Genomic DNA, 458,566 nt, shown 5'->3' with positions numbered 1-458,566 from the left:
GCGGCCGGTGCGCAGGCGCTGCAAGTGTTCGACACCTGGGGCGGCGTGCTGTCGCCGGCCATGTACCGCGAGTTCTCGCTGCGCTACCTGCAGCGCATCGCCGAGGACCTGGAGCGCGGCGAAGGCAGCGAGCGCACGCCGCTGATCCTGTTCGGCAAGGGTACCGGCCTGCACCTGGAAGCGCTGTCGCAGACCGGCGCCGATGCACTGGGCCTGGACTGGACGCTGGACCTGGACGAGGCGATGCGCCGCACCGGTGGCCGCGTCGCGCTGCAGGGCAACCTCGACCCGACCACGCTGTACGCCTCGCCGGATGCGATCGCCGCAGCCGCAGCGCGGGTGCTCGACACCTACGCCGCCGGCAATGGCGGTTCGCGCGAGGGCCACGTGTTCAACCTCGGCCACGGCATGTCGCCGGACATGGACCCGGCCCACGTGCAGGTGCTGGTCGACGCGGTGCACGCGCACAGCCAGCGCTGAGCATTCGGCATACGGTTGCGGCGCGATGTTGATCGCGCCGTGACCCACAGTGCGCGATCATGGCATCCCCCACGCTGCACCGGCCGCACCCCATGTCCACATCGCCATCGACCTACAACCGCCACCGCCCCCTGCTGTGGCTGGTGTCCTTGGCGATCTTCATGCAGATGCTGGACTCGACCATCGTCAACACGGCATTGCCGGCGATGGCGGCCAGCCTGGGCGAAAGCCCGCTGCAGATGCAGTCGGTGGTGTTCAGCTACGCGCTGGCGGTGGCCACCTTCATTCCCGCCTCGGGCTGGATCGCTGACCGCTACGGCACCCGTCGCACCTTCCTGGTGGCGATCATTCTGTTCACCCTCGGCTCGCTGGCCTGCGCGCTGGCCCAGCACCTGCACCAGCTGGTCGGTGCGCGCGTGCTGCAGGGCATCGGCGGCGCAATGCTGTTGCCGGTCGGCCGGCTGGCAGTGATGCGATCAGTGCCGCGCGAGGATTTCCTGCGCGCGATGAGCTTCATCGCCATCCCGGCCCTGGTCGGCCCGCTGATCGGCCCCACGCTGGGCGGCTGGCTGGTGGAGATCGCCTCGTGGCACTGGGTGTTCCTGATCAACCTGCCGATCGGCGTGATCGGATTCATCGCCGCGATGAAGATCATGCCCGACCACTACGCCAGCCATCGCACCCGTTTCGACCTGCGTGGCTACATCATGCTGGCCTTCGCGATGGTGGTGCTGTCACTGGCGCTGGACGGCATCTCCGGACTGGGCACGCCACACGCGCTGGTGATGCTGATGACCGTTGCAGGGCTGGCGGCGCTGGTGGGTTACTGGCTGCACGCTGCCAATTCGACGGCGCCGTTGTTCTCGCTGGCGCTGTTCCGCGTACCCAGCTACCGCATCGGCATTCTCGGCAATCTTTTCTCGCGCATCGGCAGCAGCGCCATGCCGATGCTGATCCCGTTGCTGCTGCAGGTCGGCCTGGGCCTGGGCCCGATGAACGCCGGCCTGATGATGGTGCCGGTGGCAGCCGCCGGCATGGTCTCAAAGAAGCTGGCGGTGAAGCTGGTGGAGCGCTACGGCTACCGCCGCGTGCTGATGGTCAACACCGTGCTGGTGGGCCTGGCGATGGCCAGCTTCATCCTGATGACACCTGGCCAGCACCTGGCCTGGCGCCTGCTGCAGCTGGCGTTCTTCGGCGCGGTCAATTCGCTGCAGTTCACCGTGATGAACACCGTGACCCTGCGCGATCTGGACCGTGAGTTCGCCAGTTCCGGCAACAGCCTGCTGTCGATGGTGATGATGCTCGCCGCCGGCTTTGGTGCTGCTGCGGCCGGCAGCCTGCTGGCCGCGTTCGGCAACCACCTGGACAGCAACAGCGCCACCGCCGCGCTGCATGCCACGTTCCTGTGCGTGGGCGCGATCACCCTGACCTCGACGATGATCTTCTGGCAGCTGCCCGATACCAAGCCGGAGCCACGGCAGGTCGAACACGTTGCGGAGTGAGGGTGGTTCGGCAGGGCCTGCGGCCCTGCACCTGCAGAGGCTTCAAGCCAAGGCAACAGCCGAAGCAAAAGCTGGCGTCCTGCGGGATGGCGGGGTGGATCCGTTTGCGGGAGACGCCGTAAACCCATCCCTGGGGGCTTGGCCGCGGCATCCATGCCGCGGACACGCCCGCAACCGGACCCACCCCGCCTTCGACAGAATTCTGCGATCTGCAGTAGATCCACGCCATGCGTGGATGAATCTCTATCGAGATCGAATATGTCGAATTGAGATCGAAAAGCATCCACGCATGGCGTGGATCTACCTGATCGCGAAAATCTGTCAGAGGTGGGGCGGTGTGGGCTTGCAGGACCGTTGGCGCCATGGATGGCGCCATCGAGCCCCCATGGACGGGTTTACGGCGTGTCCTGCAAGCCCACACCGCCCCACCACCCACGGAATGCCTGCTTTTGCCGTTGCTGTTGCCTTGGCTTGAAGCCTCTGCAGGTGCAGGGCTGCAAGCCCTGCAACAAACCCTACCTGCCCATCGCCTTGGCGATCGCTTCCACCAGCAGCTCACCGGTCACCGGCTTGCGCAGGAAACCACCGATGCCGGCCGCTTCCACCTGCTGCTGAAGGTCTGGATCGGTCCGTGCCGTCACGGCGAGCAGTGGCAGCATGTAGCCCTGGTTGCGCAGGTGCTGGGCCAGCTCGAAGCCGCTCAGGCCCGGCAGGTCCAGATCCAGCAGGCCGACGTCGAAATCCCCTGCGCTGATCTCGCGCAGTGCCGCCAGCGCATGGCCCGCATGCACCACTTCATGGCCGCGCGCACTCAACAGCCCGCGCACCACATCAGCCACGGTTGCATCATCCTCGACCAGCAGCACGCGCAATGGCGGCATGTTGGCCGCATCCTCGCGGTGCACTTCGCCCTCGGACTCTGCATTGGCATCGACCACCAGCGGCAACGGCAGGGTCACGCCAAAACACGTGCCGCGGCCGAGCTGGCTCTCGACCTGGATACGCCCCTGCATCGCCTGCGCCAGTTCGCGGCAGATCGCCAGGCCCAGGCCGCTGCCGCCGTACTGCGCCGCGGTGCGGGCGCCATCGGCCTGCTCGAAGCGGCGGAACAGGCGCTGCTGCTGTTCCTGGCTGATGCCTGGCCCGGTGTCGCGCACTTCGAAATGCAACGCGCGCAGCTCGCCGTCGCTGCGCGCATGCAGGGTGATGGTTCCGCGGCTGGTGAACTTGACCGCGTTGGAGAGCAGGTTGAGCAGGATCTGCCTTACCCGCATCGCATCGCCGGTCGCCTGCAGGCCCGGCGGCAACTGGTTGTCGAGGGTGAAGCGCAGGCCCTTCTGCGCTGCCAGCGGTCCCATCAGCGCGGCCAGGTCCTGCAGCAGGCAGCTCAGCGCGAACGGCTTGGACTGCAGCTCCAGCCGTCCGGATTCGATCCGTGCCAGGTCCAGTGCATCGTTGACCAGCTGAAGCAGGTGTTCGCCGGCGTGCCGGATCGACTGCGTGTAACCGCGCTGCTGCGGGTCCAGCGGCGAGGCCAGCAGCAGTTCGCTCATGCCGAGCACACCGGTCATCGGCGTGCGGATTTCGTGGCCGAGATTGGCCAGGAAGCGGGTCTTGGCCGCCGAGGCCTGTTCGGCCAGTTCCTGTTTATGCAGTGCCAGCTGATAGGCATGGCGCCGCTGCAGGCGACGGCGATACAACCAGGCAAACCAACTGGTCAGCAGAAGCGCGATCGAGGCCAGCACCAGCAGCCCGGACAGGCTGCGCCACCACGGTGGCTGTACACGGAATTCCAGGCTCTGCACCCGGGACCAGACATGGTCGGCCGAGCGCGCCTGTACCTCCAGGCGGTAGCTGCCCGGCGGCAGGCGCGAGAACAGGCGCTCACCGGCCGGCCCCACTTCCACCCAATCGGGGTCGTAGCCGGCCAGGCGGTAGCGGTAGCTGTTGGAGGCCGAATCGGCGAATGACAACAGTCGCGCGACGATGCGCAGGTCACGGTCACCATCGGCAATCTGCAAGGGCGTGTCGTGGGTCAGGTCGAGTACCTGCTCGTTGCGGCGGACTTCGACCCGTTCGATCACCAACGGCGCCCGCCGCACCGACGGCCGCACCTGTTCCGGGTCGAACACCACCACGCCGGCCGGGGTACCGGCCACCAGATGGCCATCGCCGGACATCGTCAACGTGTGCTCGCGGAACTCCTGGCTGGGCAGGCCGTCGTGCACGCCGTACAGGCGCACGCTCTGCCCGTCGGCGCCAACCCGGACCAGGCCGCGCGCACTGGTGGCCCAGGCCACGCCCTGTGCATCGACCACCAGCCCGGAGGCGGAGATTGCCGGGTAGCCCTGCTCCGCGCCGACAACGGCCTGCCGTTCAAGCCGGCCCTGGCTCCAGCGGTAGCGCGACAGGCGGCCATCCTCCGACAGCCAGACCTGGCCATCGCGGCCCACGTGCAACGCATGGATCGCGGTCGCCGGCGCGCCCGGCACCGGCTGGAAGCGCTCGCTTTCCGGCAGCCACTGCAGCAGGCCACGGCTACTGGCCAGCCAGATGTGGTCCTGCGGCCCGCATTCCACATCCAGGTTGAGCTGGCCCTGCTGCAGGCCGCGCTGGCCGTTTTCCAACTGGCGGCGCAGGCGACCGTCGAGGTCACGCTGCTGCAGGCCTGCAGGCAACATCAACCACAGGCTGTCGCCGTCACAGGTCATCATCGACTCGATGACCCCTTCCATGGTCGCGTCGGCCCCGGCATCACGGCCCCAGCGACGTAGCTCACGTCGCTTCGGGTCATAGCGCAGCAACGCATCGGTCGAGCCGATCCAGACCTGGCCACGGCGATCCTCGCGTACCGAGGACAGCCAGTACATGCCATTGACCCAGGTGCGGTGCTGCTCGATCTTGCCGGTCCTGGGATCGAACCGGTCCAGCGCGCCGTGGCTGCCGACCGTCCAGATGCCGCCATTGCTGGAAGGGCTGGTGCCGAGCACGAAGGCATTGCGCAGCGAACCGGTGTCGTCCTCCAATCGCGACAGCACCGAGAACTGCCACCAGCGCGGCAGCAGATGCCACAGGCCGGCATTGGTACTGGCCAACCAGATGCCGCCTTCGCGGTCCTCGTAAGCGCCCGTCCAGTTCGGCCGCACCGGCCCGCGCGCAACGGCGCTGTACAGCGGAACGGTCTGGTACTGCCCATCCACGGCCCGACCAAGCCCGGTACGGGTATCCAACCAATGCCCGCCCTGTTCATCGCGCAGCATCATGCCGAGCACCTGCTCGCCCGGCGGCAGTTTCCAGGGCGGCGATTCAAAACGCCCGTCGGGGCGACGCACCGTGGCGCCGGCCATCGTACTGATCCACAGGCTGCCATCGGGTTCGCTGGTCAACCCATTGATCAGCAGGCTGGGAATGACGTCGGTGCCGACCCGCTCGAAGTCGGTGCCGGTCCAGCGCGCCACGCCATGCTTGGTGCCGACCCACAGGCTGCCATCGGCCAGCGTAGCCAGGTACGGCACCGAGGCGGCAGGCAGGCTGCGCGGATTGTTGGCCTCGGGCAGGAAACGCTGCAGGCGGTCCTGGCTGTCCAGCCGGTACAGCCCACCTTCGTGGGTCCCGAACCAGATCGCACCGTCCGGCGTGGTCGCCAGGCTCCAGACCGTGTTGGTCCCCATCAACGGCTGGCTGCTGCGGTCGTAGAAATGCAGCTGGCGGCGGTCGGCCGACATCCGTACCAGGCCCGCGTTCTCGGTCCCGATCCAGAGCTGGTTGCGCGCATCGACCAGGACCGTCCAGATGCGGTTGTCGCGCAGGCCATCCTCAGAACGCCAGATCCGGTAGTTGCGCCCGTCGTAACGGGCCAGGCCGTCGTTGGTGGCGATCCACAGGTAGCCATAGCGGTCTTCGGCCATGCGGTTGACGGTATTGGACGGCAGGCCGTCGAATACCGTCACCTGGCGCGGGCTCGGTGGCACCGGCTGCGCGGCAGCGGGTGACAGGCCGCACAGGAGGATCAGCAGCAGCATTGCCGCCCGCAGATACACCACCGATTGCCTCCTCACGCTGCCTGATGATTCCCGCGCCGCGGGCGTCGGCATGGTAAACCGAAAGTCGCGCCGTTCACGCCCCGCGTCGACGTTTTCAAGTTGTGGTCTGTCGTTTGGCGCGAGCCTGGATGATCGCTGCCACCAGCATGTCGCCGGTCACCGGCTTGCGCAGGAAACCATCGAAACCGGCAGCGAGCACCTGCGATTCGGCATACGCATCGGAGCGGGCGGTCACCGCCACCAGTGGCAGTTCGTAGCCCAGGGTGCGCAGCTGGCGGGCGATCGCAGTGCCGTCCAGCGCAGGCAGGTCGAGATCGAGCAGGCCGACATCGAAGCCGTCGGTAGCGATCTCCGACAAAGCCCCCAGGCCATGCAGCACATGCACCACCTCATGGCCGCGGCTGCGCAGCAGGCCGGCGATGACCTCGGCCACGGTGGCATCGTCCTCCACCAGCAGGATGCGCAGTGGCGCCAGCATCGGCAGTGCCGGCGCTTCGCCCGTGGCGGCTGCCTGCCGGGTCCAGGGCAGCGGCAACCGCACCCGGAAACGCGCGCCCTTGCCTGGCTGGCTGTCCACTTCGATGCGCCCGCCCATCGCCACGGCCAGCTCCTGGCAGATCGCCAGGCCCAGCCCGCTTCCACCATAGCGCGAGGCCGTGCGCGGCCCCTCCGCCTGTTCGAATCGGTGGAACAGCCGCTCCTGCTGCTCGGCATTGATACCCGGACCACTGTCGTGCACTTCGAAGCAGAGACCGCCGCCGTTCTCTTCCAGGTGCACGGCCAGGCCGACATGACCGCGCTCGGTGAACTTGATGGCATTGCCCAGCAGGTTGAGCAGGATCTGCCGCACGCGCATCTCGTCGCCACTGACGCTGATCGGGCCGGGCGGATCGTCGCCACGCTGGAAATCCAGCTTGCGCTGTTTCGCCATGGGCTGCATCAGCGCCTGCACCTGGTCGAGCAGTCCGGCCAGGTCGAACGGACGCAGATCCAGCTCCAGTCGACCGGCTTCGATGCGCGCGAGGTCCAGCGCATCGTTGACCAACCGCAGCAGATGGCTGCCGGCCTGCTGGATGGAGCCGGCATAGCTGCGCTGCACCGGGTCCAGCGGTGTGGCCAGCAGCAACTCGCTCATGCCAAGCACGCCGGTCATCGGCGTGCGCACTTCATGCCCCAGCGTGGCCAGGAACCGGCTCTTGGCCTGCGAGGCCTGTTCGGCCAGCTCCTGCTTGTGCACGGTCAGCTGCCATTGCTGGCGACGGCGCAGGCGCGCACGGATCGACCAGACCAGGACGAGCAGCAGCAGCGAACCGATCAGGATGTAGCCGAAGATCGCCATGCCGCTGCGCCACCAGGGTGGCAGCACCTTCACCTGCAGCTGCTGCGAAGGCGTCCATGCACCATTGGCGGTGGCCGCCTGCACTTCGATGACGTAGCTGCCGGTCGGCAGTCGCGACAGCGTGCGCTGGCCGTCGCCGCCCTGCTCCACCCAGTTCTGGTCATACCCGCGTACCCGGAAGCGGTAGCGGTTGCCCTGGGGATTGGCATACGACAACAACCGTGCATCGATCTGCAGGTCGCGATCATCCGGTCCCAGCAGCAGGGTGCCGGTATTCGGCAGCGGCTGCCAGCCGCGTGCATCGTCGCGGCGCACGCGCACCTCGGCAATCACCAGCGACGACCCGGGCAGCACCACGTCGTCGGCATTCACGTCGAATGCAACCAGGCCGGTCTGGGCAACGGCCAGAACGCGACCATCGGCATTCACCGCTGGCGGCCGGCTGGTGAACTCGGCATCGGACAGGCCATCGCGTTCATTGAACAACTGCAGGCGTCGTGCTTTCGGGTCCCAGCGCAGCAGGCCGCGCGGCGTGGTCGCCCACACCCGGCCATTGTCGGCCAATGCCAGGCCCCCCATGCTGACCGGCGGCACACCGGCGCTTCCATCAATGCGCTGGATCAGGCGCAGGCTCATGCCATCCCACTGGTAGCGCTCCAGCGCGCCCTGGCGGGCCAGCCACAACTGCTGCGGATCCACCCACACCAGGTCGTAGATCAGCCCGCGCGAGACCCCCGGCACCGCTTCGAAGCGACCGGCCTGCTCACGCCAGATGCCCATGTCGCCCATCACCCATGCCTTGCCATGGGCATCGAAGCGGATCTGCTCGATGGGTGAGTCGGCCGCCTTGCGGAAATCGTCGAGAGGATAGCTGCGCAGCACCCGGCCCTCCGCACTGCGCTGCTGCAGGCCCAGGTTCATCACCGAAAGCCAGACCGTGCCATCGGGTGCCTGCCGCATCAGGTCGATGCGCTGGCGCAGATCGGCGCCTCCACCGATGTGCCAGTCGTGCAGCGCGCGGGTAGCCGGGTCATACACGCTGATGCGGCCGGCACGCCCCAGCCACAGGCGCCCGTCCGACCGCGGCAGTACCGACCACACCGCACCGCTGCCGATCTCGCGGTCGCTGGCCAGCAGGCGCAACGTGCCATGTGCGTCCAGCTGATACACGCCGTGCGCCGAACCCACGTAGTAGTTCTGGCCATCACTGGCCGCGCCCAGCAGGTACTGGCTGTCCAGCGGCTTGCCATCGAGCTGGTTCCAGATCGAGAAGCGGCGCCAGTCTGGCGGGAGGTAGGCCAGTCCCTGGGTCAGCAGGGCGACCCACAATCCGCCTTCATGGTCCTGCAGCAGATCGAGCACACCGCTCTGTGCAGTGAGGAAACCACTGCCGCGGTCGCCGTCGAGCCGCCATAGCGCACTTGCGTCGCCACGCAGCAGGCCATCGGACGTGCCCGCCCAGTAGCCGCCCTGGCGATCGGCCAGCACCAGCGCCGAGCGCAGGCCGGCGCTGTCGCTCCAGCGCGGACGACTGACCCGGTCCTGCGCATCGATGCGATACAGGCCATCGTTCTGGCTGCCGACCCAGATCGAGCCATCCGGATCGCGGCTCATCCGCAGCACGCTCAATGCGCCCAGCGCGTGCGGTGCCACGGGCTCGAAGTCACGGCCATTCCAGCGTGCGACGCCGGCCTCGGTACCGATCCACAGGCGCCCGCGCGCATCGACCAGACTGCTGTAGATGGTGTTGCTGGGCAGGCCGTCGGCACGGGCCGGGTCGTGCTTGAAGAAGCGCAGGCTGCCGTCCTCCCCGAACCGGCAGATACCCTGGCTGCTGGTGCCGATCCACAACGCATCCCCGGCATAGGCCAGCGTCCAGAACTGGCCCAGGCACGGACCATTGACCGCATCGAAGGTCTTGAACCGCTCGCGGTCGGCATCCAGGCGGGCCACGCCCTTGCCATTGATGCCCACCCACACACGGTCCAGCGGATCGACCAGCAGGGTCTCGATCTCGTTGCCGGGCAACGAGCCGGGCTGTTCCGGGTCATGTTCCCAGACCCGCAGCGAGCTGCCGTCGTAGCGCACCAGACCGCCATCGGTTGCGGCCCAGACATGGCCCTGGCGGTCCTCGGCCAGCGCCAGCACCATGCGTGAAGGCATGCCTTCGGCGGCACCGAAGCGCCGCAGGCGTGGTGTTTCTGCCATGTCCAGGGCTGCAGCCGCCGTGGCAGACGCCAACAGCAGCAGCCCCGTTGCCGCGATGCCCAGGCACCACAGGCGCCAGCTGCTCGTCATCCTGAACCCCCTGTCCTGTCCCGATTGTCACACAGGGCCGGGGTCATGGCTGCAACAGCCTGTTGCCGGGGCAGGACCACCACGAACTGTTGCAGCCATGCACGCATCCTTGGCAGGGGCCTGTGCGTATGATCACAGCGTCCCCCTTCCGGAGCCCGCCATCGATGCGTCCCTGCCTGGCCCTGCTGCCGATGCTGCTCGCCACCGCTCCCGCCTGGGCGGATGCAGATACCTATCGCCTCGATCCGGTGCACACGCGTGTGCTGTTCAGCATCGACCACGCGGGCTACTCGCAGGCGATGGGCACGGTCTCCGGCAGTGAGGGCCGCCTGCAGTTCGATCCCGACAACTGGCGCGAGGCCACACTGGATGTCGAGGTCCCCGTGTCGCGATTGGACCTTGGCGATGCCAAATGGAACCAGGCCACGCTGGCCCGCAGCCTTCTGGATGGCGAGCGTTTCCCGAAGGCACATTTCGTCTCCAGCCGGGTCGAACCGATCGATGCCAGGCGCGCCCGCGTGATCGGCACCCTGACCCTGCGCGGGGTCAGCCAGGAGATCACGCTGGACGTGACCCTCAACGCCATCAAGCGCTACCCCCTCCCCCCGTTCCGACGCACCGCCGGTTTTTCCGCCAGCACCACGCTGAGCCGGCGCGCGTTCGGCATCACCGCCTGGCCGGGCGTCATCGGTGATGCAGTACAGCTGAGGATCGAGGCTGAAGCCACCCTCGACCGCAGCGACGCCCCGGGAACTCCCGCTCCCGTTCCACACTCCGACCCCAAGACGGCCCCCTAGAGGACCCTTCATGACCGCCAAGAACACCCCCGCCGCCTGGGGGAGTGTCAGCCAGATCCTGCATTGGTTGATCGCATTGCTGATCCTCGCCCTGGGCGTGGTCGGCCTGACCATGGGCGAACTGCCCAAGACCCCCAAGTATTTCTGGGTCTATACCGCGCACAAGTCGATCGGCATCACCGTGCTGGCGCTCGTGCTCTTCCGCCTCGGCTGGCGCCTGTATGCCGGTGCCCCCAAGCCGGTGCCGGGCGTGCCCAGCTGGCAGGAACGCATCGCCAGTGCCACCCACGTGCTGCTGTATGTGCTGATGTTCGCCATCCCGCTGTCGGGCTGGCTGTACGACTCGGCCAGCGGCCTGCGCCCGTTCCGCTGGTTCGGCCTGGTCGACGTGCCCAAGCTGAGCGGTCCCGACCCGCAGGTGGTCGCGGTATCGCATGCCATCCACGAGTACGGCTTCTGGCTGTTGATCGCGGTGGTGCTGGCCCATGCCGGCGCTGCCTTCTACCACCACCTGTTCCAGCGCGATGCGACCTTGTCCCGCATGTTGCCGCGCGGCTGGCTCGCCTCCCCTCAGAAGGACTGACCGATGAACCTGAAACTGACCACTCCGGCCGCCGTGGCCGCCGCCCTGGCCGGCATGCTGGCCACCACCCCGGTGTTCGCCGCCGACTACGCACAGGCGCCCGGCGCCGGCTCGATCCTGGTGTTCGCCACCAAGTACGACGGCGAAGTGTTCACCGGCAGCTTCCCGGGCTTTGCCACCAAGCTCAGTTTCGACCCGGCCAATCCGGCCGCCGGTTCGCTGGACGTGGTGATCCCGCTGGCCGGCGCCAAGAGCGGCAACAGCGACCGTGACTCGACCCTGCAGACCGCCGACTTCTTCAATGTTGGCAAGTTCGCAACCGCACGCTACACCGCCAAGGGCTTCCGCGCGGTGGGCAATGACCAGTTCGCCGCCGATGGCACACTGGAGCTGCGAGGCGTCAGCAAGCCGGTCACCCTCACCTTCACCTGGAAGCCGGGCACCCAGCCGGTGCTGACCGGCAAGGCCACGGTCAAGCGCCTGGACTTCGGCGTCGGCGGCGGCGACTGGGCCGACACCAAGACCATCCCGGACGAAACCGCGATCAGCACGATCGTGAAGTTCGACGCGAAATAAACCGCGTCTGGTAGTGCCGGCCGCTGGCCGGCATCACCGGGCATCGCGGGGTTGCCGGCCAGCGGCCGGCACTACCGAACGTCGGCCAGCCAGGCCTGGACCGTGGCCGCGTCGAACGGCCAGTCCAGCTCACGACCGCCAGTCTCGTCACGCAGCACCGGCACCCGCGCGCCGTAGCGCGCTTCCAGCGCAGGCTGGTCATCCAGGAACACCGATTCGAACTCCGGTGCCCGCGCCTTGGCCAGCTCGGCCAGGGCCATGTCGCACAGGTGGCAGTCATCGCGCTGGAACAGGGTCAACACCGGTTTTGCTCCCTCTGCCGAAATGCTGCGCCGCAGCCATGGAAGTGCGGCATGAACCGCTAGAATAGCGGTCTCCTCCGGCACCCGCAGTACGGCAACCATGGCTGTCAGCACGTTCGACGTTTTCAAGATCGGCATTGGCCCGAGCTCCTCGCACACCGTCGGGCCGATGAAGGCCGCCGAGCGATTCATCCATCGCTGGCTGCTTGACCCGGGCCGCCTGCACGAGGTCGCGCGCATCCGCGCCGATGTCTATGGCTCGCTGGCGCTGACCGGCCGCGGCCATGGCACCGACAAGGCGATCCTGCTGGGCCTGGAAGGCCAGCGGCCGAACCTGATCGATCCGGACATCATTCCGGCCACCCTGGAGCGCATCCGCAGCAGCAAGCGCATCCAGCTGATGGGCCAGCACGAGATCGCCTTCGACGAGAAGCGCGACCTCGGCATGAACAAGCGCCAGAAGCTGCCGTACCACACCAACGGCATGCGCTTCACCGCGTACAACGCGGAGGACGAGGTGATCGCCACCCGCGACTATTACTCGGTCGGTGGCGGCTTCGTGGTCAACCAAGATGATGCGGCCGATGACCGCATCGTGCCCGACGAGACCCCGCTGCCCTACCCGTTCAAGAGCGGCGACGAGCTGCTGGCGCAGACCGCGCGCAGCGGCCTGAGCATTGCCCAGCTGATGTTCGAGAACGAGAAGTGCTGGCGCAGCGAAGACGAGATCCGCGCCAACCTGCGCGAGATCTGGAGTGCGATGCAGTCGTGCGTGGCGCGCGGCATCCGCGAGGAAGGCGTGCTGCCGGGTGGCCTGAAGGTCGGCCGTCGTGCACCGGCGCTGTACCGCGAGCTGTCGTCGAAGCCGGAAGCAGCGATGCGCGATCCGCTGACCACGCTGGACTGGGTCAACCTGTACGCGCTGGCGGTGAACGAAGAGAACGCCGCCGGTGGTCGTGTGGTGACTGCGCCCACCAACGGCGCTGCCGGCGTGCTGCCGGCGGTGCTGCATTACTTCGACCGTTTCTGCCCCGGCGCCAACGAACAGCGCGTATTCGACTTCCTGCTGACCTCGGCAGCGATCGGCATCCTGTACAAGGAAAACGCCTCGATCTCCGGCGCCGAAGTGGGCTGCCAGGGCGAAGTGGGCGTGGCCTGCTCGATGGCGGCCGGTGGCCTGGTCGCAGCGCTGGGTGGCAACCCGAGCCAGATCGAGAATGCCGCGGAAATCGGCATGGAACACAACCTCGGCCTGACCTGTGATCCGATCGGCGGGCTGGTGCAGATCCCCTGCATCGAGCGCAATGCGATGGGCGCGGTGAAGGCGATCAATGCCTCGCGCATGGCGATGCGCGGCGACGGCAAGCACAAGGTGTCGCTGGACAAGGTGATCAAGACCATGCGCGATACCGGCCGCGACATGCAGGACAAGTACAAGGAAACCAGCCGTGGCGGCCTGGCGGTGAACGTCATCGAGTGTTGAGGTCGACCGGTCCCGGCGCGATGGCGCCGGGCCACAGGTAGAGTCGACCGTTGGTCGACTATCGCGCGCAGCGCGGGATTTTCGCTCGTTGTGGTGAAGGTAGTCGACTAACAGTCGACTCTACCCAGTCGACTCTACCTCGTCGCCCTTGCCGGGTCGGACGACACCGTCACTACGTTCCGGTTAGGCTCGGGGCTCCCCTATCCAGGACCGCCCCATGCGCGTGATCGCTGCCGCCCTGCTTGCCTGCCTTCCACTGCCTGCGCTGGCCGCGCCCACTTACGGGCCGCGGCTGGAGGGTTTCGACTACGGCTATCCGGTGAAGACCTTCGCGCTGGAATCGCAGCGGCAGCCGCTGGAAATGGCCTACCTCGACATCGCGCCGAAGAAGGCACCCATCGGCGTGGTGGTGCTGCTGCACGGCAAGAACTTCTGTGCCGCCACCTGGAAGGAATCGATCAAGCCACTGGTTGCCGCCGGCTACCGGGTGATCGCCCCGGACCAGGTGGGCTTCTGCAAATCCAGCAAGCCCGAGCGGTACCAGTATTCGTTCGCGCAGCTGGCCGCCAACACCCATGCCCTGCTGCAACAGCTGCAACTGGGTGATGTCCCGGTGCACCTGGTCGGTCATTCGATGGGCGGCATGCTGGCGGTGCGCTATGCGCTGATGTTCCCGCAGGACCTGCGCAGCCTGTCACTGGTCAACCCGATCGGGCTGGAAGACTGGAAGGCGCTGGGTGTTCCCTGGCGCAGCGTGGACACGTGGTACGCCGGCGAAATGAACATCAGCTATGACAGCATCCGCCGCTACCAGCTGGATGTGTACTACGACGGCAAATGGAAGCCGGCGTATGAACCGTGGGCACGGATGCAGTCGGGCATGTACGAAGGGCCCGGCAAGCAGGCCGTTGCATGGAGCCAGGCACTGGCCTCGGACATGGTGTTCAACCAGCCGGTGGTCTACGAACTCAAGAATGTTCAGGTGCCGACCACGCTGTTCATCGGCCAGAAGGACCGCACCGCGATCGGTCGCGACCTGGCGCCACCAGCGGTGAAGGCGACGCTGGGCAACTATCCGGTGCTCGGGAAGGCGGCAGCCGCGGCGATTCCCGGCGCGACGCTGATCGAGTTCGCCGAACTGGGCCATTCGCCGCAGGTGCAGGACCCGAAGCAGTTCAACGCGGCGTTGCTGAAGGCATTGAAGGCGCATTGAACGGCAGCCCTCCCCTGTAGAGTCGAGCCATGCTCGGCTTATCCAGCAAGAGGGATCTCGCCAGTAGCAGCCGAGCATGGGCTCGGCTCTACAGAAGCAGTGCGATCAGCCGACGATCCGCAGCACGTCATCCAGCAACGCGGCGGCAGTGACTTCCGCGCCCGCGCCCGGGCCCTGGATCAACAACGGCTGGCGGTGATAGCGATCGCTGTGGATGGCCACGCGGTTGTCGGTGCCCGCGCCCTGCGCCAACGGGTGATCGGCAGGCAACTCACGCAGGCCCACCTGCGCACCCTCGCCATCGACACGGCCAACGAAACGCAGCACGCGGCCATTGTCATGCGCCTGCTGCCAGCGCGCCTGCAACGGCGCATCCAGCTGCTCGAGCGCCGCCACCGCATCCTCCAGCGGCAGCGCTGCCAGCGCTTCAGGCACCAGTGAATCCACCTCTACCTGCGACGCATCCAGCGCCAACCCGCTGCTGCGGGCCAGAATCAGCAGCTTGCGACGCACGTCTTCACCGGAAAGGTCCAGGCGCGGATCCGGCTCGGTGTAGCCGGCAGCCAGCGCCTCGCGCACCGCCACCGAGAACGGCGACTGGCCGTCATAACGATGGAACAGCCACGCCAGCGAACCGGACAGCACGCCTTCGATGGCATGGATGTGATCGCCACCGGCTACCAGTGCACGCAGGCTGCTCAACAGCGGCAGGCCCGCGCCCACCGTCGCGCTGTCGCCATAGCGTGCGCCACTGTCGGCACAGCTTTCCGCAATGGCCTGCGCGCGGGCCAGCTGCGCACCACGCCCCAGCTTGTTGGCGGTCACCACATGCACGCCCCGCGCCAGCCACTGCACGTGGCGCGCGGCCACGTCTTCACTGGCGGTGGCGTCGACCACCACGTCGCCACGCTCCAGTCCTTCGGCACTCGCCCACGGTGGCGAACTCTGGCCATCGCGCGGTGCACGCCGTGCCAGTTCCAGCGGCAAGGCCAGGTCACGATCGATCTCCAGCGCAGTGCGTGAATTGGCCAGCCACTGCACGCTGGGCAGTTCCAGCCCACGCGCCCGCAATGCCTGGTAACGCTGTACGAAGGCCGAGCCGACCGTGCCGGTGCCCAGCAGCGCCAGGCGTCCCACGCCCAGAGCAGGAATTTCTGCGGCGAGCGCGCTCATGCATCCACCACCTGTTTGCGGCGCGCAGCCGCATCAATCACCGCTTCGGCACGCTGCAGCGCGGCGCCGAGATCGGCCAACAGGTCACGCTCGGCCTCGATGCCAACCGACAGGCGCAGCAGGCCTTCGCTGATGCCGGCCGCGGCACGCGCTTCGGCGGTCATCGCCGCATGGGTCATGGTGGCGGGATGCGCGATCAGGCTTTCGACGCCGCCCAGCGATTCGGCCAGCGTGAAACAGCGCAGGCCATCGACGAACGCGCGCACCGCCGCGTGCGGATCATCACCCGCGCAGTGCGCCAGTTCGAACGACAGCATCGCGCCGAAGCCACTCTGCTGGCGAGCAGCGATGGAGTGGCCCGGGTGATCAGCCAGACCCGGATAATAGACGCGGCCGACCGCCGGATGCTGGTCCAGCAGCGCAACGATCGACGTGGTGTTCTCCTGATGCACGCGCAGGCGCGCATCCAGCGTGCGCAGGCCGCGCAGGGTCAGGAAGGCATCGAACGGCGAACCCGTCAGGCCCAGCGCGTTGCCCCACCACACCAGCTGCTCATGCAGTGCCGGATCGCGCGCGACGACCGCACCGCCCACCACGTCGCTGTGGCCGTTGATGTACTTGGTGGTGGAATGCAGCACCAGATCCGCGCCGAATGACAGTGGTTGCTGCAGGGCCGGCGACAGGAAGGTGTTGTCGACCACAACCAGAGCACCTGCCTTGTGCGCGGCATCGATGACGAAGCGCAGGTCGGTGATGCGCAGCAGCGGATTGGACGGCGTTTCCACCAGCACCAGCTTCGGCTGGGTGGCCAGCGCCTGCGACAGCGCGCGCGGATCGGTCAGGTCGGCGGTGACCAGTTCGAAATGGCCCTTCTTCGCCAGCGCATTGAACAGACGCCAGCTGCCACCGTACGCGTCGTGCGGCACGACCAGGGTATCGCCCGGCTGAAGCAGCGCGTTCAGCACCAGGTTGATCGCGCCCATGCCGGTGGCGGTGATCACGCCGCCCGCACCGCCTTCCAGCTCGGCCAGCGCTTCACCCAACAGGTCGCGGGTCGGGTTGCCACTGCGCGTGTAGTCGTACTGGCGCTTGTTGCCGAAGCCTTCAAAACTGAAGTTCGACGACAGCACGATCGGCGGCGTGACCGCGCCATGCGCGGTGTCCCGATCGATGCCGGCACGGACGGCGGCAGTGGTGCGGCTACAGGACGGCTCGTTGGCGTGCAGGCTCATGCGGACTCTCCAGAGGTGCGGAAGGCGGTGGCGAGGATCGCGTCGATGCGATCGGTTTCTTTGAGGAAGGCGTCGTGGCCATAGGGCGAGCGCAGCACGCGCAGGCTTCCGCGCGGCCCCAGCCCCTCGACCAGGCCGACCAGGTCGGCCAGCGGCACCAGGCGGTCACCCTCCACCGCGACCACCACGGTCGGCGGCAGGATGGCGGCGGGGTCCACGCGGTGCAGGTCGATCGATTCGGACAGGCGCAGGTAGGCGGTCACCGGCGTGCGCGCGACGTAGTGCGCGCCGGCGGCGTCCAGATAGTCCTCGGCGGCGACCCGCACGCGGCCGTTGATCACTTCCGGCGCGGCGTCGAAGCGCTCGCCGAACTCTTCCGGGGTGCGGTAGCTGAGCATGGCGAACTGCCGGGCCAGCGCCAGGCCGTGGTCTTCGCCGCACTGCAGTTGGCCGAGGGCGACGGCGCGGCGCTGCAGTGCGCGCCAGGCCGCGGCATACGGGTGCGGACGATGCGCGCCGCTGGCCAGCACCAGCTGGCGCACCCGGGCTCGATGACGGATTGCGAACTGCTGGCCGACCAGCGCGCCATACGAGTAGCCGACGAAGGCCTTCAGCGTGCGGATACCCAGATGATCCAGCAGCAGTGCCAGCGCATCGGCCTGGTCAGCGGTATCGATCGGCACGTCCAACGCACCGTCGGCCCCGATGAAGTCGAACGCCAGTACGCGCAACTGCTGCGGATCCAGCGTGCGACCACTGCCGACCAGGTCTTCGGCCCAGCCCTTCTCGCTGAACTGTGCGTTGGACGCCACATGGCGATGGGCGGAAATGCCGCCGGCCAGCACCACCACCGGCGCATTGGCCGGGCCGACCCACTCATAGCGCAGGCGCACCGGGCTGGGGCCAGCGTGACGCATCGACAGCACCGCAGCGAACTCACCGCGCTCGGCATGCACGCGGTCTTCGACCGGCACGCTGACGGGGACAAAGGGTTCGGGGCGAACGGCGGTACTGGCAGCGAAGCTCATGGCGGGATCCGGTTGGGGAATCGGCCATCGAGCCTTCGCGGGGCTCGCGTTCGAGATGCACGTGCGGTGCATGGATCGAACCATCTTTCGGTGGACGCCACGGTCCCCGCAGGATTTGGCACCTACGCGAACGCTTTCGCATCCGCGGGCTGCCCCGGCTTCAAAGGGCCTGTCCCTCTGCCGGTCTCGATGGTGAGGCCACGATGCCAGCGCTTCCGGGCGCTGTCAATCCCTTCATGCGGATAAAGCGATGAATATTCTCGCGACAGGTATGCGAGGGGCGTCGCGGTCGCTCCGTTCAGGATCGGGTACAGTCCGGACGGTCCGTTTTCCTGAATCCGCTGATGCCACGCCTGCCCTTGACCTGCCTGCTCCTGCCGCTGCTGGCCAGCGCCTCTGCCGGCGCCAGCGACTGGCGCCAGGGCTGGGGGATGCTGCCGAAGGCGCCTGCCCCCGCCAGCGCCGACGCAAAGGCCCCCCTTCCGATGGCCCAGCTGCGCCTGCAGTCGATCGGCGAACAGTGGCAGGCCCGGATCGACAACACCCTGGCCGGGCCGTTGCAGATCGAACTGCGCGCCGCCCCTGGACACCCGGTCGACGGCTTGCCGGTGCAGTCACTGATACAGGGCGACAGCAGCCTGGTAGTCGGCCACCTCCCCGCGCCGGTCAACGGCCGGATGCTGGACCTGCGCCTGCAGTCGGTACCAGGCAACCCCGCCGCACAGGCCGAGGATGTGGCCTACCGCCTGCCCTTCGATGATGCACGCCCGCGCGTGGACCAGGCGCCGCAGGGCCGGTTCAGCCACGACGACGAGGAAAACCGCGACGCGGTCGACTTCGCACTGCCGGAGGGCACACTGGTGCTGGCCGCGCGCGAGGGCACGGTGATGCAGATCCAGGATGGCTTCCGAGGCAACGGCCAGGACCGCGAACGTGATGGTGCCCGCGCCAACTTCATCCGCGTGCTTCACAGCGACGGCAGCATGGCCCTGTACGGCCACCTGCAGGCCGGCGGCATGCGCGTGCGTCGCGGCCAGGCGGTGGGCGCCGGGCAGCCCATCGGCCTGTCCGGCAACAGCGGCTTCAGCAGCGCACCGCACCTGCACTTCGTGGTGCAGGTCAACCGCGGCATGGGCCTGCGTTCGGTGCCGGCACGCATCTTCGCCGAGCAGGGCCAGCTGCAGTTCGCCCGCCAGGGCGAGGCCGAGGGCGGCATCGGGCGCTGAACGGCCCCGGCCGGTATAATCGGGCGCTTATCTCTTTGAAAAGCGCCCCGGGCGGGCGCCACTGCCATGTCCGAAGTCGCCAACGAAGCGTCGCGTCGCCGCACCTTCGCCATCATTTCCCACCCTGACGCCGGCAAGACCACGCTGACCGAAAAGCTGCTGCTGTTCGGAGGCGCGATCCAGATGGCCGGTTCGGTCAAGGGCCGCAAGGCCGCCCGCCACGCCACCTCCGACTGGATGGCATTGGAAAAGGAACGCGGCATCTCCGTCACCTCTTCGGTGATGCAGTTCCCGTACGAAGACAAGATCGTCAACCTGCTCGACACCCCCGGCCACGCCGACTTCGGCGAGGACACCTACCGCGTGCTGACTGCGGTGGACTCGGCGCTGATGGTGATCGACGTGGCCAAGGGCGTGGAAGAGCGCACCATCAAGCTGATGGAAGTGTGCCGCCTGCGCGATACCCCGATCATGACCTTCATCAACAAGCTCGACCGCGAGGGCAAGGACCCGATCGAGCTGCTGGATGAAGTGGAAACCGTGCTGGGCATCCAGTGCGCGCCGGTCACCTGGCCGATCGGCATGGGCCAGCGCCTGAAGGGCGTGGTCCACCTGCTCACCGGCGAAGTGCACCTGTACGAGCCGGGCCGCAACTTCACCCGCCAGGACTCGACCATCTTCCCGTCCATCGATGCCCCCGGCCTGGCCGAGAAGATCGGTGCGCAGATGCTGGCCGACCTGCGCGACGAGCTGGAACTGGTGCAGGGCGCCAGCCATCCGTTCGACCTGGAGGCCTACCGCGCCGGCAAGCAGACCCCGGTGTTCTTCGGCTCGGGCGTGAACAACTTCGGCGTGCAGCCGCTGCTGGACTTCTTCGTCGAGCATGCGCCGTCGCCGCAGGCACGCTCCACCACCGGCCGCGAGATCGCCCCGGAAGAAAACAAGCTGACCGGCTTCGTGTTCAAGATCCAGGCCAACATGGACCCGCAGCACCGCGACCGCGTCGCGTTCATGCGCGTCTGCTCGGGCCGCTTCAGCGCCGGCATGAAGACCTTCCACGTGCGCACCGGCAAGGAAATGAAGCTGGCCAACGCACTGACCTTCATGGCCAGCGATCGTGAAATCGCCGCCGAAGCCTGGCCGGGCGATGTGATCGGCATCCACAACCACGGCACCATTTCCATCGGCGATACCTTTACCGAAGGCGAAGCGGTCACCTTCACCGGCATCCCCAACTTCGCCCCGGAACTGTTCCGCCGCGCGCGCCTGCGCGATCCGCTCAAGCTCAAGCAGCTGCAGAAGGGACTGGCCCAGCTGTCCGAAGAAGGCGCGACCCAGTTCTTCCGCCCTCTGACCAGCAACGACCTGATCCTGGGTGCGGTGGGTGTGCTGCAGTTCGACGTGGCGGCCTATCGCCTGAAGGACGAGTACGGCGTGGAAGCCACCTTCGAGCCGGTCAGCGTGACCACCGCGCGTTGGGTCCACTGCAGCAACGAGAAGAAGCTGGAAGAGTTCCGCGAGAAGAATGCGCTGAACCTGGCACTGGATGCAGCCGGCCACCTGGTCTACCTGGCACCGACCCGGGTCAACCTGCAGCTGGCGCAGGAACGCTCGCCGGACGTGCGTTTCTCGGCCACCCGCGAAGCGGCGCATACCGTTTCGGCGGGCTGATGCCACGGGGTCGGATCCCTTTCCGGCAGGAAAGGGCTCTGACCCCAGCCAACGCAAGGCAGGCATTCACCCACCATACGGTGACAGGCGTGCACGCATCGCCCATCGCGGCGATGATAAGGGGGTGCGGGTCCCCCTCCCCGCGAACAATGCCTACGCCATGTCCACGACGTCCATTGCTTCGATCCGTGAAGAAATCGCCAGCGCCCTGACCCATGGCCTGGGCGCGGTATTCGCCCTGGCCGCCAGCGCGGTGTTGATCACCCTGGCTGCGATCTACGGCGACGGCTGGCAGCTGGCCAGCGCGATCGTGTTCGGTATTGCGCTGTTGCTGCTGTACACCGCCTCCACGCTGTACCACGCCATCCAGCATCCGGTCGCCAAGGGCCGGTTGAAGGTGTTCGACCACTGCGCGATCTATGTGCTGATCGCGGGCACCTATACCCCGTTCACCCTGATCGGCCTGCGCGGTCCGTGGGGCTGGGGCCTGTTCACCGCGATCTGGGCGCTGGCGCTGGGCGGCGTGGTGTTCAAGCTGTTCTACACCGGCCGTTTCAAGGTGCTCTCAACGGTGATCTACATCGCCATGGGCTGGCTGGTGGTCGTGGCGATCAAGCCGATGTGGGCCTCGATCGATGGCGGCACCCTCACCTGGCTGTTCGCCGGCGGCCTGTCGTATACGCTGGGGACCTACTTCTACCACCGTGAATCGATCCCGTACTCGCATGCCATCTGGCACCTGTTCGTGATCGGCGGCAGCGTCTGCCACTTCGTCGCGGTCACCATGCAGGTGCTGTAAACGGCCGCTCGACGGCGGCGTGTGCACGCCATGCACATGGTCGCTTCGCGCCCTGTCCACGAACAGGGGGCAACCATGGCAGCGTGAATGCTGCCGCCTCCCCTGCCGCAAAGCGCACGTCCCGTTGGCGCCTCCGCCGCCCCGGCCCACGAGGCCGGCGCTGGCTCACGATCCTGGTCTTCCTGCTGGCGGCGATCCTGGTACTGCTCGCGTTGTGGGACTGGAACTGGTTCAAGGGACCGGTGGAGCGCGCGGTACAGGCACGCACCGGCCGAGTGCTGCGCATCGGGAACCTTGATGTCGACCTCGGCCGCACCAGCACGATCCGCGCCGATGCGATCACCTTCGCCAATGCCAGCTGGGCGAAACAACCTGAGATGGCCAGCGCAGACCGCGTCGAGATCGACGTGCGGGTCTGGCCCCTGCTGCGCGGCAGCGTGCAGCTGCCCGAGGTGCGCCTGACCCGGCCGGACGTGCTGCTGGAAACCGCCCCGCGCAAGGGCGAGCCGGGCAACTGGGACTTCCTCGGTGACAGCGCCGGCGGCACAAGCCCGCAGCTCAAACGCCTGCGCATCGACGATGGTCGGCTGCAGTTCATCGATGCACTGGGCCGCACCGACATCCGCGTGGGCGTGCGCAGCGGTCAGCCGAAACAGGCCGATGCCTCGCCGCCGCTGCTGGTGCAGGGCAAAGGCCACTGGCAGGGCAACCCGTTCACCCTGCGCGGTGGCACCGAATCTCCGCTGGAACTGACCGACAGCGACCACCCGTTCCGCATCCACCTCGACGGTCGCGCCGGCGCTACCCACGCGGTGGCCAGTGGCACGCTGACCAATCCGTTCCAGCTGCGGGTGTTCGACCTGCAGTTCGCACTCAGCGGGCAGGACCTGTCGGACCTGTACCCGCTGCTCGGCATTGCCATCCCGCCCTCACCGCCCTACGCCTTGGACGGACGGCTGAAGCGCGACCACAACGTCTGGCGCTACGACAGCTTCACCGGAAAGGTCGGTGACAGCGACCTCGCTGGCAACCTGCAGTTCGAGGTGGGACGCGACCGTCCACGGCTGACCGCGACACTGGAATCCAGGCGCCTGGACTTCGATGACCTGGCCGGCTTCGTGGGAGCGCCACCGAAGACCGGCGGCGGCGAAACCGCGAATGCGGAACAAAAGGCACAGGCCGCCCGCATCGCCGCCAGCAGCCGGGTATTGCCCGACACGCCCTACAATCTGGGCAAACTGCGTGCGATGGATGCCGACGTGCGCTGGAAGGCCCACCGTATCAACGCGCCCTCGTTGCCACTGGACGACATGGACGCGCACCTGCTGCTGGATGACGGCGTGCTGCGGCTGGACCCGCTGAACTTCGGCGTGGCCGGCGGCGATATCCGCAGCACGATCCGCATGGATGCACGCCAGGCGCAGATTCGCACTGCGTTGAGGGCCAGCGTACGCGGCGTGCAGCTGGGCCAGCTTTTCCCGGATGCGAAGCTGGCCGAGCAGGCCAAGGGCGGCATCGGCGGCGAAGTGGACCTGAGCGGGCGCGGCAACTCGATCGCCGCCATGCTCGGCAGCAGCAGCGGCAAGGTCGGGCTGGCGATGGGCCGTGGCCATGTCGGCAACCTGGTGATGGAACTGGCCGGGCTGGATATCACCGAATCACTGAAGTTCCTGGTGACCGGTGACAAGCAGATTCCGCTGCGCTGCGCCTTCGCCGACTTCGGTGTGCAGGACGGTCTGATGACCAGCCAGGCACTGGCGGTGGACACCACTGATACCATCCTCATCGGCGAAGGCACGGTCAGCCTGCGCGACGAGACCCTGGACCTGCTGCTGAAACCGCGCCCGAAGGACAAGAGCATCCTGGTACTGCGGTCACCGTTGCATATCAGCGGCACGTTCAAGGACCCGTCGTTCCGCCCTGACTTCAAGGCGTTGGGTATTCGTGGCGCGGTGGCCCTGGCACTGGGCAGCATTGCCCCGCCGGCAGCGCTGCTGGCTACGATTGAACTGGGGCCGGGCAAGGATGCCAACTGCGGTGGGCAGTATGCGAAGTAGGATTACAGCGTTGTTCGCGGCGCCTCTTTTTCCGCGCGTAAAGCCGGAGCAAGGCGACAGGCTGGACACGCCGTAAATACGTTCCTGTAGGCTTGGTCGGCGCATCCATGCGCATCACGGTCCTGCCTGCCGCCTTGCTCCGGCTCCCGACAGTTTCCTGCGCGCGCAGAACGAGAGCGAAGTTCAAAGTCAAAAGAAGGAGCGGAATCAAAAGCCAATGCCAACCAAGGTTGGCATCTACCAGGAGCGGGGGACCGGCACTGAAACGCACCGCGCTCGCGGGAACGTGTCCAGAGGCTGAGGGCCCTGCCCAGCCGCACCCTCCGCCTCCCAACGTATCAGGAAGGCGCTGCTTTGGCTTTGGCTTTGAGCTTCGAAAAGCGGGCCGGCGGGCCGCAGGCCCGCCAGCGACACCCTCACCCGGCGACGATGTACTGCTGCAGCTGATCCAGCTCGCGCCGCTGCGCATCGATCACCGACTTCACCAGGTCGCCAATGGAAATCACCCCCAGCACCTGCACGCCCTCCACCACCGGCAGGTGGCGGATGCGGTAGTCGGTCACCAGCTGCAGGCAATGCTCCACCTGTTCGCCCGGCGACACCGTCACCACCTGCGTCGTCATGATCTCGGCCACCGCCGTATCGCGCGAAGAACGATCACGCAACACGATCTTGCGCGCGTAATCGCGCTCCGAAAGGATCCCGACCAACCGCGGCCCGTCCATCACCAGGACCGCGCCAATGCCCTTTTCCGCCATCAACCGGATCGCATCGATCACCGCCGCATCCGGCGCGACCGCATGTACTTCAGGAGACTTGCCGTCCAACAGTTGCCGTACCGTGGTCATCTGCCTGCCCTCCGAGGGTGGGTTGCAGGGCCGAGTCTGCCACGGCGGATGCTAGCCACGCGTCAACCAGGTACAACGGCCGCTGCTTGGACTCTTCGTACAGGCGCCCCAGGTACTCACCGATCAGGCCCAGCGCAATCAACTGCACCCCGCCCAGGAACAGGATCACCGCCATCATCGTCGGCCAGCCCGCCACCCGGTCGCCGTACAGCGCGGCCTTGACGATCACCCACATGCCGAACACGAAGGCCACCGCCGCGGTTGCCAGCCCCAGGTAGGTCGCCGCGCGCAGGGGCACGGTCGAGAACCCGGTGATGCCTTCCAGGGCGAAGTTCCACAGCCGCCACAGGCTGAACTTGCTGGTGCCGGCCACGCGTGCGTGGCGGTGGTAGGGCACCGCCACGCGCTTGAAACCCACCCAGCTGAAAAGCCCCTTCATGAAACGATGGCGCTCACGCATCTCGCGCAGCGCACTCAGCGCGCGTGGTGACAGCAGGCGGAAATCCCCGGTGTCGGCCGGGATCGGCGTACGCGAAAGGCGCCCCATCACGCGGTAGAAGATCGCCGCCGTGGCACGCTTGATCCAGGCCTCGCCATCGCGCGCCAGGCGCGTGCCATAGACGTTGTCATGGCCCTCGCGCCAGCGCGCGACGAACTGCGGCACAAGCTCCGGCGGGTCCTGGCCATCGGCATCCAGGATCATCGCCGCCCCTTCGCGCACCAGATCCAGGCCAGCGGTCAGTGCGGCTTCCTTGCCGAAATTGCGCGACAGCTTCAGCGCGGAGACCCGCGCGTCGGATTGGGCCAGGCGGGCGATCACCTCCCAGGTCCCGTCATGGCTGCCGTCGTCCACGTACAGAATGTGGCCGTCGATGTCGGGCAGCGCGTCGAGCACCGCGCACAACCGCGGATGCAGCAACGGCAGTGCCAGGGCCTCGTTGTAGGCGGCGATGACGAAAGTGAGCCGTTCGCGGGTCATGCCCGGATTGTACGTTGCCGCCGGCCGTAGATCAGGCGGCGCGCGCTCACTCTTCCGAAAGGTACGCGGCCCCGCCCAGCTGCCGTGCCTGGCGCTGGATCCAGGCGGCGCGCCGCTGCACGTACGGCCCTGGCTTTGCGGCGTTGTAGCGCCGCGGTGCCGGCAGCACCGCCGCCAACCGCGCGCTATCGGCCGGGCTCAACCTGGCCGCGTCCTTGCCCCAGAACTTCTGCGCCGCCGCCTGAGCTCCGTACACGCCATCACCGAACTCGGCGATGTTGGCGTACATCTCCAGGATGCGCTCCTTTGGCCACAGCGCTTCGATCAGCACGGTGTACCAGACCTCCAGCCCCTTGCGGATCCAGCTGCGGCCCTGCCAGAGGAACAGGTTCTTGGCCACCTGCTGGCTGATCGTGCTGGCGCCACGCAGTCGCCCGCCCTTGGCATTGTGGTCGCGGGCCTTCTCGATGGCCTGCAGGTCGAAGCCGTTGTGGTCGGGGAAACGCTGGTCCTCGGCGGCCACCAGCGAAATCGGCAGGCTCGGCGCCATCTGGTCAAGGTCGCGCCACTGGTAATGCAGGCGATAGGACCAATCGGCCTCGCCCAGCGCCTCGCCATAGCGCCACAGCATCACCATGGACACGGGCGGGTCGATGAACCGCAGCACCAGGACCTGCAGGCAGCTGAAAGCAGCCAGCAGCACCGGCAGCCACAGCAGCCGTTTCCAGCGCCAGCGCCTGCGGCGTGGGCCTTCTACGACAGCTTCCACCTTGTGCTGCTCTCCCCCTGCCCCCATTACTGGTGCATCCTTCTTCTATCTGGTTGTCGGCGCATTATCCGGCAACTGCCCCCGTTTACGCGCGATGTGAGCCGATGACCGCCAACTCCGATTCCCTGATCCGCTTCCTGCTCCCCGACGCCGGCGTCCGCGGCGTCCACGTGCACCTGCAGGCCACCTGGCAGGAAATCCTGTCCCACGCCGAGTACCCGGATACCGCCGCCGAACTGCTCGGCGAGGCCTGCGTGGCCTCGGCGCTGTTCACCGGCCATACCAAGATCGATGGACGCCTGTCGATCCAGCTGCGCAGCAGCACTGCCCTGCGCACCCTGTTCGCCGAATGCACCGCCGCCGGCACCCTGCGCGGCATCGCCCAGCTCAGCGAAGGCGGCGACGCGCCGCGCGACCTGTCCAGCCTGGGCGATGACGCGATCCTCGCCATCACCATCGAGAACCCCGGCCTGGACCCGCGTGAACCCCAGCGCTACCAGAGCCTGGTCGGACTGACCGCACCGGAACTGGACGAGGCCTTCGAGGACTACTTCCGCCAGTCCGAGCAGCTGCCGACCCGCCTGCTGCTGGCGGCCGACCGCAATGGTGCCGCCGGCCTGCTGCTGCAGAAGCTGCCGGGCGACGAGGGCGACGAGGACGGCTGGGCGCGCGCCAGCGCCCTGTTCGAGACCCTGGGCAAGGCCGAACTGCTGGCCACCCCGGCCGAGCAGCTGCTGCACCGCCTGTTCCACGAAGAGAAGCCGGCGTTGATGGGCGAAAAGCCGCTGTCCTTTGCCTGCTCCTGTTCCCGCGAGCGGGTGGCGGCGATGCTGCAGTCGCTGGGTGAGGAAGAGGCCTGTGCAGCGGCTGCAGACACCGGCGCCGTCGAGGTCCGTTGCGAATTCTGCGGGCGTGAGTATCACTTTCCATTGACGGAGTTCGGCATACTGTTCCACGGCGCCCAGGGGGCTGTACCGGCGCCTGAACGGCTTCAATGAACGGCAGTCTTGTACCTGGGGAGGATCAAGGCTTGTTAAGAATTCATAAACACCCTAGGATCAATTTCCCGTCCCCACGGGAACTTCCGTTGTCCGTCCCTGTCTGAACTGGTCCGATGCGTACCTTCCTGCGTCTACCGCTGGCCATGATGATCGCCCTTGGCGCGATCACGGGCGTGCATGCGCAGAGCAAGGACACCCGCACCGTGCTGCCGGTATGGAACAAGGGCAGCGGCAAGGTCGAGGCCCTGCTGTACCTGGAGCCGACCGGTGAGCAGGCGGCCGGGGCGCGTTGGCATTTCGGCCGCAACTCGCTGGATGCGGCCTTTGGCCTGTCCTCCGGCGATTCGCTGGGCCTGCTCTGCAGCAGCAGCGGGACCAGCATGAGCGGTCTGGCCAGCCACTGCATGCTGGCCAGCCTCGGCGACGAGGACGACCTCAACAGCCGGCGTTTCACCGGCACCGCCGCATTGAACCGTGGCAGCAGCCGCCTCGGCATCACCGCCGGCACCGGCCGTGAAACCCTGCCGGCATGGCTGGCAGGCCCGAACAAGACCCCTTCGCTGCGCGCCGAGCAGAATGACCTGACCGTGTTCGCGCAGAAGAACATCGGCCGCGAAGGCTTCGTGTCCATCGCCGGCACCTACGCCAAGGCCCGCCTGGTACCGCTGGCCGACGCCTCGCCGGCCATTGCCGACCGCTGGGACAGCAAGAGCCTGAGCATCGGCGCCGGCTACGGCAATTTCACCGGCAGCATCATCGGCCGCGTCATCGACGTGCCCGGCAAGCCCGGCAAGTGGGAAGGCCTGGGTATCGGCCTGACCTGGCGCACGCCATGGTCCGGCCAGCTCACCGTGGGCGCCGAGAACGTGATCAGCCGCGGTAAGAATCCGTTCTCGCCACGCAACGAAAGCAACGACGACGGCACCGTGCCGTACGTGCGCTACGAGCAGGACCTGTAAGCTCCCTGCTGCCTCACCGCGACGTTTCCGCGCGCGCTCCCTTCGCCCATCCCCGTAATGACACCTCGCCGCCACCACGCGGCGATGCGCAAGCGCCTGTGCGCGGCCTGGTCCAGCACGGCTGCGCAAAGGCCTGCGCCATCAAGCCTGGCTGCCCCATGAAAAAAGCCACGCCCCTTTCGGGGCGTGGCCATGTCACACGTACATGTTACGCCGCGATCAGAAGCGCTGGGTGTACTTCATGTACAGGAAGCGACCGATGTCGAAGCCACCGTAGTAGGAGACGTTCGCGCTCGGCTGGCTGTACATGGTCGGGCCCACGCGGCCGAACACGTTGTTGGCACCCACGGCCACGGTCGCATTCCACGGTGCGTTCCAGCGCAGCTGGACGTCGTTGAACACGGTCGCGCCACGCTGGTTGGTCGCGCTGCCCACCGCCACGCCCTGGTTGTTCGGCGAAGCGTAGTTCGGCAGGTTGCACTCTTCCGGGAACGTCACGGCGCTCAGGCACGATTCCTTCATGCCGGAGAAGTAACGGACGGTCCAGCTGGCGCCGAAGTCACCCATTTCCCAACCCAGGTTCAGGTTCGAACGCACGCGGAAGGCGCCGCCCGCCCAGCCCACGCCGGTGCGGGGATTCGGGTGGGTGACCGGGTTCTTGGTGGTGACCAGGTCATCACGCGAGGTGTAGGTGCTGGTCCACTGCGCGCTGAAGTTGCCGAAACGATCGGTCGGCAGGCGGTAGCTGACATCCAGGTCGAAGCCTTCCACCTCGCGGTAACCGGCGTTGATGCCGGTGCGCTTGAGGTTGTTGACGATGCCGGTCACCGGGTCACGCGTGAACGCCGAGCAGCGTGCCGCGATGTCGTTGATGTAGCAGTCGTTGAGGATCAGGTTGGCCGTGTCCGAGATGATGGTGTTCTCGACGCGGATTTCCCACCAGTCCAGCGACATGTTGAAGTTCTGGATGAAACCCGGGCTCCAGACGAAGCCCAGGGTCTTGGACGTCGAGGTTTCCGGGGTCAGCTGGTCGTTGGAGCCGGAGACGAAGGCCAGCGGGGTCTGCGACGATGCAGCGGTGGTCGGGGTGAAGCCCTGCTGCTGCTGGCGGAAGTTGGCTGCATTTACGCCGGCCGGCAGTGCGGCGGCGCAACGGGCACGCACCGCAGGATTGGTGCGCGCCGCACCGTAGACCGAATCGCACGGATCGGTGAAGAAGTCGAACGACTGCGAACCGCCGCTGTACAGGTCGGCGATGGTCGGGGCACGGAAGCCTTCCGCCCAGGTACCGCGGATGAGCAGCGAGTCGATCGGCTTCCACTTGAAGCCGAACTTGCTGTTCAGCGTGGTGCCGAAGGTGTCGTAGTCCGAATGGCGGGTGGCCGCGTTGAGGCTCAGCTCGCGGGCGCCCGGCAGGTCGGCCAGGATCGGCACGTTGAACTCGGCATAGACTTCGTCAACCTTGTAGCCACCACCGGTGGGGAAGTTGGCCAGGCCGGAGGTGTTGCCCGACTGCACCAGCGCGTCCGGGCTGAAGCTGCCGGTTTCCTTGCGGTGCTCGACACCCACGGCGAAGCCCAGGTCGCCGGCAGGCAGGGTGAACAGGCTGCCGGCCAGGTTGGCGGTGATGACCTTGGTGGTGGTCTCGGCGGTGGAGTGCGCGGACGGGAACAGCAGGTTCTGCAGGGCGGTGTTGCCGGTCAATGCGCCGTTGGCACCGTTGCTCTGGATGCCGGCGTGCAGGAACGGGTTGTACGGCACGCACTGGTTCAGCCCGATCGGGTTGGCCACGGTACCGCACTGCGCCACGCCGCTGCTGTTGATGAAGGACGGACCCACCGCCGCACGCAGCGCGGTCAGGTTGAGGTCGCCGGTGCTGGTCTGGACCAGCTTGTTGTTGTTGTACAGGTAGCCGACATCCCAGTCGAACAGGCGGTCGGAGAACTCGAAGCTGCCTTCCAGGCCGCCGCTGAAGCGGAAGGTGGTCAGCTCGGCGCGGGTGTTGCGCGGCACTTCCGAAGTACGACGCCACCAGTTGGCGATGTCAGCACCCAGCGGATTGAACACACTGCTGGCCGAAATCGGCGAACCGAAGGCCAGTGCGCCGTACGGGTAGCCGGCGATCTGGCGGTTCGAATCGCGGAAGCTGTACAGCATGTTGGTGCGCAGGCGCACGTTGTCGGTCAGGTCGTAGATGCCATCGACGAACACTGCACGGCGTTCCTGCGGGGTACGCAGGTCGGTCTGCAGGTTGGTGTTGGTCTTGTCCTTGGTGGAGAAGCTGTTGACGTTCTGCGCGACGTAGTCGGCCTTGTTGTTCGCGTTGCCACCCTCACGCAGGATCACGCGCACTTCGCGGTTCGGGTTGGATGCGCTGGCGGCCGGATAGGTGACGCCCGGCAGGCCATCGGCCGGACGGCTGACGAAACCGCCGAACTCACCCACGGTGGTCCAACCGAAGTCAGGGTGGTTGGAGCTGCGCGGGAACGCACCGTACGGACGATCGGCCGCCCGCACCTTGTCTTCCTTGGCGTACTCGGCACCGATGGTCAGCGAACCGCGCTCACCCTTCACGCCCATGGTGAAGTCCATGGTGCGGGTGGCACCGTCGCCTTCACTGTACTGGCCGTAGTAGACGCTGCCGGTGGCGCCTTCGAAGTTGGTACGGGTGATGATGTTGATGACGCCGGCGATGGCATCGGAACCGTAGATCGACGAAGCGCCGTCCTTCAGCACTTCGATGCGCTCGATGGCCGAGACCGGCACGGTCGAGATGTCCTGCAGGCCACCGGTGGTGATGCCCAGGCGCTTGCCGTTGAGCAGCACCAGGGTGCGGGTGGCGCCCAGGTCACGCAGGCTGATGTAGGTGCCGCCGACGGCTTCGCCCGAGGACAGCGGCTGGGCACGGCTGATCGGCGGCGTACCCACGGCGCTGATGTTCTGCAGGATGTCAGCGACCGACGAGAAGCCCTGCTTCTCGATGTCAGCGCGGTTGAGGGTCAGGACCGGCTGGGCGGTTTCGACGTCGACGGTACGGATGCGCGAACCGGTGACTTCGATGCGGTCCAGGTTGGTGGCGGTCTGGGCAGACGCCACCCCGGTACCGGCAACGGATGCGGCGCTGGCGGCCAGCGCAACGCACACTGCATCGCGCAGCTTGTTGCTGTTCAACTTCATGGGCTCTCTCTCCATGGATCTTGGGTTGTGTGCTGAGTCCAACCGACGTGCCCCAAAAGGGAGGCACAAAAAACGGCTGGTGACCCGATAGTAGCCACACTTGATCTGGAATTAAAGAGTCGTTAAGAAAATGCCCAAATCGCGTGAAACCAGCCTCACCACGACATACGTTGGCGCATTGAGGTCGCCTGCAAGGCGCATTCGGCACTTGCAGGGCGCCATTCTCCCATTCAGCTGGGAATGAGCGTCTCGATCAGATGCTCGACATAGGCCTCGAAATCCTCGCGGGCCTGCTTGGGTTGCTGCAGCTGCAGCGACAGCTGCAGGAAGCCGACGTAGGCGGCATAGGCCAGGCGCGCGCGATGCCGTGCATCGGTGGAGCTGAGCCCGGCCTGGCGGAACGAAGCAACCAGGTAGTCGAGCCGGCGCTGCGAAACGCGGTCGATCACCGGGCGCACCATCGGGTGGTCCAGCGCCTTCAGCAGTTCGCTGTAGATGATGTGCGGCTGCACTTCGTGCGCGACCATCTGGAACAGCTGGCGCAGGCGCACGCGCGGATCCGGCACGTCCTCCAGGCTGCCGAACACCTGTTCCTGTTCGAACAGTTCCCAGCGTTCCAGCGCCGCCTGCAGCAGTGCATCACGCGAGGGGAAGTGCCAGTAGAAACTGCCCTTGGTCACACCCAGGCGCCGCGCCAACGGTTCCACCGCGACGGCACCCACACCTTGTTCAGCAATCAGATCGAGAGCGGCCTGGGCCCAGTCTTCGGCACTCAGGCGGCTGTTGCGGCCGGCGCGCGGTTCGCCGGCGGAAGCGTCAGGTTGATTCATGGGCTGATTTAACCATACGCCGGGGTTCGTTGCAGTACGCGGTTGCGGCCGAAACCGTCGCGACGCCCGCCTGGGCACCTGCCGCAGCGCACCATACCGTGCAGTATTGACTTCCCTCGCAAGCGATCCATACTAGAAAGTATGGTTACGTCCCCTACTCCCGCTGCGTTCCATGATCTTCGCCTGGAGGCCGCCCATGGCACACGCCTGGCCGCAACCGCCAGCGACCACGGCCGCCGTGGCCGCGTGTTGTTCGCGCATGGCTTCGGCCAGACCCGGCACGCATGGAACGCCACCGCGCGGGCCCTGTCTGCGGCGGGGCTGCAGACGCTGGCCTACGACGCCCGTGGCCACGGCGATTCGGACTGGAATTCTGCCGAACTGCCCTATCACGGCGAGCAGTTCGCTGATGACCTGATCGTGCTGGCCGGGGAACAGCCACGCCCGCCGGTGCTGGTCGCAGCCTCGATGGGCGGCCTGTTCGGCCTGCTGGCCGAATCGCGCTGGCCGGGCCTGTTCTCGGCGATGGTGCTGGTGGACATCACCCCGCGTTGGGATACCGCCGGTGTTGAACGCATCCTGGCCTTCATGACCGCCCATCCCGACGGCTTTGCCTCGCTCACCCAGGCCGCCGACGTGATCTCGGCCTACATGCCGCACCGTCCGCGCAAATCCGAGCAGTCGCTGCGCGCACTGCTGCGCGAGGACGGCCACGGCCGCTGGCGTTGGCACTGGGACCCGCGCCTGGTGGCTGAACTGGCGCGCGACAGCGAGCAGCACCAGGATGCGCTGGCCGAGGCCGCACGCCAGGTGAAGTGCCCGCTGCTGCTGGTCAGCGGCGGCCGAAGCGACCTGGTCACGCCACAGACCGTGGCCGAATTCCTGGCGTTGGCGCCGCACGCGCGTCATGTACAGCTGCCGCAGGCCACGCACATGGTCGCCGGCGATGACAACGACGCCTTTACCGCTACTGTGTTGGACTATCTGGACGTGTTGCCCGCAGCGGATGCTGCAGCTTCGTCCGCCACAAACGAGCACGTCACCGGAGCACGCTCATGAGCATCGTTCTTCCCTTCCTCGCCCTGCTGCTGGCAGGCGCGTTCGTCGCCTACCACCGCATGCGGCTGGTTACCTGGACGCTGATCAGCGTGGCCCTGCTGGTCGCCTGCTGGTTCATTCCCTACGTCAACCAGACCGCCACGATCGTGGCTGCCGCCGTATTGGCCGTCATCGCCGTGCCGCTGCTGCTGCCGTTCATCCGCAAGCCGCTGCTGACCGGCCCGATGATGAAGGTGTTCCGCAAGGTGCTGCCGCCGCTGTCGCAGACCGAGCGCATCGCGCTGGAAACCGGCTCGGTTGGCTTCGAGGGCGAACTGTTCACCGGTGATCCGGACTGGAACATCCTGCTCAATTACCCCAAGCCGCAGCTGACCGCCGAAGAACAGGCCTTCCTCGATGGCCCGGTCGAAGAGCTGTGCACGATGGTCAACGACTGGGAAATCACCCACGTCCACGCTGACCTGCCGCCGGAGCTGTGGGCCTTCATCAAGAAGAACAAGTTCTTCGGCATGATCATCCCGAAGGAATATGGCGGCCTGGGCTTCTCTGCGCTGGCCCACCACAAGGTGATCCAGAAGCTGGCCTCGGTGTCCTCGGTGGTCAGCTCCACCGTCGGTGTGCCCAACTCGCTGGGCCCGGGTGAACTGCTGGTGCATTACGGCACCCAGGAACAGAAGGACCAGTACCTGCCGCGCCTGGCCGATGGCCGCGAAGTGCCCTGCTTCGGCCTGACCGGTCCGTTCGCCGGCTCCGACGCCACCTCGATTCCGGACTACGGCATCGTCTGCAGGGGCGAGTGGAACGGCGAGCAGGTGCTCGGCGTCAAGCTGACCTTCGACAAGCGTTACATCACCCTGGCCCCGGTCGCTTCGCTGATCGGCCTGGCCTTCCGCATGTACGACCCGGATGGCCTGATCGGCGACACCCGCGACATCGGCATCACCCTGGGCCTGCTGCCGCGCGACACCGCCGGCGTTGAAATCGGCCGTCGCCACTTCCCGCTGAACTCGACGTTCCAGAACGGCCCGATCCGCGGCAAGGACGTGTTCATTCCGCTGACCCAGCTGATCGGTGGCGCGGCCATGGCCGGCAAGGGCTGGAACATGCTCAACGAGTGCCTGGCCGTGGGCCGCTCGATCACCCTGCCGTCCACCGCCAGTGGCGGAGCCAAGGCCGGTGCCGCCGTGACCGGCGCCTATGCACGCATCCGCAAGCAGTTCGGCCTGTCGGTCGGCCGCTTCGAAGGCGTGGAAGAAGCGCTGGCCCGCATCGGCGGCAAGGCGTACAAGATCAGCGCGCTGTCGCAGGCCACCGCTGCTGCAGTCGACCGTGGTGACGTGCCGTCGGTACCGTCGGCGATCGCCAAGTACCACTGCACCACCATGAGCCGCGAAGTGATCTCGGACATGATGGACGTGATCGGCGGCAAGGGCATCATCCTGGGGCCGCGCAACTTCGCCGGCCGCAGCTGGCAGGCCGCGCCAATCGCGATCACCGTGGAAGGCGCCAACATCATGACCCGCAGCCTGCTGATCTTCGGCCAGGGTGCGATCCTCTGCCACCCGTGGGTACTGAAGGAAATGAAGGCCGCGCAGGATCCGGATACCCGTGCCGGCCTGCAGGACTTCGACCGCAGCCTGTTCGGCCACATCCGCTTCGGCATCTCCAATGCCGTGCGCTCGTTCTGGTTCGGCCTGACCGGGGCACGCTTCGGTGCCGCCCCGGGTGACGCCTACACCCGCCGCTACTTCCGCAAGCTGGACCGTTACTCGGCCAACCTGGCGCTGATGGCCGACATCTCGATGATGACCCTCGGCGGCAAGCTGAAGTTCAAGGAATCGCTGTCCGGCCGCCTGGGCGACGTGCTGAGCCACGTCTACATGACCAGCGCCATGCTCAAGCGCTACCACGACGAGGGCGCACCGCAGGCCGACCAGCCGCTGCTGGCCTGGGCCTTCCATGACAGCGTGCACAAGATCGAGGAATCGCTGTCGGCGGCCCTGCGCAACTTCCCGATCCGTCCGATCGGCTGGCTGATGTGGGCGCTGATCTTCCCGCTGGGCCGTCGTGCCGAGGCCCCGGGCGACCGCCTGAGCCGCCGCGTCGCCGCCCTGCTGATGGCGCCGAACGAAGCCCGCGACCGCCTGGCCAGTGGCGTGTTCCTGACCCCGTGCGAGAACAACCCGGGTGGCCGCATCAACAGCTACCTGAGCAAGGCGATCATGGCCGAGCCGGTGGAGCGCAAGTTCCTGAAGGCGCTGAAGAGCAAGGGCATCGAGGCGCTGGACTTCAAGAGCCAGCTGGACGAAGCCGTGGCCGAGGGCGTGATCACCCAGGACGAGCGCAGCCTGCTGGAAGAGCTGCGCACGCTGACTCTGGATACGATCACCGTGGACGACTTCGACACCCACGAACTGCGCGCGGCCAGCTACTACGACCGCCAGCACAAGGATCCGCATTCGCAGGCCGCCTGATCGCCCGCGATACGCGTTGCCTTCGACGGCGGGCCTCGGCCCGCCGTCGCTCTATCCGACGACCGGAACACCGACCATGTCCACGCCTCTGCTCTCGCTCTACCACCGGCTGCAACGCTGGCCTGCCGGCACCTGGCTGTTCTCGCGCGCGGTCTGCTTCAAGGCGCCCTACTTCGCCAGCATCGCGCCGCGCATCACCCGCCTGGAACACGGCCGCTGCGAAGGCAGGCTGGCCGACCGCCGCAGGGTGCGCAACCACATCGGCACGGTGCACGCGATCGCGATGTGCAACCTGGCCGAACTGACCGCCGGGCTGATGGTCGACGCCTCGCTGCCGAAGGGCATGCGCTGGATTCCGAAGGGGATGCAGGTGCAGTACCTGGCCAAGGCACGGGGCATGCTGCAGGCGGTGGCATTGCCGGCCCAGCCGATCGTGGCCGCTGCCGAGGGCTATGCACTGCCGGTGACGGTGAGTGTGCGCGACCGCGCGGGGACGGAGGTGTTCAGCGCGGTCATCGACATGTGGATGTCGCCGGCGAAGTAGTGTTCCCGCGAACGGCGCAGCCCCTCGTGGGTGGGCAGTTGGTCGCGGAAAGCGCTGGTTTCCGGTGGGGGCCGGGGGCGGTGGATTCGAGGGGGACGCCGTGAACCCGTCCCTGGGGGCTTGGCCGCGGCATCCATGCCGCGGACACCCCCGCGAATCCACCGCCCCCAGCCTCTGACAGATCTCTGTGGCGTCCACCCACGCAAGAAAAAAAATAAGAACAAAAGCAAAAGCGGCCCTTCGGCCGCTTTTTTCATGCGCGCAGAACCCACGAGCGCAGCGACCCGCTGTTGCTCTTGATCTTCTTTTTCTTCTCCGTGGGCTGGCCGCACACGGAAACTGTCCGGGGTCGGGCGGATGGGCTGGGCAGGGGTGTCCGCGGCATGGATGCCGCGGCCAAGCCCCCAGGGACGGGTTTACGGCGTCCCCTGCCCAGCCCATCCGCCCGGCCAGATCCACGACCCGCATTCCGCGACCAACCCACGAGGGGCTGCGCCGTTGGCTGGAAACTACGCCAGCGCGCGAAACACCAGCGCCAGGATCGCCGGCACCGCCTGGATCATGAAAATGCGGCGGCTCACGCTGTAGGCGCCATAGCACCCTGCCACCACCACGCAGGCCAGCGAGAACGTCACCAGCACCGGCTGCCCGATCACCAGCCCCACCACGATGCCTGCTGCCAGGAAGCCGTTGTACAGGCCCTGGTTGGCCGCCAGCACCCGCGTGGTCTCCGCCTTCTCCGGCGTGTTGCGGAAGGTCTTCAGGCCCAGCGGGCGGGTCCACAGGAACATCTCCAGCACCAGGAAATAAACGTGCAGCAGGGCGACGAGCAAGGTCAGGGCGAGTGCGATCCAGTACATGCGCGGTTCCTTGGACAGGGAAGAAGAATCGGGTCAGATCCCTTTCCCCGTGGGAAAGGGATCTGACCCCGGAAAATCAGCGGTCGCGCGGCAGTTTCTTTTCTTCGCGCAGTACACCGAACGCGGCTGCGGTCATGCACGCGGCCACCAGCATGCCGCCGATGAACACCACGTGCGAGCCGAACAATGAGAGGCCCTTGTGCACCCAGGCAAAGCTCAGGTCCGCACCGCGGTAGACCACGGTGTCGATCGCTGCGCCGGCCTTGTAGCGCCACTGCCGGTCCACGCGCGTGTAGATGGTCTCGCGCGCCGGCTTGGCCAGTGCAAATTCGCTGGCGCGGGTCATCACCTGCACCACCGCGACCATCAACGGCATCGGCGAGGCTGCCAGCACCGAGAAGCCGATCAGGATCGCGAAACCGGGAATCAGCAGCGCCGGCGCGATGCCGTGGCGCGACAGCAGCCAGCGGGTCAGGCCCACCTGCATCAGCAGCGCCAGCGCGTTCACCGCCAGGTCGATGCGCGAGAAGAACGCGGTACTGGCCGCCGGGTCAGTGAACGCCGCACGCACGATCGCAGCCTGCTGGTTGTAGAGCAGCGTCCCCACGCCCACGCCGAACACCACCATGATCGCCAGCCAGCGCAGCAACGGCTCGCGCACGATCAGTTTCAGGCCATCCAGCACGCTGCCGCCCATCGGCTTCTCACCCGACACCAACTGCTGCTCCTGCTCGCGCAGCACCGCCCAGTGCCGCAGGCGCCAGATGCAGAACAAGCAGATCGCCAGGAAACTGGCCGACACCAGCATCAGGTTGGCGATGCCCACACGCTGCACCAGCGCACTGGTGATGACCGGACCAAGGAAGGCACCGACGGTGCCCGCCGCGCCGATGTAGCCGTAGTACGCCCGCGCCTGCGCGTTGGAGAACACGTCGGCCATGAAACTCCAGAACACCGCCACCGCGAACAGGTTGAAGACGGTGATCCAGAAGAAGAAAGCCATGCCGCGGCCAGGCACGCCGCTGTCGAACATCATGTAGAAGCCAAGCAGGGTCACGATGAAGAACCCATACACCGCCGGCAGGAACACCCGTCGCGGGAAGCGGCTGACCAGCCAGCCGTACACCGGCTGCAGCACCAGCATGATCACGAACACGCAGGAGAACAGGAACTGCAGGACGAAGTCCTTCAGCGCGACGCCGTGACCGGCGAACCAGGCAATCAGCACGGGCGGGAACACCGTTTCCAGGTCCGCCGAGGCGGCCATGGCTTCACGCACCGGACGCAACACGTAGTAGCCGCTGAGGAGGCAGAAGAAGTACAGGAACGACCACCACAGCGCCGGGGACTCGCGCAGTGCCGCCATCAGCCCCTGCAGCGGGCCTTTCCCTCGTACCGCGCTCACGCGGCGTCCCTCGCCAGATGACGGCGGTTGGACAGCGGCATGGCAGGCTCCGGGGCGGTGAAGCGCGTACGTTATCCAATGCACTGCAACATCGCCAGCAGGTAGCCGTTTGAAGGCCGCAACGCGGTGTCATGACCGGGTCCGGATGACACGTTCCGATACACGCTTTCGAGGCGTCAAAATCTCAACTTTTTCAACGAGATGCGCATTCATCTTCGCTTTGTTTGTGCACAGACGAAAAGCGGCGCTAGAATCGCCATCAGCAGTCGCGCACGGGTCCCACCGATGAAAAAGAACAGCCTGCGTCGTCCGATCCGTTCGGCGGCCACCGGTTTGCTGGGCATGTTGATGCCTGTTGCCTTGTCCACCACCGCGCAGACCCCGCCGCCGTTGCCGCCGATGCCGGCCAACATCGAGTCCGCTGCGGCCACCGCCGTTGCCCACACCCAGCCGGCGGCCTACCGTACCGGGCTGGTGCCGCAGGTGCAGGCGCCCGCCGCAGGCTTCAACGTCGCCAATATCGAATCGATGGCGCAGCAGCTCACCTATGGCGAGCGCGTGCCGGGCATGGCCGTGGCCATCGTGCAGGGCGGCCGCATCCTCAGCGCGCGCGGCTATGGCGTCACTGACGTCAACAATCCGCTGCCGGTCGACGCCCACACCGTGTTCCGCCTGGCTTCGCTGTCCAAGGCCTTCGCCGGCACCATGGCCGGACTGCTGGTCAACGACGGCACGCTGCGCTGGGACAGCAAGGTCACCGACTACGTGCCGGGCTTCCGCCTCAACTCGCCCGAAGCCACCGACCGCCTGACCGTGGCCGATGTGCTCAGCCACCGCGTCGGCCTGCCCTACAACGCCTACGACCGCGACATCGAAGGAAACGCCGAGTACTACGCGCTGACCCAGAAGCTGGCCAACACCAGCCTGAAGTGCCTGCCGGGCGACTGCTACGCCTACCAGAACGTGGCCTTCAGCCTGATCGGCGACGTCGTCTATGCCGCCTCCGGCAGCTTCTACGAGCAGTCGGTCGAGCGCCGCATCTTCAAGCCGCTGGGCATGAACGATGCCAGCCTCGGCCTGGCCGGCATCCAGGCCAGCTCGCGCTGGGCGCGCCCGCACGTGCGCAGCCGCAACGGCTGGGTGTCGCTGACACCGAAGCCGACCTACTACCGTGTTGCCCCGGCGGCTGGCGTCAACGCCAGCGCCAGCGACATGGCGCAGTGGCTGCTGGCGCACACCGGCCATCGCCCCGATGTGCTGCCGGCACCGCTGCTGGCCACCCTGCATTCGAGCCTGATCAACACCCCCGGCGAGATGCGTTCGGGCTGGCGCCGCGAGCGCCTGCACTCGGCCGGCTACGCGCTGGGCTGGCGCACCTTCGATTACGCCGGCCACGACGTGGTGTTCCATGCCGGTGCCGTAGAGGGCTACCGCGGCCTGGTCGCGCTGGTCCCCGAACGCGATCTCGGCATCGCCATCATGTGGAATGGCGAGAGCGGCCTGCCCAGCGGCCTGCTGCCGACCGTGCTCGATTCCGCGCTCGGCCTGCCGGCACAGCGCTGGCTGGATGTGGACACCGACTTCGGCAGCGACAACCTGATGGCCGAAGGCGCGAGCCCGGCGCAGCAGGACAAGCGCAAGGGCAAGGGCGCTTCGAGCAACCGCGCGGTGGCGTCGCCGCGCTGATCAGGCGGGCGCGACCGTGAGCATGAAGGGCGGCCTGCGGGCCGCCCTTTTTGTTGGCTGTTGTGGAATCGAGCCACGCTCGCCTCTACAAACGCAGCGCTAATGCGCGAAGTAGTGCATGCCGCCGTCCACCGGAATCACCGCACCGGTGATGTAACCGGCCAGCGGTGAGGCGAGGAATGCCACCAGCGGCGCCACTTCTTCCGGCTCACCGAAGCGTCCGATCGGGATGTTACTGGCGATGAACGCGCGTCGGCTTTCCTCGGTGGGATGCAGGCGGTCCAGGATCTGCGGGCTGTTGATCCGACCCGGCGCAATGGCATTCACCGTGATGCCCTGCCCGGCCACCTCCGACGACAGCCCCTTGCTCCACAGATGCAGCGCTGCCTTCGCCGCGGTGGCGGCATTCACCGAACGGGGCTCCATCGAACCGCTGAAGTTGATCACCCGCCCCCATCCCTGCGCCTGCATCGCCGGCAGCAGTGCCTGGGTCAGCCGTCGTGCGGCAGAGAAGTTCAGCGCCAATGCCTCCTCCCAGATCGTGTCGGCTGCATCGACGGTCGTTGGCCGCGAACCGCCAGCCGCGTTGACCAGGATGTCCACCCGCTGCAACGCCGCCAGCGACGCGTCAGCAATGCGTCGCACGTCCCCGGCGTCAGTGACATCGCCCAGCAGGATGATCGGCGCGGGTGCGCCCGCCGCTTCGATCCCTGCCGCCAGCGCCTGCAGCGGTGCCTGTCGCCGTGACGAGATGGCAACACGTACGCCCTGCGCGGCCAGTTGCCTGGCGACAGCGGCACCGATGCCACTGCCCGCCCCGGTGACCAGCGCTGTGCGTCCCTCAAGATTCAAATCCATCGTGTTCTCCTTTCAGCACGGCCGGTGGATCCGGCCCCTGCAGTGCATGCTGTTTGATCACCCGTGATTGATAAACTCCGCAAAAGTTTCAGCATTCAACACCCGGAGTGTCAGATGAACCTGCTGGAAAGCATGCAGGTGTACGTGCTGATCGTGGACAAGGGCAGCCTCAGCGCTGCGGCGGCAGCACTGGCCATCTCCCCGACGATGGCCGGCAAGCACCTGCGTGCGTTGGAGGCGCGGCTGGGCATGCAGTTGCTCAGTCGTACCACCCGGCGCCAGCACATGACGCCGTTCGGCGAGGACTACTACGCCCGCTGCCGGGAGATCCTGCGCCTGGTGGAGGAAACCGATGCTCAGGCCCAGTACCAGCACCTTGCACCCGCAGGCACGCTGCGCATCAGCGCGCCGGTGATCTTCGGCACGCATGCGCTGGTGCCGGCGTTGGCCGATTACATGGCGCGCTACCCCGACGTGCGTGTCGACGCGGTGCTGACCGACCGCGTGGTCGACCTCGCAGAGGAGGGTTTCGAAGCAGCCCTGCGCATCGGCACGCTGGCCGACAGCAGCGTGCTGGTGGCGCGTGCATTGGCACCATATCGCTTGATGATGTGCGCCTCGCCCGGATACCTCGCCCGGCACGGTACGCCCCCCGACCTGCTGGCGCTTGCCCGGCACCAATGCCTGTCCTTCGAACCCAGCGCGCTGGCGCAGTGGCTGCAGGCCGATGCTGGCGGGCTCGGCCATGTGCCCACAGGTCGGCTGCAGATCAACAACGGCGAAGCGCTGCGTACAGCGGCGCTGCATGGGCTGGGCATCGTGCTGCAATCGGCACTGCTTCTGGCCGCGGATGTCGAGGCTGGGCGGTTGGTGCAGCTGTTTCCCGAACACGGCCACGCGGGGCGGCCGATGCACGTGGTCTACGCCCACGACCGCTACCCCTCGACCCGCCTGCGCAGCTTCATCGATTTCCTGGTGGAGCGCTTTCCACCGGCGCCGCACCGCTAGCATCGACCGTCAGCAAGGCGGTCGAGCATGGCTCGACGCTACCAATGGCCCCATAAAAAAACCCCCTCCCCGCTGGGCAGCCAGGGAAGGGGTTTCAGGATGCGGCTATCGGGAAGTACTTAGATCAGCGGCGCCGGGGTTGCCGGCAGAGCGACCGGAGCGGCCTTCTTCTTGCGGGCGGCCGGCTTGCGCTTGGCAACCTTCTTCGCTGCCTTCTTCGGGGCAGCCTTCTTGGTGGCCTTCTTCGCGGTCTTCTTCACTGCCTTCTTGGCGGTCTTCTTGACGGCCTTCTTGGCAGTCGCCTTCTTCGCGACCTTCTTGGCCGGCTTGCGGGCCGTTGCCTTCTTGGCAGTCTTCTTGGTGGCCTTCTTGGCTACCTTCTTGACGGCCTTCTTCGCGGTCTTCTTGGCAGGAGACTTCTTGGCTACCTTCTTCGCCGCCTTCTTCACTGCCTTCTTCGCAGTGGCCTTCTTGGCGACCTTCTTCGCAGCCTTCTTCACTGCCTTCTTGGCGGTCGCCTTCTTCGCGACCTTCTTCACTGCCTTCTTGGCAGCGGCCTTCTTCGCGACCTTCTTCACCGCCTTCTTGGCGGCGGGCTTTTTCTTCGCAGCTTTCTTGGTTGCCATGGGATGGCTCCTCGTCAGTGATAGGGAGTTGAAACGCCCAGGTGGATCAAACCCGCGGATGCTGCGTGCGGGGACCGCCGGCGCGTCAAGCGCGCCGTTACGGATGCGGCAATGCCCGCCTCGATCGGCGGAGCGGGCATCGGAACGGGAGGTGCCTTGCATTTCTCCGGGGGAAGCGGGGCCATGTCCACCGTCATCTGGGTCGCGGTGGTCTTGAAGGGGCTGCTTCGCATCGGACGATTGATTCTGCGCACTCGGTTTGGCAGGCAAGGTCTGCTGAGGCGAAACCTAATCACGGTTTTTTTTACTGTCAACAACCCCCGCGAAAAATTTTCACATCCGCGCCATCCGCGGTGTTGCCTGCACGGTCGCGACGCTCCGCCCTCGACGACCAACAAAGCACCACGCACGCGCGTTGCCTGCAGCAACAACAACGCAAGCGTTGAACAAAAACCACTTGAAATAGGCACTCTGCGCAGATGCATGCATGTTGGCGGCCGCTGCATGCACGCAACGCCGGCACCGGCCGGCGCCGGCACCAGCGCCAGCACAACGGCACCGCAACGGGGGGCGAAAAGTTTTCACATCCGGACGCGTCGGCGCGGGGCGGAAACGCGGATTTGCGCAAAACTGCGCACGCCCCTCGGTACCGTTCGCGGGTCTGCTGATGCCGCGTCGAGGGCGCGCAGCAAACCCTGCGTCATGAGCCGACGTACTCGCCAAAACAAAAACGGCCACCCGAAGGTGGCCGTTGCAGAACCCGTAAACGACGACTCAGTGGTCGTCGTTCTCCAGGGCTTCGGCGTACGCGTCCGGGTCCAGCAGCTCGTTGACCTCTTCAGCGTTGGTCAGTTCGACCACGAACATCCAACCTTCGCCGTAGGCATCTTCGTTGATGGTTTCCGGCTTGTCGGACAGGGCCGAGTTGACCTCGACAACCTTGCCGCTGATCGGGCTGTAGACGTCCGAGGCGGCCTTCACCGACTCGACGACGGCGATCTGTTCGCCGGCCTTGGCGTCGGCGCCGACTTCCGGCAGTTCGACGTAGACCAGGTCACCCAGCAGGCCCTGGGCATGGTCGGAAATACCGACGGTGACGCGGCCATTGCCTTCGACACGGGCCCACTCATGGGACTTGAGGAACTTGAGGTCGCCGGGGATCTCGCTCATGGGACTGCTCCAGAGATATGCAGGGGTGGAAAAAACGGGGCTAGTGTAACCAACCGGCCGCCACTGCTGTCAGTGACGACCGGCATGTCCGGATCAGGCGTCGGCGAGCACGCCGGGCTGGGCCTGGCCTTCGCGCACGAACGGGAACTTGACCACGCGCACCGGCACCTGCCGGCCGCGGATGTCGACGGTGACCTCGCCGAGTTCACCGGCGGGCACGCGGGCAAAAGCGATGCCCTTGGCCAGGGTCGGCGAGAAGGTGCCGGACAGGATCTCGCCCTGGCCGCTGGCCGTGGTCACTGCCTGGCCGTGGCGCAGCACGCCCTTCTCGTCCATCACCAGGCCGATCATCTGGCGCGCGGTGCCTGCGTTCTTCTGCGCTTCCAGCACGTCGCGGCCGATGAAGTCGCGGCCTTCGTCCAGCGACACGGTCCAGTCCAGCGCCGCTTCGTACGGGCTGATCTCTTCGTCCATGTCCTGGCCATACAGGTTCATGCCGGCTTCCAGGCGCAACGTGTCGCGTGCGCCGAGACCGGCCGGCTTCACGCCCGCCGCCAGCAGGCGGTTCCAGAACGCGACCACCGCGTCCTGCGGCAGCAGGATTTCGAAGCCGTCTTCGCCGGTGTAACCGGTACGGGCGACGAACAGCTCGACGCCGTCGTCGGACTGCACCTGCAGGGCGGCGAAGCGGCCCAGCTTGGTCAGCGCCTCGCGCTCGGATTCGCGGGCCAGGCCGATCACGATCGCGCGCGCCTGCGGGCCCTGCACGGCCAGGATGGCCAGGTCCGGGCGCTGCTCGACGCTGACGCCGAACGGCGCGGCCTGCTCGCGCAGCCAGGCCAGGTCCTTTTCGCGGGTGGAGGCGTTGACCACCATGCGGAAGAAATCGTCGCCCAGGTAGTAGACGATCAGGTCGTCGATGACGCCGCCGTGCGGATTCAGCATGCACGAGTACAGCGCCTTGCCCGGCACCTTCAGCTTGTCGACCGAGTTGGCCAGCAGGCGGCGCAGGAACGGCCTGACCTGGTCACCGCGCAGGTCGACCACGGTCATGTGGCTGACGTCGAACACACCCGACTCGCGACGCACCAGGTGGTGCTCGTCCAGCTGCGAGCCGTAGTGGATGGGCATGTCCCAACCCCCGAAATCGACCATCTTGGCGCCAAGGGCGCGGTGGGTATCGTTGAGCAGCGTCTTCTGGGTCATGACCGGGTCCGGCAGCAGAGGAAACAAGAATCCCCATTATCCCAGATCGGTCGCCCGCAGGTCGCGCCGCAGCGCAGCGGGGGTGTTTGGCCGGCCTGCGGCCGGTGGGCGCCTTTTACAAGCCAGGCAACGGCAACAGCCAAAGCGTATCGGCTCTGCGAAGTCGACGGCTTGGCCGGAGCGGTATGGGCGATCGGGACACGCCGTGAACCCATCCCTGGGGGCGCTTTGCTTGCGAAGCACTGCTTCGCAAGCGCCCGAACGCGCAGCCGCCAGCGGCTGGGCCGGACCGCAGAGCGGGGTTTACGGCGCGTACCGCGAACCCAACCCGCCCGACCCAACACATGCCAGTCGACTATCAGTCGACTCTACCTGCGGCAGACTCGACCACCAGCGTGCTGCCCTGCACCGCTACCACCCGCACCATGGCACCGGCCTGCAGGTCCGGGCCGCTGACCTGCCAGTACGCGTCGTCGATGCTGACCCGGCCCTGCCCACCAACGATACCCTGCTGCAACGGCACCACCCGTCCGACCAGTTGTTCGGCGCGGCGGTTGAGCAACGGTGCATCGCTGGGTCGCGCCCTTGCCTTGCCCCAGCGCCGGTAGCACTGGATCGAGACAACGCTCAGCACGACGAAGGCAACGACCTGCCACAGCAATGGAATGCCGCTGAACACCGCAACCAGTACGAACACCGCCGCCGCGCCAATGCCGATCCACAGCATGAACGCCCCGGGCGCCAACGCCTCGGCGGCAAACAGCAGCAGCGCCAGCGCGCCCCAACCGACGACTTCCCAGCGCATGTCAGCCTCCGAGCGGCGGCGGCCGCTTGCCGGCGGCCTTGTTGTCCTGGCTGGCCAGCGCCTGCTTCGCCAGTTCGGCCACGCCGGCGATCGAACCGATCACGCCACTGGCCTCCATCGGCATCAGCACCAGCTTCTGGTTCGGCGAACTGGCCAGCTCCTTGAACGCTTCCACGTACTTCTGCGCAACAAAGTAGTTGATCGCCTGCACGTCGCCCTCGGCAATCGCCGCCGACACCACCTTGGTCGCCATCGCTTCGGCCTCGGCCAGGCGCTCGCGCGCCTCGGCATCGCGGAACGCGGCTTCGCGACGGCCTTCGGCCTCCAGCACGGTGGCCTGCTTTTCGCCATCGGCGCGCAGGATCTCCGACTGGCGGGAACCCTCTGCCTCTAGAATCTGCGCGCGCTTCTCGCGCTCGGCCTTCATCTGCCGCGCCATCGCATCCAGCAGGTCGCGCGGCGGCTGGATGTCGCGGATCTCGATGCGGTTGACCTTCACGCCCCACGGGTTGGTGGCATGGTCGACCACGCTCAGCAGCTGGGCATTGATCACCTCGCGCTGGCTGAGCGATTCATCCAGGTCCATCGAACCGATCACGGTACGGATGTTGGTCTGCACCAGGGCGATCATCGCCACTTCCAGGTTGGCCACCTCATAGGCCGCCTTGGCGGCATCCAGGACCTGGAAGAACACCACGCCGTCCACGCGCACGGCGGCGTTGTCCTTGGTGATCACTTCCTGGCTGGGTACATCCAGCACCTGCTCCATCATGTTCACCTTGCGCCCGACCCCGTACACGATCGGAATCAGGAAGTGCAGGCCGGGGGTCATGGTGTGCGTGTAGCGCCCGAAGCGCTCGACGGTCCACTCGTAGCCCTGGGGCACCATCCGTACCGCCTTGAACAGGATCACCACGGCCACGAAGGCCAGCACCACGGTAAAGAACATGGTCGGGAACATCTTGCTTTCCTTATCTATGACGTCCAGGCCCCAGCATAGCGCGTGAAGGCCGCATTCACAGCGGAGCTACCAGGGCATGCGCCCGCGCAGGATGTCGGCGAACATCACCCAGTCGCCCATGAACGAGTACAGCGGGTGCTGGAATGTCGCCGGGCGGTTCTTCTCGAAAAAGAAGTGACCGACCCAGGCGAAGCCGTAACCGCAGACCAGGGCGGCCAGCACGAGGATGGCTTGCCCGCGCAGGATTGCCGCCGCAACCAGCAGCAACACCCCGCAGCTGCCGATGAAGTGCAGCCGGCGCGATACCGGGTGGCGATGCTCGCTGAGGTAGAACGGATAGAACTCGCGGAAGCTGGCGAAGCGGGACATGCGCGTGCTCCGGGAACCAGGGGCGTCGCCATCATGCACCATCGCTGACCTTGTGGCGCCGAGCCATGCCCGGCTTGCGCGCGCCAGCGCGGTCGGAAGGAGGCGCAGCCACGCATGGCCCGGCGCTACCCTGATGAGGTGCGCGGCCCGAACATGATCACCGCCATGCCGCCCAGGCACAGCGCAGCGCCCAGCAGGTCCCAGCGGCTGGGGCGGATGCCGTCGACCAGCCACAACCAGAACAGCGCGGTGCCGATGTACACGCCACCGTAGGCCGCATAGACCCGCCCACTGGCGGTCGGGTGCAGGGTCAACAGCCACGCGAACAGGGCCAGGCTGGCCGCGGCCGGCAGCAGCAGCCAGACGCTGCCTCCCTTGCGCAGCCACAACCATGGCAGGTAACAGCCGACGATCTCGGCCAGCGCGGTCAGCAGGAACAGGCCAAGCGTCTTCACGCTTTTTCTGCTGCCTTGGCGTGCTGCCACAGCGCTTCCTGCGCATCCAGGCCCATCGCAGCCAGCGCCCCACCCTGCGCGTCGGCCTGCGCTTCCATCGCGCGGAAGCGGCGTTCGAACTTGTGGTTGGCCCCGCGCAGCGCCGCACCCAGGTCGATGTCGGCATGGCGGGCCAGGTTGGCGCAGACGAACAGCAGGTCGCCCAGTTCTTCCTGCAGCCGCACCTTGTTGCCGGCGATATCGCCGCGCTCGAACTCCTCGCGCAGTTCCTGCAGTTCCTCGGCCGCCTTGTCCAGCACCGGCAACGGGCCGGGCCAGTCGAAGCCGACCTTGGCCGCACGCGACTGCAGCTTCACCGCCCGCTGCCATTCCGGCAGCCCGCGCGAAATGCCGGCCAGCGCGGAGGTGTCCTGCTCGCCCTTGGCGGCACGCTCGGCACGCTTGATCGCATCCCAGTTGCGCGTCACGCCGTCGGCATCGTCGACGCTCACGTCGGCGAACACGTGCGGGTGACGGCGCTGCATCTTGTCGCTGATCGCGCGTGCGACCTCGGCGAAGGCAAAGGCCCCCTGCTCTTCGGCCATGCGCGCATGGAACACCACCTGCAGCAGCAGGTCGCCCAGCTCGTCACAGAGATCGTCGAGATCGCCACGGTCGATCGCATCGGCCACCTCGTAGGCTTCCTCGATGGTGTACGGCGCGATGGTTGCGAAGTTCTGCTCCAGATCCCACGGGCAGCCGCCCTGCGGGTCGCGCAGGCGCGCCATGATCGCCAGCAGGCGCTCCAGCTCGTGGGCGGCGGCGCCGCCGGTGGTGGGGGTGTCGTGCGCGCTCATGCGGCCTCCAGGGTCAGTCGGACAACCAGTCGCGCCACGGCAGGCTGGTATCACCAAGGGCAATGAAATCGCCGTTCAACAGGGTTTCGCGGCGGTTGTAGCGGAACGGCTTGCCGGTCGCGGCCGACAGTACCGCACCGCCGGCGGCGTGCAGTACGCACTGGCCGGCGGCGGTATCCCATTCGGAGGTCGGGCCCAGCCGCGGATAGACATCCAGGCCACCCTCGGCGATCCGGCAGAATTTCAGCGAAGAGCCCTGCGCGATGGTCTCGATGCGGCCCATGCGCGCCAGCAGCGCCTCGGTTTCCGCTGAGCGGTGCGAGCGGCTGGCGGCGACGCGCAGCGGGGCGGTGGCCGGCGTGCGGGTGCGCAGCACGGTATCGTGCAGGCCCTGCCGGCGATAGGCCAGCTCGCCACGCATGGCATGCCAGACGATGCCGGTGACCGGGGCCAGCACCACGCCGAACGCTGGTGCGCCCTGGTAGATCAGCGCGATGTTGACGCTGAACTCGCCATTGCGCTTGACGAACTCGCGGGTGCCGTCAAGCGGATCCACCAGCCAGTACGCGCCCCAGTGGCGGCGGTGCTCCCACGGCACCTGCGCCGATTCCTCCGACAGGATCGGCAGGTCCGGGGTCAGCTGGCGCAGGCCCAGTTCGATGACCTGGTTGGCGGCCAGGTCGGCGGCGGTGACCGGGCTGTCGTCGTCCTTGATCTGCACCTCGAAGCCATCGGCGTACACCTGCATGATGGCCTGTCCGGCTTCCTGGGCGATGGCGATGGCGGTCTCGCGCAGGTCCGTGGTCAGTTTGATCATCGCGTTCCCTGCAGCCACTGGCGAGCGATGAACAGCGCCGCCAGCGAGCGTCCCTCGGAGAAGTCCTCGCGCAGCATCAGCTGGTCCAGTTCGGCCAGCTTCCACGGCACCACCTCGAGTTCTTCCGGCTCGTCGCCGGCCAGCTTTTCCGGATACAGGTCGCGTGCCACCACCAGCCACGACTGGTGGCTCATGTAGGTGGGGGCCAGAGTCATCGCGCGCAGCACGTCGACCCGGCGTGCACCGTACCCGGCCTCTTCCTTCAGCTCGCGGTCGGCGGCCTGCCCGGGGGTTTCGCCGGCGTCGATCCGGCCCTTGACCAGGCCCAGTTCATAGCGATGCATGCCGGCGGCGTATTCACGCACCAGCAGCACCGTCTCGTCGTCGAGCATCGGCACCACCACCACCGCACCATGGCCACGGCTGACCAGGCGTTCGAAGCGGCGGCGTTCACCGTTGGAGAACTCCAGGTCCAGGTGCTGGCGCTGGAAGGGGCCGTTCTCCTCATCGGTGATCCGATGGATGATCGGCAAGCGCCGGCCGGCACGGTCATCGTTCATGCGGAATCTCCGCGGCGGCCGGCGCCAGCGCCGGGGCCGATAGAATGTGCAGGCAGCAACATGTTCATGAGCCCGAAATGCTAGCAGACCCACCCCCCTCCCCGCTGGCCCAGCACTGGCGGCAACGCGACCTGCAGGTGCTGTGGCACCCGTGCACGCAGATGCGTGAGCACCCGCATACCCTGCCGCTGGTGCCGATCGCCCGTGGTGAAGGCGCATGGCTGATCGATCACGACGGCAACCGCTATCTGGACGCCGTCAGCAGCTGGTGGACCAATCTGTTCGGCCATGCCGAGCCGCGCATCGGCGGCGCCATCGCGGCGCAGGCCGGGCAGCTGGAACAGGTGATGCTGGCTGGCTTCGGCCATGAGCCGGCGATCACCCTGGCCGAGCGCCTGCTGGCGCTGGCGCCACGCCAGCCCGGCCGCGAGCCGCTGGCCAAGGTGTTCTACGCCGACAACGGCTCGGCCGGCGTGGAAGTCGCGCTGAAGATGGCCTTCCAGTATTTCCAGAACCGCGGCGAGCCACGGCGCACGCGCTTCATCGCGCTGGAGAACGGCTACCATGGCGAGACCCTTGGAGCGCTGGCGATGGCGGACATTCCGCTGTACCGCCGCGTCTACGCGCCGCTGCTGGCCGAAGGCCTGTTCGCGCCCTCGCCCGATGCCTACCTGGCCGAGCCGGGCCAGAGTGCGGCTGATCGCGCACGCCAGGCCGCTGATGGCCTGGCCACCCTGTTTGACCAGCATCCCGGCGAGATCTGCGCAGTGATCCTGGAACCGCGCCTGCAGTGCGCCGGCGGCATGCGCATGCATGACCCGGTGTACCTGCAGCGGGTGCGCGAACTGTGTGATGCGCACGGCGCATTCATGATCGCCGACGAGATCGCCACCGGCTTCGGCCGCACCGGCACCCTGTTCGCCTGCGAGCAGGCCGGGGTGATGCCGGACCTGATGTGCCTGTCCAAGGGCCTGACCGGCGGCTTCCTGCCGCTTGCCGCGGTGCTGGCCACGCAGGCGCTGTACGACGCCTTCCTTGATGACTCGCGCGAGCGCGCCTTCCTGCATTCGCACAGTTACACCGGCAACCCGCTGGCCTGTGCGGCTGCGCTGGCGACGCTGGACATCTTCCGCGACGACGATGTGATCGCCCGCAACCGTGGCATCGCCTCGGTGATGGGCGCGCTGGCTGCGCCATTGAGCGACCATCCGCACGTGGCCGACGTCCGCCAGGCCGGCATGGTGGTGGCCTTCGAGCTGTCGCGGGATGGCAACAAGCGCACGCCGTTCGATCCGGCGCTGCGACTGGGCCTGCACGCCTACAAGGCTGCGCTGAAACGTGGCGTGGTGCTGCGTCCGCTGGGCGACGTGCTGTACTGGATGCCACCCTACTGCGTGGATGACGAACAACTGGAGCTGCTGGCACATACCACGCTGGCGGCGATTGACGAGGCGATTGCATGCGCGTGACCCGCTGCCCCATCGACCTGGCGCTGCACAGCGGCCAGACCGTGACCCTGCCGGAAGAGACGGCCAACCATCTGGTGCGGGTGATGCGCCTGCGCGAGGGTGATACCTGCGTGCTGTTCAACGGCGATGGCCACGACTACAGCGCCACGCTGACCGCCGCCGGCAAGCGCGAGGTGCAGGTGCGCATCGATGCGGTGCAGGCGGTGGACAACGAATCGCCGCTGGCGATCACTCTGCTGCAGGGCATTGCCCGAGGCGAGAAGATGGACCTGATCCTGCAGAAGGCCACCGAGCTGGGCGTGAGCGCCATCGTTCCGGTGAATGCCGAGCGCACCGAAGTGAAGCTGGATGCCGCGCGCGCGGAGAAGCGCGTAGCGCACTGGAACAACGTGGTGACCTCGGCCTGCGGCCAGTCCGGGCGCGCGCGCATTCCGCAGGTGGGCTCGCCGGTGTCATTGGCGCAGGCGGCGGCGACGCTGCCGGCCGATACGCTGCGGCTGACGCTGGACCCGCACGGTGCCCATCGCCTGTCGACGCTCGACGCGGCGCCGACGGGCGGCATCGTGATCGCGATCGGCCCGGAAGGCGGCTGGTCGCCGCGCGACCGGGATCAGCTGGCAGCGGCAGGATTCCAGGGCCTGCAGCTGGGGCCGCGCATCCTGCGCACGGAGACCGCCGGGCTGGCCGCGATCGCGGCATTGCAGGCGCGGTTGGGCGACCTGGGGTAAGGTTGATTGGTGGTAGTGCCGGCCGCTGGCCGGCATCCAAGGGATCATGAGGTTGCCGGCCAGCGGCCGGCACTACCGGGAACCTGACCGGCGGATTGCCGATCAGGCCGCCAGCGAATCCAGCGCGGCTTCCAGCGCATCCAGGTTCGGCAGCAGCGCGCTCTGCTCACCCAGCAGCACGCGCATGTGCACGATCTGCGGCAGGGTTTCCTCGGAAGCATCGGCCAGCAGGCCATCGCGCGGCACCGAGATCAACTGCGGGAAATTCTGCGTCAGCAGCGCGTAGTAGGGGCGCTGCGCGTTGCCGCTGAGGGCCTTCAGCACGACGACCTTGTTGTGGCCGCCTACGGCTTCCTCGCCCAGGCCGGAAAGGCGCGCGAACGACACCAGCGGCACCTGCCAGCCGTGCCAGCCGATTTCGCCGACCAGCCAGCGCGGGGCGTCGGAAACCGGCTGCACCGGCACCCGCGACATCATTTCGGCCACGGTGGCATTGGGCAGCAGCACGCGCTCGTTGCCGGCCTGGATCAGGACGCCGCGGATTTCGTCATTGCTGGCATAGCTCATGGTGCCTCTCCGTTATCGTCTTCCACGCCCCAGCGCGAGGCGATGGCCTGCGCCAGTTCCTGTGGCTCACCCGCCACCATGCCAGCGGCGACCACCGCCGTGGCTGCGGCAGGGTCATAGCAGCCCTCGCCGACCTGCCCGGCCACCCAGGCACCGGCGGCGGCCAGATCCAGCGCCGGACCCACATGCGCAAGGTCGGCGCCGCTGAGCAGGACCAGCGCAGTGTGGTCGGCCGGCAGCCCGGCGATCGAAATGCCTTGCGCGTCGCTGACGAAATGCAGGCCGTCGCTGGCGGCCTGCACGCCGATGTCATCGGCCAGCACGTGCACTTCACCGGGTGTTGCACGCTGGCCGGCTTCGGCCAGCTGCACCGGCAGCGGCGACACCCGCGTCATCTGCTTGACCAGGTTGCCGTAGCGGCCACCGTCCAGGCGCATGTGCACCAGCACCGGCACGCTCAGCGACGACGGCAGCGCACCGAGCAGGCGGCGCAGCGCATCCGGGCCGCCAATGCCGGCCAGCACCAGCAGCGAGCCGGCACGTGCGCCCGCAGGCGCCGCAGTGTCCAGGTCCACCAGGCTGAGGTGATCGGTATCGAAGGACGGCAGCGGGGCTTCCATCGCGGCGCTGTACCCGGTGGCTGCGGGTGCGTCTGCTACGTCCTCGACCAGTGACCACGCGGTGTGGTCGAAGGACACCGGCGGCGTTGCCGGTGTGGCAACCGGCTGCATCGGCGCTGCCTCCAGCGGCTCCGGCACCACCGGCTGCAGCGCGGCCAGTGCCTGCTCCAGCGCGATCGGTTCGTGCAGGTGCGCCGGTGGCGCATACAGGCTGTCCGCCGGTACCTCGTCGGCCCAGCTTAATGCCTGGTCCAGATGCGGCTGGAGCGCTTCTTCCCGTGGTGCCGGCGGCGGTGCCGGGTGACCCGGTTCCAGCTGCAGGGCGGGTTCGTCTTCCGCACCCGGCGGCAGCACCTGCTGGTGGCCGTGCAGCTTGGCGGCCAGATGGCGGCCCCAGCGCTGTGCCTCCCAGCCATCACGGCGCGCCGCCAGCTCGGCTTCGTCGAAGACCAGGGTCAGGCCTGGTGCGGACAGCACCGCTTCAAGCCGCTCCAGAGCATCCTCGATGGCCGCTTCCAGCGCGATCACCACGAACTGTGGACGCGCGTCCTGCAGCAGCTGCGGCTCCAGGCCGTTGGGGTCGTCTTCCAGCACCAGCTGCACATCGGCATGCGACAACGCCTCGCGCAGGCGCTCGCGCGCCGCGCCAGGACGGGCCAGCAGGGCGACGGCCGGGGCCGCCTGGGCTTCACTCACGGACACGGGCGATCCCCAGCAGGTCGTACACGTTACGCATCAGGTCCAGCTCCTGGTACGGCTTGCCCAGGTAGCGCTGCACGCCGATCTCGAAGGCGCGCTGGCGGTGCTTGTCGCCGCTGCGCGAGGTGATCATCACGATCGGCACGTCCTTGTAGCGCGGGTCGGCACGCATCGCGGTGGCCAGCTCGTAACCATCCATGCGCGGCATCTCGATGTCCAGCAGCATCAGGTCGGGCACGCGTTCTTCCAGGCGCTCCAGTGCTTCCACGCCGTCGCGGGCGACGCTGACCTCGAAGTTGTGGCGTTCGAGGATGCGCCCGGTCACCTTGCGCATGGTCAGCGAATCGTCCACCACCATCACCAGCGGCACCTGGCGCTCCTGGCGTGGCGCGTTGGCCAGCACCGGCAGCGTCGGGTTGGCGAGGAAGCGGCGCACCAGCGGCGCTACGTCCAGGATCACCACCACGCGGCCATCGCCGGTGATGGTTGCACCGTAGATGCCCGGCACCGAAGCGATCTGCAGGCCGACCGGCTTGACCACGATTTCGCGGTTGCCCAGCACCTGGTCGATCGCCACGGCGGCACGCAGGTCACCGGCACGGACCAGCAGCAGCGGTACCTGGTCCTGGCCATCGGCACGCGCCGGGGCCTGCCCGACCAGGCTGCCGAGGTCGTACAGCGGATAGTCCTCGCCGCTGTAGCGATAGCTGCTGTCGGCCGCTTCGAAACGCTCGCGCGACAGGCGGCCGATGCCACTGACCGATGCGACCGGCACCGCAAAGGTGGTTTCGCCGATCTGCACGAACACCGCCTGGGTGACCGCCAGCGTCTGCGGCAGGCGCAGGGTGAAGCGCACGCCCTGGCCCCGCACTGACTGGATATCGACCGAACCGCCCAGCTGGCGCACTTCGTTGCGCACCACGTCCATGCCCACGCCACGGCCGGCCAGCTGGCTGACCTGGTCAGCGGTGGTGAAACCAGAGGCGAAGATCAGGTTGTCCAGTTCCTGCTCGTTCGGCTGCGCATCGGCAGCCAGCAGGCCACGGTCGATGGCGCGGCGGCGGATCGCCTCGCGGTCCAGGCCGGCGCCGTCGTCGGCCACTTCCAGCACGATTTCCGAGCCTTCGCGGTGCAGGCGGATGGCGATCTCGCCCTCCTCCGGCTTGCCGGCGGCGCGGCGCTGTTCCGGCGCTTCCAGGCCATGGGCCACGGAGTTGCGCAGCATGTGTTCCAGCGGCGCGACCATGCGGTCGAGGACGTTGCGGTCCAGTTCGCCGTGGGTACCTTCCAGGGTCAGGTGGACCTGCTTGCCGGTATCCATGCCGGACTGGCGGACCACGCGGCGCAGGCGCGGCACCAGACCGTCGAACGGCACCATGCGCGCGCGCATCAGGCCATCCTGCAGTTCCGAGCTTACGCGCGACTGCTGCTGCAGCAGGGAGTCGTACTGGCGCGACAGATCGTCCAGGACGCCCTGCAGGCCGCCAAGGTCGGCGGCGGACTCGTTCAGCGCACGGCTGAGCTGCTGCAGGGTGGAGAAACGGTCCAGTTCCAGCGGATCGAACTTCTGGTCCGCCTGGTCCTGCTCGCGCTGGTAGCGGGCGACGATCTGCGCCTCGGTTTCCAGGTCGAGTCGGCGCAGCTGGTCGCGCAGTCGCGCATTGGTGCGCTCCAGTTCGGCCATGGCACCACGGAAGGCACCCAGCTGCTGTTCCAGACGCGAGCGATAGATCGCCACTTCACCGGCATGGTTGACCAGGCGGTCGAGCAGGTCGGCGCGCACCCGCACCTGCTCCTGCTGCGGACGCGCCAGCGGATCTTCGTCGGCCACGCCTTCGGCCGGCAGTGGTGCCGACAGCGGGGCATCGGCCGGCGTCGTCAGCGGGCCCACAGCCTGTGCCGGCACGGCCTCGGCCTCGCTGGCCGCACGCGCGGCCGCAGCGGCCGCCGCGATATCGGTGGTGGTCCGGACCTCGAAGGCCTCCACCAGATCCTGTGCAGGCGCCACCACGCGGTGGGCACCGGTCCGCGTCAGCAGCTGGTGCAGGCGGTCGAAGCCGCGCTCCAGCAGCTGCACGTCGCGGCGTTCGATCTCGGTGCGGCCGGCCGCCACGGCTTCCAGCAGGGATTCGATGCTGTGGCCAAGGTCGCCGATTGCATTGATGCCGGCCATGCGTGCGCCCCCCTTCAGGGTGTGCAGGTCACGCTGCAGGCCGGCCAGCACCTCGCGATCCTGCGGCGCATTGCGAAGCTCGCTGATCAGGCCATCGCAGTGGTCGAGCAGGTCCTTGCCTTCCTCGACGAAGATGTCGACCAGTTCGCGGTCGTACACGCTGAAGTCGAGCGCATCGGCGCCATCCGCGGTGTCTTCCAGGGTGGAGGCTTCATCGTGGAGCGGCGCCCGCTCTCCGGCGTCGGCCTCGGCAGGTTCGGCATCGGTGTTGGCCGTGCCCTGCCCCGGCGCTTCTTCCAGTTCGAAGAACCGCACCGGCTCGGCGGTGGCCTGCAGTGCTTCGGCAGCGCTCACCTCGTTCACCGTCGCCGGGGACGGCTGATCGGCGCTCTCTCCTTCGCCGACCGCCGCCTCCCCGCCGACGTCCGCATCCTCGGCAAAGGCTTCCGCCTCGCCCGGCGCGAGTTCGCTGGCCTGGAGGCCGAGCACGGGCCATTGCCCGTCGTCGTCCAGGGTCTGCTCTTCTTCGATCACGTGCAGGCCGGCCTCGAGCGCGGCTGCCAGCGTGACCGGTTCTGCAAAACCCGGCGCAGCCATTTCATCCTGCAGGCTCGACAGCCCGCTGTCGAGTGGCAGTGCAGCAGCGGCGTCAATGTCGCTGTCATCGCCACTGCCCGAATCAAAGGACAACGGCGTATTCAGGTCGATCGTGTCAACTTCCGCAGGCACCGGCCGCTCTTCCGCGTCGCGGTCATCCACCGGCAGCGCACTGGCGTCGAGGTAGGGCGACAGATCGTCGGCCATGGTCAGATCAGCGTCGTCGACCGTCGCGATCGTGGGCACGGCATCTGCTTCGGCCACTTCGACAACAGGCGCACTCTCGACCGGCTGGATCGATTCAATCGCGCCGGTGTCCGCCACGGCAGGTTCACCTTCGCCCGGCACCGACGGCCAGCCGGCGTCGAAGTAACGCGAAAGATCGTCGCTGGCGGTCAGCTCGCCCACGTCCAGGCCGCTGTCGGCCGCGATGTCCAGCGTCTGCGGGTCGGTTGCAGCTGGAACCGGTTCCAGCGCATCTTCGGCAAGCGGCTGCGGCTCGGCAATGAGATCGGGCGCCACATCGAAAGCGGACGCCATGCTGGTTTCGTCCAGCGAGTCCAGCCCGGCCAGCGGCGCTTCGGCTTCGGATGCCCGCCCGACATCGGGCGCCAGCTCGATGCCCTCTTCATCCTCGTCCTCCAGCCCGACCATCGGCCAGCGCGCTTCCGGCAGTTCACCGGCGAGCGCCTGCAGGCGCTGTACCAGCGCTTCCTGTGGCGTGATGCGCGGCTGCTCGGCCTGCAGCGCTTCCATGGTCGCGGTGATCGCCTGCGCGGTCGCATCCAGCGCAGCCACGCCCTCGTCGCCCGGCACCACGTCTGCAGCCAGCGCGCGCTTGATATAGGACTCGGCACCGCCGGTAACGGCAGTGATTTCCGGCACTTCGGTCATCGCGAAGGCGCCGTTCATGGTGTGCACCGCGCGCAGCAGCGCGTCGCTGACCGGCTGCGGCGCCTGCTGCGCCGAGCGCAGCCAGTCCTGCAGGGTCGCCTGATGGACTTCCACTTCGGCTTCCAGGATCTCGCGCAGCACGCTGTCGATGTTGGCCGGCGTGCCCAGTGCTTCGGGCGCCGGGTCCGCATCGGCTTCAGCCTGCACCGACGCCATTGCTTCGGCTTCGAGGATGCGGCTGATCTCGTCCTCGCCATCGGCTTCGACCACCGGTGCGGCGGGAGCGGCCGCAACCGGCAGCGGTACGTAATAGGTGTCCTCACCCGCGCCGACGCGATCGGCAATGGCCTGCATCGCCTGCAGGTCCACGCTGATCCGCTGGCCATGACGCAACGCGGCGTTCAGCTGCGGCAGCGCGGCATGCGCGTTGTCGACCATGGCCAGCACGGCTGGCGTCGCCGGGCGGCTGCCGTCGAGCACCCGGTTGAGCATGCCCTCGATCTTCCACGCGAATTCGCCCAGGGTGCGTGCACCGACCAGTCGGCCACTGCCCTTGAGCGTATGGAAGATGCGGCGGATGGGACGCAGACGGTCCATGTTGTCCGGCTGCATGCGCCATGCCGGCAGCAACGTTCCGAGGTTGGCCAGTTCGTCGTCGAACTCTTCCAGGAACACCTCGCGGATGTCCTCGTCGATGTTCTCGGCATCGTCGTCGAAGCCGGCCTCGAAGCCGGCGTCTGCATCTTCCGCGCTGCCCACGGCGACTGGCGCTTCCGCATCGGCCGGCGTCGGGGTCGCCTGCGGATTGAAGTCCGCGGCGGCAGCGCTCAGCTCGGCAAAGAACTGCGCGTCGGCTTCGCTGAAATCAATCGGTGCGATGGTGTCGATGTCGATCATCGACACCGCCGCTGCCGGCACATCGGCAAGCGGTGCGGGCGCTTCCACCGGCACATCCACAGGGGTGATGTCCGGCTCTGCGGCAGCCGGGCTCTCTTCCACCACCGCAGGGGCAGTGGCATCGACGCTCTCCAGCGACGGATGCAGCCCGGCAGCGTCCTCCAGCGACAATGCCTCCATCGCATGCAGCGACAACACGTCATCGGCATTGTCCAGCGCATCGGCATCGAAACGGAACACGACGTCGTCACTTGCAGAAACCGCGTCATGTTCGGCGGCCACCGGGTCGAACCCCGGTGCGGCATGCGCGCCGGTCTCGATGGACAGCGACGCGTCGGCGGCGTCCTCTACGTCCAGGCCGGTTGTCGCATCGGACTGCACTGGCAGAGCCGCCTCCGACAGCGTCCAATGGGCGGCGGCGCCCTGCCCTGCATCGAGCTGTTCGAAACTGACCGGATCGAAGCTGGCAAACGTCGGACTGCGCTCATCGTCCGCTGGAGCAAGCGGATCGGCCTCAGGATGGAACGGTGCGAGATCCCATTGTGGGACCTCGGGTGCAGGTGCACTGGAGGCGGCAAAGACCAGCGGTGCATCCGACTCGTCACGCAGCGACAGCGGTGCGGAGGCGACGGATCCCAGCCCACCGAACATCAAGCTGTTGTCCGCCGCTGCCGGCGACGGCGTGGCCGGTGGCGGATCGAAGGTGAAGTCCGGCAGCGGTACCGGCACCTCACCGGGTGCCGGCGCGGCCGACTGTACCGGGATCTCGATGTGCTCTGGCTGCAGTGCCTCGCCCTGCAGCACGACCGGCTCACGCTCGATCGACTGCGGCACGGACGCTGCCGGCTCAGCCGCATCGTGGTCCGGCAACGGCCAGTAGCGCAGCGCCTCAAGGCTGCTGCGGGTGATGTCGAGGATGTCCTCGCGACCCGGACGACGGTCGCGCAGGGCTTCCAGGTAGTACTCCAGGCTGGCCATGGCGTCGGCCAGCGTGTCCAGCTGGCGGCCACTCGGCACGCGCTGGCGACCGATCAGCTCGGCTTCGATGTACTGCTGCACACCGCGCAGGTAATCGGCGGCGGTACCCAGGTCGAGCATGCGCAGCGCACCTGACACATCGCCCAGCAGGCGCGGCACGTCGTGCAGCTCGGCATGGTTCCAGCTGGTTTCAATGAACGCGACGAAGTGCTCGCGCGCGGCGGCGAAGTTGGCGATGGCCTCGTGCGCCAGCACCTCTACCGTGCGCCGGTTCTCCACTGCACTCGGATCGTCCTGGCCACTGCCGCCGGCGCCCAGGTGGGCGACCTGGTCATCCAGCGACGCATCCACGTAGAGCAGCGCCCCGGCGATATCCAGCAGCAGGTTTTCGTCGATCTGCTGGCGGCCCTCGACCACGCCACGCAGGGCATCACGTTGCTGCACGACCACGCCGCGGGCCACGCCCAGGCCCATCATGCCCAGCGTATCGGCGACCGCACCGAGCTCGTTGGCCTGGGTCTGCAGTTGCTCCGGCGCACCGCCGGTACGCAGGTGCAGGTCCAGCGCATCCTTGATGCGCAGCAATTCTTCCTTCACTGCACTGCCCACGGTATCGAGCAGCTCGCGGTTGCGCCCGCTCAGGCTGCCACGGGCATGGTCCAGCTCGGCCTCGGTGGCGGTGACGCTGTCCGGTGCGAATGCCAGCAGCACGCTGTCATGCACGCCTTCTTCGCCACGTGCGGCACGGATCTCGTTGAGCAGCGGCATCAGCACGATCGGGATGTCACGGTGACCGTTCTGCAGGCGCTCCAGGTAATCGGGCAGCAGCACGCTGCCACGCATCAGGGTCGCGCAGGCTTCATCCCGATCGGCCACGCCACCGGCGCCGATGGCATTGGCCAGCTGTTCCAGCTCCTCGGCCACCATGGCCGGGGCGTACAGCTCGACCATGCGCAGGGTGCCCTGTACCTGGTGCAGGTAGCCGGCGCAGATGCGCATGCGGCTGGCGTCGGTCGGGTCTTCCGCGTAGTACTCGACTTCGTTGCGCACCTGGCGCAGGGTCTCGTCCAGCTCGGGCTTGACCCAGCCCAGCGCTGCGTGGCTCATCGCATCGCGCAGACTGCTCATGGACGCGCTCCGTTCGCCGCCGCGCGGAAGCCGCGCGAGTTCTGGCGTGGGGAATGGAAATGCTTCATCGACTGGTTCCTTGCTCGCCGCCCTGCCCGCGTCACGCCGGCAGCTTGAAGTCGGCGACCGAACGACGCAGGTCGGCCGCCAGCTGCGCGAGGTGGCCGATCGATTCGGCGGTCTGCCCGGCACCCTGCGAGGTCTGGCCGGTGATCTGCCGGATCACGCCCATGGTGCGGGTGATGTCCGAGGCCGCGGCCGACTGCTGCTGGGCGGCGATGGAGATGTTCTTGATGAGGGTGTTCAGTGCATTGGACACGCGCTCGATCTCGGTCAGCGCGGTGCCGGCATCCTCGGCCAGGCGTGCACCGGACACCACTTCGGCGGTGGTCTGTTCCATCGAGGTGACCGCTTCGTTGGTATCGGCCTGAATGGCCTGCACCAGGTTCTCGATGCGTCGGGTCGCGCCGGAGGTACGTTCTGCCAGGCGCTGCACTTCGTCGGCCACGACCGCGAAACCGCGGCCCGCTTCACCTGCCGAGGCCGCCTGGACCGCTGCGTTCAACGCCAGGATGTTGGTCTGTTCGGAAATGTCGTTGATCAGTTCCACGATCGAGCCGATTTCCTGCGACGACTCACCCAGGCGCTTGATGCGCTTGGAGGTTTCCTGGATCTGGTCACGGATCTGGTCCATGCCCTGGATGGTCTCGCGCACCACGCCGGCACCTTCGGCGGCGATCACCACCGAACGCTGTGCCACGTCGGCCGACTCGGCCGAGTTGCGCGACACCTGTTCGATGCTCGCCGCGATTTCGCCGATGCGGTCCGACGCCGAGGTGATCTGGTTGGCCTGGTGGCCCGCCGCCTCTGCCAGCTGCATGGCGGTGGCCTGGGTTTCCTGGGTGGACAGCGCGACCTTGGCCGAGGTGTCGTTGATGGTGGTCACCAGGTGGCGCAGCTCGTCGACGGCGTAATTGATTGCGTCGGCGATGGCGCCGGTCATGTCCTCGGTCACCGAGGCCTTCACCGTCAGGTCGCCCTCACCCAGCGAGGAGATTTCGTCCAGCAGCCGCATGATCGCCTGCTGGTTGCGGCTGTTGAATTCCACCTGGGTCTGGTAACGCAGTTCCTGCTCGCGCGAGCGGCTGCGCACGTTGGTGGAAACGAAGCCGATGATCGCGATCAGCGACAGCGCACCGGACACCACACCGATCCAGAAGTTCGGGAACAGGCGGGTGTCAGACACCGAGCCGAACGAGGAGAACGCGTCGAACAGCTTGCGGCTGTCATCCAGCATGTGGGCCGAACCCTGGCCCAGCGCGGTGGCGGCGGACTGCGCCGCGAACAGCTGGCGCGAGCTGGCCAGGATCGCGTCAGCGTCCTGCTTCATCGCTTCCCACTTCTGCTGCGACTGCTCCAGTGCGGCGACGGCGGCGGCACCGCGCACGGCGGTGATGCCCAGTTCCTCGTTGCCGTTGCGCAGGCCGTCGAGCACCTGCGAGAACACGGTGATGTCGCGTGCCAGTGCATCGCCGGACGTCGCTGCGGCGCTGCCACCGGCACGCATTTCGGTTACGCGGCGGGCCATCGAGCCAGCCACCACGACCTGCTGCAGTGCGCTGTACACCTGCGACGACGGCGCGCCGGAGGCGGACATCGCACGCACCAGCTCGTTCAGCTGGGCCTGCAGGCCCGGCACCGCGCCGGTGAAGTTGTTGGCATTGCCGGCCAGCGCCAGCACCGCCGGTTCGCTGGCGACCAGCTGCCCGGCCTGCTTGCCCAGCGGCGCCCAGGTCTCGCCCAGGGTGGCGATGGCACCGGACACGCCCGGCTCCTTGCCGTAGCGCCCCTGCAGTGTCGACACGTTCTGTTCGATCGCGTTGCGGGTCGCCTTGAAGGCGGTGAACGCCTGCGCGTTGCCGCCCACCGCGTCACGGCCCTGGTTGGCCAGCTGCTGCGACAGCACCTGCAGGTCGGCCGCCTTGGAACCGGCATCGGCCAGGCGACTGCCCTGCCAGGTGGCGACGCCGGTGTTGACGCCGAACAGGATCATCGATGCCAGCAGCAGGAACAGCCAGAGGTTGCTGCCGCCCAGCCGCAGCTTGCCGGTCTTGGTGGCGTCCGAAGCAGTACTCATCGTTCAACCTCGATCTTCAATGCAGGGGGCGATGCCCGGCCTCAGGCCGCGGCTTGCCGGAATTCAGGGGTACGCGACAGCAGCGAGAGGGAGAACACGCCCCAGTCGTGGCCGTCGGCGTGGAAGGCGCGATCGACGAAGTGGCCGTAGCGCCCTTCGGCCAGCGTGCCGGCCGCGATCTGCTGGTCCAGTTCAAAGCTGCGCTGGCCGAACAGTTCATCGATGGTCAGGGCGACGTCGCCGCCGGCCTGGCGCATGATCAGCACGCGCTGGCCTTCCTGCTGCACGGTACGCGTGCCTTCCAGGAAGTACTTCAGGTCGACCACCGGGAACAGGTTGCCGCGCAGATTGCCCACGCCCAGCAGCCACGGCTGCGCGCACGGCACCGGGGTCACCGGCGGCATCGGCACGATTTCCACCACTTCGCGGAAATCGGACACCAGCCGGCGCTGGCCGACGCGGTAACCCACGCCACGCCAGAGGTCCTGGGCGAACTGCCGCTCGGGCAGCTGCACCGCGTGGGCCAGGCTGCGCCGTTCGTAGGCTTCGAGAATGTCGAAGGGCGAGCGCATCAGGCCACCAGTTCGTTGATCCGCGCGATCAGTTCATCCTCGCGCGGCGGCTTGACGATGTAATCGGCCGCGCCCTGGCGCAGGCCCCATGCCTTGTCGGTTTCCATCGCCTTGGTGCTGACGATGATCACCGGGATGTGCTTGATCGCCGCATCACGGGCCATCGCGCGGGTGGCCTGGAAACCGCTCATGCCGGGCAGGACCACGTCCATCAGCACCAGCTGCGGCACCTGGTCGCGGACCAGCTGCAGTCCATCCTCGGCATTGTCCGCCTCCAGCACCTCGTGGCCGGCACGGCGCAGCCACTGGGTGAACACCGCGCGGTCGGTCGGTGAATCCTCGATCAGAACGATACGAGCCATTGTGCCTTTCCCCCCTGGTCAGGCGTTGACGTATGTGCGGATGGCACCCAGCAGTTCTTCACGCGTGAAAGGCTTCGTCAGGTACTGCTCCGAGCCGACGATGCGTCCCCGCGCCTTGTCGAACAGGCCATCCTTGGACGAGAGCATGATGACCGGGGTCGCCTTGAACAGCTGGTTGCCCTTGATCAGCGCACAGGTCTGGTACCCGTCCAGGCGCGGCATCATGATGTCGACGAAGATGATCTGCGGCTGCTGGTCTGCGATCTTCGCAAGCGCTTCGAAGCCGTCGGTGGCGGTGACCACCTCGCAGCCTTCGCGCTTGAGCAGCGTTTCCGCAGTCCTGCGGATGGTCTTCGAATCATCGATGACCATCACCCGGAGTCCTGCGAGTTCCCCGCCCGCAGTCGTGTTTTCAGTCATTGCCTATCCCCAAGCGCACGGCCCGATCTCTGGCGGGGGCCGCTACGAAAGCGTATCTATATCGCACTTTCCGCGCCCGCTTCAAGGCCGCCCCATGGCGCGGGGCATGGCACCCTCCTGAACGTGACGGGTTTCGCAATGCGTGCGCGACCGCCGGGCGGACGCTGCGTTGCAGGACGGCGGGGAGGCGCGCGAGCGGCGTTGCCGCTACCATCAACGCCTTGCCTGACAGGTGCGCCCATGCCGTTGAACGTCATCGTGGTGATGGATCCCATCGCCCACATCAAGATCGCCAAGGACACCACCTTCGCCATGCTGCTGGAAGCCCAGCGCCGCGGCCATGCCCTGCACTACGTGCGCCCGGGCGGCCTGGCCCTGGAGGGTGGTGTAGCGGTGGCCCAGACCGCGCCGCTGCAGGTGCGCGACGACCCGGCCGGCTGGTATGAGCTGGGCGCGTTCAGCCGCACCGAGTTCGGCCCCGGCCAGATCGTGCTGATGCGCAAGGACCCGCCGGTCGACGCCGAATACATCTACGACACCCAGGTGCTGGACGTGGCCGCAGCGGCTGGCGCCTGCGTGGTCAACAACCCGCAGGGCCTGCGCGACTACAACGAGAAGCTGGCCGCGCTGCTGTTCCCGCAGTGCTGTCCGCCGACCCTGGTCAGCCGCGACGCGAAGGTCTTGAAGGCCTTTGCGCTGGAGCACGGCCAGGCCGTGCTGAAGCCGCTGGACGGCATGGGCGGCCGCTCGATCTTCCGCAGCGGCCAGGGCGATCCGAATCTGAACGTGATCCTGGAAACCCTGACCGACGGCGGCCGCAAGCTGGCGCTGGCCCAGAAGTTCATTCCCGACATCACCGCCGGCGACAAGCGCATCCTGCTGGTCGATGGCGAACCGGTGGACTACTGCCTGGCGCGCATCCCGCAGGGCGATGAATTCCGCGGCAACCTGGCCGCCGGCGGCCGCGGCGAAGGCCGCCCGCTGAGCGAGCGCGACCGCTGGATCGCCGCCCAGGTCGGCCCGGAGATGAAGCGCCGCGGCATGCGCTTCGTCGGCCTGGACGTGATCGGCGATTACCTGACCGAGGTCAACGTGACCAGCCCGACCTGCGTGCGCGAACTGGACGCGCAGTACGGCCTGAACATCGCCGGCACCCTGTTCGACGCACTCGAGGCCGGCCTGCGCTGATGTCTGCCGCACCTGCCGTCCTGCCCCCGCCGCCGCGCGAAGCGCAACGGCTGGGGGCGACCATCGCGCTGTCGGTGCTGGTCCACGCCCTGCTGATCCTGGGCGTGGGCTTCGCCGTGAAGGGCGATGCGCCGCTGGTGCCGACACTGGAAGTCATCTTCAGCCAGACCCGCACCGCGCTGACCCCGAAGCAGGCCGATTTCCTGGCCGCGGCCAACCAGGAAGGCGGTGGCGAGCACGACCGCGCACAGCGTCCGCGCGACAACCAGGCCGGCATCGTGCCGCAGGCCCAGTCCGGAATCAGCCCGGTTCCACAGCAGCAGCAATCGGCCGCGCCGGTTCCGCCGCCACAGGCACGGGTGGTCAGCAGCCGCAATGGCGAAGAGGTGGTGGCGCAGGCGCAGTCCCGCCCCACGCCGGATCAGCCCGAACCGGATGCGCCCTTGAGCGCACGCGAACAGCGCGACGTGGAGATGGCGCGGCTGGCTGCCGAAGTACATCTGCGCTCGGCGCAGTACGCCAAGCGCCCGAACCGCAAGTTCGTGTCGGCCAGCACGCGTGAGTATGCCTATGCCAATTACCTGCGCGCCTGGGTCGACCGTGCCGAGAAGGTAGGCAACCTGAATTACCCGGATGAGGCGCGGCAGCGCCGCCTCGGTGGCCAGGTAGTGATCAGCGTGGGCGTGCGCCGCGATGGCAGCGTGGAGAGCAGCCGGATCCTGCGTTCGAGCGGGACGCCATTGCTGGATGAGGCCGCCCTGCGGGTGGTGCAGCTGGCCCAGCCGTTCCCGCCCTTGCCGAAGACCGAGGATGAGATCGACATCCTGCAGGTTACCCGTACGTGGGTGTTCCTGCCGGGCGGCACCCTGCACGACGACCGGTAGGGTTTTGTTGCCCGGGCCTGCGGCCCGGGACCCGCTGGAGGGCTAGAGCAACGGCAACAGCAACAGCGGCGGTTGGGCTGTGGGTTTGGCGGGGCGGTGTGGGCTTGCAGGACACGCCGTAAACCCGTCCCTGGGGGCTCGATGGCGCCTTGCTCGTGTGCGCTGTCCTGCGCACACGGCAAGACCGGGGTTGGGCGTCCTGCCCAACCCGCCCGAGGCGTGCCTCGGGCCCATGGCGCAACGGTCCTGCAAGCCCACACCGCCCCACCTCTGACAGATCGCGGCGCATCGCGTCCCGCTCCGCTGTTGGTAGGTGTCGACCTTGGTCGACACACATCCACGCTACGCGTGGATGCGAGCAAAGCGATCCGCTTTTGACTTTGATTTTCTTTTTTTATTTTCCGTGGCGGACGCACACGGAAACTGTCAGAGGCCGGGCGGGTGGGCTGCGCAGGGGCGTGAGCCGCATGGATGCGGCGACCGAGCTTACAGGGACGTACTTGCAGCGCCCCCTGCGCAGCCCACCCGCCCGGCCAAACCACGGCTTTTGATCTACGCGACCAATCCCGCCACGAGGGGCTCAGCCGTTGGCCTTCGCCTTCGCCTCGCGCGCGGCCTGCTGCTCGACCAGGGTCAGCGCCACATTGTCACGCAGGTACGCCGGCTCGACCTTCTCCGGTGCAATGGCTTCGCCGCGAGCGAACGCCGGCACCGCCAGTGCCAATACATCCGACGCTCGCGGCAGCGCCGTCGCATCAAAGCAGCGCAGGCCGGTGCCCAGCTGGGTCACCAGTGCCCCCTCGGCTGCGCCGAAACCGGTGCCGACACCGTAGGCCGACATCCCTTCCGGCAGCGCAACCGCAGCGGGTGCGCACACGCGCTCGGCATCGCGTGCCACCGGCAGGCCGTCTACACGCTCGAAGCGCGCGACGTACAACTCCCCCATCCGTGCGTCGATCGCCGACAGGATCTGCGTTTCGTCCGCCGGTGCCCGCAGCGCCAGCACCTGCAGCGTCGAGACCGGCAGCAACGGCCGATCCAGTGCCAGCGCAATGCCTTGCGCGATGGCGATCGCCAGGCGCACACCGGTGAACGCACCCGGGCCGCGGCTGAGCGCGATACCGTCCAGCTGGCGGCGGCTGATGCCTGCTTCGGACAGCAGCGCCTCGGCCCACGGCAGGCTCAGTTCGGCATGCCGGCGCGGGGCGATCTCGAAGCGTTCCAGCACCTGCCCATCGACATGCAGGGCAACGGAACAGGCTTCGGTGGCGGTTTCAAAGGCGAGCAGTTTCATCGGATCGGGTCAGAACAGGGGGAACGTGGCACCGGGCGCCGGCTCGGGGCCGGTCGCAACCGCCGCCGGAGCAGCCGCATCATCGGCCACGGGCGCCCATTGTGGCGTAAAGAAGGCCTGCACATCGGCCAGACTGCGGGTACGGCGGAATGGCGGCAGTGAATCGAGGAAGACCCGACCATAGCCACGGTTGAGCAGGCGCGGGTCGCACAATACCAACACACCACGGTCGCTCTCACTGCGGATCAGGCGACCGACGCCCTGTTTCAGCGCGATCACCGCCTGCGGCAGCTGCTCATCGCGGAACGGATTGCCGCCCTGGCTGCGGATCGCCTCCAGCCGTGCCTCGTACACCGGATCGTCCGGCGCCGCGAACGGCAGCTTGTCGATCATCACCACGCTCAGCGCCTCCCCCACCACGTCCACGCCCTCGCGGAAACTGGCCGAGCCCAGCAGCACGCCATTGCCCGACTCGCGGAAGCGCTGCAACAGCGTCGCGCGCGGCGCCTCGCCCTGCACGAACAACGGCCATGGCCCATCACGCAGTGCCTCGGCGGCCTCGCGCAATGCACGGTGCGAGGCAAACAACAGGAATGCCCTGCCCTGCGACGCCTGCAACACCGGCCGCAGGGTCTGGATCAACGCAGTACCAAAGCCCCGCGCAGCCGGATCAGGCAGGCCTTCGGGCAGGTAGCACAGCGCCTGCTCCGGCCAATTGAACGGGCTTGGCTGGACCAGCGTATGCGGGTCATCCAGGCCCAGGCGGATGGCGATGTGGTCGAAGCCACCGCCCACGGTCAGCGTCGCCGAGGTGAAGATCCATGCCGCGCGACTGCGTTCGCGATGCTCACGTAACGGGCCGGACACATCCATCGGCGTGCGCTGGCAGCGAAAACCACGTGGCGTGAGCTCGTACCAGAGCACATCAGCGGCAGTGGCGGTTTCCGCCGGGTCGGTATCGAAATCGAGGGCAGGTTCGTCATCGCCCAGCCAGCGGCTGAGCCGCGAGACCGCCTCGCGCGCCCGCGCATGGCAGGCATCCAGGCCCGCCCCGGCTTCGCGCAGCGGCTGCAGTGCCTGCTCCAGCGTCACCAACCCCGCCATCACCGTATCGAATCCATCGCGCACCTGCGGCATCGCCAACGCGCGCCATTGCGTGCCACGCGGCGGCAGTCCCTCCATCGCCGAACGCAGGGCCAGCAGCGCCTGCTGCAACTGGTCGACCGGTTCCTGCAGCGCCGACTGCGCGCCGCCGACGCCACGCGCTTCGGCCAGGCAGTCGCGGCCCAGTTCCTGCCACGGGCGCATGCCGAAACCTTCGCCGAAGAACTGCGCGGCCAATTCGGGCAGCTGGTGTGCCTCGTCGATGACGAAGGCCTGCGCCCCCGGCAGCAGTTCACCGAAACCGTCCTGCTTCAGGGCCAGATCGGCCAGCAGCAGGTGATGGTTGACCACCACCACATCGGCCGCCTGCGCACGCTGCCGCGCGCGCACCACGAAGCAGTCATCCCAGAACGGGCAGTCGGTACCCAGGCAGTTGTCGACAGTGGAAGTGACCATCGGCAGCAGCGGCGAATCATCGGCCAGGCCTTCCAGTTCGGCGATGTCACCGAACTCCGAACGACCGGACCAGGCCAGGATGCGCTGGAACTGCGCCGCCTGTTCGGGGCTGGAAAAACGCGGCTCGCCGCGCGCCTGCTGCAGGCGATAGCGGCACAGGTAGTTCGCGCGCCCCTTCAGCAACGCACTGCGCAGGCCGACACCAAGTGCCTGACGCACCCGTGGCAGATCGCGGTGGTAGAGCTGGTCCTGCAGCGCGCGGGTTCCGGTGGAAATGATGGTACGCAACCCGGACAGCAGCACCGGCACCAGATAGGCAAAGGTCTTGCCAGTGCCGGTACCGGCCTCGGCCAGCAGCAGGTCACGCTGCTGCAGCGCATCGGCGATGGCTTCGGTCAGGTGCAGCTGTGCCGGACGCGGGACGAAGGCATCCAGGTGCGAGGCGAGCGCGCCGCCGTCGCTGAGGGCTTCGCGGCTGGCATGGACAAGGTCGGACATCAGAGGGAAAGGATACCCGGCCGGGCGCTGCCCGGCACCCGTTTCAAGCCAGGGCAACAGCAACGGCAACAGCAACAGCAACAGCGTTGTTCATGGCTCTGGGTTGCTGCGTGCTGGGCGGGCCGGGAGGGGCAGGCAGGACACGCCGTAAACCCATCCATGGGGGCTCGATGGCGCCTTGCTCGTGTGCGCTGTCCTGCGCACACGGCAAGACCGGGGTTGGGCGTCCTGCCCAACCCGCCCGAGGCGTGCCTCGGGCCCATGGCGCCAACGGTCCTGCCTGCCCCTCCCGCCCCGCCCCGCCCCGCCTTCGACAGTTTCCCGGTGACGGATGGACGTGCTTCGTGGCGTTGCGCTTGCTCGACTGGATTCAGAAGCGGTGGGTCGAACGGAAACAAGAAGGGGTCGGATCCGTTTTCCTGCGGAAAACGGATCCAACCCACAACGAGTGCGCGCAGCGCGCGACCCGCTTTTGATTTTCTTTTTCTCTTCCGTGGCTGGCAGCACACGGAAACTGTCAGAGGTCGGGCGGGGCGGGTTCGCGGGGGTGTCCGCGGCATGGATGCCGCGGCCAAGCCCCCAGGGACGGGTTCACGGCGTCCCCCGCGAACCCACCCCGCCCTGCCAAGCGCGGCTTTTGCTTTACGCGGCCAAGCAGCCAGCCACGAGGGGCTGCGCCGTTGGCTGAAAACTCAGTACCGCTTGATCCCCGGCACCGTGCAGCCTTCAATCTGCGCATGCGCCGACACCGCATTTTGCTTCTCGCCCCGCGCCAGGCGCGACTGCTCGATCGTCGCCCAATGCCGGCGGCACAGCGGCCCTGTCTTCGAGCCCAGGTCGACCGCCTTGCGCGCAAACGCCTCCGCCTGCGCCCACTGACCCTGCAGCAGCGCCAGCTCGGCGCGCTCCTGCAGCACCGCCGGGTCACCAGCGACGATCTCCAGCGCATGGTCCAGGCTGCTGGCGGCACCGGCCAGATCGTTGGCCTGGCGTTGTGCCTGCGCGGTCACCCGCAGATCTTCCACCTGCGAGTCACGCAACGGCTGCACCGACAACTCCTTGTCATCGGGGCCAGCGGCTGCGTCAACTGCGGCCAGGCGCTGCGCCGGCGTGGTGGTATCGACCGGTTTGACCACCGGCGGCGCACTGCTCACGCAGGCGGCCAGGGCCAGGCTGAGGCCGGTCAGGGCCAGGGGCTGCAGCAGGGATCGCATGTTCATCGGCATCATCGGCTCGGGGGAGGAGTGGCGGCGGCGGGCGTCGCGGCAGGTTCGGCAGGCGCTTCCGGCTTGCGGTCCAGGCCGAACCAGCTGCGCCAGCCACCACCCTCGCCTTCGGTCTCGCCCTGCCCGTCCGGCGACACCGCCGGTGCACAGGGCGCATAGGCCGGTGCATAGCCGACCACGAACGGGAAGCGGCGCGCTCCCGGGCAGCCCTCGTCGGTCGTGTTGAGGCCGCTGGCGGCCACCGACTGCCAGTCCAGGCCCTTGTTGCTGACCCGCAGCGGCGCACTGGGAAGACGCTGGAAGATGCCCGACCAGACCCGCATCGCGCCGGTGGCACCGTACAGGCCGGCCTGCTCGTTCTGGTCGTTGCCGATCCAGATCACCGCCAGGTGATCCCCGGTGTAACCGGCATACCAGCTGTCACGACCATCGTTGGTGGTACCGGTCTTGCCGGCCGGCTGCAGGCGGCTGAGGCCATCGGCGTTGAGCCGCTGCGCGGTGCCGCTGGCAACCACCTGCTGCAGGCCGACACTGATCAGGTTGGCGGCAATCGAATCGCCTTCCTGGGCCGGTGCCGGGGTCTTGTCGTAACGCTTGAGCAGCTTGCCCTGCGGATCGAGCACGCCACGCACCGCATGCAATGGCTGGATTTCGCCACCGGACGCGAGGAACTGGTACAGCTGTGCCATCGCGTAAGGGCTCTGGTCGGTCGAACCGAGGATCACCGCCGGATTCGCTTCGGCCTTGATGCCGGCCAGCACGTGGATCAGCTGGGTCACACGCTCGGGGCCGACCTGCATGCCCACGCGCACCGTGGCCTGGTTGTAGGAATGCGCCAGCGCGTCGATCAGGCGCACAGTGCCGTGGCTGCGGTTGTCCGCGTTGCCCGGGCTCCAGTTGCGGCCACGGCCGAGCTGCACCGTCACCGGCGAATCGTCGACCCAGCTGGCCAGCGAGTAGCGGTCCGGCTGCGCCAGCGCCAGCAGGTACACGAACGGCTTCAACAGCGAGCCGACCGGGCGCTGTGCTTCGATCGCTCGATTGAACCCCACCTCGGACACTTCACGGCTGCCGATCACCGCCAGCACGTCACCGTTGTGCACGTCGGTCAGCACCATGCCGGCCTGCAGTTCGGGACGGCGCTTGCTTTCCAGCGACTTGATGGTGCGGGTCACCGCGCCTTCGGCATAGGCCTGCGCAGACGGCGACATGCCGGTCATCACGCTCAGGCCGGCGCCCTGCAGCGCCGATTCCGGATAGTCATGGCCGAGCTGGCGGCGAACCAGGTCCACATAGGCCGGGAAGCGGTTGGCCGCCACCAGGCCCGGCGTCTTGGGCACGCCCAGCGGCGCCTTCAGTGCACGCTGGTACTCGGCATCGTCGATCAGCGTCGCCTCATGCAGCTTGCCCAGCACGAAATTACGGCGATCCAGTGCGCGTTCCGGGTTGCGCCGCGGATCGTAGTAGGACGGGCCCTTGACCAGGCCGATCAGCAGCGCGATCTGCTCGGTTTCCAGCGATTGCAGGTCACGGCCGAACCAGAACTCGGCGCCGGAAGACATGCCGTGGATGGCCTGGCTGCCGCGCTGGCCCAGGTACACCTGGTTGAGATAGGCCTCGAAGATGGTGCGCTTGTCGTAGCGCGCCTCCATGATCAGCGCGTACAGCACTTCGTTGAATTTGCGGGTGACCGTCTGCTCCTTGCCGATCCCGAGCAGGCCGCTGCGGGCCAGCTGCTGGGTCAGCGTGGACGCCCCCTGGCGACTCTGGCCACCGGAACGGACCGTCACCCACACCGCGCGCGCGATGCCGGACAGATCGATGCCGTGGTGACGGTTGAAGTCCTTGTCCTCCACCGCCTGCAAGCCGGTCACCAGCAGGTCCGGCGCCTCGTCCATGCGGATCAGGCGGCGTTCTTCCTGCTTCTGCCCGTACAGGGTGGCAATACGCGCCGGGTCCAGGCGCGCAGCCTTCAGCGCCTTGCGGTTGTCGGCATCACGCAGCGACGCGACCGCACCGTCTGCCAGCGACAGTTCCAGCCGACGCGGTGCGACGCGGCCATCCACATCGTTGTAGCCACGGCTGGAAATGACAAAGCGCCCGCCGTTCACCGCATAGGTCGCCGGCTCCTTGCCCTGCCCGTCATCGCGGTAGGCGGATGCGGCGAGTTCGGTCTTCAGGGTCGCCGCGTCCATCGCCTTGCCGGGTGTGAGCACCAGCGGCCGCGCATATACCCGGGTCGGGATCTGCCAGCGCAGTTCACCGAAGCGCTGGGTCACCTGTTGGTTCAGGTACAGCGTATAAGGGATCAGGAAGCCCAATCCCAACGCGACCGCAGCCATGCTCCAGGTGATCAGGCGACGCCGCCACAGCGGGCTGTCGTCCTGCTGGTCGTCGTCGAAATCGTCGATGTCGTCGGAATCGTAGCGTCGGGGCACGGGCATGCAGGCGGGTAGGGTCTGGCGAGTCTAACGCAGGCGCCGCGGTGGCTGGCAGGCGATGGCCCGCGGTTTCACTGCAGTTCAAGCAGCGCGCGGCGCCCGCCACCCGGCCCACGCGCCCGCAAGCGCTGCCCAGCCCCCTTTCCAGCCGCCCCCCGCCAGGCAGACGTTGGCCAGGCGTGCGATCAACCGCGGCGCATCATGGGCGATCCAGCCTGCCGGCACATCCACGCGGCGATACAGCTGCAGTCGCGACCAGGCCATGCGCCAGGCGAGCGCGTGAAGTCCCTGGAAGCGCTCCGGCGCCACCACCACGCCGCGCTGCCCCAGCAGATCGGCCAGGGCCAGCAGGCGCCCGGCCGTGCGCTGGCGCGCCTGTGAATCGAACAGATCGAGATGGCGCAGGCGTTGCAGGAAACCGCGGCGACTGGCACCGATCTGGTTGTTGCCATGCTGCCGGTAGTCGATGGTCGGTTCGGCCAGCATGTCCAGCCCTCCTCGCAGTGATGCGTTGACCGCGAGCCATTCGTCGTGACTCCAGCCCGCAGGCACGGGCAGTGATCCGACCACAAGCTGGCGACGCAGCGCACAGGTTGCGCCGGTGACAAAATTACGTTGCAGGATCACGTCGGCAGCCAGCCCGTCGCGCTCCAGCCCCACTTCGGCCAGGTGCACTTTCAGCACCTCCATCAGGCGCTGGCCCAGCGGCGCGCCCTGCGCATCCACCAACCTCGCGTCGCTGTGCAGCAGCAACAGGGCCGGGTCTGCCTGGAAGCGTTGAACATAGCGGCGGACACGCCCCGCATGCCAGACATCATCCTGGTCGCACAGGAACAGGATGTCGGCCTGGCAACGCGTCAGTGCATCGGCGAAATTGCGCACATAGCCGAGATTGCGCGCGTGCTGGACGATCTCGACACGGATACCCAGCGCCTGTGCACGCGGCACGAAGGCCTGCAGCAGCTGCAGCGTCTGGTCGCTGGAACCGTCATCGCCGATCATGACTTCGTTCACCGGAAGATCCTGGTCGAGGATGCTGTCCAGCTGCGCCTGCAGGTAGCGCGCACCGTTGTAGGTGCACAGCGCGACGCCAATGCGCTCGGCAGGGGCCGATCGGGATGGCGCGTCAGGCATCGAACGTACTCGCGGAAACAAGGGCCGGGGGATGGTAGCAGAGCCCCCCCCAAGAGGATGGATATGGTGGCTGGCTAGCCGTGGCCGGGATACGCAGCGATCCGCTGCACGGCCTGGGCCGCGCTCATCGGTCGCCACGTGTCCGCGTCGGGCTGGAACGGCCGCGGATGTACGTCCAGCAGCGCCTGCAGCGGGCCATTGTCCGCAATCAGATCCTGCTGCAGGCGTGACACCGGACCACGCGCCCGCGGCAGCACCGCGGCCAGGCCCCGCAGTGCCGCGCCCGGCAACGGCAGCGCCAATGTCGGCTGTGCCAGGCTGGCGTGCACGCGGCGGAACATCGCGTGATAGGGCAGGCGCTCGCCACCGCCGATTTCCAGCACCCGTGCCGACGCTGCACCGGTGGCGATGCAGGCCACCACGGCGCGGGCGATATCGTCGGCATGCACCGGTTGGCGCAGGCCTCCCACCAGCGGAATCGGAAACAGGCGCAGACGCAGCGCACGCTGCACGATCGGGGTGATGCTGCGGTCGATGCCGGCCCCATAGATCAGGGTCGGCCGCAGGATTGTCCAGCCCATGCCAAGGCGCTCGGCCTGCGCGATCAGGCCCGCTTCGCCCCGCTGCAGCATCGCCACGACGTCCTGCTCGTCGGCCTGCTCGGAATTCTGCTTGCTCAGCACGCTCATCGAACTGGTGGCGATGACCTGCTGCGCGGGGGCCGCCGTCTGCCGCGACAACCACTGCGCCAATGCTTCAAGGGGGCCGAAGCTGGCAATCGCCTGCCAGTCCGGAGACGGCACGCTGTCCAGCGCAGCCGCCAGGTCCCCGCACAGCCACTGCACGCCGTCCTGTGCCGGTCGCGGTTGCCGGCTCACCGCCTGTACCCGCCCATGCGCCTGCACCAGGCGCGGCAGCAGGAACCGGCCGATCTGGCTGGTGGCTCCGGAAACAAGGACGGTCATCGGCACTCCGTGGGGATGTTGCGAGGGGTGGCTACTATAGCGGTCCCTCCGGCAACGGCGGGCTCAGGGCGACGACACCCCGATGTCGCGCAGGCGCTGCCGCAACTGCTGGTACTCGCTGCTGGAAGGGCCGACGCCAAGCTCGCCCGCCTGCTGGAGCGCACGTTCGGCAAAGGCGACATCTCCGTTGCCCAATCGTTCGCTGCCAATCGCAATCCAACGCTGCGCGAGGCGCTGGCGGGCCGCAGGCAGGCCGCCAGCGGTGGGAGACAACGTCTGCCAGGCCTGCAGGCAGGCACCTGCAGCCTGCACCCGGTTCTGCCGGAGGTTGTCGTCGAAACAACGGCGACTGGCAGGCAGCAGGCGCGCGGCCGCGGCCTTCACACGTGAATCGCGCGGTGCCAGCGCCTGTGCTTCGCGAAGGGCATCGAATGCGCTGTGCCCCGGCGGGCTGATCCATTGGCCTGCGCGCTCGGCGCGTTCGATCCGGCGCAGGTGATCGCGCAGCTCGCGTTCACGCTGCGCGTTGCTCACTGCGGGCTGCTGCAGTGCCTCCCGGGCCTGCCGTGCACGCTGCAGGCGCTGCACCAGTTGCTGTCGTGCCGCCTGCGAAGCGCCCAGTGCTTCGGCCAGCACGGCATCACGCTGCGCCGCCTCGAACTGGAAATCGTCGGCCTGGATCTGGCTTCGCGCCAGCACCGCCTGCAGCACCTGCTCGCGGCCCCGCTGGGCAGTGGGATCGTCCGGCGCCACCGCCAGCACGGCCAGGAACCCCTTTGCGGCACGTTCCAGCTGCTGTCGCTGAAGTGCGCGCTGTGCCTGCCGCAAGCGCTCGTCGACCGCCCGTGCCAGGGCCTCCTGGCTGGCGGGAAGATCGGCGTGGCCTGCATCGAACAGGCGCGCGCGCTGCAACGTCGCAGCGGCTTCAGCCAGTTCCCCGCGTCCGGCCAGCGCGCGCGCATGCTGCAGCAGATCGCTCAGTGCATCCTCGCGCCCCTCCAGAGCGGGCAGGTTGTCCGGCTGCAGTGCCAGGATGCGCTGGAACAGCGGCAACGCACTGCTGTCGCCATCGTCCAGCCGGCCGGCCGCGAACGCATTGCGGGCCTGGGCCAGCAACGCGCCGATACCGGCGCCGGCGCTACGCCGCGCCTGCAGTTGGCGGGCCACGGCGTCGGCGTCGCCCTGCGGCACCTGCAGCTCGCGGGCCAGCGCCAGTGACTGCGCGCTGCCCTCCAGATCGTCGCCCTGCAGCTTGTCGCGGGCCTGCTGCAATGCTGCCGCGGCGGTTCGTGCAAGGCCCTGGCGCGCCTGCGGCCGATCGCCATCCAGTGCCAGCACCGCCTGGTAGCGCTCCCGCGCACCACTGCCGTCGGCCGCACTCAGCCGGCCGGCGGCGAGCGCGCGATCGCCTTCGACCAGCAGCTGTTCGATCTGCGGCTCGTCCCAGAACCAGTCGGCCAGCGGCTTGCGCAGCAGCACCAGCAGCACGAACACCGCCAGCGCCGCGACCAGCGCCCATCGCCAGACCCGCCGCGCATGACGTGCCTGCAGCCACCACCAGCGGCCTTCGCGGCGGACGCGATCCAGCGCAGGGTGTTCAGCGCCATGCGGGCGATGCGGGGGCTCGCGTTCCATGCGTGCAGGGTAGCCGGGGCGGCGTGAAGCTCAGCCGAGGCGACGCGCCTCGCTCACGCCCGGCAGCGCGTCCAGCTTGCCCAGCAGGTTCGACAACTGGTCGTAGTCGCTGACCTTCAGCCTCAGGCGCAGATGGGCACGGCCACTGTTGCGCACGTTGTCACTGTGGATGTCGAGCACGTAGGCGTCTTCCTGGGCGATCAGGTTGGTGATGTCCTTCAGCAGCCAGCGGCGGTCGACCGCATTGACCACCACGTCCACCTCGTAGCCGCCCCCGGCCTGGCCCCATTCCACCGGCAGGATGCGCTGCGGGCTGGTGGCCGCCAGCCGGGCCAGCGCGGCACAGTCTGCCCGGTGCACGGTGACACCGCGGCTACGGGTGAGGTAGCCGACGATCGGTTCGCCGGCCACCGGCTGGCAGCAGCGCGCCAGCTGCACCAGCAGATTGCCCACGCCCTGCACCGTGAACTTGGACTTGCCCAGGTTCTCGCGGCGGGCGGTCGGGCGCGGAAGCGCCGGCGCAGGGGCCGGCTGGCTGGCCGCGCGCTCTGCTTCCAGCAGCGTACGGCTGACCTGGTTCGGGCCAGTGTCGCCCAGCGCCACCTGGATGTAGAGGTCGTCAACGCTGTCGGCATGGAACTTCTTCGCCGCCACCGCCAGATCCGAATGCTGCAGCCCCAGGCGCTTCAGCTCGCGCTCGAGCAGTTCGCGCCCGGCCTGCACGTTGCGCGCGCGGTCCAGCTTGTGGAACCAGCTGCGCACCTTTTCGCGCGAGCGGTTGCTGGCCAGGAAGCCCAGCGCGGGCATCAGCCAGTCGCGGCGGGGGTCGGCCTCCTTGCCGGTGAGGATCTCGACACGGTCGCCGCTGCGCAGGCGATAGGTCAGCGGCACGATGCGGCCATTGACCTTGGCGCCGCGGCAGCGGTGGCCCACCATCGTATGTACCTGGTAGGCGAAATCGAGCGGCGTGGCCCCCTGGGGCAGGTCCAGCACCTCGTCCTTCGGGCTGAGCGCATAGACCCGGTCCTCGGTCAGCTCGGCGTCGAGTGCCCCGGCCAGTTCGTTGCCCTGCCCGTCCTGCGCCTGCTCCAGCAGCTGGCGCATCCAGGTGATCTTGCGATCGAACGACTTTTCCGCGCCCTTGCCGCCTTCCTTGTACTTCCAGTGCGCGGCCACGCCCAGCTCGGCCTGGGAATGCATCTCGTGGGTGCGGATCTGCACTTCGATCGTGCGCCCTTCCGGGCCGACCACGGCGGTGTGCAGCGAACGGTAGTCGTTGGCCTTCGGGCGTGCGATGTAATCGTCGAACTCGCTCGGCACCGGGGCCCACAGCGCATGCACCACACCCAGCGCGGCGTAGCAGGCGGCGACGTCGTCGACCATCACCCGCACCGCGCGGATGTCGTACAGCTGGTCGAACGCCAGCCGCTTCTTCTGCATCTTCCGCCAGATGCTGTAGATGTGCTTGGGGCGGCCACTCACTTCGGCATGGATGCCCTGTGCGGCCAGCTCGCGCGACAGCTGCTTCTTCACGTTCTGCACGTAGCGCTCGCGCGCCACGCGGGTTTCGTCCACTTCGCGCGCGATGCGGCGGTAGGTTTCCGGCTCCAGGTGGCGGAACGCCAGGTCCTCCAGCTCCCACTTCAGCTGCCAGATGCCCAACCGGTTGGCCAGCGGCGCATGGATGTCGCGGGTCAGCTGCGCCAGCGCCCGGCGCTGCTCGTCGTCCAGCTTGTCGGCAGCGCGCATTCTCGCCAGCTGCCGGGCCAGCAGGATCGGCACCACGCGCAGGTCGCGGATGATCGCCAGCAGCAGGCGGCGCAGGCCCTCGCTGTTGCGCCCGGCCTCGCGGCCAGCATGCAGCGCCCAGACCGGATCGGCGGCGTCCTGGCCGTCGAGCAGGCCGATCACCGCCGCCTTGTGGTTGCCCAGCGGCAGCTGGTCCAGGCTGGCGCGCAGGCCGGGCAGGTCGAACAACAGCGCGGCAACCACCGCGCCTTCGTCGGCGGAGAGCATCGACAGTGCATCGAGGGTATCGCCCAGCACCGACCAGCTGGCGCGCATCTGGTGGTCGCACTCCGGTGCTTCCCAGTGTTCGCGCAGGGCCTGGCGCAGCGGAGCGGGCAGCACCGCGGCGGAGGGACGGTTCAACAAGGCATCCAGGCCGGGGACAGAAGCGCGGTTCACAGCATCGAGCAGGCAAGACAGAGGTTCCTACACTAGCGCCGGCGCCGTTCAGGGACAATCACCGCGGCCACCATCACCCGGCATGAAGACATGCCGCTACACTCGCCGGCAAACCCAGGAGAGTTCCGCCATGCCCTCGATCGCCCCACGTTTCCGTCCACGGCTGCTGGCCTGCGCCGCACTGCTGCTGTCCCTGTCGGCGCCTGCGCTGGCCCAGCGCGTGGTGGACGGTGACCTGCAGCAGCAGATGTCGCCGACCGAATTCAAGGCGGCCGGCCTGGACAAGCTGAGCGCGCAGGAACTGGCCACGCTCAACCGCTGGCTGCAGGGCAAGGTTGAAGCGGCGACGACCCAGGCTGTGGCAGCGGTACGCGAAGAAGCCCGCGAACAGGGCCGCCAGGAAGTGATCGTGAAGAACCGCGGGTTCTTCGATTTCGGCAGCAGCGAGCCGATCACCGGCGTGCTGCAGGGCGAGTTCCGTGGCTTCGGCAAGGGCCGCGTCTACGTGCTGGACAACGGCCAGGAATGGGAGCAGACCGACAGCACCAGCGTGGTCGGCGTGCGCAAGCAATCGCCCAATGTCAGCATCAAGCCCGGCGTGATGGGCGTGTGGTACATGAAGGTGGAAGGCGTGAACAGCCAGCCCAAGGTGCGCCGCTCCAAGTAGTGGATCCACGCCACGCGTGGATGACATTCCACCGTACCCCGCCGGTCATCGTCCGGCGGGGTCGGGTCGGGGGTTACGAGGCCTGGCGCAGTGCCGTCACCCGCTGCGCCAGCTTCTTCGCCGAAATGCCGGTACGTGCCCCCAGCTCCTGCGCGAACAGCGACACCCGCAGCTCTTCCAGGTCCCAGCGCAGCGCCTGCCATTGCGGGCGATCGCGCAGGCCCTGCTGCTCTGCCGTTTCCAGCGCTTCCAGGAACGGATGCAGTTCCAGCATGCGTGCCTGGTCACGTGGCGGATCACGCTTGGCGCGTTCGGTGCGCAGGATCATCGCCTTCAGGTAGCGCGGATACTGCGCCAGCGCGTCGGCCGGCGTATCGCGCAGGAAACCGGGGTGGATCAGCCCGGACAGCTGCGCTTCCATGTCGTCCAGGTTGCCGCGCGCCCAACCCATCAACGGTGCTTCCAGCATCGGCTTCAGTTCCGCCACCAGCGCCAGGATGGTTTCGGCCAGTTTCAGCCGCGACATGGCCTCGCCGAACAGGGCCTTGGCCGCATGCTCACGGCGCTGTTCGAAGGCCGCCGCATCGCGGATGTCTTCCAGGCCCTCCGCCAACACCGCGTTCATCGCCGCATCCACCAGGTCTCCGCGCAGACGCTCCTGCGACTCGATCGCCGCATACAACAGGCCGGTCTTGGCGCCCACCGGCAGCTGCTTGCGCGCCTGCTTGACCTTCTCGGCCAGGGCGATCTCCAGCAGCCGGCGCACGCCCAGCGGGTGAGCCTCCTGTGCCTGCTGCCGATCGGCGAAGATGCGCAGCGCCACGCTGTCACCCTCGTCCAGCAATGCCGGATAGGCCGGAACGCCGGCTTCACCGGGCACCTGCAACGGTATCGGCGTGGCCGGGAACGTGCGCAGGCCATCGGCCGCCATCTCGCGGCCAGCGCGTGCAGCGAAGGCATCGCCGGCACGACCGCCGAATTTCGCGCGCAGTGCGTCCAGATCACGCGAAGTGGCCAGCACCTTGCCCTGCTCGTCGCGCAGCCGCAGGTTCATGTGCAGGTGCGGCTCGATCGAACCGGGCTCGAAATCGAGCGCGGTCACGGTGGCACCGGTTGCACGTGACAGGAAACGCGCCAGTTCGCCGGTGATGGCATCGGCGCTGGGCTGCGGGAACGCCTCGTAGAACGCGCGGCCGAAGTCCGGCGCCGGCACGTAGTTGCGACGCATTGCCTTGGGCAGGCTGCGGATCAGTGCCGAGGCCTTGTCGGCGACGAAGCCCGGCGCCAGCCAGCCCAGCTGCACCGGGTCCAATGCATTGAGCAGGTGCAGCGGCACGTCCAGGGTCACGCCGTCATCGTCGGCACCCGGCTCGAAGCGGTAGTGCAGCGGCAACCGCGCCTGGCCCAGCGCCAGGTATTTCGGGTAGCGCTCCTGCTCACTGCCCTCGCCGGGCAGCAGGTCTGCGAGCGACCAATGCAGCGCCTTGCGCTGTTCCGGCGCCAGTCCCTTCCACCAGGTATCCAGCCCCGCCGCCGAATGGATCTGCGGCGGTACCCGGTCCAGGTACCAGCGCGCCTGCCAGTCCTCGTCGGCAACAATGCCGGCGCGGCGCAGCTTGGCTTCCTCCTCGCGGGCGACCTCCAGCACTTTCTGGTTGTCGGCCACGAAACTGGCGCGGGTGTTGATCTCGCCGGTCACCAATGCCTGGCGCACGAAGATGTCATGTGCCTCGCCCGGCTCGATGCGGCCGTAATGCACCGGCTTCTTCGGCGCCAGCACCAGGCCGAACAGGCTGATCTGCTCGGAGGCCAGCACCTGTCCCTGCGCGCGCGACCAGTGCGGATCGAAGTGCTTGCGCAGCAGCAGGTGCGGCAGCTCGGCAATCACCCAGTCCGGTTCGATCGCGGCCAGGGTCATGCCCCACACCTTCTGCGTATCCAGCAGGTTGGCCACCAGCAGCCACGGCGGCGGCCGCTTGGACAGCGCCGACCCCGGGAACGGCAGGAACCGGCGCTGGCGTGGTGCCTGGAAATCGCCCTTCTCGGTGCGGTGGCCGATCTGCGTCGGCAGGCCCGCCACCAGCGCCCGGTGCAGGGTCTGGTAGGCGGCGGCGCGCACGCGTTCGCTGAAACCGCCGCCAACCGGCGCCTGTTCCTTCTGCGCGCGCACGGCCACCGGCGCCGGTGCGGCCTCGGCCTTGCCTTCGCGGGCCAGGCGCGCGGCGCGGTGCAGCTGGCCCCGGGTGGCTTTCACCGCCGCCGCGTCGTCACGCGCCGGTGCCGGCGCACTGCTGCCGGCCAGCAACGGCGCCATCGACGCCTCGCTGGCCTCCTCCTTCCAGCCCAGTTCCTCGCACAGCAGCCGCAGCTGGCGATGCAGCTCGCGCCACTCGCGCATGCGCAGGAAGCCGAGGAAATGACGTCCGCACCAGTCGCGCAGCTTGGACTGGGTCAGGTCTTCATGGGCCTGCCGGTAGGCATCCCACAGGCGCAGCACGCCAACGAACTCGGAGCGGCCATCGGCGAACTGCGCGTGCGCGCTGTCGGCCGCACCACGCGCTTCGGGTGGGCGTTCGCGCGGGTCCTGGATGCCCAGGAACGAGGCGATCACCAGCATCGGCCGCAGGCAGCCTGCGGCCTGCGCGGCCACCAGCATGCGCGCAAGCTTCACGTCCACCGGCAGGCGTGCCATCTGCTTGCCGATGGTGGTCATGCGCCGCTCGGCGTCGATCGCGCCCAGTTCGGTCAGTTGCTGCCAGCCATCGGCCACCGCACGCTCGTCCGGCGCTTCCAGGAACGGGAAATCCTCGATGCGGCCCAGGCCCAGCTGCAGCATGCGCAGGATCACCCCGGCCAGGCTGGAGCGGCGGATTTCCGGATCGGTGAATTCGGGCCGCGCCTGGAAATCGGCTTCGGCGTACAGGCGGTAGCAGATACCTTCGGCGATACGTCCGCAGCGACCTTTGCGCTGGTTGGCGCTGGCCTGCGAGATCGGCTCGATGTGCAGGCGGTCCAGCTTGTTGCGCGGGCTGTAGCGCTTGACGCGGGCGAAGCCCGGATCGACCACGTAACGGATGCGCGGCACCGTCAGCGAAGTTTCCGCCACGTTGGTGGCCAGCACGATGCGCCGGTTCGGCCCGGGGTTGAACACCCGGTCCTGGTCCTGGTTGGACAGCCGCGCGTACAACGGCAGCACCTCGGTATTGCGGTACTTGCGCCGTTCCAGCGACTGGTGCGCATCGCGGATCTCGCGCTCGCCCGGCAGGAAGATCAGCACGTCGCCGCGCGCATCCAGGCGGGTGATCTCGTCGATGGCCGACACGATGGCGTCGTTGACGGTGCGGTCGCCCTGGTCTTCGCCCTCGCCTTCCAGCGCGCGGTAGCGCACTTCCACCGGATAGGTACGGCCTTCGACGCTGATCACCGGCGCATTGTCGAAATGCTGGGCGAAGCGTTCGGTGTCGATGGTGGCCGAGGTGACGATCAGCTTCAGGTCCGGCCGCTTGCGCAGCAGCTGCTTCAGGTAGCCCAGCAGGAAATCGATGTTGAGGCTGCGTTCGTGCGCCTCGTCGACGATGATCGTGTCGTAGTTCGACAGCCAGCGGTCACTGGCGATCTCCGCCAGCAGGATGCCGTCGGTCATGAACTTGATGCGGCTGTCTTCGCTGACCTTGTCATTGAAGCGCACCTGGTAGCCGACCAGCTGGCCCAGTTCACTCTGCAGTTCCTGTGCCACGCGGCTGGCCACCGCACGTGCGGCAATCCGTCGCGGCTGGGTGCAGCCGATCATGCCGGCCTGGCCACGGCCGGCGGCCAGGCACAGCTTCGGCAGCTGGGTGGTCTTGCCCGAGCCGGTTTCACCGGCGATCACCACCACCTGATGTTCGCGGATCAGCGCGATGATGGCGTCGGCTTCACGCGCAATCGGCAGCTGCGGGTCCAGAGTAATGGACGGCTGCTGTTGCGCCCGCACCTGCCGGCGCTGCACCGACGCCTGCAAGGCCTGCTCGAAGGTGGCGGCCAGCGCCGCATCCCGGGGCTTGGCCTGGCAACGCGAGAGCATTCCCAGCAAACGGCCCCGGTCGCGGCTCATGGCGCCGTCGATGGCGGCACGCTGTTGGCGCAGGCGGGGCGATGGATTTTTATCGATAGAGTTCATCAATCGGTTCGTTCAAAACTTTGAAAGCGACCAGTCATCACGACCGGTTTATTGTGAAGGCCAACGATTCCACAAGGAGGAACCCCATGGCGAAGACCAAGAGCACGACCAAGGCCAAGACCGGCAAGCAGAAGCTTGCAGCGGCGGCACCGTCGGCACCGAACATCGATATCGGGATCACCCAGGGCGACCGCAAGAAGATCGCTGACGGTCTGTCGCGCTTCCAGGCCGATGCGTTCACGCTCTACCTGAAGACGCACAACTTCCACTGGAACGTGACCGGGTCGATGTTCAACTCGCTGCACACCATGTTCGAGACGCAGTACACCGAGCAGTGGGCGGCACTGGACGACGTGGCCGAGCGCATCCGCGCGCTGGGCTTCAATGCCCCGGGCTCCTACCGGGAATTCGCTGCGCTGACCTCGATCGCCGAGGAACCGGGCCTGACCGACAGTGCGGACTGGCGTGAAATGGTACGCCAGTTGGTGGTCGCCAACGAAGCGGTCTGCCGTACGGCACGTGAAGTGCTGGAGGTGGCGGCCAAGGGGGATGACGCCCCGACCGAGGATCTGATGACCCAGCGCCTGCAGACCCACGAGAAGTACGCCTGGATGCTGCGCTCGCTCCTCCAGTAAGGGTTGGGGGTGTTCGGCAGGGCTGCGCCCTGCACCCGCAGAGGCAACGGCAACGTCAAAAGCTGGCTATCTGTGGGCTGGCGGGGTGGGTCCGGTGGCAGGGGACGCCGTAAACCCGTCCTTGGGGGCTTGGCCGCGGCATCCACGCCGCGGACACGCCTGCCACCGGCCCCACCCCGCCTTCGACAGTTTTCCGCGATCTGCTGGAACAGCGTCCGCTCTGGTAGGTGTCGACCTTGGTCGACACGAATGAATTCATTCGATATCTGACAGAGGTGTCGACCAAGGTCGACACCCACCAACGGCCGCGGGAAACTGTCGAAGGTGGGGCGGTGTCGGATTGCGGGGTGTCAGCCGCATGGATGCGGCTGCCAAGCCTACACGGACGTACTTGCGGCGTCCCCGCGCTCCGACACCACCCCGCCAACCCGCGAATCACCCCAGAGCCGGCTGTTGCCTTTGACGTTGCTCTGGCTTGTAGCAGGTGCAGGGCGCAGCCCTGCCGACTCCCCCGCCGGGGTAAACTAGCCGGATGGCTTCCCGTCCCGCGCACGACCTGCTCCAACGCGTCTTTGGTTATGACGATTTCCGTGGTCCGCAGCAGGACATCGTGGAGCATGTGGCTGCCGGTCATGATGCCCTGGTACTGATGCCCACCGGCGGTGGCAAGTCGCTGTGCTACCAGGTCCCGGCCCTGCTGCGTGACGGATGTGGCATCGTCATCTCGCCGCTGATCGCGCTGATGCAGGACCAGGTCGAAGCTCTGCGCCAGCTCGGCGTGCGTGCCGAGTACCTGAATTCAACCCTGGATGCCGAGACCGCCGGCCGCGTCGAGCGCGAACTGCTCGCGGGTGAGCTGGACATGCTCTATGTCGCTCCCGAGCGGCTGCTGACCGGCCGCTTCCTGTCGCTGCTGTCGCGCAGCCAGATCGCCCTGTTCGCCATCGACGAAGCCCACTGCGTGTCGCAGTGGGGCCACGACTTCCGCCCGGAATACCGCCAGCTGACCGTACTGCACGAGCGCTGGCCGCAGATTCCGCGGATCGCGCTCACCGCCACCGCCGACCCGCCGACCCAGCGCGAGATCGCCGAGCGCCTGGATCTGCAGGAAGCACGCCACTTCGTCAGCTCCTTCGACCGCCCCAACATCCGCTACACCGTGGTGCAGAAGGACAACGCGCGCAAGCAGCTGACCGATTTCCTGCGCGGCCACCGTGGCGAGGCCGGCATCGTCTACTGCATGTCGCGGCGCAAGGTCGAGGAGACCGCTGAATTCCTCTGCGGCCAGGGCTTCAACGCCCTGCCCTACCACGCCGGCCTGCCGCCGGAAGTGCGCGCGAACAACCAGCGCCGCTTCCTGCGCGAGGACGGCATCGTCATGTGCGCCACCATCGCCTTCGGCATGGGCATCGACAAGCCGGACGTGCGCTTTGTCGCGCATACCGACCTGCCCAAGTCGATGGAAGGCTACTACCAGGAAACCGGCCGCGCTGGTCGTGATGGCGAAGCTGCCGAGGCCTGGCTGTGCTACGGCCTGGGCGACGTGGTACTGCTCAAGCAGATGATCGAACAATCCGAGGCCGGCGAAGAACGCAAGCAGCTGGAGCGGGGCAAGCTCGATCACCTGCTGGGCTACTGCGAATCCATGCAGTGCCGCCGCCAAGTGCTGCTGGCCGGTTTCGGCGAGACCTATCCCCAGCCGTGCGGCAACTGCGACAACTGCCTGACGCCGCCGGCCTCGTGGGACGCGACCATTCCGGCGCAGAAGGCGCTGAGCTGTGTCTACCGCACTGGCCAGCGCTTCGGCGTCGGCCACCTGATCGACGTCCTGCGTGGCAGCGAGAACGAGAAGGTGAAGCAGCAGGGCCACGACAAGCTCAGCACCTACGCCATCGGCCGCGATCTGGATGCGCGCACCTGGCGCAGCGTGTTCCGCCAGCTGGTCGCCGCCAGCCTGCTGGAAGTGGACAGCGAGGGCCACGGTGGCCTGCGCTTGACCGATGCCAGCCGTGACGTGTTGACCGGCCGCCGCCAGATCAGCATGCGCCGCGATCCAGCCAGCAGCACCAGCGGACGCGAGCGCAGTGCGCAGCGCACCGGCTTGTCGGTACTGCCGCAGGACCTGGCCCTGTTCAACGCCCTGCGCGGCCTGCGTGCCGAACTGGCGCGCGAACAGAACGTGCCGGCCTTCGTGATCTTCCACGACAGCACCCTGCGCAACATCGCCGAGCAGCGCCCGACCAGCCTGGATGAACTGGCCCGGGTCGGCGGCATCGGCGGCACCAAGCTGAGCCGCTACGGCCCGCGCCTGGTCGAGATCGTGCGCGAAGAAGGCTGACGCCGGGCTCCCTGTAGCACCGAGCCCACGCTCGGCTGCCGTGGCCGCAGAAGCAGCAGAGCGCGGGTTCGGCTCTACATTGGTGCAGGTCCAACCTTGAACCGACCATTCAGCCGGAAGTGCATCCACGGCCGCTTGCGGCTAGATTAGCGCCATGTCCCTCGCCTCGACCCTGCTCCGTGTCGTGCTCATGCTCAGCCTGCTGCTCAACGGGCTGAACGCGGCCATGGCCAGCGGTCACGAGGAAATGGGCCGGATGGCCCACGCGGCAGCCGCCCTTGAAGGCGGCAATGCCGACTGCCACCACCACGCCGCCATGCACGCCGATCAGGCCCCGCAGGCCAAGGCCCCCGCCCACGACACCCACTGCCAGATCAAGGACTGCGTGCGCAGCTGCGCCCAGCACCCGCTGCTGGTGGTGCAGGCGTTGCCGTTCATGGCCGGCCCGGCGTTGTCGCTGGCACCACAGCCGATGCCGGCCACCGGCCGCCCGTCGCCGCCGCTGCCGCCGATCTCACGCCCTCCCATCGGCTGATTCCCCACGCACTGTGCGCCCTGCGCACCGGAGCCGGCGGCCTGCCGGCGTCTTTCCGTGTCTGGAGTCTCCACCATGAATACCCGCAATCCCCCCGGTCCGGGTGCTGTGCCCATGCCGTCGCGCCGCCTGTTCGTGCAGGGCCTGGCCGCCGGTGGCGTGGTCGCCGGCATCGCCGCTGTCGGCGTGCCGCAACGCGCGCTCGCCGCCGCCACTGCCACCCCACGGCTGGCCGGTGCCCCCGCCGTGCTCAGCGATACCCGCATCGAACTGGCCATCGGCGAATCGCTGGCCAATTTCACCGGCCGCACCCGCCCGGCGATCACCGTCAACGGCTCGTTGCCGGCCCCGGTCCTGCGCTGGCGCGAAGGCCAGACCGTGGACCTGTTCGTGCGCAACACGCTGGAACGCCACCCGACCTCCATCCACTGGCACGGCATCCTGCTGCCGGCCAACATGGACGGCGTGCCGGGCCTGAGCTTCAACGGCATCGGCCCCGGCGAGACCTACCACTACCACTTCCAGCTGAAGCAGTCGGGCACCTACTGGTACCACAGCCACTCGATGTTCCAGGAACAGGCCGGCCTGTACGGCGCGCTGATCATCGACCCGGCCGAACCGGCGCCGTACCACCACGACCGCGAGCACGTGATCATGCTGTCCGACTGGACCGACATGGACCCGGGCGCGCTGTTCCGGCGCATGAAGAAGCTGGCCGAGCACGACAACTACTACAAGCGCACCCTGCCCGACTTCCTGCGCGACGCGAAACGCGACGGTTGGTCCGCGGCGCTGTCCGACCGTGGCATGTGGGGCCGGATGCGGATGACGCCCACCGATATCTCCGATATCAACGCGCATACCTACACCTACCTGATGAACGGCACCGCCCCGGCCGGCAACTGGACCGGCCTGTTCCGCAGTGGCGAAAAGGTGCTGCTGCGCTTCATCAACGGCGGGTCGATGACCTACTTCGACGTGCGCATCCCCGGTTTGAAGATGACCGTGGTGGCCGCTGACGGCCAGTACATCCACCCGGTCAGCATCGACGAATTCCGCATCGCTCCCGCCGAAACCTACGACGTGCTGGTCGAACCCACCGGCCAGGATGCGTTCACCATTTTCTGCCAGGACATGGGTCGCACCGGCTACGCCGCCGGCACGCTGGCGGTACGCCACGGGCTGCAGGCACCGATTCCCGCGCGCGACCCACGCCCGTTGCTGACGATGAGCGACATGGGGCACGACATGGGCAGTGGTGGCCATGGTGGCCACGACATGGCCGCGATGAAGGGCACGGAAGGTAGCTGCGGCGCCAGCATGGGCCATGGTGCGCACGGCGGCGGTGCCGCCAGCAAGGTACCGAAGCATCCGGCCAGCGAGCGCAACAACCCGCTGGTGGACATGCAGAGCTCGGCTACCGAACCGAAGCTGGACGACCCCGGCATCGGCCTGCGCGACAACGGCCGCCAGGTGCTGACCTACGGCGCGATGCGCAGCCTGTTCGAAGACCCGGATGGCCGCGAGCCGAGCCGCGAGATCGAGCTGCACCTGACCGGCCACATGGAGAAGTTCTCCTGGTCGTTCGATGGCGTCCCGTTCGCCAGCGCCGAGCCGCTGCGGCTGAACTACGGCGAGCGCATGCGCATCGTGCTGGTCAACGACACCATGATGCAGCACCCGATCCACCTGCACGGCGTGTGGAGCGATCTGGAAGACGCGCAAGGTGAGTTCCAGGTCCGCAAGCACACCATCGACATGCCGCCGGGCACCCGCCGCAGCTATCGCGTGCGCGCCGATGCACTCGGCCGCTGGGCCTACCACTGCCATCTGCTGTACCACATGGAAGCGGGCATGATGCGCGAAGTGAGGATCGAAGAATGAGCCGCTCACTGCTTTCCCCCAGCCTGCTGGCCCTGGGCCTGGCCGCCGCGTTGCCGGTGTTCGCGCAGTCGCACGCCGGCCATGACATGGGCGCGATGAACGTGCCTGCGAAGAGCGCGAAGACCCCGGCCGAACCGGTCGATCATTCAAAGATGGATCATTCGGAGATGGACATGGGTGCGGCGGATCAGGCCGGCATGGACCACTCCACGATGGACCACTCGAAGATGGACCATGGCGCGATGCAGCCATCTGCGATGGACCATTCGCAGATGGACCACGGGGCGATGGGCCACGGCACGCCTGCACCCACCGAACCGCGCGAACCGATCCCGGTCCCGACCGATGCCGACCGCGCCGCCGCCTTCCCGCCGATCGCGCGTGGCGCGATGGAACACGCGCCGGAGATCAACAGCCTGCTGCTGATCGACCGGCTTGAGCATTGGGATGGCAAGAGCAGCAACGGCCAGGCATGGGAAGCCACCGGCTGGGTCGGCGGCAACATCAACCGCCTGTGGCTGCGCACCGATGGCGAACGCAGCCGCGGCCGCACCGAATCGTCGTCACTGGAAGCACTGTATGGCCGCAGCGTGTCGCCGTGGTGGGACGTGCTGGTCGGCGTGCGCCAGGACTTCCGCCCGTCCGACTCGCGCACATGGGCGGCCATCGGCATCCAGGGTCTGGCGCCGTACAAGTTCGAAAGCTCGGCCACGCTGTACATGGGCTCCGGCGGCCAGGTGTTGGCCAAGGCCGAGATCGAGTACGACGTGCTGTTGACCAACCGATTGATCCTGCAGCCGCTGCTGGAAGCTACCGTTGCGGCCAAGGACGAGCAGGAGTACGGCATCGGCCGTGGCCTGAACAAGGTAGAGGCCGGCCTGCGCCTGCGCTACGAGTTCAGCCGTCGCTTCGCGCCTTACATCGGCATCAGTCACGAACGCAGTTTTGGCGACACCGCCGACTATGCCGGTGACCACGCGCGCGACACGCGCTGGGTGGCCGGCGTGCGCATGTGGTTCTGAGCAGCGGATCGTGAGCAATGGCCAGCCCCGGCAGCCGCCGGGGCCGGCTACACTGCGCCACGTTCCAATGCAGGCACCGCCATGTCGTTGCAGATCCGCCGCGCCACCCTTGCTGATGTCGACGCGCTGTCGGCGATCGCCATCGCCACGTACAACGAAACCTGGGGCGATTCCTATCCGCCGCAGGAGCTGCACGATTTCCTGCAGGCGCACTACAGCAGCGAACCGCAGCGCATCGAACTGTCCGACCCACGCAGTGCCATCTGGCTGTTGCTGGACGGTGACGCCGTGGTCGGCTACCTGGCCGCCGGTGCCAACACCTTGCCGCACACGGATGCATGCGAAGGTGACATCGAACTGAAGCGGTTCTACATCCTGGCCGCACACCAGAACGGCGGACATGGTGCACGCATGATGGACGCGTTCATGGCGTGGCTGGACCAGCCGCAGCGCCGCACCCTGTGGGTGGGCGTGTGGGAAGAGAATTTCGGCGCACAGCGCTTCTACGCGCGCTATGGCTGCAGCAAGGTTGGCGAGTACGACTTCATCGTCGGTGACACGCGCGACCGCGAGTTCATCCTGCGGCGGCCGTGATCACGCGCCCCATGTAGAGTGAAGCTTGCTCGACTGTTAGCGCCAAACGTCGAGCATGGCTCGACGCTACAAACTAGAAATCGAACAACTCCGACAGGAAGCTGTCCTTCTTCTTTTTCTTGTAGCCGTGTCCCCGGTTGTCCTCGTAGCGCTGGCCGAGGTGGCGGGTATCACGGTGCATCACCGGTGGCGGCGCGGACGCCGGCTGAGCCTGCACGGGCGCTGGCGGAGGTACTGCAGCACCGGCGCCCGCACGTTCGATGATCTTGTCCAGCTCGCCACGATCCAGCCACACACCGCGGCAACTCGGGCAATAATCAATCTCGATGCCATGGCGTTCGGCCATCTGCAGCGTCTGGGTCTTGCACACGGGGCACAGCATCGGCATTGCTCCTGTCGGTCTGGTTTCGACTGTACCTGCACCGCGATGACTGTACCTGCACCGCGATGACTGTGCGGCAACGCATGACCGATGGCACAGGGACTTCCGGCGCGTGTCCACATGCATACCGCGTGGCACGCTGCGTCCTTGTTCCGCAGGGAATGCGTACATGACCGTGTCGTCCCGCCTGCCCACCACCGCACGCCTGTTGCTGGTGCTGCTGGGTGTCGGCCTTGGCCTGAACCTGCGCGATATCGCCACGGCCATCGGCACACCGATTCCCGCACTGCCCATCCCCTATGGCGGCAGCCTGTTGGACAACGCGCTGGCGGTAATGGTGGCACTGCTGCTGGCCGCGCTGCTGCGGCCCCGTGGCATGAGCCTGCTGGCCAGCCTCGGGCTGCGCACAAACGGCTGGAACGGTCCAATGTGGGTGTTGCTGGCCAGCCTGCCCTGCTGGCTCGGCTTGGCGCTGCTCGGCACGCCGAACACCGCGCTGACCGTGTTGGATGCCACGATGCTGGCGGTGCTGTTCCCGCTGGCCGAGGAAGTGCTCTTCCGCGGCCTGGGCTTCGTGCTGCTGGTGAAGATCGTGCGCGGCCCCTGGCCATGGCTTGCACTGCCGCAGGCGCTGTTGTTCGGCATGGTGCACTGGCTCGGCTTCGGCGGGTTCGACGGTGGCGGCATCGCGCTGTTCGTCGGCGCGGTGATCGCCGTGGGCGGCTTCATCTTCGCCTGGCTCGACCACCTTGACGGCAACACGCTCTGGTGCGGCCTGGTCCTGCATGTTTCGATGAACCTGGCCTGGAATGTGTTCAGCCTCGATGACGCCCTCGCATTGGGCTGGCAGGCCACCAGCCTGCGCATCGGCACCGCCCTGCTCGCGGTCGCGGTGCTGGCCTGGCACGTGCGGCTCCGGCGCCAGAGAGGCCTGTAACGCCCGCTTAGCTTGCCGTGCACGTCGGGATCACTACCGGCTTGCGCATACTTGCGCGCCTTTTCACCGTTGCTATCCGGAGTTGTCGCGTCATGTTGCTGTCCAAGCGCCACGTTGAACCCCGCGTCCTGCTTATCGAGGACGCCGAGGAAACCCGCGAACTGAGCCGGCTGGCGCTGGAAAGCCAGGCCTGCCACGTAGTGGGCGTGAGCTCTGCCGAAGCGGCGCTGGGCCTGCTGGCCGCCGGTGAGCGTTTCGACCTGCTGTTCACCGACGTGAATCTGGGCGCGATCAGTGGCATTGAAGCCGCCAACCGGGTCCGCGGCCTGTATCCCCAGCTGCCGATCCTGGTGACGTCGGGCATGGACCAGCACCAGGTGCTGCCGCAGCTGCGCGACGGCGTCCATTTCCTGCCCAAGCCGTACAACATGAGCGAGCTGCTCGACGCCATCCGGCTGTGCTTCCGGCACGCCGATGTGGGCGTGTTGACCGGGGCGGATGCACAGGCGGCCTGAGGCATTCATCAACCGCTGCTGTACGGTCCGGTACCCGGGAACACCTTCAGCAGTGCGCGGGTGATCATGTCCGGGTAGACGGTGAAGTGATCCTCGTCATCGATCACCATGTTCTCCACCTTCAACGATCGCCCGCTGCTGCGCAGCTGCTCGGCGAATTCGGCGTTGTGGCGCAGCATGTCGTTACGGGTGAAGTAGCGCGGTTCGGGCTTGACCGTTTCAAAGCTGCCCACCGACAGCACCACCGTGGTGGGCTGCGCCGGCGCCTTGGCTTCGGCCTGCATGCGCGGCACCCGATGGTCGTCGAACCACAGCGATGGGCTGGACAGGATGTAGGTGCGGAACATGTCCGGGCGCGTGGTCAGCACATAGGCGCCGAACAGGCCACCATAGGAATGACCCGCATAGGCACGCCGCGCCGGATCGGTGCGGTAGCGCGCATCGATCATCGGCAGTACCTGCCCAGCGAGGAAATCGCGGTAGTGCGCCGCGCCGCCGTAGCTGACGTCATCGCTGTAATCACGCGGATCGGTACGCACCGGGTCGCTGGGCGTGTAATCGCGCGAGCGGCTCTGCTTGGAGGTCAGGCCTTCCTGCGGCGGCAGCCCGACCAGGATGAAATCCTCGATGTTGACGCCCTTCTGCCCGACCATGTTGCGCACGCTGCGCACCAGCGGGAAGCTGTACAGCGCATCGGTCACGTACAGCACCGGATAGTGCTTTTCCGGATGCGCCGCATAGTCGGCCGGCAGCGCCACCCAGACCGGATAATCGCGGCCGACCGGGTCGTGCACGCGCAGCGCTTCGGTGTCCGGCAGCACCACACCCGGCGTGGCAGTCGGCGCACTGTCCTTCGCTTCACTCTGCACTGCGGGCGGCGCCACCGACATCGCACAGCCACTCACGGCCAGGCAGGCCGCCACACTCCATCCACGCACACGCTGCATCCATACGCTCCCGTTGCGGGCGGCGCACCCGATGGCGCCGCTGCCGCATCGTTGCATGGTGTGCAGGCGGGTACCAGTGCGGTCAGGGCGAGGCCGGCGGCGGCGCCGGGAACAGCGTGCGCAGCGCCTGCAACGCGGCCGGATGATAGACGGTGGCGTGGGTTTCCTCCGGCAGCGGCAGGTACTTCACCAGCGCAGATGGCGATGACTGCTGCAGCAGCGTTGCCAGCTGTGCGGCAGAGGCTGCCAGCTCCGGCTGCCCACTGCTGGCCAGGAACACGCGCGGCCGTGTGCGCGTCACCGCCGGCAGCTGTCTGGCCGCCCCGGCCAGCATTGCACCACGGTTCCACCACAGGCTGGGGTCCAGCGCGATGTAGCTGTTGAACAGCGTCGGCTCCTGCAGCAACGTCTCGACCACGAAAAGGCCGGCCAGCGACTCGCCGATCAGCGCGCGCTCGTCGGTGGTCGGGTAACGTTGGCGCACCTGCGGCATCAGTTCATCGCGCAGGAAGGTACGGTAGGCCGCCGAGCCGCCGATGCGCGGCGCGATCTTCTGGTCCTGCGGGTCCTTGCTGGGGCCGGTCATGTCGCGGCGGCGCTCGGTGTTCTCGATGCCAACCAGCAGGAACGGACGCATGCTGCCGTTGCCGCTGAGCACCTGCACCAGCCCGGCCACATGCAGGAAGTCCTCGCCGATGCCGCCGTCGGGCATGTAGAGCACCGGTAGCGGTGCCTTCGGGTCCAGCCCCCACGGCTGCGGGCGGTAGACGTTGATACGACGGGTCTCGCCCAGCGCCTTCGACTCGATGGTGAAGGTCTCGCCGATGACCAGCGGCGTGCCGGGGGCGGGCGACGCGGATTCGGCGGCCATCAGCGGCGCGGCGGAGACGACGGACAACAACAGCGACAGCACGATCAGACGCATGGGACGGCCCATCCTGGGAAAGATGCCGAGCATAGACCGCCGGAGGCACTGTCGTTCGCGGCACTTTGCCGATCTGCCGGAACTGAAGCACCATGGAGCCGGTGATGGTCATGCAACGGGCACCTTGGCTCACGGACTGGTCGCCGCCACGCTCATATCCACAAGGAGGTTCCCATGTTGAGTGTATTGATCGCCACCACCCTTGCCGCCGCCTCACCGCAGTCCAGCAGCACTCCGCCAGCATCCGCAGCGTATGCGGACTGCCTGCTCGCCCACCTCCAACCGGGATTGTCCGACCACGCGATCCCGCTGCTGCAGCAGGCCTGCGTCGCGAAGTATCCGGAGAGCTACGTCGCATATTCAGAACTGGAACGCCGGATCAGCGCGCAGCGCCGGGCTGACTTTGACGCGGCTCAAGCGGAAGCCGTGCGTTCCGCGAATGCGGCAGCGACGGCCGCACAGCAAGCTGCCGACGCGGCGGCCGCAAAAGCCAAGGGAATGCGGGCGAAGTAGAAGCCACGGACCAGGGCAACAAAAAAGGCACCGCATTACGGTGCCTTTCTGAATGACCTGGGTCATTGGATGCAATGGTGGGCCGTGAAGGATTCGAACCTTCGACCAAAAGATTAAAAGTCTTCTGCTCTACCGACTGAGCTAACGGCCCATTGCACTGCCCCAGCCTTTCGGCGGGGTGGGCATTCTACCCTACTTTGCCGGGCCGGGTGAAACCCTGATGCGTCGAGGTTGCCGGCCAGCGGCCGGCACTACCCGATCTGGTGAGCCCGCTTAAACCTTCTGGGCCTCACGCGCATCCCAGCTGTGATTCCTGCCCGGAGCCACGGATGCGCCTGCCCTTCTGCCTCATTGCCGCCCTGTTGCTGCCCTGTGCGGCACTGGCCGCCCCATCCCAGGTCGTCACCGACGACATCGGCCGCTTCTGGGCCACTTATGACGCTGTGCGCGCCGAGCCCGACGTTGAACGCCAGGTCGCACTGGTGCAGGAGCGCTACATCGATCCAGGCAGCCCCGGCCTGCATGCGCTGATGCAGGTCCGTAACTACACCGCCCGCGAATACGCCGAGGCCATGCGGGCCTGGCCGCGCTTCTGGGCTTCGGTGCGAGCGCTCACCGCCAACGCGCAGCAGGCCAGCGCCACACTGGAACGGGACCTGGCCGCCTTCCGCACGCTCTACCCTGCCCTGCGCCCGGCCACCATCACCTATGCCGTGGGCGTGCTGCGTACTGGCGGGACCACGCTGGGTGACAAGGTACTGATCGGTGCGGAGATGGCGCTGGGCGATGAACGCGTGGATGTGAGCGAGCTGCCGGAGCCGATGCGCAGCCGCCTGCGGATCTTCTACGACAGCCGTCCGGGGGCGAACAACGCGCAGAACAACCTGCACGAGTACGTGCATACCCAGCAGCGCGAAACTACCGGCAGCCTGGCGCAGTACGCGGTGCGCGAAGGCGTGGCGGAGTATGTGGCCGAACGGCTGAGCGGGCGTCGGCCAGCGTTGCCGCTGTACAGCTACGGGCCCGCGCACGAAGCGGAAATCCGCGCGCGTTTCGTCACTGAAATGGACGGCGGGGATCTGGACAACTGGCTGTACAACAGCGCCGGTAATCCGTTCGGGGTGGGTGATGTGGGGTACTACGCCGGCTACCGCATCGCGCAGGAGTACATGCGCCAGCAAGCCGACGAGAAAGCCGGTGTCGCGCGGATGATCGAGCTGGACTATGCCGATGCGGGGGCGGTGCGGGCGTTTATTGAAGCATCGGGGTGGTTGCGGCAGCGGTAGCGCCGGGCCGTGTCTGGCGGACAGTGCCAACCAAGGTTGGCACCCACCAGAGTCAGACCTGCCCGGCGAGTCAGCCAGTGCGAACCAACGGTTCGCACCCACCGAGGGAGCGATTCGCACCCACCATCTGGGAATTCACACCCATCAGGGAAGCCGGCCAGCGGCCGGCACTACCAGGGGCGGTCAGGCGTACAGCGTCGGGTCGGGCACGCCGGCTTCGGCGAAGCCCTGCGCGCGCAGGCGGCAGGCGTCACAGTGGCCGCAGGCGGCGCCGTTGGCGTCGGCGTTGTAACAGGACACGGTCAGGCCGAAGTCCACGCCCAGGCGCACGCCTTCGCTGACGATCTGGCCCTTGCTGAGGAACTGCAGCGGCGCGTGTACCTTGATGCCCGCACCTTCCACGCCCGACTTGGTGGCCAGGTTGGCCAGCGCTTGGAACGCGGCCACGAACTCGGGGCGGCAGTCCGGATAGCCGGAATAATCCACCGCGTTGACGCCGCAGAAAATGTCGTTGGCGCCGAGCACTTCGGCCCAGCCGAGGGCCAGCGACAGCATGATGGTGTTGCGCGCCGGTACGTAGGTGACCGGAATGCCGGCACCGCCGGCCTCGGGCACGTCGATGTCATCGGTGAGCGCCGAGCCACCGATGCTGCGCAGGTCCACGTCCACGGTCTTGTGCGCGACCACGCCCTGGGCCTTGGCCACGCGGGCGGCGGCATCCAGTTCGGAGGTATGGCGCTGGCCATAGCGCACGCTCAGGGCATGCACGGCAAAGCCCTGTTCCTGGGCCATGGCGATGACGGCGGCTGAATCCATGCCGCCGGAGAGAAGCACGACTGCCTTCTTCATGGGTAAAACATCCGGTTGGGAGGGGAAAGCCAGCACGCTGTCCCGCGCCGGAGCTACATCAGGGAACGCCGCGCGGGCTCATCGGCCCGGCTCGTCGTTCCACAGGATTTTATGCAACTGCATCTGGAAGCGCACCGGCAGGCGGTCTTCGACGATCCAGTCGGCCAGCTGCCGCGCGGTGATCTCGCCCTTGCTGGGCGAGAAGAACACGGTGCAGCGCTTCACCAGCTCGTGCTCGGCGACCAGGGCCTTGGCCCAGTCGTAGTCCTCGCGGCTGCAGATGACGAACTTGATCTGGTCGCGTGCGGTCAGCAGCGGCAGGTTTTCCCAGCGGTTGCGCGCCACTTCGGCAGACCCCGGGGTCTTGATGTCGACCACGCGCGATACACGCGGGTCCACCGCGCTGACGTCCAGCGCGCCGGAGGTTTCCAGCGAGACGTCCATGCCGGCGTCGCACAGCTTCTGCAGCAGCACCAGGCAGCGTTTCTGCGCCAGCGGCTCGCCGCCGGTCACGCAGACGTGGCGCACGCCCTGGGCCAGCACCTCGGCCACGATGTCGTCGATGTCCCACCAGGTGCCGCCGTGGAAGGCATAGGCCGTATCGCAGTACTGGCAGCGCAGCGGGCAGCCGGTCAGGCGCACGAACACGGTCGGCCAGCCGGCGGTATCGGCTTCGCCCTGCAGCGAGGTGAAGATCTCGGTGATCTTCAGGCGCGGCAGCGGCGACTGCACGATGTCGCTGGGGGTGGCGACGGCGTTGGACGGGGTAACGGCGGTCATGGCAAACAATTCTTCATGGGACGGGCGACCGATTTATCGGCGCCGGAAACGAAAGCAGCCGAGCATGGGCTCGGCTCTACAGGAGGCTACCGGAAATCAGCCCGGCGCCAGGGTACGCATTGTACGCCCGGTCAGCGGATCAACGGATCTGCTTGCCGAGGCGGATGGACTGCAGCCGATCCTGGGCGGTGCGCGCGGCGTCCGAGCCCGGGTACTGCGCCACGACGCTCTCCAGCGTCTGCTGGGCCTGGTCGACCTTGCCCTCGCCATACTGCGAGAGGCCAACCTTGAGCAGGCCGCCAGCGGCCTTGTCGTGGGTCGGATAGCGCGCGAGCAGTTCACGGAACTGGGTCTCGGCCATCGGGAAATTGCGGGTGGCGTAGTAGCTCTCGCCCAGCCAGTACAGCGCGTTCGGCGCGTAGACGCCGTTCGGGTACAGCTGCAGGAAGCTCAGGAACAGCTGCGCCGAATCATCGTACTTGCCGGCCTTCAGCGAATCGAAGGCGACGTTGTAGGAGGTGCGCTCGTCGCCGGTGGCGGCAAGGCTGCCGGCATCACCATGGACGGAAGGCGGCCGCTCGGAAGTGGCCGCCGCTGCGGGTTTTGCCGGGGCCGGTGCGGCCTTCGGCGCGCTCGCCGGAACGGGCGGCAGGGCCGGGGCGGCATTGCCCCCTTCCAACCGGTTCAGGCGGCTGTCCAGATCCAGGTACTGGTCCTGGGCGGACTGCTTGAGCTGGGCGTTGTCGTGCTGCAACTGCTCGATCGAGGCCTGCAGGCTGGTGACCTGCTGCCGCAGCTGGTTGATCTGGTTCAACAGGTCCTGGTTGGCACTGTTGTTGTACATCTGCTGCTCGAGCGCGCCGACACGGTCAGCCAGGCTCTGTCGCTGTGCATGCGCCGGTGCGGCAGCCACGAGGGCTGCCGCAACGACCAGCATCAGTTTGATGCCAATGCGCATGGATTACTGCGCGGTGTAGACGATTTCGACGCGACGGTTCTGCGACCAGCAGGACTCGTTCGACTCGGTGCAGACCGGACGCTCTTCACCGTAGGAAACGACGGTCAGCTGCGAAGCCGAGCCACCGTTGGCCTGCAGGGCCGAGTTGACGCCGTTGCCACGACGCTCACCCAGGGCCTGGTTGTACGCGCGCGAACCGCGCTCGTCGGTGTGACCCTGCAGGGTGATGCGCGAGGACGGACGGTCACGCAGGTACTTGGCGTGGCACGCCATGATGGCCTGGAATTCCGGCTTCACGTCTTCCTTGTCCAGGTCGAAGTAGACAACACGCTGGCGCAGGCAAGCGTCGGTATCCAGGTCGCCCGGGCCGTACAGGCCGGAGGTCGACGGACCGGTCGGGGTGGTGGTCGAGGTGCCGGTGTCGACCGGGGCTGCCGGCTCTTCCTTCACCTTCTTCGAGCAACCGGCCAGGACGGCCACAGACAGCAGGGAAACAAGCAGAACGCGGGTGGACTTGTTCATGGCGATACCTTTGTGGCTCCTAGGCCGATGAGGGGTTCAAGACAACGAAAATATTAACACTCTTTTAGCGCTGGGTACGGTATGGGGACCATGCCGGCTCGCGCACATCACCATCGGCCAGGACCAGGCGCTGGCGAACCCGCGCATCGGCCGAGACGGCATACAACACACCACGGCCACCTTCGCGGGCGGCGTACAACACCATGCTCGCGTTGGGCGCAAAGCTCGGCGATTCATCCAGCGAGCCCGGGGACAGCGTGCTCCAGCGCGGCGAACCCAGCGAGCTGTCCATCACCGCGATCTTGTAGCTGTTGCCCGAGCCCTGGGCGACGGCGATCTTCTTGCCGTCGTAGGACACCGAGGGCTTGGCATTGTAGTTGCCCTGGAAGGTCACGCGCTCGGCGCTGCCGCCGCCCGCGCCGACCTTGTAGACCTGCGGACGGCCGCCGCGGTCGGAGGTGAAGTACACCGCGCTGCCGTCCGGCGCCCAGGTCGGCTCGGTATCGATGGCGAAGTGGTTGGTCAGCTGGGTCAGCTGCTTGCTGCCCAGGTCCATCACGTAGATTTCCGGGTTGCCCGAACGCGACAGGGTCAGGGCCAGCTTGCGGCCGTCCGGCGAGAACGCCGGGGCGCTGTTGATGCCGCGGAAGCTGGTGACGAGCTCACGCGCGCCGGTACCGATGTTCTGGATGTAGATGGCCGAATTGCCACGCTCGAAGCTGACGTAAGCCAGCTTGCTGCCATCCGGGCTCCACGACGGCGACAGCAGCGGCTCGGCCGAACGCACGATGGTCTGCGGATTGAAGCCATCGGAGTCGGCCACCATCAGCGCGTAGCGCATGGCGTCGCCCTTGCCGCTGGCGGTCACGTAGGCGATGCGGGTCCAGAAGGCGCCGCGCACACCGGTGATCTTTTCGTAGATGGCGTCGGCCATCTGGTGGGCAACGTCGCGCATGGCGTTGCCACGGGCGGTCATCGCCAGGCCCAGCAGGCGTTCGCCCTTGGGTACGTCGAACAGTTCGTACTCGACGCGGTAGGCGCCGGCACCGGCGTCGAGCACGCGGCCGACCACGATGTAGTTCTGCTTCAGCGCGCGCCAGGTGGCGAACTGGATGTCGCCGCCGCGCACCGGCTTCTCGACGATCTGCGCTTCGGGCAGCGTACGGAACTGGCCCGAACGCTCCAGGTCGGCACGGACCACGCCGGCGACGTCGGTCTGCGGTGCAGCCGCCGACCCCTGGTAAGGCATCGGCACGATGGTGATCGGCAGCGCGGAAGCATTGCCGCCGATGATGTCGATATCCAGCCCCTTCTGCTGCGCGACGGCAGCAAAGGGCAGCAACAGGGCCGCAAACACGGCAAGCCAGCGAGGCATCTTTTTCATGGAGCGCTCAATAGGGGGAAACCGGAACGAGGGATAACAAAGCGGCAGTGAACCGCTTCGCAATCATGAACCAAGGGTACGTGAATTCCGGGTCAGTTCCAGCCCGTCCTCTCACGCACCGTTAACGTCGTGGCTAACATCGCGCCCGTCTGCCCCGTCACGCCGCCCTGCGGGGCGGTGTCCGACAGCAGCCCACAGCCTGCCCGGTCGAGACCTGGCCTGCCAGAGGCAAGCGCGACATCAGTGGACGCGGGCAGCGGAGAGCCACCCTGCCCTGCCCGCCTCAGCGATCCTGGGCGGTGAAGGTGAAGTTGAGCGTGCGTGCGAACACCGACTCGAAGCCGCGGTAGGGCAGCGGCTGCGCGTTGAGCACGGCGGCCTCGATCGAACGCTTGCCGGCCTCGTCGTACGGGCAGTTCGGGCTGACCTTGGCCTGCATCACCGTGCCACCCGGAATCTGGGTGATGGTGATCTGGCAGCGCTGGCCCAGCGGCACCGTATCCGGGCGCACCCACTGCGACAGCACCTTGGCCTGGATGGCGGCTGCGTACTTGGCCGAAAGGTCGTCGCTGTTGCCACCGCCACCGGCGGCCGGCTGCGAGGCACCACTGGAACCGGCAGCGGCACTGCCGGCGGCATTGCGCGCGGCGGCCACCTGGCGCAGCTTCTGCTCGGCCAGCTTGGCTTCCTTCTCGGCCTGCTCGCGGCGGGCACGGATCTCGGCGATCTTCTTCTGCTTCTCGGCCTCGGCCTTGTCAGCGGCCACGCGCTCCTGCTCGGCCTGCTTCTTCTTCTCGTCCGCTTCCTGCTGCTTGGCCAGGCGCAGCTTCTGCTCGGCTTCTTCCTGGCGCTTGCGTTCGGTCAGGTCGATCTGTTCCTGGCGGCGCTTGGCTTCCTGTTCCTGCTTGGCCTTCTCCTGGGAGATGGCCAGCGCACTCACCGCTTCCTGATCCTTGGTATCCGGCTGCGCGACACGCTCCTGCGCCTGTTGCTGCTGCGGCGTGGGGGCGTCCTGCGGGCGCGGTTCCGGGATCGGCTGCGGCGGCGGAATGGTGTCTTCCGGCACCGGGATGGGCTCGGCCACCGGCGGCGGCAGGTCTTCCAGCTTTTCCGACTGGCGCAGGGCCTGGCGCGCAGCGGAGGCCTCCGACGCGGACAGCGCCAGGCTGGCCTCGACCGACGGATCACCGGCGGCGGCGTCGGTGTTGCGCTCGGGCGACCAGAACCAGGCCACGATGAAGACCAGCGCGACCAGCAGGTGCACCAGCAACGCCAATGCCAGGGGCAGGCCCCAGCCGGGTTCGCGCTGATGCGGGGGTGGCAGGGCGTCAGCGTGCATCGGTGGCCAGGCCTACCTTGTCTACCTTGGCGCGCTTGATCACATCCATCGCGGCGATGACCTTTTCATAGGCCACGGCACGGTCGGCGGCGACGATCACGCGCACGCCCTTGTCCTGGGCGGCGATGCCGGCCAGGCGGCCTTCCAGTTCCTCGGCCGACACGGCGGTCGGTTCCTTGGCATCGGGTAGCTTCAGGCTGAGCTGGCCGTCCTGGCGCACCGAGACGATCACCGGGTCCTGCTTGCTCTCCAGCGCCTTGGCGTTGGACTGCGGCAGGTCGACGTCGAAGCTCAGGGTGAGCAGCGGCGCGGTGACCATGAAGATGATCAGCAGCACCAGCATGACGTCGATGTAGGGAACGACGTTGATTTCCGATTTCAGCTTGCGGCGCTTGCGGCGACCGATGGCAGCGGACATGGCTTGGACTCCCGGGTCAGGCGCTTACTCGTCGCCAGCGCTCTGGCGCTGCAGGATGGAACTGAACTCTTCGGCAAATGTCTCGAACCGCACCGACATGCGCTCAACGCGCGTGGTGAAGCGGTTGTAGGCCCACACCGCCGGGATCGCCACGAACAGGCCGATGGCGGTAGCGAACAGTGCCTCGGAGATGCCCGGCGCGACGGCGGCGATGCCGGCCTGCGCACCACTGCTGATCATGTCGTGCATGGTCACCATGATGCCGAACACGGTGCCGACCAGGCCCACGTACGGCGCGGTCGAACCGATGTTGGCCAGCAGTTCCAGGTTGCGCTCGAGCTGATCCACTTCGCGGGTGTAGGTGGTGCGCATCGCGCGCTGCGCGCCTTCCAGCTGTGCGCGGCCATCCAGGCGGCGCTTGTCACGCAGGCGGGTGTATTCGCGGAACCCTGCTTCGAAGATGGCTTCCAGGCCGGTCACGCTGCGGCTGCGGTCGGTGGCCGCGCTGTACAGCTTGCCCAGGTCCGCGCCGGACCAGAAGCGGTTCTCGAACTCGTCGGCTTCGCGGGTGGCCTGCTTGAACACGCGGGCCTTGCGGAAAATGATCACCCAGCTGACGAACGAGCCGACCAGCAGCAACAGCACGATGATCTTCACCGGCAGGCTGGCCTTGGCCATCAGTTCGAGGTAGTTGATGCCGCCGCCGGTGGTGGCCTGGGCAAGGGTCTGTGTCGCGGCGTTGCTGACGTCGGCCGGCAGTGCCTCGGTGACCGTGGCCTGCAGGGCCAGGAGCGTTGCGATCATCCGTTGTTCCTCAGTGTTCGGATTCGGGGTGGAGGTGGGGTTGCAGCACGGCAAGGACGGCCTCGTCCATGCCACGCGGGCGGAAACTGGCCGCGTCCAGTGCGGCGATGCGGACCTGGGCCGACAGCAGCAATTCGCCGTCGCGCAGGATCTGCTGGTCGAAGACCATGCTGGCCTTCTTCAGCTGGACCAAACGGGCGCTCACCTGCAGGGTGTCATCCAGCCGTGCCGGCCTGATGAAATCCATCTGCATCGAGCGCACCGCGAAGATCATCCCGTGCTCGGCGCGCATGCGCTCCTGGCCGTAGCCCAGCGCACGCATCCATTCGGTCCGGGCCCGTTCCATGAAGGCCACGTAGCGGGCGTGGTAGACCACGCCGCCAGCGTCGGTATCTTCCCAGTAAATGCGTGTCGGCCAACTGAATAGTGACTCAACCGACATCGGGAACCTCCGCGAACAGGTCCTGCGGCGGGTTCTTCGGCTTCAGACCCATGTGCCGGTAGGCCTTGTGGGTGGCCATGCGGCCACGCGCGGTACGCACCAGGAAGCCCTGCTGGATCAGGTACGGCTCGACCACGTCTTCCAGCGTGCCACGCTCTTCGGACAGCGCCGCGGCCAGCGATTCGATGCCGACCGGGCCACCATCGAAGTAGTCGACCATGGTCTTGAGCAGGCGCCGGTCAAGCTCGTCGAAGCCTTCCGGGTCGACCTTGAGCATCTTCATCGCGGCCTGGGCCACGGGCTCGTCGATGTGGCCACCGGCCTTGACCTGCGCATAGTCGCGCACGCGTCGCAGCAGGCGGTTGGCGATACGCGGGGTACCACGCGCGCGGCGCGCGATCTCCCCTGCCCCATCGGCGGTGCAGTCGATGCCGAGGATGCTGGCGGAGCGGCGCACGATACGGGTCAGTTCCTCGACGCTGTAGAACTCCAGGCGCTGGACGATGCCGAAGCGGTCGCGCAGCGGCGCGGTCAGCAGGCCGGCGCGGGTGGTGGCGCCGATCAGGGTGAACGGCGGCAGGTCGATCTTGATCGAGCGGGCGGCGGGGCCCTCGCCGATCATGATGTCGATCTGGAAATCTTCCATCGCCGGGTACAGCACTTCCTCGACCACCGGCGACAGGCGATGGATCTCGTCGATGAACAGCACGTCGTGCGGCTGCAGGTTGGTCAGCAGCGCAGCCAGGTCGCCGGCCTTTTCGATCACCGGGCCGGAGGTCACGCGCAGGGCCACGCCCAGTTCGTTGGCAATGACATGGCTGAGGGTGGTCTTGCCCAGGCCCGGCGGCCCGAAGATCAGTACGTGGTCGAGCGCGTCGCCACGCCCCTTGGCCGCCTGGATGTAGATTTCCATCTGCTCGCGCACCGGCACCTGGCCGAGGTAGTCGGCAAGGCGCTTGGGGCGGATGCTGGCGTCGGCGGCGTCATCCTCGCGGGTGGCGCCGGCGCCGATGATGCGGTCGTCGGTCATGTGCTGATTATGCGGCAAAAGTGCGGGTTTCGGCCGGGCTGCGCCCGGCACCCGCAGAGGCCGGAGCAACGTCAAAGGCCGAAGCAGAAGCGGGCATGCCGCGGGATGGCGGGGTGGGTCCGGTTGAGGGGGACGCCGTAAACCCATCCATGGGGGCTTGGTCGCGGCATCCATGCCGCTCACACCCCCGCAACCGGACCCACCCCGCCTTCGACAGTTTCCTGCGATCTGTCTGGATGGCGTGGCCTGTGCCTGCTCTTGTGGGTGTCGACCTTGGTCGACACGGTATGACCTGCTTTGGTGGGTGTCGACCTTGGTCGACACGGTAGATCCACGCCATGCGTGGACAGATCTCTGGAGGAATCGACGGCGGAGATTAAATCTCCACCTGCGCGCCGAGTTCGACCAGGCGGTTGCCCGGAATCCGGAAGAAGCCGGTCGCGGGCGCGGCATTCCGGTGCATCAGCGCGAACAGCTTGTCGCGCCAGATCGGCATGCCGCGGTTGGCGGTGGCCACAATGGTTTCGCGGCTGGCGAAGAAGGTGGTGTCCATCGGGTCGAAGTAGATGCCACCGTGGTCACACGAGCGCATCAGCGCCAGCGGCACGTCCGGGGTTTCCATGAAACCGAAGCGCACATAGACCCGGTAGAACTCGTCGCCCACCGACTCGATCTTCAGCCGCTGCCCTTCCATCGCATAGGGAATGGGCAGGGTTTCCACGTGCAGGAACACGTTGCGCTCGTGCAGCACCTTGTTGTGCTTGAGGTTGTGCATCAGCGCGTGCGGGGCCACGGTCGGGTCGGCGGTGAGGAACACCGCGGTGCCCGGTACGCGTACCGGCGGTGCCAGCATCAGGCCCGGCAGGAAGGTGTCCAGGCGGATGCCGTCCTTGCGGATCTCATCACGCAGCAGCTCGCGGCCACGCCGCCAGGTGCGCATCATGGTGAACAGGAAGATGCCCAGCACCACCGGGAACCAGGCGCCCTGCAGCAGCTTGGCGCCGTTGGCGATGACGAAGCCGAGGTCGATGATGAAGAACACCACGCACAGCGGCAGCAGCCAGCCACGCGACTTCGGCCACAGCGAACGTGCCACCACGGCCAGCAGCAGGGTGTCGATCAGCATCGTGGCCGACACCGAGATGCCGTAGGCCACGGCCAGGTTGGACGAACTGCGGAACGCCAGCACCAGGCCGAACACCATCACCGCGATGCCCCAGTTGATGCCCGGGATGTAGATCTGGCCGATGGTGTCGTGCGAGGTGTGCTTGATGCGCATGCGCGGGATGTAGCCCAGCTGCATGGCCTGGCGCGAGACCGAGAACGCGCCGGTGATGACCGACTGCGAGGCGATCACCGCCGCCATGGTGGCCAGGATGATCATCGGGTACAGCGCCCACGAGGGCACCGCCTCGAAGAACGGGTTCTTCAGGGCCTCGGGGTGGTTGAGCACCAGTGCGCCCTGCCCCAGGTAGTTCAGCACCAGGCACGGCAGCACGAAGAAGTACCAGGCGTGGCGGATCGGGCGCAGGCCGAAGTGGCCCATGTCCGCATACAGCGCTTCGCCGCCGGTCACCGCCAGCACCACTGCACCGAGAATGAAGATGCCGTGCCAGCCGTGCTCCATGAAGAAGCGGATGCCCCACCACGGGTTGAAGGCCTTCAGCACCTCGGGCGCATCGACAATGTTGTAGATGCCGATCGCCGCCAGCGATACGAACCAGATTGCCATGATCGGGCCGAACGCCTTGCCGATCTTCTCGGTACCGAAGCGTTGCGCGGCGAACACTGCCAGCAGCACCACCAGGGTGACCGGCACGATGAAGACATGCAGTCCGGGCGCGGCCACCTCCAGGCCTTCGACCGCACTGAGCACGGACATGGCCGGGGTGATCACGCCGTCGCCGAAGAACAGCGAGGCGCCGAAGATGCCGAGGATGCCCACCACATAAGCCGAGCGCGAACCATTGCGCAGCGTGCGCTGGGTCAACGCCATCAGCGCCATGATGCCACCCTCGCCATCATTGTCGGCGCGCATGATGATGGTGACGTACTTCAGCGTCACCACCAGGTTCAGCGCCCAGAACGCCAGCGACAGCACGCCCAGCACGGTATCGTGGTCGCTGTTGAGCCCGTAGTGCGGCGAGAACGCCTCCTTCAGGGTGTACAGCGGGCTGGTACCGATATCGCCGAAGACCACGCCGATCGCACCGATGACCAGCGCCAGTCCTCCAGCGGAGGGGGCGTGGCCATGGCCGCCGGGGGCGGCTGCGTGCGGGGTTTGACTGCTGGACATGGGACTCCTGGCGAAGCTCAGGCGGTTTGTTGAAGGAAAGGAAGGCGGATCAACGCAGCGCCGACTGCAGCGCCTTGCGGATCACGGTGGCCACTTCGTCGCCTTCATTGAAGGCGTCCCGGGCCATGCGCGCGGCTTCAGCCGGCTTGTAGCCCAGCTGCTGCAGCGCCACGGTGGCATCGGACAGCGGGTCGGCCGGGGCCGGGCCACTGCCGGTGGGCAGCGCGCCGCCGGCACCGAACTGGGCCGCGCGGTCACGCAGCTCCAGCACCATGCGCTCGGCGGTCTTCTTGCCGATGCCCGGAATGCGGGTCAGCGCGGTGATGTCACCGGCCTGGACCATGCGCGCGAACTCCTCGACGGTGACGCCGGACAGCACGGCCAGCGCGATCTTCGCGCCGATGCCGCTGACCTTCTGCACGTCGCGGAACAGGCGCCGCTCGCCCTCGCGCAGGAAGCCGTACAGCGAGACGCTGTCTTCCTTCTGCGAGTAGTGGGTATACAGGGTGACCTCGCGGCCGAGCTCGGGCAGGTCGTAGAAGGTGCTCATCGGCGCCTCCAGTTCGTAGCCCACTCCGTTCACGTCCACCACCAGCCACGGCGGCGCCTTGTAGGCAACGATGCCGCGCAGTCGACCGATCATTGCGTGCAGCTCCTCATTTGCGGCCCCATGCCTGGCGGGCACTGAGCCCCAGGCGGTTGGCCGTCGCCCTTACGTGGGCATGGGTGATCGCCACCGCCAACGCGTCGGCCGCGTCGGCCTGCAGCTTGATTTTCAGGTTGAGCATGAGCCCGACCATGTGTTGAACCTGTTGCTTTTCGGCGCCACCGCGCCCGACAACCGCCAGCTTGATCTCGCTGGCAGCATATTCGTGCACCGGCAGGTCGCGCAGCACCACCGCCGAGATCGCCGCGCCACGGGCCTGGCCCAGCTTCAATGCCGAATCGGGGTTGCGGGCCATGAACACGCGTTCGATGGCCACTTCCTGCGGCTCATACTCGCGGCACAGGTCGGCCAGGCCCAGCACCAGCAGCTTCATGCGCTGCGGGAAGTCGTCAGCGCCCAGCAGCACCAGCGGCTGGTGGTGCACGTAGCTGACGCGGCCGGTGGCATCGACATCAATGATGCCGACCCCGGTCCGCTGCGAACCGGGGTCGATGCCGAGGATGCGGGTCATGCTGCACTCCTGGCGGGGCGGAACGGAATGCGCTGGCAGGCGTATGGGCTCATGACTGTCCGCGGTGACCGTTCAACGGCCCGCGCCCAGGCCGTCGAAGACGGCTCAGGCGTAGGCGTCGGCGCCGAGTTCGGCGTTGGAATACACGTCCTGCACGTCGTCCAGGTCTTCCAGCATGTCCAGCAGCTTCTTGACCTGCAGGGCGACCTCGCCCTCGACCTTGATGTCGTTGTCGGCGCGGAAGGTGATCTCGGCGTGGTCGGCGACATGGCCAGCGGCGGCCATCGCGTCCTTGACTGCGCTGAACGCGTCAGGGCTGGTGACCACATCGATCGAGCCATCGTCCGGATAGACCACGATGTCATCAGCGCCGGCCTCGATGGCCGCCTCGGTGATGGCTTCCTCGTCGGCACCCGGGGCGAAGCTGAGCACGCCCAGGCGCTTGAACATGAAGGCCACCGAGCCTTCGGTGCCCATGTTGCCGCCGCACTTGCTGAACGCATGGCGGACATCGGCCACGGTGCGCACGCGGTTGTCGGTCAGGCAGTCGACGATCACGGCCACGCCACCCGGGGCGTAGCCTTCGTAGCGGATTTCCTCGTAGTCGACGCCTTCCAGTTCACCGGTGGCCTTCTTGATGGCGCGCTCGATCACGTCCTTGGACATGTTCACGGCCAGGCCCTTGTCCACCGCCACGCGCAGGCGCGGGTTGTTGTTGGGGTCGCCTCCACCGCCGCGCGCGGCAACGCCGATCTCGCGGATGATCTTGGTGAAAATCTTGCCGCGCTTCGCGTCGGACGCGTTCTTGCGGGCTTCGATGGAGGGGCCTCTACCCATGGGTGCTACCGTCTGGCTGCTTCAGGATCAAGGCGCGGATTCTACCTGATCGGGGGCGGCAACCGTGTCTAGGGCGGAGAGATGCCGTCGGGCATGGCCCGGCGAAGCGCGTGCGAACCAACGGTTCGCACCCACCAGGGCAGGACGGTTCGCACCCACCGAGCCAAGGCGGTCGCCCCTACCAGATTACGCGGCGGCGGCGTCGCGGCTGTGGTCAAACTGGCCGTGGCGCAGGAAATGCGCGGTCTGCCGCGCGGCATCCGGCGACACCACGAGGCCGCTGTGGCTGGTGCGCACCACGCAATGATCGGTCAGGCCCGGCAGGCGGGTTTCGGCCAGGGCCACGGTGCCATCGGAGGCGTCGTCCATCGCGCCCAGCAGGCTGCCCAGACCGTGCGGCACCGAACCGGCGATCAGCCCGACCTCGGCCTTGCCCTGCCAGTCCGGCAGTCCGTCCAGCAGCAGCTCGCTGCTGCGCCCCAGCGCCAGGCCCCAGCCATGATCGGACAACGAGCGCGCGGTACCACTGCCGCGCAGCGGTGAACCCAGGCAGACCACGCGCTGCACCGGCAGCTGCGGATTGCGCCGCAGCGCTTCCAGCGCCAGCAGCCCGCCCAGGCTGTGGCCGACCAAACTCAGCGGGCCGGCGTCGGCCAGCCGCTCCAGCAGCTGCGGTACGGCCACGTCCGGGCCACCGAACACCGAGGAATAACCAAACGCGTGCACCTGGAAGCCGCGCGCGCGCAGGCGCCAGGCCAGCGGTCCGACCCAGGCGCGGGCATTCCAGATGCCATGCAGCAGCAATACGGGGGGAGTCATGCAAACAGCCTGGCGGTCAGCGGGGCAGGAACGTACGGTGATTGAACACGCGCGCGCAGCAAGCGGCAGTGAACATCAGGCCGCGCGCGGTGCGCGGCGCAGGATGAATTCGAGATCGTTCGTGTCGCCCACCGGGAACAGGTATTCGCCGGCCTTCTCGAACCCGTAGCGGGCGTAGAAGCGCTGTGCGCCGAAGTTCTCCGACCACACGCCCAACCACAGGGTGCGCGGGCCCTCGTGTTCCAGCCAGGCCAGCGCGGTTTCCAGCAGGCGGCTGCCCCAGCCGCAGCTTTGCTGCGTCTTGACCAGGTACAGGCGCTTGAGTTCGCCGTCACCGGGCTTCACGTCCGGGTGCGGCAGGCCACAGGGGCCGGCGGCGGCATGGCCGACCGCCTCCCCGTCCAGCTCCAGCAGCCACACCGCGTAATCCGGGTGGGCCAGGATCACGCGCTGGCGCTCGACCGTGTAGGCCTCCTCAAGGAAGGCCTGCAGGTCCTGCGGCGGATACAGATGGCCGAAGGTTTCGGTGAACGTGCGGGCGGCCAGCGCCGACAGGGTCGGCGCGTCGTCCACGGTGGCGCGGCGGATCGAATACATGCAGCAAGTTGACGTCAGCGCGAAGGGGCGGTCAAGCCTTTTCCGACGATTCCGCTTCTTCGTCTTCCTCGTCCTCTTCCTCGTATTCCTCTTCGTCCTCGTCTTCTTCGCCTTCCTCGTCCTCGTCGTACTCTTCCTCTTCGTCGTCCTCGTAATCCTCGACGCCGAAGTCTTCTCCATCCCAACGGCCTTCGCCGTCGGCGACGAAGGTCAGGGCCATCGCGGCCGGGTTGGTACCGACGCGGACCAGCCAACCGCCGAACACGCGTGCACGCTCGGTGACCAGGTTGGCCTCGGAGCCTTCATTGCCCAGCTTTTCCCACTCCAGCGAAAACGCAAACTCGGTCATTGCCTGGATCTCCTGATCAGTTGGTCTTGGGGCGAACCTGGATGTGCACTTCGGCCAGCTGCGCGTCGACGATCGGCGACGGCGCGTCGGTCATCAGATCCTGTGCACCAGTGGTCTTCGGGAACGGGATGACGTCGCGGATCGACTCGGTGCCGGCCATCAGCGCGGCGATGCGGTCGATGCCGAAGGCGATGCCACCGTGCGGCGGCGCGCCGTAGTTCAGCGCGTCGAGCAGGAAGCCGAACTTGGCACGGGCTTCTTCGGCACCGATGCCCAGCAGCTCGAACACCGCGCTCTGCATGTCCGGACGGTGGATACGGATCGAACCGCCGCCGATCTCATTGCCGTTGAGCACCATGTCGTAGCCGCGCGAAACGGCGGTACGGGCATTGGCGCGCAGGTCGGCGATGTCGTCCACGGCCGGTGCGGTGAAGGGGTGATGCAGGGCGACGTAGCGCTGTTCTTCCTCGTCCCACTCGAACATCGGGAAGTCGGTGACCCACAGCGGCGCCCAGCCGTCGGCGACCAGGCCGAAGTCCTTGCCGGCCTTCAGGCGCAGCGCGCCCATGAAGTCGGAGACCTTGTTGTAGCCGCCGGCACCGAAGAACACGATGTCGCCGTTGCCGGCGCCGACGTGGGCGACCAGCGCGGCGAACGACGCTTCGCTGAAGAACTTCTGGATCGGCGAGCTGATTTCGCCGTTGTCGGCGATCTTGATGTAGGCCAGGCCCTTGGCGCCGTACTTGGCGGCATGCGCGGCGTATTCGTCGATCTGCTTGCGCGACAGCGACGCACCGCCCGGGATGCGCAGCGCAGCGACGCGGCCCTCGGCATCATTGGCCGGGCCGGTGAACACCGGGAACTCGCTGTCCTTGACCAGTTCGGCCACGTCCACCAGCTCCAGCGCGATGCGCAGGTCCGGCTTGTCCGAGCCGTAGCGGCGCATGGCCTCGGCCCAGGTCATGCGCGGGAAGCTGGCATCCAGCTGCACGTCCACCACTTCCTTGAAGATGGCGCGGATCATGTCCTCGACGAAATCCTGCACGTCGCGCTCGCGGACGAAGGCGAATTCCATGTCCAGCTGGGTGAACTCCAGCTGGCGATCGGCACGCAGGGCCTCGTCGCGGAAGCAGCGCGCGATCTGGTAGTAGCGGTCGAAGCCGGCCACCATCAGGATCTGCTTGAACAGCTGCGGGCTCTGCGGCAGTGCGTAGAACTCGCCCGGGTGCATGCGCGCCGGCACCAGGAAGTCGCGTGCGCCTTCCGGGGTGGCCTTGGTCAGGATCGGGGTTTCGATGTCCTGGAAGCCCTTTTCGTCCAGGTGGCGGCGCAGCGCCTGCACCAGCTTGATGCGGGTGCGCTGCATGCGCTGCATTTCCGGGCGGCGCAGGTCCAGGTAGCGGTACTTCAGGCGGGTTTCCTCGCCCGGGTTCTCGTGGGCGTGGAACGGCAGCGGCGCAGCCTTGTTCAGCACGGTGATGGCGGTGGCGATCACTTCCACCTTGCCGGTGCGCATCTTGTCGTTCACCGCGTGGCGGGCACGCACGACGCCTTCCACCTGCAGCACATCCTCGTAGCCCAGCGACGCGGCCACCGCGAACACTTCGGCATTGTCGACCTCCACCGTCACCTGCACGATGCCTTCATGATCGCGGAGATCGATGAAGCAGACGCCGCCCTGGTTACGGGCCACGTCGGTCCAGCCGGCGAGGGTGACAGTCTGGCCAATCAGGGTCTCGTCGACCAGGCCGCAGAAGTGGGTACGCATGGGGGGAAGCTCCGCTGGAGAACGCCGGCACCGGGTGGGGGCCGGAAAGCCTCGTATTCTGCGGCCGAGGCCCCGGCTGGGGCAAATCCGGCCAGTCACACCGGCTTGATCATCCCCCTCCCTATAGTCGGGCACCTGCCACCGTATGGGATGCCGCCATGAAACCGCTGTCCCTGGCCAGCCTGGCCGTGACCCTCAGCCTGGGTGCGCTGGGCACCCTTTCCCTGCCCGCTCCGTCCGCCTCTGCGCAGAACGGGGTGATCCGCTGCGAAAGCCAGAGCAACCGCGAACGGGTCTGCAACACCGGCTGGCGCGGCGCGCAGCTGGTCCGCCAGTTGTCTGGCAGCCCCTGCGAGGAAGGGCGCTCCTGGGGCAGCCGCAATGGCAGCATCTGGGTCACCAACGGTTGCCGCGCCGAGTTCGTCGAGGCCCGTGGTGGCTGGGGCGGCGGCAATGGCGGTGGCTGGGGAGGCAACAACGGTCGCCCCGGCGAGACCATCCGCTGCGAAAGCCAGAACAACCGCGAGCGCAGCTGCCAGGTCGGCTGGCGCAATGCCCGCTTGGTCCGCCAGTTGTCCGGCAGCCCTTGCGACGAGGGCCGTACCTGGGGTGTGCGCAACGGCGCGGTATGGGTCAGCAATGGCTGCCGCGCCGAATTCGCCGAGGCCCGCGGCTGGGGCGGTGGCGGTGGCGGCTGGGGCGGTGGCAACAGCAACTATTCCGTCACCTGCAGCAGCAACAACAACCGCTCGCAGACCTGCGACTGGGATGAGCGCCAGGGCCGGCCGGTGCTGCAGCAGCAGTTGTCGGGCAGCGTCTGCCAGGAAGGCCGCAGCTGGGGTTACTCGCGTGGCCAGGTGTGGGTGAGCAACGGCTGCCGGGCGCGCTTCGGCACGCGGTGAGTGCAGGGTCGGGGTCAGAGCCCTCCGCAGGAGGGATCCGCCCCCGGGATCACGGCGCGGGTGCTGTGTCGTCGCCCCACGGTGGCGGTGGCAGGTCGACCGGCTTGCTCAGGTCGAACTGCACGCGGAAGCGGCGGCCGTCCGGGCGCGTCAGTTCGTAGACGAACGTCTGGTCCGGATCGATCTCCATCGCCCAGGTGTTGTGCGTGGAAGCCAGCATGTCGGCACGGCGGAACATCGCCACCGAATCGGCATCGGCAGGGAACTGCTGGCGCTCGGCGGTACCAGGCGGCGTGCTGTCGCCACCGTACAGGGTGATCGCGTCGGGGCTGCCGTCTTCGTGGCGATGGTCGTGCTTCAGCCGCAGCCCGTTCGGCGTGCGGGTCAGCACCCAGGTCCGCGAGTGGTCACCACCGACATGGAACGGGATGCGCAGCTCGTGCGCCGGGTCGGCGCAGCCGCGCACATGCATGACCAGGCGCTGCCCGGCGAACGGATCCTTGGCGGTCGGTGCAGGCGTGTCCTCCACCACCTTGCCGACGTAGGCCTGGCCGCAATGTGCGGCGATGGCGGCCATGAACGCATCGGCCGGTGCGGTCGCCAGGTCATGGGCGACCGTATCGGAGCGCTGCGTGCACGCAGCGAGGCTGAGCAGGAGGGCGGCGGTAGTGGCAACGGCAATCGGTCTCATGCCCCAACCCTAACGGCCATGGACGATGGGCGCAAACCGCGCGCCAGTCCCGCTCAGCGCTCGGCAGACGGTGCTGCCGGCAGTGCTTCGGTCGCCGCCACCGGTGCGGCCTCGCCCTCGCCGGCCGGCTCCTGCTCCACCGGATCAACGTCAAACGGTGTACGGAACACCAGCGACGGCAACAGCGTGGTCAGCGCCGCGTACAGCAGCAGCGCACCGAACAGCACCGCCGGAATCTGGAAGCGCTCACGCATGATCGCCGCCAGCACCAGGGTGAAGATCAGCGTCGGTGCCAGCGCCAGCGAGACCCGCAGGCTGCTGCGGAAGCTCTCGCCGAACATCACCCGGCGCTGCAGCCAGACCACGCCGATGCGCAGCGGCAGCACCACCAGGGTGATCACGATGCCCAGCCCCAGCGCCTCGAAGCTCAGCGCTTCGGCGGGCACCTTGGTGCCGGCGTTGAAGAAGTAGAACGGCACGAAGAACGAGGCGAACAGGCGCAGCGCGTGCAGGTTCTCGTGCGAGGCCAGCAGCGGCATGCGCTGGTGCAGCAGGCGCGCGACCAGGCCGGCGATGAACGCGCCAACCAGGTAGTACACGCCCAGCAGGTAGGTGATGTAGGCCGCCACCATGCCGACCATCACCAGCAGCGAGAATTCCGAGCCCGGCGCGTGCGGTGCCACCCAGCGGCCCAGCGCGATGAACAGCAGCGGCAGGCCGATCATCATCGCCAGCAGTGCCAGGCTGGACAGCGCCATGTGGCCTGGGTCACCGGCCTGCAGCACGATGAACAACGCCGCCAGCGCCAGCAGTTCGCCGGCAATGGCCTTGCTGGTCACCCAGAACCGCTCGTCTTCGCTGAGGCCCAGCCGCGACAGCGAGTCCATGATGAAGCCCGTGGACGGCGTCAGCAGCGCCAGCGCCAGCAGCCCGGCGGCCTGCCACGGCAGCCCCGCATAACGCCAGGCCAGCCAGCCCACGCCGAACAGCGTGCCGGTACGGATCACCAGGTGCGCCAGCAGCGGCCACATGCCACGGCGCAGCGCCTGCAGGTCCACTTCCAGGCCGGCGAACAGGAACAGCGAGGAAATGCCCAGCGTGGCCAGCAGGCCGATCACCGCATCGTGGGCCTGGTCGCCCAGCCAGAGCATGCCGATGATGCCGAACAGCAGGCAGGTCAGCGGCGCGGGCAGGCTGAAACGCTGCAGCGCGCGCGGGATCACCAGCAGCGCGAAGATCAGCAGCAGGTAGATCAGTTCATGGCTCATGGGGGACTTCCGTGTGGTTCGAACGCGCGCAGGATGCGCGCGCCGAATCGATCCGGCAAGCCACGTTTGAATGACCCCGGTTACCTCATCCGATCAACCGGTCGGCAATCCGCCCCACCTGTGCCAGCACGCTAGCGCGTTGCTCGTAGCTGATCGCGCCCGCCTGCAGATAAGCCGTCAGCACCCACGGGGCGCCCCCGGCTACGGGCCACAGCACGGCGATGTCGTTGCGCGCGTCTTCACCATTGCTGCCGGTCTTGTCACCCACGCGCCAGCGCTTGCCCAGGCCCGCGCGCAGGCAGGCGTCGCCGGTTTCGTTGTCGATCAGCCAGTCGGCCAGCTGCTGCCGCGAAGCCGGTTGCAGTACCTCGCCCAACACCACGCGCTGCAGGGTCGCGGCCATCGCCGCCGGCGTGGTGGTGTCGCGCGGGTCGCCCTTGGCAAAGCTGTTCAGCTCCGGCTCCAGGCGGTCACTGCGGCTCACTGTGTCGCCGCTGGCGCGCAGGAACGCGGTCACTGCGGGCGGGCCACCGACCACGCCGAACAGCAGGTTGGCGGCGGTGTTGTCGCTGGTGATGATCGTGGCACGGCACAGGTCGCGCACGGTCATGTCCTTGCCGGCGTGGCGGCGGGTGACCGGTGCATGCGAGAGCAGATCGGCCTCGCCCACCGGCACGCGCCTGTCCAGCAATGCCGGCATGCGTTCGGCCTGGCTGAGCACGGTGGCCGCCAGCATGCTCTTGAAGGTGCTGCACATCGGGAAGCGCTCGTCCTGGCGATGACTGATGCGGCGACCGCTGGCAGTGTCCAGCAGGGTCACGCCGAGGCGTCCGGCGCAGGCCTTCTCCAGCGCGGCGAAATCACTGGCGGCGGTGATGGCGGCATCGGTGGGTGCGTTGGCGGTGGCCTTGCCCGCTGCACGTGCCAGCAGCGGCAAGGCAAGCGAGGAAGCCACGGCGGCACCACTGAACTGCAGGAATCGGCGACGGGCGAGCATGCGGGTTCTCCTGGGGGACCGCTCGATTATTGAAGCCTTGATCGGGGGCGACCAGCGCAAAAAATCTGCGAGAGACATTAGTTCAATTAATGTTTTACGCATTCAACCCCTTAATTTTCTGAAATGTTTCGTTGAAGCGTTAGGATCATCCATCACTCCAGCTCACGACTCGACGATGCTGCACCCTACCCTGCCACTGAACGCGCTGCGCGCCTTCGAGGCCGCCGCCCGCCACCAGAACTTCACCCGTGCCGCGCTGGAGCTGTGTGTCAGCCAGGCCGCACTGAGCCACCAGATCCGTGGACTGGAGGACCGGCTCGGCATCCGCCTGTTCCATCGCCTCCCGCGCGGCGTGGCGCTCACCGATGAAGGCGCGGCGCTGTATCCGGTGCTCAACGAATCGTTCGAGCGCATCTCCGCCAGCATCGCGCGTTACACCGGCGGACCTGCGCGTGAAGTGCTGACCCTGGGCGTGGTCGGCACCTTCGCCACCGGCTGGCTGCTGCCACGGCTGGCCGCATTCGAGGCAGCGCACCCGGACATCGAGCTGCGCCTGCAGACCCACAACAACCGCATCGACCTGGCCGGAGAAGGGCTGGACCTGGCGATCCGCTTTGGTGATGGCGACTGGCAGGGCCAGGCGTGCACGGCGATCCTCGACGCGCCGTTTGCACCGCTGTGCGCACCGGCGCTGGCGCGGCGCCTGAAACAGCCACGCGACCTGGGCACGCTGCCGCTGCTTCGTTCCTACCGCAGCGACGAATGGGCGCGCTGGCTGCAGGCGGCCGGGGTCAGCGGCGTGGAAGCGCGCGGGCCGGTATTCGATTCCTCGTTGACGGTCGCGATGGCGGCCGCCGGTGGCGCCGGTGTGGCCTTGCTGCCGCTGCGCATGTTCGAGCAGGAACTGGCCGAGGGTCGCCTGCTGCAGCCGTTCAGCACCACGCTGGAGCTGGGGCGCTACTGGCTGACGCGGCTGCGATCGCGTGCCGAACGTGAGCCGGCCAGGCGCTTCCGCGAATGGCTGCAGGCACAGGGCGGGTAGGCAGTGCCGGCGCTGGCCGGCAATCCCTTGATCGTTGTGGGCGCATCGCGCTGCCGGCCAGCGGCCGGCACCACCGGTCAGGACTCGAGCAGTTCCATCCAGGCGGCTTCGGCCTTTTCCAGCTGCGCGGCGGCGGTTTCGCGATCGCGGCCAAGCACGGCCATGCGCGTGGCATCGGCGTAGTTGGCCGGGTCGGCCAGCTGGCGGTCCAGCTCGGCCAGGGCACCTTCCAGCTCGGCCACCTTGGCTTCAGCGGCGGCCAGCTTGTGCGGGTTCACCGGCTTCTTCTGCACCACCTGCGCCACCGGGGCGGTCTTGACCACCACCGGCTCTTCCACCTGTTCCATGCGCGCTTTGGTGCCCTGCGCCTGCGGGCGGGTACGCAGCCACGCGGCGTAGGCATCCAGGTCGCCATCGAACGGCTCGACCACGCCATCGGCCACGCGCCAGTAGGTATCGCAGACCAGGCCGATCAGATGGCGGTCGTGCGAGACCATCACGATCGCGCCTTCGAAGGTGGCCAGTGCTTCGGCCAGCGCTTCGCGCATTTCCAGGTCAAGGTGGTTGGTCGGTTCGTCCAGCAGCAGCACGTTCGGCTGCTGCCAGGCGATCAGCGCCAGCGCCAGGCGTGCGCGCTCGCCACCGGAGAAGCCATCGACCGGCTCGAACGCGCGGTCACCCGGGAAGTTCCACTTGCCGAGGAAGTCGCGGAACGACTGGTTCGGTGCGTCCGGGGCGATCTCGCGGAAGTGCTCCATCGGCGACTGGCCTTCGTGCAGCGACTCCACCGTGTGCTGGGCGAAGTAGCCGATCTTCAGGTCCGGGTGCGCCATGCGCTCGCCGACGATCGGCGCCAGCTCGCCCACCAGGGTCTTCACCAGGGTGGTCTTGCCGGCACCGTTCGGGCCGAGCAGGCCAATGCGCTGGCCCGCTTCCAGACCGAAGCCGACGTTGTGCAGGATCACTGCGTCCTTGCCGTAGCCGGCCTCGACATGGTTCAGGCGGATCAGTGAGAACGGCAGCTTGGCCGGCGGCGCGAACTCGATGCGGAACTCGCGCTCGGCGCGCACTGCTTCGGTGCCGGCCAGCTTGGCCAGGCGCTTCATGCGGCTCTGTGCCTGCGCGGCCTTGCTGGCCTGTGCCTTGAAGCGGTCGATGAAGCTCTGCAGGTGGGCGCGCTCGGCCTGTTCCTTCTCGTGCGCGATCTGCTGCTGGCGCAGCTGTTCGGCGCGCTGGCGCTCGAAATCGGTATAACCGCCCGGGTAGAGCTTGGCGCCGCCGCCGTGCAGGTGCAGGGTGTGGGTGGCCACGTTGTCGAGGAACTCGCGGTCATGCGAGATCAACAGCAGGGTGCCGGGGTACTTCAGCAGCCACTGCTCCAGCCAGTACACCGCGTCCAGGTCCAGGTGGTTGGTCGGTTCGTCCAGGAGCAGCAGGTCGCTGGGCATCATCAGCGCGCGGGCCAGGTTCAGGCGTACGCGCCAGCCGCCGGAGAACGAGGACACCGCGCGGTGGTGGGTCTCGGCCGGGAAACCGAGGCCGTGCAGCAGCTTGCCGGCGCGCGCTTCGGCGTCGTAGGCCCCCATCTCGGCCATCTTCGTGTGCGCGTTGGCCACCGCCTCCCAATCTTCGCGCGCGGTTGCTTCAGCCTCTTCAGCCAGCACCGCAGCCACATCGGTATCCCCGCCCAGCACAAAGCTCAGCGCCGGGTCCGGCAGCGACGGGGTTTCCTGGGCCACGCTGGCGATACGGACCTTGCCGGGCAGGTCGACGTCACCCTTGTCGGCCTCCAGCTCGCCCTTCACCGCCGCGAACAGGCTGGACTTGCCAGCACCGTTGCGGCCGACCACGCCCACCCGGTAACCGGCGTGCAGGGTCAGGTCGACATTGGACAACAGCAGCCGCTCGCCGCGGCGCAAGGCGAAATTACGAAGGGAGATCATCGGGGGAGGGGTCCATATAACCGGATGGAATGTGCTGGTGAGCACTGTTCCTGCGACGTAATTCTAGCGTTAACGAATACTTGACGCGCCCCGGGATGCGCGGCGGCAGGCCAACTCTCTCCCTCGTCGGCCCCGCGCAGCCCCCGGGCCCCACCTCCCGCCGCTGCCCTCTGCCGCTAAATGGTTGCTGTTGCAACGTTTTTTCCTGTTGCAACCATTTGACAGGCACTGAATATCCCGTTAATTCCTGCCTTGCGCACCGCAACAACCGCCGTCCGCCTCACCCCCGTGATGTCGATTCCGGTGCCACCCCCGCCAACCGGAGCCCCATCCCGATGACCCGCAAGACCAGCCTGATCGCCGCCGCCGTCGCTGTCGCACTCGGTGGCTCTCCGTTCGTTGCCGCTGCCCAGCAGGCCGGCACCGCCGCCAACACCCTGGACACGGTGATCGTCACCGGCACCCGCGTGGCCGACCGCACCGTCGCCGAATCGCAGTCGCCGATCGACATCATCACCCCTGAAGTGCTGCAGTCCACCGGCACCAGTGAACTGGCCACCGCACTGTCGCGCGCCCTGCCCTCGCTGAACTTCCCGCGCCCGGCCTTGACCGACGGCACCAGTGGCGTGCGCCCGGCGCAGCTGCGCGGCCTGTCGCCGGACCAGGTGCTGGTGCTGGTCAACGGCAAGCGCCGCCACACCTCGGCGATGATCAACGTCAACGGCAGCATCGGCCGTGGCTCGTCGGCGGTGGACATCAATGCAATCCCGATCGCCGCCATCGAGCGTGTGGAAGTGCTGCGCGACGGTGCGTCGGCACAGTACGGCTCGGACGCCATTGCAGGCGTCATCAACATCGTGCTCAAGGGCAGCGGCCGTGGCGGCAGCCTGGCCGTGGACTACGGCCAGTACTCGGCCGGTGACGGCAACAAGTACCAGCTCTCCGGCGATACCGGCGTCGAGTTCGGCAACGGCCGTGGTCGCGTGCACGTGGCTGGCCAAATCAGCCAGCAGGACGAGAGCAACCGCGCCGGCCCGTACCGCGGCGCCACGCCGAACACCGGCAACTTCCCCAGCATCGGCCAGAAGACCTTCATCGTCGGCGACCCGCGCGTGGATGCCACCGCCGCGTCGGCCAACGCCAGCTTCGACTTCAGCGACCACGTGACCGGCTACGCCAGCGCGCTGCTCAGCAACCGCGACATCACCTCGTTCGCGTTCTACCGTTCGCGCAACCACAGCGGGCAGAGCGCGCTGCTGGCGCAGACCTACCCCGACGGCTTCGTGCCGGAGATCAACCAGTATTCGAAGGACCGCTCGCTGGTGGCCGGGGTCAAGGGCAACACCGACAACGGCTGGACCTGGGACCTGAGCCTGAACCACGGTGAGAACACCCTCGACTTCCACACCCGCAACAGCATCAACTACAGCCTCGGCGCAACCAGCCCGCGCTCGTTCTACGACGGCACGCTGAAATACCAGCAGGACATCTTCAATGCCGACCTGACCAAGTCGCTGGACTGGGGCCTGGCCTACCCGGTCACGCTGTCCTTCGGTGGTGAGTACCGCAAGGAAAAGTGGGACCAGAACCCGGGCGAACTGAACTCGTACACCGGCAGCGGCGCGCAGGGCTTCGCGGGCTTCACCCCGACCAATGAAGTGCATGCCGACCGCCACAACTACGCGGTCTATGCTGGCCTGGAAGCGGACCTGACCGAGAAGTTCTCGGCCGGCATCACCGGCCGCTACGAGGACTACTCGGACTTCGGCGACCGCTTCTCCGGCAAGCTGTCGGCGCGCTATGCATTCACCGACAAGGTCGCGCTGCGGGCCACCGCCTCCAGTGGCTTCCGTGCACCGTCGCTGGCGCAGCAGGGCTACCAGGCAGTCACCAGCCAGTTCCTCAATGGCGTATTCGTCGAGCGTGGCACCTTCCCGACCACCAGCGCGGCCGCGCAGGCGCTGGGTGCCTCGCCGTTGAAGGCCGAAACCTCCACCTCCTACAGCCTGGGCCTGGTGCTGCAGCCGGTCGACCGCCTGTATATCACCGTCGACGCCTACCAGATCGACATCGATGACCGCATCGCATTGTCGTCCAGCATCACCACCAACGCGGCCACCAGCGCGCTGCTGGGCACCCTGGGCCTGCCGCAGGTGACCGCGTTCTCCTACTTCACCAACGGCCTGGATACGCGCACCCGTGGCGTCGACTTCGTGTCCAGCTACACGGTGCCGTTCAACGCCAGCAGCCTGGAGCTGACCGCTGCGTACAGCTACAACGACACCGAAGTGCGCCGCGTTGGCGGCACCCCGGCGGTGTTCGGCACGCTGGGCCTGACCCAGTCGCTGATCGGCCGCGATGAGATCGGCCGCATCGAGGACAGCTACCCGCGCGACAAGGCGATCCTGAGCGGCACCTGGCGCTCGGACCACTGGGAACTGGGCCTGGCCGCCACCCGCTACGGCAAATTCACCGTGCGCAACTCGGCCACCGCGCTGCGTGACCAGACCTACGGCGACGCCTGGGTGGTGGATGCCTCGGCCAGCTACAAGCCCAGCAGCAACTGGACCCTGACCGTGGGCGCCGACAACCTGCTGGACAAGTACCCGGACCGCACCGAAGACCTGCAGAACTCGACCTTCGGCATGCTGCCCTACAGCAACTACTCGCCGTTCGGCTTCAACGGCGCGTATGTGTACGGGCGGATCAAGTACACCTGGTAAGGGGTAGAGCCGGCTGCTGGCCGGCGTACCCCGGGCCGCGTCTGCAGGAGCGCCCCTTCTTGTTGAAGGGGCGCGCCGATGGCGGGGGTAGAGGAGAAATGCGTGGACAAACCCGCCGGCCACGGCACGTGGACGGCGGGTTTGCCGTATCTGGCCGCTTCGGTGAAAATCGGGGTATCCCCCTGCTTTCTGCGAGTGCCGATGCACCATGACACCGACCTGATCAACATCGTTGCCGTTGGCCTGGGGCTCGCCTTCATCTTCGGCGCGCTGGCCAACAAGCTCCGCTTGTCTCCCCTGGTCGGTTACCTGGTTGCTGGCATCTGCGTAGGTCCGTTCACCCCCGGCTTCGTCGCCGACCAGGCGCTGGCCAACCAGCTGGCCGAACTGGGCGTGATGCTGCTGATGTTCGGTGTCGGCCTGCACTTCTCGCTGAAGGACCTGATGGCGGTCAAGGCGATCGCCATTCCCGGTGCCATCGGGCAGATCGCAGTGGCGACCCTGCTCGGCTGGGGCGTGGCCTCGCTGATGGGCTGGCCGGCCATCCATGGCGTCATCTTCGGTTTCTCGCTGGCCACCGCCAGCACCGTGGTGCTGCTGCGGGCGATGGAAGAACGCCGCCTGCTGGAGACGATGCGCGGCAAGATCGCGGTCGGCTGGCTGATCGTCGAAGACCTGGCCTGCGTGCTGGCACTGGTGATGATGCCGGTGATGGCCGGCGTGTTCGGCCCCGACGCGGCCAAGGAATCGCACTCGCTGGGCAGCGTGCTGGCCGACATCGGCTGGACCTTCGTGCAGCTGGGCCTGTTCGTGGCGGTGATGCTGGTGGTCGGGCGCCGGGTCATCCCGTGGATCCTGGAACGCATCGCCGGTACCGGTTCGCGTGAGCTGTTCACCCTGTCCGTGCTGGCGATCGCGCTGGGCGTGGCGTTCGGCTCGGCGATGCTGTTCGGCGTCTCGTTCGCGCTGGGCGCGTTCTTCGCCGGCATGCTGCTCAACGAATCAGAACTGAGCCACAAGGCCGCGCATGATTCGCTGCCGCTGCGCGATGCGTTCGCGGTGTTGTTCTTTGTGTCGGTCGGCATGCTGTTCGACCCCAACATCATCGTGCAGCACCCGTGGCAGGTGCTGGCCACGGTGCTGATCATCATGTTCGGCAAGTCGGCCGCCGCGTTCTTCATCGTGCGTGCGTTCGGCCACCCGACCAGCACCGCGCTGACCATCTCGGCCAGCCTGGCGCAGATCGGCGAGTTCGCCTTCATCATCGCTGGCCTCGGCGTGACGCTGCAGATCCTGCCGAAGGAAGGCCAGTCGCTGGTGCTGGCCGGGGCACTGGTGTCGATCATGCTCAACCCGCTGGTGTTCGGCCTGCTCGACCGTTGGCAGGCCAAGCAGGAGCAGTCTCCGCAGGTACCCGAACCGCCCGAAGCGATCGGCCCGTCGCGCGACCTGCATGACCACGCCATCGTGATCGGCTATGGCCGGGTCGGCAGCGAACTGGCGCAGGTGCTGCGCGACCGTGGCGTGCCGGTGCTGGTGATCGATGACAACAAGGAACACGTCGAGCAGGCGCACGCCAAGGGCCTGGCGGCGATCCGCGGCAGTGCCGCTGCCGACCGGGTGCTGGCCGAGGCCCATCCGGAACGCGCGAAGATCGCGGTGCTGGCGATTCCGCAGCCGCTGGAAGCCGGTGAGGCACTGGCCAAGCTGCGGGCGATCAACCCGGACCTGACCCTCCTGGCGCGTGCGCACAGCGACGCCGAGGTGAAGCATCTGCTGGAACACGGTGCGGATGGCACAGTGATGGCCGAACGTGAGCTGGCGTATTCGCTGGCGGAGATGGTGATGGCCACGCCGCCGTATCGCGGGTTGGGCCAGCACAGTATTCCGGTGGTGTGAGGGGTGTGCGTGCGGCAGGGCTTGCAGCCCTGCACCTGCTGGAGCAACTTCAACTGCAACGGCAAAAGCAGGCATTCCGTGGGATGGCGGGGTGGGTCCGGTGGCGGGAGACGCCGTAAACCCTTCCATGGGGGCTTGGCCGCGGCATCCATGCCGCGGACACTCCCGCCACCGGACCCACCCCGCCTTCGACAGATTCCTGCGATCTGCCGGAACGGCGTTCTGCTCTGGTAGGTGTCGACCTTGGTCGACACGGCGGCGCATGGGGTCAGATCCGTTTTCCACAGGAAAACGGATCTGACCCCGGAAACAAAAAAATCCCCGGTCGACCCGCATCGACCGGGGATCTGGATCGCCACGTTGCCACGCCTTGGAGAGGCAGTTCCACCGTAACCCATCGCGGCGCCGGTGGTGATCGCCTGTGGCGATGACGACCAAGCGTGTGGCTATCAGGCGCCGGCCAGGGCCTGCTCCAGGTCGGCACGCAGGTCGCCGATATGTTCGATGCCGATCGACAGCCGCACGGTGTCTTCACTGACGCCGGCCTTGGCCAGCTCCGCCGCATCCAACTGGCGGTGGGTGGTCGAGGCGGGATGGGTGGCCAGTGACTTCGCATCGCCCAGGTTGACCAGGCGGGTGAACAATTTCAGCGCGTCAAGGAAACGTGCGCCTGCCTCGCGCCCGCCCGGCAGGCCGAAGGTCAGCACGCCCGAGCCGTGCCCACCCAGATAGCGCTGCGCGGCGGCGTGCTCGGGATCGTCGGCCAGCCCGGCATAGCGCACCCACGCCACCTTAGCGTGCGACTTCAGGAACTGCGCGACGGCCAGTGCGTTGGCGTTGATGCGTTCCATGCGCAGGGCCAGGGTCTCGATGCCCTGCAGGATCAGGAACGCATTGAACGGCGACAGCGCCGCGCCGGTATTGCGCAGCGGCACCACCCGCGCGCGGCCGATGTAGGCCGCTGGCCCCAGGGCTTCGGTATAGACCACGCCGTGGTAGCTGGGGTCGGGCTGGTTGAGCCGCGCGAAGCGTTGGGGCTGTGCGGTCCAGTCGAAGCGGCCGGAATCGATGATCGCGCCGCCGAGGCTGGTGCCGTGGCCGCCCAGATACTTGGTCAGCGAATGCACCACGATGTCGGCGCCGTGCTCGAATGGGCGCAGCAGGAACGGCGTGGCCACAGTGTTGTCGACGATCAGCGGCACGCCAGCGGCATGCGCGACCTCCGCAATCGCAGCGATGTCGGTGACGTTGCCGCGCGGGTTGCCGATCGATTCGACGAACACCGCCTTGGTGCGCTCGTCGATCAGCGCGGCGAACGCAGAAGGATCGGCCGGGTCGGCGAAGCGCGCCTGGATGCCGTATTGCGGCAGGGTGTGCGCCAGCAGGTTGAGGCTGCCGCCGTACAGCGCGCTGGAGGCAACGATGTTGTCGCCGGCCTCTGCAATGGTCTGGATGGCATAGGTGATCGCGGCCTGCCCCGAGGCCAGCGCCAGCGCGCCGATGCCGCCTTCCAGCGCGGTCAGGCGCTGCTCCAGCACGTCGGTGGTGGGGTTCATGATGCGCGTATAGATATTGCCCGGTACCTTCAGGTCGAACAGGTCGGCACCGTGCTGGGTGTCATCGAAGGCATACGCCACCGTCTGGTAGATCGGCACCGCCACCGCGCGGGTAGTCGGGTCGGGACGGTAGCCGCCGTGCACGGCCAGGGTTTCCAGTTGCCACTGCGGGTCGCTCATTGCGCCAGGCTCCATCCGGGGAAACCGCCACCATAGGCCAGCCGTCGCCCGCCGCTGAAAGCTGCTGGCGATGACGTCCATACCGGGGGTTATCAGGTTGGCCGCGATTCAGGCAGCGGTCACGGGGCGTTGATAGGCTTCGCCGCCGGGCGCTCCTGCCCGGGCACGGAGGCCCCACGCGCATGCAGCCATCCCCCTGGACACCCACCGCCAACGGTACCCCGACCCAGGTCTTGTTGGTGGAGGACGACCGTCGCCTGGCCGAACTGGTCAGCGACTATCTCCACGAACATGGTTTCGCCGTGCAGCATGTGGCGCGCGGTGACCTTGCCGGCGCGGCCTGCCGCCAGCATGCGCCCGAGCTGGTGGTACTGGACCTGATGCTGCCCGGCCTCGGCGGCATCGACGTGTGCCGGCAGATCCGCAGCTTCTCCGACGTGCCGATCCTGATGCTGACCGCCTGCGAAGACGACATCGAGCAGGTGCTGGGCCTGGAATCGGGCGCCGATGACTATGTGCACAAACCGATCGAGCCGCGCCTGCTGCTCGCCCGCCTGCGCGCCCTGCTGCGCCGCCGCCATGGCAGCAGCAACACCGGCACACCCAGCCGTCTGATGCATGGCGAACTGCTGATCGACCGCATGCAGCGCGAAGTGCACCTGCACGGTCAGCCGGTCGAGCTGGGCACCACGGAATTCGAGATCCTGTGGCTGCTGGCCAGCCAGCCGGGGCAGATCCTGTCGCGCGACCAGATCCTGCAGGCGGTGCGCGGCATCGGCTTTGACGGCCTGGACCGCAGTGTCGATGTCAGCATCGGCAAGCTGCGCCGCAAGCTCGGCGATGATGCGCGCGAACCGCGGCGGATCAAGACCGTGTGGGGCCGTGGCTACCAGTTCAATCCGTCGGCCTGGACGGCATGAAGCGGCTGTTCCTGTGGTTGTGGTTTATCACGGGTGCCTGCTTCCTGGTGTCGGTGTTCTTCCTCAACCACATCCTGGACGGCATCTACACGCCCGTGCAGGATCGCATCTTCGTCCAGCAGGTGCGTGGTCAGGTGTACGCCCTGCGCAGTGGCCTGGCCGGCCTGGATGCCGACCAGCAGCGTGAGCGCCTGCAGCAGTGGCAACCACACTACGGCATCGCCCTGACCCTGCTCGACAAACCTCCCGCACTCGACGCGCAGGAACAGGTGGCCGTGAAGGCCGATGGTTTCATCGTGCGCGATCAATACCAGCAGGTCCTGCTGCCCATCGAGGGCAGCGATGGCCGCTGGCTGCACCTGCGCCTGCCTGGCGCGGTGCAGATGACGACGTACATGACCATCGCCGCCTACCTCAGCATCCTGCTGCTGGTGGGCGCCAGCCTGTACGCGTGGGTGCGCCTGCTCTGGCGCGACCTGGAAGCGCTGCGCCGGCATGCCGACCGCATCGGTTCGGGCGATCTGCAGGCACGTGCCCAGGTCTCCCCACGCTCGCAGATCCGGGTCATCGTCGACCACTCCAACCGCATGGCGGCACGCGTGGCCGAACTGGTGCAGCGCCAACGCGACCTGACCCATGCGATCTCGCACGAGCTGCGCACGCCGATCGCGCGCGTGGCCTTCGGCCTGGACCTGATGCAGGACAGCGATGACCGCGAACGCCGCGAACGGCTGGCGCGGGGCCTGCACGGCGATCTGGCCGAACTCAACCGGCTGGTCAGCGAACTGCTGGCTTACGAACGGCTGGAGCATCCCAGCGAGGGCGAGCCGATGCAGCGCATCGAAGCCAACGACTGGCTGCAGGCCTGCCTGGCCGATGCGCGCCGCGATGCCGAACGTGCCGGCGTGATACTGCGCGTGCAGCCCAGCGCGTTGCCACGGGTGGATGCCGAGCCGCGCCTGCTGCAGCTGGCACTCAGCAATCTGGTGGGCAATGCGCTGCGCCATGCGCGTTCGCAGGTGGAAGTCTCGCTGGTCGGTGTCAGCAGCCGCGCCTGCCTGCGTGTGGATGACGACGGTCCCGGCATTGCCGAAGCCGATCGCGAGAAGGTGATGCGCCCGTTCACCCGCCTGGATGACAGCCGCAGCCGCGATACGGGGGGCTTCGGCCTGGGCCTGGCCATCGTCAGCCGCATTGCCGTCCGCCACGGCGGCGAGCTTCGCATCAGCCGCGCCACGTTGGGCGGCGCGCGCATGGAAATGCACTGGCCGCTGGCTGCCAGCTGAACGCCCCTGGGCGCGATTACAGTTGATTACAACTCCCGCACAACTGCGGACGGATCGGTCGCCGGCGTATCGCCACGCTAGCGACCCTGCAGCACTCGCCGGATGCGCGTGCTGCCTTCCTCCCATTGTCGAGAGTTTCCATGTCCCAGCTTCGCCGTTCCCCCGCCCTGCTCTGCTTGGCCCTGTTGCCGCTGTTCGCCGCACCGATCGCCCACGCCAAGGATGACCACTGGACCTTCGAGGTCGCTGCCGGCGGTGGCGTGGCGCCGCGCTACAGCGGCAGCGAGGAGTATCGTGCGACACCGTCGTTGTCCTTTGATGTCACCTCGCCGGGTGGATGGTTTCTGGGCACCAGTGGCATTGGCTGGGGCACCTCCATCGGCGAGCACACCCGCGTGCGCGCGTATGTCGGCGCCAGCGGCATCCGCAAGGAAAAGGACTCGCTGCTCGGCGGTTCCGACTTTCTGCGCGGCATGGGTGATATCGATGCCCGTCCCCTGGTCGGCATCTCGGCTGGTTATACGCTGGGCGAAGCCGTGCTGAGCGGCTCCTGGCAGTTCACCCGCAAGGACGAGGACAAGGCCGAGAACGGCCTGGCCACCCAGCAGATCCATCTGAACCTGAGCATGCCGCTGTTCGACCTGGCCGGCGGCGTGGTCAGCGGCAGCGTGTCCACCGACTACGGCAACCGCGGCTACATGCAGACCTGGTACGGCGTCAGCCCGGAACAGGCGGCGCGCACCGGCTTTGCCGAGCACAAGCCAAAGGCCGGCCTGGTCAGTGCCGGTGTCGGCCTGAAGTGGAGCCACCGCGTGGGCCGCAACGGCAACTGGTACATCTCGGCCGAAGGCACGCGCCTGCTCGGTGATGCCGCCGACAGCCCGATCGTGCAGAAGGCGAACCAGTTCGGCTTGATGAGCGGCTATACGCACCGCTTCTGAGTGAGCGCCGGGCATGGCCCGGCCCACTTCGCAGGAAACGGGGCGCTGCGGCCAGGCAGCGCCCCGTGTGAATCACGCTTTGGCGAATACCAGGCGGCCGCCGTCGTTTCCGACTTCGATGGTATCGCCGTTGACGAAAGCACCCGACAGGATCTGCTGTGCCAGCGGATTCTCCAGCTGCGACTGGATTGCACGCTTCAACGGGCGCGCGCCATAGACCGGATCGAAGCCGACGTTGCCGAGCAGGTCGAACGCCGCATCGGAGACCGCCAGCTTCAACCCGCGCTCGGCCAGCCGCTTCTCAAGCCCACGCATCTGGATGCGCGCGATCTGCTTGATCTGCTGCTTGTCCAGCGGGTGGAACACCACGATGTCGTCCAGGCGGTTGATGAACTCCGGCCGGAAGTGCGCCTGCACCACGCCCATCACCGCCGCCTTCATCTGCGTGTAGGCCTCCGGACTGTCGTCGGTGCTCATGTCCTGGATCTGGTGCGAGCCCAGGTTCGAGGTCATCACGATGACGGTGTTGCGGAAGTCCACGGTACGGCCCTGTCCATCGGTCAGGCGGCCATCGTCCAGCACCTGCAGCAGGATGTTGAACACATCCGGATGCGCCTTCTCCACTTCGTCCAGCAGGATCAGCGAGTACGGACGGCGACGCACGGCCTCGGTCAGGTAGCCACCTTCCTCGTAGCCGACGTAGCCCGGAGGCGCGCCGATCAGGCGGGCCACGCTGTGCTTCTCCATGAATTCGCTCATGTCGATGCGGATCATCGCGTCGGCACTGTCGAACAGGAACTCGGCCAGCGACTTGCACAGCTCGGTCTTGCCGACGCCGGTCGGGCCGAGGAACAGGAACGAGCCGGCCGGGCGATTCGGATCGGACAGGCCCGCACGCGAACGGCGCACGGCATCGGAGACGACCTTGATCGCTTCTTCCTGGCCGACCACGCGGTTGTGCAGTACCTCTTCCATGCGCAACAGCTTGTCGCGCTCGCCTTCGAGCATCTTGTTGACCGGGATGCCGGTCCAGCGCGATACGACCTCGGCGATCTCCTCGTCGGTCACGCGGTCCTGCACCAGCTTGAAGTCCTTGTGCTCGGCCTCCTGGGCCGCGGCCAGCTGCTTTTCCAGCTGCGGCAGCAGCCCGTACTGGATCTCGCTCATCTTGGCGAAATCCTGGCGGCGCTGCGCGGCCTCCAGCTCCAGCTTGGCCTGCTCGACCTGTTCCTTGATCTTGGTCGCGCCCTGCAGCGCGGCCTTCTCCGACTTCCAGATTTCATTGAGGTCGGAGAACTCGCGCTCCAGCCCGTCGATGTCGTTTTCCAGGTCGGCCAGGCGCTGCCGCGAGGCTTCGTCCTTCTCCTTCTTCAGCATCTCGCGCTGGATCTTCAGCTGGATCACCCGGCGCTCAAGGCGGTCCAGCTCTTCCGGCTTGGAGTCGATCTCCATGCGCAGTCGCGAGGCGGCTTCGTCCATCAGGTCGATGGCCTTGTCCGGCAGCTGGCGGTCGGTGATGTAGCGGTTGGACAACGTCGCAGCCGCCACGATGGCCGGATCGGTGATCTCCACGCCGTGGTGCACCGCGTACTTTTCCTTCAGGCCGCGCAGGATCGCGATGGTGTCCTCCACCGACGGCTCGCCCACGAACACCTTCTGGAAACGACGCTCCAGCGCGGCATCCTTCTCGATGTACTTGCGGTATTCGTCCAGCGTGGTGGCGCCGATGCAGTGCAGCTCGCCGCGCGCCAGCGCTGGCTTCAGCATGTTGCCGGCATCCATCGCGCCATCGGCCTTGCCGGCGCCGACCATGGTGTGCAGTTCGTCGATGAACAGGATGATCTGGCCCTCATTCTTGGCCAGGTCGTTGAGCACGCCCTTCAGGCGCTCCTCGAATTCGCCGCGGAACTTGGCCCCGGCAATCAGCGCGCCCATGTCCAGCGACAGCACGCGCTTGCCGCGCAGGCCCTCGGGCACTTCGTCGTTGATGATGCGCTGGGCCAGCCCTTCCACGATCGCGGTCTTGCCCACGCCGGGCTCGCCGATCAGCACCGGATTATTCTTGGTCCGGCGCTGCAGCACCTGGATGGTGCGGCGGATTTCCTCGTCACGGCCGATCACCGGGTCGAGCTTGCCGCTCTCGGCACGCGCGGTCAGGTCGATGGTGTATTTCTCCAGCGCCTGGCGCTGTTCCTCGGCATTCTCCGACTGCACGTTCTCGCCGCCGCGCAGCTTGTCGATGGCCGCCTGCAGGCGGGTCTTGTCGGCACCGGCGGCGCGCAGCGCCATGCCCAGCGTGCCGCCGTCGTCCAGCGCCGCCAGCACGAACCACTCGCTGGCAATGAAGGCATCCCCGTGCTGCTGGGCCAGCTTGTCGGTCTGGTTCAGCAGGCGCCCCAGGTCGTTGCCCATCGAGACGTTGCCAGCCTGGCCGGACACCTTCGGCAGCGCATCCAGCGCCTCGGTCAGGCGCTCGCGCAGCACCGGCACGTTCACCCCGGCCTGGGCCAGCAGCGGACGCGTGCTGCCGCCCTGCTGGTCCAGCAGCGCGCTGAACAGGTGAACCGGTTCGATGATGCTGTTGTCGCGGCCCACGGCCAGCGACTGTGCGTCTGCCAGCGCCTGCTGGAAACGCGAGGTGAGCTTGTCCATCCGCATTGCGAATCCTCATCGGTCATCAGGGCCGGCCCGCGCCGGCGATGCTGGAAAGATGCGGTTGCGCCACCCGGTTTCAAGGGTGGCTGCGACTGCACCCCGAGGCCAGTCAGGCTTCGGCCAGCATGCCGGAACCGGTGTGGTCGGCGCGTTGATCCCGATCAGTTCTACGCGGTGAACGGGCTCAGCGGGTGATCGCGCTGCGGATCGCCCGCAGCTGCTGCTTGACCGCCCGCGCCTGGGCGGCATCCATCCGCAGCAGCGCCTTCTGCCCGATCGAGCGCGACTGCAGGGTGGGATCGACAAAGCGGTAGCGGCCGCGTTCATCGCGCTGCACCGCCGGGGGCTGCGCCAGTTCCGGGGTGTCCAGCAGGTGGTCGATCACCGCGACCAGGCGGTCGTTGAAGTACCCGTCGGGCCGGCCCAGGTCCACATAGGCCTGCTGGATCAGCGGATAGAAGCGCTTGTAGGCGGTAGCCGTTGCCGCCGGGTCCAGCGCGGTGAAGGCCTGCACGTAGGGCGCATAGCGCGCCGCGTTGCTGGCGGCGATGCGTTCGCCACCCTCGCCCGGCTCGACCTGCAGGTTGCCCGGCAGCGGCCGCGCGGCCAGCGCAGTCGGCGGCACGCTGGGCTTGTCCACGTTGTCGAGCTGGGTAACCAGGCGCTGGATCAGGTGATCACGCAGCAGCAGGGTCAATGGCCCCTCGCCCTGGAACAACTGGCTCAATGCACCCCAGGCGGCCGTATCGCTGTCAGCCAGCTTGGGCAGCGCCGGATCGGCGGCGGCCTCGGTATCCAGCGGATGCTTGATCGCGGGCGGTGCTGGCGCGGGTTCCGCGGCCGCCTGCGGTTGTGGCGGCGCGCCGGTACTGGCGGGGGTTGATTGCACCGGCACCGAAACACCGTCTGCCAGGCGCTTCAGCTGATCGCGGAACAGCCAACCTCCCGCGCCACCGATTACCACCACGCCCAACACCCAGGGCCATACCGCCTTTCCACTCTGCATGATGCAGCACCTCGTTTCACACGCATGGTGAAGGTGTGACCCCACCGATTGCAGCCGGTTCCCCGCCTGTTCCGCTGCCGTTCGGGTTGAGGCCTGCAGCAAGGCCGTGCTCACACTTGCTTTGCATGCAGCGCGCGAGGCTGTGAGCCTTGTTCTGTGGAGGCACTGCCATGCAGTACGCGCTGTATTACTGGACCGGCATCCAGGGCCGTGGCGAGTTCGTGCGGCTGGCGCTGGAGGATGCCGGTGCCGACTACATCGACATGGCGCGGGTGCACGGCGATGCGGTGATGCAGCCGTTTCTCGATGGCAGCAGTGAAGGTGCGCAGCCCTTCGCGCCGCCATTCCTGAAGGCGGGCCGCCAGGTCATTGCACAGGTCGCCGCGATCCTGGATTTCCTCGGCCCGACGCTGGACCTGGTGCCGCATGCGGCCTCGCGGCGGGTGCAGGCGCTGCAGTTGCAGCTGACCATCGCTGATCTGGTAGCCGAGGTGCACGACACCCACCATCCAATTGCTGCATCGAAGTACTACGAGCAGCAGAAGACCGAAGCCAAGGCACGGGCCGCCTCCCTGCGTGGCGAACGGCTGCCGAAGTTCCTCGGCTACTTCGAGCAGGTGCTGGCCGCCAATGGTGGCCGCCACGCACTGCGCGAGCATTCCTATGTGGATCTGTCGCTGTTCCAGCTGCTGAGCGGGCTGGACTACATGTTCCCGCGCCGCATGCAGGCGCTCGGCCCCACACTGCCCCTGCTGCGTGCGCTGCAGGAGCGGGTGGCAAAGCGGCCGAACATCGCCGCCTATCTGGCTTCGGAGCGGCGGTTGCCGTTCAACACCAACGGCATCTTCCGCCACTACCCGGAACTGGATGGAGAGCGGTAGTGCCGGCCGCTGGCCGGCAGCTGCACGATCCGACCGAAGCCCATGAGGATGCCGGCCAGCGGCCGGCACTACCGTTGGGTCAGTTGTTTTCACCCAGCGGCTGCACCGGCTGCTTCTGCAGCGAAAGCAACCCCAGCAGCAACGCCAGTGCCACGTAGGCACCAGCGAACTGCCAGCTGATGATGCGCGCCAGCCCGTCCAGCTCCCACGGCAGGTAGATGCCACCACGCGGATCCACCGAGTGGATCAGGCCGAACAGGGTCAGCACCGCAGCCACCAGCAGGAAGCCGCAGGCACGGCGCAGGCGGCCATCGACCATCGCCGCCACCGCCGAAATCCACAGCATCGAGGTGATGATGAAGCCGTTGCCGAGGGTGAAGATCACCGCCAGCTCGGGCAGGCCATGGCCGTCGAGCTTGGTCAGCAGCTGCGGCAGCTGGTCCGGCGCGATCCAGCCGGGTGCCTTGATCGCCAGCAGGTACGCCACCGACGGCAGGAAACCGAACACCATCGCACCGGTGTGGTGACGCGGCGTGGCCTGGAAGGCCTGGGTGGTGATGTCGATGGCCACGTACACGATGATCGGTGCCAGCACCGCCAGCGGCAGCCACTGCACCAGCCCGGAGATGATGCCGAGCATGCCGCCGATGCCGACGAACAGGCCGGTCAGCAGCGTGTAGCCGCTGCGCGCACCCATGTGCTTGTACGCCGGCTGGCCGATGTACGGCGTGGTCTGCGCCACGCCACCGCAGACGCCGGCCACCAGCGTGGCCACCGCTTCCACCAGCAGGATGTCGCGGGTGCGGTAGTCGTCGCCGGCTGCGCGCGCGCTTTCAGACACGTTGATGCCGCCGACCACCATCAGCAGACCGAACGGCAGCAGCAGCGGCAGGTAGGTCATCGCGGTGGGCAGGCCGTCGAGGAAGCCCAGTGTCGGCAGCGGCAGCACCACCTGCGGCGGCACCCACTCCGGTACATGGAAGCCGGGTGCGCCCAGCCCGGCCAGGCCGAGGCCGTAGTACAGCACGGTGCCGAACACGAAGGCCAGCAGCACGCCCGGGCCACGCACCGGCAGCTTTCCCTTGGCGATCAGCACGTACAGCAGCAAACCGAGCGTGGTGAAGCCGACCAGCGGCGAGCGCAGCGTTTCCAGCAGCGGCAGCAGACCCATCAGCACCAGCGCGATGCCGGCGATGGAACCCAGCAGCGCGGCACGCGGCAGCGCGCGGGTGACCGCTTCGCCGAAGAACGACAACACGAACTTGAGCACGCCCATGATGACCAGCGCGGCCATGCCCAGCTGCCAGGTGGCGATGCCCGCAGCGTGCGGGTCCATGCCCTGCTGCTTGAACGCGATGAAGGCCGGGCCGAGCACCAGCAGCGCCATGCCGATGCTGGTCGGTGCATCCAGGCCGAGCGGCATGGCGGTGACATCGTCGCGGCCGGTACGCGCGGCCAGCCGGCGCGCCATCAGGGTGTACAGCAGGTTGCCGACCAGCACGCCGAAGGCGGTGCCGGGGAACATGCGGCCGAACACCACGTCGGCAGGGAACTGGAAGATCCCGACCAGGGCCATGGCGATGAAGCCGAGGATGGAGAGGTTGTCGACGACCAGGCCGAAGAAGCCGTTGAAGTCGCCGGCGACGAACCAGCGACGCGGTGCGGCGGAAGCGGGAGCGGACATGGAAGGGGCGGTGGGGGTGGGGACCGCCGATGGTAGGCCCAGCGGGGCCAGCGCGCCAATTCCGTCGTGGAATGATGGGTTCCAGCCAACGGCGGGGCCCCTCGTGGCTGGGTTGGTCGCGGACGGCGGACCTCAGGGGGTGGGCCGGGCGGGTAGGCTGCGCAGGGGGCGCTGCAAGTACGTCCCTGTAAGCTCGGTCGCCGCATCCATGCGGCTCACGCCCCTGCGCAGCCTACCCGCCCGGCCCCTGACAGTTTCGTGCGCGTGCCAGCCACGGAAGAGAATCAAAAGATCAAAAGCAAAGGCAGGCGCTCGTTGTAGCGCCGAGCCCCTGCTCGGCCGCTGTACGCGAAGCCTCTGAGCCGAGCACGGTTCGGCTCTACAGAAGATCTTTCCGATCATTCTTTCGTTCATCCACGCATGGCGTGGATCTACCGTGTCGACCAAGGTCGACACCCATCAGGCACCGGCCATGCCATTCCGACAGATCGCAGAAATCTGTCGAAGGCGGGGTGGGTCCGGTTGCGGGGGTGTCCGCGGCACGGATGCCGCGGCCAAGCCCCCAGGGACGGGTTTACGGCGTCCCCCGCAACCGGACCCGCCCTGCCATCCCACGGAATGCCCGCTGTTGCTGTTGCTTCGGTTGTTGCTGTTGCTTCGGCTGTTGCATTGGCCTCTGCGGGTGCAGGGCGCAGCCCTGCATCGACCAACTCCCTACTTCTTCAGGAAGTTGTCCACCAGCAGATGCTTCACGTCGTCGAAGCGGCCGTTCAATACCGCCTTGGCTGCATACAGCGCGGTACCGGCCACCTGCTTGGCCTCGATCTGCGGCGGCATCACCAGCTCGGCGCGGCTGGTATGCACGTCCAGCAGCGCCGGGCCACGCTGCGACAGGAAATCCTGCACCGCTTCTTCCAGATCCTCGCTGCGCGTCACCGTGCGGCCGTGGAAGCCGATCACTTCGGCAAGGCGGCCAAAATCCGGGTTCTTCAGGTCGGTGTAGTTGTCCAGCAGGCCTTCCACCTTCTGCTCCAGCTCGACGAAGTTCAGCGAGCCATTGTTGAACACCACCACCTTGATCGGCAGGTTCTCCTGCACGGCCGTCAGCAGGTCGCCCAGCAGCATCGCCAGGCCGCCATCGCCGGACAGCGAAATCACCTGCCGGCCGGGGAACGCCTTCTGCAGGCCCAGTGCCTGCGGCATTGCATTGGCCATCGTGCCGTGCAGCAGGCTGGTCAGCGTGCGGCGGCGACCGTTGACGCGGATATGCCGCAGCACCCAGACCATCGGCGAGCCGCCGTCAGCGGTGAACAGCGCATCGTCGCTGGCATGCTTCGACAGCAGCGCGGTCAGATGCTGCGGGTGGATAAGCTCGCCCTCGCCCGGCTGTTCTTCCTGCTCGCGCTTCTTCAGCGCCTTGTCGCGACGTTCGATACATTCGTCCAGGAAACTGCTGTCCTCGCGCGGCGGCAACATCGGCAGCAAGGCATCCAGCGTCGGTGCAATGTCACCGACCACGCCGAGGTTCACCGGATGGCGGCGGCCGAGATGGCTGCCATCGCGGTCGACCTGGATGATCGTGGCCTTGTCCGGGTAGAACTGGCCCCAGGCGAAGTCGGCGCCGAGCAGCAGCAGCGTGTCGCACTCCATCAGCGTGTGGAAGCCGGATTCGATGCCGAAGATGCCGGTCATGCCCATGTTGTACGGGTTGTCCGGCTCGACGAAATCCTTGGCGCGCGAGGTGTGCGCGATCGGTGCCTGCAGGCGCCGGGCCAGTTCCAGCAGCTGTGCGTGCGCACCCTGGCAACCGGCGCCGGCGTAGATGCCGATGCGCTTGCCCTGCCCCAGCAACTCGGCGATGCGCTGCAGCTCAGCATCCGACGGGCGCAGCACCGGCTGGGTGTAATGCACCGAGAACGGCACATCGTGCTTCACTTCGGCCTGGCTGATATCGGCGGGCAGGATCACCACCGCCACGCCACGGCGGCTGATCGCGGCCTGGCAGGCCAGGGTGACCACGCGACGCGCCTGCTCGGCGCTGTGCACCTGCTCGCAGAACACCGAACAACTGGCGTACACCGCCTTGAAGTCCACTTCCTGCGGGAATTCCATGCCCAGCTCGCTGGTCACCACCTGGCTGGCGATCAGCACCATCGGCGCGCGGTTGCGGTTGCTCTCGAACACGCCATTGATGAAATGCAGGCTGCCGGGGCCGCAGGAGCCGGCGCAGGCGGTCAGTTCGCCGCTCACCAGCGAATCGGCGCCTGCGGCAAAGGCTGCTACTTCCTCATGCCGCACATGCACCCATGCGATCTCGCTGCCATGCATCGCATCGGTCACGTGGTTGAGCGTATCGCCCACGATGCCGTAGCAACGGCGGACACCGGCCTGCTGCAGGGCATCCACCACGATTTCGGCCACGCGCTTGCTCATCGGATACATCCTCGAACGGGGGGAACGTCCGAGGCTAGACCCGATGAAGTGATGCCTCCGCAAAAAAAAGGGGACGGAGGGAATCAAGTCGTATGTGCCACAAACGACTTAATTCCCTCCGTCCCCTTTTTCTTCAATCGTTGACGTTGATCCAGCCTTCCACCGCGCCCTGCTTCGGGTTGCGGTAGCGCAGCTTCACCCAGCCGTCCTGTTCATCCAGCAGTTCCACGCGGTCGCCCTGCACCAGGTAACGCTTGGTGCTGGACGCACCGGGTCGGTCGAACAGGAACAGGCGCGCGGGTACCACGGCGGCCTGCTGACCACGCAACGGCCCGTCCGGCGGTGCGCCCATGCCATTGGCAATCGCGCTCTCCAGCACACGGCCGGCCGGATCATACGTGCGCCAGACCGCCAACGGGCCCTGCTCGTCGGTCTGTTCCCACTGCAGCGCGGCGTTCAAGGTATCGCCCAGCATCAGCACGCTCTCAGAGCGGTACAGATGGAGCTTCGCGCCTGCAAACCGGTACTGGTCGGTGTACCACATCGGGCCACTGCGGCAACTGCTGGTCAAGGTTCGAGTGGCAGCATCCACGCTCAACCCCATCAGGTCACCGCAACTGTCCTTGCCGTGGGTGTCGGCCTGCAGCGCGCGGAAACCCACAGTGGCCGGATCGAACCGGTACACCGCCACCGCTTCGTTGACCATGCCTACCGGAGCGCGTGCGACCAGTTCCGGGTAGCCATCGAAATCGACATCTTCGAGCGACCATCGCGAATTGCCGTCGGCATCGGCCGCGCCGGCCAGCGTTTGGCGCTTGCCCGAGGGTGACAGCTGCACCGCGATGCTGCCGTCCTGCTGCGGATCGGCATGCGCCTGCACATGCGCGGCCACCTGGAAGCGCAGCGTTTCGCCGTCGTCCCCACCCGCCTGCGCCGTCGGTGCCAGTACGCCTGCCAATGCCAGGCCCAGCAGGCATTCCCTGTAGTTCATCATTGCTCCCTGCGGCACCGCGGCGGCACCTTCAACTCAGAACGATACCTCGACCGGCTGCCGCGACCACAGCACCGATTGATGCTTGGTCTGCTGCTTCCACGCCAGGCGGATCGCTTCGATGTCGGCGCGGCGCTGCGGGGTGTCCTCGTGCAGCACCACCAGCACCTTGGTGCGCAGGCGGTTGGGCGAGGCATCACCGCGGAACAGCCATTGGCCATAGGCATCGAACACGGTCAGGCCATCCGGGAAGCGCGGGGTCACTTCCTTGTCCAGGAAGGTGCGCCACTGCGCCTCGCTGATGGTATCGGCCTGCGGGCGGTTGCCGGCGCCCTGCTCCTCGCCCACGCCGAAGTACAGCTCGCTGCGCACCCAGCCGTGGCCGGCGGACGGGCGTGCGGCATCGCCCTTCAGTTCGGCGGTGGTGGCCGTGGCATAGGCGCTGGGCGCCTGCGAAGAGAGGCTGGCGCAACCACTGGTGGCCAGCAGCGCGGCGAAGACGAGGCCAAGGTGTTTCATCGGTACAGCTCCGGGGAAGGGGGACAAGGCGAGCCGGCAGCGTACAGCGCCACCGGCCCGGCGTGCTGATGCCAGCAGGGCATCAACTCATGCCGGACCGGCAGGGGCTTGCATCGGCACCGGTCATCACGCGAAGATAATATATCGCTTCATCCGGATGTATGTAAGTGAAACCACCTCCCCCTTCCCCGTCGTCGTTGTTGCTGGAGCCCCCATGTCCGTCCGCCTGCCCGCGTCGCCGCTCGGCCTCGCCATCGCCCTCGCGCTTTCCTCCGCCGCCGTCCCGGCGCTGGGCCAGGACGCCACCAACCTGGACACGGTGATCGTCACCGGCACCCGTGCCGCCGACCGCACCGTGCTCGAATCCACCTCGCCGGTGGATGTGCTCACCGCCGAGGACATCCGCAAGGCCGGCGTGGTCAACGGCGAGCTGGGCAGCGCGCTGCAGGCGCTGTTGCCGTCGTTCAACTTCCCGCGCCAGTCCAACTCCGGTGGCGCCGACCATGTGCGCGCCGCACAGTTGCGCGGCCTGTCGCCGGACCAGGTGCTGGTGCTGGTCAATGGCAAGCGCCGCCACCACACCGCGCTGGTCAACACCGACAGCAAGATCGGCAAGGGCACCACCCCGGTTGATTTCAATTCGATCCCGGTCAGCGCGATCAAGCGCATCGAAGTACTGCGTGATGGCGCTGGTGCGCTGTATGGCTCGGATGCGGTGGCCGGTGTGATCAACGTGATCCTCGACAACGGCGGCGACGGTGGCGAGATCGAGGCCAGCTACGGCGCCAACCACACCGACCTCAAGCCGATCGGGCGTACCCTTACCGACGGCCAGACCGGCAATATCAGCGCCAAGGTCGGCACCTCGCTGGGCGAGGATGGCGCCTTCCTGCGCGTCGGCCTGGAATACAAGCACCGCAACGGCACCAACCGCGCCGGCTTCGACCAGATTCCGCCGTGGGACCAGACGCCGGACAACCTGGCGCTGCAGGGCAAGCGCAACTATGTGCTGGGCGATGGCAAGAGCAAGGACATCAACCTGTGGCTGAACACCGAGATCCCGGTGGGCCAGACCTCGACGTTCTACGCGTTCGGCACCTTCAACCAGCGCGATACCGAAGGCGCGAACTACTTCCGCTACCCCGATGGCGATGCCAACTGGAAGGAGGTCTATCCGAACGGTTACCGGCCGATCTCCGAAGGCGAGAACCGCGACGTGCAGGCCGTAGCCGGCGTGCGTGGGCAGTGGGGCGAATGGAGCTACGACGGCAGCCTGGATTACGGCCAGAACGACTTCACCTACCGCCTGCGTGATTCGCTCAACGCCTCGCTGGGCCCGACCAGCCCGACCCGCTTCAAGACCGCCGACTACGAGTACGCACAGACCGTGGGCAACCTCGACCTGAGCCGCGTGTTCACCCAGAGCGAGAGCATCAGCCACACCCTGGGCCTGGGTGTGGAAGCGCGCCACGAGCGCTACCAGACCCGCCCCGGTGACCCGGCCAGCTACGCGGCCGGCCCGTTCACCGACCGCCCGACCGGTTCGCAGGCCGGTGGCGGCCTGACCCCGCAGGATGCAGCCACCCTGTCGCGTGATGTGGCCAGCGCCTACGCCAGCCTGTCGAGCCAGTTCGGCGAAAAGTTCTCCACCGATCTGGCCGCGCGCTACGAGCACAACGACGATTTCGGCGGTGAACTGACCGGCAAGCTCGGCCTGCGCTATGAATTCACCCCGGCGTTCGCGTTGCGTGGCGCCATCTCCAACAACTTCCGCGCGCCGTCGCTGGCGCAGATCGGCTACGAGTCCACCTCCACCGGCTACAACGCTGGCGGCCAGCTGGTGCAGGGCCGCCTGCTGTCGGTCAACAATCCGATCGCGCGTGGCCTGGGTGCGCAGAATCTGAAGCCGGAGAAATCGCTGAACACCTCGTTGGGCTTCACCAGCCGCATCGGCGAGCATTTCGACCTGTCACTGGACTTCTTCCAGATCGACATCGACGATCGCATCGCGCTGTCGGAGAGCATCACTGGCGATGCACTGACCGACTACGTGGCGGCCAACTACGGCGTCAGCGGCCTGCAGAGCGCCAGCTTCTTCGTCAACGCGGCCGATACCCGCACCCGCGGCGCCGAGCTGGTGAGCAACTGGCGCCAGTCACTGGGCGACGGCCAGCTGCTGCTGACCGGCACCTACGCCTATACCAAGACCACGCTGAAGAACGTGCTGGCTACGCCGGCGCAGCTGCAGGCGCTCAACCCGAACTATGTGCTGTTCGGCATCGAAGAGACCAATACGCTGACCGATGCCACGCCGCGTACCCGCGGCAGCTTCTCTGCCGCGTGGAGCAACGACCACTGGTCGCTGAGCACCCGTGTGAACCGCTACGGCAGCGCCACCCGCGTGTTCAACTTCGGTGACGGCTACATCCCGCGCCAGACCTACCAGGCCGAGTGGCAGCTGGATGCGGAGGTCGAATACCGCATCACTCCGCGCTGGAGCGTGGCCATCGGCGGCCAGAACCTGACCGACAACTACCCGGATCGATCCAACAGCGATATCCACTACTTCGGCAACCTGCCGTATGACGTGCTGTCGCCGATCGGCAGCAACGGCGCGTACTACTACGGCCGCGTCCGCTATACGTTCTGATCGCATTGGGTAGGTGCGGACCGTTGGTCCGCACGACACGGTAGTGCCGGCCGCTGGCCGGCAACTTCGTGATCCGGGTGCGGATCTGCTTTGGGTGGGTGCGAACCGTTGGCCCGCACGACACGGTAGTGCCGGCCGCTGGCCGGCAACTTCGTGATCCGGGTGCGGATCTGCTTGGGGCGGGTGCGGACCGTTGGCCCGCACTGTTTGAGCTGGATGCAGGCTGACCTGCCGTGCCGACCAACGGTCGGCACCCACCGAAGCAGGGCCGTAGCCTGCCCTCGACCCCGCGTACACGCCCACGCTGGCAAGCTGGGCGTCATGGCTGAACCGCTCCCCCTGCGTCCGCCACCGCCATTGCTGGACGACGCCTGCGCGTTGTTCCTCGATGTCGATGGCACCCTGATCGAATTCGCTGCACGCCCGGATGCCGTGCAGCTGCTGCCGGATGTGCGTGAAGCCATCGGCCGCATCAGCGACCGCCTGGAAGGTGCCGTGGCACTGGTCAGTGGTCGCCCGCTTGAACAGCTGGATCAACTGTTCGCCCCCCTGCAACTACCCGCCGCCGGCCTGCACGGCCATGAGCTGCGTGGCGAAGACGGTCGTGTGCTGCGCGACGAACACGACGACGACACCGCCGAATGGCTGCACGCGCTGCACCAGCAGGCGATGCACTTCGCCCATGGGCATCCTGGCGTGCTGGTGGAAGACAAGGGCGTCGGCCTGGCCTTGCACTGGCGCGGTGCGCCGCACGCCGCCAGCGATGTCCGCGCGTTCGCTGACCGCCACGTGCGTGGCCGCACCAGCTACCGCCTGCAGCCTGGCGACCATGTGGTCGAGTTCGTGCCTGTCGGCACCGACAAGGGCCGTGCCGTGCGCCGGATGATGCAGTACCTGCCCTTCCGCGGCCGCCTGCCGGTGTTCCTCGGTGATGACCTCACCGACGAATTCGGCTTCGATGCTGCCAACGGCCAGCATGGCTGGAGCGTGCTGGTGGGTGAACGTGAACCCAGTGCGGCCGTGTTCGCGCTGCCCGACATACGCAGCGTGCACGCCTGGCTGCGTGAGAATGCCTATTGACCCGGCCAACCCCCACGGCCGCAACCGAGATGTACCGCGTGATGACCCAACCCGATCTTGATCTGGGCGTGGTCGGCAACGGCAGCTTCGGCGCCCTGGTCGACAAACATGCCCGCGTTGTCTGGAGCTGCCTGCCCACCTTCGACGGCGACCCCACCTTCTGCGCCCTGCTCGGCCCCAACCAGCAGACCGGCGGCGACTTCGCCATCGAGCTGGAGGACTTCGCGAGCAGCGAGCAGGAATACCTCACCAACACTGCGATCCTGCGCACCGTGCTGCGTGACACGCAGGGCGGCGCATTGGAAATCCTCGATTTCGCCCCGCGCTGGCGCCAGAACGACCGCTTCTACCGGCCGGTCAGCCTGATCCGCCAGGTGCGTCCACTGGCCGGCAGCCCGCGCATCACCGTGCGTGCGCGCCCGCTGGCCGACTGGGGCGCACGCGTGCCAGAGTCGACCTGGGGCAGTAACCATGTGCGCTGGATCCTGCCCGAGCACGTGCTGCGGCTGACCACCGATGTGCCGGTGCGCTTCGTGCGCGACGGCCTGCCGTTCGTGCTCAACCATCCGATCCACCTGATCCTGGGCGTGGATGAATCGCTCAATCGGTCGATCAGCGGCTACGTGCAGGAAGCCTTCCAGCGCACCCGCGACTACTGGCGCGAGTGGGTGCGCTACCTGTCCATTCCACTGGAATGGCAGGACGCGGTCATCCGCAGTGCGATCACGTTGAAGCTGTGCCAGTACGAGGACAGCGGCGCGATCATCGCGGCGATGACCACTTCCATTCCGGAAGCACCCGGCAGCGCGCGCAACTGGGACTACCGCTACTGCTGGCTGCGCGACGCGGCCTTCGTGGTGCGGGCGCTGAACCGTCTCGGCGCAACGCGCACGATGGAACAGTTCCTCGGCTACATCTTCAACCTGGCCGCCACCGACGGCACGCTGCAGCCGCTGTATGGCATCGGCTTCGAGGCCAAGCTGGACGAAGATGAAGTGCCCAGCCTGTCCGGTTATCGCGGCATGGGCCCGGTACGGCGCGGCAACCTGGCCTGGGTGCAGCGCCAGCACGATGTCTACGGCAGCGTGGTACTGGCCTCCACGCAACTGTTCTTCGACCGGCGCCTGCAGGACCCGGGTGATGCACACACCTTCGCCCGCCTGGAACCCCTGGGCGAACAGGCCTTCGCCCTGCACGACGTACCCGATGCCGGCCTGTGGGAATTCCGCGGCCGCACCGAAGTGCACACCTACACCAGCGCGATGTGCTGGGCCGCCTGCGACCGCCTGTGCAAGATCGCCGTGCGCCTGAAGCGTGACGACCGCGCGCATTACTGGCGCGAGCGCGCCGACACCATCCACGCGCGCATCATGGCCGAATCCTGGAACGAGGAGCTGGGCCACTTCACCGATACCTTCGGCGGCCATCGGCTGGATGCCTCGCTGCTGCTGCTGGCCGATATCGGTTTCATCGACGCGCTGGACGCCCGCTTCATCGCCACCGTCGATGCCATCGGCCGCGACCTCAAGCATGGCAATTCGCTGTACCGCTATGTCGCGCCGGATGACTTCGGTGAGCCGGAGACCAGCTTCACCATCTGCACCTTCTGGTACATCGACGCGCTGGCCGCGATCGGGCGCATGGATGAAGCACGTGAGATGTTCGAGCTGCTGCTGAAGCAGCGCAATCACCTGGGCCTGCTGTCGGAGGATCTGGCCTTCGACAGCGGCGAGGCCTGGGGCAATTTCCCGCAGACCTATTCGCACGTCGGCCTGATCACCGCCGCAATGCGCCTGTCGCGGTCCTGGCAGGAGGCATCGTGAGTCGTCTGGTCGTGGTTTCAAACCGTGTGGCCGTGCCCGGCGAGAACCGCGCCGGCGGCCTGGCTGTCGGCCTGCTGGCTGCCCTGAAGGAACGCGGTGGCCTGTGGTTCGGCTGGAGCGGCAAGACGGTGAAGGAAGGCAGCGGCACGCTGCACCGGCAGAAAGACGGTGACATCGACTACGTCACCATGGACCTGAGCAAGCGTGAGGTCGATGGCTACTACAACGGCTTCGCCAACCGCACCTTGTGGCCGCTGCTGCACTTCCGCCTGGATCTGGTCGACTACGACCGCGGCACCCGCGAGACCTACCACAAGGTCAACGCGCTGTTCGCCGACAAGCTCGCGCCACTGCTGCGCGAGGACGACATCGTCTGGATCCACGACTACCACCTGATCCCCCTCGGTGCGCTGCTGCGCGAGCGCGGCATCGGTTGTCGCATAGGCTTCTTCCTGCATATCCCGATGCCGTCTGCCGACCTGCTGCAGGCGATGCCCGACCACCTGCGGCTGTTCTCCGCGCTGTACGCCTACGACCTGGTCGGCTTCCAGACCCAGCGCGACGCTGATCGCTTCCAGACCTACCTGCGCCTGTTCGGCGGCGGCCGCGTGCTCGACAACGGCGAGCTGGAAGCACCGGGCGGGCGCCGCTTCCGTGCCGCCGCCTTCCCGATCGGCATCGACACCGAGCTGATCGCACGCCAGGCCGGCACTGCGGCCACCAAGGCCGCCGTGAAGAACCTGCGCGCCAGCCTGCGCGATCGCCAGCTGGCGATCGGCGTGGATCGCCTGGACTATTCCAAGGGCCTGCCCGAACGCTTCCTTGGCTTCGAGCGCTATCTTGAGCGCCACCCCGACCAGCGCGGCTCGCTGACCTACCTGCAGATCGCCCCGGTCTCGCGCGGCGACGTCACCGAGTACCGGCAGCTGCGCAGCCAGCTGGAACAGATCGCCGGCCACATCAACGGTGGCCACGCCGAACCTGACTGGACGCCGCTGCGCTACGTGAACCAGAACTTCACCCATGCCACCCTCACCGGCTTCTACCGGGCGGCGGCGGTCGGCCTGGTCACGCCGTTGCGCGATGGCATGAACCTGGTGGCCAAGGAATACGTGGCGTCGCAGGACCCGGAAGATCCCGGCGTGCTGGTGTTGTCGCTGCTGGCCGGCGCTGCCGACGAACTCAAGCAGGCATTGCTGGTGAACCCGCACGATCTGGACGGCGTGGCCGACGCCATCGCCACGGCAGCAACGATGTCACTGAGCAGGCGCAAGGAACGCTGGCACGCGATGATGGATCACCTGCGCACCTACGACATCAACCACTGGCGCCGCAGCTATCTGGACGCGCTGGAAGGCTGAGGAAAAAAGGGGACGGAGGGGATCAAGGCAGTTGTGCACAAACGCCTTGATCCCCTCCGTCCCCTTTTTCATTCAATCCAGGAATCGCGCTGCCTGCTCCGGTGCGGGCAGATGACAGGCGTCGTGCCGCCCGAACCAGCGGTAGCGGTTGCGCGCCAGCGCGCGGTACGCGGCATCACGCCAGCCGCGCGGCACTGCCCGTAGTACGCCGGTCAGGCGCCAGGCGCCGCCCAGCCCCGTCAGTACGCGCAGGATCGCATCGGTATCGGTCCAGGCACCCTGTGCGTCCAGCAGCAGGAACGACATCGGGTCCTGCGGGTCCAGCCCGTGCGCGCGCAACATCGCGCTGCCCTGCTGCCCCTGCATCGCCGCAAAGCGGTAGCGCCCCGCGCGGTCGAAACGCAGCAGGAAGCGCACCCAGCGGTTGCACAGCGCGCATACGCCATCGAATACGATCACCGCGCTGCCCGCCTCGGCGGCGGCCTCACTGCGGTTCGAGCCAACCTTCATAGCGGATCAGGGCTCCCGCCCAGGGCAGCGTCACATCGACCAGGAAAGTGTAACGCTCGCCCTGCCAGGCTTCGCGGCAACGTACGCCACCAAACCAGCGCCTCGGCAGCGGCAGCAGCCCGAACGCCCAGACCCGGCGCACCGACCAGTCGATGCCACCCTCGCGGGCCTGCAGATCAAACTCGAAGCGCACCGCGCCCAACTGCTCGCGCAGGCAGCCCTCGTGCGCCCATAGCCGCGACACCATCGGCCAGCGGCCAAAACGCCGCGCCCACTGCTCGCCCTGCCCGTGTGCACTGAACGCCACTTCGGTCGGCAACGCTCCACCGTCCTTCGGCAGCCGCGCCAACACGGCCAGCAGCGGCACCAGCCAGTGCCGCCCCCTCACGATGCGCGCCTGCCCCACGTAGCGGCAGGGCAACGGCGCGGCATGCAGCGCCTGCACCGGCGCGGCCAGGGTGGCGAACGCCGGCCCCAGCACGCGCGCGAACAGCGGCAAGGTCAGGGCGCGATCCAGGCCAGCGTCGCCATGCGCCCGGTGCGACGGTCGCGCCGGTGCGAATACAGGTCCGGATCGGCCATGGTCGACACCGTGCCGCCATGGACCTGCGCCGGGTCCATGCCCGCCGCCTGCAACCGCTGCCGCGCCAGCGCGAACAGGTCCACCTTCCAATGGCCTGCGCGGGTGGCCACGAACGCCGCCTCGGCGGCCGGATCATGGCCGACGAAGGCGTGGTAGACCTCCTCGCCGATCTCGTAGTCGGCCGGTCCGGCGCCCGGGCCCAGCCACGCCCGCAGCTGCGCCGGCGGCGTCTGCATGGCGGCCACGGTGGCCTCCAGCATGCCGTCGGCCAGGCCACGCCAGCCTGCGTGGGCCGCGCCCACCTCACTGCCATCGGCGGCGGCGAACACCACCGGCAGGCAGTCGGCGGTCAGGATCGCCAGCACCACGCCCGGCACCGAGGTCACCGCGGCATCGGCCACCGGCTCAGCGGCACCCGGCACCGGCGGTGCATCGAAGCGCAGCACGGTGCTGCTGTGCACCTGGCGCAGCCAGTGCGGCGCCGACGGCAGCGCCAGCCCCTGCTGCAGCAGCCGGCGGTTGTGCTCGACGTTGGCCGGGGTATCACCCTCGGCCGCGTGCCGGTTGCCCAGGTTGAACTGCGCGAATGGCGCCGGCGAAATGCCCGCACCGTGCCGACGCGTGGTCAACGCATGGACGCCCGGCGGCGCCGGCCAGTCCGCCTGCAGCACGGGCAGCGCGGCGGCCATCACCAGCGGTCCCGCTCGCGCGCGGCGAAGGCCTCGCTGTCTTCGCGCAGCACCTTCATCAGGTGCAGCATGTCCTCCGGCACCGGCGCGGTGTTGCGCACCAGCTCACCGGTGATCGGGTGCGTGAACTCCAGGGTTTCGGCGTGCAGGGCCTGGCGCTTGAAGCCACGCAGCGCGGCCACCAGCTCATCGCTGGCCCCCTTGGGCAGCTTCAGCGCACCGCCGTACAGCGGGTCACCGATGATCGGATGGCGCACATGCGCCATGTGCACGCGGATCTGGTGGGTACGGCCGGTTTCCAGGCGGCACTCCAGCGCGGTGTGCGCACGGAAGCGCTCGCGCAGGCGGTAGTGGGTGATCGCTTCCTTGCCGTCCTCGCGCACCGCCATCTTCAGGCGGTCGCGCGGGTGGCGGTCGATCGGGGCATCGGCGGTACCGCCGGCCACCAGCGCACCCATCACGATGGCCAGGTACTGGCGGTGCACGTCGCGTGCGGCCAGTTGCTCGACCAGCGCGGTCTGCGCTTCCAGGGTCTTGGCCACCACCATCACGCCACTGGTGTCCTTGTCCAGGCGGTGCACGATGCCCGCGCGCGGCAGCACCGCCACCGACGGGTCGCGGAACAGCAGGGCGTTGACCAGGGTGCCGCTGTGGTTGCCCGCGCCCGGGTGCACCACCAGGCCGACCGGCTTGTTGATCACCAGCAGGTGCTCGTCCTCGAACAGCACGTCCAGCGGGATGTCCTCCGGCTGGGCGTCGGTCTGGGTTTCCAGCACCACGTTGAGGGTCACCACCTCGCCACCGCGCAGCGGATCGCGCGGGCGCACCTGGGCGCCGTCCAGCAGGACCTCCCCGGCCTTGATCCACTCGGTCAGGCGCGAACGCGAGTATTCGGGGAACAGTTCGGCCACCACGGCGTCGAAACGGCGGCCGGCAGCGGTGTCGGGGACGATGGCCTGGCGGGCCGATTCAGAGGGTTGTTCAGACATGGCAGGGGGCATTCTTTGAAATTTTGGGGTCCCGGCGGCCGGTTTCAGTCGCTGGACAGGACACTAGGCTATCATCGACCCTTCGTATTCCAGCCGCGTCCCGCCTTGACCTCATGATCCGACGCTCCTCCATGCTCTCCGCGCCCGTCCGCCTCACCGCCCTGCTGCTGGTGCTGGTCATCGCCGCCACCGGCTGCCACCGTGGCGCCAAGAAGGGCGATCGCCCCGATGAAGGGACGCCGGTCGAACAGTTGTACGAGAAGAGCCACAAGCTGATGCAGGGTGGCAACTGGAGCGGGGCTGAAACCAGCTTCCGCCGTCTCGTGGCCCAGTATCCGTACGGCCCGTATACCGAACAGGCGATGATCGAAACCGCCTACGCGCAGTACAAGGCCGGCAAGCACGATGACGCGGTGTCCAGCATCGACCGCTTCATCCGTACCTACCCGACCCATCGCAACATCGCGTACCTGTACTACCTGCGCGGCCTGGCCAACTCCAACCGCAGTACGGTTTTCCTGCGTCGCGTATGGTCGCTGGATGCCAGCCGCCGCGATCTGTCCACGCCGCACCAGGCGTATTCGGACTTCAACATCGTGGTCGACCGTTACCCGAACAGCCGCTACGCCGCCGATGCGCGCCAGCGCATGCTGGAGCTGCGTGACGTGTTCGCCCAGCATGAGCTGGACAACGCCCTGTACTACATGCGCCGCGGCGCCTGGGTCTCGGCCGCCGGCCGCGCCAACTACCTGCTGGAAACCTATCCGCAGAGCGCGTTCCAGTACGATGCCGTCGCCGTCCTGGCCGATTCCTACACCCACCTGGGCAACAAGACCCTGGCCGACGACGCCCGCCGCGTCCTGCAGCTGAACCAGCCGGACCACCCGTGGCTGGAAGGCAAGTGGCCGAAGTACCCGTGGATGATCCGCAAGCTGAACCCGTTCGCTGGCGAAAAGTCCGCCAGCACCGGCCAGCGCAACGCGCGACTGGAAAAGAAGTAAAAGAAGGCCCCGAAAGGGGCCTTTTCTTTGTCGGCAGATCCACGCCATGCGTGGAGGGTTCGTGCGCCCATGGACCACGACACTAGGAATTCTACGAATCCCCGGCGGATGCGACGCCGGTCCCAATCGGCGTAGGCGAGGCCCTCCACACTGCGGCGCAACGGCCATCCCGGCCGTGAAGGAGCGCCCATGACCCCACCACCCCGTCGTTTCCGCCCCCTCGCCCGCCTCCTCGCCACTGCCCTGCTGGCGCTGTCCTCGGGCCCCGTGGCGGCTGCCCCACCCGCACCGGGCGATCTGCTGTCTGCTGCCCCCTATCGCGCGTCGTGGGTGCCGTCCAAGGCCGCGCAGGCCTACAAGCTGCACTACCGCACCCCGGATCATCGCGGCCAGCTGGCCGAAGGCACCGGCCTGCTGTACCTGCCCGCCGGCGCGGCGCCTGCAGGCGGCTGGCCGGTGGTGTCCTGGGCACATGGCACCCAGGGCATCGCGGATCGCTGTGCGCCCTCGGTGTCCGGCCCCACCCATCCCGAACGCGACGGGCGCTTCCTGGACGTGTTCCTGGCCCAGGGCTATGCCGTCGCCGCCGCCGACTACCAGGGGCTGGGCAGCCCGGGGGAGCATGCCTACCTGCACGTGCGCACCGCCGCACGCAATGCCATCGACATGGTCAAGGCCAGCCGCCACTACCTGGGTGCCACGACGCTATCACCCCGCTGGGTCTCAATCGGCTATTCACAGGGAGGCGCAGCTGCATTGGCTGCAGGCCATCTGGCCGCCTCCCATGGCGGCCCATCCCTGCAGTACCGCGGCAGCTTCACCGCAGGAACGCCCACTGCGGTCGAGCTGACCGCGCTGGTGATGAAGCCCGACAACCGGGCCGCCAACCCTGGCGCGCTCAATGCGTATCACGCGTATCTGCTCGACGGTCTGCTGCAGGTTGCGCCGCAGATCGACCGCGTCCTCAGCGACACCGGCCGCGCTCGCGTGGCAGTGGCACGCGAGCAGTGCCTGGGCGAACTGGCCACCACGCTGGACGGCGCGGATACCGGCAGCATGTTCACCGCACCGCTGACCAGCGTGCCGGGCATCTGGGCCGTGTTGTACGACTATCTCGGCGTGCCGCGCCGCGGCTTCAGCCAACCGCTGATGCTGGGCCACGGCAGCGAGGACCGCGACGTCCCCTATCTGACCACCCTGCTGTATGCCGCAGGCCTGGCGCTGCGCGGCGAGCCGGTAGCGTTCCGGCGCTACCCGGTCGACCATCGCGGCACGCTGGACGCGGCGGCGGCGGATGGCCTGGCGTTTGTGCGTGCACGGCTTGAAGACGGCCACTTCAACGACGCTGCGGAAACCGCCGGCCTCGAACAGCTGCTCGACGACGCCCGGTAGATCCACGCCATGCGTGGATGCGCGGCATACGGGTTGCCGGCCAGCGGCCGGCACTACCGGAGGCAGTAGATCCACGCCATGCGTGGATGCGCGGGATACGGGTTGCCGGCCAGCGGCCGGCACTACCAAAGGCAGTAGATCCACGCCATGCGTGGATGCGCGGCATACGGCGTTGCCGGCCAGCGGCCGGCACTACCTGCCAACGGCTACCTCAACCCTTGTAGCCGTTGCTGATCGGGTAGCGACGCTCACGACCGAAAGCACGGCGCGACACCTTCGGGCCTGGCGCGGCCTGGTGGCGCTTCCACTCGCTGATGCGCACCAGGCGCAGCACGCGGTCGACCACGGCCGCGTCATAACCGGCGGCAACGATCTCCGTGCGCGACTGCTCCTGGTCGATGTAGCGGTACAGGATGCCGTCCAGCACGTCATAGGCCGGCAGCGAGTCCTGGTCCAGCTGGTTCTCGCGCAGTTCGGCCGACGGCGGGCGGCTGATCACCGCCGGCGGGATCACCGGCGCGCCGCCCACGGTATTGCGCCACTTGGACAGGCCGAACACCTCGGTCTTGTACAGGTCCTTCAACGGCGCATAGCCACCGCACATGTCGCCATAGATGGTGGCGTAGCCGACGGCGTACTCGCTCTTGTTGCCGGTGGTCAGCAGCAGGCCACCGAACTTGTTGGCCAGTGCCATCAGGATCACGCCACGGCTGCGCGACTGCAGGTTCTCCTCGGTCACGTCCGGCGCAGTACCTTCGAACATGGGCGCCAGCGATTCCATCAGGCCCTTGAACGCCGGCTCGATCGAGACCGCTTCCAGCTTCACGCCCAGTGCCTGGCACTGCTCGGCGGCCAGGTCGTTGGACATGCCGGCGGTGTACCGCGACGGCAGGCGCACAGCGGTAACGTTCTCGGCGCCGAGCGCGTCGACCGCCAGCGCCAGTACCAGCGCCGAATCGATGCCACCGGACAGGCCCAGCCAGACCTTCTTGAAACCGTTCTTGCGGCAGTAGTCCTGGATGCCACGCGTCACCGCGCGCCAGGCCAGCGCGTCCATGCTCTCGTCGCCATCGTCCATCCACACGTGCGGCATGAAGCGGCGCGTTTGGCCGTCGTACTCCACCACCAGCCACTGGTCGACGAAGGCGGCGGCGGCGGGGTGCACCGTGCCGTCACCATCGGCCACCACCGAGGCGCCATCAAACACCAGCGCATCCTGGCCACCGACCACATTGAGATAGGCAATCGCTGCCCCGCTCTCGCGGGTGCGTGCGGCCAGCACCGCATCGCGCTGGGCGTGCTTGCCGCGCTCGTACGGCGAGGCATTGGGTACCACCACCAGCTGCGCGCCGGCGCGCACGGTGTCGGCCAGCGGCTCGGCGAACCACAGGTCCTCGCAGATCAGCAAACCCACCGGAATGCCGTTGACCTCGAAGACGCAGCTGCCACCGTCCGGATCAACATCGAAGTAGCGGCGTTCGTCGAACACGGCGTAATTGGGCAGCTCACGCTTGCGGTAGGTCTGCTCGACCAGGCCATCGCGCAGCACGCTGGCGGCGTTGTAGACCACCGCGCCAGCCGCCTGCGGCCAGCCGACCACCGCGGTGATGCCGCGGCAGGCTGCGGCAATGCGCGTCATTGCCTGCTCGCACTCGTACAGGAAGCCGGGGCGCAGCAGCAGGTCTTCCGGCGGATAACCGCTCACCGCCAGCTCGGGGAACATCACCAGCTCGGCGCCGTACTCGTCGCGCGCCTGGCCGATCATCTCGATGATGCGCTCGGTGTTGCCGGCGACGTCGCCGACCGGGAAGTCGAACTGCGCCATCGCGATGCGGATCGAAGCCATGGGAATCCAGCCTGTGGTTGCAATGCCGCCATTGTAGCGCTGCGCCATGCGCGCGCCGGGCGCGCTCGCTGCGTGGACAGCCCCGGCTCAGTAGACCCACGCCATGCGTGGATGAGCTTGCCGGGATGGCCAAGGCGCCAGACGCAGAAAGGCCGCCCGGAGGCGGCCTTTCTGTTTTGCAGCAGCCGGTGGGAAGAGCAGTCGACTAACAGTCGACTCTACAATCCCCCGCCCAGCGGTCTTACTTGACCAGCTTGGCGATGGCAGCGCCCAGGTCGCCCGGCGAGCGGACGGTGACAACACCGGCCGCTTCCATGGCGGCGAACTTGCCTTCGGCAGTGCCCTTGCCGCCCGAGGCGATCGCACCGGCGTGGCCCATGCGCTTGCCGGCCGGAGCCGACGCACCGGCGATGAAACCGACGACCGGCTTCTTCACGTGGTTCTTGATGTACTCGGCGCCGGCTTCCTCGGCGTCGCCGCCGATTTCGCCAACCATGATGATGCCTTCGGTCTGCGGGTCTTCGTTGAACAGCTTCAGGCAGTCGACGAAGTTCAGGCCGTTGATCGGGTCACCGCCGATGCCGATGCAGGTGGACTGGCCCAGGCCGACTTCGGTGGTCTGCTTGACCGCTTCATAGGTCAAGGTGCCCGAACGCGACACGATGCCGATCTTGCCCGGCTGGTGGATGTGGCCCGGCATGATGCCGATCTTGCACTCACCCGGGGTGATGACGCCCGGGCAGTTCGGCCCGATCAGCACGGTGTCCGGATGCGAACGGGTCAGCACGTTCTTGACGCGCAGCATGTCCAGCACCGGGATGCCTTCGGTGATGCAGACGATGACCTTGATGCCGGCAGCAGCGGCTTCCAGGATCGCGTCAGCCGCGTACGGCGGCGGCACGTAGATGACCGAGGCGTTGGCGCCGGTGCTCTGCACGGCGTCGGCAACGGTGTTGAAGACCGGCAGGTCGATATGGGTGGTGCCACCCTTGCCCGGGGTCACGCCGCCGACAACCTGGGTGCCGTACTCGATCATCTGAGTAGCGTGGAAGGTGCCCTGCTGGCCGGTGAAGCCCTGCACGATCACCTTGGTGTTCTTGTTGATCAAAACAGACATTGGAATTCCTTGGTGTCGGTATCAGGCGGCGTTCTTGACAGCTTCAACGATCTTCTTGGCGCCATCGTTGATGTTGTCAGCCGGGATGATGGCCATGCCGCTGTCACGCAGCAGCTGCTTGCCTTCTTCCACGTTGGTGCCTTCCAGGCGCACCACGACCGGAACCTTGACGCCCACTTCCTTCACGGCGGCGATGATGCCTTCGGCAATCATGTCGCAGCGGACGATGCCGCCGAAGATGTTGACGAAGATGCCTTCGACCTTGTCCGAGGACAGGATCAGCTTGAAGGCTTCGATGACGCGCTGCTTGTTGGCACCGCCGCCCACGTCCAGGAAGTTCGCCGGCTCGCCGCCGTTGAGCTTGATGACGTCCATGGTGGCCATGGCCAGGCCGGCGCCGTTCACCATGCAGCCGATGTTGCCGTCCATGGTGACGTAGTTGATGTCCAGTTCCGAAGCGATCACTTCGGTCGGATCTTCCTGGGTCTTGTCGCGCATGGCGACCAGGGCCTTCTGGCGGAACGCGGCGTTGTCGTCGCTGTCGAACTTGCCGTCCAGCGCGTACAGGTTGCCGTCGTCCAGGATGGCCAGCGGGTTGATTTCAACCAGGGCCAGGTCCTTTTCGTTGAACAGGCGGTACAGGTTCACCATGATGCTGGCGAACTGGCCGGCCTGCTTGGCGGTCAGGCCCAGCTTGAAGCCGAAATCGCGGCCGTGGTAACCCTGCACGCCTTCGACGAAGTCGACGTTCAGCGAGTGGATCAGCTCCGGGGTTTCAGCGGCGACCTGCTCGATCTCCACGCCGCCTTCCGAAGAGGCGATGTAGGTGATGGTCTTGGTGCCACGGTCGACCAGCACCGACAGGTACAGTTCCTTGACGATCTCGCCGGCGGTGGTCACCAGCACCAGGTTGACCGGCAGTTCAACGCCAGCGGTCTGGTAGGTGGCCATCTTGGTGCCGAGCATCTTGGCCGCAGCGGCCTTCACGTCGTCGGTGGTCTTGCAGAACTTGACGCCGCCAGCCTTGCCGCGGCCGCCAGCGTGGATCTGCGCCTTGACCATCCAGGGGCCCTGGCCCAGGGAGTTGGCAGCGGCAACCGCTTCGTCCGGGGTCGCAGCGACCTTGCCGGCCGGGACCGGGATGCCGTACTCGGCAAGCAGTTGTTTTGACTGGTATTCGTGGAAATTCATGCGTCACCGTGGGAATAGGAACGACCGCACGCAATTCCTCAGGGCCCCGGCGGGGCGCCGGCATGGACCGCGGCGGGCCCACTATTGTGGCCGAGCCGGCGCCGGGGCGCAAAGAAGTCTGTACAAAACGCCAGACGCGGGCAGATTTCCACGGTCATTCAGGCAGTTGCACCCGGGCCGGGGCTGGCCACCGGTGTCCGCACCGGGCCAAATGCGCGATCCGGGCCACTTCGGCGGTGCCCGGCCGGGGGCCCTATACTGCCCTTCGCAAACGCGACGTGCCTGCCCGGCTTCAGGGGACGCCGGGCAGGCCCGCCGCAGAATCCAGACCCAGGCAGCCAGAAGGGGAGTTCCGGCGTGTCACCCAGTGCTTCATTGATTGACCGCATCGAATCGATTCCGCGGCGTGAACTGTATTTCTTCGCGCTGTACCGGGTGCTGATCGCTACGGTCATTGCCGCCCTGCTCTACAGCCCGTTGTCGGCCATGGTCGGCGAAGCCCACCACCCGCGGCTGGCCGATGTCGTTGCGGTCATCTACCTGGCCCTGTCGCTGCTGGCCCTGGTGGTCGGCCGCAACGAACGCTGGCTGCGCCCGATCGTGGTCAGTGGCGTGCTGGTGGATATCGTGGCTGCCACCCTGCTGTCGCACGCCCTGCCCGGCGCCAGTGCCGGCATCTCGATGTCGCTGCTGTTCAACATCGCCGCCGCCGCCACCCTGCTGCCGCTCAGCCTGGGGCTGGGCCTGGCGCTGGCCGCCAGCCTGGCCACCGGCGTCGAGTACACCTGGAAGCTGCTGGAAGGCGGCGACCCCACCCGCACCCTCGCCGAACTGGCGATGTTCGCCACCAGCTACCTGGCACTGGCCTTCATCAGCTACCAGGTGGGCAACCGCGCACGCCGCAACCAGCAGCTGGCCAACCAGCGCGGCGATGAAGTCGCCAACCTGTTCCAGATCAACGAACTGATCATCCGCCGCATGCGCACCGGCGTGCTGGTGGTGGACGCCGACAACCGCATCACCCTGGCCAACGAAGCCGCCTCGATGCTGCTGGGCGACAACGACGGCAACGGCGAAAGCGGGCGCCTGGACCTGGCCAGTGCCGCACCGGAACTGGCGCGCCGGCTGCAGCGCTGGCGCAATGGCTGGGCACAGGACGAACTGCCGCTGCAGCTCAACCCCGACCAGCCGGAAGTGCAGCCGCGCTTTGCCCGCCTGCTGGCCGGCAGCGACCTCGCTCTGGTGTTCCTGGACGATTCCAGCGTGGTCTCGCGCCGCGCCGAATCGCTCACCCTCTCCGCCATGGGCCGCTTCTCGGCCAGCCTGGCCCACGAGATCCGCAATCCGCTGGCGGCGATCAACTATGCCGTGCAGCTGCTGGAAGAAGGCACCGGCTTCAACGAAAGCGACCGCCGCCTGCTGCAGATCATCCGCCAGCAGTGCCAGCGCACCAACGGCATCGTCGAGAGCGTGCTGGGCTTGGCACGGCGCGAACGCGCCACGCCCGAGAACGTGGACCTGGTCGCCTTCGTGCGCCGCTTCGTGCTGGAGTACAAGCAGGGCCAGACCCTGGAGACCGACAGCATCGAACCGATCATCAGCGACACATCGGTGATGGCCCAGGTCGACGCCAAGCATCTCTACCAGGTGCTGACCGTGCTGGTGCACAACGCACTGAAGTACGGCCGCATCGGCCAGCAGCCTGCACGGGTGCGGCTGCGCGTGGCCCAGCACGAACGCAGCGCGGTGATCGACGTGATGGACCGTGGCCCGGGTATCCCGGAGAGCGTGGCCGCGCAGCTGTTCCGGCCCTTCTTCACCACGTCCGAGCATGGCACGGGACTGGGCCTGTACATCGCGCGCGAGCTGTGCAGGGCCAACCAGGCCCGCCTGGACTACATCGCGGTGCCGGCCGGTGGCTCCTGCTTCCGCCTGGTGCTGCCCGGTCCACATACGCTGCTGCCGAGCTGATCCCCATTCTGTGCGTCAAACATTTGTCGCTTCCACCCCCCTCGTTTATCTTTCACGCCCATGAATGAAACCCGCAGCGCCCTCGTCGTCGACGACGAACGCGACATCCGCGAACTGCTGGTGCTGACCCTCGGCCGCATGGGGCTGCGCATCAGTACCGCCGCCAACCTGGCCGAGGCACGTGAGCTGCTGGCCAGCAATCCGTACGATCTGTGCATCACCGACATGCGCCTGCCCGATGGCAACGGCATCGAACTGGTCAGCGAGATCGCCCAGCACTACCCGCGCACGCCGGTGGCGATGATCACCGCATTCGGCAGCATGGATCTCGCCGTGGAGGCGCTGAAGGCCGGTGCGTTCGATTTCGTCAGCAAGCCGGTGGACATCTCGGTGCTGCGCGGACTGGTCAAGCACGCGCTGGAACTCAACAACGCCGAGCGCCCCGCACCGGGCCCCAACGCCGAACAGGGCGGGCGCCTGCTTGGCCACTCGCAGGCCATGGATGTGCTGCGCACCACCATCGGCAAGGTCGCGCGCAGCCAGGCGCCGGTCTACATCCTCGGCGAGTCGGGCGTCGGCAAGGAGCTGGTCGCACGCACCATCCATGCCCAGGGCGCGCGCGCGGCCGGCCCGTTCGTGCCGGTCAACTGCGGCGCCATTCCCGGCGAGCTGATGGAGAGCGAATTCTTCGGCCACCGCAAGGGCAGTTTCAGCGGCGCACACGCTGACAAGCCTGGCCTGTTCCAGGCTGCGCACGGCGGCACTCTGTTCCTGGACGAAGTGGCTGAACTGCCGCTGCAGATGCAGGTGAAGCTGCTGCGCGCGATCCAGGAAAAGTCGGTGCGCGCGGTGGGCGCGGCCAACGAGGAGCCGGTGGATGTCCGTATCCTCTCGGCCACCCACAAGGACCTGGCCGAGCTGGTCGAGGACGGGCGCTTCCGCCACGACCTGTACTACCGCATCAACGTGATCGAACTGAAGGTGCCGCCACTGCGCGAACGCCGCCAGGACCTGCCCGAACTGGCCGCCGCCGTGCTGGCCCGCCTGGCCCGCAGCCACGGCCGCGCCACCCCGCTGCTGGCGCCGTCGGCGCTGGAAGCGCTGGCACAGTACGCGTTCCCGGGCAATGTGCGCGAGCTGGAGAACATCCTGGAACGTGCGCTGGCCCTGGCCGAGGAAGACTGCATCGGCGCCGACGACCTGCGCCTGCCGCAGCACGCGCCGCGTGCACCTGGCAGTGCGGCGCCCGCCGAAGCGGTGGCCGACCTGCAGCCGGGCAGTGCCGCCCTGCCCTCCTACATCGAGCAGCTCGAGCGCAGCGCCATCCAGCGTGCGCTGGAAGAGAACCGCTGGAACAAGACCCGTACCGCCGCGCAGCTGGGCATCACCTTCCGTGCGCTGCGCTACAAGCTGAAGAAGCTGGGGATGGAGTAAATCCGGAGTCGGATCCCTTTCCAAAGGAAAGGGCTCTGACCCGGCGCGTACCACCAACCTGGCAGTGCCGGCCGCTGGCCGGCAACCCCATGCATCGCGTCATCCACGCATGGCGTGGATCTACCTCAATCCTTGGTGACGCGGTTGATCTCGGCCAGGCTGGTGATGCCCGCCGCCGCCTTCTTCAATGCCGACTGGCGCAGGTCATTCACCCCGATCTGCTGCGCCGCCTCGGCAATCTGCAGCGCATTGCCACCGGCCAGCACGATGGTGGCGATCTCATCGGTCATCGGCATGACCTGGTAGACGCCGGTCCGGCCCTTGTAGCCCTCGGTGCATTCATCGCAGCCCACGGCCTCGTACAGCTCGATGCCCGCATCCAGCTGCGCCTGCGTGAAGCCTTCGGCCAGCAGCGCATGATCGGGCAGGCTGGACGGACGCTTGCAGTTGCCGCACAGGCGACGCGCCAGGCGCTGGGCGATCACCAGCGTCACCGAGCTGGTGATGTTGTAGGGCGCGATACCCATGTTCATCAGGCGCGCGATGGTCTGCGGCGCATCGTTGGTATGCAGCGTGGACAGCACCATGTGGCCGGTCTGCGCGGCCTTGATCGCGATCTCCGCCGTTTCCAGGTCGCGGATTTCGCCGACCATGATGATGTCCGGGTCCTGTCGCAGGAACGAGCGCAGCGCCGCGGCGAAGGTCATGCCGCGCTTGTTGTTCTGCTGTACCTGGTTGACGCCGGGCAGGCGGATTTCCACCGGGTCTTCGGCAGTGGAGATGTTGCGCGTCTCGTCGTTGAGGATACCCAGCGCGGTATACAGCGACACGGTCTTGCCCGATCCGGTCGGGCCGGTCACCAGCACCATGCCGTAGGGCTTGTGGATGGCATCCAGGAACAGCTTCTGCTGGTCCGGCTCGTAACCCAGCTTGTCGATGCCCAGCTTGGCCGCGCTGCCATCGAGGATACGCAGCACCACCTTCTCGCCGAACAGGGTCGGCAGCGTGCTGACGCGGAAGTCGATCTGCTTGGTCTTGGACAGGTTGAGCTTGATGCGGCCGTCCTGCGGGACGCGCTTCTCGGCGATGTCCAGCTGTGCCATCACCTTCAGGCGCGCGGCGATGCGCTGGTTCAGCTTCACCGGTGCGCGCGCGACCATCTTCAGCAGGCCGTCGATGCGCAGGCGCACGCGGTAATCGTCTTCGTAGGGCTCGAAGTGGATGTCCGATGCGCCCTTGCGGATCGCATCGACCAGCACCTTGTTGACGAACTTCACCACCGGGGTGTCGTCACCCTTGGCATCGATGCCGGACTCGCCGCCGGTGGCGCCGAGATCCTCGTCGCCGGCCGCCACGTCCAGGTTGCCCATGCCATCGTCATCGCCACCCAGGGCATCGCCGAGGGTGTCATGGCTGGCGTGCCACTGTTCCAGCGTGCGCCGGATCTGGTCCTCGTCGACCAGGATCGGCTCGACCACCAGGTTGGTGTGGAACTTGATCTCGTCCAGCGAGTGGGTCGGGTTGCTGGTGCCGACGAACAGCTTGCCACCGCGCTTGAACAGCGGCAGCACGTTGTGCTTGCGCAGCAGCTCCTCGCTGACCAGGCTCATCGCGTTCTGGCTGGCGTCGAAGGTGGACACGTCGAACAGGGGCATGCCGAACTCGACCGCGTTGGCGGCGGCCAGCTGAGAGGCATTGACCAGCTTGTTCTGCGCGAACCAGGTCGGCAGTGGCTGGCGCGCGGCGGCGGCCTTGGCCATGGCGTCGCGGGCGGTGGCCTCGTCCAGGGCCCCGTCCTGCACCAGGCGACGGGCCAGGCCGGTGATGCCGACAAGATTGGCGGTGGTGACAGCGTTCATATGAATCCTTGGCTCATGGGGTCATGCCATGCCGTGCGTCTTGCACGGACACCGCACGGGGCAGCAGAACCCGCCGCGACCCAATGGCCACCGGCATCGCCAATCCATGAGCAACACTGCCTTGCCCGGCACTCCCGTCCCGGCAGGCACGATCCTGACTCCCCCGGGGATGATAGCCCCGTCAAGGGGCAGCCAGCATCCCATCGGAGCGCTGAAGTGTGATCAGCAGCCGGTCGGGCGATAGCGCGCTTCGAACGCGCTGCCATCGCAGCTCCAGATGCCCTCGGCGGAGCGGCGCAGGATCAGGTCCTTGCCGTCCAGCGCGCTGTGTCCCTTGAGGGTGCAGCTGATGTGGCCGACACCGGAGTCGCTGAGTTCGGCTTCGACGTTGGAGCAGTGGGCGTTCTGGGCGCCACCGATGAACTCGGGGGTGACCTCACTAGCGGATCGTCCTTGATAGACAACCGTCTCCACCAGTGTTTTTCCGGGACTGATATCCGCCAGCGCGGCTGTCAGCTGGGTGCGGATGATGTACGGCTGGAACACCACCGTCGCGATGGCCGCCAGAACGGCGATGATGGCCACGACGATCATCAGCTCGATGAGCGTGAAGCCCTTCTGCGTGTTCATGACTCCCCCTGTTTGATCCAGCAATCCCCATTGCTGCGTGCTGACCGGGATTCGTACTCCAGTCAGCACAAGGCCCGCCGAAGCGGGCCTTGTGTCTACTCACGAGAGCTTAGGTCAAACCTAAACTACCAAGCCTCGTGGACCTGAAGGATTACTTGCAGCCCTTCGGAATGAACTTGGCGTCGACCTGCTTGGTTTCGCAGACAAAACCACCTGCGACCGCAGTATCACCAGTACCAGAAGCCTGGGTGTAGTTCAGTGCGATGGTGGAACCGGTACCGATACGGCCCGGATCACGGATGGTGCAGGTCATACCGCCCTGAGCTACTGCGATGGTCGAGCAGGAGCCAGTTTCGGCTGCCTGGAAGCCAGCGTTCTGAATGGACGGGGTACCGCCATCGCTGATGACCATCTCGAACTGGGTCTTGTGCGAGGCCAGGTCGGCCAGCGCAGCGGTGACCTTCGACTTCGAGGTGTAGTCCTGGTAGGCCGGCAGCGCGATGGCGGCCAGGATGGCGATGATCGCGACGACGATCATCAGTTCGATAAGGGTGAAGCCCTTCTGGTTCTTCATTGGTACATCCCCAAGATAGTGGTGGTTGAGTTCAGTGCACGGGATCGGACCAGGCTGTGCCGGTTGAGCGGGCCCCGTGCCCTGCGGGTGGATCAACGCAGGTTGCGTGCCAACCCCGGCACGCCTCCCCCTGGATTTCCCCGCGCCCATGATGGCAGCAATTTCGCGGATGGGAACCCCCCGCTTCCGAATCTGCGATGGACGCGGCAATGTGACGCAGTACGTCACCTTTGGTCGGCACCCGGCACGAAATCGCACGCTGGGCCGCCTGCCAACTGCCCATCCGCCCTTGAACCCGCTACCATCGATGGCTAGTTACCCGCCTGGGGATGGCGGGTCTTGGGGAGCCAAAATGTCTGTCAGTCGCAGTGCGATCAAGAAAGAGCCGGTGGCGCGCGCCACCATGGAGCTGCAGCCGTTTGTCTGGGAGGGGACCGACAAGCGGGGCGTGAAGATGAAGGGCGAGCAGCTGGCCAAGAACGCCAACCTGCTGCGCGCCGAGCTGCGCCGCCAGGGCATCAACCCGGGCCAGGTCAAGCCCAAGTCGAAGCCGCTGTTCGGCGCCGCCGGCAGCCCGGTCAAGCCCAAGGACATCGCCTTCTTCAGCCGGCAGATGGCCACGATGATGAAATCCGGCGTGCCGATCGTGTCGGCGCTGGACATCATCGCCAGCGGGCACAAGAACCCGCGGATGAAGAAGCTGGTCGACACCATCCGCACCGACATCGAGGGCGGTTCCTCGATGTACGAGGCGGTCAGCAAGCACCCGGTGCAGTTCGATGAGCTGTACCGCAACCTGGTGCGGGCCGGCGAAGGCGCCGGCGTGCTGGAAACCGTGCTGGACACGGTGGCCACCTACAAGGAGAACATCGAAGCGCTGAAGGGCAAGATCAAGAAAGCGCTGTTCTACCCGATCATGGTGGTGGTGGTGGCGATGCTGGTCAGCGGCATCATGCTGGTGTTCGTGGTCCCGCAGTTCGAGGACGTGTTCAAGAGCTTTGGTGCCGAGCTGCCCGCCTTCACCCAGATGGTGGTGAACCTGTCACGGTTCATGGTGTCGTGGTGGTGGCTGATGCTGCTCATCGCGATCGGTGCCGCAGTCGGCGCGATCATGGCCTACAAGCGCTCGCCGAAGATGCAGCATGCGATGGACCGGTTCGTGCTGAAGGTACCGGTGATCGGGCAGATCATGCATAACAGCGCCATCGCCCGCTTCTCGCGCACCACCGCGGTGACCTTCAAGGCCGGCGTACCGCTGGTGGAGGCGCTGGGCATCGTGGCCGGTGCTACCGGCAACACCGTGTACGAAGAGGCGGTGCTGCGCATGCGCGACGACGTTTCGGTCGGTTACCCGGTGAACATGTCGATGAAGCAGACCAACCTGTTCCCGCACATGGTCATCCAGATGACCGGCATCGGCGAAGAGGCTGGTGCGCTGGACGCCATGCTGTTCAAGGTGGCCGAGTACTATGAGCAGGAGGTCAACAATTCGGTGGATGCCCTGAGCAGCCTGCTGGAACCGATGATCATGGTGTTCATTGGTACCATTGTGGGCGGCATGGTGATTGCCATGTACCTTCCCATCTTCAAACTCGGCGCCGTCGTCGGATAACACATACATGGCTTTTCTCGACCAGCATCCTGGCCTCGGCTACCCCGCTGCGGCCGCCTTCGGACTGCTGCTGGGCAGTTTCCTGAACGTCGTCATCCTGCGCCTGCCCAAGCGGCTGGAGTGGCAGTGGAAGCGCGATGCGCGCGAAGTCCTGGAGGAACCGGACTTCTATGAGCCGCCCCCACCGGGGATCGTGGTCGAGCCGTCGCACTGCCCGCACTGCAAGCACAAGCTGAGCTGGTACGAGAACATCCCGCTGTTCAGCTGGATCATCCAGGGCGGCAAGTGCCGCCACTGCAAGGCACCGATCTCGCTGCAGTACCCGCTGGTGGAGGCGCTGACCTCACTGCTGGTGGTGGCCTGCGTCTGGCAGTTCGGCTTCGGCTGGCAGGGTTTCGGCGCCATCGTGCTGACCTGCTTCCTGATCGCGCTGTCCGGCATCGATCTGCGCACCCAGCTGCTGCCCGACCAGCTCACCCTGCCGCTGATGTGGCTGGGGCTGATAGGCAGCATCGACAACCTGTACATGCCGGCCAAGCCCGCCCTGGTGGGCGCGGCGGTGGGCTATCTGTCGCTGTGGACGGTCTGGTGGCTGTTCAAGCAGCTGACCGGCAAGGAGGGCATGGGCCACGGCGATTTCAAGCTGCTGGCAGCGCTGGGCGCCTGGTGCGGGCTGAAGGGCATCCTGCCGATCATCCTGCTGTCGTCGGTGCTGGGCGCCATCATCGGCTCGATCTGGCTGTACAGCCGGGGCCGTGACCGCGCCACGCCGATTCCGTTCGGCCCTTACCTGGCCATTGCCGGCTGGTTGTACTTCATGTGGGGTGCGCCGCTGGTGGAGCAGTACATGGTGATGAGCGGGCTGCGCTGAGGGGAGTCCCCATGAGCCGCTACGTGGTTGGCCTGACCGGTGGCATCGCCTCGGGCAAGAGTGAAGTGACCCGGCGCTTCGAAGCGCTGGGCATCGTGGTGGCCGACGCCGACCTGGCCGCCCGGGCCGTGGTGGCTGCCGACAGCCCGGCGCTGGCCCGCATTGCCGAGCGTTTCGGCGCCGACATGCTGCTGGCCGACGGCGGCCTGGACCGGGCCCGCCTGCGCGCCCACGTCTTTGCCGATCCGGCCGAGCGGACGGCGCTGGAAGCCATCACCCACCCGGCCATCCGCCTGTTGATGCAACAGCAGTGCGAGCAGGCTGAGAGCCCCTATGCGATTGCGGCCATTCCGCTGCTGACCGAGGTGGGCGGACGGAAGGCCTACCCTTGGCTGGACCGGGTATTGCTGGTGGATGCACCGGAAGCCGTGCAGCACGCTCGGCTGATGCAGCGCGACGGCATTGATGCCGCGCTGGCCGACCGGATGATTGCTGCGCAGGCCAGCCGTGCGCAGCGCTTGGCGCTGGCCGATGACGTGGTGGTCAATGATGGGCAGCCGGAGGACCTGCAGGTGCAGGTGGAACAGCTGCATGCGCGGTATCTGGGCTTGGCCGGGGCTTGAGGCCTGGTTGCCGGCCAGCGGCCGGCACTACCAAAGCGCATCCACGCGTGGCGTGGATCTACTGGCCGATTCGATTGCCGGCCAGCGGCCGGCACTACCGAAGCGCATCCATGCGTAGCGTGGATCTACTGGCCTATTCGATTGCCGGCCAGCGGCCGGCACTACCAAGGCGCATCCATGCGTGGCATGGATCTACTGGCCGATTCGATTGCCGGCCAGCGGCCGGCACTACCGAAGCACATCCATGCGTGGCGTGGATCTACTCCAGCTGCTGGCGGGCGTAGCGGGCCAGTTCGCGGGCGCCCAACAGCAGGCCGTCGACCACATCGGGATTGAGCTGCTGGCGGGCGCCGCCCTGCTCCCGCGCGATTTCGGCAGCGTGCAGCAGCTGGATCAGGGTATTCAGGCCGGCAAGCGTGCGGCTGAGACCAGCCATCGTGGCGGCCTGCGCCGGGCTGGCCCCCTGCACATCCAGCCGCTGGCCGTCGGCGGCGTCGCGGCCATCCATGCGCGCCAGAAGGGCAGGCAGCAGGTCCCTGGGGTCATCCAGCAGAACTTCGACCCGCTCGGCGACGTCGGCAGGCAGCAGGTGGGCGGCATCGCCGATCAGGGCGTGCAACTGGGGGAACAGCGCGCGGGTGGACATGATGAAGCTCCTCGCAGACGGCAGGCCACCTGCAGATGCAAGGTGGCGGACGGTGCGGGTTGGCGTACCGGACAACTCCCAGATGGATGGAAACTCCGGCGGATTCCCGGGAATCCCCACGCACCGCCCGCCATGAAGCGAGCACAGTGCATTGTCCGCGATGCCGCGCGAGGCATCGGAAGTTTTCCATCTGACAGTTGATTTCAGGACGCCAATCCCGGCCAAGGCACCTGCCCCGGCCAAGGCACCTGCCCCGGCCAGGTCATCAGGCCATCACCGCGCACGGCGATCTGTAAGGAAATTCCCAAGTGCGGCGCGGGCTTGCCAATGCGTGCGTTGGAACACGCGCAGGGCGCGGCAGCGATCACGGTGGTGTCGTGTCGGGCCTGTGATGCGATGTCCGCGTGCGGGGGATTCAGTGGCACAAGCGACACAGGGCGTGATGCAAGGTCGGCAGGGTCCGTGCCGACCAAGGTCGGCACCCACCAAAGCAGGGCTGCTTACAACGGCTTCGGCGAGAACGTCAGGGTGGCGATCACGCCACGCTCGCCACCGGGGCGCACGCTCACCTGCCAGCCGTACAGGTCGCACAGACGGCTGACGATCGACAGGCCGATGCCGCCGCCCTGCGAATGACCGGCGTGCGTGCCGCGGTAGCCACGCTGGAACAGCTTGGCCGCGTCTTCCTCGCTCAGGCCCGGGCCGCTGTCGGTCACCGACACCGAATTGGCGCCCACGAAGACGCGTACTTCGCCATCCTGCGAGTACTTCACCGCGTTGCCGATCAGGTTGCCCAGCGCCACCGACAGCGCCGCCTCGGGTGCATCGATCACCAGGTTGCGCTCGCCTTCCAGCAGCAGCTCCAGCGGCTTGCCCCCCAGCTGCGCGCGGTGCGCATCCAGCAGCTGCTCGGCCACGCGGGCCACGTTGCTGGTGCCCTGCCCGCGCTCGTTGCGCGACAGCAGCAGTAGTGCGCCGATCAGGTCGCTGCACTGCTGCTCGGCACGCTGGATACGCTGCAGGCGCTGCAGCACCTTCTCGTCCAGGCCGGGCCGGGTCAGCAGCAGCTCGGTGGCACCGCGGATCACTGCCAGCGGCGTGCGCAGTTCATGGCTGACGTCTGCATTGAACTCGCGATCGCGCTGCACCACTTCGGTCAGCCGCGAGGAATAGTCGTCCAGCGCCTGGGCCAGCTGCCCCACCTCGTCATCGGGAAAGCGCGGCGCCAAGGGCTCGGGCTCACTGGTACCGCCACGGTACGCACGCAGCCGCGCGGCCAGGTCCGACACCGGCTTCATCACCTTCGAGGCCGACCACCAGCCCAGCACCAGCGACAGCACGCTGAACACCAGCACCGACAACACCAGCGCGCGGTTGAGCTGCTTGCCGCCGCGCACGCTGTCGGTCATGTCATAGGCGAGGAAGAACCAGGCGTCGTCGGCCTTGCGTACCGCCAGCTTGTAGGCATACGGCTGCCCCTGCTCGTCGGTGCCACTGAGGTTGTAATTGCCGTTCTGCAGGTCGGCCCACTGCGGCCACGACTCGCGGGCCTTGTCGAATTTGTCAGCCGAGTAGGCGTACGCCCGGATCTGCTGCACGGGCACTGCCGGATTGCGCCCCGGATGCTCGTAGAAGCGCCGCGCATACTCTTCGATGTTGTGGTTGATCACGTCTTCCACCAACTGGTTTTCCACCCGCATGCGGGCCCAGTTGGTGGCGAACGCGAACAGTGTCGTCAGGCAGAAGCCCAACAACACGAACGAGACGATGATGCGGCTGCGCAGGCGCCGCCGGTATGGCGTGCGCCGGCGCTCCCCCTTGGCTGCCACGGAATCAGGCTTCCGGGGTGGCGATGCGGTATCCGATGCCATGGCGGGTCTGGATCAGCGGCACTTCAAACGGCTTGTCGACCACCGCACGCAGGCCATGGATATGCACGCGCAGCGAATCCGAATCGGGCAGTTCCTCGCCCCACACGCGGGTTTCCAGCTCCTGGCGGGTCACCACCGCCGGTGCCGCTTCCATCAGCGCCTGCAGGATCTTCAGCGCGGTCGGGTTGAGCTGCAGCAGCTTGCCCTGGCGGCGCACTTCCAGCGTATCCAGGTTGTATTCCAGGTCGCCGGTTTCCAGCACGCGGGTCTGCACGCCCTTGCCGCGGCGCGACAGGGCGTTCAGACGCACTTCCACTTCCTGCAGCGCGAACGGCTTGATCAGGTAGTCATCGGCACCGGAATCGAAGCCGGCCAGCTTGTTGTCCAGCGAATCGCGGGCCGTCAGCATCAGCACCGGGGTCTGCTTGCGCGCTTCATTGCGCAGTTTGCGGCAGACTTCGATGCCGTCCATGCCTGGCAGGTTGAGATCCAGCACGATCGCGTCGAACTCGTGCACCACGGCCAGATGCAGGCCGGTGACCCCGTCAGCCGCGAAGTCCACCGTATGCCCCCGGTCCTCCAGATAGTCGCCCAGGTTGGCCGCAATGTCGCTGTTGTCTTCGATTACCAGGATTCTCACTGTCACCTCTAATTGACTGTACTGCCGGCGCGCATGACCTGCCTCATGTCCTGCTGTGCCCGTTCCTTCTGCCGAGCACGCTCGGCAACGGTCATGCACTGCGTCGTGGTCCGGTTGGAACCGATGGGCTTTTCACGTTGGCATATTAGACGACTATCTTCACGCGCCTGTGTCAAAACCGTGTTCACGACCTGCTGATCGTTGAAGACCTGGGTTTGCACTGGTTCAGGCATGGAATCGCGTGCCGGGTACTGCTCCACCGCTGCGCGCATGCGTGCCAGGGCGTCGTTGACGCGGGTGCGCTCGTCCTGCTTGAGTTCCGAATAGGTTTCGCCGTCCTTGAGCTCCACCTCGATACGCGCGATCTGCTGCTGCAGCGGCTGGCCGGGCACGAACACGTCCTTGCCCCTGGATGCCGATGCGGTACTGACCAGGGCGAGTCCTGACAACAGGACGGCCGACATCAAAGCCTGTTTCATGGCAAACAAATCCTTGTCTGTGGCGAATCCCGACTCTATTCGCACCCCCTTCACGCCAGCAAGTGCCAATGGTCGGGGCAGCGGAAGCCCTACCGCGAGCTGGCAGGGTTGAAGTTGTTGAAGGTGCGCTGGTCGTTCAACAGCGCCTTGCCCTTTTCCTCGATCCGGCGGCGTTCGGCCACTGTCAGGCAGCGGCTTTTGGGCATGTTGCTGCCGGTACTGCGCGTGTGCTGGCAGATCTGCCGGCTGTCCTCGTGGGCGCGGGTGAGCAGGATATTGATCCGCTCCTGGTCGTTGAAGACCTCCCCCTGCACCTGCGGCGGCAGTTCCTGCACGCTCTGGTGGCCGCCCATCCGCGCGGTGATCCGGGCCAGCGCTTCGCGCACGGTGCTGCGGTCATCAGCGGAAATCTCGCTGTAATCGCCATCATCCAGGGCTTTTTCGACCTGGCGCACCTGCTCGGCCACCGGCGACTGCCGGTCCATCTGCACAACGGCTTTCTCCGGCTTGGCCGCAGCAGATCCGGCCAGGCCCAGCAACAACGCGATCATCGTGATGCGGTACATCGCCAGCCTCCGATCCATCCAGGAACGATGGGGGCCACTCTACGGCCGTCACGCCACCTCCACAAGGGACAGCGGGCAGGCATAAAAAAGACCCAGGCGGTGCCCCCGCCTGGGTCTGAAGTTGTATCCCGATACCGATCCTGCTGAGAGGCAGAGCTGCGGTTCGCTGAAGCCTACGCGTGGGCCGATTAAAGGCTTGTTAAAGCCGGCCTCATCCGCCCGTGAGAATCTCAAGCCGCTGAATACTCAGGGTTTTTTAAGCTTCTCGACGTGCTCGATGATGCGCGTGGCCACGTCCACCCCGCAGGCGGCCTCGATCCCTTCCAGCCCCGGCGTTGAATTGACCTCCAGCACCAGCGGGCCGCGCGCGGAGCGGATCAGGTCCACCCCGCACACCGACAGTCCCAGCGCCTTGGCCGACCGCACCGCCACCTGCTGCTCGGCACGGCTGGCCTTGGCCGCCACCGCCGTACCCCCGGCATGCAGGTTGGAGCGGAAGTCACCTTCCGGCGCCTGCCGCTGCATCGAGGCAACCACCTGGTCACCGACCACGAAGCAGCGCAGGTCGGCGCCCTTGGCCTCGCCGATGAATTCCTGCATCAGGAAATTGGCGTACAACCCGCGCAGGGCCTCGACAATGCCGCGCGAGGCGCTGGCCTTCTCGGTAAGGATCACGCCGCGCCCCTGGGTACCCTCATTGAGCTTCACCACATGCGGCGGTGGGCCCAGCATGGACAACAGGTCGACGGTGTCGTCGGGGTTGTCGCCGAACACAGTGACCGGCATGTCGATGCCCTTGGCCGCCAGCAGCTGGTGTGCGCGCAGCTTGTCGCGCGAACGCAGGATCGCGTCGGACGGATTCGGGGTGCGTGCACCCATCAGTTCGAACTGGCGCAGCACGGCCGTGCCATAGCGGGTGATCGAGGCACCGATGCGCGGGATGACCATGTCCACGCCGGTCATCGGCCGGCCCTTGTAATGCATCGAAAAGCCATCGGCGGCAATGCGCATGTAGCAGCGCAGCGGATCGAGGATGCGCACGGTGTGGCCGCGCGCGCGCGCCGCCTCGACCAGCCGGCGGGTGGAATACAGGGAACTGTTGCGGGACAGGATGGCGAGCTTCATCGCGGCAGGATCGGGCGGCAGGCGCGCAGCATAGCGCGGGCGTGTGGCGGGTGGATGATGCCCTGCGGCGTGGCTTGCTCAGGCGCAGGCGGCACACTGCGGTGGCAGGCCAGACCGCAAGGAAACCCGATGTCGATCACCGTATTCCCGCGCTTCTCCGAAGTGGATGTACTCGGCCACGTCACCAACACCGCCCTGCCCGTCTGGTTCGAGGAAGGCCGCCAGGAGATCTTCCGGCATTTCAGCCGCGAGGCCAGCATGCGCGACCTGGCACTGATCCTGCGCCGCTACGAGATCGACTTCCTGCAGCAGATACAGGCGGGACACGAAGTGCGCATCGAGACTCGGATCGAGAGCATTGGCCGCTCCTCGCTGTCGATCGTGCAGCAGGCGTTCCAGTTCGAGGCCCTGGTAGCCAGCGGGCGCTGCGTGATGGTTCATTTCGACTACACGGCCAACGCCTCGCGCGAGATCGATGCGGAGCAGCGCCAGGCGTTGTCGGGGCTGTTCACCGAGGAATATGCACAGTCGCTGCGGGAAACGAGCGCGCGCGCCGCCGAGGCCTGATCAGCGCGAGGGAAGGCGCAGCCTGAAGCGCCCATCACGGGCGCGCAGCGCCAACCCGGTTTCACGCCATTCCACAGGCAGCTCCAAGGCTGTGTGGCGCGTGGGGTATCGATGGACGGCATCGGACTCCCAGCGTTCCTCATAGGCTTCGCACTGCAGTGTGCCGTCATCGTCAGCATCGATCACATTGATCCAGGCCACGCTCCGGGCCTTGCCGAAGCCCCCCATCGCATGACGGGCAAAGGCTTGCCAACGACCCTGCCAGCAGACAAGCCACACGCCCTCGATGGGTCGCAGGTTTTCATCAAGCACACTGCCGGCCACCACCAGGCAGCGTCCCGACGGGCTCGCGATCACGGTCTCCAGATCACAGGCATGGCGACCACTGGAGGTCTCGTCAAGGTAAAGGGCATACGGGCAGATGCACGCGAACAGGGCCGGATGCGCAGTCACGCGCAGATCATCGGGAAGCAGCGGGACCGCGCGCAGCACCCGGGCATCAGGCAGGACGTGCCTCAGCTCCCGCGGCAATCCGGCGGCCAGCGCCGGATGTCCGTGCTCCAGCCATAGGCCTCGGCAGGAATGCAGCTGGGTCACGCCGCCGGACTGGCTGCGCAGCCACGACGCCGCCCCCGCCTCCCCATCGGTCTGCAGGCGCTCGCCCAGCTGCTGCCGGAACTGGCCGGGATCAGCCGCAAGCACCTGCACCGTCTTTTGGCGCTCGTCGTAGACGATCACTGCTTCGCATCGATCAACATACCCGCTGGCCAGGCGCAGCGCGCCTCCCGGCAGGTCCTGCCATTCACCACTGGCATCACGACTGCCTCCAGTGGATACGCCTTCGACGATGGCGCCATCGCGCAGCATCTGCGTGCTGTACGCCGGTCCGCCCATGCCCAGCTCGCCCCAATCCAACAGCACATCATGTGCGGGCGGCCGTTCGGCAAAGGGCTTCATCGATCGCGAGCGCAGTCGTGAACCGCCCACGGCATTGCCGACCAGATCGATTCGCTGCAGCGCGCCCCCCAACGCAAGGCACACGGCAAGGCCGGCAATCACTCCCAGAGGCGACCACCAGGCCACACAGACGGCGACCAGGGCCAGGAACGGCATCCACTGGGTGTAGCGCCGCAGGGCGGTTCGATCAAGGGACATGCGGATGAGAGAGGCGCCCCAGCGAACCGTCCACGTCTTCAATGCCGATCCGATCGATTGCGGCCGATGCCGGTTCAAGCATCCTGCGCTCCTGGAACTGCGCCAAATCGATTCTCTTCCTCGCTCCCGGGAAGCAGCATGACTGGAAAGAGGACGAACACCCCCAAGGGAATGAACGCGATCACGGTGTACCAGCCTGACTCGTCGATGTCGTGCAATCTCCTCACGGTCAGGGCCAGCATCGGAGGCAGGAAGACGAAGACAGCGCAGACGGTCATGACCCATCCCACCTTCCACAGGCTCTCGGACGTTTCCCAATCCAATGACAGGTACCCGACCAGCCAGTAACCGCGATCCATCACGCTGTAGCTCACCGCCATCACGAACCCGGCCAGCAGCGAATACGACCAGAACTCCCGCCGGTCGGATCGTCCGGAAAAATCAAAGCATCGCCTGATGGGCACAAGTGCAGCGATCATTCACGCTCCGGGCAACGGATGTTGGGCGTCAACAGCTGACGATCTTCTAGCATTGCGAAGCCAAGCATCAACTGAACCCCGCAGCTCGACCGGGCCCGGGAGGCCACAGCAGCCGCAGCTGCAGCAGCTGCAGCAGGGCAGTTCCCGTCCTGCAGGCTATGCGCAAGGATGCATTCGGACACGACCGATCCGGCCAAGGGATGTTTGCGAAGCGACGTCCAGCCCTGCCATTCACCGGGCATCTCGACCGGGATCCATGCGCGGAAAAGCGGGGTGCGGATATCGCGGAGCGTCTGCCTGATGCAGACCGCTGGAGACATGGAGCGGGCGATGGGAATCGAACCCACGTCAGTAGCTTGGGAAGCTACAGCTCTACCATTGAGCTACGCCCGCGTTGCGGTGGGAAGTCTATGCGCTGGGCCCCGTGTTGCGCAATGGTGCCCATCGCATCAGGCCGGGGTCACAGCCCTCTCGCTGCCGAGAGGGCCGACCCCGCCTGGTTTCTGCTTAGAAGGTGCCGCTGAAGTTGGCGAACAGCGTTGCGTCCTGGGCACGCTTCTGCCCGGCCGAAGCGCTCAGGCCGAAGTTGCTCTGCAGCCCGAACAGTTCGGTGCGGGCGCCCAGCACGACGGTCGCGTAGTCCTTGTCGAACTTCAGGCCCGGCACACGGTAGGTGCCCAGTTCCGGCAGGGTCTGCAGCCACGCGCTGCCCTGCTTGGTGTCTTCGAACTCATGGTCGTAGGTCAGCTGCGCGTACGGCTTGAGGGTGCCGCCATCGAAGCGGGCCTGCCAACCGATGCGACCAACGGTCGAATCAACGTTCTGGCGGTCGTAGCCCAGCGCGGTGGCCAGGGTGCCGGCCGCAGCGCTTTCGGTGTAACCATCGATCTTCACCTTCTGCCAGATCACCGAAGCGATCGGGCCGTGGCGGAAGCCGCCTTCGGTGCCGAACTCGTAACCGGCGTTCAGGGCGGCGGTCAGGTTGCTGCCGTCCGGCGAACCACCGTGCTCGCGGGTGGCCGGGCCGAGCTGGACCTTGCGGTTCACGTCATACGACAGCCAGGTGTAGCTGACCTGGCCGTTCACCCAGATGCGATCGCCGTACCAGCCGGCGAACAGACCGGCGGTGGTGTCCTTCTGGGTGAAATCGCCACGGCTGTTGCCGAAGTCGGCGTTGAGGCGGCCGAAGCCGGCGAAGCCGCCGACCACCATGCCGTCGCGCGCCCAGTCGATGCCGAACAGGCCGGCCGGCGCCAGGCCGTCGTACAGATCCGCGTGGTCGTAGCGCTGCAGGTCACCGCGGACGCCGCCCCACCAGGACAGGCCGTCGGCCGGACGACCGCCCAGGTGCATGCTGACCTGATCGGCACGCGAACGACCGATGGTCTGTGCCGAGTGGCTCAGCACCTGCTGCAGGCGCGGGGCTTCCAGCACCGAGACCGCATACTGGCCCAGCAGCTGGTGGCCCGCCGTGGTCGGATGCACGCCATCGGCGAACAGATAGGTGTTGGCCGCATCCGGGCTGACGTAGCTGGTCGGATTGCAGGTCAGGATGCTCTGGGTCGAATTGGCCGGATCGATCTTGCAGGCGGTGCTGGTGACGTTGGTGAAGCCGTACATGGCCGGATTGGCGGCGACTTCGCCCAGCACGGTGAAGGTATCGAGCGGGATGAACTCGATGCCGGCCTGCTTCAGGCCACCATAAAGAGCCTTGTTGTAGCCGGCTGACAGCGCGGTGGCGGTGGCCGCGTTCGGGCCGCGGAAGGCCGGAGTCAGGCCGACGTTCGGCAGGTTCGGCACCAGCACGTACTGCGCACCGGCCTGCTTCAGCGCACCCACCAGAGCGATCTGGTCGGTGACGGCGGCGCCGATGATGGCCTGTGCCTGCGCCGGTGCAGCTGCGGCGGCGAACAGGTCATTGGCGCCGCCCCACACCGTGTACAGGACATTGCCGTCAGCCTTGCCGCCGTTGGCGGCCAGATAACGGGCCGCCTGCGACTTCAGCGAGGGGATAGTCCCCATTGCGCTCGGCACGTCCACGCCAACGCGGGCACCACCGACCGCGTAATTGTCACCGTTCTGGCCGTTGCCATTGGCGGCGCCATTGAGGCCATAGTAGTTGGCGACCTGCTGCGACCACACCCAGCCCGGGTTGGTGGTGAACTGGCCGGTCACCGGACGCACATCGGCCGGCAGCAGCGGGCGGAAATAGCCGGCATCGGTCAGGCTGTCGCCGAAGAACACGGCCTTGGAATACGGGGATTCGCCTGCCATGGCCGGAAGCGCGGCCAGCGCGATCGCGGCCGCCATCAGGGTGCGGATCGGGCGTTTGCTGAGCAGCATGAAAAAACTCCTGTGGGGATATCGTTGAGGACCCGGCGGACGTACGCCGGCGCACGGTGAATGGTTTCACTGCGCCGCGTTTTGCTCACGCTGCGCCGCCGCATGGATTGTCGCCCGATCACCGGGAAACCTGCTGTGCCGGAGCTGGCGCCCCGTTCAATTTGCAAGTGTTCCGATCCCGGCGGGCTATCGGCGACAATGCACGGATGAACATCCAGCTCAATGGCGAACCCCGCGCCCTGCCCGCTTCGGCAACCCTCCACGACCTGCTCGAGGCCGAACAGTTGCTGCAGCGCCGGGTGGCGGTCGAGGTCAACGGCGAGATCGTCAGCCGCAGCCGCCACGGCGAGCACGTCCTGGCCGAAGGCGACGTGGTGGAGATCGTGCACGCGTTGGGCGGGGGCTGAGACCTCCGGGTGGTGCCGGCCGCTGGCCGGCAATCCGACGCTGTCAGGCACCCTACATGTGCCGGCCAGCGGCCGGCTCTACCCTCGCTCTCCTGCGGACAGCACCGCCTTGCGTGATCCCATCTTCAGGCGGATAGGCGATAATCACGCCATGAACGTTCATGTCTCCCCCGATTCGCTGGTGATCGCCGGCAAGACCTATGGCTCGCGGCTGCTGACCGGCACCGGCAAGTTCAAGGATCTGGAAGAAACCCGCCTGGCCACCGAGGCCGCGGGCGCCCAGATCGTCACCGTGGCGATCCGCCGCACCAACATCGGGCAGAACCCGGGCGAGCCGAACCTGCTCGACGTGCTGCCGCCGGAGCGCTACACCATCCTGCCCAACACCGCCGGCTGCTACACCGCCGAAGATGCCGTGCGCACCTGCCGCCTGGCCCGTGAGCTGCTGGACGGCCATAACCTGACCAAGCTGGAAGTGCTGGGCGACCAGAAGTCGCTGTACCCGGACGTGGTGCAGACCCTCAAGGCTGCCGAGCAGCTGGTCAAGGACGGCTTCGAAGTGATGGTCTACACCTCTGACGATCCGATCCTGGCCAAGCGCCTGGAAGAGATCGGCTGCGCTGCGGTGATGCCGCTGGCCGCGCCGATCGGTTCGGGCCTGGGCATCCAGAACAAGTACAACCTGCTGCAGATCATCGAAGACGCCAAGGTGCCGATCATCGTCGACGCCGGCGTCGGTACCGCGTCGGATGCCGCGATTGCGATGGAGCTGGGCTGCGACGGCGTGCTGATGAACACGGCCATTGCCGGTGCGCGCCACCCGGTGCTGATGGCCAGTGCCATGCGCAAAGCGGTCGAGGCCGGCCGCGAGGCCTTCCTGGCCGGGCGCATCCCGCGCAAGCGCTACGCCAGCGCCTCCTCCCCGGTGGATGGGCTGATCGGCTGATGACCAATCCTTTCGACAGCGCCGGTTCCAAGGCTCCGCCCAAGCCCTTCACCGTAAGCGAGGGCCGCCGCGAGGTGCGCAGCTTCGTGTTGCGCCAAGGCCGCTTCACCCCCGCCCAGCAGCGCGCGTTCGACGAACGCTGGCCGCGCTTCGGCCTCGACTACACCGGCCAGCCGCGTGACCTGGACGCCACCTTCGGCCGCCCGGCACACAAGGTGCTGGAAATCGGCTTCGGCAACGGTGCCGCGCTGCGCTTCGCCGCCCAGCACGACCCGTCACGCGATTACATCGGCATCGAAGTGCACGCCCCGGGCGTGGGCAGGCTGCTGAACGCGCTGGCCGACGACAACGCCGACCACGTGCGCCTGTACCACCACGACGCGGTTGAAGTGCTGCAGAACGAGATCGCCGATGGCGCGCTCGATGAAGTGCGCATCTACTTCCCGGACCCGTGGCACAAGAAGCGCCACAACAAGCGCCGCCTGCTGCAGCCGGCGTTCGCCGAACTGCTGGTGCGCAAGCTGCGCCCGGGCGGTCGCCTGCACTGTGCCACCGACTGGGAGGACTACGCCGAGCAGATGTGGGACGTGCTCGATGCCACCGCCGGCCTGGTCAACCGTGCCGGCCCGCGTGGCAGCGTGCCGCGCCCGGACTGGCGCCCGCAGACCCACTTCGAGACCCGCGGCCAGAAGCTCGGCCATGGCGTCTGGGACCTGCTGTACGACCGCACCTGACGATCGCCTGAGGACGCCGCGCCCCACATGGATACCGCGCTGACGCTGACCAACGACATGAAGCTCGTGCTCGGGCTGGTCGGCTTCACGATGGCGATGTTCCTGTTCGAGCGCATCCGCGCCGACGTGGTCGCGCTGGTGGTACTGGTGGTGCTCGGTGTCACCGGGCTGATCGCGCCGGAGGAAATCTTCGGCGGCTTCTCCGGTAACGCGGTGATGAGCATCATCGCCACCACCATCCTCGGTGCCGGCCTGGACCGCACCGGGGCGCTGAACCGGCTGGCCGCGTGGCTGCTGCGACGCGGTCATGGCGTCGAGCAGCGGCTGCTGATGATGACCACGGCCATTGCCGGCCTGAACTCGTCCTTCATGCAGAACCCGTCGGTGATGGCGCTGTACCTGCCGGTGGCTTCGCGACTGGCAGCGCGCACCGGGCTGACCCTGCAGCGCCTGCTGCTGCCGATTTCGGCGGCGATCGTGATGGGCGGTGCGCTGACCATGGTCGGCAATTCACCGCTCATCCTGCTGAACGATCTGCTGGCCTCGGCCAACAACAACCTGCCCTCGGGCCTGGCTACCATCGAGCCGCTGCGCATGTTCGCGCCGCTGCCGATCGGCGTGGCGCTGCTGATCGCCTCGCTGCTGTACTTCCGCTACTACGGCGACCGCAAGCTGATCGAGGAAGAGAACCTGGCCAACGACGGGGTCACCCCGGCGCGCACCGAAAGCTACTTCGCCAAGACCTATGGCATTGAAGGCGATGTGTTCGAGCTGGTGGTCAGTGCCGAAAGCCCGCTGGTCGGCATGACCCTGGGCGAGGCCGAGAACCTGCACGATGCCCCGCTGCTGCTGGCCCTGAAGACCGGCAACGACACCCGCCTGGCGCCGCCGGCGGAGATGCGCATCTGGGTGGGCAGCGTGCTCGGCGCAATGGGTCCGCGCGAGCAGATCAACGACTTCGCGCAGAACCAGTTCCTGCGCATGTCTTCGCGCCTGAAGCACCTGGGTGACCTGTTCAACCCGAGCCGCGCCGGTATTTCCGAGGCGGTGGTACCGCCGACCTCGAACGTGATCGGCAAGAGCGCGGCCGACCTGCGCCTGCGCAAGGAGCGCGGCATCAGCCTGCTGGCGATCAACCGCGACAAGCAGGTGATCCGCGAGGACGCGCGCGACGTGCAGTTGCGCGCCGGCGACATGCTGGTCTTCCACAGCATCTGGACCGACCTGGCACAGGCGGCCAAGAGCCGCGACTTCGTGGTGGTGACCGACTACCCGACCGGCGAACAACGCCCGCACAAGTTCAAGATCGCCATGGCGATCTTCGCGTTGACCATCCTGATCGCGCTGACCAGCAAGCTGCCGGTGGCACTGACGCTGATGACCGGCGTGGCCGGCATGCTGCTGACCGGCGTGCTGCGCATGGACGAGGCCTATGCCTCGATCAACTGGAAAACGGTGTTCATGATGGCCGGGCTGATCCCGCTCGGCTGGGCGATGGACTCCAGTGGTGCGGCGGCATGGGTGGCCGGCCATACCATCGACAAGCTGCCGACCGGCATCCCGGTGTGGGTGCTGGAGGTGGCGCTGGCGCTGCTGACCACGGCGTTCTCGCTGGTGATCAGCCATGTGGGCGCGACCATCGTGATGGTGCCGATCGCGGTGAACCTGGCACTGGCGGCGGGCGGCAACCCGACCGCGTTCGCGCTGATCGTGGCGCTGTCGGCGTCCAACAATCTGATGACCGCCTCCAACCCGGTGATCTCGATGATCACCGGGCCGGCCAACTACACCCCGCGCGAGATGTGGCGGGTCGGCGGACCGCTGTCGCTGATCTACACCTGCGTGGTGGTGCTGATGATCAACCTGATGTTCTGAGGGTTGGGGTTTGTTGGCAGGGCTGCGCCCTGCACCTGCAGAAGCCGAAGCAACAGCAACAGCGGGCATTCCGTGGGATGGCGGGGCACTGTGGGTTTGCGGGGACGCCGTAAACCCATCCATGGGGGCTTGGTCGCGGCATCCATGCCGCTCACACCCCGCAAACCCACAGTGCCCCGCCTTCGACAGGTTCACGCGGCTGGTGGTGGGTGCCGACCGTTGGTCGGCACGGATCTCGCTCTGGTAGGTGTCGACCTTGGTCGACACGGCTTTTGTAGAGTCGAGCCGTGCTCGACTGTTTCTGGCCTCAAGCCAGATAGACCTGCCCGTCGCGCACGTCCACCGGCACCGCACGCAGGCGGTCGCCCTTGCAGGGGCCGGCGATGCAGTCGCCGCTGTCCAGCGCGAACGAGGCGCCATGCGCGGCGCAGACCAGGTTGCCTTCACGGCTCTTCAGGAACTGGCCCGGGGCCCAGTCCAAGCGGCGGCCGGCGTGCGGGCAGATGTTCAGGAACGCGCGCACCTGCGCACCGTCGCGGTACAGCACCAGCGACTCGGCATCGCCATCAACCACTGCTTCGACCTCGGCAAACGCGCCATCGGCAATGGCATCAAGGGCGATCAGGGCGGCAGGGGCAGTCATGGCGAAGGCTCGGACAGTAAACCCGCATTGTCGCACGCCCACTCAGGTGACTGGCTGCGACATGAACACAAGTCATTGATCCGTAATAAGCACAGGCTATATTTAACGAGTTTTTCACTCAATGACAGTGGCGCGTCCCGATACTCTGGTTTCGCTGATCCCAGCCTATCGAGCCGCCATGTTCAATCGCGCATCCGCCTTCAACCAGTTCCGCACCCTGTTCGCGCCGCGCAAGCCGCGCCATCCGCTGGTGCGCGTTGCCGTGGGCCTGCTTGGCCTGGCGATCCTGGCCGCGATGGTGTTCATCGGCGTGTTCGTCGGTGCAGCGATGATCCTGGTCGGCCTGGCGTGGAAGCTGCTGGCCTCGCGCAAGCCGGGTGTTGCCCGTCCGGTCGACCCGACCGTGGTCGAAGGCGAGTACCGCGTGGTACGCAAGCCGGTGCTGCCGGCCTCGCGCTGATCCAGGTCTTCCGCGCCCGCTGACGGCGGGCGCCATGCGTTCTAGACTGCGGGCACGCCCTTCCTGGATGCCCGCATGTCCGATGTCTCCGATGTGATCCCTGCCGTAGCCCTGCCGCGTGTACCGGTGGTGGGCGGTGGCAGTTTCCCCGTGCACCGCATCTACTGCGTCGGCCGCAACTTCGCCGACCACGCCCGCGAAATGGGCGCGGCGGTGCCGGCGGCCGATGACCGTGGCCGCCCGATGTTCTTCAGCAAGCCGGCCGATGCGATCGTGGTCGGCCACGACGACGCCATCCCCTACCCGCCGGCGACCGCCAACCTGCACCACGAAGTGGAGCTGGTGGTGGCGATCGGCCGTGATGCGCCCGCAGGCGAACTGGCCGTGGCCGATGCCGAAGCACTGGTCTACGGCTACGCCGTCGGCCTGGACCTGACCCGCCGCGACCTGCAGGCTGCGGCCAAGGACAAGGGCCACCCGTGGGATGCCGCAAAGGGCTTCGACGCCTCCGCGCCGATCAGCGAAATCGTCCACGCCGAAGAGGTCGGCGACCTGGCCGCGCTCAACCTGTCGCTGGAGGTCAACGGCGAGGTGCGCCAGCAGGCGCTGCTGGACCAGATGATCTGGAACGTGCCGGAGATCCTGCACGAGCTGTCCAAGCTGTGGCAGCTGCGTGCCGGCGACCTGGTGTTCATGGGCACCCCGTCCGGCGTGGCTGCACTGAAGCCCGGCGACCGCTTCAGCGCGCGCCTGGAAAACGTGGCCGAGCGCCACGGCGTGATCGCCGGCTGACATTACCTGCGCTACCCTGCGCGCTGTCCACTTCCCCACCGGAGAAAAACAACAATGGGAATGCTCACCGAGTTCAAGGAATTCGCGATGCGCGGCAACGTCATCGACCTCGCCGTCGGCGTGGTGATCGGCGCGGCCTTCGGCAAGATCGTGACGGCGCTGGTCGAGAAGATCATCATGCCGCCGCTGGGCTACCTGATCGGCCGCGTGGACTTCTCCAGCCTGGCCTGGACCCTGTCGCCGGCCCACCTGGGTCCGGATGGCAAGGAGATTCCGGCCGTGGTGGTTGGCTACGGCGACTTCATCAATACCATCATCCAGTTCGTGATCGTGGCCTTCGCCATCTTCATCGTGGTCAAGGCGATCAACCGCCTGTCGCGCAAGCAGGAGGCTGCACCGGCCGCACCGGCCGAGGAAGTGGTGCTGCTGCGCGAGATCCGCGACAGCCTGAAGAAATAAGGCGGCAGAACGGTAGTGCCGGCCGCTGGCCGGCAACATCGGAACATGCGGAAGCCGGCCAGCGGCCGGCACTACCGCAGCTGCGCGAAAGCCCCGCTCCGGCGGGGCTTTCGCTTTGCCGGACATGGCGGAAAACAGCGTTCGCGCCAGCCATGACCTCCCGCCCATGCGCCGGGCTGAACGACTGTTAAGCTCCAAGGCTTGGTCCCTTCCCGGAGCTGTCCATGCGTCGCCGCGTCCTTGCCATCGCATCCTCCCTCGCCCTGCTGGCCGCCCCGGCCTTCGCGGCGCCGCATACCACCACCCTGCCCCCGGCGTCGCTGGCCACCGCCGCACAGCTGCGTGACCAGGCGCTGGCCGATGACACCGGCTGGAAGGTGGTCGAATCGCTCACCACCGAAATCGGCCCGCGCATCGCCGGCAGCGAGGCCGACGCCCGCGCCGTGGCCTGGGCCGAAGCCAAGTTCAAGGCACTGGGTTTCGACAAGGTGTGGAAGGAACCGGTGACCTTCCCGAAGTGGGAGCGCCGCAGTGAACACGCTGCCGTGACCGGCAGGAACCCGCAGCCGCTGCAGATCACTGCGCTGGGCGGCAGCCCGGGCGGCACGGTGGAAGCGGAGGTGGTGCGCTTCGCCGATCTGGCCGCCCTGCAGGCGGCACCGGCCGGTTCGCTGAAGGGCAAGATCGCCTTCGTCGATTACCAGATGCTGCCGTTCCGCGATGGCCGCGACTACGGCCGCGGCGGTGCAATCCGCAGCAAGGGACCGTCAGAAGCGATCCGCAAGGGCGCGGTGGGCTTCCTGATGCGCTCGGCCGGTACCGACTCCCACCGCGTGCCGCACACCGGCATCACCCGTTTCGATGATGGCCTGACCCCGGTGCCGTCGGCGGCACTGTCGGTGCCCGATGCCGACCAGCTGGCGCGCCTGCTGGCCCGTGGCAGCACCACGGTGAAGGTGGCACTGGATTGCGGCTGGGACGGCACCGCCACCTCGTACAACGTGATCGGCGAGATCACCGGCCGCAGCCTGCCGAAGGAAGTGGTGGTGATCGGTGGTCACCTGGATTCGTGGGACCTGGGCACCGGCGCCGTGGATGACGGCGCGGGCGTGGGCATCACGATGGCCGCCGGCCACCTGATCGGCCAGCTCAAGCAGGCACCGAAGCGCACCATCCGCGTGATCGCCTTCGCCAACGAGGAGCAGGGCCTCTACGGCGGCAAGGCCTATGCCGAGGCACACGCCAAGGACGTGGCCCTGCACCAGCTGGCCGCCGAGAGCGACTTCGGCGCAGGCCGCATCTACGCCTTCAATACCGGTTCACCGAATCCGGAAGGCTCACGTGAAGCGACGAAGCAGATTGCCGAAGTAATGAAGCCGCTGGGCATCGAGTACCAGGCCGACAAGGGTGGCCCGGGCCCGGACGTCGGCCCGCTGGCCGCCAAGGGCGGTGCATGGGCGTGGCTGGCGCAGGACGGCTCGGACTACTTCCACCTGCACCACACCGCCGACGACACGCTGGACAAGATCGACCCGAAGGCACTGGCGCAGAACGTGGCCGCGTATACGGTGTTCGCGTACCTGGCGGCGGAAGCCGATGGCAGTTTCGGCAGCGAAGCCAAGGCGACCACGCCTCCGAACGAGTGATGCGGTAGTGCCGGGCCATGCCCGGCGAGCGCAGCGGCAGGAGCGGTGCGAACCAAGGTTCGCACCCACCAAGGCGGGTCCTGAATCAGGAACCCGACAGGGTCAGAGCCCTCGCCTGCGGCGAGGGATCCGACCCCGATCATGCGAGCCCGGATACGGGATCACCCGCGTCGACTGGCCCACTGCGCCAGCAGCACGGCCGTGGCCGAGGCCACGTTCAGGCTCTCCACCGCGCCACTGCCGGGAATCGAGACCTGCAGGTCGCACTGTCCCGCCAAACCGCGGTCCATGCCCTCGCCTTCGGCGCCCATCACGTACACCAGCCGCTCCGGCAGCGACGCACGGAACACGTCGTCGCCACCCTCAACGAGGGTCGCCACCAGCCCAAAGCCGGCACTGCGCAGCTGCGCCATCGCCTCTGCAGTCTCCGGCAACTGCACCAGCGGCACCGACTCCGCCCCGCCTTCGGCCACGCGTGCGGCAGCACCGGACAGCGCCAGCGTGCTGCCGGCCGGCAGCAGCAGCGCCTTGACGCCGAAATGCGCGGCCGAGCGCAGGATCGCGCCGAAGTTGTGCGGGTTGCCGACACCATCCAGCCACAACGCCAGCACCGGGCCCTGCTCCAGATCGGCCAGCCACTGCGCCAGCGGCACGACCGGCGCACGCAGCACGTCGGCCACCAGGCCTTCGTGATGGGTCGTGGCAGCCAGCTTGTTGAGATCGCCTTCCTCCACCACGCGATAGCCCACGCGGTTGGCCACGCACCACTTCAGCACCGGCTGCATGCGCGGAATCAGCGCGTCCACCAGGTACAGCTTGCGCAGCGCCTGCGGGCGCTTGGCGAACAGCGCCTGTACGGCGTTCCAGCCATACAGGCGCAGTTCGTCGTTGCCGCGCCCCGGCGGCGGCGGGGTGCCGCCCTCACGCGGTGGCAGCGGGGTGGCCCGCGGCGGTCGCGACGACGGGCGGCGGGCATTCTTCCAGGGATCATTCACTACGGGACAACTCCAGCTTGCGTTGACGCCAGAAATCGGCGTTCTTGATGCCCAGGGCATCGGGGTCGAAGATTGGATCGAGGCCGAGCTTCTTCTGTCGTTCGTAATCACGCAGGGCGAGCATGGCCGGCTTCTGGATGATGAGGATGGCAATGATGTTCAGCCAGGCCATCAGGCCGACGCCGATGTCACCCAGCGCCCAGGCCAGGGTCGCATTATGGAACGCGCCGAACACCACCATGCCGATGATGCCCAGGCGCAGCACCAGCACGGTCAGCGGGCGCTTCCTGTTGTGGTTCACATAGCTGAGGTTGGTCTCGGCCATGTAGTAGTACGCCATGATGGTGGTGAAGGCGAAGAAGAAGATGGCGATGGACACGAACGCCGAACCCCAGCCCGGCAGCACGGCTTCTACGCCGGCCTGGGCGTAACCGGCGCCTTCGGGAATGCCGGCCAGGCCCTGGAAGATCGGCGGGGCGCCGGCACCTGCGGGCGAGTAGACGTTGTAGGTGCCGCTGGCCAGGATCAGGAAGGCGGTAGCGGTGCACACCATCATCGTGTCGAAGTAGATGGCGAAGGCCTGCACGTAGCCCTGCTTGGCCGGGTGCGAGACTTCCGAGGCGGCCGCTGCATGCGGGCCCGAACCCTGGCCGGCTTCGTTGGCGTAGATACCGCGCTTGATGCCCCACTCCACTGCCAGGCCCATCATCGCGCCGAACGCGGCGTGGGTGCCGAAGGCGCTGCTGAAGATGATGTTGAACATCTCCGGCACGCGGTCGTAGTTGATGATCATGATGACGATGGCCATCAGGATGAAGCCGGCGGCCATGAACGGCACCACCACTTCGGCGAAGTTGGCGATGCGCTTGACGCCGCCGAAGATCACCACGCCCAGCAGCAGCGCGACCACGATGCCGATGCCCAGCTTCAGCGCCTGCACCGACTCCATGCCGAAGGCCTGGCCATCGAGCGGACCGCACAGGGCAGTACCGCGGCAGGCGTTGATGATGCTGTCGGCGATCGCGTTGGCCTGCACGCCCGGCATCAGGAAGCCGGCGGCGATGATCGTGGCGATGGCGAAGGCCAGCGCGTACCACTTCAGGCCCATGGCCTTTTCGATGTAGTAGGCCGGGCCACCGCGGTAGCGGCCTTCAGCGTCCTTGGTCTTGTAGATCTGCGCCAGGGTGCATTCCACGTACGACGTGGACGCGCCGAGGAAGCCCATCACCCACATCCAGAAGATCGCACCGGGGCCGCCGAAGGCGATGGCGGTGGCCACGCCGGCGATGTTGCCGATGCCCATGCGGCCGGCCATCGACATGGCCAGGGCCTGGAACGAGGACACGCCGGCGTCGGATTTCTCACCCTTGACGGTGAGGCGGCACATCTCGAGGAAGCCGCGGATCTGCATGAAGCGCGTGCGCAGGCTGAAGAACAGGCCGGCGCCCAGGCACACGAAGATCAGTGCCTTGCTCCAGATGATGCTGTTGATGAAATGTACGGTTGCTTCCACGCGCGCTCTCTCCAGTCGGCGGGTTGTAAGGACGTCCCGTCGGCTGGAAGGGACCGGTCGATTCTCCCTGATCGAAGGCCGCTGCGGTAGCGCCGGATCAATGGGGGCTGCGGGATGGGTGGGTGGGATGGCTGCGCTGACGCCATGATGCCCGGTAGAGTCGACTGTTGGTCCACTGCCGTTGGCCCCGGTCGCAGAAGAGCCCGCGCTGCGCGCGATAGTCGACTGACAGTCGACTCTACCCCTCCCCTTCCCCGGCTGCTCAGGGCAGCTGGGTGCGCACCCGGGCGAAGCGGCGCAGGTCGTGCAGGACGCCGCGCTTGTAGACCGCACAGCGCTCCACGCCCTCTTCCTGGAAGCCGTTCTTCTCCAGCACCCGGGCCGAGCCGAGGTTGAAGTCGACCACGGTAGCCTGCAGCCTGAACAGGCGCAGTTCGTCCATCACCCACGGTGCGAACAGGCCGACCACGCGGGTCATCACGCCCTGGCCCCAGTAGGCCTGGCCCAGCCAGTAACCCAGTTCGGCGGTATGCCCACGCTCGGCCACGCCCTGCTGGGCACCGACGCTGCCGCAGGCCTGGCCGTCGATCTCGATGGCCAGGTTCAGGGTTCCGGGGGCCAGCACGCGGCCGGCGAGGAAGGCCTCGCCATCCTCGCGCGTGTACGGGTACGGAAAGCGATCACGCAGGCCCCGCGATACCTCGGCGTCGTTTGCATGGCGCAGCAGGGATTCCAGGTCTTCCGGGCGCCAGGGGCGCAGGCGGAAACCTTCTCCCTGTAGTGGCGGGGTCAGAGCCCTTTCCGTTCCGGAAAGGGATCCGACCCCTGGTCCGACCCCGCCGGCAGGCCGGTCAGGCATGCCCGCCCACCGAGGGCGATTCGGCTTCCTGCTTCTCCAGCTCGCGCTTCACCGCTTCCGGCGAGCGGGTGTACGGGGCCAGCCGCGCGTAGAACGCCGGCACCACGAACAGCGACAGGAACGTCGAAAGAGTCACGCCGAAGATGATCACGATGCCGATCGTGCCACGGCTGGCCGAGCCGGGGCCACCGGCCACCACCAGCGGAATCGCGCCGACCACGGTGGCGATCGAGGTCATCAGGATCGGGCGCAGGCGCACCATCGCCGATTCGATGATCGCCTCGCGCACGGTTCTTCCGTCGTCGCGCAGCTGGTTGGCGAATTCGACGATGAGGATGCCGTTCTTCGCTGCCAGGCCGACCAGCATGACGATGCCGATCTGGCTGAACAGGTTCACCGTACCGCCGCTCACCCATAACCCGACCAAGGCACCGAGCACGCCCAGCGGCACGGTCAGCATGATGGTGAGCGGGTGGATGAAGCTCTCGAACTGCGCGGCCAGCACCAGGTAAACCACCAGCAGGGCCATGGCGAAGGTCAGCAGCACCGCGCCACCCGCACTCTGGTACTCGCGCGATTCGCCCTTCCAGTTCACCTGCGCGTACTGCGGCAGTTCCTCGCGGGCCACGTTCTGCGCCCAGGCGATGGCCTCGCCCAGCGGATAGCCCGGTGCCAGGCCGGCGGTGATGGTGATCGAGCGCAGGCGGTTGAAGCGGTTCAGCGTGCCCGCCTCGGCCACTTCACTGAGCGTGACCAGGTTGGACAGCGGCACCAGTTCGCCGGAGGTGGCACGCACACGGATCGCGGCCAGGTCGGCCGGGCTGGCACGGCCATCGCGACCGGCCTGCACCAGCACGTCGTACTCTTCGCCGTTGTCGACGAAGGTGGTGACGCGGCGCGAGCCCATCATGGTTTCCAGTGCCGAACCGATCGCGGTGACCGGCACGCCGAGATCCGCCGCACGCTGGCGGTCGATGTTCACCCGCATCTGCGGCCGGGTTTCCTTGTAGTCCGAATCCGGGCCGACCAGGCCCGGATTGTCGGCCATGCGCAGCAGGATGCGGTCACGCCACTGCGCGATCTCCGCGTATTCCGGGCCGCCCAGCACGATCTGGAATGGCTGGCCGCCACTGCGCACCAGCCCGCCGCCCACCTGCGTACGCACGCGCACGCCGCGGATGGTGTCCAGTTCCTTCTGCAGTGCGTTGGCCACGTCCGGCGTGGCCTCGCTGCGCTGGCGCCACGGCTGCAGGAAGATGCTGACGCGGCCGGTGTGCATTTCCTCGCTGGCACCGAAGCCGCCGGGCACGCGGGGGTTGGCACGCACGATCGGCTTGTCCGGGCCGACGTGAGGGGCCAGCAGCGCTTCCACCTGCTGTACCTGCTGCACGGTGTAGTCGTAGCCGGCGCCTTCCGGGCCGTCGATCATGATCTGGAACGAACCGCGGTCTTCGGCCGGCGCCAGCTCCGACGGCAGCAGTTTCAGCAGGCCCCAGCTGGCGGCCAGCGCGGCCACCATCACCAGCAGGTAGATCCAGGTGCGGTCCACGTGATGGTCGAGCACGCGACCATAGCCGGAGGCCAGGCGCTCCAGGTTGCGGTTGACGAAGCCATGCAGGCCGCGCGGTGCCTGCCCGGTGTGCGGCTTGAGCAGTTTGGAGGCCATCATCGGCGTCAGCGTCAGCGCCACGAACGCGGACAACGCAACCGCTGCCGCCAGCGCCACCGCCAGTTCGCGGAACAGGCGGCCGGTATTGCCTTCCAGGAAACCGACCGGCAGGAACACCGCCACCAGCACGGCGGTGGTGGCGATCACCGCGAAGGCGACCTGCGTGGTACCGCGCTTGGAGGCCACCAGCGGGGGCTCGCCCAGGTCGATGCGGCGCTGCACGTTTTCCACCACCACGATCGCATCGTCCACCACCAGGCCGATGCACAGCACCAGGGCCAGCAGGGTCAGCAGGTTGATCGAGAAATCGAACGCATACAGCGCGATGAACGCCGCGACCAGGCAGACCGGCACCGTCACCGCCGGGATCAACGCGGCGCGGAAACTGCCGAGGAACAGCCAGATCACCGCCAGCACCAGGATCATCGCTTCCACCAGCGTGGCATAGACGCGGTCCACCGCCGCTTCGATGAAGGTGGTGTTGTCGAAGGCGACGAAGATCTGCGTGCCCTTGGGCAGGGTCAGCGCAACCCGCTCGGCTTCAGCGCGCGCGGTACGCGCCACGTCCAGCGAGTTGGCAGTGGAGGTCTTGACGATGCCCAGGCCGATGCCCGGCTCGCCGTTGCTGCGGTAGTACGCGCGATGCTCGGCCGAAGCCAGTTCAATCTTCGCCACGTCGCCCATGCGCACCACGTAACCGTCGCGGCCCTTGCCCAGCGGGATGGTCGCAAAGTCCTCCGGCTTGATGTAGTTGCGCTCCACGCGCAGGGTGAAGTCACGGTCGGTCGACTCGATGCGGCCGGCCGGCAATTCCACGTTCTCGTTGCGCAGTGCGGTTTCCACATCGCCAGTGGTCAGCCCGCGCGCGGCCAGCTGGTCACGGTCCAGCCAGATGCGCATCGCATAGCGCTGGCGGCCACCGATGCGGACCTGGGCCACGCCATCGAGGCTGGAGAAACGATCGACCACGTAGCGGTCGGCGTAGTCGCTCAGCTCCAGCGTGTCCATGGTCGAGGACACCATGTTGAACCAGATGATCGGGTCGGCATCGCTCTCGACCTTGGCGATTTCCGGCGGACGCGCTTCTTCGGGCATGCGGTCGGCGACGCGGCTGACCGCATCGCGCACGTCATTGGCCGCCGCTTCGATATCGCGGTTGGAGGTGAACTCGATGCTGACCTGCGAGCGGCCGTTGGTGCTGCGCGCATTGATCGTATCGATGCCTTCGATGCCGGCCAGCGCATCTTCCAGTACCTGGGTGATGCGGCTTTCGATGACCGCCGCCGAGGCGCCGGTGTAGTCCACCGACACCGACACGATCGGCGGATCGATGGCGGGCAGTTCGCGCAGGGTCAGGCGGGTGAAGGACATCACGCCCAGCACCAGCAGCAACAGGCTCATCACCACGGCGAACACCGGCCGCTGGATGGAGATGTCGGACAGCTTCATCCGCCGTGGCCCTCGGCCGCGACCGGCGCCGGTGCATCCGCCGGCTTGGCACCGCTGGCCGGGGCCGCATCCTTGGCCGCGACCTTCAGGCCCGGGCGCAGCTTGCCGGTGCCATCGACCACGATGCGCTGGCCGGCTTCCAGGCCCTGCTTGATCTCAACCACGCCGGCACGGCGCGCACCGGTCACCACGTCCACGCGCTCGACGCTGTCGTCGCTCTTGATGCGGTACACGAACGTGTCGCGGCCCACCTGCACCACCGCGATTTCCGGCACCACCAGCGCCGGGCGCTCGGGGCGGAACAGGCGCACGTCCAGCAGCATGCCCGGGCGCAGCGCGTGGTCGCTGTTGGCGAAATCGCCGCGCACGGTCACCGCACGGGTCGCCGGGTCGATGCGTGCGTCGATGGTACTGACCACGCCCTCGAAGGTGCGGCCCGGCCACGCCACGCTGGTGGCGCTGACCTTGTCACCGACGCCCAGTGCGGCCAGTTCCACTTCCGGCACCTGGAAATCGATGTGCATGTGCTCGATGTCGTCGAGCGTGGCGATGACCGTGGTCGGAGTCACCAGCGAGCCCGGGCTGACCTGGCGGATGCCGAGCACGCCGGCGAAAGGTGCGCGTACACGGCGATCACCGATGTCGGCCTGCATCTGCATCACGCGCGCCTCGGCGGCATCACGGATCGACTTCTGCGTATCCAGCGTGGCGCTGGACACCAGCCGCTGGGAGGCCAGCTCGCGCTGGCGCTTGTACAACTGGTCGGCCTCGTGGAAGGTGGCCTGCGCCTGCACCAGCGCCGCTTCCTGGGCCTGCCCGCGCAGCGTCACGATCGGTGCGCCGGCGGCGATGTGCTGGCCGCTTTCGAAATGCACCTTCTCGACGATTTCGCTGACCTTGGCGGTGACGCTGATCGACTCGCGCGCCTTGGCCGTGCCCAGCGCCTGCAGGGTGTCGTTCCACTGCATGGGCTGCACCACCTGCGCCGTGACCGGCACTGCTTCGCCCTGCCGACGCGCGGCGGCCTCCTGTTTGCCTGCGCACCCGGCCAACACGGCCAGGCTGAGGCCAAGGGCCAGGGTCGAAGCGATACGAGCCAACATGAATGGTCCTGATTGATCCACGGCCGCCGAGTGTAGGCAAGGCCCCGCAAAAGCGGTATGTGCCAAGCGTTTACCATCGTGGAACCGAAGCCGTGATAGCGCCTTGAACCCGTTCCGTGCAAGGCTGCCCTTGGCGGTGTCGGCGTGTGTCGGGTTGTATCCAACCGTGCACCACGGGCGTTGCCATCGTAGAGTCGAAGCTGCCCGACAGAGGGCGTCGGGCGGGGCCGGATCCTGGCGGGGATCCGGCCCCGGTTTTTTTTCACCCGGCGGATCAGTACCGGTAGTTCACCTTCATCCACAGGCTGCGCCCGGGCTCGTTGATGCGCACCGGGTCGGCCGGGAAGCCGAAGTCGGCACTGCCGGCCAGGTTCAGGTGCTCGCTGTAGGCGCGGTCGAACAGGTTGTCGACGCCCGCGCTGAGCTGCAGCTGCGAACTGAAACGGTACGCGGCGTTGAGCGCGAACGTGGCGAAACCTGCACTCGGCCCGAGGTCCTGTGCGACCACGTTGCCCTGGCCCTCGGCCACGCGGTGCTGGTGGGTCACCGCACGCAGCAGTGCCCCGGCACTCCAGCGCTGGCCTTCCCAGTTCGCGCTCAGGCGTGCTTCCAGTGGTGGCATCTGCGGCAGCGGACCCTGCTGGTCGCGGTTCTCGCCCCAGGCATAGGCCAGCGTGCCGCCCAGCTTCCACTGCCCGGCCAGGCTCACTTCCAGGCCCGCCTCGGCACCGGCGATGCGCGCGTCGACATTGCGGGCCTGGCTCATGCCCATCATGCCGCTGCCGTGGTACGTGAACAGGGTGTAGTCCTGGATCTGCCCGGCGTACGCCGAAACCCACGCCTGCACGCGCGGTCCCTTGTACTGCAGGCCGACGTCGAGCTGGGTGGTGCGTTCGGGCTGCACGCCGGTGAACGCGTTCACTGCGCCGGCCGGGCCGTGGTTGGGCGAGAACAGCTCCCAGTAGTCGGGCATGCGTTCGCTGTGGCCGAGCCCGGCGTACCAGGTCATGCCGTCGGCCAGGTCCTGCTCGTAACGCAGGAAGCCACTGCCGAGCCATTCCTTGCGACGCTGGCCCGCAGTCGGATTGGGCATGTCGCCCATCATTCCGCGGAGCGACTGCCGCTCGTCGTGCACGCTGGCGCGATCGATGCGCAGGCCGCTGATCCAACGCTGATCGGTGCCGGCGCCGAGGGTCAACTCGGTGAACACGCCGTAGCGGCGGAACCTGGCATCGGTCTCCCAGGCGGCCTGGCGGTAGGTGTCGCGGCCCATGCCCATGCGGCCACGATGGCGGCTGTCTTCGCCGTCCACACCCGCCACCAGTTGCACGTCCTGCCAGCGCCACTCGGAACTGACCCGGCCGCCCTGGGTACGGCGGTCCACGTTCGACGCCATCGGCATCGGCATCATGCTGTTGGGATTCGGCGTGCGCAGCGTGTAGTTGTCCATCACGTGGTCGGCTTCGTTGTAGTACACGTTGGCCTGCAACGTGTCCCACGCACCGGGCAGGTTTCGTTTTTCGAAGCGCGCGGCATAGCTGGTGCGTTCGAACGCGGCACCGTCCATGCCGCGCCCGGCGTAACGCGCGATGGCATCGCCGGCACCGGCGGAAATCTCCAGCAGCGTGTCGGCATCCGGCGTCCAGCCGATGGCCACGTCACCGTTCCACTTGCGCCACTTCGACGGCACCACGTCACCGTGGCCATCCTTGTAGTCATCGGCCTCGGACCGGTTGCCGCTGGCGCGTACATAGCCGGTCGGATTGCCCAGGGTCAGGTCCAGCACCTGGTCATTGCGGTTGCGCGAGCCGACCAGCGCACTGGCATCGGCACGCAGGCCGGGTTCATCGAAGCGCGGCGTGTCGCGCTCGAAGCGCACGGTACCGGCCGAGGCACCTGCGCCCCAGCGCACGCTCTGCGGGCCCTTGATGATGGTCAACCGGTCGAAGCTTTCCGGCGCGATGTAGGACAGCGGATTGTCCATGCGCGACGGGCAGGCACCGATCAGGTTGCCGTCGTTGCTGAGGATGTTCAGGCGCGAACCGAACATGCCGCGCAGCACCGGGTCGCCGTTGGTGCCGCCATTGCGGATGGCAGAGAATCCGGGAACGGTTTTCAGGTAATCGGCACCATCACTGGCCGGCACCGGCTGCCGCGGCAGGCGTGGGTCGGTCACCCAGTGCAGCGGCGAGGACGGTGCGGCGGCGGTGACCACCATCGTATCGAGGGTACGCGCCTCTTCGGCAGGCGCAGCGTAGGCCAGTGACGTGGTCACGGCCAGGCCAAGGGCAACCGGCAGGCGCGCGCAGGCGCCCGCGGGGCGGGAAGTCATTTTCATCGGAACAGCTCCAAGGTACGCACGCGCGCACGGCGCCCGGTCAGGCGTCGTGCGGCAGATTCACGGGGATATCAGCGGACGATGGAGACGCGCGGTGGCCCGCGTGCGGCATGTGCGGGCCAGTGCGGTGCGGGCAGCACCTGTTGCGACCACGGGAACACCAGGCGCGGCCGCCACAGCAGCGGCAACAGCAGCACCAGCACCGCCAGCCATGGCAGCAGGCGCATGGCCAGTACACAGTATTCGCAGGCTTCGCCATGCATGGCGTGGGGATCGGCCGCGGGGCGGGGCACTGCCGGCGCGGCGCCGTGCTGATCGTGCCCGGCCATGGCCATGTCGTGCATGTCATGGCCCATGGCGGCGTGGTCCATGCCCGCCATTGCGGTGTGGTCCATCGGCGACACCTGCAGCGCGCGGCTGACCAGCGGCGCAAGCACCATCAGCAGCGTCGCCAGGATGGCGAGCTGGAGCAGAAGACGCTGCGGGCGGGACAGGCGGGTCACCCCGCTAGTGTAGAGGCGGGTCCTGGGTTACCCGTGCGACGAACCGTCGCAGGAGGGGTTTATCGGCAGGGCTGCGCCCTGCACCCGCTGCGAGCTGGAGCAACAGCAACAGCAACAGCAACAGCCGAAGCAAAAGCGGGCTTCCTGTGGGTAGGCGGGGTGGGTCCGGTTGCGGGAGACGCCGTAAACCCCGCTCCGCGGTCCGGCCCAGCCGCTGGCGGCTGTGCGTTCGGGCGCTTGCGAAGCAGTGCTTCGCAAGCAAAGCGCCCTCACCCATGGGGGCTTGGCCGCGGCATCCATGCCGCGGACACTCCCGCAACCGGACCCACCCCGCCTTCGACAGATCTCTGCGATCTGCAGTAGATCCACGCCATGCGTGGATGAATCTCCATCGGAATCGAATATTTCGAACTGGAATCGAAGAGCATCCACGCATGGCGTGGATCTATCGTGTCGACCAAGGTCGACACCTACCAACAGCCATCGGGATCTGTCAGAGGTGGGGCGGTGTCGGAGTGCGGGGTGTCAGCCGCATGGATGCGGCTGCCAAGCTTACAGGGACGTACTTGCAGCGTCCCCGCACTCCGACACCGCCCCGCCAACCCACGGAATGCCGCTTCTGCTGTTGCTGTTGCCTTTGTCCGCAGCAGGTGCAGGGCTGCAAGCCCTGCTCGACCAACCCCTCACACCGTGATGGTCTGGGTCAGTGACTCCCACGTCGGGGGCACCGGCCACGCGGCGGCCTGGTTGCCATCCAGCACCCTGCGCAGATCGCGCGGATCAATCTGCGGTGCCAGCACGTGCACCAGCTCCAGCGCGTAATCGCGCAGCACCCGGTCGCGCGGCAACACCGCCCAGGCAATGCACTCGCTGATCGGCTCCGGCGCCGGCCACGAGCGCAGGTCTTCGTCGTTGGAACTGACCGCCATCTCGGCCAGCAGGCCTACGCCCAGACCGGTACGCACATAGGTCTTGATCAGGTCCGCATCGAGCGCGGTCAGCGCCAGGTCCGGCGCCAGGCCGTTTGCAGCGAAGGCGCGCTGCAACGAGGAATTCGGGCGGGTCGAGGATTCGTAGCTGATCAGCGGCTGCCGGGCCAACGCGGCCAGGTCCGGTGCGCGGCCGGCGCGGTCCAGCGGGTGCCCCTTGGGTACCACCACCAGGCGTCGCCAGCGGAACAGCGGCACCGCGATGCCATCGGTGGGCTCACTGCCGGCGGTGCTGATGATCGCGATATCCGCGTCACCCTGGTTCAAGCGGTCCAGTGCGTCGGTTTCACCGGCCTGCTGCAGGTGCACGCTCACCTGGGGATAGGCCTGCTTGATCGCTGCCACCGCCGGCGGCAGCACGAAGCGCGCCTGCGTGTGGGTGGTGGTCAGGATCAGCTGGCCCTGGCTCTCGCGGCGCTGGTTGGCCGCGTAGGTGCGGATGTTGTTGGCCTCGGCCAGCACCGCGCGGGCGCGGGCGATGACCTCGGTGCCGGCCGGGGTGACCGACTCCAGGCTGCGGCCCTTGCGCACGAACAACAGGAAGCCGAGCTCGTCTTCCAGCTGCTTGAGCTGCTTGGACAGGCCGGGCTGGGTGGCGTGCACGCGCGAGGCGGCCAGCGTGATGTTCAGCTCGGCGTCGGCGATGGCGACCAGGTAGCGCAGCTGGGTCAGCGTCATGGGAGGCGGGCGGCGTGGGGCGGAGGTCCACTCTAGGGTCAATTGCCGTCACCAGCTTATAACCAAAGGTTGTTTAAGAAAGGTATCTGGTCATTTCCGGGCGTCATATGCCGGCGCTACGGTCAGCCGGCAGCCGCTGGCCTGAACAGCCAGCCCTCCCCTTCTGCCCGCCGGCGTCCGGCGCGGCCCTGTTTCCGGAGCGCTTCCATGGCCCTGTACGACTCCATCCTCGACACCGTCGGTAATACCCCCATCGTCAAGCTGCAGCGCCTGGCGCCGCCGCAGGTCAGCGTCTACGCCAAGGTCGAGTCGTTCAACCCGGGCGGCTCGGTCAAGGACCGCCTGGCGCTGGCGATCATCCTCGACGCCGAAGCGCGTGGCCTGCTCAAGCCGGGCGACACCATCGTCGAAGCCACTTCTGGCAACACCGGCGTGGCGCTGGCGATGGTCGCCGCCGCGCGCGGCTACAAGTTCGTGGCGACCATGGTCGAGACCTTCTCGGTGGAGCGCCGCAAGCTGATGCGCGCCTATGGCGCCAAGGTGATCCTGACCCCGGCCGCCGAACGCGGCAGCGGCATGGTGCGCAAGGCGCGCGAACTGGCCGAGCAGCACGGCTGGTTCCTGGCCAGCCAGTTCGCCAACCCGGCCAATCCGGCGTATCACCGCAACACCACCGCCGCCGAGATCCTGCGCGACTTCGCCGGCAAGCGGCTGGACTACTTCGTCAGCGGCTGGGGCACGGGCGGCACGCTCACCGGCGTGGGCGAAGTGCTGAAGGTCGCGCGTCCGCAGACCCGCATCATCGCCACCGAGCCAGCCGGCGCCGCACTGCTGAAGGGCGATGACTGGAAGCCGCACAAGATCCAGGGCTGGACCCCGGACTTCGTGCCCGACGTGCTCAACCGTGATGTGGTGGATGAACTGCTGACGGTGGAAGATGACCGCGCGATCGCCACCGCGCGCCGACTGGCCGCCGAGGAAGGCATCTTCGTCGGCATCTCCGCCGGCGCTACCGTGGCCAGCGCACTGGACGTGGCCGCACGTGCCGAACCGGGTTCAGTGATTCTGGCGATGCTGCCGGACACCGGTGAACGCTACTTCTCCACGCCGCTGTTTGCCGACGTGAATGAGGGTTCCGACGACGACTGGTTGGCCGGCCTGCCGTGACACCCGGGGGTCAGAGCCTCTTGCATCCGGAAAAGGATCCGACCCCATCCTGTTACATGCCCGGGGGCGGATCCCTTTTCCGCAGGGAAAGGGCTCCGACCCCCTTCTGCTTCAGCCTGCATGAAGGCGTCGCCCGCCATCGTGCGTGAAGGCCGTCGGATCGCAGCGCGTGAGACGGTCATGACGCAGTATCGATGCCCTGTCCCCTACCGTGGGAACAGCCGGCGCAGATGCTGCGCGGATCACCTCACAGGCAGGAGACGGACGCATGAAGATCGAAGTTTGGCAGGGCGACATCACGACCCTGGCGGTGGATGCGATCGTCAACGCGGCCAATGAAACGCTGCTCGGTGGTGGCGGTGTCGACGGCGCGATCCATCGTGCGGCCGGGCCCGCGTTGCTGGCCGAATGCGCGCAGCTGCCGGAGCTGCGCCCGGGCGTACGTTGCCCGACCGGCGAAGTGCGCGCCACCAGTGCTTACGCTTTGCCTGCACGCTACGTACTGCACACGGTGGGCCCGGTCTGGCACGACGGCCAGCGCGATGAACCGGCGTTGCTCGCCAACTGCTACTGGAAGTCGCTGCAGCTGGCCGAATCGCTGGGCGTGCAGTCGATCGCATTCCCAGCCATCAGCTGCGGCGTATACGGCTATCCGCTGTACCAGGCCGCGCAGATCGCAGTGACCGAAACACTGGCCTGGCAGCGCAGCCACGCGCAACCGATGCGCATCGTGCTGGTGGCGTTCAATACCGCTACGGCCAAGGCCTACCAGCAGGCGTTGAGTGCCGCCGGGCAAAGCGCCGACAGCGAACCGCGCGGGTCGATGCTGCCGCCCTTGGGTGACGCGGGTTTTGCCGCCGCGCATTGAATCGCGACGCAGCGTGGAAAGGAAAAGGCCGGGCATTGCCCGGCCTTCTCAGTTGCACCGTTGATGTCATCCACGCGTGGCGTGGATCACGCTCAACGACTGGCAGCTTCCACCGCAGCGGCGTCATCGGCCACGGCGGCTGCAGCGTCGGCAGCGGCACGTGCAGCCGATGCGGCAGCACCCTCGGCGCTGGCTCCTTCCACCTGCACGCGCACCTCGACCATGCCTGCGCCATTGTTCAGGCTGGACACGTCGACGGTGTAATGACCGGCCGGCAGAGTCTCTTCCAGGCGCGAGTTGGTACCGTTGCCACCGTCGTCGTCGGTCAGCTCGACATCGCCACCGACCACGCGCAGCACGGTATCGACCTGGCTGGAAATCGCATCCAGGCGCACGTCGGCCGGCCGGTCCAGGGTCAGCAGGAAGCGGCGACGGCCTTCGTTGTCCAGCATGGTGTACACGCTGCCCGACTTCGGCAGGGCGGTGCCATCGCGCTCGACCAGATTCCCCGGCAGTTCGATGCGGGAGGCAGACAGGGTGAACATGCCATTGACACCGCTGCCGAGGCCACGCGCGGTCAGGGTGTACTTGCCCGGCTTCAGCGACAGGGTCAGCCGCGAGTTGGTGCTGTCGTTGCCATCGTCGTTTTCGGCTTCAACGCCCTGGCCCGACAGCTTCAGCACCGGATCGAAGACATCCGACACCAGGCGGATTTCGTACAGGCCGGCCTTGTCCACCTGCAGGGTGTAGTCCTGCGAATCACTGGCCAGCATGTCCACGATTTCGCCACTGCCCGCCAACGGCTTGCCGTCGTAAGGTTTCAGCTTCTCGGCTCGCAGGCGATACGGACCAAAGGCGGTCGGGCCATCGGCATTGACCGCCACCTGGTAGGTGCCGCCGCCATTGGCACGGAACGCCAGCGAGACGTCGCCTTCGCGTTCGTAACCGGTGTTGCTGGTGGAAACAAGACTGCCGTTGTTGAAAACGGCGATCGAGCCGCTGAGGGCACCAGTAAGTTTCAGGCCGACCAGATCCTTGTCTTCCAGCTTGATCTGGTAGAGCTGGTGATGGCTGCCATCATTGAAGTTGATGCCGCTGCGCGAGGTGATCTCGCCGGACACCGGCTTGTCGAAATCGAGCGACGCTGCCTTGCCTGCCTCTGCGCCGCCGCCGATACGGTTGCACCCGCCGGCGACCAGGACCGTGGCTACGGCCAGTGTGATTGCTGCCAAACGCATGTTGTTTCTCCTTGGCCTTCCATGTGGTTCCCGCGTACCGGCCGGGCACGCGGGGGCGGAAAAGATACCCGCAAAAGCAAACGCCGGCGTGATGCCGGCGCTGCCTTGTTCATCCAGCGATGGGACGGATCAGCCGTTCCACTTGCCCAGCGCAGCCAGGCCGTTGTCCTTGGCACGCTCGTACACGGTCTTCTGGGCGGCTGCGTAGTTGCCCTTCATGTCCTTGGCCCACAGCTTCAGCGCGGCCTGCTGCATGGCGCGGCCGTAGGAGAAGCTCAGCGGCCACGGCAGGTTGCCCAGCTGGTTCATCGCGTTCAGGTGCTCGGTGGACTGCTCGTCGCTCTGGCCACCGGACAGGAACACCACGCCCGGCAGGATGGCCGGCACGGTGCTCTTCAGGCACATCACGGTCGACTCGGCCACTTCCTCGACGTCGGCCTGCTCATCGCAGTTCTTGCCGGAGATGACCATGGACGCCTTCAGGATGGTGCCTTCCAGCAGCACGTTCTGCTGGTACAGCGCGTCGAACAGCGAACGCAGGGTGGCTTCGGTGACTTCGTAGCAGGTCTCGATGTCGTGGTCGCCGTCCATGATCACTTCCGGCTCGACCATCGGCACCAGGCCGCATTCCTGGCACAGGGCCGCATAACGGGCCAGCGCATGGGCGTTGGACTCGATGCAGGTGCCCGACGGAATGCTCTCGCCGATGTTGATGACCGCACGCCACTTGGCGAAGCGCGCACCCAGCTTGTAGTACTCCTGCAGGCGCTCGCGCAGGCCGTCCAGGCCTTCGGTGACCAGCTCGCCCGGGCAGCCGGCCAGCGGGTGCGCACCCTTGTCCACCTTGATGCCCGGAATCATGCCGTGGTCGGCCATGTACTTGGCGAACGGCACGCCGTCCCTGGTCGACTGGCGGATGGTTTCGTCGTACAGGATGGCGCCGGAAATGTGCTCGTTGAGCTTCGGCGTGGTCAGCAGCAGCTCGCGGTAGGCACGACGGTTCTCCTCGGTGTTCTCGATACCGACGCCGGCGAAACGCTTGGCGATGGTAGCGGTGGATTCGTCGATCGCGATGATGCCCTTGCCCGGGGCGACCATGGCCTGGGCGGTTTCGGCCAGCTGTTCGATGCTCATGTATTTCCTGTGGCGGGTGCGGGAAAAACGTAAGTATAGCCCCGCTGCCCGTTGCCCCGGTGTCGAGGCCAGGATGGAAACGATTCCAATGTCCGCGCAGGACAAGGGATGTCCTGCGGCATGGGGTCAGAGCCCCTTTGGGGATCTGACCCCGGGTCGGATCCGCGCAGCGGCTCCGACCCAAGGCCGACTGGGTTTACAGATCGCCCAGCCCAATGGCGCGGCCGTCTTCACCCACTTCCAGCAGGCGCAGGGTATTGGTGGCACCGTGGGTTTCCATGTGCTCGCCGCTGGTGAACACGACGCGGTCGCCGGCCTGCAGCAGTTCGGCTTCCACCAGCAGGCGGATGCTGCCGCGCGCGGCTTCGCGCGGGGTCAGGCCGCGGCTGTCGAAGTTGATCGGGAACACATCGCGCATCAGCGCCATCTGCCGGCGCGCGCCGTCATGGCGGGTCACCGCGAACACCGGCGCCTTGGCGCGGAAACGCGACAGGTAACGCGCGGTGCCACCGGACTCGGTCATTGCCACGATCGCGCGCACGCCCACGTGCTGGGACAGGAACATGGTGGCCATGGCAATGGCCTGGTCGGCACGCTGGAGGTTGCGCGGCGAAGCGTTGAAGTCGGTCTCGGTCTGGAACTGGCGCTCGGCCCCCAGGCAGATGCGCGCCATTGCTTCGACCGCCTTGACCGGCCAGGCACCTGCAGCGGTCTCGGCCGACAGCATCACCGCATCGGTGCCGTCGATGACCGAGTTGGCCACGTCCAGCACTTCGGCACGGGTCGGAATCGGGCTTTCCACCATCGACTGCAGCATCTGCGTGGCGGTGATCACCACCTTGTTCTGTGCCAGCGAGGCCTTGATGATCTTCTTCTGCAGGCCCGGCAGTTCGGCATCGCCGATCTCCACGCCAAGGTCGCCACGGGCGACCATCACCACGTCGCTGGCCTCGACGATTTCTTCCAGGTTCTCAATGGCCTCGGTGCGCTCGATCTTCGACACCAGTGCAGCATCACAGCCATGCGAGCGGGCGATGTCACGCGCATCGTTCATGTCCTGCGCGTTGCGGCAGAACGACACAGCGATGAAGTCGACACCGATCTTGGCGACGATGCCGATCAGTTCCTTGTCGCGCTCGGTCAGCGCGCCCAACGAGAGGCCGCCGCCCTGCTTGTTCAGGCCCTTGCGGTCGGACAGCACACCGTCGTTCAGTACGGTATTGATGATGCGTTCGCCCTGCACCTCCACCACCTGCAGCTGCATCAGGCCGTCGTCGAGCAACAGGACATCGCCCGGACCCACGTCCTGCGGCAGGCCGAGGTAGCTCACACCCACCTGGGTGGCATCACCCGGGCCGGCACTGGTGCTGGCGATCAGGTCGAAGCGGTTGCCCGCCTTCAGCTGCACCTTGCCTTCTGCGAAGCGCTCGATGCGGATCTTCGGGCCCGGCAGGTCGGCCAGGATGCCCACTTCCACGCCGACGCGGGCGGCGGCGGCACGCACTTCGGCGGCACGCTTGGCCTGGCCGGACGGGTCACCATGGCTGAAGTTGAGGCGCACCACGTTGACGCCGGCGCGGAAAAGATCCTCCAGCACGCCCGGCGGATCAGTGGCCGGACCGAGGGTGGCAAGGATCTTGGTGCGACGCTGACGCTCGAACATGGTGAATGGGCCTCTCCCGATAAAGAACGGAAATTAGCACATCCTTCACGCCGCATGTATACGGTTACAGCCTTGTGCTGCCTGACTTCGCGGGTCATGGAACGGACATCACCCGGACATACGCTGGCGCAGGGTGTTCTGTAGAGCCGGGCCATGCCCGGCTGCACCGTGGGCCGCAATCAGCGAGCGTGGGGCCAGCTCTCCAGGCGGGGCGGCTAGGCCAACAGCGTCGTCAGCTGTGCCGGCTCGCGAGCCAGCTGGCCCGCACCGGCTTCGGTCAGTTCGGCCTCACCGCCAAAGCCCCACAGTACACCCACGCTGCGCAGGCCGTGGTGGCGTGCGCCCTCGATGTCCATCCGGCGGTCGCCGATCATCCAGCACTGTGCGGGCTGCAGTTGCAGGCGGCGTAGTGCCTCCCCGACCAGCTCGGGCTTGTGGCTGCGCGAGCCGTCCAGGGTCGAACCGACGATCTCCTCGAACAGCCCGCCAAACGGCAGGTGCGCAAGGATGCGGCGCGCATGCGGCTCGTTCTTGGCGGTGACCACCGCCAGGCGGTGGCCTCGGCCATGCAGCGTGCGCAGGGTGTCTTCCACCTGCGGGTACACCGTGTGTTCGCGCCAGCCTTCGGCGTCGAAACGCTCGCGGTAATAGCCCACCGCCTGCTCCACCCGCGCTGGTTCAACGAACAGTGGCGTGAAGGTGGTACGCAGCGAAGGACCAATCCAGCCCAGCAGCGTCTCCTGCGGCGGCACCGGATGGTCCATCTTCTGCAGCGCATAGGCGATGCAGGCGGTGATGCCCACCTGCGAGTCGATCAGCGTGCCGTCCAGGTCGAAGAACAGGACATCCTTGCCGTGCCCGGCACTCATGCGCCGCGCGCGTCGAGTGCGGCGACCGCCGGCAGGGTCTTGCCTTCCAGGAACTCCAGGAACGCGCCGCCGCCGGTGGAGATGTAGCTGACCTGCTGGGCGATATCGAACTTGTCGACCGCCGCCAGGGTGTCGCCGCCACCGGCGATGGAGAACGCCCTGGAGCTGGCGATGGCGCGGGCCAGCGCTTCGGTGCCCTTGCTGAAGGCCTCGAACTCGAACACACCGACCGGGCCGTTCCAGACCACGGTGCCAGCCTTCTCGATCAGCTGCGCGTACTGCGCCGCGGTCTGCGGGCCGATGTCCAGGATCAGATCATCTTCGGCAACGGCGTCGACCGCCTTCACCTCGGCGACCGCGTCGGGCATGAACTGCTTGGCGGTCACCACGTCCACCGGCAGCGGGATGTCGGCGCCGCGCGCCTTGGCATCGGCCACGATCTTCTTCGCGGTGTCCAGCAGGTCCGGCTCGTACAGCGACTTGCCGACGTTGTAGCCGGCGGCAGCGATGAAGGTGTTGGCGATGCCACCACCGACGATCAGCTGGTCGACCTTGCCGACCAGGTTGGCCAGCAGTTCCAGCTTGGTGCTGACCTTGCTGCCGGCGACGATGGCCAGCAGCGGCTTGGCCGGTGCATCCAGCGCCTGCGCCAGCGCGTCCAGTTCGGCCATCAGCAGCGGGCCACCGGCAGCAACCGGGGCGAAGCGGATGACACCGTGGGTGGAGGCCTGCGCACGGTGCGCGGTGCCGAAGGCGTCCATCACGAACACATCGCACAGGGCGGCGTACTTCTTCGACAGGGCTTCATCGTCCTTGCCCTCGCCGACGTTCATGCGGCAGTTTTCCAGCAGCACCAGCTGGCCCGGCTGCACCTCGACGCCGTCGACCCAGTCGCGCACCAGCGGAACCTCGCGACCGAGCAGCTCGGACAGGCGCTGGGCCACCGGCGCCAGCGAATCGGCTTCGCTCCACACACCTTCCTTCGGGCGCCCCAGGTGCGAGGTGACCATCACCGCCGCGCCCTGCTCCAGCGCGCGCTTGAGCGTCGGCAGCGAAGCGGTGATGCGCTGTTCGGAAGTGATGCGGCCATTCTCGATCGGCACGTTCAGATCCTGGCGGATCAGCACGCGCTTGCCGGAGAGGTCGAGGTCGGTCATGCGGACGATGGACATGGGCAACTCTTTGGCTCGGGGACGGGATGCCGGGATGCGGCAGACGTCCATTGTATCGGGTGCGGGTGGTGGGAGGGTCGATGCCTGCGGCAGGCAGAGGCGCAACTGCAGCAGCAACAGCAACAGCACAGCCAGAGCCAAAGCGCTGGCGCTTCGTGGTGCCGTGAGTGGGCCGGGGCGGTGTGGGCTGGCAGGGGACGCCGTGAATCCGTCCGTGGAGGCTTGGCAGCCGCATCCATGCGGCTGACACCCCTGCCAACCCGCACCGCCCCGGCCTCGACAGGTTCATGAGGTAGAGCGGATGGCAAACGCAAGAGCAGTGTGTGGTGTCTGCTGAAGAAAGAAGGGGTGCGCGAAGCGCGCGACCCGCTTTTGCTTTTCTTTTTTTCTACGTGGGTGGACGCACACGGAAACTGTCCGTGGCCGGGCGGGTGGGTTGGCTGGGGGCGTGAGCCGCATGGATGCGGCGACCGAGCCTACAGGGACGTATTCACGGCGTCCCCCAGACAACCCACCCGCCCGGCCAAGCGCGGCTTTTGCTCGAAGAACGACCACCCACGAGGGGCTGCGCCGTTCGCTGGAACCTATTCCGAAGGCGCCGGCTTCTGCCGAAGCAGGCTGACCGCCAGGCCGCCAACAACCAACACACCCAGCCCCAGCAACGCCCACAGCAACCACGCCTTCCAATCGTGCTGCGGCTTCAGCGCCGCGTCACCGGCCAGCGGCTCCGGGCTGCCCTCCAGGCGCGCCAGCGTCGGCTGCCACGAAGGATCATTGCGCTGCCGCAGTTCCTCGATCAACACACCGATCGGCGCTTCCATGCGGCGCGCGGTCGCGCTGCCCACTGCCAATGCATACGGCGCTGCCCCCTGGCTGAGGAACACCAGTACTTCCGGCTGGTAGCCCAAGCGCAGGGTCGGCGCGGTCGCAGTTTCCGCCGGATTCGCCACCAGCTTCCAGTAGCGGTCACGATGCACGCCCCCCAGCGGCTGGGCCGCTGATTGCTGGCGCTGGCCCTGCGCGCCCTGCTGCAGTTGGTACGCAATCCATGGCGCACTGCGGCGCTGCCATTCCGCACTCTCGTCATCGCGGCTGAACAACGTCCACTGCACCAGGCTGTTGTCGGTGCTGGCCACATCCGCGCGCGCTACCGGGAAGCGGCCATCCATCTCGAAGGTGTACTCGCCCTTGCCCTTCGAGGTCGGTTCCAGCGACAACCACTCCCACGGCAATGTGGCCGGTGCCGGCGGCAACTCGGCCAGTACGCTGCGCAGCGTTGGCAACCGTGCATCGCCCTGCGCCAGCACGCGCAGATAGCGCGCCTCGCCGTCCACCTGCAGGCGGCGCTGCAGCAGGCGCTTGCCAGCACGCTGCAGGTCGACCAGCGGGATGTCACGCCCGATCGGACGCCAGTGCTGCAGGTCGTCGCTGGCATCCAGCTGCACCTGCGCCTGCAACGGCTGTCCGCTGTCAGCCCAGTCCAGCACCAGTGCCGCCAACGGTTGCTGGCCGAGCACGCTGGCATCGATCAGCCAACCACCCTGCCCGTTCGCTGCCGCACCGCCGCTCACGCGTGCTTCGACGCGACGGACACGGCCATCGGTATCGCGCTCGGTCAGCAACTGCAGATCGTTGCGCTGTGCTTCGGCCAGCGGCGGCAGCGCGAACCACGGCAGCTCACGCTGCACCGGCGGCTGTGCCAGCGGCTGGTCGGGCGCCAGCAGCGCCGATGGCAACGATTGGCCGGCGGCGTTGAACACCTGCAGGTCACCCAGGTCTGCGGCACCTGCACGGCGATAGATCGCCGGCTCCAGAACCACCCTGTACGCACCGGACTGTGCGCTGGACAGCGTCAGCGGCCACTGCTCGGCGTACTGCGTGCGGTAGTCGGCGGCCTGCACCGCGACGGCGGCCAGCATGCCGAACATCGCCGGCAGCAGCGCCCTGCTCCACTTCCTCATTGTTTTTCCTCCACGGACGGCGCCGCGCTGGGCGGTGCCGGTGCCAGATAACCCACGACCGTGCACAGCAGGCCGTAGGCGATGAACGATGCGATGCCCAGCAGGTTGCCCAGGTGCTGGCGATCGACGATGACCAGCTTGGCCAGCACCACGCCCATCAGCACGGCACCGACCATCCACAACACGCGCTGGCCACGGCGCGATCCCCACACCCAGGCAATCACGCCGAGCACGCTCCACAGCACGGTCAGGCTGGTCTGCGCGAGGCTGGAACGCATCATCGACGCACTCCACGACAGGCCACCCCACTGATGCACGCCATGCAGCACCACGCTGGTCAGCGCGACGAACGTTGCCAGTGACAGCAGCGGCATGCGGATTCCCGACAGGGTCTTCGGCGCCTGATCGCTGTACAGCCAGCGTGCAAGCAGCAACAGGCTCAGCCACTGTCCGAGATCGGCCGGATTCAATACCGGCAGCCAGAGCAGCGGCGCAGCATCGCCCGGCAGCAGCTGTCCGAACAGCCAGCCGATCGACAACAGGCCGAACAGCACACACTGCAGCGGCTGGCGCACGCGATCGAACGCTGCACCCAGCGGCCAGCGCAGCGCATTCCAGCGCCACAGCGACAGCGCCGCCATCAGCAGCCACGGCACCGTCACCAGCAATGTGGTCCAGCCCTGTGCCAACCCGGCCTCGCCACCGCCCCACAGGGCCAGCAGCGAAAGCAGAGACGGCCACAACAGCCACCACAGGAACTGCGCGATGCGCGCCACGCTGTCGCCCCCCTGGCGCAGGCAGAGCAGCGTGCGCACGCCCATCACCGCGAACACCGCCCAGGCCAGCGCACCGTAGCCGGCGAACGGCTGATGGTGCGCGTCGCTCTGCATCAGCGCCAGCGGGAAGCCCAGCGCCAGCATGGCCAGCGCGGTCACGCCCAGTGCGCGTGCCGGCTGACGGCGCTGCATTTCGGCGGCCAGCCAGGCAGTGACGGCGGCCAGCACCAGCAACGCGTCCACTTCGGTGCGGTACGGGAAGAAGCGGGTGATCTCATGCACCATGCCGCCCAGCCACCACAGCAGGCCCCACAGGTAGTAGACCAGGGCGATCTCACGGCGTGACCTGCGCTGGTAGCTCCAGGCCGACGCGAAGCCGGCCAGGGCCAGCAGCAGCGCCCCGATGGCAGTCGGATTGATCAGGAAGCGCAGGTCCTCATGCCAGTGATCGCCACCGGCCACGAAGGCGAACGCAGCGCCCATCTGCAGCAGCGCGCCGGACACCTGCGGCAGCCAGCGCTTCTGGCGCAGGCCCAACCAGGCCAGTCCGGCGCCTTCCAGCGCGAAGACCGCGCCGGTGGCCCGCGCCGACAAGGCCAGCGGCACCGCCAGCGTGGCAAAGCCCACCGCCAGCACCGCGTGCGACTGCGCCAGCACGGTGTACGACGCGCGCCTGATCAACGCCCACGCCAGCGCCGCGTAGATCGCGGCCAGGCCCAGTGCGCACAGCGCCAGCGTCATCGGCTGCTGGTACAGCATCCCCGCCTGCAACGAGAACGCGACCAACGGCGTACCGAACACCAGGCTGCCATCGACCAGGTCACGCTGCCCGGCGGGCTGCCGGCGTGCGTAGAGCAATGGGATCAGCAGGTAGAAGGCGAAGAACAGCAGCAGGAACGGCTCGGTGCTGCTGAACTTGTCAGGCGCGTACTGCAGCACGCCCCAGAACGTGCCGATACCGAAGGTGAAGGCGAAGCCCAGCAGGTTCAGCGCGCGCCACGGTCGGAACCAGGCAATGGCGAAGATGCCGGCGTTGAGCACGGCGTAGTAGCTGAACAACCCCACGTGGTTGCCGCTGCCGGTGGACAGCCACAGCGGTGCCATGAAGCCGGCGAGGATGCCCAGCACCGCCAGCGTGCGCGAGTTCTGCACCACCGCCAGCACGCACAGCGCGGCCACCAGTGCAATGGAGCTGACGAAGGCGAAGCCCGGCGGAATCAGCTCGAAACGCTTGAAGGCCGCGAAGATGGTCAGCAGCAGCACGCCGATGGCACCACCCTGCAAGGCCAGCGCAAACAGGCGCCGACGCTCGCGCTGGTGCCAGCCGAACGCCAGCAGGCCCAGTGCACCGACGGTAACACCGGCCAGGCGCAGCTCGATCGGCAGCACCAGCCAGCCCTGGTCGCTGACGTACTTCAGCAGCGCAGCGACACCGGCCAGCAGCACCAGCATGCCGATCTTCACCGGCACGTTGCCCTCGGTGAACCAGCGCTTGACCGCGCCAATGCCGCGCTCGATGAAGTTCGGCAGCGCCGGTCCGGAAGGCAACGGTGGCTGCATCGGCGCGGGTGGCACCGGCGGTGGTGCGATCGGGCGCGGCGCCTCCGTTGCCGCAGGCACCGCTTCGCGCACCGGCGTTGGCTGAGGCGGGGGCGGAGGCGGAGGCGGTGCAGCAGCCGCCACCGGCCGCAGGAACGGTGGATCGGCACTGGCCACAGGGGGGGCCGCAGGCCGTTCAGGCGCGTGCATGGCGGCGACCGGCGCGGCAGCCATGGCGCTTTCCAGCGCGGCGACGCGGCGGCGCAGGCCGGCAATCATCACCAGCGCCACCACCAGCAGCAGCGGGATGGCCAGCAGGACCAGTACGACCAGGGCAATCAGTGCTTCCATTGCGTGCTTCCATAGCGTTCCCGCGCCCCAGCGGCAGCGGTCGACCGGCCCATGCTACGACAGGGCCGGCCCCATAAACGACGAACCCCGGCCAGGCCGGGGTTCGTGTGCGATCTTCGCCGGCCTTACTTGGCGGCGATGACCTTGGCCATTTCCAGGCACTTGTTCGAGTAGCCCCACTCGTTGTCGTACCAGGTGACCAGCTTGACGAAGGTGCCGTCCAGGGCGATGCCAGCGTCGGCGTCGAACACCGAAGTGCAGGTTTCGCCGCGGAAATCGGTGGCCACCACCTTGTCTTCGGTGTAGCCCAGGATGCCCTTCAGCGGGCCTTCGCTCTGTGCCTTCACTTCCGCGCAGATCTCGGCGTAGGTGGCTTCCTTTTCCAGTTCGACGGTCAGGTCGACCACCGACACGTCCGAGGTCGGGACGCGGAAGCTCATGCCCGTCAGCTTCTTGTTCAGTTCCGGGATGACCACGCCGACGGCCTTGGCCGCACCGGTGGACGACGGGATGATGTTCTCCAGGATGCCACGGCCACCGCGCCAGTCCTTGTTGGACGGGCCATCGACGGTCTTCTGGGTGGCGGTTGCCGCATGCACGGTGGTCATCAGGCCGCGCTTGATGCCCCACTTGTCATTGATGACCTTGGCCAGCGGGGCCAGGCAGTTGGTGGTGCACGAGGCGTTGGAAATGATCGCCTGGCCGGCGTAGGTCTTGTCGTTCACGCCGTAGACGAACATCGGCGTGTCGTCCTTCGACGGCGCCGACATGATGACCTTCTTGGCGCCGGCATCGATGTGCTTCTGCGCGGTTTCCTTGGTCAGGAACAGGCCGGTGGCTTCCAGCACCACGTCGGCACCGACTTCATCCCACTTCAGGTTGGCCGGGTCGCGTTCCTGGGTCAGGCGGATCTTCTTGCCGTTGACCAGCAGGTCGTTGCCCTGCACCGCCACGTCGGCCTTGAAGCGGCCGTGCACGGAGTCGTACTTGAGCATGTACGCCAGGTAGTCCGGCTCCAGCAGATCGTTGATGGCCACGATTTCGATGTCGTCGCCGAAGTTCAGCACCGCCGAGCGCAGGACGTTACGCCCGATGCGACCGAAACCGTTGATACCAACCTTGATTGCCATTTCTCAAGCTCCTGCGGCCGCTACGGGTGCGGCGGGATGGATAGGGCCCACAAGTCTAGCAAACCGGGGCTGGCCACCGTGGGCCAGCGCCCGGGCCAGAGGACCGGCGGACAGGATTTGATCCGGATCAAAGCGTTAGCACGGCGTGAGGCCGAGACTGTCGCCATCCACCCAGCAACGAGATCACCCCCATGCGCAAGACCTCCCCCCTGATCCTGGCCGGCCTGGCCGCCGCCCTGTCCCTCGCCGCCGCCCCGGCCATGGCCCAGTCCAAGGGCGACTGGACCGTCTCGGCCGGCGTCCACCAGGTGGCGCCGAAGTCGAACAACGGCTGGCTGGCCGGCCACACGCTGAAGGTCGACGTCGACAACGACGTCAAGCCGACCATCACCGGCGAGTACTTCATTGCCGACAACCTGGGCATCGAAGTGCTGGCCGCGCTGCCGTTCAAGCACGACATCAACATCAATGGCCTCGGCCGCGTCGGCAGCACCAAGCAGTTGCCGCCGGTGGTGACCCTGCAGTACCACTTCAACAGCAAGGGCAAGGTCTCGCCGTTCGTCGGCGCGGGCGTGAACTACACGACCTTCTTCAGCGAAGACACCACCGGTGCGCTGGCCGGCAGCAAGCTGAAGCTGCAGGATTCGTGGGGCCTGGCCGCGCATGCGGGCATCGACTTCGCGATCGGCGAGAAGGGCGCCCTGCGTGTGGACATGCGCTGGATCGACATCGACAGCAAGGTGAAGTTGAACGGCGAGAAGATCGGCACGGTCAACATCGATCCGCTGGTCTACGGCGCTTCGTACGTCTTCAAGTTCTAAGCGGTGTGTTGGGCGCGGGGGCTTCGCCCCCGCTCCCCCGCCATACGCAAAACCCTCGCAGCATGTTGCCCCGGTGATTGCCGGGGCTTTTTTGTGCCTGGGACTGAAGCGGTTCCGGAGCCGGGGCGAGGCGGGGAGCAGAGCCGGGACACGCCCCGCCTCCCGCTGCGCTCCCGCTTCGAAACAGGAACGCGCCGCTCTTCAATCCACCTACCCCGCTAGAATGTGCACATGAAAGCCCTGCATTCCCTGTTCCTCGCCGCCGCCCTGGCGCCGGCTCTGCTGTCCGCTTCCGCCCCCGCCCATGCCTGGGGCGCACAAGGCCACCGCCTTGTCGCCGAAGTCGCCGACGCCCGTCTCAACCCCGCTGCCCGCGCAGAAGTGGACCGCCTGCTGGCCACCGAACCGGACGCCACGCTGGCCAGCATCGCCCCGTGGGCCGACCAGCTGCGTGCCAAGGATCCGGGCCTGGGCCGTCGCTCGGCCGGCTGGCACTACGTCAACATCGCCGAAGACAATTGCCATTACGAAGCACCGAAGCACTGCAGGAACGGCAACTGCATCGTCGAGGCCCTGAAGGCACAGAGCACCATCCTCGGCGACCGCAGCCTGACCGATGGCGAGCGTCTGCAGGCGCTGAAGTTCGTCGTGCACCTGGTCGGCGACATCCATCAGCCGATGCACGCCGGTTACGCGCACGACAAGGGCGGCAACGATTTCCAGCTGCAGTTCGGCAACCGCGGTACCAACCTGCACTCGCTGTGGGACAGCGGCATGCTCAACACCCGCAAGCTGGACGACGCGGGCTACCTGCCGCTGCTGCAGAGCCAGCGCGCGCCGAAGCTGGCGCGCCAGTCCAACCCGCAGCGCGACCCGCAGACGTGGGCCGAGGCCAGCTGCGGCATTTCCATGCAAGCTGGCGTTTATCCGGCCACGCGTAAAATCGGTGACGAATACACCGAGCGCTACCGGCCGCTGGCCGAAGCGCAGCTGCGGCTGGCCGGTGAAAACCTGGCGCAGTTGCTGAACCGCGTGCTCGGCGCGCGCTGAGGAGGGTTCCAATGTCGGTCCAGGTGCAGTCGTTCTTCCACCGTGACAGCAATACCTTCAGCTACCTGGTCAGCGACCCGGCCAGTAGCGAGGCAGCGCTGATCGACCCGGTCCTGGACTACGACCCGGATACCGACGCCAGCAGTGAAGCGCCGCTGCATGCCGCGTTGCAGGCCATCGAGCAACACGGTCTGCAGCTGCGCTGGCTGCTGGAAACCCATGCCCACGCTGACCATGTGTCGGCCGGGCGCCGCCTGAAGCATCGTTTCCCGCAGGCCACGCTGGCCATCGGCGAAGGCATCCGCGCGGTACAGGCAACGTTTGCACCACGCTATGGCCTGCAGCTTCCTGCCGCAGATGAAATCTTCGATCACCTGTTCAGCGACGGCGAAACCTTCGCTCTGGGCGAACTGCGCTGCCAGGTGATCGCCGTGCCCGGCCATACCAGCGACAGCATCGCCTACCTGATCGACGATGCGCTGTTCACCGGCGACTCGCTGTTCATGCCCGACGGCGGCACCGCCCGCTGCGATTTCCCGGGCGGCGATGCCGCACAGCTGTACCGTTCGATCCAGCGCCTGCTGGCCTTGCCCGATGCAACGCGCGTGTTCGTCTGCCACGACTACGGCCCGGGTGGACGCGGCTTTGCCAACGAAACCACCATCGGCGAACAGCGCGCGCACAACATCCACGTGCATGAGGGCGTAGCCGAGGCGGAGTTCGTCAGCGTGCGGCAGGCCCGCGATGCGACGCTGGAAGAACCGAAGCTGATGCAGCCAGCGGTGAAGGCCAACATCCAGGGCGGGGCCTGATCGACGCCGCTGTATTGGCCCGGCATGGCCCGGCGCCACCCGGCATCACGCGCGATCATTTTCCCTGCGTGCGGACCGTCTGCCGGCCCTTCACGACCTCGAAGGTGAAGGCGTACTGCAGGGTGACGGCCACCGGTTCGACCCGCTCGGCACTGCGGCAGTCGCCGCGATCAGCCGGCACTTTGCCTGCCGCGAAGTGACAGACTGCGGCGGAGGAGTACTTCCACATGGCAACCGCCTCCTGCGCTGCCTGCAGCAAGGGCGCATTCTCCGGTGCCTCACCCGCACTGCATTCGCTGCGGTCGGTCAGCGGGATGCTGCGCTCAACGCTGCCCTGCGCATCCACCACCACCTGCAGGCAGACCGTAGTCGGCGGCAGCGAGGTGCGTGGATCACGCTCGCCCACTACCGGGTCCGGTGCCGTATGCAGTTGTGGCATGCGGTAGCCTTCGCTGGCGGCCAGCGCGTAGGGCTGGATCTGGCCGGTCCCTCCCCCCGCATCGGGTCGCAGGCGCTGGTGACCCACATTCTCGCTGCGGGTATCGGCGGTGGTCAGGCGATCCTGGGTTGCACATCCCGCCAGCAGCACCGCCATCATCAGCAGCGGCGCTCGCTTCACTTCGTGTCCTCGGTGTCATCCATGGCGTAGGTAATCGGGACGCGCACGGCACCGGCCACCGGCTTGCCGTTCTTCACTGCGGGCCGATAGGTCCAGCTGCGCGCCGCAGCAATCGAGACAGCATCGAACACCCCCGGATTGGTGGCGCTGAGCACCTGGACGTCGGTGGGACGGCCTTGGGCATCCACTTCCACGCGCAGGTTCACCACGCCCACCTGGCGCTGCTCGACCGCAGATTTCGGATAGGACGGCGGCGGCATCTTGTCGACCTGGATCTCCCGATCCATGACGGACCCTGCCGGGCCTCCCGCGCCTCCGCCCTGGCTGGCCCACGCCACCGCTCCCATTCCCAGGCACAACCCGACCACCAGTACCTGTCCCGACACCCACGGCAATGCCTTCCGCTTGGACTGCTTCAACATGGCGATGCGCTCCTTCAACACGGGTTGGCTGCGCCAATGGCAGACCGCGGGCGCAACCGGTTGGACCAGCTGCGCCTTCAGCAGCGTGCTGGCGTAGAGGCCGCGCAGCGCAGGCTGCGGGCCGATGGTGCGGGCATCGCAGGCCAGTTCCTGGTCGCGCAGGAAGCGGCGTGCGGCCCAAGGCAGCAACGGGTGGAACCAGAACACCGCGCGCACCAGCAGCAGCGCGCCGTTGGCCCAGTGGTCGCCATTGCGACGGTGGCTGCGCTCGTGCTGCAGGATCAGGCCCTGTTCCTGCGCGCTGAACTGCTGATCGAACTCCGGGCCAACCACGATGCGCGGCCGCCACAGGCCAACCAGCGCTGGCAGGCCCGGGTCGGCGCTGGCCTGCCAGCTGCCATCGGTGCGCGGCGTCAGTGGCCCCATGCGCCGTTCGAATCGACGCTGCGCGCGCAGGTCGCGCAGCAGGCGGAGGCCCGTGCCCACGGCCCAGAATGCCAGCAACAACCCGGCCCATGGCAAGGACTGGCCGACCGCGCCATCAATGGCACCGGGCAGCACTTTCAGCGGCAGCGTGGGTACCTGCTGCAACAACGCAACCTGCGGCAACGGCAGCATCAGTGCCAGCAGCACCATCGGCAGCAGCCACCAGCTGCGGTATGCCAGACCAGCGCCCCCCAATCGCACCAGCAGCGGCCGCATCACCGCCAGCAGGACCGCGCCCACCGCCAACCACAGGCTGGCCTGCCACACTCCGTTGAGCAGCTCAGTCATGGTCCAGCTCCTGGATCAGTTTCTTCAGTTCGGTGATGTCCTGCGCGCTCAACTGGCCGCGCTCGCTGAAGTGCGCGACCAGCGGCGCCACGCGCCCTTCAAAGACACGACCGATGAAATCCTGGCTCTGTGCCGCCACCCAAGCCTGGCGCTGCAGCAGCGGCCGGTACAGGTAGCGCCGGCCATCACGCTCGGCAGCAATCGCGCCCTTGGTCAGCAGACGATTGAGCAGGGTCTTGATGGTCGGTTCGGCCCAGTCGCGGTGGGCCAGTGCGGCGACCACTTCATCGGCGCTACGCGGTGCCTGCTGCCACAGCACCTCCATCACAACGGCTTCGGCTTCGCTGATCGGAGTCATTGTTTACGTCCGTAATCGATAAACCGATTACGCGCGTAATCGAATCGCCTGTCAAGCCCCTCGACTCCAGGTTCATCCTGGCTGCGCCAGCATCGATGCCTCCCGCCCCAGGCCCCGGATGAAGCCGCTGCCCAAGAAGGATTTCCCGGTCGAGCAGGCCCGCCGCTTCCTCGAACCTGGCCCGATCGTGCTGGTCAGTACCGCCTGGCGTGGCCAGCGCAACCTGATGACGCTGGGCTGGCACATGGTGATGGGTTTCTCGCCGTCATTGGTCGCCACCTACCTGTGGGACGCGAACCACAGCCACGCGCTGGCCCGTGGCAGCGGCGATTGCGTGATCAATGTGCCGGGGGTGGAACTGCTCGACACCGTGGTCGACATCGGCAACTGCAGCGGCCGCGAGGTCGACAAGTTCGCCCGTTTCGAGCTCGATGCGCTGCCCGCGCGCGAGGTCGGCGCGCCGCTGGTCGGCCAATGTCATTCGTGCTTCGAATGCCGACTCTACGACGACAGCCAGGTGCAATCGAGCAACCTGTTCATCTGGGAAATCGTGCGCGCCCACGTCGCGCCCCGGCCGAAACTGCCGCGCACGGTGCATTACCGGGGCGATGGCCAGTTCATGGTGTCCGGCGCCGAAGTCTCGCGTCGACGGCGGTTCAAGCCCGACATGCTGTAATGCCAGCACTCCCCCACACGCAGGACCGCCGCGCATGACCGAACACCTCACCGACCTGGACGCCGCCGTCGACTGGTTGTTTGCGCGCGTGGACGGGCCGCTGCGGATCGGGGCACCGCTGGCACTGGGCAAGCCGCATCGGCTGCTCAATGCCCTTTATGCACGCGTCGAGCACGATCCATCGCGACCGCTGCAGCTGTATACCGCGCTGTCGCTGAACCCGCCGAAGGCGCGCGGCAACGGCCTGGAAGCGCGCTTCATGGCGCCGTTCGCGCAGCGCCATTTCGGCGACGATTTCCCGCGCCTGGCCTATGCCGATGCGATCGCGCGCGATGCGCTGCCGGCACATGTGCAGGTGGAAGAGTTCTACATGCAGTCCGGCGCCCTGCTCGGTTCGCGCCAGGCGCAGTCCAGCTATACCAGCCTGAACTACACCCACGCCGCCGATGCGGTCGCGCAACGCGCGCCGCAGGTGATCGTGCAGAAGGTGGCGATGCGGCCGAACGATCGCCGGCTTTCGCTGTCGTGCAACAACGACATCACCCAGGACACGCTGGATGCGATGACCGCGCGCGGGCTGCCGCGCCCGTTGCTCATCGCCGAGATCGATCCGCAGCTGCCTTACATGGGCGGCTCGGCCACGGTCGATGTGTCGTTCTTCGATCTGGTGATCACCCCGCCGCCGCCGTACCCGGCGCTGTTCGGGCTGCCGCGGCAGCCGGTGGGCGATGCCGACTACGCCATCGGCCTGTACGCCAGCACGCTGGTGCGCGACGGCGGCACCCTGCAGATCGGCATCGGCACGCTGGCCGACGCGCTCAGCCATGCGCTGGTGCTGCGCCACACCGACAACGCGCGCTACCGCCGCGTGCTGCATGCGCTGGATCCACAGCTTGCCAGCCACCCGCTGGTGCAGGAGATCGGCGGACTGGATCCGTTCGAGGTGGGCCTGTACGGCTGCAGCGAGATGCTCAACGAAGGCTTCCGCCGGCTGGTGCAGACCGGGGTGATCAAGCGCAAGGTGCACGACGACCTGGCGCTGATGCAGCGCATCGAGAACGGCAGCACGTTGTCGATCGACCACGCCACCCTGGCCGCCGAGGGTGAGTACCTGCACGGCGCGTTCTACCTGGGCTCGCCGGAATTCTACGAGTGGCTGCGCACGCTGCCGGAAGACGAATGCCGCGCGATCGGCATGCGCCGCATCAGCGAGATCAACCAGCTGTACGGCGGCAACGAAACGCTGGAACGCCTGCAGCGCCGCCATGCGCGCTTCTTCAACTCCTGCATGATGGCCACCGCGCTGGGCGCGGCGGTGTCGGACGCGCTGGACGATGGACGCGTGGTATCCGGTGTGGGCGGCCAGTACAACTTCGTGGCGATGGCACATGCACTGCCGGAAGCGCGCAGCGTGCTGATGTTCCGCGCCGCGCGCGATGACAAGGGCCAGCGCGCATCCAACGTGCGCTGGAACTACGGGCACACCACCATCCCGCGCCACCTGCGTGACATCTACCTCAACGAATACGGCATCGCCGACCTGCGCGGGCTGACCGACGAGGACTGCGTGCACGCAATGACCGCGATCACCGAGGCGCCGTTCCAGGGTGAGCTGCTGCAGCAGGCGCAGGCCTCGCGCAAGCTGTTGGCGGCCGCGCAACCGGATCCGGCGCGCCAGCAGCGCAACACGCCGCAGGCGCTGGCAGCGGCGTTGGCCCCGTTCCGCGCCGATGGCAGCCTGCCCGACTATCCGCTGGGCAGCGATTTCAACGAGATCGAGCAGGTGCTGGTGAAGGCGCTGGCCTGGCTGAAGGCCAATACGCAGACCCGCGCCGGCAAGCTGCGTACCGTCTGGGCAGCGCTGCGCCAACCGGCAGGCGACGGCGATGCGGTGTACCTGCAGCGCATGGGCCTGCAGGCACCGAAGGACTTCGCCGAGCGCCTGGACGCGCGCCTCCTGCGGCTGGCACTGGCGCGCACCGCCTGAGAAAAGGGGACGGAGGGGATTAAGTCGCATGTGCACAAACGACTTAATCCCCTCCGTCCCCTTTTTCCTGCGGCAAAGAAAAGGCCGGCGTGCGCCGGCCTTTCCTCATTACGTCGCGAAGCTGCTTACAGCGACTTGGCCGCTTCCACCACGTGGGCAGTGGTGATGCCGAAGTGCTTGTACAGCTGGTCGGCCGGGGCCGAGGCACCGAAGGTGTCGATACCGATCACGGCACCGTCCAGGCCGACGAACTGGCGCCAGAAGCCGGTGACGCCGGCTTCCACCGCCACGCGCTTGCGCACGGCGTTCGGCAGCACCGATTCACGGTAGGCCGCATCCTGGCGCAGGAACACGTCGGTGGACGGCATCGAGACCACGCGGGTCTTGAGGCCGGCCGCGTCCAGCTGGGCCTTGGCTTCGGTGGCCAGCGAGACTTCCGAACCGGTGGCGATCAGGATCACGTCCGGGGTACCGGCAGCGTCGGCCAGCACGTAGCCACCGCGCTCGATCTGGGCGATCTGCTCGGCGTTGCGCGGCTGGTGCGGCAGGTTCTGGCGGCTGAACACCAGGCAGCTCGGGCCGTCCTGGCGGGTGATCGCAGCCTTCCAGCTCACCGCCGACTCGACCGCATCGCACGGACGCCACACGTCGTTGTTCGGGATGTAGCGCAGCGAAGCCAGGTGCTCCACCGGCTGGTGGGTCGGGCCGTCTTCGCCCAGGCCGATCGAGTCGTGGGTGTAGACGTGGATGGCGTGGGCCGGGATCAGCGCGCTCATGCGCACGCCGTTGCGGGCGTAGTCGCTGAACACCAGGAAGGTGGCGTCGAACGGAATGAAGCCACCGTGCAGGGCCAGGCCGTTGGCGATGGCGGTCATGCCGAACTCGCGCACGCCGTAGTACACGTAGTTGGCGTTGGCGTCGTCGCTGGCAACCGACTTGCTGCCCTTCCACAGGGTCAGGTTGGAGTGCGCCAGGTCAGCCGAGCCGCCGACGATTTCCGGCAGCAGCGGTGCATAGGCTTCGATGGCCAGCTGCGACGCCTTGCGCGAGGCGATCGTCGGGCCTTCGGCGGCCACCTGGGCGATGTAGGCATCGGCCTTGGCAACGAAGTCGGCCGGCAGTTCGCCATGCGAGCGGCGGGTCAGTTCGGCTGCTTCAGCCGGGTACTGGCTGGCGTACTTGTCGAACAGCTGTTCCCACTCGGCCTGGCGCAGCGTGCCGGCGCCGTTGGCGCGCCAGCCGTCGTAGATCGCCTGCGGGATCTCGAACGGACCGTATTCCCAGCCCAGCTGCTTGCGGGTGGCTTCCAGTTCGTCCTTGCCCAGCGGTGCGCCGTGGCTGGATTCCTTGCCCGCCTTGTTCGGCGAACCAAAGCCAATGGTGGTGCGGCAGCAGATCAGGGTCGGCTTGTCGCTCTGCGACAGCGCGGCCTCGATGCCGGCCTTGATGCTCTCCGGGTCATGGCCATCGACATCGCGCACCACGTTCCAGCCATAGGCCTCGAAACGCTCCGGGGTGTTGTCGGTGAACCAGCCCTCGACGTTGCCGTCGATGGAGATGTGGTTGTTGTCCCAGAAGCAGACCAGCTTGTGCAGGCCCCAGGTACCGGCCAGCGAAGCGGCTTCATGCGACACGCCTTCCATCAGGCAGCCATCGCCCATGAACACCCAGGTGCGGTGGTCGACCACTTCCAGCTCCGGGCGGTTGAAGCGCTGTGCCAGCAGCTTCTCGGCCAGGGCGAAGCCCACGGCATTGGCGAAACCCTGGCCCAGCGGGCCGGTGGTGGTTTCCACGCCCGGGGTCTCGTGGCGCTCCGGGTGACCGGCGGTGTGGCTGCCCAGCTGGCGGAACAGCTTCAGCTGCTCGATCGGCAGGTCGTAACCACTCAGGTGCAGCAGCGCGTACTGCAGCATCGAACCGTGGCCGTTGGACAGCACGAAACGGTCGCGGTTGAACCAGTGCGGGTTGCTCGGGTTATGGCGGAGATAGTCGTTCCAGAGGACTTCGGCGATGTCGGCCATGCCCATGGGCATGCCGGGGTGGCCGGACTTTGCGGTTTCAACCGCATCGGCGGCAAGGAAGCGGATGGCGTTGGCCAACTGGCGACGGGTAGGCTGCGTCATGGTTCTGTCGGAATCGGGAGGCGGCCGCGGACGTGCGGGCGGCCTATTGTCCCATAGTCGCCGGGCGGGGGGTCGGTTCACCTTGCCCGGTCGTGCCGGCCGCTGGCCGGCAACGTCGTCATCTCCCCCGGATTCCGCATGTGAAGCGGGGTCGGAGCCCTTTCCTTGCGGAAAGGAATCCGACCCCGATCAGGTCGCCAGCGGTGGCGTTGGACTCAGTCCTGCTGCGGGCCCAGCGCCGGGCCGTCGTGCGATTCGCCCTTGGCCACCAGGGTGGTCAGGGCCAGGTCGCCGGTCACGTTCAGCGCCGTACGGCACATGTCCAGGAAGTGGTTCACGCCCAGGATCAGGCCAATGCCCAGCGGGTTCACGCCCACCATCGCACAGATCATCGCCACCACCGGCAGCGAGCCCGACGGCACGCCGGCGGTGCCGATGCCACCGAGGATGCAGACCGCCATCACCATGATCTGCTGGCCGATGCTCAGGTCCACGCCGAAGAACTGGGCCAGGAAGATCACCGTCACGCCCTCGAACAGCGCGGTGCCGTTCTGGTTGGCGGTGGCGCCCACGGTCAGCACGAAGCGCGACACGCGCTGCGGCAGGCCCATCTGGTCGGCCACGCGCAGCGCGGTCGGCAGGGTGGCGTTGCTGGAGGCGGTGGAGAACGCCATCACCGTCGCTTCCTGGGTATCGCGGAAGAACGACAGCGGCGAACGGCCGGACAGCCACACGGCGGTACCGTAGGTCACGATCATGTGCAGGCCGAGTGCCAGCACCACCACGCCCACGTAGGCACCGAGGCGGATGATCAGCTCGAAGCCGAACAGCGCGGCCAGGTTGAACATGAAGCAGGCCACCGCATACGGGGCCAGGCGGATGACCAGGTTGATCAGGGTCATCGAGATTTCGAACACGCCTTCAATGGCGCGGCGCAGCGGCGCGACCTTCTCATTGTCGGTCAGCACCATGCCGATGCCGAACATCAGCGCGAAGAACATCAGCGACAGGATCGCGCCGTTGTCGGACGCGGCCTGCAGCACGTTGCTCGGCACGATCGACAGCAGCATGTCCATGCCCTTCGGCGTGCCATGGATGCCAGCAACGATTTCCTTGCTGCGCTCGGCGTTCTCCGAGAGCATCATCGCAGCGACCTGCGGATCGACGCCGGCACCCGGCTTGAGCAGGTTGACCAGCACCAGGCCGATGCCCACGGCAATGCCGGACAGCAGCACGGTATACGCCAGGGTCTTCCAGCCGATGCGGCCAAGGGCGCGGATGTCGCCCATCTCCGACACGCCCATGATCAGCGCCGAGAAGATCAGCGGCACGATCAGCATGAAGATCAGGTTGAGGAACAGGCCCGACGCCGGGGTGGTGATGTAGTCCATTACCCACTTGGCACCGGCCTGCAGACCATCGACGCTGCCGCCCAGGGCGTGCACGATCAGTCCCAGGATCAGGCCGATCGCAAAGCCGATGCCCATCTTCCAATGCAGGGGCAACTTCTTCTTGTCGGCAGCAGCTGCTGTCATGCGCGGGTTTCCTCGAAAAATGAATGCACTCTAACAAAGCGCGCAAGCGGCGCCGGTTCAGGTTCGCCGCGTTGGATACAGCGGCGCCAGGCCAGTGTCAGCGGCGCCGGTAGCCGCCGACCAGTGCGGTCCGTCACGGAAGACCTCGCGCAGACGCGCGCGCAGCGATGCCAGGTCGCCCTGCCCGCCCCAGCGTGCCTGCTGCAGGTCCTGCAGCACCTGGCGCTGGCCAGGGTCATCCAACCGCGCGATGACCTGCTCGATGCGCTCAACTCCGGCCATCGCGCACAGCTGCGCTTCCACCTGATCGAAGCCTTCGCCATCCAGCGTGCGGCGCAGCTCGGCCAGGCCGGCACGTCCGCGCGCCACAGTCGGCACAGAGGGCTTGCCGGCTGCAGGCGTCGCCGCACGCGGTCGGCGGCCTCGCTGCCAGCCCCACAACAGAGTCAGCAGCCACAGCAGCGCCAGGCCAATGGCCGCGCCCATCCACGGCCACGGGCGTTCGGCCAGACCACCGGCGCGCGGATCGGTCGCGGCGATGCGGCTGTCCTGGCCATCGCTGCCGGGCAGCGCGGCGTCGGTGTCGATTGGCGGCAGCGGTGCCGGCGAGCCATTGCCAGCGCCATTGCCCGCCGCAACCGTCAGCGTCAAGTCCGGCAACTTCGCTTCCTCTGCCTTGCCATTGCGCACGTCCCACCACGGCAGACGCGGCCCCGGCACCACTAGCGAACCCGGCTGGCGCGGCACGATCGAATAGCGGCGGGTGATCTTCAGCCGCGGCGTGCTGCCATTGAACGATTCTTCGTACTGCGCAGGTTCGGCGAATACCTGCGCATGGGTGCCCAGATCCGGCACCGGCAGGTCGGTGAACTGTGCGCGGGTTGCCCCTTCGGCAATCGCCTCGACCACCACAGTGGCGGCCTCACCGGTACGGGCGCTGGTCGGCGCACTGGTGTAGCGCAGCTGGAGACTCTGCAGCGGAAGCCATGGCTGCGGCGCCTGTGCCGGTTGCGCCTGCACCTGCAGCGTGCGATCGGCGCCGGTGGCATTCATGCGGCCGTCGCCGCCGCCGAAGAAGTCGTCGAAGAAGCCACCGGCACTGCGCCCACTGAAACGCGCACCGGCCAGCCGAAGTGCACCGCTGCGCTCGGGGATCAGCAGGAAGCGGCGCTCGACCACGTTGTAGCGGCGGCCGTTGACCTGCCGCACATCGGTGCGGTCATCGCCCACCCGCTGCAACGACGCACCCGCCGGGGTATCCAGCACCAGTTCGCCAGAGGCCAGCTGAGAGGCGAAGAACAGCCTCACCACCACGCCTACGCTCTGCTGCACATACGGCGTTTCGTCATCGACAACGGTTTCGATGAATGCCACCGCATTGCTGTCGGGGCCGGCCACGGCAGCGGCATCCACCTGCAGGGTCAGCGGCGCGGTACGGACGCTGCCCACCTGCAGGCCCGGCACCACCAGTGCGCCGCTGCGCCGTGGCGTCAGCGCCACGCCATACAGGTTGCGCTGCTGCATGCTGCCGTTGCTCCACTCCACCTGGCGGCTGCTGGTCTGCCCGCTGAGGTCGAAGTCGGTACGCAACGGTGTGAAGTCAGGGGCGCCCTGGTCGCTCTCGACATTGAGCGTGACCGTGTCGCCCATCGCGATGCGGTCGCGGTCCAGCCACGCGCGCGGCTGCGCCCAGGCCAGCAGCGGCAGCCACAGCAGCAGCGCCGCCAGTACCTGTCGGGGCCAGTGCCCGTGCATGTTGATCGCCCTCGTCATCGCCCTTCCCTCTTCCTGCGCTCGTTTTCCAGCTGGAACTTGGCCCGCAGCAATGCGCCCGGATCATCCGGCACGCGTCGCATCCACGCCTCCACCGCCTGTTGCTCTTCGCGCTGGCGCGGAGTAGTGCCGTCACTGCCTGGCACGGGTTTGCCATCCTGTTCGCCCTTGCCCTCACGTGCCTGCTGCATCGCCTGCTGCATGCGCTGGCGCTGCTGCTCATCAGCCTGGGCCTGCGCCTTGGCATCCTCCACCTGTGGTGGCGCCTGCTGTCCATCGCGGCCACGCTCACCGGGCTGAGGCGCCGACTGCGCGTCGTCGTTACCCGCCTGGGGCTGCCCCTGCTGGCCCTGCTGAGATGGTGGCTGACCCTGTCCTGGATCCTTCTGGCCCTGCTGCGGTTGCTGGCCCTGCGGGTTCCGCTGGCCCTGTGAATTGTTCTGCTGCTTCTGCTGCCCGTTCTGCTGCGGTTTCTGCTGGTCCTGGCCCCGCCCCCCCGACTGCTTGCGCTTGCGTGCGGCATCAACCACGGCACGGTTGGCGACCGCATCGGCCATGCCGGGATGCAGCGCCAGCGCGCGGTCGTAGGCGGCGATGGCTTCGTCGTAGCTGCCCTGGCGCGCCAGCGTGTTGGCCAGGTTGTACCAGCCCGCATCACTGTCGATGCCCTCGAACTGCTTGCGCGCAGTGGCGAAGTCGCCCGCGCGATAGGCCTGCACGCCGTCGGCCAGGCGCTGGTGCTGCAACTGGTCGGACCGCTTCCACAGCGTGCCCTGCGATGGCGGCGAAGCGGGCGCTGGAGCTGCCTGCGCCTGCACATCCCCCATCCATGGCAACAGGCCCACCGCCAGCACTGCGGCCAGCAGCGCGCGGCGGCGGAAGGCGAGCAGCGCCAGCAGCATCACCGGTGGCAGCAGCCAGAATCCTTCATCGCGCCATTGCCTGCCCTCGCCGGGCCGCTGCGCCGCAGTACCTTCGCGTGCATCAAGCACACCCAGTGCGCGCAGGTCACTGCCATCGGCGGTGATGCGAGCATAGCGACCGCCACCTGCCGTGGCCACCGCACGCAGGCGACCTTCGTCCAGCGCAGCCTGGCGGATCTGTCCGCTGTCGTCACGATACGCCGCACCCGCCGGTGTACCGAGCCCCAGCACCGACACCTGCAGGCCGAGTCCACGTGCCTGCGCGGCCGCCAATGCAGCTTCACCATCGGCTTGATCGGTGACCAGCAGGATCTGTCCCTGCGCTGCAGCGATCTGCCGCATCAGCCGCGTGGCCCAGTCGATGCCACGGTCGGCACGCTGGCCATCACGCGGCATCACATCCGGCGACAAGGCATCCAGATACAGCGCGACGTTGCTGCCGTCATCGGTCAGCGGCGCGACGGTGTAGGCATCTTCGGCGTACACCACCAGCCCCACCTGCCCACCCTTGCGTGCACGCAGGAGCTCGCCGACCTTGGCCCTTGCCTGCAGCAGGCGCGACGGTGGCAGGTCGGTGGCAGTGATGCGGCTGGACAGATCCAGCACGATCAGCAGCGGTGCGCTGGGCTGGAACATCGGCTGTGCCTGCTGCCGCCAGCTCGGCCCCGCCATCGCCAGTGCTGCCAGCGTCCACCCCAGCAGCACTGCCAATGGCAGCCGCACGCGACGGCGAGCACCGGCTGCCAGCAGATGCGGCAACAGGTGCGCATCCACCGCCTGCCGCCACGCATCGCTGCGCCGCTGCCGGTACAGTGCCACGGCGAGAATCACCGGCAAGGCCAGCAAGGCCCACAGCCATTCCGGGCGCAGGAAGTGCAGTGCATTCCAGTCGGGAAGATGGGATGCCAACGCGATCATCGACGGCGCTCCGGCCACACCCATGCCAATGCCCCCAGCAGCAAGGCCAGGCCCAATGGCCACGCATAGCGCTCCTCGCGCGGGCGCAGGCTCGGCCCCTTCGCAGCGATCGGCTCCAGACGATCCAGTTCGGCGTAGATGCCGGCCAGCTGCGCGGTATCGCGTGCGCGGAAGAACTGGCCACCGGTCAGACTGGCAATCTTCTTCAACGTGGCCTCGTCGACCGGGTCCTGGTCAGCGGAAATCGGAATACCGAGGAAGCGCATGCTGCCATCGCCACCAAACGCGACGGTGTGGATGCGCACCCCTTCAGCCTGCGCGACTTCGGCCGCACGCAGCGGTTCCAGCACGCCGGCATTGCTGACGCCGTCGGTCAGCAGGATCAGTACACGTTGCCCTTCCGGCTGGCTGCGCAGGCGCTTCACCGCCAGGCCGATGGCATCACCGATGGCCGTCTCGCGCCCGGCCAGGCCGACCACGCTGTCGCGCAGCTGGTCGCGCACACTGGCCAGGTCCGCAGTGAGTGGCGTGAGCGTATAAGCGCGGTCCCCGAAGATCAGCAGGCCGATGCGATCGCCGGCACGACGATCCAGGAAATCGGCCAGCACGGCCTTGGCTGCGGTGAGGCGATCCACCGCCTGCCCCCCCAGCACCATGTCGCCCTCGCCCATGCTGCCGGACACGTCCATCGCCAGCATCATCTGCCGGCCCTGCTGCGGTGGCGTGATCGCTTCACCCAGCTGTTGCGGGCGAGCCAGTGCGACGCACAGCGCGCACCAGCCCAGCCACAACAGCAGCGTACGCAGCCACGAAACATCAACGCGGCCGCCACCGGCCAGCGCTTCCAGTTCCGTCGCCGCATAGGGCACGCGCAGCGCAGCACCGGGATCGGCACGACGCTTCCACCAGCGCATCAGCAGTGGCAGCGGCAACGCCAGCAGGGCCAGCGGCCACGCCAGCTGCAGGTCAGGCCACGGCCAGTAACTTGCCAGCAGGTTCATCGGCGGCGCTCCAGCAGCATCGCCAGGTAGCGCCCGCGCGCCCAGCTACGCACGGCCGCCACTTCGCTGGCGTCCACGCGGGGACGATAGGCACCTTCGGCCAGGAGGTTGCGGCGCGCATCCGGCAACGTGCCCTTCGGATCCACGCGCTGCCACCAGGCATCGTCACGCAGGGATTCACTGCCGGGCTGTGCCTGTCGCGCGGCGCGACGCAGCAGGCCGGCGATCGCCGCCAGTTCCGCGGTGGCATCGGCGGTGGTGGTCAGCTCCTGGTCGAACGCCTGCAACCAGCGTTGGCGACGACGGCGGCGTTTCCACCACAGCAGGGCCAGCGCCAGGATCACCAGCAACACCGCGCCCCCGACCATCAGATAGCCGGGGGCCGGCGGCCACCACGACGGTGCCGGCGGCAACTGCACATCGCGCAGCGGAAGGTTGGCGCTCATGCCGGCACCTCGGTTACCGGTGGTGCCAACCAGGCGTCGCTGGGCGCATCGGTGGACAACACCTGCACGTCAACGCGGCGTGCGCCGAGCTGGCGGCGCAGCGCCTGCAGTGGTTCGACAAAATGCGCCTGCCAGTGCGCCTGCACCTCGCTGCGACGCAGGTCGAGGCCAATGCGCTGCTGCGCGGTCTGGAACTGCAGGGCCGCCGAGGGCGGTTGCAGTTCGAGGGGATCGACCAGCAGCACCAGGCTGAGGTCATGGTGCTGGGCCAGCGCGCTCCAGCGCACGACGGGAATCCGCGCGGCCTGCTGCGGATCGGCCAGCACCAGCATGCGCGCCCCGGGGCGCAGCACGCGGGCGGCATGGTCCAGCGCGCGTTCCAGGCCGAGATCGTCGGCGGGCGGCTGTGTGTACCAGCGGGTGAGTGCGTCGAGCACGCGCAGTACACCACGCGGCCCACCCGCGGGTGCAATCGGCGCTTCGCGGTCGCTGCCGCGCAGGGCACCCACGCGATCACCGCGGCGCTGCGCCGACCACGCGGCGACGGCGCCCGCGCGGGCCGCCTGCACCGACTTGAATCGCACGCGGGTGCCGAAATACAGCGCCGGCGACGTATCGGCCACGATCAGGCTGACCCGCTCGCGCTCGGCCTGGAACAGCTTGGTATGGGCACGGCCGGTCCGCGCGGTCACGCGCCAGTCGATATGCCGTGCATCATCACCGGCCACGTACTCGCGTGACTCGGCGTACTCCATGCCACGCCCACGCAGCGGCGACGGCGCCTGCCCGGCGTTGCCGGCACGGCCACGGCGTGGCGGCGGCGGCCGCTGTGCCAGCCGGCGCAGGGCCACCAGTTCGGACAGGTGCGGGCGCAGTCCGTCGCCATCACTGGCGGTGGATGCGGCTTCCAGGGATGGATCGGTCATGCGCAGGCTCAGGGCGCCGGCACCCGGGCCAGCAGCTCCTGCACCAGGCGTTCGCCATCCCAGCCTTCGGCAGTGGCTTCGTAGCTGGGCAGCACGCGATGGCGCAGCACGTCGGCAGCGACCGCACGCACATCATCAGGGGTGACGAAATCGCGGCCGGCCAGCCAGGCGCGCGCACGCGCGCAGCGTTCCAGTGCGATGGAACCGCGCGGGCTGGCGCCCCAGGCAATGCGGCGGCCCAGGCCAGCGTCATAGCGCGCCGGATCACGCGAAGCCAGCACCAGCTCGATCAGGTAGCGTTCCAGCGCCGGCGCCATGTGCAGGTCCAGCACTTCGCGGCGGGCGTCGAACACATCCTGCATCGGCAGCTTCGCCGGTGCGGGTGCCGCTTCGCCCAGTGCGCCACGGGCACGCTCGCGGGCGAGCCGCAGGATCTCCGATTCGGCGGCCTGGTCCGGATAGCCGATGCGTACGTGCATCAGGAAACGGTCCAGCTGCGCTTCCGGCAGCGGGAAGGTACCTTCCTGCTCGATCGGGTTCTGCGTGGCCATCACCAGGAACAGCGGCGGCAACGCATAGGTGTGGCGGCCAACGGTGACCTGGCGCTCGCCCATCGCTTCCAGCAGTGCCGACTGCACCTTGGCTGGCGCGCGATTGATTTCATCGGCCAGCAGGATCGGGTGGAAGATCGGGCCGGGTACGAATTCGAAGCGCCCTTCCTGCGGGCGCCAGATCTCGGTGCCGGTCAGGTCGGCCGGCAGCAGGTCGGGGGTGAACTGCACGCGGGCGAAATCCGCCTCCAGGCGCGAGGCCAGTGCGCGGATGGCCGTGGTCTTGGCCAGTCCCGGGGCGCCCTCCACCAGCAGGTGCCCGTCGGCCAGCAATGCGATCAACAGGCGTTCGACCAAAGCCGCCTGGCCGACGATTTCGGCCGACAGCGCGTCGCGCAACTGGTTGAAGGCGCCATGCAGGCGGGAGGCGGCCGGCGCGGGCGGCGGCGAGGCGGTTTCGGGCATCGGCGGTGGCAGGTTCATGGGGGCCTTTGACCGGCGCGGGACGGCACGGGTTCCCCACATCATCGCAGGGTGCCCTGCGATTGGCATCAAGAACGGCTGAACGGGCCTCTCCTCCACGCAGGGCGTGGATCTACCGGATCATCCGCGGATTACGTCCGGCATGAACGAAGAAGGGCCGCACATGGCGGCCCTTCTTCGTGTCGCGGGTGCGCTGGCTCAGTTCTGCCTGGCTACGCGCAGCACCTTCGGGGTAACGAACACCAGCAGCTCGGCCTTGTCCTTGCTGCGGCCACGCTTCTTGAACAGGTTGCCCAGGAACGGTACATCGCCCAGGAACGGAACCTTGCTGATGCTGTTGCGGTCGGTGAACTCGTACACACCACCGATGACCACGGTCTGCCCGTCCTCGACCAGCACTGCGGTGTTCACTTCGCGGCGGTTGATCGACGGCACGGTGCCATAGCCTTCCAGCTGGATCAGCCGGTCCACTTCATCCTTCTTCACCTGCATGTTGAGGAACACGCGGTTGTCGTTGGTGATAGTCGGGGTGACCTTCAGTTCCAGCACCACTTCCTTGAACTGCACGTTCGGCGTAGCGACACCGCCCGCACCGGCGCTGATGGTCACATAGCCGATTTCCTTACCCTGCTTGATCAGGGCCTCGCGCTGGTTGGTGGTGACCACGCGCGGGTTGGAGATCACTTCACCACGCGACTCCTCTTGCATGGCCGACAGCTCGACGTCCAGCAGGTAGCCGGCATTGAGGATCGACAGCGCAAGCGAGCCTGCCGGGTTGGTGGACGCCGCCGGCATGGCCCAGTTCAGGCCACGGGTGATTGCCGAGCCGACCGGCACCGGCGCCGGGCCCGTACTGCCACCGGCCAGCCAGTCGCGGTAGGCCTTGGCGTTGGTCGCATTGGCTTCGACCTGCGATTTGCGGGTTGCCTCGTTGGCTTCCAGATTGCCGCTGAAGTAGGCGTTGTCGCGGCTGCCACTGATGCCGAACCGCGCGCCCAGCTCACGCGCGAACGTATCGGTGGCGATCACGATGCGGCTTTCGATCAGCACCTGGTCGACCGGGCGGTCGATCACGTTGATCAGCTCACGCATGCGCGCGATCTTCTTCGGAATGTCGCTGATCATCAGCGTGTTGGTGCGCTCGTCGGCAACGATGCGGCCACGGCCGGACAGGAAGCCACTCTCCTCCTGCGACGACCCACCACCACCGCCACCTGCGCCACCACCGCCACCCCCGCCGATGCCCTTGGCTTCGGTCAGGGCTTTGAAGATCTGGGTGGCGCTGTGGTAGTTGATCTGGACGTAATCGGTCACCAGGTCTTCGCGGTTCTCGATGGCGATGCGCGCGTCTTCCTTCTCCTGCTCGAACTTGGCCAGCTCTGCCTGCGGGCCGACCCAGATCACGCTGCCATCGCGTCGCTTGTCCAGGCCCTTGGCACGCAGCACGATGTCCAGTGCCTGGTCCCACGGCACGTTGACCAGGCGCAGGGTCACATTGCCCTGCACCGAGTCGGAGGCCACCACGTTGAGGTTGGACTCTTCGGCGATCAACTGCAGCACGGTGCGCACTGGCACGTCCTGGAAGTTGAAGGTCACCGGCTTGCCGGTGAAGCCACGTTGGCCGACGGCCTTTGCGGCCTGGGTGACGCTGCCGGCGGTCACTGCACCGACGGCGGCCGGAGCCTGCCGCGCGCTGATCTCCACCACGTATTCGTTGCCGCTCTGGTAGGCCAGCGACTCCACCGCACCGCCGGTGCTCAGCACCAGCTGGGTGCCGGCGCCGGACGGCTTGGCGTCGATGCGCTGCACCGGCGTGGCGAAGTCGACGACGTTCAACGGCTTCTGCAGGTTGGCCGGCAGGCGGGCATTGCCCACGTCGACCACCACGCTGTTGCCCTGCGTGCGCAGGTCCGGGATCGCGCCCTGGCCGTCAAACTGCACGATCAGGCGGCCCGCGCCATCATCGCCGCGCTTGAAATCGATCTTGGCCACCGACAGGCCGGCCGGTGCCGCGGCCGGTGAGACGGTGGTGCCCACCGGCTTCTCCGCCGGTGCGGCGGCCAGCGCCGGAGCGCAGGCCAGCATCAGCGCGACTCCCAACGCGCTGACACGGTTCAAGGTAGAGCGCCGGTTGGGACGCAGCCCCTTGGCTTGGTGAAAGGTCATCGTGCTATCCCCAGTAAACGATCATTGATCTTCAAGCGAGAGCGTTGCCGGCCGTTCCAGCCAGCCACCCGCGCCATCCGGCACCAGTTCGATCAGCTCCACACGGTCTTCGAAGACCGCAGTGACCCGCCCGTCGCTCTGCCCCAGGTAACCGCCCGGGCGCACCCGGTAGGTCACCTTGTCCGGCCCCATCACCAGTGCGACGGTGCCGCCGCCGGTGCCGATGGTACCGACCATGTCCAGTGCGTCCAGCGGGAAGCCCTCCAGGGGCTCCTTGCGCCGGTTCGGATCCGGCCGCAATCCGCCATTCCCCTGCGGATTGGTCCAGGCATCGGTGAACGGATCACGCAGGCCCTGCGCGGAGTATTCGAAGGTCTCGAACTGCTGCATCACAGGCAACGGTTCCAGCGGCTGCGCCGGCCGGGCACGTTCGCCTTCCACCCACTTCTCGAGATTCGGCGCATCGCCCGGCGTGCTGGTCACGCCACGGCCGCAGGCGGCCAGCAGCAACACGGCAGCGGCCATCCCGCAGCGTGCAAAGAAGGAACGGATCACTTGCTGCCCTCCTTGCCGGCTTCAGCCTTCTGCTGTTCCTGCACCTCGGTCTCGTCGAGATACCGGTAGGTCTTGACCGTGCCGGACAATTCCAGCGCACCGGCACGCGAACCACCGCCGCCAGCCTTGTCCGCCGGCTTCAGATTGATGTCGTGCATGGTCAGGATCACCACGCGCGGCAGCGAGGCCACGCCACTGACGAACGCACCGAACTGGTGGTAGCTGCCCACCATCTTCAGCTTGATCGGCTTCTCGGCGTAGAACTCCTTGACCTGCTCCTGTTCCGGTTCGAACAGCTGGCTGGTCAGGCCGCTGGACAGCGCGGTCTGCGAGATGTCGATGATCAGGTCCGGCATTTCGGTCTTGCTGGGCAGCTGCCGCAGCATCTGCTGCAGCACCTGCTCCATCTGCGCCAGCTGCTGCTTCAGCGGCCCCAGGTTCACCGCGCGTTCCTGCTGCTTGGAGAACTCGGTACGCAGATCGCTTTCCTTCGATTCCAGGCTGGCCAGTTCATCGCGCTTGCCGCTGATCAGCAGCATCCATGCAACGAACATGATGACCAGGGCCAGCAACGAACAGAAGACGATCTTGGCCTTCTGCGGCCAGTTGCCGATGTCGTTGAAATCCAGGTTCTTCAGATCGATTTTCTGGCTCATGCGCGGCCCCCCTGCAGCGGGGCGTAAGAGGCCTGCGGCGGCTGCGCCAGGCGGCTGCCCTCAGGCCTGGCGGCCGGAGCCGGTGCGGCGGGCTGGTTCGGCTTGGCCGGTGCAGGCGCCGGTGCGCTGGCGGGTGCTGCGGCCGGGGCCGCCGCCGGTTGGGCCGGGGCCGGTGCTGGTGCAGCAGCCGGGGCCGCCGCATCGGGGCCGGCGGCAAGCGGCGCCACGGCGGGCGTCGCAGCCGGGGCAGCCGCCACGCTGCCATCCGCATTCAAACCGGCAGTGCCTGTCTCTTCACTCTGCGCCGGCAGCTTCACCGTGACCTTGAACATGTACGGCAGTGCCTTGATGTCCGATACCGGACCGGCTGCACTCTTGTCGCCGGCACTGGCCTGGATGATCGACAGCTCCGGGTTGGTCATCCAGCCGGAGGTTTCCAGGTTGCGCATGTAAGCCGACACGCGTGCATTGGACTGGGTGCGTCCCTCGAGGGTGAGCATGTCCCCCTCCTGCTGCAGGGCGGTCAGCACCACGCCGTCGGGAATCGTGCGCACCAACGCGTCGAACAGGTGGACCATCTGCGAGCGCTTGGCCTGCAGTTCCTCGATCACCTTCTTGCGGGCCAGCAGGCGGTCCTTCTGCGCATCGAGGCGATCGATCTCCTTGTTCTGTTCCTTGACCTTCTCGATCTCGGCTTCCAGATAGGCATTGCGGTCCATCTGGCCGCTCACCTGCCGGTCGTAATAGAACCAGATCAGCAGCGACAGCAGCAGGCCACCGATCGCGGCCATGCCCAGCATTGCGTAGAACTCGCGCTGGCGTTGCTTGCGCCGCTCGGCGCGCCAGGGCAATAGATTGATGCGTGCCATCAGTCGAAGCTCCTCAGCGCCAGACCGGTGGCGATCATCAGCGCGGGGGCATCCTGGGCCAGCGCATGCGCGTTCACCTTCGGGCCCAACGTCATCTGTGCCAGCGGGTTGGCGACCACGGTCGGCACGCCCAGCTGCTCCTCGACCATTTCCGGCAGCCCGCCCAGCACGGCGCAGCCGCCGGCCAGCACGATGTGATCAACGCGGTTGAACTCACTGCCTGCATAGAAGAACTGCAGCAGGCGGCTGATCTGCTGGACCGTGGCTTCCTTGAACGGCTCCAGCACTTCCATCTCGTAGCTTTCCGGCAGCCCGCCCTGGCGCTTGGCCAGGCCGGCCTCCTCGTAGCTCAGGCCGTAACGGCGCATGATCTCGTCGGTCAGCTGCTTGCCACCGAACACCTGTTCGCGGCTGTACAGGCTGCGGCCGCCGCGCAGGACGTTGAGGGTGGTCATGGTGGCGCCGATATCGACCAGCGCGACCACGCCGTCGATGGACACCGGCAGCTCGCTGGCGACCAGGGCGTAGGCGTTCTCGACCGCGAAGGCCTCCACGTCCATCACCTTGGCCTGCAGGCCACCCAGTTCCAGGGCCGACTGGCGCAGTTCCACGTTCTCCGAACGCGACGCGGCCAGCAGCACCTGGACCATCTCCGGGTTGTTCGGGATCGCCCCGATCACCTCGAAGTCCAGGTTTACTTCCTCGATCGGGTACGGAATGTAGTTGACCGCTTCCAGCTCGATCTGGGCTTCCATGTCGTTCTCGTCGAGCTCGGCCGGCATCGGGATCACCTTGGTGATCACCGCCGACCCGGCGACGGCGGCAGCGGCCAGCTTGGCCTTGCTGCCTGAACGGTTCATCGCACGGCGGATGGCCTCACCCACGGCCTCCACTTCCACGATGTTCTTCTCTACCACCGCGTTCGGCGGAAGAGGTTCCACAGCGTAATGTTCCACACGGAAACGATTGCCGCTGCGGGACAGCTGCAAAAGCTTTACCGCAGTCGAACTGATGTCGACGCCTACAAGCGGCGACTGACTTTTTGGGATGAGCCCCACGGTTTCTCCCCTGCCGACGGGCACTTGGACGCAAGACCTGCGCCCGAGCATTAATAACGTATTCTTAGCAAATGGCAACGGCCCTGCTGTGAAGTTCCTCACGGATTCACGATGCAGCCCCTGACTGTTCCCCTTGCGCTCCCCGGTGCCGACCCCAGCCGCCACCTTGCGTAATCTATACTCTGCGACCACGAAATTCGCAATCGGAATCTGAACCCGATGACTCGACTCCGCCGCTGGCTGCGCTGGATCTTCCTGATTGTCCTGGTCCTGGCGCTGATCGGCGCGGCCGCCGTGGGCGGTCTGTACTACGCTGTGTCCTCCAAGCTTCCCGACGTGCAGACCCTGCGCGACGTGGAAATGCAGGAGCCGATGTACGTCTATGCTGCCGACGGCAAGCTGATGGCGGTGTTCGGCGAGACCCGGCGCACCCCGATCACCATGAAGGACGTGCCCGAGCGCCTGAAGCAGGCCTTCCTGGCCACCGAGGACGCCCGCTTCTACGAGCATGGCGGCGTGGACTACATGGGCATCGGCCGTGCGGTGTGGCTGCTGGCCACCACCAACGACAAGCGCGTGCCGGGTGGTTCCACCATCACCCAGCAGGTGGCCCGCCAGTTCTTCCTCAGCTCCGAGTACAGCTACACCCGCAAGCTGGCCGAGATCCTGCTGGCACGGAAGATCGAGTCCGAGCTGAGCAAGGACGAGATCTTCGAGCTGTACCTGAACAAGAGTTTCTTCGGCAACCGCGCCTACGGCGTGGCCGCCGCCGCCGAGTTCTACTACGGCAAGAAGCTGAACGAGCTGGACCTGGACGAGATGGCCTCGCTGGCCGGCATCCCCAAGTTCCCGTCCTCGGGCAATCCGATCTCCAATCCGGAGCGCGCCCGCCAGCGCCGCGACAATTACGTGCTGCAGCGCATGGCCGACCTGAAGTTCGTCAGCCAGGCCGAGGCCGACGCGGCCAAGGCCGTGCCGATGCACGCCACCGCCCATGAGCCGCCGGTGCAGGTCGACGCGCCGTACGTGGCCGAGCTGGTGCGCCAGGAAATGATCGCCCGCTTCGGCGGGGATGTGGTCAACAAGGGTTACCACGTCACCACCACCATCGACTCCACCCTGCAGACCGCCGCCAACCAGTCGGTGCGCGACGGCCTGCTGCTGTACGACCACCGCCACGGCTGGCACGGCGTGGAGAAGCAGGTGCAGGTGGGTGCCGGCGAAGACGCCGCCGCCCTGGCCGAGCACCTGCGCGGCATGTACGGCCAGGCCGGCCTGCTGCCGGCGATCGTCGCCAGCACCGGCGCCGATGGCAGCGCCACCGTGGTGCTGGCCAACCGCAGCGAGATCGTGCTGCCGGCCGGTGCCGCCAAGTGGACCAACAAGACCCCGGGCAAGCTGGTGCAGCGCGGCGACATCGTGCGCGTGCGTGCCGGTGCCAAGGAAGGTGAGTGGCTGCTGGACCAGATCCCGCGCGGCCAGTCCGCGCTGGTCTCGCTGGACGCCCACAACGGCGCCCTGAAGGCGCTGGTCGGTGGCTTCAGCTTCTCCGGCAACAAGTTCAACCGTGCCACCCAGGCCCGACGCCAGCCGGGTTCCAGCTTCAAGCCCTTCATCTACGCCGCGGCCTTCGACAAGGGCTACAACCCGGCCTCGATCGTGCTCGACGCGCCCGTCGTGTTCCGCGACCGCCGCGGCAAGACCTGGGCCCCGCAGAACGACGGCGGCGGCTTCCGCGGCCCGATGCGCCTGCGTGAGGCGCTGGTGCAGTCGCGCAACCTGGTCTCGGTGCGCCTGCTCGATGGCATGGGCGTGGACTACGCGCGCAAGTACATCAGCGAATTTGGTTTCGCCGAATCCGAACTGCCGCCGAACCTGTCGATGTCGCTGGGTACCGCCTCGCTGACCCCGCTGTCGGTGGCCCGTGGCTACGCTGTGTTCGCCAACGGCGGCTCGCGCGTGGACACCTGGCTGATCGACCAGGTCAATGACCGCGACGGCAACCTGGTGTTCAAGGAAAACCCGGCGCTGGCCTGCCGCGACTGCGCCGGCAGCAGCGACCAGCCGGTCAACCAGGTGGTGGACGGCTTCAACTTCGGCGCCCCGGCCCCGAAGGTGGACCCGGCCGCTGCGGCCAAGGCCGAAGCCAAGACCGAAACCCCGGCCGCGCCGGCCAACCCCGATGCCCGCACCGCTCCGCGTGCGATCGACGCCCGCACCGCCTACCAGCTGGTATCGATGATGCGCGACGTGGTCCAGCGCGGTACCGGCGTGCAGGCCAAGGTGCTCGGACGCGAGGACGTGGGCGGCAAGACCGGCTCCACCAACGACCACCGCGACGCCTGGTTCTCCGGCTTCGGCGGCCCGTACGTGACCACCGTGTGGGTGGGCCGCGACGACTTCCGCTCGCTGGGCTACCGCGAGTACGGTGGCAAGGCCGCCCTGCCGATCTGGATCGACTACATGCGCACCGCGCTGAAGGACACCCCGATCGCGCAGAACGAGCCGCCCAGCGGCATGGTCCAGGCCACGCTCAACGGCGCGACCGAGTGGGTGAAGGTGGAAGACATGGACCGCCTGACCGACTACGACCTGAACCTCAATACGCCGCAGGCCGACGCCGCCGCGTTCGATATCTTCTGAGGAAGGACCAGGTGGGTGCCAACCGTGCGTTGGCACCGATGCGGCCTTGGTAGAGGCCAACCTTGGTTGGCGCCTCGTGCCGACCAAGGTCGGCACCTACCAAAGCGTCGGTGGGTGCCAACCGTTGATTGGCATCGATGCATCCGCCGGGCACAACCCCGCGCTGCTCTGGTAGCTGCCAACCTTGGTTGGCGCCCCGTGCCGACCAAGGTCGGCACCTGCCAAAGCATCGGTGGGTGCCAACCGTTGGTTGGCATCTCCGCGCCATACCCACGCAGATGTCACATCCGTGCGCTAATCTGTAGCCAGGTCGCAACAGGGAGTCATCGCATGCATCGCGCCCGTCAGCATGCTGCCAGCCAGACCCGCGAGCGGCGCCACCGCCTCGCCCACGAAGCCGCCCGCCTGATGGCTGAAGGCGGCATCCGCGACTACCACCAGGCCAAGTTGAAGGCCGCCAGCCGGCTCGGCATCCACGACGATGCCTCCCTGCCCCGCAACACCGAGATCGAAGACGCCCTGCGCGAGTACCAGCGACTGTTCTCCGGCCCCCAGCACGGCAACGAACTGCAGCGCCGCCGAGAGGCCGCCATGCGTGCGCTGGAGTTCCTGCACGGCTTCGCCCCGCGCCTGGCCGGCCCTGTGCTGGAGGGCACCGCCGACGCCAACAGCCCCGTGCAGCTGCACCTGCACAGCGACGACCCGGAAGCCGTGCACCGCTTCCTGGACGAACACGGCATTCCCGCCGAATCGCGGACGCGTCGCCTGCGCATGGATCGCGAGCGCAGCCTGGATGTGCCGGTGTGGGTGTTCAGTGCCGAGGAGCTGACCTTCGACCTGGCCGTGCTGCCCTACGATGCCCTGCGCCAGGCACCGCTGTCGCCGGTGGATGAGAAGCCTATGCGACGTGCGTCGGTGGCGCAGTTACGGCAGCTGCTGGCCGAAGCGGAAATCACCGCGTATATCGGCGGGTGACGGTAGCGCAGCGGTGCCTGCCTTGGGTGGGTGCGGACCGTTGGTCCGCACTGTGCTTCGGGCATTTCGATGGCTGAGCGGAGAGCAGTCGAGCAAGCTCGCCTCTACAAAAGCGGTGTTACCTGCCCTGGCAGATGATGCCGATCATGCTCCCGCTACCAGACAAAACGGGTATCGCGCAGCGGATCGCTGAACAACCGCGGCAACCACGGGGCGGGAGCTCGCCGCGGATACTCCCGCATCATCTGTGCGTGCATGACCTGCAGATCCCGCAGCAACCAGGACTGGTAGTAGATGTCGTTGAATCCATCCGACCACCCGCTCTTCACACGCTCATGCTCGTCTGCCTCCAACGGCGGCATCTGGTCCAGCGGCACCTCCAGGATTGTCGACAGCGCCGCGTTGATCTGCGCGTTCTCAACACCCGCCTGGCGCACGTAGTCCAATCGATCGAGGACCCGCCGGCAGTTGTACGGGAAGCACCCGCCCGTGGCGGTGATGTAGTCAGCAATATCCGCCAGCATGTCGGCTTTCAGCCGCCACACCACTTCGCTGTCCATCACCTGGCGTACCCGCATCGTGCGCAGCGTGCTCGCCCGCACCTCCTCCGGCGTGGTGAACGGGGCACCCGGCGTGCTGCCAGCATGGCGCACCAGCACGATGCGATGGATCGCCTCGCTGGTGACGCCGTCGATGCGCAGCGCCGCTGTCTGCGGGTGCACGCGCGGCGGTGGCACGCCCAGCATCTCCCACAGGTACCACAGCACCAGCAGCAGACCGGCGATGCACAGCCCGCTCATCAGCGTCCACAGGTCCAGGTTCCGGGTGTAGTAGCGATAGCGCGCGCGCCAGATATAAAACGTGCGATAGCTGACGATTCCACTTACCCATCTGTACATTGCCTTCTCCTCGGCAAGGACCCCGGCGCGGCGGGGTTCATTACGCGCACCACGCCGGGGCTGCATGGCTTACCAGCCGATGCCCACGCCGACACCCATGCTGCGCTCACCGCTGTTGGTGAACGCACCATTGAGGCTGAAGGTGGCCGAGCCCTTCTCGTTGAGCACGCGCTGGTAGCCCACGGCCATCGCCGACTCGCCCTCGCTGTAACCCACGCCCGCACCCAGGCGGTTGTACGTGGCCAGGCCGGCGGTGTTCATCGCCATCGCGCTCTGCGCGCTGCTCATCGCCGCCATGCGATTGAAGCGCTTGTCCATCTTGTCCAGGCGACGCTCGAAAGTGCTGATCGCACCGTCGGTGTACTCGTTGGCACGGGCCAGCATCTTCTCCAGGTCGGCGGTGTCGACCTGCGGCTTGGGCGTGTCGTCCTGCTTCGACTTTGGCTGCGGCATCGGCTTGTCACCCTCACCGGTCGAGGCGATCTGCGGCGAGCCACTGGTCTCCGGTGTCGGCGCGATCTCTTCAGTGGAAGGCGACGGCGTGGACGCAGCCGCCATGGCGCGGGCCTGCGGCTGATCGTCGATGCGCTGCTCCAGCCCATCCATGCGGCCATTGAGCTGCTGCTGCATCGAATGCAGCTGGCCGCCGTTGACCGCATCGCGGCTGCCGGCCGCGATCAGGCCGTTGGCCACGTTGGAGATGACCATGCCGTTGGCGCCGGCCAGGGTGAGCTGTTGGGTGCCATCTGCGCGTACCGAGGGGGTTTCCTGGAAGACGGAGCGGAGCTGGGATTCGACCTGGTTCACGCGCGAGGTGGTGCTGACCACGGCGCCGTCCAGCGCTTCCAATGCACCATTGAGGGTGGATTGGGACTGGCCCTGCACGTTGAAGCTGGGGCCAACGATGTTGCCGTTGGCATCGACTTCGCTGCCGAGTGCGGAGAGTGCACCGCGCAGCTGGCCGACGGTGGCAGCGTTGTGGTTGGCGGTGCCGTTGGCGATGTTTACGAGGCGGCGCTTGATACCAACGCTCCCAAATGACACAACTCCACCTTCATCTGCATTGGAACCATATCCAAGTGCTAGCGAGCCGTGAGCCCCGCTTTCAACACTTGCGCCAGCACCAATCGCCACACCCCATCGCGCGCCTCCAGCGTCTCCGCCCACCTGAGCACCGACCCCCATTGCAAATCCACTCTCGGAATCCACAGAGACAGTCGCCGCTCTACCAATTGCAGTGGAATTCCTTCCCATGGCCTCCGCAAATGTCCCTACCGCAGTTCCGCCCTCCAGTCCGGTCTTTGCTGAATTTCCCACCGCAACGCCTGCAACACCTGCTTCTGCGCGTTCACTGAAAGGGGCTGACCCGATACTCACAAACTGTGCGACGTCCTCAAGCTCCGAGACTCGGCTGTTGGTTTCATATAGCTGACTTCCGCGCACAACGTCCGAGCTATCAGCCGACAGCGTCGCCTCGGCCACACCAGTCAATCGCGCACCGCCAAAGTCGATCGGACCGCTCGCATCCAATCCACGCATTGCCTGCGCGCCCATCTCCCGCTCCTTGCGCATCGCCTCCAGATCATTCCGATTCTGCGAGATCTTCTGCTCTGCGGCGTGCAACTGGCTTCCGGTTACGGCATCACGGCTTCCTGGCGCCACTCGGCCGTCAGCCAGGTTGGTCAGCACCATGCCATTCACGCCATTCAGCGCGATCTGGTTCATGCCATCGGCACGGGCGGAAGGTGAATCCTGGAAGATCGAGCTCAGCTGACCTTCCACCTTGTCCGCGCGACGGCCTGCGGTGATGACAGCGCCATCGAGTGCCATCAGTGCATCCTCGACGGTGCTCTGCGTTCCACCCTGCACCGCGTAGGTCGGCGCGATGATGTTGCCGCTGGCATCCATGCCTGCACCGCCGCCGAGGGCTCCGAGGGAATCCTTAAGCTGAGAGACAGTCGTGGCGTTATGGTCAGCGGTACCACGGGCGATGTTTACAAGGCGGCGCTGGATGCCGACACCCCCGAATGACGCAACTCCTTCTTCATCCGCTAGTGAGCCATTTCCAAGTGCCAGCGAACCGTGAGCACCACTTTCAACGCTTGCGCTAGCACCAATCGCCACACCTGCATACGCACCGCCAGCGTCTCCGCCAACCTGTGCACCCGCCCCCATCGCAAATCCATTCTCGGAATCTTCAGAAACGGCTGCCGCTCGACCAATTGCGGTGGAGTTCTTCCCCATCGCCTCCGCAAACGTGCCTACCGCGGTTCCTCCATCCAGTCCCGTCTTGGCAGAATTTCCGACCGCGACACCTGCCACACCGGCTTGTGCGCGTTCACTGAAGGGAGCTGAGCCGATACTTACAAACTGCGCGACATCCTCAAGATCTGAGACGCGCGAATTCGTTGAGTACAGTTGTTTCCCGGACACAGCCTCAGCACTGCTTGCGCTCAGTAATCCATCCGCCACACCACTGATCTTCCGATTGGCATTGGCGTTGTTGCGCACGTCCAACGTCGCACCGCTGTTCTTCCCGCCCAGGCGCACATCGCCGGACGCGGAAACCTGCGCCACCAGCCCGCCCAGCACCGCGGTTTCGGCCAAAGCCTTGGCTGCATCCGTTTTCGCCACGGCAGCATCTGCACCCGCAGACTTGGCAACCCCCTCGACCGTCGTCAACTTGTCATTGGTGGCACTGAGCTGCCTGCCATTGACCGCCTCGTAGCTGCTGGCGCTGACCACGCCATCGGCCACGCCGGTCAGTTTCCGGTTCGCATTGGCGCTATTGCGCACATCCACTACGGTGCCACTGTTCTTCTAACCCACGCGAACATTGCCACTGGCACTGACCTGATTCAGCAGTCCGTTGAGCGTCCCCACCTGGGTCAGCGCGGTATTCGCTGTCGTCTTGGCGGAACTGGCATCGCTCATCGCGGTGCTGACATTGCTGTTGGTGGTGTTGAGCTGCCGACCGGTCACCGCATCGGTACTCGTCGAGGACAACGTCGCGTCCGCAACACCCGCGATCCTGCGATTGGCACCGGCACTGTTCCGCACGTCCAGGACGGTACCGCTGTTGGATGCGCCCAGCCTAACGTTCCCCGAAGCAGAGGTCTCGCTCAGGAGGCCCGAAAGCGTGTTGGCCTTTGCCAGTGCGCTGTCAGCATTGGTCTTCGCGGCGTCGGCGACGGCGCGCGCGGCCGCAACATTGCTGTTGGTGGAATTCAGCTGCTTGCCTGACACCGCATCTGTGCTGGCCGTGCTCAGTGTGGCATCTGCCACGCCCGTGATCTTGCGATTGGCGCTGGCGCTGTTGCGGACGTCCAGTACTGTGCCGCTGTTACTTGCACCGAGGCGGACGTTACCTGATGCAGAGGTCTGACTCAGCAGGCCCGAGAACACATTGGCCTTTGCCAACGCACTGTCAGCGCTTGTCTTGGCCGAGTCGGCGACGGATCGCGCGGCCGTGACATTGCTGTTTGTCGCGTTCAGCTGCTTTCCTGACACAGCGTCCGTGCTGGTCGTGCTCAGTGTGCCATCCGCCACGCCCGTGACCTTGCGATTCGCGCTGGCGCTGTTGCGGACGTCCAGTACGGTCCCGCTGTTGCTTGCACCTATACGGACATTTCCCGAAGCAGACGTCTGGCTCAGAAGGCCGGAGAGCGTATTGGCCTTCGCCAACGCACTGTCAGCGTTTGTCTTGGCTGAGTCGGCGACGGAGCGTGCGGCCGTTACATTGCTATTGGTGGCATTCAGCTGCTTGCCCGTTACCGCGTCTGAACTCGTGCTGTTGAGCCGCGCGTCCGCCACATTGACGACTCGACGCTTGGTGCTGCTGTTTCCCACAGAAACGCTGTTCGCTTCGCTGGCAACTGAGCCCCTGCCCAATGCCACCGCCCCCGATGCGGAAGCGCTTGACTCATAACCTATCGCCATCGCGTCATATGATGCATTGGACTTGTTGCCTACAGCGATGGCTCCCGAATAGCCGCTGGTGCCGGCACGGGCATCACCACCCAACGCAATTCCACCGATACCACCGCCGGTAGCCACCCGCGAGCCGCTGCCAATGGCAATCGCGTTGCCGCCGTCGGCTCGTGAATCATTCCCGTAAGCCGTGGCACCCCAGCCGCCGCCGGCATACGCGCCGTCACCCACAGCGGTGGCGTACCAATGTTCGATCTTCACGTTCGTGCCGATCGCAACGTTGCGCTCTCCCGTTGAACGGATGCCGTTGCCATAGCCAACTGATCGTTTACCCGAGATGGTGGAGCGCGAACCCACCACGACCGTGTCATCACCGGTCGCGGTGGAATCCCGATAGGCCACATCGTTCACAATCGCCAATTGGTAATGCGTGGACTGAGGGGCAATCGACGTCAACGAGAGCCCTGCATTCAGTCCGCCAGTCATCGCAAAGAGATCCATAGGCATGCCTGAGTACCTGGAGTCCTCCTGCTCATTCCAAATCGTTTCAGTCTCCTCGCCTGGATTCTCCTTCTCGGCACCTTCTATCGCCATGGCATTTGCAGACAGCGCCAGCATTGCGGCACTCATCGCCACGCTGACAGAGCGTCTCGCGGCCGGTCCGCGCTTGGTCAACTCACTTCCAACCACCCAGCAACGCTTGGCGGCACTCCAGATACGACGGTAGACGTGGTTCATGCTCTCCCTCCTTAACAGGACATTGAAATGAGGCCCTGCGCATGGCGCAGGGCCAGAACACTCAGGCGCTCGGCGCCAGGGTGGTTGTGTGCTCGCGGTAGCCGTCCTTTGACAGGCGGTAATGCAGCTGCACGGTGTTGCCCGGCTGAGGCAGGAACGGCAGCTTCAACTCCGCGTCGGGGTATAGGCTTTTGGCAAAGTCGTGGGTCGTACAGGCACCACTGGCGCTGCATTCGGCCAGCCCTGTGATGCCGACCCGCAGGGTCCCCACGTTGCGCAGGGTGTCGCCCTGCAATTGCAGATCCACGCTGCCGTTGGTGGGCAGCACGTTCACCAGCGCGCCCCATACCAGACTGACGCCGACGTTGGCTTGGGCAGCCTGCTCGTCATCTTCGAGAAGGGTTCCATCCGGGCCCCTTACCCCCTCGAAATAGACTCGGTACGCCGCTTCCTTCTCGACAGTACGCAGCGGAATGACCCGGATCAGGCGATTGCCACCACCACTGAGTGCGAACTTTCCAGGCGTGATGGCGACCGCGGCATCGGCCGCCTCCATTTCCACCTCTTCCTCGCCAACCTGCGCGGGATTCGAGATGCGCAGCAGGCGCGCCTGCACGTACTGCGGCTGGGTGGAGTGCGAGTAGACGCGGATCTGCGTACCGCGCTTGCCATCGACGGCCGCGCGCATCGGATGGATGGAGAGGTTGGCATGTGCCGGTGGGGCCAGCAGCGCGCTTAACGGCAACAGACAGAACAGCAGCTTCTTCATGATCAGGCTCCGTGGAATCAGGGTTTGGCGGTCGGCACGCGCAGCTCTACCGTCAGCTCGCCGTCGTAGAGGCCGGGCCGTTTGCTGGCGATGGGCGTAGGCGGCGTTTCCAGCGTCAACGGCGTGGGCACGCAGTACACGGGCTGACTGATGCCCGGCAGCATCACCAGGCGTAGCTGCGCGCTGTCGATACCGCGCAGCAGCTGTTCCTCCCCGTGCTTCATGGCCAGCAGGTTTCCGCCGTACTTCAGGCCGACCTGGTAGTCGAGGCGCTGGGTGTCGTCACTGCCGCCATCTCCGTGCCAGACCGCATAGTCACGCCCTGGAGGTGGTCGCGGTCCGCTATCGCGCACGGTAACGCCGAGGAACTCGCTCTGCGAACCCACGCCGTCGTACAGGCACATGTCCACCTCCTTGCGCCCGCCGACCATCTTGCGGATGGGGTCGTAGCGCAGGTCCATGTTGACCAGTGGTGCAATGCCATCGAAGCCGGGGAAGTAGATCGAGATCGCGTCGTAGTCGGTGACGGTGAAGTCGAAGTTGAAGGTTGCCGTGGCGACGGGTGCTGCAGCGGGATCGGCCTTGATGTTCAGGCGCATCGTGGCCTTCCAATGGCCTGCGACGAGTCGCGAAATTTCGCGTTGAGGCAGGATCATCTCGACGCCGGTTCCGAGCGGCTGATCTGCCCCGCTTCCTATGCCACAGGTGAACCAGAATGACCCGTTCAGAATGCGCTTGTCACTGTCCCAGAGATCGCTAGCGCAGCGATAGCCCGACATAGCCCGCTGCAGGCTTCCTACCGCACGAATCTCCGTTTGCAGACCAGTCCTCAGCTCAACGAGACGTAACGCAATCTCTGTTGTCCCCCCTGACATGCTCGGCTCACTCTCCGTCGGGCACTTCCCAAACTCACTATCAGAAGCAGACCCACAAACCACATGGATTTGCCCGTACTTCATTGCCAGGTCATGACTGAATCCCAGCACCGTCCGCGGCGCCCACAGCTCCACGTCACCCGGCACCGCCGAGCGATCCCAGCTCATCACGATGTCCCTGTTCTGGTCCGCTGGATGCGTCTCCGGCGGCCACTGCGTCCACGCTCGTGGCATCACCAGCACCAGCGCACACACCAGCATCAACACACACATCCAACGCCGGCTCATGGCGTACCTCCTGCAGCAGCGGTCTGGGGCGTGGCGGCAATCAATGCGCGCTCCTGCAGCAGGCGGGTCACGCGGGCCTGCTGGCGGATCTCGGGCGGCAGCTGGGCCACGGCCAGCGGCTCGCAATGCACGGCGCCGACCAGCAGCACCACCTGGCGGCGCTCGCGCACCTGCAGCGGGCAATGCAGCAGGCGGTCGTCCTGCAGCAGGTACAGCGTTGTTTCGCGACGCGGGAAATCGGCAACGAAGCTGCCGTTGGCGCTGGTGCCAGGCATCGGCGCATTGAGAATGCGGGCACCGCCCAATGGCGACCCCGCAAGATCCTTGGCGTTGCCGATGAAGGTGTAGGTCACTTCGATCGGCACCGGCATGCGCATCAGCTTGCCGGGCGTGAGGAACATCGGCCGTGCACCGCCCACGCCGGTCACGCGGATGGCGGCGATGCTGTCCAGCGTGCTTGCATCCTGTACTTCGGCGCGCTGCGACTGATAGGCCTGCAGCGGCAGCAGCCGACGCTCGCCGATCTGCAAGCGCTGTCGGCGCAGTCCGCCCACCTGCAGTTCGGCGGCCACACCACGCAGGTCCACGTCGTCGGAGCCGTCCACCTGCACGGCCAGACCGGCCTCGGCGCCGTTGGCGCCACTCCAGTAGAAGCCACGACGTCCCAGTGCGAAGCCGGAACTGTGGCTGCCGCTGTAGCCCGTCTCGCCGCGTCCGCGTTGCTGATAGTGCGCAATGCTGGCGGTGGTATTGCCGATGCCGTTCTGCAGCTGGCCACTCAGTGAGGCGCTGTAGCGGTCATTGTTGTTGGCGCGCAGTTCGGCGTTCAGCTCGCGATAGTGCGTATCCCGTTCCTGGCGCAGGCTCTGCCCCACGCTGTAGTCGATGGCCGGGCGCTGGTGCTGCGGCTGGCGTACGTCCACGGCGTAGCGACGCTGGCCACTGCTGTCATGGTTGCGCTGCAGGCGGGTCAGGCTCAGGTTGAAGTGGATGCCACGATCGCGCTCGTTGCTGCCGCGCACGCTGTCGGTGCTGCGCTGCTGCCACAGGCCCACGCGCGTGGACACGCTGAAGTCCTGCCAGCGATGGCTGCGGCTGAAGCTGGCCTGCCAGGTGCGGCTGAGCACGGGCTCGCGGCGCGGTTCCAGCGGGCCGGGCGGCAGCAGCGGATCGAGCCCGAAGAACGGATCCTGCTCGAGCCCGGGTCGATGCCAGCCGGTGCGCCAGGTCTGGCGCCGGGTGTAGCCCACGTAGGCGTTGCCACCGGCCAACGGCAGCGACATCGAGCCGCTGAGCGAGTTGGTGCAGCCCAGCTGGTCGCGCGCATCGGCCTCGAACTGGCAGGCCTTGCCACGCATGCGCTGCTGGTAGAGATTCCACGACGCCTTGCGCCGGTACGACAGCTGGTGCTGCTGGCCATTGCTGCCATCACTGCCCCGCATGCCGCTGAGCGAGGCGCGCATCTCATGCGTGGCCAGCACGCGACGCAGGTCCACGCGCAGCTCGCCGTAACTGTGGCCGCCGAGGTTGGCGGCACCGGCGGTAAGGGCGGCATCGCGGCCCAGCGGCACGCGCACGCCGGCCATCGCCACGCTCTCCCCATCGAAGCGGTCGCTGCGGCGCTCGTTGCGGCGGCCGCCCTGCACGAACCACTGCCACTGGCTGTTGGTCCAGTCGCCGCCCTTGTCGAACGGCGCCTCCTCGGTGCGCACCAGCACACCGTCCTCGTAGATGCGCATGCGCACCAGGTAGTTGCCGAACGGGAAATTGCGGGTGTCGATCTGGTTGATGCCCGCCTGCAGGTAGAAAGTCTGCAGCAGTCGCTCGCCGTCGAACACATCGACGCGTGCGTCGCGCGCCAGCAGCACCGTCAGCGGCGTGGCCTGCACGGCGGCATCGGTGTCCACGTAGGCCTGGGTGGTGCCCACGCGCGCGCCTTGGAAACGGTCCAGCGGCAACATGCTGAAGCTGAAAGTGCCACCCTGCGGGCTGGACAGGTTGCGGCGGTCCATGCGCCCGGCCTGCAGGTAGTGCGCCTGCCCCAGGTCATGGCGGTAGTAGACGTTGTCGAACTGGAAGTCGTCGTCGCTTCGGCTGCGGTAACGCTGCTGGGTGTAGTACCAGTCGGCGGACAGGTGGCCGCGATCGAACAGGCCCAGTGTGCCCACGCCGCGCGCGGACAGCGCCTGGTAGTCGCGGCCGCCGCTGACGTTGAGCGTCTGCTGGTGCAGGAAGGCGTTTTCGGCGTTGGCCGTGACCGTGTGGTAACGCTCAGCGGCCGGCTCTCCCGGAATCCACTGCCGCGCCACGAACAGGCGCACGGCGCCCTCGCCTTCGTCATACAGCGCGCGCGCCGCGGTGGGGTCTTCGGGTGGGTCGAGATAACCGCAGCCGGCCGTGGCGCCACCGAAGCGGCAGGCCAGGTGGCTGTTGCGCGGCAGTGGTTGCGACAACGCCGGCAGCAAGGCTGCCTGTGCATCGGCAGGCAGGTCCAGCGCCTGCAGCACGTGCGCGGGGTCTTCCAGCTGCACGTGCTCCAGCGTCACGCGCACCGGCGACAGCCCGGCCGAGCGGCCGAACAGCTGGATGTCGAGTTGTTCGGTCTGGCCTTCAACCAGATCCTCGAAGCCGGCGGGGACGCCGTGGGCTGCGACCAGAGGAGCAGCCATTGCCAGGGCGAGCGCGACCGCCAGCCGGGTAACGGCGGGGGCGTGTGGGGTCATGGGGGTATCGCTGCAGAAGCGGCCGGCCCGGAATGCGGACCGGCGCGGGGAAGCCGTGGATCAGGGCTTCTGGTTCATAACGATGTAGACCATGCCTTCATAGCGGCCGTTGACCGTAAGCGGGCCACCGGCACCCGCCTGGGCGATGGTCAGCGGCATCGAGATGGAGGCACCCGGCGTCGAGCTGGCGCCGTTGAACAGGTCAGCCGCCTTGAACTCGGTGACCGCAGTGGTCAGCGCATCGGTGTTCAGGCTGACGGCCAGCGGCACGCGGGTGCTGCCATTGAGCAGCACCGGATCGTGGCCGAGGCGAACTTCGATGTCCTTATCGATATCGTTGGAGTGGATGCGCACCTGCTGCGTGGACGGCAGCAGGCCGCGCAGCGGATCGTGGGTCATCTGCACGGTATCCGGCAGCGGGGTGCCGTCCTCGAGCAGCAGCGCCAGGGTCGGGTCGACGTCGGCGTAGACGGTGATCTTGGTTTCCAGCGCGTGCGCGGACAGCGAAGCAGTGGCCAGCGCTGCAGCGAGCGCGGCCTTCTTGAGAATGGCGTGCATGGGTGTCTCTCTCGGACAGGGGGAATATGAAAGCCCCCCTCCCCTAAGGAGAAAGGGAGGGAGGCGCCGCCCGCAGAGGTGGTTGCGGGCGACGGAGAGAATGTTAGGAATCCATTGCCATGCAGGCCATTCAAGCATTCCTAAAACGTGGAACGTTAAGGAGAATTCTTGAATGTGTTCAACGTTTGAGGGTTATGCAAACTCCCTCACTGCTTGAATGCAATAAACCTCATTGCCTTGAGTTTGTAGAGTCAACTGTTAGTCGACTGCTCTTCCGACACTGCGCGAAGCACACGCGCTGCGCGCGTGAGTCGAGTACGGCTCGACTCTACAAGGGGTCATCCACGCATGGCGTGAATCTGCTGGATGGCATCAGGCCGCCTTTCGGCGGCCTGATGACACATCGTGTTGGCGCACGATCAGAAGAAGATCGCGTACAGGATCAGCAGCGGAATCGGTACGCCCAACAACCAGAGAAGAATCATTTTCATTGCAGGTCTCCTTGCGTGGAAGGCGGGTTACAGGTCGCGGCGGCGGCCGCCCCAAGTGGCGCTGAGGCTGGCGAAGAACGCACCGATCAGCAGGGTGATGAACAGCCACAACGCGGCATAGGCGGTCGCCTTTCGGGCATCGTCGGCGGCCTGCTTGGCGGTCTTCCTGGCCTTTTCCAGCGCCGTACGCATGCGCGTCTGCACATCGGTCACGCGCGCCTGCGCTTCGGCCGGGCTCATGCCGGTTTCGCGCGCGATCAGCTGCGCCAGGTACTGGGTGTCGTCCGGGTCCAGGCCGTCTCCCTGCAGGCTGTTGACGATGATGCGGTTCACTTCGGCACGCACTTCGCGGCGGTCGCCCATCGGACCATTACCCGGCATCGGGCGCGGCGGCGGGGCGGCATTCGGATCCATCGGTGCACCCGGCGGCGGCGCTGCAGGAGCAGTCGGCCCTGCGCTGGTCGTGCTGCGGAACAGCGAATCCACCCAGTAGTTGAGGTCGCCTTCCGGGGCCGCCGCAGCAGTGCTGCCCGCGCCCGCTGCGGCAACACTGGCCGTGGATGCGGCAGCGCCTGCGGCGGCACCGGCCACCTTTGCGCCGGCGCCCAGCACGCCACCGATGGCCGATGTGAGCAGGCCCGCGGTCAGCAGCGTGGCCACCGCCCACGACACGAAGCCATGCGCGGTATCGCGGAAATAGGTTTCATCGCCATGGATCTGCGTCCACTTGGTACGCAGGCGGCCCGCCAGATAGCCACCCAGGCCGGACGCGGCCAATGCGGTGAAGGTGAGCCAGATGATGCTGGACCAACCGAAGGTCTCTTTGCTGACGCCTTCGAACGACCATGGCGACACCGACGACAGGCCGAGGCCAACACCGAGGATCAGCAGGATGAGGGAGAGTGCAGCGGCAGCGGTGGCGCCAGCGAAGATCGCGCCCCAGGAAACGGCGCTTTCGCTGGGAGGGGCGACGATCGGGGCGGTGACGACGGCGGCGACGTCAGGGCCGAGCGGTCCGCGCTGGGGTGGGTCGAATCGGGTACTCATCGGGATGGACGCTCCATTTCAGGTGCTGCGGATGCAGCTGGCGTCCTGAGGCTGCGCGAGCGCTTGTGAAGCTGGCGAGACCCTTGAATCACGCGGTCTTGGCGCGATGAAGCGCGTGCCAACCAAGGTTGGCACCTACCGAAGGCGGTTGCGGTGGTAGATCCGCGCCATGCGTGGATGGGAGAGCGTGCCAACCAAGGTTGGCACCTACCGAAGGCGGTTGCGGTGGTAGATCCACGCCGTGCGTGGATGGGAAAGCGTGCCAACCAAGGTTGGCACCTACCGAAGGCGGTTGCGGTGGTAGATCCGCGCCATGCGTGGATGATTTTTCGCGGGCGCCGAAATCGTGCGGACCAACGGTCCGCACCTACCAGGTCCGCTCCAAAAAAAACGCCCCGCGGATGCGGGGCGTTCTCGGCACAACCTACGCGGGGCGATCAGCCCTGGTAGTCGCGCACGTCGCTGCCGGTGTAGACCTGGCGCGGACGGCCGATCTTCATTTCCGGATCAACCTGCTGTTCCAGCCAATGCGAGACCCAGCCGGAGGTACGGCCCAGGGCGAACATGACGGTGAACATTTCGGTCGGGATCTGCAGCGCCTTGTAGATGATGCCGCTGTAGAAATCGACGTTCGGGTACAGCTTGCGGGCGACGAAGTACTCGTCCTGCAGCGCGGCCTGTTCCAGCTTCACGGCCACGTCCAGCAGCGGATCCTGCACGCCCAGCTGCTTGAGCACCTTGCTGGTCATCTCGCCGATGACCTTGGCGCGCGGGTCGAAGTTCTTGTAGACGCGGTGGCCGAAGCCCATCAGGCGGAAGCCGGAGGTCTTGTCCTTGGCCTTGACCACGGCGGACTCGACGTTGTCGGCGCTGCCGATTTCTTCCAGCATCTTCAGCACGGCTTCGTTGGCACCACCGTGGGCCGGACCCCACAGCGCGGTGACACCCGCAGCGACCGACGCGTACGGGTTGGCACCGGTCGAACCGACCAGACGCACCGTCGAGGTCGAGGCGTTCTGCTCGTGGTCGGCGTGCAGGATGAACAGCAGGTCCAGCGCCTTCACCACGTCCGGGTTCAGATCGTACTGGCCGTCAGCGGACTCGAAGGTCTGCTTCAGGAAGCGGCTGACGTAGTCCAGCGAGGTGTCCGGCTTGTTGGCCGGCAGGCCCTTGCCGTGGCGGTAGATCAGCGCCGACAGGGTCGGCACCTTGGCGATCAGGCGCACGGCGGCCTGGCGGCGCTGTTCGGCGTCGGACAGGTCCAGCGAGTCGTGGTAGATGGCCGACAGCTGCGCGATTGCAGCGGCCAGGATGGCCATCGGATGGGCATCCTTGGCGAAGCTGCCGATCAGGGTGTTGATCGACTCATCGACGTTGGCTTCGGCGGTCAGCTCATCGGTGAAGGCCTTCAGCTGCTCGGCGCTCGGGCGCTCGCCGTTGATCAGCAGGTAGGCCACTTCGACGTAGCTCGACTTTTCCGACAGCTGTTCGATCGGGTAGCCGCGGTACAGCAGCACGCCCTTGTCGCCGTCGATGTAGGTGATGGCGGACTTGCAGCTGGCCGTCGCGGTGAAGCCGGAATCGTAGGTGAAGAACCCCGTTTCCTTGGTCAGCTTCGCGATGTCGACGCAGTCGTTGCCAAGGGTGGGTTTGATGACGGGCAGAACGACCGACTTGTCGCCGGCGTTGAGCGTGACCTGATCAAGATCGGACACTGTGTGCGCTCCTTCATGGGAAGGCGCCTGCCCAAGCGCATTGGTCAGGCACGTGAATGACGTCCTCGGCCTGTGCCGGGGATCAGGTCATTATCGCACAGCAGCATTTGCCCGGCGCTAGACAGAAGTCGTATACGACAGGCAGCCAGACACCGGCCGTTGAGCGGCCCGGATCGGCAAAAGCGTTGTCACACGAACGCAGTGTTCCGCCCATCCAAACGCCCGTTGGGTTGGCGTTGGGGAAAAACAAACGGCCGCGCAGAGCGCGGCCGTTGGTTCGAAGCTGGATCGACAGATCAGCGCGCGTAGCGCTTCTGGAACTTGTCGATACGGCCCGAGGTGTCGATGACCTTGTGCTTGCCCGTGTAGAACGGGTGCGAAGCCGAGGAAATTTCAACCTTGACCAGCGGGTATTCGTTGCCGTCTTCCCACTGGATGGTTTCCTTCGTCGCCATGGTCGAGCGGGTCAGGATCTTGAAATCGGAGGTGACGTCATGGAAGACGACGTCGCGGTAGTTCGGATGGATATCGGCCTTCATGGGCTCACACCGTAAATGGGCTGGTGGTCAAGAGCGGCATTATAAGCACCGGTTGCCGCCCGGGGCAACCGGTGCCGGTCAATCGACGTCAGTCCGCACCCAGGGCCTGGCGCACCAGGGCCTCGAAACGCTGCTGGTCGTAGGCCATCAGCAGATCGCAGTTGTCCGGCTGGCCGGTCTGGCGGTTCCAATCAACGATGGTGGCGCCGCGGCTGAACGTGCCGTTCAGCTCCACGTTCAGCGGGCGCGACTCGACCCGCAGCTGCCCTTCGGGGTTCAGCGCCCAGGCCATGGCCACCGCATCGGCGGTGTACCAGCGCCCGCCCTTGCTGTCTTCGGACAGGCCACGGGTCTTGCGCGAGATCAGTTCGTAGAAGCGGGCGCGATCGGAATCGGCCTGCAGCCACTTCTCGGCGTCCTGCAGCGGCAGGCCATGGGCGACGGTGGCTTCCCAGTCCGACACCAGCAGGTGCTTGAACGAGGTGAACACCACGTGCGCCGCTTCTGGGTCGAACGCAATGTTGAATTCGGCCGCCGGGGTGATGTTGCCGTGGCAGGTGACCGCGCCGCCCATCACCACGATGCGCTTGATGCGCTCGGGCAGGGTCGGGTCCAGCTTCAGTGCCAGGGCAAGGTTGGTCAGCGGGCCCAGCATCACCAGCATCAGTTCGCCGGCGTGCTCGTGCGACAGGCGCAGGATGGCCAGTGCGGCGTGTTCGGCTTCAGCCTGGCGGCTCGGCGGCGGCAGGTCCACGTCGCCGTAGCCGTCACGGCCATGCACGTGGGCAGCGTCAACGGAGGGATGCAGCAGCGGATCCGGGCTGCCGGCAAACACCGGTACGTCGGTGCGGCCGACGATGTCGCAGAGCTTGAGGGCGTTGCGGACGGTGTACTGCAGGCCGACATTGCCGGCGGCGATGGTCAGGGCGACCACGTCATGCCGCTCGTCGGCAAAGGCCATCAGCAGGGCCAGGGCGTCGTCCACACCGGGGTCGGTGTCGATCAACAGGGGGATCTTGTGGGTCATCGTTGCCGTCTTCAGATCGGCAACGAAGTGTGGACCGGGATGATGACCGTTGCAAGTACGGGGGTTGGGGTTCGGCAGGGCTGCGCCCTGCACCCGCCGAATCAACGACAAACGCCAGAGCAACGGCAAAAGCGGGTTTCCTGGGGGATGGCGGGGTGGGTCCGGTTGCGGGGGACGCCGTAAACCCATCCTTGGGGGCTTGGCCGCGGCATCCATGCCGCGGACACCCCCGCAACCGGACCCACCCCGCCTTCGACAGTTTTTCGCGGCTGTTGGTGGGTGTCGACCTTGGTCGACACATCCATGCAATGCGTGGATGAACATGGAGTAGATCCACGCCACGCGTGGATGCGTGGATGCGTGGATGCGTGGACCAAGGTCCACACACATCAAGGTGGCGCTACGCCGAGGCGTAACGCACGGCGGTGCCGATCCAGCGCTGCACCACACGATCGGCCAGCGCGGGTTGCTGGTCCAGCAGGCGCTCGGCCAGGTCATGCACGCCGGGCAGCAGGCCGGCGTCGCGGGCCAGGTCGGCGATGCGGAAACCGGCCAGGCCGGTCTGCCGGGTACCCAGCAGTTCGCCGGGGCCGCGCAGTTCCAGATCCTTTTCGGCGATGACGAATCCATCGTTGGTTTCGCGCATGGTCTGCAGGCGCTCGCGTGCCATCTGCGAAAGCGGGGCCTGGTACAGCAGCACGCAGCGCGATACCGCAGAACCACGGCCGACGCGGCCGCGCAGCTGGTGCAGCTGGGCCAGGCCCAGGCGCTCGGCGTTCTCGATCACCATCAGCGAGGCGTTCGGCACATCCACGCCCACTTCAATTACCGTGGTCGCCACCAGCAGGTCGATGTCGCCGGCCTTGAACGCCACCATCGTCGCCAGCTTTTCGGCGGCTTTCAGGCGGCCATGCACCAGCCCCACGCGCACGCCCGGCAACAGCGCCTGCAGCGATTCGTAGGTGGCCTGCGCCGGGGTGGCATCCAGTTCTTCGCTTTCCTCGATGAGGGTGCACACCCAGTACACCTGCCGCCCTTCCTGGCAGGCCAGTGCGATGCGCTCGATCAGCTCGGGACGACGATCGTTGTTGAGCGCGACGGTCTGCACCGGGGTACGGCCCGGCGGCAGTTCGTCGATGGCCGACACATCCAGGTCCGCGTATTCGGACATCGCCAGCGTGCGCGGAATCGGCGTGGCGGTCATCACCAGCTGGTGTGGCACGCTGTTGCCGCCCGCGCCCTTGTCGCGCAGCGCCAAGCGCTGGTGCACGCCGAAGCGGTGCTGCTCGTCGACGATGGCGAGCGCCAGATCCTGGAACACCACCGCCTCCTGCATCAGCGCGTGGGTACCGACCACCACCTGCGCTTCGCCGCTGGCGACCTGCTCCATCACCTTGGCGCGCGCCTTGCCGGTGACTTTGCCGGCCAGCCAGGCGATGCGCACACCGAGCGGTTCCAGCCAGCCGCGCAGGTTGTTGAGATGCTGTTCGGCCAGCAGTTCGGTGGGCGCAGCCAATGCAACCTGCTTGCCCTGCTCCACCGCCAGCATCGCCGCCAGCGCGGCGACCACGGTCTTGCCGGAGCCCACATCGCCCTGCACCAGCCGCAGCATCGGGCTGGGCCGCGCGAGGTCCTCGCGGATCTGCTTGAACACGCGCGCCTGTGCGCCGGTCAGGGCGAACGGCAGCTGCTTCAGCAGCGCCTTGGCCAGTTTGCCGGGGCCGGCCAGCGGCGGCGCATGGTGCGCCTGCAACGCGATGCGCTGGCGACGCAGGCTGAGGTGGTGGGCCAGCAGCTCTTCCATCGCCAGGCGGCGCTGCGCCGGGTGGGTGCCGGCGGCCAGCGCGGCCAGATCGGCATCTGGTGGCGGCCGGTGCACGGTCAGCAGCGCGCTGCGCAGTGACGGCAGGCCGAGGCCATCGAGCCAGCCGCTGGGCAGCAGTTCCAGCGCGCTTTCCTCGGGCAGGCGGTCCAGCGCCTGGCCGATCAGCTTGCGCATGGTCATCGGACCGACGCCTTCGACGGTGGGATACACCGGGTCGAGGCGGTCGCCGAGTTCGGGATCGTCGTTGCGGCCCAGCACCTGGTAGCTGGGGTGGACGATTTCCAGGCCGAGCTGGCCCGGTTTGGGCGTGCCGAAGCAGCGCAGCCGATTGCCGACCGCGAACTGGCCGACCTGCTGCTGGCGGAAGTGGAAGAAGCGCAGCACCAAAGTGCCCCGCCCTTCGTCTTCCACCGCCACTTTCAGCATCGGCCGGTAGCGCATGCCGCGCTCGACCGCGACCACCCGCCCTTCCACCTGCGCCGGTACGCCGTTGCGCAGGTCTTCGATGCGGGTCAGCCGGGTCCGGTCTTCATAGCGCAGCGGCAGATGAAGCCAGAGATCCTGCAGGGTGGCCAGGCCACGCGCCTGCAGTTTGGCGGCCACGGCCGGACCGACGCCCGCGAGCATCGCCAGGGATGCTTCGCCGGACGGTGACAGGACCGGGGTGACCGCCGCCTTGCGTGCCACGTGGCGGTCAGTCGATGACCATCACCGCGTCGACCTCGAAGTTGGCGCCCTTGGGCAGGCCGGAGACTTCGATGGTGGAACGGGCCGGGTACGGGGCCTGAAAGTAGTCCTGCATGACCGCGTTGACCTTGGCGAACTCGCCCAGATCGGTCAGGTACAGGCCCAGACGCACGACCTTGTCCAGCGAGCCGCCAGCGGCTTCGGCCACGGCCTTGAGGTTGTCGAAGGCGCGGCGGGCCTGTGCTTCGACGTCGCCGGCGCCGACGATGTCGCCGGTGGCCGGGTCGAGCGGGATCTGGCCGGAGAAGTACACGGTGTTGCCGGCGCGCACGGCCTGCGAGTACGGGCCGATGGCGGCGGGGGCCTTTTCGGTGTTGATGATCTGGCGGGACATGGGTCGCTCCGGTGCTTGGGGGAAAACAGAGCGGTGATTGTACCGGCTGGGGGTGCATCCACGCATGGCGTGGATCTACCGCACCGCTCCGGTAGTGCCGGCCGTTGGCCGGCAATCGCGACGCCGTCGAGGATCCATGGGTTGCCGGCCAGCGGCCGGCACTACCGGTCCGCGCAGGACCTACTGGCGGCGTACCGACTGCACAACCGACAGGCGGCGCAGGCGGCGCATCACCTCGGCCAGGTGGTTGCGGTCGCGTACCTGGATATTGAACGCCAGCACGGCGGCGTTGAAGTCGCGGTCCAGGTAGTCCACGCGCTCGATGTTGGAATGGCTCTGGGCGATGGCAGCGGCCAGCTGCGCCAGCACGCCGGTGCCGTTCTCCACTTCCACCACCAGCGAAGTGTCGTAGTCGCCGGAGACGGTGGTGTCCCAGCCGATCGGCACCCAGCGCTCGGGCGACTTGCGCAGCTCGGCCAGGTTCGGGCAGTCCATGCGGTGCACCACGATGCCCTTGCCGGCGGTGTGGTAGCCCATGATCTCGTCGCCGGGAATCGGCTGGCAGCAGCCGGCGAAGGTGACCACGCCGCGCTCGCTGCCGTTGATCAGGATCTTTTCCTGCGAATGGTGGCGCGAATGCGGGCCGCCACGCAGTTCGGCGTAGGCCATCAGCGCCTGCGCGGCCTGGGTCGGCATCCAGTTGCCCAGCGCCACCTCGGCCAGCAGCGCCTCCAGACGCGGGAAACGGTGCTCGGCCAGGAACGCATCCAGGCGCCCCTTCGGCAGCCGTTCCAGCGACGAATCCATCGCCTCCAGCGCACGGTCGAGCATGCGGTGGCCGAGCTGCACGGCATCTTCGTGCTCCAGCTGCTTGAGCTGGTGGCGGATGGCAGTGCGCGCCTTGCTGGTGACCACGAATTCCAGCCACTGCGGTTTCGGCGTGGCCGAGCGTGCGGTGATGATCTCCACCGACTGCCCCGACACCAGCTTGGTGCGCAGTGGCACCAGTTTCTTGTCAACGCGCGAGGCCACCGCCATGTTGCCGACATCGGTATGCACGGCGTAGGCGAAATCGAGCGCGGTGGAATTGCGCGGCAGGGCCAGGATCTTGCCCTTCGGCGTGAACAGGTAGACCTCGTCCGGGAACAGGTCGACCTTGACGTTGTCGAGGAACTCCAGCGAGGAGCCGGCAGCGCGCTGCGAGTCGATCAGCTCGACGATCCAGGCGTGGGCACGGCTCTGCGCGCTGTTGGGCGAATCGCCACCAAACTTGTAGGTCCAGTGCGCGGCCACGCCGCGCTCGGCGATCAGGTCCATTTCCTCGGTACGGATCTGCACTTCGATCGGCGAGCCGTACGGCCCGAACAGCACGGTGTGCAGCGACTGGTAGCCGTTGGCCTTGGGAATGGCGATGAAATCGCGGAAGCGGCCATCCAGCGGTTTGAAGGTGGCATGCACCGAACCCAGCGCGTGGTAACAGCTGGGCACGCTGCGCACGACCAGGCGGAAGCCGAACACGTCCATCACCTGGTCGAAGGATTTGTTCTCGTCGCGCATCTTGTTGTAGATGCTCCACGGGGTCTTGATGCGGCTGATCAGCCGATGCTCGATCCCCTCCTTGGCCAGGCGCTGCGACAGCTGCACTTCCACCTGCGCCATCGCCTCGCGGCGCACCACCGGCTGGCTGCGGATGTGTTTTTCAATGATGGCGTGGCGCCACGGGTAGAGCGCCTTGAAGCCGAGGTTCTGCAGCTCGCTCTTGACCAGGCTCATGCCCAGGCGCTGGGCGATGGGCGCGTAGATCTCCAGCGTCTCGCGGGCGATGCGGCCGCGCGCTTCGCGGCTCTGCGCGCCCAGCGTGCGCATGTTGTGCAGGCGGTCGGCCAGCTTGATCATGATCACGCGCAGGTCGCGCGACATCGCCAGCAGCATCTTGCGGAAGCTCTCGGCGGCCGCTTCCTGGCGGTCGCGGAACTTCAGCTTGTCCAGCTTGGTGACGCCGTCGACCAGTTCGGCCACGGCTTCGCCGAACTCGGCAGCCAGCGCCTCGCGGGTGAGCGGGGTGTCTTCGATGGTGTCGTGCAGGATCGCGGCGATCAGCGCTTCCACGTCCAGGCCGAGCTCGGCCAGCACCTGGGCCACGGCCACCGGATGGGTGATATAGGGCTCGCCCGACTTGCGCGTCTGCCCAGCGTGCGCGGAGGCACCGACTTCCCAGGCACGGCGCAGCAGCGGCAGCTGTTCCGGCGGCAGGTAATGGGCGGCGCGTTCAAGCTGGAGGACGTAGTCGGGTACGGCGGCAGCGGGGGCTGCGGCGACCTTGGCAGTGGGGCCTGGGTTCATGCCCGAAGCCTATTCCAGCGCGACGTTTACGGCAAATCCTGAATGCGAAACAGCCCGCACGGGGCGGGCTGTTCGGCGATCCAGCAATGACGTTGATCGATGCGATCAATCGTCGTTCTTGGACATGTCTTCGTCGGCGACCACTTCGGCGGCAGCCCACTCCAGCGCTTCGCGCTCGGCGCGCTCACGCTCGGCCTTCTCGACTTCGTCGATCAGCGCGTTGTCGATCTTGCGGGCGGCGATTTCGCGCAGCGCCAGCACGGTCGGCTTGTCCTCGGTCTCGCTGTTGTCCAGCGTGGCCTGCACGCCGTTGGCGAGCTGGCGGGCACGCTTGGAAGCCATCATGACCAGTTCGAAACGGTTGTTAACGACTTCCAGGCAATCTTCTACGGTGATGCGGGCCATACGGGCTCCCGGCGACCGGTCGGCCGCTCAGTCGAATGAGGGAAAGGGGACGGAGTGTACTGGCAGGGGCTGGACAAAATCAAGCCAACCCCCACCCGATTCTTTTGGAATCAGTCAGTTGCACCCGGATCTGGGGTCAGCAGGGCCTGGATCAGGCCGGCGTGGCGGACCTTCTGGGCCTCCCGGCGCAGGCGGCTGGCGGTGAAGATGGCGCACAGCTCGTCCACGGCGGTGTCGAACACCTCGTTGACGATGACGTAGTCGAACTCGTTGAAGTGCAGCATTTCATCGCGTGCCGCGCCCAGGCGCTGGGCGATGACCGCCTCGCTGTCCTGGCCGCGCTTGCGCATGCGGTCCTGCAGGGCCTGCTTGGACGGCGGCAGGATGAACACGGTGACCGTGCCCGGCACCAGCTGGCGCACCTGCTGCGCACCCTGCCAGTCGATTTCCAGCAGCACGTCCTGGCCGGCGGCCAGCTGCGGCTCCACCGACTGCCGGGCGGTGCCCTTCCAGTCGCCGTGCACCCAGGCATGCTCGAAGAAGTCGCCGGCGGCGATCATTTCCTCGAACCTCTCCGCAGAGACGAAATGGTAGTGCTGGCCGTTCACTTCACCCGGGCGCATCGCGCGCGAGGTGAAGGAGATCGACAGGGCGATCTGCGGGTCACGCGCCAGGGTGGCATTGACGATGCTGCTCTTGCCGGCACCGGACGGGGCGGCAACGATGTACAGCGTGCCGCGCGCAACGGCGTCCGACGGCTTCGACGCGGCGCTCATGCGGGGGATCCAACGGGTTGATTTCGCAAAATTTTTCCTCGGTGTTCCAGATCCGGCGCGGAGGATCGCGCCAGGACGGCGGGGGCTGCGCGGAACATCCTGGAACCAGGCCCGGCAGACGCTTTCCCCGGGGGGCGGGCACGCAACTTTACCAGAGCGGCCCCGTCGCGCGCCCGTCTGGCGGGCGCCGGGCCTTGTGCCACATGGGCGTACGGGGGCCTGTGCTATAACCGGGCCGTACCCAACGACAGCCCGGAGGCCTGCGCCTCCCCGCCATCCCAGGAGAACGGCATGCCATCGATGAGCCGCCGCCAGTTCCTGAAAGTGACCGGGACAACCCTGGTCGGCTCCAGCCTGGCATTGATGGGCTTCGCGCCCGGCATCGCGCTCGCGGAGGTCAGGCAGTACAAGCTGACCCGCGCGACCGAGACCCGCAACACCTGTACCTACTGTTCGGTGGCCTGCGGCATCCTGATGTACAGCCTCGGCGATGGTGCCAAGAACGCCGAGCCGAGCATCTTCCATATCGAAGGCGACCCGGACCATCCGGTGAACCGCGGCACGCTGTGCCCGAAGGGCGCCGGCCTGGCCGACATCATCCACAGCAAGTCGCGCCTGCTCTACCCCGAGTACCGCGCGCCGGGCTCGAACGAGTGGAAGCGGCTGAGCTGGGACGATGCGCTGGACCGCATCGCGCGGCTGATGAAGGAAGACCGCGATGCCAACTTCGTGCAGAAGAACGAGGCCGGGCAGACGGTCAACCGCTGGCTGACCACCGGCATGCTGGCGGCCTCGGCCACCAGCAATGAAACCGCGGTGCTGACCCACAAGGTCGTGCGCTCCCTTGGCATGTTGGCATTCGACAACCAGGCACGTGTCTGACACGGCCCGACGGTGGCAGGTCTTGCCCCGACGCTAGGCCGTGGTGCGATGACGAATCACTGGGTCGACATCAAGAATGCCGACCTGATCCTGATCATGGGTGGCAATGCCGCCGAGGCGCACCCGTGCGGGTTCAAATGGGTGACCGAGGCCAAGGCACACAACAAGGCACGCCTGATCGTGGTCGATCCGCGATTCAACCGCTCGGCCGCGGTGGCCGACGTGTACGCGCCGATCCGCACCGGTACCGACATCGTGTTCCTGGGGGGCCTGATCAACTACCTGCTGACCGAGGACCGCATCCAGCACGAGTACGTGCTGAACTACACCGACATGTCGTTCCTGGTGAAGGACGAGTTCGCCTTCAAGGACGGCCTGTATTCGGGCTACAACGAAGAGAAGCGCAGCTACGACCGCTCCAGCTGGGACTACGCCTACGGTGATGATGGCTTCGTGCGCAGCGACCCGACGCTGAAGGACCCGCGCTGCGTCTACAACCTGCTCAAGCAGCACTATGCGCGCTACACGGTGGAGATGGTCGAACGCATCTGCGGCACGCCGGCCGACAGCATCCGCCAGATCTGGGACATGATCGCGTCCACCGCCGGCAAGGACAAGGCGATGACCATCCTGTACGCGCTGGGCTGGACGCAGCACTCGATCGGCGCGCAGAACGTGCGTGCCGGCACCATGGTGCAGCTGCTGCTGGGCAACATCGGCGTGGCCGGTGGCGGCATGAACGCCTTGCGCGGGCATTCCAACATCCAGGGCCTGACCGACATCGGCCTGATGTCCGACCTGCTGCCCGGCTACCTGACCCTGCCGAAACAGGACGAGCAGGACTACGAGGCCTACATCGCCAAGCGCACGCAGAAGCCGCTGCGCGCCAACCAGATGTCGTTCTGGCAGAACTACCCGAAGTTCCACGTCAGCCTGATGAAATCGTGGTGGGGTGACGCCGCCACCGCCGACAACAACTGGTGTTTCGATTACCTGCCCAAGCTCGACAAGCCGTACGACATGCTGCAGGCGTACGAGCTGATGAACGAAGGCAAGATCCACGGCTACATCTGTCAGGGCTTCAATCCGCTGGCCTCGGCGCCGAACAAGGGCAAGCTGATCAGCGCGTTCTCCAAGCTGAAGTTCATGGTCAGCATGGACCCGCTGGAAACCGAGACCATCGCCTTCTGGCAGAACCACGGTGCGTTGAACGACGTCGACCCGAGCACGATCCAGACCGAAGTATTCCGCCTGCCGACCACCTCCTTCGCCGAGGAGAACGGCGCGGTGGTGAATTCCTCGCGCTGGCTGCAGTGGCACTGGAAGGGTGCCAACCCACCAGGAGAAGCACGCAGCGACATCGAGATCATGTCCGAGCTGTTCCATCGCATCAAAGCGATGTACGAGAAGGACGGCGGTGCGTGGTGGGAGCCGGTGCGCGACCTGGCCTGGAACTACGCCAACCCTGAGGTACCCACGCCCGAAGAACTGGCGATGGAATACAACGGCAAGGCGCTGGCCGACGTGTTCGATCCGAAGGACCCAACCAAGCTGGTGCGCAAGGCCGGCGAGCAGCTGGCCGCATTCGGCGACCTGCGCGACGACGGCAGCACCGCCTCCGGCTGCTGGATCTACATCGGTGCCTGGGGCCCGACCGGCAACATGATGGCGCGGCGTGACAACAGCGACCCCACCGGCATCGGCAACACGCTGGGCTGGGCCTGGGCGTGGCCGGCCAATCGTCGCGTGATGTACAACCGCGCCTCGTGCGACGTCGCCGGAAAGCCATTTGATCCGCGGCGCACGCTGCTGGCGTGGAACGGGAAAAACTGGGGCAGCGTGGACGTGCCCGACTTCAAGGCCGACGAAGATCCCGCCGGCGGAATGGGCCCGTTCATCATGAACCCGGAGGGCATCGCGCGCTTCTTCGCCAAGGCCGGCATGGCCGAAGGCCCGTTCCCGGAGCACTACGAACCGTTCGATACACCGCTGCGCAGCAACCCGCTCAGCCCCGGCCAGGCACTGACGCTGAACAACCCGGCCGCCCGCGTATTCGCCAGCGATCGCGCACAGATCGGTTCGCCGGACGAGTTCCCGCATGTGGCCACCACCTACCGCCTGACCGAGCATTTCCACTTCTGGACCAAGCACGGCAAGTTGAACGCCATCATCCAGCCCGAGCAGTTCGTCGAGATCGGCGCGGCGTTGGCCGACGAGCTGGGTATCAACAACGGCAGCCGCGTGCGGGTCAGTTCCAAGCGCGGCCACATCGAAGCGGTCGCCATGGTGACCAAGCGCATCAAGGCCCTGCAGATCGATGGCCGGACCGTGCACCAGGTGGGCGTGCCGATCCACTGGGGCTTCCTCGGTGCGGCCAAGCCCGGATACATCGCCAATACGCTGACCAACGCCATCGGTGACGGCAACTCGCAGACGCCCGAATCGAAGTGCATCCTGGTCAAGGTCGAGAAGGTGTAGGAGACACGCCATGTCACTGCAATCCCTGGACATCATCCGCCGCTCGGCCACCACCACGCCCTCGCCGGAGGCGCGTGGTGCGCACACCGGCCAGGTCGCCAAGCTGATCGATGTGAGCAAGTGCATCGGCTGCAAGGCCTGCCAGGTCGCCTGCATGGAGTGGAATGACCTGCGCGACGAAGTGGGCAGCTGCGTTGGCAGCTATGACAACCCGCCCGACCTGAGCGAACAGTCGTGGACGGTGATGAAGTTCCGCGAGTACGAGGACGAGAAGGGCAAGCTGGAGTGGCTGATCCGCAAGGAAGGCTGCATGCACTGCAGCGATCCGGGCTGCCTGAAGGCCTGCCCGTCGCCCGGTGCCATCATCCAGTACGCCAACGGCATCGTCGACTTCCAGGAAGAGAACTGCATCGGCTGCGGCTACTGCGTGACCGGTTGTCCGTTCGACGTGCCGCGCATCTCCAAGAAGGACCACAAGGCCTACAAGTGCACGCTGTGTTCGGACCGGGTGGCGGTGGGCCAGGAACCGGCCTGCGTGAAGACCTGCCCGACCGGCGCGATTACCTTCGGCAGCAAGCAGGCGATGACCGAGCATGCGGCCGGACGCGTGGAAGACCTGAAATCGCGCGGCTACGAGAATGCCGGCCTGTACGATCCGCAGGGCGTCGGCGGCACCCACGTGATGTACGTGCTGCAGCACGTGGACAAGCCGGAGCTGTATGCCGACCTGCCCAAGGATCCGCGCATCAGCCCGATGGTGGAGGTGTGGAAGGGCGTGGCCAAGCCGCTGGGCGTGCTGGCGATCGCCGCCACCGCCTTCGCCGGCTTCCTGCATTACATCGGCATCGGCCGCAACACGGTCAATGACGAGGAAGAAGAGGAAGCCGAGCACGAGGCGAAGAAGATCGAAGAGGAGCAGCGGCCATGAAGTACGCCCCGCACCCGCGCCAGATCATCCGCTACCGCGCACCGACCCGCATCAACCACTGGATCGTGGCGATCTGCTTCGTGCTGACCGCGCTGTCCGGGCTGGCGCTGTTCCACCCTGCCCTGTTCCCGTTGACCCAGCTGTTCGGTGGCGGCCCCTGGACGCGCATCCTGCATCCGTTCATCGGGCTGGCCATGGTGGTGGGCTTTGCGCTGCTGGCGTTCCGCATGTGGCGCGACAATCTGCCGACCGCCGACGATCGCGCATGGATGCGCGGCATGCGCGATGTACTGCGCAACGAGGATGAGAAGCTGCCGCCGGTGGGCCGTTTCAATGCCGGCCAGAAACTGCTGTTCTGGGCCATCATCGGCTGCCTGTCGGCGCTGCTGCTGACCGGCTTCGTGATCTGGCGGCAGTACTTCAGCCACTTCTTCCCGATCGGGGTGATCCGCTTCTCGGTGCTGGCCCATGCGCTGTTCGGCTGGGTGCTGGTGTGCGCGATCGTGGTGCACATCTATGCGGCGATCTGGATCAAGGGCTCGGTGCGGGCGATGACCCAGGGCAAGGTGACCTATGGGTGGGCGTACAAGCACCACCGGCAGTGGTTCAGGGACATCCTGCGCGGGCGGCGGGAAGAGGGGTAGCGGCAGGGCCTGCGGCCCTGCACCCGCAGAGGCAAGGTCAACGTCAAAAGCTGGCTATACGTGGGTTGGCGGGGCACTGTGGATTTGCGGGGACGCCGTGAACCCGTCCCTGGGGGCTTGGCCGCGGCATCCATGCCGCGGACACCCCGCAAACCCACAGTGCCCCGCCTTCGACAGTTTCCCGTTGCTGGTGGGTGTCGACCTTGGTCGACACGATGAACATGGCAACGACCGAAACCGGTTTTTGTAGAGTCGAGCCGTGCTCGACTGCTTTGCTCGACTGCGTTGTTTGAACCCGCTGGACGCGAGCGCCGACAACGGCGAGGATGGAGGCCGGTTCTTCTGGCTGGCCCTGCATGGCGCAACGCATCCTTGAACCCGGTGAGATCGAGACGCTCGCCTCGCGCGATGTGCCGCGCATCATCCTGCCCGATATCGAGTCACTGTTCGCTGAGCGCGCGACGCGCCTGCGCAGCCTGGCCGCGCACAGTGCCATCGGCGGTTACCTGCAGCTGCTGGCGGCGTTGGCCGATGCACAGCAGGCGCTGCTGGATGAACTGACACCGCAGCAGCGCGAGGCACTGCAGTCGCAGGCGCGCGCGCAGCAGTCGAGTGCGGCGGCCGGTGCCGGCATGCCGTTGCGGCCGGCCAACACGCTTCAGCTGGATGGATGCTGGCGCGACTGGCTGCGCACGCTGTGCCAGCACTGTGCCGACGAAGCCGGGCTGCCGGTGGAAACCCGGCAGGAGCTGCAACGCGTCGCCGCGGCCGACGACGCCTGGCTGGATGCGCAGGCGCACGCGGTGCTGGAGCGCGATGACGCGCCGTCGGTGGATGCGGTCGCTGCGCTGCTGGTGATGAACGCACTGCAGGTTTACTGGGCGGTCCTCGCAGCCAGCTTCCGCCCTACCGACCTGAAGCCGCTGGCTGATGCGCCAGGGCTGTGCCCGCTGTGCGGCACGTTGCCGGTGACCAGCGTGGTGCAGGCACGCGCACCCTATGCGTCCTACCGTTACCTGTCGTGCTCGCTGTGCGCCTGCCAGTGGCACTACGTGCGCGTGCAGTGCAGCCAGTGTGGTGCCGCCGGCAAGGACATCGCCTATCGCGCCCTGGCCGATGTGGACGGCGACAGCGGCGAGGCGGTGCGCGAGAGCGCGGTGCGTGCCGAAACCTGCGACCACTGTCACAGCTACCGCAAGATCCTGTATCTGGAAAAGGACCCGTCACTGGAGCCGGTGGCCGATGACCTCGGCACGCTGGCGCTGGATCTGCTGCTGGCCGAGGAAGGCTATGCGCGTGCCAGCCAGAATCCTCTGCTGTGGCAATCCGACGGCGATTGAGGCGATGACAGCCATGCCCCCCGCCCCGGCATCGGCCGCCGCCCTGCCCTCGCTGGACCGGGTGCTGCGCCTGCCTGCACTGGCGCCACTGATCGAAGGCCACGGTCGAAGCCGCATCACCCAGCTGCTGCGTTCGCACCTGCAGGTGCTGCGTGAGCGTGTAAGCGCCAGCCAGTTGTCGACCGCGCAGCTGCAGGAAGCGGTCGACGGCCCGGCGCTGGTGGCAGCGGTCGAGGCCGAACTGGCAGCCGATGCACGGCTGGACCTGCAACCGATGTTCAACCTGACCGGCACCGTACTGCATACCAACCTGGGTCGCGCATTGCTGCCCGAGGCCGCGGTGCAGGCAGTCACCCGCGCGATGACCGCGCCGGTCGATCTGGAGTTCGACGTCATCCGTGGCCGTCGCGGCGACCGCGATGCGCGGGTACAGGCACTGATCTGCGAGCTGACCGGTGCCGAAGCCGCCACTGTGGTCAACAACAATGCGGCGGCGGTCCTGCTGCTGCTCAACAGCCTGGCCAACCGCCGCGACGTGGTGGTGTCGCGCGGCGAGCTGGTGGAGATCGGTGGCGCCTTCCGCATTCCCGACGTGATGCGCAGCGCCGGCGCGCGGCTGCTGGAAGTAGGTACCACCAACCGCACCCATCCGGCCGACTTCACCAACGCCATCGGCGCGCGCACAGCGCTGCTGATGGAGGTGCACGCCAGCAACTACGCGATCAGCGGATTCACTGCCAAGGTCGACACCGCGGCGATGGCCGCGATCGCGCACGAACATGGCCTGCCGCTGGTGGTGGACCTGGGCAGTGGCAGCCTGTGCGATCTGGCCACGTTCGGCCTGCCGCACGAACCCACCGTGCAGGAAACGCTGACGGCCGGCGCCGATCTGGTTTCGTTCAGCGGCGACAAGCTGCTGGGTGGCCCGCAGGCCGGCATCATCGCCGGTCGCGCGGACCTGATCGCGCGGATCAACCGCAACCCGCTGAAGCGGGCACTGCGCATGGACAAGATGGGCCTGGCCGCACTGGAGGCGGTGCTGGCCCTGTACCGCGAACCCGAGCTGCTGGCACAGCGGCTGCCGACACTGCGCACGCTCTCGCGCACGCAGGATGACATTGATGCGCAGGCCCAGCGCCTGCTGCAGCCGATGCGTGCCTCGCTCACGGCGGACTACACCCTCGGGCCCGCTTCGATGCACAGCCAGATCGGCAGCGGCGCCCAGCCACAGGCGCAGCTGGCCAGCGCCGGACTGCGCATTACCAGCGCACGCCGTGGCGGACTGGATCGCCTGGCCAAGCGCCTGCGTCAGCTGCCGCGACCCGTGCTGGGCCGCATTGCCGATGACGCGCTATGGCTGGACCTGCGCTGCCTGGAACCGGCCGACGAAGCCGACTTCCTCGCCCAGTGGAGCACGCTGCAGGCATGATCGTCGGCACCGCCGGGCATATCGACCATGGCAAGACCAGCCTGGTGCGGGCACTGACCGGCATCGAAACCGATCGCCTGCAGGAAGAGCGTACGCGTGGTATTTCCATCGAACTGGGCTATGCCTATGTTCCTGTGGAACGCAGGGACGGCACAGGTCCTGTCGCGACGCTGGGTTTCGTCGACGTGCCGGGCCACGAGCGCTTCGTGCACACGATGGTGGCCGGCGCCACGGGTATCGACGGCGCCCTGCTGGTCATCGCTGCCGACGACGGCGTGATGCCACAGACCCGCGAGCACCTGGCCATCCTGCAGCTGCTGGGCGTGAACCGCGGTGCGGTGGCGCTGACCAAGATCGACCGTGTGGATGCGGCGCGCCTGGCCCGGGTCGAGATCGAGGTCGCTGCCCTGCTGGCCGGCACGCCACTGCAGGATTCCCCTGTGTTCACCTGCAACAGCACCGCACCCGACGATGCTGGCATCAACGCGCTGCGTACCCAGCTGCACGCGTGGGCGGCGGACGATGCCAGCACGCGCCAGGCCGAACTGCGCAGCGAGCTGTTCCGCATGCCGGTGGACCGCGTGTTCTCGCTGGCCGGTCATGGCACGCTGGTGACCGGTGCAGTGCACGGCGGCATCGCCTCGGTGGGTGAGCATCTGCAGCTGATGCCGGCCGCCACTGAAGTGCGCATACGCAGCATCCACGCGCAGAACCAGGCCAGTGACCACGCGATGGCCGGGCAGCGCTGCGCGCTGAACCTGGCGGCCATCGCCCGTGATGACATTCGCCGCGGTGACTGGATCGCCGACGCACGCGCACTGCTGGCCACCACCCGCGTTGATGTGCGGTTGCGGCTGTCCGCGTTGGCCGCACCGTTGCGCGACTGGGCACCGCTGCATATCCACTGGGGCACGATGCACCGGCAGGCCCATGTGGTGCTGCTGGAGGACCGTGACCACGGTGACGGGCAGTTGGTGCAGCTGGTGTTCGATGCTCCGGTCTGTGCGATGTGTGGCGATCGCTTCATTGCCCGCGATTCAGCGGCCACCCACACGCTGGGCGGCGGCCTCGTGCTCGATCCGGACCCGCCACAGCGGCGCCGGCGCAGTCCTGCACGGCTCGCATGGCTGGGAGCACTGGAGCAACTGGCCGCGGGTGCGGGAATCGGCCCACTGTTGCAGCAGGCGCCCTTCGGCGTTGCCATGGCCGCGCTGCAGCGCTACTGCCGGCGCGCCGCCGACCGGATCGATCTTCCTGCAGACACGCGACGCATCGTCACCCGCGAAGACACGGTAGTCATCCTTGTGTCGCACTGGCAGGCATTGCGCGAGCAGGTGATCGCCTCACTGCGTGGATGGCATGAGCGACGCCCGGACGAACCCGGTGTCGACAGCGGCCGCCTGCAGCGCAGCACCCTGCCCGCTCTTGCAGCGAGCCTCTGGAATGCGCTGCTGCAGGACCTGCTGGACGACGGCAGCGTGCAACGCGTGGGTGCCTGGTGGCGCCTGCCCGGGCATGGCCATGCGCCACCGGAACGCGAGCGTCTGCTGCTGGAACGCGTGCTGCCGCAACTGCACGCCGGTCGCTTCGATCCGCCGTGGGTGCGCACCCTTGCTGCCGAGATCGGCCTGGCCGAAGACGAAGTCCGCGCCGTCCTGCGCCGCGCCACCGCACGTGGCGAGCTGTTCCAGGTGGTGCCGGACCTGTTCTATGCACCCGCGTGCATTGCGGAACTCGCCGCGATCGTCGCGCAGCTGTCACAGGCCAGCGGCACGGTGGATGCGGCCACGTTCCGCGATGCCATCGGCCTGGGCCGCAAACGCAGCATCCAGATCTTGGAGTTCTTCAATCGCGTTGGCTACACTCGACGCGTCGGTGACCAGCATCGGCCGCGCGGCGACCTGCAGTGGAACGCAGCCCGCGACTGAGCCCACCGGTACCGCCGTACTTTCGGAAGGCATGCGCATCCGGGCATGCGGCTGGGCTTCAAACCCAGTAGGGGGCGTCGATCGTTCCCTGGTAGGTTCGACTCCTGCTGCCTTCCGCCATTCGCGTTCCCGCAGGAGATGTCGGCATGGCCACGCACGCGCAGTCCCCCGCCCCTTCAACGGCCGATGCCCCGCAACGACTGACCTCTCTCGCGCATGGCGGCGGCTGCGGCTGCAAGATCGCGCCGGGCGTGCTGAGCGAACTGCTGCGTGGCGTTCCAGCACTTCCGGCACCGGCTGAGCTGCTGGTGGGCCGTGAGAACAGCGACGACGCCGCGGTGTATCGCCTCGATGACCGGCAGGCGATCGTCGCCACCACCGACTTCTTCATGCCGATCGTCGACGACCCGTTCGACTTCGGCCGCATCGCGGCCACCAACGCGCTGTCGGACCTGTATGCGATGGGCGCGCGCCCGCTGTTCGCACTGGCCATCGTCGGCATGCCGATCAACACGCTGCCGCAGGACACGATCCGCGGCATTCTGCAGGGTGGCGAACGCGCCAGCGCCGATGCGGGCATCGTGGTCGCTGGTGGCCACAGCATCGATTCGGTGGAACCCATCTACGGCCTGGCTGCGATCGGCGTGCTCGACCCGCAACGACTCAAGCGCAATGCCGATGCCCGCGCCGGCGACGTGCTGGTGCTGGGCAAGCCGTTGGGCGTGGGCGTGTATTCGTCGGCGCTGAAGAAGGAAGTGCTGGATGCCGACGGCTACCGGCAGATGATCGCGTCGACCACCCGCCTGAACACCGTGGGCGTGCCGCTGGCCGCGCTGGACGGTGTGCATGCCATGACCGACGTCACCGGCTTCGGCCTGCTCGGCCACCTGCTGGAAGTGTGCCGCGCCAGTGGTGTCGCTGCCGAGGTGGACAGTGCACAGGTGCCGCTGCTGCCGCAGGCGCTGGAGCTGCTGCAGCGTGGCTGCGTGACCGGCGCTTCCCACCGCAACTGGGCCTCGTATGGCGCCGAGGTGCGCTTCGCCGAGGGCTTGGCCGCCCATTGGCAGCCGCTGCTGACCGATCCGCAGACCAGCGGCGGACTGCTGGTGTCGTGCGCTCCGGAGGCGGTGGATGCAGTGCTGGCCTGCTTCCACGACGCGGGGTTCGGCCAGGCAGCCGTGGTCGGGCGTTTGAGCGAAGGAGCGCCGGGCGTCAGCGTGCGCTGATGCGCTGGAACGACAAGGGCGCCCAAAGGCGCCCTTGTCATTTTGCGGGGTGCAACATCACTCGATGTTCTGCACCTGTTCGCGGATCTGGTCGATCAGCACCTTCAGCTCCACCGCGGCATTGGACGTGCGGCTGTCCACCGACTTCGAGCCCAGCGTATTGGCTTCGCGGTTGAACTCCTGCAGCAGGAAGTCCAGGCGGCGACCGACCGGCTCGCGCTGCTTGAGCACGCGGCGGATCTCGACGATGTGGCTGCCGAGGCGGTCCAGCTCTTCATCCACGTCCAGCTTCTGCAGCCACAGGACCAGTTCCTGCTCGGCGCGGCCGGGGTCGACCGGGTGCGGCAGGTCGGCCAGGCGTGCGGCCAGCTTGGCGCGCTGGCCGTCGCGAATGGCCGGAATCAGCGTGCGGACTTCGGTGGCGATGCGTTCGATGCCGTCCACACGCTCGCTGATGGCCTCAGCCAACTTGCCGCCTTCGCGCTCACGGGCCTCGACGAAGCCATCCAGCACCTGGTCCAGCAGCGCCAGCGCCTCGACCTGCAGGGCGGCGGCGTCGGTGGCCTCGCCACGGGTCACGCCCGGCAGCTGCAGCAGGTCGGTGAAGCTGACCTGCAGGTTGGGGAAATCGGAGGTCAGGCGGTGCGCTAGGCGGCCCAGCTGGCCCAGCAGGGCCTCGTCCACCTGCAGGTTGGCCGCCGCTTCCGGCGCGCGCAGGCGCATCACCAGATCCAGCTTGCCACGGCTCAGGCGCGCGGCGATGCGCTCGCGCAGCTGCGGTTCCAGCGCCCGCAGCTCCTCGGGCAGGCGGGTGCCGACCTCCAGGAAGCGGTGGTTGACCGAGCGCAGCTCGCAGCCCAGCGTGCCCCACGGGGTGACCCGCTCGCCGCCGGCATAGGCGGTCATGCTTCGAATCATGGATTGTGTCCGGTGCGTGCAAAGGGGGAATGGTACCCTAGCGCCCTCACCAGAGCCCCCTTGCCCGCCCCGTGAAGGCCGCGGGCGTGGCGGCGTACTCCCTCGCCATTACGGAACCCGCACCATGTCCGATTCCCGCCCCAGCGGCCGCCAGCCCGACCAGCTCCGCCCGGTCGTCATCCAACGCGGCTTCACCCGCCACGCCGAAGGTTCGGTGCTGGTGTGCTTCGGTGAAACCCGTGTGCTGTGCACCGCCAGCGTCGAGAACCGCGTGCCGGGCTTCCTGCGCGGCAAGGGCGAAGGCTGGGTCACCGCCGAATACGGCATGCTGCCGCGCGCCACCCACACCCGCAGCGACCGTGAAGCGGCCCGTGGCAAGCAGGGTGGCCGCACCCTGGAGATCCAGCGACTGATCGGCCGCAGCCTGCGCGCCTGCGTGGATCGCAACGCGCTGGGCGAGCGCACCATCACCCTCGACTGCGACGTGCTGCAGGCCGACGGTGGCACCCGCACGGCCGCCATCACCGGCGCCTACGTGGCGCTGGTCGATGCGGTGAACGTGCTGATGAAGCGTGGCGACATCAAGCGCAACCCGATCCTGGGCGCAGTGGCCGCCGTATCGGTAGGCGTGTACCGCGGCACCCCGGTGCTGGACCTGGACTACGCCGAAGACAGCGACTGCGACACCGACATGAACGTGGTGATGAACGACGGTGGCGGCTTCATCGAGCTGCAGGGCACCGCCGAAGGCCACGCCTTCCGTCGCGATGAACTGGATGCGCTGCTGGGCCTGGCCGAAAAGGGCGTGGGCGAACTGCTGGCCGCTCAGCAGGCGGCGCTGTCGGCATGAACCGCCGCATCGCCCTGACCACCCTGGTGGTGGCCGACTATGACGAAGCCATTGCCTGGTACACCGGCAAGCTCGGCTTCGCACTGTTGGAGGACATCGACCAGGGCCACAAGCGCTGGGTGGTGGTCGGCCCGACCGACGGCAGCGCCGCCGCCCTGCTGCTGGCCCGCGCCAGCGACGAGGAGCAGCGCAGCCGCATCGGCAACCAGACCGGCGGCCGCGTCGGCTTCTTCCTCAACACCGACGACTTCCGCCGCGACCACGCGGCGATGGTCGCCGCCGGCGTCGAGTTCCTGGAAGCGCCGCGCGAAGAACCCTATGCAACGGTTGCGGTGTTCCGCGATCTGTATGGCAACACCTGGGACCTGCTGGAGCCCCGTCAATGAAGAAACTGGTACTGGCCAGCCACAACGCCGGCAAGCTGGTGGAGATGCAGGAGATCCTTGCCGATCTGCCGCTGCAGATCACCTCGGCCGCCGAACTGGGGCTGGGCGATGTGGAAGAGACCGGCCTGACCTTCGTCGAGAACGCGCTGCTGAAGGCGCGCGCGGCCTGCGAAGCGACCGGCCTGCCGGCGCTGGCCGATGATTCGGGCCTGATCGTCGATGCCCTCGGCGGTGCGCCGGGCCTGTACAGCGCACGCTATGCCGGCCACCCGACCAATGCTGCGGCCAACAATGCCAAGCTGCTGGACGCGATGGCCGACATTCCCGATGGCCAGCGCAGCGCCCGCTTCTATGCGGTGATCGTGCTGCTGCGCCACGCCACCGACCCGCAGCCGTTGATCTGTGAAGGCCGCTGGGAAGGCCAGATCATCCGCGAACTGCGCGGCACCAATGGTTTCGGCTACAACCCGGTATTCCTGGACACCACCCACGGCCTGACCGCCGCGGAAATGGAGCCGGCACTGAAGAACGCCATCAGCCACCGCGCCATTGCCCTGCAGCAGCTCAAGCAGCAGCTGGCGACGCTGTACTGACGCTACCCGATCGACCCAGGGAAGCCGGCCAGCGGCCGGCACTACCGAAGAAGCCCATGCCGCACGCCCACGACCACTGCAACCACCTGCCCGGCGAAGCCTGCTCCGCCGACCACGACAACCCGCCGCGGCTGGTGCCGCCACCGCTGTCGTTGTACGTGCACCTGCCGTGGTGCGTGCGCAAATGCCCGTACTGCGATTTCAATTCGCACCAGGCCAAGGGCGAGCTGCCGTTCGACGCTTATATCGATGCGCTGCTGCGCGACCTCGACCAGGACCTGCCGCTGGTCTGGGGCCGGGTGGTGCACAGCGTGTTCTTCGGTGGCGGCACGCCCAGCCTGTTCCCGCCGGAGGCGATCGACCGCTTCCTGCAACAGGCCAGCGCACGCCTGCGTTTCGCGCCCAATGCCGAAATCACCCTGGAAACCAACCCGGGCACCGCCGAACATGGCCGCTTCGACCGCTATCGCGCGGCCGGCGTGAACCGCCTCAGCTTCGGCATCCAGAGTTTCGACGATGCGATGCTCAAGCGCCTGGGCCGCATCCACGACAGTGGCGAAGCCGAGCGCGCGGTAAAGATGGCGCAGGACGCGGGCTACGACAACTTCAACATCGACCTGATGTACGCGCTGCCGGAACAGACCCTGGCCGGTGCCGAGGCCGACCTGGAACGCGCGTTCGCGCTGCAGCCGGCACACATCTCCCACTACCAGCTGACCCTGGAACCGAATACGGTGTTCTTCGCGCGGCCGCCGCAGGGCATTCCCGATGAAGACAACGCCTGGGACATGCAGGAACACTGCCAGGCATTGCTGGCACAGGCCGGTTTCGGCCAGTACGAGGTCAGCGCCTATGCGCGCCCCGGTCGGCAGAGCGCGCACAATCTGAACTACTGGCGCTTCGGCGACTACCTGGGCATCGGTGCCGGCGCGCACGGCAAGATCAGTTCCGGCGCCGAGGAGCATGTGCTGCGACGTTGGAAGCTGAAGCACCCGCAGGCCTACCTGGACAGCGCCGGCACGCCCGCCTCGTTCGGCGGCGACGATGTGATCGCGCCGGAGCGCCTGCCGTTCGAATACATGCTCAACCTGCTGCGCCTGCACGAAGGTTTCGGCCTGCGCGATTTCGAGTCGCGCACGGGGCTGCCGCGCAGCGTGCTGGACGCTCCCCTGGCCGAGGCCGTGCAGCGCGGCTGGCTGGAAGTCACGGATGGGCATGTGCAGCCGACCGAGCTGGGCCGCCGCTTCACCAACGACGTGGTAAGCCTGTTCCTGGAAGATTGATCCTCGCGTGACAGAGGGTTGTGCCGGCCGCTGGCCGGCAATCCGGTGGAGACATATCTGCCGGCCAGCGGCCGGCACTACCGTTCATCGGTTGGGCCAGGCCCGGCGGATGCGATTCACGTTCAGCCTAAAGTAGCGCCGACATCGGCCGACACGGTAGATTCACCAGATCGATCCGCGGGAATCCGGGTACCGCCTGCCGATGTCAGCTGTCTTTTCCATCACTCCTGCCGACAAGAACCGCCTGGCCGCCAGCGATCTGCCACCGCGGGTACGTGAGCTGCTGGGCGCGCTGATCGGCCTGTGCCGGCAGTCGCTGGCCGCGCCCCTGATCCTGACCGTCGAGGCGCTGGAGCAGACCCTGCTGCACGACGCCGACCGCGCACGCAATCCGCAGCAGCAGGCCGAGCTGATGGCCCAGCGTGGACAGCTGCACGCCTTCGCCGGCCATTTCGCCGATCGCATGCTCGATGCCGTGGCCGACGCCCTCGCGCGGTTGCGCGAACCGGTCAGCGGTGTCAGTACCAGTGCTGGGCCGCCAGCGCTGCCGGGCATGCTCGGGCTGTCGCTGGTTGATGAGCACGAAGTGGATCGCGACCTGCTGCTGACCGAGATGGTGCGGCGCGAAACCCTGCGTTCAACCAACACACTGAACCTGCTGGGCCAACGCCTGGGCGTACTGGCGGCGGCGCCGGCCTTCGAGGCCGACACCCTGCCGCTGGCACCGCAGGCACTGTGCGCGATGGTGCGCCGGATTGCCGAACAGGACGCGCTGAGCGTCGAGGTACAGCTGGCGCTGTATCGCAGTTTCGAACGGCAGGTGCTGGAACGGCTGGGCGATATCCTTGACCGTGCCAATGCCCTGCTGGCCCAGTCCGGTGTACTGCCGGGGCTGGTCTACACCCCCTACCTGGCACGCTCGTCGAGCACGCGGCGGATCATCACCCAGTCGGTGGGGGGCGGCCGCACCACGCAGCCGGCCAAGCGCACCGCAGCCCCCCTGACCGGCTGGAACGGTTCGGCACCGGCCGGCTCCTGGTCCAGCCTGGTACAGGACGCCTTCCACGAGGGCGGCGCAGCCGGCCCCGCCACGCCGGGCGTGACCACCTCCACCGGCAGTGCACTGCATGAGCTGCTGCAGCAGGCACGGCACGGCAGCCCTGCCCCGGGGGACAGCGGCGCGGTGCCCAGCGCGGCAGTCGACGCGGTACTCGCGCGCCTGCAGGCCCAGTCCAGTGCGGCAACCGGTGTGGCCGACCTGCAGGCTGCCGTGGTCGCGCAGCTGCGCAGCGAGCATGGTGCGCAGGCCCAGCTGGGCAGTCACGACCGGGACAACCTCGACCTGCTGCGCATGCTGATGCAGCAGGTGCAACAGCAGCAGCGTCCCGATCCAGTGCCGGCCGCGCTGCTGGCCCGCCTGCAGGTACCCCTGGCACGCGCCGCCATGGCCGATCCGGGCTTTTTCGTGCGCGACGAACACCCCGCGCGTGAGCTGCTCAATCAGATCGCCGAAGTCGGCGCCAACTGGCTGGGCGATGAGGATGTCGACCCGCAGCTGCTGCAGCGCATGGCGCAGAGCGTGCAGGGCCTGCTGGGGCAGGATGCGCGTGCGCCGGAAGTCTTTGCCGCCGCCAGTGAAGACGTGCAGCAGCACCAGCGCGCGGCGGCCCATCGTGCCGAACTGGCCGAGCGCCGCCATGTGGAAGCCGCGCGCGGCAAGGAACGATTGGAACTGGCCCGTCGCCAGGCCACCGCACAGATCGACCAGTGCTGCGACACCCGGTCGCCACCGCGCTTCGTGCAGACCTTGCTGCGCCAGGCCTGGGCCGATGCACTGACCCTCACCCGCCTGCGCCATGGCGACGATTCACCGCAATGGCAGGAGCGCCTGCAACAGACCGAGCGCATCGCTGCCATCACCGCGCAGGCCATCGACGCTCCCGGCGGCACCGATACCGCACTGGCAGCGGACGTGGAGGCCGCATTGCTGCAGGTCGGCTACCACGCCGAGGAAGCCGCCGCTGTCGCGCGCAGGCTGGCCACGCCCGGCGGCGAGGATGAAAGCACCTCGCGTACCGAGCTCAGCGCACGCCTCAAGGCACGTGCGCGCCTGGGCGAGCACGCCGGCACGAACAGTGGCGCCGCACCTGCCACGCCGCGCAGCAGCGCCGAAGAAGCGGCCTACCAACAGCTGTCCAGCCTGCCGTTCGGCAGTTGGTTCGACATCGACACGGGCGATGGCACGATGCGCCGCCAGCGCCTGTCCTGGTACAGCCTGCTGACCGGCCACGCGTTGTTCGTCAATGCGCGCGGGCAGAAGATCACCGATACCGACCTGGATGCGCTGGCACGGCAGATCAGTGCCGGGCGCGCGCAGCTGGTCACCGAAGACAAGGGCCGGCTGGTCGACCGTGCCTGGGAAGCCAGCCTCGGTGCGCTGCGCGCACTGGCCACGGCTCGCGCACAGGAGACCCCCGCATGAAAGCCGTACCGCCGCAGGACACCCGCCGCGCGCCGCGCCGCCAGGTCTCGGACCTGGTGCCGGTTACCGACCAGATGCGCGAGTGCGTGGTCGGGCGCCTCGGCAATGTCTCCGAAACTGGCATGCTGATGCTGGCCAGCATGCCGCTGCGCGAGGATGCGCTGTACCAGCTGCGCTTTCCCTTGCCATTGGGTGATGGCCGCCAGCAGGCCATCGACGTAGGCGTGCATCTGCTGTGGAGCGAGCCCGCACACGTTCCCGGGCAGAGCTGGACCGGCTTCCGCTTCCTGACCCTGTCGCGCGAACATCGGCAGCTGCTGCGGCAGTGGGTGGGCGAAGACAGCGACGAGGGACCGGTTTCGACGGCCTGAGTGCCGGTTCCGGCACAGCGGTTTTTCGCGGTATGCGGCAGAATCTAGGGCCGTTTTCCGTGTCGAGCCACCGCAATGATCCAGCAAGACCCCGGCGCCCTGTATTCCGACCACCTGGCCGTGCTGTGCCGACGCGCCGAACAGGCGCTGGCCCGCGGCGGCTTCGACCATCTGGTGGTGCCCAGCGGCACCCTGCACTACCAGGTGTTCGACGACCGCGACTACCCGTATGCGGTCAACCCGCAGTTCAAGGCCTGGCTGCCGCTGACCCGCGTGCCCAACAGCTGGATCGTGTTCACCCCGGGCAAGCGCCCGGCAGTGATCTTCCACCAGCCCTTCGACTACTGGCACGTGGTACCGGACGCCCCCAGTGGCTGGTGGGTGGAGCACTTCGACATCCACATCATCCGCAAGCCCGAAGAGGCGCTGGCCCTGCTGCCGGCCGACCCGTCGCGCTGCGCGATCCTGGGCGAGCCGCAGAGCGCGCTGGGCAACTACGTGCCGAACAACCCGGCGCCGGTGGTGAACTACCTGGAATGGCACCGAGGCAGCAAGACGCCGTATGAAATCGCACTGATGCGCCAGGCCCAGGTGCTGGGCGTGCGCGGCCACCGCGCCGCCGAGGCCGCGTTCCGCAACGGTGCCGACGAATTCAGCATCCACATGGCGTACTGCCAGGCCGTCGGCCAGGATGCCAACGAGCTGCCCTACGGCAACATCGTGGCGTTGAACGAACACGCCGCCGTGCTGCATTACACCGAGCTGGGCCGCAAGGCACCGCAGCCGCTGCGCAGCTTCCTGATCGACGCCGGCGCCAGTGCGCACGGCTACGCCAGCGACATCACCCGCACCTACGCCGCGCAGGGCCACGACGAATTCGCCGCGATGATTGCGGCCGTCGACGCCGCCCAGCAGCAGATGTGTGCAGCGGTGCGCCCGGGCTTCGACTACAAGCAGCTGCACGTGGACGCACATCTTTCGCTGATGGGCGTGCTGAAGGACTTCGGCGTGATCAAGGTGTCGCCGCAGACCGCGCTGGAGACCGGCGTCAGCGCCGCATTCTTCCCGCACGGCATCGGCCACCTGATCGGCCTGCAGGTGCACGACGTGGCCGGCTTCGCGGCCAGCGACGAGGGCGGCCGCATCGAGCGCCCGGCCGGCCATCCCTACCTGCGCCTGACCCGCGTGCTGGAACCGGGCATGGTGGTGACCATCGAGCCAGGCCTGTACTTCATCGACATGCTGTTGAACGAAGTGAAGGACGCCGGCCATGGTGATGCGATCAACTGGGAGCGCGTGGACTTCTTCCGTCCGTATGGTGGCATCCGCATTGAAGACGAAGTGCTGTGCACTGATGGCGAGGCGGACAACCTGACGCGGCCGGCGTTTGCTGCGGCGAACGGCTGAGCCCCTCGTGGTTGGGCGCTGAATTCAAAAGCCGCGCTTGGTGGGGCGGGGTGGGTTCGCGGGGGACGCCGTGAACCCGTCCCTGGGGGCTTGGCCGCGGCATCCATGCCGCGGACACCCCCGCGAACCCACCCCGCCCCACCTCTGACAGTTTCCTGGGCGCGTCCAACCACGGAAAAGAAAAAAGAAAAGCAGAAGCGGGTCGCTCGCTGCGCTCGCTCTGTGTCGACCACGGTCGACACCTACCCAACAGCCGCAATTGCCCGTAGATCCACGCCATGCGTGGATGATTCATTCGATATCTGACAGATGTGCCGACCAACGGTCGGCACGGTCGGCACCCACCAACAGCCGCGTGAACCTGTCGAAGGCGGGGTACTGTGGGTTTGCGGGGTGTGAGCGGCATGGATGCCGCGACCAAGCCCCCATGGACGGGTTCACGGCGTCCCCGCAAACCCACAGTGCCCCGCCATCCCACGGAATGCCCGCTGTTGCTGTTGCTGTTGCTGTTGAGGTTGCCGGCCAGCGGCCGGCACTACCGCAGGTGCAGGGCTGCAAGCCCTGCAGAACACCCCTTACCCCGCCATCACCGCTTCAATCTCGTCGGCGCTGCGCGCCAGGCCTTCGGTCAGCACGCGATGGCCGTCATCGGTGATCAGCACGTCATCCTCCGTGCGGATGCCGATACCGCGCCAGCGCGGTTCCACCGTCGTGTCATCCACGCCGATGTACAACCCCGGCTCGATGGTGAACGCCATGCCCGGCTCCAGCAGACGCGAGTCACCCGCCAGGCGGTAGTCGCCCACGTCGTGCACGTCCATGCCGATCCAGTGCCCGGTCTTGTGCCGGTAGAAGCGCTGGTACAGGCCTTCGGCCAGGTTCTTTTCCAGCGTACCCTTCAGCAGGCCCAACCGCAGCAGGCCCTCGGTCAGGGTCTGCACTGCGGCGAGGTGACCGGCCTCGTACGGCACGCCCGGCCTGGCCTGGGCCAACGCAGCCGCCTGCGCATCGCCGACCAGGTCGTGCAGTGCACGCTGCTCGGCGCTGAAGCGGCCATTCACCGGGAACGTGCGGGTGATGTCGCTGGCGTAGCCACGGTACTCGGCACCGGCGTCGATCAGCACCAGCTCGCCGTCGCGCGAACGCGCGTTGTTGTCGCGGTAATGCAGGATGCAGCCGTTGCGGCCGGCGCCGACGATGCTGCAGTACGCGGGCACCGCATCATTGGCGCGGAACACGCGTTCCAGCTCCGCCTGCAGTTCGTACTCGTGGATGCCGGCCCTGGCGGCCTTCATCGCGGCCAGATGCGCACGCACGCTGATCTGCGCGGCGTGGTGCATCAACGCCACTTCGGCACCGGACTTGAACAGGCGCTGCTCGTGCAGCAGGTGGCCCAGTTCGAGGAACTCGTGCGGCGGCTGCGCACCGTGGCGCACCTGCGAACGCACGCGGTTGACCCAGCCGATCAGCTTCAGGTCGAAGTCGGCATCCCGGCCGAAGTGGTAGTAGACGCGCGAACGGCCTTCAAGCAGGCCCGGCAGGATGTCGTCCAGATCATCGATCGGGTAGGCATCGTCCATGCCGTACTGCGCCACCGCGCCTTCCTGGCCGGCGCGGCTGCCGTCCCAGGCTTCGCGTTCGGCATCGCGCTCGCGGCAGAACAGGATGGCCTCGCCGTGGCGTCGGCCCGGGATCAGTACCAGCACTGCTTCCGGCTCCGGGAAGCCGCTCAGGTACTGGAAATCCGAATCCTGCCGGAACGGATAATGGGTATCGAGGCTGCGCACCTTCTCGGCCGCCGCCGGCAGCACCAGGATCGCGTCCTCGCCGGCCATGTCCATCAGCTGGCGACGGCGACGCTTGTACTCGCCGGCCGCAATGCCGGTGCGCTGCTTGATGTCCATCAGTTCAGGCGCTGACGATGGCGCGAGGCCAGCACCACGTCGCCGTGCAGCAGGAGCACCGCCACGCGGATGAATTCCTCGATCTCCGACAGGGCTTCGTCGTCATCATCGCCACCGGCCTCGAAATCCTCGCTGGAGGCACGCGCCAGGCTGGCCATGTCGGTCAGCGCTTCCTCGCCCTCTTCGGACAGGGTCGGGCGGCGGCCGCCACTGCCCAGGCCGAAGCCGCCCAGGAAGGAACGGGTCCAGCTGAACATGGCATCGGCCTGCGCGGATACGTCGTCGCCGTCGGTCAGCAGCAGCTCGAAGGCGAAGTCGCGGTCTTCCAGCTGCTTGATGGTGGCCTGCAGCAGCTGCCCCAGCACGCTGTCGGCGGCCACCGGCGGCAGGTTGTCGTCGGCCAGCACGCGCGCCGGCCAGTCGTTGCCGGGGGCACCGCCGGCAGCCAGCCAGCCGCACAGCGCGCCGTGCAGCTCGGCAGCGGTGGCGCCCAGGCCCAACGCCTGGCTGGCGCGGGTAACGTCGTCGACGGAGGGAAGTTCGGTCATCGTGCGGCTCGTTCGGAAAGGAAACCCGGGGCGCGCACGCGCGCGCCCGTGAGACCCCGTAGTGTAGCAACCCGACGGCATCCTCTCCGCAGCCGTCCAGCCTTGCTGCGACAACGCTTGACCGCCCTTGCCCGGCTTGCCTATCGTGCCCGCATGGAACCCGCCGATCCCCTTGCCCAGCTGCAGGACTTCGCCGCCCGCGTGGAAGCGTTGCTTGAACGCAACCAGCGCCTGGCCGAGGAGAACCGCAGCCTGCGCCACCAGCAGGAGCAGCTGGTGGCCGAGCGCTCGACGCTGCTGGCCAAGAATGAGCAGGCACGTTCGCGGGTGGAAGCAATGATCAGCCGGCTCAAATCCCTGGAGCAGCACACATGAGCGCCGAACCGGTCAGTGTCCGCATCCTCGATCGTGAATACACCGTGGGCGTCGGCGGCGATGAACGTGACAGCCTGATGGCCGCCGCACGCCTGCTGGATGCGCGCATGCGCGAGATCCGCGGCAGCAACCGCATGGCCGCGGTTGATCGCGTTGCCGTACTGGCCGCGCTGAACCTGGCCCACGAACTGCAGCTGCTGCGCGACGAAAACGCCCGCCAGGCCGTGGCCCTGCAGCAGACCCTGGCCGACCTGAACCGGCGCCTGGACCGCGCCATCGACGGCACCCCCTAGAAAAAGGGGACGGAGGGGATTAAGGCGCATTCGCCCCCATCCGTGCCGGAAACGTCTTAATCCCCTCCGTCCCCTTTTCGCATATCTGAATTGGCACGGACTGTTGCCGACGAACGGCCTATCCAGATCCTGCGTGCTGGCTATAATGGCCACGCGTTCTCTGCGGTACTCGACGGCATGTGCAAACATTCGCCTTGTCCCTTAAGAACGACACCGGGAGCGCGACAGCGCCGGGAGTGCAGGTCCGCCTTGCAGCGGGAAGCCCGATGGTTCTCCAGCGTTCCCACTTGAGCCCCCGGGTTCAAGGTCGTTTCGCATGCATCGACATTGCGGAGAATGCAATATTCCAGCAAGGGCGGCGTCTTCGGGCGTCGCCCTTGTTCTTTCCGGCACAATGACGGCTGATCCTTGCCGCACGCTGCCATGACCGACCCGCGCCAGGCCCTGCGCCACGACCTGCGGCAACGCCGCCGCGACCTTTCCGCCGCTGAGCGCATCGCCGCCGCCGAATCGCTTGCCGATGCCCTGCTCGCCCTGCCGTTCGCCCCGCGCGAAGGCGCCGTGGCCGGCTACTGGGCGCTGGATGGCGAGATCGCCCTGCACCGCTGGCAGTTGCAGTTGCCCGAAGGCCTCACCTACTGCCTGCCGGTGCTGGCCGGCGACGTGCTGCGCTTCGCGCCGTGGCGGCAGGGGCAGCCGCTGACCAGCAACCGCTACGGCATTCCCGAGCCGGACGTGGCGCTGGAAGACACCCTGGAACCAGCACAGATGGCGCTGGTGGTGGCCCCGCTGGTGGGTTTCGACACGCAGTGCCGGCGGCTGGGCATGGGGGGCGGCTGGTATGATCGCAGCTTCGCCTTCCGCCACGACCGGCCGGCGCCGCCCTGGCTGGTCGGTGCTGCGTTCGCGGTGCAGCAGGTCGAGTCCTTGCCGGTGGCGTCGTGGGACGTGCCGGTGGATGCGATCTGCACCGAAGACGGCACCCTGTTCCCCTCCGCTGCCCCCGTGAACGCATGACCGCCCGCAAGCGCTACTGGCTGATGAAGTCCGAACCGGACGCCTTCTCCATCGATGACCTGGCCAAGGTCAAGGTCGAACCCTGGAACGGGGTGCGCAACTACCAGGCGCGCAACTTCATGCGCGATGTCATGCAGGTGGGCGACGGCATCCTGTTCTACCACTCCAATACCAAGGTGCCCGGCATCGTCGGCCTGGCCACCGTGGCCAGTACGGCCTACCCGGACGACACCCAGTTCGATCCGAAATCCGACTACCACGACCCCAAGAGCACGCGCGAGAACCCGCGCTGGATGCTGGTGGACGTGGCCTTCGACCGCAAGCTCAAGCAGGTGATCGCGCTGGACGAGATCAAGCTGCACGCCGAAGCGCTCGGTGAAGGCTTCCCGCTGGTTGCCAAGGGCAACCGCCTGTCGGTGTTCCCGGTGACCGCCGCGCAGTGGAAGCTGCTGCTGTCGCTGGAAAAGAAATCCTGATTCCCTGCCTGAGAGTTCTCCCATGTCCGAAGCCAAGCGCCTGGCCGCCGAGAAAGCCATCGAGTACGTAGAAGACGGCATGATCGTCGGTGTCGGCACCGGTTCCACCGTGGCCTATTTCATCGATGCCCTGGCCCGCATCCAGCACCGCATCAAGGGTGCCGTGTCCAGCTCCGAGCAGAGCACCGCGCGCCTGAAGCAGCACGGCATCGAGGTGATCGAGCTGAACCACAGCGGCAACCTGTCGCTGTACGTGGACGGCGCCGATGAGTGCGACGCCAACAAGTGCCTGATCAAGGGCGGCGGCGCCGCGCTGACCCGCGAGAAGATCATCGCCGAGGCCAGCGAGCGCTTCATCTGCATCATCGACCCGAGCAAGCAGGTGCCGGTGCTGGGCAGGTTCCCGCTGCCGGTGGAAGTGATCCCGATGGCGCGCAGCCTGGTCGCCCGCCAGATCCGCGACATGACCGGCGGCCAGCCGACCTGGCGCGAAGGCGTGGTCACCGACAACGGCAACCAGATCCTGGACATCCACAACCTGCAGATCACCGATCCGGAAAAGCTGGAGCGCGAGCTCAACCAGCTGCCGGGCGTGGTCTGCGTCGGCCTGTTCGCCCGCCGACGCGCCGATGTGGTGATCGTCGGCGGCGAGCCGCCGGTCGTGCTCTGACCCTTTCGAAGGATCCTGACGATGTCGCTGTTGCGTTCGCTGCTGATGCTCCCGCTGCTGGCCCTGGCTGGCTGCGCCACCGACGCGGCCCGCCATTGGGTCGAACTGGATGGCGCCCGCTACCAGGTCGAGCTGGCCACCAACGATGAAACCCGCGCACGCGGGCTGATGTTCCGCGACCAGATGTCGGCCGACCACGGCATGCTGTTCATCCACGACCGCGAAGAAATGCAGGCGTACTGGATGAAGAACACCAAGATCGCGCTGGACATCCTGTACTTCGACAGCCAGCGCAAGCTGGTCAGCCAGCAGCGCGATGTGCCGCCGTGCTCTGCCGGCGACATGTGCCCGCCCTACCCCAGCGGTGGCCCGGCACGTTACGTGCTGGAGCTCAACGCCGGCCAGGCCGAGAAGCTCAAGCTGAAGGACGGCACGGAGCTGAAGTTCGGCCCAGGCATCGAGTAACAGGGTTCTGCCCGCGGTAGTGCCGGCCGCTGGCCGGCAACCCCGCAGGGGTCAGATCCCTTTCGCACGCGAAAGGGATCTGACCCCCGGATTTTTCACGCGGCACCGCTTGAAACCGCCTGCGAATGACGCCAGTCTGTGGTCATGCAGGACCGGATCACACTCCCCGACTGGGATGCACTGGCCGACCTCGAAGACGAGGCGCTGCCCTTGTTGCCGACCGCGCTGCTGATCGCGCGCGATGAATACCCCGATCTGCAGCCGTCCACCTACGACGCGCTGATCCAGAGCCATGTCGACCACCTCCGTTCGGAAGTGGAGAGCATCGACAACAGCCCACTGAAAATGGCGGCGATCAACCGCCACCTGTTCGACGAGCTGGGCTACAGCGGCGACCACGACGAGTATTACGACCCGCGCAACAGCTATCTCAACCAGGTGTTCGAACGCCGACTGGGCAACCCGATCTCGCTGGCGCTGGTGCAGATGGAAGTCGCGCGCCGACTGGGCATTCCGCTCGATGGCGTGTCCTTCCCCGGCCACTTCCTGGTGCGTTTGCCGGTGGACGACGGCGTGCTGGTGATGGACCCGTTCAACGGTGGCCGGCCACTGGACGTGGACGAACTGCGCGAACGCGCCAAGTCACACCTGGGCGGGCAGATGCCCGATGACCAGGTGCTGGCGCAGATCCTCGACCCGGCGCCGGCGCGCGCGATCCTGATGCGCATGCTGCGCAACCTGCATGGCGTCTACGCCGAAGCCGGTGAATGGGATCGTGCCGCACGCAGTGCCGACCGCCTGCTGAAACTGGCGCCCGAGCAGGACGACGCGCTGCGCGACCGCGGCCTGGCGTACCTGCAACTGGAGTATCTGGCCGGTGCCCGCCATGACCTGGGGCAGTACCTGAAGCGCAATCCCGAGGCCAGCGATGCGCAGTGGCTGCGCGAGAAGCTGATCGACCTCGGCGGGCCGATGCCGCGGCTGCATTGAGGGTGTCGGTGTGTGGACCAACGGTCCACACCCACCCCAACGGTCAGCACCCACAGGATGGGCCGGGTGGCCCGCCGGTCAATCGACCTCGACCATCTCGAAATCGGCCTTGGTCACCCCGCAGTCCGGGCAGGTCCAGGTCTCGGGAATGTCCTCCCAACGCGTCCCGGGCTCAATACCCTCCTCCGGCAAGCCTTCCGCTTCGCTGTACAGGAAGCCGCAGACCACGCACATCCAGGTTCGCAGGGTGGTGGGGCTGGCGTCGCTCATCGGATAATCGGGGCTGGATTCACGGGCGGCCATTGTCCCATTGCAGCCCACGCACCGGTAGCCATCGATGACTTCTGCTTCCCCGGCGCCCCGCGGCGTCTACCTGATCACCCCGGACGAGCCCGATACCGCGCGCCTGCTGGCCCGTACCGCGCCGCTGCTGGCCGCTGGTGCCACCTGGCTGCAGTACCGCAACAAGACCGCCAGCGATGCCCTTCGGCAGGAACAGGCGACGGCCCTGCAAGGCCTGTGCGCCGCCCACGGCGTGCCGCTGATCGTCAACGACGATCCGGTGCTGGCCAAGGCCGTGGGCGCCGCCGGCGTGCATCTGGGCGGCACCGACGGGGACATCCCCAGCGCGCGCGCGCTGCTCGGTGCCGAGGCCATCATCGGCGCCTCCTGCTACGACCAGCTGGCCAATGCCGAGAAGGCCGTGGCGGCCGGCGCCAGCTATGTGGCCTTCGGCGCCTTCTTCCCGACCACCACCAAGGTCACCAGCAGCCGCGCCCACACCGACCTGCTGCGGCAAAGCGCCGCACTCGGCGTGCCGCGGGTGGCGATCGGCGGCCTGACGCCGGACAATGTCGGTCCCATCATCGACGCCGGCGCCGATCTGGTGGCCGTGGTCAGCGGTATCTATGCCGCATCGGACCCGGTCGCGACCCAGCGCGCCTATCTCACCCAGTTCGCGTAATGCCCAGGAAAGCCCCATGAACCACGACCAGTCCCACGCCCTGTTCTCCCGTGCCCAGCAGCTGCTGCCGGGCGGCGTCAATTCGCCGGTACGTGCGTTCAAGTCGGTCGGCGGCGAGCCGTTCTTCGTTGAACGCGCCGATGGCGCCTACCTGTACGACGTCGATGGCAACCGCTACATCGACTACGTCGGTTCCTGGGGCCCGATGATCGTCGGCCACAACCACCCGGCCGTGCGCCAGGCGGTGAAGAAGGCGATCGACAATGGCCTGTCCTTCGGTGCGCCGTGCGCGGCCGAAGTCACCATGGCCGAGACCATCACCCGCCTGGTGCCATCGTGCGAGATGGTGCGCATGGTCAACTCCGGCACCGAGGCCACACTGTCGGCGATCCGCCTGGCGCGTGGCGCCACCGGCCGCAACCGCATCGTCAAGTTCGAAGGCTGCTACCACGGCCACGGCGACTCGTTCCTGGTCAAGGCCGGCAGCGGCATGCTGACCCTGGGCGTGCCGACCTCGCCGGGCGTCCCGGCCGGCCTGAGCGAACTGACCCTGACCCTGCCCTACAACGACTTCGAAGCGGCCACCGCCCTGTTCGAACAGCAGGGTGACGACATCGCCGGCCTGATCATCGAACCGGTGGTCGGCAACGCCAACTGCATCCCGCCGCGCGAGGGCTACCTGCAACACCTGCGTGCGCTGTGCACGAAGCATGGCGCGCTGCTGATCTTCGACGAAGTGATGACCGGCTTCCGCGTTGCCCTCGGCGGTGCGCAGGCGCATTACGGCATCACCCCGGACCTGACCACTTTCGGCAAGATCATCGGTGGTGGCATGCCGGTGGGTGCCTACGGTGGTCGCCGCGAGCTGATGCAGCAGATCGCACCGGCCGGCCCGATCTACCAGGCCGGCACGCTGAGCGGCAATCCGGTGGCGATGGCTGCCGGCCTGGCGATGCTGGAGCTGGTCCAGCAGCCGGGCTTCCATGCCGACCTGGCCGAGCGCACCGCACGCCTGTGTGCGGGTCTGGAAGCGGCCGCCGCCGACGCCGGTGTGGCCGTGACCACCACCTGCGTGGGTGCGATGTTCGGGCTGTTCTTCACCAGCGAGAAGGTGGAAACCTATGCGCAGGCCACCGCCTGTGACATTCCGGCGTTCAACCGCTTCTTCCACGCGATGCTGGAGCAGGGCGTGTTCCTGGCCCCGTCGGCGTACGAGGCCGGCTTCCTGTCCAGCGCCCACGACGATGCCGTGATCGAGGCGACGCTGGCCGCAGCACGCGTGGCGTTCAGGGCTGCCAAGGGCTGATCGCAAAAAAAGGGGACGGAGGGGATTAAGTCGTTTGTGCACAAACGACTTAATCCCCTCCGTCCCCTTTTTTTCAACCAAAGACGAACTTGCCCTTCATCATCGCGAAGTGGCCGGGGAACGAGCAGAAGAAGGTGTAGTCACCGCCCTTCTGCAGGCCCTGGGTGGAGAAGCGCACGCGCGTGGTCTCGCCACCGCCGATCACCTTGGTGTGCGCCAGCACGCGCTTGTCGGCCTTCGGCAGGTAGCTGTCGGCCAGGGTCATGCGCATGCCCGCCATCGCCACCGGCTGGTAATCGGCGGTACGGGTCAGCACCCAGTTGTGACCCATCGCGGTGACAGCCAGCTTGCCGGTGTGGCGCAGGGTCAGGTCCACGGCGGTGCAGTCGGCGGCGACCTTGATCTCGCGGCTGCTGAAGCTCATCTGGTCGGTGCTGTCGATGCTGACCGCACATATCCGCGCCATCGCCGACGGCGCCAGCATCAGCGCGCCCAGTCCCACTGCCACCATCCAAGCCTTCATCGTTGCATCTCCTGCGGATTCAAGCGCCATTCTAGGCAGCCTCCTGTGGCCGCGTCTGCGACCGTCTGTCGCACGCGCACTCCAGGGTTTCCGCGCATCCACCGCGATGGCATGCTCGGCCGATGCGGATCGATCTGTTGCTGCTGGATGTGGACGGCGTGCTGGTGCAGTACCAGCGCGCGCAGCGCGTGCTGCACCTGGCACAGGCGCTGGATGTCGCGCCGGAAACCGTGCAGGCCGCGCTGTACGACAGCGGGCTGGAAGCGGCACATGACAATGGCACGCTGGATGGCCCGGCCTATCTGGCGCAGCTGAGCAAACAGCTGGGCCGCACCGTTGATGTACACACGTGGATCGCGGCGCGACAGGCCGCCAGCCATCCACAGCCGGCCGTGCTGCAGCGGCTGCAGGCCCTGCAGCTGCCGATGGCGGTGCTGACCAACAATGGCGCACTGATGCAGCAGGCCTTGCCGACTCTGCTACCGGAACTGTTCCCGGCCCTGCATGAGCGCGTGTTCTGCAGCGCGGAGTTCGGCCTGCGCAAACCGGCGCCCGCGGTGTTCCTGCGCACGCTGGAAGCACTGGACGTGGCACCTGCCCGCACGCTGTTCGTCGATGACCTGTTCGCCAACGTGCGCGGCGCACGCGCCGCCGGCCTGCACGCGGAAACCGTGCGCGATGGCCGTGGGCTGGGCAAGGTGTTGAAGCGTTACGCGGTGGGCTGATCGGGGTCAGAGCCCTCTGCGCAGGAGAGGGATCCGACCCCAGCATTATGGCGTCAGCGCGCGGCGATGAACGCGGCAATTGCCGCGCGCAGGCGCTTGAGGCCTTCAGCCACTTCTTCGTCGGTGATGTTCAGCGACGGCACGAAGCGCAGCACGTCCGGGCCGGCCTGCAGGGTCAGCAGCCCCTGCCCGGCGGCGTGGTCGAGGATCGCACCAGCCTGGCCGGCGAAGTCCTTGCTCAGCACCGCACCCAGCATCAGGCCGCGACCACGCACCTCGCTGAACACGCCGAACTCTTCGTTGATGCGCGCGAAGCCATCGCGCAGCGCCTTCGACTGGCGGCTGACGTTGGCGGCGATCTCCGACGAGGCCAGCTTGCGCAGCGCCACGCGGGCCACCGCAGCGGCCAGCGGGTTGCCACCGAAGGTGGTGCCGTGCGCGCCAAACTGCATGGTCTCGGCCACCTTCGGGCCGGCCAGCATCGCACCGATCGGGAAGCCGCCACCCAGTGCCTTGGCCAGGGTGACCATGTCCGGCACCACGTCGTCCTGCCAGTGCGCGAACAGCGTGCCGGTGCGGCCCATGCCGGCCTGGATCTCGTCCAGCACCAGCAGCGCGTCGTGCTGGTCGCACAGTTCGCGCACGCGCTTGAGGAAGCCGGACTTGGCCGGCATCACGCCGCCCTCGCCCTGGATCGGCTCCAGCATCACCGCCGCCACGTCACCGGCGGCCATCGCGGTTTCCAGCTGCACTTCGTCGTTGAAATCGATGTAGCGGAAGCCACCCGGCAGCGGCTCGTAGCCTTCCTGGTACTTCGGCTGCGCGGTAGCGGTCACCGCGCCCATGGTGCGGCCGTGGAAGCTGCCACGGAAGGTGATGATGACGCGCTTGTCGGCCGGGCGGCCCTGGCTGGAGGCCCACTTGCGGACCATCTTGATCGCCACTTCGTTGGCTTCGGCGCCGGAGTTGCACAGGAACACCCGCTCGGCGAAACGACTGGCCTTCACCAGTTCCTCGGCCAGGTGCAGCGGCGGTGCGCTGTAGAACACGTTGCTGGTGTGCCAGAGCTTGCCGGCCTGCTCGACCAGCGCGGCCACCAGGTCCGGATCGTTGTGGCCCAGGCCGCACACGGCGATGCCGGCAGCCAGGTCGATGAACTCACGGCCCTGGCTGTCCCATACTCGGGCGCCCTGGCCTCGCTCCAGTACCACCTGGCGGGGCTTGTAGACCGGCAGGTAATAGTGCGAAAGGGAGATCAGCGGATCGGTCGCGGCGGTCATGGCAGTCGGCAGGGTTCAGGAACGCCCATTCTCGCGCCGGAACCCCTGCGGCACAATGCGCCCATGCGACCGTTTTCCGCCCCCCAGCTCAACCCCGCCACCGAGACCGGCTGGCGCCGTCGGTGGTTCGACATCATCTACCGCCATGACACCCGCCCTTCGCGCAATTTCGACCTGATCCTGGTGGTGGCGATCGTCGCCAGCATCCTGGTGGTGATGATCGACAGCGTGCAGCACCTGCATGCCGAATGGTCCACCGGCCTGTACATCCTGGAATGGGGCTTCACGATCATCTTCACCGCCGAGTACCTGCTGCGGCTGGCGGTGGTCAAGCGCCCGCTGCGGTATGCAGTGAGCATCTGGGGCATCATCGACCTGCTGTCGATCCTGCCCGCCTACCTGTCGATGTTCATCCCCGGCGCGCAGAGCCTGCTGGTGGTGCGCGCGCTGCGCATCCTGCGGGTGTTCCGCATCCTGAAGCTGACCCGCTACATCGAGGAAAGCGGCGTCCTGATGACGTCGCTGTGGCGCAGCCGGCGCAAGGTGCTGGTATTCCTGTTCACGGTGATCACCATCACCATCATCGCCGGTGCGCTGATGTACGTGATCGAGGGCCCCGAACACGGTTTCACCAACATCCCGGCCAGCATGTACTGGGCGGTGGTGACCATGGCCACGGTCGGCTTCGGCGATATCGTGCCGCAGACCGTGCTCGGCCGCTTCGTCACCTCGGTGCTGATCCTGATCGGCTACAGCATCATCGCCGTGCCCACCGGCATCTACACCGCCGAACTGGCCAGCACCATGCGTGAAGCCGAGCAGGCCGCACGCCGCGATGCGCGTGGCTGCCCGGACTGTGGGCTGGAAGGCCATGAACCAGATGCACTGCACTGCCGCAAGTGCGGCGGCAAGCTGCCGGATGCGTTCAGTCATTGATGCGAGCGCCGGCGATGTACACCGGCGCACGCTGATCACGCCATGAGCGGGAGCACTACTGGCGGTTGCTCTGGAAAACGAGCGTGTTGTATTCCTGCATCAGCTTGCTGGCCGATCCACGCGGCGCCATCGACGGCGAATCAAGCATGCGTCGTTCGAAATCGGTGTAAGGCTCTTTCTCGCTGACGCGCTGCAGCCGCGCCTTGCCTTCCCGACGGAAGTTCTCGGCCTCACGCTCGAAGCTGTTCCAGTCCAGCTTGCCCGGCTCCTGATCAGCCACCTTCGCATGCGCTTCGTCGGAAATGCGGTTGAACGCATCCAGACGCTCGCGGGCCTTGGCCTGATCGAAATCATCCTCGCTCATCAGATCCATGATGGCCTTGGCTTCCAGCATCATCGCCAGGCGGTAGTACTCGCGCGTGCGACCCTCGGCCTGCTCCAGTGCCTTGAGCTGCTCGCGCTGGGCGGCGTCGTTCTGGCGCTCCAGCTCGGCATTGAACGTTTCGCTGGCAGCCACGAAATCCTTGAAGGCGGCCATCAAGGGCGCGTGCAGCTGCTTGCCCTTGGCGAACTGGTCGTCTTCGTAGTCCTGGCGATCGTAGTAGTCGTGCGCGTCCTTGCTGATCGGCACCAGCGCCTTCAGCGCCTGCTGGTAGTGGCCGGCAGCAGCATCGAGTTCAGCCAGCACTGGCTTGGCAGCGATCGCCTCGGTCACGGGGGCATCGCACTGCTTCATGTCGTAATCGCTGATCTCGAACGGACCGTACACCTGTGTCTCGCGACCGGTCGGGCCGGCGGCGACATCCTTGATCCAGCGCGTATAGGACTCGATGCTGCCGTGGGTCTTCGAATCAAGCGCGTTGAAGCAGCCGATGTAGGCGTTGAGCTTGGCGGTCAACTGCTGCTGCGGGTCGGACGGCGCCGCGCTGGCGTCCGGCGTGCCGGAGGCAGCGGCGCCGCCCGCAGCGGCGGGTGCCTTGCCACCGCAGGCGGCCAGGATCAACGACAGCGAAGCGGCCAGCGCCGCGACGGAAAGAGTGCGTGACATGTGTTCACATCCCTGTTGAAAACGATTACAGCTGCGCATTCTAGCGCAGCAGGCCGAAGGTCGCAGCCCTCGGCCTCTTCCGGCGACGTACGATCAATCCAGGAACAGATCCGGCAGCAACGGACGCGATGGATCCACTGCGTAGCCCGAAAGATCGGTGATACCCGCCTGCGCCAGCACGTCATCGTCGATCAGGAACTGGCCATGGAAGCCCGCCGCTTCGCGCACCAGCACCGCATGCGCGGCATCAGCCATGATCTGCGGCGTGCGGCAGCCGGCCGCATCCACGCCCGGGATCATGTTGATCGCATCGGTGGCGATGACCGTGCGCGGCCACAGCGCATTCACCGCCACGCCCTGCGGGCCGAATTCCGCGGCCAGGCCCAGGGTAACGAAGCTCATGCCCATCTTCGCCAGCGTGTAGCCGGTATGCGGTGCCCACCACTTCGGCGCCAGGCTGGGCGGCGGTGCAAGGGTGAGGATGTGCGGATTCGGCGCCTGCAGCAGGTACGGCAGGCAGGCCTGCGCGCACAGGAAACTGCCGCGCGCATTGACCTGCTGCATCAGGTCGAAACGCTTCATCGGCGTATCCAGCGTACCGCGCAGCCAGATCGCGCTGGCGTTGTTGACCAGGATGTCGATGCCGCCGAAGGTATCGACCGTGGCCGCAACCGCCGCGTGCACCTGCTCTTCCTCGCGGATGTCGCACTTCAGGGCCAGGCCCTGCCCGCCTGCCGCCGTCACCGCTTCAGCCGCGGTATGGATGGTGCCCGGCAGCTTCGGATTCGGCACCGACGACTTGGCCGCAATGGCCACGTTGGCGCCGTCGCGCGCAGCGCGCAGTGCGATGGCCAGGCCGATCCCACGCGAGGCTCCGGTGATGAAAAGCGTTTTGCCCTGCAGACTGCCCACGTTCCACACTCCAGCGTATGCAATGAGCCGCTAGTATGCCGCGCCGACGCGGAGTTCACCCGGCCTTGACGATACTCGGGCCTCCAGCCAACGCACGAGGTCCACGCCATGCGCCGTTCCCGCCTGTTGCTGCCTGCCCTGGGGCTTGCCCTGCTGACTGCCTGCCAGGGCCGTTCGCCGGAACCCGGCAAGGAGCCACCCGCCGGTGACGCGCCCAGCGCGGAGAAGGCCGCCGCCGACGGCAAGATGCGCTGGAGCGAGGCCGTGGTCTGGGATGGCGATCTGAACGCATGCCGCCAGGGAGAGAATGCCGCCACCCGGGATTGCCTGCGCGATGCGATGCGAGCGGGGGGAGCAAGCGCCGAGGCGATCACCGCGGCCGAGCAACTGTCCAGCGCCGGGGAACTGGCGTATGTCACCGCCTGGCATGAGAACGAGGGGCTGGGCATTGCCACGGTCGAGTATCCCTTCCGGGCCAACACCAACGAAGGCACCCGCCTGGTCGACGCCAGCGGCAAGCGCATCGATGTGGATGCCGTACAGCTGGACGACACGCTGCGTGCCGACCCGGCCGTGCAGGAGCTGTTGAAGGCCAACCCGCAGGCCACGCCATTCGCGCCGGCGCAATCGGCCGGAGCGACACCGCTGGAGGGCGGCGGGATCCGCCTGCTGTACCGCACACCGCTGCGCGACTGCCACGCCTGCCCGGACGTGGGCCAGCTGCAGATCGCCTATGACTTCGATGCCAAGCGCAACTTCATCGGCCAGCAGGTGGTGCCGGCGACGCCGTAATCCGGAAATGCCGCGTGTCGCCGGGCATGGCCCGGCGAGCGCAGTGTCGAATCATCGGTACGCCTGCACCTGCTTCTGCAGCAGATGCGGCACGATCAACCTGTGCACGGGCGCGACCGGCAGCATGTAGAGCCGCCCGAATGCGTTATGCGTATGCACCACCGTCACCACTTCCAGCACATCGCCCTGCCATTGCAGGGCCAGCTGTACGCGCAGGTGGCGATCATCGTCTTCCAGCACGATGGCATCGTCATCCAGCGACTGCAGGGTGAAGATGCCCAGCCGCTGGCCGGCCGCCGGATCGTCGGTGTCCTGAACCGCACGCAATGAGCCAAGGTGCTTCATCCCAAGCAGGCGCATGCCGTGGTTGCGCAGCGCCATCAGACCATCGAACCAACCGGGAATGCTCGCGGCCATGTCGCGATAGGCCTGCAAGGCCGAGCGCCCATCACGACGGGTGGTCGCATGGCACGCATGCACGAAATCCGCACCGGGCAGCTGAGTTCGCAGCACGCTGCCCGCGCTCGGCGGCGCGCTCATCACCTGCGATGCACTCACGGCTTCGGTCCCTGCCCCTCGTTGTCTTCCCAGTGCAGGATGCGGCGGGTGACGAAGCGGTAGACCGGCTTGCCGGTGGCGAACCACAGCTCGCGCACCCACGACGTACGCTTGAGCACGCGCTTCTCCACCGGGGTGAGTGATTCGCGGCAGTACATGCGCTTGTGCTTGAGCAGGTGGCGCAGGTCCTCGCGGGCCAGCAGCCGCATCCAGCGCGAGCGCGGGTTGCCGATCACCGCCAGCTGGAAGTCGATCAGCGCCGGTCGTCCATCTTCAGTGACCAGCCAGTTGGCTTCCTTGGCCAGGTCGTTGTGGGCCACGCCATTGCGATGCAGCTGCTGCAGCAGGCGACGCGCGGCGCGGAACCAGGCCAGATCGCCGCGCGGCGGACGCTGGTACATGGCATCGCCGGCCATGAAGCTGCGGTCGAGGTGGCGGCCATCCCAGGCCAGCAGCTGCGGCACATCGGCCATGCCATGGATATGGCGCAGCGCGCGTGCTTCGCGACGTGCAAGCCACCACGCGGGCAACCGCAGCCACAGCGGCGTGGCCCCCAGATCGCGGCGTACGAACGGGCCATCGGGCCCTTTCACAAGAAGGATCCGGCCGAAGCTGTCGGCCTTCAGAGCATGGTGGGGAGCGTCTGGCGTATGCGGCATGACTCCATTCTAGGCGATGGCGCCGGTTGCAAACGGTCACGAAGCGGCTGGGAACCAGTCACCTTCACGCCCCTATAATCGGGCAATGGACTCTTCATGGATCGACGCCACGCTCGCGTGGATTGCCGCTCACCCCGTGCTGGCGGGCGCCGTTATCTTCCTCATCGCCTTCTGCGATGCGGTCATCATTCTTGGCGCCATCGTGCCGGCGCTGCCACTGCTGTTCGCGGTGGGCGTGTTCATTGGCCTGGGCCAGATCTCCGGGCCGTACGCGGTGGCGGCTGCGGCATTGGGTGCGTTTGCCGGCGATGGCATCAGTTACTGGATCGGCCGCCGCTGGGGCGACCGCCTGCGCGGCGTGTGGCCGTTCAGCCGTTACCCGCAGCTGCTCGACCGCGGCGAAAACCTGTTCCGCCGCAATGCCTTCAAGAGCATCCTGGTGGCACGCTACGTCGGCGCGATCCGCCCGTTCGTGCCGGCCATCGCCGGCATGATGAAGATGCCCGCCAGCCGCTACGTGCAGGCCAGCGGCATCGCCAGCATTTCCTGGGCGGTGCTGTTCCTGGCGCCGGGCTGGATCCTCGGCGAAGCGTACGACGCGGTGGCTGCTGTAGCCGGGCGGCTGGTGGTGGTGGTCGGCCTGCTGGCGGTGATCCTTGGCCTGGTCTGGGCCATCGTGCTGTACGGCTACCGCTGGTCGGCCGCACGCATGGACAACTGGCTGGCACGCCTGCTGGACTGGTCCAACCGCCACCCGACGCTGGGCCGCTACACCGTTGGCGTGCTGGACCCGAAGCGGCGCGAATCGGTGCCGCTGGCGATGCTGGCGCTGATGCTGCTCCTGCTGGGCTGGGGCTGGTTCGCGCTGTTGACCGTGGTGGTCGCACATGGCGAGCCGCTGGCGATCGACCTGCTGGTGCACCAGGCCATGCTGGCGCTGCGCAATCCGCTGGCCGACTACCCGATGGCTGCGCTGGCGTCGCTCGGGGCCTGGCAGGTCCTGCTGCCGGCCACCGCCGCGGCGATGGGCTATCTGATCTGGCGCCGACGCTGGATGGCCGCTGCTCACTGGCTGGCGGCACTGGCCTTCGGCCTGGCCCTGACCATGCTGCTGGGCGCCACCGTGGATGTGGTGCGCCCGATCGACGCCAGCAGCGGCTTCGGCTTCCCGTCGGTGTCGGTGACCATGGCCACCATCACCTTCGGCTTCTTCGCGGTGCTGATCGCACGCGAGATGCCCGGCCGCACCCGCGTCTGGCCGTACCTGGTTTCGGGCATCGTGGTCAGCCTGATCGGCTTCTCGCGCCTGTACCTGGGCGCGCATTGGCTGAGCGACGTGATCGGCGGCATGCTGTTCGGCACGTTCTGGCTGCTGGTGCTGGGCATCGCCTATCGCCGCCGCTTCAACCGCTCGTTCTGGGTGAAGCCGGTGGCCTGGCTGTTCTACGGCGTCTTCGCCGTGGCGGCGATGTGGTACGCACCGCGCAACATCCCGGTGAAGCTGGAACGCTTCGAACCGACCCTGCCGGCCCCGCAGGCGATGGACATGCAGGCGTGGTGGCAGCACGACTGGGCCACGCTGCCGGCGCGCCGCAACGAGTTCGACGACGACCAGCGCTGGCCGCTGGACGTGCAGGTGGCCGGGCCATTGGCACCGCTGCAGGCGCAGCTGGAAGCGCGTGGCTGGAAGCGGCAGGAACAGGCCGGCTGGCAGCAGGCGCTGCTGATGCTGGACAAGAACACCGGCGCCGATGAACTGCCGGTGCTGCCGGCCACGCTGGACACCCGCGTGGAAGCACTGCTGATGGTGCGCCAGGGTGCGAAGCCGGACGAACGCTATGTGCTGCGCCTGTGGCCTGCACCCGCGCAGCTGCAGGCGGGCAACACGCCGCTGTGGCTGGGCAGTGCACAGACCCTGCGTTACGAACGCCACTTCGAGTGGATCGGCATGTGGCACCCGCTGCGTGGCGTCGACCCGGCGTTGAACGCGGTGAAGGACGCCGTGCAGGACCTGCCGCAGCGCGAGGACGTGCACAGCGAAACCGGGTTGCCGGTGCTGCGGTTGAAGACCACCACGCCCTGACCGGTACCGGTCGCGCTCACCCAGTGTAGAGCCGAGCCCATGCTCGGCTGCGCTTCGCGGGATCCATCAAGCCGAGCATGGGCTCGGCTCTACAGCAGATCCACGCCATGCGTGGATGGCTTCTACGGCATCCAGCCCAGCAATTGCTGCAATCGCTGGTGCGGGTCGTCCACCTGCAGCAGCTGCAGGCGCTGCTGCTCGCTCAGCGGCAACAGTTCGGCCAACCGCCAGCCGACCCAGCTGGCCTGGTCCAGCAGCGCCGGGTTGGCCGGCGCATAGGCCTCGCCAGCCTGTTCGATGATGTGCCCCAGCAGCGTGGCCAGCAGCGCATGCTGTGGCCGCAGTTCATCGTCCGGGTCTTCCTCGCACCAGCGCACGTCGGCCACCACCAGGCCGTTGTCGCGCACGCGGGTACGCTCGACGTGGAAACGGCGGGTTCCGCGCAGGCGCAGTTGCAGCACGCCGTCGGCGCCGACATCGAAGTCTTCGATGCGCACCTGCACGCCATAGGCGGCCGGCGTCGCTGGTGCGCCGACTTCCTCGCCATCGAGGATCAGACAGACACCAAACCCCTCACCACTGCGGCCGCTGTCGCGGATCAGGTCCAGATAGCGGCGCTCGAATACGCGCAGGCCCACCGCCGCACCCGGTACCAGCGTGGTGTGCAGCGGGAACAGCGGCAGCGAGCCGTCGCCGCTCATCGGGCCTGCAGGGCGGCGAGGAAGCGACGCGGCGCGCCGTCGAAGCCACCGTTGGACATGAACACCACGTGGTCGCCGCTGCGCGCGCTGGCCTGCAGCTGCGCCAGCAATGCGTCGGTATCGGGCACGGCATGGGCTTCGCCACGCACCGCGGCGATCACCGCCGCAGCATCCCAGGCCAGTTCCGGGCGATGCAGGAACACCACTTCATCGGCCAGCGCCAGCGAGGGAGCCAGCGCCTGCGCATGTGCGCCGAGCCGCATCGAGTTGCTGCGCGGTTCCATCGCGACCACGATGCGCGCATCGCCGACCTTGGCACGCAGGCCTTCCAGCGTGGTGGCGATTGCGGTCGGGTGATGGGCGAAGTCGTCGTAGACGGTGATGCCGTCATGGCTGCCGATCACTTCCATGCGGCGCTTGACGCTGCGGAAGCGCGTCAGCGCCGGAATCACCTCTGCCGGTGCCACGCCCACCGCATTCGCCGCGGCCAGCGCGGCCAGGCCGTTGAGCACGTTGTGGCGGCCCAGCAGCGACCACTGCACATCGCCCAGTGCCTGCCCGCGATGATGCACGCGGAACGCGCTGCCATCGGCAGCCAGCAGCTCGGCATGCCATTCCAGCGACGGATCGAAGCCGAAGCGCTCGACCGGGGTCCAGCAGCCCATTGCCAGCACTTCGGCCAGGTACTGATCCTCGCCATTGACGATCAGGCGGCCACGCGCGGGCACCGTGCGCACCAGATGGTGGAACTGGCGCTGGATCGCGGCTACGTCCGGGAAGATGTCGGCGTGGTCGTATTCAAGGTTGTTGAGGATGGCCACCAGCGGCCGGTAGTGCACGAACTTGCTGCGCTTGTCGAAGAACGCGGTGTCGTACTCGTCGGCCTCGACCACGAACTCACGGCCCTGGCCCAGCCGGGCGGAGACGCCGAAATCCTCGGCGACGCCGCCGATCAGGAAACCGGGCGAACGACCGGCGCTTTCCAGCAGCCAGGTGAGGATGGTGGTGGTGGTGGTCTTGCCATGGGTACCTGCCACGGCCAGGGTGTCGCGACCCGGCAGTACCTGTTCGGACAGCCATTGCGCTCCCGAAATGTAGCGCTGGCCGGCGTCGAGCACGGCCTCAACGGCGGCATTGCCGCGCGAGAGGGCGTTGCCGATCACCACGTCATCGGTGCCTGCCGGCACGCTGTCGGCGCGGTAGCCCTGGTCCAGGGCGATGCCCAGCTGCTCGAGCTGGGTCGACATTGGCGGATAGATGGCCTGGTCGCTGCCGCTGACCGTATGGCCCAGTTCCCGCGCCAGGGCGGCCACGCCGCCCATGAAGGTGCCGGCGATTGCAAGGATATGTACGCTGCTCATGACCGAGGATTGTGACCGATGACGGCTGTATAGGGCCAATGTCCGCCCCCGGGTAAGACAAGTCCTACACGGGATGTGAGAAAACTCCAATCACCTGTCAGGGAATTCCCGATAGCGATGTTCTGTGAACCCGGACACAATTCGAACTGCCAGCCGCAGTACCCGAACCGGTCCTACTCCCCAAGAGGCCATCCCCAAGGGAGCTCATGCTGCGGGGCCCTGAGCAAGCCCTTCGCTGGCGCCTGTCAAACGACACAGGCCTGATCCTCACGGACCAGGCCTGTGTTTTTTTGCGCCCGAAGGGCCGGCAACAGACCGGCCCCGCCGGATCAGGCCTTGATCGCCGCCAGGATGCGGGCTTCGATCTCGTCCAGCTCACCGACGCCATCGACGCGGGCCAGGGTGCCACGGCCGGCGTAGAAGTCGACCACCGGGGCGGTCTGGTCGTTGTAGACCTGCAGGCGCTGGCGCACCGCTTCCGGCGTGTCGTCGGCGCGGCCCTGTTCCTTGGCACGACCGGCGATGCGCTCGACCAGCAGCTCGGTGGCCACGTCCAGCTGCACCACGGCATCCAGCGGCTGGCCGATCTTGGCCAGCAGGCCGTCCATCGCATTGGCCTGGGCCACATTGCGCGGGTAGCCATCAAGAATGAAGCCCTTGGCGACATCGGGCTGGGTCAGGCGCGACTCCAGCATGCCCAGCAGGATGTCGTCCGACACCAGGTTGCCGGCATCCATCACCGTCTTGGCCTGCTTGCCCAGCTCCGTGCCCGCGGCGATTTCCGCGCGCAGCATGTCACCGGTCGAAATGTGGGCGATCCCCAGCTTTTCCTTCAGGCGCGTCGCCTGTGTCCCCTTGCCCGAACCGGGCGGTCCCAACAGAACCAATCGCATTGACCTGACTCCAACGTGTTGAAAACAAAGAAGGCTCGCGTCCCGGACGGACCGGTATCGCTGCACCGCAATAGCGCCACTTTACCGCATCCGGGTAATGTCCCTGCAATGTCCTTTCCCCCGAGCAGGTAGACGCATGCGCAACGGTACTCTCCTCTACGCCCAATCCGGTGGTGTCACCGCGGTCATCAACGCCACGGCGGCGGCGGTGATCGAGCAGGCCCGGGCCAAGGGCATCAAGGTCCTGGCCGCGCGCAACGGCATCCTCGGCGCGCTGCGCGAGGAACTGATCGACACCAGCAAGGAGAGCGCTGCGGCCATCCGCGCCCTCGCCCATACCCCGGGCGGCGCGTTCGGCTCCTGCCGGGTCAAGCTGAAATCGCTGGACGCCGACCGCGCCCGCTACGACCGCCTGCTGGAGGTGCTGCGCGCCCATGACGTGCGCTGGTTCCTCTACAACGGCGGCAACGACTCGGCCGATACCGCGCTGAAGGTCTCGCAGCTGGCCAAGGCCTCCGGCTACGACCTGACCTGCATCGGCGTGCCCAAGACCATCGACAACGACCTGGCAGTGACCGACACCTGCCCCGGCTTCGGCTCGGCGGCCAAGTACACCGCGGTGTCGGTACGCGAGGCGGCGCTGGACGTGGCGGCGATGGCCGAGACCTCCACCCGCGTCTTCATCTACGAAGCGATGGGCCGCCACGCCGGCTGGCTGGCCGCGGCCGCTGGCCTTGCCGGCAACGGCGATGACGAAGCGCCGCACATCATCCTGCTGCCCGAACGCGCCTATGACGAGGCGGCGTTCCTGGCCAAGGTGAAAGCGGTGGTCGAGCGCGTCGGCTACTGCGTGGTGGTGGCGTCGGAGGGCATCGCCACCGCCGATGGCCGCTTCGTCGCTGACGCTGGCGGCGGCAAGGACTCGTTCGGCCACTCGCAGCTGGGCGGCGTGGCCGCGCACCTGGCCGGCCGGGTCAAGGACCAGCTGGGCCTGAAGGTGCACTGGGCGCTGCCCGACTACCTGCAGCGCTCGGCCCGGCACCTGGCCAGCAGGACCGACTGGGAGCAGGCGCAGGCGGTCGGCAAGGCCGCCGTGCAGCTGGCGCTGAAGGGCCAGAACGGCGTGATGCCGGTGATCGTGCGCAGCAGCGATGCGCCCTATCGCTGGAAGATCGAGGCGGCGCCACTGTCGAAGATCGCCAACCATGAAAAGAAGATGCCCGCCGGCTTCATCCGCCGCGACGGCTTCGGCATCACCGCCAGGGCGCGGGCCTACCTGTCGCCGCTGATCAAGGGCGAAGCGCCGCTGCCGTATGGCGCCGACGGCCTGCCGAAATACGTCACCCTGAAGAACGTGGCGGTGAAGCAGAAGCTGCCGCCGTTCGAGGGCTGACCCGAAAAAGGGGACGGAGGGGATTAAGTCGCATACGCCCCTCTGTCATCTCCAACAGCGTCAGCAGTGGGCCGGATACGACTTAATCCCCTCCGTCCCCTTTTAATGGAGGCACACCATGGCATTGCGTGTTGTTCGACTCGGTACGCCGCGCGTGCCTGGCGAGGGCCTGCGCATCGGCACCGTGCGGCGGCCGCCGCGCGGCGTTCCGCGCAGCGAGTTCGCCCGACAGGACTGGTACGACGTCTGGTTCCCGACCCTGTCACCCAGCGCGGAACTGGTGAAGCGGGCGCATGAGGCGAAGACAGCCGCCGACTGGACCGCGTTCTTCCGCCACTACAAGGCCGAGATGAAAGCGCCGGATGCCGCCCATGCACTGGACCTGCTTGCCGCACTGTCGCAGCACAGCGACATCAGCGTGGGGTGCTACTGCGAGGATGAGGCGCACTGCCATCGCAGGGCTTTGCGCGAGCTGCTGGTGGCGCGCGGGGCGACGCTGGCGGAGTGATGATTGCAGGGTTGCCGGCCAGCGGCCGGCACTACCCGTGGATGACCGCTTGGGTACACCGCCCAGGCAATTTCAGTTGCAGGCCTTGCCTTCCATCTGCAGCTGCGCGGCGAACATCGTCACCTGCGGAATCTGGCCGGCAGCGGCCTGCTTCCTGGCCTCTTCCAGATAGATGCGTGACTGCCCCTGACCGTCCAGCTCGACCTTGTTGGTCGACGGCAGCCGCCACACTCGCACCACCGCCTGCTGTGCGGGGCACGCGGCGCTGGGCACGCGGATCACATCATTGAGCTTCCAACCCTTGTCGGCACTCGGTTGGGCCTTGGCGTAGTCGACGAAGCGCGCGCGCGGCTGGCACTGCTCACTGGTACGCACCGCAGAGAAGCGGTACGGCTCGGCCGCCTGCCCGGTGAAGGCGCCTTCCAGGCGCGCACAGGCCTCGGGAATCTGGCGCAGCGTATGCACCGCGCCCACCGCCTGGGGTGCGCCCACGGCACGCTGTAGCTCCGGGGTTTCCGCAGCCAATGCCGGTACAGCCGGGACCAGGGCGGCAAGCATCAACAGGGACAGGCGCATGGGAGATCTCCTTCAGGACTCCACGCAGGCTTGCAGAGGCTGGCTTAACGGGGTGCAAAGGCCGGTGGCTCTCGAATCAAGCCCATTGACTGGCGGCATGCGCTGCGGCTCGCAGAAGCCAGTCGAGCACGGCTCGACTCTACAGTGCGCGGCACGCATACTGCGGGCACCAGGGAATGCTGAACACCGCCATACGTCGGACGACCGCCAAGGTCGGTACGGGTTGGTTCCAGGCTGCAGCCCGTCGTCCCCCTCGTGGTGCCGTTCATCGCCACTGGATGCCTACATCCATTCTGCGGAGGGGTCTAATGCTGGAACGTCACGGGCTGTCACTGGCGCTGGGCTGCGCCATTCTCGCGATCCTGTTCGGAATCGTCTCGGCGCGCTGGATCCTGCGCCAACCCACCGGCAATGAACGCATGATCGCGATCGCCACGGCGATCCAGGAAGGTGCGCGTGCCTATCTCAACCGCCAGTACCTGACCATTGGCGTGGCCGGTGTGGTGCTGTTCGTGCTGGTCGGTGTGTTCCTCAGCTGGTACACCGCGATCGGCTTCGCGGTCGGCGCGGTACTGTCCGGCGCGGCCGGCTACATCGGCATGAACGTGTCGGTACGCGCCAACGTGCGCACTGCCGAAGCTGCACGCCACGGCATCAGCGCCGCAATGGACGTCGCCTTCCGCGGTGGCGCGATCACCGGCATGCTGGTGGTCGGGCTGGGCCTGCTGGGCGTGGCCGGCTACTACGCGTTGCTGCTGCGCATGGGCCTGCCGATGGAACAGGCGCTGCATGCGCTGGTCGGCCTGGCCTTCGGCTCGTCGCTGATCTCGATCTTCGCGCGGCTGGGCGGTGGCATCTTCACCAAGGGCGCCGACGTCGGCGCCGATCTGGTCGGCAAGGTGGAAGCCGGCATTCCCGAGGACGACCCGCGCAACCCGGCGGTGATCGCCGACAACGTGGGTGACAACGTGGGCGACTGCGCCGGCATGGCCGCCGATCTGTTCGAAACCTACGCGGTGACCGTGATCGCAACAATGCTGCTGGGCAGCCTGATGCTGGCCGAGGCAGGCGCCAATGCGGTGCTGTATCCGCTGGTGCTGGGCGGCGTATCGATCATCGCCTCGATCATCGGCGCGCTGTTCGTGAAAGTGAAGCCTGGCGGCTCGATCATGGGCGCGCTGTACAAGGGCGTGATCGTCTCCGGCGTGCTGGCCGCCATCGCCTTCTACCCGATCACTACCGGCCTGATGGGTGACAACGTACATGGGCCGATGGCCCTGTACGGCTGCGCGTTGATCGGCCTGGTCCTGACCGGGCTGATCGTGTGGATCACCGAGTACTACACCGGCACCCAGTACAAGCCGGTGCAGCACGTGGCGCAGGCCTCGACCACCGGCCACGGCACCAACATCATCGCCGGCCTCGGCATCTCGATGAAGTCCACCGCGCTGCCGGTGGTAGCCGTGTGTGCGGCGATCTGGGGCGCGTTCGCGCTGGGTGGGCTGTACGGCATCGCCATCGCCGCCACCGCGATGCTGTCGATGGCCGGCATGATCGTCGCTCTCGATGCCTACGGGCCGATCACCGACAACGCCGGTGGGATTGCCGAGATGGCCGAGCTGCCCTCGGAGATCCGCGACATCACCGATCCACTGGATGCGGTTGGCAACACCACCAAGGCGGTGACCAAGGGCTATGCGATCGGTTCGGCCGCACTGGCCGCATTGGTGCTGTTCGCGGACTACACGCACAACCTGCAGGCTGCACATCCCGGGCAGGAATTCCGCTTCGACCTCAGCGACCACACGGTGATCATCGGCCTGCTGATCGGCGGCCTGATTCCCTACCTGTTCGGTGCGATGGCGATGGAAGCGGTCGGCCGCGCGGCGGGTGCGGTGGTAGAGGAAGTACGCCGCCAGTTCCGCGAGATCCCCGGCATCATGCAGGGCACCGGCAAGCCGCAGTACGACAAGGCGGTGGACATGCTGACCCGCTCGGCGATCCGCGAAATGATCGTGCCCTCGCTGCTGCCGGTGGCGGTGCCGGTGGTGGTCGGCCTGCTGCTGGGGCCACGCGCACTGGGTGGCCTGCTGATCGGCACGATCGTGACCGGCCTGTTCGTGGCCATTTCGATGACCACCGGCGGTGGCGCCTGGGACAACGCCAAGAAGTACATCGAAGATGGCCACTTCGGCGGCAAGGGCAGCGAGGCGCACAAGGCTGCGGTGACCGGCGATACCGTCGGTGACCCGTACAAGGACACGGCCGGCCCGGCGATCAATCCGCTGATCAAGATCATCAACATCGTCGCGCTGCTGCTGGTGCCGTTGCTGTAGATCCACGCCATGCGTGGATGACGGCCTTGATGGGGTCAGAGCCCTTTCCCAGGAAAGGGATCCGACCCCATCGTCAATCACCGCCCGCGCAGGAAGAACGACACCGGCACCATCACGTCCACCGGGTCGCCGGCCACTTCGGCCGGCGGCGCCGGTACCGGGCTGGCGCGCTGCACGGTGTCCAGCGTCTCCTGGTCAAGCAGCGCGAAGCCACTGCTGCGGCCCAGCTTCAATCCCGAGACCGCTCCATCGCGGGCCACGGCAAAGCGCACGTAGACCACGCCCTGCTGGCGCAGCCGCTCGGCCTGGCGCGGATAGCGGCGATGCTTCTGCAGGTGCCCCAGCAGGCGACCTTCCCAGCTTGCCTCGGCGCGACTGCGCTCACCCGCCGTGGTCTGCGGTGCGGTGTAGCGCGCGGCGGCGTCAGCGGCCACCTGTGGCGGTGCGCTGGTCTGCGCGACATTGGCGTCGGCGACATCCGGCGAGGGCGTCGGCTCTGGTGTACGCGGCGGTGGCAGGTCACCCTGCGGCTGCACCGGCGCCTTCGGTTGCTCGCGCAGCGCCGGCTTCGGCGCCCGCCGCTGCTGTTGCTGCTGCAGTGGACCGGTGGCGACCTCGCGCGGCGGCACCGGCGGTGCCTGCGCCATCGGTGCCAGTTCCAGCATCAGCGCGGCGGGCGGCGCCGTCGCAGCCAGTACCGGTGCGCGCGTCGCCCACCAGCAGGCCACGCCGATCAGCAGCGCATGCACCAGCAGCACGATCGCCAGGCTGGTCGCCCAGCGCCGCAATCCGCTCATCGCGCGCCCTGCTCCAGTCCAACCAGTGCCACCTTCAAGTAGCCTGCGCCACGCAGCGCGTCCAGCGTCGCCATCAGTTCACCGTAAGGCACGCGGGTATCGGCACGCAGGAAGATGCGCTGCGCGGTGTCGCCGTGGGTGGCCGCCTGCAATGCAGCGGCCAGCCCGTCACGCGCCACCGCCTGCTCGCCCACGCGCAGCGACAGATCGGCCTGCACGGTCACATACACCGGCGCCTGTTCGGGCGGCGTGGCACTGGCGCTGCTGGCCGGCAGCTGCACGGGCACTGATACGGTGGCCAGCGGTGCGGCTACCATGAAGATGATCAGCAGCACCAGCATCACGTCGATGAAGGGCGTGACGTTGATCTCGTGTGCTTCTTCCGGTGCGTCGTCGCGGTCGGACGCGGTCCTGATCGCCATCGTCGCGCCTCAGTGCACCGCGCGCAGCGGTGCCGCTGCGGTACGCGGCACGGCACGATCAAGATCGCGCGAGACCAGCTGCTGCACGGCCGCCGACAGATCGCCGAGCAGGCCCCGCAGGCCGGCCAGCACGCGGCTGAAATGGTTGTAGACCAGTACCGCGGGAATCGCCGCGACCAGGCCGAGTGCGGTCGCCAGCAGGGCCTCGGCGATGCCGGGCGCAACCACCGCCAGGTTGGTGGTGTTGCTGTGTGCGATGCCGATGAAACTGTTCATGATGCCCCACACCGTGCCGAACAGGCCGACGAAGGGCGCCACCGCGCCGATGCTGGCGAGCACACCGATGCCGCGCCGCTGCACGCGCGCGGTCTCCAGTTCGATGCGGTCCAGGCGCGAGGCGATGCGTTCCTTGATGCCGTCGCGACTATCCAGATCCTGCGACAGGCGCAGTTCGGTGCGTGCTGCGTCCAGCATCGCCAGCGCGGTGCCCTGCTGCAGACTTGCCTCTTCGCTCTGCGGCGGCAGCTGCGCGGACTGCAGCAACAGCGCGCGCGCCGCACGCAGCTGCCGGGCCTGGCGCGTCAGTTCCCAACCCTTGGCCAGCAGTATGGTCCAGGTGGCCAGCGACGCCAGTGCCAGCGCGATCATCACGGCCTTCACCACCACGTCGGCGGCCAGGTACATGCCCCACGGGGTCAATGCGGGGGCGGCCACGGGGGCCAGGTCAGCAGGCAGCATCGTCTCGGTTTCCATCAGCATCAGGGGTCGCTGCGCCACGACGGGCCGCGCGCGGATCATTGGCGTCGTCCACTTCCACGACCGGATGGGGCTCCAGCCGCGGTGCCGGTCGGCTCAGCACGTAGCCGGCGCTGACCGCGAAGAACAGGCCCACGCCCAACAGCAGGCGCCAGGACGGGTGCGCGCCCCAGCAGAACAGGGCAAAGCCCAGCGCCATGCCGGCACTGGCAAACGCCTTGCCCTTGCGCGATACCGCGCCCTGCTCGCGCCACAACCGCAGCGACGGGCCGTAGCGCGGATGCGCCAACAGGCGCTGCTCGAACTTCCGCGAGCTGCGCGCGAAGCAGCCCACGGCCAGGATCAGGAAGATGGTGGTCGGCATCACCGGCAGCAACGCGCCGATCACCCCGAGCCCGACCATCAGCCAGCCCAGCGCGAACCAGAGCCAGCGCATCAGCGCTGCACCTGTGGGCGTGCGCCGTGCATCAGGCGAATTCCACTTCGACGTGGCCGTGCACGCTGCGGAACGCGGCGTCGGCCGCATCGATCACCTGCTGCTCCTGCTCGGCACTCAGCGGTACCGCGTCCAGCGCCGCGGTGAACTCGCGCCAGTGGCGCGCCGCGCCATCCGGATGCGCGGCCAGGTGGCGGGCGCCAAAATCACGATCCAGGCCTAGCTTGGCAGCCATCTTGTACAGAATGGTGCCGCCCAGGTTGGAGCCTTCGGCCACGTACAGCCACCCCAACGCGGCGGGCAGTTCCAGATCGGACGGCAACGCCGCGATGTCAGCCCCCGGCAGGGTCTGCTCCAGGTCCTGCAGGTCGCGCGCGACCTGGGTCAGGCGGCGGCGCTCGCCCAGGTCCGGCAGCAGTGCGTCCAGCGCAGGGTTGGCATACAGCGCATCGATGCTGCGGTGGAAGCGATACTGCACGCGCAGGAAACGGGCGAAATTGCTGCGGTCGGCGAAGATGTCGCCGGCCATGATGCGCTTGTCCAGGGCACCGTGGCTGTCGCGGGTGGCGGCCTTGAGCCGCAGGCTGCGGCTTTCTTCAGGGGCGATGTGTGCGTTCATGGGGGAATGCCAAGGGGGTCGTCGTGCTGTAGACGTCTGCCACGGGGCTTTCCCCAAGGCCGTCTACACCGATAATGGGCCATCCCCTTGTCCATCCGGAACCGACGATGATCACCACCGAACCGCGCATGACCAACCTGTTCCTGCAGCTGGGCCTGGATGCAAGCGCCGAGGGCATCGCCCGCTTCATCCGCGAACACCAGCTGGCCACCGACGTGGAGGTGGTCGAAGCACCGTACTGGAACGATGCCCAGCGCCAGTTCCTGTCCGAATCACTGCAGGCCGATGCGGCCTGGACCACGGTGGTGGATGAGCTGAACGAGTCGCTGCACGAAGATGCGGTAAAGGCTTCGAGCGGGCTGTAAATAGACGCCGGGCATGGCCCGGCGCTGTCGATTGCACGGCAGAAGCGGTGCGGACCAAGGTCCGCGCCCACCGAGGGCGGTTGGGCTCGCTGGGGTCAGAGCCCTTTCCGCAGGAAAGGGATCCGACCCCATCGCTCATCCACGATCGGTCAGTACTTCCAGGTCAGCGCCAGCCGCGCAGTGCGGCCCGGGGCCGGCATCACGCCCAGGGCCAGCGGGTCCAGGTAGTAGCGGTCGGTCAGGTTGTCCACGCCGGCTTCCACCGACAGCTGGTCGTTGAAGCTCCAGCTGGCGAACAGGTCCACCAGCGTGGTTGGCCGGTACAGCTGCTGGATCGCCGACAGGCCCACGTTCCAGTCCTTGTCCAGCTTGCTGATCGGGCCGGCGTTGTGGACCACGCGGGTGCCGAAGGTCAGGCGCTCGTCGAACAGGCGCGAGCCCAGGGTCAGGTTGACCATGTAGCGCGGTGGGTTCTGGGTATTGGTGTACGAGCCCTCGAAGCCGCCGTCCACGCAGTCAGGCGTGTTGGCCAGCTCGCCGTTCCTGCGCTGCACCCCATAGGCACGGCGCTCGGCGGCGATGTCCGGCGCGCAGGTCTTGGCCTTGAAGTAGTAGTGCGCGGACAGATCGGCAAATACCTTGCCGCTGTCATAGCTGGACTGGAACTCCATGCCCGAGACCTTGAACTGGTCGACGTTGCGGATCAGGCCCGCCGACAGCGTGCGGTAGTCACGGGTGATCAGGTCGTCGATGCGGGTATCGAAGTACGCCAGCTTCAGCGCCAGGCGGTCACCGGCGGTGAACAGGTCGTAGCGGAGGGTGCTGGCGCCGATTTCCCAGCTGCGCGCACGCTCCGGCTTCAACTCGCCCACCGGCTTGGCAGCGGTGAACAGGCCCAGCGTGGTCTCGAACAGGCTCGGCAGCTTGGTGCCTTCGGCGTACTTCACGTAGACCATGGTGTCTTCGCTGAAGCGGTAGGCCACGCTGGCGGTCGGCGAGAACGCGGTGTCACGACGGCGGATCGGCTGCGACCAGGTCCAGCTGACCGGCACTTCCAGGTCCTGCGCCTTGCCGGCGTCGTAGAAGTTCCAGCCACCGATGTCGCGCACCGTGCCCTTCTTGTACGGTGAGGCCAGCAGCGATTCCTGGGTGAAGTTGCCGTTGGCATCCGGATACCAGTTCAGCAGCGCGATGCGCTTGGCCCGCCACGACGGCAGCGCCGGGTTGCCATTGAGCAGTTCGGTGTAGCGGTACTGGCCCTGCACCTCATAGGCATCGGGTGTGGCCAGGCGGTTGCGGTCATGCACATCCACGCGGTTCCAGCGGCCGCCGGCCAGCAGTTCCCAGTGCTCATCGGGCTGCCACTTCAGCGAGGCCACGGCGCTGTATTCCTTGCGCTCGGCGTTGCGCAGGAAACGGTTGTTGACCAGATCGTCGTGCATGACCGGGCCCGAGCTGCCCGGTGCGATGTCTTCGTCACTGTAGGACAGGCCGTAGTCGAGGGTGAACGCACCGGCGCGGGTATCGAACTTCGAGGTGTTGCTGGCATCCAGGCCGAAGCGCTTCTGCCGCAGCGGATTGCGGTAGGCATCCTTGTAGCCGGGGTCGCCACTGAAGCTGGGCGCGTCGTACCACTCGGTACGACGATCGAAATACCACGGGGTGATGCCGGTCAGGCTGTTGTACATCACGCTGTCGGTGTCGGTGTACGCGGCATTGACGCGCAGGTCGACCAGCTCGCTGTCCGGGTTGAAGCGATAGCGCAGGGTGTAGCTGTCCATGTCGACGTGGCCCGGATCCCATTGCGGAATGCGGTCGCGATCGACGCGGATGATCTGCGAGGCCATGATCTCGCCGGCGGTGCCTTCGTAGCGGCGGTAGCCCGCCTCCAGGGTCTGTGCATCGTCGATACGCCAGGTGCCCTTGAGCAGCGCCGACTTCGAGCGGGCCGAGGTATTGAAGACCTCGGTACGCGGCGGATTCAGCGGTGCCAGCGTGCGCCGGGTCTGTGGGAAATCATCGTAGCCGTGCTTGCCGGAGAAGTAGTTGCCATTGTCGCGGTAGGCGTAGGCGGCGACCAGATCGAAGCGATCCCAGTGTCCCGCAGCGGCCACGTTGAAGAACTGACTGCCGGTGGCGCTGCGATCGTTGCGCGGCGCGGCGCTGTAGGACGGCAGGTTGTTGGCACTGGCGTTGGCCAGGCCGCCACGCACGCGTACGCCGAAGTCGCGCTCTTCGCGCAGCACGTCGCCGATCTTCAGCGTCTCCATCTCGACCACGCCGCCGATGCCGCCGGAGGCGTTGGCCTGCAGGCTCGGGCCCTTGGTGATGGTCAGGCTGGAGATCAGGTCCGGGTCGAGGTAGGTACGCTGCGATTGACCGGCATAGCCACGGTAGGTATCCATGCTGGACTGGCCACCGTCGATGATCACCGGCACGCGGCCCTGGCCCTGGATGCCGCGGATGTTGACGTCGAAGCCATTGCCAACGCGTGGGTCACCGGCAGTGACGCCGGCCACGCCCTTGACGATGTCGCCGTTGGACGTACCGCGGAAACGCTCCAGGTGCGTGCGGTTGAGCGTGGTGGTGGAACCGACGCTGCGATAGCTGTCGAGCAGGCGCGCCTCGTCGCTGGTCGCGCCACTGTCGACGCGGTCGCCGGCCACGCTGAGCGTGTCGGTGACGATCACGCCGCTGTCGGCCTGCGCCGGCGTTGCCGCTTCCAGCGTGACTGCATCTGCGCTGACCCGGCGCACCGCCAGGCCACTGCCCTGCAGCAGCTGCTGCAGCGCCTCGTTGGCCGGCAGGCTGCCATTGACCGCACGCGAGCTCACCCCGTGGGCCGGGATGGCCGGATACACGACCTGCACGCCGGACTGGCGCATGTAGCTGCGCAGCGCATCGTCCAGGGGCTGCGCTGGAATGTCGAAGCGCTGTACGGCGGCGTGATCGCCACGGGCGTTCTGTGCCAGCACGGATGGCGTGGCACTGGCCAGGCCGGCAGCCAGCAATGCAATGCACAGGCGGGACGGGCGCGGCGCGCGGCCCGGACGGTGGGAGTCGAACATGGGGAACCTGTCAGGTAATCGGTGCCGCAGGCGCGGCGTCATCCGCAACACAGGCGGACACGGCGACGTACGTGGCGGCGGCGGGTACGTTCGCGGGGTAAGACGGCTGGGCGCGCGGCAACCCCAAGGGCGATTTGCGGTCGCGGTGGGTGCCGACCGTTGGACGGCACATCGGGAACATCATCCACGCATGGCGTGGATCTACTGATGGATGATGGCGACGCCGAGCGGCAGGCGGGTGACCTGCAGACCTGCCGTCGCCGCCAACGCGTCCAGCGCCTGTTCCGGGCGATCGATGCGCAGCGCCGCACTGATCGCCGGCAGTCGCGACAGATCACCGCGCACGAACGTCGGGCCGGCACGATAGCGCCCCACCCATTGCACGGCGTCGGCGACGCTGGCCTGCTCCAGCAGCAGCTCGCCCTGGCGCCATGCACCCACGCTGTCGGCCGCCACATCCTGCAGGCGCGTCACGCCGCTGCGCTCGCCATAGACGGCGCGCTGGCCCACCTGCAGGTAGGTCCAGCCACCGTCGGCCGGGCTGGCCACACGCACCCTGCCTTGCCCGACCTGGGTTTCCACCCGGTCATCGCCACGCGCGACGGTGAACGCGGTCGAGATGTCCTCAACCACGCCATTGCCGGCACGCACGCTGAAACGCCGCTGCGCATCCGGGCTGACCTCGAACCAGACGCGCCCGCGCAGCAGCTCGACCTCGCGTGCGTGCGCATCGAAGCGCACGGCGATCGCGCTGTCCGCATCCAGCACTGCGCGGCTGCCATCGGGCAGCGTTACGTTCTGCACGACGTGCGAGCTGCGATGGTCGGCCTGCAGCCGCAACCAGGCCTCCGGCCATGCCACCAGCATCGCCAGCACAGCTGCAGCGGCCATCGCCCAGCGCATTCGATGCGGGCGGCGGCGTTCGGCACACCGGGCCAGCGGGCGTGGCCCGACACTGCGCCACAGCGTGCGCTCGTGCTCGAAGGCCCGGCGGTGCCCCGGCTCTGCCAGCCAGCGCTCGAACTCGTGCATGCGTCCCTCGCCGATGTCACCCGAGGCCAGCCACGCAATCCAGCCCCGGGCCTGTTCGGCCAGGGCATCGTCATTGGCGGCGGGCAGCGTGTTCGGCGGGCTCATCGGCTGGCGGACAGGCGCATTCAAGCGCGGGCGGGGGAACTAGACCGCATCCACGGTCCAGTGATCAAGACGTTTCAGCGAGGGCCAGGCCCAAGCCGGAGCGATCATCGGCCGCTGCGCGCCCAGGCCAGGCGTTGCAACGCGGTGCGCACATGGTTCTCGACGGTGGTCACCGACACCCCGAGGCGGCGGGCGATCTCGGCCTGTGTCAGCCCCTGCAGGCGGTTGAGCCGGAAGATGGTGCGGGTCGGCTCCGGCAGGTGTCCGGCCGCATCCAGCACACGCTGCAGCTCGTCCTGGGCCATGGCCTGTTCCTCGGTCGAGATGACCTCGTCCGCTCCCCACAGGTAGTGGTCGGCCAGCAGGCGGTTGCGCCGGGTCGATTCGCGGCCGTGGTCGGTGGCCAGGTTGGCGGCCAGCCGGTACAGGTAGGCACGCGGATTGTCGATGGCCTGGCTGTCATCGACACCACGCGCCTTGAACCACACCGCCTGGATCACGTCCTCGGCGCCGTTGTCGCCCCCCAGGATGCGTTGCACCCGGCGCAGCAGCGCAGGCCGCTCGCGGATCAGCAGTTCGGTGAGGGAGGCGGCATTGGAGGACATGCGCGGAACCGGGACGACAGGCGGAAGGCGCCGCGCATGCTACTCCGTTAATGAGAATCAGTCACGTTCGCACCAATGGATGCACCCGGTCAGCCCGTCATAGACGCTCTGCGAGGTCCCCGGCAACGGGTCATGCAGTGGATTGCGGGCGGCGAGCGCGGCATGGAAGGCCTCCACCGGTGTGCCAGGCACCAGCGGCAGGCGGCACAGCCAGGTCGGTTGCCGGGCGACGATCGCACCGTCATGCCGCGACACAGCCAGGTCACTGGCGGCAAATGCCCACAGGCACTCATGCACCGTGCCGCGTACCGCGTCCACCGAGCAGCGCAGGCGCAGGGCGCGGATATCGCTGTACTCGCCTTCGCAGAAGGTATCGCCGCAGATCGCGTCGAACCCGTACTGCAGACGTCCCTCCAGGGCAAAGAAGCGGTCCCAGTTGGCTTCCTGCCGCGGGTAGTCGATCAGGTCGACGTAAGGAGAGGCCTGGGCCAACGGCGCAACCAGCAGCATGCAGAACAGGGCGAACGGCAGGGCAGACACTTTCATCGGCGGACTCCTTGGCAAGGTCGATCCAGCCTGCGCCCCCGCACCGGCCGGCCCTATCAGCCAACCCCGGCCTGCCGCGTGGGTCCCTGCCCCACGCAGCGGTCAGCCCCTCCCTCTGCACAGCGCCCGGCAAAGGCATAAAATGGGGGGCTATCCGTCTATATCCCCCACCTGGAGCACGACCATGGGTCTGGAACTCGTCTCGCCCGGCAAGAACCCGCCGGAAGAAATCAACGTCATCATCGAGATCCCGAAGGACTCGGAGCCGGTGAAGTACGAAGTGGACAAGGAAACCGGCGCGATCTTTGTCGACCGCATCCTGTCCACCCCGATGCGTTACCCCTGCAACTACGGCTACGTGCCGAGCACCCTGTGCGGCGACGGCGATCCGGCCGACGTGCTGGTGGTGCTGCCGCTGCCGCTGGTGCCGGGCTCGGTCGTGCGCTGCCGTCCGGTCGGCGTGCTGAAGATGAGCGATGAGGCGGGCAGCGACGAGAAGATCCTGGCCGTGCCGGTCTCGAAGATCTTCAGTGGCTACGCCCACGTTGAAGACATCGCCCAGGTCTCGAGCCACTGGCTGGAGCGCATCGGCCACTTCTTCGAGCACTATAAGGACCTGGAGAAGGGCAAGTGGGTCAAGCTGGACGGTTGGGGCGGCGCCGCTGAGGCCAAGCAGATCCTGATCGAGGCGCACCAGCGCCACCTCGACAGCAAGGCCTGAGCCTGAACCGGATCGCTCCGGCGGTACCCTGCCGGAGCGATGCGGGTCACGTTTCATGATGACGGCACATCACTCTTGCTGCCGTATTAGGTAAATTGCGTCACTTCACACGTCATCGACATCCATCGTCGAGACAGCCAGGGGAATGTGTCGTGCGTATTCTGCTTGTTGGGGATGCAGCCAGCCTGCCGGCTGAGCTGACCGAATTCATTGCCGATCTTGGGGAAGACTGGCAGCCGCTGACCGCCACCGATGGCCAGACCGCGATGACCGCGGTTGCCACCCAGGGCGTTGACGCGGTGATTGTCTGTCCGCAGCTGCCGGACCTCAATGCCACCACGCTGCTCGGCCAGATCAGGACCCTGCGTCCGGAAACCATCCGCATCGCGCTGGTGGACGCACAGCATGGCAACCGGCCGCCGCCGGCACGCCTGATCGGTGTCGCTCACCGTTTCCTGCCGTTGCCACTGGCACCGGAAGTACTGCTGGAAGCGCTGACCAGCCTGGAAGAGCTGCGCGAAGTGCTGGACAGCCCGCGCCTGCGCGATGCCATCGGCCGCATCGAGAAACTGCCGTCGCCGCCGCACCTGTACCTGAGCCTGACCCAGGCGCTGGAGCATGATGACGACGCCGACAGCGCCGACGTGGCCAAGCTGGTGGCCGCCGATCCGGCCATCGCCGCCAAGGTGCTGCAGTTGTCGAACTCGGCGTTCTTCAGCCAGGGCCGCACCATTGCCGACCTGCGTACTGCAGTCACCCGGCTGGGCCTGGCCACGCTGCGTGACCTGGTGCTGGCCAGTGAAGTGTTCTCGGCACCGACGCTGTCGACTGCCGAACGCAACTCGCTGCAGCAGCGCGCCCTGCTCGCCTCGCGCCTGGCCGCACGCCTGCTGCCCGAATCCAGTGCCGAACTGGGCGCAACTGCGGCACTGCTGGCCGACATCGGCCTGCTGCTGCCCGGCGTACGCAACGAGCGCACCGAGCCGTCGCTGGCCGGTGATACCCGCCCAGGCCATGCCGAAGCCGGTGCCTACCTGCTGGGGCTGTGGGGCCTGCCGATGCCGATCATCGAAGCGGTGGCATTCCACCTGCAGCCGCAGCGCGCCAACACCCGCAGCTTCTGGGTGACCGGTGCGGTGCACGTGGCTCTGGCGCTGGTCAACGGCGACCCGGTGGATGAGGACTATCTGCAGCGCGCGGGCGTGCTCAACAAACTGCCGCAGTGGCGTGAACATGCCAACAGCCTGATGGGGCTTACGCCGAGCGAAGCCTGAGTTCCACCGGCAATCCACACGATGAAGGCGCGTCCGCAGGGACGCGCCTTCGTTGCATCAGGGCTGCGCGCAGTGGTCGTACACGCAGCGCTCGAACAGGAACTGGCAGTACGCCGCATCCTCACCGGCCTTGATGCAGTTGCTGCGCACCTCCGCGCAATAACGGCCATTGGCACACACCAGCGGACCGGCCGACACACTGCCGGCCAGGCTCAGGACGGCGAGAACTGCAGCAGCAAACATACGTGGCATCGCGTTGTTCATTTCGCGCTCTCCCTGGTCCGGAATGGACCTCTGCGAACCTACCAGCGGTCCAGTTGCGACAAGCGTGACCTTTGTCGCTGAAGCGCCCGATTCAGAATTTCCCGACCCGGCTCTGCCAAACGCAAAGAGGGCGGGCCTTGCGGCCCGCCCTCCTCGTCTTGCCTTCAGGCTTCGATGGATCAGAAGCGCTGGTTGTACTGGATGAACAGGAAGCGGTCGTAATCCAGCATCGGGTCCAGCTGCACGGCACTGGCGTTGGTCACCGCGTAGGTGATCGGCGGGGTCTTGCCGAACACGTTGCGGGCACCGACGGTCACGCTGCCGTTCCACGGGGCCTGCCAGGTGGCCGAGATGTCGTGATAGACGATCGCGCCCTTCTTGTTGGCACCCAGGCCACCGCTCCAGCCACCGTTCTCGGTGTAGTAATCCGGCTGGTTGCACTCCAGGCCATTTTCCTGGTCGTAGCAGAAGTCGCGGAAGCCGCCGTAGTAACGCATGGTCCAGGTGGCCGACAGGTCGCCCTTGGTCCAGGTGCTGGCCAGGGTGCCGCGGACACGCGGGTAGTTCCAGTAGCCTGCGTAGTCATCCCATGCAGCACCCTTGGTGGCCTGCTGACGGAAGCTGGTCAGGTAGTTGGTGTCCAGGTTGAACGACAGGGTACCGAAGCTGTATTCCGGCATGCGGTAGCGGACGCCGAAGTTGTAGCCTTCGGTTTCCAGCGAGCCCAGGTTCGCGTTGCCGCGGCTCAGGCCGGTGACCTGCTGGCCGTTGGCGACGTCGCCACGGCTGTACTGGTCACAGAAGGCCTGCACACCGTTCTGGTAGCACTGGTTCAGCACGTAGTTCGCCGACAGCGCGGTGATCACGTTGTCGACAGTGATCTTGTACCAGTCCAGCGAGACGTTCAGGCCGCTGACGAAGCTCGGGCTCCAGACCAGGCCCGCGGTGCGGGTCTTGCTGGTTTCCGGCTGCAGCTTGTCGTTGCCCACACCCGAGTTGAACGGGTTGTTACCCTGGGTGTCACGGGCACTGATCGGACGACCGGCAGCGTCGGTCTGACGGAAGTCGGACGCCAGGCCTTCAGCACCGCAACGGGCTGCAACGGCCGGGTTGCTGCGCTGGCCGAACACGGCATCACACGGATCGGTGAACTTGTCGAAGGTCTGCGAACCACCACCGAACGTGTCGTCCAGGGTCGGGGCACGGAAGCCCTCGCCGTAGGTCGCACGCACCAGCAGGTCGTCGATCGGCTTCCAGGTCACGCTGAACTTGCTGTTGACCGTGTTGCCGAACTTGTCGTAGTCCGAGTAGCGGCTGGCGATATCCAGCGACAGCTCCTTGGCACCCGGCAGGTCACGCAGCAGCGGCACCATCAGTTCCAGGTAGAACTCGTTGGTCTTGTACTTGCCTTCGGTCGGCTGCGCGGCCAGCTCGGTGGTGTAACCCGAGGAGGACAGTGCGTCCGGGTGATCGTAGCCCGACACTTCGCGATGCTCGTAACCGGCAGCGAAGGCGAACTCGCCCGCATCGCCCGGCATGTCGAACAGCGAACCGGTGATGTTGGCGAAGTACTGCTTGCTCTTGCTCTGGCCGGTCGAGTTCAGCAGGGTGTTGATGTACTTCAGCGCATCCGGGGTCGCGGCGCTGGCGCCGCCCAGCAGGTCGAACGGAACGCAGCTGCCCGGGCTGGTGCCCAGCGCGATCGGGTTGGCAGCGGTGCCGCACTGGGCGACGCCGTTGGCGTTGATGAACGACGGGCCGAGGGCGTTCTTCAGGGCCAGCAGGTTGATGTTGCCCGAGCTGGTCTGGGTCACGTCGAACTGGTTGTAGTTGATGCCCACATCCCAGTCGAACGGACGGTTGTTGAAGTCGAAGTTGCCTTCCAGGGCCGCGTCGAAGTGCAGCGACTTGACGTTGTTCTGGGTGATGCGCGGCAGTTCGAAGATACGACGGCCCCAGCCACCGATGTCAACGCCGGCGCCCGGGTTGGCCCAGTTGCCCAGCGGGTTGTAGATGCTGTCCTTGCTGATCGCCACCGGGAACTGCGGCTGCGAGGTGCCGGTCAGCGGGTAGCCGGCGATCTGGCGCTTGGAATCGCGCTCGGAGTACATCGCCGTCGACTTCAGACGCAGGTTGTCGTTGATGTCGTAGCTGGCCGAGGTGAACATGGTCTTCGACTCAGCGCCCTGGTTCAGCATCATCTGCTGCGAGGCGTTGTAGTAGTCGTCCAGACCAATCAGGTGGTAGTTGTTGAAGTTGTTCGACGGCTGGCCAACGCCGACCGGGGTGTCCCAGGAACCGGTGTGGTTGACCACCCAGGTGTTCGGGACCCACTTGCCAGCCTTGTTGTATTCGCCAGCACCGGCGGTGCCTTCGGCACGCGGATCGGTGAAACGACCCCACGGGCCAGCCGGGCTCAGACCGTCTTCCTTGTGGCCCTGGCCATAGGAGTACTTGGTCAGGCCACGATCCTTGGCCCACACCGGATCTTCCTTGATATAGTTCGCGCCGAACACGATCGAGGAGCGCTCGCCGCTGGCACCCAGGGTCAGGCTGTACTGGGTCTTGGAACCGTCGCCGTGGCTGTTCTGGCCATAGTAGGCACTGGCCTCGGCGCCGTCGAAGTTCTTGCGCAGGATGATGTTGACCACGCCGGAGATGGCGTCGGAACCGTAGATCGCCGAGGCGCCGTCCTTCAGGACTTCAATGCGCTCGATCAGCGAGGTCGGGATGGTCGACATGTCGGTGAAGCCGGCCAGGCTGGTGCTCCAGCGCTTGCCGTTGACCAGCACCAGCGTGCGCTGCTCACCCAGGTTGTACAGGCTGACGTACTGGCCGCCCTGTTCCGGGTTGGACGCCAGCACGGCCGCCTTGCTGAAGGTCTGGGTGCCTGCCACGGACAGGTTCTGCAGCAGGTCGCCGACGCTGACCAGGCCCGAACGCTGGATGTCCTCATGGCTTACGGTGAGGACCGGCTGGGAGGTTTCCACATCCACCGAGCGGATGCGGGAGCCGGTGACTTCCAGGCGATCAAGGGTGGTCGGGGCACTGGCTTCCTGTGCGGAAGCAAATGCCGGTGCCAGCGCCAGCGCGATGCCGGCGGGCAGCAGGCCCAGCCGCACGGCAGGGGTGCGAACGTTCATCAATCTCTCCAAGGTACGTGTTAGTAGCGTGTTAAAACGCTCCAGCACGTTACGATTGCGTTGCGATGCTGTATTTGCGCGACCCAACCGTAGACTTTGCAGAGTGTGGCGGGAGCAAGCCGCCGTTTTCCCTGAACCGGGAAGCAGACTGCCCGTAACGGGCGCGGAAGGCCCGCGCGAAGCTGCAGCAGTTGTCGAATCCGCTGGCCGCGGCGACCTCGCCCACCATCATGTCGGTGTCGCGCAGCAGATCGGCGGCCCGCTCCAGGCGCAACCGTGCCGAAAGCGACTGGGGGCTCTCTTCATACAGGCTCTGGAAGGTCTTGGAGAGGTACCAGCTGGAGAAGTTGGTCAGCTCGGCCAGTTCGCCGATCCGCACCACGCGGTGGCTGTTGCCCTCCAGATAGAGACGGGCGCGCTGCATGCGGCCGAACACTTGGCGCTTGCGGCTGCGTGAGCGACCGGGGCAGCGCTGTACGTTGTCGGCCAGGTCACGCTGCAGGCCGGCCAGATGCAACAACAGCGGGCGCAGCGCCTGCGCTGGCAGGCCGCTGTCGAGCGCATCGCGCCACAGGCGCAGGGCAACGCGGGCGTCGCCGCGGCTCATGCGACCACGACCGGCATACAGGCCGCAGTCGGCCATCTCGGACAGCACCCGCATCGCCTCCGCAGTCAGGCTGAGGCCCACGCACAGTCCGTTACGGCCGGCCTGCACCAACGGGCGCGACTCCTTCTCGAAGGCAATCCACTCACCATGGCGCAGGCGGAAACGCCCTTCCTTGGCTTCCACCCAGGAACTGCCCCGCACCTGCAGCCAGACAGTGAAGCTTGACCCTGCGGTCTGCAGGCTGCCGAGCCGGGCCACGCCCATGCAGGTCGGCGCGAGATCGTCGAGCGCCTTGTCGAGGGAGACGGTTTGGCCACGATCGGCCAGCGAGAGTTGACGCATGGGGCACCACGGGTTTGCCTGATACAGGCTTCCGTTTTGCCTAATCAGGCGTCAGCCCGTCAGGAAAATCCGCCGAGATCGCCACGAATTCGCGGCGAGAACTCCACGAAAGAATCACGAAGAGATATTTTTCTTCAGGATCAACGACTTGAGAAAGGCCGGGAACAGTGCCGGCGCCGACCGGGGCAGCTGCATGACGCCGATGTCGGCACCATCGCTGACCGCCAGGGCGACGTACAGGTCCCGGCCATCGGCGCTGGCACTGATGCCGTTGCCCGCACTGAGCCGCTGCCGGTCCAGGCAGCGCTCGGAGGCTTCGGTGCCGGCCTGGATATGGATCAAGGTCGTACCGCATTCGGTCGAGTTGCCGAGATACCCGATGCCACCGGTGCCCGCCACCGTCCAGGTGCGATAGCGCCATCGGCTGGGCCGGTCTTCACTGACCTGCTGCACGCTGGCCGGGGACAGTGCCGCATCCACCGACCACAAGCCGCCGGATGCCAGGCGTGTGAACAGCACGCGGCCATCGCCGCGATCGAAACGCGCCTGGGAGACGCCGTCGATACTGGCCAGGCGGCGCCAGGGGGTCACGCTGCGATCGAACAGGCTCAACCGGGTGCGTTGCTCTGCATCGCGCTCGACTACCAGCAGCTGCTCCGGGGTTGCCCCGTACAGGGCCTGCAGCGGCTGATCCACCGGAACCGGCAGCGGTTGCAGGTGCTCGTCGCGCGGGGCGATCTCGTAGACAACGGTACGCCCATGCTCGTCACGCCCGACCACCAGCAGCTGGCGGCTGTCGGCCGACCAGTCCGGCGCCTGCCGCCCCTCCGGACGCAGGCCCTCGATCGGCCGCAGTGAGTCGGGCCGCTGCATGTCCGCCCACCACAGCGCGAAACTGCCGGAACGATCGGAGGTGAAGACCAGCTGGCGACCGTCGGGCGCCGCCATCGGCTGCCCGTCGCGCCCACTGGACGCGAACAGCCGCTCGGCGCTGCCGCCGGCCATCGGCACCTTGAACACGCCGAACTGGGCACGGCGGTGAACGAAGGCCAGCACGTCGCCGTGGCGCGACACCGCAGGCCACTGTGCGTCGTCGAGGCCGGCATCACGCAAGGTGCGGCGCTCCACGTCCAGGTAGTACAACCGCACCTCGCTGTCCACGCGCCGGCCGAACACGATGCTGCGCCCATCGCCCAGCCAGGCCCAGCCACGCTGTTCGGCGGATTCGTTGGTCAACTGCTCCAGCTCACCGCCTCCGGCCGGCATCCGCCACAGGTCGCCCATCTGTGGATTGCGCACGAACACCAGCCACTTGCCGTCGGGCGAGTAGCGTGGCGCGTAGTCAAAATCATCCTGATCGACGGCGTAGTCCAACGCCCGCCACTGGCCGCTGGCCAGGTCGAGCACACGGATACCGCGATGGGCATAGCGGCCCACCATGCTGCCAAAGACCAGGCCGCGGCCATCCGGTGTCCAGTCGAAGCTGAGCAGCTCGGTTCCATCGCAACGGGTCGCCTGGCGCACGCCGCCTCCAGTGGCACTGGCGATCAGCACCTGGCAACCGCCGTCGGCTCCAAAGCGGGCAAAAGCGATCTCGCGCCCGTCCGGTGACCAGCTCGGGAAACGGTCACTGGCCCCCTTCGGCGGCAGCGCCAGCTGCCGGGCCGGCGCATTGCCCGAGGTCTGCACCTTGATCACACCACCTCCGGCGCCATCCTCGTTGGCGCCTTCGTAGGCAACCTGGGAGCCGTCCGGCGAAAGTGTGGGATAGGTTTCAAAACCACTGGTGGCGGTGATCAGGCGATAGGGACGCTGCGGGCTGCCGATCACCCGCACGCCGTTCTCGACCGCTGCATCCACCGGTGAACTCGGCTCCGGCCCGCGCCGCAGCAACAATGTGGCCATGACCAGCAGCGCGGCCAGCATCATCACGCCCAGCACCCACAACAGCTGGCGGCGCAGCTGGCGCCAGCCACGCCGGCGTGAAGGCGCTGCCGGCACGGCCAGCGCCGGAATCGTGCCGGCACCGTCCGGAGACGGCATCACATCCGCAACGGCCACCGCATCCACTTCCGCCACCGGCTCGAAGTCGTCCAGCGCCTGCACCGGTACCAGCAGCCGATAGCCGCTCTTGGCGATGGTCTCGATGTAGGCCTGGCCATTGTCGTCGTCGTTGGCGAACGCCTTGCGCAGCTGGGTGACGGCCTGGGTCAGCACGTCATTGGTCGGCAACGTATCGGGCCAGACCTCGGCAAACAGCTCTTCACGGGTGACCACGCGCCCAGGCTGCCGCATCAACACGCGAAGTACGCCCAGCGCTTTCGGCGTCAGCCGCCGCGGACGGCGCGCGCCTTCAACCTCGACCTCACGCGAGGACAAGGTAATGACACAGTCGCCGACCTGCACGCGGTCGGCGTCAATGGGCGTGAGTTCGCTGCTGTTCATTTTCCGCTATACAGTAGGGACGGGACCTGGGCAGGGCTCACCAGCAATACCGTCCCCACCGTCCCTGGACAGGGCCATCGAAAAGCCAGATTCCGCACAAAGCATCGGCGCATACCGCAAAAACAATAACGCCCCCGGATATTAGCCTAAGCCGGTTACCCCGCCTATGACGGGGTCGACACTCAGGCTCTCTCTCGCCGACGCATTCACATAATCTGCATCACCATTCGCGCCCTTATGGGCGCGAAATTTTTATCTGGCGTTCATTTTTACATGCGCCGAAGCATGGTCAATCCGACCAGACGCGACACCACAAGGCCGATATACATGACGCCTGCGAACTGTTCGAGCATCACCAAGGCCCGTGCCTGCGGGTGCAACGGCACGACGTCACTCAATCCAACTCCGGACAACAAGCTGAAGCTCAGATAAAGCAGCTCCATCCAACTGCGCTCGGGGCCGGCCGTCGCACCCTGGAAACTGCTTGGATACCACTGTTGGCACACCGCGAATGCAAAGGCGAACCCCCAGGCCAGCAGGGTGAAGGTTGCCCCGGCCGCGAACAGTTCGTCGCGTGTTACTCGATGGTCCTGCAGCATGTAGGCGATCAATGCCCCGGCCGTATAGAAGTACAGCAGGCTTTCCAGCAGCTGCGCGGTGGTCAGCAGCGCGCTGCGGTCCAGCAGGGCGCCAGCCAGCGAGAACACCACCGATGGAATGGCCAGCAGCAATGCCAGCCAGGTTCCCAACGGACTGCGCTGGACCACCCACAGCGCCAGGCCGAGTACCGCCATGCCGAACATGCCCAGCGCCGCCCGGCCAGCGGCGGTGTCATCGAGGGCGGGATACAGCAGTACCGCGATCAACTGGGCGGCCAGGAGCCAGGCCGAAGGATGGCGGCGGGCGATGGCCAGCCAGCGGGTGGTCGTGGCAACGGGCATGGCGTCCTTTCCCCTGGGCGATGCGCGGAGGATAGCCGGGCGCGGCGTGATGAACGGTAGTGCCGGCCATTGACCAGCACTCTCCCCGGTCCGTGCACGACGGAATGCTGGCCAGCGGCCGGCACTACCCGTTACCCGTCACCCCTGGCGGTAGACCTCGGCCCCGCCAGCACGGAACTCCTGCGACTTCTCCTTCATGCCGGCCTCGGCGTAGTCGCGCACGTCCTGGGTGATCTTCATCGAACAGAAGTGCGGTCCGCACATCGAGCAGAAGTGGGCCAGCTTGTGCGCGTCCTTCGGCAGTGTCTCGTCGTGGAATTCCTTGGCCTTTTCCGGATCCAGGCCCAGGTGGAACTGGTCCTGCCAGCGGAACTCGAAGCGCGCCTTGCTCAGCGCGTTGTCGCGTACCTGTGCGCCCGGATGCCCCTTGGCCAGGTCGGCCGCGTGCGCGGCAATGCGATAAGCCATGATGCCGTCGCGCACGTCCTGGCGGTTGGGCAGGCCCAGGTGCTCCTTCGGCGTCACGTAGCAGAGCATGGCCGTGCCAAACCAGCCGATCATCGCCGCGCCGATCGCACTGGTGATGTGGTCGTAGCCCGGCGCGATGTCGGTCGTCAGCGGGCCCAGCGTGTAGAACGGCGCTTCGCCGCATTCGCGCAGCTGCTTGTCCATGTTTTCCTTGATCAGCTGCATCGGCACGTGGCCGGGGCCTTCGATCATGGTCTGCACATCGTGTTTCCAGGCGATCTTCGTCAGTTCACCCAGCGTTTCCAGTTCGCCGAACTGCGCCGCGTCGTTGGCATCAGCGATGCAACCCGGGCGCAGGCCGTCGCCCAGCGAGAAGGTCACGTCGTAGGCCTTCATGATTTCGCAGATGTCTTCGAAATGCGTGTAGAGGAAGTTCTCCTTGTGGTGCGCCAGGCACCACTTGGCCATGATCGAGCCGCCGCGGCTGACGATGCCGGTAACACGCTTGGCGGTAAGCGGCACGTAGCGCAGCAGCACGCCGGCGTGGATGGTGAAGTAGTCCACGCCCTGCTCGGCCTGCTCGATCAGAGTGTCGCGGAAGATCTCCCAGGTCAGTGCCTCGGCGCGGCCGTCAACCTTCTCCAGGGCCTGGTAGATCGGCACGGTACCGATCGCCACCGGCGAGTTGCGGATGATCCATTCGCGCGTCTCGTGGATGTGCTTGCCGGTGGACAGGTCCATCACCGTGTCACCGCCCCAGCGGATCGCCCACACCAGCTTCTCCACTTCCTCGGCGATGCCGGAAGACACCGCGCTGTTGCCGATGTTGGCGTTGATCTTGGTCAGGAAATTGCGGCCGATGATCATCGGCTCGCTTTCCGGGTGGTTGATGTTGTTGGGCAGCACCGCACGGCCACGGGCGATTTCGTCGCGCACGAACTCCGGGGTGATGACTTTCTGGATCGACGCACCGAAGGCCTCGCCCGGGTGCTGCTGCAGCAGGCCGGCATCGCGGATCGCGTCCAGGCGCTGGTTCTCGCGGATGGCGACGAATTCCATTTCCGGCGTGATGATGCCGCGGCGCGCGTAATGCATCTGGGTGACGTTGGCACCGGCACGTGCACGGCGTGGCAGGCTGCGCGCGGGGAAACGCACCGCGTCGAGCTTCGGGTCATGCTCGCGATCGCGACCGAACGAAGAACTCAGTCCTTCGAGCTGCTCGGTATCACCGCGCTCTTCCACCCAGCCGCGACGCAGTGCCGGCAAACCGGCGGACAGATCGATGCGCACCTCCGGGTCGGTGTACGGGCCCGACGTGTCGTAAACGGTCACCGGCGCATTCTCTTCGCCGCCGAACAGCGTCGGCGTACGGGTCAACGCGATCTCGCGCATCGGCACCTGCAGATCCGGGCGCGAACCGGGCACGTGGATCTTGCGCGAGCCGGGAATGGGCCGGGTCACGGATGCGGAGAGTTGCTGGGCCTGTTGCTGCAGGGCGGAGAGCTGTGCGTTCATCGGGCATCGTCCAGGAAGGTCAGGGACGAAGCGGCGGCGCATGGCACCCGCGCACGGACGGTCCTTGGGCGGAGTCCGGGCACGGCTGCATTGCAAAGCTTCCCTACGCCGGTATGAGCCGGATCAGGTTCCAAGGGACTGTCTCAACCGTGGCCACATGGCCCGGTACCCCCGCTTCTTGGTGCGCATTAGAGCATAGACCGCCCGCCTCCGGGACCAGGTCGCCATTCGTTAACGGAACCATGACGTCGCGTTCAGTAACGTGCACGCCATCGCGTTGCTGAGATCGATGCGTTCCCCGCCGCCTTCGCGGCCCCTGCCCGGTCCGTGCTGCATGCCGCCGGCCCTTCGCCGCAAGCTCTGCTCGCTCCCCTCAATCCCCCTTGATCGGAGAAGCTCCTTCATGGTGTTTCGCGTTTCCATCGCACTGGTTCTGCTGCTGGTGTTGCTCGCCGGTATCGCCCCCGGCCCCTTCAACACCGTGGTCCAGTCGATGCTGGCGGAAGTCATCCGCAGTGTCGGCTGGCTGTACCTGCTGGTGGTGTTCCTGGCGCTGGTGTTCCTGATGTACCTGGCGTTCGGCCGCTTCGGCAACCTGCGCATCGGCGGCGAGGACGCCGAACCCGAGTTCTCGCGTGCCAGCTGGATGTCGATGCTGTTCGCCGCCGGCATGGGCATCGGCCTGGTGTTCTGGGGTGCGGCCGAGCCCATCTCGCATTTCAGCAAGCCGCCGGAAGGCCTGGCGCCGCAAAGCCTGGATGCGGCGCGCGCATCGATGCGCTATGCGTTCTTCCACTGGGGCCTGCACCCGTGGGCGATCTACGCACTGATCGGCCTGGCGATGGCCTGGTTCCAGTTCAATCGCAATGGACGCGGCCTGGTCAGCGACATGCTGCAGCCGATCATCGGCCGCCACCATCGCGGCTGGATCGGTCGGGTGGTCAACATCGCCGCCGTAGTTGCCACTGCGATCGGTGTCGCCACCACGCTCGGCTTCGGCACCATCCAGATTGCTGCCGGTATCGAACGCGTCTTCAGCGTGCAGGCTACCGTCGCCGTGCAGATGACCATCATTGCCGTCGCCTTCGTGCTGTACATGGCCTCCACCGCCAGTGGCGTAGAGCGAGGTGTGAAGTGGCTGTCCAACTTCAACCTGGCGTTGGCTGCCCTGCTGGCGGCCATCCTGCTGGTGCTGGGGCCGACCGGCTTCATCTTCGATACGTTCACCACCACGCTGGGCTCCTACCTCAACCAGCTGGTGACGATGAGCCTGCGCATGTCACCGTTCTCCGGCAGCACCTGGGTGGCGGACTGGACGATCTTCTACTGGGCCTGGTGGATCTCGTGGGCGCCGTTCGTGGGATCGTTCATTGCGCGCATCTCGCGCGGCCGCAGCGTGCGCGAGTTCGTGATCGGCGTCGTGCTCGCACCGACGCTGCTGGGCTTCTTCTGGTTCGCGGTGTTCGGCGGCACTGCGTTGTGGGCACAGATCTTCGGCCACGCCGATCTGGTGCAGGCGCTTGGCAATGGCTACGAGACGGTGTTGTTCACACTGTTCAACAGCATGCCGCTACCGCTGTTGCTGTCGTGCATCGCGCTGGTGCTGCTGATGATCTTCTTCGTGACCTCGGCCGATTCGGCGGTCCTGGTGCTGGCCAGCATGTCCACCGACGAGGCTGGCGACCCACCGTTGAAGCGCAAGCTGGCCTGGGGCATTGCGGTGGCACTGATCGCAGCGGCGTTGCTGCTGGCCGGAGGCCTGGACGCGCTGCAGGGCATGATCACGATCGCGGCATTGCCATTCGCGCTGCTGATGGTGCTGGTGATGGTGTCGCTGTACCGGGTGCTGGACCAGGAGTACACGCGCGAGCGGCGGCAGGCGCAGCGCCAGCGGCACATGATCGATGCGTGGATCGCACGCGAGATGGCGGCGCAGGAGGAGACGCAGGCCGAGGCAGCGCGCGCGCACGATCAGGATTGAGGGTTGTTTTGCAGCCTGCGGCTGCACCGCTTTTTTCAAGCAACGGCAACAACAACTTCAAAAGCGGCTCTGGATTTCTGCTGGTTTGGCGGGGAGGGGGCCGATGGCGGGACACGCCGCAAGTACGTCCCTGTAGGCTCGGCCACGGCATCCATGCCGTGGACGGTCCCGCCATCGGCCCCCTCCCCGCTTCCGACAATTTCCCGGTGACGGTTGGTTTTCCACGCTATGCGTGGATGAGGTGTATCGGAAAACAAGAAGGGGTCGGATCCGTTTTCCTTCGGAAAACGGATCCGACCCCAACCCACAGCGCGCGGCTGTTGCTGTTGCCTTTGCTTTTGATCTTCTTCTTTTTCTTCCTGCGGTGGCGGCCACGGAAACTGTCAGGGGCCGGGCGGGTGGGCTGGGCGGGGGTGTCAGCCGCATGGATGCGGCTGCCAAGCCTCCAGGGACGGATTCACGGCGTCCCCCGAACAGCCCACCCGCCCGGCCCAATCACATGATCCCGCTTCCACGAACCACCACCGCAGAGGGGGCTCAGCCCGGTGGCCGGGAAACCTCAATACCCCGCCGCCTGCCCGTCCTTGCGGCTCTCCGACGCACCGTAATACACCCCGCTCTCGGGATCGCGCATGATCGCCTGGTACCCGCCATAAGGCCCATCGGCGAACACGATGCGATGCCCCTTGCGCATCAGCGCACGCACCGTCTCGTACGGGAAGCCGGTTTCCAGATTCACTTCGCCGCCATCGGTCATCGCCGTGGCCTGACCCGTCGGTTCAGTCGAGCCTTCGTGCTGGATGCGCGGCGCATCGCCGGCTTCCTGCAGGTTCATCCCGAAATCCACCAGGTTCATCACGATCTGCGCATGGCCCTGCGGCTGCATCGCGCCGCCCATCACGCCGAAGCTGGCATACGGCTTGCCGCCCTTGGTGATGAACCCCGGAATGATGGTCTGGAATGGACGCTTGCCCGGCGCGTAGCCGTTGGGATGGTTCTTCTGCAGCACGAACATCTCGCCACGGTCCTGCAGGATGAAACCCAGACCGGGCGGTGCCATGCCGCTGCCCATGCCACGGTAGTTGGACTGAATCAGCGAAACCATCATGCCGTCGGCGTCGGCCACGGTCATGTAGATCGTGTCGCCCTCCTCCAGCTGCTTCGGCGTGCCCGGCTGCACTTCCTTCAACGCCTTGTCCATCGAGATCAGCGCACGACGCTGCGCGGCGTACTCCTTGGAGATGAGCTTCTGCACCGGTGCCGGCTGGAACGCCATGTCGGCGTAGAAACGCGCACGGTCGGCAAAGGCCAGCTTCTTCGCTTCGACAAACAGGTGCACGTGTTCCGGTGAACCGAACGGGATCTTCGAGAAGTCGTAGCCTTCCAGCACGTTGAGGATCTGCAGTGCGGCGATGCCCTGGCTGTTCGGCGGCAGTTCCCAGACGTCGTAGCCACGGTAGTTGCTGCTGACCGGTTCGACCCACTCGCCATGATGGTCAGCCATGTCCTGGTAGCTCAGGTAGCCACCGTTGGCCTTGAAGTAGTCGCCGATGGTGTGGGCGATCTCGCCCTTGTAGAAGGCGTCGCGGCCACCGTCGGCGATCTTCTGCAGGGTGCTGGCCAGGTTCGCGTTCTTCCACATCTCGCCCTTGCGCGGGGCGTGGCCGTTGATCGTGAACTGCTCCTTGAAGCCCGGGTACTGCGACAACTTGGGCACCGAGCGGTCCCAGTAGTAGGCGATCACCTCGGCCACCGGGTGACCCTCGCGGGCGTAGCGGATGGCCGGCGCCAGGTTGTCGGCCATCGGCTTGCGACCGAAGCGGTCGTGCAGCGCGAACCAGCCGTCGACGGCACCCGGCACCGACACCGGCAGTGGACCGGTGGCCGGGATGTCCTTCAGGCCACGGCGCTGGAACTCGGCCAGGGTGAGCGACTTCGGCGAGCGGCCCGAGCCGTTGTAGCCGTAGAGCTTCTGTGTCTTCGGGTCCCACACGATGGCGAACAGGTCGCCGCCGATGCCGTTGCCGGTGGGTTCCATCAGGCCGAGCGCGGCGTTGGCGGCAATCGCCGCGTCCACTGCCGAACCGCCACCCTTCATCACGTCCAGCGCGATCTGGGTGGCCAGTGGTTGCGAGGTCGCGGCCATCGCATGCGGGGCGATCACCTCCGAACGGGTGGCGAAGGTGTGGCCGGTGATGCGGTCGGCGCCGAAGGACAGCGCGGGTACGGTAGCCAGTACGGCGGCGGCAAGCAGGGAACGGGCAAGGCGTCGGGACACGGTCGGGTTCCGATGGACGGGTGGTTCCCCGATCTTCGCCGCTGCGGCCTTCACGCGGTATCGGACAGACGTCATGGACGTTGATCCTTGGGCGGAAAAATCCACCGGATTTCGCGCAAAAACCGCCCCGAAAGGAGTGAATTCGGGTTCACCGAAACACTTTCAGCAGCAACCATCCTTGTGCCGCAAGCGATTGCGCTGGATGCAGCGGAAACCGATAGAAAATCCGTCGCGAGGGTTGACACCGCCGAAATGGCTGTGTTTCTCTCGATCACATGTTGCATCACAACACGCCACCGCGAATCCACATCGAAGCCGCCGACACCGGCGCCGCCTCGCTGCGTTCGATTCTTGTGCTCGTACTTATTACCCAACCAACAGGTGCGGGACGAGCCAGCGTGTAAGCAACACACACACACCGGAACTCTTCAAAAACCCGCACCCGCCCCGGTGCGGGTTTTTTCATTTCAGAACCTGGTTTCAGACGCAACCACCATGACCAACGCTCATCGCACAACCCAGACCTGCACCACCACGCCTCGTGGTGGCTGTGCCTGTGCGATGCGCGGCGCCTCCTCCACCGCTTTCCCCTGACCGGCCGGCACGTCACCTCGACGACCGGCCGTTCTTTTTTCTTCCCACCGCAAGGAACCTCCCCCATGAGCACCAACGACCTGCCCCAGACCAAGATCGCCGTCATCGGCTACGGCAGCCAGGGCCGCGCCCACGCACTGAACCTGCGCGAATCCGGCTTCGACGTGGTGGTAGGCCTGCGTCCGGGTGGGCCGACCGAAGCCAAGGCGCAGGCCGATGGCTTCACCGTGATCGCGCCCGCCGAGGCCGTGAAGGACGCCGACCTAGTTGCCGTGCTGACTCCGGACATGGTGCAGAAGAAGCTCTACAACGACGTGCTGGCGCCGAACATGAAACAGGGTGCATGCCTGCTGTTCGCGCATGGTCTGAACGTGCATTACGGGATGATCGAGCCGCGTGCCGACCTGGACGTGGTGCTGGTCGCGCCGAAGGGCCCCGGCGCGCTGGTGCGCCGTGAGTACGAGATCGGCCGTGGCGTGCCGTGCATCTGGGCGGTCTACCAGGACATCAGCGGCAAGGCCGCGCAGCACGCGCAGGCCTATGCGGCCGGCCTCGGCGGTGCGCGCGCCAACCTGATCCAGACCACCTTCAAGGAAGAAACCGAAACCGATCTGTTCGGTGAGCAGGCGGTGCTGTGCGGCGGTGCCTCAGCGCTGGTGCAGGCCGGTTTCGAGACCCTGGTCGAAGCCGGCTATCAGCCGGAGATCGCCTATTACGAAGTGCTGCACGAACTGAAGCTGATCGTGGACCTGTTCTATGAAGGCGGTATCTCGCGCATGTTGGAGTTCATCTCCGAGACCGCGCAGTACGGCGACTACGTCAGCGGCCCGCGCGTGATCGATGCCGGCACCAAGGAACGCATGAAGGAGGTGCTGAAGGACATCCAGGACGGCACCTTCACCAAGAACTGGGTGGCCGAGTACGAAGCGGGCCTGCCGAACTACAACAGGTTCAAGCAGGCCGACCTGGAGCACCCGATCGAGAAGGTGGGCAAGGAACTGCGCGCCAAGATGGTCTGGTTGCAAGGACAGGCTGCGTAACCACGCGGCCCTCCCCCACCCGCTTTGCAAGGTTCCCCCATGAACTCTTCGACACATCGCAGCGCGCCGCCCAACGGCGCGCGCTGGCTGACCCAGGCGCTGGAGGCCGAAGGCGTCCGCACGCTGTTCGGCTATCCCGGTGGCACCATCATGCCGTTCTACGACGCGCTGGTGGATTCGTCGCTGAAGCACATCCTGGTACGCCATGAGCAGGGCGCGGCGCTGGCCGCCAACGGCTTCGCCCGCGCCAGCAACCAGGTGGGCGTCTGCGTGGCCACCTCCGGCCCGGGCGCCTCGAACCTGGTGACCGGCATTGCCGATGCGATGCTGGATTCGGTACCGATGGTCTGCATCACCGGCCAGGTCGGCACGCCGCTGCTGGGCACCGACGCCTTCCAGGAACTGGATGTGTTCGGCCTGACGATGCCGATCGTCAAGCACAGCTGGCTGGTGCGCAGCGTCGATGACCTGCCGCGCGTGGTGGCCGATGCGTTCCGCATTGCCCGTGAGGGTCGCCCCGGCCCGGTGCTGATCGACCTGCCCAAGGATGTGCAGCTGGCCGATGCCAGCCATCTGCCGGCGCACGTGCCCAGCAGCGTCGAACCGCCGCCGGCGCCGGCCGAGGCCGCCATCGCCGAGGCCATCGCCGCGCTGGCGGCGGCCGAGAAGCCGGTGGTCTACGCAGGTGGCGGCATCGCCCTGGGTGATGCCGTGCAGGACCTGCGCGACTTCGTCGAGGCCAGTGCCATCCCCACCGTGATGACCCTGCGCGGCCTGGGTGCACTGCCGGCCTACCATCCGCAGTCGCTGGGCATGCTGGGCATGCACGGCACCCGCGCGGCCAACATGGCGGTGCAGGAAAGCGACCTGCTGCTGGTGCTGGGTGCGCGTTTCGATGACCGCGCGACCGGCAAGCTGGCCGAGTTCGCGCCATTCGCCCGCGTCGTCCACATCGATGCGGACGCCTACGAGATCTCCAAGCTGCGCACTGCCGACATCGCCGTGCCTGGCAACGTCGGTCACGCCATCCGTGCCCTGCGTGCGGCCTTCCCCTCCCCCAGGGCCCACCAGGACGCGTGGCGCAAGCGCTGTGCGCAGCACCGCGACCGCTTCGCTGCACGCTACGACGCACCGGGCCAGCGCATCTACGCCCCGGCGCTGCTGAAGCGCCTGAGCGAGCTGGCACCGGCCGATGCGGTGATCGCCTGCGATGTCGGCCAGCACCAGATGTGGGTGGCCCAGCACTGCCGCTTCAACCACCCCCGCAACCACCTGACCAGTGGCGCACTGGGCACGATGGGCTTCGGCCTGCCAGCGGCGATGGGTGCGCAGTTCGCCTGCCCGGAGCGCACCGTGGTACTGGTGTCCGGCGACGGCAGCTTCATGATGAACGTGCAGGAGCTGGCGACCATCGCCCGCTGCCGCCTGCCGGTGAAGATCGTGCTGCTGGACAACAGTTCGCTGGGCATGGTGCGGCAGTGGCAGGAACTGTTCTTCGCCGAGCGTTACAGCGAGATCGACCTGTCCGACAACCCGGACTTCGTAGCCCTGGCGCAGGTGTTCGGCATTGCCGCCACCCGCATCGACAACCGCGACGACGTGGAAGGCGGCCTGGCCGCGCTGCTGGCCGAGCCCGGCCCGGCGCTGCTGCACGTGGCCATCGATGCACGCGCCAACGTGTGGCCGCTGGTGCCGCCGAACACCGCCAACAGCACGATGCTGGAAAGCAATCCCGCCCACGCCCGCCAGGAGACCCCCAATGCAATACCGGCTTGACCTGGTGCTGCACCCGGCCGAAGGCGCGCTGCTGCGCGTGATCGGCATGGCCGAACGCCGCGGCTTTGCGCCGCGTGCGATCAGCGGTGCGCCGGTGGCCGCCGACGATGGCCGCTGGCACCTGCAGCTGGTCGTCGATGGCCAGCGCCCGGCGGAAACGCTGTGCCGGCAGATCGAGAAGATCTACGACTGCGTGTCCGTGCAGGTCACCGCCGTGGAAGGAGTATCGCCATGAACACCCGTACCGTAGCGACCACGGTGCCGGTACGGAGGCGTCTTCTTCGCCGCCCGTGCCCGCATGCGGCGGTCTTCCGCACCGCGCTGGTGGCCCATGCCGGCCGCTGACACCAGCCAGGAAAGCGATGTCGGCGACGTAAGCGTCGCCGACGTCCTGGCAGCGCAGGCCCGCCTGCGCCGCTTCCTGCCGCCCACCCCGCTGCACCACGCCGAACGCTTCGGTACCTGGCTGAAGCTGGAGAACCTGCAGCGCACCGGTTCCTACAAGGTGCGCGGCGCATTGAATGCACTGCTGGCCGGCCGCGAACGCGGCGACACCCGGCCGGTGATCTGCGCCTCGGCCGGCAACCACGCCCAGGGCGTGGCCTGGGCCGCCTATCGCCTGGATGTGCCGGCCATCACTGTGATGCCGCATGGTGCACCCGCCACCAAGATCGCCGGCGTCGCCCACTGGGGCGCGACCGTGCGCCAGCACGGCAACAGCTATGACGAAGCCTACGCCTTCGCGGTCGAACTGGCACAACGCCACGGCTACCGCTTCCTGTCCGCGTTCGACGATGCCGACGTGATCGCCGGCCAAGGCACGGTCGGCATCGAGCTGGCCGCGCATGCCCCGGACGTGGTGATCGTGCCGATCGGTGGCGGTGGCCTGGCTTCCGGCGTGGCCCTGGCGCTGAAATCACAGGGCGTGCGCGTGGTCGGCGCGCAGGTGGAAGGCGTTGATTCGATGGCACGCGCGATCCGCGGCGACGTGCGCGAGATCGCACCCGTCGCCTCGCTGGCCGACGGCGTGCGGGTGAAGATCCCCGGCTTCCTGACCCGTCGCCTGTGCACCTCGCTGCTGGACGATGTGGTGATCGTGCGCGAAGCCGAACTGCGCGAAACCCTGGTCCGGCTGGCACTGGAAGAACACATCATTGCCGAGGGTGCCGGCGCGCTGGCGCTGGCCGCTGGCCGCCGCGTCGCGGGCCGCCGCAAGTGCGCGGTGGTCTCCGGCGGGAACATCGATGCCGGCGTGCTGGCCGGCCTGCTTACCGACATCCGACCGCGCCCGCCGCGCAAGCCACGGCGACGGCGCAGCGAAACACCCCGCTCGCCCGCCAAGGCCAGCGCGCCGCCCTCCCCCATGCCTTCCCCTTCCCACCTGCAAGCCGCAACGCCCGCTGTCGAGGAGATTTCCCTGTGACCACCATCGAACGAATTACCACCCCGCGCATCCGCATCTTCGACACCACCCTGCGTGACGGCGAGCAGTCCCCCGGCTGCAGCATGAGCCCGCCGCAGAAGCTGGTGATGGCGCGTGCGCTGGACGAACTGGGCGTGGACATCATCGAGACCGGCTTCCCGGCCAGCTCGCAGTCCGACCGCGAAGCGATGGCACTGATCGGCCGCGAACTGCGCCGCCCGAGCCTGACCCTGGCGGTGCTGTCGCGCTGCCTGCAGGCCGATATCGAGACCTCGGCACGCGCACTGGAAGCCGCGGCCAACCCGCGCCTGCATGTGTTCCTGTCGACCAGCCCGCTGCACCGCGAGCACAAGCTGCGCATGACCCGCGAACAGGTCCTGGAATCGGTACGCAAGCATGTATCGCTGGCCCGCTCCTACATCGACGATGTCGAGTTCTCGGCCGAGGATGCCACCCGTACCGAGCTGGATTACCTGATCGAAGTCGCGCGCGTGGCGATCGCCGCCGGCGCCACCACCATCAACCTGCCCGACACCGTCGGCTTCACCACGCCCGAAGAGATCCGCGCGATGTTCCAGCAGGTCATCGCCGGCGTCGCCGACGTGCCGAACGCGGCCAACGTGATCTTCAGCGCGCACTGCCACAATGATCTGGGCCTGGCCGTGGCCAACTCGCTGGCCGCCATCGAAGGCGGCGCGCGCCAGGTCGAGTGCACCATCAACGGCATCGGCGAGCGCGCCGGCAACTGTTCGCTGGAAGAGATCGCCATGGTGCTGAAGGTGCGCCAGGCCTTCTACGAGCAGGACAGTTCGATCAACACCCCGCGCATCGTCGGCACCTCGCAGTTGCTGCAGCGCCTGGTCGGCATGCCGGTACAGCGCAACAAGGCCATCGTCGGCGCCAACGCGTTCGCCCACGAATCGGGCATCCACCAGCACGGCATGCTGCGCCATCGCGGTACCTACGAAATCATGCGCCCGGAAGACGTGGGCTGGGAGGACTCGCAGATGGTGCTGGGCCGCCACAGTGGCCGTGCCGCTGTTGAAGCGCGCCTGCGTGCGCTGGGCTTCTGGCTGGACGAAGACGAACTGAAACTGGTGTTCGAGCAGTTCAAGGGCCTGTGCGAACAGCAGCGCGTGGTCACCGATGCCGACCTGCAGGCGTTGATGCAGGGCGGCTCCAACGCGCAGGGCTACCGCCTGGCCTCGATGACCATCAGCGATGTCGGCAGCCGCGCCAACGCGCTGGTCGAACTGTCCGACCCGGACGGCAACCGCGTGGCCGAGACCGCGCAGGGCGATGGCCCGGTCGATGCGCTGTTCGGCGCGCTGTCGGCCGCTACCGGCGTGCAGCTGATGCTGGACAGCTACCACGTGCACAGCGTCGGCATCGGCGCCGATGCGCGCGGTGAGGCCAACCTGAGCGTGCGCCACGAAGGCGTGGAGTACGACGGCACCGGCACCAGCAAGGACATCATCGAAGCCTCCGCGCTGGCCTGGCTGGATGTGGCCAACCGCCTGCTGCGCCAGCGCCAGGCCACCGCCCACAACAGCACCGACGTTCCCACCCCTGCCACCGCCTGAGGAACCCGCCATGAGCGCCTTCGACACCTTCACCCAGGCCAGCGCCGCTGGCCAGCAGTGGAACGCCCAGGACTATGCGATCGACGCCGGCTTCGTCCCGCTGCTCGGCGGCGCGGTCTCGCGCCTGCTCGACCCGCGCGCCGGTGAGCGCATCCTCGACCTGGGCTGTGGCGATGGCGTACTCAGTACCGAACTGGCGCTGAGCGGCGCACGCATCCACGGCGTGGATGCTTCGCCGGAACTGGTGGTCGCCGCCCGCGCACGCGGTGTCGACGCGCAGGTGATGGACGGCCACGCGCTGTCGTTCGACAGCGAGTTCGATGCAGTGTTCAGCAATGCCGCACTGCATTGGATGACGACTCCGGACCGCGTGCTGGAAGGCGTGCGCAGCGCCCTGCGCCCCGGCGGCCGCTTTGTCGCCGAATTCGGTGGCCACGGCAACGTGGCCACGATCATCGCGGCGGTACAGGCCGCGCGCGTGGCCCACGGCCATGGCGCCAGCACCTTCCAGTGGTATTTCCCGACGGCCGATGCCTACGCCGACCGCCTGCGCCAGCATGGCTTCCAGGTGCAACTGATCGAGTGCACGCCGCGCCCGACCGCACTGCCGACCGGCGTGGCCGGCTGGCTGCGGGTCTTCGCCGCACCACTGCTGGACGACCTGCCGGCCGAGGCCCGCGCTACCGTGCGCGAGGCCGCCACCGCGTTGCTGGCCGAGCTGCCGCGCAATGCCGCCGGCCAGCCGCTGGCAGACTACGTGCGCCTGCGCGTGCTCGCCCGCCGTCGCTGACTTGACCGTTCCGTTTTCTTTACTGATGTTCGCTATTTCGTACTTCTGCCAGGCATACGCATGACTTCCGCACCCCGCACCCTGTACGACAAACTGTGGGACGCCCACGTGGTGGTTCCCGAAACCGACAGCGCCCCCGCCGTGCTGTACATCGACCTGCACCTGATCCACGAGGTGACCTCGCCGCAGGCGTTCACCGAACTGCGCGAGCGCGGCCTGTCACCGCGCCGCCCGGACCGCACCAAGGCGACGATGGACCACTCCACGCCAACCCTGCCGCCTGCCGCCGACGGCACGCTGCCCTACGCCAGCGCGGCCTCCGAAGCGCAGGTCGCCACCCTGGCACGCAACTGCGCCGAGCACGGCATCGAACTGTTCGACATGGCCTCGGACAATCGCGGCATCGTCCACGTGATCGCGCCGGAACAAGGCTTCACCCAGCCCGGCATGACCATCGTCTGCGGCGACAGCCACACCTCCACCCACGGTGCGTTCGGTTCACTGGCCTTCGGCATCGGCACCAGTGAAGTCGGCCACGTGCTGGCCACGCAGTGCCTGCTGCAGCGCAAGGCGAAGACCTTCGCGATCACCGTCGATGGCCCGCTGGCGCCCGGCGTCGGCGCCAAGGACGTGGTCCTGCACATCATCGGCGTGATCGGCGTCAACGGCGGCACCGGCCACGTCATCGAGTTCCGTGGCAGCACCATCGAAGCGATGGACATGGAACAGCGCATGACCCTGTGCAACATGTCGATCGAGGCGGGTGCGCGTGCCGGCATGGTGGCGCCGGATCAGGTCACCTTCGACTTCGTCGCTGCTACCCCGCGCGGGCCGAAGGGCGCCGATTTCGACGCTGCCGTGGCGCGCTGGCAGCAGCTGCGCAGCGATGACGGCGCGCGCTTTGACAGCGAAGTGCACATCGACGCCGCCGACATCCGCCCGACCCTGACGTGGGGCACGCATCCGGGCACCGCCATCGCGGTGGATGCACCGATTCCCGCCGCCAACGATGCCGCCGCACAGAAGGGCCTGGACTACATGCATTTCCAGGCTGGCAAGGCGCTGGCGGGCACGCCGGTGGACGTGGTGTTCGTCGGTTCGTGCACCAATGGCCGCCTGAGCGACATGCGCGAAGTGGCGCAGGTGCTGCGCGGCCGTCGCGTCGCTGACCGGGTGCGCATGCTGGTGGTGCCGGGCTCGGAGATCGTCAAGCGCGAAGCCGAGGCCGAAGGCATCCACGAGATCGTGCGCGCGGCCGGTGCCGAGTGGCGCGAGCCGGGCTGCTCGATGTGCATCGCCATGAACGGCGATCTGGTCGCGCCCGGGCAGCTGGCCGTGAGCACCAGCAACCGCAACTTCGAAGGCCGCCAAGGACCCGGTTCGCGCACGCTGCTGGCCTCACCGATGAGCGCGGCGTGGGCCGCGGTGAACGGGCACGTCGCCGATACCCGCGAACTGTTCGCACAGGAGGTGGCGTGATGGCCGGTTTCCATACCCTGACCTCGGCCAGCGTGGTGCTGCGCCAGACCAACATCGACACCGACCAGATCATTCCGGCGCGGTTCCTGTCCACCACCGAACGCGCCGGCCTGGGCCGCAACGCGTTCAATGACTGGCGCTGGCAGGCCGACGGTTCGCCGGTGGCCGACTTCGCCTTCAACCAGCCGCACAACGCCGGCCGCAGCGTCCTGCTGGCGGGCCGCAACTTCGGCTGCGGCTCGTCGCGCGAGCATGCACCATGGGCGCTGACCGATCTGGGCCTGCGTGCCATCGTCAGCAGCGAGATCGCCGACATCTTCCGCGGCAACTCGCTGAAGAACGGCCTGCTGCCGATCGTGCTGGACGAAGCCGACGTGCAGGCGCTGATGCAGCGCCCGGACGACGAGCTGACCATCGACGTGGCCGCACGTGAGCTGCGCACGCCCGATGGGCGCGTCTATTCCTTCCCGCTGGATGGCTTCTCGCAGACCTGCCTGCTGGAAGGCGTCGACCAGTTGGGGTATCTGTTGGGCCGTGTCTCTGAAATCGAACGCTACGAGAGTGAGCATGCACGCTGAAATTGTTGTCCTGCCCGGTGATGGCATCGGCCCGGAAGTGGCCGCCGCGGCAGTCGCCGTCCTGAAGTCTGTCGCCACGCGCTTCAACCACACCTTCACCTTCAGCGAGCACGACATCGGTGGCATCGCCATCGACCGCCACGGCGAGCCGCTGCCGGCCTCGACGTTGACTGCCTGCCAGGCCGCCAACGCGGTGCTGCTGGGTGCGGTCGGCGGCCCGAAGTGGTCCGATCCCAACGCCAAGGTGCGCCCGGAACAGGGCCTGCTGGCGATCCGCAAGGCGCTGGGCCTGTATGCCAACCTGCGCCCGGTGCGTACCCACGAAGCCGCACTGCACGCCTCGCCGATCAAGGCCGAGCTGCTGCAGGGCGTGGACTTCGTGGTGGTACGCGAGCTGACCGGCGGCATCTACTTCGGCGACAAGACCCGCGACGCCGACAGCGCCAGCGACCTGTGCCGCTACACCGTGGCCGAGATCGAACGCGTGCTGCGCAGTGCCTTCCGCCTGGCCCGGCAGCGCCGCGGCAAGGTCACCTCGGTGGACAAGGCCAACGTGCTGGAGACCTCGCGCCTGTGGCGTGACGTGGCCGCGCGCATCGGCCGCGAGGAATTCCCGGACGTTGCGCTGGAGCACCAGCTGGTCGATTCCATGGCCATGCACCTGCTGGCCAAGCCGCGCGAGTACGACGTGATCGTCACCGAGAACATGTTCGGCGACATCCTCACCGACGAAGCCTCGATGCTGGCCGGCTCGCTGGGCCTGCTGCCGTCGGCCTCGCTGGGTGAGCCGGGCGCGGTCGGCATCTACGAACCGATCCATGGTTCGGCCCCGGACATCGCTGGCAAGGGCATCGCCAATCCGTACGCGACGATCTTCAGCGCCGCGATGCTGCTGCGCCATTCGCTGGGGTTGGAAACGGAAGCCGCTGCGGTGGAAGCCGCCGTGCACGCCGTGCTGGACGATGGCGTGTTCACCGCCGATCTGGCCGCCAAGGGCCAGGCGGTGAGCACGGCAGCCGCCACCGACGCGGTGCTGGCCAAACTCAATTGATCCGATAGCGCCACGCCACGCGTGGCGCCTCTCCCTTCGCACATTGCGGGCCGCCACCCATGGGGTGGCTCTACTGTAGAGCCACGCCATGCGTGGCTGCATTATTTGGTGGTGTACCCACCATTGACCAGGATGGTCTGCCCGGTCATCCACCAGCCGTCGGTGACCAGGAAGCGGATCCACGGCACGACGTCGGCGATGTCGGTCAGGCCGGTGCGGGTGAACGCCGAGAGCGCGGCCGCGGTCTTGTGGTACGCCTGCGCATCGGCACTCTCGGCCGGGTAGAAGAACGGCGTGTCCATCGGGCCCGGCCCGATCGCAGTCACCGAGATGCCGCGCTCACCGAACTCCTTCGATGCGGCGCGGGTGAAATGCTCGACCGGCGCCTTGGTGCCGGCATAGCTGGAATAGAACGGCGTGAACGCACCCAGCAGTGAGGTGACCAGAGTGCAGATGCGGCCACCGTCGTTGACGTGGCGTCCAGCCTCCTTGAGGAAGAAGAACGCGGCCTTGGCGTTGACCGCACTCATCTCGTCGTACTCGGCTTCGCCGATCTCCAGCAGCGGCTTCTTCAGCACCTTGCCGACCGTATTGATGGCGATGTCGGGACGGCCGACTGCGGCCACGGCATCGGCGAACAAGCGCTCCATCGCTGCCGCCGACGTCAGGTCGCCCTGCAGGGCAACCGCCTTGCTGCCAGCGGCCTGCACGGCGGCGACGGTCGCCTCTGCATCGGCCTGGGTGGCGGCGCTGTTGTAGTGGATGACGATGGCTTTGGCGCCCTGGCTGGCGAAGTCGCGGGCGATCAGTCCGCCCAGGTTCTTGGCGCCACCGGCGATCAGCACGGTCTTGCCCTTGAGGGAATGGTCGGTCATGGCGTCGGTCTCGGGAGGGGGCTGCCCGGGGTGGCAGCCCTGCCCTGACGACGATATCGTGCAGAAAATGCGGATAAAGCCCGCCGCATTGACTTAACCTTCCAGAGCCAGCGAACAATGGACCGGATCGATCGCTTCCGCATCTTCACCCGGGTGGTGGAGTGCGCCAGCTTCACCCGCGCCGCCGACCAGCTCGGCCTGCCCCGCTCCACCGTCTCGGCAGCCATTGCGGAGCTGGAGCAGCGGCTCGGCACCCGCCTGCTGCAGCGCTCGACCCGACGGGTGTCCACCACCCACGACGGCGACGTGTTCCATGCCCGCTGCCTGCGCCTGATCGCCGAGGTTGAAGACGCCGAATCGCTGTTCCGGCAGGACGATGCGCAGCCGGTGGGTCTGCTGAAGATCGACGTGCCAAGTCGCATCGGCCGCCGCATCATCGCCCCGGCGCTGCCCGACTTCTTCGCGCGCCATCCGCAGGTGGAAGTCGACCTGGGCATGACCGACCGCGCGGTGAACCTGATCGAAGACGGCTGCGATGCGGTGCTGCGGGTCGGCCAGCTGGGCGATTCCAGCCTGGTCGCGCGCACGCTGGGCCAGCTCGACTTCGTCAACGTTGCCGCGCCGGCCTACCTGCGCGAGTACGGTGTGCCGCAGCAACCTGCCGACCTGCAGCAGCACCGGGCGGTGAACTACGCGTCGCCGACCACGGCGCGGGTGGAACCGTGGGAGTGGCAGGAGGGTACGCAGCTACGCACATTGCCGATGCCCGGCTGGGTGCGGGTGAACAGTGCCGAGGCGTCGATCGCGTGCTGCGTGGCGGGGCTGGGGCTGCTGCAGATTCCGCGCTACGACGTGCAGGCCGAACTGCAGTCAGGCGCATTGGTGGAGGTGATGCCGCAGTACGTGGCGCAGCCGTTACCGGTGACCCTGCTGCAGCCGCACCGGCAGCACCGCGCGCAACGCGTGCAGGTGTTCATCGAATGGCTGCTGCCGGCGCTACGGAGCGGCCTGCAGCTGCAGTAGATCCACGCCATGCGTGGATGTGCACAACGTGGATGGGGTCAGAGCCCATTCCCAGCGGGAAAGGGATCGGACCCCGGCCGCAGAATCCGGGGCATCACGCCCCGGATTCGTCCGGCTTGACCCGGAACCACGCCGCGTACAACGCCGGCAGGAACACCAGGGTCAGCACCGTGCCGACGATCAGGCCGCCCATGATCGAGATCGCCATCGAGCCATAGAACGCGCTGCGCGACAGCGGAATCATCGCCAGCACGGCCGCCAGCGCGGTCAGTACGATCGGGCGGAAGCGGCGCACCGTCGCGTCGATGATCGAATGCCAGCGGTCATGCCCGGCATCGATGTCCTGCTGGATCTGGTCGATCAGGATCACCGAGTTGCGCATGATCATGCCGGCCAGCGCGATCGTGCCCAGCAGTGCCACGAAGCCGAACGGCGCGCGGAACAGCAGCAGGAACAACGTCGCGCCGATGATGCCCAGCGGCGCGGTCACCAGCACCATCGCCGCACGCGAGAAGCTGCGCAGCTGCAGCATCAGCAGCGTGGCCACCACCACCAGGAACAGCGGCATGCCGGCCTTGATCGAGTTCTGGCCACGTGCCGAATCCTCCACGGTACCGCCGGTTTCCAGCAGGTAACCGTTCGGCAGCTCGGCACGGATGCCATCCAGCGTCGGCAGGATCTGATGCACCACGTCCAGCGGCTGCATGCCATCGCTGATGTCGGCACGCACGGTCACCGTCGGCAGGCGGTTGCGGTGCCAGATGATGCCGTCCTCGAAGCCGTACTCCATCGTCGCCACCTGCGACAGCGTGATGCTGCCGCCGTTGGCGGTCGGCATCGACAGGCTGGACAGCAGCTCCAGCTGGTTGCGCTCATCGGCCGGGCCACGCAGCAGCATCTCGATCTGGCGGTTGCCCTCGCGGTACACGCTCACCGACTGCCCGGCCAGCGAACTGGACAAGAACTGGCTGACCTGGGCACTGCTCACGCCCAGCGCCCGCGCACGCTCCTGGTCGATCACCAGCCGCACCACCTTGCTCGGCTCGCTCCAGTCCAGGTTGACGTTCATCACGTGCGGGTTCTCACGCACCTTGGCTTCGACCTGGCGCGCGATCGCCTGCACCTTCTCGATGTGCTCGCCGGAAATGCGCATCTGCACCGGATAGCCGACCGGCGGGCCGTTCTCCAGGCGGGTCACGCGCATCTGCACGTCCGGGAACTTCGGAATCACCTCGTGCAGCAGCCAGTCACGGGTGCTTTCGCGCGCCTTGATGTCCTTGGCCAGTACCACGAACTGGGCGAAGTTGGTGGCCGGCAGCTGCTGGTCCAGCGGCAGGTAGAAGCGCGGCGAACCGGTGCCCACGTAGGACACGTAGTTGGCGATGCCCTCGCGGCTGGACAGCAGCTTCTCCAGCTTCTCGGCCTGGGCCTGGGTCGAGCGCAGCGATGCGCCCTCGGCCAGCTCGATGTCCACCATCAGTTCCGGCCGGGTCGAATCCGGGAAGAACTGCTGCGGCACGAAGCGGAACATCATCAGCGAGAACACGAACAGGGCAATGGTCGCGGCAATCACCCACCAGCGGTGGCGCAGGCAGCCATCGAGGAAGCGACGGAAGCTGCGGTAGAACGGGCGCTGGTACGGATCGTGGTCGTGCCCGTGCTGCGGCGGCGCGATCAGGTTGGCCAGCGCCGGATAGCGGTCGGCCCACTGCTGGCGCTTGGCATGCCAGCGCGCGGACACGCTGCCCGGCTTCGGCGGCTGCGGATTGAACAGGTCCGGCAGCATCTTGTCGCCCAGGTACGGGATGAACAGCACCGCCGCGATCCACGACACCACCAGCGCGATGGTCACCACCTGGAACAGCGAACGCGTGTACTCACCGGTGCTCGAGGCCGCCGTAGCGATGGGCAGGAAGCCGGCCGCCGTGATCAGCGTGCCGGTCAGCATCGGGAACGCGGTCGACTCCCAGGCGAAACTGGCCGCGCGCAGGCGGTCGTAACCCTGCTCCATCTTGGTGGCCATCATCTCCACCGCGATGATCGCATCGTCCACCAGCAGGCCCAGCGCCAGCACCAGTGCACCCAGCGAAATCTTGTGCAGGCCGATGTCGAAGTAGTGCATGACGAAGAAGGTCATCGCCAGCACCAGTGGAATGGTCACGCCCACCACCAGGCCGGTGCGCAGGCCCAGCGAGAAGAAACTGACCAGCAGCACGATCACCACCGCTTCGGTCAGCACCTGCACGAACTCGCCGACCGACTCTTCCACCGACTGCGGCTGGTCGGACACCTTGCGCAGCTGCATGCCCGCCGGCAGGGTCTTCTGCAGGCGCTCGAACTCGGCATCGAGATTGGCGCCGAGCTTGAGGATGTCACCGCCATCCTTCATCGCCACTGCCAGGCCGATGGCCTCTTCACCCATGAAGCGCATCTTCGGCGACGCCGGATCGGCGAAGCCACGCTTGACCTCGGCGATGTCGCCCAGGTGCACGGTGCGGTCACCGGCGCGGATCGGGAACTGGCGGATCGCTTCGATGTCGTTGAACTGGCCGGTCACGCGCAGCTGCACGCGGTCGGTGGCGGTCTCGAAGAAGCTGGTGCCGGTGACCGCATTCTGGTCGGCCAGCGCCTGCTGTACCTGCTGCATCGACACACCCAGCGTGGCCAGGCGGGTGTTGGACAGCTCGATCCAGACCTTCTCGTCCTGCAGGCCGACCAGGTCGATCTTGCCGACATCGGGCACGCGCTGCAGTTCCAGCTGGATGCGGTCGGCGTAGTCGCGCATCACCGCGTAGTCGAAGCCCTTGCCGGTCAACGCATAGATGTTGCCGTAGGTGTCGCCGAACTCATCGTTGAAGAACGGACCGACGATCTCGCGCGGCAGCGTCGCACGGATGTCGCCCACGCGCTTGCGCACCTGGTACCACAGGTCCGGGATCTGCCTGGAACGCAGGCTGTCGCGGGCCATGAAGATGACCTGCGATTCGCCGGGGCGCGAATAGGAGCGGATGAACTCGTACTCGCCGGTGTTCATCAGCGCCTTCTCGATCGGCTCGGTCACCTGCCGCGAGACCTGTTCGGCGGTGGCGCCCGGCCACAGCGTGCGCACCACCATCGCCTTGAAGGTGAATGGTGGATCCTCGGACTGGCCCAGATGCTTGTACGACCACGCGCCGATCAAGGCGAAGGCGAGCATCGCAAACAGCACCAGCGGGCGATTGGCCAGCGCCCACTCGGAAAGATTGAAGCGGCGCACCGGCTTACTCCTTGGCCTTGGCGGCAGCGGCCGGCGCGGCCGGCTTCAGCACCGGGCGGTTCTGCCGGTCCACGGCGATCACCGGCTGGCCCGCTCGCAGCAGGTGGCCACCGGCGGCAACCACCCAGTCACCCGCGTTCACGCCGGACAGCACCGGCACGGTCTCGCTGCCAAACGCACCGGTGGTGACCGAGGCGGCCTTCAGCGTGCTGTTGGCCGGATCGACCACCCACACGCTGGCGGCACCGTTGGCACCGCGCTGCAGCGCGCCCAGCGGCAGCTGCAGGGTGCCGTGGCGACCGGCGCTGCTGTAGACGCGTGCGCTCTGGCCCAGTTCGACATCGGCCAGCGCATCGGCGGCCAGGCTGACGCGGGTGGCATAGGTGCGTGCCTGCGGATCGGCGGCGGCGGCGATCTCGCGGATCGTACCGGGCAGGCGCTGGCCCGGGCGGTTCCACAGTTCCACCTCGACCGGCTGGCCGACCGCGTAGTCGCGGATGGTCGCCTCGGGCAGGTCGATCAGCACTTCGCGGCCGCCATCGGCGGCCAGGTTGAAGATAGTCTGGCCGGCGGACACCACCTGCCCGGCTTCGGCCTCGCGGCTGGCGATCACGCCATCGGCCGGCGCGCGCAGCTGCGCGTAGTCAGCCTGGTTGCGCAGCACATCGAGGTTGGCGCGGGCCGCATTGGCCTGGCCCTGCGCGGCCTTGAACGCCGCGGACTGCTGGTCCAGCTGCGAGCGGCTGACCAGTTGCTGGTCGGCCAGCACCTGGTAGCGCTTCAGGTCATCACGGGCACGCACCAGGTCGGCCTCGGCCGCAGCCAGCTGCGCCTGCGAGGCACGGGCCTGCAGCGCGAAGTCAGCCACGTCCAGTTCGGCCAGCACGTCCCCCTTCTTCACCCGCTGGCCAGCATCGACGTGGCGCTTGACCAGGTTGCCTCCGACGCGGAACGACAGCGGGCTTTCCTGACGGGCACGCACCGTGCCCGGGAATGCCGCCGGCGCCTGTCCGGCCTGTTCGCCGGGGTGAACCACCAGTACCGGCACGGCCGCCTGCGGCGCCTGTTCCTGTCCCGAACAGGCTGCCAGCGCAGCCACCCACACCATACCGCCCATCCAGCGCACGATCTTCATCGGTCAACGTCCTGAAAACGCAGGGTTGCAACAAGGGGGAGCCGCGACTGCCGGCCCAATTTAATAAACCGGCCGGTATAGTATAAATATCGAACCGCTTGGTCTAGTATTGTTGCGATGAGTTCTTCCACTTCCCGCAAGCCGTCGGCCAAGCCCGCTGCCAAGGCCGCCGGACCCGGGCGCCCCAAGGATCTGGGCAAGCGCGCGGCGATCCTTGAAGCAGCCAAGGTACTGTTCATCGAACAGGGGTATACCGGCGTGAGCATGGACGCCATTGCCGCCCAGGCCGGCGTCTCGAAGCTGACCGTGTACAGCCACTTCGGCGACAAGGAGACCCTGTTCTCCGAGGCCGTGCAGTCAAAGTGCATTGAAATGCTGCCCGATGCCCTGTTCGTGGCCGACGCGGACGGCCCGCTGCGCGACCAGCTGATCGGCATCGGCCTGGCCTTCTTCGAACTGATCACTTCCGATGCGGCGATCTCGATCCAGCGCATGATGATGGCGCCGGAGACCGACGAACGCCTGCGCGAGCTGTTCTGGAAGGCAGGACCGGAACGTACCTGCGAGGCCCTGGCTGACTTCCTGCGGGCACGCGCCGAGCGCGGCGAGCTGGAAATCACCGACTATTCGCTGGCTGGCGAGCAGTTCCTGACCCTGGTCAAGGGCGAAGTGCACATGCATATGATGTGCGGCATGCCACTGTCACCGGTGGAGTGCGACCCTCTTGCCCACGTGACCGCCAGCATCGACTTCTTCCTGCGCGCCTATGCGCCGCGAGGGGCCGGGACGGCTGAATAACCAAAACTGAACGAACCGGAGGTCGCAATGACTTCCGGCACTGCGACCCCGGCCACCCGGCAGCTGATGCTCTGGGCGCGCCGCCGGCCTCCGGCACCGGTAAAATGGCCGGCCCACTGCGCTGGATTTGAACCTCATGACGATTGATTACGCCCACGCCCGCGAACTGATGGTGGAACAGCAGATCCGTCCCTGGGACGTGCTGGACATCAAGGTGCTCGACGTCCTGGCCCGCCTGCCGCGCGAGGCTTTTGTCGCCGATGCACACCGGGCGCTGGCCTACGCCGATGTCGAACTGCCGATCGGCCACGGCCAGAAGATGATGAAGCCGGTCATCGAGGGCCGTACCCTGCAGGCACTGGATCTGCAGCCGGGTGACGAAGTGCTGGAAATCGGCACCGGCAGCGGCTTCCTGTCCGCCTGCATCGGCGCGCTCGCGCGCGACGTGCTGAGCCTGGAGATCGACCCGGAGCTGGCGACCGCCGCGCGTGCCCGCCTGGACGCCTCCGGCCTGGGCACCAACGTCCGCGTGGAAGTGGCTGACGCCCTGTCCTGGCAGACCGAACGCCGCTTTGACGTGATCTGTGTCACTGGTGCGGTCGACGTGGTGCCGTCACAGTTCGCCTCGTGGCTGCGTCCGGGTGGTCGCCTGTTCGTGATCCACGGCCGCTCGCCGGCGATGGAGGCCCTGCTGGTCAAGGCCGACGGCAGCACCGAGTCCCTGTTCGAGACCGATATCGATTACCTGCGTGGTGCCGCCCCGGCACCCCAGTTCCACCTCTGAGTCCAAGGAAGCCGCAATGATCCGCCGATCCCTCGCTGTTGCGCTGGCCACTGCCCTGCTGCCGTTGTCTGCCCATGCCGCCGACCTGCTGCAGGTCTACGAAATGGCACGCAACGGCGATCCGCAGCTGTCCGCCGCCGAATCGACCCGGCTGGTCGACAAGGAAGGCGCCGTGCAGGCGCGCGCCGCCCTGCTGCCGCAGATCAACGGCCAGGCCACGCTGAACCGCACGCGCAGCGAGCCGAACGCCGACATCAACTCCGGCTCGTTCACCAACAAGCGCCGCAATTACACGATCGATGGCAGCCAGACGCTGTTCAACTGGACCCAGATCAACAACCTGCGTTCGCAGCGTGAGCTGAGCAAGGCGGCGGACTTCACCCTCGAATCTGCCAACGACAGCCTGATCGTGCGCACCTCGGCGGCCTACTTCAACGTGCTGGTGGCGATCGAATCGCTGAACGCCGCACAGACCAATGAAGCGGCTGCGAAGAAGCAGTTCGACTTCGCCGACAAGCGCCTGGAAGTGGGCCTGGCGCCGATCACCGACGTGCACGAAGCACGCGCCCAGTACGACCAGGCGCGCGCCAACACCATCGTTGCGCAGAACACCCTGGCCGATAACTACCAGGCCCTGACCGAACTGACCGGCCAGCCGGTGACCAACCTGCGCGGCCTGCCGGCCGACTTCCGTCCGGAAGTGCCGGCCAACCGTGGCAACATCGATGAGCTGGTGCACCAGGCCACCACCCAGAATCCGGCGCTGAAGGCGCAGGAACTGAAGGTGAGCGCCGCCGAAGCCGGCGTGCAGGCCGCGCGTGGTGGCCACTACCCGACCCTGTCGCTGGGCGGCAGCTGGGGCAAGACCGCGACCTGGGGCGACAGCACCGGCTCCGGCTCGCTGTCCCCCGACGCCCGCACCAACAGCATCGGCCTGACCCTGAACGTGCCGATCTTCGCCGGCGGCGCTACCCAGTCCGGCGTGCGCCAGGCGCTGGCCCAGCGTGACATTGCCCAGGACGGCTACGAGCAGCAGAAGCGTGCCCTGGACCGCAACACCCGCAATGCCTACCAGACCCTGGTGCAGGGCATCAGCGAAGTGGAAGCCCGCCGCCTGGCGGTGGTCTCGGCACAGAGCGCCTATGACGCCTCGCAGGTCGGCTTGGAAGTCGGTACCCGTACCGTGCTGGACGTGATCCAGAACCAGCGCATCCTGTTCTCGGCGCAGCTGGACTACGCCCAGGCCCGTTATACCTTCCTGCAGAACCGCCTGCTGCTGAGCCAGTCGCTGGGTGCGCTGGACGTGGCCGAGCTGCAGGACGTCAACCGCCTGCTGACCCAGGACGCGGGCAACCCGGCAACCACCACGCACTGAGTCGTCAGCCTGCCGGTCACGAAGAAGCCACCCGCGAGGGTGGCTTTTTTGTTGGTCGCGCGGACGGAAGCATGCACCCACCGACCGTCAGCCGGGCCAGACCCGCATCCGTTCGACTGCGGCCAGCAGACACAGTGCGATGGCGACGGGAGCCAGCACCGGCAGGGCGCGTGACCGCGGTGCCCGTCCGCGCAGCACGGCCACGCACACGGCCCCCATCACCAACAGGGTTGCCGGACCAGGCAGTACCGGCAGGCTGCCCATGGGCGCCCACAACGCCAGCAATGCCGCCGACAGGACGACGGCAACCGGCACCAGTCTCTCCCGGAACTCCAGGGATCGGTCACCTGCCGTCGGCCACAGCTGCATCGCCACCCGCGCAGCCAACATCAGCAGCACCAGGATGAGCGCCACCAACCCTGCCACTCCCGCCAGCGGCAGCAAGGGCATCACCCAGTACAACTGCGGGTGATGCTGCAGGGCGACCGACAAAGGCCGCGTGCTGGCCAGAGCCGGAAATTCGACCAGGCCCGCCTGCAACGCGGCCAGTACGATCAGCAGCACCATGGCCAGCAGCACGCACGCCGGCAGCAGCGGCGGCCGTGCCCTCGCCTGCCTGCCGATGCCAGGAAATCCCAGCGCCAGGCCAACGTTGGCGAACACACCGTACAGCGGCACGCTCGCCGCCAGTACACCGCCGATCCCGAAGCGATAGGGTGCCGTTGCCGGCGGCAGCCATGGAATCCAGTACGCGTAGTGCACATGGCGGGCTGCCAGCACCAGCAACAGCAGGCCGGCGCCGACCTTCACCGTCAGCAGCACGCAGGCAACCAGCACCACACGGTGTGGCCGCAGCAATCCGACCACTGCAAGCAACAGCAGGCTGGCAGCAGCCATCAGTTGACCCGGCATCCCGTTGCTGGCCTCGATTCCACACCCAGCCAGCAGTACATGCAGATGGTTGGCGACGGACTGCGCAACGCCAGCGGCAGTCACCACCAGTTCCAGCAGCAGCGCGCCACCGAGCAGAACGGCCGGCACGCCTCCCCAGCAGTCCCGCACCACGCCATGCAGGCCATCGGCAGCGGGCCTTTGCTGGTTCAGAACGTGCAGGCAGTACAGCAGCGGCCCTGTGCCCAGCGCGGCCAGCAGCAGGCTCAGGACGATGGCCGGGCCTGCCTGGGCTGCGGTGTGCTGGCCGACCAGCGCGACCACGCCGCCTCCCAGCAGCAAGGTCAGTGCCACCACCACAAGGCGATCGCCGTACCCGGGCTCATCGATGCCGGGGCTGCTGTCGCTGTCCATCGCAAGTTCCCTTGATATCCGCCCAAGCGCGGTCGACAGCAGACTGACAGCCTGTGCCGGGAGGCGGTATCGGAATACGCGCCATGCGCATCACGATGTGACGGCAGGCACGTTGGCAAGGAAGCTCACGGTCCCGCTACGACAGATTCCAGGTCGCTAAGCAGAATTGACGCGGTCTTTCACGACAGTCACGTCGCTTGCGCCGGCCCTTCGGACTCAGCGGCAAGGCGGCGGCAGGTGTGGTCCGACCAGCGCCAGCGTACGCTGCAGGGCACCGCGTCCGTTGCTGATCAGCGTGCAGCCTGCCCGCGCCATGTCCTCGCGTGCCTGTGGATCTTCGAGCAGGTGCTGCAGCAGTTCGCCGACCGCCTGCACGTCTTCGCCGATCAACAGCGCGCCCGCCTCGCGCATCCGACGGGAAATCTCCGAGAAGTTGTGCAGGTGCGGGCCCGTCACCGCAGCGGTGCCCATCGCCGCCGGCTCCAGCAGGTTGTGGCCACCGATCGGCTGCAGGCTTCCACCGACAAACGCCACCTGCGCGCAGGCATAGAACGGCATCAGCTCGCCCAGGGTATCGATGACGAACACATCGGTTCCAACCTCCGGCCACTGCTTCGCGCGCCGGGTTGCCACGTTCCAGCCCTGCTCCCGCGCCAGCGCCTCCACCTTCGGGAAGCGCTCGGGATGCCGGGGCGCCCACAGCAGCAACAGGTCGGGGTGCTGCCGGCGCAGGCGCCGATGCAGATCGATCACCGCCTGTTCTTCACCATCATGGGTACTGGCGGCGATCCACACCGGCCGCCGGGCCGGCACGCGGGCATGGAACTGCTCGACGAAGCCCTGCACGTCCGGCGTAGTGATGTCGAACTTCAGGTTGCCCAGCGCCTGCACCTGCTCCGGCGCGGCACCCAGCTGCACGAAACGCTCGGCATCGTCCTGCGACTGCGCGGCCACGCAGGTGACCGTGCGCAGTGCGCGGCGGATCAATGACGCCAGCAGCCGGTAGCCCCGCAGCGAACGTGCCGAGAGGCGCGCGTTGAGGATGTAGACCGGAATGCCACGGTCACGGCAGCCGAACAGCATGTTCGGCCACAGTTCGGTTTCCAGGATCAGCGCCAGGCTGGGCTGGAAGTGGCCGAGGAAGCGGTTGACGCTGCCGGGCACGTCATACGGCAGGTAGACGTGGTCCAGGGCGTCGCCCCACAGCGCACGCACGCGCTCGGAGCCGGTCGGGGTGATGGTGGTGATGACCCAGCGGATGTCCGGGCGCTCCTTGCGCAGCGCGTTCACCAGCGGCGCAGCGGCATTGACTTCGCCCACCGAGACCGCGTGCAGCCAGACCCGCGGTTGGCCGGTGGGCTGGGGATAGGAGGCATAGCGCTCATCCCAGCGCCGGAAGTATTCACGGACCCGGAAGCCGCGCCAGACCAGGTGGTACACGGTGATCGGCAGCAGGATGTAGAGCACGACCGAGTACAGGCCGCGCAGGATCCATTCGACAGGGTCTTTACGCATGCGGCAAGGATACGGGAGCCCCCCGGGAAAGACACGCGGCCGCCTTGGTAGAATGGGCCAATGTCCGATGCCACCACCGCCGTCCGCCCGTCGCTGCGCGATCCCCGCAACTGGCCGATGTTCGCCGCCATGCTGGGCGCCTTCGCCATCGCCCGCCTGCCGTGGATGCTGCAGCGTGCGCTGGGCCGGGGCGTCGGCTGGATCACCTGGCGCCTGCTGGGCAGCCGTCGCCGCGCCGCCGAGGTCAACCTGCAGCTGTGCTTCCCCGAGAAGGACGAGGCCTGGCGCCAGCGCCTGGTGCGCGACAGCTTCGATGCCCTGGGGGTGGGCGTGTTCGAGTGCATCCGCGCCTGGTGGGGCAGCATCGACAGCATCCGCCCGCAGGTGCAGATCGAAGGACTGGAACATCTGCGGCAGATGCAGGCGGAAGGTCGTGGCGTGCTGCTGGTGTCCGGCCATTTCATGACCCTGGAAATGTGCGGGCGCCTGCTGTGCGACTACGTTGATCTTTCAGGCATGTACCGCAAGCACAAGAACCCGGTGTACGAGTGGGCGGTGAAGTTCGGCCGCCTGCGCTACGCCAAGGCAATGTTCGCCAATGAGGACATCCGCGCCACCGTGCGCCACCTGAAGAAGGGCGGCTTCCTCTGGTACGCGCCCGACCAGGACATGCGCGGCAAGGACACCGTGTTCGTGCCGTTCTTCGGCCACACCGCTTCGACCATCACCGCCACCCACCAGCTGGCGCGGATGACCGGCTGTGCGGTGATCCCGTATTTCCATCGCCGCGAAGGCGGGAAGTACTTCCTGAAGATCGGCGCGCCACTGGAGAATTTCCCCAGCGACGACGTGGAAGCCGATACCACGCGGGTCAACCAGGCCATCGAAGAGATGGTGCGCGAGGCGCCCGACCAGTACCTGTGGATCCACCGCCGCTTCAAGCGCCAGCCAGGCGGGCGGAGCGATTTCTACAAGTAGATCCACGCCATGCGTGGATGCTTTTCGATTCCGTGCCGGGATTCACAACGGCCAGCGGCACCAGGCGTACGGGTACTCCCCCACCACGCACGCCAAGCCCGCACGGACCGGATTGGCCAGGATGTACATTGCCTTCTCGTGAAGTGATTCGTCGGTCCGCACTGCATGGTCGTGATAGCCGCGCTGCCACTGCGCAGTTCCATCAGCCAGTGCAGATGGTCGGGCATCACCACCCAGGCGAGACTGTGGCTGAAGCCCCTACGCTCGACGAAGCGCAGGGTGTCGATCAGGATCGCCATGTTCGCCGCATCCGCGAACAACGGTTCACGGCCAAGGGTTGCCGTGGTCAATGAGTACACGTTGCCGGATCGGGAATATCGACCGTAGCGGAGTCCTGGGCTGGCCATGCCTCAAGCGTGCGATACGCATGGAAACACCGGTAGTGGTGGGTTACCTGTGTTTGCGTCGGGAAAGCTCCATCCACGCATGGCGTGGATCCACCACAGCAATCTCCGTTCGGTACGCGCAGTAGAGCCACGCCAGGCTGGATGGACGATCACACCGCCGTCGGCGTGTCGTCCGCGTCGCGCGCCAGCAGGCTGCCGGCGAACAGCGCGGCCAGCAATACGGTCAGGCCACCCCAGAAGGCCGAATAGAACGCCAGATGGGTGTTCAGCGGGAACACGGTCACCGCCAGCGCCAGCATCGCCGGACGCGCGCGTTCGCGGGCCATTGCCGGCGCGTAGCGCCATGCGCGCCAGGCCTGGGCCACCGCCGCCAGCCACAGCAACAGACCAATCACTCCAGTCTCTGCGAGGATTTCCAGCACGATCTGATGGGCATGAAGCGCCGGGGCATTGCCCCACACGGCCGGCCCTTCCTCCGCCACGCAAGCGGGATAGGCATCGCGGAAACCACGTGCACCCACGCCATTGATGGGGTGCTCTTCAATCATGCAGGCGGCGGCTTCCCAGATCCGCGCGCGCCCTGACAGGGCCTCGTCGACACCACGCCCCCCCCCCTCCAGGGCCATGGCCGTACGCGCGAAGCGCTCGCGCAGCTGCGGCACGCTGGCGGTCAGAGCGCCGGCGCCGAGTACCGCCACCAGCGCCAGCGCGGCCAGCCGTTTCCAGCCGAACTGGCGCACGCCGCTGTAGGCCAGCACCAGCGCGAAGGTGATCCACGAGGCGCGCGAACCGGCCAACAGCAGCACGCTGCCCAGCGCTGCCGCAGCCAGCAGCCAGCCCGTATTGCCAAAGCGCCGCGCGGCGGGCAGCAGCAGGAACGGCGACAGGCTGGCCAGCACCTGGCCGAACTTCAGGTTGCACGGTCCCAGTGCGCCACTGAGGCGATCTGCCAGTGCGGCCTCGTCGGCCGGGCACAGTGCGTGGCCACTGACCGCCAGCTTCAGGTGTTCCAGCGACCAGAACCAGGGGCTGGTGCCGGCCACCGCCTGCACCAGTGCATCCAGCGTCCATGCGCCGGTGATCAGTGCCAGCCCCGCGAAGGTCAGCCGCCGCCGCTCCGGCGTGGCCACCGCGATCGCCACCAGCCACATGAAGGGCAGATAGCGCAGGCCCGCAGCAGCCTTGGTCCACGAGGCCGCCGGATCGATCGCATCGAATGCGGAGAATGCCTGCGGCAGCCAGTAACCAAGGAACAGGATCGAAGTCAGTGCCCAGGCCGCCGTGCTCAACAGATGCGGGCGGCGCTGCAGGCGGCGCGTCACCATGCGCACCGCCGCGTACAGCGCGCCCAGGCCCAACACGGTTTCGGCGATGCCTGGCAACGGCCACATCGCCACGTACGCCAGCACCCACCAGGGCGCCCAGCGCCCGGCGCGGTCGTCGCGCACGATGACGGTGGGGTCAGCCGGCGAGGTCGGCATAGAGGCGGAGGGTATCGCGCTGCATGGCCTGCAGGGTAAACGGGATGCGGGTCGGCAAGGACGGGGGCTGGGCCAGCAGGGCCAGCGCACGTTCACCCAATGCCCGCGCATCGCCGAGCGGCACGGCACCTGCGGGTTGCAGCTGCCGAAGCAGCTCACCAACGCCACCATGGTCCCAACCCAGCACCGGCCGGCCCACCGACAACGCCTCGACCACGGTGCGGCCGAACGCTTCGGGCTTGTCCGACAGCTGCAGTACCAGGTCGCTGGCCGCGTAGGCCTGGGCGATGCGTGCGGTCGGCGTGCTGATGTGCACGGCCTCGGCCACGCCGAGCGCGGCCGCCTGCCGGCGCAGGTCGGCCACGTAGGCTTCACGGCCGGGTTCATCGGTGCCCAGCATCCACAACTGTGCCGGCACGCCGGCGGCGCGCACATCCGCCAGCAGCTGCAATGCGTGTGCGTGACCCTTCAGGCGGGTGCCACGCCCCGGCAACAGCAGCAAGGGGCCTTCAACCTGCGCCAGCCATGGGTACTCTGCCGCAAGCGCCATCCGCGGACGGCGATCGGCACGCGCCACGCGCGGGAACTGGGCCACATCGACGCCACGCGGAATCACCTGCAATGCCTGTTCGGGCACGGTCGGGTAGTGCCGCTGCACGTAATCGCGCACGGTGTTGGACACGCAGATCACGCGTTCGCCGCTGGTCATCACCGCGCTGTAGCGGCTGGGCGAATTCAGCCCATGCACGGTGGTCACCCAGTGCGGGCGTTGCGCGGCAGGCAGGGCACGGATTGCGTACAGGCCCAGCCAGGCCGGCAGCCGCGAGCGGGCATGCACGATGTCCGCACCAACCTCGGCAAACAAGCGGCGCAGGGTCGGCAAGTGGCGCAGGGTCAGCAGCGACTTGCGGCCGATGTCCAGGGTGAGGTGCTCGGCACCGCTGTCGAGCAGCGGCTGCACCAGGCGGCCACCGGCGGAAACCACCAGCGCGCGATGGCCGGCGGCGACCAGGGCCGCAGCGATTTCCAGGGTCGAGCGCTCGACGCCGCCGGAGTGCAGCGCCGGCAGCAACTGCACCACGGTCAATCGGCGCATCGAAGGGGCGGCCGCTTAGTCGGCCAGCACGAACACGGAACCGCAGTACGGGCACTGCGCTTCGCCATTGGGCTCGTCTTCGATCGGCAGGTACACGCGCGGATGCGAGTTCCACAGCGCCATTTCCGGGGTCGGGCAGCTCAGCGGCAGATCGCTGCGGTGCACGGTGTAGCGCTTCTCGGCGTTGGCGGGCGCAGTGGCGGTATGGCTCATGGCGGATGTCGATGAACGGGTTGCGAGGCCTGTGATTCTAGCATCCAGGCCGCCCCGACATTGCGCCGCAACGGGTCTTTGCGCGTATCGGGCCGATTCCCTGCGACCTTGCATGCCACTTCGGGATGAGGTGCCGGTGGGAATTCCCGACCGATCCTGCAGATTCACCCCGGGAAACCACCGACAACGATATTTACCGCATTTGGATCGAACTAAATGGCACTTGTCAGGTTGCCACGGCTGTTGCAGGATCGGGCCAGGTCGTGAACCGGCCTGCCCCAATCCGACCCGATCGCATGGCCCGCCCCCACCGGACCGGCATCGCCTCTTCCACTGCCATCCCGGCGGGCGGAGCGATGCCGTCCGTGGTGTCCGCCGATGCGGGTTCTGCCCGCCGCCAGCCCTTCCGGGAGACCCCTGCATGACCCTGTCCGATCCACGCCGCGCCCTGCTTCCGCTCGCCTTGGCCCTGGCCTGTGCGACTACCGCGATGCCGGTGCTGGCACAGGGACTGCAGAGCTCGTTCGAGCCGGGCCAGCCGGCTCCGGAACCGGCCGCAGGCGCATTGCAGGTCACGATCGGCAATGGCCCCGCGGCGCCCTACGCCGCCAAGCGCAATGTCGGCTACAGCGGCCTGCACGCACTGCGCTACAGCAGTGAAGGTGGCAATGCGCGGCGCGAACTGTTCAAGGCGGACGTGACCATCGAGGCCGATACCACCCTGTCGTGGTTGGTGCTGCCGGAGATCGTCGGCAAGGACACCGTGGCTTCGACCTATGTGTCTCTGGACCTGCTGCTGGACGACGGCAGTCGGGTTTCGGCCGGCGCTGCGCGTGACCAGCATGGGGTGGCCCTCGGCGCCCGCGCGCAGGGCGCGTCGAAGACGCTGTACCCGCAGCAATGGGCGCGCAAGGCGGTGCGGCTGGGCGATGTGCCCGCGCTGAAGGGCCGCCGCGTGGTGGCGATCGAACTGGAGGTGGCCAGTGCCGACGGCGCACCGGTCTCCGGCTGGATTGATGACGTTCGCCTGGACACAGTGCCACGGCAGCAGCCAGCGCGCGTCTCCGACTGGGTACTGACCACCCGCGGTACCCAGGCCAACGGCACCTTCTCGCGTGGCAACAATTTCCCGGCCACGGCGGTGCCGCACGGGTTCAACTTCTGGACCCCGGTCACCGATGCCGGTGCGCTGAACTGGCTGTACCGCTGGAACGAGCAGAACGACGCGCAGAACCGTCCGCAGCTGCAGGCGCTTGCGCTGAGCCATCAACCCAGCCCGTGGATGGGCGACCGCCAGACCTTCCAGGTGATGCCATCGGCCAGTCGTGGCGTGCCGGAGGCTGACCGTCGCAAACGTGCCCTGTCGTTCGACCGCAGCCACGAAAGCGCCCGCCCTTACCGCTACGACGTGCGCTTCGACAACGGCGTCGCGGCATCGATCGCGCCGACCGACCATGCCGCGCTGTTCCGCTTTGACTTCCCGGAGGACGGCGACGCCAACCTGCTGTTCGACAACGTCGATGCCCGTGGTGGCCTGACTCTGGACGCCGCCACGCAGACGCTGTCCGGCTACACCGACACGCGCAGCGGCCTGTCCAACGGTGCCAGCCGCATGTACGTGGTGGCCAGCTTCGACAAGCCGTGGCGCAGCAGTGGGCGCCTCAGCACCGGCCGCCCGACCGGCTACATCAAGTTCGATGCCGGCAGCGACCGGCGGGTGACCATGCGCATCGCCACTTCGCTGATCTCGGTGGAGCAGGCACGACACAACCTGGCCCTGGAAATCACCGCCACCGATACGCTGGAGAGCGTGGCCGGCCGTGCGCAGGATGCATGGGACGCACGCCTGACCCGCTTCGACATCGGCGATGCCAGCGACGACCAGAAGACCACGCTGTATTCCAGCCTGTACCGGCTGTTCCTGTACCCGAATTCCGGCCATGAAAACGTGGGCAGCGCCGCCGCACCGGAGTGGCGCTACGCCAACCAGGCCAGCGCCAGCGATGACAACACCGATGGCAGCGCGACCCGCACCTTTGCCGCCGTGCGCGATGGCAAGGTGTTCGTCAACAATGGCTTCTGGGACACCTTCCGCACCACGTGGCCGGCCTACGCGCTGTTCACGCCCGACGATGCCGGGCAGATGGTGCAGGGTTTCATCGAGCAGTACCGCGCTGGCGGCTGGATCGCGCGCTGGTCGTCGCCGGGCTACGCGGACCTGATGGTCGGCACCAGCTCGGACGTGGCCTTCGCCGATGTGTGGCTGAAGGGCGTCGGCGGCTTCGATCCGGGCGAGGCCTACGCCGCCGCGCTGAAGAACGCGACCGTGGTACCACCCGACCGCCATGTCGGCCGCAAGGGCATGGACCGTTCGACCTTCCGGGGCTACGCCAGCGCCGACGTGCATGAGGGCATGTCGTGGACGATGGAAGGCGCACTCAATGACTTCGGCATCGCCAACATGGCCGATGCGCTGGCCAAGCGCGCGGCCACGCCGGCCGCACGCGAGCGCTACAGCACCGAAGCCGACTACTTCCGCCACCGCGCTGCCAGCTACGCGACGATGTTCGACCCTGCCGCCGGCTTCTTCCAGGGCCGCAAGGCGGATGGCCGCTGGCGCGTGGACGCCAAGGACTACGACCCGCGCGTGTGGGGCCACGATTACACCGAATCCAACGGCTGGACCTTCGCCTTCACTGCCGCCCATGACGGCGAAGGCCTGGCCGCGCTGTACGGTGGCCGCGACAAGCTGGCGGCGAAGCTGGATACCTTCTTCGCCACGCCGGAAACCGCAGACCCGGCACTGGCCGGCTCCTACGGCGGCACCATCCACGAGATGACCGAAGCGCGCGACGTGCGCATGGGCATGTACGCGCACAGCAACCAGCCGGCGCACCACATCCCGTGGATGTACCTGTATGCCGGGCAGCCGTGGAAGACCCAGCAGCACGTGCGCGAGATCCTGTCGCGGCTGTACGTCGGCAGCGAGATCGGCCAGGGCTATCCGGGCGATGAGGACAACGGCGAAACCTCGGCATGGTACGTGCTGGCCTCGCTGGGCCTGTACCCGCTTCGCATGGGCGCCCCGGAGTACGTGATCGGCTCGCCGGCCTTCGAACATGCACGCGTGGAGCTGCAGGGTGGCGCGGTGCTGACCGTGAACGCGGCCAACAACTCGCGCGAGAACGTCTACGTGCAGTCGCTGAAGATCAACGGCAAGCCGTGGACGAAGACCTGGGTGCCACACGACCTGATCGCCAAGGGCGCGACCCTCGACTTCGTGATGGGACCCCGTCCCTCGCGCTGGGGCAGCGGCGTGGACGATGTGCCGCGCTCGTTGACCGCGCGCGGCCAGCGCCCGCAGCTGCTGCACGACCTGCTCGGCAGCGGCGCGAAGGCGACGCTGGCCGATGGCCGCGCCCTGCCCGCACTGGTCGATGACGATGCGAGTACCACCGTGGGCCTGGGCGGCGGCGCAACCATCGCGCTGACCGGACTGAGCGACGGCACGCCGACGATGTACACGCTCACCAGCGGCGACGGCCGCATCCAGGGCGGTGAGTGGACGCTGGAGGCGCGCAACGGCGGCGGCAGCTGGACCGTGCTCGACCAGCGCAGCGGCGAAGACTTCGAATCCGCCCGCCAGACCCGTCCGTTCCGCATCGCCAGACCCGGCCGCTACAGCGAATACCGCCTGCGCCTGGCGGCACCGGCACGGCTGCCACTGGCGGAGATCGAACTGCTGGCGGCCGGCACCGTACAATGAGCCGCATGCGCTACCGTCTTCTGCCTCTGGCCCTTGTTGCCCTGTCCTTCTCAAGTTTCGGCCAGACCCAGGCGTTCGATACGCAGCTGACCCGCGACGGCGTGACGCTGAACTACCAGGACGCCCGTGGCGCCCTGGCCGCGCCGCAGCGCAAGCGGGTGATCGATACGTTCTTCTTCGCCTACCTGCGCGAACGCGCGGACTTCCACCCGGCCGCGCCGGCGATGGTGCGCATCGTGATCGATCCGGCCTACACCGGCATCGCCTTCGTCGGCGACAAGGACCAGGCAGCGACGATCACCATCAACCCAGGCTGGTTGGCGCAGCACCCGAACGACATCGACCTGGTCACCCATGAGGCGATGCACATCGTGCAGGGCTATCCAGGTTACGGCGATGCACGGGTGCCGGGCTGGCTGGTGGAAGGCATCGCCGACTACGCACGCGACCGCTACGGCATGGACAATGCCGCCGCAGGCTGGGTGCTGCCGGGCAAGGTCGAGAAGGGGCAGAATTTCGACAGCGGCTACCGGGTGACCGGTGCGTTCCTGAAATGGGCCGAGGCCGAGTATCCCGGCCTGGTGCTGGCGCTGGACAAGGCCCTGCGCGACGGCCGCTATACGCCGGCGCTGTGGCAGAAGCACACCGGCAAGGCACTGCCGGCGCTGTGGACGCAGTACGCCAAGCCGCGTTCGGATGCACCGCCGCCGGCACCAGCGCGCCGCGGCAAGCGGCGCTGACTGGGCGATCAACTGGGTACTGCGGCGACTGGGTATTGCGGCGACTGGGTAGAGTCGACTGGGTAGAGTCGACTGTTAGTCGACTGCCTTTCGTACAGCCCCCGAAAACCCCGCGCTTCGCGCGATAGTCGACCAACGGTCGACTCTACCTCGCTGGCGTCTACGCCTCAGCGCGACTGCACGAAACCGGCGTACAGCGCGAACAGCTGCTGGAAGTACCGCCGCGTCACTCGATTGCGCATGACACCCTCGCCCGTGAGAAGTTGGTCGGGCCCAGGGTGGGAAGGCCGGTCCGGTCCCTTCCCACGGCCGGGCCGCGTGGGCGTATTGGGCCGCAACGGCGTTGCAGGGACATGACCGGGTTGCGTAGCGCGTGTGGCAGCGGTGGGATCGGCATCGGGACCGGCATCGGGACCGGCATCCGGACCGGCATCGGGACCGGCATCGGGACCGGCATCGGGACCGGCATCGGGACCGGCATCGGGACCGGCATCGGGACCGGCATCGGGACCGGCATCGGGACCGGCATCGGGACCGGCATCGGGACCGGCATCGGGACCGGTAGAGTCGACTGTTAGTCGACTATCGCGCGATCGCGCGGGATTTTCGGCGTCCGAATCAAGAGCAGTCGACTAACAGTCGACTCTACCCGTTTCCGCTTTGCGGAAACAAAAACGCGCCCCGGAGGGCGCGTTTCTGCAGCTGTCGCCGGAAAGAAGGCTTACGCCTTCTTTTCCGCTTCCAGCTGCTTCCTGATCTGCGCATCCACCGCTGCAATCGCGGTCATGTTCAGGATCCTGCGCGAGGTCGCGCTGGTGGTCAGGATGTGCACCGGCTTGTTCACGCCCATCAGGATCGGGCCGATCGCCACGCCGTCGGTGAACACACGCACCAGGTTGTAGGCGATGTTGGCCGCTTCCAGGTTCGGCAGCACGAACAGGTTGGCGCGACCCTGCAGGGTCGAGCCCGGCAGCAGCTTCTGGCGCAGCGCTTCATCCCATGCGGTGTCGCCCTGCATTTCACCGTCCACGTTCAGACGCGGGTTGCGCTTGAGCAGCAGCTCGCGCACCTGGCGCATCTTCAGCGCGTCCTTGGAATCGTGGCTGCCGAAGTTGGAGTGCGACAGCAGCGCCACCTTCGGCTCGATGCCGAACAGCTTCATGCGGTAGGCCGCCTGCAGGGTCGCTTCGCACAGCTGCTCGGCGGTCGGGTCTTCCTGCACGTGGGTATCGACGAAGAAGAACACGCCCTGCTGGTTGATCACGCCTGTCATCGCAGAGGTCGAGGTGACCTTCGGCTCCAGCGGCAGCACGCTGCGCACGTAGCCCAGCTTCTTGTGGAAGCGGCCGACGATGCCGGTCAGCATCGCATCGGCTTCGCCACGGGCCACCATCACCGCCGCGATCAGGGTCGGGCGCGAACGCATCAGGTTCTTCGCCGCGGCCACGGTCACGCCACGACGGCCGGTCAGGCCGTGGTAGTACTGCCAGTATTCGTTGAAGCGCGGGTCGTCGTTGATGTTGGTGACTTCAACGTTCTCGCCGATCTTCAGGCGCAGGCCGAGGCGCTCGATGCGCGATTCGATCACTTCCGGGCGGCCGATCAGGATCGGGTGTGCCAGGCCGTCGTCGACCACGTTCTGTACCGCCTGCAGCACCACTTCCTCTTCGCCTTCGGCGTACACCACGCGCTGCTTGTCGCTGCGCGCGCGGTCGTAAACCGGCTTCATCATCAGGCTGGTGCGGTAGACGAACTGGGCCAGCTTGTCACGGTAGGCGCCCATGTCCTCGATCGGGCGCGAGGCCACGCCCGAGTCCATCGCGGCCTGGGCCACGGCGGCCGACAACTCCACCAGCAGGCGGCGGTCGAACGGGCGCGGGATCAGGTATTCACGGCCAAAGCTCGGCGTCTCGCCACCATAGGCCGAGCCCATGTCGGTGGCCGCACGACGGGCCAGCGCCGCGATGGCACGCACGCAGGCGATCTTCATTTCCTCGTTGATCGCGGTCGCACCCACGTCCAGCGCACCGCGGAACAGGTACGGGAAGCACAGCACGTTGTTGACCTGGTTCGGGTAGTCCGAACGGCCGGTGCCGATGATCGCGTCTGGACGCGCGGCGCGCGCCACCTCCGGCATGATCTCCGGGGTCGGGTTGGCCAGTGCGAAGATCACCGGGTCCGGCGCCATGGTCTTGACCATGTCGGCGGTCAGGATGCCCGGTGCCGACAGGCCCAGGAAGATGTCCGCGCCGTCGACGATCTCGGCCAGGGTGCGCTTGTCGGTGTCGCGCGCATAGCGCTGCTTTTCCGGATCCAGGTCGGTACGACCGGTGTGGATCACGCCCTCGCGGTCGAAGGCCAGGATGTTTTCCGGCTTCAGGCCCAGCTGCACCAGCATGTTCACGCAGGAAATGCCGGCCGCGCCCATGCCCGTGGTCGCCAGCTTCACGTCCTCGATCTTCTTGCCGGTGATCGCCATGGCATTGAGCACGGCCGCACCGACGATGATCGCCGTGCCGTGCTGGTCGTCATGGAACACCGGGATCTTCATGCGCTCGCGCAGCTTGCGCTCGACCACGAAGCATTCCGGCGCCTTGATGTCTTCCAGGTTGATGCCGCCGAAGGTCGGCTCCAGCGAGGCGATGATGTCGACCAGCTTGTCCGGGTCGGTTTCATCCACTTCGATGTCGAACACATCGATGCCGGCGAACTTCTGGAACAGCACGCCCTTGCCTTCCATCACCGGCTTGCCGGCCAGCGCGCCGATGTTGCCCAGGCCCAGCACCGCGGTGCCGTTGGAGATCACCGCCACCAGGTTGCCGCGGGCGGTCAGCTCGCTGGCCTGCTGCGGGTCGGCCTTGATCGCTTCACAGGCGTACGCCACGCCCGGCGAATACGCCAGCGACAGGTCGCGCTGGGTCAGCATGGGCTTGGTAGCGGAAACCTTGATCTTTCCCGGCGGAGACATCCGGTGGTAATCGAGGGCGGCCTGTTTGAAATCTTCGTTGGACATCGATGTGGGTTACATGAATGGGCAGAAGGGACAGGGGATGATACCCCCGTTGGAGCGTCTGGACCTGTCGCTATCCTGTCGCAGGCATGCTGCGACTGCACAATTCCGTGCCGTATGCGACGGTACCGGGATGCCAGCATCGGCGCCCCCGATGACAGCCATGGGACGCCCTGAAACGCCGCGGGGCCGTACCACTGTCGTGATCGGCCCCGCGGTACCACACACCTGGGTCAGCCCTTGGCCGGCAGCGCCTCGGGCAGTGCGTCCACCGGCGGCGGCAGCTCGCTTTCGCGGCCATCCAGCGCCAGCTGCAGGCGGTTGCGGTCCAGCGCGCCTTCCCAGCGCGAAACCACCACGGTGGCCACCGCATTGCCGATGAAGTTGGTCAGCGAGCGGCATTCGCTCATGAAACGGTCCACGCCCAGGATCAGCGCCATGCCGGCCACCGGTACCTCCGGCACCACCGCAAGCGTGGCGGCCAGGGTGATGAAGCCGGCACCGGTGACGCCGGCCGCACCCTTGGAGCTGAGCATGGCAACCAGCAGCAGGGCGATCTGGTGGCCCAGGGTCAGTTCGGTGTTGGTGGCCTGGGCAATGAACAGTGCCGCCAGGGTCATGTAGATGTTGGTGCCGTCCAGGTTGAACGAGTAGCCGGTCGGGACCACCAGGCCCACCACCGACTTGCTGCAACCGGCGCGTTCCATCTTCTCCATCAGCGACGGCAGCGCCGACTCCGACGAGGAAGTGCCCAGCACCAGCAGCAGCTCGGCCTTCAGGTAGCGCGCCAGCTTGAACACCGAGAAGCCGCACAGTCGGCAGACCACACCGAGGATCACTGCCACGAACAGGAACGCGGTGAGGTAGAACGAGCCCACCAGCCACGCCAGGTTGACCAGCGAACCGACGCCGTACTTGCCGATGGTGAAGGCGATGGCGCCGAAGGCACCGATCGGGGCGGCCTTCATCAGGATGTGCACCAGCTTGAACACCGGGGCGACCAGCGCCTCCAGGAAGTTCAGGATCGGCTTGCCCTTCTCGCCCACCGAGGCCAGCGCGATGCCGAACAGCACCGCGATGAACAGCACCTGCAGGATGTTGCCGTCGACGAAGGCGCTCACCAGCGTCTTCGGAATGATGTCCATCAGGAAACCGACCAGGGTCAGGTCGTGCGACTTCTCGACGTAGCTGTGCACCGCGGTCTGGTCCAGCTCGGCCGGGTTGATGTTCATGCCGGCGCCGGGCTGTACCACGTGCGCCACGATCATGCCCACGATCAGTGCCAGCGTGGAGAAGAACAGGAAGTACGCCATCGCCTTGGCGAACACCCGGCCCACCGTGCGCAGGTGGGTCATGCTGGCGATGCCGGTGACGATGGTGAGGAAGATCACCGGCGCGATGATCATCTTCACCAGGTTGATGAAGGCATCGCCGAGCGGCTTCATCTTCTCGCCGATCAGCGGTTCGTAGTGGCCGAGGATGGCGCCCAGGACGATCGCCACGATCACCTGGAAATACAGCTGGCGATAGATCGGCAACGGCTTTGCAGGCGCCGGGGCTGCGGTCGGGATGTGCATGGCGGACTCCGGAAGGGGCGTTTTCAGGCACGTACGGCCCCGGGACAGCACGGGAACCGTTACCGTGGAAACTGATCGCAGGCCCTGTGCTGCATGCGCAGGAGGTGCGACCAATGGACGCCTTTGTACGCGCCGGGCACGCCGGCGCAGATAACCTATTGGTACTAGCCCCCCGGTTCAGGTGGCGGCGATGCCTACACTGGCGCCGCACCGCCCGATCCTGGGGAGGCCGGTGGCCCGTGCTGAACGGCCGGGCGCGTCATTGCGAAAGTTTCGGCCCCTGCGGCCGTTGTTGTCCTGTCCACACGCAATCTGAGAGAGCCGCACCCAACATGCGCCCGATTCCCACCTTGCTGGCCCTGTCGCTGGCCGCGCTTCCCGCCTTCGCTTCGGCTGCCGATTTCGACAACTGGCCGACCAAGTACGCCTTCGGCGACGGCACCGAGTTGGCCGCTACCGCCAACATCGCCTACGACTACAACGATTTCTCCTCGGGCAGCGGCCTGGAGGACGACGACGCCGTGCGCCGCAAGGAGTTCGGTGCGACGCTGAAGAAGAAGGGCGTCTACGACGCGATGGTCTACTACGACTTCCAGTCCGATACCTGGCTGGACGTGTTCGTGCGCTTCGAGAGCAAGGCCTTCTTCGGCCGCGACATCGGCCGCTTCCGCTTCGGCTATATGAAGACCCCGGTCGGCCTGGATGCGAACACCTCTTCGCGCGCCGGCAGCTTCCTGGAAACCGCGCTGCCCGTGCAGGCCTTCTACGAAGGCCGCCGCACCGGCGTGGAATGGGTGCTGGAGCGCCCGCAGTACCTGCTGCAGGCCGGCGCCTATGGCGGCAAGGACCTGCAGGGTGACAACCCCGGCACCACCCAGGCAGTACGTGCGGTGTGGACCCCGGTGAAGGCGCCCGGTGACGTGATCCACCTGGGCCTGGCCTACTCGCAGGAAAATCCGCGCGGTTACAGCGATGGCCGTGACGTGCACCACGAGGCCAGCGCGCGTCTTCGCGCACGCCCGGAAGCCGGCCTGACCGACATCCGCTACGTCGATTCCGGCGCCCTGGTCACCGCCGACCAGATCCGCCGCACCGGCCTGGAAGGCATCTGGATCCGCGGCCCGTTCTCGCTGCAGGCCGAAGCCCTGCGCGCCACGGTCACCCGCCATGACGGCAAGCCCGACTACACCGGCAGCGGCCAGTACGCGATGGCCAGCTGGGTGCTGACCGGCGAGTCGCGCCCGTACAACGCAGGTGCCGTGGCCAACATCAAGCCGGCGCACGACTACGGCGCGGTGGAACTGGTGGCCCGTTACAGCCGCATGGACCTGGACGATGGCAGCATCCTTGGTGGCCGCCAGCACGACCTGACCTTGGGCGCGAACTGGTACCTGACCAGCCACTTCAAGTTCCAGGCCAACTACGTGAAGGTCGACGCCAGCCGTCGCGGTGTGCACAGCACGCCGGAGATCTTCGAGCTGCGCGCGCAGATGCACTTCTGACCCCTTCCACGTCAGATCCCGGCGGGCGTGCACGCCACGCCCGCCGGCCCTGCGTAGACTGCCGCCATGTACTGGCTCAGCCGCCACCGGATGCTGTTGCTGACCATCCTGGTGATGGTCGGTGGCACCGTGCTGTGCGCGGTCGCCGCCGGCCACTACGCCTGGCGGCGCGCCCTCGGCGAGGAAAGCAGCCAGGTGCAACGCCAGCTGCAGCTGTACGGCCAGGGCCTGCAGCAGCGCATCGACCGCTTCGGCACGTTGCCGCAGGTACTGGCGCTGGATCCGGATCTGCTGCACGCCCTGCGTGTGCCGCCCTCGCCCACCGAACAGCAGCGGCTGAACCTCAAGCTGCAACGCGCCAATGAAGTCACCCGTGCCTCGACCCTGACCCTGGTCGGCCACGACGGGGTGGCAGTGGCGGCCAGCAACTGGGACCAGCCGACCAGCAACGTCGGCGAGAACTACAGCTACCGCCCCTACTACCGGCAGGCACTGGCGCAGGGCCGCGGCCGCTTCTACGGCATCGGCATGACCACCGGCGTACCCGGCTACTACCTGTCGCAGGCCATCGAGGAAGATGGCAAGCGGCTCGGCGTGGTGGTGATCAAGGTCGAGCTGTCGGCGCTGGAGCAGGAATGGTTGAGCAGCCCGGACGTGGTGCTGGCCAGCGACGACCATGACGTGGTGTTCCTGGCCAACCGTGACAGCTGGCGCTACCGCCTGCTGCGCCCGCTGGGCGCCGATGAGCGCCGCGAAATGCTGGACGCCCGCCAATACGCCGACCGCGCGTTGCAGCCATTGCGCGCGCGTACTGAAGACGTGCTTGCCGATGGTGGCCGCATGGTGCGCCTGCTCGATCCCGCACTGCCGCAGCCGATGCTGTGGCAAAGCCTGCCGCTGCCCGCCGAAGGCTGGAACCTGCATCTGCTGCACGACGCCAGCGCCGCCACCGCCGCCGGTCGCGCGGCCGCCCTCACCGGCGGTGCCGCGTGGCTGGCGCTGGGCTTCCTGGTGCTGTTCGTGCAGCAGCGCCGACGCCTGGCCAAGCATCGCCTGCGCAGCCGCCGCGAACTGGAAACCCTGCTCAAGCAGCACGCACAGGAACTGCGCACCGCACAGGATGGCCTGCTGCAGGCGGCCACCGACGCCGACAGCGGACTCAGCCGCAGCCTCGAACACCTGCCGCAGGGCGTGGTGGTGATCGACCGCGAACTGCGCCTGGTCGCGTGGAACTCGCGCTACCTGGAACTGTTCCGTTTCCCACAGGACCTGGTTCGCGTCGGCCGGCCCATCGAGGAACTGTTCCGCTTCAACGCACGCCGTGGCCTGCTCGGTCCGGGCCCGGTCGATGAAGCAATCGAGCGTCGCCTGAACCACCTGCGCAGCGGCCGCCCGCACATGCGCGAGAGCGAGAAGGACGACGGCACGGTGCTGGAGATCCGTGGCAATCCGCTGCCTGACGGCGGCTTCGTCACCAGCTATGCCGACATCACCAGCTACAAGAACGCCGCGCGCGAACTGCGCTCCCTGGCCGATGCGCTGGAGCACCGCATCGCCGAGCGCACCCATGATCTGGAAGAAGCCCGCCGCGAAGCCGAGCAGGCCAACCGCTACAAGACCCGTTTCGTTGCCTCGGCCGTGCACGACCTGCTGCAGCCCCTCAACGCGGCGCGCATGTTCGTCTCGGTGCTGCGCGGCAAGCTGAGTGACCCGGCGCAGCAACAGACCAGCGACCACATCGATGCTGCATTGGCCGCGCAGGATGCGATCCTCAACAGCCTGCTGGATATCGCGCGCCTGGAATCGGGCAGCCTGCCCACGCGCGTACAGGCGTTCCGGCTCGGGCCTTTGCTGCAGACGCTGGCACGCGAGTTCGGCATCGCCGCGCAGTCACGCGGGCTGGCGGTCGACTGGGTCGATACCGCTGCGGTGGTGGTCAGCGATGAAGCGTTGCTGCGCCGCATCCTGCAGAACTTCCTGTCCAACGCACTGCGCTACAGCGAACGTGGCCGCGTGCTGCTCGGCTGCCGTCGCCGCGAAGGCCTGCTGTGGATCGAAGTTCACGACCAGGGCCCCGGCATTCCCGATGCGCTGCAGGGCGAGATCTTCGAGGAGTTCCGCCGCCTGCACGACGGCCAGCAGCGCGGCGCCGGCCTTGGCCTGGCGATCGTCGACCGCATCGGTCGGCTGCTCGGCCACCCGATCCGCCTGCGCTCGCAGCTGGGCCAGGGCAGCGTGTTCGCGGTGGGCGTGCCGTTCGGCGAAGCCAGCGCGATTCCCGCTACTGCTCCTGTGCCGGTGCTGGTGCAGGAACCGGCCGCGGACAATCCGCTGCGCGGTCGCCGGGTGTGGGTGATCGACGACGATCCGCACGTCTGCGCCGCCAGCCGCGCGCTGCTGGAGCGCTGGGGCTGCGAGGTGGCGCTGGCCGACGGCCCGCAGGCGGCGCTGCAGCTGGCGGCAACAGGCGCGGTGCCGGAGCTGGTGCTGCTGGATGTGCGCATGGGCGATCACCACGGGCCGGTGCTGTACGAGACGCTGGCCGAGTTGTGGCAGGCCCGCCCACCGGTGGTGCTGGTCACCGCCGAGCGCGATGCGGGATTGCGTGAGATGGCCGCCGAGCGCGGCTGGGGAATGATGGCCAAGCCGGTGAAGCCGCCGGCGCTGCGGGCGTTGATGAGTCAGCTGTTGATCCGCCATCGCGGGTAGTTTCCAGCCAACGGCGCAGCCCCTCGTGGGTGGTGTCTGGTTGGTCGTGGAAAGCCGGATTGCTGAGGGCTGGCCAGGTGGGTGGGTAGTACGGGGACGCCGTAAACCCGTCCTTGGGGGCTTGGCCGCGGCATCCATGCCGCGGACACCCCGCACTGCCCACCCACCCGGCCGCTGACAGTTCACAGGTGTTCTCCACCCACGGAGAAGAAAAAGAAGATCAAAAGCGGGTCGCGCGCTGCGCTTGCTCGTGTAGAGCCGAGCCCATGCTCGGCTGCTTTCCGGCCGGTCCGCGAAGCCGAGCGTGGGCTCGGCTCTACAAAAGGCGGCCTGACAGCCTGCTTTTGCTTTTGATCTTTTTTCTTCTCCGTGGGTGGCAGGCCACCGAAATCTGTCAGAGGCCGGTCGGGTTGGGTGCGCGGGGGTGTCTGATCTGACCCCCTGAAAACGGACGCCATGAAGCCGTTTCAGGCGGCAGCTCGGAGCTGCCGGGCGTAGTTGTTAGGCGAGTGGTAGCCCAGCGCCGAGTGTAGCCGGGCTGGATTGTAGAAGCCGTGGATGTAAGCAGCGATGGACTGGCTGGCTTGTTCCCTACTGGCGTAAGGCTCGGCAGCCTCTTCTGTCTTGAGCGTCGCAAAGAAGCTCTCGGCCACCGCGTTGTCCCAGCAATTGCCAGGCCGGCTCATGCTTTGGACCACGCCATGGGACTGCAGCAGCTGGCGAAACTCGTTTCCCCAGTACTGCCCACCACGATCTGAATGGAAGATCAGGCCGGGTCGTTGTGGATGCAGAGCCCAAGCATTGGCAAGTGCTTTCACCACCAGCTCTTCAGTCAGACGCTTGGAAACGCTGTAACCCAGCACCTGCCGGGTCTGGACGCTGATGACCACGGCCAGATGCAGCCATCCCTGGCGGGTGGGGACATACGTGATATCCCCGACCCACGCCGTCGGTCCGGTTCCGGGGGCAAATTGCCGATCCAGCAGGTTGGGGGCGAGCTGAGATGAGCCGCCAGAGGACTTGGGTCGGAATCGGCCTTTGGTCTTGCCCTGGATTCGCTCCTCGGCCATTAACCGTGCCACGCGCTTGTGGCCGACTGGATGATTCCTGGCTCGTAAGGCCCTGACCAGCCGACGTCGCCCATAACTGCGCTTGCTGGTCACATGAATGGCCCGAAGCTCGGTACGGAGGGCCGAATCGACATCGCACGTTTGGGCACACTGCCGGCGCAGGTAGTCATGGAATCCAGAGACAGAAACCCCAAGAACCCGACACAACAACCTGGTCGGGTAGTGAGTCCTTTGACTGGCGACGAAGGCGTACCTCACTTGGACTCTCTGGCAAAGAACGCCGCCGCTTTTTTTAGGATTTCCCGCTCCATCTTAAGATTGGCGTTCTCGGTCCGAAGGCGGCTGATCTCGCTTTCCAGGTCGGTGGCTGGCCTGCGAGCCTCAGAGGTCAACGACCGGCCAGCACGGACCGCGTCAAGCCAGTTTGCCAGCGTCTTGACCGACATCTCCAACTGACGGGCCGCTGCGGCAGGCCCGAGCGACTCGGCCAACTCCACGGCTTGGTGCTTGAACTCATCGGTGTAGCTACGGCGGGTGATACGGGACATAAGGGACCTCCAAGTGCGATCAAAGTATCGCTTCTTGGCGTCCGCTGACGGGGGGCCAGATCAGTCAGCCGCATGGATGCGGCTGCCAAGCCTCCAGGGACGGATTCACGGCGTCCCCCGCGCACCCAACTCGACCGACCCGCTCGCAGCTTCTGCTTTCAGCGACCAACCCAAACCCACCCACGAGGGGCTGCGCCGTTGGCTGGAAACTACAACCCGATGCCGGCGTCGCCCTCAGGCTCCAGCGCCTTCACCAGTACCGCTGCCTGTGTGCGGCTGTGGCATTCGAGCTTCTTCAGGATCGCAGTGACATGTACCTTCACCGTGTTCTCGGCCAACCCCAGCGTGTAGGCGATCTGCTTGTTGAGCAGGCCATCGGCCAGGCACAGCAGCACGCGGAACTGCTGCGGGGTCAGCTGGGCCAGGCGGCTGGCCAGCAGTGCATCGGCCTCCGAACGCTCGGCGGCCATCGCCGGGAACCACAGGCCACCATCGAGCACCGCCTGCACCGCCTCGCCGATGGTCTCGGCCGGAGCAGACTTTGGAATGAAACCAGCCGCGCCGAACTGCTGGGCACGACGGATCACCCGCGGGTGGTCGTTGGACGAGAGGATCACCACCGGAATGTCCGGATGCGAGCCGCGCACGTGCAGCAGCGCGGAGAAACCATGCGCGCCGGGCATGGTCAGGTCCAGCAGCACCAGGTCCACATCCGGGTGGGCATCCAGCGCTTCGGCCAATGCCTCGGCGCTGGCGACCTCGCGCACCTGCGCCAGCGGCAGGCTCTGCCGCAACGACTGCACCACCGCCGAACGCAGCAGCGGGTGGTCATCGGCGATCAGGATGGTGTATTCGCTCATGCCGCCATTGTACGGGCAGGCCGGAGCCTCAGCGCCCCGCCGGCTCCACGCTGCTGCGCCAGGCGTCCAGGAACTGGCGGCGCTTGAGCGCGTCCAGGTACACCAGCAGGCCCGGGCCGAGCTGGATCGGGCGGCGGCTGCGGCCGGGCGCATCGTCGCCACGTGCGTTGCCGGTCACGATCGGCATCAGCCGTGCCTCGCGCGACAGCACCTGCTGGCCACGTGGCGACAACAGGTAGTCGAGGAAGCGCCGGGCTTCTTCCGGGTGTGGGCCGGTGCGTGGAATCACCGCGGTACGCAGCACCACCAGCGTGTAGTCCTCGGGCTCGACGATCGCCAGCGGCGCACCCGCGTCGATGCGCGCCTGCGCGTAGGAGCCGAGCACGTTGTAGACCAGCGACAGCTGTCCGCTGGCGACCTTGTCCAGCAGAACACCGGTGCGCTCTTCGCGCATCACGTCGTTGTCGCCCAGCGCGCCCAGCAACGCGCCGGCGATGCTGCCACGCTGTGCATCCTGGGTAGACAACAGGTAGCCGACACTGCTGCGCTCGATGTCATAGGTACCGACCCTGCCGCGCAGCGGTGCCCCCTCCGCGCGCAACCGGTCCAGCAGTTGCCGACGCGTGTGCGGCACCTTCGCAGCCGGCAGTGCGCGGGTGTTGTAGACCATTACCACCGGCTCGTAGCTGATGCCGAAGGCCTCGTTGCGCCACTGCGCCCAGGCCGGTAGCGCAGCGGTCTGCGCCGAACGATGCGGCAGCGCGTGGCCGTCGTTGACCAGCTTGGTCTGCAGGTCCATGCCGCTGGAGATCAGCAGGTCCGGCGATGCCGGTCCGCCGCGGTCGTGCAGGTACCGCGCGTACAGGTCCTGGGTGATGATGTCCTCGTACACCACCTCAGTGCCGGGGTACAGCCGCTGGTAGTCGGCAATCACTACCGCGAACACTTCGATGTCGGTGGTGCCGTGGATGCGCAGCTGCGCAGTGGCCTTTGCCTGGGCCGGGAAGCGGCGCACGTCGCCCGGTGCTGCAAGCACCGGCAGGGCCAGCAGCAAGGCAACGGCAGCAGCGAACAGGCGGATCATGGAGTGCTCCGGGGCAGGCGGATGGTGGCGACCAGCCCGCCCTGCGGACGGTTGCTGAGGTCGATGCGACCGCCATGGCTGTCGACCACGCGCTTGACGATGGCCAGGCCAAGCCCGGCGCCGCCGGACGGCGCGCCTTCGCCACGGGCGAAGCGCTCGAATACGCGCTCGGCATCGGCGGCCGCGATGCCGGCACCGTGGTCGGCGATGGTCAGCACGGCCTGCCCGCCTTCCACGGTCAATGCGATCTGCAACGGACCGTCACCGCCGTACTTGAGTGCGTTGTCGACCAGGTTCTTGATCGCCTCGCGCAGCAGCAGCGCATCACCGTGCACCTGCACGGGTTCGGCGGTCATCGCCAGTTGTACGCGCGGTGCCGGGCCGGCCTGCGGCAGTGCCTCATGCAGGGCCTGGTGCACGGTCTCGGCCAGGTCCACCGCTGCAAAGCGCTGCAGATGCGAGCGATGGATCACGCTGGCATCGCTGAGCAGCTGGTTCAGCAACCGGCTCATGTGGGTGGCATTGCGTTCGATCGCCTGCAGGCTGCGCCGCATGTCCTCGGGGTCGTCGTCATCCAGCGCCAGCTGTGCCTGCGCGCGCAGGGCAGCCAACGGCGTACGCATCTGGTGCGCGGCCTCGGCCATGAACGCGCGCAAGGTCTCGTTGCTGCTGGACAGTCGTTCCATGAAGCGGTTCAACGCCGCCACCATCTGGTCCATCTCGCGCGGCACGCGCGCATCCAGCGGTTTCAGATCGGACGGCTCGCGGCGCGACAGCTCGTGTTCCACCCGCACCAATGGCCGGAACGCGCGATGCACGCCAAAGGCCACCAGCGCCAGCAGCAGCCCGGACAGCACACCGATCGCCAGCAATGCACGGTTGACCATGTCCTGCGCAACCGCTTCACGTGCACGCCGGGTCTGGCCGACCTGCACCTGCACCTCGCCCTGCGCCGACGCGGCGGCGAAACTGCGGCCGACCACCACGAAGCGCACGGTCTCGCCGCTGTACGCCGCATCAAACAGCTGCGGTTGCGTGCCGGGCCGGCGCGGTGGCGCCGGCAGGTCGCCGTAGCCGGTGATCAGGTTGCCGCGACTGTCGGCGACCCGATAGAACACACGGTCTTCCGGGGCCATCGCCAGCAGGTCCAGCGCGGCATAGGGAAGATCGACCTGCCACTGGCCATCGACCAGGGCCACCGAATCGGCAATGGACAACGCCGAGGACACCAGAAGGTGATCGTAGGAACGGTTGGCGGCGCGCTGGCCATAGCCGCGCGCGGCAAACAGCAGGGCCACCGCGAACACCGCCAGCAACGCGCCAAGATAGAGCAGCAACGTGCGCCGCAGCGAGCCCGGTGCGGCATTCACGGTACGCGCGTCAGCCATCGGCGTCGGCGCTGCCGTCACTGGCTTCCAGCAGGTAGCCAACGCCGCGCACCGTGGTGATGCGCAGCGGTGCGCCTGCCAGCTTCTTTCTCAGGCGACCCACATACAGTTCGATGGCATTCGGACCGGCTTCGTCGTCGAAGCCGAACAGGCCGTTGCCGATTTCGTCCTTGCCGACCACCTGGCCGAGGCGGCCGACCAGGATCTCCAGCAACCGATATTCGCGGTTGGGCAGTTCGATCGGTTCACCGTCGAGGCTGACCCGGTGCGCGGCGTTATCGAACTGGAAGCCGCCGATCTGCACCACTTCGCTGGCCTGCCCACGCGCACGCCGCAGCAGCACGCGGCAGCGTGCTTCGAACTCGCGGAAATCGAACGGTTTGCCCAGGTAGTCGTCGGCGCCGACATCCAGCGCCTGCACGCGGTCTTCGATGCCATCGCGCGCGGTCAGCATCAGCACTGGCGTGCTGTCGCCGCGCTCGCGCATGCCGGCCAGCACGCGCAGGCCATCGAGCTTGGGCAGGCCGATATCCAGCACCACCAGGTCGAAGCTCTGGTAGCGCAGCACGCTGGCCGCCGCCAGGCCATCGGCCTGCCAGTCCACGGCATGCCCACTGCGGCGCATGCGGCGGATGATCGCATCGGCCAGATCCGGGTTGTCTTCGACCAGCAGCAGGCGCATGGGCACGGGGGTGGGAAGGGAAACGAATGCTACCGCATGCCGCTGCCGCGCTCGCCGCGCCCCGCCCGGAGGTGGCAGCGGGCCGCTTTACGCTGCACCGCACAATCCGTTGACAGGACGATGACAGCTTGCGCGACCCAGACTGCGGCCGCGCACCGTCCGGTGCCCACGATTGCCGCGCGCCTGGCGCGCACCTGGGAGGGTTTGTGGAATTCACGTTTGCCTGGCGGCGCCCTGCCGCCATGATGGCGCTGGCTGCCCTGTCGGCGCCGGCCTTCGCCGCCGAAGACGACCGTCCGGTCACCGCCACCCTCGGTGGTCGCCTGCACCTGGACTTCGCCACCTTCGACAACGACAACCGGGGCACCCCGAACAAGGACGACACCGAAATCCGCCGTGCGTGGGTTGACGTGTCCGGCAAGTTCTTCGTGGTCGACTACAAGCTGGAAGCCGATTTCTCCGGCGACCGCGTCGAGGCCAAGGACGTGTACCTGGCACGCAGCTTCGGCAAGGCCGGCAAGCTGACCGTGGGCCAGTTCAAGCAGTACTTCTCGCTGGATGACCGTACCAGCTCCAACTACGGCAGCTTCCTGGAGCGCGGCAACGCCGGCACCACGCTGGCGCCGCTGTACCGCCTGGGTGCGTCCTGGCAGGCCAACCCCGGTGACTTCACCTGGGCGGCCAGCCTCTACAGCCTGGAGAGCATCGACGCCTGGCAGGTGAAGGGTCGCGCTGCCGGTGGCCGCGTCACCTGGGCGCCCTCGCCCAGCGATGGCGACGTGCTGCACCTGGGCCTGTCGCTGGCCCGCGAGGCCTACGACAATCCCGGCGCCAACGGCGTGCCCGGCCTGCGCATCCGCCCGCGCCCGGCCGGCCATCTGTCCGACAACAGCCGCCTGACCCTGGTCGACTTCTCCGCCGGCCGCGATACCGACGTCAACAAGTGGTCGCTGGAATACGCGCAGGTGCGCGGCCCGCTGTCGTGGCAGGGCGAGTTCAGTGGCGCCACCTTCGACGACGGCGCGCAGCGCGGCGATGTAATGGCGGCCTACGGCATGCTCAGCTGGTTCGTCACCGGCGAAAGCCGTGCCTACGACCGCAAGACCGGTCGATTCGCGCGGGTGAAGGACATCCGGCACAAGGCCGGTGCTTTCGAAGTGGCGCTGCGCTACGACCAGATGTGGGGCGCGCAGCATCTCGACGGTGCGCCGGACCTGCGTCGCGGCAGCACCGAAGCCTGGACGCTGGGTGGCAACTGGTACCTGCGCGACAACCTGCGCTTCATGCTCAACGTGATCGAAAGCCGCAACCGTGATCGCCTGGCCGGGGTGACGGTGGACCGCACGCGCGCGGTCACCGGCCGCCTGCAGTACGACTTCTAGGCCCGACATTCCGGGCATTCCGCCCGGGCCCCTTCCACTCCCCACGTCCTGTTTTCGCAAGGAGTCCGCAGATGATGCTGAGCATCCTCGGCTTTGGCATGGTCATTACGTTCATGTACTTGATCATGAGCAAACGCCTGTCGCCGCTCGTCGCCCTGATCACCATTCCCATCCTGTTCGCGCTGATCGGTGGCTTCGGTGCCGGCATCGACGAGATGATGCTGGAGGGCATCAAGAAGATCGCGCCGACCGGCGTGATGCTGATGTTCGCCATCCTCTACTTCGGGGTGATGATCGACGCCGGCCTGTTCGATCCGCTGGTGCGGGTGATCCTGCGCTTCGTCAAGGGCGATCCGATGAAGATCGTGCTTGGCACCGCGGTGCTGGCGATGCTGATCTCGCTCGACGGCGATGGCTCGACCACCTACATGATCACCGTCTCGGCGATGCTGCCGCTGTACCAGCGGCTGGGCATGAACGCGCTGAACATGACGTGCGTGACCATCCTTGCCGGCGGCGTGATGAACCTGACCCCGTGGGGCGGCCCGACCGCACGCGCGGCCACCGCGCTGCACGTGGACCCGGCCGACGTGTTCGTGCCGCTGATCCCGTCGATGGTGATCGCCTGTGCCGGCGTGCTGCTGCTGGCCTGGTACCTGGGCCTGAAGGAACGCCGACGCCTCGGCGTGGTGACCCTGCCCAAGGGCGGCAGCTGGATGGACAACAGCGTGTCCGATGACAGCAACCCGCTGCCGACCGTGGAAGACGCCGAAGACATCAAGCGCCCGAAGCTGCTGTGGGTGAACCTGGCGCTGACCGTGGCACTGATGACCGCGCTGATCATCGGCGTGCTGCCGATGCCGGTGCTGTTCATGGTCGGCTTCGCCATCGCCCTGGTGATCAACTATCCGAACCTGGCCGAGCAGCGCCGCCGCGTGGTCAACCATGCCGGCAACGTGCTGTCGGTGGTGTCGCTGATCTTCGCCGCGGGCATCTTCACCGGCATCCTCAACAACACCGGCATGGTCGAAGCGATGTCACACAGCTTCCTGGCGGTGATTCCGGAATCGTGGGGCCCGTACCTGGCGGTGATCACGGCGGTGGCGTCGATGCCGTTCACCTTCTTCATGTCCAACGACGCGTTCTACTTCGGCGTGCTGCCGATCCTGTCCGAGGCCGCTGGCAACTACGGCATCACCCCGGTGGAAATGGCACGCGCCTCGCTGGCCGGCCAGCCGGTGCACCTGCTCAGCCCGCTGGTGCCGTCCACCTACCTGCTGGTGGGCCTGGCCAAGGTCGAATTCGCCGACCACCAGAAGTTCACCCTGAAGTGGGCCATCGCCATCTCGATGCTGCTGATGGTCGGCAGCCTGCTGTTCGGCCTGTATCCCCTCGCCGCCTGACCCTTTGCCAAGGAGCCTTCTGCAATGACGCTTCGAATCGCTTACGTCACCAGTGGAATGGGCAGTGTCGGCACTGCCATCTGCCAGAGCCTGGCCCGCAGCGGCCACACCGTGGTTGCCGGCTGCGCGCCGAACTCGCCGCGCAAGGCCAACTGGCTGCGCGAGCAGCGCGAACAGGGCTTCGACTTCATCGCCTCCGAAGGCAACGCGACGGACTGGGCCTCGACCAGCGCGGCGTTCGCCAAGGTCCGCGCCGAAGTCGGCGAGGTGGATGTACTGGTCAACAATTCCGGCGGCAGCCGCGACCTGCTGTTCCGGCAGATGACGGTGGAGGACTGGAACGCGGTGATCGCCTCCAACCTCAACGCGCTGTTCAACCTGACCAAGCAGGTGGTGGACGGCATGGCCACGCGGGGCTGGGGCCGCATCATCAACATCGGTTCGGTCAGTGCCCACAAGGGCCAGATCGGCCAGGTGAACTACGCTACCGCCAAGGCCGCGATGCATGGCTTCAGCCGTGCGCTGGCTGCCGAAGTTGCGTCGCGCGGGGTCACCGTCAACACGCTGTCGCCGGGCTACATCGCCAGCCAGGCGATCAGCAGTTTCCCGCCGGATGTACTGGACCGGCTGGCTGCCTCGGTGCCGGTTCGCCGCCTGGGCCGCCCCGAGGAAGTGGCCGGCCTGTGCGCGTGGCTGGCGTCGGATGAAGCCTCGTATGTGACCGGTGCCGACTACGCGGTCAACGGTGGCCTGTACATGGGTTGAGCCCTCCCCCACGGAGTGCGCGGGGGCCGGATCACCTTCAGTTGTGAAGGTGATCCGGCCCCTTTTGTTTCTGCATTTCTGAGACGCACTTCCCGATACATCGGCAGAACCGGTGCTATAGCTGCCAGCGCTCGCCGAGCCCGATGGATGAACGGCTGGAATCGCGGATCAAGGAGGTTGGCATGCGTGCATTGCTGATTGCGCTTCTCGTGGTCGCCACTACGCTGCTGGCGACACCGACCCGCGCGGAGCCCCCGCCTATGCGGGTGATCACGGGCCTGGGCTGCCCCGACTGGCTGATCCCAGGCGCGCCCACGCTCGACGCGCAGATCACCGGCCATCCGGAGTGGACCTTCGCCTGGGCTCCCGCGTCCTATACCAATCGCGATCCCATCCGGATCTACATCCAGTCCTTCGACTGCGATTCCTCCGACATTGCAGGCTATTACTTCCGGATCGCAGCCATTGCCCATGAAGTGGGACACGCACTGTATTTCGAAGGTATCGCCTTGAGCACCCGAGGTGCGTTCATCCAGCACTTCTGCACCATGGAGGGGAAAGCGGTACTCAACAACCTCACCGCGCGCAGTGAGCTTCTGGTGACCAGCCTGGGGTACTACGACATCGGCGTAGCTGCGTCCAACGGTCCTGGCCTCATCGCACAGGCCGATGCCGGCGGTGAAGACCTGGACCGGCAGGTAGGTAAGCTGTTCTGCGACAACAACGTAACTTCAACCACCGGCGAGAACTACAACGACTTCTACGGAAGAATCTACGATGAAGCGATCGCAGCCCGTCCCTGAACTTCTTCTGATCCTGAGCCTGTTGGTTGCCGGTTCTGCAACAGCAGCCACGTCCGCTGCCACTGCGGAAGAGGCGGATGCAACCTGGCGGCTCGTGGAGCGCTGGTCCTTGCAGCTGTCACGCTCTGACCTTGTCGCGCAGCTGTCACCCCTGGCTCCGGCCGGCTCGCGTTCGGAAGCAAGAATGGGCCGGGGCGACAGCGCCACCATCGATCTGGCGCCATTCGCGGTCGCTGGGAGGATCAAGGGGCCCTCTGGCCAGATCTACACCGACGCGTCGGGGCGAATCATCAAAGGCATTACGCTGCGGCTGAGCGGCGCCTGCATCTCGCGAAAGCAGATGGGTCGTCGCTACCCCGACTTCAATGTCCTTTCCGTGCCGTCAGGGCATAGCCTGGACGAGTCGACGGTGTTCGGCACAGTAGTGAACGGCATCCAGATCGGGTTCTCATTCTCCGAACATGACCGTGACTGCATGGACCAGCTCAAATTGAGCTGGCCTGGGGAGCGCTTCTGATTCCCACCGGCCTACCACCATGACGAACATGTTGCAGGACACGCACCACTGCCCTGCACCGTTCGTTGGTTTTCCGTAAAGAAGGTTTCATGTTCCGTTCGCATAGTGGCCATGCACCGCGCACGCGTGCCGGTGACCACCCCCAATGCAACGGACCACCATGCAGACCCGACACCTGACGATCGCCGTGGCGATCGCGCTCTCCGCCGCCACCAGCGCCCATGCCGCCACCGCCGCCGATACCGGCGCCAGCACCGATGCCGCGCTGAGCGCGCAGACGCTGGATACCGTCTCCGTGATCGGCCAGGGCGAGACCCGCCAGGTGCAGCGCATCACCACCGTCGACAAGCAGGTGCTGCCGCCGGGCACCAGCGGCCAGAAGATCCTCGACCGCCTGCCGGGCGTGTCGGTGCAGTCCAACGATGCCTTCGGCGCCAACGAAGAATCGCAGACCATCAGCCTGCGCGGCTTCGACAAGAGCCGCCTCGGCTACACGCTGGACGGCATCCCGCTGGGCGACAACAGCTACGGCAACTACAACGGCCTGAGCATCGCCCGCGCGATCATCGCCGAGAACCTGGCCGGTGCCGAGCTGTCGCAGGGCATCGGTTCGCTGGGCGTGGCCTCGACCAGCAACCTGGGCGGCACCATCCAGTACTTCTCGATGGACCCGTCCACCGAGTTCGGTGGCCGCGCCAGCGTCACCGTCGGCGACAACAGCCAGCGCCGTGGCTACCTGCGCGTGGATACCGGTGACATCAACGGCTTCTCAGCCTATGTGTCCGGCGTGCACCAGGACCAGGACATGTGGGCCGCGCCCTACCAGAACCAGACCACCCGCCAGTTCAACGCCAAGGCAGTGTGGAATGTCGGCGACCACCGCTTCGGTGCGTTCGTGGCCACCTCGCGCGCCAGCCAGGCCAACTACGCCTACCTGTCCAAGGACATGCTGGCGCGTGGCCTGGGCTGGGATTGGAACATCTACGCGCCGGACTGGGATCGCGCCGTCGCCGCTGCGTACTGCGCGCCGGGCACCTACAACAAGGCACGCTGCAAGTTCAGCGGCGGCGTCAACAGCATCGACGATGCCTACTACCAGAGCCGCGCATTGCGCGACGACAATCTCTATTCGGTCGATGCCGACCTGCGCCTGGGCGAGCAGGGCCGCCTGAAGCTGCTGGCCTACCACCACGACAACCGTGGCCAGGGCCACTGGTGGGCACCGGGCCAGCCGTCCTACCCGGGCACCGACAGGATGCTGCCGATCTCGATCCGCAGCACCAACTACACGATCAACCGCGATGGCCTGACCGCCGCATTGTCGTGGACGGTGGGCATCCACGAACTGGAAGCCGGCCTGTGGTATGAGCAGAACGACCACAACGTCTCGCGCAACTTCTACTACATCAGTGGCCCGTTCCTGGACGACCTGTACCTGAAGAATCCTGATCGCCTGCTGTTCAACCAGGACTTCGACATCCGCACGCGCCAGTTCTACGTACAGGACCGCATGCGCTTCCTGGACCAGCGCCTGACCGTGGACGTGGGCATCAAGAGCCCGAACACCCGCATGCGTGCCACCGCCCAGCCGGGCGTGGAAACCAGCATCGCCTCGGGCACGCTGACCGCCAAGGAATCGGTGCTGCCGCAGGTGGGCCTGGGCTTCAAGCTCAACGCCAACAACGAGCTGTTCGCCTCGTACGCCGAAAACATCGCCGCCTTCGTCGGCGGTGGCAGCGGCGGCCCGCTGCAGGTGTCGCCGGAATCGTTCGCGGCCAGCGCTGGCCTGGAGCCGGAGAAGTCCAAGAGCCTGGAAGCCGGCTTCCGTACCTTCGGCGAGAAGTACCAGGCGTCGATCGCGGGTTACAACGTGAAGTTCGACAACCGCCTGCTGTCGTTGAACCCGTGCTCGAGCATCGAAGTCGGCACGCGTCCGGAGTGCGTGACGCGCTTCATCAACGTCGGTTCGGTGAAGAGCTACGGCGCGGAACTGACCTTCATCCTCAAGCCGATCGACGGCCTGCAGTGGTACAACGCGCTGTCCTGGAACAAGACCACCTACGAGGATGACTACACCTCGGGCGGCGCCATCGTTCCGGTGGCCGGCAAGATCACGGTGGATACGCCGCAGCGCATGGCCTCCAGTGAGATCAGCTGGAACCGCGACGGTTTCTTCGCCAGCCTGCGTGCCAAGTACACCGGCAAGCGCTACTACACCTACACCAACGACCAGTCGGTGCCGGGCGTGACCACCTTCGACGCCGGTGCGGGCTACGACTTCGGCCCCGGCCTGGGCCTGCGCAACGTGCGGGTGTCGTTGAATGCGACCAACCTGACCAACAAGCGCTATGCCGGCCAGCTGAGTTCGTTCGCACCGACTGATCCGAAGGGCACGCGTTATGCGATCCATGCGAGCGCACCGCGGCAGTTGTTCATGACGGTGGCGGCGGAGTTCTAAATCGAAAGCGGGCGCTGCAGCGCGTTGATTGTTCCTGCATGGCGTGGGTAGGCAGGCCCATGCAGGACACGCCGTAAACCCATCCATGGGGGCTCGATCGGCGCATCCATGCGCCTCACGGTCCTGCATGGGCCTGCCTACCCCCGCTGGACAGTTCCCCGCGCCGGCGCGGAGGCAATGGAAAGCAAGAGCAAAAGCAAAGAGCCGGGCAATGCCCGGCTCTTTGCTTTTCAAGCGCAATCCCTCTGGTGGACCTGCTGCCGCGCCCGCAGGAAATTGTCTGGAGGAGGCGGGGCACCCTGGTCAGGACCGTTGGCGCCATGGATGGCGCCATCGAGCACCATGGAGGGGCTTTTGCGTGTCCTGACCAGGGTGCCCCGCCTCCTCCCAGCCGATAGCAGGCAGGCGCAGGAGGATCCGCCAACGCATTTCATTCCGGCGCCAGCTGGTCCATCCGTATCCGGTTGGCAAACAGCGAGAACGCCAGCATCCCGGCCAGGCCATTCGCCCGGCTCACCCAGTGCGGCAGCCAGCGCGGAGGCTTCAGCACCCCCGCCTCGAACAACGGCGCGAACGCGATCGCATCGGTCAGGCTCATCTTGCCGGCGAACAACCAGCGACAGACCTGCAGGCGGTCCTCGGCCAGCATGTGGCGGAAGAAGGTGTGCACCGACACCAGGCCGCGCAGGTACACCGTGTCCTTGGTGAAGGCCAGGCCGCCACTCGGCGGCACGCCGCGGAACACGCGCTGTGCCGAGGCGAAACTCTCCTCTGCGTTCTGCCCCGCATCGCAGAAATAGCGGAACACTTCGATGAAATCGGCGCCTTCGCGTGCCATCGCAATTGCTTCGGTACGCAGGCTGATGCGCTTGAGGCGCTCGATGTCGATGCTGCCGGTGATCTGCTCGGCGAAGGTGGCCAGACCTTCCTGGGTGGCGGTCACCCGTGGCGAGGACAATGCCAGGCTCGGCAGCACCGGCTGTTCGCGGCCGTTCAATGCGGTCAGCGAATGCACCAGCGCTTCGTGGTGGAACAGCTGCGCGCGGTCGTAGGCACTGAAGCGGGCACTGGTGCGCAGTCGGATACGGGTCGGACCGGCAGCCGCCTTGGACACCAGTTCCGGGTCGAGCTGTACCTGGATGATGCGCGATTCGAAGAAGGCATCCAGGTCGTTCTGCAGCTGCAGCTGCAGGGCGATGGCCGACACTGGCACCTGCTCTTCCGGCGCCAGCAGTTCGTGGTCCAGTTCGGCGGCAATCTGGATGAAGTGGCGCGCTGCTTCGCGCGTGCTCGGGCCATTGCCCGGCAGCGGCTGCTCGGGTGCGCCGAACAGCTGCACCGAACAGGTATCGACCGCCGCGGTGCCCAGCCCTTCCAGCAGCTGCGCGGCCAGGTCCCAGCTCTGCGCCGACTGTCGCACGTAGTGGCCCAGTGGGTGGCTGTCGTCGCAATCGGCGGCGATCGCGGCCAGCGCGCGACGTTCTTCGCTGAAGTCCAGCCGTGGGTAATCCACCTTCGGCAGCACCGGCTGACCACGTGCCAAGCTGTCCAGAAACGGTGCCTGCACCGTTGCCGGCCAACTGGTCAGGCCCAGCAGGCGGATGCCTCCCACGGCCTCGACCAGGCGCGCATCGAGCGCTGCATGGTGGGCCACGTCACGGTCCAGCGTCGCAGTCGGTTCCATGCGCGGACTATAGCGCCCTGCCCTTGCTTTGGTAGGTGCCAACGTTGGTTGGCGTCCGCCGACGGCGGGCTTCGGACACACCCGTGCCAACCAGGGTTGGCACCTATCAGGAGCGGGCAGTTGGCACCCGCCCGAAGCAGACAGAGGCGGGGTCATTGCAGGGGTCAGCGCCCATTGCGGTGCAATGGGATCCGACCCCGCGGTACCGATCAGCGCCTACGCGGCTTGCCGGCCGGGCGGAACTGCTGGCCCTTGCCCTTCTTGCCGCCACGCTCCTGCGCGGTCTCGGCCTGGCGGACCGCCAGCTTGGCGGCGGCGGCGGCCACTTCTTCCTTCAGCTTGAAGTAGTTGAGCAGCCGGCTCTCTTCGATCTCACCTGCTTCGATCGCTGCGCGTACGGCACAGCCCGGTTCCTGCTGGTGCTTGCAGTCGTTGAAACGGCACTGTGCGGCCAGCGCTTCGATATCGGCGAAGCCGCCTTCGGACAGCGTCTCTTCGCCGGTCGGCTTCAGCTCGCGCATGCCGGGGGTGTCGATCAGGCAGGCGCCGGTCGGCAGCGGCATCAGCGCGCGGTGCGTGGTGGTGTGGCGTCCGCGCGAATCGTTGGCGCGCACCGCGTTGGTCTTCATCCGCTGCTCGCCCAGCAGGGTGTTGGTCAGCGTGGATTTGCCGGCACCGGACGAGCCCACCAGCACCACCGTGCGGCCCGGGCCCAGCCACGGCTGCAGCACCGCCACGCTGTCGGCATCCAGGCCGTTGATCGCATGCAGCGCGATGCCCTGCATCTCCAGCTCCTCCAGCACCGCCAGCGCGTCTTCGCTGTACTCGGTCTGGTCAGCCTTGGTCAGCACCACCACCGGCTCGGCACCGCCACCGCCGACCAGCAGCAGGTAACGCTCGATGCGGCGCGGATTGAAGTCGGCATCCAGGCCGCAGACGATGAACACCGTATCGATGTTGGCTGCGATCACCTGCTGGTGGTAATGCTCGCCGGCGGCGCCTCGCTTGATCGCGGTGCGGCGTGGCAGCAGCGCGACGATGCGGATGCCATCGAGCAGCACCCAGTCACCCACCGCCGGCCGTTCATGGCTGGGGAAGCGCGGGCGCTGCCATTCCGGCAGCGACTCGGCCTTGATCGACGCGTCCGGGCCATCGGCCACCACGTAGTGGGTGCGGTGCTGTTCGATCACCCGTGCCGGGCGGGCCTGCGGATGTGCGGCCATCGCGGCCTGCCAGTCGGCCTGCTGCGCCGGGCCCGGCCAGGGCCAGCCGATGGTCTGCAGGGCGATGAAATCGGGGGTCTGGGTCATCGCCGCCATTCTACCTGTGCCGGCGCCCTGCCAGCCCAGCAATGACGGGCCCGGCGCCCTTGCCATGCATTGCAGCAATTCCGGTAGGATGGAAGCCCCATGCCTTTTGACGGCCCAGCTCCCATGTCCACCAACTCGCCCAAGCCCCTGGCCATCCGCGAGCGCCTTTCCGAGGTGCGCTACGAAATCCGCGGAGAACTGGCGCGGCGAGCCCGGGAGCTGGAGGCGCAGGGCCGCAAGCTGATCAAGCTCAACATCGGCAATCCGGGCGCTTTCGGCTTCCGCGCGCCGGAGCACCTGCAGCGTGCGATCGCTGACGACATGGGCCGCACCGACCCGTACACGCACCAGCAGGGCCTGCCGGTGGCGCGCGAAGCCATCGCCAGCTACTACGCCCGTCGTGGCGCGCCCGATGCGCACCCTGACCGTGTCTTCCTCGGCAATGGCGTCAGCGAGCTGATCGACCTGTCGCTGCGTGCGCTGCTCAACCCGGGCGATGAAGTGCTGGTGCCCTCGCCCGACTACCCGCTGTGGTCGGCCTCGACCATCCTCAACGATGGCCGTCCGGTGTACTACCGCTGCGCACCGGAGAACGGCTTCCAGCCGGACCCGAGCGAGATCGAGACGCTGGTGTCCTCGCGCACCCGCGCCATCGTGCTGATCAATCCGAACAACCCCAGCGGCGCCAGCTACCCGCGCGAACTGCTGGAGCGCGTGGTCGAGATCGCACGCCGCCACAACCTGTTGCTGCTGGTCGACGAGATCTACGACCAGATCCTGTACGACGACGCGGTGTTCCAGCCGGTCGCGCCGCTGGCCGGTGATCATCCGTGCCTGACCTTCAGCGGCCTGAGCAAGGTGCACCGCGCCTGCGGCTGGCGCGTGGGCTGGGCCCACCTCAGCGGCGACGATGCCCGCCTGGGTGACTTCCGCGCGGCACTGGACCTGTTGGGCGCGCTGCGCCTGTGCGCCAACGTGCCTGGCCAGTACGCCATCGAGGCCGCGGTGAACGGTCCGGACACCATTTCCGAGCTGTGCACGCCGGGCGGCCGCCTGTATGAAACCCGCCGCGCGGTCATCGAGGCCTGCGAAGCCAGCGAACATCTGTCGCTGGTCGCGCCGGCCGGCGCGCTGTACGCGTTCCCGGCCGTGGTCGGCGCCGCTGCGAAGGGCTTCGACGACCACAACTTCGCACTGGACCTGATGAACAACGAAGGCGTGCTGGTGGTGCCGGGCTCGAGCTTCAACGTGCCCTACCGCCATCATTTCCGCGTGACCTTGATGCCGGAGGCCTCGGTGATGCGCGATGTGTTCGCGCGCATCGACCGCGTGCTGGCGCGGCGTGCCGAGGACGCGACCAAGGTCGTGCCGCTGAAGCCGCGCCGTTCGGTGGCCTGAGCGTGGCGCTGTCCTACCTGGCGCTGGGCGATTCGTACACCATCGGTGAAGCGGTTGCAGTCGAAGGCCGCTGGCCGCACCAGCTGGCCGCCACGCTGCGTGCGCAGGGCATTGAGCTGTCCGATCCGCAGACCATTGCGACCACCGGCTGGACCACCGACGAACTCGATGCGGGCATCGATGCGGCTGCGCCGCAGGGGCCGTTCGATTTCGTCAGCCTGCTGATCGGCGTCAACAACCAGTACCGCGGGCGTCCGCTGGACGAATACCGCAGCCAGTTCCTGGCGCTTCTGCAGCGGGCGATCGGCTTTGCTGGCGGTGATGCCGGCCGCGTGCTGGTGCTGTCCTTCCCCGATTGGGGCGCGACCCCTTTCGGCGCAGGCAGTGGCCGCGACCTGGCCGCGATCGAGATCGAGACCGACGAGTTCAACGCGGCAGCCGAGGTGATCAGCACCCAGCAGGGCGTGGCCTTCGTCGACATCACCGATATCAGCCGCGCACAGGGCGAAGACCCGACGATGATCGCCGAGGATGGCCTGCACCCTTCGGCGCGGATGTACGCGCTGTGGAGCGCACGCGCCCTTCCGGTGGCCACGCACCTGCTCGGCGGCACGGACTGAGGCGATGGACGGCACGCCACGGAACGGCCCGCCCCTGCCCTGCACTCCCCTGACGGCCCCGCAGGCCCGCTTGATTGCCGAGGCCTTCCGCCCGGTGCAGGCCTGGGGCAGCCGCCGCGACTACTACTACACCCGCGGCAAGCTCGGCAGCGATCCGCTGTACGACGGCGTGCTGCAGCATCTGCCCGATGACGGGCAGCCGGTGCTGGACCTCGGCTGCGGGCTGGGCCTGTTCGCCCATGTACTGCGCCAGCGCGGCGGCACCCAGCGCTACCTGGGCGTGGACGTGGATGCCGGCAAGATCACCCGCGCGCAACGTGCTGCCGCCGACCTGCATGACGTGCGCTTCGACTGCGTGGACGTGCAGGCACCACTGCCGGCGCAGGCCGGGCACGTCCTGCTGCTGGACGTACTGCAATACCTGGACGCGGTCCCGCAGCAGGCACTGCTGCGCGCGGCCAGCGCACAGGTGGCCCGCGGCGGCTGCCTGCTGCTGCGCACGCCGCTGGCCACCGGCGATGGCCGCGACCGCACCACGCGGGTGGCGGACCGGCTGGCCTGGCTGGTCGGCTGGATGGGCACGCGGCCGCGCCACTACCCCGATCCAGAGGTGCTGCAGACGACGCTTGCCGAAGCCGGATTGCAGGTAACCGCCCCTCGGCCGCTGCACGGGCGTACCCCCTTCAACAGCTGGCTGCTGGTGGCGCACCGGAACCGGTAGCACCGGGCCATGCCCGGCGAGCGCAGCGCCACCTGTGGCATTCGCCGGGCACGGCCCGGCGCTACCCCATACGTGTCAGCCGGTAGGCAGCTGCGCCTTCAAGCCGCGCTCGTCCAGCGCCTGCAGCACGCGCTCGATGATCGCCAGATTGTGGCCGTGGGCGGCGCCCTCATGCAGCAGCACGATGGCTCCTGGCTGCAGGTCGGGCAGCAGCCGCGCCAGCACGCCCTCCGGCGTGCAGCCGACACCGTCGTAACCGCGGGCACTCCAGCCCACGCGCACCAGGCCCAGTGCCTTCAACACCGGCGCCACGAACGGGTTGGTCATGCCCACCACCGAGCGGTACCAGCGCACCGGATGCCCGCTCAGGGCCTGCAATGCATGCTGGCAGCCTTCGATCTCGGCCCGCATCGCCGCTGGTCCCAGGCGCCAGAAGCGGGCCTGCGGGTGGCTGAGACTGTGATTGCCCAGGTCGTGGCCACGGCGCAGGATCTCGGCCACCAGTTCCGGCTGCGCCAGCGCACGGTCCCCCACCAGGAAGAAGGTCGCACGCGCGTGGTGGCGGTCCAGCAGGTCGAGCACGGCGCGGGTTTCCGGGCCGGGGCCGTCATCGATCGTCAGCCAGACGCTGTTGCCGGTCTCTGGCAACCGGCTCAGCACCGGTGCGTAGAAGCGGCTGTTGGGCAGGAATATCGGCACCATGAACAGCGCGTGGCTGGCCACCATCAGCGGCAGGCCCCAGTGCCAGCCTGCCAGTACCCATGCCAGGATCACGGCCAACTGCGACGCCACCAGCCAGGGCAGCCAGCGCCAGGGCCGGGTCGGGATGCGATGCAATGTTCCTGCGTTGCTCATCCCCCATGATGCCATGAGGGGTAGAATTGATGATTCGAATTCCCGGAAACCCGACGTCCATGTCCCTCGATCCCGCCCTGCGTTCGCGCATCGAATCCATCCTCAACGCCAACCGCGTCGTGCTGTTCATGAAGGGCCAGCCGTCGATGCCGCAGTGCGGTTTCTCGGCCAAGGCCGTGGGCGCCCTGCAGGATCTCGGCGTCGAGTTCGCCCACGTCAACGTGCTGGCCGACCAGGAAATCCGTGAAGGCATCAAGGCCTACGGCGACTGGCCGACCATCCCGCAGCTGTACATCGACGGCGAACTGGTAGGTGGCAGCGACATCGTGCTGCAGATGGCCGCCAGCGGCGAGCTGAGCAGCGTGCTGGGCCTGGCCGCACCGGACCGCACCCCGCCGAGCATCACCGTCACCCCGGCCGCCGTGGAAATGCTCAAGGGCGCGCTGGCCGATGCTCCGGGCGCTGCCCTGCAGCTGAGCATCGACGCCGGCTTCCAGCCGAATTTCCAGCTGGCCCCGCACGACGAAGGCGCGATCGCTGCCGAGTCCAACGGCCTGCGCGTGCAGTTCGACCTGGCCAGCGCGCGTCGCGCCAACGGCATCACCATCGACTGGGTGGACGACATCCGCGGCAAGGGCCTGGCCATCGACAATCCGAACGCACCCAAGCCGGTGCAGGAAATCAGCGTGCGTGATGCCGATGACCTGGTGCGTGCCGGCAACATCACACTGGTGGACGTGCGCCCGGCCGAGGAGCGCGAGATCGCCGCCGTGGGCGTGCCGTTCAAGAGCTTCGACGGCAACGGCCGTGCGGAGCTGGAGGCCCTGCCGAAGGACACCGCACTGGCCTTCATGTGCCACCACGGCGGCCGCAGCGCACAGGCTGCCGAGCAGTTCCGTGCACTGGGCTTCACCAAGGTGTTCAACGTCACCGGCGGCATCAACGCCTGGTCGGAAGAAGTGGACAACGGCGTGCCGAAGTACTGATCGGCCCTGAAAAAGGGGACGGAGGGGATTAAGTCGTTTGCGCCATAAACGACTTAATCCCCTCCGTCCCCTTTTTCTTAGCCGGCGAACCCGCCTTCGGCCAGGTAATCCAGTTCTTCCGCCGTGGGGAAGCGACCGAGCACGGCATTGCGATGCGGGAAACGACCGAAGCGGCGGATGATGTCGCGGTGCAGTTCGGCGTACTGCAGGTATTCCTTGTCACCCAGCACGTCGAACATCGCCACCGAGCGGTCCTGGTCCAGCGGGTCCTCGGAGTGCTCGAACGGCAGGTAGATGAAGGCGCGCAGCTTCGGCACCAGCTGCAGGTCCAGGCCTTCCTCGATGGCGCGCATGGCGTAATGCCGGGCCAGGCCATCGGTGGCGTAGGAATGGGCAGTACCCCGGAAGCAGTTGCGCGGGAACTGGTCGAGCAGCAGCATCAGGGCCAGCGCCCCTTCGGCACTGCCCAGCCAATGTTCGCGCGCGCGCGAAGCGGCGGCGAAATGCTCATCCAGAAACAACTGGCGGAACTGCGCGTCGAACGCGTCGTCGCGGGCGAACCACTTCGCGGGGCCCGCCTCCTTCCAGAATTCCACCACTTGCGCGGCAACGTCCATCACCTACTCCCCAGGGCCGGCGCGCCGCGCCAGGCCATCATCATCATTCGTCGAAGCGCAGGTGGCGGACCGACTTGCCGTTGCGCCGGATAAGCTTAAGCGCCTCGATACCGATCTGGATATGGTTTTCCACGAACTGGGAGCTGACCTTGGCATCGGAGGCTTCGGTCTTGACCCCATCGGGGATCATCGGCTGGTCCGACACCAGCAGCAGCGCACCGCTGGGGATGTGGTTGGCGAAGCCGGCGGCGAACACGGTGGCGGTTTCCATGTCGATGGCCATGCAGCGCATCGCCCGCAGCCGCTCCTTGAACGCCTCGTCGTGTTCCCAGACCCGGCGGTTGGTGGTGTAGACGGTGCCGGTCCAGTAGTCGTGGCCGAGGTCGCGGATCATGGTCGAGACCGCACGCTGCAGCGCGAACGCCGGCAACGCCGGCACTTCCGGCGGCAGGTAGTCACCCGAGGTACCCTCGCCACGGATCGCAGCGATCGGCAGCACCAGGTCGCCCAGCTGGTTCTTGCGCTTGAGGCCGCCGCACTTGCCCAGGAACAGCACCGCCTTGGGCATCACCGCCGACAGCAGGTCCATGATGATCGCGGCATTGGGGCTGCCCATGCCGAAGTTGATCATGGTGATGCCGTCGATCGTGGCGCTTGCCATCGGCCGGTCCAGGCCGATGACCGGCGCACCGGTCAGCTCGGAAAAGGTATGCAGGTAGCCGCCGAAGTTGGTCAGCAGGATGTGCTGGCCGAACTGGTCCAGAGGCACGCCGGTATACCGGGGCAGCCAGTTGTCGACGATTTCCTGCTTGCTTTTCATGGGCGGTCCGGTACGGCGGGGGACCGGGTATTTTCGGCCACCCGGCCGGTGCAGTCGAGCCGCCGTCGACCGTCCTGTGAAGAAGGTCACTTGGCAAGCCCGCCATCACCGGGCTAGCGTCGGCGGTTGGACCAGGTTGCAAGGGGAACTGCATGGCATCGACGTTGTTGCGCGCCGGGGTGGCCCTGGCGCTGCTTTCATTGAGTACGGCTCCGGCGGTGGGCGCCTCGCGCTTTGTCGCCGATCCCTACCCCAGCACCTACCAGGCCCATCCCGATGCGCCGGTACTGATCCAGAATGCCACCGTGCTGACCGGTACCGGCCAGCGCCTGGACAACGCCGATGTGCTGCTGCGCGACGGCCGCATCGTGGCCGTCGGCCGCCAGCTGCAGGCCGATGCGGGCGTCACCCGCATTGATGCACAGGGCAAGTGGGTCACTCCGGGCCTGATCGACGTGCATTCGCACCTGGGCGTGTATCCCAGCCCGGGTGTCGGTGCGCACAGCGACGGCAACGAGATGACCGCACCGGTCACCGCCAACGTCTGGGCCGAACACTCGGTGTGGCCGCAGGACCCGGGCTTCGCCACCGCGCTGGCCGGCGGCGTGACCAGCATGCAGGTGCTGCCGGGCTCGGCCAACCTTGTCGGTGGCCGCGGCGTGACGCTGAAGAACGTCCCGGCCATCACCTACCAGGCGATGAAGTTCCCCGGTGCGCCGTGGGGCCTGAAAATGGCCTGCGGCGAGAACCCCAAGCGGGTCTATGGCGAGGGCAAGGGCGTGACCCCGGCCACGCGCATGGGCAACGTGGCCGGCTATCGTGCCGCCTTCATCGATGCCGCCGACTACATCGCCAAGAACAAGCCCAAGCCGGCAAAGCGCAAGAGCTGGTTCGGCAGCGACAAGGGCGACAGCGCCGGTGATGCCGGCGGCAAGCGCGATCTCAAGCTGGACACACTGGCCGGCGCGATCGAAGGCGACATCCGCGTGCACATCCACTGCTACCGCGCCGACGAGATGGCCACCATGCTCGATCTGGCCAAGGAATTCGGCTTCAAGGTAGCCGCCTTCCACCACGGCGTGGAGGCCTACAAGCTGGCCGACAGGCTGGCCGCCGACGGCGTCTGCGGTGCGCTGTGGGCCGACTGGTGGGGCTTCAAGATGGAAGCCTTCGACGGCATTCCGGAGAACATCGCGCTGGTCGACCGGCCGAAGAACAGCTGCGCCATCGTCCACTCCGATTCACCCGAGGGCATCCAGCGCCTGAACCAGGAAGCAGCCAAGGTGATGGCGTCCGCGCGCCGCGCGCGCATGCCGGAGATCACGCCCGAACACGCCATCACCTGGATGACCGCCAACGCCGCCAAGGCGCTGGGCATTGAAGGCCAGACCGGCACCCTGGAGGCCGGCAAGATGGCCGACGTGGTGGTCTGGAACGGCAACCCCTTCAGTTCGTATGCGCTGGCCGAGCAGGTCTTCATTGATGGCCGCAGGTTGTACGACCGCAGTGCACCGGCAGCGACGCCGCGTTCTGATTTCCAGCTTGGCCAGGAGGTGCGCTGATGGTGGTGCTCAAGCAGTTGACGCAGTCTGCCGCGAAGGGCAGCCGAGCATGGTTCGGCGCTACTGTCATGGTGCTGGCCTGCATCTCCGCATCCGCACAGGCACAGGACCTGCTGGTGCGCAACGCAACGGTGCACACGGCCAGCGCACGCGGCAGCCTGCACAACGCCGATGTGCTGGTCCAGGGTGGCATCATCCGCGCGGTCGGCCCCGGCCTGTCCGCGCCGGCCGGGGCGACCGTGGTCGAAGCCAATGGCAGGCCGCTGACCCCGGCCCTGTTCGGTGGCATCACCGAAACCGGCATCGAAGAGGTCTCGGGTGAATCGAGCACGGTGGACAGTTCGTTGAAGCTCGGCGAGCAGCCGCTGCGCCCGGAATTCGACGTCACCCTCGCCTACAATCCGGCCTCGGTGCTGATTCCGGTCACGCGCCTGGAAGGCATCGGCTTCACTGCATTGGGGGCCGCCACCGGTGGTGGTTTCGTGGCCGGCCAGGGCGGCGTAATGCGGCTGGACGGCAGCGCCGACCCGATCGGACCGCGTGCCCTGTTCCTGCGCATCGGCGCGGCCGCCTCCGAACTGACCGGCCATTCGCGCGCCGCGCAATGGATGCTGCTGCAACAGATGGTCGACGAAGCACGCGGCCAGGTTGCTGTGGATTCTCCGCACGCGCTGTTGACCCCGGCCGGGCGCCGTACGCTCAGTCGCTACCTGGCCGGCCAGGGCCGCATCGTGGTGGAGGTGGATCGTGCCTCGGACATCCGCCAGCTGCTGCGCTGGGCCACACGCGAGAAGGTAAAGATCGCCATTGCCGGTGCCAGCGAAGCCTGGCAGGTCGCGCCGGAGCTGGCCGCTGCGCACGTGCCGGTATTCGTCGACGTGCTGGCCAACCTGCCGGCCAGCTTCGACCAGATCGGTGCCACCCTGGAAAACGCCGCGCGCCTGCAGCGTGCCGGCGTGGCGGTTTCTTTCGTGCAGCGCGGCGATGCCACCCACAACGCGCGCAAGATGCGCCAGCTGGCTGGCAATGCAGTGGCCAACGGCCTGCCCTGGGCTGACGGTCTGGCCGGGCTGACCCGGGTACCCGCACAGGCGTTCGGCGTGGCCGACCAGATCGGCAGCATCGAGCCCGGCAAGCGCGCCGACCTGGTGCTGTGGGAAGGCGACCCGCTGGACGTGGCGCACTATGCCGAACAGGTCTGGCTGGGCGGCCGTGCGATGCCGATGCGCTCGCGCCAGACCGACCTGCGTGATCGCTACCTGCAGCGCAATGCGCAGCCCTGACCGCATTGAAGGACACCACCATGGCCACCCTGCGCTGGTACTTCGACTTCGTCTCGCCCTACTCCTACCTGCACTGGCAGAAGCTGAAACAGTTGCCGCAGTTCGCGCAGATCCAGACCGTGCCGATCGCCTTCGGCGCGGTGCTGCATCACCTGGGCAATCTCGGGCCGGCCGAGATTCCGGCCAAGCGCCGTTTCATGTACCGCCAGCTGCAATGGACCGCGCAGGCCGAGGGCACGCCGATGCGCTTCCCGCCCGGCCATCCGTTCAATCCGTTGTCGGCGCTGCGCCTGTGCCTGGCCGCCGGAGCCAGCGCACAGGCGGTGGACGTGCTGTTCGACTGGATCTGGCGCGACGGCCATGCCGGTGACAGCGCCGAAGCCCTGCGCGAACCGGGTGCGCAGCTGGGCATCGAGGATGTCGCCAGCGCCATCGCCGCCCCGGCGGTCAAGGAACAGTTGCGGCGCAACACCGAGGCCGCAATCGGCGCCGGGGTGTTCGGGGTCCCGACCCTGGCCATCGACCAGGAACTGTTCTGGGGCAACGACGCCCATCCGCTGATGGCGGCCGTACTGGCCGATCCTGCCCTGCTGCAGCAGCCCGAATGGCAACGCCTGGACAGCCTGCCGGTGGCGGTGCAGCGCGATCGCTGAACAGGGGTGGCGCGTTTCCCTCGGGCGCGGGCTCTGGTTTTGAGATAGATTTCACGTTTCCGAACCTACAACCGCCCTGGAGGGGGAGCCGCGGATGCGCATCGGAATCGTCGTCGACTCGGCCTGCGACCTGCCGCAGGACTTCATTGCCGAGCACAACATCGTGCTGCTGCCGATCACCGTCCGCATCGGCGAAGCCGTGCTGGCCGATCACCGCGATGAGCAGGCCACCCTGAGCTTCCTGCACGCGCACGTGGCCGAACACGGCGCCGAGGCGGAAACCATTCCCTTCAGTGTCAACCAGATCCGCGACCTGTTCCTGCAGCAGCTGGTGATCGATTACGACCACGTGTTCTGCATGACCATCACCAAGACCCGCAGCCCGATCCATGACAACGCGCTGCAGGCCAGCTTCGCCATCCTCAACGACTACAAGCCGGTGCGCCAGGCGGCAGGCTACAACTCACCATTCGCGCTGCGCGTGCTCGATACCCAGAACCTGTTCGCCGCGCAGGCGGTTACGGCGGTGGAAGCCGTGCGCCTGCGCGAGAGCAACGCCAGCGTGCAGCAGATCCGCGAGCGGCTGGAGGAACTGGCCGGCAACGTGCACGGCTACATGGTCACCCGTGACCTGTACTACATGCGTGCGCGCGCACGGCACAAGGGCGACCGCAGTGTCGGCCTGCTCAGCGCCGCACTGGGCAGCGCGCTGGACATCAAGCCGGTGCTGCATGGCTACCGCGGCGAGACCGGGCCGGTGGCCAAGATCAAGGGATTCGACAATGCCGTGCAGAAGCTGTTCGCGGTGGTCGGCCAGCGCGTACGTGCCGGACTGATGACGCCGACGGTGTGCGTCAGCTACGGCGGAGAACTGGACGAGCTGCGTGCCCTGCCCGGCTACGCACAGCTGAAAGAGGTCTGCGCCACCCATGGCGTGACCGTGTACGAATCGGTGATGAGCCTGACCGGCATGGTCAACGTCGGCAAGGGCGCGGTCACCGTAGGCTTCGCCGATGGGCCGCATCGGTTCGAATGAGCGCTGGCCACGGCCGGAATCTGCACATCGATTCCACTGCGGTTGTGCCAGTCTTGCCGCACTTCAAGGAGAACTCCATGCCTGCGCAGTACCACATCAGCCTGCCCGACCCGTCCAAGGCCCGTGGCAATGACCCTGACCTGTCCTTCCACTCGCAGGGCGCCGCCGGTTTCGCCGAAGAGCTGCAGGATGCCCTGCGCAGCGGCACGCTGTTCGAGCGCTGGAAGGCCAAGCAGCCCGACCCGGACGCGGTGGAACCGCAGTGGGGCGTGACCGATCCGGAGGCCACCGTGACCGGCGAGCAGAAGGACCTGCGCATCAACCTGGTCGCCACCACCCGCATCGACAGTGACGTGTTCAAGCAGCGCCTGCGCCTGCTGGCCGGCAGCCACTGGGAACTGCGCGACGTGCGTTGAGGCCCTGCTCTGGTAGGTGCCAACCCTGGTTGGCAACTACCGGGACGCGAGGTAGTGCCGGCCGCTGGCCGGCAACCGCAACATCCATGAAGGTGCCGGCCAGCGGCCGGCACTACCAGCCTCCACCCAGCGCGCGGTACAGCTCTACACGCGCGATCGCGGCGGTGGCCTGGCTGTTGGCCAGCGCGGCCTGGTTGTCCAGTGCGATGCGCTGGGTGGTCAGCACGTCCAGCATGTCGACCACGCCGGCCTGGTACTGCCGGCGCGCCGCCCCCAGTGCCGTCTCGCTCTCATCCACTGCCACGTGCAGCTGCACCGTGCGCTGCTGCTCGGCACTGTAGCCATCCATGGCGTCATCCACTTCGTGCCATGCCTGCAGCACGGTACGGCGGAACTGCAGGGCCGACTGTTGCTGCTGCAGCCTGCTCAGCGCGAGATTGGCCTTCAGCCGTCCGCCCTGGAAGATCGGCAGGCTGATCGACGGACCGATGCTGAACCGGTGCGCGTTCCAGCCATCCAGATCATCCAGCTGCTTGGCCTGGAAGCCTGCGTCGCCATTCAAGGTGATGCGCGGCAGGAAACTGGCCTTGGCCACGCCGATGCCTGCCGTTGCCGCATGCAGTGCCGCTTCGGCACGACGGATGTCCGGGCGACGCTCGGCCAGTTCACTGGGCAGCCCCACCGCTACGGCCGGCAACGCCGGCCAGTCACGGCGTGCATCCTGCAGCTGCGCGTCCAGCGCATGCGGCGGCTGCGCCAGCAGGAACGCCAGCGCATTGCGCAGCTGCGATTCGCGATGCCGCAACGGCGCGATGCGTGCCTGCAGCGACGCCACCTGCGCGGCCGCGCTGGACACCTGCAGCGTGCTGGCCACACCCTGGCGTTGGCGTGCTTCGGTCAGGCGCTTGATGTCGTGGGCAATGCTGAGGTTGTCCTCGGTGATCGCCAGCAGCTGCCGCGTCGCGCGCAGCTGCAGGTAATCACGCGCGGTTTCCGCCAGCAGCGCGATGCGCGCTGCATGTGCATCCTCCTCGGCCATCTGCACGCGCGCGTCGGCCGCTTCCACCTGCCGCCGCACGCGGCCCCACAGGTCCAGTTCCCAGCTCAGGCCGATACCGGCCTGGAACAGCCCGTAGTCATCACGGCCGCCGTTGCCGGACGGATCATTCAGGCCCACCTCGCTGTTGCGTGCACGCACGCCACTGGCGCTCGCGCTGACGCTGGGCAGGCGATCGGCGGCGGTGATGCCGCGCGCAGCACGGCTCTGCTGCACGCGGTTGGCCGCCAGCTGCAGGTCCAGGTTGGCCGCCAGCACCTGGTTGGCCAGCTGCCCCAGCAGCGGATCGTCGAAACCGGCCCACCAGGCCGCGTCCTGGTCGATGGCGTTGCCGGCGACGGCCTCACCCTGCCAGTGGCTGGGCAGTTCCGCCTGCGGGCGTACGAAGTCCGGACCCATCGTGCAGGCAGCCAGGGCCGTGCACAGGCTGGCCGCAACGAAGATGCGGAACACGGTGACTGCGCTCATGCGCCCTCCCCGCTCTTGTGGCCCGGACTGTGCTGCACGCTCTGCGCGCGCGCGCGGCTGCCCAGGTCAACGCTGGCTTCCACCGACATGCCGGCACGCAGCTGGTCCAGCAGCGGCTGGCCCGGCTCCAGCACGATCTTCACCGGAATGCGCTGCACCACCTTGGTGAAGTTGCCGGTGGCGTTCTCTGGTGCGACGGCAGCAAAGGTGACGCCGGTGGCTGGTGCAATGCTGTCGATGTGCCCGCGCAGCGGCTTGCCCGGGAATACGTCCACCTTCAGTTCGACCTGCTGGCCGGCCTGCATGCGGGTCATCTGCGTTTCCTGGAAGTTGGCGACCACGAAGGCGCGCTTCAGCGGCACCACCGCGGCCACCGGCGTACCCGGCGTCAGGTAGGCACCCACGCGCACCGCGCGGCGACCGACCATGCCATCGATCGGTGCGCGCAGCACGGTGTGCGACAGATCCAGTTCGGCGCGTGCCTGCGCCGCCTCCGCACGCTGCACCGCCGCCTGTGCAGCCTGCACGCCCGCGCTGAGGATGTCGGTGCGCTGGCGTGCGGTCGACAGCGCGGCCTGGCCCTGCTGCAGATGCGCACTGGCCACGGCCTGCTTCGACTGCGCCTGCTGCGCGTTCTGCACGGTACCGGCGCCGTCACGGGCCAGTTCGCGGTAACGCTGCTGGTCGGCACTGGCCAGGGTCAGTTCGGAACGGCTGACATCGACACTGGCCCTGGCCTGCGCGATCAACGAGTCCTGCTGGGCCAGTGCGGCCTGCGCATTGGCCAGCTGTGCACGGGCATTGGCGAGGTCGGCACGGGCCGCCTGCAGGGCGACCTGGTAGTCGCGGTCGTCGATGCGGGCCAGCACATCACCGGCCTTCACCGACTGGTTGTCCTCGACTTCCACGGCACTGACGAAGCCGGGAATCTTCGGCGCTACCAGGGTGTAGTCGGCCACCACGTACGCATTGTTGGTGGTCTGGTGACCGCCATCGCGCAGCAGCAGCCACGCGCCGACGGCCAGGGCCAGCACGCCCAGGCCCAGGCCGGTGTTGAGGGTGGTTCGATTGATCGTCATGAGGGGGTTCCTGCGAAAGGTTCAGGCCACGGCACGTGGCGGATGGATGCGGGTGGGCATCCAGGCAATGACGGGAATGAAGGCCAGCGCCACCAGTGCGACCACCCAGTACAGGTCGGCCGAAGTCAGCGCCTGTACCTGTGCATGCAGGCGCGCGCCCAGCTGCGGGCCATCGGCCAGCCACGGTTGCTCGCCAAGGCGGTCGACCAGCACGGTGGAATGGAAATGACGGCGGCCCTGGGCGACGGCATCCAGCACGCCACCGGCGAGCACGGCAGCGAAGCCCTTGACCGTGTTGAACCAGGCCGAGGCGAACGGGCCGTCCTGCGGCGCCAGGCCGCCGGTGGCCAGCATCAGCAGCGGCAGCACCGCCATCGGTTGCGCGAACACCTGCAGCAGCTGCACCCACAGGAAGTTGTCGCGGATCCAGGCCACGTCCAGGTGCGAGCCCAGCCAGCAGGCCAGCGCCAGCATCGCCAGGCCCGTGGCCTGCACCCAGCGGCAGTCCACCGCGCGGATGTTCAGCAGCGCCGCCACCAGCGGCAGCGCGATCACCTGCGGCAGCGCCACCCACAGCAGCATCGGTGCGGTCTGCAGCGGCCGGTAGCCCTGCACGCTGGCCAGGAACCCGGACGGGATCGAGATCACCGCCAGCAGCACGAACAGCACGCCGCCCAGCGTCACCAGCGAGTAGCTGAGATTGCGGTTGGCCAGCAGCTGCAGCTTGAAGAACGGCAGCGGATGGAACCATTCATTGATCATGAACAGCACCATCAGGCCGGCACCGCCACCGATCATCAGCGTGATCATCGGCGAGTCGAACCAGTTCAGGCGCGGGCCCTGCACCAGGCCCAGCACCAGCAGCACCAGCGCCGGCAGGCCCAGCAGCAGGCCGACGCCATCGAACTGGGCGAAACGTTCCAGCCGCAGCGGGTCCTGCGGCAGGCCCCAGCCGACCATCGCCATGGCGGCCAGGCAGTACGGCACGATCTGCCAGAACGCCCAGTGCCAGCCCACCTGCTCGACCCAGAACGCGGCCAGCGGCGTGCCCATGCTTGGGCCGAACGTCGCCGTCAGTGCGTAGCCGGCCAGGCCGTACAGCTTGATGCCCGGGGGCAGGAAGCGCAGCGCCACGCTCATCAGCAGCGGCGGCAGCGCGCCTCCGCACAGGCCCTGCAGCGCGCGCAGCAGCAGGAACACCTGCAGGTTCGGGGCGAGCGGGCACAGCACGCCCAGCACCATGAAGCCACCGATCATCGCCAATGCGAAGCGGCGCAGCGAGAAGGTGGCGGCACACCACGGTGCGAAGGCCATCGCGCTGACCGACATCGCGCTGTAGAGGGCGACGATCCAGCTGCCGTCGTCGACGCTGAAACCCATCGCGCCACGGATGTCGGCCAGGGCGACCTTGGTGATGTTCTCGTTGAAGCCCGACACCAGCACCGCCAGCAGCACGCCACACAGGCCGACCAGAATGCGGCGATCGAGCCCGGGGGCGGCGGCAGCACGGGGCGCTGCGGCGGCCGGGACAGCGGCGGCCGGCGTACTCATCGCCGGGCACCTATCCGTGCAGTGCACGGCATGTTGGGGGTCATTGGAATGCGCTCAGTGAAACTCCGGGGAGCGCAGTCTAGGGAGCCGGTACCCTGCGAAAAATGGCGCAACCCGCATCCCAGGCGTGCGCCAGGCGCACGCATGCAGATGTCAGCGCGGGGCCTCCCCTGCGCTTTCGCACATGGTCTTGATCGAGCGCCGCAGCCACTGGTGGGCGGCGTCGTTGTCCAGGCGTGGATGCCAGGCCTGCACGATGGCGGCGGTCCGCACCGGGATCGGCAGCGGGAACAGGCGCAGGGGCAGGCGCATGCTGACGATCCGCTCCAGCATCACGCTCGGCATCTGCGGCAGGATCAGGTCCGATTCGGCCGCCGCGAAGATCGCGCCGTGGAAGGTCGGGCTGATCAGCGCCACCCGCCGCTGCAGGCCCAGCGCGGCCAGATCATCGTCGATCGGACCACGCGGCAAGCCGCGGCGCGACACCGCGATGTGGTCGCAGGCGGCAAAACGCTCGGCGCTGATCTCCTCATCGAACAACGGATGATCTTCGCGCGCGGCGCCCATGAACGAGGTACTGAACAGGTTCTGCACCTTGGTATCGGGCGCATGCTTGCCGGCCGTGCTGATGTAAAGGTCGATCCGGCCCTGCGCCATCGCATCGTCGTCGGTATCGCCCTCGGGCACGAAGCGCAGCACTGCGCGCGGCGCCTGCTGGCGGAACAGCTCGCGCAGGCGTCCGCCGAAACCACCGACGAACACATCATTGGCACGCACGCTGAAGGTCCGCTCGAGCACGCGCATGTCTACCTCGCGACCGGCGTTGAAGACGCGGTGGGCCTGCTCGATCACATCGCGGACCTGCTCGCGCAGCTGCAGGGCGCGGGGCGTGGGCGCCAGACCGCGGCCGGCACGCACCAGCACCGGGTCGCCCAGCGCGGTGCGGATCCGGCCCAGGGTACGGCTCATCGCCGGCGCGCTCAGGTTCATCCGGCGCGCGGCGGCGGCCACGCTGCATTCGTCAATCAGCACGTCCAGTGCCAGCAACAGGTTCAGGTCCGGCAGGGGCATGACAGTCTCCAGTAAATCAGATGACTTTACGGCACTTGCAACCACGGTGGATTGCGTTCGACGCATTCATTGACTGCCGCGCACGGCATGGGTGCGCGCGGTGACATCGGCGACCATCCCCGGCCTGCCAAGGAGACATCCATGTTCAATACCCTGCTGGTCGCCCTGGATGGTGGCCCCCAGCACGCACGCGTGCTGGACCTGGCCGCCGCCATCGCCGGCCCCCACAGCCGCCTGCACCTGCTGTGCGTGCTCGACCCCGAATTCGCGCTGGCGGCCGATGCCAGCGAAGCCGACCGCATCGAGTACCCTGAAGCCGCCCGCCAGCGCTCGCGGGCCGAAGCGGTGCTGGCCGAAGCCTTGGCCGAGCTGCGCGAACGCGGCATTGACGCCATCGCGCAGATTCCCTCCGGTGACCCTGGCGAAGTGATCAGCGAGCAGGCCCGGCGCCTGAAGTGCGACCTGATCGTCATCGGCCACCGCCACCTGTCCCGGCTGGAACGCCTGTTCGAACCCTCGATCGGGCAATGGACCATCGACCACGCGCCCTGTCCGGTGCTGGTGGAAACCCGCGACCCACAGCCCTAGCCACCATGGCCTCCCGTTCCCCGTTGTTTCCCACCCGGGTCAACTACCGCGCCTTCGGTCGACAGTTCGGCCGCGGCGAACAGGCGCTGCTGGGCGCGATACGGCAGCTGCGCGACCCCGATCTGCAGGCCGATGGCCTTGCCCAGCTGAGCGGACTCGGGCTTGGCCAGGAGGGATGCGACGCCTTCATCGGCCTGCTGCCGCTGCTGGCCACCCCCGCCGCTCCGATCGATCTGCTGCCGGCCGGCTCTCCCTTCATTGCCGCCAGCGAATTGGACCTGCTGGCCTGCCTGCTGCGCATCGCACAATGGCGGCATGCGCGGCCCCGCGAAGACGACACGCTGGCACCGTTGCGCCGGCAACTGGCACGCTGTGCGATGGCCGTGCAGGCGGCAAACCTGCCGTTGCGGCAGCGCTCGTTGTCACCGGTCGGGCTGAGGCTGCTCGATCCGACCGGCTGGTTGCGGCAGCGATAAGCCGTCGCGCCCCCCGTGTGATCGCATGCAGAGAGCTGCTCAGCAGTCCATCGTTCCGTGCGTGCTGCCCTCGTCATCCAGCACGTGCGCATGCAGGATCACCTGGTTGCGGCCAGCCCGCTTGGCGGCATACAGGCCGGCATCGGCGTCTGCCAGCAACTGATCGGCACTGGCCAGAGCCGGCGGATGCAGGTAACCCACGCCGACGCTGATGCTGACCGGGCCCTCCGGCAATGGCAGCGCTTCGACCGCTTCGCGCAGCCGCTCGGCCAGCGCCAGCACGCCCGACAACGGGCTTCCGGGCACGATGACGGCGAACTCTTCACCGCCATAACGCGCAACGCTGTCACCACCGCGACCGGCTATGGCCTTCAGCACCCCGGCCACCGCCTGCAGGCAACGATCACCGGCCGGATGGCCGTGCTGGTCGTTGAAGGCCTTGAAGTGGTCGATATCCACCAGCAGCAGGCCCAGCTCGGTGCCGCTGCGCCGTGCGCGATTCCACTCGGACGTCAGCCGTGCGTCGAACTCGCGGCGGTTGGCCACGCCGGTCAGGCCATCCTGCCGCGCCAGTTGATCCAGTGCTGCCTGGCGTTCCAGAAGATCGGTCTGCAGCAGGACGCTGCGCAGGCCGAAGCCAAGGGTGGCTACGACGAAGCCGGCAACGGCCAACGGCCGCGCATGATCGACCACCAGCGTGCCGACCACCAGCAGCAGCAATGGCAGGATGATCGGACCGGCGGCCTGCACCGTCCTCGCCAGCCGCGGGTGTGCCGTGGTGCCTGTGTCCGGCCTCGTGTCCAGCGCCAGGCAGGCGATCAGCAGAAAAGGTACGTCGATCAGCAGATCGTTGAACGCACCGAATGCATCATCGGAGGTGTAGTGGTTGATGTAGTAGGCCACCAGCAGATAGGCCAGTGCGTACAGCGCCAGTGCGCGGAAGAACCTGCGCCGTTCGGGCACGTCGCCGGCCAGCCATCGCACCACGGCGAACGCGGCGATACACAGGTTCTGGATATCGAACATGCGTTGCATGTTGGACAATGCGTGGTCGTCGATGTCCACGCGGGCGGCGAACGACTGCGCATGCACGAAGAACAGCACGCCAAGCAGCGCCGCCATCGCCGCGTCGATCAGGCTGATGCTCAGGCGCTCGCGGCGTGCCCGGGCCAGGATGAACACCAGGGGCACGCCATACAGCACGTACAGGAACAGGCTTGCGCGCGGGGTGAAATCGGCACGCCCGGCGCCCAGCGCGTCGATCATGTTGAACGCCATGCCGCCGGCCCACAGCAGCAGTGCCAATGCCGTGGCGCGCCACCCCAGTGCCGCGCGGTCGCGGCGGGCCCGCCACAGGCAGGCGGCCGCCGCCAGCAACGGGGCGCCGGTCAGGAAAACGAAGGAGCCGACCCCGGCGGGGCCAGGCCACAGGGCCAGCACCAGGCCATGGCACAGCACATACAGCAGCGCCAGCACTACCGGCATGCATCCCCCCGATCCGCAAGGCCGTCTACGCGCACGATAGCGCGCCGGCACGCCACAGCGGCGTGATCCACTGCGGCAAAACGACACTCCGAGTGCACCGCGATGGTAGTGCCGGCCGCTGGCCGGCAAACCCAATGAATCACAGGGCTGCAGGTTGCCGGCCAGCGGCCGGCGCTACCGGAAAGCCCTCAGCCCTGCAGGGCGCGGGCGTGGTGGGCGATGTGCTCGCCGATGAAGCTGGCGATGAAGTAGTAGCTGTGGTCGTAGCCGGGCTGCAGGCGCAGGGTCAGCGGATGGCCGGCGGCATCGCAGGCCTGCTGCAGGCGCTGCGGCTGCAGCTGGGTCTGCAGGAACTCGTCCGCCTCGCCCTGGTCGACCAGCAGCGGCAGGCGCTCGTCAGCCATAGCGATCAGCTCGCAGGCATCCCATTGCGCCCAGTCGGCCGGGTTGTCGCCCAGATAGGCATGGAAGGCCTTCTGCCCCCACGGCACGTGGCTGGGCGCGACGATCGGCGAAAACGCCGACACGCTGCGATAGCGCCCGGGGTTGCGCAGCGCGATCACCAGCGCGCCATGGCCGCCCATCGAATGGCCACTGATCGCGCGCGCGTCGGTCACCGCGAAGTTCGCCTCGATCAGCGCCGGCAGCTCCTGCGCCACGTAGTCATGCATGCGGTAGTGCTTCGCCCACGGTGCGCGGGTGGCATTGAGGTAGAACCCTGCCCCCTTGCCCAGGTCGTAGCCCTCGGCATCGGCCACGTCATCACCGCGCGGGCTGGTGTCGGGCGCGACGATGAGCACACCGTGCTCGGCCACATAACGCTGCGCGCCGGCCTTGGTGATGAAATTCTGCTCGGTGCAGGTCAGGCCGCTCAGCCAGTACAGCACCGGCAGCTTCTGTGTTTCCGCCTGCGGTGGCAGGTACACGGCGAACTGCATGTCGCAGCCCAGCGTGGTCGAATGATGGCGGTAGACGTCCTGCCAGCCGCCGAAACAGGCGCGGTGTTCAATGCGTTCCATGGTGCTCTCCTGCGCGGCGCTTCAGCGCACGCGTGCTTCTGGTAGATGCCGACCTTGGTCGGCTTATCCACGCCCGGCGTGGATGCCTTGGTTGATCCGTTCATCCAGCTGTGCCAGCAGGCGCAGCAACGATTCGACGCCAGGCTGGCCATCAAGATTGCGCCAGGCCGCCACGGCCACATCGCTGCGCGGCGGCCACTGCCCGGCCGCGCGCGCCTCGTAGAGGCGCGGCAGGAATACCTGCGCAAGCCACTGCTCGAACGGCATGCCATCGTCGCTGCCGAAGGCCGAGGTCACCGCACGCGGTGGCCCCACCTCGCCCACTACCCAGCCCAGCGCACGCAACGCCTGCTCGATCGGCGCCACCAGGGCCGCGCGCGGGTCTTCCGCACGCGGCCGGCGCAGGGCATCGAACCAGCCCATGACGCGGCTCAGTAGTGGACCACCGAACGGATCGACTTGCCTTCATGCATCAGGTCGAAGGCGTCGTTGATCTTGTCCAGGTCCATGGTGTGGGTGACGAACGGGGCCAGTTCGATATCGCCCTTCATCGCATCCTCGACCATGCCCGGCAGCTGGCTGCGGCCCTTCACGCCGCCGAAGGCGGTGCCCATCCACTTGCGCCCGGTCACCAGCTGGAACGGACGGGTGGAGATCTCCTGGCCCGAACCGGCCACGCCGATCACCACGCTCTGGCCCCAGCCACGGTGCGCGCATTCCAGCGCCGCGCGCATCACGTTGACGTTGCCGATGCACTCGAAGCTGTGGTCCACGCCCCAGGTGGTCATTTCAACGATGACCTGCTGGATCGGCTTGTCGAAGTCCTTCGGATTGATGCAGTCGGTGGCACCGAATTCGCGCGCCAGCTCGAACTTGGACGGGTTGGTGTCCACCGCGATGATGCGGCCGGCCTTGGCCTGGCGTGCACCCTGGATCACCGCCAGGCCGATGCCACCGAGGCCGAACACGGCCACGCTGTCGCCTTCCTGCACCTTGGCGGTGTTGTGTACCGCGCCAATGCCGGTGGTGACGCCGCAGCCGAGCAGGCAGACGTGTTCCGGGTTGGCGTCCGGGTTGATCTTCGCCAGCGAGACTTCGGCAACGACGGTGTACTCGCTGAAGGTCGAGCAACCCATGTAGTGGTACAGCGGCTCACCGTTGTAGCTGAAGCGGCTGGTGCCATCGGGCATCACACCCTTGCCCTGGGTGGCGCGCACGGCCACGCACAGGTTGGTCTTGCCGCTCTTGCAGAACAGGCACTCGCCGCACTCGGCGGTGTACAGCGGAATCACGTGGTCGCCGGGCTTGACACTGGTCACGCCCTCGCCGACCTCGACCACGATGCCGGCGCCTTCATGGCCCAGCACCACCGGGAACAGGCCTTCCGGGTCATCGCCGGACAGGGTGAACGCATCGGTGTGGCAGACACCGGTGTGGGTGATCTTGACCAGCACTTCGCCTGCCTTCGGCGGGGCGACGTCGATCTCGACGATCTGCAGCGGCTGGCCGGGACCAAAGGCGACGGCGGCACGGGATTTCATGGGTGGACTCTCCAGAGACAGGCAATGACAGGATGGGCGGCGCCATGTTGCGCCGTCGTTTACTTCAGGTACGAGCGGATCAACGCGCTCATGTCGCGCACGCGTTCGGCGCGTTGTTCATCGGAGGCTGCGGGTTGCCCGAACTCCTCGCGCAGATGAGCCTCCATCACCTCGGACATCAGGCCGTTGACCGCGCCACGGATGGCGGCGATCTGCTGCAGCACCGGCCCGCAGTCAGCGCCGGCTTCCAGCGCGCGGTCCAGCGCATCGCACTGGCCGCGGATGCGGCGCACGCGGGCCAGGACCTTCTTCTTCTCTTCGGGGGAGTGCGGCATGGCGGGCCACCTCGGAACTATACTGGGGGACAGTATACAAGCCAAAGTCACTAACTCAATCCTGGCCGGCTCAATCGAACAATCCCTCACCCGCCAACCGGGTCAGTTCATCCACCACGTAGCGCACCTTGGGCCGCAGGTGGCGTGTCGGTGGCCACAACGCGTGGATATCGATGTGCCGTTGCATGTGCGCATCCAGCACCGACCGCAGTGCGCCGGAATCCAGGTGACGGCGCACCAGTGAAACCGGCATCTGGCAGATACCAAGCCCGGCGATGGCCGCCTCGATCACCGCGTCGCCGTCATTGAGTTGATAGGGCGCATTCGGGATGAATGTCCCTTCGTCCTCCTCGCTACCGATCCGCCACCACACCGGTTGCCCGTGGCGGAAGCCAACAATGCTGCGGTGCCGCGCCAGTTCCTCCACCGTGCGCGGCACGCCGTGCGCCTGCAGGTACTCCGGCGATGCGCAGGTGACCAGTCGCTGGCGCCCCAGCCGCCGCGCCACCAGATGCTCGGCCTGGTGCAGCCCGCCGAAGCGGATCAGCAGGTCGATGCCTTCCTCGACGGGATCGACGAAATGATCGGTGAAGGTCATCGTCAACTGCAGGTCCGGGTACTGCCGGCACAGCCGCAACAGCACCGGCAGCACCACCAGGCGCCCGAACGAGGATGGCATGTCGATGCGCAGCCGCCCGCTGGGCAGGCCGGCCGAACCCAGGCAGGCCTCGGCGGCGGAGATTTCTTCCAGCGCCGCCGCGCACGATGCGTAGTACGCCTCGCCATCGGTGGTCAGCGCGATGCGCCGCGTGGTGCGGTGGAACAGGCGCACCCCCAGCCGCGCTTCCAGCCGGGCGATGGCCTTGCCCACCGCCGAGCGCGAGATGCCCAGCGCGTCGGCGGCCTCGGTGAAGCTGCCTGAGCGGGCCGTGGTGACGAACGTGACCAGGCCATTCAACGATTCCAGCGGCAGCATCTATCGCGCTCCATTGGGGACAAATAGTCCCACACTCAGGGAGATCGAAGCGCTTTATGCGCCCGCATGTCAACTCCATCCTGTGGGCATCGCGCCGCTGGCGCTCCTCCCCCCGCACCGAGAAGACCGACATGACCGCCACCCTGTTCCGCCCCTTCGACCTGTCAGGCACCCTCCTGCGCAACCGCATCGTGATGGCCCCGATGACCCGTGCCCGCAACCCCGGCTCGGTCGCCAATGCGCTCACCGCGCAGTACTACCAGCAACGCGCCAGCGCTGGCCTGATCATCAGTGAAGGCACCCCGGTCTCGCCGCAGGGCCAGGGGTACATCGACGTGCCGGGCATCTGGTCAGCCGAGCAGGTGGCCGGGTGGAAGCGTGTCACCGAGGCGGTGCATGCCGCACAGGGCACGATCTTCGCCCAGCTCTGGCACGTCGGCCGCATGTCGCATTCCTCGCTGCAGCCCGACGGTGGGCAACCGGTCAGCGCCGGTACCCGCCCGGTGGCCAGCGCACCGAAGAACACCTCGTTCGTGTACCTGGACGATGGCAGCCGCGGCCACGCCGATCCCACTCCGGCACGTGCACTGGAGACCGCGGAGATCCCCGGTATCGTCGACGACTTCGTGCGCGGGGCGGACAACGCCATTGCGGCCGGCTTCGACGGCATCGAACTGCATGCCGCCAACGGTTACCTGTTCGAGCAGTTCCTCAACCCGCTCATCAACCAGCGTGATGATCGCTACGGCGGCACGCTGCCCAATCGTGCGCGCTTGATCCTGGAGACCGTCGATGCGATGGCGCAGCGTATCGGTGCGCATCGCATCGGCGTGCGCCTGGCACCGAACAACCTCACCTTCGACATGCCGTTCTACCCCGACAACGAAGCCACCTATCTGTACCTGGCCGAGGAACTGGGCAAGCGTGGGCTGGCCTACGTGCACCTCAACGACAACCTGCAGGCGGGCCGGTCGGTGCTGGGCGAGGCGTTCCTGCGGCAGTTCAAGCAGGCCTACGGTGGCACCGTCATCCTGGCAGGTGGCATGACCCGCGAACGCGCCCTGCAGCTGGTCGAAGCGGGCACCATCGACCTGGCCGCGTTCGGCCAGCCGTTCATCGCCAACCCGGATCTGGTCGAACGCCTGCAGCGCAACATCGCGTTGGCCACGCCCGACCGCAGCACCTATTACGGGGCGGCGAAGCAGGCTACCTCGACTACCCAGCCGCGGGCTGATCCCCCACGGGGTCGGATCCCTTTCCAACGGAAAGGGCTCTGACCCCTGTTCGGCGAACAAGGCGTCAGAGCCACGCTGCGCGCGGATCCGACCCCGGCCTTCAGGCGTCCTCGCGCACGTAGGCGAACGACTCGTCCAACCGCTCGAAGCCGATCACCTCAGCGACGATGGCCTGTGCATCCTCGTCGCTGATGTTTCCTTCAGCGATATCGTCAACGCGGGCGAACAGCCGCTGCAGGGCTGCGTACTGGTCATCGCGCAGGAACGGCTGGTGGCTCTGCAGCCAGCGCCGCAGGTTGCTGGCCAGCTCGCCGTGCGACAGCAGCGTGTACGGCCCCTGGTAGTCAGCAACGGCTTCGACCATCTTGCGGAACAGGAAATCCTGATAGCTGGCCGCCAGCACATCGGCACGATCATCGTCATGCCACACCAGCACGACGGGGGGCTCGGCAAAGCCGGGCGCGTTGCTCCAGAAGCAGTAGCTGTCGCCACCGCCGGTCCGCGCAAAGGGCAGCAACTGCAGGTCAGTGCGCAGGGGATTGTAATGATCCTCCGCAGTCAGCTCCTGCCACGCCTCGAGCAGCTCATCGTCCTCCAGGGGCTCATAGTCCTGGGCATACAGCAGCACCGGCGGATCCGCCTGCAGCGTCGGGAATACCACCTCGGACCATTCCGGATGTGGGGCACCCCAACTCAACCGATCCGCTGCATGCAGCTGCTTGAACAGGGGCGGGAAGGACTGGCCGGTGGCCTGTTCGATGCCGGATAGCGCGCTCATGGATGTCCTTGTCGATGGAGACCGCCCAGCTTGCCCGAATCCGCGCAGGAGACGAACCAGCCGCAGCACGCGGCAGGACTAGACTGCGACCACCGGATGCCGCCCATCGCTGCCATGAACGCCACTGCCCACAGCTTCATCGTCAACCTCGACGTGCCCGACCTGGCCGCCGCCGAAGACTTCTACATCCGGGCCTTCGGCCTGCGCATCGGCCGCCGTCTCGGCCCGGGCGCCGTGGAGCTGCTCGGTGGGCCAACGCCGCTCTACCTGCTGCAGAACGACGCCGGCAGCGCCGCCACCGAAGACGGCGACGTGCGCGACTACGAGCGCCATTGGACGCCGCTGCACCTGGATTGGGTGGTGGATGACATCGAAGCCGCGCTGGTACGTGCAGTCGCAGCCGGAGCGACGCTCGAGCAATCCGTGCGCGAGCGCCGCTGGGGACGCATCGCCGTGCTGGCCGATCCGTTCGGCCACGGCTTCTGCCTGATCCAGTTCAGCGGCGAAGGCTACGACGCACTGGTCGAATGACCGTTGCACCGCTCACCACGGCAACGGCACCGCTTCGCCGTTGGCGCGCTCGCCGTAGTACAGCGACGGCAGCAGGCGCGAGAGGAAACTGAACTCTGTGTAGCAGTGCTTGAGCAGGCCCAGCCCGACCGCATCGCCGGCATCGCGGTGCGGATCGGTGCTGTCCAGGCCGAGCACGAAGCGGCTGCGCAGCACACAGCCAAACGGCGTATCGCGTGCGACGTGCAGCATCTGCCCGTCGCAGGGGTCAGCGTTTGCATCCAGACGGACCTGGTCGCCGAAGCCGATTCGCGCGGCGATCACCGCCGATACATCGCCTGCATCCTGTGCCGCCTGCAGGCGCTCGGGCACCAGCAACGTGCGCGGGTCATGGAACTTCAAGCGCGCCGCCACCGGCGGAATGTCGGCCAGCGATTCCACCGCATGGATGCTGGCGCCGTGGTAGCTGCGCCCGCGCCGCCAGGCCGCGTCCCAGCCGCGATGCTCGACATGATCGACCGGATGCCACCAGCGGATGTGCTGGGTGGTCTCGAAGAAGGTGAACCACCAGTCGAGCATGCGGCCCTTGCAGCCGTGCAGATCGGTGCGCACCGCCACCAGCAGGGTGCCGTCTTCGCGGCGCTGGATGCCGGTCTCCAGATGCATCGGCGCCGGGTCGAGCAGATCGTGGTGGTCCAGCCAGGCGCGGGCGTTCACAGCGGTATCCATCGGGGTCTCCTGCGGTGTTGGGAGTCCCGACAATACGGAAACGTCTACCGTTTCGCAATTGTCCGGATGCGGTAAGATGGGCGCAATGAACAGCACCACCGTGCCCGAGCCCACATCACCGACCCGCCGCCGCGGCCGCCCTGCGCGGCCGGAAGCCGAAGTCCGCCACGCCGTGCTGCAGGCCACGCTGGAACTGCTGCTGGCGCAGGGCTACGAGGCCACCACCATCGAAGCGGTGGCGGCGCACGCCGGAGTGGCGAAGAAGACCGTCTACCGCCACGCCAGCAACCGCGAGGAACTGGTTGGGTTGGCGGTGCGTGAGTGGACCGACGGCTTCGCGCCACAACTGCAGCGCGATGCGCGCAATGCCCAAGAGGTCGTGCCGTTGCTGCAGGACATCCTGCACGCGGTGTGCGCGCAGGCGCTGTCGGCGCAGGCGGTGCAGGTATTCCGCCTGCTGGCCACCGACTTTCCCGGCAAGGACGCGCTGCTGCAGGCCTATCTGGACAACGGCATCGAACGCGGCCGTGCGCTGCTGGCCGACTGGCTGGCGCGCCAGCAACAGCGTGGGCTGCTACGCGAGGGAGATCCTGTTTGCATGGCGCGATTGCTGCTGGCGATGGCCGTGGCCGAGCCGCTGCGCGAACGCGTGATCGGTGTGGTGGCCGAGGATGCGCCGGTGGACGTGCACCTGCGCGACTGCGTAGCGTTCTTGGCGCCGGTGTTGCAGGCGCCGTAAGGTTGCTCCATCCACGCGTGGCGTGGATCTACCGGCCGATCCCGATTCGTTGGTCGGCAATGGCCTGCCCCGGTGGGTGCCGACCGTTGGTCGGCACTCCTGCAGCACCTCACTCGCGCAGCATGTCCACGAACGCACGCAGCGCGGCAGGCATCTGCCGCTGCTTCGGGTAATACAGCGCGAAGCCGGCGAACGGTTCGCTCCAGTCTTCCAGCACCGCCACCATCTGTCCGGATTCGATGTACGGCCGCGCGGTGTCTTCCAGCACATAGGCCAGGCCGATGCCATCGAGCACCGCGCCGACCACGGTGCCCTGCTCGCCCAGCGTCAGCCGCCCCGGTACATCGATCTCCAGCGCCTGCCCACCGCGCTCGAACTGCCACTTGTACAGATGCCCGCTGGCGAAGCGGAAGCGGATGCATTCGTGTGTGGCCAGGTCGCGCGGATGCTGTGGCGCCGGGCGCCGCCGCAGGTAGTCCGGCGAGCCGACAATCAAGCCACGCAGCGGTGGGCCCATCGGCACCGCCACCATGTCCTCGGGTACGAACTCGTGCAGGCGCACGCCGGCGTCGTAGCCTTCGGCAACGATATCGACCAGGCCATCGTTCTCGGTCAGCTCCACCCGCACGTCGGGATGGGCGTGCAGGAAGCGCGCCAGCCGTGGCCCCAACTGGGTCGGCACTGCGGCGCGGGTAGCATTGATACGCAGCAGGCCCGCCGGCGCGGCGCGGAACTGGTTCATCTCCTCCAGCGCGTCATGCACCTGGCCCAGCGCGGGCTGCAGGCGTTCCAGCAGGCGCTGCCCGGCCTCGGTCAGGGCCACGCTGCGGGTGGTGCGATGGAACAGGCCCACGCCCAACCGTTCCTCCAGCGCGCGGATCGCATAGCTCACCGCCGAGGTCGACAGCGCCAGCTCGGCGCCGGCACGGCGGAAGCTGCGGTGGCGGGCGACCGCGGCGAACGCGGCCAGGTGCGAGAGGTTGTCAGTGGCCATGATTGTGCAGTTTCACTTGATGAATCATGCCGATATCCGGGCTTTTTGCCGCTGGGTACGGGGCGTATTGTAAAGCGCCTTTCGACAAACCCTGCCAAGGATTCCCCATGTCCCTCGCCCGTGGTTACGCCGCCCATTCACATACCGACCCGCTGATCCCGTACGAGTTCGAACGCCGCGCGGTCGGCCCGGACGATGTGCGCATCGAGATCCTCTATAGCGGCATCTGCCACTCCGACCTGCACCAGGCCCGCGACGACTGGGGTGGCTCGATCTACCCGATGGTGCCGGGCCACGAGATCATCGGCCGCGTGACCGAGGTCGGCAGCAACGTCACCCGCTTCAAGGTCGGCGACCACGCCGGCGTGGGCTGCATGGTCGACTCCTGCCGCCACTGCGATGCCTGCGAGCACGACCTGGAGCAGTACTGCGCAGAGGGCGCGACCTGGACCTACAACGGCCGTGAACGCGAAAGCGGCGCGCCGACCTACGGCGGCTATTCCGACCACGTGGTGGTCGAACAGCGCTTCGTGGTGAAGGTGTCCGAGACCCTCGACCTGAAGGCCGCCGCCCCGCTGCTGTGCGCCGGCATCACCACCTGGTCGCCGCTGCGCCACTGGAAGGTCGGCCCGGGTCAGAAGGTCGGCGTGATCGGCCTCGGTGGCCTCGGCCACATGGGCGTGAAGTTCGCCAAGGCGCTCGGCGCGCACGTGGTGATGATCACCACCACGCCGGAAAAGGGTGCCGACGCCAAGCGTCTGGGCGCCGATGAAGTGCTGGTCTCGCGCGATGCCGCGCAGATGAAGGCGCACGCGGGCAGCTTCGACTTCCTGCTCAACACCATCCCGGTCGGCCATGACACCAACCCGTACATGGGCCTGCTCAAGCGTGAAGCCACCATGTGCCTGGTCGGCGTGCTGACCGAACTGGACCCGCCGCTGACCGGTGGCAGCGTGATCTTCGGCCGCAAGCACCTGACCGGCTCGGCGATTGGCGGCATGGCCGAAACCCAGGAAATGATGGACTTCTGTGCCGAGCACGGCATCGTCAGCGACGTCGAGATGATCGACATCAAGAACGTCAACGAAGCCTGGGAACGCATGGCGAAGAACGATGTGCGCTACCGCTTCGTGATCGACATGGCGACGATGAAGGACGCCGCCTGATCCAAGGCAGATGTGGAAAATGAAAAACCCCGGCAATGCCGGGGTTTTTCTTCTGGTAGTGCCGGTCGCTGGCCGGCACCCCCGCATGGCTGCCGGCCAGCGGCCGGCACTACCGCAATCCACTCAGTACGCGAATTCGCGGAACACCGGATCGACGTCGCCGTGCCAGCGGCCATGGAACAGCGCCAGCTTGCGCTCGGCCGGGGTCAGCCCGGATTCGACGATCTCCTGCAGCACGTCCAGGAACTTGCTCTCGTCCTGGCCGTCGGCATTGCGCGCCGCGCGGCGCTTGAGGCCTTCGACGGAAATCTTCACGGCTTCGCGGGCCAGGTCGCGCACCGTGCCATTGCGGAACGGCAGGTTCATCGCATGCTTCGGCACGCCGTCGCGCAGTGCATGGCGCTCGGCCAGGGTGAAGTCACGCACCAGGTCCCACGCAGCGTCCAGCGCAGCGTCGTCGTACAGCAGCCCGACCCAGAACGCCGGCAGCGCACACAGGCGGCTCCACGGACCACCATCGGCGCCGCGCATTTCCAGGTACTTCTTCAGGCGCACTTCCGGGAACGCGGTGGTCATGTGGTCCGACCAGTCGCGCAGCGTCGGCAGCGCGCCCGGCAGCACCGGCAGCCTGGCCTGCATGAAATCGCGGAAGCTCTGCCCGCTGGCGTCGTGGTAGATGCCATCGCGGTAGGAGAAATACATCGGCACGTCGAGCAGGTAATCGACATAGCGCTCGTAACCGAAGCCATCCTCGAACACGAAGTCGAGCATGCCGGTGCGGTCAGCGTCGGTGTCGGTCCAGATGTGCGAGCGGTAGCTCAGGTAGCCGTTGGGCTTGCCTTCGGTGAACGGCGAATCGGCGAACAGCGCGGTGGCGATCGGCTGCAGCGCCAGCGATACGCGGAACTTCTTCACCATGTCCGCTTCGGTGGCGTAGTCCAGGTTCACCTGTACCGTGCAGGTGCGGGTCATCATGTCCAGGCCGAGCGAACCGACCTTGGGCATGTACGAACGCATGATCTTGTAGCGGCCCTTGGGCATCCAGGGCATCTCGTCGCGCTTCCACTTCGGCTGGAAGCCCATGCCGAGGAAACCCAGCTGCAGTTCGCCGGCCACCTGCGCCACTTCGTTGAGGTGGGTGCCGGTCTCCACGCAGGTCTGGTGGATGGTCTCCAGCGCCGCACCGGACAGTTCCAGCTGACCGGCCGGTTCCAGCGTCACCGAGGCGCCATCGCGCAGCAGGGCGATCGTGTTGCCGTTCTCCTGCACCGGCTCCCAGCCGAAGCGGACCAGGCCGTTGAGCAGCGCTTCGATGCCGCGCTCGCCTTCGAAGGTCGGCGGGCGCAGGTCATCCAGGCGGAACCCGAACTTCTCGTGCTCGGTGCCGATGCGCCACTGCGCGCGGGGCTTCTCGCCAGAGGCGATCACCTCCACCAGCTGCGAGCGGTCGGTAATGGGGGTATCGGCGACGTGGCTGGGGCTCGACAAGGGAAAGGCTCGCTGGACGGTGGCGGGGGATGTGGGGCTCGCGGCCTTCCATCGCAAGGGCGCACTATAGCGTGGCACCCCGTTGCGTCATGCGACGGTGACGGGTTTCAGCATCCTACCGACGCCCTCTTGACCCTCGTACACTCAGAGCCATGAGCCGCCATTCACGACACCCCGAACTGCATCGCTCCGAGCGCGTCGGCTGGCTGCGAGCCGCCGTGCTGGGCGCCAACGATGGCATCGTCTCGGTGGCTGGCCTGGTGGTCGGCGTGGCCGCCAGCGGCGCCTCGGCTGCGACCATCCTGGCCACCGGCGTGGCAGGTACCGTGGCCGGCGCGATGTCGATGGCGGCGGGCGAATATGTCTCGGTGCAGACCCAGGCCGACACCGAAGAGGCCGACCTGGCAATGGAAAAGCGCGAGCTGCGCGACGATCCGCACAGCGAACTGGAGGAGCTGGCCGCGATCTACCGCCACCGCGGCCTGGAGCCTGCGCTGGCGCGGCAGGTGGCCGAACAGCTCACCGCCCACGATGCGCTGGGTGCCCACGCCCGCGACGAACTGGGCATCACCGATACCCTGCGCGCCCGGCCGCTGCAGGCAGCGCTGGCCTCGGCCGGTGCGTTCACCTGCGGTGCGGCGCTGCCAGTGCTGACCGCCCTGCTGGCGCCGGTCGACAAGGTCGCACTGATGACCACGGCCAGTACCCTGCTCGGCCTGTGCCTGACCGGCGCGGTGGCAGCCCAGGCCGGCGGCGCCCCGCCGGTACGCGGCGCAATACGGGTGATGTTCTGGGGTGCACTGGCAATGGCCGCCGCTGCAGGCGTCGGTCGCGTGTTCGGCGCCCAGGTGACATGACCGGCATGCTGCCGCCAGTTACCGCGCTGCTGGCCGAGATGGCCAGCCTGGCCGGCTGCGCACGCGCCGAAGGTTATGCGTGCATCACCGCGCGGCGCGAACATGGCGCCAGCTCGGTGGAGATTCCGCAACCGCAGTTCGCGATCCTGCTGGAAGGCCGCAAGCAGGTGCGTACCGCGCACCAGTCGCTGGAGTTCATCCCCGGCGACATCCTGCTGCTGACCCAGCGCTGCCGCATCGATGTGGTCAACACCCCCGACCCACGCAGTGGCCGCTACCTCAGCGCCATCGTGCCGCTGTGTGCCGAAGTGCTGGCGGCCGCACGCACGCTGTGGAGCGAGGAGCTTCCCGCGCCAGGCCAGGCGATGGCGCGACTGCCGTTGATCGATCATGGCGCGGTGCTGCGCCAGTGGCGGCAATCGCTGCAGGACGGTCGTTACAGCGAAGCGCGGCTGGCCCTGGCCTCGCTGGTACTGACCTTGTGCCGGCAGGGCCACGGCAACCTGCTGCTGCCGCAGGCACCGAGCCTGGGCGAACAGATCCGCGACCGCATCGCCGCCGAACCGGCCCGCGACTGGCAATCGCGCGATGTGGAAGAACAGTTCGCGTTGAGCGGCGCGACACTGCGCCGCCGTCTTGCCGCCGAGGACACCAGCCTGCGCCAGCTGCTCACCGAGGCACGGCTGGCGCATGGCATGCAGCTGCTCTACACGATGGACCTGCCGTTGAAGACCGTGGCAGCGCGCGCGGGCTACCGGTCTGCGGCGAGTTTCAGCAAGCGCTTCGCCGAGCAGTACGGACTGGCTCCCACGGACATTTGAGGGGGTTCGGCAGGGCTTGCAGCCCTGCACCTGCTCAATGCAACGGCAACGGCAACGGCCAAAGCCAGAGCCAGAGCCAGAGCGGCATTCCGTGGGAGGGCGGGACGGTGTGGGTGGGCAGGACACGCCGTAAACCCATCCATGGGGGCTCGATGGCGCCATCCATGGCGCCAACGGTCCTGCCCACCCACACCGTCCCACCTCTGACAGATCTTCGCGACTGTTGGTAGGTGTCGACCTTGGTCGACACATCTGTCAGATATCGAATGAAACTCGTGGGGTCAGATCCGTTTTCCTGCGGAAAACGGATCTGACCCCACGAGCTGACAGATCGCGGAAAACTGTCGAAGGCGGGGTGGGTCCGGTTGCGGGAGTGTCCGCGGCATGGATGCCGCGGCCAAGCCCCCATGGACGGGTTTACGGCGTCTCCCGCAACCGGACCCACCCCGCCATCCAACAGGAAACCAGCTTTTGCTTCGGCCGTTGCCGTTGCCATTGCCTCTGCGGGTGCAGGGCGCAGCCCTGCAGACAACACCCCTTCCCTGAGCATTCCGCGCAGTGGTTTGAGCGCCGTGCACATGCCGGCCACGGCACGCTATACAGCAACGGAACCGCCCGTCATCCACCGAGAACCGCCATGACCCTGCGTCCCCTGCCGCTGCGCGGCGCCCTGCTGCTGGCCCTGTCGTCCCTGCCGCTGGTCGCGCTGGCCGAGGCCACCTCGCCCGCCCCCACCCAGCAGGTGCCCGGCGTCTATCACCAGCGCATCGGTGCGCTGCAGGTCACCGCCCTGTTCGACGGCGTGGTCGCGCTCGGCCGGCAGGAAGTGGTGGACGTGCCGCCGACGCTGGTCAGCCGCCTGCTGGAAGGCCGTTACGTGCCGGAAGACAAGAAGGGCCTGCAGACCGCGATCAATGCGTTCCTGATCCGCCAGGGCAACCACCTGACCCTGGTCGACACCGGCACCGCGCAGTGCTTTGGCCCCGGCCTGGGCCAGGTGCTGGGCAATCTGCGCGCCTCCGGCGTGGACCCGGCCGAGGTAGATGAGGTGCTGCTGACCCACGCCCATCCGGACCACCTGTGCGGCGTACTCGACGCGCAGGGCAAGCCGGCCTATCCCAATGCCACGGTGTGGCTGTCCAAGGCGGATGCCGATTACTGGCTCAACCCAGCCAGCGAGGCCACCGCGCCGAAGGGCGTGCGCTTCGCCTTCCCGCTGGCACGCAATGCGGTCGCGCCATACCAGGCCAGCGGCCACCTGCGCACCTTCAGCCCCGGCGACGCCCTGCCCGGCGGCGCGGTGGCGATGGACACCCATGGCCATACGCCCGGCCATGTCTCTTACCGGTTCGACAGCCAGGGCCAGTCACTGCTGGTATGGGGTGATGTGCTGCACTTCCATGCGGTGCAGTTCGCGCACCCGGAGGCGGCATTCGAGGCCGATTCGGACCGCACAGCGGCCATCGCCAGCCGTCGCGGGCTGCTGCAGCAGGCCACCGCCAACGGCTGGTGGGTGGCCGGTGCGCACCTGCCCTTCCCAGGCCTGGGCCATGTGCGTGGCGAGGGTAAGGCCTATGCGTGGGTGCCGGCGGAGTATTCGCCGTTGTGAGGGTGTGCCGACCAAGGTCGGCACCCACCGATCGGGTAGCGCCCGGCTGCCAGCCGGGCGACCGGCAATGCCTTATTCCAGCCCCAGCCAGCCGCCGATCACGCCGCGGGCTTCGTCCACGCCGGTACGGTCTTCGCCGGAGAACACCTGCACGCTGACGCTGTCGCCGTAGGCCGATTGCAGTTCCTTGCGCACCTTCTGCAGGGACTGCATCTGCTGGCTGCGGCTGAGCTTGTCGGCCTTGGTCAGCAGGGCGTGCGCCGGCAGGCCGCGCTGCACGGCGTAGGACAGCATCTGCCGGTCGTAGTCCTTCAGCGGATGGCGGATGTCCATCACCACCACCAGCCCCTTCAGGGCTTCGCGGGTGCGGAAATATTTGTCGATGAAGGCCTGCCAGTGCGCCTGCAGGTCCAGCGGCACCTTTGCATAGCCATAACCTGGCAGGTCGACCAGATGCGCTTCCGGGGTGACCTGGAAGAACACCAGCTGCTGGGTACGGCCAGGGGTCTTGGAGACACGGGCCAGGGCGTTCTGGCGGGTCAGCGCGTTGAGCGCACTGGACTTGCCGGCGTTGGAGCGGCCGGCGAAGGCCACTTCGGCCCCTTCGTCGGGCGGCAGCTGCCGCACGTTGTGGGCCGAAAGGTGGTAACGGGCGCGTTCGATGAGCAATGACATGTGCCTAGGATCGCATGTTGCGGCGCCGCGCGCCCGTGCCGGCGGCCTCTGCGGGCATTTTGCTGCACTGCTGCGTTGACCGTGCGCGGAAGCGGCGTTGATAATCCGGGCGATGCCGGCGGCCACCGCCCGGCCCGGTCCATACGGAGCTTCAGCATGCGCCACGCTCGCGTTCTTGCCGTATCCGCCCTTGCCACTGCTGTAGTCGTTGCCGCTGCTGCGTTCGCGCAGACCACGTTGACCCCGCTGCCCGACAACGGGCCGATCAACACCGCCTCGCTGGAGGTGGATTTCAGCAAGACCCACTGGGGCGATGCCAAGGCCGGCCAGACCAAGGCCTCGGCCTGCGCGGCCTGCCATGGCGCCGACGGCAATTCCACGGTGGAGATGTACCCGTCCATCGCCGGCCAGAGCGAACGCTACGTCGCCCAGCAGATGGCCCTGATCGCCAATGGGCAGCGCAGTTCCGGCGCGGCGGTGGCGATGGTGCCATTCGTACAGAACCTCACCCCGCAGGACATGCGCGACATCGGCGCGTTCTTCGCCACGCAGAAGGCCACCGCCGGCATCGCCGATGACACGGCAGTCACCGACGGCCCGTACAAGGGCATGAAGTTCTACGAGATCGGCCAGCAGCTGTACCGTGGCGGCGACGCCAAGCGCGGCCTGCCGGCCTGCATGGCGTGCCACGGCCCCAGCGGTGCCGGTAATCCAGGTCCGGCCTATCCGCACATCGGTGGTCAGCACGCCAGCTATGTCGCGCGCCGCCTGCAGGAATACCAGGCCGGCCAGACCAACGAGACCGACAAGGCCCACTTCCAGATCATGGCGACAGTCGCGCAGAAGCTGAGCGAGCAGGAGGTGCAGGCGCTGTCGAGCTACCTGCAGGGCCTGCACAACAAGGCCGACGATGTGGCCACTGCCCCCCCGTCGGCGCAACCGGCTGCCGCCCCCTGACCACCACTGGTCGGCCCGGGCCGCCACCACGGCCCGCGCCTGCGGTATGTTTCCTTCACGCCGGCGACTGCGCCGGCGTTGCTTTTTTCAACGGAGATGCGTGTCGATGAGGTTGATTTCCCGCCTGCTGTTGTCCGTGCTGGTGCTGCTGCCGCTGGCAGCCTGCGCCGCTACCCCCGCCAATGCCCCGCTGGTCGAGGGCAAAGACTACGAGCGCATCGCCCAGCCGGGCCCGTTCCAGCCGCTGGCCGGCAAGATCGAGGTGGTCGAGGTCTTCGGCTACACCTGCCCGCATTGCGCCCACTTCGAACCGCAGCTGGAAGCCTGGGCGGCCAAGCTGCCGGCCGACGTGCGCTTCACCCCGGTCCCGGCTGCCTTCGGTGGCGCCTGGGATGCCTGGGCACTGGCCTACTACGCCGCCGACGAGGTCGGCGTGGCCAAGCGCAGCCACGCTGCCGTGTTCAAGGCCCTGCACGAGCAGGGATCGCTGCCGATGCAGAACGTCTCGGCCGATGAGCTCGCCACCTTCTACAAGGCGTATGGCGTGACCCCGGACCGTTACCTGCAGGCCCTGCGCGGCGACGCCGTACAGAAGAAGGTCGATGCCGCGCGCGCGTTCGCCCAGCGCACCAGGATCCCGGGGACCCCGGCGCTGATCATCAACGGCCAGTACCTGGTGCGTGGCAACAGCTTCGACGACCAGCTGCGCATCGCCTCGGCGCTGATCGCCCAGACCCGCGCTGCCCGCGGCCGCTGAACCAACACCCACCACCGACACGGCGCCGTCGCCGCCGCATGTCATCATTTCCCTCTGGCCGGCGCCTGGCGCCGGCCCCACCATTCCAGATGCTGGAGACGTTTCCATGAAGATCCGTTACGCCCTCGCCCTCGCAGCGCTGCTGCCGATCCTGGCTGCCTGCAAGGCTGATGATGGCAGCACCAACACCACCGCGGCCCCGGCCGAACCGGCTGCAGCCCCGGCAGCCACCACCGAACCGGCTGCTGCGCCGGCGGCGGGCAGCGAAGGCGCCGCGCCGGCTGCCGCTGAAGGCGAGAAGGCCCCGGCCGAAGCGGCTCCGGCCACCGCACCGGCCCCGACCACCGCCGCACTGACCGGCCCGGCCCCGGTGGAAGGTGCCGACTACCAGGTGATCCCGAACGGCCAGCCGTTCCAGCCGGCCACCGGCAAGATCGAAGTGACCGAGATCTTCGGCTACGTCTGCCCGGCCTGCGCCGCATTCCAGCCGCTGGTCGGCCCGTGGAAGGCCGGCCTGCCGAGCGACGTGAACTTCGTCTACGTGCCGGCCATGTTCGGCGGCACCTGGGATGACTACGCCCGTGCCTTCTACGCCGCGCAGACCCTGGGCGTGCAGGAGAAGACCCACGAAGCGCTGTACGCCGCCATCCACTCGCAGAAGACCCTGAAGGGCGAGCGCGGCCGTGATTCGGTGGAAGACATCGCCAAGTTCTACGGTGCCTACGGCGTGGATCCGAAGCAGTTCGCCGCCACCATGGGCAGCTTCGCAGTGAATGCCAAGACCAACTCGGCCAAGCAGTTCGCGCAGCGCAGCCAGATCAGCGGCACCCCGTCGATCATCGTCAACGGCAAGTACCTGGTGAAGGGCAAGAGCTTCCCGGACATGCTGCGCATCGCCGACCACCTGATCGCCCGCGAACGCGGTGCGGCCCAGGCTCACTGATCCAAGAGAAGCGTTTCCCGGCCGTGAATTCCCCCCGTACACGGACCCTGCGCTTGCTGACGGCCAACATCCAGGCCGGCTCAAGTACCCGCCGCTACAGCGACTATGTGACCCGCAGCTGGTCACATGCGCTGCCGGCGGGTCGCAAGCGCAGCAGCCTTGACGCGATCGCCACCTTGGCGCGCGACCATGACATCGTCGGCCTGCAGGAGGCCGACCCGGGCAGCCTGCGCTCGGGCTTCACCAACCAGACCCACTATTTGGCCCAGCGCGCCGGCTTCAATTACTGGAGCCACCAGCCGAACCGGCGCATGGGTGGGGTCGCCTCCAGCGCCAACGGCCTGTTGAGCAAGCTGGAACCGGTTGAAGTGCAGGATCACGCCCTGCCCGGCCGCATCGGCGGGCGCGGCGTGCTGCTGGCCAAGTTCGGCGATGGCGCCGATGGCCTGGCGGTGGCAGTGGCCCATCTGTCGCTGGGCGCGGGATCGCGGATGTCGCAGCTGGGCTTCATCGCCGAGCTGTTGTCCGACCACCCCAACGCAGTACTGATGGGCGACTTCAACTGCCTGGCCGAGCGCCCGGAAATGCAGGTGCTGTACCAGAAGACCCGGCTGCAGCCCCCGGGCTGCATCGTGCCGACCTTCCCCAGCTGGCGGCCGGACCGCGCCATCGACCACATCCTGGTCAGCAGCGGCCTGCAGACCCGCACCGTGGAAGCCGTACCGGCCGCGTTCTCCGATCACCTCGCCCTGGCGATGCAGATCGACGTCCCGGCCGACGCCCTGCGCTGACTCGCCGTTGCGGTAGGTGCGGACCGTTGGTCCGCACGCCCTGTGCCGGGCGCCGCCCGGCGCTCCCTAAATCGGGGCACAAACGACTTAATCCCCTCCGTCCCCTTTTTTTCAGGCGGTGACGGGTGCCTTCAGGCGCCGCGCGGTCATCGTGCTGCCCACCGAGGCCAACACCGTGCAGCCGATCGCCAGCCACTGCAGCCCGTGCAGGTGCTCGTGCAGCAACAGCATTGCCCACAGCGCGGCCACCGCCGGCTCCATGCTGATCAGGATGCCGAAGGTCTCCTTCGGCAGGCGCTTGAGCGCCATCATTTCCAGCGACATCGGGATCGCGCTGGACACCAGTGCCACCAGCAGGCCCGCCGCCAGGATCTTTGGGTCGAGCAGCGCGGCACCGGCATGCACCACGCCCACCGGTACCACCACCAGAGACGCCGCCAGCAGCCCCAGCGAGACCGAGTGCCCGGCATGCAGATGACCGGCACGCTTGCCGAACACGATGTACAGGCCCCAGCAGGCCGCAGCGCCCATCGCGTACAGCACGCCGGCCGGGTCCAGCGCGGGGCCACCGCCGATCGGCAGGAGCAACAGCAGCCCCACCGCCGCGCAGCCTACCCAGAGGAAATCGATCGGGCGTCGTGATGACAGCATCGCCACCGTCAGCGGCCCGGTGAACTCGATGGCCACCGCGATGCCGAAGGGAATCGTGCGCAGGGCCATGTAGAACAGCAGGTTCATCAGCCCCAGGGTGAGCCCGTAGCGCAGGATGGTGATCGCATCCACGCGGCTGGTCTTCCAGCGCCATGGTCGCCAGAACAGCAGCAGCAACAGCGCTGAAAAGCCCACGCGCAGCGCGCTGGTGCCCTGCGCACCGATCAGCGGGAACAGGTGTTTTGCGTAGGAAGTGCCGATGGCCAGCGAGGTGACCGAGCCGAGCACCGCCAGCGCCGGCAACATCGGCGCAAGTCGTGAGGTCTGCATGCGCAAAGTCTATTGCGTCGGCGTCGAGCACTTGGCTCAATTGACAGCCTGTTCGTGCAACTTCTGCTCGCCATGGCCATCGCTCCCGTGCTCGACAGTTTCGACCGCGCCATCCTCGACCTCCTGCAGCGGGACAACACCCTGCCGCAGCGCGAAATCGCCGAGTCCGTGCACCTGTCCACCCCGGCCGTGCAACGGCGCATCAAGCGCCTGCAGGACAGTGGCGTGATCGCGGCCAACGTGGCGGTGGTCGCCGCAGCCAAGATCGGTCGGCCGCTGACCATCATCGTCGAGGTGCGCGTGGTCAGCGAGCAGCGCGACCGCGTGGCGCCGTTCAGGCGCCGCGTGCAGGACGACCCTGCGGTGCAGCAGTGCTACTCCATCACCGGCGATGGCGATTTCCTGCTGCTGCTTTCGGCGGCGTCGATGGAAGAGTACGAGGCCATCACCGAGCGGTTGTTCGGCGGCGATGACAACATCGAGCGCTTCCGCACCTCGGTGGCACTGGGCACGTTGAAGCGGAGTTTCGAGGTCCCGCTGACACCGGTTCTGTAGCGTCGAGCCATGAATACACCGTCCTCCCACGCCCACCGCCTTCGCCGCTGGTTGCTGCGTGGCCTGTGGCTGGCCATTGCGCTCGTCGCGGCGATGACGCTGTGGAACAGCCCATGGGCGGTCGCACCGAAGATGCTGTGGGCGCTCTCGCGGATGCCGCCGGCAACGCAACTACCGGTGCCGGTGGACGGCGTGCGGCCACGCCAAATCGCCGATACCTTCGGCGCGCCACGTGGCCGTGACCGCTCCCACGCCGGCATCGACATCTTCGCCAAACGCGGCACCCCAGTGCGCAGCGCCACGGCCGGTGTCGTCGCGGATGTCAGCGAACGCGGGCTCGGCGGGCGTCAGGTCTGGGTGATCGGGCCCGGGCGCGAACGCTACTACTACGCGCATCTGGAGGACTGGGCCGACGGCCTGGCACGCGGCCAGGTGGTGCAACCCGGCGATCTGCTCGGCCATGTCGGCGACAGCGGCAACGCCAAGGGCACGCCGCCGCACCTGCACTGGGGCGTCTACGGCACCGACGGCGCGCGAAACCCGCTGCCATTGCTGCGCTGACTGCCACTGCACACCCGCAGACCGATCTGTTCATGATTTGTAAATAGGAATAGTTCGTATTACCATTTCTTTCGTTTCCGGTGGTGCCAGGACGGCCTGCCCGTCCGTTTCCCACCCGTAGCGCCTCGCCTCTGGATGCCGGCCGAGCGCGCGTGCTCGTCCAGGACCCCCATGACCCGTTCCGTCTTCCGTACGCCGCAGCCACAACGGCTGTCCGTTGCCGTGCTCGCCGTTCTCTGCGCCGTGGCCCCGGCCGCCTTCGCCGAAACCGCCGCCGATCCGACCAACCTCGACAAGGTGGTGGTGAAGGGTGAACGCGCCGAAGGCTATTCGGTGCGCCGCACCTCGGCCGGTACCCGCTTCGACCTGGCCCCGCGCGAGATCCCGCAGTCGATCAGCATCATCAGCCACCAGCGCATCGAAGATCAGAACCTGGACGACATCATCGACGTGCTGGCCAACACCACCGGCGTGACCAGCACCCAGTCCGACAGCGAACGCACCGAGTTCTACGCGCGCGGTTTCTACATCGATGCCTACCAGTTCGATGGCCTGCCGACGCAGATGGTGCAGAACTGGAGCTACGGTGATTCCGGCCTGGACCTGGCGCTGTACGACCGCGTGGAAGTGGTGCGTGGTGCCACCGGCCTGCTCAGTGGTGCCGGCAATCCGTCCGCGTCGGTGAACCTGATCCGCAAGCATGCCGACAGCGCCGAACTGAACGGCAGCGTCTCGGTGAACGTCGGTAGCTGGGGCCGCACCCGCACCACCGTGGACGTGGGCAGTGCGCTGAACGCCAGCGGCACCGTGCGCGGCCGCGTGATCGGCAGCTACCTGGACACCGACGGCCAGATGGATCGCTACAACCAGCGCAAGACGCTGGGCTATGCGGTCATCGACGCCGACCTGACCCCGGACACCCAGCTGAGCGTGGGCTACGACTACCAGCAGAAGCGCGCCAACGGCGCGACCTGGGGCGGCTTCCCGATGCTGTACTCCGATGGCTCGCGCACCGGCTATGACGAATCGTTCAACGCCAGCCCGAACTGGACCTACTGGGACACCACCAGCAAGCGCGCGTTCGCCACCCTGCAGCACGCCTTCAGCAATGGCTGGAAGTTCAAGGTCGGTGCCACGCACGATGAGACCAAGGCCGACGACAAGCTGTTCTACCCGGCATACAACGACTGGACCACGGGCGCATCGAACTTCGACAGAACCAACGGCACGGGCATCTCGCCTTCCGCGGGTTTCTACAACACCGAGCGCAAGGTCACCGGTGTTGATGGCTATATTGACGGTCCGTTCCAGCTGTTCGGCCGCGAGCACCAGTTCATGGCCGGACTGAGCTACAACAAGCGCGACTATGCCAACTACGGCGACTACCAGGTCGGTGGCGCCGGCAAGACCTGGGACCCGTTCACCAGCTACCTGCACTGGACCGGCAACATCAGCGAGCCGAACTGGAACCCGCTGGCACTGGCCAGCCAGGGCACCATCACCCAGAAGGCCGGTTACGCCGCCGCACGCCTGTCACTGGCCGATCCGCTGAAGCTGATCATCGGCGCCCGCTACACCGACTGGAAGAGCGAAGGCGAGAACGACGACCGCGAACACAAGGTGACCACCCCGTACGCCGGCCTGGTGTATGACATCAACGACACCTACTCCGCGTACGCCAGCTACACTGAGATCTTCCAGCCGCAGACCGCCCGCGACCGCAACGACCGTTATCTCGACCCGGTCGACGGCAAGAGCTACGAGGTGGGCGTCAAGGGGGCTTGGTTCGACAACCGCCTGAATGCCTCGCTGGCGGTGTTCCGCATCGAGCAGGACAACGTCGCCCAGGTCACCAGCGAGCCGATCATCGGCCGCCCGGGTGAGTTCGCCTCGATCGCCGCACGCGGCACCGTCAGCCGTGGCTTCGAGTTCGAGGTGAACGGCGAACTGGCACCGGGCTGGAATGCCACCTTCGGCGCCTCGCGCTACGTGGCCAAGGACATCAACGACGCCGACATCAACACCAACCTGCCGCAGACCGCCCTGAAGCTTTTCACCAGCTACACCCCGCAGTCGCTGCAGGAACTGACCGTCGGTGGCGGTGCCAACTGGCAGAACCGCATCTACTACGCGGTGCCTGCCTACGGCCGCATCGAGCAGAGTGGCTATGCACTGGTCAGCGCCTTCGTGCGCTACCGCATCTCGCCGGAGTTCAGCGTGCAGGCCAACCTCAACAACCTGCTGGACAAGAAGTACCTGTCGCAGATCAACGGCTACGGTGCGTACGGCGATGGCCGCAACGGCTCGCTGACGTTCACCTGGTCGTTCTGATCCAACCGGCTTTGTAGCGTCGAGCCATGCCCGACTCGGCCACAGAGGGCAGTCGAGCACGGCTCGACTCTACAACGGGGGCGCTCAGCGCCCTCGTTGCGGCGGCGCCCCGGCAGGTGTAGCGTCGCGGACACGGTGGCCTAACTTCGACCCGTGCCATACGGACACCTTGCGCCTCCCCTTCAAGGACGACCGGCCATGCGCACCCGCACGAAACTCGGTCTCTCGCTCATGGCCCTGTTCTCGTCGCTACCGCTGATGATCGGCACCGGCAACGGCTACTTCATCCTGCTTCTGCTGATCGGCCTGCCCGCCGCCATCCTGTCCTGGTTCGATCTGGGCCGTGAACTGCGTGCCATCCCCAGCCCCACCCGTACCGAGCGAGCGCTCGGCCTGGCAATGGGCGTTCCGCAGGTGCTGTTCGGGCTGTTGTGTGCGGTCATCGGCCTGCTGTTGGTTGTCTGGATCCTTTACAACCTGCTGATCGAGCACCAATCGCAGTTTCGCATCCCGTCACTGCCCGCCTTCGCGGCTGGGCCGATGATGATCGTGGTCGGGCTGGGTTGGGCGCGCACAGCCTTCCGCCGCGCGGCCCTTGAGCAGGACGCCCCGAAACAGGACATTCCGGATTGATCCCTGATGACCGGTGCCGGGACATGCCCGGCACCGGTCCCTCATCAGAACCGCAGATCCGCGCGCAGGTACCAGTAGCGGCCACGCGGGATGTCGTAGGTCGAAGCGTCGTAGCCGTTCAACGAGCACGACAGGCAGATCGGCGGATCCTTGTCGAACACGTTGTTCAGGCCGGCGGTCAGCTGCAACCCCTTCATCCAGTCGATCTTGTAGCCCACCTGCATGTCGTGGAAGGTGGTGGCCGACAGCGTGTTGGTGCCCGCTGCCTGGTTGCTGCACACCGGGAAGGCCGCGGCATCGCCACAGTTCTCGGTCAGCTCGGAGATGTGCCGCACCGTCCAGTTGGCGCTCCAGCGGTCCATCGTCCAGCCGATGCTGGCATTGCTGGTCCACTCCGGAATCGAGCTGTCGGCCACTTCCACGCCCGGCTTCTGCGGCTGCTTCTGCCCGGCCGCGCCGGTGGCCTCGTAACGGCCGACGAAGGTGTTCTTCCACGCCAGCTTGAACTGGCCGATGGAGGTCTGCGGCAGGGTCCAGAACAGATCCACGTCCCAGCCGTCGGTCTTGATCGACCCCAGGTTGGTCAGGCGGTTGTTGAAGCTGCTGACCGCACCGGTGCTGGCACGGGTGATGCCATCGCAGTAGACCGGGTCCAGCGTATCCACGCACAGGTCCAGCTGGGTCTGCGCGTTGATCGCTTGGATCGCACCATCGATGGCGTGGCGGTAGAAGGTCACTTCCACATCGAAGCGCTCCGACCACGACGCATTGTTGCCGAACCACGGGCTCCACACGAAGCCGGCGCTGAAGCTGCGCGAGCGTTCCGGCTCCAGCTCGCGGTTGCCGCCGGTGGTCACCGAGATCTGCGAGTTGGCCTGCTGGAAGCCGGCCGGCACGCCCAGCGCGGCACAGTTGGCGGCGCTGCCACGCGGCGGAGTGCCGCCCAGACCCACCGAGCACGGGTCGAACAGCTGCAGGTCGGCACGCGCCGCCGAGCCGTACAGTTCACCGATCGACGGTGCGCGGAAGCCCTCGGCGTAGGTGGTGCGCAGCACGAAGTCATCGGTCACCTGCCAGCGCAGGCCGTACTTGGGCGTGAATTCACCACCAAAGGTGGAGTAGTCCGAATAGCGGCCGGCCAGGCTCAGGTCCAGCTTCTTGCCGAACGAGGAATCGGCGAAGATCGGCACGCTCAACTCCAGGTAGGCCTCGTTGACGTCGTAGGAACCGGAGGTCGGCTGCGACGGTACGCCGTTGTAGTGGCCGATCACCGTCAGCGGATCGGGCTGGTAGGAGCCCTTGTACTTGCGGTACTCGAAGCCGGTGGCGAACGATACCGGACCGGCCGGCAGCGAGAACAGCTCGCTGGACAGGTTGGCGGTGAACAGGCTCAGTTCGTTCTGGCTGCGGTCGCGCACCACCGGCTGGATCCACTTCAGCATGTCCGGGGTGATCGAACCGACGCCGCCGAAGATGTTCAGCGGCACGCAGCCCGGCGTGGCCGCACAGACGGACGGATCGCCCAGCGCCATGTTCACCTTGTAGATGTCATAGCTGCCGTAGTTGGTCTGTTCGGCCTTGTTCTTGCTGTACATGCCGTTGACGTCCCAGTACCAGCTGCGGTCGGCGGCATGGAAGTCACCGACCAGGCCGGTGGCGAAGTAGGTGGTGTCCACTTTCTGCTTGAACACGCGCGCACCGCCTTCCACCGGGCGACGACCGATCAGGCTCATGTTGTCGCCGGAAACGAGATCGAAGCCGAACGGGTTGTACGGGTTCAGGCGCGAGACCACGATGTTGTCGGCCAGCGGATTGCCGGTGGCACCATCGGGCCCGAAGAACAGCGGCTCCGGGCCGGCCTGGTTGGTCGACTCACGACGGTTGCCCAGTGCCTTGACGTACCACTGCACGTTGTCGGTGATGTCGAAGCGGAACTGACCGAACAGGCCTTTGCGCTCCGACGGCGTCAGCACCATGTTGTATTCGGCGAAGTTGAAGCGGTCGGCGGTGGTGAAGCAGTGGTAGTCATCCGTGCGGCTGCAGCCGGCGCTGCCGTCGTAGCGCGGATTGCTCACGCCGGTATTGGGCACGATGTTCTGCACCGCACCGGTGTTCGGGTCGGTGAACATGAAACGGCCCTGCGGAATGCCACCGCTGCCGAACGCCAGGCCGGTGCCGGGAATCGGGAAGCGCGACTGCTCGCGGTCCTTGGCGAATACCGGATCCTGCTTGGTCCAGCTGGCGCCCAGGAACAGGCTGAAGCGGTCGCCACTCTTGCCCCAGGCCAGGTCCACGCCCTTCTGCGTGCCGTCGCCCTTGCTGTACTCGCCGTAGTTCAGCGTCACCTGCCCACCATCAAAGTCACGGCGGGTGATGATGTTGACCACGCCGGCAATGGCATCGGAGCCGTACAGCGACGACGCGCCATCTTCCAGCACCTCGATGCGCTCGACGATGGCCAGCGGAATGGTATTGAGATCGGTAGCCGAGCCGACGCCGGAGGCGGACGACTCATTGACCCAGCGGATGCCATCGACCAGCACCAGCACGCGCTTGGCCCCCAGGTGGCGCAGATCGACCTGCGCCGAGCCGGCACCCACGCCACTGCCATCGGGCGGGAAACCGAAGTTGCCGGACGAGTTGAACTTGGCGTTGAGCGCCGAACCGGAACCGGTGAGCTGCTGCAGCACTTCGCCGATCGAGGTCAGGCCGGTGCGTTCGATGTCACCGCGCGTCAATGTCTGGATCGGCACCTGGCCTTCGACTTCAGCGCGCTTGATGCGGGTACCGGTCACTTCCACCGCATCGAGGTTGGTGGTGGATTGCGCAGCGGCACCCAACGGTGCCAGGGCCGTCACGCACAGCGCAACGGCAACCGCCAACGGGCGGTGATGCAGGTGAATCATTCGCTCTCTCTCCAAAGGAATGTCGGGACTTGGACTGCCGCGCTCCCCCCTGCATGGCGGCAGCGTCTCCTTTGTAAACAAGTGGTAAAAACCAAGGCGTGATGATCGACACTATTTCACGCGGAATTGACGCAATTGCAGGCCGATTACGTCAGATAGCTGCAGGTTATGACCGGACGATACTGTTCGCAGCAGGCAGCCTTGATGCTGGCTGCGACAGCGCGCGCCGGGAGCTGCCGCATTCATGAAAAAGGTCTTTGCCGGACCGTTTCAGGAATAGTTTGAAATTCCTTCGTTTAGAAGGCCCCGCTAGTCGACCCCGTGCAGACTCGCACCTGCAGCCATTCGCGGGAGGATCGATCATGAAAGCAGCAACTGCCGTGCCGGGCGTCATGATGGTACTGACGCTGCTTCTTTCCTTGGCAGGCGAATCAAGGGCAGGCGGCGTGATCGAGTGCAACAACTGCCCCTCTCCCAGCGATGCGGCCTTGGCCTCGGGAGAGGGACTGACGGTTGTGGTGGATTTCGAGAGAGCCGAGTTGACTGCTTTCGACGTTGAACATGACCCTGAGAGCAGAAAGTGGCGAGCACATCCGACAGCGGTTCCAGCGCAGATTGAAATGGCTTTTCTGCGGATCCTGGATGCGACACTGTCAGCAGGGCAAGCGCCGCTCATGCAGCAATCACCGCATGAGCGGCAGTGAGACAACGCCCTACCGCACGAACGCAATGCGCTCCATACCGGTGGCCTCGGCAGCGGCCAGAATCCGCGCCATGCCTTCGTACTCGGCCGCCGGATCGGTGGCGATGCGCAGCTCCGGCAGGTTGCCGGCATGTTCGCCCACCTGTGCCTGCAGGCGCGCCTGCAGATCGCCGATGACCATCGGCTGGCCATTCCAGCTGAGCTGGTTGCCAGCGTCCAGGCTCAGCTCGATCGGCGGTGGCGGTTCGAGGCGATCGATCGTGCGATCGGTGGACTGTGGCAGCTGCACGGCAATCGGCCGGGCCACGATCGGCGCGGTCACGATGAAGATGATCAACAGCACCAGCATCACATCCACCAGTGGCGTGACATTGATGTCCGCCAGCGGGCCGCTTCTTCCTGCGCTACTGAACGCCATGTGCCGCTCCGTGCAGCCGGGCCGTTCGCCCAAGGCCGACAGTACGTCGCCTTCCGTCACCTGCGGCAGTGGCCTGTACGGGTTCATTCAGCTGTCGTTGCCAACGCCCGGCGTCCACACAATGCGAAACTGAATTCAGCCATCCCCCGCTATGCTGAGTGCCATGACCCGACGCTCCTCGACCGCCCTGTCCCTGCTGCCCTTGGCCACCACGCTGCTGATCGGCTGCGCCAATGCCCAGTCCCTCGACGCCCAGAACGCGCAGCTGAAGGCCGCGATCGCTGCCGCCGAACGCGGCCAGTTCGATCCCGGCCAGGCCGCCGCACTCAGCCGCCATCCGGCTTACGGCTGGCTGGAGTACGCCAACCTGCGCCGCAACATCGACACCGTCGATACCGCGCAGGCCCAGGCCTTCCTCAAGCGCTATGACGGCCAGGCCGTGGCCAACACGTTCCGCAGCGTGTGGTTGCCCTCGGTCGCACGCCGCCAGGACTGGCCCACCCTGCTCGCCAACTGGGTGCCCACCGACAACGCAGGCCTGCGCTGTGCGCAGCTGACCGCGCGCCAGGTGACGGGCAAGGTCGATCCGCAGTGGATCAGCGAGGCACAGGACCTGTGGCGCAAGAACGGCAAGTCGCTGCCAGACGGCTGTGACGCCGTTTTCGCCGTGCTGCAGGCACAGGGCGGACTGAGTGACGCATTGCGCTGGGAACGCATCGATGCCGCCGCCGACGCCCAGCAGCCGGCCGTGATGCGCAGCGCCGCACGTGGCCTGCCTGCCACCGACTTGGCGCTGGCCAACAATTACGCCGCCTTTGTCGACAAGCCCAATGCCAGCGCATTGAACTGGCCGCGCAACGAGCGCAGCCGGCGCATCGCCACCGACGGCCTGGCCAAGCTGGCCAAGGCCGACCCGGCCGCCACCGAACAGCAGTTGCCGCAGTACGCCCAGGCGCTCGGCCTGAGTGCCGAGCAGCAGGGCCAGGTGCTGTACCAGATCGCGCTGTGGACGGTGGCTTCCTACCTGCCCGATTCGGCACGCCGCCTCAACGCAGTGCCGGAATCGGCGTATGACGAACGCCTGCACGAATGGCGCGTGCGCGAGGCGATGTCGCGCGGTGACTGGCCGGCGGCACTGACCGCGATCCGCAAGATGGCCAGCAAGCAGCGCAGCGACCCGCGCTGGCGCTACTTCGAAGGCCGCATGCTGGAGAAGACCGGCCAGGCCCAGCAGGCGCAGCCGTTGTTCCGCGATGCGGCGCGCGCACCGACCTTCCACGGTTTCCTGGCTGCCGACAAGCTGCAGCAGGGCTACACGCTGTGCCCCTGGAAGCCGAACGACAGCGCGCAGGCACAGGCGGTGATCGCGCGCGACCCGGCCATCCAGCGCGCGATGGCGCTGTACCAGATCGACCGCACCGGCTGGGCCGTGGCCGAATGGAACAGCGCGCTGTCGCGCTTCGATGACACCCAGCGCCGCCTCGCGGTACGCGTCGCGCAGGACAACGGCTGGTTCGACCGCGCCGTGTTCGCGCTCGGCAAGCAGCCGCAGGAACAGCGCCTGTACGACCTGCGCTTCCCGCTGCACCACGACGCCACCATCCGCCGCGAATCGGCACGCAACGCGATCGATCCGGCCTGGGTGGCGGCGGAAATCCGCGCCGAGAGCACGTTCACCCCGCGTGCGCGCTCGCCTGCAAACGCCATGGGCCTGATGCAGGTGCTGCCGGCCACCGGTGCCGGTGTGGCCAAGTCGATCGGCCTGACCGGCTACAGCGGCGCCGACAGCCTCTACGACCCGGACACCAACATCGCCATCGGCACCGCCTACCTGCGCCAGCTGATGAACAAGTACGACGGCCTGCCGTACGTGACCATCGCCGCCTACAACGCCGGCCCGACCCCGACCGCGCGCTGGCAGAGCCAGCGCCCGGGCTTTGACCCGGACCTGTGGATCGAGACCATCAGCTACAAGGAAACCCGCGAGTACGTCGCCCGTGTGCTGGCCTTCAGCGTGATCTACGACTGGCGCCTCAATGGTGATGCACTGCCGCTGAGCGACCGCCTGATGGGCCGCCTGGTGGACAAGCGCAAGAACTTCAGCTGCGCCGCCAACGCCGAGCAGGGCGGGGATTGATCGCAACACGGTACTGCCGGCCGCTGGCCGGCATTCCCCGGTATCCACGCCCTGGAGTGAAACGATGAGCCTGCTGGCCTGGATCAGGCTGGCCGCTGTATCGGTAGTGCCGGCCGCTGGCCGGCAGCTTCGGTGTGACTGCCGTTGCCGGCCAGCGGCCGGCACTACCGGTGCATCTGCGCCGGGCATGCGATGATTCCAGCCATGAAGATCTATCTTGTCGGCGGCGCCGTACGCGACCGCCTGCTGCAGCGCCCCGCCGGCGACCATGACTGGGTGGTGGTTGGCGCCACGCCCGCGCAGATGGAAGCGCAGGGCTACACCGCGGTCGGCCGCGATTTCCCGGTATTCCTGCATCCAAAGACCGGTGAGGAGTACGCACTGGCGCGCACCGAACGCAAATCCGGCCGCGGCTATCGCGGCTTTGTGGTCGATGCCGACCCGGGAGTGACGCTGGAAGAAGACCTGCAGCGCCGCGACTTCACCATCAATGCGATTGCCTGCGACGAAGACAGCGGGGCGCTGGTCGATCCTTACGGCGGCGTGCGTGATATCGAGCAGCGCGTGCTGCGCCATGTCGGCCCTGCGTTCGTGGAAGATCCGTTGCGCGTGCTGCGCGCGGCGCGCTTCATGGCGCGCTTCGCGCCGCTGGGCTTCACCGTTGCGCCGGAAACGATGGATCTGATGCGCGAGATCGCCGCCAGTGGCGAACTGGACGCGCTGGTGCCGGAACGCGTCTGGCAGGAACTGCGCAAGGCGCTGGTCAGTGAGCGGCCCTCCGCCTTCCTGCGCACGCTGCACGATGCACATGCACTGGGCCCGATCCTGCCCGAGCTGGAAGCGCTGTATGGCGTGCCGCAGCGTGCCGAATTCCACCCGGAAGTCGATACCGGCATCCACCAGGAAATGGTCAGCGACATGGCGGCGAAGCTGGCCCCCGGCGATGACCTGGTCGGCTTTGCCGCGCTTACCCACGATCTCGGCAAGGGCCTGACCCCGCCGGAGGAGTGGCCGCGCCACATCATGCACGAACAGCGCGGTATCAAACCCCTGAAGGCGCTGTGCGCGCGGTTGAAGATTCCTGCCGAGCACCAGCAGCTGGCCGAAGCGGTCTGCCGGGAGCACTTGAACGTGCACCGCATCGACGAACTCCGCGGTGCCACCGTGTTGGAACTACTGGGCCGCTGTGATGCGCTGCGCCGGCCGGAGCGCGTGGCCCGCATCGCACTGTGCTGCGAGGCCGACAAACGCGGCCGGCTCGGCTTCGAGGACGCCGACTACCCGCAGGGCGAAACGCTCAAGCGCCTGCACCAGGCGGCACTGTCAGTACAGGCGCGGGACCTGGATACCACCCATCTGAAGGGCCCGGCCATCGGTGAAGCGTTGGCCAAGGCACGCGTAAAAGCCATCGCCGCCGCCCGCTGATCCGCAACCGCCGTGGCGGCCGCGCACCGACTCCCATGGGTAGTGCCGGCCGCTGGCCGGCAACCCCAGGTTGCCGCCACAGGAGTCAGTTCTCACCCAACTCCTGGACTTCAATTGCCACGACATTGCATCCACCCAGCAGCACGGTCCCTCGGGATCGCAGGTCCCCGATCAGTTTCCCCCTGATGGTCGCGTAGGCACCAGAGCGTCGTTCAACCTGGTCAATCATGCGCTTGGGGATCAAAAGCGACACACAGCTTGCTTCACTGTTGTACCGGCGGTACTCCGCTTTGCTGTCCCAGATGCCACGATCCTCGAACTGTGCCACCAGGTAGCCGCGAAGTTCCACCTGAGACCCATCCAGCTCCGCGCTTCCCTTGATGGCCTTGCTTGGCAGCAGCGCCGCCGGGTTGGAGGAAGGTGCCTGCCCGGAAGTTGCACACCCGGCCACGGTTGCGAACAACAGGAAGACGCCAGGCAGGAACCACTTCATCGCCCACTTCCTGGTAGGTAGAACAGCTCCTGCTGCTTGGTGATGTTCTGCTGGATGAGCCGCTGCTCGGTCGGCGTCATGCGGCCCTGAATCATCCGGAATTGCACCTTGCCGTCGACCAGCTCACGCACACCGACCCGCGAACCCGTGCTGTCCACCGTGATGTTGGGAACCCCCGGGCTCACGAGGGGACCCGAATCTCCTGGCGTCAGCCGATCCACCAGGCCACTCTGCTCCAGATGGCCGTGCATCACAGCCACGGTATCGGCGGTCGGCGTCAGTTCCGCATAGAACCCGGAGGCATCCGAGGACGTCGCCATTGATGGATCCACCCGGATCGACTCGGTACCGTTGCTGCTTGCCTCGATGGTGACAGCCTTCTCCCGGTTGCCACTACCGACTCTCACCGAATCGGTGTTGGCCAGAGCGGTCTTCTCCGTCTGCGCCGAAAGCTGGATGTCCAGGCCACTTGATCGGCTCTGGTCGAAACGCCTGGCATCGATGCACGTGGACCGGCCGGCCCCTTCCGGGCATCGTCCATCCGGATCCGTGAACCGGTAGGGATTTCCGTTGGCGTAGTGGTAGCGGTTGAACTGCCCAACCGGCTGTCCATATGCCGTCACCGGGTCCACCGACAGGAATACTCCCAGCTGTGGGTCCATGTACCGCTGCTGCATGTAGCTCAACCCAGTAGCCGCGTCGCTTACATGCCCTGTATAGCCAGGACCATCGGCCACCCCTTCACCGATCGCGGCTCCGTAGGGTTCGTAGTCATAGCGTGTGATGACGGCGCCCGCCCCGTTGGTTTCAGCGACAACCGACCCGAGGGCGTCGGTATGGACGTAGGTGACGACCTGTGCGCCGGCAATGGCGCTGTACATCAGTGAAGTCGATGCGAACAACGCCAGCCGCAGCTTCGAAGCCACCATTCCGTTCTCCAGCAGGTCCATCCTGAACTGCCTCCCCCATGAGCGGGGGATGCCCCCTGGGTCCGCGCGTGCCCACTTTCCCTGCCGCTCGCCTGCCCTGCCCGTTTCGTGCAGAGCATTGCAGCCACATGCGCCCCTTGCCGAACGTGGTTCCTGGCTCAGTGCGCCATGCCGCGGGTGATCGCCGCGGCGCGCTGCTTCAGCTGGGCCACGGCATCGGGAATCATCTCCATGCCCACGTCCAGGCCGGGGTTCAGCACCAGGCCGACGCCGTCGCCGATCCCGGCCAGCAGCGCGTGCACCGCGATCGGCATGGCATGCGCGAACTGCGGCAGCTGCTCGTGCCACAGGCCCGCGCGCTCGGGCGCGGTGAACACCGCGAACATCGGCTCGCCGCTCTCGCTGGTCAGCACCAGCGGCGAGATGCTCTCGTCCCAGGCACCGTCTTCGCCGATGGCCTTGTCCAGCAGCACGAACGCCGTCGAGGTCAGCAGGCCATCGAGGAACTGCGATGCGGTCAGCGTGCCGTCCTGGGCCTGCAGCAGGCGCACCTCGAGGTCGTTGAGGGGTTCGAACGGGGTGTCGTGGTCCATGGTCGGTTCCGGTACGTGGTTGCAGGGCAGACTTTAACAGGCCCGCTCCTCAACCGAGGAATCCGTGCCGCCACAGCCAGCCCAGCGCGGCCAGCCCGGCCACGCCCACCAGCATCAACGGCAGGCCGAAGCGGTGCCGCCACGGGATCGGCACCCCGCCCAGCTGCTGGTCCATGGTCTCGGTATCCAGCACCCAGCCGTGCCCGCACCGGGTGCAGGCCAGCTCGTAGCGGCGCTGGTAGGTGAGGCCAAACAGCAGGTCGATGCGCGCCATTTTGTAGCGCAGTTGCGGGGCGAACTCGGTTTCCGTCTGGCAGCGCAGGCAATGGTGGGCTTCGGTCGGGCCGACCACCACCACCCGCTCCTGCTGGCCGATCAGGATCATGGATCAGCGGCCCTGGCAGGCGGGTTGGGCCAGCAGCCAGGCTTGGGCGGCGGCCAAAGTGGCGGCATCACCCTCGATACGCTGGTCGGGCTCGATCTTCAAGCCATCACCACGATCATTGCGGTCGCGCATCACGGTGGTGGTCAGCAGCAGGCGACTGCCATCGGCAAGCGTGTGCACGACATTGCCAGTGGAGACACCCGCAGTGGGCTGACCGAAACTCCGCGTCTGCGGACGACCACGCCACGCCAGCACCGAGGCCTCGCCCGAACTGCCGGTGCGCGGCCCGAACAGCACCGCCACCGGCGCGCCGGGCTGCCGCAGCACATAGCCGGACTGGCCGAAGTCCAGCACCGACTTGCCTGCACGCTGCACGGCGGTCGCGGTCAACGTCCAGCGCTCGGGCCCCTGTGCAGTTTCGAACGACCCCACATCTTCGTTGTTCACTACCGAGGTGCGCAGCAGCGGTGCCATGCCCAGCAGCATCGGCCACATGTTGCCACCGCTGTTGTCACGCAGGTCGACGATCCAGCCACAGCGCGCGCCGTCGTCCTTGCTGCGGATGACCTGCTGCCACCGCGCGGCACGCTGGATGTCCTGGCGGAACTTTTCCTGCGGCGTCGCGCCCGGCGTGGAGGCATAGCCCTCGATGACCACCCAGCCGATGCGCATATCCACCGCATCGGCCGCCTTGGCCCGGTCCACGGCGGCGGCGCCGGCCTGCTGCGCGCGCGCAAGGGATTCGCTCTGGCGCTGGGTCGTCGTCCATCCGCCATGATTGCCCGTGCTGACCGCAATGGCTTCGCGCAGAACGGCCAGCCGTTGCGCGGGGTCGCCCTGCGCCGATTGCAGGCGTACGTGGGTGGCGGCCCAGTCCACCCGATCGCGATACAGCGCTTGCCGTTCAAGCAGATTGAGGATCTCGGCCTGGGCCTCCGGCGAGGGCACCTCGACCGCGCCTGGCGTATCGGCCATGGCGCCGGTCGCCAGCAACACGAGCATCAGCGCGCCGATGCGACGCACTCCCTTGCGAACCTGCATGTGACGTTTCCTTGTCGTTGAGGCAGGCGCACAGCATAGCCCGCAGGTGATGGCTTTCGCCATGCGCGAACTGTCGTATCTGGCCCCGCCGCGGGTTGCAGCAAGACAGCGTGCACGCGATCAGTAAATTGCAACTTTGCCCATGTCATTGCCACGTAGAACGCGAGAAGGTTGCCTCCGTCGGCGCCTCCTGCGCTGGCCGGGATTGGCGTCCTGAATCAAACATCGAAACGATCGAGTTGCCGCCTCAGCGGCAATCGCGACAATGCACCGGCTTGCCCATGGCGGGCGGTGCGTGGGGATCCTCGTGATCCGTCGGCTTTTTTTCGTTTCGATTTTGACCGGCACGCCAACCCGCACCGCCCGCCACCTTGCACGCCGCAGGTGGCCTTGCCTCGTGAGGTTGCCGCCATGAACACGCCCCACCCCACCTATCCACGCCTGCAGGCATTGCTCGGCGCTGCACTGCCCGGCCTGCAGCTGCCCACTACCGCCGCCGAAGCGTTGGAAGATGCACTCGCCGAAGCCAACGAACAGGCGCCGCCCTCCGCATTCTTCGCGCGGTTGCGCGGCATCGCGCACAGCCACGCAGCCGACGGCCAGGCGTGGCGCGAGCGGCAACTCAGCGAGGCGCGCGGCCGGGACCTGGCGGAGGCAACGCGCTGCCTGGCGGCAGTGTCTGCGTGTGGGGGCGTGTTGCTGGCGGCGCAGTCGGCACGCGAGATGGATGATGCGCAGGCGCAGTGTCCGCCGCAGGTGGAGGAAGGCTTGCTGCACGCAGTGGTGGTATTGGCCGATCATGCCGGAGCGTTGGTGGAACCGGATGCGTGCGCACCGCTGCTATAGAGCTGCGCCTATGCCCGGCTGCGCAGAGGTCATGGCGTGGGTGGGATTCGTGCCGACCAAGGTCGGCACCTACCCAAGGTTGCGGTTGTCACCAGTCCGCGCGCAGGCCGATGTTGCCTTCGATGATGCGGCGCTTCTCGTTGCGGTCGCCGCCCAGCTCGCGCGTGTAGTCGGCCACGGCGTACGCACTGATGGTGCGGTTGAAGCGACCGACCACACCCACGCCGGCTTCCAGCGCGCGCGAGCGCTGCGAATTGACGATCACGTCGTCGTCGAAACGGATGCGGTCCTCGCCGGAACGGCCATGCCAGTAATTGAGCTTGAAATACGGCTGCCAGCCGTTGTCGGCCAACTGATAATCGCCGGCCAGGCGCAGGCCGATGCGGCCGGTCCAGGCGTTGTCGTTGTCGAAGCGCACGCTCGATACTTCATCGCGACGGTCATCCAGCGAAGCGCGCTGCCAGATCACCTGCACCTGCGGTTCCAGCCACCATGCGGACTGCCCGACGTGCAGCAGCGGCTTTCCGGCCTCCACTGACACGCTGGTGCCATCGCCCTTGATGCCGAAGCCGAGCCCACGCGAGGAACGCACGCGGCCGTCGTAGCGGCTCTGCATCGCCACGGCGTCGATGTAGCCGCCACTGCTGTCGGTGAACGTCCAGTACAGGCCCACGTGCTTGTCATCCAGGCGGTTCTGGCCTACCTGCACGTTCTCCCAGCCCAGGGCCAGGCCGGTGGTCTTGCCCTGCGCGCGGGTGCGGCCAACGAATACGCCGATCTGGTTGCGGTGGTTGTCAGACGCCGCAGCCCACACGTCGAGGCCGGCCTGCAGGCCCATCACATCGCCATCGAAGCCCGGCTGCGCATCCCCCTTCCAGTGGATCTCGCTGCTCTGCCCCACCAACCGGCCCCAGGCGGTGCGGAATGCGCCCTGGTTGTACAGCAGGCGCTGCTCGCCCTGCCGCTCGTGGAACGTGCCGAGACTGGCCAGCGAGGTCTCGCGCAGCAGCGGTGGCACCACCGCGTAGGCGGCGGCCTCCACGCGGTACAGCGGCACCACCGCGCCTTCGGCCGGGCGTGCACCCGGCGTTGGCGGGGCGCCGGTACCGGGCAGCGCACCGCCGGCCACTGGCACGTCCGGCACCGCCGGGTCACTGGGCGGCGCCACCGGCGCCGGTTCCGGTGGCGGCGGTGGCGGCGCGGTCTCGCCGGCGGTCAGGTCAGGATCGGTGGCGCCTTCCGGTGGCGGCGGCGGTGCCGGGGTGATCGCCGGCGGCGGTGCGACCGGCGGCGTCAGCGGCGGTGGCGCGGCGCTGCCATCACCGTTGGGTGCCGGCGTTGGCCCGGTCACCAGCGTCGATCGCAGGTACCAGTTCTCGCTGGTGCCGGCGCTGACACCGCCCTTGAACAGGAAGTACTCGTAGGCACCGGCCGCGACCGGCGCAAACAGCGAGAACGCGCCCGGCGCGGTGCGGCCACCATTCAACGCCTGCACCACCAGGATGCCATCGGCCAGCGTGGCGGCACCGCTGCCGCCCGCATTGAGTACCCCGATGCCGGTCGTGCCGGTGGCGGCACCGCCATCGATCACCAGGCGGTCGCTGGTGGAATTGTCCGCCCCCAGAACGGTGCGCAGGTACAGACCACCACCGTCACCGCGGTAGTTGCCACGCACGGTGAACACGTCGCCGGCGCCAGTACCGGTCAGGTCGATGCGCCCGGCATTGACCATCTCCACCAGTGCACCACTGTTGAACGGACGGACGGCATGGCTGCCACTGCCCGCGTAGACGGTGCTGGTGTCATCCACGGTGAGCGTTCCGGTGCCGGTACTGCTGTCACCCAGCACCAGATCGCCATCAAAGGTCAGCTCGGTGCTGTTGGCCAGGCTGATCGCCTCCCAGTTCTGGAAGCGGCCAACGCCCGTGGTCTTGACGTTGTTGAAGTTGAGCTGGTCGATGCCACTGCCGCCGTCGAACAGCGGCACCGCACCGAGGTTGCCCTGGTTGAGGCTGCTGAGGTTGGCCACGTCGTTGTCCGGCCCCATGTCGATCGCGCCGTAGACGATGCCACCGCCGTTCCAGTTGAAGGTGTCGCTGCCGGTACTGAGCAGCACCTGCCCGCGCACGGTGCCATCGGTGATGGTCACGCTGTCGTTGCCGCCACTGACACTGATGTTGCCGCCGATGTAGGCCGTGCCCGAGATGATGATGGTATCGGTGTCGAAGCCGGTCACCACGTTGCCGTCAACCGTACCGCCAGACTGGTCCCACAGGTTCTTGTCCAGCTTCATGTTGACGCGGCCGATGCGGCCAGCGGTCATCCAGGCCTGGTCGCCATCCTCGAACGCGCCGATGATGCGGCCACCGCTCATGCGGAAGGTATCGATGTTGTCGCCCTGCTGCAGCGCGCCGATCGTGCCGCCACTCATGATGAAATCATCGCGGCCACTGCCCTGCGCCACCACGCCGGTGACGGCGCCGCCGGTGACGGTCATCTGGTCATCGCCGCCGCCCTGGTCGACGCTGTCGATCGTGCCATCGCTGAGCAGCAGCACATCATTGCCATCGCCCTGCAGGACGCCGCCGGTGATGCTGCCGCTCTGCATCTCGAGGCGATCATTGCCCGCATCGAACTGTACGCCGGTGCGCCCGCTGATCGTTCCTCGATTGACCAGCACGCTGTCGCCCGCACCGACGAACTGCAGGGCGGTGTTGTTGCCGGTGCTGATGCTGCCGGTGTTGTCGACGCGGCTGCCACCCCCAAGCTGCACGGCTACACCGCCGACCGAACTGATCGCGCCCTGGTTTGACAGCAGGTGACCACCGGCGCCGACCAGCGCGATGGCCGATCCACCACCACTCTGCTGCAGCTGTGCACCGGCGGCGACATTGACGGTGATGCCGGCCGCACCATTTGCGGTAACGGGAGTGGTCTGCGGATTCGGCGCGTTTGTATCACAGGTGACCGTCTGGCCGGCGGTCGGTGCCGGGCTGTTGCAGCCGGCCCACGCAACGCTGGCGGTCGTCAGAAGCAGGGAGGGAACGGCGAGGGCCTGCAACACGGAAACAGCAAGGCGGCGCGGACGGAACGCACGCGGAACGGCACGGTACATGGGGCACTCCTGGGCGGGAAATCAGGAACTGCGTATGTGCGGCACGGCGCTTGCAGTCTGCCGTGTGGTGAACCATTTCGATAGGTGAACTTGCGTGCGGGAAATCACAGTTCAGATGTGAAATCGCCCAGCCCTCACGCCGATGTGATGTGGCTGAAATCATTCATTTTTCCCGGCATCCGGAATCACGCGCAAAGCATCCATGCATGGCGTGGATCTACTGATCCTGCATCGCCAATCGATTCGCTCATGGCACCTGGTAAATCTACGTCATGCCTGGATGCCGTTGGCGGATGGGGTCAGATCTTCAGGTAGATCTTCCGCTTATCCAGCCACCACGCCACGCCCCACCACAGTGCGACGAACACCAGCGCCTGCAGCATCGACGCCAGCTCCAGCGCCTGCGGCATCGCGGTGGCCAGCTGCTGCCAGATCCACCCCCAGATCCCGGTGGCCATCAGCACCACCGACATCACCGATGCCCCCAGGTACGCGGTGATCGCATTGACCCCGAAGCGCCGGCCGAGTGCCGGCCAACCCTTCTGGTCGATCAGCACGTGGCCCAGCCACAGTGCCAGCGCGGCCAGGCCGCCGGTCCACAGCACGTAGCTGGGCGTCCACAGCTGCTTGTTCAACGGCAGAACCACGGCCAGCAGCAGGCCCAGCACAGCGGTCGCCACGCCCAGCCCTGCCAATGCCGCCGAACGCCCGTTGCGCAGCAGGCCACCGGCAAGCAGGCCGAGCACGGTACTGGCCAGCGCCCCCAGCGTGCTCAGCAATCCTTCCGGGTCATGGCCCAGTCCGGTATCGGCATGCCACTGGTAGATCCACGGTGCGAACAGCGCGGTATCCAGGCGGCTGGCCGGGTTGGTCCACGGCGCCAGGTCGCCGCTGCCCAGCAGCAACACGGTGTACCCCACCAGCAGCGCGATCAAAGCGCCCACCTGCACGCGCGGTCGCGCGTAGACCGCCAGTACGCCCACCAACGCCGCACACACCGCGATGCGTTGCAGCACGCCCCAGATGCGGAAGTGATGCGTATCCAGTGCCCACCAGATCAGCAGGTGCAGCAGCGCACCGGCCACCAGGATGCGCAGCGCGCGCTCCAGCACGCCGCGCGCCAACGCGGGTCGCGCCGCCGCATCCTGCGCGCGCGGTGCCACGCTGAAGGCCATCGACACGCCCACCAGGAACAGGAAGAACGGGAACACCAGGTCGGTGGGCGTGCAGCCATGCCATTCCGAGTGACGCAGCGGCGCGAACACCGCACTCCAGTCGCCCGGATTGTTGACCAGCAGCATCGCCGCCACGGTGATGCCGCGCAGGGCATCGATCGAGCCCAGCCGGCGTGGCGGCGAACTGTTCATCAGGCGGCCTCGTACTGTCCGGCAATCCAGGTACCCCGCACCTGCAGGGCGTCGTCCAGCAGCACCAGGTCGGCCTGGTAGCCCTCGGCGATGTGGCCCAGGCGATCATCGACATTGAGGAACTGCGCTGGGTACGTCGATGCCATGCGCGCCGCTTCGGCCAGCGGCTGGCCAAGCAGCTGCACGGTGTTGCGCACCGCGGTGGCCATGTCCAGCGCCGAGCCGGCCAGCGAACCGGCAGCATTGCGCACCACGCCGTCGACGGCGGTAATGGTTTCGCCGTACAGCACGTAGCTGGGATTGTCGGCACCGACCGGCGGCATCGCATCGGTCACCAGCAGCAGGCGGCCTCGCGGCTTGGTCGCCAGTGCCACGCGCAGGCTGGCCGGGTGCACGTGAACGCCATCGACGATGATGCCGATCCAGCTGTCGCGGTCCTCCAACGCGGCGCCCACCGCACCGGGCTCACGGCCCTGCAGCGGCGACATCGCGTTGTACAGGTGGGTGAAGCCACGCACACCGGCATCCAGGCCGGCACGGATCGCTTCGTAGGTACCTGCGGTGTGCCCGGCAGCAACGATCACACCACGCTCGACCAGCGCACGGATGGTCTCCAGCGGCACGCGCTCCGGCGCCAGCGTCAGCACGGTCACACCGTTGTCCAGCGATGCCGCCAGCGCGATTTCTTCTTCGTCCGGCACGCGGAACTTGCTGGCATCGTGCGTGCCCTTGCGCGCCGGTGCGATGTACGGGCCTTCCAGGTGGATGCCGATCACGCCTGGTACACCCTGCGTGATCGCCTCGCGCATCGCAGCGATCGCTTCGCGCATCACTGCCACGTCATCACTGATCAGGGTCGGCAGCATCGCCGTGGTGCCGAAACGGCGGTGCGCCTGCGCGATGGTGCGCAGTGCCGCCACGTCCGGCGTGTTGTTGAACAGCGCACCACCGCCACCATTGACCTGCACATCGATGAAGCCGGGCAGCAGCCAGCCGCCACCCAGGTCCACCTGCTCGGCGGCATGGCCGAGCTGCGGTGCGGCGTCGGGCAACAGCGCGCTGATGCGACCGTTCTCGATCACCAGCGCCAGATCATCGCGGAAGTCGTCGCCCGCCAGGATGCGGGCATTGCGCAGGACGGTCGCCATTACACGGTCTCCGTCACCTTGTTCAGGTGCGGCGGCAGGTCCGGGTTGAAGCCACGACGCAGCGCCAGCGCATTGATCGCGCGGTAGAAGCTCTGCACGGTCAGCAGCGGTGCGCACAGCGGGTGCGGCGCAGCAGCCACCGGCAGGTTGCCGCCAGCACCGGCCATCCATACCTGTGCGCCACGCGCGGTGAATTCTTCGACGACGGCACGGGTGCCGGCGCCGGTTTCATCCGGCTGGGCAAAGGCCAGCACCGGGAAGCCGCGGTCGACCAGCGCCATCGGGCCATGCTTCACTTCAGCCGAGCTGTAGGCTTCGGCATGCAGGCTGCAGGTTTCCTTGAACTTCAGCGCCGCTTCCTGCGCCGCCCCCAGGCCCAGGCCACGGCCGAGCACGAACAGGTTGGTGGCCTCGACCAGGCCTTCGGTCACCGCGCTCCAGTCACACTGCCACGCCTCACGCAGGGCGTCGGGCAGCAGGTCCAGCGCCGCGCGCAGGCTGCTGTCCTGCTTCCAGTACGCGGCCAGCTGCAGCAGCGCGGCCAGCGACGCCAGGTAACTCTTGGTCGCCGCCACGCTCTTTTCGGCACCCGCGTGCAGCGGAATGACCGTGTCGGCCAGCTGCGCCAGCGGTGAATCCTCGACGTTGACCAGCGCGATCACGCGCGCACCGGCCGCCTTGGCGGCCTCGGCGTTGCGCAGCAGGTCCGGGCTCTTGCCCGACTGCGAGATGACGATGAACAGTGCGCCGCGCAGCTGCAATGGTGCGGCGTAGACCGACCCCACCGATGGCGAGGCCGACGCGACCACCAGGCCCAGCTGGGTTTCCAGCAGATACTTGCCATAGGTGGCGGCGTGGTCGGAGCTGCCGCGTGCACAGGTGACCACGAACGGCGGCGGTGCAGCACGCAGGCTGGCGGCCAGGGTTTCCATGGTGGCGTGGTTGCGCGAGAACTGGCGCGCGACCACGTCGGCCGCTTCAGCGGCCTCGGCGAACATCAGGGTGGACGTGGGGTCTGACAGCGACATGGCAGGCTCAGGCAGGATCGGAAGGAAGGGGGCGTGCGCCGGCGGGGCGCATCGGCGCGGTCGAACCACGCACCACCAGCTGCGGCACGAAGCCCTGGTTGTGCAGCGGCGCCGGCGCGTCGTCGTAGGCATCGCTGCGCAGCTGCGCGATCAGCAGGCGCGCGGCGTGGCGGGCGATGTCTTCGGTGGCCTGCTTGGCCGTGGTCAGCGGCGGCCACGACTGGCGCGAGAACGGGCTGTCCTCGAAACCGGCGATGGACAGGTCGTACGGCACGTTCATGCCGGCCGACTTTGCGGCTGCCAGTACCCCGGCGGCGATTTCATCGTTGGAACCGAAGATGGCGGTAGGTGGCTCGCGCAGCGCCAGCAGGCGGCGCGCACCGCGGAAACCGTCATCGAAGGTGTAGTCGCCCTGCACCACCAGGTGCTTGTCCACGGTCATGCCGTAGTCCTTCAGCGCGGCTTCGTAACCGGCGTAGCGCTCGCCCGAAGACCGGTGCGAGCTGCCGCCCCAGAGGAAGCCGATGCGCTGGTGGCCCAGCTGGATCAGGTGCTCGGTGATCTCGTAGGCGGCCTCGCGGTCGTCCACGAACACACAGGCGCCATCGGCCGGGTCTTCGGTGGCGGCGATGATGCGCACCAGCTTGATGCCACGCGCGGTCAGGGCCTGGATCAGGTCGCGGCGCTCGGACATCGGTGCGGTCAGCACCAGCCCGGCCAGGCGTGAACGCTGCACCCAGTCGGCCAGTTCATCGGCCAGCAGCGGCGAGCTGGAATCGCAGGGATGGATCTGCAGCCCGAACCCGGTCTCGCGGCAGGCGGCGAGCACGCCGTTCTGCACGCCGATGATGTGGTATGGGTTCGGGTTGTCGTAGACCAGCCCGATCACGAAGGTGGTGCCGCTGCGCAGGTTGCGCGCGGACGGATCGGGCTCGTAGTCCAGCTCGGCGATGGCACGCAGCACCCGCGCGCGGGTGGCCTGCATCACCGAGGGCTCGTTGTTGATCACGCGCGAGACCGTCTTCAGCGAGACCTTGGCTTTCTCCGCAACGTCCTTGATGGTCGCTCTGCGCATGGGTTTTCCCTGGGGTTGGCTGCCGTCCATCATCGCCGATCAGGCCTTGTCCTGCGGCAGGCCGGCGCGATGCCCGATCACCGAATAGAACAGGATGTACAGGTAGCACGGCACCATCAGCAGCACGAAGGTCAGCTGGAAATCGATGTGCTGCTTGAGCAGGGCGAACAGCTGCGGAATGATCGCGCCACCGGCGATGCCCATCACCAGCAGGGCCGAGCCGGTTTCGGTGAAGCGGCCCAGGCCACGGATCGCCAGCGGGAAGATGGCCGGCCACATCATGGCGTTGGCAAAGCCCAGCAGGGCCACGAAGGCCACCGACACATAGCCGTGCGTTGCCCACGCGCCCAGGCAGAACACCACGCCCAGCACCGCCGAAATGGTCAGGTAGCGCGACTGCGACACCACCCGCGGAATCACCAGCAGGCCGACCACGTAACCGACCAGCATCGCGCCCAGGGTGAAGGCGGTGAACATCTTGGTCTCGTCCAGCGGCAGGTTGAAGCCATGGCCGTAGGTGCCGATGGCATCACCGGCCATCACTTCCACGCCCACGTACACGAACAGGCACAGCACGCCCAGCCACAGGTGCGGGAACTGGAAGATGCTGCGGCGCTCGACCGCACCGGCGGCCACCGGCGTCGCGTTGGCTTCGGACGATTTGATTTCCGGCAGCGGCGAGAACAGGATCGCCACCGCCAACACCACCAGCAGCGCCGCCATGGCCAGGTACGGGGCATGGATCTTGGCCGCAAACTGGTTCAGCAGCACGGCCTTGGTCGCGGCATCGGCCGCCTGCACCTGCACGTCCAGATCGCCAATGCCATGCAGCACCACCGTGCCGATCAGGATCGGCGCCAGGATGCCGGCGATCTTGTTGCAGATGCCCATCAACGCGATGCGCCGCGCCGCCGTTTCGATCGGCCCAAGGATGGAGATGTACGGGTTGATGGCCGTCTGCAGCAGGGCCAGGCCGCTGCCGATCACGAACAGGCCGCCCAGTGCGCCGGGGTACCAGCGCTGGGTGGCGAATTCGCCGAACAGCGCGGCGCCCCCGGCCATCACCAGCAGGCTCAGGCTCAGGCCCTTCTTCATGCCGGTGCGGCGCAGGATCCACGATGACGGCAGGGCCAGGAAGAAGTAGGACAGGTAGAACACCATCAGCACCAGGAAGGCGCCGACCTCGCTGAGTTCGAAGGCGAGCTTGACGAAGGTGATCAGCGGGCCGTTGAGCCAGGTGAAGAAGCCGATCAGGAAGAACAGCACGCCGACGATGGCGATGGAGGTGGCCACGTTCGGGCGCACGCTTGCAGCGGAGACGGCGGACATCGGGAAGGGCTCCTGCGGCGACGGCCGCAGAACGCGGCGTCGGAGAGTGGCTGGGAACAACGTTGTCACATTCTTTCGATGGACAACCGAGGTTTGTCAACTTCCCCGCGAGGCCGCGTGAACCTCGTGCTGCACTGCGCAACCCGATGGCAGCGGATCGTGCTGAATGCGCCGCAGCCCTTGAGCCCCGTGCAGCAACGGCTCCAGCGTGAAACCCATGCTCACGCCATGTAAACGTTTACTGCACGCCGCATTCGTTGCGACGCAGCAACGAAAGTGTCACGAACTCGTTGACATCGTTGTCAGCGCGGTTACAGACTCCGCCCCAATCGCCGCCCTCGAGCCTTGGGGACGGCCCCACCTGCAGCAGGAGCCCGCGTGACCGCCAGCCACCCCGCCCCGGCCCATGTCCTGTCCCGAATCGCGCCCTCGTTCCTGGCCGCCGACGTCGGTGGCACCCATGTGCGCGTGGCCCGGGTCCAGGCCAGCGGTGATGCCGCCCATCCGGTGCAGGTGCTGGAGTACCGCAAGTACCGCAACGCCGACCATGCAGGCCTCAGCGCGATCCTGTCCGACTTCCTCGGCGAAGGCCCGCGGCCCACGCACTGCGTGGTCGCTAGTGCCGGTTACGCCCGCGAGGACGGCACGGTGATCACCGCCAACCTGCCGTGGCCGCTGTCGGCGCGCCAGGTGGAAGCCGACGTCGGCCTGCAGCGGGTCTACATCGTCAACGACTTCGAAGCCGTGGCCTATGCCGCCGCGCAGGTTGACGCCAGTGGCGTGCTGCACCTGTGCGGACCGGAAACCGCCGCCCGCGGCCCGACCCTGGTGGTCGGCCCCGGTACCGGCCTCGGCGCCGCGCTGTGGATCCCCACCGCGCACGGCCCGGTGGTGCTCCCGACCGAAGCCGGCCAACCGACCCTGGCCGCCAGCACCGAACTGGAAATGGCCATCGTCCGCCACATGCAGCGCGACCGCGCGCACGTGTCGATCGAACACGCGATCTCCGGCCCGGGCCTGATGAACCTGTACCGCGCGGTATGCGCGCTGCAGGGCCAGGCGCCGACCCTGGCCAGCCCCGACGCGGTCACCGCTGCGGCCATGGCCGACAGCGATGCACATGCGCGCCAGGCGCTGGATGTGTTCTGCGGCCTGCTCGGCAGCACCATCGGCGACATGGCGCTGTTCTACGGCGCCCATGGTGGCGTCTACCTGGCCGGCGGCATCCTGCCGCAGATCCGCGAATACCTGCACGCCAGCACCTTCGTCGAACGCTACCTGCAGAAGGGGCCGATGGGCGAAGCGCTGGCACGCATCCCGGTGAAGGTCGTCGAGCACGGCCAGCTGGGCGTGGTCGGCGCTGCCAGCTGGTACCTGCAGCAGCAGTCGGTCGCCTGACACCGCAACAGGCTTCAACGCAATCGCAGCACGCAGTACGTGGCACGCCAACGCACGGGACTTCGCCGCCGCCCCGCGCATGTCATCGCAACCGTAATCGAACACCGCCGCCGGCATCCAATCGAGTGATGAGGAGAGACATCATGAACACCCGCAAGACCCTGCTTTCGGCCGCCATCGTCAGCTGCATCGCCTTCAGTGCACATGCGCAGCAGGCCGCCCAGACCGCCACCGACCTGGATACCGTGCAGGTCACCGGCATCCGTGGGTCGATGGAAAAATCGCTGGACACCAAGCGCGAAGCCAATGCGCGCGTGGAAGTGGTCACCGCCGAAGACGTGGGCAAGCTGCCCGCGCACAACGTCGCCGACACCCTGCAGCGCCTGCCGGGCGTGAACATCAGCTCGTCCAGCGCCGACGAAGGCGGCTTCGACGAAGCCGACCGCGTCAGCCTGCGTGGTACCAGCCCGAGCCTGACCCAGACCCTGATCAACGGCCACACCGTCGGCACCGCCGACTGGTTCGTGCTCAGCCAGGGCAACAACGTCGGCCGCAGCGTGAGCTACTCGTTGCTGCCATCGGAACTGGTGCGCTCGGTGGAAGTGAACAAGTCCTCGCAGGCCAAGCTGCAGGACGGCGGCACCACCGGTACCGTCAACATCCTCACCCGCAAGCCGCTGGAATTCTCCAAGCAGCTCACTGCGGAAGGCTCCATCGGCATGGTGCGTTCGGACCAGGCCAAGTCCAACGACCCGCAGCTGTCGGCACTGTTCAACTACAAGAACGACGAAGGCAACTTCGGCGTGATGGTGCAGGCCTTCAGCCAGAAGCGCGAGCTGCGCCGCGAAGCGCAGGAAATCCCGGGCGGTTTCTTCCAGATCGATCCGAATGGCACCGTGGCCAAGTCCAACCCGGACCTGGCCGGCGTATACGCGCCGGGCCTGCTCGGCTCGACCCTGTTCGAACAGACCCGCGAGCGCAAGGGCGGCCTGGTGTCGCTGCAGTTCAAGCCGATGGACAACCTGACCCTGGGCCTGGAAGGCTTCAGCTCGGAATTGAAGGCGAACAACTACAACCGCAACTTCATGCTGTGGGGTGGCCGCATCCTCAATGACCGCACCGTTGAAGATGCCAATGGCAACAAGATCCTGATTCCGGGCCAGGCCCCGAATCCGGGTTACGTCATCAAGGATGGCGTGCTGTCCAACGCCACCTTCGCCGGCCAGGCCGACCGCGACTACGCGGTGTACGACATGATCTACCGCGAGTCGAAGGCCAAGACCAACTACATCACCTTCGATGCCGACTGGCAGATCAGCGACAACCTGGGCATGAAATTCCAGGCTGGCAGCACCAAGGGCACCGGCGAAACGCCGCGCCAGTACATCGCCGAAGTCAACCTGGCCCGTGGTGGCGGCGCCACCTGGGCAACCCACGGCAACGGCTCGCCGATCGACTGGAACGTCGGGGGCAACATCGGCCCGAGCGGCGTGACCGACTTCGGCACCTGGGGCAACCAGCAGGTCACCGCGATCGACAAGGAAAAGTGGGCCACGCTCGATTTCAACCAGTACTTCGCCGACGCTGGCGTACTGAACTCGATTGATTTCGGCGCCCGCTTCGGCGACCACAAGCGCGAGGCCAAGTCGCCGGAAGGCGCAACCCCGGGCGCGATCTGGAATGCGCTGAAGAACGGCGCCACCGCCAACTTCCCCGGTGGCTTCGCCAACGGCATCGGTGGCAGCTTCCCGCGTGACCTGTGGTACTTCACCCCGGGCGCACTGAAGGAAGCGGTGACCAACAACTCCACCTGGCTGTCCGGCAATGACGGCCCGACCGGCCGCCACAACTACGGCGCCGAGTGGAAGGTGTCCGAGAAGAACTTTGCTGCTTACGTACAGGGCAACTTCAGCGGCGACCGCTGGAGCGGCAACGTCGGCCTGCGCTACGTCAACATCAAGCAGGATATCGATACCTACGCCGCCGCCACCGGCTCGACCGTGCCGGACGTGAGCAGCCTGTTCGGCGCGTGGACCCGCGAAGCGTTCGAGAACAAGCACAACCGTGTGCTGCCGAGCGCCAACTTCAAGTACGACCTGCGTGACGACCTGGTGCTGCGCGTGGCCGCCTCGCAGACCCAGACCCTGCCGGACTTCTCGGCACTGGGTGCCTCGTCGTACGGTTCGGACCTGAACCGGACCGGCGGTGGCGGCAATCCGAAGTTGAAGCCGGTGGTGTCGACCAACTTCGACGCCAACCTGGAGTGGTATTTCATGCCGCGCGGCATGTTGTCGATCGGTGCCTACTCGATGCGCCTGAAGGACTACGTCGCCTTCAGCACCGAGAAGGAAATGCTGTTCAGCGAGCTGACCAACCGTCTCGAGGAGTACAACATCTCCCGCCCGCGCAATGCCGACGGCAAGGTGCGCGGTATCGAAGTGGCCTATGAGCAGCCGATCGGCGAGTACTTCGGTGTCAATGCCAACTACACCTACGCCGATGGCAGCACCGACCACACCTGGGCCGATGGCAGCGACAACCTGCTGGGTACTTCGAAGAACACCTACAACGTCGGTGCCTACTTCGAGAACGATACCTTCGGTGCACGCGTCAGCTACACCCGCCGTTCGTCGTTCCTGATCGGCCTGTCCGGCGCCAACCCGTACTACCAGGATGACTTCGGCACCCTGTCGGCGTCGCTGAGCTACAAGGCCACCGACTGGCTGAGCATCAGCTTCGATGCGCTCAACCTCAACAACCCGACCTACAAGTACTACCAGACCGCGGCCATCCCGACCTCGTTCTACAGCAACGGTCGCCAGTACTACCTCAACTTCCGCTTCAAGTACTGATCCAGCGGCGGCAACATCGCCGAGTCGTGCACGCACGCCGGGCCTGGGTCATTCCGGGCCCGGCGTTTTTCATGTATAGCGTTCATCGCACCGTTCCAAGGAGTCGTACCGATGGTCAAGCCTTCCCGCGCCCGGATGCGCAGCGCAGTGCTGCTGGGCAGCCTGCTCGCCCTGTTGCCGGCACTGCCGGCACTTGCCGCCGACCCCATACCCGCCACTGAAGCACCCGGCCCTCTGCTGCGCGCCGGCAGCCTCATGCTGATTCCCGCACCGGCGACCGTGCAGCGCGGCCAGGGCAGCGGCATCACCGTCCGCGCCGACACCGTGCTGCAGGCCGAAGGCGAAGCCGCGCAGCGCGTCGCCAGCCAGTTCGCCGATCTGCTGGCCCGCAGCGGTGGTCCGCGCCTTGCACGAGCCAGCGGCAAGGCGGCAGGCACGTCGGGCAGCATCCGCTTCCAGATCGTGCCCACCTTCCGCGACAGCGGCGAAAGCTACACGCTGGAGAGCACCGCGCAGGGCGTGCTGATCCAGGCCGGCAACGAAACCGGCCTGTTCTACGGCGCGACTACCCTCGCCCAGCTCGCCACCGGCGGCAGCAATGGCGTGCTGCCGGCGGTGCAGATCCAGGACGCGCCGCGCTTCAGCTGGCGCGGTTTCATGCTCGATTCCGCACGTCACTTCCAGAGCCTGGACGAGATCAAGCGCGTGCTCGACGCGATGGCCGCGCACAAGCTCAACACCTTCCACTGGCACCTCACCGACGACCAGGGCTGGCGCATGGAGATCAAGCGCTACCCGAAGCTGACCGACGTGGGCAGCTGCCGCCTGCCGGCCGGCGACGGTGGCATCGATCCGGTCACTGGCAAGGAGCATCCGTATTGCGGTTTCTACACGCAGGACCAGATTCGCGAGGTAATCGCCTATGCGGCGAAGCTGCATATCCAGGTGATTCCGGAAATCGATGTGCCGGGCCACGCGACTGCCGCGATTGCTGCGTATCCGGAGCTGGGCACCATCGATACGCCGTTGAAACCGATCAGTGAATGGGGCGTGTTCCCCAACCTGTTCAACACTGAAGACAGCACCGTCACCTTCCTCGAGAACGTGCTGGAAGAAGTGATCGACCTGTTCCCGGCCAAGTACGTGCACGTCGGTGGCGACGAGGCGGTGAAGGACCAGTGGGAAGCGTCGAAGCAGGTGCAGCAGCGCATGCGTGCGCTGGGCATCAAGGATGAAATGGCCATGCAGAGCCACATCATCAAGCGCCTGGAGACCTTCCTGGAGGAGCACGACCGGCGCCTGATCGGCTGGGATGAGATCCTCGAAGGCGGGCTGCCGCCGCAGGCCACGGTGATGTCCTGGCAGGGCACCGAAGGCGGCCTGGCTGCGGCCAGCGCCGGCCATGACGTGATCATGTCGCCGGTTGGCTACCTCTATCTGGATTACCTGCAGACGGCCTCGCCGAACGAACCGCCCGGCCGCCCGACCCAGGTCAACCTCGGCAAGCTGTACAACTTCGAGCCGGTGCCGGCCGAGCTGGCCGCTGACAAGCGCGGGCACATCCTCGGCCTGCAGGCCAACATGTTCACCGAGCACACGCGCAGCTACGCACGCCTGCAGCACAACCTGTTCCCACGCCTGGCCGCCGTGGCCGAGACCGGCTGGAGCACGCCGGAACATCGCGATTTCCGCGATTTCCTCGCGCGCCTGCCGTCCCAGCTGCAGCGCTACCGTGCCTGGGGCCTGGCCTATGCGCAGACCCCGTTCGAAGTGGGCGTGGACTACACCGACAATCGCGCGGACAACACGGTGACGGTGTCGCTGGCCAATCCGCTGGGCTATGAAGTGCGCTACAGCACCGATGGCCAGCCGGTGAGCGCGCAGTCACCGCTGTACCAGCAGCCGCTGACAGGAAAACTGCCAACCACCGTGCAGGCTGCCGCGTTCTACCAGGGCCAGATGCTGGCGGCAAAACCGACCATTGCCACCTTCACCGCACAGTCGCTGCTCAGCCGCCGCAGCGATGAGCTGCTCAGCTGCGTGGGCAAGAAGGGCCTGGTGCTGCGCCTGGAAGACGATGGCCCACGCGAAGGCAACCGTGCGGTGTTCAACGTGGACATCTTCCAGCCGTGCTGGCGCTGGCCGCAGGCACAGCTGAACGGCATCGGCAGCCTGGAAGTCCGCGCGGGGCGTATTCCGTACTACTTCCAGCTTGCCCACGATGAACCCAAGCGTCGCTTCGAGAAGGCCAAGCGGCCACACGGTGAGATGCTCGTGCGTCGTGGCGACTGCAGCGGCAAGGTGCTGGCGGAAGTGCCGTTGCCGGCCAAGCCGGATGCCGATGGCTTCGTGACCCTGCGCGCGGCGCTGCCGAAGGGGACGCAAGGCAGCGGTGACCTGTGCATCAACTTCACTGGCGACACGCGCCCGGCGATGTGGGTGCTGGATGAGGTGACCCTGGGGAAATGACGGCAGGCCTGTCCGGGTGGGTGCCGGCCTTGGTCGGCACCTCGGGCAGAGCATCCACGCATGGCGTGGATCTACGGGTAGGTGCCAACCTGGGTTGGCACGCCTTTACCCGCGCCAGCGCAGCAGCAGGTCGCGCAGCGGGGTCAGTGCGGTGGCCATGCCGGTGAGCACACCGATCGTGTTGGCGATGGCATCCATCGGGTCGGCCATGCGGTTGCTGGTCAGCGCGCCCTGGGCAAATTCGATGCCGATGCCCATCAGCACCAGGCCCACGCCCACCCACAGCAGCGGGCGGCCCCGACGGAACAGCTGCACCGCGCTGCCGGCCAGGATGAAATAGGCGAGGAAGTGCTCGCCCTTGTCGCTGTTTTCCGGCAACGGAATCGGCGGCGGTGGAATGAGGCAGACCACGATCACCAGCAGTACTGCCGTCGCCCACAGCCCGGCCCACAACCGCGGCCGCCGCAGCGGCTTGATCGCCGACAACACCTCGCTCACAGGCGCCAGCTCAGGTCACCCAGCTCGAAGGCCGGTTCGAAGTCGACACCACGCTGCAGGCCGATGGCCTGGAAGCGCTCGCCCATCTCGGTCGGCAGGGTCAGCTTCTTCACCTGGTCGCGCAGCTGGATGCGGCCGACCTCATCGGTGCGTTCCTCGGCCAGCAGCAGCACCTGGTCCAGGCCGTTGCCGAGCAGGAAGCTGGCCTGGCTGCAGTAGCCGGCCAGCTCGAATCCGCCGTGCATGCCGGCCTCGGCCATCGCGGTGAAATCCACCGACGCGGTGATGTCCTGCAACCCCGGCCAGCGGTGCACGTCGTTGTGCACGTGGTGGCGGTAGAACGCACGCACGGTGCCATCGTCGCGGTCGTGCTGGTAGAACTCGCTGCGGCTGTAGCCGTAGTCGACGAACAGCATCGCACCACGCTGCATGCCACCGGCCACCGCCTGCAGCCAGTACGGCAGCTGCGGCAGCACTTCAGAACGGTAGCCTTCGGCGAAAGGCTTTTCCAGGTAGCGCTCGATATGGCGCACCGCACCGTTGAGCAGGATGTCGGCCGGCTGCGCGCCACGGATGAAGTTGCCCTCGGCGTCCAGCTCGACGGTTTCCTCGTAGACCTCGCCGTCCCGGATCAGGAAGCGCGGGGTCGGCAGCGCGTCGATCACCTCGTTGGCGAACACCACCCCTTCCCAGTCCTCCTCGAACGGGCGGTCGACCCAATCCACCCGCGCGGCCAGCTCCGCCGGCAGGTTCTGCTGCAGGCGCTGCTGCTGGCGCTCGCGCAGGTCGGCGCTGGGTTCCAGGATGGCGTAGCGCGACGGCAGCGCGTCCAGCTCGGCCAGGCGCAGCAGCACCGCCTCGGCGAAGGCGCCGGTGCCGCCGCCCAGTTCCAGCATGCGCGCCTGCGCACCCAGCTGGGCAAACACCGGCGCCAGCGCATTGGCCACGCTGCCGGCGAACAGGCTGCCGAGCTCGGGGGCGGTGGTGAAGTCGCCACTGCCACCGAACTTGCTGGCGCCGGCGCTGTAATAGCCCCAGCCGGGGGCATACAGGCAGAGCTCCATGAAGCGCGAGAACGGCATCGCCCCGCCCTGCGCAAGGATCTCGGCGCGCAGGGCGGCCGCCAGCTGGTCGCTATGGGCCAGGGCATCGGCTTCGGGCAGGGGGAAGGTGGGCTGCATGGCGTCTTCGAATGCGGTGACAATGGTGCACAGGATAGCCGAGCCTTGGAGGACCCTCGATGAGCGATACCCACCCCGTGGTCCTGATCACCGGCAGCGCGCGCCGGATCGGTGCGGCCATCGCCCGCCAGTTCCACGCCTGTGGCTGGTCGGTGGTGCTGCACGCCAATACCTCCAGCGCCGAGCTGCAGCAGGCCGCGTTCGATTTCGACAACGTGCGCCCGGGCAGCGTGCTGGCCCTGCAGGCCGACCTGCGTGACGCCGACGCCCTGGCCGACCTGGTGGAACAGGCGGTCACCCACTTCGGCCGACTGGACGCGCTGGTCAACAACGCCTCCAACTTCTTCCCCACCCCGCTCGGCCAGGTCACCGCCGAGGCGATGGACGAGCTGTACGCGGTCAATGCACGCGCGCCGCTGCTGCTGTCACAGGCGGCGGCGCCCTACCTGCGCCGCCAGCAGGGTTGCATCGTCAACCTGACCGATCTGCATGGCACCGACCCGATGCGCGACCACATCGCCTACACCATGGCCAAGGCCGCGCTGGAGATGGCCACCCGCTCGCTGGCACTGGAGCTGGCGCCGAAGGTGCGGGTCAATGCGGTCGCGCCGGGTGCGATCCTGTGGCCGGAACAGGGCAAGGACGATTTCGCCCGCGAGGCGTTGCTGGCGCGCACGCCGCTGGCGCGGATCGGCACGGTCGAGGAGATCGCCGAAGCGGTCTACTGGCTGGTGGCCGAAGCCAGCTTCGTCACCGGCCACACCCTGCGCGTGGATGGCGGGCGCACGGTCAGTTGAGGTAGTGCCGGCCGCTGGCCGGCAACCGCCGTCATTCCAGGTCCACCACCTCGAACGCTTCGCCAAACTGCGCGTGCGCCCGCCACAGCGTGGCCAGGTCCTGCCCGCTGACCGGGTCGATGAAGCCCGGCGCGATGTCCGCAAGCGGCTTCAGCACGAAGGCATGCTTCAGTTCCGGGCGCGGAATGCGCAGGTGGCCGGGGCCTTCCACCACCAGGTCGCCGTAGAACACCACGTCGATATCCAGGGTCCGGTCGGAGAAGCGCGGCCCACTGCGATCGCGGCCATGCGCGTCTTCCAGCGCATGCAGCCAGTCGTCCAGTTCCTGCAGCGGCAGATCGGTCTCGATCGCCACCGCATTGTTGAGGAAGGCCGGGCCATCGAAGCCGACCGCGGCAGTACGGTAGGCGGGTGACACCTGCAGTGCGCCAAAGCGCTCGCGCAGGGCCGTCACCGCGGCGTGGAGGTAGCGGCGGGGCTGGACGTTGCTGCCCAGGCTCAGGAGCACGGTGGTCATGCGGTTCAGGTGACGGCACTTGGGGGGCGTGGACATGCCGTCGTCACGGCGGCCTGCCTACAATCCGGGACGCACATGATAGGGCACCGACATGACCTATTGCGTTGGAATCGAGGTGGACGAAGGCCTGGTCTTCGCTGCCGACACCCGGACCAATGCCTCGCTGGACGATGTGCGCGTGCACCGCAAGCTGCACGTGTTCGAGTACCCCGGCCAGGCAGCCTACGTGCTGATGGCGGCTGGCAACCTGGCCACCACCCAGCTGCTGGTGTCACGCCTGGGGCGCGACGCCGGTGAACGGCGCACGCCCAACCTGCGCGACATGACCCATCTGTTCGAAGCTGCCGAGTACGTCGGCCAGCTGCTGGTGGACAGTCAGGTGCACAGCAGCCACAGCGAGCACGGCCATGACGGGGTCAACACCCAGGCCACGCTGATCTTCGGTGGCCAGATCGCTGGCGAGCGGCCCGGGCTGTACATGATCTACCCGCTCGGCAACGCCATCGCCGCTTCGCCGGAGACGCCCTATCTTCAGATCGGTGAGTCCAAGTACGGCAAGCCCATCCTGGACCGCATCCTCAGCCCGGCCACACGCCTGGAGGACGCGGCGCGCACGGCAATCGTGTCGCTGGATTCGACCATTCGCTCCAATCTGTCGGTAGGCCTGCCGATCGACCTGGCGCTGCTGCGTGATGGTGACCTGCGCATCGGGCAGCAGCTGCGGCTCGGCGCGGATTCAACGTTGTATGCGGACATCCACCAGAACTGGTCACGGCGCCTGGAACAGGCGGTGGACGCCCTGCCACGCTTCCCCTGGGAAACTGCCGAACGGTAGTGCCGGCCGCTGGCCGGCAACCGCATTGATCCCGCCACACAGGGATGCCGGCCAGCGGCCGGCACTACCGGGCATCAGCCCAG

At 67.1% G+C, this 458,566-nt stretch carries 384 protein-coding genes, 3 tRNA genes, 1 other RNA gene, 3 pseudogenes and 2 riboswitches (1 of these 393 cut by a window edge); of the genes and pseudogenes, 166 read left to right on the top strand and 225 right to left on the bottom strand.

What is annotated here, in order from left to right; all coding sequences use genetic code 11:
• On the top strand, positions 1 to 480 hold the end of the coding sequence (hemE, locus tag AC5P99_RS01955) for a uroporphyrinogen decarboxylase (protein WP_049450984.1). It extends 603 nt beyond the left edge of the window; 480 of the gene's 1,083 nt are visible here — the last part of the coding sequence; its start codon lies beyond the left edge, outside the window; its stop codon occupies positions 478 to 480.
• 92 nt (positions 481 to 572) lie between these two features.
• A complete protein-coding gene (gene mdtD, locus AC5P99_RS01950; RefSeq protein WP_495212833.1) occupies positions 573 to 1,982 on the top strand; it encodes a multidrug transporter subunit MdtD in 1,410 nt (469 codons plus the stop codon).
• A gap of 515 nt (positions 1,983 to 2,497) precedes the next feature.
• On the opposite strand, the gene AC5P99_RS01945 is transcribed toward mdtD, so the two are convergent.
• Both AC5P99_RS01945 and AC5P99_RS01940 read right to left on the bottom strand, forming a co-directional pair.
• A complete protein-coding gene (locus AC5P99_RS01945; RefSeq protein WP_495212832.1) occupies positions 2,498 to 6,025 on the bottom strand; it encodes a hybrid sensor histidine kinase/response regulator in 3,528 nt (1,175 codons plus the stop codon).
• 94 nt (positions 6,026 to 6,119) lie between these two features.
• A complete protein-coding gene (locus AC5P99_RS01940; RefSeq protein WP_049451505.1) occupies positions 6,120 to 9,662 on the bottom strand; it encodes a sensor histidine kinase in 3,543 nt (1,180 codons plus the stop codon).
• 164 nt (positions 9,663 to 9,826) lie between these two features.
• On the opposite strand from AC5P99_RS01940, the gene AC5P99_RS01935 reads away from it, so the two are divergent.
• From AC5P99_RS01935 to AC5P99_RS01925, 3 genes are read left to right on the top strand one after another with little or no spacing between them, the layout of a single operon-like run.
• Positions 9,827 to 10,459, top strand: a complete 633-nt coding sequence (locus AC5P99_RS01935) for a YceI family protein (protein WP_043034508.1) — start codon at positions 9,827 to 9,829, stop codon at positions 10,457 to 10,459.
• A gap of 10 nt (positions 10,460 to 10,469) precedes the next feature.
• Positions 10,470 to 11,042 (top strand): cytochrome b, encoded by a 573-nt coding sequence (locus tag AC5P99_RS01930; protein WP_005410672.1) that lies wholly within the window; start codon positions 10,470 to 10,472, stop codon positions 11,040 to 11,042.
• 3 nt (positions 11,043 to 11,045) lie between these two features.
• The gene (locus tag AC5P99_RS01925) at positions 11,046 to 11,618 is read left to right on the top strand and encodes a YceI family protein (protein ID WP_005414145.1); all 573 of its coding nucleotides are present in this window, start codon (positions 11,046 to 11,048) and stop codon (positions 11,616 to 11,618) included.
• Between the two features lie 71 nt (positions 11,619 to 11,689).
• Here AC5P99_RS01925 and AC5P99_RS01920 read toward each other — a convergent pair whose 3' ends face one another.
• A complete protein-coding gene (locus AC5P99_RS01920) occupies positions 11,690 to 11,920 on the bottom strand; it encodes a glutaredoxin family protein (RefSeq protein ID WP_032966073.1) in 231 nt (76 codons plus the stop codon).
• A gap of 100 nt (positions 11,921 to 12,020) precedes the next feature.
• Between AC5P99_RS01920 and AC5P99_RS01915 the strand changes: the two genes are divergently transcribed.
• Positions 12,021 to 13,403, top strand: coding sequence for an L-serine ammonia-lyase (locus tag AC5P99_RS01915; protein ID WP_024956918.1), 1,383 nt, complete (start codon positions 12,021 to 12,023; stop codon positions 13,401 to 13,403).
• A 217-nt stretch (positions 13,404 to 13,620) separates the two neighbouring features.
• A complete protein-coding gene (locus AC5P99_RS01910) occupies positions 13,621 to 14,616 on the top strand; it encodes an alpha/beta fold hydrolase (protein ID WP_108270182.1) in 996 nt (331 codons plus the stop codon).
• A gap of 105 nt (positions 14,617 to 14,721) precedes the next feature.
• Here the strand turns inward: AC5P99_RS01910 and AC5P99_RS01905 are convergent, their stop codons facing one another.
• The 3 genes from AC5P99_RS01905 to metX are packed head-to-tail and all read right to left on the bottom strand — an operon-like array spanning position 14,722 to position 18,049.
• On the bottom strand, positions 14,722 to 15,789 hold the full coding sequence (locus AC5P99_RS01905) for a homoserine dehydrogenase family protein (protein WP_049451506.1): 1,068 nt from the start codon (positions 15,787 to 15,789) through the stop codon (positions 14,722 to 14,724).
• A complete protein-coding gene (locus AC5P99_RS01900) occupies positions 15,786 to 17,021 on the bottom strand; it encodes an O-succinylhomoserine (thiol)-lyase (protein WP_005410678.1) in 1,236 nt (411 codons plus the stop codon). Before AC5P99_RS01900 ends, AC5P99_RS01905 begins: the two co-directional genes overlap by 4 nt.
• Positions 17,018 to 18,049, bottom strand: a complete 1,032-nt coding sequence (gene metX, locus AC5P99_RS01895) for a homoserine O-succinyltransferase MetX (protein ID WP_049451508.1) — start codon at positions 18,047 to 18,049, stop codon at positions 17,018 to 17,020. The genes AC5P99_RS01900 and metX overlap by 4 nt, the downstream gene beginning before the upstream one ends.
• A gap of 77 nt (positions 18,050 to 18,126) precedes the next feature.
• Positions 18,127 to 18,245: riboswitch (SAM riboswitch) on the bottom strand.
• A gap of 148 nt (positions 18,246 to 18,393) precedes the next feature.
• On the opposite strand from metX, the gene AC5P99_RS01890 reads away from it, so the two are divergent.
• From AC5P99_RS01890 to AC5P99_RS01875, 4 genes are all read left to right on the top strand, one after another.
• On the top strand, positions 18,394 to 19,275 hold the full coding sequence (locus tag AC5P99_RS01890) for a M23 family metallopeptidase (protein WP_024956333.1): 882 nt from the start codon (positions 18,394 to 18,396) through the stop codon (positions 19,273 to 19,275).
• A 66-nt stretch (positions 19,276 to 19,341) separates the two neighbouring features.
• The gene (locus AC5P99_RS01885; RefSeq protein ID WP_049404528.1) at positions 19,342 to 20,946 is read left to right on the top strand and encodes a peptide chain release factor 3; all 1,605 of its coding nucleotides are present in this window, start codon (positions 19,342 to 19,344) and stop codon (positions 20,944 to 20,946) included.
• Positions 20,947 to 21,106: 160 nt separating this feature from the next.
• Positions 21,107 to 21,745, top strand: a complete 639-nt coding sequence (gene trhA / locus AC5P99_RS01880) for a PAQR family membrane homeostasis protein TrhA (protein ID WP_005410682.1) — start codon at positions 21,107 to 21,109, stop codon at positions 21,743 to 21,745.
• An 83-nt stretch (positions 21,746 to 21,828) separates the two neighbouring features.
• Positions 21,829 to 23,802: an AsmA family protein gene (locus tag AC5P99_RS01875; protein WP_476470672.1), complete on the top strand. Its 1,974-nt coding sequence runs from the start codon at positions 21,829 to 21,831 to the stop codon at positions 23,800 to 23,802.
• Positions 23,803 to 24,218: 416 nt separating this feature from the next.
• Here the strand turns inward: AC5P99_RS01875 and AC5P99_RS01870 are convergent, their stop codons facing one another.
• Genes AC5P99_RS01870 through mtgA form a run of 3 tightly spaced genes read right to left on the bottom strand, consistent with a single transcriptional unit; the run spans position 24,219 to position 26,425 of the window.
• A complete protein-coding gene (locus AC5P99_RS01870; protein ID WP_033834030.1) occupies positions 24,219 to 24,650 on the bottom strand; it encodes a CBS domain-containing protein in 432 nt (143 codons plus the stop codon).
• Entirely contained in the window at positions 24,610 to 25,629 is a 1,020-nt protein-coding gene (locus AC5P99_RS01865) for a glycosyltransferase family 2 protein (protein ID WP_005410685.1), read from the bottom strand. The genes AC5P99_RS01870 and AC5P99_RS01865 overlap by 41 nt, the downstream gene beginning before the upstream one ends.
• A 46-nt stretch (positions 25,630 to 25,675) precedes the next feature.
• A complete protein-coding gene (gene mtgA, locus AC5P99_RS01860; protein ID WP_005410686.1) occupies positions 25,676 to 26,425 on the bottom strand; it encodes a monofunctional biosynthetic peptidoglycan transglycosylase in 750 nt (249 codons plus the stop codon).
• A 77-nt stretch (positions 26,426 to 26,502) separates the two neighbouring features.
• On the opposite strand from mtgA, the gene hslO reads away from it, so the two are divergent.
• Together hslO and AC5P99_RS01850 are read left to right on the top strand one after the other, a co-directional pair.
• Entirely contained in the window at positions 26,503 to 27,396 is an 894-nt protein-coding gene (gene hslO, locus AC5P99_RS01855) for an Hsp33 family molecular chaperone HslO (protein ID WP_049451514.1), read from the top strand.
• A gap of 149 nt (positions 27,397 to 27,545) precedes the next feature.
• Positions 27,546 to 28,358 (top strand): XOO1806 family protein, encoded by an 813-nt coding sequence (locus tag AC5P99_RS01850; RefSeq protein WP_024956328.1) that lies wholly within the window; start codon positions 27,546 to 27,548, stop codon positions 28,356 to 28,358.
• A 219-nt stretch (positions 28,359 to 28,577) separates the two neighbouring features.
• Here the strand turns inward: AC5P99_RS01850 and AC5P99_RS01845 are convergent, their stop codons facing one another.
• Both AC5P99_RS01845 and AC5P99_RS01840 read right to left on the bottom strand, forming a co-directional pair.
• The gene (locus tag AC5P99_RS01845) at positions 28,578 to 31,535 is read right to left on the bottom strand and encodes a TonB-dependent receptor domain-containing protein (protein WP_005414239.1); all 2,958 of its coding nucleotides are present in this window, start codon (positions 31,533 to 31,535) and stop codon (positions 28,578 to 28,580) included.
• Positions 31,536 to 31,765: 230 nt separating this feature from the next.
• Positions 31,766 to 32,365, bottom strand: coding sequence for a TetR/AcrR family transcriptional regulator (locus tag AC5P99_RS01840; protein WP_005410690.1), 600 nt, complete (start codon positions 32,363 to 32,365; stop codon positions 31,766 to 31,768).
• A 141-nt stretch (positions 32,366 to 32,506) separates the two neighbouring features.
• Here AC5P99_RS01840 and AC5P99_RS01835 point away from each other — a divergent pair, with 141 nt between their 5' ends.
• The 3 genes from AC5P99_RS01835 to AC5P99_RS01825 all read left to right on the top strand — a co-directional run bounded on the left by AC5P99_RS01835 (position 32,507) and on the right by AC5P99_RS01825 (position 36,442).
• Complete coding sequence (locus AC5P99_RS01835) at positions 32,507 to 33,424, top strand: alpha/beta fold hydrolase (RefSeq protein ID WP_088435943.1); 918 nt, start codon at positions 32,507 to 32,509, stop codon at positions 33,422 to 33,424.
• The gene (locus AC5P99_RS01830) at positions 33,421 to 35,898 is read left to right on the top strand and encodes an acyl-CoA dehydrogenase (protein ID WP_005410692.1); all 2,478 of its coding nucleotides are present in this window, start codon (positions 33,421 to 33,423) and stop codon (positions 35,896 to 35,898) included. Before AC5P99_RS01835 ends, AC5P99_RS01830 begins: the two co-directional genes overlap by 4 nt.
• Positions 35,899 to 35,974: 76 nt before the next feature.
• Positions 35,975 to 36,442: a hotdog fold domain-containing protein gene (locus AC5P99_RS01825; RefSeq protein ID WP_049451518.1), complete on the top strand. Its 468-nt coding sequence runs from the start codon at positions 35,975 to 35,977 to the stop codon at positions 36,440 to 36,442.
• A 509-nt stretch (positions 36,443 to 36,951) separates the two neighbouring features.
• Here the strand turns inward: AC5P99_RS01825 and AC5P99_RS01820 are convergent.
• Entirely contained in the window at positions 36,952 to 37,302 is a 351-nt protein-coding gene (locus AC5P99_RS01820) for a DUF1304 domain-containing protein (RefSeq protein WP_049448747.1), read from the bottom strand.
• 76 nt (positions 37,303 to 37,378) lie between these two features.
• Positions 37,379 to 38,668, bottom strand: a complete 1,290-nt coding sequence (locus AC5P99_RS01815; protein WP_285311963.1) for an NTP/NDP exchange transporter — start codon at positions 38,666 to 38,668, stop codon at positions 37,379 to 37,381.
• Between the two features lie 324 nt (positions 38,669 to 38,992).
• Between AC5P99_RS01815 and AC5P99_RS01810 the strand changes: the two genes are divergently transcribed.
• Positions 38,993 to 40,393: a serine hydrolase domain-containing protein gene (locus tag AC5P99_RS01810; protein ID WP_495212831.1), complete on the top strand. Its 1,401-nt coding sequence runs from the start codon at positions 38,993 to 38,995 to the stop codon at positions 40,391 to 40,393.
• Positions 40,394 to 40,492: 99 nt separating this feature from the next.
• Here the strand turns inward: AC5P99_RS01810 and AC5P99_RS01805 are convergent, their stop codons facing one another.
• Complete coding sequence (locus tag AC5P99_RS01805; RefSeq protein ID WP_012481034.1) at positions 40,493 to 41,251, bottom strand: SDR family NAD(P)-dependent oxidoreductase; 759 nt, start codon at positions 41,249 to 41,251, stop codon at positions 40,493 to 40,495.
• Between the two features lie 114 nt (positions 41,252 to 41,365).
• On the opposite strand from AC5P99_RS01805, the gene AC5P99_RS01800 reads away from it, so the two are divergent.
• The gene (locus AC5P99_RS01800; protein ID WP_049459290.1) at positions 41,366 to 42,259 is read left to right on the top strand and encodes a LysR substrate-binding domain-containing protein; all 894 of its coding nucleotides are present in this window, start codon (positions 41,366 to 41,368) and stop codon (positions 42,257 to 42,259) included.
• Between the two features lie 119 nt (positions 42,260 to 42,378).
• On the opposite strand, the gene AC5P99_RS01795 is transcribed toward AC5P99_RS01800, so the two are convergent.
• The 10 genes from AC5P99_RS01795 to nudE form a co-directional block, all read right to left on the bottom strand.
• Positions 42,379 to 43,047: a hypothetical protein gene (locus tag AC5P99_RS01795; RefSeq protein ID WP_012481035.1), complete on the bottom strand. Its 669-nt coding sequence runs from the start codon at positions 43,045 to 43,047 to the stop codon at positions 42,379 to 42,381.
• 612 nt (positions 43,048 to 43,659) lie between these two features.
• Positions 43,660 to 44,055, bottom strand: coding sequence for a glycine cleavage system protein GcvH (gene gcvH / locus AC5P99_RS01790; RefSeq protein WP_005410701.1), 396 nt, complete (start codon positions 44,053 to 44,055; stop codon positions 43,660 to 43,662).
• Between the two features lie 93 nt (positions 44,056 to 44,148).
• The gene (gene gcvT, locus AC5P99_RS01785; protein WP_495212830.1) at positions 44,149 to 45,261 is read right to left on the bottom strand and encodes a glycine cleavage system aminomethyltransferase GcvT; all 1,113 of its coding nucleotides are present in this window, start codon (positions 45,259 to 45,261) and stop codon (positions 44,149 to 44,151) included.
• 358 nt (positions 45,262 to 45,619) lie between these two features.
• Positions 45,620 to 46,066, bottom strand: a complete 447-nt coding sequence (locus AC5P99_RS01780) for an NfeD family protein (protein ID WP_049448751.1) — start codon at positions 46,064 to 46,066, stop codon at positions 45,620 to 45,622.
• A gap of 1 nt (position 46,067) precedes the next feature.
• Positions 46,068 to 47,027 carry an SPFH domain-containing protein gene (locus tag AC5P99_RS01775; RefSeq protein WP_005410704.1) on the bottom strand — a complete coding sequence of 320 codons (960 nt, stop codon included), beginning with the start codon at positions 47,025 to 47,027 and terminating at the stop codon, positions 46,068 to 46,070.
• A gap of 66 nt (positions 47,028 to 47,093) precedes the next feature.
• Entirely contained in the window at positions 47,094 to 47,396 is a 303-nt protein-coding gene (locus AC5P99_RS01770) for an Mpo1-like protein (protein WP_033833429.1), read from the bottom strand.
• Positions 47,397 to 47,521: 125 nt separating this feature from the next.
• Positions 47,522 to 47,851, bottom strand: a complete 330-nt coding sequence (locus AC5P99_RS01765) for a YnfA family protein (protein ID WP_169448253.1) — start codon at positions 47,849 to 47,851, stop codon at positions 47,522 to 47,524.
• A complete protein-coding gene (gene mazG / locus AC5P99_RS01760; RefSeq protein ID WP_285309830.1) occupies positions 47,848 to 48,687 on the bottom strand; it encodes a nucleoside triphosphate pyrophosphohydrolase in 840 nt (279 codons plus the stop codon). Before mazG ends, AC5P99_RS01765 begins: the two co-directional genes overlap by 4 nt.
• Before the next feature lie 13 nt (positions 48,688 to 48,700).
• The gene (cysQ, locus tag AC5P99_RS01755) at positions 48,701 to 49,504 is read right to left on the bottom strand and encodes a 3'(2'),5'-bisphosphate nucleotidase CysQ (protein ID WP_033833432.1); all 804 of its coding nucleotides are present in this window, start codon (positions 49,502 to 49,504) and stop codon (positions 48,701 to 48,703) included.
• Entirely contained in the window at positions 49,501 to 50,064 is a 564-nt protein-coding gene (gene nudE / locus AC5P99_RS01750; RefSeq protein ID WP_033833433.1) for an ADP compounds hydrolase NudE, read from the bottom strand. Before nudE ends, cysQ begins: the two co-directional genes overlap by 4 nt.
• A gap of 77 nt (positions 50,065 to 50,141) precedes the next feature.
• Between nudE and bioA the strand changes: the two genes are divergently transcribed.
• Positions 50,142 to 51,533 (top strand): adenosylmethionine--8-amino-7-oxononanoate transaminase, encoded by a 1,392-nt coding sequence (gene bioA / locus AC5P99_RS01745; RefSeq protein ID WP_495212829.1) that lies wholly within the window; start codon positions 50,142 to 50,144, stop codon positions 51,531 to 51,533.
• Positions 51,524 to 52,261: a 16S rRNA (uracil(1498)-N(3))-methyltransferase gene (locus AC5P99_RS01740; RefSeq protein ID WP_005414248.1), complete on the top strand. Its 738-nt coding sequence runs from the start codon at positions 51,524 to 51,526 to the stop codon at positions 52,259 to 52,261. The genes bioA and AC5P99_RS01740 overlap by 10 nt, the downstream gene beginning before the upstream one ends.
• Before the next feature lie 102 nt (positions 52,262 to 52,363).
• On the opposite strand, the gene AC5P99_RS01735 is transcribed toward AC5P99_RS01740, so the two are convergent.
• From AC5P99_RS01735 to pilG, 7 genes are all read right to left on the bottom strand, one after another.
• Positions 52,364 to 52,828, bottom strand: coding sequence for a chemotaxis protein CheW (locus tag AC5P99_RS01735; RefSeq protein ID WP_005410712.1), 465 nt, complete (start codon positions 52,826 to 52,828; stop codon positions 52,364 to 52,366).
• The gene (locus tag AC5P99_RS01730) at positions 52,825 to 54,150 is read right to left on the bottom strand and encodes a chemotaxis protein CheB (RefSeq protein WP_088435941.1); all 1,326 of its coding nucleotides are present in this window, start codon (positions 54,148 to 54,150) and stop codon (positions 52,825 to 52,827) included. Before AC5P99_RS01730 ends, AC5P99_RS01735 begins: the two co-directional genes overlap by 4 nt.
• Positions 54,137 to 60,814 carry an Hpt domain-containing protein gene (locus tag AC5P99_RS01725; RefSeq protein ID WP_088435942.1) on the bottom strand — a complete coding sequence of 2,226 codons (6,678 nt, stop codon included), beginning with the start codon at positions 60,812 to 60,814 and terminating at the stop codon, positions 54,137 to 54,139. Before AC5P99_RS01725 ends, AC5P99_RS01730 begins: the two co-directional genes overlap by 14 nt.
• A gap of 100 nt (positions 60,815 to 60,914) precedes the next feature.
• Positions 60,915 to 62,951 carry a methyl-accepting chemotaxis protein gene (locus tag AC5P99_RS01720; RefSeq protein WP_005410715.1) on the bottom strand — a complete coding sequence of 679 codons (2,037 nt, stop codon included), beginning with the start codon at positions 62,949 to 62,951 and terminating at the stop codon, positions 60,915 to 60,917.
• A 41-nt stretch (positions 62,952 to 62,992) separates the two neighbouring features.
• A complete protein-coding gene (locus tag AC5P99_RS01715; protein ID WP_005410716.1) occupies positions 62,993 to 63,523 on the bottom strand; it encodes a chemotaxis protein CheW in 531 nt (176 codons plus the stop codon).
• Positions 63,523 to 63,885 carry a response regulator gene (locus AC5P99_RS01710; RefSeq protein ID WP_005410717.1) on the bottom strand — a complete coding sequence of 121 codons (363 nt, stop codon included), beginning with the start codon at positions 63,883 to 63,885 and terminating at the stop codon, positions 63,523 to 63,525. The genes AC5P99_RS01715 and AC5P99_RS01710 overlap by 1 nt, the downstream gene beginning before the upstream one ends.
• A gap of 18 nt (positions 63,886 to 63,903) precedes the next feature.
• On the bottom strand, positions 63,904 to 64,305 hold the full coding sequence (gene pilG / locus AC5P99_RS01705) for a twitching motility response regulator PilG (RefSeq protein WP_005418455.1): 402 nt from the start codon (positions 64,303 to 64,305) through the stop codon (positions 63,904 to 63,906).
• A gap of 240 nt (positions 64,306 to 64,545) precedes the next feature.
• Here pilG and gshB point away from each other — a divergent pair, with 240 nt between their 5' ends.
• Complete coding sequence (gene gshB, locus AC5P99_RS01700) at positions 64,546 to 65,493, top strand: glutathione synthase (RefSeq protein WP_005410718.1); 948 nt, start codon at positions 64,546 to 64,548, stop codon at positions 65,491 to 65,493.
• Complete coding sequence (locus AC5P99_RS01695; RefSeq protein WP_005410719.1) at positions 65,493 to 66,377, top strand: energy transducer TonB family protein; 885 nt, start codon at positions 65,493 to 65,495, stop codon at positions 66,375 to 66,377. Before gshB ends, AC5P99_RS01695 begins: the two co-directional genes overlap by 1 nt.
• A 580-nt stretch (positions 66,378 to 66,957) precedes the next feature.
• On the opposite strand, the gene tsaB is transcribed toward AC5P99_RS01695, so the two are convergent.
• From tsaB to AC5P99_RS01655, 8 genes are all read right to left on the bottom strand, one after another.
• The gene (gene tsaB / locus AC5P99_RS01690) at positions 66,958 to 67,671 is read right to left on the bottom strand and encodes a tRNA (adenosine(37)-N6)-threonylcarbamoyltransferase complex dimerization subunit type 1 TsaB (RefSeq protein WP_005414253.1); all 714 of its coding nucleotides are present in this window, start codon (positions 67,669 to 67,671) and stop codon (positions 66,958 to 66,960) included.
• A 9-nt stretch (positions 67,672 to 67,680) separates the two neighbouring features.
• Complete coding sequence (yoaA, locus tag AC5P99_RS01685; protein WP_495212828.1) at positions 67,681 to 69,729, bottom strand: DNA repair helicase YoaA; 2,049 nt, start codon at positions 69,727 to 69,729, stop codon at positions 67,681 to 67,683.
• 692 nt (positions 69,730 to 70,421) lie between these two features.
• Positions 70,422 to 70,958 carry a hypothetical protein gene (locus AC5P99_RS01680; RefSeq protein ID WP_049450265.1) on the bottom strand — a complete coding sequence of 179 codons (537 nt, stop codon included), beginning with the start codon at positions 70,956 to 70,958 and terminating at the stop codon, positions 70,422 to 70,424.
• Positions 70,955 to 73,393 (bottom strand): penicillin-binding protein 1B, encoded by a 2,439-nt coding sequence (mrcB, locus tag AC5P99_RS01675; protein WP_043035707.1) that lies wholly within the window; start codon positions 73,391 to 73,393, stop codon positions 70,955 to 70,957. The genes AC5P99_RS01680 and mrcB overlap by 4 nt, the downstream gene beginning before the upstream one ends.
• An 84-nt stretch (positions 73,394 to 73,477) precedes the next feature.
• Entirely contained in the window at positions 73,478 to 74,530 is a 1,053-nt protein-coding gene (locus tag AC5P99_RS01670; protein WP_495212827.1) for a glycosyltransferase family 2 protein, read from the bottom strand.
• A 74-nt stretch (positions 74,531 to 74,604) separates the two neighbouring features.
• The gene (locus AC5P99_RS01665) at positions 74,605 to 75,495 is read right to left on the bottom strand and encodes an SDR family oxidoreductase (RefSeq protein WP_049450269.1); all 891 of its coding nucleotides are present in this window, start codon (positions 75,493 to 75,495) and stop codon (positions 74,605 to 74,607) included.
• Between the two features lie 63 nt (positions 75,496 to 75,558).
• Entirely contained in the window at positions 75,559 to 77,130 is a 1,572-nt protein-coding gene (locus AC5P99_RS01660; RefSeq protein ID WP_099484100.1) for a hypothetical protein, read from the bottom strand.
• A gap of 30 nt (positions 77,131 to 77,160) precedes the next feature.
• The gene (locus tag AC5P99_RS01655) at positions 77,161 to 79,317 is read right to left on the bottom strand and encodes a bifunctional (p)ppGpp synthetase/guanosine-3',5'-bis(diphosphate) 3'-pyrophosphohydrolase (protein ID WP_043035705.1); all 2,157 of its coding nucleotides are present in this window, start codon (positions 79,315 to 79,317) and stop codon (positions 77,161 to 77,163) included.
• Between the two features lie 130 nt (positions 79,318 to 79,447).
• Here AC5P99_RS01655 and AC5P99_RS01650 point away from each other — a divergent pair, with 130 nt between their 5' ends.
• Positions 79,448 to 79,984: a hypothetical protein gene (locus AC5P99_RS01650; protein ID WP_495212826.1), complete on the top strand. Its 537-nt coding sequence runs from the start codon at positions 79,448 to 79,450 to the stop codon at positions 79,982 to 79,984.
• 73 nt (positions 79,985 to 80,057) lie between these two features.
• On the opposite strand, the gene hrpA is transcribed toward AC5P99_RS01650, so the two are convergent.
• Positions 80,058 to 84,143: an ATP-dependent RNA helicase HrpA gene (hrpA, locus tag AC5P99_RS01645; RefSeq protein ID WP_495212825.1), complete on the bottom strand. Its 4,086-nt coding sequence runs from the start codon at positions 84,141 to 84,143 to the stop codon at positions 80,058 to 80,060.
• Positions 84,144 to 84,229: 86 nt separating this feature from the next.
• Here hrpA and AC5P99_RS01640 point away from each other — a divergent pair, with 86 nt between their 5' ends.
• The 6 genes from AC5P99_RS01640 to AC5P99_RS01615 all read left to right on the top strand — a co-directional run bounded on the left by AC5P99_RS01640 (position 84,230) and on the right by AC5P99_RS01615 (position 91,151).
• Positions 84,230 to 84,778, top strand: coding sequence for a Dps family protein (locus AC5P99_RS01640; RefSeq protein WP_005410730.1), 549 nt, complete (start codon positions 84,230 to 84,232; stop codon positions 84,776 to 84,778).
• A gap of 532 nt (positions 84,779 to 85,310) precedes the next feature.
• Entirely contained in the window at positions 85,311 to 87,116 is a 1,806-nt protein-coding gene (gene recQ, locus AC5P99_RS01635) for a DNA helicase RecQ (protein WP_005410733.1), read from the top strand.
• 154 nt (positions 87,117 to 87,270) lie between these two features.
• The gene (locus tag AC5P99_RS01630) at positions 87,271 to 87,651 is read left to right on the top strand and encodes a CopL family metal-binding regulatory protein (RefSeq protein ID WP_049449174.1); all 381 of its coding nucleotides are present in this window, start codon (positions 87,271 to 87,273) and stop codon (positions 87,649 to 87,651) included.
• A 75-nt stretch (positions 87,652 to 87,726) separates the two neighbouring features.
• Positions 87,727 to 89,535, top strand: coding sequence for a copper resistance system multicopper oxidase (locus AC5P99_RS01625; protein ID WP_285311852.1), 1,809 nt, complete (start codon positions 87,727 to 87,729; stop codon positions 89,533 to 89,535).
• Complete coding sequence (locus tag AC5P99_RS01620; protein ID WP_495212824.1) at positions 89,532 to 90,557, top strand: copper resistance protein B; 1,026 nt, start codon at positions 89,532 to 89,534, stop codon at positions 90,555 to 90,557. Before AC5P99_RS01625 ends, AC5P99_RS01620 begins: the two co-directional genes overlap by 4 nt.
• 81 nt (positions 90,558 to 90,638) lie before the next feature.
• A complete protein-coding gene (locus tag AC5P99_RS01615) occupies positions 90,639 to 91,151 on the top strand; it encodes a GNAT family N-acetyltransferase (protein ID WP_059035174.1) in 513 nt (170 codons plus the stop codon).
• A 73-nt stretch (positions 91,152 to 91,224) separates the two neighbouring features.
• On the opposite strand, the gene AC5P99_RS01610 is transcribed toward AC5P99_RS01615, so the two are convergent.
• Positions 91,225 to 91,533 carry a TFIIB-type zinc ribbon-containing protein gene (locus AC5P99_RS01610; protein ID WP_005410738.1) on the bottom strand — a complete coding sequence of 103 codons (309 nt, stop codon included), beginning with the start codon at positions 91,531 to 91,533 and terminating at the stop codon, positions 91,225 to 91,227.
• A 169-nt stretch (positions 91,534 to 91,702) separates the two neighbouring features.
• On the opposite strand from AC5P99_RS01610, the gene AC5P99_RS01605 reads away from it, so the two are divergent.
• Positions 91,703 to 92,470 (top strand): CPBP family glutamic-type intramembrane protease, encoded by a 768-nt coding sequence (locus tag AC5P99_RS01605; protein ID WP_495212823.1) that lies wholly within the window; start codon positions 91,703 to 91,705, stop codon positions 92,468 to 92,470.
• Between the two features lie 92 nt (positions 92,471 to 92,562).
• Positions 92,563 to 92,985 (top strand): response regulator, encoded by a 423-nt coding sequence (locus tag AC5P99_RS01600; RefSeq protein ID WP_495212822.1) that lies wholly within the window; start codon positions 92,563 to 92,565, stop codon positions 92,983 to 92,985.
• 8 nt (positions 92,986 to 92,993) lie between these two features.
• Here AC5P99_RS01600 and AC5P99_RS01595 read toward each other — a convergent pair whose 3' ends face one another.
• Both AC5P99_RS01595 and AC5P99_RS01590 read right to left on the bottom strand, forming a co-directional pair.
• Complete coding sequence (locus AC5P99_RS01595; RefSeq protein ID WP_495212821.1) at positions 92,994 to 93,932, bottom strand: alpha/beta hydrolase; 939 nt, start codon at positions 93,930 to 93,932, stop codon at positions 92,994 to 92,996.
• Positions 93,933 to 94,014: 82 nt separating this feature from the next.
• Entirely contained in the window at positions 94,015 to 94,857 is an 843-nt protein-coding gene (locus AC5P99_RS01590; RefSeq protein WP_495212820.1) for an alpha/beta hydrolase, read from the bottom strand.
• A gap of 174 nt (positions 94,858 to 95,031) precedes the next feature.
• Here AC5P99_RS01590 and AC5P99_RS01585 point away from each other — a divergent pair, with 174 nt between their 5' ends.
• Positions 95,032 to 95,370, top strand: coding sequence for a hypothetical protein (locus tag AC5P99_RS01585; RefSeq protein WP_005410743.1), 339 nt, complete (start codon positions 95,032 to 95,034; stop codon positions 95,368 to 95,370).
• A gap of 75 nt (positions 95,371 to 95,445) precedes the next feature.
• Here the strand turns inward: AC5P99_RS01585 and AC5P99_RS01580 are convergent.
• Positions 95,446 to 95,521 (bottom strand) — tRNA-Lys (locus tag AC5P99_RS01580).
• Positions 95,522 to 95,699: 178 nt separating this feature from the next.
• Here AC5P99_RS01580 and AC5P99_RS01575 point away from each other — a divergent pair.
• The gene (locus AC5P99_RS01575; protein ID WP_495212819.1) at positions 95,700 to 96,656 is read left to right on the top strand and encodes a DUF2268 domain-containing putative Zn-dependent protease; all 957 of its coding nucleotides are present in this window, start codon (positions 95,700 to 95,702) and stop codon (positions 96,654 to 96,656) included.
• A gap of 183 nt (positions 96,657 to 96,839) precedes the next feature.
• Here AC5P99_RS01575 and queC read toward each other — a convergent pair whose 3' ends face one another.
• The 18 genes from queC to aspS all read right to left on the bottom strand — a co-directional run bounded on the left by queC (position 96,840) and on the right by aspS (position 113,026).
• Positions 96,840 to 97,505, bottom strand: a complete 666-nt coding sequence (queC, locus tag AC5P99_RS01570; RefSeq protein WP_005410745.1) for a 7-cyano-7-deazaguanine synthase QueC — start codon at positions 97,503 to 97,505, stop codon at positions 96,840 to 96,842.
• Positions 97,506 to 97,583: 78 nt separating this feature from the next.
• Entirely contained in the window at positions 97,584 to 98,285 is a 702-nt protein-coding gene (gene queE / locus AC5P99_RS01565) for a 7-carboxy-7-deazaguanine synthase QueE (protein WP_005410746.1), read from the bottom strand.
• Positions 98,286 to 98,424: 139 nt separating this feature from the next.
• The gene (gene ybgF / locus AC5P99_RS01560; RefSeq protein WP_005414274.1) at positions 98,425 to 99,243 is read right to left on the bottom strand and encodes a tol-pal system protein YbgF; all 819 of its coding nucleotides are present in this window, start codon (positions 99,241 to 99,243) and stop codon (positions 98,425 to 98,427) included.
• Between the two features lie 3 nt (positions 99,244 to 99,246).
• Entirely contained in the window at positions 99,247 to 99,765 is a 519-nt protein-coding gene (gene pal, locus AC5P99_RS01555) for a peptidoglycan-associated lipoprotein Pal (RefSeq protein ID WP_005410748.1), read from the bottom strand.
• Between the two features lie 64 nt (positions 99,766 to 99,829).
• Positions 99,830 to 101,149: a Tol-Pal system beta propeller repeat protein TolB gene (tolB, locus tag AC5P99_RS01550; RefSeq protein WP_049449191.1), complete on the bottom strand. Its 1,320-nt coding sequence runs from the start codon at positions 101,147 to 101,149 to the stop codon at positions 99,830 to 99,832.
• A 283-nt stretch (positions 101,150 to 101,432) separates the two neighbouring features.
• The gene (tolA, locus tag AC5P99_RS01545; protein WP_005410750.1) at positions 101,433 to 102,488 is read right to left on the bottom strand and encodes a cell envelope integrity protein TolA; all 1,056 of its coding nucleotides are present in this window, start codon (positions 102,486 to 102,488) and stop codon (positions 101,433 to 101,435) included.
• Positions 102,478 to 102,906, bottom strand: a complete 429-nt coding sequence (tolR, locus tag AC5P99_RS01540) for a protein TolR (protein WP_005410751.1) — start codon at positions 102,904 to 102,906, stop codon at positions 102,478 to 102,480. The genes tolA and tolR overlap by 11 nt, the downstream gene beginning before the upstream one ends.
• A 24-nt stretch (positions 102,907 to 102,930) precedes the next feature.
• Entirely contained in the window at positions 102,931 to 103,710 is a 780-nt protein-coding gene (gene tolQ / locus AC5P99_RS01535) for a protein TolQ (RefSeq protein WP_005410752.1), read from the bottom strand.
• A 10-nt stretch (positions 103,711 to 103,720) separates the two neighbouring features.
• Entirely contained in the window at positions 103,721 to 104,152 is a 432-nt protein-coding gene (ybgC, locus tag AC5P99_RS01530) for a tol-pal system-associated acyl-CoA thioesterase (RefSeq protein ID WP_495212818.1), read from the bottom strand.
• On the bottom strand, positions 104,142 to 105,182 hold the full coding sequence (ruvB, locus tag AC5P99_RS01525; protein WP_005410754.1) for a Holliday junction branch migration DNA helicase RuvB: 1,041 nt from the start codon (positions 105,180 to 105,182) through the stop codon (positions 104,142 to 104,144). The genes ybgC and ruvB overlap by 11 nt, the downstream gene beginning before the upstream one ends.
• Before the next feature lie 376 nt (positions 105,183 to 105,558).
• Positions 105,559 to 107,478 (bottom strand): potassium transporter Kup, encoded by a 1,920-nt coding sequence (locus AC5P99_RS01520; RefSeq protein ID WP_005410755.1) that lies wholly within the window; start codon positions 107,476 to 107,478, stop codon positions 105,559 to 105,561.
• A 49-nt stretch (positions 107,479 to 107,527) separates the two neighbouring features.
• Entirely contained in the window at positions 107,528 to 108,121 is a 594-nt protein-coding gene (ruvA, locus tag AC5P99_RS01515) for a Holliday junction branch migration protein RuvA (protein WP_005410756.1), read from the bottom strand.
• Between the two features lie 13 nt (positions 108,122 to 108,134).
• Positions 108,135 to 108,656, bottom strand: coding sequence for a crossover junction endodeoxyribonuclease RuvC (gene ruvC, locus AC5P99_RS01510; RefSeq protein ID WP_005410757.1), 522 nt, complete (start codon positions 108,654 to 108,656; stop codon positions 108,135 to 108,137).
• A 105-nt stretch (positions 108,657 to 108,761) separates the two neighbouring features.
• Positions 108,762 to 109,493: a YebC/PmpR family DNA-binding transcriptional regulator gene (locus tag AC5P99_RS01505; protein WP_005410758.1), complete on the bottom strand. Its 732-nt coding sequence runs from the start codon at positions 109,491 to 109,493 to the stop codon at positions 108,762 to 108,764.
• A gap of 186 nt (positions 109,494 to 109,679) precedes the next feature.
• A complete protein-coding gene (locus AC5P99_RS01500) occupies positions 109,680 to 110,312 on the bottom strand; it encodes an esterase/lipase family protein (protein ID WP_005410759.1) in 633 nt (210 codons plus the stop codon).
• A gap of 75 nt (positions 110,313 to 110,387) precedes the next feature.
• Positions 110,388 to 110,909, bottom strand: coding sequence for a GNAT family N-acetyltransferase (locus AC5P99_RS01495; protein WP_308310340.1), 522 nt, complete (start codon positions 110,907 to 110,909; stop codon positions 110,388 to 110,390).
• Between the two features lie 31 nt (positions 110,910 to 110,940).
• A complete protein-coding gene (locus AC5P99_RS01490; protein WP_005410761.1) occupies positions 110,941 to 111,258 on the bottom strand; it encodes a hypothetical protein in 318 nt (105 codons plus the stop codon).
• Between the two features lie 16 nt (positions 111,259 to 111,274).
• On the bottom strand, positions 111,275 to 113,026 hold the full coding sequence (aspS, locus tag AC5P99_RS01485; protein WP_005414279.1) for an aspartate--tRNA ligase: 1,752 nt from the start codon (positions 113,024 to 113,026) through the stop codon (positions 111,275 to 111,277).
• 158 nt (positions 113,027 to 113,184) lie between these two features.
• Here aspS and AC5P99_RS01480 point away from each other — a divergent pair, with 158 nt between their 5' ends.
• Positions 113,185 to 113,928 (top strand): DUF3011 domain-containing protein, encoded by a 744-nt coding sequence (locus tag AC5P99_RS01480; RefSeq protein ID WP_049450104.1) that lies wholly within the window; start codon positions 113,185 to 113,187, stop codon positions 113,926 to 113,928.
• 49 nt (positions 113,929 to 113,977) lie between these two features.
• Here the strand turns inward: AC5P99_RS01480 and AC5P99_RS01475 are convergent, their stop codons facing one another.
• The 3 genes from AC5P99_RS01475 to blaL2 form a co-directional block, all read right to left on the bottom strand.
• Complete coding sequence (locus AC5P99_RS01475; protein ID WP_495212817.1) at positions 113,978 to 114,619, bottom strand: hypothetical protein; 642 nt, start codon at positions 114,617 to 114,619, stop codon at positions 113,978 to 113,980.
• A gap of 53 nt (positions 114,620 to 114,672) precedes the next feature.
• A complete protein-coding gene (locus tag AC5P99_RS01470) occupies positions 114,673 to 115,887 on the bottom strand; it encodes a cation:proton antiporter (protein ID WP_005410765.1) in 1,215 nt (404 codons plus the stop codon).
• A gap of 85 nt (positions 115,888 to 115,972) precedes the next feature.
• Positions 115,973 to 116,884: a L2 family extended-spectrum class A beta-lactamase gene (blaL2, locus tag AC5P99_RS01465; protein WP_005414283.1), complete on the bottom strand. Its 912-nt coding sequence runs from the start codon at positions 116,882 to 116,884 to the stop codon at positions 115,973 to 115,975.
• A gap of 175 nt (positions 116,885 to 117,059) precedes the next feature.
• On the opposite strand from blaL2, the gene ampR reads away from it, so the two are divergent.
• On the top strand, positions 117,060 to 117,926 hold the full coding sequence (gene ampR, locus AC5P99_RS01460; protein ID WP_285309664.1) for a LysR family transcriptional regulator AmpR: 867 nt from the start codon (positions 117,060 to 117,062) through the stop codon (positions 117,924 to 117,926).
• 77 nt (positions 117,927 to 118,003) lie between these two features.
• Here ampR and AC5P99_RS01455 read toward each other — a convergent pair whose 3' ends face one another.
• The gene (locus AC5P99_RS01455; RefSeq protein WP_005414284.1) at positions 118,004 to 119,869 is read right to left on the bottom strand and encodes an ABC-F family ATP-binding cassette domain-containing protein; all 1,866 of its coding nucleotides are present in this window, start codon (positions 119,867 to 119,869) and stop codon (positions 118,004 to 118,006) included.
• A gap of 335 nt (positions 119,870 to 120,204) precedes the next feature.
• On the opposite strand from AC5P99_RS01455, the gene AC5P99_RS01450 reads away from it, so the two are divergent.
• Positions 120,205 to 122,592: a TonB-dependent receptor plug domain-containing protein gene (locus AC5P99_RS01450; RefSeq protein WP_495212816.1), complete on the top strand. Its 2,388-nt coding sequence runs from the start codon at positions 120,205 to 120,207 to the stop codon at positions 122,590 to 122,592.
• 201 nt (positions 122,593 to 122,793) lie between these two features.
• Complete coding sequence (gene ybaL / locus AC5P99_RS01445; RefSeq protein WP_495212815.1) at positions 122,794 to 124,491, top strand: YbaL family putative K(+) efflux transporter; 1,698 nt, start codon at positions 122,794 to 122,796, stop codon at positions 124,489 to 124,491.
• Between the two features lie 449 nt (positions 124,492 to 124,940).
• Here the strand turns inward: ybaL and AC5P99_RS01440 are convergent, their stop codons facing one another.
• Positions 124,941 to 126,227 carry an O-acetylhomoserine aminocarboxypropyltransferase/cysteine synthase family protein gene (locus tag AC5P99_RS01440; RefSeq protein ID WP_049451216.1) on the bottom strand — a complete coding sequence of 429 codons (1,287 nt, stop codon included), beginning with the start codon at positions 126,225 to 126,227 and terminating at the stop codon, positions 124,941 to 124,943.
• Positions 126,228 to 126,409: 182 nt separating this feature from the next.
• Between AC5P99_RS01440 and AC5P99_RS01435 the strand changes: the two genes are divergently transcribed.
• The 3 genes from AC5P99_RS01435 to AC5P99_RS01425 all read left to right on the top strand — a co-directional run bounded on the left by AC5P99_RS01435 (position 126,410) and on the right by AC5P99_RS01425 (position 129,374).
• A complete protein-coding gene (locus tag AC5P99_RS01435) occupies positions 126,410 to 127,147 on the top strand; it encodes a winged helix-turn-helix domain-containing protein (protein WP_005414287.1) in 738 nt (245 codons plus the stop codon).
• Positions 127,144 to 128,433: an ATP-binding protein gene (locus tag AC5P99_RS01430; RefSeq protein WP_285311844.1), complete on the top strand. Its 1,290-nt coding sequence runs from the start codon at positions 127,144 to 127,146 to the stop codon at positions 128,431 to 128,433. The genes AC5P99_RS01435 and AC5P99_RS01430 overlap by 4 nt, the downstream gene beginning before the upstream one ends.
• A gap of 140 nt (positions 128,434 to 128,573) precedes the next feature.
• Positions 128,574 to 129,374 carry a MipA/OmpV family protein gene (locus tag AC5P99_RS01425; RefSeq protein ID WP_049451218.1) on the top strand — a complete coding sequence of 267 codons (801 nt, stop codon included), beginning with the start codon at positions 128,574 to 128,576 and terminating at the stop codon, positions 129,372 to 129,374.
• A gap of 72 nt (positions 129,375 to 129,446) precedes the next feature.
• Here the strand turns inward: AC5P99_RS01425 and clpB are convergent, their stop codons facing one another.
• Both clpB and AC5P99_RS01415 read right to left on the bottom strand, forming a co-directional pair.
• The gene (gene clpB / locus AC5P99_RS01420; protein ID WP_049451219.1) at positions 129,447 to 132,032 is read right to left on the bottom strand and encodes an ATP-dependent chaperone ClpB; all 2,586 of its coding nucleotides are present in this window, start codon (positions 132,030 to 132,032) and stop codon (positions 129,447 to 129,449) included.
• Between the two features lie 181 nt (positions 132,033 to 132,213).
• Positions 132,214 to 133,035: a DUF3014 domain-containing protein gene (locus tag AC5P99_RS01415; RefSeq protein ID WP_285311843.1), complete on the bottom strand. Its 822-nt coding sequence runs from the start codon at positions 133,033 to 133,035 to the stop codon at positions 132,214 to 132,216.
• Between the two features lie 170 nt (positions 133,036 to 133,205).
• On the opposite strand from AC5P99_RS01415, the gene AC5P99_RS01410 reads away from it, so the two are divergent.
• Positions 133,206 to 133,916, top strand: coding sequence for a glutathione S-transferase (locus AC5P99_RS01410; protein ID WP_049451221.1), 711 nt, complete (start codon positions 133,206 to 133,208; stop codon positions 133,914 to 133,916).
• Positions 133,917 to 133,995: 79 nt separating this feature from the next.
• On the opposite strand, the gene AC5P99_RS01405 is transcribed toward AC5P99_RS01410, so the two are convergent.
• From AC5P99_RS01405 to AC5P99_RS01390, 4 genes are all read right to left on the bottom strand, one after another.
• Positions 133,996 to 135,600 (bottom strand): SulP family inorganic anion transporter, encoded by a 1,605-nt coding sequence (locus AC5P99_RS01405; RefSeq protein WP_088436954.1) that lies wholly within the window; start codon positions 135,598 to 135,600, stop codon positions 133,996 to 133,998.
• A gap of 714 nt (positions 135,601 to 136,314) precedes the next feature.
• Positions 136,315 to 138,033 carry a thiamine pyrophosphate-dependent enzyme gene (locus AC5P99_RS01400; protein WP_043035122.1) on the bottom strand — a complete coding sequence of 573 codons (1,719 nt, stop codon included), beginning with the start codon at positions 138,031 to 138,033 and terminating at the stop codon, positions 136,315 to 136,317.
• Positions 138,034 to 138,166: 133 nt separating this feature from the next.
• Positions 138,167 to 139,024: an SH3 domain-containing protein gene (locus AC5P99_RS01395; protein ID WP_049451233.1), complete on the bottom strand. Its 858-nt coding sequence runs from the start codon at positions 139,022 to 139,024 to the stop codon at positions 138,167 to 138,169.
• Between the two features lie 36 nt (positions 139,025 to 139,060).
• Positions 139,061 to 139,543, bottom strand: coding sequence for a DUF3574 domain-containing protein (locus tag AC5P99_RS01390; RefSeq protein WP_049460118.1), 483 nt, complete (start codon positions 139,541 to 139,543; stop codon positions 139,061 to 139,063).
• A gap of 214 nt (positions 139,544 to 139,757) precedes the next feature.
• Between AC5P99_RS01390 and AC5P99_RS01385 the strand changes: the two genes are divergently transcribed.
• The 4 genes from AC5P99_RS01385 to otsA all read left to right on the top strand — a co-directional run bounded on the left by AC5P99_RS01385 (position 139,758) and on the right by otsA (position 146,457).
• Positions 139,758 to 142,193 (top strand): TonB-dependent receptor plug domain-containing protein, encoded by a 2,436-nt coding sequence (locus AC5P99_RS01385; protein ID WP_495212814.1) that lies wholly within the window; start codon positions 139,758 to 139,760, stop codon positions 142,191 to 142,193.
• Positions 142,194 to 142,514: 321 nt separating this feature from the next.
• Positions 142,515 to 143,273, top strand: coding sequence for a trehalose-phosphatase (gene otsB / locus AC5P99_RS01380; RefSeq protein WP_495212813.1), 759 nt, complete (start codon positions 142,515 to 142,517; stop codon positions 143,271 to 143,273).
• Between the two features lie 41 nt (positions 143,274 to 143,314).
• Entirely contained in the window at positions 143,315 to 145,096 is a 1,782-nt protein-coding gene (locus AC5P99_RS01375; protein ID WP_495212812.1) for a glycoside hydrolase family 15 protein, read from the top strand.
• On the top strand, positions 145,093 to 146,457 hold the full coding sequence (gene otsA, locus AC5P99_RS01370) for an alpha,alpha-trehalose-phosphate synthase (UDP-forming) (RefSeq protein ID WP_005410785.1): 1,365 nt from the start codon (positions 145,093 to 145,095) through the stop codon (positions 146,455 to 146,457). The genes AC5P99_RS01375 and otsA overlap by 4 nt, the downstream gene beginning before the upstream one ends.
• A gap of 72 nt (positions 146,458 to 146,529) precedes the next feature.
• On the opposite strand, the gene AC5P99_RS01365 is transcribed toward otsA, so the two are convergent.
• Genes AC5P99_RS01365 through rluD form a run of 4 tightly spaced genes read right to left on the bottom strand, consistent with a single transcriptional unit; the run spans position 146,530 to position 149,228 of the window.
• The gene (locus AC5P99_RS01365) at positions 146,530 to 146,967 is read right to left on the bottom strand and encodes a thiol-disulfide oxidoreductase DCC family protein (protein ID WP_180845408.1); all 438 of its coding nucleotides are present in this window, start codon (positions 146,965 to 146,967) and stop codon (positions 146,530 to 146,532) included.
• Positions 146,942 to 147,466 carry a DUF4166 domain-containing protein gene (locus AC5P99_RS01360; protein WP_049451226.1) on the bottom strand — a complete coding sequence of 175 codons (525 nt, stop codon included), beginning with the start codon at positions 147,464 to 147,466 and terminating at the stop codon, positions 146,942 to 146,944. The genes AC5P99_RS01365 and AC5P99_RS01360 overlap by 26 nt, the downstream gene beginning before the upstream one ends.
• A gap of 2 nt (positions 147,467 to 147,468) precedes the next feature.
• Positions 147,469 to 148,239, bottom strand: coding sequence for a peptidoglycan editing factor PgeF (pgeF, locus tag AC5P99_RS01355; RefSeq protein WP_495212811.1), 771 nt, complete (start codon positions 148,237 to 148,239; stop codon positions 147,469 to 147,471).
• Complete coding sequence (rluD, locus tag AC5P99_RS01350; protein ID WP_005410789.1) at positions 148,239 to 149,228, bottom strand: 23S rRNA pseudouridine(1911/1915/1917) synthase RluD; 990 nt, start codon at positions 149,226 to 149,228, stop codon at positions 148,239 to 148,241. The genes pgeF and rluD overlap by 1 nt, the downstream gene beginning before the upstream one ends.
• Positions 149,229 to 149,341: 113 nt before the next feature.
• On the opposite strand from rluD, the gene AC5P99_RS01345 reads away from it, so the two are divergent.
• On the top strand, positions 149,342 to 150,229 hold the full coding sequence (locus AC5P99_RS01345; protein ID WP_024956778.1) for an outer membrane protein assembly factor BamD: 888 nt from the start codon (positions 149,342 to 149,344) through the stop codon (positions 150,227 to 150,229).
• Between the two features lie 189 nt (positions 150,230 to 150,418).
• Complete coding sequence (locus AC5P99_RS01340; protein WP_187757271.1) at positions 150,419 to 151,621, top strand: lipase family protein; 1,203 nt, start codon at positions 150,419 to 150,421, stop codon at positions 151,619 to 151,621.
• Between the two features lie 211 nt (positions 151,622 to 151,832).
• Here the strand turns inward: AC5P99_RS01340 and AC5P99_RS01335 are convergent, their stop codons facing one another.
• The 3 genes from AC5P99_RS01335 to sucC all read right to left on the bottom strand — a co-directional run bounded on the left by AC5P99_RS01335 (position 151,833) and on the right by sucC (position 155,775).
• A complete protein-coding gene (locus tag AC5P99_RS01335; RefSeq protein WP_049403035.1) occupies positions 151,833 to 153,467 on the bottom strand; it encodes an NAD+ synthase in 1,635 nt (544 codons plus the stop codon).
• 241 nt (positions 153,468 to 153,708) lie between these two features.
• Positions 153,709 to 154,584, bottom strand: coding sequence for a succinate--CoA ligase subunit alpha (sucD, locus tag AC5P99_RS01330; RefSeq protein ID WP_005410793.1), 876 nt, complete (start codon positions 154,582 to 154,584; stop codon positions 153,709 to 153,711).
• A 21-nt stretch (positions 154,585 to 154,605) separates the two neighbouring features.
• Positions 154,606 to 155,775 carry an ADP-forming succinate--CoA ligase subunit beta gene (sucC, locus tag AC5P99_RS01325; RefSeq protein ID WP_004154430.1) on the bottom strand — a complete coding sequence of 390 codons (1,170 nt, stop codon included), beginning with the start codon at positions 155,773 to 155,775 and terminating at the stop codon, positions 154,606 to 154,608.
• 357 nt (positions 155,776 to 156,132) lie between these two features.
• Here sucC and AC5P99_RS01320 point away from each other — a divergent pair, with 357 nt between their 5' ends.
• Entirely contained in the window at positions 156,133 to 157,746 is a 1,614-nt protein-coding gene (locus tag AC5P99_RS01320) for a sensor histidine kinase (protein ID WP_005414304.1), read from the top strand.
• Between the two features lie 60 nt (positions 157,747 to 157,806).
• Positions 157,807 to 159,180: a sigma-54-dependent transcriptional regulator gene (locus tag AC5P99_RS01315; protein WP_005410795.1), complete on the top strand. Its 1,374-nt coding sequence runs from the start codon at positions 157,807 to 157,809 to the stop codon at positions 159,178 to 159,180.
• 125 nt (positions 159,181 to 159,305) lie between these two features.
• On the opposite strand, the gene pilB is transcribed toward AC5P99_RS01315, so the two are convergent.
• The 3 genes from pilB to AC5P99_RS01300 form a co-directional block, all read right to left on the bottom strand.
• On the bottom strand, positions 159,306 to 161,039 hold the full coding sequence (gene pilB, locus AC5P99_RS01310; protein ID WP_123958964.1) for a type IV-A pilus assembly ATPase PilB: 1,734 nt from the start codon (positions 161,037 to 161,039) through the stop codon (positions 159,306 to 159,308).
• Positions 161,040 to 161,261: 222 nt separating this feature from the next.
• Positions 161,262 to 161,669 carry a pilin gene (locus AC5P99_RS01305; protein WP_446832213.1) on the bottom strand — a complete coding sequence of 136 codons (408 nt, stop codon included), beginning with the start codon at positions 161,667 to 161,669 and terminating at the stop codon, positions 161,262 to 161,264.
• 151 nt (positions 161,670 to 161,820) lie between these two features.
• Positions 161,821 to 162,243: a pilin gene (locus AC5P99_RS01300; protein WP_088436224.1), complete on the bottom strand. Its 423-nt coding sequence runs from the start codon at positions 162,241 to 162,243 to the stop codon at positions 161,821 to 161,823.
• A 352-nt stretch (positions 162,244 to 162,595) separates the two neighbouring features.
• On the opposite strand from AC5P99_RS01300, the gene AC5P99_RS01295 reads away from it, so the two are divergent.
• Genes AC5P99_RS01295 through coaE form a run of 3 tightly spaced genes read left to right on the top strand, consistent with a single transcriptional unit; the run spans position 162,596 to position 165,349 of the window.
• Positions 162,596 to 163,855 (top strand): type II secretion system F family protein, encoded by a 1,260-nt coding sequence (locus AC5P99_RS01295; RefSeq protein ID WP_012481099.1) that lies wholly within the window; start codon positions 162,596 to 162,598, stop codon positions 163,853 to 163,855.
• A gap of 7 nt (positions 163,856 to 163,862) precedes the next feature.
• The gene (locus tag AC5P99_RS01290; protein ID WP_005410800.1) at positions 163,863 to 164,726 is read left to right on the top strand and encodes a prepilin peptidase; all 864 of its coding nucleotides are present in this window, start codon (positions 163,863 to 163,865) and stop codon (positions 164,724 to 164,726) included.
• 11 nt (positions 164,727 to 164,737) lie between these two features.
• Positions 164,738 to 165,349: a dephospho-CoA kinase gene (gene coaE, locus AC5P99_RS01285; RefSeq protein WP_088430639.1), complete on the top strand. Its 612-nt coding sequence runs from the start codon at positions 164,738 to 164,740 to the stop codon at positions 165,347 to 165,349.
• Between the two features lie 259 nt (positions 165,350 to 165,608).
• Here coaE and AC5P99_RS01280 read toward each other — a convergent pair whose 3' ends face one another.
• The 6 genes from AC5P99_RS01280 to rimK all read right to left on the bottom strand — a co-directional run bounded on the left by AC5P99_RS01280 (position 165,609) and on the right by rimK (position 170,676).
• Positions 165,609 to 165,995: a hypothetical protein gene (locus AC5P99_RS01280; protein ID WP_005414311.1), complete on the bottom strand. Its 387-nt coding sequence runs from the start codon at positions 165,993 to 165,995 to the stop codon at positions 165,609 to 165,611.
• A gap of 500 nt (positions 165,996 to 166,495) precedes the next feature.
• Entirely contained in the window at positions 166,496 to 167,824 is a 1,329-nt protein-coding gene (locus AC5P99_RS01275) for a sensor histidine kinase (protein ID WP_005410803.1), read from the bottom strand.
• A gap of 4 nt (positions 167,825 to 167,828) precedes the next feature.
• Positions 167,829 to 168,506 carry a response regulator transcription factor gene (locus AC5P99_RS01270; protein ID WP_005410804.1) on the bottom strand — a complete coding sequence of 226 codons (678 nt, stop codon included), beginning with the start codon at positions 168,504 to 168,506 and terminating at the stop codon, positions 167,829 to 167,831.
• Positions 168,507 to 168,514: 8 nt separating this feature from the next.
• The gene (locus AC5P99_RS01265; RefSeq protein ID WP_005410805.1) at positions 168,515 to 168,985 is read right to left on the bottom strand and encodes a hypothetical protein; all 471 of its coding nucleotides are present in this window, start codon (positions 168,983 to 168,985) and stop codon (positions 168,515 to 168,517) included.
• A gap of 89 nt (positions 168,986 to 169,074) precedes the next feature.
• Positions 169,075 to 169,551 (bottom strand): hypothetical protein, encoded by a 477-nt coding sequence (locus AC5P99_RS01260; protein ID WP_123958970.1) that lies wholly within the window; start codon positions 169,549 to 169,551, stop codon positions 169,075 to 169,077.
• Positions 169,552 to 169,797: 246 nt separating this feature from the next.
• Positions 169,798 to 170,676, bottom strand: coding sequence for a 30S ribosomal protein S6--L-glutamate ligase (gene rimK, locus AC5P99_RS01255; protein ID WP_005410807.1), 879 nt, complete (start codon positions 170,674 to 170,676; stop codon positions 169,798 to 169,800).
• 129 nt (positions 170,677 to 170,805) lie between these two features.
• Between rimK and AC5P99_RS01250 the strand changes: the two genes are divergently transcribed.
• Positions 170,806 to 171,243, top strand: a complete 438-nt coding sequence (locus AC5P99_RS01250; protein ID WP_005414313.1) for an acyl-CoA thioesterase — start codon at positions 170,806 to 170,808, stop codon at positions 171,241 to 171,243.
• Here AC5P99_RS01250 and AC5P99_RS01245 read toward each other — a convergent pair whose 3' ends face one another.
• The 4 genes from AC5P99_RS01245 to AC5P99_RS01230 all read right to left on the bottom strand — a co-directional run bounded on the left by AC5P99_RS01245 (position 171,244) and on the right by AC5P99_RS01230 (position 175,220).
• On the bottom strand, positions 171,244 to 172,398 hold the full coding sequence (locus tag AC5P99_RS01245; RefSeq protein ID WP_495212879.1) for a hypothetical protein: 1,155 nt from the start codon (positions 172,396 to 172,398) through the stop codon (positions 171,244 to 171,246).
• A 74-nt stretch (positions 172,399 to 172,472) separates the two neighbouring features.
• Positions 172,473 to 172,877 carry a DUF805 domain-containing protein gene (locus AC5P99_RS01240; protein WP_043034313.1) on the bottom strand — a complete coding sequence of 135 codons (405 nt, stop codon included), beginning with the start codon at positions 172,875 to 172,877 and terminating at the stop codon, positions 172,473 to 172,475.
• 319 nt (positions 172,878 to 173,196) lie between these two features.
• Positions 173,197 to 173,270: transfer RNA gene (locus AC5P99_RS01235), tRNA-Gly, on the bottom strand.
• 114 nt (positions 173,271 to 173,384) lie between these two features.
• A complete protein-coding gene (locus tag AC5P99_RS01230; RefSeq protein WP_149501302.1) occupies positions 173,385 to 175,220 on the bottom strand; it encodes an autotransporter outer membrane beta-barrel domain-containing protein in 1,836 nt (611 codons plus the stop codon).
• 206 nt (positions 175,221 to 175,426) lie between these two features.
• Between AC5P99_RS01230 and thiS the strand changes: the two genes are divergently transcribed.
• The 4 genes from thiS (at position 175,427) to AC5P99_RS01210 (ending at position 179,182) form a co-directional block, all read left to right on the top strand.
• Positions 175,427 to 175,627 carry a sulfur carrier protein ThiS gene (gene thiS, locus AC5P99_RS01225; RefSeq protein ID WP_005410812.1) on the top strand — a complete coding sequence of 67 codons (201 nt, stop codon included), beginning with the start codon at positions 175,427 to 175,429 and terminating at the stop codon, positions 175,625 to 175,627.
• A gap of 151 nt (positions 175,628 to 175,778) precedes the next feature.
• Positions 175,779 to 176,573, top strand: coding sequence for a thiazole synthase (locus tag AC5P99_RS01220; RefSeq protein WP_005410813.1), 795 nt, complete (start codon positions 175,779 to 175,781; stop codon positions 176,571 to 176,573).
• Entirely contained in the window at positions 176,573 to 177,307 is a 735-nt protein-coding gene (gene trmB / locus AC5P99_RS01215) for a tRNA (guanosine(46)-N7)-methyltransferase TrmB (protein WP_005410814.1), read from the top strand. The genes AC5P99_RS01220 and trmB overlap by 1 nt, the downstream gene beginning before the upstream one ends.
• Before the next feature lie 27 nt (positions 177,308 to 177,334).
• Positions 177,335 to 179,182: an SLC13 family permease gene (locus tag AC5P99_RS01210; RefSeq protein ID WP_005414317.1), complete on the top strand. Its 1,848-nt coding sequence runs from the start codon at positions 177,335 to 177,337 to the stop codon at positions 179,180 to 179,182.
• Positions 179,183 to 179,489: 307 nt separating this feature from the next.
• On the opposite strand, the gene AC5P99_RS01205 is transcribed toward AC5P99_RS01210, so the two are convergent.
• Entirely contained in the window at positions 179,490 to 179,825 is a 336-nt protein-coding gene (locus tag AC5P99_RS01205; protein ID WP_099530139.1) for a Rieske (2Fe-2S) protein, read from the bottom strand.
• A gap of 178 nt (positions 179,826 to 180,003) precedes the next feature.
• Between AC5P99_RS01205 and AC5P99_RS01200 the strand changes: the two genes are divergently transcribed.
• The 4 genes from AC5P99_RS01200 (at position 180,004) to AC5P99_RS01185 (ending at position 183,182) form a co-directional block, all read left to right on the top strand.
• A complete protein-coding gene (locus AC5P99_RS01200) occupies positions 180,004 to 180,285 on the top strand; it encodes a hypothetical protein (protein WP_005410817.1) in 282 nt (93 codons plus the stop codon).
• A 75-nt stretch (positions 180,286 to 180,360) separates the two neighbouring features.
• Positions 180,361 to 181,077 carry a fumarylacetoacetate hydrolase family protein gene (locus AC5P99_RS01195; protein ID WP_012481114.1) on the top strand — a complete coding sequence of 239 codons (717 nt, stop codon included), beginning with the start codon at positions 180,361 to 180,363 and terminating at the stop codon, positions 181,075 to 181,077.
• A gap of 54 nt (positions 181,078 to 181,131) precedes the next feature.
• The gene (gene mscL / locus AC5P99_RS01190) at positions 181,132 to 181,536 is read left to right on the top strand and encodes a large-conductance mechanosensitive channel protein MscL (protein ID WP_014038282.1); all 405 of its coding nucleotides are present in this window, start codon (positions 181,132 to 181,134) and stop codon (positions 181,534 to 181,536) included.
• A gap of 224 nt (positions 181,537 to 181,760) precedes the next feature.
• Positions 181,761 to 183,182, top strand: a complete 1,422-nt coding sequence (locus AC5P99_RS01185; protein WP_012481115.1) for a M28 family peptidase — start codon at positions 181,761 to 181,763, stop codon at positions 183,180 to 183,182.
• Between the two features lie 161 nt (positions 183,183 to 183,343).
• On the opposite strand, the gene AC5P99_RS01180 is transcribed toward AC5P99_RS01185, so the two are convergent.
• The 8 genes from AC5P99_RS01180 to AC5P99_RS01145 form a co-directional block, all read right to left on the bottom strand.
• Positions 183,344 to 184,177, bottom strand: coding sequence for a TrmH family RNA methyltransferase (locus AC5P99_RS01180; RefSeq protein ID WP_099605872.1), 834 nt, complete (start codon positions 184,175 to 184,177; stop codon positions 183,344 to 183,346).
• On the bottom strand, positions 184,170 to 185,690 hold the full coding sequence (locus AC5P99_RS01175) for an alanine/glycine:cation symporter family protein (protein WP_005414320.1): 1,521 nt from the start codon (positions 185,688 to 185,690) through the stop codon (positions 184,170 to 184,172). Before AC5P99_RS01175 ends, AC5P99_RS01180 begins: the two co-directional genes overlap by 8 nt.
• Before the next feature lie 262 nt (positions 185,691 to 185,952).
• Positions 185,953 to 186,549 (bottom strand): GNAT family N-acetyltransferase, encoded by a 597-nt coding sequence (locus AC5P99_RS01170; RefSeq protein ID WP_099606033.1) that lies wholly within the window; start codon positions 186,547 to 186,549, stop codon positions 185,953 to 185,955.
• A complete protein-coding gene (locus AC5P99_RS01165) occupies positions 186,542 to 189,667 on the bottom strand; it encodes an efflux RND transporter permease subunit (protein ID WP_495212810.1) in 3,126 nt (1,041 codons plus the stop codon). The genes AC5P99_RS01170 and AC5P99_RS01165 overlap by 8 nt, the downstream gene beginning before the upstream one ends.
• Complete coding sequence (locus AC5P99_RS01160; protein WP_049448774.1) at positions 189,664 to 190,770, bottom strand: efflux RND transporter periplasmic adaptor subunit; 1,107 nt, start codon at positions 190,768 to 190,770, stop codon at positions 189,664 to 189,666. The genes AC5P99_RS01165 and AC5P99_RS01160 overlap by 4 nt, the downstream gene beginning before the upstream one ends.
• Before the next feature lie 274 nt (positions 190,771 to 191,044).
• Positions 191,045 to 193,108, bottom strand: a complete 2,064-nt coding sequence (locus tag AC5P99_RS01155; RefSeq protein ID WP_495212809.1) for a TonB-dependent copper receptor — start codon at positions 193,106 to 193,108, stop codon at positions 191,045 to 191,047.
• Positions 193,109 to 193,179: 71 nt separating this feature from the next.
• Positions 193,180 to 193,611, bottom strand: coding sequence for a DUF2946 domain-containing protein (locus tag AC5P99_RS01150; RefSeq protein WP_495212808.1), 432 nt, complete (start codon positions 193,609 to 193,611; stop codon positions 193,180 to 193,182).
• 683 nt (positions 193,612 to 194,294) lie between these two features.
• Entirely contained in the window at positions 194,295 to 195,278 is a 984-nt protein-coding gene (locus tag AC5P99_RS01145; RefSeq protein ID WP_049448764.1) for a LysR family transcriptional regulator, read from the bottom strand.
• Between the two features lie 207 nt (positions 195,279 to 195,485).
• On the opposite strand from AC5P99_RS01145, the gene cysK reads away from it, so the two are divergent.
• Positions 195,486 to 196,445 carry a cysteine synthase A gene (gene cysK, locus AC5P99_RS01140; protein ID WP_005410829.1) on the top strand — a complete coding sequence of 320 codons (960 nt, stop codon included), beginning with the start codon at positions 195,486 to 195,488 and terminating at the stop codon, positions 196,443 to 196,445.
• Positions 196,446 to 196,713: 268 nt separating this feature from the next.
• Positions 196,714 to 197,313 (top strand): O-acetyl-ADP-ribose deacetylase, encoded by a 600-nt coding sequence (locus AC5P99_RS01135; protein WP_049406609.1) that lies wholly within the window; start codon positions 196,714 to 196,716, stop codon positions 197,311 to 197,313.
• A 92-nt stretch (positions 197,314 to 197,405) separates the two neighbouring features.
• On the opposite strand, the gene AC5P99_RS01130 is transcribed toward AC5P99_RS01135, so the two are convergent.
• The 8 genes from AC5P99_RS01130 to gap all read right to left on the bottom strand — a co-directional run bounded on the left by AC5P99_RS01130 (position 197,406) and on the right by gap (position 209,146).
• Positions 197,406 to 198,551 (bottom strand): hypothetical protein, encoded by a 1,146-nt coding sequence (locus AC5P99_RS01130; protein ID WP_033834920.1) that lies wholly within the window; start codon positions 198,549 to 198,551, stop codon positions 197,406 to 197,408.
• Between the two features lie 129 nt (positions 198,552 to 198,680).
• Positions 198,681 to 199,685 carry a class I fructose-bisphosphate aldolase gene (locus AC5P99_RS01125; RefSeq protein WP_005410832.1) on the bottom strand — a complete coding sequence of 335 codons (1,005 nt, stop codon included), beginning with the start codon at positions 199,683 to 199,685 and terminating at the stop codon, positions 198,681 to 198,683.
• Between the two features lie 196 nt (positions 199,686 to 199,881).
• Positions 199,882 to 201,348 (bottom strand): pyruvate kinase, encoded by a 1,467-nt coding sequence (gene pyk, locus AC5P99_RS01120; RefSeq protein WP_495212807.1) that lies wholly within the window; start codon positions 201,346 to 201,348, stop codon positions 199,882 to 199,884.
• 215 nt (positions 201,349 to 201,563) lie between these two features.
• Positions 201,564 to 202,217 carry an HAD hydrolase-like protein gene (locus AC5P99_RS01115; protein WP_005410834.1) on the bottom strand — a complete coding sequence of 218 codons (654 nt, stop codon included), beginning with the start codon at positions 202,215 to 202,217 and terminating at the stop codon, positions 201,564 to 201,566.
• The gene (locus AC5P99_RS01110; RefSeq protein WP_043034327.1) at positions 202,214 to 203,389 is read right to left on the bottom strand and encodes a phosphoglycerate kinase; all 1,176 of its coding nucleotides are present in this window, start codon (positions 203,387 to 203,389) and stop codon (positions 202,214 to 202,216) included. Before AC5P99_RS01110 ends, AC5P99_RS01115 begins: the two co-directional genes overlap by 4 nt.
• A gap of 584 nt (positions 203,390 to 203,973) precedes the next feature.
• Positions 203,974 to 205,350 carry a DUF3999 domain-containing protein gene (locus AC5P99_RS01105; protein ID WP_049448768.1) on the bottom strand — a complete coding sequence of 459 codons (1,377 nt, stop codon included), beginning with the start codon at positions 205,348 to 205,350 and terminating at the stop codon, positions 203,974 to 203,976.
• Positions 205,347 to 208,016, bottom strand: coding sequence for a DUF2339 domain-containing protein (locus AC5P99_RS01100; RefSeq protein ID WP_049448770.1), 2,670 nt, complete (start codon positions 208,014 to 208,016; stop codon positions 205,347 to 205,349). The genes AC5P99_RS01105 and AC5P99_RS01100 overlap by 4 nt, the downstream gene beginning before the upstream one ends.
• A gap of 125 nt (positions 208,017 to 208,141) precedes the next feature.
• Positions 208,142 to 209,146: a type I glyceraldehyde-3-phosphate dehydrogenase gene (gene gap / locus AC5P99_RS01095; RefSeq protein WP_005414333.1), complete on the bottom strand. Its 1,005-nt coding sequence runs from the start codon at positions 209,144 to 209,146 to the stop codon at positions 208,142 to 208,144.
• A gap of 191 nt (positions 209,147 to 209,337) precedes the next feature.
• On the opposite strand from gap, the gene AC5P99_RS01090 reads away from it, so the two are divergent.
• From AC5P99_RS01090 to AC5P99_RS01080, 3 genes are all read left to right on the top strand, one after another.
• Entirely contained in the window at positions 209,338 to 209,967 is a 630-nt protein-coding gene (locus AC5P99_RS01090) for an OmpW/AlkL family protein (protein WP_005410839.1), read from the top strand.
• 231 nt (positions 209,968 to 210,198) lie between these two features.
• Positions 210,199 to 211,017: a S1/P1 nuclease gene (locus tag AC5P99_RS01085; protein WP_099604846.1), complete on the top strand. Its 819-nt coding sequence runs from the start codon at positions 210,199 to 210,201 to the stop codon at positions 211,015 to 211,017.
• A gap of 11 nt (positions 211,018 to 211,028) precedes the next feature.
• The gene (locus AC5P99_RS01080) at positions 211,029 to 211,829 is read left to right on the top strand and encodes an MBL fold metallo-hydrolase (protein WP_099604845.1); all 801 of its coding nucleotides are present in this window, start codon (positions 211,029 to 211,031) and stop codon (positions 211,827 to 211,829) included.
• A 55-nt stretch (positions 211,830 to 211,884) separates the two neighbouring features.
• On the opposite strand, the gene AC5P99_RS01075 is transcribed toward AC5P99_RS01080, so the two are convergent.
• From AC5P99_RS01075 to AC5P99_RS01065, 3 genes are read right to left on the bottom strand one after another with little or no spacing between them, the layout of a single operon-like run.
• Positions 211,885 to 212,448 carry a hypothetical protein gene (locus AC5P99_RS01075; protein WP_024958475.1) on the bottom strand — a complete coding sequence of 188 codons (564 nt, stop codon included), beginning with the start codon at positions 212,446 to 212,448 and terminating at the stop codon, positions 211,885 to 211,887.
• On the bottom strand, positions 212,445 to 213,644 hold the full coding sequence (locus AC5P99_RS01070) for a M56 family metallopeptidase (protein ID WP_169448183.1): 1,200 nt from the start codon (positions 213,642 to 213,644) through the stop codon (positions 212,445 to 212,447). The genes AC5P99_RS01075 and AC5P99_RS01070 overlap by 4 nt, the downstream gene beginning before the upstream one ends.
• The gene (locus AC5P99_RS01065) at positions 213,637 to 214,002 is read right to left on the bottom strand and encodes a BlaI/MecI/CopY family transcriptional regulator (protein WP_049450457.1); all 366 of its coding nucleotides are present in this window, start codon (positions 214,000 to 214,002) and stop codon (positions 213,637 to 213,639) included. The genes AC5P99_RS01070 and AC5P99_RS01065 overlap by 8 nt, the downstream gene beginning before the upstream one ends.
• Positions 214,003 to 214,120: 118 nt before the next feature.
• Between AC5P99_RS01065 and AC5P99_RS01060 the strand changes: the two genes are divergently transcribed.
• Positions 214,121 to 214,678: a flavin reductase family protein gene (locus AC5P99_RS01060; RefSeq protein ID WP_049450458.1), complete on the top strand. Its 558-nt coding sequence runs from the start codon at positions 214,121 to 214,123 to the stop codon at positions 214,676 to 214,678.
• A gap of 34 nt (positions 214,679 to 214,712) precedes the next feature.
• On the top strand, positions 214,713 to 216,665 hold the full coding sequence (locus AC5P99_RS01055) for an acetyl-CoA hydrolase/transferase C-terminal domain-containing protein (RefSeq protein ID WP_049450461.1): 1,953 nt from the start codon (positions 214,713 to 214,715) through the stop codon (positions 216,663 to 216,665).
• 125 nt (positions 216,666 to 216,790) lie between these two features.
• On the opposite strand, the gene tkt is transcribed toward AC5P99_RS01055, so the two are convergent.
• The 13 genes from tkt to AC5P99_RS00990 all read right to left on the bottom strand — a co-directional run bounded on the left by tkt (position 216,791) and on the right by AC5P99_RS00990 (position 232,648).
• Positions 216,791 to 218,788 carry a transketolase gene (gene tkt / locus AC5P99_RS01050; protein ID WP_005410847.1) on the bottom strand — a complete coding sequence of 666 codons (1,998 nt, stop codon included), beginning with the start codon at positions 218,786 to 218,788 and terminating at the stop codon, positions 216,791 to 216,793.
• A 215-nt stretch (positions 218,789 to 219,003) separates the two neighbouring features.
• Positions 219,004 to 220,323 carry a dicarboxylate/amino acid:cation symporter gene (locus tag AC5P99_RS01045; RefSeq protein ID WP_005410848.1) on the bottom strand — a complete coding sequence of 440 codons (1,320 nt, stop codon included), beginning with the start codon at positions 220,321 to 220,323 and terminating at the stop codon, positions 219,004 to 219,006.
• A gap of 57 nt (positions 220,324 to 220,380) precedes the next feature.
• Positions 220,381 to 222,096, bottom strand: coding sequence for a BatD family protein (locus AC5P99_RS01040; protein WP_099604842.1), 1,716 nt, complete (start codon positions 222,094 to 222,096; stop codon positions 220,381 to 220,383).
• A complete protein-coding gene (locus AC5P99_RS01035) occupies positions 222,093 to 223,937 on the bottom strand; it encodes a VWA domain-containing protein (protein WP_088436873.1) in 1,845 nt (614 codons plus the stop codon). The genes AC5P99_RS01040 and AC5P99_RS01035 overlap by 4 nt, the downstream gene beginning before the upstream one ends.
• Positions 223,934 to 224,938 carry a vWA domain-containing protein gene (locus AC5P99_RS01030; protein ID WP_005410851.1) on the bottom strand — a complete coding sequence of 335 codons (1,005 nt, stop codon included), beginning with the start codon at positions 224,936 to 224,938 and terminating at the stop codon, positions 223,934 to 223,936. Before AC5P99_RS01030 ends, AC5P99_RS01035 begins: the two co-directional genes overlap by 4 nt.
• Positions 224,935 to 225,384 carry a DUF4381 family protein gene (locus AC5P99_RS01025; RefSeq protein WP_099604841.1) on the bottom strand — a complete coding sequence of 150 codons (450 nt, stop codon included), beginning with the start codon at positions 225,382 to 225,384 and terminating at the stop codon, positions 224,935 to 224,937. The genes AC5P99_RS01030 and AC5P99_RS01025 overlap by 4 nt, the downstream gene beginning before the upstream one ends.
• Complete coding sequence (locus tag AC5P99_RS01020) at positions 225,381 to 226,310, bottom strand: DUF58 domain-containing protein (RefSeq protein ID WP_099604840.1); 930 nt, start codon at positions 226,308 to 226,310, stop codon at positions 225,381 to 225,383. The genes AC5P99_RS01025 and AC5P99_RS01020 overlap by 4 nt, the downstream gene beginning before the upstream one ends.
• An 8-nt stretch (positions 226,311 to 226,318) precedes the next feature.
• The gene (locus tag AC5P99_RS01015; protein ID WP_099604839.1) at positions 226,319 to 227,344 is read right to left on the bottom strand and encodes an AAA family ATPase; all 1,026 of its coding nucleotides are present in this window, start codon (positions 227,342 to 227,344) and stop codon (positions 226,319 to 226,321) included.
• A gap of 198 nt (positions 227,345 to 227,542) precedes the next feature.
• Complete coding sequence (locus AC5P99_RS01010) at positions 227,543 to 229,510, bottom strand: type IV pilus secretin PilQ (protein WP_495212806.1); 1,968 nt, start codon at positions 229,508 to 229,510, stop codon at positions 227,543 to 227,545.
• Positions 229,511 to 229,531: 21 nt separating this feature from the next.
• Entirely contained in the window at positions 229,532 to 230,035 is a 504-nt protein-coding gene (locus AC5P99_RS01005; RefSeq protein ID WP_044571441.1) for a pilus assembly protein PilP, read from the bottom strand.
• Positions 230,036 to 230,061: 26 nt separating this feature from the next.
• Positions 230,062 to 230,721: a type IV pilus inner membrane component PilO gene (locus AC5P99_RS01000; RefSeq protein WP_049450471.1), complete on the bottom strand. Its 660-nt coding sequence runs from the start codon at positions 230,719 to 230,721 to the stop codon at positions 230,062 to 230,064.
• Positions 230,718 to 231,590, bottom strand: a complete 873-nt coding sequence (locus tag AC5P99_RS00995; protein ID WP_111193300.1) for a PilN domain-containing protein — start codon at positions 231,588 to 231,590, stop codon at positions 230,718 to 230,720. The genes AC5P99_RS01000 and AC5P99_RS00995 overlap by 4 nt, the downstream gene beginning before the upstream one ends.
• Positions 231,590 to 232,648: a pilus assembly protein PilM gene (locus tag AC5P99_RS00990; protein ID WP_005410860.1), complete on the bottom strand. Its 1,059-nt coding sequence runs from the start codon at positions 232,646 to 232,648 to the stop codon at positions 231,590 to 231,592. The genes AC5P99_RS00995 and AC5P99_RS00990 overlap by 1 nt, the downstream gene beginning before the upstream one ends.
• Positions 232,649 to 232,867: 219 nt before the next feature.
• Between AC5P99_RS00990 and AC5P99_RS00985 the strand changes: the two genes are divergently transcribed.
• Positions 232,868 to 235,291, top strand: coding sequence for a penicillin-binding protein 1A (locus tag AC5P99_RS00985; RefSeq protein ID WP_005410861.1), 2,424 nt, complete (start codon positions 232,868 to 232,870; stop codon positions 235,289 to 235,291).
• Between the two features lie 330 nt (positions 235,292 to 235,621).
• A complete protein-coding gene (locus AC5P99_RS00980) occupies positions 235,622 to 236,266 on the top strand; it encodes a hypothetical protein (protein ID WP_043034094.1) in 645 nt (214 codons plus the stop codon).
• A 155-nt stretch (positions 236,267 to 236,421) separates the two neighbouring features.
• On the opposite strand, the gene AC5P99_RS00975 is transcribed toward AC5P99_RS00980, so the two are convergent.
• The 15 genes and pseudogenes from AC5P99_RS00975 to gmk all read right to left on the bottom strand — a co-directional run bounded on the left by AC5P99_RS00975 (position 236,422) and on the right by gmk (position 258,295).
• The gene (locus AC5P99_RS00975; RefSeq protein WP_049450474.1) at positions 236,422 to 237,165 is read right to left on the bottom strand and encodes a hypothetical protein; all 744 of its coding nucleotides are present in this window, start codon (positions 237,163 to 237,165) and stop codon (positions 236,422 to 236,424) included.
• 69 nt (positions 237,166 to 237,234) lie between these two features.
• Positions 237,235 to 241,833: pseudogene (locus tag AC5P99_RS00970) on the bottom strand (ESPR-type extended signal peptide-containing protein).
• 61 nt (positions 241,834 to 241,894) lie between these two features.
• On the bottom strand, positions 241,895 to 242,602 hold the full coding sequence (locus tag AC5P99_RS00965; RefSeq protein ID WP_495212805.1) for a pilus assembly protein: 708 nt from the start codon (positions 242,600 to 242,602) through the stop codon (positions 241,895 to 241,897).
• A 17-nt stretch (positions 242,603 to 242,619) separates the two neighbouring features.
• Entirely contained in the window at positions 242,620 to 243,765 is a 1,146-nt protein-coding gene (locus AC5P99_RS00960) for a CblD like pilus biogenesis initiator family protein (protein ID WP_495212804.1), read from the bottom strand.
• A complete protein-coding gene (locus AC5P99_RS00955; protein WP_495212803.1) occupies positions 243,762 to 246,488 on the bottom strand; it encodes a TcfC E-set like domain-containing protein in 2,727 nt (908 codons plus the stop codon). Before AC5P99_RS00955 ends, AC5P99_RS00960 begins: the two co-directional genes overlap by 4 nt.
• A gap of 60 nt (positions 246,489 to 246,548) precedes the next feature.
• Entirely contained in the window at positions 246,549 to 247,046 is a 498-nt protein-coding gene (locus tag AC5P99_RS00950) for a CS1 type fimbrial major subunit (RefSeq protein ID WP_088436878.1), read from the bottom strand.
• A 518-nt stretch (positions 247,047 to 247,564) separates the two neighbouring features.
• Complete coding sequence (locus tag AC5P99_RS00945) at positions 247,565 to 248,584, bottom strand: hypothetical protein (RefSeq protein ID WP_495212802.1); 1,020 nt, start codon at positions 248,582 to 248,584, stop codon at positions 247,565 to 247,567.
• A gap of 437 nt (positions 248,585 to 249,021) precedes the next feature.
• A complete protein-coding gene (locus AC5P99_RS00940; RefSeq protein WP_005410870.1) occupies positions 249,022 to 250,299 on the bottom strand; it encodes a citrate synthase in 1,278 nt (425 codons plus the stop codon).
• Between the two features lie 296 nt (positions 250,300 to 250,595).
• Positions 250,596 to 250,838: a type B 50S ribosomal protein L31 gene (locus tag AC5P99_RS00935; RefSeq protein WP_005410871.1), complete on the bottom strand. Its 243-nt coding sequence runs from the start codon at positions 250,836 to 250,838 to the stop codon at positions 250,596 to 250,598.
• A gap of 88 nt (positions 250,839 to 250,926) precedes the next feature.
• A complete protein-coding gene (locus AC5P99_RS00930) occupies positions 250,927 to 251,865 on the bottom strand; it encodes a nucleoside hydrolase (protein WP_005410872.1) in 939 nt (312 codons plus the stop codon).
• 400 nt (positions 251,866 to 252,265) lie between these two features.
• On the bottom strand, positions 252,266 to 254,377 hold the full coding sequence (recG, locus tag AC5P99_RS00925; RefSeq protein WP_005410874.1) for an ATP-dependent DNA helicase RecG: 2,112 nt from the start codon (positions 254,375 to 254,377) through the stop codon (positions 252,266 to 252,268).
• A 7-nt stretch (positions 254,378 to 254,384) separates the two neighbouring features.
• A complete protein-coding gene (locus AC5P99_RS00920; protein WP_005410875.1) occupies positions 254,385 to 254,771 on the bottom strand; it encodes a RidA family protein in 387 nt (128 codons plus the stop codon).
• Between the two features lie 180 nt (positions 254,772 to 254,951).
• Positions 254,952 to 257,114, bottom strand: a complete 2,163-nt coding sequence (locus AC5P99_RS00915; RefSeq protein WP_005410876.1) for a RelA/SpoT family protein — start codon at positions 257,112 to 257,114, stop codon at positions 254,952 to 254,954.
• A 105-nt stretch (positions 257,115 to 257,219) separates the two neighbouring features.
• The gene (gene rpoZ, locus AC5P99_RS00910; RefSeq protein WP_005410877.1) at positions 257,220 to 257,519 is read right to left on the bottom strand and encodes a DNA-directed RNA polymerase subunit omega; all 300 of its coding nucleotides are present in this window, start codon (positions 257,517 to 257,519) and stop codon (positions 257,220 to 257,222) included.
• Between the two features lie 110 nt (positions 257,520 to 257,629).
• Complete coding sequence (gmk, locus tag AC5P99_RS00905; protein ID WP_005414359.1) at positions 257,630 to 258,295, bottom strand: guanylate kinase; 666 nt, start codon at positions 258,293 to 258,295, stop codon at positions 257,630 to 257,632.
• Positions 258,296 to 258,586: 291 nt separating this feature from the next.
• Here gmk and fdnG point away from each other — a divergent pair, with 291 nt between their 5' ends.
• The 8 genes from fdnG (at position 258,587) to selD (ending at position 269,150) form a co-directional block, all read left to right on the top strand.
• A complete protein-coding gene (gene fdnG, locus AC5P99_RS00900; protein WP_138464127.1) occupies positions 258,587 to 261,655 on the top strand; it encodes a formate dehydrogenase-N subunit alpha in 3,069 nt (1,022 codons plus the stop codon).
• A gap of 10 nt (positions 261,656 to 261,665) precedes the next feature.
• Positions 261,666 to 262,583 (top strand): formate dehydrogenase subunit beta, encoded by a 918-nt coding sequence (fdxH, locus tag AC5P99_RS00895; RefSeq protein ID WP_012481154.1) that lies wholly within the window; start codon positions 261,666 to 261,668, stop codon positions 262,581 to 262,583.
• Entirely contained in the window at positions 262,580 to 263,227 is a 648-nt protein-coding gene (locus tag AC5P99_RS00890) for a formate dehydrogenase subunit gamma (RefSeq protein WP_005410882.1), read from the top strand. Before fdxH ends, AC5P99_RS00890 begins: the two co-directional genes overlap by 4 nt.
• 356 nt (positions 263,228 to 263,583) lie before the next feature.
• Positions 263,584 to 264,567, top strand: a complete 984-nt coding sequence (gene fdhE / locus AC5P99_RS00885; RefSeq protein ID WP_049450492.1) for a formate dehydrogenase accessory protein FdhE — start codon at positions 263,584 to 263,586, stop codon at positions 264,565 to 264,567.
• A gap of 4 nt (positions 264,568 to 264,571) precedes the next feature.
• On the top strand, positions 264,572 to 265,996 hold the full coding sequence (selA, locus tag AC5P99_RS00880) for an L-seryl-tRNA(Sec) selenium transferase (RefSeq protein ID WP_049450493.1): 1,425 nt from the start codon (positions 264,572 to 264,574) through the stop codon (positions 265,994 to 265,996).
• Positions 265,993 to 267,924 (top strand): selenocysteine-specific translation elongation factor, encoded by a 1,932-nt coding sequence (gene selB, locus AC5P99_RS00875; RefSeq protein WP_495212801.1) that lies wholly within the window; start codon positions 265,993 to 265,995, stop codon positions 267,922 to 267,924. Before selA ends, selB begins: the two co-directional genes overlap by 4 nt.
• A 24-nt stretch (positions 267,925 to 267,948) precedes the next feature.
• Positions 267,949 to 268,044: transfer RNA gene (locus tag AC5P99_RS00870), tRNA-Sec, on the top strand.
• 26 nt (positions 268,045 to 268,070) lie between these two features.
• Positions 268,071 to 269,150 (top strand): selenide, water dikinase SelD, encoded by a 1,080-nt coding sequence (gene selD / locus AC5P99_RS00865; protein ID WP_285311972.1) that lies wholly within the window; start codon positions 268,071 to 268,073, stop codon positions 269,148 to 269,150.
• 57 nt (positions 269,151 to 269,207) lie between these two features.
• On the opposite strand, the gene AC5P99_RS00860 is transcribed toward selD, so the two are convergent.
• Entirely contained in the window at positions 269,208 to 270,068 is an 861-nt protein-coding gene (locus AC5P99_RS00860) for a YicC/YloC family endoribonuclease (protein ID WP_088435709.1), read from the bottom strand.
• 124 nt (positions 270,069 to 270,192) lie between these two features.
• Between AC5P99_RS00860 and rph the strand changes: the two genes are divergently transcribed.
• The 7 genes from rph (at position 270,193) to pepQ (ending at position 277,440) form a co-directional block, all read left to right on the top strand.
• Positions 270,193 to 270,918: a ribonuclease PH gene (gene rph, locus AC5P99_RS00855; protein ID WP_005410889.1), complete on the top strand. Its 726-nt coding sequence runs from the start codon at positions 270,193 to 270,195 to the stop codon at positions 270,916 to 270,918.
• Positions 270,915 to 271,304, top strand: a complete 390-nt coding sequence (locus tag AC5P99_RS00850) for a VOC family protein (RefSeq protein WP_005414366.1) — start codon at positions 270,915 to 270,917, stop codon at positions 271,302 to 271,304. Before rph ends, AC5P99_RS00850 begins: the two co-directional genes overlap by 4 nt.
• Positions 271,301 to 271,897, top strand: a complete 597-nt coding sequence (gene rdgB, locus AC5P99_RS00845; RefSeq protein ID WP_005410891.1) for an RdgB/HAM1 family non-canonical purine NTP pyrophosphatase — start codon at positions 271,301 to 271,303, stop codon at positions 271,895 to 271,897. Before AC5P99_RS00850 ends, rdgB begins: the two co-directional genes overlap by 4 nt.
• Before the next feature lie 56 nt (positions 271,898 to 271,953).
• Positions 271,954 to 273,180: a radical SAM family heme chaperone HemW gene (hemW, locus tag AC5P99_RS00840; RefSeq protein ID WP_049450496.1), complete on the top strand. Its 1,227-nt coding sequence runs from the start codon at positions 271,954 to 271,956 to the stop codon at positions 273,178 to 273,180.
• 202 nt (positions 273,181 to 273,382) lie between these two features.
• Complete coding sequence (locus tag AC5P99_RS00835; RefSeq protein WP_495212800.1) at positions 273,383 to 275,662, top strand: DUF1631 family protein; 2,280 nt, start codon at positions 273,383 to 273,385, stop codon at positions 275,660 to 275,662.
• Positions 275,659 to 276,033: a PilZ domain-containing protein gene (locus AC5P99_RS00830; protein WP_005410894.1), complete on the top strand. Its 375-nt coding sequence runs from the start codon at positions 275,659 to 275,661 to the stop codon at positions 276,031 to 276,033. Before AC5P99_RS00835 ends, AC5P99_RS00830 begins: the two co-directional genes overlap by 4 nt.
• Positions 276,034 to 276,108: 75 nt before the next feature.
• Entirely contained in the window at positions 276,109 to 277,440 is a 1,332-nt protein-coding gene (gene pepQ / locus AC5P99_RS00825) for a Xaa-Pro dipeptidase (RefSeq protein WP_012481166.1), read from the top strand.
• A 575-nt stretch (positions 277,441 to 278,015) separates the two neighbouring features.
• On the opposite strand, the gene AC5P99_RS00820 is transcribed toward pepQ, so the two are convergent.
• Complete coding sequence (locus AC5P99_RS00820) at positions 278,016 to 279,338, bottom strand: aminopeptidase P N-terminal domain-containing protein (RefSeq protein ID WP_087944448.1); 1,323 nt, start codon at positions 279,336 to 279,338, stop codon at positions 278,016 to 278,018.
• A 5-nt stretch (positions 279,339 to 279,343) separates the two neighbouring features.
• Positions 279,344 to 279,892, bottom strand: a complete 549-nt coding sequence (locus AC5P99_RS00815; protein ID WP_005410897.1) for a YecA/YgfB family protein — start codon at positions 279,890 to 279,892, stop codon at positions 279,344 to 279,346.
• Between the two features lie 153 nt (positions 279,893 to 280,045).
• On the opposite strand from AC5P99_RS00815, the gene AC5P99_RS00810 reads away from it, so the two are divergent.
• The 8 genes from AC5P99_RS00810 to AC5P99_RS00775 all read left to right on the top strand — a co-directional run bounded on the left by AC5P99_RS00810 (position 280,046) and on the right by AC5P99_RS00775 (position 284,178).
• Positions 280,046 to 280,267: a TIGR02449 family protein gene (locus AC5P99_RS00810; protein WP_005410898.1), complete on the top strand. Its 222-nt coding sequence runs from the start codon at positions 280,046 to 280,048 to the stop codon at positions 280,265 to 280,267.
• On the top strand, positions 280,264 to 280,560 hold the full coding sequence (locus AC5P99_RS00805; RefSeq protein ID WP_005410899.1) for a cell division protein ZapA: 297 nt from the start codon (positions 280,264 to 280,266) through the stop codon (positions 280,558 to 280,560). The genes AC5P99_RS00810 and AC5P99_RS00805 overlap by 4 nt, the downstream gene beginning before the upstream one ends.
• A gap of 154 nt (positions 280,561 to 280,714) precedes the next feature.
• A non-coding RNA gene (ssrS, locus tag AC5P99_RS00800) (6S RNA) lies at positions 280,715 to 280,900 on the top strand.
• A gap of 83 nt (positions 280,901 to 280,983) precedes the next feature.
• On the top strand, positions 280,984 to 281,577 hold the full coding sequence (locus AC5P99_RS00795) for a 5-formyltetrahydrofolate cyclo-ligase (RefSeq protein ID WP_262091193.1): 594 nt from the start codon (positions 280,984 to 280,986) through the stop codon (positions 281,575 to 281,577).
• Positions 281,574 to 282,053 (top strand): EVE domain-containing protein, encoded by a 480-nt coding sequence (locus tag AC5P99_RS00790; protein WP_495212799.1) that lies wholly within the window; start codon positions 281,574 to 281,576, stop codon positions 282,051 to 282,053. Before AC5P99_RS00795 ends, AC5P99_RS00790 begins: the two co-directional genes overlap by 4 nt.
• A 22-nt stretch (positions 282,054 to 282,075) precedes the next feature.
• Entirely contained in the window at positions 282,076 to 282,723 is a 648-nt protein-coding gene (rpiA, locus tag AC5P99_RS00785) for a ribose-5-phosphate isomerase RpiA (RefSeq protein ID WP_005410902.1), read from the top strand.
• 21 nt (positions 282,724 to 282,744) lie between these two features.
• The gene (locus AC5P99_RS00780; protein ID WP_099605443.1) at positions 282,745 to 283,188 is read left to right on the top strand and encodes a DUF192 domain-containing protein; all 444 of its coding nucleotides are present in this window, start codon (positions 282,745 to 282,747) and stop codon (positions 283,186 to 283,188) included.
• 144 nt (positions 283,189 to 283,332) lie between these two features.
• Positions 283,333 to 284,178, top strand: coding sequence for a SirB1 family protein (locus AC5P99_RS00775; protein WP_024957828.1), 846 nt, complete (start codon positions 283,333 to 283,335; stop codon positions 284,176 to 284,178).
• A gap of 78 nt (positions 284,179 to 284,256) precedes the next feature.
• Here the strand turns inward: AC5P99_RS00775 and AC5P99_RS00770 are convergent, their stop codons facing one another.
• Positions 284,257 to 284,481, bottom strand: coding sequence for a rubredoxin (locus AC5P99_RS00770; RefSeq protein ID WP_005410905.1), 225 nt, complete (start codon positions 284,479 to 284,481; stop codon positions 284,257 to 284,259).
• Between the two features lie 34 nt (positions 284,482 to 284,515).
• Here AC5P99_RS00770 and thiE point away from each other — a divergent pair, with 34 nt between their 5' ends.
• Positions 284,516 to 285,142: a thiamine phosphate synthase gene (gene thiE / locus AC5P99_RS00765; RefSeq protein ID WP_049450501.1), complete on the top strand. Its 627-nt coding sequence runs from the start codon at positions 284,516 to 284,518 to the stop codon at positions 285,140 to 285,142.
• A gap of 16 nt (positions 285,143 to 285,158) precedes the next feature.
• A complete protein-coding gene (hemL, locus tag AC5P99_RS00760; RefSeq protein ID WP_049450502.1) occupies positions 285,159 to 286,448 on the top strand; it encodes a glutamate-1-semialdehyde 2,1-aminomutase in 1,290 nt (429 codons plus the stop codon).
• A gap of 73 nt (positions 286,449 to 286,521) precedes the next feature.
• Here hemL and azu read toward each other — a convergent pair whose 3' ends face one another.
• Positions 286,522 to 286,971, bottom strand: coding sequence for an azurin (gene azu, locus AC5P99_RS00755; protein ID WP_049450505.1), 450 nt, complete (start codon positions 286,969 to 286,971; stop codon positions 286,522 to 286,524).
• A gap of 122 nt (positions 286,972 to 287,093) precedes the next feature.
• On the opposite strand from azu, the gene AC5P99_RS00750 reads away from it, so the two are divergent.
• On the top strand, positions 287,094 to 287,696 hold the full coding sequence (locus tag AC5P99_RS00750; RefSeq protein WP_005410909.1) for an HAD-IA family hydrolase: 603 nt from the start codon (positions 287,094 to 287,096) through the stop codon (positions 287,694 to 287,696).
• A 53-nt stretch (positions 287,697 to 287,749) separates the two neighbouring features.
• Here AC5P99_RS00750 and AC5P99_RS00745 read toward each other — a convergent pair whose 3' ends face one another.
• Positions 287,750 to 288,976, bottom strand: coding sequence for an acetylornithine transaminase (locus AC5P99_RS00745; protein WP_005414378.1), 1,227 nt, complete (start codon positions 288,974 to 288,976; stop codon positions 287,750 to 287,752).
• Between the two features lie 63 nt (positions 288,977 to 289,039).
• Here AC5P99_RS00745 and AC5P99_RS00740 point away from each other — a divergent pair, with 63 nt between their 5' ends.
• On the top strand, positions 289,040 to 289,912 hold the full coding sequence (locus tag AC5P99_RS00740; protein WP_005410911.1) for an ion transporter: 873 nt from the start codon (positions 289,040 to 289,042) through the stop codon (positions 289,910 to 289,912).
• 55 nt (positions 289,913 to 289,967) lie between these two features.
• On the opposite strand, the gene AC5P99_RS00735 is transcribed toward AC5P99_RS00740, so the two are convergent.
• Entirely contained in the window at positions 289,968 to 290,960 is a 993-nt protein-coding gene (locus AC5P99_RS00735) for a YiiG family protein (RefSeq protein ID WP_049450508.1), read from the bottom strand.
• Positions 290,961 to 291,053: 93 nt separating this feature from the next.
• The gene (locus tag AC5P99_RS00730; protein WP_049450509.1) at positions 291,054 to 291,872 is read right to left on the bottom strand and encodes an SDR family oxidoreductase; all 819 of its coding nucleotides are present in this window, start codon (positions 291,870 to 291,872) and stop codon (positions 291,054 to 291,056) included.
• A gap of 108 nt (positions 291,873 to 291,980) precedes the next feature.
• Between AC5P99_RS00730 and AC5P99_RS00725 the strand changes: the two genes are divergently transcribed.
• Positions 291,981 to 292,664, top strand: a complete 684-nt coding sequence (locus AC5P99_RS00725; RefSeq protein WP_005414380.1) for a hypothetical protein — start codon at positions 291,981 to 291,983, stop codon at positions 292,662 to 292,664.
• A 51-nt stretch (positions 292,665 to 292,715) separates the two neighbouring features.
• Here AC5P99_RS00725 and AC5P99_RS00720 read toward each other — a convergent pair whose 3' ends face one another.
• Both AC5P99_RS00720 and AC5P99_RS00715 read right to left on the bottom strand, forming a co-directional pair.
• Complete coding sequence (locus AC5P99_RS00720; protein ID WP_217279012.1) at positions 292,716 to 293,204, bottom strand: DUF2867 domain-containing protein; 489 nt, start codon at positions 293,202 to 293,204, stop codon at positions 292,716 to 292,718.
• 14 nt (positions 293,205 to 293,218) lie between these two features.
• Positions 293,219 to 293,881: a serine/threonine-protein kinase gene (locus tag AC5P99_RS00715; RefSeq protein ID WP_032966984.1), complete on the bottom strand. Its 663-nt coding sequence runs from the start codon at positions 293,879 to 293,881 to the stop codon at positions 293,219 to 293,221.
• A gap of 85 nt (positions 293,882 to 293,966) precedes the next feature.
• Here AC5P99_RS00715 and AC5P99_RS00710 point away from each other — a divergent pair, with 85 nt between their 5' ends.
• A complete protein-coding gene (locus AC5P99_RS00710; protein WP_012481181.1) occupies positions 293,967 to 295,964 on the top strand; it encodes a bifunctional DedA family/phosphatase PAP2 family protein in 1,998 nt (665 codons plus the stop codon).
• Positions 295,965 to 296,086: 122 nt separating this feature from the next.
• Here the strand turns inward: AC5P99_RS00710 and AC5P99_RS00705 are convergent, their stop codons facing one another.
• The 3 genes from AC5P99_RS00705 to AC5P99_RS00695 all read right to left on the bottom strand — a co-directional run bounded on the left by AC5P99_RS00705 (position 296,087) and on the right by AC5P99_RS00695 (position 298,919).
• Positions 296,087 to 296,665 carry an LON peptidase substrate-binding domain-containing protein gene (locus AC5P99_RS00705; RefSeq protein ID WP_049450514.1) on the bottom strand — a complete coding sequence of 193 codons (579 nt, stop codon included), beginning with the start codon at positions 296,663 to 296,665 and terminating at the stop codon, positions 296,087 to 296,089.
• Positions 296,662 to 298,026 (bottom strand): UDP-N-acetylmuramate:L-alanyl-gamma-D-glutamyl-meso-diaminopimelate ligase, encoded by a 1,365-nt coding sequence (gene mpl, locus AC5P99_RS00700; RefSeq protein WP_049450515.1) that lies wholly within the window; start codon positions 298,024 to 298,026, stop codon positions 296,662 to 296,664. Before mpl ends, AC5P99_RS00705 begins: the two co-directional genes overlap by 4 nt.
• Positions 298,027 to 298,355: 329 nt before the next feature.
• Entirely contained in the window at positions 298,356 to 298,919 is a 564-nt protein-coding gene (locus AC5P99_RS00695; RefSeq protein ID WP_005410920.1) for an adenylate kinase, read from the bottom strand.
• Positions 298,920 to 299,055: 136 nt separating this feature from the next.
• Between AC5P99_RS00695 and AC5P99_RS00690 the strand changes: the two genes are divergently transcribed.
• Complete coding sequence (locus tag AC5P99_RS00690; RefSeq protein ID WP_005410921.1) at positions 299,056 to 300,312, top strand: 6-phosphofructokinase; 1,257 nt, start codon at positions 299,056 to 299,058, stop codon at positions 300,310 to 300,312.
• A gap of 118 nt (positions 300,313 to 300,430) precedes the next feature.
• Complete coding sequence (locus tag AC5P99_RS00685; RefSeq protein ID WP_060380348.1) at positions 300,431 to 300,820, top strand: DUF488 domain-containing protein; 390 nt, start codon at positions 300,431 to 300,433, stop codon at positions 300,818 to 300,820.
• 72 nt (positions 300,821 to 300,892) lie between these two features.
• Here AC5P99_RS00685 and AC5P99_RS00680 read toward each other — a convergent pair whose 3' ends face one another.
• Positions 300,893 to 301,396: a hypothetical protein gene (locus tag AC5P99_RS00680; protein WP_049450520.1), complete on the bottom strand. Its 504-nt coding sequence runs from the start codon at positions 301,394 to 301,396 to the stop codon at positions 300,893 to 300,895.
• Positions 301,397 to 301,704: 308 nt separating this feature from the next.
• Here AC5P99_RS00680 and AC5P99_RS00675 point away from each other — a divergent pair, with 308 nt between their 5' ends.
• Complete coding sequence (locus AC5P99_RS00675) at positions 301,705 to 303,732, top strand: sodium-translocating pyrophosphatase (protein ID WP_005410924.1); 2,028 nt, start codon at positions 301,705 to 301,707, stop codon at positions 303,730 to 303,732.
• Between the two features lie 77 nt (positions 303,733 to 303,809).
• Here AC5P99_RS00675 and AC5P99_RS00670 read toward each other — a convergent pair whose 3' ends face one another.
• The 5 genes from AC5P99_RS00670 to AC5P99_RS00650 are packed head-to-tail and all read right to left on the bottom strand — an operon-like array spanning position 303,810 to position 306,762.
• Positions 303,810 to 304,529, bottom strand: coding sequence for an energy transducer TonB (locus AC5P99_RS00670; protein WP_060381082.1), 720 nt, complete (start codon positions 304,527 to 304,529; stop codon positions 303,810 to 303,812).
• Positions 304,526 to 304,951: a TonB system transport protein ExbD gene (exbD, locus tag AC5P99_RS00665; RefSeq protein WP_005410926.1), complete on the bottom strand. Its 426-nt coding sequence runs from the start codon at positions 304,949 to 304,951 to the stop codon at positions 304,526 to 304,528. The genes AC5P99_RS00670 and exbD overlap by 4 nt, the downstream gene beginning before the upstream one ends.
• A 9-nt stretch (positions 304,952 to 304,960) precedes the next feature.
• Complete coding sequence (exbB, locus tag AC5P99_RS00660) at positions 304,961 to 305,689, bottom strand: tonB-system energizer ExbB (protein WP_088436999.1); 729 nt, start codon at positions 305,687 to 305,689, stop codon at positions 304,961 to 304,963.
• Positions 305,676 to 306,143: a YbaN family protein gene (locus AC5P99_RS00655; protein WP_495212798.1), complete on the bottom strand. Its 468-nt coding sequence runs from the start codon at positions 306,141 to 306,143 to the stop codon at positions 305,676 to 305,678. The genes exbB and AC5P99_RS00655 overlap by 14 nt, the downstream gene beginning before the upstream one ends.
• Before the next feature lie 31 nt (positions 306,144 to 306,174).
• The gene (locus tag AC5P99_RS00650; RefSeq protein ID WP_024957126.1) at positions 306,175 to 306,762 is read right to left on the bottom strand and encodes a biliverdin-producing heme oxygenase; all 588 of its coding nucleotides are present in this window, start codon (positions 306,760 to 306,762) and stop codon (positions 306,175 to 306,177) included.
• 107 nt (positions 306,763 to 306,869) lie between these two features.
• Between AC5P99_RS00650 and AC5P99_RS00645 the strand changes: the two genes are divergently transcribed.
• Positions 306,870 to 307,127 (top strand): DUF2789 domain-containing protein, encoded by a 258-nt coding sequence (locus AC5P99_RS00645; protein ID WP_005410930.1) that lies wholly within the window; start codon positions 306,870 to 306,872, stop codon positions 307,125 to 307,127.
• A gap of 149 nt (positions 307,128 to 307,276) precedes the next feature.
• Here the strand turns inward: AC5P99_RS00645 and AC5P99_RS00640 are convergent, their stop codons facing one another.
• From AC5P99_RS00640 to AC5P99_RS00625, 4 genes are all read right to left on the bottom strand, one after another.
• Positions 307,277 to 310,195 carry a TonB-dependent receptor gene (locus tag AC5P99_RS00640; protein ID WP_329753495.1) on the bottom strand — a complete coding sequence of 973 codons (2,919 nt, stop codon included), beginning with the start codon at positions 310,193 to 310,195 and terminating at the stop codon, positions 307,277 to 307,279.
• 201 nt (positions 310,196 to 310,396) lie between these two features.
• Positions 310,397 to 311,332 carry a FecR family protein gene (locus tag AC5P99_RS00635; protein WP_049450526.1) on the bottom strand — a complete coding sequence of 312 codons (936 nt, stop codon included), beginning with the start codon at positions 311,330 to 311,332 and terminating at the stop codon, positions 310,397 to 310,399.
• A gap of 104 nt (positions 311,333 to 311,436) precedes the next feature.
• Positions 311,437 to 311,937, bottom strand: a complete 501-nt coding sequence (locus AC5P99_RS00630) for an RNA polymerase sigma factor (protein ID WP_005410933.1) — start codon at positions 311,935 to 311,937, stop codon at positions 311,437 to 311,439.
• A 57-nt stretch (positions 311,938 to 311,994) separates the two neighbouring features.
• A complete protein-coding gene (locus AC5P99_RS00625) occupies positions 311,995 to 312,483 on the bottom strand; it encodes a hypothetical protein (RefSeq protein ID WP_495212797.1) in 489 nt (162 codons plus the stop codon).
• A gap of 184 nt (positions 312,484 to 312,667) precedes the next feature.
• Between AC5P99_RS00625 and ppa the strand changes: the two genes are divergently transcribed.
• Positions 312,668 to 313,204, top strand: a complete 537-nt coding sequence (ppa, locus tag AC5P99_RS00620) for an inorganic diphosphatase (RefSeq protein ID WP_005410935.1) — start codon at positions 312,668 to 312,670, stop codon at positions 313,202 to 313,204.
• Between the two features lie 152 nt (positions 313,205 to 313,356).
• Positions 313,357 to 314,478 (top strand): HDOD domain-containing protein, encoded by a 1,122-nt coding sequence (locus AC5P99_RS00615; protein ID WP_005410936.1) that lies wholly within the window; start codon positions 313,357 to 313,359, stop codon positions 314,476 to 314,478.
• A gap of 57 nt (positions 314,479 to 314,535) precedes the next feature.
• Here the strand turns inward: AC5P99_RS00615 and AC5P99_RS00610 are convergent, their stop codons facing one another.
• The 6 genes from AC5P99_RS00610 to thiC all read right to left on the bottom strand — a co-directional run bounded on the left by AC5P99_RS00610 (position 314,536) and on the right by thiC (position 324,203).
• On the bottom strand, positions 314,536 to 314,730 hold the full coding sequence (locus AC5P99_RS00610; RefSeq protein WP_223846439.1) for a hypothetical protein: 195 nt from the start codon (positions 314,728 to 314,730) through the stop codon (positions 314,536 to 314,538).
• Positions 314,731 to 314,921: 191 nt separating this feature from the next.
• Positions 314,922 to 317,885, bottom strand: coding sequence for a TonB-dependent receptor plug domain-containing protein (locus tag AC5P99_RS00605; protein WP_005410938.1), 2,964 nt, complete (start codon positions 317,883 to 317,885; stop codon positions 314,922 to 314,924).
• A gap of 49 nt (positions 317,886 to 317,934) precedes the next feature.
• Entirely contained in the window at positions 317,935 to 318,834 is a 900-nt protein-coding gene (locus AC5P99_RS00600; protein ID WP_005414398.1) for a helix-turn-helix transcriptional regulator, read from the bottom strand.
• A 114-nt stretch (positions 318,835 to 318,948) separates the two neighbouring features.
• Positions 318,949 to 321,279, bottom strand: coding sequence for a winged helix-turn-helix domain-containing protein (locus AC5P99_RS00595; protein ID WP_169448156.1), 2,331 nt, complete (start codon positions 321,277 to 321,279; stop codon positions 318,949 to 318,951).
• A gap of 269 nt (positions 321,280 to 321,548) precedes the next feature.
• Positions 321,549 to 322,220 carry an ion channel gene (locus tag AC5P99_RS00590; RefSeq protein WP_123959007.1) on the bottom strand — a complete coding sequence of 224 codons (672 nt, stop codon included), beginning with the start codon at positions 322,218 to 322,220 and terminating at the stop codon, positions 321,549 to 321,551.
• 138 nt (positions 322,221 to 322,358) lie between these two features.
• Positions 322,359 to 324,203, bottom strand: a complete 1,845-nt coding sequence (gene thiC, locus AC5P99_RS00585) for a phosphomethylpyrimidine synthase ThiC (RefSeq protein WP_169448155.1) — start codon at positions 324,201 to 324,203, stop codon at positions 322,359 to 322,361.
• A gap of 82 nt (positions 324,204 to 324,285) precedes the next feature.
• Positions 324,286 to 324,386: riboswitch (TPP riboswitch) on the bottom strand.
• 220 nt (positions 324,387 to 324,606) lie between these two features.
• Between thiC and AC5P99_RS00580 the strand changes: the two genes are divergently transcribed.
• Complete coding sequence (locus AC5P99_RS00580; protein WP_049450532.1) at positions 324,607 to 326,184, top strand: BCCT family transporter; 1,578 nt, start codon at positions 324,607 to 324,609, stop codon at positions 326,182 to 326,184.
• A 559-nt stretch (positions 326,185 to 326,743) separates the two neighbouring features.
• Here AC5P99_RS00580 and ggt read toward each other — a convergent pair.
• Positions 326,744 to 328,462: a gamma-glutamyltransferase gene (ggt, locus tag AC5P99_RS00575; protein WP_169448926.1), complete on the bottom strand. Its 1,719-nt coding sequence runs from the start codon at positions 328,460 to 328,462 to the stop codon at positions 326,744 to 326,746.
• 659 nt (positions 328,463 to 329,121) lie between these two features.
• On the opposite strand from ggt, the gene ilvC reads away from it, so the two are divergent.
• The 9 genes from ilvC to leuB all read left to right on the top strand — a co-directional run bounded on the left by ilvC (position 329,122) and on the right by leuB (position 338,776).
• A complete protein-coding gene (gene ilvC, locus AC5P99_RS00570; protein ID WP_005410945.1) occupies positions 329,122 to 330,096 on the top strand; it encodes a ketol-acid reductoisomerase in 975 nt (324 codons plus the stop codon).
• Positions 330,097 to 330,135: 39 nt separating this feature from the next.
• Entirely contained in the window at positions 330,136 to 331,872 is a 1,737-nt protein-coding gene (gene ilvG, locus AC5P99_RS00565; RefSeq protein WP_169448928.1) for an acetolactate synthase 2 catalytic subunit, read from the top strand.
• Positions 331,856 to 332,107 (top strand): ACT domain-containing protein, encoded by a 252-nt coding sequence (locus AC5P99_RS00560; RefSeq protein WP_005410947.1) that lies wholly within the window; start codon positions 331,856 to 331,858, stop codon positions 332,105 to 332,107. Before ilvG ends, AC5P99_RS00560 begins: the two co-directional genes overlap by 17 nt.
• A 96-nt stretch (positions 332,108 to 332,203) precedes the next feature.
• Positions 332,204 to 333,295: a threonine dehydratase gene (locus AC5P99_RS00555; protein ID WP_033835631.1), complete on the top strand. Its 1,092-nt coding sequence runs from the start codon at positions 332,204 to 332,206 to the stop codon at positions 333,293 to 333,295.
• On the top strand, positions 333,292 to 334,878 hold the full coding sequence (locus AC5P99_RS00550) for a 2-isopropylmalate synthase (protein WP_169448929.1): 1,587 nt from the start codon (positions 333,292 to 333,294) through the stop codon (positions 334,876 to 334,878). The genes AC5P99_RS00555 and AC5P99_RS00550 overlap by 4 nt, the downstream gene beginning before the upstream one ends.
• A gap of 10 nt (positions 334,879 to 334,888) precedes the next feature.
• Entirely contained in the window at positions 334,889 to 335,668 is a 780-nt protein-coding gene (locus AC5P99_RS00545) for a class I SAM-dependent methyltransferase (protein WP_169448930.1), read from the top strand.
• Positions 335,669 to 335,728: 60 nt separating this feature from the next.
• Positions 335,729 to 337,147 (top strand): 3-isopropylmalate dehydratase large subunit, encoded by a 1,419-nt coding sequence (leuC, locus tag AC5P99_RS00540; protein WP_005414408.1) that lies wholly within the window; start codon positions 335,729 to 335,731, stop codon positions 337,145 to 337,147.
• The gene (gene leuD / locus AC5P99_RS00535) at positions 337,147 to 337,725 is read left to right on the top strand and encodes a 3-isopropylmalate dehydratase small subunit (protein WP_088436239.1); all 579 of its coding nucleotides are present in this window, start codon (positions 337,147 to 337,149) and stop codon (positions 337,723 to 337,725) included. The genes leuC and leuD overlap by 1 nt, the downstream gene beginning before the upstream one ends.
• On the top strand, positions 337,715 to 338,776 hold the full coding sequence (leuB, locus tag AC5P99_RS00530) for a 3-isopropylmalate dehydrogenase (protein WP_005410954.1): 1,062 nt from the start codon (positions 337,715 to 337,717) through the stop codon (positions 338,774 to 338,776). The genes leuD and leuB overlap by 11 nt, the downstream gene beginning before the upstream one ends.
• Positions 338,777 to 338,877: 101 nt before the next feature.
• Here leuB and AC5P99_RS00525 read toward each other — a convergent pair whose 3' ends face one another.
• Complete coding sequence (locus AC5P99_RS00525; protein WP_495212796.1) at positions 338,878 to 339,651, bottom strand: SDR family oxidoreductase; 774 nt, start codon at positions 339,649 to 339,651, stop codon at positions 338,878 to 338,880.
• Between the two features lie 117 nt (positions 339,652 to 339,768).
• Here AC5P99_RS00525 and AC5P99_RS00520 point away from each other — a divergent pair, with 117 nt between their 5' ends.
• Complete coding sequence (locus AC5P99_RS00520) at positions 339,769 to 340,674, top strand: LysR family transcriptional regulator (protein ID WP_495212795.1); 906 nt, start codon at positions 339,769 to 339,771, stop codon at positions 340,672 to 340,674.
• 94 nt (positions 340,675 to 340,768) lie between these two features.
• Here AC5P99_RS00520 and AC5P99_RS00515 read toward each other — a convergent pair whose 3' ends face one another.
• Together AC5P99_RS00515 and AC5P99_RS00510 are read right to left on the bottom strand one after the other, a co-directional pair.
• On the bottom strand, positions 340,769 to 343,930 hold the full coding sequence (locus AC5P99_RS00515) for an efflux RND transporter permease subunit (RefSeq protein WP_005410957.1): 3,162 nt from the start codon (positions 343,928 to 343,930) through the stop codon (positions 340,769 to 340,771).
• A gap of 4 nt (positions 343,931 to 343,934) precedes the next feature.
• On the bottom strand, positions 343,935 to 345,065 hold the full coding sequence (locus AC5P99_RS00510; protein WP_005410958.1) for an efflux RND transporter periplasmic adaptor subunit: 1,131 nt from the start codon (positions 345,063 to 345,065) through the stop codon (positions 343,935 to 343,937).
• A 117-nt stretch (positions 345,066 to 345,182) separates the two neighbouring features.
• Between AC5P99_RS00510 and AC5P99_RS00505 the strand changes: the two genes are divergently transcribed.
• The 3 genes from AC5P99_RS00505 (at position 345,183) to AC5P99_RS00495 (ending at position 348,022) form a co-directional block, all read left to right on the top strand.
• The gene (locus AC5P99_RS00505) at positions 345,183 to 345,863 is read left to right on the top strand and encodes a TetR/AcrR family transcriptional regulator (RefSeq protein ID WP_005410959.1); all 681 of its coding nucleotides are present in this window, start codon (positions 345,183 to 345,185) and stop codon (positions 345,861 to 345,863) included.
• 136 nt (positions 345,864 to 345,999) lie between these two features.
• On the top strand, positions 346,000 to 346,647 hold the full coding sequence (locus tag AC5P99_RS00500; RefSeq protein WP_005410960.1) for a protein-L-isoaspartate O-methyltransferase family protein: 648 nt from the start codon (positions 346,000 to 346,002) through the stop codon (positions 346,645 to 346,647).
• Positions 346,648 to 346,663: 16 nt separating this feature from the next.
• The gene (locus AC5P99_RS00495) at positions 346,664 to 348,022 is read left to right on the top strand and encodes a TolC family outer membrane protein (protein WP_033835642.1); all 1,359 of its coding nucleotides are present in this window, start codon (positions 346,664 to 346,666) and stop codon (positions 348,020 to 348,022) included.
• Between the two features lie 87 nt (positions 348,023 to 348,109).
• On the opposite strand, the gene AC5P99_RS00490 is transcribed toward AC5P99_RS00495, so the two are convergent.
• Both AC5P99_RS00490 and waaA read right to left on the bottom strand, forming a co-directional pair.
• Positions 348,110 to 349,327 carry an amino acid transporter gene (locus AC5P99_RS00490; RefSeq protein ID WP_169448933.1) on the bottom strand — a complete coding sequence of 406 codons (1,218 nt, stop codon included), beginning with the start codon at positions 349,325 to 349,327 and terminating at the stop codon, positions 348,110 to 348,112.
• Positions 349,328 to 349,543: 216 nt separating this feature from the next.
• Positions 349,544 to 350,842, bottom strand: a complete 1,299-nt coding sequence (gene waaA, locus AC5P99_RS00485; protein ID WP_049403581.1) for a lipid IV(A) 3-deoxy-D-manno-octulosonic acid transferase — start codon at positions 350,840 to 350,842, stop codon at positions 349,544 to 349,546.
• 60 nt (positions 350,843 to 350,902) lie between these two features.
• On the opposite strand from waaA, the gene AC5P99_RS00480 reads away from it, so the two are divergent.
• Positions 350,903 to 351,820: an LpxL/LpxP family Kdo(2)-lipid IV(A) lauroyl/palmitoleoyl acyltransferase gene (locus AC5P99_RS00480; protein WP_005410964.1), complete on the top strand. Its 918-nt coding sequence runs from the start codon at positions 350,903 to 350,905 to the stop codon at positions 351,818 to 351,820.
• A 42-nt stretch (positions 351,821 to 351,862) separates the two neighbouring features.
• On the opposite strand, the pseudogene AC5P99_RS00475 reads toward AC5P99_RS00480, so the two are convergent.
• The 4 genes and pseudogenes from AC5P99_RS00475 to AC5P99_RS00460 form a co-directional block, all read right to left on the bottom strand.
• Positions 351,863 to 352,227, bottom strand: a pseudogene (locus AC5P99_RS00475) (transposase).
• Between the two features lie 149 nt (positions 352,228 to 352,376).
• A complete protein-coding gene (locus AC5P99_RS00470; RefSeq protein WP_088436243.1) occupies positions 352,377 to 353,708 on the bottom strand; it encodes an O-antigen ligase family protein in 1,332 nt (443 codons plus the stop codon).
• Positions 353,689 to 354,804 (bottom strand): glycosyltransferase, encoded by a 1,116-nt coding sequence (locus tag AC5P99_RS00465; protein ID WP_033835647.1) that lies wholly within the window; start codon positions 354,802 to 354,804, stop codon positions 353,689 to 353,691. The genes AC5P99_RS00470 and AC5P99_RS00465 overlap by 20 nt, the downstream gene beginning before the upstream one ends.
• Before the next feature lie 15 nt (positions 354,805 to 354,819).
• The gene (locus AC5P99_RS00460; RefSeq protein ID WP_005410967.1) at positions 354,820 to 355,017 is read right to left on the bottom strand and encodes a zinc-finger domain-containing protein; all 198 of its coding nucleotides are present in this window, start codon (positions 355,015 to 355,017) and stop codon (positions 354,820 to 354,822) included.
• A 421-nt stretch (positions 355,018 to 355,438) separates the two neighbouring features.
• Between AC5P99_RS00460 and AC5P99_RS00455 the strand changes: the two genes are divergently transcribed.
• The 3 genes from AC5P99_RS00455 (at position 355,439) to AC5P99_RS00445 (ending at position 360,101) form a co-directional block, all read left to right on the top strand.
• Positions 355,439 to 358,783, top strand: coding sequence for a GH92 family glycosyl hydrolase (locus AC5P99_RS00455; RefSeq protein WP_495212794.1), 3,345 nt, complete (start codon positions 355,439 to 355,441; stop codon positions 358,781 to 358,783).
• A complete protein-coding gene (locus tag AC5P99_RS00450) occupies positions 358,780 to 359,523 on the top strand; it encodes a basic secretory protein-like protein (protein WP_032966989.1) in 744 nt (247 codons plus the stop codon). The genes AC5P99_RS00455 and AC5P99_RS00450 overlap by 4 nt, the downstream gene beginning before the upstream one ends.
• 353 nt (positions 359,524 to 359,876) lie before the next feature.
• Positions 359,877 to 360,101, top strand: a complete 225-nt coding sequence (locus AC5P99_RS00445) for a hypothetical protein (protein WP_495212793.1) — start codon at positions 359,877 to 359,879, stop codon at positions 360,099 to 360,101.
• A gap of 143 nt (positions 360,102 to 360,244) precedes the next feature.
• On the opposite strand, the gene AC5P99_RS00440 is transcribed toward AC5P99_RS00445, so the two are convergent.
• Positions 360,245 to 362,536: an NADP-dependent malic enzyme gene (locus AC5P99_RS00440; RefSeq protein WP_005410971.1), complete on the bottom strand. Its 2,292-nt coding sequence runs from the start codon at positions 362,534 to 362,536 to the stop codon at positions 360,245 to 360,247.
• 230 nt (positions 362,537 to 362,766) lie between these two features.
• Positions 362,767 to 364,110, bottom strand: a complete 1,344-nt coding sequence (locus AC5P99_RS00435) for a dicarboxylate/amino acid:cation symporter (RefSeq protein ID WP_005410972.1) — start codon at positions 364,108 to 364,110, stop codon at positions 362,767 to 362,769.
• Between the two features lie 332 nt (positions 364,111 to 364,442).
• On the opposite strand from AC5P99_RS00435, the gene AC5P99_RS00430 reads away from it, so the two are divergent.
• Positions 364,443 to 365,612 (top strand): OprO/OprP family phosphate-selective porin, encoded by a 1,170-nt coding sequence (locus AC5P99_RS00430; RefSeq protein ID WP_005414426.1) that lies wholly within the window; start codon positions 364,443 to 364,445, stop codon positions 365,610 to 365,612.
• Positions 365,613 to 365,678: 66 nt separating this feature from the next.
• Positions 365,679 to 368,321, top strand: coding sequence for a hybrid sensor histidine kinase/response regulator (locus AC5P99_RS00425; protein ID WP_227843772.1), 2,643 nt, complete (start codon positions 365,679 to 365,681; stop codon positions 368,319 to 368,321).
• Positions 368,322 to 368,788: 467 nt separating this feature from the next.
• Here AC5P99_RS00425 and AC5P99_RS00420 read toward each other — a convergent pair whose 3' ends face one another.
• From AC5P99_RS00420 to AC5P99_RS00395, 6 genes are all read right to left on the bottom strand, one after another.
• Complete coding sequence (locus AC5P99_RS00420) at positions 368,789 to 369,649, bottom strand: IS3 family transposase (protein ID WP_495212792.1); 861 nt, start codon at positions 369,647 to 369,649, stop codon at positions 368,789 to 368,791.
• Complete coding sequence (locus AC5P99_RS00415; protein ID WP_495212791.1) at positions 369,646 to 369,939, bottom strand: transposase; 294 nt, start codon at positions 369,937 to 369,939, stop codon at positions 369,646 to 369,648. Before AC5P99_RS00415 ends, AC5P99_RS00420 begins: the two co-directional genes overlap by 4 nt.
• A gap of 209 nt (positions 369,940 to 370,148) precedes the next feature.
• Positions 370,149 to 370,799, bottom strand: coding sequence for a response regulator (locus AC5P99_RS00410; protein WP_005414428.1), 651 nt, complete (start codon positions 370,797 to 370,799; stop codon positions 370,149 to 370,151).
• Between the two features lie 28 nt (positions 370,800 to 370,827).
• Positions 370,828 to 371,883 (bottom strand): ABC transporter substrate-binding protein, encoded by a 1,056-nt coding sequence (locus AC5P99_RS00405; RefSeq protein ID WP_495212790.1) that lies wholly within the window; start codon positions 371,881 to 371,883, stop codon positions 370,828 to 370,830.
• Entirely contained in the window at positions 371,880 to 373,271 is a 1,392-nt protein-coding gene (locus AC5P99_RS00400; RefSeq protein ID WP_495212789.1) for a sensor histidine kinase N-terminal domain-containing protein, read from the bottom strand. The genes AC5P99_RS00405 and AC5P99_RS00400 overlap by 4 nt, the downstream gene beginning before the upstream one ends.
• Entirely contained in the window at positions 373,264 to 373,953 is a 690-nt protein-coding gene (locus AC5P99_RS00395) for a response regulator transcription factor (RefSeq protein ID WP_019662067.1), read from the bottom strand. The genes AC5P99_RS00400 and AC5P99_RS00395 overlap by 8 nt, the downstream gene beginning before the upstream one ends.
• Positions 373,954 to 374,195: 242 nt before the next feature.
• Here AC5P99_RS00395 and AC5P99_RS00390 point away from each other — a divergent pair, with 242 nt between their 5' ends.
• From AC5P99_RS00390 to AC5P99_RS00365, 6 genes are all read left to right on the top strand, one after another.
• Positions 374,196 to 375,335, top strand: coding sequence for an OprO/OprP family phosphate-selective porin (locus AC5P99_RS00390; RefSeq protein ID WP_005410980.1), 1,140 nt, complete (start codon positions 374,196 to 374,198; stop codon positions 375,333 to 375,335).
• Between the two features lie 74 nt (positions 375,336 to 375,409).
• Positions 375,410 to 376,738: a CitMHS family transporter gene (locus AC5P99_RS00385; protein ID WP_012481220.1), complete on the top strand. Its 1,329-nt coding sequence runs from the start codon at positions 375,410 to 375,412 to the stop codon at positions 376,736 to 376,738.
• A 24-nt stretch (positions 376,739 to 376,762) separates the two neighbouring features.
• Positions 376,763 to 377,503 carry an acetoacetyl-CoA reductase gene (gene phbB, locus AC5P99_RS00380; protein WP_005414435.1) on the top strand — a complete coding sequence of 247 codons (741 nt, stop codon included), beginning with the start codon at positions 376,763 to 376,765 and terminating at the stop codon, positions 377,501 to 377,503.
• Positions 377,504 to 377,685: 182 nt separating this feature from the next.
• Positions 377,686 to 378,306: a hypothetical protein gene (locus AC5P99_RS00375; RefSeq protein WP_065426815.1), complete on the top strand. Its 621-nt coding sequence runs from the start codon at positions 377,686 to 377,688 to the stop codon at positions 378,304 to 378,306.
• On the top strand, positions 378,281 to 378,823 hold the full coding sequence (locus AC5P99_RS00370; protein ID WP_049450563.1) for a hypothetical protein: 543 nt from the start codon (positions 378,281 to 378,283) through the stop codon (positions 378,821 to 378,823). The genes AC5P99_RS00375 and AC5P99_RS00370 overlap by 26 nt, the downstream gene beginning before the upstream one ends.
• A 160-nt stretch (positions 378,824 to 378,983) precedes the next feature.
• Complete coding sequence (locus AC5P99_RS00365; RefSeq protein ID WP_049396509.1) at positions 378,984 to 381,281, top strand: TonB-dependent receptor; 2,298 nt, start codon at positions 378,984 to 378,986, stop codon at positions 381,279 to 381,281.
• 430 nt (positions 381,282 to 381,711) lie between these two features.
• On the opposite strand, the gene AC5P99_RS00360 is transcribed toward AC5P99_RS00365, so the two are convergent.
• Together AC5P99_RS00360 and rsgA are read right to left on the bottom strand one after the other, a co-directional pair.
• Complete coding sequence (locus tag AC5P99_RS00360) at positions 381,712 to 382,965, bottom strand: flavohemoglobin expression-modulating QEGLA motif protein (protein WP_108270529.1); 1,254 nt, start codon at positions 382,963 to 382,965, stop codon at positions 381,712 to 381,714.
• A 209-nt stretch (positions 382,966 to 383,174) separates the two neighbouring features.
• Positions 383,175 to 384,284 carry a ribosome small subunit-dependent GTPase A gene (gene rsgA, locus AC5P99_RS00355; protein ID WP_032129866.1) on the bottom strand — a complete coding sequence of 370 codons (1,110 nt, stop codon included), beginning with the start codon at positions 384,282 to 384,284 and terminating at the stop codon, positions 383,175 to 383,177.
• Positions 384,285 to 384,398: 114 nt separating this feature from the next.
• Between rsgA and AC5P99_RS00350 the strand changes: the two genes are divergently transcribed.
• From AC5P99_RS00350 to AC5P99_RS00340, 3 genes are read left to right on the top strand one after another with little or no spacing between them, the layout of a single operon-like run.
• Positions 384,399 to 385,673, top strand: a complete 1,275-nt coding sequence (locus AC5P99_RS00350; protein ID WP_005414441.1) for a pyridoxal phosphate-dependent aminotransferase — start codon at positions 384,399 to 384,401, stop codon at positions 385,671 to 385,673.
• Positions 385,674 to 385,675: 2 nt separating this feature from the next.
• Positions 385,676 to 386,293: an SGNH/GDSL hydrolase family protein gene (locus AC5P99_RS00345; protein WP_123959014.1), complete on the top strand. Its 618-nt coding sequence runs from the start codon at positions 385,676 to 385,678 to the stop codon at positions 386,291 to 386,293.
• 4 nt (positions 386,294 to 386,297) lie between these two features.
• Positions 386,298 to 387,014 carry a class I SAM-dependent methyltransferase gene (locus AC5P99_RS00340; protein WP_123959016.1) on the top strand — a complete coding sequence of 239 codons (717 nt, stop codon included), beginning with the start codon at positions 386,298 to 386,300 and terminating at the stop codon, positions 387,012 to 387,014.
• Between the two features lie 75 nt (positions 387,015 to 387,089).
• Here AC5P99_RS00340 and AC5P99_RS00335 read toward each other — a convergent pair whose 3' ends face one another.
• Positions 387,090 to 387,869, bottom strand: a complete 780-nt coding sequence (locus tag AC5P99_RS00335; protein WP_123959018.1) for a polysaccharide deacetylase family protein — start codon at positions 387,867 to 387,869, stop codon at positions 387,090 to 387,092.
• Positions 387,870 to 387,928: 59 nt separating this feature from the next.
• Here AC5P99_RS00335 and grxD point away from each other — a divergent pair, with 59 nt between their 5' ends.
• Complete coding sequence (gene grxD, locus AC5P99_RS00330; RefSeq protein WP_033835209.1) at positions 387,929 to 388,855, top strand: Grx4 family monothiol glutaredoxin; 927 nt, start codon at positions 387,929 to 387,931, stop codon at positions 388,853 to 388,855.
• Positions 388,856 to 388,932: 77 nt separating this feature from the next.
• Here the strand turns inward: grxD and AC5P99_RS00325 are convergent, their stop codons facing one another.
• Positions 388,933 to 389,472 carry a DUF924 family protein gene (locus tag AC5P99_RS00325; RefSeq protein ID WP_005410992.1) on the bottom strand — a complete coding sequence of 180 codons (540 nt, stop codon included), beginning with the start codon at positions 389,470 to 389,472 and terminating at the stop codon, positions 388,933 to 388,935.
• Positions 389,473 to 389,515: 43 nt separating this feature from the next.
• Positions 389,516 to 390,292, bottom strand: a complete 777-nt coding sequence (locus AC5P99_RS00320) for an AMP nucleosidase (protein WP_005414446.1) — start codon at positions 390,290 to 390,292, stop codon at positions 389,516 to 389,518.
• A gap of 152 nt (positions 390,293 to 390,444) precedes the next feature.
• On the opposite strand from AC5P99_RS00320, the gene AC5P99_RS00315 reads away from it, so the two are divergent.
• The 5 genes from AC5P99_RS00315 (at position 390,445) to AC5P99_RS00295 (ending at position 395,242) form a co-directional block, all read left to right on the top strand.
• Positions 390,445 to 391,854: an amidohydrolase gene (locus AC5P99_RS00315; protein ID WP_005410994.1), complete on the top strand. Its 1,410-nt coding sequence runs from the start codon at positions 390,445 to 390,447 to the stop codon at positions 391,852 to 391,854.
• Complete coding sequence (locus tag AC5P99_RS00310; protein ID WP_285309643.1) at positions 391,854 to 393,137, top strand: amidohydrolase family protein; 1,284 nt, start codon at positions 391,854 to 391,856, stop codon at positions 393,135 to 393,137. Before AC5P99_RS00315 ends, AC5P99_RS00310 begins: the two co-directional genes overlap by 1 nt.
• Before the next feature lie 20 nt (positions 393,138 to 393,157).
• Positions 393,158 to 393,790, top strand: a complete 633-nt coding sequence (locus AC5P99_RS00305; RefSeq protein ID WP_005414448.1) for a 2-hydroxychromene-2-carboxylate isomerase — start codon at positions 393,158 to 393,160, stop codon at positions 393,788 to 393,790.
• Between the two features lie 94 nt (positions 393,791 to 393,884).
• Positions 393,885 to 394,826, top strand: a complete 942-nt coding sequence (locus AC5P99_RS00300; RefSeq protein WP_005410997.1) for a DegV family protein — start codon at positions 393,885 to 393,887, stop codon at positions 394,824 to 394,826.
• A 77-nt stretch (positions 394,827 to 394,903) separates the two neighbouring features.
• Positions 394,904 to 395,242 (top strand): hypothetical protein, encoded by a 339-nt coding sequence (locus AC5P99_RS00295; RefSeq protein ID WP_005410998.1) that lies wholly within the window; start codon positions 394,904 to 394,906, stop codon positions 395,240 to 395,242.
• A gap of 112 nt (positions 395,243 to 395,354) precedes the next feature.
• Here the strand turns inward: AC5P99_RS00295 and AC5P99_RS00290 are convergent, their stop codons facing one another.
• The 4 genes from AC5P99_RS00290 to AC5P99_RS00275 form a co-directional block, all read right to left on the bottom strand.
• A complete protein-coding gene (locus AC5P99_RS00290; RefSeq protein WP_164221698.1) occupies positions 395,355 to 396,767 on the bottom strand; it encodes an efflux transporter outer membrane subunit in 1,413 nt (470 codons plus the stop codon).
• Positions 396,764 to 397,846, bottom strand: a complete 1,083-nt coding sequence (locus AC5P99_RS00285; RefSeq protein ID WP_012481236.1) for an HlyD family secretion protein — start codon at positions 397,844 to 397,846, stop codon at positions 396,764 to 396,766. Before AC5P99_RS00285 ends, AC5P99_RS00290 begins: the two co-directional genes overlap by 4 nt.
• Before the next feature lie 21 nt (positions 397,847 to 397,867).
• Positions 397,868 to 399,397, bottom strand: a complete 1,530-nt coding sequence (locus AC5P99_RS00280) for an MFS transporter (RefSeq protein ID WP_099605458.1) — start codon at positions 399,395 to 399,397, stop codon at positions 397,868 to 397,870.
• A gap of 153 nt (positions 399,398 to 399,550) precedes the next feature.
• Positions 399,551 to 400,468, bottom strand: a complete 918-nt coding sequence (locus AC5P99_RS00275) for a LysR family transcriptional regulator (RefSeq protein WP_005411002.1) — start codon at positions 400,466 to 400,468, stop codon at positions 399,551 to 399,553.
• Positions 400,469 to 400,609: 141 nt separating this feature from the next.
• On the opposite strand from AC5P99_RS00275, the gene AC5P99_RS00270 reads away from it, so the two are divergent.
• Together AC5P99_RS00270 and AC5P99_RS00265 are read left to right on the top strand one after the other, a co-directional pair.
• Positions 400,610 to 401,056, top strand: a complete 447-nt coding sequence (locus AC5P99_RS00270) for a universal stress protein (RefSeq protein ID WP_005411003.1) — start codon at positions 400,610 to 400,612, stop codon at positions 401,054 to 401,056.
• A 5-nt stretch (positions 401,057 to 401,061) separates the two neighbouring features.
• Positions 401,062 to 401,532: a hypothetical protein gene (locus AC5P99_RS00265; RefSeq protein ID WP_164221702.1), complete on the top strand. Its 471-nt coding sequence runs from the start codon at positions 401,062 to 401,064 to the stop codon at positions 401,530 to 401,532.
• 39 nt (positions 401,533 to 401,571) lie between these two features.
• On the opposite strand, the gene AC5P99_RS00260 is transcribed toward AC5P99_RS00265, so the two are convergent.
• From AC5P99_RS00260 to AC5P99_RS00235, 6 genes are all read right to left on the bottom strand, one after another.
• Complete coding sequence (locus AC5P99_RS00260) at positions 401,572 to 403,017, bottom strand: GGDEF domain-containing protein (RefSeq protein ID WP_049450575.1); 1,446 nt, start codon at positions 403,015 to 403,017, stop codon at positions 401,572 to 401,574.
• 188 nt (positions 403,018 to 403,205) lie between these two features.
• Positions 403,206 to 404,036 (bottom strand): S-formylglutathione hydrolase, encoded by an 831-nt coding sequence (fghA, locus tag AC5P99_RS00255; RefSeq protein ID WP_495212788.1) that lies wholly within the window; start codon positions 404,034 to 404,036, stop codon positions 403,206 to 403,208.
• A 63-nt stretch (positions 404,037 to 404,099) separates the two neighbouring features.
• Entirely contained in the window at positions 404,100 to 404,459 is a 360-nt protein-coding gene (locus AC5P99_RS00250) for a YqcC family protein (protein WP_099605456.1), read from the bottom strand.
• 8 nt (positions 404,460 to 404,467) lie between these two features.
• Positions 404,468 to 405,577: an S-(hydroxymethyl)glutathione dehydrogenase/class III alcohol dehydrogenase gene (locus AC5P99_RS00245; RefSeq protein WP_005411008.1), complete on the bottom strand. Its 1,110-nt coding sequence runs from the start codon at positions 405,575 to 405,577 to the stop codon at positions 404,468 to 404,470.
• Between the two features lie 59 nt (positions 405,578 to 405,636).
• Complete coding sequence (gene frmR / locus AC5P99_RS00240; protein ID WP_005411009.1) at positions 405,637 to 405,912, bottom strand: formaldehyde-responsive transcriptional repressor FrmR; 276 nt, start codon at positions 405,910 to 405,912, stop codon at positions 405,637 to 405,639.
• A gap of 70 nt (positions 405,913 to 405,982) precedes the next feature.
• Entirely contained in the window at positions 405,983 to 406,888 is a 906-nt protein-coding gene (locus tag AC5P99_RS00235; RefSeq protein ID WP_088435676.1) for a LysR family transcriptional regulator, read from the bottom strand.
• A gap of 131 nt (positions 406,889 to 407,019) precedes the next feature.
• Here AC5P99_RS00235 and AC5P99_RS00230 point away from each other — a divergent pair.
• Positions 407,020 to 408,122 (top strand): annotated as a pseudogene (locus AC5P99_RS00230) (alkene reductase).
• Between the two features lie 101 nt (positions 408,123 to 408,223).
• Here the strand turns inward: AC5P99_RS00230 and AC5P99_RS00225 are convergent.
• Positions 408,224 to 408,901 (bottom strand): SMI1/KNR4 family protein, encoded by a 678-nt coding sequence (locus tag AC5P99_RS00225; protein WP_005411012.1) that lies wholly within the window; start codon positions 408,899 to 408,901, stop codon positions 408,224 to 408,226.
• A gap of 114 nt (positions 408,902 to 409,015) precedes the next feature.
• Between AC5P99_RS00225 and AC5P99_RS00220 the strand changes: the two genes are divergently transcribed.
• Positions 409,016 to 409,432: a VOC family protein gene (locus AC5P99_RS00220; protein WP_164221708.1), complete on the top strand. Its 417-nt coding sequence runs from the start codon at positions 409,016 to 409,018 to the stop codon at positions 409,430 to 409,432.
• Between the two features lie 12 nt (positions 409,433 to 409,444).
• Here the strand turns inward: AC5P99_RS00220 and AC5P99_RS00215 are convergent, their stop codons facing one another.
• Complete coding sequence (locus tag AC5P99_RS00215; protein ID WP_495212787.1) at positions 409,445 to 410,140, bottom strand: DAPG hydrolase family protein; 696 nt, start codon at positions 410,138 to 410,140, stop codon at positions 409,445 to 409,447.
• Between the two features lie 76 nt (positions 410,141 to 410,216).
• On the opposite strand from AC5P99_RS00215, the gene AC5P99_RS00210 reads away from it, so the two are divergent.
• Positions 410,217 to 410,879, top strand: coding sequence for a TetR/AcrR family transcriptional regulator (locus AC5P99_RS00210; protein WP_049450581.1), 663 nt, complete (start codon positions 410,217 to 410,219; stop codon positions 410,877 to 410,879).
• A gap of 109 nt (positions 410,880 to 410,988) precedes the next feature.
• On the opposite strand, the gene AC5P99_RS00205 is transcribed toward AC5P99_RS00210, so the two are convergent.
• Positions 410,989 to 411,873, bottom strand: coding sequence for a LysR family transcriptional regulator (locus AC5P99_RS00205; RefSeq protein ID WP_329753610.1), 885 nt, complete (start codon positions 411,871 to 411,873; stop codon positions 410,989 to 410,991).
• Between the two features lie 107 nt (positions 411,874 to 411,980).
• Here AC5P99_RS00205 and AC5P99_RS00200 point away from each other — a divergent pair, with 107 nt between their 5' ends.
• On the top strand, positions 411,981 to 413,039 hold the full coding sequence (locus AC5P99_RS00200) for an NAD(P)-dependent alcohol dehydrogenase (protein WP_049450585.1): 1,059 nt from the start codon (positions 411,981 to 411,983) through the stop codon (positions 413,037 to 413,039).
• 123 nt (positions 413,040 to 413,162) lie between these two features.
• On the opposite strand, the gene AC5P99_RS00195 is transcribed toward AC5P99_RS00200, so the two are convergent.
• Positions 413,163 to 414,527, bottom strand: coding sequence for a glutamate--cysteine ligase (locus tag AC5P99_RS00195; protein ID WP_049450587.1), 1,365 nt, complete (start codon positions 414,525 to 414,527; stop codon positions 413,163 to 413,165).
• Between the two features lie 152 nt (positions 414,528 to 414,679).
• On the opposite strand from AC5P99_RS00195, the gene AC5P99_RS00190 reads away from it, so the two are divergent.
• The 3 genes from AC5P99_RS00190 to AC5P99_RS00180 all read left to right on the top strand — a co-directional run bounded on the left by AC5P99_RS00190 (position 414,680) and on the right by AC5P99_RS00180 (position 417,814).
• Positions 414,680 to 415,384, top strand: coding sequence for a VIT1/CCC1 transporter family protein (locus AC5P99_RS00190; RefSeq protein WP_099605454.1), 705 nt, complete (start codon positions 414,680 to 414,682; stop codon positions 415,382 to 415,384).
• Entirely contained in the window at positions 415,381 to 416,205 is an 825-nt protein-coding gene (locus tag AC5P99_RS00185; RefSeq protein WP_495212786.1) for a helix-turn-helix transcriptional regulator, read from the top strand. The genes AC5P99_RS00190 and AC5P99_RS00185 overlap by 4 nt, the downstream gene beginning before the upstream one ends.
• A 637-nt stretch (positions 416,206 to 416,842) precedes the next feature.
• On the top strand, positions 416,843 to 417,814 hold the full coding sequence (locus AC5P99_RS00180; RefSeq protein WP_049402420.1) for an MBL fold metallo-hydrolase: 972 nt from the start codon (positions 416,843 to 416,845) through the stop codon (positions 417,812 to 417,814).
• Between the two features lie 72 nt (positions 417,815 to 417,886).
• Here the strand turns inward: AC5P99_RS00180 and yihA are convergent, their stop codons facing one another.
• Entirely contained in the window at positions 417,887 to 418,489 is a 603-nt protein-coding gene (gene yihA, locus AC5P99_RS00175) for a ribosome biogenesis GTP-binding protein YihA/YsxC (protein ID WP_005411022.1), read from the bottom strand.
• Positions 418,490 to 418,645: 156 nt separating this feature from the next.
• Here yihA and AC5P99_RS00170 point away from each other — a divergent pair, with 156 nt between their 5' ends.
• The 4 genes from AC5P99_RS00170 to AC5P99_RS00155 all read left to right on the top strand — a co-directional run bounded on the left by AC5P99_RS00170 (position 418,646) and on the right by AC5P99_RS00155 (position 421,937).
• Complete coding sequence (locus tag AC5P99_RS00170) at positions 418,646 to 419,446, top strand: c-type cytochrome (RefSeq protein WP_005411023.1); 801 nt, start codon at positions 418,646 to 418,648, stop codon at positions 419,444 to 419,446.
• 106 nt (positions 419,447 to 419,552) lie between these two features.
• Positions 419,553 to 420,203: a thiol:disulfide interchange protein DsbA/DsbL gene (locus tag AC5P99_RS00165; RefSeq protein ID WP_262091135.1), complete on the top strand. Its 651-nt coding sequence runs from the start codon at positions 419,553 to 419,555 to the stop codon at positions 420,201 to 420,203.
• Positions 420,204 to 420,309: 106 nt separating this feature from the next.
• Positions 420,310 to 421,146, top strand: a complete 837-nt coding sequence (locus AC5P99_RS00160) for a thiol:disulfide interchange protein DsbA/DsbL (protein ID WP_005414471.1) — start codon at positions 420,310 to 420,312, stop codon at positions 421,144 to 421,146.
• 53 nt (positions 421,147 to 421,199) lie between these two features.
• The gene (locus AC5P99_RS00155; protein WP_005411026.1) at positions 421,200 to 421,937 is read left to right on the top strand and encodes an endonuclease/exonuclease/phosphatase family protein; all 738 of its coding nucleotides are present in this window, start codon (positions 421,200 to 421,202) and stop codon (positions 421,935 to 421,937) included.
• A 111-nt stretch (positions 421,938 to 422,048) separates the two neighbouring features.
• Here the strand turns inward: AC5P99_RS00155 and AC5P99_RS00150 are convergent, their stop codons facing one another.
• Complete coding sequence (locus tag AC5P99_RS00150) at positions 422,049 to 422,918, bottom strand: EamA family transporter (protein WP_012481254.1); 870 nt, start codon at positions 422,916 to 422,918, stop codon at positions 422,049 to 422,051.
• A 72-nt stretch (positions 422,919 to 422,990) separates the two neighbouring features.
• On the opposite strand from AC5P99_RS00150, the gene AC5P99_RS00145 reads away from it, so the two are divergent.
• From AC5P99_RS00145 to AC5P99_RS00130, 4 genes are all read left to right on the top strand, one after another.
• A complete protein-coding gene (locus tag AC5P99_RS00145) occupies positions 422,991 to 423,473 on the top strand; it encodes an Lrp/AsnC family transcriptional regulator (protein WP_005411028.1) in 483 nt (160 codons plus the stop codon).
• 9 nt (positions 423,474 to 423,482) lie between these two features.
• Positions 423,483 to 424,034 carry a M23 family metallopeptidase gene (locus AC5P99_RS00140; RefSeq protein WP_043034019.1) on the top strand — a complete coding sequence of 184 codons (552 nt, stop codon included), beginning with the start codon at positions 423,483 to 423,485 and terminating at the stop codon, positions 424,032 to 424,034.
• 171 nt (positions 424,035 to 424,205) lie between these two features.
• A complete protein-coding gene (gene fhuE, locus AC5P99_RS00135; protein ID WP_108270537.1) occupies positions 424,206 to 426,365 on the top strand; it encodes a ferric-rhodotorulic acid/ferric-coprogen receptor FhuE in 2,160 nt (719 codons plus the stop codon).
• A 198-nt stretch (positions 426,366 to 426,563) separates the two neighbouring features.
• Positions 426,564 to 426,998: a hypothetical protein gene (locus AC5P99_RS00130; protein WP_234411856.1), complete on the top strand. Its 435-nt coding sequence runs from the start codon at positions 426,564 to 426,566 to the stop codon at positions 426,996 to 426,998.
• A 44-nt stretch (positions 426,999 to 427,042) separates the two neighbouring features.
• Here the strand turns inward: AC5P99_RS00130 and AC5P99_RS00125 are convergent, their stop codons facing one another.
• On the bottom strand, positions 427,043 to 429,904 hold the full coding sequence (locus AC5P99_RS00125; protein ID WP_005414478.1) for a TonB-dependent receptor plug domain-containing protein: 2,862 nt from the start codon (positions 429,902 to 429,904) through the stop codon (positions 427,043 to 427,045).
• Between the two features lie 362 nt (positions 429,905 to 430,266).
• Here AC5P99_RS00125 and AC5P99_RS00120 point away from each other — a divergent pair, with 362 nt between their 5' ends.
• The gene (locus AC5P99_RS00120) at positions 430,267 to 430,608 is read left to right on the top strand and encodes a hypothetical protein (RefSeq protein WP_134948574.1); all 342 of its coding nucleotides are present in this window, start codon (positions 430,267 to 430,269) and stop codon (positions 430,606 to 430,608) included.
• A gap of 9 nt (positions 430,609 to 430,617) precedes the next feature.
• Here AC5P99_RS00120 and AC5P99_RS00115 read toward each other — a convergent pair whose 3' ends face one another.
• Entirely contained in the window at positions 430,618 to 431,025 is a 408-nt protein-coding gene (locus tag AC5P99_RS00115; protein ID WP_043034017.1) for an ExbD/TolR family protein, read from the bottom strand.
• A gap of 151 nt (positions 431,026 to 431,176) precedes the next feature.
• Here AC5P99_RS00115 and AC5P99_RS00110 point away from each other — a divergent pair, with 151 nt between their 5' ends.
• Positions 431,177 to 433,162 (top strand): transglycosylase SLT domain-containing protein, encoded by a 1,986-nt coding sequence (locus AC5P99_RS00110; protein WP_495212785.1) that lies wholly within the window; start codon positions 431,177 to 431,179, stop codon positions 433,160 to 433,162.
• A 204-nt stretch (positions 433,163 to 433,366) separates the two neighbouring features.
• Positions 433,367 to 434,587: a multifunctional CCA addition/repair protein gene (locus tag AC5P99_RS00105; protein WP_049450595.1), complete on the top strand. Its 1,221-nt coding sequence runs from the start codon at positions 433,367 to 433,369 to the stop codon at positions 434,585 to 434,587.
• A gap of 85 nt (positions 434,588 to 434,672) precedes the next feature.
• Here the strand turns inward: AC5P99_RS00105 and AC5P99_RS00100 are convergent, their stop codons facing one another.
• The 5 genes from AC5P99_RS00100 to AC5P99_RS00080 form a co-directional block, all read right to left on the bottom strand.
• A complete protein-coding gene (locus AC5P99_RS00100) occupies positions 434,673 to 435,080 on the bottom strand; it encodes a hypothetical protein (protein ID WP_024957023.1) in 408 nt (135 codons plus the stop codon).
• Positions 435,077 to 436,030: an RHS repeat-associated core domain-containing protein gene (locus AC5P99_RS00095; protein ID WP_024957024.1), complete on the bottom strand. Its 954-nt coding sequence runs from the start codon at positions 436,028 to 436,030 to the stop codon at positions 435,077 to 435,079. The genes AC5P99_RS00100 and AC5P99_RS00095 overlap by 4 nt, the downstream gene beginning before the upstream one ends.
• 137 nt (positions 436,031 to 436,167) lie before the next feature.
• A complete protein-coding gene (locus tag AC5P99_RS00090) occupies positions 436,168 to 436,602 on the bottom strand; it encodes an SseB family protein (protein ID WP_005411035.1) in 435 nt (144 codons plus the stop codon).
• A gap of 49 nt (positions 436,603 to 436,651) precedes the next feature.
• Complete coding sequence (locus AC5P99_RS00085) at positions 436,652 to 436,987, bottom strand: hypothetical protein (protein WP_043034012.1); 336 nt, start codon at positions 436,985 to 436,987, stop codon at positions 436,652 to 436,654.
• 3 nt (positions 436,988 to 436,990) lie between these two features.
• Complete coding sequence (locus AC5P99_RS00080) at positions 436,991 to 438,028, bottom strand: S41 family peptidase (protein ID WP_049450597.1); 1,038 nt, start codon at positions 438,026 to 438,028, stop codon at positions 436,991 to 436,993.
• A gap of 411 nt (positions 438,029 to 438,439) precedes the next feature.
• Between AC5P99_RS00080 and AC5P99_RS00075 the strand changes: the two genes are divergently transcribed.
• Positions 438,440 to 438,874, top strand: coding sequence for a hypothetical protein (locus AC5P99_RS00075; RefSeq protein WP_049450599.1), 435 nt, complete (start codon positions 438,440 to 438,442; stop codon positions 438,872 to 438,874).
• Positions 438,875 to 438,962: 88 nt separating this feature from the next.
• Here AC5P99_RS00075 and AC5P99_RS00070 read toward each other — a convergent pair whose 3' ends face one another.
• The 6 genes from AC5P99_RS00070 to AC5P99_RS00045 form a co-directional block, all read right to left on the bottom strand.
• Positions 438,963 to 441,989 carry an autotransporter outer membrane beta-barrel domain-containing protein gene (locus AC5P99_RS00070; RefSeq protein WP_197567768.1) on the bottom strand — a complete coding sequence of 1,009 codons (3,027 nt, stop codon included), beginning with the start codon at positions 441,987 to 441,989 and terminating at the stop codon, positions 438,963 to 438,965.
• Between the two features lie 299 nt (positions 441,990 to 442,288).
• Positions 442,289 to 443,356 carry an acyltransferase family protein gene (locus tag AC5P99_RS00065; RefSeq protein ID WP_495212784.1) on the bottom strand — a complete coding sequence of 356 codons (1,068 nt, stop codon included), beginning with the start codon at positions 443,354 to 443,356 and terminating at the stop codon, positions 442,289 to 442,291.
• On the bottom strand, positions 443,356 to 444,504 hold the full coding sequence (gene nagA, locus AC5P99_RS00060; protein ID WP_495212783.1) for an N-acetylglucosamine-6-phosphate deacetylase: 1,149 nt from the start codon (positions 444,502 to 444,504) through the stop codon (positions 443,356 to 443,358). The genes AC5P99_RS00065 and nagA overlap by 1 nt, the downstream gene beginning before the upstream one ends.
• Entirely contained in the window at positions 444,504 to 445,532 is a 1,029-nt protein-coding gene (locus AC5P99_RS00055; RefSeq protein WP_005411044.1) for an SIS domain-containing protein, read from the bottom strand. Before AC5P99_RS00055 ends, nagA begins: the two co-directional genes overlap by 1 nt.
• A 7-nt stretch (positions 445,533 to 445,539) precedes the next feature.
• A complete protein-coding gene (locus AC5P99_RS00050) occupies positions 445,540 to 446,607 on the bottom strand; it encodes a LacI family DNA-binding transcriptional regulator (protein ID WP_005411045.1) in 1,068 nt (355 codons plus the stop codon).
• Between the two features lie 39 nt (positions 446,608 to 446,646).
• Complete coding sequence (locus tag AC5P99_RS00045; protein ID WP_088428836.1) at positions 446,647 to 447,936, bottom strand: sugar MFS transporter; 1,290 nt, start codon at positions 447,934 to 447,936, stop codon at positions 446,647 to 446,649.
• Between the two features lie 378 nt (positions 447,937 to 448,314).
• On the opposite strand from AC5P99_RS00045, the gene AC5P99_RS00040 reads away from it, so the two are divergent.
• From AC5P99_RS00040 to AC5P99_RS00030, 3 genes are all read left to right on the top strand, one after another.
• Positions 448,315 to 449,334, top strand: a complete 1,020-nt coding sequence (locus AC5P99_RS00040) for a glucokinase family protein (protein ID WP_049450611.1) — start codon at positions 448,315 to 448,317, stop codon at positions 449,332 to 449,334.
• Between the two features lie 143 nt (positions 449,335 to 449,477).
• Entirely contained in the window at positions 449,478 to 452,186 is a 2,709-nt protein-coding gene (locus AC5P99_RS00035; protein ID WP_005411048.1) for a TonB-dependent receptor, read from the top strand.
• Positions 452,187 to 452,297: 111 nt separating this feature from the next.
• A complete protein-coding gene (locus tag AC5P99_RS00030; protein WP_322534303.1) occupies positions 452,298 to 454,655 on the top strand; it encodes a beta-N-acetylhexosaminidase in 2,358 nt (785 codons plus the stop codon).
• Positions 454,656 to 454,760: 105 nt separating this feature from the next.
• Here the strand turns inward: AC5P99_RS00030 and AC5P99_RS00025 are convergent, their stop codons facing one another.
• Both AC5P99_RS00025 and AC5P99_RS00020 read right to left on the bottom strand, forming a co-directional pair.
• Positions 454,761 to 455,153, bottom strand: a complete 393-nt coding sequence (locus tag AC5P99_RS00025) for a VanZ family protein (protein ID WP_108270548.1) — start codon at positions 455,151 to 455,153, stop codon at positions 454,761 to 454,763.
• Positions 455,150 to 456,334 carry a class I SAM-dependent methyltransferase gene (locus AC5P99_RS00020; RefSeq protein ID WP_012481278.1) on the bottom strand — a complete coding sequence of 395 codons (1,185 nt, stop codon included), beginning with the start codon at positions 456,332 to 456,334 and terminating at the stop codon, positions 455,150 to 455,152. The genes AC5P99_RS00025 and AC5P99_RS00020 overlap by 4 nt, the downstream gene beginning before the upstream one ends.
• A gap of 59 nt (positions 456,335 to 456,393) precedes the next feature.
• Between AC5P99_RS00020 and AC5P99_RS00015 the strand changes: the two genes are divergently transcribed.
• Positions 456,394 to 457,131, top strand: a complete 738-nt coding sequence (locus AC5P99_RS00015; RefSeq protein WP_024957037.1) for a pteridine reductase — start codon at positions 456,394 to 456,396, stop codon at positions 457,129 to 457,131.
• Between the two features lie 31 nt (positions 457,132 to 457,162).
• Here AC5P99_RS00015 and folK read toward each other — a convergent pair whose 3' ends face one another.
• The gene (folK, locus tag AC5P99_RS00010; protein WP_012481279.1) at positions 457,163 to 457,648 is read right to left on the bottom strand and encodes a 2-amino-4-hydroxy-6-hydroxymethyldihydropteridine diphosphokinase; all 486 of its coding nucleotides are present in this window, start codon (positions 457,646 to 457,648) and stop codon (positions 457,163 to 457,165) included.
• A gap of 91 nt (positions 457,649 to 457,739) precedes the next feature.
• Between folK and AC5P99_RS00005 the strand changes: the two genes are divergently transcribed.
• Positions 457,740 to 458,483, top strand: coding sequence for a proteasome-type protease (locus tag AC5P99_RS00005; RefSeq protein WP_049450617.1), 744 nt, complete (start codon positions 457,740 to 457,742; stop codon positions 458,481 to 458,483).
• The last annotated feature ends 83 nt before the right edge of the window (positions 458,484 to 458,566 follow it).

The sequence above is a fragment of the Stenotrophomonas sp. YJH_SMC_80 genome, from assembly GCF_059372495.1.
This window is presented reverse-complemented; position numbering and strand designations above follow the sequence as displayed.

Excerpts from the sequence above, each read along its gene's own strand:
- AC5P99_RS00370 (WP_049450563.1), top strand. The coding sequence starts at position 378,281 with ATGAAGCGATCGCAGCCCGTCCCTGAACTTCTTCTGATCCTGAGCCTG.
- thiC (WP_169448155.1), bottom strand. The coding sequence starts at position 324,203 with ATGAACGCACAGCTCTCCGCCCTGCAGCAACAGGCCCAGCAACTCTCC.
- AC5P99_RS00415 (WP_495212791.1), bottom strand. The coding sequence starts at position 369,939 with ATGTCCCGTATCACCCGCCGTAGCTACACCGATGAGTTCAAGCACCAA.
- AC5P99_RS00375 (WP_065426815.1), top strand. The coding sequence starts at position 377,686 with ATGCGTGCATTGCTGATTGCGCTTCTCGTGGTCGCCACTACGCTGCTG.
- AC5P99_RS00405 (WP_495212790.1), bottom strand. The coding sequence starts at position 371,883 with ATGATCCGCCTGTTCGCTGCTGCCGTTGCCTTGCTGCTGGCCCTGCCG.
- AC5P99_RS01615 (WP_059035174.1), top strand. The coding sequence starts at position 90,639 with ATGTCGTTGCAGATCCGCCGCGCCACCCTTGCTGATGTCGACGCGCTG.
- AC5P99_RS00235 (WP_088435676.1), bottom strand. The coding sequence starts at position 406,888 with ATGCTGCCGCTGGAATCGTTGAATGGCCTGGTCACGTTCGTCACCACG.
- AC5P99_RS00130 (WP_234411856.1), top strand. The coding sequence starts at position 426,564 with ATGCGCACCCGCACGAAACTCGGTCTCTCGCTCATGGCCCTGTTCTCG.
- AC5P99_RS01710 (WP_005410717.1), bottom strand. The coding sequence starts at position 63,885 with ATGGCTCGTATCGTTCTGATCGAGGATTCACCGACCGACCGCGCGGTG.
- AC5P99_RS00690 (WP_005410921.1), top strand. The coding sequence starts at position 299,056 with ATGCGCAACGGTACTCTCCTCTACGCCCAATCCGGTGGTGTCACCGCG.
- AC5P99_RS01810 (WP_495212831.1), top strand. The coding sequence starts at position 38,993 with ATGAAAAAGAACAGCCTGCGTCGTCCGATCCGTTCGGCGGCCACCGGT.
- AC5P99_RS01240 (WP_043034313.1), bottom strand. The coding sequence starts at position 172,877 with ATGATCGCTGCACTTGTGCCCATCAGGCGATGCTTTGATTTTTCCGGA.
- AC5P99_RS00945 (WP_495212802.1), bottom strand. The coding sequence starts at position 248,584 with ATGAGTACCCGATTCGACCCACCCCAGCGCGGACCGCTCGGCCCTGAC.
- clpB (WP_049451219.1), bottom strand. The coding sequence starts at position 132,032 with ATGCGGATGGACAAGCTCACCTCGCGTTTCCAGCAGGCGCTGGCAGAC.
- aspS (WP_005414279.1), bottom strand. The coding sequence starts at position 113,026 with ATGCGTACCCACTTCTGCGGCCTGGTCGACGAGACCCTGATTGGCCAG.
- AC5P99_RS01015 (WP_099604839.1), bottom strand. The coding sequence starts at position 227,344 with ATGAACCTGCCACCGCCGATGCCCGAAACCGCCTCGCCGCCGCCCGCG.
- AC5P99_RS01090 (WP_005410839.1), top strand. The coding sequence starts at position 209,338 with ATGCGCAAGACCTCCCCCCTGATCCTGGCCGGCCTGGCCGCCGCCCTG.
- AC5P99_RS00625 (WP_495212797.1), bottom strand. The coding sequence starts at position 312,483 with ATGAAAGTGTCTGCCCTGCCGTTCGCCCTGTTCTGCATGCTGCTGGTT.
- fdhE (WP_049450492.1), top strand. The coding sequence starts at position 263,584 with ATGGCGCAACGCATCCTTGAACCCGGTGAGATCGAGACGCTCGCCTCG.
- AC5P99_RS01480 (WP_049450104.1), top strand. The coding sequence starts at position 113,185 with ATGAAACCGCTGTCCCTGGCCAGCCTGGCCGTGACCCTCAGCCTGGGT.
- AC5P99_RS00335 (WP_123959018.1), bottom strand. The coding sequence starts at position 387,869 with ATGAGCAACGCAGGAACATTGCATCGCATCCCGACCCGGCCCTGGCGC.
- AC5P99_RS00935 (WP_005410871.1), bottom strand. The coding sequence starts at position 250,838 with ATGAAGGCCGATATCCATCCGAACTACCGCGACGTCGTCTTCCATGAC.
- AC5P99_RS01715 (WP_005410716.1), bottom strand. The coding sequence starts at position 63,523 with ATGCGCTCGCCCTTCGACATTCTCGAAGCCTACGAACGGCGCAGCCTG.
- AC5P99_RS01630 (WP_049449174.1), top strand. The coding sequence starts at position 87,271 with ATGTCCCTCGCCTCGACCCTGCTCCGTGTCGTGCTCATGCTCAGCCTG.
- mazG (WP_285309830.1), bottom strand. The coding sequence starts at position 48,687 with ATGAGCGCGCACGACACCCCCACCACCGGCGGCGCCGCCGCCCACGAG.
- AC5P99_RS01185 (WP_012481115.1), top strand. The coding sequence starts at position 181,761 with ATGCGTCGCCGCGTCCTTGCCATCGCATCCTCCCTCGCCCTGCTGGCC.
- AC5P99_RS00295 (WP_005410998.1), top strand. The coding sequence starts at position 394,904 with ATGCCTGCGCAGTACCACATCAGCCTGCCCGACCCGTCCAAGGCCCGT.
- AC5P99_RS01805 (WP_012481034.1), bottom strand. The coding sequence starts at position 41,251 with ATGGATTTGAATCTTGAGGGACGCACAGCGCTGGTCACCGGGGCGGGC.
- AC5P99_RS00030 (WP_322534303.1), top strand. The coding sequence starts at position 452,298 with ATGGTCAAGCCTTCCCGCGCCCGGATGCGCAGCGCAGTGCTGCTGGGC.
- AC5P99_RS01500 (WP_005410759.1), bottom strand. The coding sequence starts at position 110,312 with ATGACTCCCCCCGTATTGCTGCTGCATGGCATCTGGAATGCCCGCGCC.
- AC5P99_RS00410 (WP_005414428.1), bottom strand. The coding sequence starts at position 370,799 with ATGAGCGAATACACCATCCTGATCGCCGATGACCACCCGCTGCTGCGT.
- AC5P99_RS01495 (WP_308310340.1), bottom strand. The coding sequence starts at position 110,909 with ATGTATTCGATCCGCCGCGCCACCGTGGACGACGCGCCGACCCTGTCG.
- rluD (WP_005410789.1), bottom strand. The coding sequence starts at position 149,228 with ATGTCTGAACAACCCTCTGAATCGGCCCGCCAGGCCATCGTCCCCGAC.
- AC5P99_RS00795 (WP_262091193.1), top strand. The coding sequence starts at position 280,984 with ATGACCGACCCGCGCCAGGCCCTGCGCCACGACCTGCGGCAACGCCGC.
- AC5P99_RS00715 (WP_032966984.1), bottom strand. The coding sequence starts at position 293,881 with ATGCCGCATACGCCAGACGCTCCCCACCATGCTCTGAAGGCCGACAGC.
- AC5P99_RS01720 (WP_005410715.1), bottom strand. The coding sequence starts at position 62,951 with ATGAGTACTGCTTCGGACGCCACCAAGACCGGCAAGCTGCGGCTGGGC.
- AC5P99_RS00600 (WP_005414398.1), bottom strand. The coding sequence starts at position 318,834 with ATGCGTCAACTCTCGCTGGCCGATCGTGGCCAAACCGTCTCCCTCGAC.
- AC5P99_RS01400 (WP_043035122.1), bottom strand. The coding sequence starts at position 138,033 with ATGAGCAAGCGCGTGGCCGAAATCGTGGTGGATGCCCTGCAGCAGGCC.
- AC5P99_RS01670 (WP_495212827.1), bottom strand. The coding sequence starts at position 74,530 with ATGCCTGACGCGCCATCCCGATCGGCCCCTGCCGAGCGCATTGGCGTC.
- AC5P99_RS01890 (WP_024956333.1), top strand. The coding sequence starts at position 18,394 with ATGCCACGCCTGCCCTTGACCTGCCTGCTCCTGCCGCTGCTGGCCAGC.
- AC5P99_RS00655 (WP_495212798.1), bottom strand. The coding sequence starts at position 306,143 with ATGCGCTGGCTCTGGTTCGCGCTGGGCTGGCTGATGGTCGGGCTCGGG.
- gcvT (WP_495212830.1), bottom strand. The coding sequence starts at position 45,261 with ATGACCCAGAAGACGCTGCTCAACGATACCCACCGCGCCCTTGGCGCC.
- AC5P99_RS01435 (WP_005414287.1), top strand. The coding sequence starts at position 126,410 with ATGCAGCCATCCCCCTGGACACCCACCGCCAACGGTACCCCGACCCAG.
- pilG (WP_005418455.1), bottom strand. The coding sequence starts at position 64,305 with ATGACTGAAAACACGACTGCGGGCGGGGAACTCGCAGGACTCCGGGTG.
- AC5P99_RS00005 (WP_049450617.1), top strand. The coding sequence starts at position 457,740 with ATGACCTATTGCGTTGGAATCGAGGTGGACGAAGGCCTGGTCTTCGCT.
- tkt (WP_005410847.1), bottom strand. The coding sequence starts at position 218,788 with ATGACGCAGCCTACCCGTCGCCAGTTGGCCAACGCCATCCGCTTCCTT.
- fhuE (WP_108270537.1), top strand. The coding sequence starts at position 424,206 with ATGACCCGTTCCGTCTTCCGTACGCCGCAGCCACAACGGCTGTCCGTT.
- AC5P99_RS01030 (WP_005410851.1), bottom strand. The coding sequence starts at position 224,938 with ATGAACCTGCTGGCAAGTTACTGGCCGTGGCCTGACCTGCAGCTGGCG.
- AC5P99_RS01490 (WP_005410761.1), bottom strand. The coding sequence starts at position 111,258 with ATGACCGAGTTTGCGTTTTCGCTGGAGTGGGAAAAGCTGGGCAATGAA.
- AC5P99_RS01820 (WP_049448747.1), bottom strand. The coding sequence starts at position 37,302 with ATGTACTGGATCGCACTCGCCCTGACCTTGCTCGTCGCCCTGCTGCAC.
- AC5P99_RS01135 (WP_049406609.1), top strand. The coding sequence starts at position 196,714 with ATGAAGATCGAAGTTTGGCAGGGCGACATCACGACCCTGGCGGTGGAT.
- AC5P99_RS01775 (WP_005410704.1), bottom strand. The coding sequence starts at position 47,027 with ATGTTCCCGACCATGTTCTTTACCGTGGTGCTGGCCTTCGTGGCCGTG.
- AC5P99_RS01620 (WP_495212824.1), top strand. The coding sequence starts at position 89,532 with ATGAGCCGCTCACTGCTTTCCCCCAGCCTGCTGGCCCTGGGCCTGGCC.
- sucC (WP_004154430.1), bottom strand. The coding sequence starts at position 155,775 with ATGAATTTCCACGAATACCAGTCAAAACAACTGCTTGCCGAGTACGGC.
- AC5P99_RS01840 (WP_005410690.1), bottom strand. The coding sequence starts at position 32,365 with ATGAATCAACCTGACGCTTCCGCCGGCGAACCGCGCGCCGGCCGCAAC.
- AC5P99_RS00365 (WP_049396509.1), top strand. The coding sequence starts at position 378,984 with ATGCAGACCCGACACCTGACGATCGCCGTGGCGATCGCGCTCTCCGCC.
- exbD (WP_005410926.1), bottom strand. The coding sequence starts at position 304,951 with ATGGCGATCAGGACCGCGTCCGACCGCGACGACGCACCGGAAGAAGCA.
- AC5P99_RS01845 (WP_005414239.1), bottom strand. The coding sequence starts at position 31,535 with ATGAAGTTGAACAGCAACAAGCTGCGCGATGCAGTGTGCGTTGCGCTG.
- yoaA (WP_495212828.1), bottom strand. The coding sequence starts at position 69,729 with ATGTCCGACCTTGTCCATGCCAGCCGCGAAGCCCTCAGCGACGGCGGC.
- ampR (WP_285309664.1), top strand. The coding sequence starts at position 117,060 with ATGCTGCACCCTACCCTGCCACTGAACGCGCTGCGCGCCTTCGAGGCC.
- AC5P99_RS01585 (WP_005410743.1), top strand. The coding sequence starts at position 95,032 with ATGTTGAGTGTATTGATCGCCACCACCCTTGCCGCCGCCTCACCGCAG.
- yihA (WP_005411022.1), bottom strand. The coding sequence starts at position 418,489 with ATGTCATTGCTCATCGAACGCGCCCGTTACCACCTTTCGGCCCACAAC.
- AC5P99_RS00095 (WP_024957024.1), bottom strand. The coding sequence starts at position 436,030 with ATGGACCTGCTGGAGAACGGAATGGTGGCTTCGAAGCTGCGGCTGGCG.
- thiS (WP_005410812.1), top strand. The coding sequence starts at position 175,427 with ATGAACATCCAGCTCAATGGCGAACCCCGCGCCCTGCCCGCTTCGGCA.
- AC5P99_RS00610 (WP_223846439.1), bottom strand. The coding sequence starts at position 314,730 with ATGCCACGTATGTTTGCTGCTGCAGTTCTCGCCGTCCTGAGCCTGGCC.
- cysK (WP_005410829.1), top strand. The coding sequence starts at position 195,486 with ATGGCCCTGTACGACTCCATCCTCGACACCGTCGGTAATACCCCCATC.
- pyk (WP_495212807.1), bottom strand. The coding sequence starts at position 201,348 with ATGTTCGAGCGTCAGCGTCGCACCAAGATCCTTGCCACCCTCGGTCCG.
- ilvG (WP_169448928.1), top strand. The coding sequence starts at position 330,136 with ATGAACTCTTCGACACATCGCAGCGCGCCGCCCAACGGCGCGCGCTGG.
- AC5P99_RS00920 (WP_005410875.1), bottom strand. The coding sequence starts at position 254,771 with ATGTCCCGCCAGATCATCAACACCGAAAAGGCCCCCGCCGCCATCGGC.
- AC5P99_RS01835 (WP_088435943.1), top strand. The coding sequence starts at position 32,507 with ATGGTTACGTCCCCTACTCCCGCTGCGTTCCATGATCTTCGCCTGGAG.
- AC5P99_RS01035 (WP_088436873.1), bottom strand. The coding sequence starts at position 223,937 with ATGATCGCGTTGGCATCCCATCTTCCCGACTGGAATGCACTGCACTTC.
- tolB (WP_049449191.1), bottom strand. The coding sequence starts at position 101,149 with ATGAAAAAGATGCCTCGCTGGCTTGCCGTGTTTGCGGCCCTGTTGCTG.
- AC5P99_RS00675 (WP_005410924.1), top strand. The coding sequence starts at position 301,705 with ATGCTGGAACGTCACGGGCTGTCACTGGCGCTGGGCTGCGCCATTCTC.
- AC5P99_RS01005 (WP_044571441.1), bottom strand. The coding sequence starts at position 230,035 with ATGGCCGCTGCCGTGTTGCTGCTGGCCGCCTGCGGCCGTGGCGTGACC.
- AC5P99_RS01475 (WP_495212817.1), bottom strand. The coding sequence starts at position 114,619 with ATGAGACCGATTGCCGTTGCCACTACCGCCGCCCTCCTGCTCAGCCTC.
- AC5P99_RS01610 (WP_005410738.1), bottom strand. The coding sequence starts at position 91,533 with ATGCTGTGCCCCGTGTGCAAGACCCAGACGCTGCAGATGGCCGAACGC.
- hemW (WP_049450496.1), top strand. The coding sequence starts at position 271,954 with ATGCCGCACGCCCACGACCACTGCAACCACCTGCCCGGCGAAGCCTGC.
- AC5P99_RS00290 (WP_164221698.1), bottom strand. The coding sequence starts at position 396,767 with ATGAGCGCAGTCACCGTGTTCCGCATCTTCGTTGCGGCCAGCCTGTGC.
- AC5P99_RS01910 (WP_108270182.1), top strand. The coding sequence starts at position 13,621 with ATGCGCGTGATCGCTGCCGCCCTGCTTGCCTGCCTTCCACTGCCTGCG.
- AC5P99_RS01665 (WP_049450269.1), bottom strand. The coding sequence starts at position 75,495 with ATGACCGTCCTTGTTTCCGGAGCCACCAGCCAGATCGGCCGGTTCCTG.
- AC5P99_RS01345 (WP_024956778.1), top strand. The coding sequence starts at position 149,342 with ATGATCCGACGCTCCTCCATGCTCTCCGCGCCCGTCCGCCTCACCGCC.
- gap (WP_005414333.1), bottom strand. The coding sequence starts at position 209,146 with ATGGCAATCAAGGTTGGTATCAACGGTTTCGGTCGCATCGGGCGTAAC.
- AC5P99_RS00560 (WP_005410947.1), top strand. The coding sequence starts at position 331,856 with ATGCAATACCGGCTTGACCTGGTGCTGCACCCGGCCGAAGGCGCGCTG.
- AC5P99_RS01605 (WP_495212823.1), top strand. The coding sequence starts at position 91,703 with ATGACCGTGTCGTCCCGCCTGCCCACCACCGCACGCCTGTTGCTGGTG.
- AC5P99_RS00205 (WP_329753610.1), bottom strand. The coding sequence starts at position 411,873 with ATGGCCACTGACAACCTCTCGCACCTGGCCGCGTTCGCCGCGGTCGCC.
- AC5P99_RS01335 (WP_049403035.1), bottom strand. The coding sequence starts at position 153,467 with ATGGCTTCGATCCGCATCGCGATGGCGCAGTTCGACTTCCCGGTCGGC.
- leuD (WP_088436239.1), top strand. The coding sequence starts at position 337,147 with ATGGCCGGTTTCCATACCCTGACCTCGGCCAGCGTGGTGCTGCGCCAG.
- rpoZ (WP_005410877.1), bottom strand. The coding sequence starts at position 257,519 with ATGGCCCGCATCACCGTAGAAGATTGCCTGGAAGTCGTTAACAACCGT.
- AC5P99_RS00310 (WP_285309643.1), top strand. The coding sequence starts at position 391,854 with ATGGTGGTGCTCAAGCAGTTGACGCAGTCTGCCGCGAAGGGCAGCCGA.
- AC5P99_RS00150 (WP_012481254.1), bottom strand. The coding sequence starts at position 422,918 with ATGCAGACCTCACGACTTGCGCCGATGTTGCCGGCGCTGGCGGTGCTC.
- ruvB (WP_005410754.1), bottom strand. The coding sequence starts at position 105,182 with ATGACCGACGACCGCATCATCGGCGCCGGCGCCACCCGCGAGGATGAC.
- ybgF (WP_005414274.1), bottom strand. The coding sequence starts at position 99,243 with ATGCGCATTGGCATCAAACTGATGCTGGTCGTTGCGGCAGCCCTCGTG.
- AC5P99_RS01865 (WP_005410685.1), bottom strand. The coding sequence starts at position 25,629 with ATGACCCGCGAACGGCTCACTTTCGTCATCGCCGCCTACAACGAGGCC.
- rsgA (WP_032129866.1), bottom strand. The coding sequence starts at position 384,284 with ATGGCGGCGATGACCCAGACCCCCGATTTCATCGCCCTGCAGACCATC.
- AC5P99_RS00145 (WP_005411028.1), top strand. The coding sequence starts at position 422,991 with ATGGCCATCGCTCCCGTGCTCGACAGTTTCGACCGCGCCATCCTCGAC.
- ilvC (WP_005410945.1), top strand. The coding sequence starts at position 329,122 with ATGAGCACCAACGACCTGCCCCAGACCAAGATCGCCGTCATCGGCTAC.
- AC5P99_RS00965 (WP_495212805.1), bottom strand. The coding sequence starts at position 242,602 with ATGAAGAAGCTGCTGTTCTGTCTGTTGCCGTTAAGCGCGCTGCTGGCC.
- AC5P99_RS01625 (WP_285311852.1), top strand. The coding sequence starts at position 87,727 with ATGAATACCCGCAATCCCCCCGGTCCGGGTGCTGTGCCCATGCCGTCG.
- AC5P99_RS00260 (WP_049450575.1), bottom strand. The coding sequence starts at position 403,017 with ATGCCGGTAGTGCTGGCGCTGCTGTATGTGCTGTGCCATGGCCTGGTG.
- AC5P99_RS00035 (WP_005411048.1), top strand. The coding sequence starts at position 449,478 with ATGAACACCCGCAAGACCCTGCTTTCGGCCGCCATCGTCAGCTGCATC.
- thiE (WP_049450501.1), top strand. The coding sequence starts at position 284,516 with ATGACTTCTGCTTCCCCGGCGCCCCGCGGCGTCTACCTGATCACCCCG.
- AC5P99_RS01105 (WP_049448768.1), bottom strand. The coding sequence starts at position 205,350 with ATGAGGAAGTGGAGCAGGGCGCTGCTGCCGGCGATGTTCGGCATGCTG.
- AC5P99_RS00160 (WP_005414471.1), top strand. The coding sequence starts at position 420,310 with ATGAAGATCCGTTACGCCCTCGCCCTCGCAGCGCTGCTGCCGATCCTG.
- AC5P99_RS01935 (WP_043034508.1), top strand. The coding sequence starts at position 9,827 with ATGCGTCCCTGCCTGGCCCTGCTGCCGATGCTGCTCGCCACCGCTCCC.
- AC5P99_RS00245 (WP_005411008.1), bottom strand. The coding sequence starts at position 405,577 with ATGAAATCCCGTGCCGCCGTCGCCTTTGGTCCCGGCCAGCCGCTGCAG.
- selD (WP_285311972.1), top strand. The coding sequence starts at position 268,071 with ATGGCCACGCACGCGCAGTCCCCCGCCCCTTCAACGGCCGATGCCCCG.
- AC5P99_RS01375 (WP_495212812.1), top strand. The coding sequence starts at position 143,315 with ATGACCCAACCCGATCTTGATCTGGGCGTGGTCGGCAACGGCAGCTTC.
- AC5P99_RS00525 (WP_495212796.1), bottom strand. The coding sequence starts at position 339,651 with ATGACCGACCATTCCCTCAAGGGCAAGACCGTGCTGATCGCCGGTGGC.
- otsB (WP_495212813.1), top strand. The coding sequence starts at position 142,515 with ATGGCTGAACCGCTCCCCCTGCGTCCGCCACCGCCATTGCTGGACGAC.
- AC5P99_RS00070 (WP_197567768.1), bottom strand. The coding sequence starts at position 441,989 with ATGTACCGTGCCGTTCCGCGTGCGTTCCGTCCGCGCCGCCTTGCTGTT.
- AC5P99_RS00995 (WP_111193300.1), bottom strand. The coding sequence starts at position 231,590 with ATGGCACGCATCAATCTATTGCCCTGGCGCGCCGAGCGGCGCAAGCAA.
- AC5P99_RS00790 (WP_495212799.1), top strand. The coding sequence starts at position 281,574 with ATGACCGCCCGCAAGCGCTACTGGCTGATGAAGTCCGAACCGGACGCC.
- AC5P99_RS00325 (WP_005410992.1), bottom strand. The coding sequence starts at position 389,472 with ATGGACGTTGCCGCGCAAGTGGTGGAATTCTGGAAGGAGGCGGGCCCC.
- AC5P99_RS00285 (WP_012481236.1), bottom strand. The coding sequence starts at position 397,846 with ATGACGATCAATCGAACCACCCTCAACACCGGCCTGGGCCTGGGCGTG.
- grxD (WP_033835209.1), top strand. The coding sequence starts at position 387,929 with ATGTCCCTCGATCCCGCCCTGCGTTCGCGCATCGAATCCATCCTCAAC.
- AC5P99_RS00045 (WP_088428836.1), bottom strand. The coding sequence starts at position 447,936 with ATGTCCGCCGTCTCCGCTGCAAGCGTGCGCCCGAACGTGGCCACCTCC.
- AC5P99_RS01025 (WP_099604841.1), bottom strand. The coding sequence starts at position 225,384 with ATGAGCGCCAACCTTCCGCTGCGCGATGTGCAGTTGCCGCCGGCACCG.
- AC5P99_RS00015 (WP_024957037.1), top strand. The coding sequence starts at position 456,394 with ATGAGCGATACCCACCCCGTGGTCCTGATCACCGGCAGCGCGCGCCGG.
- AC5P99_RS00745 (WP_005414378.1), bottom strand. The coding sequence starts at position 288,976 with ATGACCGCCGCGACCGATCCGCTGATCTCCCTTTCGCACTATTACCTG.
- fdxH (WP_012481154.1), top strand. The coding sequence starts at position 261,666 with ATGTCACTGCAATCCCTGGACATCATCCGCCGCTCGGCCACCACCACG.
- AC5P99_RS00805 (WP_005410899.1), top strand. The coding sequence starts at position 280,264 with ATGAGCGCCGAACCGGTCAGTGTCCGCATCCTCGATCGTGAATACACC.
- trmB (WP_005410814.1), top strand. The coding sequence starts at position 176,573 with ATGACCAATCCTTTCGACAGCGCCGGTTCCAAGGCTCCGCCCAAGCCC.
- AC5P99_RS00065 (WP_495212784.1), bottom strand. The coding sequence starts at position 443,356 with ATGAACAGTTCGCCGCCACGCCGGCTGGGCTCGATCGATGCCCTGCGC.
- ybgC (WP_495212818.1), bottom strand. The coding sequence starts at position 104,152 with ATGTCGGTTGAGTCACTATTCAGTTGGCCGACACGCATTTACTGGGAA.
- AC5P99_RS01145 (WP_049448764.1), bottom strand. The coding sequence starts at position 195,278 with ATGACGCTGACCCAGCTGCGCTACCTGGTCGCCATCGCCGACGCCGAG.
- AC5P99_RS00465 (WP_033835647.1), bottom strand. The coding sequence starts at position 354,804 with ATGCGCCGATTGACCGTGGTGCAGTTGCTGCCGGCGCTGCACTCCGGC.
- AC5P99_RS00435 (WP_005410972.1), bottom strand. The coding sequence starts at position 364,110 with ATGCACATCCCGACCGCAGCCCCGGCGCCTGCAAAGCCGTTGCCGATC.
- AC5P99_RS01300 (WP_088436224.1), bottom strand. The coding sequence starts at position 162,243 with ATGAAGAACCAGAAGGGCTTCACCCTTATCGAACTGATGATCGTCGTC.
- AC5P99_RS01115 (WP_005410834.1), bottom strand. The coding sequence starts at position 202,217 with ATGAGTGCCGGGCACGGCAAGGATGTCCTGTTCTTCGACCTGGACGGC.
- AC5P99_RS00810 (WP_005410898.1), top strand. The coding sequence starts at position 280,046 with ATGGAACCCGCCGATCCCCTTGCCCAGCTGCAGGACTTCGCCGCCCGC.
- AC5P99_RS00250 (WP_099605456.1), bottom strand. The coding sequence starts at position 404,459 with ATGGGCTGGTTCGATGCCCTGCGCCGGCCGCGTGCGGAAGACCCGCGC.
- mtgA (WP_005410686.1), bottom strand. The coding sequence starts at position 26,425 with ATGGGGGCAGGGGGAGAGCAGCACAAGGTGGAAGCTGTCGTAGAAGGC.
- AC5P99_RS00635 (WP_049450526.1), bottom strand. The coding sequence starts at position 311,332 with ATGAGCCCGCCGAACACGCTGCCCGCCGCCAATGACGATGCCCTGGCC.
- hrpA (WP_495212825.1), bottom strand. The coding sequence starts at position 84,143 with ATGAACTCTATCGATAAAAATCCATCGCCCCGCCTGCGCCAACAGCGT.
- recQ (WP_005410733.1), top strand. The coding sequence starts at position 85,311 with ATGGCTTCCCGTCCCGCGCACGACCTGCTCCAACGCGTCTTTGGTTAT.
- AC5P99_RS00720 (WP_217279012.1), bottom strand. The coding sequence starts at position 293,204 with ATGAGCGCGCCGCCGAGCGCGGGCAGCGTGCTGCGAACTCAGCTGCCC.
- AC5P99_RS01055 (WP_049450461.1), top strand. The coding sequence starts at position 214,713 with ATGACCGAACACCTCACCGACCTGGACGCCGCCGTCGACTGGTTGTTT.
- coaE (WP_088430639.1), top strand. The coding sequence starts at position 164,738 with ATGAGCCGCTACGTGGTTGGCCTGACCGGTGGCATCGCCTCGGGCAAG.
- AC5P99_RS00770 (WP_005410905.1), bottom strand. The coding sequence starts at position 284,481 with ATGGCCGCCCGTGAATCCAGCCCCGATTATCCGATGAGCGACGCCAGC.
- AC5P99_RS00385 (WP_012481220.1), top strand. The coding sequence starts at position 375,410 with ATGCTGAGCATCCTCGGCTTTGGCATGGTCATTACGTTCATGTACTTG.
- AC5P99_RS00140 (WP_043034019.1), top strand. The coding sequence starts at position 423,483 with ATGAATACACCGTCCTCCCACGCCCACCGCCTTCGCCGCTGGTTGCTG.
- AC5P99_RS00390 (WP_005410980.1), top strand. The coding sequence starts at position 374,196 with ATGATGGCGCTGGCTGCCCTGTCGGCGCCGGCCTTCGCCGCCGAAGAC.
- AC5P99_RS00640 (WP_329753495.1), bottom strand. The coding sequence starts at position 310,195 with ATGTTCGACTCCCACCGTCCGGGCCGCGCGCCGCGCCCGTCCCGCCTG.
- AC5P99_RS00105 (WP_049450595.1), top strand. The coding sequence starts at position 433,367 with ATGAAGATCTATCTTGTCGGCGGCGCCGTACGCGACCGCCTGCTGCAG.
- AC5P99_RS01590 (WP_495212820.1), bottom strand. The coding sequence starts at position 94,857 with ATGCGTCTGATCGTGCTGTCGCTGTTGTTGTCCGTCGTCTCCGCCGCG.
- AC5P99_RS01450 (WP_495212816.1), top strand. The coding sequence starts at position 120,205 with ATGACCCGCAAGACCAGCCTGATCGCCGCCGCCGTCGCTGTCGCACTC.
- ruvC (WP_005410757.1), bottom strand. The coding sequence starts at position 108,656 with ATGACCCGCATCCTCGGCATCGACCCCGGTTCGCAGCGGACCGGGGTC.
- AC5P99_RS01010 (WP_495212806.1), bottom strand. The coding sequence starts at position 229,510 with ATGACCTTTCACCAAGCCAAGGGGCTGCGTCCCAACCGGCGCTCTACC.
- AC5P99_RS01290 (WP_005410800.1), top strand. The coding sequence starts at position 163,863 with ATGGCTTTTCTCGACCAGCATCCTGGCCTCGGCTACCCCGCTGCGGCC.
- AC5P99_RS01220 (WP_005410813.1), top strand. The coding sequence starts at position 175,779 with ATGAACGTTCATGTCTCCCCCGATTCGCTGGTGATCGCCGGCAAGACC.
- pilB (WP_123958964.1), bottom strand. The coding sequence starts at position 161,039 with ATGAACGCTGTCACCACCGCCAATCTTGTCGGCATCACCGGCCTGGCC.
- AC5P99_RS00650 (WP_024957126.1), bottom strand. The coding sequence starts at position 306,762 with ATGAACGCACACATCGCCCCTGAAGAAAGCCGCAGCCTGCGGCTCAAG.
- AC5P99_RS00710 (WP_012481181.1), top strand. The coding sequence starts at position 293,967 with ATGGACTCTTCATGGATCGACGCCACGCTCGCGTGGATTGCCGCTCAC.
- AC5P99_RS01795 (WP_012481035.1), bottom strand. The coding sequence starts at position 43,047 with ATGCAAGGCACCTCCCGTTCCGATGCCCGCTCCGCCGATCGAGGCGGG.
- AC5P99_RS00275 (WP_005411002.1), bottom strand. The coding sequence starts at position 400,468 with ATGCCCCTGCCGGACCTGAACCTGTTGCTGGCACTGGACGTGCTGATT.
- AC5P99_RS00695 (WP_005410920.1), bottom strand. The coding sequence starts at position 298,919 with ATGCGATTGGTTCTGTTGGGACCGCCCGGTTCGGGCAAGGGGACACAG.
- AC5P99_RS01315 (WP_005410795.1), top strand. The coding sequence starts at position 157,807 with ATGAATGAAACCCGCAGCGCCCTCGTCGTCGACGACGAACGCGACATC.
- AC5P99_RS01000 (WP_049450471.1), bottom strand. The coding sequence starts at position 230,721 with ATGAGCCAGAAAATCGATCTGAAGAACCTGGATTTCAACGACATCGGC.
- AC5P99_RS01070 (WP_169448183.1), bottom strand. The coding sequence starts at position 213,644 with ATGACTGAGCTGCTCAACGGAGTGTGGCAGGCCAGCCTGTGGTTGGCG.
- AC5P99_RS00495 (WP_033835642.1), top strand. The coding sequence starts at position 346,664 with ATGATCCGCCGATCCCTCGCTGTTGCGCTGGCCACTGCCCTGCTGCCG.
- rph (WP_005410889.1), top strand. The coding sequence starts at position 270,193 with ATGTCCGATTCCCGCCCCAGCGGCCGCCAGCCCGACCAGCTCCGCCCG.
- AC5P99_RS00280 (WP_099605458.1), bottom strand. The coding sequence starts at position 399,397 with ATGAGTACGCCGGCCGCCGCTGTCCCGGCCGCCGCAGCGCCCCGTGCT.
- AC5P99_RS01405 (WP_088436954.1), bottom strand. The coding sequence starts at position 135,600 with ATGTCCGCTCCCGCTTCCGCCGCACCGCGTCGCTGGTTCGTCGCCGGC.
- AC5P99_RS01660 (WP_099484100.1), bottom strand. The coding sequence starts at position 77,130 with ATGGAACGCGAGCCCCCGCATCGCCCGCATGGCGCTGAACACCCTGCG.
- folK (WP_012481279.1), bottom strand. The coding sequence starts at position 457,648 with ATGACCACCGTGCTCCTGAGCCTGGGCAGCAACGTCCAGCCCCGCCGC.
- ruvA (WP_005410756.1), bottom strand. The coding sequence starts at position 108,121 with ATGATCGGTCGACTGCGCGGCATCGTTGCCTACAAGGCGCCGCCGTGG.
- AC5P99_RS00780 (WP_099605443.1), top strand. The coding sequence starts at position 282,745 with ATGTCGCTGTTGCGTTCGCTGCTGATGCTCCCGCTGCTGGCCCTGGCT.
- AC5P99_RS01455 (WP_005414284.1), bottom strand. The coding sequence starts at position 119,869 with ATGATCTCCCTTCGTAATTTCGCCTTGCGCCGCGGCGAGCGGCTGCTG.
- AC5P99_RS00400 (WP_495212789.1), bottom strand. The coding sequence starts at position 373,271 with ATGGCTGACGCGCGTACCGTGAATGCCGCACCGGGCTCGCTGCGGCGC.
- AC5P99_RS00115 (WP_043034017.1), bottom strand. The coding sequence starts at position 431,025 with ATGGCGTTCAGTAGCGCAGGAAGAAGCGGCCCGCTGGCGGACATCAAT.
- AC5P99_RS01825 (WP_049451518.1), top strand. The coding sequence starts at position 35,975 with ATGTCCACGCCTCTGCTCTCGCTCTACCACCGGCTGCAACGCTGGCCT.
- AC5P99_RS00985 (WP_005410861.1), top strand. The coding sequence starts at position 232,868 with ATGACTCGACTCCGCCGCTGGCTGCGCTGGATCTTCCTGATTGTCCTG.
- AC5P99_RS01390 (WP_049460118.1), bottom strand. The coding sequence starts at position 139,543 with ATGAAACACCTTGGCCTCGTCTTCGCCGCGCTGCTGGCCACCAGTGGT.
- leuC (WP_005414408.1), top strand. The coding sequence starts at position 335,729 with ATGACTTCCGCACCCCGCACCCTGTACGACAAACTGTGGGACGCCCAC.
- AC5P99_RS01740 (WP_005414248.1), top strand. The coding sequence starts at position 51,524 with ATGCGCGTGACCCGCTGCCCCATCGACCTGGCGCTGCACAGCGGCCAG.
- AC5P99_RS01305 (WP_446832213.1), bottom strand. The coding sequence starts at position 161,669 with ATGAACACGCAGAAGGGCTTCACGCTCATCGAGCTGATGATCGTCGTG.
- AC5P99_RS00815 (WP_005410897.1), bottom strand. The coding sequence starts at position 279,892 with ATGACCGAACTTCCCTCCGTCGACGACGTTACCCGCGCCAGCCAGGCG.
- azu (WP_049450505.1), bottom strand. The coding sequence starts at position 286,971 with ATGAAGGCTTGGATGGTGGCAGTGGGACTGGGCGCGCTGATGCTGGCG.
- AC5P99_RS00960 (WP_495212804.1), bottom strand. The coding sequence starts at position 243,765 with ATGAGCCGGCGTTGGATGTGTGTGTTGATGCTGGTGTGTGCGCTGGTG.
- AC5P99_RS00315 (WP_005410994.1), top strand. The coding sequence starts at position 390,445 with ATGGCATCGACGTTGTTGCGCGCCGGGGTGGCCCTGGCGCTGCTTTCA.
- hemL (WP_049450502.1), top strand. The coding sequence starts at position 285,159 with ATGAACCACGACCAGTCCCACGCCCTGTTCTCCCGTGCCCAGCAGCTG.
- gmk (WP_005414359.1), bottom strand. The coding sequence starts at position 258,295 with ATGAGCGCCGCGTCGAAGCCGTCGGACGCCGTTGCGCGCGGCACGCTG.
- AC5P99_RS01595 (WP_495212821.1), bottom strand. The coding sequence starts at position 93,932 with ATGCAGCGTGTGCGTGGATGGAGTGTGGCGGCCTGCCTGGCCGTGAGT.
- frmR (WP_005411009.1), bottom strand. The coding sequence starts at position 405,912 with ATGCCGCACTCCCCCGAAGAGAAGAAGAAGGTCCTGGCCCGCGTGCGC.
- AC5P99_RS00460 (WP_005410967.1), bottom strand. The coding sequence starts at position 355,017 with ATGAGCCATACCGCCACTGCGCCCGCCAACGCCGAGAAGCGCTACACC.
- sucD (WP_005410793.1), bottom strand. The coding sequence starts at position 154,584 with ATGTCTGTTTTGATCAACAAGAACACCAAGGTGATCGTGCAGGGCTTC.
- metX (WP_049451508.1), bottom strand. The coding sequence starts at position 18,049 with ATGAGCTTCGCTGCCAGTACCGCCGTTCGCCCCGAACCCTTTGTCCCC.
- AC5P99_RS00305 (WP_005414448.1), top strand. The coding sequence starts at position 393,158 with ATGGCCACCCTGCGCTGGTACTTCGACTTCGTCTCGCCCTACTCCTAC.
- ybaL (WP_495212815.1), top strand. The coding sequence starts at position 122,794 with ATGCACCATGACACCGACCTGATCAACATCGTTGCCGTTGGCCTGGGG.
- AC5P99_RS01870 (WP_033834030.1), bottom strand. The coding sequence starts at position 24,650 with ATGACCACGGTACGGCAACTGTTGGACGGCAAGTCTCCTGAAGTACAT.
- AC5P99_RS01160 (WP_049448774.1), bottom strand. The coding sequence starts at position 190,770 with ATGTTGGCTCGTATCGCTTCGACCCTGGCCCTTGGCCTCAGCCTGGCC.
- AC5P99_RS00645 (WP_005410930.1), top strand. The coding sequence starts at position 306,870 with ATGATCACCACCGAACCGCGCATGACCAACCTGTTCCTGCAGCTGGGC.
- AC5P99_RS01520 (WP_005410755.1), bottom strand. The coding sequence starts at position 107,478 with ATGTCCAGCAGTCAAACCCCGCACGCAGCCGCCCCCGGCGGCCATGGC.
- AC5P99_RS01885 (WP_049404528.1), top strand. The coding sequence starts at position 19,342 with ATGTCCGAAGTCGCCAACGAAGCGTCGCGTCGCCGCACCTTCGCCATC.
- AC5P99_RS01905 (WP_049451506.1), bottom strand. The coding sequence starts at position 15,789 with ATGAGCGCGCTCGCCGCAGAAATTCCTGCTCTGGGCGTGGGACGCCTG.
- gshB (WP_005410718.1), top strand. The coding sequence starts at position 64,546 with ATGCCGTTGAACGTCATCGTGGTGATGGATCCCATCGCCCACATCAAG.
- AC5P99_RS00075 (WP_049450599.1), top strand. The coding sequence starts at position 438,440 with ATGAACACGCCCCACCCCACCTATCCACGCCTGCAGGCATTGCTCGGC.
- AC5P99_RS00595 (WP_169448156.1), bottom strand. The coding sequence starts at position 321,279 with ATGAACAGCAGCGAACTCACGCCCATTGACGCCGACCGCGTGCAGGTC.
- AC5P99_RS00395 (WP_019662067.1), bottom strand. The coding sequence starts at position 373,953 with ATGCGCCTGCTGCTGGTCGAAGACAACCCGGATCTGGCCGATGCGATC.
- AC5P99_RS01250 (WP_005414313.1), top strand. The coding sequence starts at position 170,806 with ATGTCGATCACCGTATTCCCGCGCTTCTCCGAAGTGGATGTACTCGGC.
- AC5P99_RS01930 (WP_005410672.1), top strand. The coding sequence starts at position 10,470 with ATGACCGCCAAGAACACCCCCGCCGCCTGGGGGAGTGTCAGCCAGATC.
- AC5P99_RS00680 (WP_049450520.1), bottom strand. The coding sequence starts at position 301,396 with ATGCGCCTGTCCCTGTTGATGCTTGCCGCCCTGGTCCCGGCTGTACCG.
- AC5P99_RS00110 (WP_495212785.1), top strand. The coding sequence starts at position 431,177 with ATGCTGAGTGCCATGACCCGACGCTCCTCGACCGCCCTGTCCCTGCTG.
- AC5P99_RS00200 (WP_049450585.1), top strand. The coding sequence starts at position 411,981 with ATGTCCCTCGCCCGTGGTTACGCCGCCCATTCACATACCGACCCGCTG.
- AC5P99_RS00120 (WP_134948574.1), top strand. The coding sequence starts at position 430,267 with ATGAAAGCAGCAACTGCCGTGCCGGGCGTCATGATGGTACTGACGCTG.
- AC5P99_RS01040 (WP_099604842.1), bottom strand. The coding sequence starts at position 222,096 with ATGACGAGGGCGATCAACATGCACGGGCACTGGCCCCGACAGGTACTG.
- AC5P99_RS00165 (WP_262091135.1), top strand. The coding sequence starts at position 419,553 with ATGAGGTTGATTTCCCGCCTGCTGTTGTCCGTGCTGGTGCTGCTGCCG.
- AC5P99_RS00750 (WP_005410909.1), top strand. The coding sequence starts at position 287,094 with ATGCGGATCGATCTGTTGCTGCTGGATGTGGACGGCGTGCTGGTGCAG.
- AC5P99_RS01230 (WP_149501302.1), bottom strand. The coding sequence starts at position 175,220 with ATGCTGCTCAGCAAACGCCCGATCCGCACCCTGATGGCGGCCGCGATC.
- AC5P99_RS01410 (WP_049451221.1), top strand. The coding sequence starts at position 133,206 with ATGCAGTACGCGCTGTATTACTGGACCGGCATCCAGGGCCGTGGCGAG.
- AC5P99_RS00505 (WP_005410959.1), top strand. The coding sequence starts at position 345,183 with ATGAGTTCTTCCACTTCCCGCAAGCCGTCGGCCAAGCCCGCTGCCAAG.
- AC5P99_RS00445 (WP_495212793.1), top strand. The coding sequence starts at position 359,877 with ATGACCGGGTTGCGTAGCGCGTGTGGCAGCGGTGGGATCGGCATCGGG.
- AC5P99_RS01065 (WP_049450457.1), bottom strand. The coding sequence starts at position 214,002 with ATGACTCCGATCAGCGAAGCCGAAGCCGTTGTGATGGAGGTGCTGTGG.
- AC5P99_RS00350 (WP_005414441.1), top strand. The coding sequence starts at position 384,399 with ATGTCCACCAACTCGCCCAAGCCCCTGGCCATCCGCGAGCGCCTTTCC.
- rdgB (WP_005410891.1), top strand. The coding sequence starts at position 271,301 with ATGAAGAAACTGGTACTGGCCAGCCACAACGCCGGCAAGCTGGTGGAG.
- leuB (WP_005410954.1), top strand. The coding sequence starts at position 337,715 with ATGCACGCTGAAATTGTTGTCCTGCCCGGTGATGGCATCGGCCCGGAA.
- AC5P99_RS00735 (WP_049450508.1), bottom strand. The coding sequence starts at position 290,960 with ATGTCACGCACTCTTTCCGTCGCGGCGCTGGCCGCTTCGCTGTCGTTG.
- AC5P99_RS01045 (WP_005410848.1), bottom strand. The coding sequence starts at position 220,323 with ATGACAGCAGCTGCTGCCGACAAGAAGAAGTTGCCCCTGCATTGGAAG.
- AC5P99_RS00085 (WP_043034012.1), bottom strand. The coding sequence starts at position 436,987 with ATGATCCTGATCGGCCAGCAGGAGCGGGTGGTGGTGGTCGGCCCGACC.
- AC5P99_RS00300 (WP_005410997.1), top strand. The coding sequence starts at position 393,885 with ATGCGCATCGGAATCGTCGTCGACTCGGCCTGCGACCTGCCGCAGGAC.
- AC5P99_RS00080 (WP_049450597.1), bottom strand. The coding sequence starts at position 438,028 with ATGCAGGTTCGCAAGGGAGTGCGTCGCATCGGCGCGCTGATGCTCGTG.
- AC5P99_RS01125 (WP_005410832.1), bottom strand. The coding sequence starts at position 199,685 with ATGAGCATCGAACAGCTGGCCGAAACCGCCCAGGCCATGGTCGCCCCG.
- trhA (WP_005410682.1), top strand. The coding sequence starts at position 21,107 with ATGTCCACGACGTCCATTGCTTCGATCCGTGAAGAAATCGCCAGCGCC.
- AC5P99_RS00955 (WP_495212803.1), bottom strand. The coding sequence starts at position 246,488 with ATGACCCCACACGCCCCCGCCGTTACCCGGCTGGCGGTCGCGCTCGCC.
- AC5P99_RS01170 (WP_099606033.1), bottom strand. The coding sequence starts at position 186,549 with ATGCCTGACCGGCCTGCCGGCGGGGTCGGACCAGGGGTCGGATCCCTT.
- rpiA (WP_005410902.1), top strand. The coding sequence starts at position 282,076 with ATGTCCGAAGCCAAGCGCCTGGCCGCCGAGAAAGCCATCGAGTACGTA.
- queE (WP_005410746.1), bottom strand. The coding sequence starts at position 98,285 with ATGACCGCCGTTACCCCGTCCAACGCCGTCGCCACCCCCAGCGACATC.
- AC5P99_RS00545 (WP_169448930.1), top strand. The coding sequence starts at position 334,889 with ATGAGCGCCTTCGACACCTTCACCCAGGCCAGCGCCGCTGGCCAGCAG.
- AC5P99_RS00185 (WP_495212786.1), top strand. The coding sequence starts at position 415,381 with ATGACCGGCATGCTGCCGCCAGTTACCGCGCTGCTGGCCGAGATGGCC.
- AC5P99_RS01925 (WP_005414145.1), top strand. The coding sequence starts at position 11,046 with ATGAACCTGAAACTGACCACTCCGGCCGCCGTGGCCGCCGCCCTGGCC.
- AC5P99_RS01200 (WP_005410817.1), top strand. The coding sequence starts at position 180,004 with ATGTTCAATCGCGCATCCGCCTTCAACCAGTTCCGCACCCTGTTCGCG.
- AC5P99_RS01830 (WP_005410692.1), top strand. The coding sequence starts at position 33,421 with ATGAGCATCGTTCTTCCCTTCCTCGCCCTGCTGCTGGCAGGCGCGTTC.
- AC5P99_RS01280 (WP_005414311.1), bottom strand. The coding sequence starts at position 165,995 with ATGTCCACCCGCGCGCTGTTCCCCCAGTTGCACGCCCTGATCGGCGAT.
- AC5P99_RS01205 (WP_099530139.1), bottom strand. The coding sequence starts at position 179,825 with ATGACTGCCCCTGCCGCCCTGATCGCCCTTGATGCCATTGCCGATGGC.
- AC5P99_RS00605 (WP_005410938.1), bottom strand. The coding sequence starts at position 317,885 with ATGAACGTTCGCACCCCTGCCGTGCGGCTGGGCCTGCTGCCCGCCGGC.
- AC5P99_RS01110 (WP_043034327.1), bottom strand. The coding sequence starts at position 203,389 with ATGTCCATCGTCCGCATGACCGACCTCGACCTCTCCGGCAAGCGCGTG.
- AC5P99_RS00455 (WP_495212794.1), top strand. The coding sequence starts at position 355,439 with ATGACCCTGTCCGATCCACGCCGCGCCCTGCTTCCGCTCGCCTTGGCC.
- AC5P99_RS00270 (WP_005411003.1), top strand. The coding sequence starts at position 400,610 with ATGTTCAATACCCTGCTGGTCGCCCTGGATGGTGGCCCCCAGCACGCA.
- waaA (WP_049403581.1), bottom strand. The coding sequence starts at position 350,842 with ATGCGTAAAGACCCTGTCGAATGGATCCTGCGCGGCCTGTACTCGGTC.
- AC5P99_RS01470 (WP_005410765.1), bottom strand. The coding sequence starts at position 115,887 with ATGAGCCATGAACTGATCTACCTGCTGCTGATCTTCGCGCTGCTGGTG.
- AC5P99_RS01260 (WP_123958970.1), bottom strand. The coding sequence starts at position 169,551 with ATGTACCGCATCACGATGATCGCGTTGTTGCTGGGCCTGGCCGGATCT.
- AC5P99_RS00705 (WP_049450514.1), bottom strand. The coding sequence starts at position 296,665 with ATGAGCGGCGACGGCTCGCTGCCGCTGTTCCCGCTGCACACCACGCTG.
- AC5P99_RS00020 (WP_012481278.1), bottom strand. The coding sequence starts at position 456,334 with ATGCAGCCCACCTTCCCCCTGCCCGAAGCCGATGCCCTGGCCCATAGC.
- pal (WP_005410748.1), bottom strand. The coding sequence starts at position 99,765 with ATGAACAAGTCCACCCGCGTTCTGCTTGTTTCCCTGCTGTCTGTGGCC.
- AC5P99_RS00100 (WP_024957023.1), bottom strand. The coding sequence starts at position 435,080 with ATGAAGTGGTTCCTGCCTGGCGTCTTCCTGTTGTTCGCAACCGTGGCC.
- AC5P99_RS00740 (WP_005410911.1), top strand. The coding sequence starts at position 289,040 with ATGCGACCGTTTTCCGCCCCCCAGCTCAACCCCGCCACCGAGACCGGC.
- rimK (WP_005410807.1), bottom strand. The coding sequence starts at position 170,676 with ATGAAGCTCGCCATCCTGTCCCGCAACAGTTCCCTGTATTCCACCCGC.
- AC5P99_RS01080 (WP_099604845.1), top strand. The coding sequence starts at position 211,029 with ATGTCGGTCCAGGTGCAGTCGTTCTTCCACCGTGACAGCAATACCTTC.
- AC5P99_RS00500 (WP_005410960.1), top strand. The coding sequence starts at position 346,000 with ATGACGATTGATTACGCCCACGCCCGCGAACTGATGGTGGAACAGCAG.
- AC5P99_RS00835 (WP_495212800.1), top strand. The coding sequence starts at position 273,383 with ATGTCAGCTGTCTTTTCCATCACTCCTGCCGACAAGAACCGCCTGGCC.
- AC5P99_RS01725 (WP_088435942.1), bottom strand. The coding sequence starts at position 60,814 with ATGAGCAGTCTGCGCGATGCGATGAGCCACGCAGCGCTGGGCTGGGTC.
- AC5P99_RS01640 (WP_005410730.1), top strand. The coding sequence starts at position 84,230 with ATGGCGAAGACCAAGAGCACGACCAAGGCCAAGACCGGCAAGCAGAAG.
- AC5P99_RS01265 (WP_005410805.1), bottom strand. The coding sequence starts at position 168,985 with ATGAAACAGGCTTTGATGTCGGCCGTCCTGTTGTCAGGACTCGCCCTG.
- AC5P99_RS00555 (WP_033835631.1), top strand. The coding sequence starts at position 332,204 with ATGCCGGCCGCTGACACCAGCCAGGAAAGCGATGTCGGCGACGTAAGC.
- AC5P99_RS00725 (WP_005414380.1), top strand. The coding sequence starts at position 291,981 with ATGCGCCGTTCCCGCCTGTTGCTGCCTGCCCTGGGGCTTGCCCTGCTG.
- AC5P99_RS00340 (WP_123959016.1), top strand. The coding sequence starts at position 386,298 with ATGGACGGCACGCCACGGAACGGCCCGCCCCTGCCCTGCACTCCCCTG.
- AC5P99_RS00975 (WP_049450474.1), bottom strand. The coding sequence starts at position 237,165 with ATGTACAGATGGGTAAGTGGAATCGTCAGCTATCGCACGTTTTATATC.
- AC5P99_RS01020 (WP_099604840.1), bottom strand. The coding sequence starts at position 226,310 with ATGACCGATCCATCCCTGGAAGCCGCATCCACCGCCAGTGATGGCGAC.
- AC5P99_RS00090 (WP_005411035.1), bottom strand. The coding sequence starts at position 436,602 with ATGGACCACGACACCCCGTTCGAACCCCTCAACGACCTCGAGGTGCGC.
- AC5P99_RS00320 (WP_005414446.1), bottom strand. The coding sequence starts at position 390,292 with ATGAAAAGCAAGCAGGAAATCGTCGACAACTGGCTGCCCCGGTATACC.
- AC5P99_RS00890 (WP_005410882.1), top strand. The coding sequence starts at position 262,580 with ATGAAGTACGCCCCGCACCCGCGCCAGATCATCCGCTACCGCGCACCG.
- AC5P99_RS00510 (WP_005410958.1), bottom strand. The coding sequence starts at position 345,065 with ATGAAGATCGTGCGCTGGATGGGCGGTATGGTGTGGGTGGCTGCGCTG.
- AC5P99_RS00830 (WP_005410894.1), top strand. The coding sequence starts at position 275,659 with ATGAAAGCCGTACCGCCGCAGGACACCCGCCGCGCGCCGCGCCGCCAG.
- AC5P99_RS01770 (WP_033833429.1), bottom strand. The coding sequence starts at position 47,396 with ATGTCCCGCTTCGCCAGCTTCCGCGAGTTCTATCCGTTCTACCTCAGC.
- AC5P99_RS00055 (WP_005411044.1), bottom strand. The coding sequence starts at position 445,532 with ATGTCGCTGTCAGACCCCACGTCCACCCTGATGTTCGCCGAGGCCGCT.
- AC5P99_RS00220 (WP_164221708.1), top strand. The coding sequence starts at position 409,016 with ATGAACGCCACTGCCCACAGCTTCATCGTCAACCTCGACGTGCCCGAC.
- selA (WP_049450493.1), top strand. The coding sequence starts at position 264,572 with ATGACAGCCATGCCCCCCGCCCCGGCATCGGCCGCCGCCCTGCCCTCG.
- mpl (WP_049450515.1), bottom strand. The coding sequence starts at position 298,026 with ATGAGCAGCGTACATATCCTTGCAATCGCCGGCACCTTCATGGGCGGC.
- AC5P99_RS01600 (WP_495212822.1), top strand. The coding sequence starts at position 92,563 with ATGTTGCTGTCCAAGCGCCACGTTGAACCCCGCGTCCTGCTTATCGAG.
- AC5P99_RS00915 (WP_005410876.1), bottom strand. The coding sequence starts at position 257,114 with ATGAACCCAGGCCCCACTGCCAAGGTCGCCGCAGCCCCCGCTGCCGCC.
- cysQ (WP_033833432.1), bottom strand. The coding sequence starts at position 49,504 with ATGATCAAACTGACCACGGACCTGCGCGAGACCGCCATCGCCATCGCC.
- queC (WP_005410745.1), bottom strand. The coding sequence starts at position 97,505 with ATGAAGAAGGCAGTCGTGCTTCTCTCCGGCGGCATGGATTCAGCCGCC.
- AC5P99_RS01295 (WP_012481099.1), top strand. The coding sequence starts at position 162,596 with ATGTCTGTCAGTCGCAGTGCGATCAAGAAAGAGCCGGTGGCGCGCGCC.
- AC5P99_RS01060 (WP_049450458.1), top strand. The coding sequence starts at position 214,121 with ATGAAGCCGCTGCCCAAGAAGGATTTCCCGGTCGAGCAGGCCCGCCGC.
- tsaB (WP_005414253.1), bottom strand. The coding sequence starts at position 67,671 with ATGAAACTGCTCGCCTTTGAAACCGCCACCGAAGCCTGTTCCGTTGCC.
- mscL (WP_014038282.1), top strand. The coding sequence starts at position 181,132 with ATGGGAATGCTCACCGAGTTCAAGGAATTCGCGATGCGCGGCAACGTC.
- AC5P99_RS00210 (WP_049450581.1), top strand. The coding sequence starts at position 410,217 with ATGGGCGCAATGAACAGCACCACCGTGCCCGAGCCCACATCACCGACC.
- hslO (WP_049451514.1), top strand. The coding sequence starts at position 26,503 with ATGACCGCCAACTCCGATTCCCTGATCCGCTTCCTGCTCCCCGACGCC.
- AC5P99_RS00950 (WP_088436878.1), bottom strand. The coding sequence starts at position 247,046 with ATGCACGCCATTCTCAAGAAGGCCGCGCTCGCTGCAGCGCTGGCCACT.
- AC5P99_RS01735 (WP_005410712.1), bottom strand. The coding sequence starts at position 52,828 with ATGAGCTATGCCAGCAATGACGAAATCCGCGGCGTCCTGATCCAGGCC.
- AC5P99_RS01365 (WP_180845408.1), bottom strand. The coding sequence starts at position 146,967 with ATGAAGGTTGGCTCGAACCGCAGTGAGGCCGCCGCCGAGGCGGGCAGC.
- AC5P99_RS00215 (WP_495212787.1), bottom strand. The coding sequence starts at position 410,140 with ATGGATACCGCTGTGAACGCCCGCGCCTGGCTGGACCACCACGATCTG.
- AC5P99_RS01505 (WP_005410758.1), bottom strand. The coding sequence starts at position 109,493 with ATGGGTAGAGGCCCCTCCATCGAAGCCCGCAAGAACGCGTCCGACGCG.
- AC5P99_RS01245 (WP_495212879.1), bottom strand. The coding sequence starts at position 172,398 with ATGTCCCTTGATCGAACCGCCCTGCGGCGCTACACCCAGTGGATGCCG.
- AC5P99_RS00125 (WP_005414478.1), bottom strand. The coding sequence starts at position 429,904 with ATGATTCACCTGCATCACCGCCCGTTGGCGGTTGCCGTTGCGCTGTGC.
- AC5P99_RS00425 (WP_227843772.1), top strand. The coding sequence starts at position 365,679 with ATGTACTGGCTCAGCCGCCACCGGATGCTGTTGCTGACCATCCTGGTG.
- AC5P99_RS01900 (WP_005410678.1), bottom strand. The coding sequence starts at position 17,021 with ATGAGCCTGCACGCCAACGAGCCGTCCTGTAGCCGCACCACTGCCGCC.
- nagA (WP_495212783.1), bottom strand. The coding sequence starts at position 444,504 with ATGGCGACCGTCCTGCGCAATGCCCGCATCCTGGCGGGCGACGACTTC.
- AC5P99_RS01340 (WP_187757271.1), top strand. The coding sequence starts at position 150,419 with ATGACCCCACCACCCCGTCGTTTCCGCCCCCTCGCCCGCCTCCTCGCC.
- AC5P99_RS00190 (WP_099605454.1), top strand. The coding sequence starts at position 414,680 with ATGAGCCGCCATTCACGACACCCCGAACTGCATCGCTCCGAGCGCGTC.
- AC5P99_RS00520 (WP_495212795.1), top strand. The coding sequence starts at position 339,769 with ATGGACCGGATCGATCGCTTCCGCATCTTCACCCGGGTGGTGGAGTGC.
- AC5P99_RS01395 (WP_049451233.1), bottom strand. The coding sequence starts at position 139,024 with ATGAACTACAGGGAATGCCTGCTGGGCCTGGCATTGGCAGGCGTACTG.
- AC5P99_RS00050 (WP_005411045.1), bottom strand. The coding sequence starts at position 446,607 with ATGCGCAGAGCGACCATCAAGGACGTTGCGGAGAAAGCCAAGGTCTCG.
- AC5P99_RS01650 (WP_495212826.1), top strand. The coding sequence starts at position 79,448 with ATGCCCTCGATCGCCCCACGTTTCCGTCCACGGCTGCTGGCCTGCGCC.
- AC5P99_RS01940 (WP_049451505.1), bottom strand. The coding sequence starts at position 9,662 with ATGACGAGCAGCTGGCGCCTGTGGTGCCTGGGCATCGCGGCAACGGGG.
- AC5P99_RS00225 (WP_005411012.1), bottom strand. The coding sequence starts at position 408,901 with ATGAGCGCGCTATCCGGCATCGAACAGGCCACCGGCCAGTCCTTCCCG.
- AC5P99_RS01085 (WP_099604846.1), top strand. The coding sequence starts at position 210,199 with ATGAAAGCCCTGCATTCCCTGTTCCTCGCCGCCGCCCTGGCGCCGGCT.
- AC5P99_RS01815 (WP_285311963.1), bottom strand. The coding sequence starts at position 38,668 with ATGGCGGCACTGCGCGAGTCCCCGGCGCTGTGGTGGTCGTTCCTGTAC.
- pepQ (WP_012481166.1), top strand. The coding sequence starts at position 276,109 with ATGATCCAGCAAGACCCCGGCGCCCTGTATTCCGACCACCTGGCCGTG.
- nudE (WP_033833433.1), bottom strand. The coding sequence starts at position 50,064 with ATGAACGATGACCGTGCCGGCCGGCGCTTGCCGATCATCCATCGGATC.
- AC5P99_RS01850 (WP_024956328.1), top strand. The coding sequence starts at position 27,546 with ATGATCGCCCTTGGCGCGATCACGGGCGTGCATGCGCAGAGCAAGGAC.
- gcvH (WP_005410701.1), bottom strand. The coding sequence starts at position 44,055 with ATGAGCGAGATCCCCGGCGACCTCAAGTTCCTCAAGTCCCATGAGTGG.
- AC5P99_RS01100 (WP_049448770.1), bottom strand. The coding sequence starts at position 208,016 with ATGGAAGCACTGATTGCCCTGGTCGTACTGGTCCTGCTGGCCATCCCG.
- AC5P99_RS01195 (WP_012481114.1), top strand. The coding sequence starts at position 180,361 with ATGTCCGATGTCTCCGATGTGATCCCTGCCGTAGCCCTGCCGCGTGTA.
- AC5P99_RS00490 (WP_169448933.1), bottom strand. The coding sequence starts at position 349,327 with ATGGACAGCGACAGCAGCCCCGGCATCGATGAGCCCGGGTACGGCGAT.
- AC5P99_RS01440 (WP_049451216.1), bottom strand. The coding sequence starts at position 126,227 with ATGAGCGACCCGCAGTGGCAACTGGAAACCCTGGCCGTGCACGGCGGC.
- AC5P99_RS01385 (WP_495212814.1), top strand. The coding sequence starts at position 139,758 with ATGTCCGTCCGCCTGCCCGCGTCGCCGCTCGGCCTCGCCATCGCCCTC.
- AC5P99_RS00470 (WP_088436243.1), bottom strand. The coding sequence starts at position 353,708 with ATGCCGACCTCGCCGGCTGACCCCACCGTCATCGTGCGCGACGACCGC.
- AC5P99_RS00775 (WP_024957828.1), top strand. The coding sequence starts at position 283,333 with ATGCAGGACCGGATCACACTCCCCGACTGGGATGCACTGGCCGACCTC.
- AC5P99_RS00450 (WP_032966989.1), top strand. The coding sequence starts at position 358,780 with ATGAGCCGCATGCGCTACCGTCTTCTGCCTCTGGCCCTTGTTGCCCTG.
- AC5P99_RS00430 (WP_005414426.1), top strand. The coding sequence starts at position 364,443 with ATGCGCCCGATTCCCACCTTGCTGGCCCTGTCGCTGGCCGCGCTTCCC.
- AC5P99_RS01165 (WP_495212810.1), bottom strand. The coding sequence starts at position 189,667 with ATGAAGCTGTCCGACATCTCCATCCAGCGGCCGGTGTTCGCCGTGGTG.
- AC5P99_RS01915 (WP_024956918.1), top strand. The coding sequence starts at position 12,021 with ATGGCTGTCAGCACGTTCGACGTTTTCAAGATCGGCATTGGCCCGAGC.
- AC5P99_RS00180 (WP_049402420.1), top strand. The coding sequence starts at position 416,843 with ATGACCCTGCGTCCCCTGCCGCTGCGCGGCGCCCTGCTGCTGGCCCTG.
- tolA (WP_005410750.1), bottom strand. The coding sequence starts at position 102,488 with ATGCACGCTGACGCCCTGCCACCCCCGCATCAGCGCGAACCCGGCTGG.
- tolQ (WP_005410752.1), bottom strand. The coding sequence starts at position 103,710 with ATGATCGCAACGCTCCTGGCCCTGCAGGCCACGGTCACCGAGGCACTG.
- exbB (WP_088436999.1), bottom strand. The coding sequence starts at position 305,689 with ATGCTGCCTGCTGACCTGGCCCCCGTGGCCGCCCCCGCATTGACCCCG.
- tolR (WP_005410751.1), bottom strand. The coding sequence starts at position 102,906 with ATGTCCGCTGCCATCGGTCGCCGCAAGCGCCGCAAGCTGAAATCGGAA.
- AC5P99_RS00480 (WP_005410964.1), top strand. The coding sequence starts at position 350,903 with ATGTCCGATGCCACCACCGCCGTCCGCCCGTCGCTGCGCGATCCCCGC.
- pgeF (WP_495212811.1), bottom strand. The coding sequence starts at position 148,239 with ATGGCCGCCGCGCTGCCCGTGCTGCAGGCGGACTGGCCGGCGCCGCCG.
- AC5P99_RS01130 (WP_033834920.1), bottom strand. The coding sequence starts at position 198,551 with ATGCGTTTGGCAGCAATCACACTGGCCGTAGCCACGGTCCTGGTCGCC.
- AC5P99_RS00360 (WP_108270529.1), bottom strand. The coding sequence starts at position 382,965 with ATGGAACCGACTGCGACGCTGGACCGTGACGTGGCCCACCATGCAGCG.
- ppa (WP_005410935.1), top strand. The coding sequence starts at position 312,668 with ATGGGTCTGGAACTCGTCTCGCCCGGCAAGAACCCGCCGGAAGAAATC.
- AC5P99_RS00930 (WP_005410872.1), bottom strand. The coding sequence starts at position 251,865 with ATGACCCACAAGATCCCCCTGTTGATCGACACCGACCCCGGTGTGGAC.
- AC5P99_RS01210 (WP_005414317.1), top strand. The coding sequence starts at position 177,335 with ATGGATACCGCGCTGACGCTGACCAACGACATGAAGCTCGTGCTCGGG.
- AC5P99_RS01800 (WP_049459290.1), top strand. The coding sequence starts at position 41,366 with ATGAACCTGCTGGAAAGCATGCAGGTGTACGTGCTGATCGTGGACAAG.
- fghA (WP_495212788.1), bottom strand. The coding sequence starts at position 404,036 with ATGGAACGCATTGAACACCGCGCCTGTTTCGGCGGCTGGCAGGACGTC.
- AC5P99_RS00860 (WP_088435709.1), bottom strand. The coding sequence starts at position 270,068 with ATGATTCGAAGCATGACCGCCTATGCCGGCGGCGAGCGGGTCACCCCG.
- AC5P99_RS01680 (WP_049450265.1), bottom strand. The coding sequence starts at position 70,958 with ATGATGCCGATGAACATGCGATCCCTGCTGCAGCCCCTGGCCCTGACC.
- AC5P99_RS00670 (WP_060381082.1), bottom strand. The coding sequence starts at position 304,529 with ATGAGCGGATTGCGGCGCTGGGCGACCAGCCTGGCGATCGTGCTGCTG.
- AC5P99_RS00630 (WP_005410933.1), bottom strand. The coding sequence starts at position 311,937 with ATGTCCTCCAATGCCGCCTCCCTCACCGAACTGCTGATCCGCGAGCGG.
- AC5P99_RS01155 (WP_495212809.1), bottom strand. The coding sequence starts at position 193,108 with ATGAAAATGACTTCCCGCCCCGCGGGCGCCTGCGCGCGCCTGCCGGTT.
- AC5P99_RS00580 (WP_049450532.1), top strand. The coding sequence starts at position 324,607 with ATGGTGTTTCGCGTTTCCATCGCACTGGTTCTGCTGCTGGTGTTGCTC.
- phbB (WP_005414435.1), top strand. The coding sequence starts at position 376,763 with ATGACGCTTCGAATCGCTTACGTCACCAGTGGAATGGGCAGTGTCGGC.
- selB (WP_495212801.1), top strand. The coding sequence starts at position 265,993 with ATGATCGTCGGCACCGCCGGGCATATCGACCATGGCAAGACCAGCCTG.
- AC5P99_RS01575 (WP_495212819.1), top strand. The coding sequence starts at position 95,700 with ATGCGCCTGCCCTTCTGCCTCATTGCCGCCCTGTTGCTGCCCTGTGCG.
- AC5P99_RS01425 (WP_049451218.1), top strand. The coding sequence starts at position 128,574 with ATGTCCCAGCTTCGCCGTTCCCCCGCCCTGCTCTGCTTGGCCCTGTTG.
- AC5P99_RS01415 (WP_285311843.1), bottom strand. The coding sequence starts at position 133,035 with ATGCAGAGTGGAAAGGCGGTATGGCCCTGGGTGTTGGGCGTGGTGGTA.
- AC5P99_RS00590 (WP_123959007.1), bottom strand. The coding sequence starts at position 322,220 with ATGCCCGTTGCCACGACCACCCGCTGGCTGGCCATCGCCCGCCGCCAT.
- AC5P99_RS00685 (WP_060380348.1), top strand. The coding sequence starts at position 300,431 with ATGGCATTGCGTGTTGTTCGACTCGGTACGCCGCGCGTGCCTGGCGAG.
- AC5P99_RS00850 (WP_005414366.1), top strand. The coding sequence starts at position 270,915 with ATGAACCGCCGCATCGCCCTGACCACCCTGGTGGTGGCCGACTATGAC.
- AC5P99_RS00265 (WP_164221702.1), top strand. The coding sequence starts at position 401,062 with ATGGCCTCCCGTTCCCCGTTGTTTCCCACCCGGGTCAACTACCGCGCC.
- AC5P99_RS01780 (WP_049448751.1), bottom strand. The coding sequence starts at position 46,066 with ATGCGCTGGGAAGTCGTCGGTTGGGGCGCGCTGGCGCTGCTGCTGTTT.
- mdtD (WP_495212833.1), top strand. The coding sequence starts at position 573 with ATGTCCACATCGCCATCGACCTACAACCGCCACCGCCCCCTGCTGTGG.
- AC5P99_RS01695 (WP_005410719.1), top strand. The coding sequence starts at position 65,493 with ATGTCTGCCGCACCTGCCGTCCTGCCCCCGCCGCCGCGCGAAGCGCAA.
- AC5P99_RS00980 (WP_043034094.1), top strand. The coding sequence starts at position 235,622 with ATGCATCGCGCCCGTCAGCATGCTGCCAGCCAGACCCGCGAGCGGCGC.
- AC5P99_RS01430 (WP_285311844.1), top strand. The coding sequence starts at position 127,144 with ATGAAGCGGCTGTTCCTGTGGTTGTGGTTTATCACGGGTGCCTGCTTC.
- bioA (WP_495212829.1), top strand. The coding sequence starts at position 50,142 with ATGCTAGCAGACCCACCCCCCTCCCCGCTGGCCCAGCACTGGCGGCAA.
- AC5P99_RS00170 (WP_005411023.1), top strand. The coding sequence starts at position 418,646 with ATGCGCCACGCTCGCGTTCTTGCCGTATCCGCCCTTGCCACTGCTGTA.
- AC5P99_RS00440 (WP_005410971.1), bottom strand. The coding sequence starts at position 362,536 with ATGTCCAACGAAGATTTCAAACAGGCCGCCCTCGATTACCACCGGATG.
- blaL2 (WP_005414283.1), bottom strand. The coding sequence starts at position 116,884 with ATGCTCGCCCGTCGCCGATTCCTGCAGTTCAGTGGTGCCGCCGTGGCT.